Origin of the sequence: Streptomyces purpurascens, assembly GCF_045040895.1 — a bacterium.
Lineage (GTDB): Bacteria > Actinomycetota > Actinomycetes > Streptomycetales > Streptomycetaceae > Streptomyces > Streptomyces purpurascens.
The window spans coordinates 1-453,263 of the sequence record NZ_CP108341.1; the positions used below are offsets into that span (position 1 = coordinate 1).

414 protein-coding genes and 15 pseudogenes (1 of these 429 running past the window's edge) are annotated in these 453,263 nt (G+C 71.1%); 203 read left to right on the forward strand and 226 right to left on the reverse strand.

The features are described 5' to 3' along the window. Nucleotides 1-699: 699 nt before the first annotated feature. The 7 genes from OHU35_RS00005 to OHU35_RS00035 all read left to right on the forward strand — a co-directional run bounded on the left by OHU35_RS00005 (nt 700) and on the right by OHU35_RS00035 (nt 8,521). A complete protein-coding gene (locus OHU35_RS00005) occupies nt 700-1,092 on the forward strand; it encodes a hypothetical protein (protein WP_405504011.1) in 393 nt (130 codons plus the stop codon). A 39-nt stretch (nt 1,093-1,131) separates the two neighbouring features. Then, on the forward strand, nt 1,132-3,972 hold the full coding sequence (locus tag OHU35_RS00010; RefSeq protein WP_405504013.1) for a Helicase associated domain protein: 2,841 nt from the start codon (nt 1,132-1,134) through the stop codon (nt 3,970-3,972). Nucleotides 3,973-4,371: 399 nt separating this feature from the next. Further along, nucleotides 4,372-5,295: a hypothetical protein gene (locus tag OHU35_RS00015; RefSeq protein WP_391808917.1), complete on the forward strand. Its 924-nt coding sequence runs from the start codon at nt 4,372-4,374 to the stop codon at nt 5,293-5,295. A gap of 169 nt (nt 5,296-5,464) precedes the next feature. Next, on the forward strand, nt 5,465-5,707 hold the full coding sequence (locus OHU35_RS00020; protein ID WP_405504015.1) for a hypothetical protein: 243 nt from the start codon (nt 5,465-5,467) through the stop codon (nt 5,705-5,707). A gap of 304 nt (nt 5,708-6,011) precedes the next feature. Then, nucleotides 6,012-6,935 (forward strand): hypothetical protein, encoded by a 924-nt coding sequence (locus OHU35_RS00025; protein WP_405504017.1) that lies wholly within the window; start codon nt 6,012-6,014, stop codon nt 6,933-6,935. A gap of 159 nt (nt 6,936-7,094) precedes the next feature. Further along, a complete protein-coding gene (locus OHU35_RS00030; protein WP_405504019.1) occupies nt 7,095-7,583 on the forward strand; it encodes a hypothetical protein in 489 nt (162 codons plus the stop codon). A 272-nt stretch (nt 7,584-7,855) separates the two neighbouring features. Further along, the gene (locus OHU35_RS00035) at nt 7,856-8,521 is read left to right on the forward strand and encodes a TnsA-like heteromeric transposase endonuclease subunit (protein ID WP_405504021.1); all 666 of its coding nucleotides are present in this window, start codon (nt 7,856-7,858) and stop codon (nt 8,519-8,521) included. 520 nt (nt 8,522-9,041) lie between these two features. Here OHU35_RS00035 and OHU35_RS00040 read toward each other — a convergent pair. Further along, nucleotides 9,042-9,473, reverse strand: coding sequence for a hypothetical protein (locus tag OHU35_RS00040; protein ID WP_405504023.1), 432 nt, complete (start codon nt 9,471-9,473; stop codon nt 9,042-9,044). 1,379 nt (nt 9,474-10,852) lie between these two features. Between OHU35_RS00040 and OHU35_RS00045 the strand changes: the two genes are divergently transcribed. The 4 genes and pseudogenes from OHU35_RS00045 to OHU35_RS00060 all read left to right on the forward strand — a co-directional run. Continuing rightward, on the forward strand, nt 10,853-11,737 hold the full coding sequence (locus tag OHU35_RS00045; protein WP_405509137.1) for a TniB family NTP-binding protein: 885 nt from the start codon (nt 10,853-10,855) through the stop codon (nt 11,735-11,737). A 145-nt stretch (nt 11,738-11,882) separates the two neighbouring features. Continuing rightward, the gene (locus OHU35_RS00050) at nt 11,883-13,865 is read left to right on the forward strand and encodes a helicase associated domain-containing protein (protein WP_405504025.1); all 1,983 of its coding nucleotides are present in this window, start codon (nt 11,883-11,885) and stop codon (nt 13,863-13,865) included. A gap of 131 nt (nt 13,866-13,996) precedes the next feature. Further along, entirely contained in the window at nt 13,997-15,268 is a 1,272-nt protein-coding gene (locus OHU35_RS00055; RefSeq protein WP_405504027.1) for a helicase associated domain-containing protein, read from the forward strand. 50 nt (nt 15,269-15,318) lie between these two features. Beyond that, nucleotides 15,319-15,690: pseudogene (locus tag OHU35_RS00060) on the forward strand (ATP-binding protein); the annotation flags it as partial. Between the two features lie 81 nt (nt 15,691-15,771). Here OHU35_RS00060 and OHU35_RS00065 read toward each other — a convergent pair. Further along, nucleotides 15,772-16,389 (reverse strand): TetR/AcrR family transcriptional regulator, encoded by a 618-nt coding sequence (locus tag OHU35_RS00065; RefSeq protein WP_229873432.1) that lies wholly within the window; start codon nt 16,387-16,389, stop codon nt 15,772-15,774. 98 nt (nt 16,390-16,487) lie between these two features. Here OHU35_RS00065 and OHU35_RS00070 point away from each other — a divergent pair, with 98 nt between their 5' ends. Further along, a complete protein-coding gene (locus tag OHU35_RS00070) occupies nt 16,488-17,669 on the forward strand; it encodes a cytochrome P450 (protein WP_405504029.1) in 1,182 nt (393 codons plus the stop codon). 317 nt (nt 17,670-17,986) lie between these two features. On the opposite strand, the gene tpg (OHU35_RS00075) is transcribed toward OHU35_RS00070, so the two are convergent. Both tpg (OHU35_RS00075) and tap read right to left on the reverse strand, forming a co-directional pair. Next, entirely contained in the window at nt 17,987-18,544 is a 558-nt protein-coding gene (tpg, locus tag OHU35_RS00075) for a telomere-protecting terminal protein Tpg (protein ID WP_405504031.1), read from the reverse strand. A gap of 6 nt (nt 18,545-18,550) precedes the next feature. Next, on the reverse strand, nt 18,551-20,773 hold the full coding sequence (gene tap / locus OHU35_RS00080; protein WP_405504033.1) for a telomere-associated protein Tap: 2,223 nt from the start codon (nt 20,771-20,773) through the stop codon (nt 18,551-18,553). A gap of 270 nt (nt 20,774-21,043) precedes the next feature. On the opposite strand from tap, the gene tpg (OHU35_RS00085) reads away from it, so the two are divergent. Beyond that, nucleotides 21,044-21,598, forward strand: a complete 555-nt coding sequence (gene tpg / locus OHU35_RS00085) for a telomere-protecting terminal protein Tpg (RefSeq protein ID WP_405504034.1) — start codon at nt 21,044-21,046, stop codon at nt 21,596-21,598. A 19-nt stretch (nt 21,599-21,617) separates the two neighbouring features. Here the strand turns inward: tpg (OHU35_RS00085) and OHU35_RS00090 are convergent, their stop codons facing one another. The 15 genes and pseudogenes from OHU35_RS00090 to OHU35_RS00160 all read right to left on the reverse strand — a co-directional run bounded on the left by OHU35_RS00090 (nt 21,618) and on the right by OHU35_RS00160 (nt 36,903). Further along, nucleotides 21,618-22,694 carry a hypothetical protein gene (locus OHU35_RS00090; RefSeq protein WP_405504036.1) on the reverse strand — a complete coding sequence of 359 codons (1,077 nt, stop codon included), beginning with the start codon at nt 22,692-22,694 and terminating at the stop codon, nt 21,618-21,620. 13 nt (nt 22,695-22,707) lie between these two features. After that, a complete protein-coding gene (locus tag OHU35_RS00095) occupies nt 22,708-23,451 on the reverse strand; it encodes an AAA family ATPase (RefSeq protein WP_405504037.1) in 744 nt (247 codons plus the stop codon). Then, the gene (locus tag OHU35_RS00100) at nt 23,451-25,073 is read right to left on the reverse strand and encodes a Mu transposase C-terminal domain-containing protein (RefSeq protein WP_405504038.1); all 1,623 of its coding nucleotides are present in this window, start codon (nt 25,071-25,073) and stop codon (nt 23,451-23,453) included. The genes OHU35_RS00095 and OHU35_RS00100 overlap by 1 nt, the downstream gene beginning before the upstream one ends. 279 nt (nt 25,074-25,352) lie before the next feature. After that, nucleotides 25,353-26,120 (reverse strand): AAA family ATPase, encoded by a 768-nt coding sequence (locus OHU35_RS00105; protein WP_405504040.1) that lies wholly within the window; start codon nt 26,118-26,120, stop codon nt 25,353-25,355. Then, nucleotides 26,117-26,707, reverse strand: coding sequence for a hypothetical protein (locus OHU35_RS00110; protein ID WP_405504042.1), 591 nt, complete (start codon nt 26,705-26,707; stop codon nt 26,117-26,119). The genes OHU35_RS00105 and OHU35_RS00110 overlap by 4 nt, the downstream gene beginning before the upstream one ends. An 864-nt stretch (nt 26,708-27,571) precedes the next feature. Beyond that, on the reverse strand, nt 27,572-28,270 hold the full coding sequence (locus OHU35_RS00115; protein ID WP_405504043.1) for a hypothetical protein: 699 nt from the start codon (nt 28,268-28,270) through the stop codon (nt 27,572-27,574). 161 nt (nt 28,271-28,431) lie between these two features. After that, entirely contained in the window at nt 28,432-28,803 is a 372-nt protein-coding gene (locus OHU35_RS00120) for a hypothetical protein (RefSeq protein ID WP_405504045.1), read from the reverse strand. Between the two features lie 267 nt (nt 28,804-29,070). After that, nucleotides 29,071-29,292: a hypothetical protein gene (locus tag OHU35_RS00125; RefSeq protein WP_405504047.1), complete on the reverse strand. Its 222-nt coding sequence runs from the start codon at nt 29,290-29,292 to the stop codon at nt 29,071-29,073. Between the two features lie 307 nt (nt 29,293-29,599). After that, complete coding sequence (locus tag OHU35_RS00130; RefSeq protein ID WP_405509139.1) at nt 29,600-29,737, reverse strand: hypothetical protein; 138 nt, start codon at nt 29,735-29,737, stop codon at nt 29,600-29,602. Nucleotides 29,738-29,798: 61 nt separating this feature from the next. Then, nucleotides 29,799-29,933 (reverse strand): annotated as a pseudogene (locus OHU35_RS00135) (DUF6207 family protein); the annotation flags it as partial. Nucleotides 29,934-30,192: 259 nt separating this feature from the next. Next, on the reverse strand, nt 30,193-33,951 hold the full coding sequence (locus OHU35_RS00140) for an SEC-C metal-binding domain-containing protein (RefSeq protein ID WP_405504049.1): 3,759 nt from the start codon (nt 33,949-33,951) through the stop codon (nt 30,193-30,195). Nucleotides 33,952-33,984: 33 nt separating this feature from the next. Then, nucleotides 33,985-34,332, reverse strand: a complete 348-nt coding sequence (locus OHU35_RS00145; protein WP_405504051.1) for a trypco2 family protein — start codon at nt 34,330-34,332, stop codon at nt 33,985-33,987. A gap of 359 nt (nt 34,333-34,691) precedes the next feature. Then, nucleotides 34,692-35,093 (reverse strand): relaxase domain-containing protein, encoded by a 402-nt coding sequence (locus OHU35_RS00150; protein ID WP_405509140.1) that lies wholly within the window; start codon nt 35,091-35,093, stop codon nt 34,692-34,694. Beyond that, nucleotides 35,038-35,358, reverse strand: a complete 321-nt coding sequence (locus OHU35_RS00155) for a relaxase domain-containing protein (protein WP_405504053.1) — start codon at nt 35,356-35,358, stop codon at nt 35,038-35,040. Before OHU35_RS00155 ends, OHU35_RS00150 begins: the two co-directional genes overlap by 56 nt. A gap of 315 nt (nt 35,359-35,673) precedes the next feature. Then, the gene (locus tag OHU35_RS00160; RefSeq protein ID WP_405504055.1) at nt 35,674-36,903 is read right to left on the reverse strand and encodes a flavin-containing monooxygenase; all 1,230 of its coding nucleotides are present in this window, start codon (nt 36,901-36,903) and stop codon (nt 35,674-35,676) included. Nucleotides 36,904-37,102: 199 nt separating this feature from the next. On the opposite strand from OHU35_RS00160, the gene OHU35_RS00165 reads away from it, so the two are divergent. The 3 genes and pseudogenes from OHU35_RS00165 to OHU35_RS00175 form a co-directional block, all read left to right on the forward strand. Next, entirely contained in the window at nt 37,103-37,732 is a 630-nt protein-coding gene (locus OHU35_RS00165) for an ABC transporter ATP-binding protein (protein WP_229873554.1), read from the forward strand. Between the two features lie 203 nt (nt 37,733-37,935). Then, nucleotides 37,936-38,520 carry a hypothetical protein gene (locus OHU35_RS00170; protein WP_405504057.1) on the forward strand — a complete coding sequence of 195 codons (585 nt, stop codon included), beginning with the start codon at nt 37,936-37,938 and terminating at the stop codon, nt 38,518-38,520. A gap of 181 nt (nt 38,521-38,701) precedes the next feature. Then, a pseudogene (locus tag OHU35_RS00175) lies at nt 38,702-39,197 on the forward strand (IS5 family transposase); the annotation flags it as partial. A 569-nt stretch (nt 39,198-39,766) separates the two neighbouring features. On the opposite strand, the gene OHU35_RS00180 reads toward OHU35_RS00175, so the two are convergent. From OHU35_RS00180 to OHU35_RS00190, 3 genes and pseudogenes are all read right to left on the reverse strand, one after another. Beyond that, nucleotides 39,767-40,225, reverse strand: coding sequence for a hypothetical protein (locus tag OHU35_RS00180; protein WP_405504059.1), 459 nt, complete (start codon nt 40,223-40,225; stop codon nt 39,767-39,769). A gap of 210 nt (nt 40,226-40,435) precedes the next feature. After that, nucleotides 40,436-40,519 (reverse strand): annotated as a pseudogene (locus OHU35_RS00185) (HNH endonuclease); the annotation flags it as partial. Nucleotides 40,520-40,975: 456 nt separating this feature from the next. Further along, the gene (locus OHU35_RS00190; RefSeq protein WP_405504061.1) at nt 40,976-41,371 is read right to left on the reverse strand and encodes a winged helix-turn-helix transcriptional regulator; all 396 of its coding nucleotides are present in this window, start codon (nt 41,369-41,371) and stop codon (nt 40,976-40,978) included. 156 nt (nt 41,372-41,527) lie between these two features. On the opposite strand from OHU35_RS00190, the gene OHU35_RS00195 reads away from it, so the two are divergent. After that, on the forward strand, nt 41,528-42,259 hold the full coding sequence (locus tag OHU35_RS00195) for an alpha/beta hydrolase family protein (RefSeq protein ID WP_189730893.1): 732 nt from the start codon (nt 41,528-41,530) through the stop codon (nt 42,257-42,259). A 317-nt stretch (nt 42,260-42,576) separates the two neighbouring features. Here the strand turns inward: OHU35_RS00195 and OHU35_RS00200 are convergent, their stop codons facing one another. Next, nucleotides 42,577-43,485 (reverse strand): squalene/phytoene synthase family protein, encoded by a 909-nt coding sequence (locus OHU35_RS00200; protein ID WP_405504063.1) that lies wholly within the window; start codon nt 43,483-43,485, stop codon nt 42,577-42,579. 59 nt (nt 43,486-43,544) lie between these two features. Between OHU35_RS00200 and OHU35_RS00205 the strand changes: the two genes are divergently transcribed. Further along, nucleotides 43,545-43,856, forward strand: coding sequence for a hypothetical protein (locus tag OHU35_RS00205; protein ID WP_405504064.1), 312 nt, complete (start codon nt 43,545-43,547; stop codon nt 43,854-43,856). Nucleotides 43,857-44,219: 363 nt separating this feature from the next. Here the strand turns inward: OHU35_RS00205 and OHU35_RS00210 are convergent, their stop codons facing one another. Both OHU35_RS00210 and OHU35_RS00215 read right to left on the reverse strand, forming a co-directional pair. Next, complete coding sequence (locus OHU35_RS00210) at nt 44,220-44,666, reverse strand: peptidase inhibitor family I36 protein (protein ID WP_405504066.1); 447 nt, start codon at nt 44,664-44,666, stop codon at nt 44,220-44,222. A gap of 387 nt (nt 44,667-45,053) precedes the next feature. Beyond that, a pseudogene (locus OHU35_RS00215) lies at nt 45,054-45,819 on the reverse strand (transposase); the annotation flags it as partial. Nucleotides 45,820-45,913: 94 nt separating this feature from the next. Here OHU35_RS00215 and OHU35_RS00220 point away from each other — a divergent pair. The 3 genes from OHU35_RS00220 (at nt 45,914) to OHU35_RS00230 (ending at nt 47,587) form a co-directional block, all read left to right on the forward strand. Beyond that, the gene (locus tag OHU35_RS00220) at nt 45,914-46,465 is read left to right on the forward strand and encodes a hypothetical protein (RefSeq protein ID WP_405504068.1); all 552 of its coding nucleotides are present in this window, start codon (nt 45,914-45,916) and stop codon (nt 46,463-46,465) included. A gap of 80 nt (nt 46,466-46,545) precedes the next feature. After that, nucleotides 46,546-47,031 carry a hypothetical protein gene (locus tag OHU35_RS00225; protein WP_405504069.1) on the forward strand — a complete coding sequence of 162 codons (486 nt, stop codon included), beginning with the start codon at nt 46,546-46,548 and terminating at the stop codon, nt 47,029-47,031. Continuing rightward, on the forward strand, nt 46,934-47,587 hold the full coding sequence (locus OHU35_RS00230; RefSeq protein WP_405504071.1) for a hypothetical protein: 654 nt from the start codon (nt 46,934-46,936) through the stop codon (nt 47,585-47,587). The genes OHU35_RS00225 and OHU35_RS00230 overlap by 98 nt, the downstream gene beginning before the upstream one ends. A 145-nt stretch (nt 47,588-47,732) precedes the next feature. Here the strand turns inward: OHU35_RS00230 and OHU35_RS00235 are convergent, their stop codons facing one another. Further along, nucleotides 47,733-48,470, reverse strand: a complete 738-nt coding sequence (locus OHU35_RS00235) for a dienelactone hydrolase family protein (RefSeq protein WP_405504073.1) — start codon at nt 48,468-48,470, stop codon at nt 47,733-47,735. 249 nt (nt 48,471-48,719) lie between these two features. Beyond that, a complete protein-coding gene (locus OHU35_RS00240) occupies nt 48,720-49,115 on the reverse strand; it encodes an MmcQ/YjbR family DNA-binding protein (RefSeq protein WP_189730879.1) in 396 nt (131 codons plus the stop codon). 110 nt (nt 49,116-49,225) lie between these two features. Here OHU35_RS00240 and OHU35_RS00245 point away from each other — a divergent pair, with 110 nt between their 5' ends. Continuing rightward, nucleotides 49,226-50,164 carry a helix-turn-helix domain-containing protein gene (locus OHU35_RS00245; protein ID WP_405504075.1) on the forward strand — a complete coding sequence of 313 codons (939 nt, stop codon included), beginning with the start codon at nt 49,226-49,228 and terminating at the stop codon, nt 50,162-50,164. A gap of 135 nt (nt 50,165-50,299) precedes the next feature. Here the strand turns inward: OHU35_RS00245 and OHU35_RS00250 are convergent, their stop codons facing one another. Then, nucleotides 50,300-50,731 (reverse strand): YybH family protein, encoded by a 432-nt coding sequence (locus OHU35_RS00250; protein ID WP_405504077.1) that lies wholly within the window; start codon nt 50,729-50,731, stop codon nt 50,300-50,302. Between the two features lie 61 nt (nt 50,732-50,792). After that, nucleotides 50,793-51,266: pseudogene (locus OHU35_RS00255) on the reverse strand (zinc-binding dehydrogenase); the annotation flags it as partial. Between the two features lie 433 nt (nt 51,267-51,699). Here OHU35_RS00255 and OHU35_RS00260 point away from each other — a divergent pair. Continuing rightward, complete coding sequence (locus OHU35_RS00260) at nt 51,700-52,578, forward strand: helix-turn-helix domain-containing protein (RefSeq protein ID WP_405504079.1); 879 nt, start codon at nt 51,700-51,702, stop codon at nt 52,576-52,578. 234 nt (nt 52,579-52,812) lie between these two features. Here the strand turns inward: OHU35_RS00260 and OHU35_RS00265 are convergent, their stop codons facing one another. Together OHU35_RS00265 and OHU35_RS00270 are read right to left on the reverse strand one after the other, a co-directional pair. Continuing rightward, the gene (locus OHU35_RS00265; protein ID WP_405504081.1) at nt 52,813-53,793 is read right to left on the reverse strand and encodes an NADPH:quinone reductase; all 981 of its coding nucleotides are present in this window, start codon (nt 53,791-53,793) and stop codon (nt 52,813-52,815) included. A gap of 2 nt (nt 53,794-53,795) precedes the next feature. Further along, on the reverse strand, nt 53,796-54,371 hold the full coding sequence (locus OHU35_RS00270) for a PadR family transcriptional regulator (protein ID WP_189730871.1): 576 nt from the start codon (nt 54,369-54,371) through the stop codon (nt 53,796-53,798). 156 nt (nt 54,372-54,527) lie between these two features. On the opposite strand from OHU35_RS00270, the gene OHU35_RS00275 reads away from it, so the two are divergent. Both OHU35_RS00275 and OHU35_RS00280 read left to right on the forward strand, forming a co-directional pair. Beyond that, on the forward strand, nt 54,528-55,334 hold the full coding sequence (locus OHU35_RS00275; protein ID WP_405504083.1) for an alpha/beta fold hydrolase: 807 nt from the start codon (nt 54,528-54,530) through the stop codon (nt 55,332-55,334). 163 nt (nt 55,335-55,497) lie between these two features. Continuing rightward, on the forward strand, nt 55,498-55,752 hold the full coding sequence (locus tag OHU35_RS00280; RefSeq protein ID WP_405504085.1) for a hypothetical protein: 255 nt from the start codon (nt 55,498-55,500) through the stop codon (nt 55,750-55,752). Nucleotides 55,753-55,858: 106 nt separating this feature from the next. On the opposite strand, the gene OHU35_RS00285 is transcribed toward OHU35_RS00280, so the two are convergent. Together OHU35_RS00285 and OHU35_RS00290 are read right to left on the reverse strand one after the other, a co-directional pair. After that, a complete protein-coding gene (locus OHU35_RS00285; RefSeq protein ID WP_405504087.1) occupies nt 55,859-56,680 on the reverse strand; it encodes an alpha/beta fold hydrolase in 822 nt (273 codons plus the stop codon). Nucleotides 56,681-57,315: 635 nt separating this feature from the next. Next, nucleotides 57,316-58,044, reverse strand: a complete 729-nt coding sequence (locus tag OHU35_RS00290) for a TetR/AcrR family transcriptional regulator (RefSeq protein WP_189730865.1) — start codon at nt 58,042-58,044, stop codon at nt 57,316-57,318. A 240-nt stretch (nt 58,045-58,284) separates the two neighbouring features. Here OHU35_RS00290 and OHU35_RS00295 point away from each other — a divergent pair, with 240 nt between their 5' ends. Both OHU35_RS00295 and OHU35_RS00300 read left to right on the forward strand, forming a co-directional pair. Further along, entirely contained in the window at nt 58,285-58,872 is a 588-nt protein-coding gene (locus OHU35_RS00295; protein WP_189730864.1) for a flavodoxin family protein, read from the forward strand. 51 nt (nt 58,873-58,923) lie between these two features. Next, nucleotides 58,924-59,913 (forward strand): aldo/keto reductase, encoded by a 990-nt coding sequence (locus OHU35_RS00300; protein WP_405504089.1) that lies wholly within the window; start codon nt 58,924-58,926, stop codon nt 59,911-59,913. Nucleotides 59,914-60,217: 304 nt separating this feature from the next. On the opposite strand, the gene map is transcribed toward OHU35_RS00300, so the two are convergent. Continuing rightward, complete coding sequence (gene map / locus OHU35_RS00305; RefSeq protein WP_359896185.1) at nt 60,218-60,985, reverse strand: type I methionyl aminopeptidase; 768 nt, start codon at nt 60,983-60,985, stop codon at nt 60,218-60,220. A 64-nt stretch (nt 60,986-61,049) separates the two neighbouring features. Here map and OHU35_RS00310 point away from each other — a divergent pair, with 64 nt between their 5' ends. Further along, nucleotides 61,050-61,355, forward strand: a complete 306-nt coding sequence (locus OHU35_RS00310) for a helix-turn-helix domain-containing protein (RefSeq protein ID WP_405504091.1) — start codon at nt 61,050-61,052, stop codon at nt 61,353-61,355. A gap of 291 nt (nt 61,356-61,646) precedes the next feature. Next, nucleotides 61,647-61,931 (forward strand): annotated as a pseudogene (locus OHU35_RS00315) (lamin tail domain-containing protein); the annotation flags it as partial. Between the two features lie 3 nt (nt 61,932-61,934). Here OHU35_RS00315 and OHU35_RS00320 read toward each other — a convergent pair. Both OHU35_RS00320 and OHU35_RS00325 read right to left on the reverse strand, forming a co-directional pair. Beyond that, nucleotides 61,935-62,787 (reverse strand): annotated as a pseudogene (locus tag OHU35_RS00320) (IS5 family transposase). Between the two features lie 216 nt (nt 62,788-63,003). Further along, complete coding sequence (locus OHU35_RS00325; RefSeq protein ID WP_405509142.1) at nt 63,004-64,239, reverse strand: serine hydrolase domain-containing protein; 1,236 nt, start codon at nt 64,237-64,239, stop codon at nt 63,004-63,006. Nucleotides 64,240-64,880: 641 nt separating this feature from the next. Here OHU35_RS00325 and OHU35_RS00330 point away from each other — a divergent pair. Continuing rightward, nucleotides 64,881-65,747: pseudogene (locus tag OHU35_RS00330) on the forward strand (IS5 family transposase). A 21-nt stretch (nt 65,748-65,768) separates the two neighbouring features. Here OHU35_RS00330 and OHU35_RS00335 read toward each other — a convergent pair. Continuing rightward, nucleotides 65,769-66,734 carry an NAD(P)-dependent alcohol dehydrogenase gene (locus OHU35_RS00335; RefSeq protein ID WP_405504093.1) on the reverse strand — a complete coding sequence of 322 codons (966 nt, stop codon included), beginning with the start codon at nt 66,732-66,734 and terminating at the stop codon, nt 65,769-65,771. 108 nt (nt 66,735-66,842) lie between these two features. Between OHU35_RS00335 and OHU35_RS00340 the strand changes: the two genes are divergently transcribed. The 4 genes from OHU35_RS00340 (at nt 66,843) to OHU35_RS00355 (ending at nt 70,186) form a co-directional block, all read left to right on the forward strand. After that, nucleotides 66,843-67,523: a helix-turn-helix domain-containing protein gene (locus OHU35_RS00340; RefSeq protein ID WP_359896187.1), complete on the forward strand. Its 681-nt coding sequence runs from the start codon at nt 66,843-66,845 to the stop codon at nt 67,521-67,523. A gap of 279 nt (nt 67,524-67,802) precedes the next feature. Further along, nucleotides 67,803-68,585 carry a transposase family protein gene (locus OHU35_RS00345; protein ID WP_405504096.1) on the forward strand — a complete coding sequence of 261 codons (783 nt, stop codon included), beginning with the start codon at nt 67,803-67,805 and terminating at the stop codon, nt 68,583-68,585. 98 nt (nt 68,586-68,683) lie between these two features. Then, nucleotides 68,684-69,133, forward strand: a complete 450-nt coding sequence (locus OHU35_RS00350) for a hypothetical protein (protein ID WP_405504098.1) — start codon at nt 68,684-68,686, stop codon at nt 69,131-69,133. A 258-nt stretch (nt 69,134-69,391) separates the two neighbouring features. Beyond that, nucleotides 69,392-70,186, forward strand: coding sequence for an IS5 family transposase (locus OHU35_RS00355; RefSeq protein WP_405504099.1), 795 nt, complete (start codon nt 69,392-69,394; stop codon nt 70,184-70,186). Here OHU35_RS00355 and OHU35_RS00360 read toward each other — a convergent pair. From OHU35_RS00360 to OHU35_RS00375, 4 genes and pseudogenes are all read right to left on the reverse strand, one after another. Next, the gene (locus OHU35_RS00360) at nt 70,134-70,667 is read right to left on the reverse strand and encodes a hypothetical protein (RefSeq protein ID WP_372498807.1); all 534 of its coding nucleotides are present in this window, start codon (nt 70,665-70,667) and stop codon (nt 70,134-70,136) included. The genes OHU35_RS00355 and OHU35_RS00360 overlap by 53 nt on opposite strands. 219 nt (nt 70,668-70,886) lie before the next feature. Then, on the reverse strand, nt 70,887-71,342 hold the full coding sequence (locus tag OHU35_RS00365; RefSeq protein WP_189730843.1) for a DUF2267 domain-containing protein: 456 nt from the start codon (nt 71,340-71,342) through the stop codon (nt 70,887-70,889). Nucleotides 71,343-71,407: 65 nt separating this feature from the next. Then, a pseudogene (locus OHU35_RS00370) lies at nt 71,408-71,802 on the reverse strand (DUF2267 domain-containing protein). A 99-nt stretch (nt 71,803-71,901) separates the two neighbouring features. Continuing rightward, a complete protein-coding gene (locus tag OHU35_RS00375; protein ID WP_189730841.1) occupies nt 71,902-72,333 on the reverse strand; it encodes an Hsp20/alpha crystallin family protein in 432 nt (143 codons plus the stop codon). A 129-nt stretch (nt 72,334-72,462) separates the two neighbouring features. On the opposite strand from OHU35_RS00375, the gene OHU35_RS00380 reads away from it, so the two are divergent. The 4 genes from OHU35_RS00380 to OHU35_RS00395 all read left to right on the forward strand — a co-directional run bounded on the left by OHU35_RS00380 (nt 72,463) and on the right by OHU35_RS00395 (nt 74,486). After that, nucleotides 72,463-73,095: a type III effector protein gene (locus tag OHU35_RS00380; RefSeq protein ID WP_405509144.1), complete on the forward strand. Its 633-nt coding sequence runs from the start codon at nt 72,463-72,465 to the stop codon at nt 73,093-73,095. A 70-nt stretch (nt 73,096-73,165) separates the two neighbouring features. Continuing rightward, a complete protein-coding gene (locus OHU35_RS00385) occupies nt 73,166-73,696 on the forward strand; it encodes an SDR family NAD(P)-dependent oxidoreductase (protein ID WP_405504101.1) in 531 nt (176 codons plus the stop codon). Then, entirely contained in the window at nt 73,624-74,130 is a 507-nt protein-coding gene (locus OHU35_RS00390; protein WP_405504102.1) for an SDR family NAD(P)-dependent oxidoreductase, read from the forward strand. Before OHU35_RS00385 ends, OHU35_RS00390 begins: the two co-directional genes overlap by 73 nt. 2 nt (nt 74,131-74,132) lie before the next feature. After that, on the forward strand, nt 74,133-74,486 hold the full coding sequence (locus tag OHU35_RS00395) for a hypothetical protein (protein WP_405504103.1): 354 nt from the start codon (nt 74,133-74,135) through the stop codon (nt 74,484-74,486). Nucleotides 74,487-74,686: 200 nt separating this feature from the next. Here the strand turns inward: OHU35_RS00395 and OHU35_RS00400 are convergent, their stop codons facing one another. Then, a complete protein-coding gene (locus tag OHU35_RS00400; RefSeq protein WP_405504104.1) occupies nt 74,687-74,944 on the reverse strand; it encodes a DUF6069 family protein in 258 nt (85 codons plus the stop codon). A gap of 124 nt (nt 74,945-75,068) precedes the next feature. On the opposite strand from OHU35_RS00400, the gene OHU35_RS00405 reads away from it, so the two are divergent. After that, nucleotides 75,069-75,263 carry a hypothetical protein gene (locus OHU35_RS00405; RefSeq protein ID WP_405504105.1) on the forward strand — a complete coding sequence of 65 codons (195 nt, stop codon included), beginning with the start codon at nt 75,069-75,071 and terminating at the stop codon, nt 75,261-75,263. Between the two features lie 310 nt (nt 75,264-75,573). Here the strand turns inward: OHU35_RS00405 and OHU35_RS00410 are convergent, their stop codons facing one another. The 5 genes from OHU35_RS00410 to OHU35_RS00430 form a co-directional block, all read right to left on the reverse strand. Then, a complete protein-coding gene (locus OHU35_RS00410) occupies nt 75,574-76,164 on the reverse strand; it encodes a TetR/AcrR family transcriptional regulator (protein ID WP_405504106.1) in 591 nt (196 codons plus the stop codon). A gap of 531 nt (nt 76,165-76,695) precedes the next feature. Beyond that, the gene (locus OHU35_RS00415; RefSeq protein ID WP_229873537.1) at nt 76,696-77,613 is read right to left on the reverse strand and encodes an alpha/beta hydrolase; all 918 of its coding nucleotides are present in this window, start codon (nt 77,611-77,613) and stop codon (nt 76,696-76,698) included. Nucleotides 77,614-77,677: 64 nt separating this feature from the next. Beyond that, on the reverse strand, nt 77,678-78,739 hold the full coding sequence (locus OHU35_RS00420) for an alkene reductase (RefSeq protein ID WP_189730828.1): 1,062 nt from the start codon (nt 78,737-78,739) through the stop codon (nt 77,678-77,680). A 422-nt stretch (nt 78,740-79,161) separates the two neighbouring features. Next, nucleotides 79,162-79,974 carry an oxidoreductase gene (locus tag OHU35_RS00425; RefSeq protein WP_189730827.1) on the reverse strand — a complete coding sequence of 271 codons (813 nt, stop codon included), beginning with the start codon at nt 79,972-79,974 and terminating at the stop codon, nt 79,162-79,164. Between the two features lie 645 nt (nt 79,975-80,619). After that, nucleotides 80,620-81,180, reverse strand: coding sequence for a TetR/AcrR family transcriptional regulator (locus OHU35_RS00430; RefSeq protein WP_405504107.1), 561 nt, complete (start codon nt 81,178-81,180; stop codon nt 80,620-80,622). Between the two features lie 117 nt (nt 81,181-81,297). Between OHU35_RS00430 and OHU35_RS00435 the strand changes: the two genes are divergently transcribed. Beyond that, nucleotides 81,298-81,984 (forward strand): SDR family oxidoreductase, encoded by a 687-nt coding sequence (locus OHU35_RS00435; RefSeq protein ID WP_405504108.1) that lies wholly within the window; start codon nt 81,298-81,300, stop codon nt 81,982-81,984. Between the two features lie 164 nt (nt 81,985-82,148). Continuing rightward, nucleotides 82,149-83,153 (forward strand): NADP-dependent oxidoreductase, encoded by a 1,005-nt coding sequence (locus tag OHU35_RS00440; RefSeq protein WP_405504110.1) that lies wholly within the window; start codon nt 82,149-82,151, stop codon nt 83,151-83,153. Between the two features lie 302 nt (nt 83,154-83,455). Here OHU35_RS00440 and OHU35_RS00445 read toward each other — a convergent pair whose 3' ends face one another. Further along, nucleotides 83,456-84,415 (reverse strand): helix-turn-helix domain-containing protein, encoded by a 960-nt coding sequence (locus OHU35_RS00445; RefSeq protein ID WP_405504111.1) that lies wholly within the window; start codon nt 84,413-84,415, stop codon nt 83,456-83,458. Between the two features lie 246 nt (nt 84,416-84,661). Between OHU35_RS00445 and OHU35_RS00450 the strand changes: the two genes are divergently transcribed. The 4 genes from OHU35_RS00450 to OHU35_RS00465 all read left to right on the forward strand — a co-directional run bounded on the left by OHU35_RS00450 (nt 84,662) and on the right by OHU35_RS00465 (nt 87,506). Then, nucleotides 84,662-85,507, forward strand: coding sequence for an SDR family oxidoreductase (locus tag OHU35_RS00450; protein WP_405504112.1), 846 nt, complete (start codon nt 84,662-84,664; stop codon nt 85,505-85,507). Between the two features lie 76 nt (nt 85,508-85,583). After that, nucleotides 85,584-86,066, forward strand: coding sequence for a nitroreductase family deazaflavin-dependent oxidoreductase (locus OHU35_RS00455; RefSeq protein ID WP_359896199.1), 483 nt, complete (start codon nt 85,584-85,586; stop codon nt 86,064-86,066). Between the two features lie 151 nt (nt 86,067-86,217). After that, nucleotides 86,218-87,198 (forward strand): aldo/keto reductase, encoded by a 981-nt coding sequence (locus OHU35_RS00460; RefSeq protein ID WP_405504113.1) that lies wholly within the window; start codon nt 86,218-86,220, stop codon nt 87,196-87,198. A 62-nt stretch (nt 87,199-87,260) separates the two neighbouring features. After that, nucleotides 87,261-87,506: an NAD(P)H-dependent oxidoreductase gene (locus OHU35_RS00465; protein WP_229873552.1), complete on the forward strand. Its 246-nt coding sequence runs from the start codon at nt 87,261-87,263 to the stop codon at nt 87,504-87,506. A gap of 245 nt (nt 87,507-87,751) precedes the next feature. On the opposite strand, the gene OHU35_RS00470 is transcribed toward OHU35_RS00465, so the two are convergent. Further along, nucleotides 87,752-88,048, reverse strand: coding sequence for a hypothetical protein (locus OHU35_RS00470; RefSeq protein ID WP_405504114.1), 297 nt, complete (start codon nt 88,046-88,048; stop codon nt 87,752-87,754). Nucleotides 88,049-88,460: 412 nt separating this feature from the next. After that, entirely contained in the window at nt 88,461-89,024 is a 564-nt protein-coding gene (locus OHU35_RS00475; protein WP_189730808.1) for a cysteine hydrolase family protein, read from the reverse strand. A gap of 391 nt (nt 89,025-89,415) precedes the next feature. Here OHU35_RS00475 and OHU35_RS00480 point away from each other — a divergent pair, with 391 nt between their 5' ends. The 3 genes from OHU35_RS00480 (at nt 89,416) to OHU35_RS00490 (ending at nt 92,391) form a co-directional block, all read left to right on the forward strand. Next, nucleotides 89,416-90,807 (forward strand): Mucin-2, encoded by a 1,392-nt coding sequence (locus tag OHU35_RS00480; protein WP_405504115.1) that lies wholly within the window; start codon nt 89,416-89,418, stop codon nt 90,805-90,807. Between the two features lie 181 nt (nt 90,808-90,988). After that, nucleotides 90,989-91,909, forward strand: a complete 921-nt coding sequence (locus tag OHU35_RS00485) for a Ku protein (RefSeq protein ID WP_405504116.1) — start codon at nt 90,989-90,991, stop codon at nt 91,907-91,909. An 11-nt stretch (nt 91,910-91,920) separates the two neighbouring features. Then, nucleotides 91,921-92,391 carry a hypothetical protein gene (locus OHU35_RS00490; RefSeq protein ID WP_189729639.1) on the forward strand — a complete coding sequence of 157 codons (471 nt, stop codon included), beginning with the start codon at nt 91,921-91,923 and terminating at the stop codon, nt 92,389-92,391. A gap of 146 nt (nt 92,392-92,537) precedes the next feature. Here the strand turns inward: OHU35_RS00490 and OHU35_RS00495 are convergent, their stop codons facing one another. After that, nucleotides 92,538-93,161 carry a LysE family translocator gene (locus OHU35_RS00495; RefSeq protein ID WP_405509146.1) on the reverse strand — a complete coding sequence of 208 codons (624 nt, stop codon included), beginning with the start codon at nt 93,159-93,161 and terminating at the stop codon, nt 92,538-92,540. A 170-nt stretch (nt 93,162-93,331) separates the two neighbouring features. Here OHU35_RS00495 and OHU35_RS00500 point away from each other — a divergent pair, with 170 nt between their 5' ends. From OHU35_RS00500 to OHU35_RS00510, 3 genes are all read left to right on the forward strand, one after another. Then, nucleotides 93,332-93,841 carry a GNAT family N-acetyltransferase gene (locus tag OHU35_RS00500; protein WP_359896283.1) on the forward strand — a complete coding sequence of 170 codons (510 nt, stop codon included), beginning with the start codon at nt 93,332-93,334 and terminating at the stop codon, nt 93,839-93,841. A 32-nt stretch (nt 93,842-93,873) separates the two neighbouring features. Further along, on the forward strand, nt 93,874-94,563 hold the full coding sequence (locus tag OHU35_RS00505; protein ID WP_359896204.1) for a maleylpyruvate isomerase family mycothiol-dependent enzyme: 690 nt from the start codon (nt 93,874-93,876) through the stop codon (nt 94,561-94,563). A 77-nt stretch (nt 94,564-94,640) separates the two neighbouring features. Continuing rightward, nucleotides 94,641-94,994: a YdhR family protein gene (locus OHU35_RS00510; protein ID WP_189729643.1), complete on the forward strand. Its 354-nt coding sequence runs from the start codon at nt 94,641-94,643 to the stop codon at nt 94,992-94,994. Nucleotides 94,995-95,223: 229 nt separating this feature from the next. Here OHU35_RS00510 and OHU35_RS00515 read toward each other — a convergent pair whose 3' ends face one another. From OHU35_RS00515 to OHU35_RS00535, 5 genes are all read right to left on the reverse strand, one after another. Further along, nucleotides 95,224-96,306, reverse strand: a complete 1,083-nt coding sequence (locus OHU35_RS00515) for a protein kinase family protein (RefSeq protein WP_405504117.1) — start codon at nt 96,304-96,306, stop codon at nt 95,224-95,226. Nucleotides 96,307-96,653: 347 nt separating this feature from the next. Beyond that, entirely contained in the window at nt 96,654-96,929 is a 276-nt protein-coding gene (locus OHU35_RS00520; protein ID WP_405504118.1) for an SDR family oxidoreductase, read from the reverse strand. Between the two features lie 297 nt (nt 96,930-97,226). Next, nucleotides 97,227-97,667, reverse strand: a complete 441-nt coding sequence (locus tag OHU35_RS00525; RefSeq protein WP_405504120.1) for a VOC family protein — start codon at nt 97,665-97,667, stop codon at nt 97,227-97,229. Between the two features lie 230 nt (nt 97,668-97,897). Next, nucleotides 97,898-98,503, reverse strand: coding sequence for a dihydrofolate reductase family protein (locus OHU35_RS00530; RefSeq protein WP_405504121.1), 606 nt, complete (start codon nt 98,501-98,503; stop codon nt 97,898-97,900). A 475-nt stretch (nt 98,504-98,978) separates the two neighbouring features. Further along, the gene (locus OHU35_RS00535) at nt 98,979-99,566 is read right to left on the reverse strand and encodes a C40 family peptidase (protein WP_405504123.1); all 588 of its coding nucleotides are present in this window, start codon (nt 99,564-99,566) and stop codon (nt 98,979-98,981) included. Nucleotides 99,567-100,743: 1,177 nt separating this feature from the next. Between OHU35_RS00535 and OHU35_RS00540 the strand changes: the two genes are divergently transcribed. Beyond that, nucleotides 100,744-100,983 (forward strand): hypothetical protein, encoded by a 240-nt coding sequence (locus OHU35_RS00540; RefSeq protein ID WP_189729652.1) that lies wholly within the window; start codon nt 100,744-100,746, stop codon nt 100,981-100,983. Nucleotides 100,984-101,134: 151 nt separating this feature from the next. Here OHU35_RS00540 and OHU35_RS00545 read toward each other — a convergent pair whose 3' ends face one another. The 4 genes from OHU35_RS00545 to OHU35_RS00560 form a co-directional block, all read right to left on the reverse strand. After that, the gene (locus tag OHU35_RS00545; protein WP_405504124.1) at nt 101,135-101,884 is read right to left on the reverse strand and encodes a hypothetical protein; all 750 of its coding nucleotides are present in this window, start codon (nt 101,882-101,884) and stop codon (nt 101,135-101,137) included. Further along, a complete protein-coding gene (locus OHU35_RS00550) occupies nt 101,871-103,394 on the reverse strand; it encodes a substrate-binding domain-containing protein (protein ID WP_405504125.1) in 1,524 nt (507 codons plus the stop codon). Before OHU35_RS00550 ends, OHU35_RS00545 begins: the two co-directional genes overlap by 14 nt. A gap of 38 nt (nt 103,395-103,432) precedes the next feature. After that, nucleotides 103,433-104,674: a hypothetical protein gene (locus tag OHU35_RS00555; protein ID WP_405504127.1), complete on the reverse strand. Its 1,242-nt coding sequence runs from the start codon at nt 104,672-104,674 to the stop codon at nt 103,433-103,435. A 393-nt stretch (nt 104,675-105,067) separates the two neighbouring features. Continuing rightward, a complete protein-coding gene (locus OHU35_RS00560; RefSeq protein WP_189729658.1) occupies nt 105,068-105,268 on the reverse strand; it encodes an SCO3870 family protein in 201 nt (66 codons plus the stop codon). Nucleotides 105,269-105,583: 315 nt separating this feature from the next. Here OHU35_RS00560 and OHU35_RS00565 point away from each other — a divergent pair, with 315 nt between their 5' ends. Continuing rightward, on the forward strand, nt 105,584-106,027 hold the full coding sequence (locus tag OHU35_RS00565) for a hypothetical protein (protein WP_189729660.1): 444 nt from the start codon (nt 105,584-105,586) through the stop codon (nt 106,025-106,027). 121 nt (nt 106,028-106,148) lie between these two features. Here OHU35_RS00565 and OHU35_RS00570 read toward each other — a convergent pair whose 3' ends face one another. Further along, on the reverse strand, nt 106,149-106,304 hold the full coding sequence (locus OHU35_RS00570) for a DUF6368 family protein (protein ID WP_405509148.1): 156 nt from the start codon (nt 106,302-106,304) through the stop codon (nt 106,149-106,151). Between the two features lie 96 nt (nt 106,305-106,400). Then, nucleotides 106,401-106,805 (reverse strand): STAS domain-containing protein, encoded by a 405-nt coding sequence (locus OHU35_RS00575; RefSeq protein ID WP_229873401.1) that lies wholly within the window; start codon nt 106,803-106,805, stop codon nt 106,401-106,403. 107 nt (nt 106,806-106,912) lie between these two features. Here OHU35_RS00575 and OHU35_RS00580 point away from each other — a divergent pair, with 107 nt between their 5' ends. Further along, complete coding sequence (locus OHU35_RS00580) at nt 106,913-107,341, forward strand: helix-turn-helix domain-containing protein (protein WP_189729662.1); 429 nt, start codon at nt 106,913-106,915, stop codon at nt 107,339-107,341. A gap of 971 nt (nt 107,342-108,312) precedes the next feature. On the opposite strand, the gene OHU35_RS00585 is transcribed toward OHU35_RS00580, so the two are convergent. The 3 genes from OHU35_RS00585 to OHU35_RS00595 form a co-directional block, all read right to left on the reverse strand. Beyond that, entirely contained in the window at nt 108,313-109,662 is a 1,350-nt protein-coding gene (locus OHU35_RS00585) for an erythromycin esterase family protein (protein ID WP_405504130.1), read from the reverse strand. A gap of 123 nt (nt 109,663-109,785) precedes the next feature. After that, complete coding sequence (locus OHU35_RS00590; RefSeq protein ID WP_405504132.1) at nt 109,786-111,747, reverse strand: spermidine synthase; 1,962 nt, start codon at nt 111,745-111,747, stop codon at nt 109,786-109,788. 159 nt (nt 111,748-111,906) lie between these two features. After that, on the reverse strand, nt 111,907-112,785 hold the full coding sequence (locus tag OHU35_RS00595; RefSeq protein WP_189729669.1) for an oxygenase MpaB family protein: 879 nt from the start codon (nt 112,783-112,785) through the stop codon (nt 111,907-111,909). Between the two features lie 251 nt (nt 112,786-113,036). On the opposite strand from OHU35_RS00595, the gene OHU35_RS00600 reads away from it, so the two are divergent. Both OHU35_RS00600 and OHU35_RS00605 read left to right on the forward strand, forming a co-directional pair. Next, nucleotides 113,037-115,568, forward strand: a complete 2,532-nt coding sequence (locus tag OHU35_RS00600) for a SpoIIE family protein phosphatase (protein WP_405504134.1) — start codon at nt 113,037-113,039, stop codon at nt 115,566-115,568. A 103-nt stretch (nt 115,569-115,671) separates the two neighbouring features. Next, nucleotides 115,672-116,094: a DUF350 domain-containing protein gene (locus OHU35_RS00605; protein ID WP_184598941.1), complete on the forward strand. Its 423-nt coding sequence runs from the start codon at nt 115,672-115,674 to the stop codon at nt 116,092-116,094. Between the two features lie 64 nt (nt 116,095-116,158). Here the strand turns inward: OHU35_RS00605 and OHU35_RS00610 are convergent, their stop codons facing one another. The 19 genes from OHU35_RS00610 to OHU35_RS00700 all read right to left on the reverse strand — a co-directional run bounded on the left by OHU35_RS00610 (nt 116,159) and on the right by OHU35_RS00700 (nt 152,544). Beyond that, the gene (locus OHU35_RS00610) at nt 116,159-117,199 is read right to left on the reverse strand and encodes an NAD(P)/FAD-dependent oxidoreductase (protein ID WP_405504135.1); all 1,041 of its coding nucleotides are present in this window, start codon (nt 117,197-117,199) and stop codon (nt 116,159-116,161) included. A 10-nt stretch (nt 117,200-117,209) separates the two neighbouring features. Continuing rightward, nucleotides 117,210-117,728: an isoprenylcysteine carboxyl methyltransferase family protein gene (locus OHU35_RS00615; RefSeq protein ID WP_189729673.1), complete on the reverse strand. Its 519-nt coding sequence runs from the start codon at nt 117,726-117,728 to the stop codon at nt 117,210-117,212. Beyond that, a complete protein-coding gene (locus OHU35_RS00620) occupies nt 117,725-118,813 on the reverse strand; it encodes a type III polyketide synthase (protein WP_189729675.1) in 1,089 nt (362 codons plus the stop codon). Before OHU35_RS00620 ends, OHU35_RS00615 begins: the two co-directional genes overlap by 4 nt. Nucleotides 118,814-118,886: 73 nt before the next feature. Continuing rightward, nucleotides 118,887-119,786, reverse strand: coding sequence for a UbiA family prenyltransferase (locus tag OHU35_RS00625; RefSeq protein WP_405504137.1), 900 nt, complete (start codon nt 119,784-119,786; stop codon nt 118,887-118,889). A 195-nt stretch (nt 119,787-119,981) separates the two neighbouring features. Beyond that, entirely contained in the window at nt 119,982-120,503 is a 522-nt protein-coding gene (locus tag OHU35_RS00630) for a hypothetical protein (protein WP_405504139.1), read from the reverse strand. A gap of 84 nt (nt 120,504-120,587) precedes the next feature. Further along, nucleotides 120,588-123,527: a hypothetical protein gene (locus OHU35_RS00635; RefSeq protein ID WP_405504141.1), complete on the reverse strand. Its 2,940-nt coding sequence runs from the start codon at nt 123,525-123,527 to the stop codon at nt 120,588-120,590. 2 nt (nt 123,528-123,529) lie between these two features. Further along, a complete protein-coding gene (locus OHU35_RS00640) occupies nt 123,530-125,377 on the reverse strand; it encodes an HSP90 family protein (RefSeq protein WP_405504143.1) in 1,848 nt (615 codons plus the stop codon). Nucleotides 125,378-125,442: 65 nt separating this feature from the next. Further along, nucleotides 125,443-126,429, reverse strand: coding sequence for a hypothetical protein (locus OHU35_RS00645; protein ID WP_359896221.1), 987 nt, complete (start codon nt 126,427-126,429; stop codon nt 125,443-125,445). 178 nt (nt 126,430-126,607) lie between these two features. After that, entirely contained in the window at nt 126,608-127,276 is a 669-nt protein-coding gene (locus OHU35_RS00650) for a hypothetical protein (protein WP_405504144.1), read from the reverse strand. Between the two features lie 245 nt (nt 127,277-127,521). Next, entirely contained in the window at nt 127,522-128,727 is a 1,206-nt protein-coding gene (locus OHU35_RS00655) for a glycoside hydrolase family 64 protein (protein WP_189729687.1), read from the reverse strand. 196 nt (nt 128,728-128,923) lie between these two features. Further along, nucleotides 128,924-136,180 carry a MupA/Atu3671 family FMN-dependent luciferase-like monooxygenase gene (locus OHU35_RS00660; protein WP_405504146.1) on the reverse strand — a complete coding sequence of 2,419 codons (7,257 nt, stop codon included), beginning with the start codon at nt 136,178-136,180 and terminating at the stop codon, nt 128,924-128,926. Further along, nucleotides 136,177-139,488, reverse strand: coding sequence for a type I polyketide synthase (locus OHU35_RS00665; protein WP_405504148.1), 3,312 nt, complete (start codon nt 139,486-139,488; stop codon nt 136,177-136,179). The genes OHU35_RS00660 and OHU35_RS00665 overlap by 4 nt, the downstream gene beginning before the upstream one ends. Further along, on the reverse strand, nt 139,488-140,750 hold the full coding sequence (locus tag OHU35_RS00670) for an MFS transporter (protein ID WP_405504150.1): 1,263 nt from the start codon (nt 140,748-140,750) through the stop codon (nt 139,488-139,490). The genes OHU35_RS00665 and OHU35_RS00670 overlap by 1 nt, the downstream gene beginning before the upstream one ends. A gap of 290 nt (nt 140,751-141,040) precedes the next feature. Then, a complete protein-coding gene (locus OHU35_RS00675) occupies nt 141,041-143,194 on the reverse strand; it encodes a glycoside hydrolase family 127 protein (protein ID WP_405504151.1) in 2,154 nt (717 codons plus the stop codon). A 22-nt stretch (nt 143,195-143,216) separates the two neighbouring features. After that, entirely contained in the window at nt 143,217-147,434 is a 4,218-nt protein-coding gene (locus tag OHU35_RS00680) for an Ig-like domain-containing protein (RefSeq protein WP_405504153.1), read from the reverse strand. Next, nucleotides 147,389-149,323: a glycoside hydrolase family 127 protein gene (locus tag OHU35_RS00685; RefSeq protein WP_405504155.1), complete on the reverse strand. Its 1,935-nt coding sequence runs from the start codon at nt 149,321-149,323 to the stop codon at nt 147,389-147,391. The genes OHU35_RS00680 and OHU35_RS00685 overlap by 46 nt, the downstream gene beginning before the upstream one ends. 67 nt (nt 149,324-149,390) lie before the next feature. Next, complete coding sequence (locus OHU35_RS00690; RefSeq protein WP_184599061.1) at nt 149,391-150,212, reverse strand: carbohydrate ABC transporter permease; 822 nt, start codon at nt 150,210-150,212, stop codon at nt 149,391-149,393. Nucleotides 150,213-150,243: 31 nt separating this feature from the next. Continuing rightward, nucleotides 150,244-151,197, reverse strand: a complete 954-nt coding sequence (locus OHU35_RS00695; RefSeq protein WP_229873413.1) for a carbohydrate ABC transporter permease — start codon at nt 151,195-151,197, stop codon at nt 150,244-150,246. A 36-nt stretch (nt 151,198-151,233) separates the two neighbouring features. Continuing rightward, complete coding sequence (locus OHU35_RS00700) at nt 151,234-152,544, reverse strand: sugar ABC transporter substrate-binding protein (RefSeq protein WP_189729699.1); 1,311 nt, start codon at nt 152,542-152,544, stop codon at nt 151,234-151,236. A 267-nt stretch (nt 152,545-152,811) separates the two neighbouring features. Between OHU35_RS00700 and OHU35_RS00705 the strand changes: the two genes are divergently transcribed. Next, nucleotides 152,812-153,843: a LacI family DNA-binding transcriptional regulator gene (locus tag OHU35_RS00705; protein ID WP_189729701.1), complete on the forward strand. Its 1,032-nt coding sequence runs from the start codon at nt 152,812-152,814 to the stop codon at nt 153,841-153,843. Between the two features lie 21 nt (nt 153,844-153,864). On the opposite strand, the gene OHU35_RS00710 is transcribed toward OHU35_RS00705, so the two are convergent. Then, nucleotides 153,865-155,106 (reverse strand): glycosyltransferase, encoded by a 1,242-nt coding sequence (locus OHU35_RS00710; protein ID WP_189729703.1) that lies wholly within the window; start codon nt 155,104-155,106, stop codon nt 153,865-153,867. Between the two features lie 264 nt (nt 155,107-155,370). Next, nucleotides 155,371-155,760 (reverse strand): hypothetical protein, encoded by a 390-nt coding sequence (locus OHU35_RS00715; RefSeq protein ID WP_189729705.1) that lies wholly within the window; start codon nt 155,758-155,760, stop codon nt 155,371-155,373. Nucleotides 155,761-155,962: 202 nt separating this feature from the next. Here OHU35_RS00715 and OHU35_RS00720 point away from each other — a divergent pair, with 202 nt between their 5' ends. From OHU35_RS00720 to OHU35_RS00730, 3 genes and pseudogenes are all read left to right on the forward strand, one after another. Continuing rightward, entirely contained in the window at nt 155,963-156,349 is a 387-nt protein-coding gene (locus OHU35_RS00720; RefSeq protein WP_189729707.1) for a hypothetical protein, read from the forward strand. 64 nt (nt 156,350-156,413) lie between these two features. Then, nucleotides 156,414-156,593 (forward strand): annotated as a pseudogene (locus OHU35_RS00725) (tyrosinase family protein); the annotation flags it as partial. Nucleotides 156,594-156,632: 39 nt separating this feature from the next. Continuing rightward, the gene (locus OHU35_RS00730; protein ID WP_405509435.1) at nt 156,633-156,761 is read left to right on the forward strand and encodes a hypothetical protein; all 129 of its coding nucleotides are present in this window, start codon (nt 156,633-156,635) and stop codon (nt 156,759-156,761) included. An 85-nt stretch (nt 156,762-156,846) separates the two neighbouring features. Here the strand turns inward: OHU35_RS00730 and OHU35_RS00735 are convergent, their stop codons facing one another. After that, nucleotides 156,847-157,284, reverse strand: a complete 438-nt coding sequence (locus OHU35_RS00735; RefSeq protein WP_405504157.1) for a hypothetical protein — start codon at nt 157,282-157,284, stop codon at nt 156,847-156,849. 89 nt (nt 157,285-157,373) lie between these two features. Between OHU35_RS00735 and OHU35_RS00740 the strand changes: the two genes are divergently transcribed. Beyond that, nucleotides 157,374-158,072 carry a helix-turn-helix transcriptional regulator gene (locus tag OHU35_RS00740; protein WP_405504159.1) on the forward strand — a complete coding sequence of 233 codons (699 nt, stop codon included), beginning with the start codon at nt 157,374-157,376 and terminating at the stop codon, nt 158,070-158,072. Nucleotides 158,073-158,134: 62 nt separating this feature from the next. Next, complete coding sequence (locus OHU35_RS00745) at nt 158,135-158,389, forward strand: EF-hand domain-containing protein (protein ID WP_189729715.1); 255 nt, start codon at nt 158,135-158,137, stop codon at nt 158,387-158,389. Nucleotides 158,390-158,438: 49 nt separating this feature from the next. Here OHU35_RS00745 and OHU35_RS00750 read toward each other — a convergent pair whose 3' ends face one another. Continuing rightward, complete coding sequence (locus OHU35_RS00750; protein ID WP_189729717.1) at nt 158,439-158,663, reverse strand: hypothetical protein; 225 nt, start codon at nt 158,661-158,663, stop codon at nt 158,439-158,441. A gap of 117 nt (nt 158,664-158,780) precedes the next feature. On the opposite strand from OHU35_RS00750, the pseudogene OHU35_RS00755 reads away from it, so the two are divergent. Next, nucleotides 158,781-159,161 (forward strand): annotated as a pseudogene (locus OHU35_RS00755) (hypothetical protein); the annotation flags it as partial. Between the two features lie 107 nt (nt 159,162-159,268). Here OHU35_RS00755 and OHU35_RS00760 read toward each other — a convergent pair. Both OHU35_RS00760 and OHU35_RS00765 read right to left on the reverse strand, forming a co-directional pair. Then, on the reverse strand, nt 159,269-160,276 hold the full coding sequence (locus OHU35_RS00760) for a trypsin-like serine peptidase (RefSeq protein ID WP_405504161.1): 1,008 nt from the start codon (nt 160,274-160,276) through the stop codon (nt 159,269-159,271). A 219-nt stretch (nt 160,277-160,495) separates the two neighbouring features. Further along, complete coding sequence (locus tag OHU35_RS00765; protein ID WP_189729721.1) at nt 160,496-160,972, reverse strand: SRPBCC family protein; 477 nt, start codon at nt 160,970-160,972, stop codon at nt 160,496-160,498. Between the two features lie 209 nt (nt 160,973-161,181). Here OHU35_RS00765 and OHU35_RS00770 point away from each other — a divergent pair. Continuing rightward, a pseudogene (locus OHU35_RS00770) lies at nt 161,182-161,605 on the forward strand (hypothetical protein). A 52-nt stretch (nt 161,606-161,657) separates the two neighbouring features. Here the strand turns inward: OHU35_RS00770 and OHU35_RS00775 are convergent. From OHU35_RS00775 to OHU35_RS00785, 3 genes are all read right to left on the reverse strand, one after another. Further along, nucleotides 161,658-161,948: a zinc-ribbon domain-containing protein gene (locus OHU35_RS00775; RefSeq protein ID WP_189729724.1), complete on the reverse strand. Its 291-nt coding sequence runs from the start codon at nt 161,946-161,948 to the stop codon at nt 161,658-161,660. Between the two features lie 127 nt (nt 161,949-162,075). Further along, the gene (gene pgm / locus OHU35_RS00780) at nt 162,076-163,716 is read right to left on the reverse strand and encodes a phosphoglucomutase (alpha-D-glucose-1,6-bisphosphate-dependent) (RefSeq protein WP_405504163.1); all 1,641 of its coding nucleotides are present in this window, start codon (nt 163,714-163,716) and stop codon (nt 162,076-162,078) included. Nucleotides 163,717-164,009: 293 nt separating this feature from the next. Continuing rightward, nucleotides 164,010-164,438, reverse strand: coding sequence for a hypothetical protein (locus OHU35_RS00785; protein ID WP_189729727.1), 429 nt, complete (start codon nt 164,436-164,438; stop codon nt 164,010-164,012). Nucleotides 164,439-164,577: 139 nt separating this feature from the next. On the opposite strand from OHU35_RS00785, the gene OHU35_RS00790 reads away from it, so the two are divergent. Next, nucleotides 164,578-164,724, forward strand: coding sequence for a hypothetical protein (locus OHU35_RS00790; protein ID WP_184598895.1), 147 nt, complete (start codon nt 164,578-164,580; stop codon nt 164,722-164,724). A gap of 56 nt (nt 164,725-164,780) precedes the next feature. Here OHU35_RS00790 and OHU35_RS00795 read toward each other — a convergent pair whose 3' ends face one another. Continuing rightward, nucleotides 164,781-165,737, reverse strand: a complete 957-nt coding sequence (locus OHU35_RS00795) for a DUF1731 domain-containing protein (RefSeq protein ID WP_359896234.1) — start codon at nt 165,735-165,737, stop codon at nt 164,781-164,783. Nucleotides 165,738-165,854: 117 nt separating this feature from the next. Here OHU35_RS00795 and OHU35_RS00800 point away from each other — a divergent pair, with 117 nt between their 5' ends. Next, entirely contained in the window at nt 165,855-166,181 is a 327-nt protein-coding gene (locus OHU35_RS00800) for an antibiotic biosynthesis monooxygenase (protein WP_059416674.1), read from the forward strand. A gap of 67 nt (nt 166,182-166,248) precedes the next feature. Here OHU35_RS00800 and OHU35_RS00805 read toward each other — a convergent pair whose 3' ends face one another. After that, on the reverse strand, nt 166,249-167,601 hold the full coding sequence (locus tag OHU35_RS00805) for a diacylglycerol/lipid kinase family protein (RefSeq protein WP_405504166.1): 1,353 nt from the start codon (nt 167,599-167,601) through the stop codon (nt 166,249-166,251). 324 nt (nt 167,602-167,925) lie between these two features. On the opposite strand from OHU35_RS00805, the gene OHU35_RS00810 reads away from it, so the two are divergent. The 5 genes from OHU35_RS00810 (at nt 167,926) to OHU35_RS00830 (ending at nt 172,011) form a co-directional block, all read left to right on the forward strand. Continuing rightward, nucleotides 167,926-168,432, forward strand: a complete 507-nt coding sequence (locus OHU35_RS00810) for an SRPBCC family protein (RefSeq protein ID WP_359896236.1) — start codon at nt 167,926-167,928, stop codon at nt 168,430-168,432. Then, on the forward strand, nt 168,432-169,490 hold the full coding sequence (locus OHU35_RS00815; RefSeq protein WP_189729735.1) for an LLM class flavin-dependent oxidoreductase: 1,059 nt from the start codon (nt 168,432-168,434) through the stop codon (nt 169,488-169,490). Before OHU35_RS00810 ends, OHU35_RS00815 begins: the two co-directional genes overlap by 1 nt. Before the next feature lie 83 nt (nt 169,491-169,573). Further along, nucleotides 169,574-170,272, forward strand: a complete 699-nt coding sequence (locus OHU35_RS00820; RefSeq protein ID WP_405504168.1) for a hypothetical protein — start codon at nt 169,574-169,576, stop codon at nt 170,270-170,272. A gap of 145 nt (nt 170,273-170,417) precedes the next feature. Then, nucleotides 170,418-170,810, forward strand: coding sequence for a hypothetical protein (locus OHU35_RS00825; RefSeq protein ID WP_405504169.1), 393 nt, complete (start codon nt 170,418-170,420; stop codon nt 170,808-170,810). A gap of 97 nt (nt 170,811-170,907) precedes the next feature. Continuing rightward, nucleotides 170,908-172,011, forward strand: a complete 1,104-nt coding sequence (locus tag OHU35_RS00830) for a GNAT family N-acetyltransferase (RefSeq protein WP_189729916.1) — start codon at nt 170,908-170,910, stop codon at nt 172,009-172,011. A 144-nt stretch (nt 172,012-172,155) separates the two neighbouring features. Here the strand turns inward: OHU35_RS00830 and OHU35_RS00835 are convergent, their stop codons facing one another. Beyond that, nucleotides 172,156-172,743, reverse strand: a complete 588-nt coding sequence (locus OHU35_RS00835; protein ID WP_359896238.1) for a hypothetical protein — start codon at nt 172,741-172,743, stop codon at nt 172,156-172,158. A 149-nt stretch (nt 172,744-172,892) separates the two neighbouring features. Between OHU35_RS00835 and OHU35_RS00840 the strand changes: the two genes are divergently transcribed. Together OHU35_RS00840 and OHU35_RS00845 are read left to right on the forward strand one after the other, a co-directional pair. Beyond that, nucleotides 172,893-175,466 carry a SpoIIE family protein phosphatase gene (locus tag OHU35_RS00840; RefSeq protein ID WP_405504171.1) on the forward strand — a complete coding sequence of 858 codons (2,574 nt, stop codon included), beginning with the start codon at nt 172,893-172,895 and terminating at the stop codon, nt 175,464-175,466. Nucleotides 175,467-176,197: 731 nt separating this feature from the next. Continuing rightward, nucleotides 176,198-176,860: a GAF and ANTAR domain-containing protein gene (locus OHU35_RS00845; protein WP_267943895.1), complete on the forward strand. Its 663-nt coding sequence runs from the start codon at nt 176,198-176,200 to the stop codon at nt 176,858-176,860. 23 nt (nt 176,861-176,883) lie between these two features. Here the strand turns inward: OHU35_RS00845 and OHU35_RS00850 are convergent, their stop codons facing one another. Then, complete coding sequence (locus OHU35_RS00850; protein ID WP_405504173.1) at nt 176,884-179,016, reverse strand: SpoIIE family protein phosphatase; 2,133 nt, start codon at nt 179,014-179,016, stop codon at nt 176,884-176,886. A 157-nt stretch (nt 179,017-179,173) separates the two neighbouring features. Here OHU35_RS00850 and OHU35_RS00855 point away from each other — a divergent pair, with 157 nt between their 5' ends. Then, on the forward strand, nt 179,174-179,902 hold the full coding sequence (locus OHU35_RS00855; protein ID WP_405504175.1) for an ankyrin repeat domain-containing protein: 729 nt from the start codon (nt 179,174-179,176) through the stop codon (nt 179,900-179,902). Between the two features lie 7 nt (nt 179,903-179,909). On the opposite strand, the gene OHU35_RS00860 is transcribed toward OHU35_RS00855, so the two are convergent. Further along, nucleotides 179,910-180,092, reverse strand: a complete 183-nt coding sequence (locus tag OHU35_RS00860) for a hypothetical protein (protein ID WP_189729744.1) — start codon at nt 180,090-180,092, stop codon at nt 179,910-179,912. A gap of 224 nt (nt 180,093-180,316) precedes the next feature. Between OHU35_RS00860 and OHU35_RS00865 the strand changes: the two genes are divergently transcribed. From OHU35_RS00865 to OHU35_RS00875, 3 genes are all read left to right on the forward strand, one after another. Then, nucleotides 180,317-181,129, forward strand: coding sequence for a chitosanase (locus OHU35_RS00865; RefSeq protein ID WP_229873417.1), 813 nt, complete (start codon nt 180,317-180,319; stop codon nt 181,127-181,129). Nucleotides 181,130-181,221: 92 nt separating this feature from the next. Further along, entirely contained in the window at nt 181,222-182,208 is a 987-nt protein-coding gene (locus OHU35_RS00870) for a DMT family transporter (protein ID WP_359896242.1), read from the forward strand. 58 nt (nt 182,209-182,266) lie between these two features. Further along, nucleotides 182,267-184,528: an MMPL family transporter gene (locus tag OHU35_RS00875; RefSeq protein WP_405504177.1), complete on the forward strand. Its 2,262-nt coding sequence runs from the start codon at nt 182,267-182,269 to the stop codon at nt 184,526-184,528. Between the two features lie 10 nt (nt 184,529-184,538). On the opposite strand, the gene OHU35_RS00880 is transcribed toward OHU35_RS00875, so the two are convergent. From OHU35_RS00880 to OHU35_RS00895, 4 genes are all read right to left on the reverse strand, one after another. Then, nucleotides 184,539-185,306, reverse strand: a complete 768-nt coding sequence (locus tag OHU35_RS00880) for a sulfite exporter TauE/SafE family protein (protein ID WP_189729750.1) — start codon at nt 185,304-185,306, stop codon at nt 184,539-184,541. 172 nt (nt 185,307-185,478) lie between these two features. After that, a complete protein-coding gene (locus OHU35_RS00885) occupies nt 185,479-187,461 on the reverse strand; it encodes a DUF1996 domain-containing protein (protein ID WP_405504179.1) in 1,983 nt (660 codons plus the stop codon). A 264-nt stretch (nt 187,462-187,725) separates the two neighbouring features. Then, on the reverse strand, nt 187,726-188,412 hold the full coding sequence (locus tag OHU35_RS00890) for a lytic polysaccharide monooxygenase (protein WP_359896245.1): 687 nt from the start codon (nt 188,410-188,412) through the stop codon (nt 187,726-187,728). A gap of 165 nt (nt 188,413-188,577) precedes the next feature. Then, nucleotides 188,578-189,210, reverse strand: coding sequence for a GNAT family N-acetyltransferase (locus tag OHU35_RS00895; RefSeq protein WP_405504182.1), 633 nt, complete (start codon nt 189,208-189,210; stop codon nt 188,578-188,580). Nucleotides 189,211-189,289: 79 nt separating this feature from the next. On the opposite strand from OHU35_RS00895, the gene OHU35_RS00900 reads away from it, so the two are divergent. Continuing rightward, entirely contained in the window at nt 189,290-189,595 is a 306-nt protein-coding gene (locus tag OHU35_RS00900; protein WP_405504184.1) for a hypothetical protein, read from the forward strand. An 87-nt stretch (nt 189,596-189,682) separates the two neighbouring features. After that, a complete protein-coding gene (locus tag OHU35_RS00905; RefSeq protein ID WP_189729757.1) occupies nt 189,683-190,759 on the forward strand; it encodes a YihY/virulence factor BrkB family protein in 1,077 nt (358 codons plus the stop codon). A gap of 5 nt (nt 190,760-190,764) precedes the next feature. Here the strand turns inward: OHU35_RS00905 and OHU35_RS00910 are convergent, their stop codons facing one another. Further along, a complete protein-coding gene (locus OHU35_RS00910; protein ID WP_189729759.1) occupies nt 190,765-191,217 on the reverse strand; it encodes a flavodoxin family protein in 453 nt (150 codons plus the stop codon). Between the two features lie 95 nt (nt 191,218-191,312). Here OHU35_RS00910 and OHU35_RS00915 point away from each other — a divergent pair, with 95 nt between their 5' ends. Beyond that, entirely contained in the window at nt 191,313-191,762 is a 450-nt protein-coding gene (locus OHU35_RS00915; protein WP_189729761.1) for an SRPBCC family protein, read from the forward strand. Between the two features lie 70 nt (nt 191,763-191,832). Here the strand turns inward: OHU35_RS00915 and OHU35_RS00920 are convergent, their stop codons facing one another. Beyond that, nucleotides 191,833-196,170 carry an HAD-IC family P-type ATPase gene (locus OHU35_RS00920; RefSeq protein WP_405504187.1) on the reverse strand — a complete coding sequence of 1,446 codons (4,338 nt, stop codon included), beginning with the start codon at nt 196,168-196,170 and terminating at the stop codon, nt 191,833-191,835. A 16-nt stretch (nt 196,171-196,186) separates the two neighbouring features. After that, nucleotides 196,187-196,765 carry a hypothetical protein gene (locus tag OHU35_RS00925; RefSeq protein ID WP_189729765.1) on the reverse strand — a complete coding sequence of 193 codons (579 nt, stop codon included), beginning with the start codon at nt 196,763-196,765 and terminating at the stop codon, nt 196,187-196,189. A 255-nt stretch (nt 196,766-197,020) separates the two neighbouring features. On the opposite strand from OHU35_RS00925, the gene OHU35_RS00930 reads away from it, so the two are divergent. From OHU35_RS00930 to OHU35_RS00955, 6 genes are all read left to right on the forward strand, one after another. Further along, nucleotides 197,021-198,910: a protein-arginine deiminase family protein gene (locus OHU35_RS00930; protein ID WP_405504188.1), complete on the forward strand. Its 1,890-nt coding sequence runs from the start codon at nt 197,021-197,023 to the stop codon at nt 198,908-198,910. Nucleotides 198,911-199,187: 277 nt separating this feature from the next. Beyond that, nucleotides 199,188-199,865, forward strand: a complete 678-nt coding sequence (locus OHU35_RS00935; RefSeq protein ID WP_359896250.1) for a nucleotidyltransferase family protein — start codon at nt 199,188-199,190, stop codon at nt 199,863-199,865. Nucleotides 199,866-199,875: 10 nt separating this feature from the next. Further along, on the forward strand, nt 199,876-200,163 hold the full coding sequence (locus tag OHU35_RS00940) for a BON domain-containing protein (RefSeq protein ID WP_189729771.1): 288 nt from the start codon (nt 199,876-199,878) through the stop codon (nt 200,161-200,163). Continuing rightward, nucleotides 200,160-200,924, forward strand: coding sequence for a metallophosphoesterase (locus OHU35_RS00945; RefSeq protein ID WP_405504189.1), 765 nt, complete (start codon nt 200,160-200,162; stop codon nt 200,922-200,924). Before OHU35_RS00940 ends, OHU35_RS00945 begins: the two co-directional genes overlap by 4 nt. Before the next feature lie 238 nt (nt 200,925-201,162). Then, the gene (locus OHU35_RS00950) at nt 201,163-202,827 is read left to right on the forward strand and encodes an alkaline phosphatase D family protein (RefSeq protein WP_359896252.1); all 1,665 of its coding nucleotides are present in this window, start codon (nt 201,163-201,165) and stop codon (nt 202,825-202,827) included. 52 nt (nt 202,828-202,879) lie between these two features. Continuing rightward, nucleotides 202,880-204,244 carry a carbohydrate-binding protein gene (locus tag OHU35_RS00955; RefSeq protein ID WP_405504191.1) on the forward strand — a complete coding sequence of 455 codons (1,365 nt, stop codon included), beginning with the start codon at nt 202,880-202,882 and terminating at the stop codon, nt 204,242-204,244. Nucleotides 204,245-204,305: 61 nt separating this feature from the next. Here OHU35_RS00955 and OHU35_RS00960 read toward each other — a convergent pair whose 3' ends face one another. The 5 genes from OHU35_RS00960 to OHU35_RS00980 are packed head-to-tail and all read right to left on the reverse strand — an operon-like array spanning nt 204,306 to nt 208,174. After that, the gene (locus OHU35_RS00960; protein WP_405504193.1) at nt 204,306-205,337 is read right to left on the reverse strand and encodes a serine hydrolase domain-containing protein; all 1,032 of its coding nucleotides are present in this window, start codon (nt 205,335-205,337) and stop codon (nt 204,306-204,308) included. Between the two features lie 59 nt (nt 205,338-205,396). Next, entirely contained in the window at nt 205,397-206,314 is a 918-nt protein-coding gene (locus OHU35_RS00965) for a DUF6895 family protein (RefSeq protein ID WP_405504195.1), read from the reverse strand. After that, on the reverse strand, nt 206,311-207,273 hold the full coding sequence (locus tag OHU35_RS00970) for a DUF6895 family protein (RefSeq protein WP_405504197.1): 963 nt from the start codon (nt 207,271-207,273) through the stop codon (nt 206,311-206,313). The genes OHU35_RS00965 and OHU35_RS00970 overlap by 4 nt, the downstream gene beginning before the upstream one ends. Then, a complete protein-coding gene (locus OHU35_RS00975; protein ID WP_405504199.1) occupies nt 207,270-207,965 on the reverse strand; it encodes a hypothetical protein in 696 nt (231 codons plus the stop codon). Before OHU35_RS00975 ends, OHU35_RS00970 begins: the two co-directional genes overlap by 4 nt. 20 nt (nt 207,966-207,985) lie before the next feature. Next, complete coding sequence (locus OHU35_RS00980) at nt 207,986-208,174, reverse strand: hypothetical protein (RefSeq protein ID WP_189729786.1); 189 nt, start codon at nt 208,172-208,174, stop codon at nt 207,986-207,988. 210 nt (nt 208,175-208,384) lie between these two features. Between OHU35_RS00980 and OHU35_RS00985 the strand changes: the two genes are divergently transcribed. Next, nucleotides 208,385-208,918: a DoxX family protein gene (locus tag OHU35_RS00985; protein ID WP_405504200.1), complete on the forward strand. Its 534-nt coding sequence runs from the start codon at nt 208,385-208,387 to the stop codon at nt 208,916-208,918. A 77-nt stretch (nt 208,919-208,995) separates the two neighbouring features. Continuing rightward, nucleotides 208,996-209,559 carry a hemerythrin domain-containing protein gene (locus OHU35_RS00990; protein ID WP_189729789.1) on the forward strand — a complete coding sequence of 188 codons (564 nt, stop codon included), beginning with the start codon at nt 208,996-208,998 and terminating at the stop codon, nt 209,557-209,559. Nucleotides 209,560-209,633: 74 nt separating this feature from the next. Here OHU35_RS00990 and OHU35_RS00995 read toward each other — a convergent pair whose 3' ends face one another. Both OHU35_RS00995 and OHU35_RS01000 read right to left on the reverse strand, forming a co-directional pair. Then, on the reverse strand, nt 209,634-210,599 hold the full coding sequence (locus tag OHU35_RS00995; protein WP_189729791.1) for an NAD-dependent epimerase/dehydratase family protein: 966 nt from the start codon (nt 210,597-210,599) through the stop codon (nt 209,634-209,636). 128 nt (nt 210,600-210,727) lie between these two features. Continuing rightward, complete coding sequence (locus OHU35_RS01000) at nt 210,728-211,258, reverse strand: hypothetical protein (RefSeq protein ID WP_189729793.1); 531 nt, start codon at nt 211,256-211,258, stop codon at nt 210,728-210,730. A gap of 251 nt (nt 211,259-211,509) precedes the next feature. On the opposite strand from OHU35_RS01000, the gene OHU35_RS01005 reads away from it, so the two are divergent. Both OHU35_RS01005 and OHU35_RS01010 read left to right on the forward strand, forming a co-directional pair. Then, nucleotides 211,510-212,139 carry a hypothetical protein gene (locus tag OHU35_RS01005; RefSeq protein WP_359896285.1) on the forward strand — a complete coding sequence of 210 codons (630 nt, stop codon included), beginning with the start codon at nt 211,510-211,512 and terminating at the stop codon, nt 212,137-212,139. Next, the gene (locus tag OHU35_RS01010) at nt 212,136-212,672 is read left to right on the forward strand and encodes a hypothetical protein (RefSeq protein ID WP_189729795.1); all 537 of its coding nucleotides are present in this window, start codon (nt 212,136-212,138) and stop codon (nt 212,670-212,672) included. The genes OHU35_RS01005 and OHU35_RS01010 overlap by 4 nt, the downstream gene beginning before the upstream one ends. A gap of 30 nt (nt 212,673-212,702) precedes the next feature. Here the strand turns inward: OHU35_RS01010 and OHU35_RS01015 are convergent, their stop codons facing one another. After that, on the reverse strand, nt 212,703-213,026 hold the full coding sequence (locus OHU35_RS01015) for a hypothetical protein (protein WP_189729797.1): 324 nt from the start codon (nt 213,024-213,026) through the stop codon (nt 212,703-212,705). Between the two features lie 224 nt (nt 213,027-213,250). On the opposite strand from OHU35_RS01015, the gene OHU35_RS01020 reads away from it, so the two are divergent. Both OHU35_RS01020 and OHU35_RS01025 read left to right on the forward strand, forming a co-directional pair. Continuing rightward, nucleotides 213,251-213,706, forward strand: coding sequence for a hypothetical protein (locus tag OHU35_RS01020; RefSeq protein ID WP_359896255.1), 456 nt, complete (start codon nt 213,251-213,253; stop codon nt 213,704-213,706). A gap of 61 nt (nt 213,707-213,767) precedes the next feature. Then, nucleotides 213,768-214,622, forward strand: a complete 855-nt coding sequence (locus tag OHU35_RS01025) for a fructosamine kinase family protein (RefSeq protein ID WP_359896256.1) — start codon at nt 213,768-213,770, stop codon at nt 214,620-214,622. Between the two features lie 49 nt (nt 214,623-214,671). Here OHU35_RS01025 and OHU35_RS01030 read toward each other — a convergent pair whose 3' ends face one another. After that, nucleotides 214,672-216,099, reverse strand: coding sequence for an alkaline phosphatase family protein (locus OHU35_RS01030; RefSeq protein ID WP_359896257.1), 1,428 nt, complete (start codon nt 216,097-216,099; stop codon nt 214,672-214,674). 259 nt (nt 216,100-216,358) lie between these two features. Further along, entirely contained in the window at nt 216,359-217,675 is a 1,317-nt protein-coding gene (locus OHU35_RS01035; protein WP_229873418.1) for a hypothetical protein, read from the reverse strand. Between the two features lie 95 nt (nt 217,676-217,770). Between OHU35_RS01035 and OHU35_RS01040 the strand changes: the two genes are divergently transcribed. The 7 genes from OHU35_RS01040 to OHU35_RS01070 all read left to right on the forward strand — a co-directional run bounded on the left by OHU35_RS01040 (nt 217,771) and on the right by OHU35_RS01070 (nt 224,011). Further along, the gene (locus OHU35_RS01040) at nt 217,771-218,385 is read left to right on the forward strand and encodes a hypothetical protein (RefSeq protein WP_405504203.1); all 615 of its coding nucleotides are present in this window, start codon (nt 217,771-217,773) and stop codon (nt 218,383-218,385) included. Between the two features lie 178 nt (nt 218,386-218,563). Next, nucleotides 218,564-220,177, forward strand: coding sequence for an ATP-binding protein (locus OHU35_RS01045; protein ID WP_189729806.1), 1,614 nt, complete (start codon nt 218,564-218,566; stop codon nt 220,175-220,177). Next, entirely contained in the window at nt 220,174-220,596 is a 423-nt protein-coding gene (locus OHU35_RS01050; RefSeq protein ID WP_189729808.1) for a roadblock/LC7 domain-containing protein, read from the forward strand. Before OHU35_RS01045 ends, OHU35_RS01050 begins: the two co-directional genes overlap by 4 nt. Further along, complete coding sequence (locus OHU35_RS01055) at nt 220,593-220,955, forward strand: DUF742 domain-containing protein (protein WP_184598817.1); 363 nt, start codon at nt 220,593-220,595, stop codon at nt 220,953-220,955. The genes OHU35_RS01050 and OHU35_RS01055 overlap by 4 nt, the downstream gene beginning before the upstream one ends. Then, nucleotides 220,927-221,553, forward strand: a complete 627-nt coding sequence (locus OHU35_RS01060; RefSeq protein WP_189729810.1) for an ATP/GTP-binding protein — start codon at nt 220,927-220,929, stop codon at nt 221,551-221,553. The genes OHU35_RS01055 and OHU35_RS01060 overlap by 29 nt, the downstream gene beginning before the upstream one ends. Continuing rightward, nucleotides 221,550-222,788 (forward strand): cytochrome P450, encoded by a 1,239-nt coding sequence (locus tag OHU35_RS01065; protein ID WP_189729812.1) that lies wholly within the window; start codon nt 221,550-221,552, stop codon nt 222,786-222,788. The genes OHU35_RS01060 and OHU35_RS01065 overlap by 4 nt, the downstream gene beginning before the upstream one ends. Then, complete coding sequence (locus OHU35_RS01070) at nt 222,785-224,011, forward strand: cytochrome P450 (protein WP_405504206.1); 1,227 nt, start codon at nt 222,785-222,787, stop codon at nt 224,009-224,011. Before OHU35_RS01065 ends, OHU35_RS01070 begins: the two co-directional genes overlap by 4 nt. A 214-nt stretch (nt 224,012-224,225) precedes the next feature. Here OHU35_RS01070 and OHU35_RS01075 read toward each other — a convergent pair whose 3' ends face one another. Then, nucleotides 224,226-225,719, reverse strand: a complete 1,494-nt coding sequence (locus OHU35_RS01075; RefSeq protein WP_189729816.1) for a helix-turn-helix domain-containing protein — start codon at nt 225,717-225,719, stop codon at nt 224,226-224,228. A 136-nt stretch (nt 225,720-225,855) separates the two neighbouring features. Between OHU35_RS01075 and OHU35_RS01080 the strand changes: the two genes are divergently transcribed. From OHU35_RS01080 to OHU35_RS01100, 5 genes are all read left to right on the forward strand, one after another. Then, a complete protein-coding gene (locus OHU35_RS01080; RefSeq protein ID WP_184598807.1) occupies nt 225,856-226,476 on the forward strand; it encodes an L-threonylcarbamoyladenylate synthase in 621 nt (206 codons plus the stop codon). A gap of 160 nt (nt 226,477-226,636) precedes the next feature. Beyond that, nucleotides 226,637-227,392: a dienelactone hydrolase family protein gene (locus OHU35_RS01085; protein WP_189729818.1), complete on the forward strand. Its 756-nt coding sequence runs from the start codon at nt 226,637-226,639 to the stop codon at nt 227,390-227,392. A gap of 122 nt (nt 227,393-227,514) precedes the next feature. Beyond that, nucleotides 227,515-228,360 (forward strand): MHYT domain-containing protein, encoded by an 846-nt coding sequence (locus OHU35_RS01090; protein WP_359896259.1) that lies wholly within the window; start codon nt 227,515-227,517, stop codon nt 228,358-228,360. 46 nt (nt 228,361-228,406) lie between these two features. Continuing rightward, a complete protein-coding gene (locus tag OHU35_RS01095; protein WP_405504209.1) occupies nt 228,407-229,912 on the forward strand; it encodes a metallophosphoesterase family protein in 1,506 nt (501 codons plus the stop codon). Between the two features lie 78 nt (nt 229,913-229,990). Next, nucleotides 229,991-231,019 (forward strand): LLM class flavin-dependent oxidoreductase, encoded by a 1,029-nt coding sequence (locus OHU35_RS01100; protein WP_405504210.1) that lies wholly within the window; start codon nt 229,991-229,993, stop codon nt 231,017-231,019. A gap of 81 nt (nt 231,020-231,100) precedes the next feature. Here the strand turns inward: OHU35_RS01100 and OHU35_RS01105 are convergent, their stop codons facing one another. From OHU35_RS01105 to OHU35_RS01115, 3 genes are all read right to left on the reverse strand, one after another. Continuing rightward, nucleotides 231,101-231,553: a peptidoglycan-binding domain-containing protein gene (locus OHU35_RS01105; protein ID WP_359896261.1), complete on the reverse strand. Its 453-nt coding sequence runs from the start codon at nt 231,551-231,553 to the stop codon at nt 231,101-231,103. Between the two features lie 238 nt (nt 231,554-231,791). Next, the gene (locus OHU35_RS01110; RefSeq protein WP_359896262.1) at nt 231,792-232,766 is read right to left on the reverse strand and encodes a TauD/TfdA family dioxygenase; all 975 of its coding nucleotides are present in this window, start codon (nt 232,764-232,766) and stop codon (nt 231,792-231,794) included. A gap of 88 nt (nt 232,767-232,854) precedes the next feature. Further along, on the reverse strand, nt 232,855-234,399 hold the full coding sequence (locus OHU35_RS01115; protein ID WP_359896263.1) for a glycoside hydrolase family 32 protein: 1,545 nt from the start codon (nt 234,397-234,399) through the stop codon (nt 232,855-232,857). Nucleotides 234,400-234,557: 158 nt separating this feature from the next. Here OHU35_RS01115 and OHU35_RS01120 point away from each other — a divergent pair, with 158 nt between their 5' ends. From OHU35_RS01120 to OHU35_RS01135, 4 genes are read left to right on the forward strand one after another with little or no spacing between them, the layout of a single operon-like run. Next, nucleotides 234,558-235,967 (forward strand): extracellular solute-binding protein, encoded by a 1,410-nt coding sequence (locus OHU35_RS01120; RefSeq protein ID WP_359896264.1) that lies wholly within the window; start codon nt 234,558-234,560, stop codon nt 235,965-235,967. Then, nucleotides 235,964-236,920: a sugar ABC transporter permease gene (locus OHU35_RS01125; RefSeq protein WP_359896265.1), complete on the forward strand. Its 957-nt coding sequence runs from the start codon at nt 235,964-235,966 to the stop codon at nt 236,918-236,920. The genes OHU35_RS01120 and OHU35_RS01125 overlap by 4 nt, the downstream gene beginning before the upstream one ends. A 17-nt stretch (nt 236,921-236,937) precedes the next feature. Beyond that, a complete protein-coding gene (locus OHU35_RS01130) occupies nt 236,938-237,792 on the forward strand; it encodes a carbohydrate ABC transporter permease (RefSeq protein ID WP_189729841.1) in 855 nt (284 codons plus the stop codon). After that, nucleotides 237,789-239,171, forward strand: coding sequence for a glycoside hydrolase family 32 protein (locus tag OHU35_RS01135; RefSeq protein ID WP_359896266.1), 1,383 nt, complete (start codon nt 237,789-237,791; stop codon nt 239,169-239,171). Before OHU35_RS01130 ends, OHU35_RS01135 begins: the two co-directional genes overlap by 4 nt. On the opposite strand, the gene OHU35_RS01140 is transcribed toward OHU35_RS01135, so the two are convergent. Next, nucleotides 239,134-240,198 (reverse strand): LacI family DNA-binding transcriptional regulator, encoded by a 1,065-nt coding sequence (locus OHU35_RS01140; protein WP_189729844.1) that lies wholly within the window; start codon nt 240,196-240,198, stop codon nt 239,134-239,136. The two genes, OHU35_RS01135 and OHU35_RS01140, sit on opposite strands and share 38 nt — an antisense overlap. Nucleotides 240,199-240,302: 104 nt before the next feature. Between OHU35_RS01140 and OHU35_RS01145 the strand changes: the two genes are divergently transcribed. After that, complete coding sequence (locus OHU35_RS01145) at nt 240,303-241,133, forward strand: aldo/keto reductase (protein ID WP_189729846.1); 831 nt, start codon at nt 240,303-240,305, stop codon at nt 241,131-241,133. A gap of 38 nt (nt 241,134-241,171) precedes the next feature. Beyond that, nucleotides 241,172-241,780, forward strand: a complete 609-nt coding sequence (locus OHU35_RS01150; RefSeq protein WP_359896268.1) for a DNA polymerase ligase N-terminal domain-containing protein — start codon at nt 241,172-241,174, stop codon at nt 241,778-241,780. A gap of 15 nt (nt 241,781-241,795) precedes the next feature. Here the strand turns inward: OHU35_RS01150 and OHU35_RS01155 are convergent, their stop codons facing one another. The 4 genes from OHU35_RS01155 to OHU35_RS01170 all read right to left on the reverse strand — a co-directional run bounded on the left by OHU35_RS01155 (nt 241,796) and on the right by OHU35_RS01170 (nt 245,865). Continuing rightward, nucleotides 241,796-244,138, reverse strand: a complete 2,343-nt coding sequence (locus tag OHU35_RS01155; protein ID WP_359896270.1) for a SpoIIE family protein phosphatase — start codon at nt 244,136-244,138, stop codon at nt 241,796-241,798. A gap of 60 nt (nt 244,139-244,198) precedes the next feature. Beyond that, entirely contained in the window at nt 244,199-244,666 is a 468-nt protein-coding gene (locus OHU35_RS01160) for a peroxiredoxin (RefSeq protein WP_308400968.1), read from the reverse strand. Continuing rightward, entirely contained in the window at nt 244,663-245,043 is a 381-nt protein-coding gene (locus OHU35_RS01165; RefSeq protein WP_189729852.1) for a DoxX family protein, read from the reverse strand. The genes OHU35_RS01160 and OHU35_RS01165 overlap by 4 nt, the downstream gene beginning before the upstream one ends. Before the next feature lie 75 nt (nt 245,044-245,118). Then, nucleotides 245,119-245,865, reverse strand: coding sequence for an AraC family transcriptional regulator (locus tag OHU35_RS01170; RefSeq protein ID WP_405504215.1), 747 nt, complete (start codon nt 245,863-245,865; stop codon nt 245,119-245,121). A 90-nt stretch (nt 245,866-245,955) separates the two neighbouring features. On the opposite strand from OHU35_RS01170, the gene OHU35_RS01175 reads away from it, so the two are divergent. Next, the gene (locus OHU35_RS01175) at nt 245,956-247,113 is read left to right on the forward strand and encodes an MFS transporter (RefSeq protein WP_405509151.1); all 1,158 of its coding nucleotides are present in this window, start codon (nt 245,956-245,958) and stop codon (nt 247,111-247,113) included. Nucleotides 247,114-247,270: 157 nt separating this feature from the next. Here OHU35_RS01175 and OHU35_RS01180 read toward each other — a convergent pair whose 3' ends face one another. The 4 genes from OHU35_RS01180 to OHU35_RS01195 all read right to left on the reverse strand — a co-directional run bounded on the left by OHU35_RS01180 (nt 247,271) and on the right by OHU35_RS01195 (nt 250,135). After that, nucleotides 247,271-247,786 (reverse strand): MarR family winged helix-turn-helix transcriptional regulator, encoded by a 516-nt coding sequence (locus OHU35_RS01180; RefSeq protein WP_189729856.1) that lies wholly within the window; start codon nt 247,784-247,786, stop codon nt 247,271-247,273. A 39-nt stretch (nt 247,787-247,825) separates the two neighbouring features. Beyond that, the gene (locus OHU35_RS01185; protein WP_189729858.1) at nt 247,826-248,020 is read right to left on the reverse strand and encodes a ferredoxin; all 195 of its coding nucleotides are present in this window, start codon (nt 248,018-248,020) and stop codon (nt 247,826-247,828) included. A 27-nt stretch (nt 248,021-248,047) separates the two neighbouring features. After that, the gene (locus OHU35_RS01190; protein WP_405504217.1) at nt 248,048-249,265 is read right to left on the reverse strand and encodes a cytochrome P450; all 1,218 of its coding nucleotides are present in this window, start codon (nt 249,263-249,265) and stop codon (nt 248,048-248,050) included. Between the two features lie 129 nt (nt 249,266-249,394). Beyond that, nucleotides 249,395-250,135 (reverse strand): response regulator transcription factor, encoded by a 741-nt coding sequence (locus OHU35_RS01195; protein ID WP_189729862.1) that lies wholly within the window; start codon nt 250,133-250,135, stop codon nt 249,395-249,397. A gap of 131 nt (nt 250,136-250,266) precedes the next feature. Between OHU35_RS01195 and ligD the strand changes: the two genes are divergently transcribed. The 4 genes from ligD to hemC all read left to right on the forward strand — a co-directional run bounded on the left by ligD (nt 250,267) and on the right by hemC (nt 254,290). Continuing rightward, nucleotides 250,267-251,247, forward strand: a complete 981-nt coding sequence (gene ligD / locus OHU35_RS01200) for a non-homologous end-joining DNA ligase (protein WP_359896274.1) — start codon at nt 250,267-250,269, stop codon at nt 251,245-251,247. Between the two features lie 142 nt (nt 251,248-251,389). Then, nucleotides 251,390-252,163, forward strand: coding sequence for an NPP1 family protein (locus tag OHU35_RS01205; protein WP_189729866.1), 774 nt, complete (start codon nt 251,390-251,392; stop codon nt 252,161-252,163). A 100-nt stretch (nt 252,164-252,263) separates the two neighbouring features. Then, on the forward strand, nt 252,264-253,286 hold the full coding sequence (locus tag OHU35_RS01210) for a questin oxidase family protein (RefSeq protein ID WP_405504219.1): 1,023 nt from the start codon (nt 252,264-252,266) through the stop codon (nt 253,284-253,286). Nucleotides 253,287-253,354: 68 nt separating this feature from the next. Continuing rightward, nucleotides 253,355-254,290, forward strand: a complete 936-nt coding sequence (gene hemC, locus OHU35_RS01215) for a hydroxymethylbilane synthase (RefSeq protein ID WP_189729870.1) — start codon at nt 253,355-253,357, stop codon at nt 254,288-254,290. 24 nt (nt 254,291-254,314) lie between these two features. Here hemC and OHU35_RS01220 read toward each other — a convergent pair whose 3' ends face one another. The 4 genes from OHU35_RS01220 to OHU35_RS01235 form a co-directional block, all read right to left on the reverse strand. Beyond that, nucleotides 254,315-254,836, reverse strand: coding sequence for a hypothetical protein (locus OHU35_RS01220; RefSeq protein WP_189729872.1), 522 nt, complete (start codon nt 254,834-254,836; stop codon nt 254,315-254,317). Nucleotides 254,837-255,027: 191 nt separating this feature from the next. Continuing rightward, complete coding sequence (locus tag OHU35_RS01225) at nt 255,028-255,888, reverse strand: ABC transporter permease (RefSeq protein WP_405504222.1); 861 nt, start codon at nt 255,886-255,888, stop codon at nt 255,028-255,030. Further along, on the reverse strand, nt 255,848-256,705 hold the full coding sequence (locus OHU35_RS01230; RefSeq protein WP_405504224.1) for an ABC transporter ATP-binding protein: 858 nt from the start codon (nt 256,703-256,705) through the stop codon (nt 255,848-255,850). Before OHU35_RS01230 ends, OHU35_RS01225 begins: the two co-directional genes overlap by 41 nt. Next, nucleotides 256,702-257,157 (reverse strand): MarR family winged helix-turn-helix transcriptional regulator, encoded by a 456-nt coding sequence (locus tag OHU35_RS01235; RefSeq protein ID WP_405504226.1) that lies wholly within the window; start codon nt 257,155-257,157, stop codon nt 256,702-256,704. The genes OHU35_RS01230 and OHU35_RS01235 overlap by 4 nt, the downstream gene beginning before the upstream one ends. A gap of 307 nt (nt 257,158-257,464) precedes the next feature. Here OHU35_RS01235 and OHU35_RS01240 point away from each other — a divergent pair, with 307 nt between their 5' ends. Then, the gene (locus tag OHU35_RS01240) at nt 257,465-258,256 is read left to right on the forward strand and encodes an RNA polymerase sigma factor SigF (protein ID WP_189729879.1); all 792 of its coding nucleotides are present in this window, start codon (nt 257,465-257,467) and stop codon (nt 258,254-258,256) included. 19 nt (nt 258,257-258,275) lie between these two features. On the opposite strand, the gene OHU35_RS01245 is transcribed toward OHU35_RS01240, so the two are convergent. Continuing rightward, entirely contained in the window at nt 258,276-258,602 is a 327-nt protein-coding gene (locus tag OHU35_RS01245; RefSeq protein WP_189729881.1) for an ANTAR domain-containing protein, read from the reverse strand. Nucleotides 258,603-258,853: 251 nt separating this feature from the next. Here OHU35_RS01245 and OHU35_RS01250 point away from each other — a divergent pair, with 251 nt between their 5' ends. Beyond that, nucleotides 258,854-259,657: a VOC family protein gene (locus OHU35_RS01250; RefSeq protein WP_405504228.1), complete on the forward strand. Its 804-nt coding sequence runs from the start codon at nt 258,854-258,856 to the stop codon at nt 259,655-259,657. 6 nt (nt 259,658-259,663) lie between these two features. Here the strand turns inward: OHU35_RS01250 and glgX are convergent, their stop codons facing one another. Then, a complete protein-coding gene (gene glgX / locus OHU35_RS01255; protein WP_189729885.1) occupies nt 259,664-261,808 on the reverse strand; it encodes a glycogen debranching protein GlgX in 2,145 nt (714 codons plus the stop codon). Then, the gene (locus tag OHU35_RS01260) at nt 261,805-262,317 is read right to left on the reverse strand and encodes a pep a2 (protein WP_189729887.1); all 513 of its coding nucleotides are present in this window, start codon (nt 262,315-262,317) and stop codon (nt 261,805-261,807) included. The genes glgX and OHU35_RS01260 overlap by 4 nt, the downstream gene beginning before the upstream one ends. Nucleotides 262,318-262,677: 360 nt before the next feature. On the opposite strand from OHU35_RS01260, the gene OHU35_RS01265 reads away from it, so the two are divergent. The 8 genes from OHU35_RS01265 (at nt 262,678) to OHU35_RS01300 (ending at nt 274,218) form a co-directional block, all read left to right on the forward strand. Next, nucleotides 262,678-263,001, forward strand: coding sequence for a DUF5133 domain-containing protein (locus OHU35_RS01265; RefSeq protein WP_189729889.1), 324 nt, complete (start codon nt 262,678-262,680; stop codon nt 262,999-263,001). A gap of 75 nt (nt 263,002-263,076) precedes the next feature. Then, complete coding sequence (locus OHU35_RS01270) at nt 263,077-265,074, forward strand: alpha-1,4-glucan--maltose-1-phosphate maltosyltransferase (protein ID WP_405504231.1); 1,998 nt, start codon at nt 263,077-263,079, stop codon at nt 265,072-265,074. Next, the gene (treS, locus tag OHU35_RS01275) at nt 265,071-266,789 is read left to right on the forward strand and encodes a maltose alpha-D-glucosyltransferase (RefSeq protein WP_359894406.1); all 1,719 of its coding nucleotides are present in this window, start codon (nt 265,071-265,073) and stop codon (nt 266,787-266,789) included. Before OHU35_RS01270 ends, treS begins: the two co-directional genes overlap by 4 nt. A gap of 28 nt (nt 266,790-266,817) precedes the next feature. After that, on the forward strand, nt 266,818-268,188 hold the full coding sequence (locus OHU35_RS01280) for a maltokinase N-terminal cap-like domain-containing protein (RefSeq protein ID WP_189725441.1): 1,371 nt from the start codon (nt 266,818-266,820) through the stop codon (nt 268,186-268,188). Nucleotides 268,189-268,191: 3 nt separating this feature from the next. Next, nucleotides 268,192-270,399, forward strand: a complete 2,208-nt coding sequence (gene glgB, locus OHU35_RS01285) for a 1,4-alpha-glucan branching enzyme (protein ID WP_405504233.1) — start codon at nt 268,192-268,194, stop codon at nt 270,397-270,399. Nucleotides 270,400-270,511: 112 nt separating this feature from the next. Next, entirely contained in the window at nt 270,512-271,600 is a 1,089-nt protein-coding gene (locus OHU35_RS01290) for a glutamate--cysteine ligase (protein WP_405504234.1), read from the forward strand. A gap of 170 nt (nt 271,601-271,770) precedes the next feature. After that, nucleotides 271,771-273,669, forward strand: coding sequence for a long-chain fatty acid--CoA ligase (locus OHU35_RS01295; RefSeq protein WP_189725438.1), 1,899 nt, complete (start codon nt 271,771-271,773; stop codon nt 273,667-273,669). A gap of 114 nt (nt 273,670-273,783) precedes the next feature. Next, nucleotides 273,784-274,218, forward strand: coding sequence for an ATP-binding protein (locus OHU35_RS01300; protein WP_189725437.1), 435 nt, complete (start codon nt 273,784-273,786; stop codon nt 274,216-274,218). Nucleotides 274,219-274,255: 37 nt separating this feature from the next. Here the strand turns inward: OHU35_RS01300 and OHU35_RS01305 are convergent, their stop codons facing one another. Beyond that, nucleotides 274,256-274,627, reverse strand: a complete 372-nt coding sequence (locus tag OHU35_RS01305; protein WP_359894411.1) for a PRC-barrel domain containing protein — start codon at nt 274,625-274,627, stop codon at nt 274,256-274,258. Between the two features lie 343 nt (nt 274,628-274,970). On the opposite strand from OHU35_RS01305, the gene OHU35_RS01310 reads away from it, so the two are divergent. The 8 genes from OHU35_RS01310 to OHU35_RS01345 all read left to right on the forward strand — a co-directional run bounded on the left by OHU35_RS01310 (nt 274,971) and on the right by OHU35_RS01345 (nt 284,210). Continuing rightward, the gene (locus tag OHU35_RS01310) at nt 274,971-275,372 is read left to right on the forward strand and encodes an STAS domain-containing protein (protein WP_189725435.1); all 402 of its coding nucleotides are present in this window, start codon (nt 274,971-274,973) and stop codon (nt 275,370-275,372) included. A 207-nt stretch (nt 275,373-275,579) separates the two neighbouring features. After that, nucleotides 275,580-276,467 (forward strand): STAS domain-containing protein, encoded by an 888-nt coding sequence (locus tag OHU35_RS01315; RefSeq protein ID WP_189725434.1) that lies wholly within the window; start codon nt 275,580-275,582, stop codon nt 276,465-276,467. After that, the gene (locus OHU35_RS01320; protein ID WP_189725433.1) at nt 276,464-276,883 is read left to right on the forward strand and encodes an STAS domain-containing protein; all 420 of its coding nucleotides are present in this window, start codon (nt 276,464-276,466) and stop codon (nt 276,881-276,883) included. The genes OHU35_RS01315 and OHU35_RS01320 overlap by 4 nt, the downstream gene beginning before the upstream one ends. Then, nucleotides 276,883-277,323: an anti-sigma regulatory factor gene (locus OHU35_RS01325; RefSeq protein WP_359894415.1), complete on the forward strand. Its 441-nt coding sequence runs from the start codon at nt 276,883-276,885 to the stop codon at nt 277,321-277,323. Before OHU35_RS01320 ends, OHU35_RS01325 begins: the two co-directional genes overlap by 1 nt. Next, complete coding sequence (locus OHU35_RS01330; protein WP_405504237.1) at nt 277,323-278,552, forward strand: SpoIIE family protein phosphatase; 1,230 nt, start codon at nt 277,323-277,325, stop codon at nt 278,550-278,552. The genes OHU35_RS01325 and OHU35_RS01330 overlap by 1 nt, the downstream gene beginning before the upstream one ends. Continuing rightward, complete coding sequence (locus tag OHU35_RS01335; protein ID WP_359894419.1) at nt 278,549-280,279, forward strand: SpoIIE family protein phosphatase; 1,731 nt, start codon at nt 278,549-278,551, stop codon at nt 280,277-280,279. The genes OHU35_RS01330 and OHU35_RS01335 overlap by 4 nt, the downstream gene beginning before the upstream one ends. A 230-nt stretch (nt 280,280-280,509) precedes the next feature. Next, complete coding sequence (locus OHU35_RS01340) at nt 280,510-281,883, forward strand: NAD(P)/FAD-dependent oxidoreductase (RefSeq protein WP_189725430.1); 1,374 nt, start codon at nt 280,510-280,512, stop codon at nt 281,881-281,883. Between the two features lie 83 nt (nt 281,884-281,966). After that, nucleotides 281,967-284,210: an FUSC family protein gene (locus OHU35_RS01345; protein WP_189725429.1), complete on the forward strand. Its 2,244-nt coding sequence runs from the start codon at nt 281,967-281,969 to the stop codon at nt 284,208-284,210. Nucleotides 284,211-284,222: 12 nt separating this feature from the next. Here the strand turns inward: OHU35_RS01345 and OHU35_RS01350 are convergent, their stop codons facing one another. From OHU35_RS01350 to OHU35_RS01370, 5 genes are all read right to left on the reverse strand, one after another. Then, nucleotides 284,223-284,657, reverse strand: a complete 435-nt coding sequence (locus OHU35_RS01350; protein ID WP_184586420.1) for a hypothetical protein — start codon at nt 284,655-284,657, stop codon at nt 284,223-284,225. 28 nt (nt 284,658-284,685) lie between these two features. Further along, nucleotides 284,686-285,525 (reverse strand): DUF1206 domain-containing protein, encoded by an 840-nt coding sequence (locus tag OHU35_RS01355; protein ID WP_189725428.1) that lies wholly within the window; start codon nt 285,523-285,525, stop codon nt 284,686-284,688. A gap of 168 nt (nt 285,526-285,693) precedes the next feature. Beyond that, nucleotides 285,694-285,930 carry a DUF5133 domain-containing protein gene (locus OHU35_RS01360; protein ID WP_189725427.1) on the reverse strand — a complete coding sequence of 79 codons (237 nt, stop codon included), beginning with the start codon at nt 285,928-285,930 and terminating at the stop codon, nt 285,694-285,696. Nucleotides 285,931-285,959: 29 nt separating this feature from the next. Continuing rightward, complete coding sequence (locus OHU35_RS01365; protein WP_189725426.1) at nt 285,960-286,823, reverse strand: SigB/SigF/SigG family RNA polymerase sigma factor; 864 nt, start codon at nt 286,821-286,823, stop codon at nt 285,960-285,962. A 201-nt stretch (nt 286,824-287,024) separates the two neighbouring features. Then, nucleotides 287,025-287,459, reverse strand: coding sequence for an ATP-binding protein (locus tag OHU35_RS01370; RefSeq protein WP_189725425.1), 435 nt, complete (start codon nt 287,457-287,459; stop codon nt 287,025-287,027). 275 nt (nt 287,460-287,734) lie between these two features. On the opposite strand from OHU35_RS01370, the gene OHU35_RS01375 reads away from it, so the two are divergent. From OHU35_RS01375 to OHU35_RS01385, 3 genes are all read left to right on the forward strand, one after another. Further along, a complete protein-coding gene (locus OHU35_RS01375; RefSeq protein WP_189725424.1) occupies nt 287,735-287,956 on the forward strand; it encodes a hypothetical protein in 222 nt (73 codons plus the stop codon). A gap of 19 nt (nt 287,957-287,975) precedes the next feature. After that, entirely contained in the window at nt 287,976-289,412 is a 1,437-nt protein-coding gene (locus OHU35_RS01380; RefSeq protein ID WP_405504242.1) for an aminotransferase class I/II-fold pyridoxal phosphate-dependent enzyme, read from the forward strand. 273 nt (nt 289,413-289,685) lie between these two features. Further along, a complete protein-coding gene (locus OHU35_RS01385; RefSeq protein WP_189725423.1) occupies nt 289,686-290,141 on the forward strand; it encodes a cyclic nucleotide-binding domain-containing protein in 456 nt (151 codons plus the stop codon). Between the two features lie 4 nt (nt 290,142-290,145). Here the strand turns inward: OHU35_RS01385 and OHU35_RS01390 are convergent, their stop codons facing one another. Both OHU35_RS01390 and OHU35_RS01395 read right to left on the reverse strand, forming a co-directional pair. After that, nucleotides 290,146-291,438, reverse strand: a complete 1,293-nt coding sequence (locus OHU35_RS01390; protein ID WP_359894424.1) for an MFS transporter — start codon at nt 291,436-291,438, stop codon at nt 290,146-290,148. An 83-nt stretch (nt 291,439-291,521) separates the two neighbouring features. After that, on the reverse strand, nt 291,522-292,139 hold the full coding sequence (locus OHU35_RS01395; RefSeq protein WP_359894426.1) for a LysE/ArgO family amino acid transporter: 618 nt from the start codon (nt 292,137-292,139) through the stop codon (nt 291,522-291,524). A gap of 69 nt (nt 292,140-292,208) precedes the next feature. Between OHU35_RS01395 and OHU35_RS01400 the strand changes: the two genes are divergently transcribed. Then, on the forward strand, nt 292,209-293,117 hold the full coding sequence (locus tag OHU35_RS01400) for a LysR family transcriptional regulator ArgP (RefSeq protein WP_229873053.1): 909 nt from the start codon (nt 292,209-292,211) through the stop codon (nt 293,115-293,117). An 11-nt stretch (nt 293,118-293,128) separates the two neighbouring features. Here OHU35_RS01400 and OHU35_RS01405 read toward each other — a convergent pair whose 3' ends face one another. Continuing rightward, a complete protein-coding gene (locus OHU35_RS01405) occupies nt 293,129-293,836 on the reverse strand; it encodes a TetR/AcrR family transcriptional regulator (RefSeq protein ID WP_189725420.1) in 708 nt (235 codons plus the stop codon). A 103-nt stretch (nt 293,837-293,939) separates the two neighbouring features. Here OHU35_RS01405 and OHU35_RS01410 point away from each other — a divergent pair, with 103 nt between their 5' ends. The 3 genes from OHU35_RS01410 to OHU35_RS01420 all read left to right on the forward strand — a co-directional run bounded on the left by OHU35_RS01410 (nt 293,940) and on the right by OHU35_RS01420 (nt 295,936). Further along, nucleotides 293,940-295,157, forward strand: coding sequence for a saccharopine dehydrogenase family protein (locus OHU35_RS01410; RefSeq protein ID WP_405504246.1), 1,218 nt, complete (start codon nt 293,940-293,942; stop codon nt 295,155-295,157). Nucleotides 295,158-295,259: 102 nt separating this feature from the next. Beyond that, complete coding sequence (locus OHU35_RS01415; protein WP_184586444.1) at nt 295,260-295,511, forward strand: WhiB family transcriptional regulator; 252 nt, start codon at nt 295,260-295,262, stop codon at nt 295,509-295,511. 74 nt (nt 295,512-295,585) lie between these two features. Continuing rightward, nucleotides 295,586-295,936: a DUF488 domain-containing protein gene (locus tag OHU35_RS01420; RefSeq protein ID WP_189725418.1), complete on the forward strand. Its 351-nt coding sequence runs from the start codon at nt 295,586-295,588 to the stop codon at nt 295,934-295,936. A gap of 19 nt (nt 295,937-295,955) precedes the next feature. On the opposite strand, the gene OHU35_RS01425 is transcribed toward OHU35_RS01420, so the two are convergent. Continuing rightward, a complete protein-coding gene (locus OHU35_RS01425; protein ID WP_405504248.1) occupies nt 295,956-297,629 on the reverse strand; it encodes an FAD-binding dehydrogenase in 1,674 nt (557 codons plus the stop codon). A gap of 17 nt (nt 297,630-297,646) precedes the next feature. Continuing rightward, nucleotides 297,647-298,285 carry a TetR/AcrR family transcriptional regulator gene (locus tag OHU35_RS01430; protein WP_189725416.1) on the reverse strand — a complete coding sequence of 213 codons (639 nt, stop codon included), beginning with the start codon at nt 298,283-298,285 and terminating at the stop codon, nt 297,647-297,649. 118 nt (nt 298,286-298,403) lie between these two features. Between OHU35_RS01430 and OHU35_RS01435 the strand changes: the two genes are divergently transcribed. The 3 genes from OHU35_RS01435 (at nt 298,404) to OHU35_RS01445 (ending at nt 301,164) form a co-directional block, all read left to right on the forward strand. Then, a complete protein-coding gene (locus OHU35_RS01435; RefSeq protein ID WP_189725415.1) occupies nt 298,404-299,027 on the forward strand; it encodes an alpha-ketoglutarate-dependent dioxygenase AlkB in 624 nt (207 codons plus the stop codon). Nucleotides 299,028-299,143: 116 nt separating this feature from the next. Continuing rightward, nucleotides 299,144-299,890 carry an MBL fold metallo-hydrolase gene (locus OHU35_RS01440; protein ID WP_189725414.1) on the forward strand — a complete coding sequence of 249 codons (747 nt, stop codon included), beginning with the start codon at nt 299,144-299,146 and terminating at the stop codon, nt 299,888-299,890. 41 nt (nt 299,891-299,931) lie between these two features. Then, the gene (locus tag OHU35_RS01445) at nt 299,932-301,164 is read left to right on the forward strand and encodes a DUF4032 domain-containing protein (protein ID WP_189725413.1); all 1,233 of its coding nucleotides are present in this window, start codon (nt 299,932-299,934) and stop codon (nt 301,162-301,164) included. A 13-nt stretch (nt 301,165-301,177) separates the two neighbouring features. On the opposite strand, the gene OHU35_RS01450 is transcribed toward OHU35_RS01445, so the two are convergent. Continuing rightward, entirely contained in the window at nt 301,178-302,059 is an 882-nt protein-coding gene (locus tag OHU35_RS01450) for a universal stress protein (protein WP_405504251.1), read from the reverse strand. A gap of 189 nt (nt 302,060-302,248) precedes the next feature. On the opposite strand from OHU35_RS01450, the gene OHU35_RS01455 reads away from it, so the two are divergent. The 5 genes from OHU35_RS01455 to OHU35_RS01475 all read left to right on the forward strand — a co-directional run bounded on the left by OHU35_RS01455 (nt 302,249) and on the right by OHU35_RS01475 (nt 311,122). After that, nucleotides 302,249-303,925: an FAD-dependent oxidoreductase gene (locus tag OHU35_RS01455; RefSeq protein WP_405504253.1), complete on the forward strand. Its 1,677-nt coding sequence runs from the start codon at nt 302,249-302,251 to the stop codon at nt 303,923-303,925. Then, nucleotides 303,922-305,367 carry an ATP-binding protein gene (locus OHU35_RS01460; protein WP_359894440.1) on the forward strand — a complete coding sequence of 482 codons (1,446 nt, stop codon included), beginning with the start codon at nt 303,922-303,924 and terminating at the stop codon, nt 305,365-305,367. The genes OHU35_RS01455 and OHU35_RS01460 overlap by 4 nt, the downstream gene beginning before the upstream one ends. Next, nucleotides 305,364-305,717: a UBP-type zinc finger domain-containing protein gene (locus OHU35_RS01465; RefSeq protein WP_189725409.1), complete on the forward strand. Its 354-nt coding sequence runs from the start codon at nt 305,364-305,366 to the stop codon at nt 305,715-305,717. Before OHU35_RS01460 ends, OHU35_RS01465 begins: the two co-directional genes overlap by 4 nt. A gap of 91 nt (nt 305,718-305,808) precedes the next feature. Next, nucleotides 305,809-308,745: an AAA family ATPase gene (locus tag OHU35_RS01470; protein WP_405504255.1), complete on the forward strand. Its 2,937-nt coding sequence runs from the start codon at nt 305,809-305,811 to the stop codon at nt 308,743-308,745. Between the two features lie 169 nt (nt 308,746-308,914). Continuing rightward, nucleotides 308,915-311,122 (forward strand): RICIN domain-containing protein, encoded by a 2,208-nt coding sequence (locus OHU35_RS01475; protein ID WP_405504257.1) that lies wholly within the window; start codon nt 308,915-308,917, stop codon nt 311,120-311,122. Between the two features lie 6 nt (nt 311,123-311,128). Here the strand turns inward: OHU35_RS01475 and OHU35_RS01480 are convergent, their stop codons facing one another. Further along, entirely contained in the window at nt 311,129-312,373 is a 1,245-nt protein-coding gene (locus OHU35_RS01480) for an SGNH/GDSL hydrolase family protein (protein WP_405504259.1), read from the reverse strand. A 182-nt stretch (nt 312,374-312,555) separates the two neighbouring features. Then, nucleotides 312,556-313,071, reverse strand: a pseudogene (locus OHU35_RS01485) (carbohydrate-binding protein); the annotation flags it as partial. Nucleotides 313,072-313,169: 98 nt separating this feature from the next. Between OHU35_RS01485 and OHU35_RS01490 the strand changes: the two are divergent. The 6 genes from OHU35_RS01490 (at nt 313,170) to OHU35_RS01515 (ending at nt 320,707) form a co-directional block, all read left to right on the forward strand. Further along, nucleotides 313,170-314,594, forward strand: a complete 1,425-nt coding sequence (locus tag OHU35_RS01490) for a CAP domain-containing protein (protein WP_405509154.1) — start codon at nt 313,170-313,172, stop codon at nt 314,592-314,594. 77 nt (nt 314,595-314,671) lie between these two features. Beyond that, nucleotides 314,672-315,349, forward strand: a complete 678-nt coding sequence (locus OHU35_RS01495; protein ID WP_189725406.1) for an AIM24 family protein — start codon at nt 314,672-314,674, stop codon at nt 315,347-315,349. Nucleotides 315,350-315,533: 184 nt separating this feature from the next. Next, nucleotides 315,534-316,601, forward strand: a complete 1,068-nt coding sequence (locus OHU35_RS01500) for a tetratricopeptide repeat protein (protein ID WP_405504260.1) — start codon at nt 315,534-315,536, stop codon at nt 316,599-316,601. Then, nucleotides 316,598-317,668, forward strand: coding sequence for a polyprenyl synthetase family protein (locus OHU35_RS01505; protein WP_405504262.1), 1,071 nt, complete (start codon nt 316,598-316,600; stop codon nt 317,666-317,668). The genes OHU35_RS01500 and OHU35_RS01505 overlap by 4 nt, the downstream gene beginning before the upstream one ends. 100 nt (nt 317,669-317,768) lie before the next feature. Further along, a complete protein-coding gene (locus OHU35_RS01510; protein ID WP_405504263.1) occupies nt 317,769-318,728 on the forward strand; it encodes a threonine/serine dehydratase in 960 nt (319 codons plus the stop codon). Between the two features lie 341 nt (nt 318,729-319,069). Then, complete coding sequence (locus OHU35_RS01515) at nt 319,070-320,707, forward strand: serine/threonine-protein kinase (protein WP_189725481.1); 1,638 nt, start codon at nt 319,070-319,072, stop codon at nt 320,705-320,707. Here the strand turns inward: OHU35_RS01515 and OHU35_RS01520 are convergent. After that, nucleotides 320,699-322,132 carry a serine hydrolase domain-containing protein gene (locus tag OHU35_RS01520; protein ID WP_405504265.1) on the reverse strand — a complete coding sequence of 478 codons (1,434 nt, stop codon included), beginning with the start codon at nt 322,130-322,132 and terminating at the stop codon, nt 320,699-320,701. The two genes, OHU35_RS01515 and OHU35_RS01520, sit on opposite strands and share 9 nt — an antisense overlap. Before the next feature lie 73 nt (nt 322,133-322,205). Here OHU35_RS01520 and OHU35_RS01525 point away from each other — a divergent pair, with 73 nt between their 5' ends. The 3 genes from OHU35_RS01525 to OHU35_RS01535 all read left to right on the forward strand — a co-directional run bounded on the left by OHU35_RS01525 (nt 322,206) and on the right by OHU35_RS01535 (nt 324,797). Then, the gene (locus tag OHU35_RS01525) at nt 322,206-323,177 is read left to right on the forward strand and encodes an LLM class F420-dependent oxidoreductase (protein WP_405504266.1); all 972 of its coding nucleotides are present in this window, start codon (nt 322,206-322,208) and stop codon (nt 323,175-323,177) included. A gap of 100 nt (nt 323,178-323,277) precedes the next feature. Further along, nucleotides 323,278-324,309, forward strand: a complete 1,032-nt coding sequence (locus OHU35_RS01530; protein WP_405504268.1) for a hypothetical protein — start codon at nt 323,278-323,280, stop codon at nt 324,307-324,309. A 62-nt stretch (nt 324,310-324,371) separates the two neighbouring features. After that, nucleotides 324,372-324,797 (forward strand): SsgA family sporulation/cell division regulator, encoded by a 426-nt coding sequence (locus tag OHU35_RS01535; protein ID WP_189725399.1) that lies wholly within the window; start codon nt 324,372-324,374, stop codon nt 324,795-324,797. Nucleotides 324,798-324,836: 39 nt separating this feature from the next. Here the strand turns inward: OHU35_RS01535 and OHU35_RS01540 are convergent, their stop codons facing one another. Continuing rightward, nucleotides 324,837-325,334, reverse strand: coding sequence for a DUF6328 family protein (locus OHU35_RS01540; RefSeq protein WP_189725398.1), 498 nt, complete (start codon nt 325,332-325,334; stop codon nt 324,837-324,839). Nucleotides 325,335-325,483: 149 nt separating this feature from the next. Here OHU35_RS01540 and OHU35_RS01545 point away from each other — a divergent pair, with 149 nt between their 5' ends. Next, entirely contained in the window at nt 325,484-325,828 is a 345-nt protein-coding gene (locus OHU35_RS01545) for a hypothetical protein (RefSeq protein ID WP_189725397.1), read from the forward strand. Between the two features lie 12 nt (nt 325,829-325,840). Here OHU35_RS01545 and OHU35_RS01550 read toward each other — a convergent pair whose 3' ends face one another. After that, nucleotides 325,841-326,824 carry an aldo/keto reductase gene (locus OHU35_RS01550; RefSeq protein ID WP_405504270.1) on the reverse strand — a complete coding sequence of 328 codons (984 nt, stop codon included), beginning with the start codon at nt 326,822-326,824 and terminating at the stop codon, nt 325,841-325,843. Between the two features lie 154 nt (nt 326,825-326,978). On the opposite strand from OHU35_RS01550, the gene OHU35_RS01555 reads away from it, so the two are divergent. Further along, nucleotides 326,979-328,694 carry a cholesterol oxidase substrate-binding domain-containing protein gene (locus tag OHU35_RS01555; protein WP_405504272.1) on the forward strand — a complete coding sequence of 572 codons (1,716 nt, stop codon included), beginning with the start codon at nt 326,979-326,981 and terminating at the stop codon, nt 328,692-328,694. Here OHU35_RS01555 and OHU35_RS01560 read toward each other — a convergent pair. Both OHU35_RS01560 and OHU35_RS01565 read right to left on the reverse strand, forming a co-directional pair. After that, on the reverse strand, nt 328,691-329,275 hold the full coding sequence (locus tag OHU35_RS01560) for a TetR family transcriptional regulator (RefSeq protein ID WP_189725394.1): 585 nt from the start codon (nt 329,273-329,275) through the stop codon (nt 328,691-328,693). The two genes, OHU35_RS01555 and OHU35_RS01560, sit on opposite strands and share 4 nt — an antisense overlap. Further along, on the reverse strand, nt 329,272-330,744 hold the full coding sequence (locus OHU35_RS01565) for an MFS transporter (RefSeq protein ID WP_405504274.1): 1,473 nt from the start codon (nt 330,742-330,744) through the stop codon (nt 329,272-329,274). Before OHU35_RS01565 ends, OHU35_RS01560 begins: the two co-directional genes overlap by 4 nt. A gap of 395 nt (nt 330,745-331,139) precedes the next feature. On the opposite strand from OHU35_RS01565, the gene OHU35_RS01570 reads away from it, so the two are divergent. Both OHU35_RS01570 and OHU35_RS01575 read left to right on the forward strand, forming a co-directional pair. Beyond that, nucleotides 331,140-331,514 carry an apotyrosinase chaperone MelC1 gene (locus OHU35_RS01570; protein ID WP_189725392.1) on the forward strand — a complete coding sequence of 125 codons (375 nt, stop codon included), beginning with the start codon at nt 331,140-331,142 and terminating at the stop codon, nt 331,512-331,514. Between the two features lie 31 nt (nt 331,515-331,545). Beyond that, on the forward strand, nt 331,546-332,367 hold the full coding sequence (locus OHU35_RS01575) for a tyrosinase family protein (RefSeq protein ID WP_405504276.1): 822 nt from the start codon (nt 331,546-331,548) through the stop codon (nt 332,365-332,367). Here OHU35_RS01575 and OHU35_RS01580 read toward each other — a convergent pair whose 3' ends face one another. Together OHU35_RS01580 and OHU35_RS01585 are read right to left on the reverse strand one after the other, a co-directional pair. Next, nucleotides 332,368-333,081: a ribonuclease H gene (locus OHU35_RS01580; RefSeq protein ID WP_359894463.1), complete on the reverse strand. Its 714-nt coding sequence runs from the start codon at nt 333,079-333,081 to the stop codon at nt 332,368-332,370. A 40-nt stretch (nt 333,082-333,121) separates the two neighbouring features. Further along, nucleotides 333,122-333,922: a VOC family protein gene (locus OHU35_RS01585; protein ID WP_405504278.1), complete on the reverse strand. Its 801-nt coding sequence runs from the start codon at nt 333,920-333,922 to the stop codon at nt 333,122-333,124. A gap of 144 nt (nt 333,923-334,066) precedes the next feature. Between OHU35_RS01585 and OHU35_RS01590 the strand changes: the two genes are divergently transcribed. From OHU35_RS01590 to OHU35_RS01615, 6 genes and pseudogenes are all read left to right on the forward strand, one after another. Continuing rightward, nucleotides 334,067-335,074 carry a zinc-binding alcohol dehydrogenase family protein gene (locus tag OHU35_RS01590; protein ID WP_189725480.1) on the forward strand — a complete coding sequence of 336 codons (1,008 nt, stop codon included), beginning with the start codon at nt 334,067-334,069 and terminating at the stop codon, nt 335,072-335,074. A gap of 508 nt (nt 335,075-335,582) precedes the next feature. Further along, nucleotides 335,583-337,040, forward strand: a complete 1,458-nt coding sequence (locus OHU35_RS01595) for a family 2B encapsulin nanocompartment shell protein (protein ID WP_189725388.1) — start codon at nt 335,583-335,585, stop codon at nt 337,038-337,040. A 373-nt stretch (nt 337,041-337,413) separates the two neighbouring features. Then, a complete protein-coding gene (locus tag OHU35_RS01600; protein WP_405509156.1) occupies nt 337,414-338,526 on the forward strand; it encodes a family 2 encapsulin nanocompartment cargo protein terpene cyclase in 1,113 nt (370 codons plus the stop codon). Nucleotides 338,527-338,570: 44 nt separating this feature from the next. Further along, nucleotides 338,571-339,452 (forward strand): annotated as a pseudogene (locus OHU35_RS01605) (geranyl diphosphate 2-C-methyltransferase). Nucleotides 339,453-339,566: 114 nt separating this feature from the next. Further along, a complete protein-coding gene (locus tag OHU35_RS01610) occupies nt 339,567-340,469 on the forward strand; it encodes an SGNH/GDSL hydrolase family protein (protein ID WP_359894469.1) in 903 nt (300 codons plus the stop codon). Between the two features lie 153 nt (nt 340,470-340,622). Beyond that, nucleotides 340,623-340,991 (forward strand): hypothetical protein, encoded by a 369-nt coding sequence (locus tag OHU35_RS01615; RefSeq protein WP_308400958.1) that lies wholly within the window; start codon nt 340,623-340,625, stop codon nt 340,989-340,991. A 39-nt stretch (nt 340,992-341,030) separates the two neighbouring features. Here the strand turns inward: OHU35_RS01615 and OHU35_RS01620 are convergent, their stop codons facing one another. Then, complete coding sequence (locus OHU35_RS01620; protein ID WP_405504280.1) at nt 341,031-341,513, reverse strand: VOC family protein; 483 nt, start codon at nt 341,511-341,513, stop codon at nt 341,031-341,033. A gap of 123 nt (nt 341,514-341,636) precedes the next feature. On the opposite strand from OHU35_RS01620, the gene OHU35_RS01625 reads away from it, so the two are divergent. From OHU35_RS01625 to OHU35_RS01635, 3 genes are all read left to right on the forward strand, one after another. Next, nucleotides 341,637-342,842 (forward strand): epoxide hydrolase family protein, encoded by a 1,206-nt coding sequence (locus tag OHU35_RS01625; protein ID WP_405504282.1) that lies wholly within the window; start codon nt 341,637-341,639, stop codon nt 342,840-342,842. Between the two features lie 120 nt (nt 342,843-342,962). Beyond that, on the forward strand, nt 342,963-343,604 hold the full coding sequence (locus OHU35_RS01630; protein ID WP_189725383.1) for an ATP-dependent Clp protease proteolytic subunit: 642 nt from the start codon (nt 342,963-342,965) through the stop codon (nt 343,602-343,604). Continuing rightward, nucleotides 343,604-344,206 (forward strand): ClpP family protease, encoded by a 603-nt coding sequence (locus OHU35_RS01635; RefSeq protein WP_184595944.1) that lies wholly within the window; start codon nt 343,604-343,606, stop codon nt 344,204-344,206. The genes OHU35_RS01630 and OHU35_RS01635 overlap by 1 nt, the downstream gene beginning before the upstream one ends. Before the next feature lie 21 nt (nt 344,207-344,227). On the opposite strand, the gene OHU35_RS01640 is transcribed toward OHU35_RS01635, so the two are convergent. Continuing rightward, on the reverse strand, nt 344,228-344,620 hold the full coding sequence (locus tag OHU35_RS01640; protein WP_189725382.1) for a helix-turn-helix domain-containing protein: 393 nt from the start codon (nt 344,618-344,620) through the stop codon (nt 344,228-344,230). 301 nt (nt 344,621-344,921) lie between these two features. On the opposite strand from OHU35_RS01640, the gene OHU35_RS01645 reads away from it, so the two are divergent. Continuing rightward, a complete protein-coding gene (locus tag OHU35_RS01645) occupies nt 344,922-345,806 on the forward strand; it encodes an RNA polymerase sigma factor SigF (RefSeq protein ID WP_189725381.1) in 885 nt (294 codons plus the stop codon). A gap of 151 nt (nt 345,807-345,957) precedes the next feature. Here the strand turns inward: OHU35_RS01645 and OHU35_RS01650 are convergent, their stop codons facing one another. After that, complete coding sequence (locus OHU35_RS01650; protein WP_405504285.1) at nt 345,958-346,422, reverse strand: ATP-binding protein; 465 nt, start codon at nt 346,420-346,422, stop codon at nt 345,958-345,960. A 190-nt stretch (nt 346,423-346,612) separates the two neighbouring features. Between OHU35_RS01650 and OHU35_RS01655 the strand changes: the two genes are divergently transcribed. Genes OHU35_RS01655 through OHU35_RS01665 form a run of 3 tightly spaced genes read left to right on the forward strand, consistent with a single transcriptional unit; the run spans nt 346,613 to nt 347,747 of the window. Further along, on the forward strand, nt 346,613-346,753 hold the full coding sequence (locus OHU35_RS01655; RefSeq protein WP_189725379.1) for a hypothetical protein: 141 nt from the start codon (nt 346,613-346,615) through the stop codon (nt 346,751-346,753). Continuing rightward, entirely contained in the window at nt 346,750-347,334 is a 585-nt protein-coding gene (locus OHU35_RS01660; protein WP_405504287.1) for a PRC-barrel domain-containing protein, read from the forward strand. The genes OHU35_RS01655 and OHU35_RS01660 overlap by 4 nt, the downstream gene beginning before the upstream one ends. Then, on the forward strand, nt 347,331-347,747 hold the full coding sequence (locus tag OHU35_RS01665; RefSeq protein WP_189725377.1) for a PRC-barrel domain-containing protein: 417 nt from the start codon (nt 347,331-347,333) through the stop codon (nt 347,745-347,747). The genes OHU35_RS01660 and OHU35_RS01665 overlap by 4 nt, the downstream gene beginning before the upstream one ends. A 1-nt stretch (nt 347,748) precedes the next feature. Here OHU35_RS01665 and OHU35_RS01670 read toward each other — a convergent pair whose 3' ends face one another. Beyond that, a complete protein-coding gene (locus OHU35_RS01670; protein WP_359894479.1) occupies nt 347,749-348,873 on the reverse strand; it encodes a DUF6777 domain-containing protein in 1,125 nt (374 codons plus the stop codon). Nucleotides 348,874-349,052: 179 nt separating this feature from the next. Between OHU35_RS01670 and OHU35_RS01675 the strand changes: the two genes are divergently transcribed. Then, nucleotides 349,053-350,351: a streptophobe family protein gene (locus tag OHU35_RS01675; protein ID WP_405504289.1), complete on the forward strand. Its 1,299-nt coding sequence runs from the start codon at nt 349,053-349,055 to the stop codon at nt 350,349-350,351. A 10-nt stretch (nt 350,352-350,361) separates the two neighbouring features. On the opposite strand, the gene OHU35_RS01680 is transcribed toward OHU35_RS01675, so the two are convergent. From OHU35_RS01680 to OHU35_RS01695, 4 genes are read right to left on the reverse strand one after another with little or no spacing between them, the layout of a single operon-like run. Beyond that, the gene (locus OHU35_RS01680; protein ID WP_189725374.1) at nt 350,362-351,348 is read right to left on the reverse strand and encodes a serine/threonine-protein kinase; all 987 of its coding nucleotides are present in this window, start codon (nt 351,346-351,348) and stop codon (nt 350,362-350,364) included. Next, complete coding sequence (locus tag OHU35_RS01685; RefSeq protein WP_405504292.1) at nt 351,345-352,406, reverse strand: hypothetical protein; 1,062 nt, start codon at nt 352,404-352,406, stop codon at nt 351,345-351,347. The genes OHU35_RS01680 and OHU35_RS01685 overlap by 4 nt, the downstream gene beginning before the upstream one ends. Before the next feature lie 9 nt (nt 352,407-352,415). After that, nucleotides 352,416-354,746 (reverse strand): FHA domain-containing protein, encoded by a 2,331-nt coding sequence (locus OHU35_RS01690; RefSeq protein ID WP_189725373.1) that lies wholly within the window; start codon nt 354,744-354,746, stop codon nt 352,416-352,418. Between the two features lie 46 nt (nt 354,747-354,792). Continuing rightward, the gene (locus OHU35_RS01695; RefSeq protein WP_184595929.1) at nt 354,793-355,203 is read right to left on the reverse strand and encodes a hypothetical protein; all 411 of its coding nucleotides are present in this window, start codon (nt 355,201-355,203) and stop codon (nt 354,793-354,795) included. A 402-nt stretch (nt 355,204-355,605) separates the two neighbouring features. Between OHU35_RS01695 and OHU35_RS01700 the strand changes: the two genes are divergently transcribed. Further along, the gene (locus tag OHU35_RS01700) at nt 355,606-355,893 is read left to right on the forward strand and encodes a DUF1905 domain-containing protein (RefSeq protein ID WP_189725372.1); all 288 of its coding nucleotides are present in this window, start codon (nt 355,606-355,608) and stop codon (nt 355,891-355,893) included. 45 nt (nt 355,894-355,938) lie between these two features. On the opposite strand, the gene mgrA is transcribed toward OHU35_RS01700, so the two are convergent. Then, entirely contained in the window at nt 355,939-356,931 is a 993-nt protein-coding gene (gene mgrA, locus OHU35_RS01705; RefSeq protein WP_189725371.1) for an L-glyceraldehyde 3-phosphate reductase, read from the reverse strand. A gap of 117 nt (nt 356,932-357,048) precedes the next feature. Here mgrA and OHU35_RS01710 point away from each other — a divergent pair, with 117 nt between their 5' ends. The 3 genes from OHU35_RS01710 (at nt 357,049) to OHU35_RS01720 (ending at nt 360,073) form a co-directional block, all read left to right on the forward strand. After that, on the forward strand, nt 357,049-357,963 hold the full coding sequence (locus OHU35_RS01710; RefSeq protein ID WP_189725370.1) for a LysR family transcriptional regulator: 915 nt from the start codon (nt 357,049-357,051) through the stop codon (nt 357,961-357,963). A 67-nt stretch (nt 357,964-358,030) separates the two neighbouring features. Next, nucleotides 358,031-359,530: a carotenoid oxygenase family protein gene (locus tag OHU35_RS01715; RefSeq protein ID WP_189725369.1), complete on the forward strand. Its 1,500-nt coding sequence runs from the start codon at nt 358,031-358,033 to the stop codon at nt 359,528-359,530. Between the two features lie 27 nt (nt 359,531-359,557). After that, nucleotides 359,558-360,073 carry a mycothiol transferase gene (locus tag OHU35_RS01720; protein WP_189725368.1) on the forward strand — a complete coding sequence of 172 codons (516 nt, stop codon included), beginning with the start codon at nt 359,558-359,560 and terminating at the stop codon, nt 360,071-360,073. On the opposite strand, the gene OHU35_RS01725 is transcribed toward OHU35_RS01720, so the two are convergent. Together OHU35_RS01725 and OHU35_RS01730 are read right to left on the reverse strand one after the other, a co-directional pair. Further along, complete coding sequence (locus OHU35_RS01725; protein WP_189725367.1) at nt 360,055-361,134, reverse strand: adenosine deaminase; 1,080 nt, start codon at nt 361,132-361,134, stop codon at nt 360,055-360,057. The two genes, OHU35_RS01720 and OHU35_RS01725, sit on opposite strands and share 19 nt — an antisense overlap. A gap of 45 nt (nt 361,135-361,179) precedes the next feature. After that, nucleotides 361,180-361,572 (reverse strand): VOC family protein, encoded by a 393-nt coding sequence (locus OHU35_RS01730; RefSeq protein ID WP_405504296.1) that lies wholly within the window; start codon nt 361,570-361,572, stop codon nt 361,180-361,182. Between the two features lie 127 nt (nt 361,573-361,699). On the opposite strand from OHU35_RS01730, the gene OHU35_RS01735 reads away from it, so the two are divergent. Next, nucleotides 361,700-362,095 (forward strand): tautomerase family protein, encoded by a 396-nt coding sequence (locus tag OHU35_RS01735; protein ID WP_405504298.1) that lies wholly within the window; start codon nt 361,700-361,702, stop codon nt 362,093-362,095. Between the two features lie 49 nt (nt 362,096-362,144). Then, nucleotides 362,145-362,603 carry a pyridoxamine 5'-phosphate oxidase family protein gene (locus OHU35_RS01740; protein WP_405504299.1) on the forward strand — a complete coding sequence of 153 codons (459 nt, stop codon included), beginning with the start codon at nt 362,145-362,147 and terminating at the stop codon, nt 362,601-362,603. Here the strand turns inward: OHU35_RS01740 and OHU35_RS01745 are convergent. The 4 genes from OHU35_RS01745 to OHU35_RS01760 all read right to left on the reverse strand — a co-directional run bounded on the left by OHU35_RS01745 (nt 362,600) and on the right by OHU35_RS01760 (nt 366,534). Further along, entirely contained in the window at nt 362,600-363,517 is a 918-nt protein-coding gene (locus OHU35_RS01745; RefSeq protein WP_405504300.1) for an oxidoreductase, read from the reverse strand. The genes OHU35_RS01740 and OHU35_RS01745 overlap by 4 nt on opposite strands. A 42-nt stretch (nt 363,518-363,559) precedes the next feature. After that, nucleotides 363,560-364,924, reverse strand: a complete 1,365-nt coding sequence (locus OHU35_RS01750) for a phospholipase (RefSeq protein WP_405509158.1) — start codon at nt 364,922-364,924, stop codon at nt 363,560-363,562. Nucleotides 364,925-365,010: 86 nt separating this feature from the next. Further along, entirely contained in the window at nt 365,011-365,901 is an 891-nt protein-coding gene (locus OHU35_RS01755; protein WP_189725362.1) for a glycoside hydrolase family 19 protein, read from the reverse strand. Nucleotides 365,902-366,096: 195 nt separating this feature from the next. After that, nucleotides 366,097-366,534 (reverse strand): MarR family winged helix-turn-helix transcriptional regulator, encoded by a 438-nt coding sequence (locus OHU35_RS01760; protein WP_189725361.1) that lies wholly within the window; start codon nt 366,532-366,534, stop codon nt 366,097-366,099. Nucleotides 366,535-366,611: 77 nt separating this feature from the next. Between OHU35_RS01760 and OHU35_RS01765 the strand changes: the two genes are divergently transcribed. Then, a complete protein-coding gene (locus OHU35_RS01765) occupies nt 366,612-367,724 on the forward strand; it encodes a substrate-binding domain-containing protein (protein ID WP_359894495.1) in 1,113 nt (370 codons plus the stop codon). A 13-nt stretch (nt 367,725-367,737) separates the two neighbouring features. Here the strand turns inward: OHU35_RS01765 and OHU35_RS01770 are convergent, their stop codons facing one another. Continuing rightward, nucleotides 367,738-368,931 (reverse strand): RNA polymerase sigma factor, encoded by a 1,194-nt coding sequence (locus tag OHU35_RS01770; RefSeq protein ID WP_405504303.1) that lies wholly within the window; start codon nt 368,929-368,931, stop codon nt 367,738-367,740. After that, nucleotides 368,928-369,278, reverse strand: coding sequence for a YciI family protein (locus OHU35_RS01775; protein WP_189725358.1), 351 nt, complete (start codon nt 369,276-369,278; stop codon nt 368,928-368,930). Before OHU35_RS01775 ends, OHU35_RS01770 begins: the two co-directional genes overlap by 4 nt. A gap of 130 nt (nt 369,279-369,408) precedes the next feature. Here OHU35_RS01775 and OHU35_RS01780 point away from each other — a divergent pair, with 130 nt between their 5' ends. After that, entirely contained in the window at nt 369,409-370,458 is a 1,050-nt protein-coding gene (locus tag OHU35_RS01780; RefSeq protein WP_405504305.1) for an acyl-CoA dehydrogenase family protein, read from the forward strand. Here the strand turns inward: OHU35_RS01780 and OHU35_RS01785 are convergent. From OHU35_RS01785 to OHU35_RS01800, 4 genes are all read right to left on the reverse strand, one after another. Further along, entirely contained in the window at nt 370,455-371,666 is a 1,212-nt protein-coding gene (locus OHU35_RS01785) for a serine hydrolase domain-containing protein (RefSeq protein ID WP_405504307.1), read from the reverse strand. The two genes, OHU35_RS01780 and OHU35_RS01785, sit on opposite strands and share 4 nt — an antisense overlap. A gap of 99 nt (nt 371,667-371,765) precedes the next feature. Then, nucleotides 371,766-372,320, reverse strand: coding sequence for an NADPH-dependent FMN reductase (gene ssuE / locus OHU35_RS01790; RefSeq protein WP_359894503.1), 555 nt, complete (start codon nt 372,318-372,320; stop codon nt 371,766-371,768). A gap of 142 nt (nt 372,321-372,462) precedes the next feature. After that, a complete protein-coding gene (locus tag OHU35_RS01795) occupies nt 372,463-372,546 on the reverse strand; it encodes a putative leader peptide (RefSeq protein ID WP_350710819.1) in 84 nt (27 codons plus the stop codon). A gap of 85 nt (nt 372,547-372,631) precedes the next feature. Continuing rightward, nucleotides 372,632-372,811 carry a hypothetical protein gene (locus tag OHU35_RS01800; protein WP_189725354.1) on the reverse strand — a complete coding sequence of 60 codons (180 nt, stop codon included), beginning with the start codon at nt 372,809-372,811 and terminating at the stop codon, nt 372,632-372,634. 229 nt (nt 372,812-373,040) lie between these two features. Here OHU35_RS01800 and OHU35_RS01805 point away from each other — a divergent pair, with 229 nt between their 5' ends. Continuing rightward, complete coding sequence (locus tag OHU35_RS01805; RefSeq protein ID WP_189725353.1) at nt 373,041-373,481, forward strand: SPW repeat protein; 441 nt, start codon at nt 373,041-373,043, stop codon at nt 373,479-373,481. A gap of 149 nt (nt 373,482-373,630) precedes the next feature. Next, nucleotides 373,631-373,894, forward strand: a complete 264-nt coding sequence (locus OHU35_RS01810; RefSeq protein ID WP_184595905.1) for a GlsB/YeaQ/YmgE family stress response membrane protein — start codon at nt 373,631-373,633, stop codon at nt 373,892-373,894. A gap of 137 nt (nt 373,895-374,031) precedes the next feature. On the opposite strand, the gene OHU35_RS01815 is transcribed toward OHU35_RS01810, so the two are convergent. Beyond that, nucleotides 374,032-374,955: an NAD(P)-dependent oxidoreductase gene (locus tag OHU35_RS01815; RefSeq protein WP_189725352.1), complete on the reverse strand. Its 924-nt coding sequence runs from the start codon at nt 374,953-374,955 to the stop codon at nt 374,032-374,034. A gap of 135 nt (nt 374,956-375,090) precedes the next feature. On the opposite strand from OHU35_RS01815, the gene OHU35_RS01820 reads away from it, so the two are divergent. The 3 genes from OHU35_RS01820 to OHU35_RS01830 all read left to right on the forward strand — a co-directional run bounded on the left by OHU35_RS01820 (nt 375,091) and on the right by OHU35_RS01830 (nt 376,755). Beyond that, the gene (locus OHU35_RS01820) at nt 375,091-375,576 is read left to right on the forward strand and encodes a nucleoside deaminase (RefSeq protein ID WP_189725351.1); all 486 of its coding nucleotides are present in this window, start codon (nt 375,091-375,093) and stop codon (nt 375,574-375,576) included. A gap of 111 nt (nt 375,577-375,687) precedes the next feature. Further along, the gene (locus OHU35_RS01825) at nt 375,688-376,014 is read left to right on the forward strand and encodes a hypothetical protein (protein ID WP_189725350.1); all 327 of its coding nucleotides are present in this window, start codon (nt 375,688-375,690) and stop codon (nt 376,012-376,014) included. A gap of 6 nt (nt 376,015-376,020) precedes the next feature. Continuing rightward, nucleotides 376,021-376,755, forward strand: coding sequence for a class I SAM-dependent methyltransferase (locus tag OHU35_RS01830; RefSeq protein WP_359894511.1), 735 nt, complete (start codon nt 376,021-376,023; stop codon nt 376,753-376,755). Between the two features lie 278 nt (nt 376,756-377,033). Here OHU35_RS01830 and OHU35_RS01835 read toward each other — a convergent pair whose 3' ends face one another. Beyond that, the gene (locus tag OHU35_RS01835; protein WP_405504309.1) at nt 377,034-377,696 is read right to left on the reverse strand and encodes a chaplin; all 663 of its coding nucleotides are present in this window, start codon (nt 377,694-377,696) and stop codon (nt 377,034-377,036) included. A gap of 274 nt (nt 377,697-377,970) precedes the next feature. On the opposite strand from OHU35_RS01835, the gene OHU35_RS01840 reads away from it, so the two are divergent. Beyond that, on the forward strand, nt 377,971-379,557 hold the full coding sequence (locus OHU35_RS01840) for an alpha/beta hydrolase (RefSeq protein WP_359894515.1): 1,587 nt from the start codon (nt 377,971-377,973) through the stop codon (nt 379,555-379,557). 36 nt (nt 379,558-379,593) lie between these two features. Here OHU35_RS01840 and OHU35_RS01845 read toward each other — a convergent pair whose 3' ends face one another. Then, nucleotides 379,594-379,950 (reverse strand): hypothetical protein, encoded by a 357-nt coding sequence (locus OHU35_RS01845; RefSeq protein ID WP_189725346.1) that lies wholly within the window; start codon nt 379,948-379,950, stop codon nt 379,594-379,596. A gap of 112 nt (nt 379,951-380,062) precedes the next feature. Here OHU35_RS01845 and OHU35_RS01850 point away from each other — a divergent pair, with 112 nt between their 5' ends. Both OHU35_RS01850 and OHU35_RS01855 read left to right on the forward strand, forming a co-directional pair. Further along, nucleotides 380,063-381,157: a chemotaxis protein gene (locus OHU35_RS01850; RefSeq protein WP_189725345.1), complete on the forward strand. Its 1,095-nt coding sequence runs from the start codon at nt 380,063-380,065 to the stop codon at nt 381,155-381,157. 271 nt (nt 381,158-381,428) lie between these two features. Next, nucleotides 381,429-382,838: a PP2C family protein-serine/threonine phosphatase gene (locus tag OHU35_RS01855; protein WP_405504311.1), complete on the forward strand. Its 1,410-nt coding sequence runs from the start codon at nt 381,429-381,431 to the stop codon at nt 382,836-382,838. A 5-nt stretch (nt 382,839-382,843) separates the two neighbouring features. Here OHU35_RS01855 and OHU35_RS01860 read toward each other — a convergent pair whose 3' ends face one another. Continuing rightward, nucleotides 382,844-384,337, reverse strand: coding sequence for a hypothetical protein (locus OHU35_RS01860; protein WP_359894519.1), 1,494 nt, complete (start codon nt 384,335-384,337; stop codon nt 382,844-382,846). A 234-nt stretch (nt 384,338-384,571) separates the two neighbouring features. On the opposite strand from OHU35_RS01860, the gene OHU35_RS01865 reads away from it, so the two are divergent. Then, nucleotides 384,572-385,711: an aminoglycoside phosphotransferase family protein gene (locus tag OHU35_RS01865; protein ID WP_405504313.1), complete on the forward strand. Its 1,140-nt coding sequence runs from the start codon at nt 384,572-384,574 to the stop codon at nt 385,709-385,711. A gap of 74 nt (nt 385,712-385,785) precedes the next feature. Here the strand turns inward: OHU35_RS01865 and OHU35_RS01870 are convergent, their stop codons facing one another. From OHU35_RS01870 to OHU35_RS01905, 8 genes are all read right to left on the reverse strand, one after another. After that, the gene (locus tag OHU35_RS01870; RefSeq protein ID WP_189725341.1) at nt 385,786-386,283 is read right to left on the reverse strand and encodes a hypothetical protein; all 498 of its coding nucleotides are present in this window, start codon (nt 386,281-386,283) and stop codon (nt 385,786-385,788) included. Between the two features lie 59 nt (nt 386,284-386,342). Further along, nucleotides 386,343-386,942, reverse strand: a complete 600-nt coding sequence (locus OHU35_RS01875; protein WP_405504316.1) for a CGNR zinc finger domain-containing protein — start codon at nt 386,940-386,942, stop codon at nt 386,343-386,345. Between the two features lie 40 nt (nt 386,943-386,982). Next, nucleotides 386,983-387,885 carry a universal stress protein gene (locus tag OHU35_RS01880; RefSeq protein WP_405504318.1) on the reverse strand — a complete coding sequence of 301 codons (903 nt, stop codon included), beginning with the start codon at nt 387,883-387,885 and terminating at the stop codon, nt 386,983-386,985. Between the two features lie 163 nt (nt 387,886-388,048). Then, nucleotides 388,049-388,291: a DUF397 domain-containing protein gene (locus OHU35_RS01885; RefSeq protein WP_215123856.1), complete on the reverse strand. Its 243-nt coding sequence runs from the start codon at nt 388,289-388,291 to the stop codon at nt 388,049-388,051. A gap of 94 nt (nt 388,292-388,385) precedes the next feature. After that, nucleotides 388,386-389,552 (reverse strand): thiolase domain-containing protein, encoded by a 1,167-nt coding sequence (locus OHU35_RS01890; protein ID WP_189725337.1) that lies wholly within the window; start codon nt 389,550-389,552, stop codon nt 388,386-388,388. Continuing rightward, a complete protein-coding gene (locus tag OHU35_RS01895; protein ID WP_405504320.1) occupies nt 389,549-390,613 on the reverse strand; it encodes a thiolase domain-containing protein in 1,065 nt (354 codons plus the stop codon). Before OHU35_RS01895 ends, OHU35_RS01890 begins: the two co-directional genes overlap by 4 nt. Next, a complete protein-coding gene (locus OHU35_RS01900; protein ID WP_405504322.1) occupies nt 390,610-391,551 on the reverse strand; it encodes a Zn-ribbon domain-containing OB-fold protein in 942 nt (313 codons plus the stop codon). The genes OHU35_RS01895 and OHU35_RS01900 overlap by 4 nt, the downstream gene beginning before the upstream one ends. Before the next feature lie 18 nt (nt 391,552-391,569). After that, nucleotides 391,570-392,370, reverse strand: a complete 801-nt coding sequence (locus tag OHU35_RS01905; protein ID WP_189725334.1) for a crotonase/enoyl-CoA hydratase family protein — start codon at nt 392,368-392,370, stop codon at nt 391,570-391,572. Between the two features lie 174 nt (nt 392,371-392,544). On the opposite strand from OHU35_RS01905, the gene OHU35_RS01910 reads away from it, so the two are divergent. Together OHU35_RS01910 and OHU35_RS01915 are read left to right on the forward strand one after the other, a co-directional pair. Beyond that, entirely contained in the window at nt 392,545-394,164 is a 1,620-nt protein-coding gene (locus OHU35_RS01910) for an acyl-CoA synthetase (RefSeq protein WP_405504323.1), read from the forward strand. A gap of 115 nt (nt 394,165-394,279) precedes the next feature. Beyond that, nucleotides 394,280-396,421 (forward strand): sulfatase, encoded by a 2,142-nt coding sequence (locus OHU35_RS01915; protein ID WP_405504325.1) that lies wholly within the window; start codon nt 394,280-394,282, stop codon nt 396,419-396,421. Here the strand turns inward: OHU35_RS01915 and OHU35_RS01920 are convergent. The 3 genes from OHU35_RS01920 to OHU35_RS01930 all read right to left on the reverse strand — a co-directional run bounded on the left by OHU35_RS01920 (nt 396,393) and on the right by OHU35_RS01930 (nt 399,616). Continuing rightward, complete coding sequence (locus OHU35_RS01920; RefSeq protein ID WP_189725331.1) at nt 396,393-397,106, reverse strand: alpha/beta fold hydrolase; 714 nt, start codon at nt 397,104-397,106, stop codon at nt 396,393-396,395. The two genes, OHU35_RS01915 and OHU35_RS01920, sit on opposite strands and share 29 nt — an antisense overlap. Nucleotides 397,107-397,170: 64 nt before the next feature. After that, complete coding sequence (locus OHU35_RS01925) at nt 397,171-398,022, reverse strand: alpha/beta fold hydrolase (RefSeq protein ID WP_405504326.1); 852 nt, start codon at nt 398,020-398,022, stop codon at nt 397,171-397,173. A 67-nt stretch (nt 398,023-398,089) separates the two neighbouring features. After that, a complete protein-coding gene (locus tag OHU35_RS01930; protein WP_405504328.1) occupies nt 398,090-399,616 on the reverse strand; it encodes an acyl-CoA synthetase in 1,527 nt (508 codons plus the stop codon). A gap of 155 nt (nt 399,617-399,771) precedes the next feature. Here OHU35_RS01930 and OHU35_RS01935 point away from each other — a divergent pair, with 155 nt between their 5' ends. Next, complete coding sequence (locus OHU35_RS01935) at nt 399,772-402,198, forward strand: penicillin acylase family protein (RefSeq protein WP_405504330.1); 2,427 nt, start codon at nt 399,772-399,774, stop codon at nt 402,196-402,198. Nucleotides 402,199-402,236: 38 nt separating this feature from the next. Here OHU35_RS01935 and OHU35_RS01940 read toward each other — a convergent pair whose 3' ends face one another. The 3 genes from OHU35_RS01940 to OHU35_RS01950 form a co-directional block, all read right to left on the reverse strand. Further along, entirely contained in the window at nt 402,237-403,496 is a 1,260-nt protein-coding gene (locus OHU35_RS01940) for a DUF418 domain-containing protein (protein WP_405504332.1), read from the reverse strand. A 111-nt stretch (nt 403,497-403,607) separates the two neighbouring features. Beyond that, nucleotides 403,608-405,158 (reverse strand): acyl-CoA synthetase, encoded by a 1,551-nt coding sequence (locus OHU35_RS01945; RefSeq protein WP_405504334.1) that lies wholly within the window; start codon nt 405,156-405,158, stop codon nt 403,608-403,610. Next, nucleotides 405,155-406,267, reverse strand: a complete 1,113-nt coding sequence (locus OHU35_RS01950) for a nitronate monooxygenase family protein (protein WP_189725325.1) — start codon at nt 406,265-406,267, stop codon at nt 405,155-405,157. The genes OHU35_RS01945 and OHU35_RS01950 overlap by 4 nt, the downstream gene beginning before the upstream one ends. A gap of 138 nt (nt 406,268-406,405) precedes the next feature. Between OHU35_RS01950 and OHU35_RS01955 the strand changes: the two genes are divergently transcribed. Next, nucleotides 406,406-408,196, forward strand: coding sequence for a serine hydrolase (locus tag OHU35_RS01955; protein ID WP_359894543.1), 1,791 nt, complete (start codon nt 406,406-406,408; stop codon nt 408,194-408,196). Nucleotides 408,197-408,200: 4 nt separating this feature from the next. Here the strand turns inward: OHU35_RS01955 and OHU35_RS01960 are convergent, their stop codons facing one another. From OHU35_RS01960 to OHU35_RS01970, 3 genes are all read right to left on the reverse strand, one after another. Continuing rightward, on the reverse strand, nt 408,201-409,778 hold the full coding sequence (locus tag OHU35_RS01960) for a phytoene desaturase family protein (RefSeq protein ID WP_405504336.1): 1,578 nt from the start codon (nt 409,776-409,778) through the stop codon (nt 408,201-408,203). A gap of 411 nt (nt 409,779-410,189) precedes the next feature. Then, the gene (locus OHU35_RS01965; protein WP_189725322.1) at nt 410,190-412,418 is read right to left on the reverse strand and encodes a serine/threonine-protein kinase; all 2,229 of its coding nucleotides are present in this window, start codon (nt 412,416-412,418) and stop codon (nt 410,190-410,192) included. Nucleotides 412,419-412,483: 65 nt separating this feature from the next. Then, a complete protein-coding gene (locus tag OHU35_RS01970; RefSeq protein WP_189725321.1) occupies nt 412,484-413,332 on the reverse strand; it encodes an oxygenase MpaB family protein in 849 nt (282 codons plus the stop codon). Nucleotides 413,333-413,538: 206 nt separating this feature from the next. Here OHU35_RS01970 and OHU35_RS01975 point away from each other — a divergent pair, with 206 nt between their 5' ends. Then, nucleotides 413,539-415,056, forward strand: coding sequence for an ABC transporter substrate-binding protein (locus OHU35_RS01975; protein WP_189725320.1), 1,518 nt, complete (start codon nt 413,539-413,541; stop codon nt 415,054-415,056). A gap of 5 nt (nt 415,057-415,061) precedes the next feature. Then, nucleotides 415,062-416,816, forward strand: coding sequence for an ABC transporter permease subunit (locus OHU35_RS01980; protein WP_189725319.1), 1,755 nt, complete (start codon nt 415,062-415,064; stop codon nt 416,814-416,816). Between the two features lie 36 nt (nt 416,817-416,852). Here OHU35_RS01980 and OHU35_RS01985 read toward each other — a convergent pair whose 3' ends face one another. From OHU35_RS01985 to solA, 9 genes are all read right to left on the reverse strand, one after another. Then, complete coding sequence (locus OHU35_RS01985; RefSeq protein WP_189725318.1) at nt 416,853-417,836, reverse strand: D-2-hydroxyacid dehydrogenase; 984 nt, start codon at nt 417,834-417,836, stop codon at nt 416,853-416,855. 1 nt (nt 417,837) lies between these two features. Further along, entirely contained in the window at nt 417,838-419,289 is a 1,452-nt protein-coding gene (locus OHU35_RS01990; protein ID WP_189725317.1) for an NAD-dependent succinate-semialdehyde dehydrogenase, read from the reverse strand. Between the two features lie 41 nt (nt 419,290-419,330). Further along, nucleotides 419,331-420,611 (reverse strand): FAD-binding oxidoreductase, encoded by a 1,281-nt coding sequence (locus OHU35_RS01995; protein WP_189725316.1) that lies wholly within the window; start codon nt 420,609-420,611, stop codon nt 419,331-419,333. Between the two features lie 106 nt (nt 420,612-420,717). Next, a complete protein-coding gene (locus OHU35_RS02000; protein ID WP_189725315.1) occupies nt 420,718-421,557 on the reverse strand; it encodes an ABC transporter permease in 840 nt (279 codons plus the stop codon). Then, nucleotides 421,554-422,456, reverse strand: a complete 903-nt coding sequence (locus tag OHU35_RS02005; protein ID WP_189725314.1) for an ABC transporter permease — start codon at nt 422,454-422,456, stop codon at nt 421,554-421,556. Before OHU35_RS02005 ends, OHU35_RS02000 begins: the two co-directional genes overlap by 4 nt. 3 nt (nt 422,457-422,459) lie before the next feature. Then, nucleotides 422,460-423,596, reverse strand: a complete 1,137-nt coding sequence (locus OHU35_RS02010; RefSeq protein ID WP_189725313.1) for an ABC transporter ATP-binding protein — start codon at nt 423,594-423,596, stop codon at nt 422,460-422,462. Continuing rightward, nucleotides 423,589-424,686 (reverse strand): ABC transporter substrate-binding protein, encoded by a 1,098-nt coding sequence (locus OHU35_RS02015; protein ID WP_189725312.1) that lies wholly within the window; start codon nt 424,684-424,686, stop codon nt 423,589-423,591. The genes OHU35_RS02010 and OHU35_RS02015 overlap by 8 nt, the downstream gene beginning before the upstream one ends. An 83-nt stretch (nt 424,687-424,769) precedes the next feature. Next, on the reverse strand, nt 424,770-425,444 hold the full coding sequence (locus OHU35_RS02020; protein WP_189725311.1) for a haloacid dehalogenase type II: 675 nt from the start codon (nt 425,442-425,444) through the stop codon (nt 424,770-424,772). Nucleotides 425,445-425,556: 112 nt separating this feature from the next. Beyond that, nucleotides 425,557-426,693, reverse strand: coding sequence for an N-methyl-L-tryptophan oxidase (gene solA, locus OHU35_RS02025; protein ID WP_189725310.1), 1,137 nt, complete (start codon nt 426,691-426,693; stop codon nt 425,557-425,559). Nucleotides 426,694-426,973: 280 nt separating this feature from the next. Between solA and OHU35_RS02030 the strand changes: the two genes are divergently transcribed. Then, nucleotides 426,974-428,593 (forward strand): PucR family transcriptional regulator ligand-binding domain-containing protein, encoded by a 1,620-nt coding sequence (locus OHU35_RS02030; protein WP_189725309.1) that lies wholly within the window; start codon nt 426,974-426,976, stop codon nt 428,591-428,593. A 90-nt stretch (nt 428,594-428,683) separates the two neighbouring features. On the opposite strand, the gene OHU35_RS02035 is transcribed toward OHU35_RS02030, so the two are convergent. The 6 genes from OHU35_RS02035 to OHU35_RS02060 all read right to left on the reverse strand — a co-directional run bounded on the left by OHU35_RS02035 (nt 428,684) and on the right by OHU35_RS02060 (nt 434,823). Then, nucleotides 428,684-429,748 carry an alcohol dehydrogenase catalytic domain-containing protein gene (locus tag OHU35_RS02035; RefSeq protein ID WP_189725308.1) on the reverse strand — a complete coding sequence of 355 codons (1,065 nt, stop codon included), beginning with the start codon at nt 429,746-429,748 and terminating at the stop codon, nt 428,684-428,686. Between the two features lie 432 nt (nt 429,749-430,180). Beyond that, nucleotides 430,181-431,311, reverse strand: a complete 1,131-nt coding sequence (locus OHU35_RS02040) for a sensor histidine kinase (protein WP_405504342.1) — start codon at nt 431,309-431,311, stop codon at nt 430,181-430,183. A 24-nt stretch (nt 431,312-431,335) separates the two neighbouring features. Beyond that, complete coding sequence (locus OHU35_RS02045) at nt 431,336-432,040, reverse strand: response regulator transcription factor (RefSeq protein ID WP_405504344.1); 705 nt, start codon at nt 432,038-432,040, stop codon at nt 431,336-431,338. Next, on the reverse strand, nt 432,009-432,350 hold the full coding sequence (locus OHU35_RS02050; RefSeq protein WP_405504346.1) for a glycosyltransferase: 342 nt from the start codon (nt 432,348-432,350) through the stop codon (nt 432,009-432,011). Before OHU35_RS02050 ends, OHU35_RS02045 begins: the two co-directional genes overlap by 32 nt. Before the next feature lie 132 nt (nt 432,351-432,482). Next, nucleotides 432,483-433,571 (reverse strand): amidohydrolase family protein, encoded by a 1,089-nt coding sequence (locus OHU35_RS02055; protein ID WP_405504347.1) that lies wholly within the window; start codon nt 433,569-433,571, stop codon nt 432,483-432,485. A 652-nt stretch (nt 433,572-434,223) separates the two neighbouring features. Then, nucleotides 434,224-434,823 carry a TetR/AcrR family transcriptional regulator gene (locus OHU35_RS02060; RefSeq protein ID WP_189725304.1) on the reverse strand — a complete coding sequence of 200 codons (600 nt, stop codon included), beginning with the start codon at nt 434,821-434,823 and terminating at the stop codon, nt 434,224-434,226. Nucleotides 434,824-434,971: 148 nt separating this feature from the next. Between OHU35_RS02060 and OHU35_RS02065 the strand changes: the two genes are divergently transcribed. Both OHU35_RS02065 and OHU35_RS02070 read left to right on the forward strand, forming a co-directional pair. Then, nucleotides 434,972-435,766, forward strand: coding sequence for an alpha/beta fold hydrolase (locus OHU35_RS02065; protein ID WP_189725303.1), 795 nt, complete (start codon nt 434,972-434,974; stop codon nt 435,764-435,766). 67 nt (nt 435,767-435,833) lie between these two features. Beyond that, complete coding sequence (locus OHU35_RS02070; protein WP_189725302.1) at nt 435,834-436,205, forward strand: antibiotic biosynthesis monooxygenase; 372 nt, start codon at nt 435,834-435,836, stop codon at nt 436,203-436,205. Between the two features lie 258 nt (nt 436,206-436,463). On the opposite strand, the gene OHU35_RS02075 is transcribed toward OHU35_RS02070, so the two are convergent. From OHU35_RS02075 to OHU35_RS02100, 6 genes are read right to left on the reverse strand one after another with little or no spacing between them, the layout of a single operon-like run. Beyond that, nucleotides 436,464-438,122, reverse strand: a complete 1,659-nt coding sequence (locus tag OHU35_RS02075; protein WP_189725301.1) for a (2,3-dihydroxybenzoyl)adenylate synthase — start codon at nt 438,120-438,122, stop codon at nt 436,464-436,466. Then, nucleotides 438,115-440,175 (reverse strand): acetate--CoA ligase family protein, encoded by a 2,061-nt coding sequence (locus OHU35_RS02080; RefSeq protein ID WP_189725300.1) that lies wholly within the window; start codon nt 440,173-440,175, stop codon nt 438,115-438,117. The genes OHU35_RS02075 and OHU35_RS02080 overlap by 8 nt, the downstream gene beginning before the upstream one ends. Then, the gene (locus tag OHU35_RS02085; RefSeq protein ID WP_189725299.1) at nt 440,172-441,725 is read right to left on the reverse strand and encodes an FAD-dependent monooxygenase; all 1,554 of its coding nucleotides are present in this window, start codon (nt 441,723-441,725) and stop codon (nt 440,172-440,174) included. The genes OHU35_RS02080 and OHU35_RS02085 overlap by 4 nt, the downstream gene beginning before the upstream one ends. Nucleotides 441,726-441,741: 16 nt before the next feature. After that, nucleotides 441,742-442,467: a maleylpyruvate isomerase family mycothiol-dependent enzyme gene (locus OHU35_RS02090; protein ID WP_189725298.1), complete on the reverse strand. Its 726-nt coding sequence runs from the start codon at nt 442,465-442,467 to the stop codon at nt 441,742-441,744. Beyond that, a complete protein-coding gene (locus OHU35_RS02095; RefSeq protein WP_189725297.1) occupies nt 442,464-443,294 on the reverse strand; it encodes a fumarylacetoacetate hydrolase family protein in 831 nt (276 codons plus the stop codon). Before OHU35_RS02095 ends, OHU35_RS02090 begins: the two co-directional genes overlap by 4 nt. Further along, complete coding sequence (locus OHU35_RS02100; RefSeq protein ID WP_189725296.1) at nt 443,291-444,367, reverse strand: cupin domain-containing protein; 1,077 nt, start codon at nt 444,365-444,367, stop codon at nt 443,291-443,293. The genes OHU35_RS02095 and OHU35_RS02100 overlap by 4 nt, the downstream gene beginning before the upstream one ends. A gap of 119 nt (nt 444,368-444,486) precedes the next feature. Here OHU35_RS02100 and OHU35_RS02105 point away from each other — a divergent pair, with 119 nt between their 5' ends. Continuing rightward, a complete protein-coding gene (locus OHU35_RS02105; protein WP_405504351.1) occupies nt 444,487-445,260 on the forward strand; it encodes an IclR family transcriptional regulator in 774 nt (257 codons plus the stop codon). A 51-nt stretch (nt 445,261-445,311) separates the two neighbouring features. Here OHU35_RS02105 and OHU35_RS02110 read toward each other — a convergent pair whose 3' ends face one another. From OHU35_RS02110 to OHU35_RS02140, 7 genes are all read right to left on the reverse strand, one after another. Continuing rightward, nucleotides 445,312-446,514 carry an amidohydrolase family protein gene (locus OHU35_RS02110; RefSeq protein WP_405504353.1) on the reverse strand — a complete coding sequence of 401 codons (1,203 nt, stop codon included), beginning with the start codon at nt 446,512-446,514 and terminating at the stop codon, nt 445,312-445,314. Between the two features lie 260 nt (nt 446,515-446,774). After that, nucleotides 446,775-447,662: an SDR family oxidoreductase gene (locus OHU35_RS02115; RefSeq protein WP_405504355.1), complete on the reverse strand. Its 888-nt coding sequence runs from the start codon at nt 447,660-447,662 to the stop codon at nt 446,775-446,777. A 65-nt stretch (nt 447,663-447,727) separates the two neighbouring features. After that, a complete protein-coding gene (locus OHU35_RS02120) occupies nt 447,728-448,831 on the reverse strand; it encodes a zinc-binding dehydrogenase (protein WP_189725295.1) in 1,104 nt (367 codons plus the stop codon). Continuing rightward, nucleotides 448,831-449,808: a hypothetical protein gene (locus OHU35_RS02125; protein WP_405504357.1), complete on the reverse strand. Its 978-nt coding sequence runs from the start codon at nt 449,806-449,808 to the stop codon at nt 448,831-448,833. The genes OHU35_RS02120 and OHU35_RS02125 overlap by 1 nt, the downstream gene beginning before the upstream one ends. Nucleotides 449,809-449,904: 96 nt before the next feature. Beyond that, nucleotides 449,905-450,648, reverse strand: a complete 744-nt coding sequence (locus OHU35_RS02130) for a hypothetical protein (RefSeq protein WP_359894583.1) — start codon at nt 450,646-450,648, stop codon at nt 449,905-449,907. An 88-nt stretch (nt 450,649-450,736) separates the two neighbouring features. Next, nucleotides 450,737-450,847 carry a fumarylacetoacetate hydrolase family protein gene (locus OHU35_RS02135; RefSeq protein ID WP_229873030.1) on the reverse strand — a complete coding sequence of 37 codons (111 nt, stop codon included), beginning with the start codon at nt 450,845-450,847 and terminating at the stop codon, nt 450,737-450,739. Beyond that, the gene (locus tag OHU35_RS02140; protein WP_189725293.1) at nt 450,844-451,500 is read right to left on the reverse strand and encodes a VOC family protein; all 657 of its coding nucleotides are present in this window, start codon (nt 451,498-451,500) and stop codon (nt 450,844-450,846) included. The genes OHU35_RS02135 and OHU35_RS02140 overlap by 4 nt, the downstream gene beginning before the upstream one ends. Before the next feature lie 255 nt (nt 451,501-451,755). On the opposite strand from OHU35_RS02140, the gene OHU35_RS02145 reads away from it, so the two are divergent. Beyond that, nucleotides 451,756-453,263 carry the 5' portion of an FAD-dependent monooxygenase gene (locus OHU35_RS02145; protein ID WP_405504360.1) on the forward strand. It continues 193 nt past the right edge of the window, so only the first 1,508 of its 1,701 coding nucleotides appear in the window; its start codon is at nt 451,756-451,758; its stop codon lies off the right edge, out of view.

The window sequence follows — 453,263 nt, forward strand, 5'->3', positions numbered from 1 at the left end:
CACATCGCTGCGCGATGTGCAAGCGAACCCCCGTGCTGCGCACGGGGTTGCGCTCCGCTCCGCGGGAGCGCTGGCGGGTGGCTGCGCCACCCGCACACCCTCCTTGCTGCGCAAGGAGGGTGCCGGTCCGTCCGCTGCGCTTCCGGACCGGCGGGACCCCCGTCCCGCTATCAGGCTTCCGCTTCGCTCCAGCCTGCTCGGCGGGTCCGCTGCGCTCCCCCGCCTGACAGCCCTTCCGGCTGCGCCTTCAGGGCCGTTGAGTCCGCTAACGCGGACCAGTCTGGCTGCGAGGGAGGGGGCACTCGTTCGTGTCGGGTTCCAGTGTAGTGGCTGCATCAAATTGATGCAGCATGTACCGTTGGTGGAAACACGGGACACCCCCCAACTACTGAAAAATCCAACCCCCTGAGGGAGTCACCGCCTGATGACAGCTCACGTAGACCCTATAGAAATGCAGTTGAGCAGTGATCCTGAACAGCGAATCGGCGAGTACCGAAGGGCGCGCGGAACGCGCGACTGCGTGCTTACGCGCTCCTGGAGGTGGCCGGGTTGGAGCCCAGGGAAGTCGATGCGGTCGTGTCCGCCATCGAGGCCGGTGCCCTGGCAAGCGCCCACGGCGATGTGGAGCGAGGCAGTTGGGAACCTCCTGAGCCACGGGGGGAGTCGTACGCGCAGGGCTGGGCGGATGGTGTGGTCGCAGTGAGTGAGGGCCTGGTGCGCACGGCCGACCGCCGGTTCCAGCAGCGTGGGCGAGCGGCTGCGGCAGCCCGCTTACAGGCAGGGAAGCCCGCGCCGGACGGGGCTTGGGAGTTGGAGCGGCTGCGGGCCTTCGCGCGCCAGGCAATGCACCGGACGCACCGGCACACCATGGAGCGGCGCCGGGTGCTGGAGCTCCTGGGCGAGGACGGCCAGTTGTGCAACGCCCGCACGATCGAGTACTCCACTGGTGACGTCATCTGGTGCACGCGTGAGGCCGGCCATTACGACCCGGGGGTCAGACCCGAGGGTGAGGATCCGGGCGGCTGGCATCTGTGCAACGGCCGCCGATGGATGGATGACCGGCCCTACAACCACCCGCACAAGTCCGCCTGACGACCCGGGGGGGGGAAGGCCACAAGGGGAGGCTAGGAAATGCCTGCAATTCAGCTACGGGACCACCAGGTGGACGCGAATGTGCGTATCCGTAGGTGGGTGGGATTCTCTGCAAGGTCATCAGTGCCCCCTCGGGGGGCGCGGGCCACCGTCGTGTCAGCGACCGGGTCCGGGAAGACGATCACGGCCGCGTGGGCTGTGCTGGAGTGCTTCCGGGGCGGGCGGATCCTCGTCATGGTCCCCACCCTCGATCTGCTCGTGCAGACCGCCCAGGCGTGGCGCAGGGTCGGCCACACGGGGTCGATGGTCGCGGTGTGCTCGCTGGAGAAGGATGACGTCCTGGAGCAGCTCGGGGTGCGCACCACCACCAATCCGATCCAGCTCGCGCTGTGGGCCGGGCGCGGGCCTGTGGTGGTGTTCGCCACGTACGCCTCTCTCGTGGACCGTGAGGACCCCGAGGACTGGTCGGGGTGGCGGAAAGTGCGCGGGCCGCTGGAGGCCGCTCTGGCGGGCGGGGAGCGGCTGTATGGCCAGTCGATGGCCCCGTTCGACTTCGCGGTAGTTGACGAAGCCCACGGAACTACTGGTGATCTTGGTCGGCCGTGGTCGGCGATCCACGACAACCACCGCATCCCGGTCGACTACCGGCTCTACCTGACCGCGACCCCGCGCATCCTCGCCTCGCCCCGGCCGCAGAAAGGCAAGGACGGTGAGGAACTGGAGATCGCTTCGATGCGAAGCGACCCCGAAGGACCCTACGGCGAATGGATTTTCGAGCTTGGACTCTCGGAGAGCATCGAGCGCGGAATTTTGGCAGGGTTCGAGATCGACGTGTTGGAGATCCGCGATCCTCAGCCAGTCCTTGGGGCCTCGGAGGAAGCCGTGCGCGGCCGGCGCCTGGCGCTCCTGCAGACCGCCCTCCTGGAGCACGCCGCCCGGTGGAACCTCAAGACGGTGATGACGTTCCACCAGCGAGTCGAGGAGGCCGCCGCGTTCGCGGAGAAGCTGCCGCAGACGGCAGCCCGGCTGTACGCCAACGACGCCTCGGACGAGGACCTGGAGGCCGCGGAAGAACTGCCGAAGTCGTCGATCGACGCGGAGTTCTACGAGCTGGAGGCCGGTCGTCATGTGCCGCTGGACCGGGTGTGGTCGGGGTGGCTGTGCGGCGACCACCGGGTGTCCGAGCGGCGCGAGGTCCTGGCGCAGTTCGCCAACGGCGTCGACGCCGACGGCAAGCGGGTGCACCGGGCGTTCCTGGCAAGCGTTCGCGTTCTCGGTGAAGGCATCGACATCGTCGGCACCCGGGGAGTCGAGGCGATCTGCTTCGCGGACACCCGCGGCTCCCAGGTGGAGATCGTGCAGAACATCGGCCGGGCGCTCAGGCCGAATCCGGACGGCACCCAGAAGACGGCCAGGATCATCGTGCCGGTCTTCCTCCAGCCCGGCGAGGACCCCAAGGACATGGTGGCCAGCGCGAGTTTTGCACCCCTTGTAGCGGTGCTTCAGGGCCTGCGCAGTCATGATGAACGCCTGGTCGAGCAGCTCGCCTCGCGCGCCCTGTCCCGGGGTCGTGAGCAGCGGCGGGTGCACGTCCAGCGCGACGAGGAGGGCCGGATCGTCGGGACCGGCGGCGAGGACCAGGAGCACGATGACACGCAGGCCGCTGCCGAGTCCGCCCTGCTCCACTTCTCCAGCCCGCGCGACGCCGGCACCATCGCCGCGTTCCTGCGCACCCGCGTGTACCGGCCGGAGTCGCTGGTGTGGCTGGAGGGCTACCAGGCCCTGCTGTGCTGGCGGGAGGAGAACGGCATCACCGGTCTGCACGCGGTCCCGTATGACACCGAGACCGAGCTGGGCGTCACCGTTTTCCCCCTGGGGCGCTGGACCCACCAGCAGCGGCGCGCGTACCGCGCCGGTGAACTCGACTCCCACCGCAAGGAGCTGCTCGACGAAGCCGGAATAGTGTGGGAACCGGGCGAGGAAGCCTGGGAGGCGAAGCTGGCGGCGCTGCGCTCCTACCACCGTGCACACGGGCACATGGCCCCGAGGCAAGACGCTGTGTGGGGAGACGCTGAAGGTGAGCTGGTCCCGGTCGGGCAGCACATGGCCAACCTCCGCAGGAAAGGCGGCCTCGGGAAGGACACGGAGCGGGCGGCGGACCGCGCAAAGCAGCTGGCGGCCATCGACCCGGACTGGAACTGCCCGTGGCCGCTGGACTGGCAGCGCCACTACCGCGTCCTCGCCGACCTGGTCGACGCCGACGGCCACCTGCCAGACATCGCACCCGGGGTGCTGATGGACGGCGACGACATCGGACGGTGGCTCCAGCGGCAGACCCAGCCGGGTACATGGGCGCAGCTGTCGAACGAACAGCAGGAGCGACTGTCCAGGCTGGGCACCAAGCCCGCTGAGGCTCCGTCTGGCGCCCCGGCAGCCACGCGGGCGAAGGGCCCGAGCAAGGCGCAGCAGGCGTTCCAGCGCGGCCTGGCAGCCCTCGCACAGTGGGTGGAACGGGAGGGCCAGCGGCCGGTACCGCGCGGCCACAGCGAAGAGATCGTGGTCAACGGCGAAGCGGAACCGGTGTCCGTCAAGCTGGGCGTGTGGGTATCGAACGCCCGCGCGAGGCGGGACAAGCTCACAGCGGACCAGCGGTCGGCCCTGGCTGAGTTGGGCGTCGACTGGGCGGGCGCGGCATCGGCGCCGACCGCCCAGGTTGTCCCGGCCCAGCCGACGAAGGGCGGCTCCGTACGGCCCTCGCCGCCGAAGCCGCCGGTCCGGCACCACCATGCCGAGTGCGACAAACCGTTGTACGGCGGCGGCACCTGCACCTGCGACCTCATCGAGCAGTACGGACCGCCCTCCGAACGAGACGACTACTGAGAAAGCCTCCGCCTGCTCCCTCCCCACCGCGCCGGACCCCGGGCCCTCCCTTCAAAAGGCCTTGGGCCTCGTGCTGTCGGCACGGGCGGGCGGACGTCGTCTAGGTCAGCCGGGCCGATGCGGGACCCACTCGTGGGTCGTCTCCTCCCGAGCACGGAGTTATGAGATGAAATTATCAAATGTTGACGTCCAGAACGCCATAGGTCGCAAGCTGAACACGCAAGGGTTCCGAGCATCAGATGTGGGCCTGCCTGCGGCTTTTGGTGAACAAAAGTTTCCTATCGGGGTCATCTGTTATCTCATGTTTTCCGACTAGCCGAGCTGAGCGGGCGTCCGGCCGGGCGTGCGCTCCCGTATCCGGCACCCGAACCGCCCTGTCTGGGGCGCATAGTTGGGCCTGTGAACACCGAACTGACCGTGCTCAAGCGGGACAAGGTCGTGAGCCAGGGCGAGACGATACGGATGCTGCTGGACGAGTCCAAGCGCTCCAGCCGTGCTGTCCCCATCCGGCGCGCGTTCGTTCAGGACACTGTCCCCGGCCCTCGCCTGGTCACGCGGCCCGGCCCTCTCCGTCACCTACTGCGCAGCCCCGAGCGGCTGGAGCTCTTCCTCCTGGTCCACTGCGTCGCCGCACGGGGCCCACTCCCGCGCGGTCGCGTCGACGGCGACTGGGGCGTGACTCGCCGGTCCGAGACATGGGGCCGCGCCGCAGGGATCTCGTTCGCCACCGACGGCACGGCGAGCGCCGCGGTCTCCCGGCACCTGGCCAAGCTGAAGAAGCTGAAACTGATCAGCACGGCGCCGGACGGCCGGATGACCCGCATCATCAAGCTGCACGAGGACGGCTCCGGGGACCCGTACACGCTGCCGTCAGGCAACTGGGAGGGCTCCCGCAAGGACATCTATTTCAAGGTGCCCTTCGCGTACTGGGAGCAGGACTACTACAAGTCGCTGACGATGCCGGCGAAGGCGATGCTGTTCATCTTCATGAGCCAGCGCAGCCGGTCCTTCGTCCTGTACAAGGACAAGCAGTTCGCGTCCTGGTACGGGATCTCCCCGGCGACCGTCGGGCGCGGCATCACGGAGCTGAAGACGAAAGGGCTGCTGTACGAGTTCCTCACTGAGCAGTATCTGGACGGCTCCTCCATCTTCGGCCAGAGCACGGGTGTGCGCTGGGCGCTCGCCGCGCCGTTCGACCTGAACGTCAACAAGACAGACCGGGAGGCGGCGGCCGCCGCCTGGAGTCCAGCGGGGGTCGCCGACACCGCGCTGCGGATCGCCTCCGGTGTCCCCGTGCTCTCGGGGGCGATGGCCCCGAAATGAGCAGGGCCGGGCGCTGCGGCGACCCGGCCCCACGACTCCCGGTCCGGCGCAAACACGGGTCGGGCATGGCGCAGGTCGCCGCCCCGCAAACGGGCGACGGCCCCCTGTTGGAGCAGGGAGCCGTCCAGTGAAGAAACCGACAGTCACTCCCCAAGGAGGCACCATCAGCATGTTCAACGAGCCTAAGGGCACCGACCGACCGACGTCGACCCGGCACCACCAGGGCAACGACAAGCTGCGTCACATCCGGTCCGAGATCCGGGCCCGGCTGCTGCAGCTGCTGGACGGCGGTCGCCGCCGTCGTCTGCGCGCCCTCGCCCGTACGACGGGCTACGGCATCGTCCGCGGCTCCGCTGGCGCCGTGGGCGCGAGCGGGACTGGGTGGATCATCTGGTGGATCCAGCAGCGCTAACTGGCGCACCCGCTGATCCGATCTCCGCCGACATGGTGGTCCCGGTCCCGAGGCCGGTGGCCGGTGGCCGGTGGCGTCTCCCCCGTACGACGGTCACCGCACTCGGGCCGTAGTACGGAGGAGACGGCGAGGACCAGGCGCCGGAGTTCGGACAGCGGCGGCGCCGACGCGCAACACCGGCGAGCGCGGCCCATGCCGCCCTCCATCACCCGCAACTCCAGTTAGGGACATGGGTGAAAGCGGCCTCAATGGGGATGCCCCGAATTCGATCGCACCTGTATACAGGTGCGGTTACCGTCCTGGCATGGACGATTCACTCTCGTTCGAGAGCTTCCTGACGGGTGCCGGAAGAGCCGCGTACAAGGCCATGGAGGACCACGGGCGCGGCGAGTACGACGAGTTCGCTCTCCACGGTGGCGTTGCCGTCGAGCGGCTCGCCAAGGCTGTCCTGGTCAAGAAGAACCCGACCTATCTGGTAGAGATGCGCAACGGGAACTCAGATCTGCTGCTGTACTTCGGCGGTGATGTGGAGCTGGACCCGGACAAGGTCCGCACTGTCGGAGCCAAGGAGGCCCTCCAACGGCTCCGGCGCATAAAGGTGCTCCCGCCTAATCCTCAACTCGATCGGTTGATCGACCTCCGGAACGGCACCGCACACACAACTGTTGGCGACGAGGCCAGGTCTCTGCTGCCGACACTTGCCGAGACCATCGCAATCCTGTTGAAGGCCGTCGACATGCCGGCTGAGCAGTTCTGGGGTCGCTGGATCAGCGCGGTCCACGTGGCCGTCGACAAGCAGCGGGATGCGATCCAGCGGGACGTTGAGGTCCGGATCAAGCAGTCCCAACACCTCTTCGATGACCGGTTCAAGGGACTACCTGAAGGCGCCAAAGAGAGGGCACTCAAGGAACCCGTCGAAGGCCCTCACGCCGTCGCGGTGTCCGGGGAAGACGACAAGCTCATCGTGCTGATCTCCACTCTCGCGTGTCCTGCATGTGGTGGAGAAGCACATATCCGGGTGACACCAATCCGCTCGACCACCACAGGGGCAGAGGTAACGGTGGACCTTCTGGACTGCCCCCTGTGTGGGTTGAAGCTGACCGGCCCCGAAGAGATCAAAGCTTCCGGTGCCGATATCGAGAAGGCCGTGGTGCCATCGAACATCATCGTCTCGTGGGGCATGACCCTCCCGACTCCGCTCGACTTGAGCCGCATAAATACGGCTTGACCATCAAAACTCGCCGACCCGAAGGCCGAAGCCGAGAGCTACGGGTACGGCTACCACGGCCAAGCGGCCACCCGCGTCCTGGCCAACCTGATCGCCGACTTCGCCGGTCTGCGCCCGCTGCTCACCGTCCCGCAGCCCACCGTCGGTAGGGTCGCGGCTGTGCGTACGGCCGGACAGATGGCCGGGATGACCGCGATCGTCCTGTACGACCTGGGCAGCCGCCGGGAATCCCGCGCCTGGTTCGCCACCGCCCAATCCGGCAATTCCCAGCTGCACGCCTGGGTGCTTGCCCGGGAGGCCATGGTGCCGCTCAACTACGGCGCCCCGAGGGCGGGGGCCGGCCTCGCCGACCAGGCCCGCCAGGCCGCAGGTCACCAACAGACCGAGCAGGCCCACGCCGCACTCGCCGGCGCCCTCATGGAGCGGCTCCCCGAGGGCGAGCGGTCAGACACGTGGCTGACGTACGGCGAGCAGAAGCACCACGTCCGCCTCAGCCACGCCTTCACCACGCTCGCAGACACCCGCCGCCCGAACGAGAGCCAGCAGCGTGCCCTGGAGCTGTCCGCGCCGTCCCGCACCATGACGCGCTCCCTGCTACACATCGACGCGGCGGCGTGTTCCCACCGGGGACGTCCTGGTGGACGATAGCCGTACGCGGCGACCGCTCGAATCACCGGCGTTGGTGTTGGACCAGTCCCCCAGCAGGCGGCTGCCCCGTGCCGTCAGATCCGCCGGCACGCGTTCGCTGACCAGGGCTTGGAATGCGTGTGAGGGAGCAGGCCGCCACGTGGCCATTACCTGATGGGATGCTCATCGGTTGAAGGTGCATGTGGCAGCAAGGCTCCTCGGCGCACTCGGCGGTCGCTGATCCCTGTCGATACAGCGCCCGGTTCCTGGATCCGTACGGTGGAGAACAGCGGATGCCGTGGGGCGAGGCCGCTCGTGTCGTTCGTCTGGAGGACTGCGGTCCGGTACGTCCGTTTCCCGTGCGGTCTGGCCGTCGTTTCGCGCCGGGCTGGTGGTGGTCGGCAACGACCGGGCGACTGGTGCACTACGGGTCGGGTGTCATGCGCACCCAGGTGATGCTGCTGGACCGTGATCCTTCGGTCATGACGATGGCATGCCGCCCTGTGGAGCTGTCCTGGCGGGGATCTGAGGGGACCGTGGTGTCGCATGCGCCGCACCTGATGGCACGGTTCAGCGATGGCGGCGGTCTGCTGCTCGACTGTGCCGGACGAGGGAAGATCTCTCCCCGGCTCGCACACCGTGCTGACGTCATGGCAGCGGTGGGATGGCAGTACAGGGTCACCTCGCCTCCCGAACCGGTTGTCGCCGCCAACCTGGGCTGGCTGTCGGGATACCGGCACCCTCGCTACCGGAACACCGCGCTCATGGAAGAGGCGGTGCAGGTCTTTGCCCGTCCTCGGCCGCTGATCGAAGGAGCACGTGACCTCGGGGACACCATCAGGGTTCTCCCAGCCCTCTTCCATGCCCTATGGACCGGGGCACTGTCAGCCCCGCTGAACGATCCCTTGCATGAACAGGTGACCGTGACAGCAGGCCCGGGCGAGTGGGCGTCTGCGTGACGGCGGCAGTACTCGAGGTGGGGAGCCAGGTGCGGTTCGAGGACCGCTCCTGGACGGTCGTGATGCTCGAAGGGGCCCGTGCCCGGCTGGTCGACTCGGACAACTCCACGGCAACGGTGCTGGTGAGCTATCTGTTCGCCGCTCCTGACTTCGAACTCGTCGGAGCGGCCCGCCCCCGGGTGCCTCCGTTCGGGCTCCTGGAGGAACTGCCTGTGCAGGCACGCGAGCGTGCTGAGGCCTGGGAGCGGCACGTACGCGAGGTGGAGACCGGCCTTCCTGTGCCGGGGCAGGGCGGTGTGCCGCGGGCGGAGTTCGATCCGGCGCAGCGGAATGTGGCTGAACGGGAGGAGGCCAAGGCAGCGGAGTTGACCGCGGCGGGGCAGCCGACGAGTGCGGTGACCGTGCGGCGGATGCGGGCCCGGTACCGCGAGAAGGGGCTGTGGGGGCTGGTCGACCAGCGCACGGCGCGCAGGCGTTCTGTGGTGGGACGGGCCGATGAGCGTGTGGTCGCTGCGATCACTCAGGTGCTGGAGGCACAGCGGGAACGCTCCAGTGGCACGCTGAGCCGGCTGCGGCGCATGGTCGGGTGGGTTCTGGAGGAAACCCATGGTCCCGGCGCGGTGGAGGTACCGCCGGTGACGACGTTCAACCGGCTGGTGCACGCGCTCGCCGACGGCCATGGACTGCTGGGGTCGGCGGCACAGCAGCGGCGGCGCACGTCGCGGCCGGCCCCTCCCTTCACCCCGACCGTGACGCTGCGGCCGGGTGAGCTGGTGATGCTGGACAGTACGCCGCTTGATGTGCTGGTTGTCCTCGCCGACGGGGTGACGGGGTCGGTCGAGTTATCGATCGCGTTGGACGTGGCGCGCAGTATCTGTGCCGCGGTGGTGCGTCCGGTGGGCACAAGATCGGTGGATGCGGCGGTGCTGCTGGCGCAGATGGTCACGCCCATGCGGATGCGCCCGGGGTGGGAGACGGCCCTGGCGATGTCCCGGTCAGTCATCCCCTATGAGCGGCTGGTGTCGTTGGATGCGCGGCTGGAAGGAGCAGCGGCCCGGCCGGTGATCATGCCGGAGACGGTGGTGGTCGACCAAGGTGCGGTGTTTATCTCCCATTCCTTCATTGCCGCGTGCGAGAGCCTGGGGGTGTCCGTTCAGCCGGCGCCGCCGGCCAACGGCCCGGCCAAGGGCCATGTCGAGCGGACGTTCCGCACCATCGGGGACCGGTTCTCCCAGTACGTGGCCGGCTACAGCGGCTCGGATGTCACCCGGCGCGGCACGCGCGTTGAGGACGAGGCGTGCTGGACGCTTGCGCACGTTCAGGACCTGCTGGATGAGTGGCTGGTCACCGACTGGCAGCACCGCCCGCACGCGTCGCTGCGCCATCCGCTGGCACCGAAGCTCGCCTTGTCGCCGAACGAGATGTGGGGCGCGCTCGTGGGAGTCACCGGCTATATCCCGGTGCCGCTGAGCGCGGACGACTACATCGAGCTCATGCCCATCAAGCGGGTGGCCATCAACGACTACGGCATCCGCTTCGACTACCGCACCTACGACCACAAGGTCCTCAATCCGCACCGCGGGGACCCATCGGGTGCACCGGACGGCAGATGGGAGGTGCACCACAACCCCTACGACCCCAATCAGATCTGGGTGCGGCTGCCCACCGGCTGGGAAGAGGTGCCGTGGATCCACCGCGGCTGTGTCAGCCTGCCCTTCACCGACTTCACCTGGCAGCACGTCCGTGCCGCAGTCGAGCGCCGCGGCGACCGCGTCGAGCACGAGCGGCAGCTCGCTCAGGCCCTGGATCGCCTCCTGCGGCGTGCGAGCAACGGTGCCGGGACTCGCCGCGAGCAGACGGTGGCGGCGCGCGCCAGCGCCGCAGCGTCCCTGGCCCGACCGGCCGTGCCGCAGGCGGTCCCGGACCCCGTGGCGGCTCCGACCCTCTCCTACGGCCTGGTGGGTGCCTTCACGCCGCTGGAAGAAGAGGATCAGCAAGGGGAGACAGGTTCGAGGACGGCTGGGACGAGGACGACAGCCTGCCCGGCCCCGCTGACGCCGATGTGCCTGCCGGAGACGAACGGCCGGACTCCTCAACGAAAGTTCCGCGTCCCTCCCGGATCTATGACGCCTACCAGGAAGCAGCACAGTGGTGACAGACGCCCCTGCCGACAGCACCCTTCACGACGGAGCGAGGGCCGCGGCGTACGCGCCGCCGACCACGTGAGACGGCTGGCAGCAGTTCGTCGCCACTCCCCCGCTGCAGCCCCATCCGGCCGCCGACGAGGACTGGTCGCTGGAGGAACGGCTGGACTACCACTCCCGGTTCGTGGTGCTGACCACCCCGGCCATGGAACGCATCTCCCTGTCGTTGCGGCGCCTGATGCTCCTCAACCGCCGTCAGCAGGGCACCGCACGCCGCGGCCTGATCGTCTCCGGACCGCCCACCACCGGCAAGACCACCACCCTGCTGGAAATGGGCCGCACCTTCGAACTCGCCGAGCAGCGCCGGCACCCCGACCGCATGGACCGCCTGCCCGTGGTCTTCCTGGCCGTGCCACCGGCCTCCACACCCAAGATGCTGGTCAGCGAATTCGCCCGGTTCCTCGGCATCCCCATCGCGGCCCGCATGAACCAGGCACAGATCACCGACGCCGTCTGCCACCTGCTGTGCCTCCTGGAGACGAAGCTGGTCCTCGTGGACGACGTCCACCTGCTCGACACCCGCACCCGGTCCGGCGCGGAAACCTCCGACCAGATGAAACACCTCGGCGAGCGCATCCCCGCCACTTTCGTCTACGCCGGCGTCGACGTCGAAGCCTCTCCCCTGCTGACCGGGCCGCGCGGCGCCCAGCTCGCCGGCCGCTTCACCCTGATCCGCAACACCGCGCTGCCCTGCGCCACCGAAGAGCAACGCGAGATCTGGCGCGCTCTGGTCACCGACATGGAAGAAGCCCTGCGCCTGCGCCACCACACCCCGCACACCCTGGCGCAGCACGCCGACTACCTCCACCAGCGCACCGGCGGCGTCATGGGCAGCCTCTCCCACCTCATCCGCGAAGCCGCCCTGACCGCCCTGACCGCCCTGCTCGACGGCAGCGAAAAAATCACCAAGAAGCTCCTGGCCTGCATCCAGCTCGACATCCGGGCCGAACAGCAAGGCCGCCCGCCGCGAAAACGCCTCCCTCGCCCGCGCAGCCACAGCGCGGGATCCTGAGGGAGGTCGGAGCAGCGGTGATGCAGGCCCCAGCGGACAGCAGGCGCAGCCACTTGAGCGCGAGCAGCCCGAACTCTCGGGGCACAGAGGGGCTTTGGGCGCGGTGCGGGTAGCGCCGCTGCACAGTGAGACGACGCTGTCCTACATGAGCCGAGTCGCCTCCCGCTACCGGCTCACGGCCAAAGAGCTCATCTGGGCACTCGTGGACGTGGGACGGCGTCCCAACCTCTTCACCGTGCGGCCCGACGGCGAAGTCGTCTTCAACACCGAGGCCCGGACGGTGGTCGCCGCCTTCTGCCGCATGCCCGAAGAACACTTGCGCCGTGCCCTTCCCGCCTGGGGCCGGGAGGTTCCTTCGAGCAGGCTGGGAAGCGGTCCGGCCGCCTGGGTCCGCACCGCAGCCACGATCCCGCCGACCGGCCCCGGATGCCGGGCCTGCACCGCGAGGGCCACACAGGGCGGGGAAGAGGCACGCCGCTACCTCCTGCCGCACGCACGGGTATGCGTCAAGCACCAGTGCGGGATGCTGGAAACACCCGTCGTCGACGAAGCGACGGCCGGCCCTGGGCAGCTGGACGTGCGGCACGTGCCGCAGATCGCAGCGGCCCAGCGCCGTCATGCACGGCTGCTGCGGCGCACCCCGCACGCCGGCGAAGCGTTCGCTGTGGCGCAGGCGGTTACAGCGTCGTGGTGGGACGAGGCCTGGCCGGACGAGACCCTCTGGCCCGACCGGCTGCGGCTGATGGCTCACGGCAACGGCTTCGCATGGCGTGTAGCGGCGCGGGATGCGGTGACCTATCCGGAAGCCGTCACGCTGGCCGCGGCCCTGGCCGATGCGGGTGTGCAGCAGCTGCTGCTCAACGAGGCGGGCCGGCATCAACCGCACTCGCTCGCCGATGTCCCCCGCCTCGTCGGCGAACTGGCCCGGCGGCTTGGGCGGCCGTGGATCGCCGACCGCCTCACTGCGGTCACGACAGGGCCGCTGAACGCCTGGGTGCGCGCCTGCGTCCGCAGTCAAGCCGGGCACATACCGAAGACGCGGAACATGTGGCGCGTCTCCCCGCCTCACCGGCCCTCCCCGGTTTCCCAGCTCCTGGCGAAAAGCAGTGACCGGGGCGAGACACCCGCACAGCCCGAGCCTGCGTCGCTCCCAGAGAGCACCGAAGACGCGGCCCGGGGGTTCGCACGTGGGCTGCGCCATGCCCGTGCCTACGCCGCCGAGCACGGCCACCTGTGCGCGCCCAACACGGTGCAGATGGAAGGCTTCGCCGTCGGCCTGTGGCTCGCCAACCAGCGGGCCGCAGGACCTGAGCTCGCTCCCGAACGCGCCGCCACCCTCGACGCCCTCGACCCGTGGTGGAACCCGCCTTGGAACCTGTGGTGGCAGCGCATCTACCACCGTGCTCAAGCGCACGTCCGAGCAGGACACCCCCTGGCTCCCGAGCTCGGATTCCCCGGTACACCCGAGGGCCTCGGAGAGTGGCTGCATGACCAGTGCACCGACTACCACCAGCTCCACCCTCAGCAGCAGCGCCTCCTCACTGAAATCGGCATCACACCCGAGCGAGCGCGTGTGGCAAAGCCCCGGCGCAAGAACATCAAGGCCGTCCGCCACACCGCTCTGGATCACGCCCGCACTTACGCCGCCCGGCACGGACACCTGTGCGCCCCCACTTCGGCCAGCCAAGACGGCTTCATGGTCGGCAAGTGGCTGCACAGTCAGCGGGTACGTGCTCGGCGCGGCCACCTCGACCCGGTACTGAACCAGACGCTGACCGAGATCGACCCCTGGTGGAACCCGCCCTGGCCCACCGACTGGCAGCGCGAGCACCACCATGCTCACGCCGCCGTCACCGCGGGCACCCTCCTCGACCCCCAAGCCGGGTTCCGGAACTTCGACGACCGCACCGGGCAGTGGCGGTACGCCCAGTGCGTCAACTACACCGCCCTCCAGCCCGGCCAGCAGCACCTCCTGGCCCGCCTCGGCCTCACCGAACCCGTCGCAGGCACCGCCGTGCCCAACCCGGCCACCCGGCATCCCGCCATGGAAACAGGGCTGCACTACGCCCGGGACTGGGCAGCCCAGCACGGCGCCCTCGACCTCCCCCGCACCGCCCCCCCCACCTAGGTTTTCCCCTCGGCCGCTGGCTCGCCACACAACGACACCAAGCCAACCTCCACCGCGACCTCTTCGACACCCCCTGGCCGCACGACGAACACCTCGCCCGCATCGATCCGTACTGGAACCCGCCCTGGGGCATGAAATGGCAACGCCGCTACCAGGCCGCCCGCAACCAACTCACCCCCGGCCAAAACCTCGCCCCCCAGGAGGGCTTCCTCAACACACCGGACTGGACCGGACACTGGCTGTACAGCCAGTGCGCCGTCTACGACGGCCTCCACCCCCGCCAGCAGCAACTCCTCGCAGGCCTCGGCCTCACCTCCGAAGGCGCCCGCACCGCCCTACCACGCCGCAAAACCCAAGCCGCCTCCTTCGTTGCCGGCCTCGCCCACGCCCACGCCTGGGCCCAGGAGCACGGCAACCTCGCCGTTGCCGAACCCGCCCGCCACGACGGCTACCGCCTCGGCGCCTGGCTGCGCACCCAACGCCGCCGCGCCAGCCGCGGAAAACTGCCCGCCGACCGCATCAAAGCCCTGGAAGCCATCGATCCCCACTGGAACCCGGTGGGAGGGCTGCGCTGGCAGCAGGCCTACCTCGCCGCCCGCACCCACACCTCCGGCCGCTCCCTGACGACCACGGCCGACCTCAACGCGCTCCCGTCGGCGACAGCGAAATGGCTGTTCACCCAGTGCTCCAGCTACGGCAGCCTCCACCCCGAGCAGCAACAGTTGCTCGCCGAGATCGGCCTCCCCAGCGAACGCGCCCGCGCGCTGGCACCACCACCGAAAACTCCCCAGCCCGCCCGCCCAGTCCGCCCGCGGCTGAAGAACCCGCCCTGCGCCTTCGCGGCCGGCCTGCCCTACGCCCAAGCCTGGACCGCCCAGCACGGACACCTCACCTCAGCCGACTACCGCACCGAACACGACGGCTTCCCCCTGGGATGGTGGCTGTACAAACAACGCCGAGCCGCCCACGCCCACGTGAAACGCACCGGCCGGCCCTGGCCCCACAACCCGCAACTCGCCGCCCTCGACCCGTGGTGGAACCCACCCTGGCGCGCCACCTGGAACCACAGCTGGCACCAAGCCCACACCTACTACAGCACCGGCATGCCCTTCCCCAACCAGACCACCAAATGGATCCGCACCCAACAACACACCTGGGACCAGCTCCACCCCCACCAACAACACCTGATGACCACCATCGGCATCCACGGCCACGCACCGCTATGGCGCTACAACAGTCGCCCAGTGCACCTGACCGACCAGCCAACAGAACTGATCAACACCCACGAGACCAACCCAGAGCACGAACTCCGCAGTTCACAGGCCCGCCCAGTCGGGACCCGCAAGCAACGCCAAGCACCTCGCCAGCACCCACCACACCGCCAGACCCAACCAGCCAACTGATCAGCCCAGCTCAACCCTCCGGCCACCGATCAGAAAGAACGAACCACGACAGCTACACACTCGCTACCAAACTGGTCAACGAGCTGGTCGAAGCCGCGGACGAGAAGATCCTGACCAAGACCATCGCCCGCTACGGACGCGTCGATCTGCTCTGCATAGACGAACTTGGCTACATGGAGCTGGACCGCAGGGGCGCTGAGCTGCTGTTCCAGGTGCTGACGGAGCGGGAGGAGAAGAACAGCGTCGCCATCGCCTCCAACGAGTCGTTTGGAGGGTGGACAAAGACATTCACCGATCCGCGGCTTTGCGCGGCCATCGTCGACCGCCTCACCTTCGGCGGGAACATCATCGAGACCGGCACCGACTCCTACCGGCTCGCCAGCACCCGGGCCGCCCGGGCGCAGAGCGCAGTCTCAGGCTGACCCGTCCGAGCCCCAAAAACCGGCCAGAGGCTGCGTTCACCGCTACCCATGCCACGACCGAGTGCGCGTGCGCTGAACACGCTAAGCCGGGCGGGGGAGCGAGTTGAGGCCGTCGATCGCGATGTCGGTGGCCCTTTGAACGGCTTTGTAGGTCTGCTCCGGCCGGTTGCCCCGCTTTTGGCATGCGGCGACGACGACCTTGATCGCCCCGACCAGCGAGCCCACCGCCGCGGCGGCCTCGACGAGGTCCAGCTCGGGGCAAGCGAGGTGGAGCGCTTCGGTCAGCTGCAGCTGGATGTCGAACAGCAGGTGCAATTCGCGCGCCTGAAGTGCCGGGACCGACGCAATCAGCCGGGTCCGAGCCGGGCCGACCTTCCGCGCCAACTCCGAGTCCGTGTCCGCGAAAACACTCTGGTCGATGACGCGCCGCAGCAGGTCGGCCACCGGTTCGCCGGGCTGCCGTTCTCCGATGATCTCGACCGCGCGCTCCAGCCGCGACCTGTCGTCGAAGAAGACGATGTCGTCCTTGCTGTCGAAGTAGCTGAAAAAGGTCCGTGTCGCGACGTCTGCGGTGGCCGCGATCTCCGCCACGGTTGTCTGGTCGTAACCCTTCTCGGCGAACAATCGCAGGGCGCCTTCGATGAGCGCTTGCCTCGTGCGCATCTTCTTCCGCTGGCGCAGCCCTGGGTCGCTGGTCACGACAGCACCCTACCGCATGTGATGCAATTTTGCATTAATTGACGTTTTGCATCGAGTGCTGTTTTATCGGGAGGTCCGTACCGACCGAGGAGCGGCCGATGGAGAGCACATCCCCGGCAACGGTCATGCCCACGGCCCGCCAGAACCCCTTCGACCCGCCCGAGGAACTGCACCGCCGGCAGGGACTCGGCCCAATCCATCGGATGACCTACGTCGACGGCGGTCAGGGGTGGTTGGTGACCGGCTTCGCCGCAGCGCGGGCGATCCTGGCAGATCCCCGATTCAGCGTCCGCCCGGACCACATGCGCTCACCGGTTGCCCAGCCGGCAAGGACGCCCGTGCCGCCGGGATTCTTCCTCCGCATGGACCCGCCCGAGCACGACCACTATCGGCGGTTGCTCACCGGTGACTTCACGGTGCGCCGGATGAAGCTCCTCGAACCGGAGATCGAAGCGATCGTCAATGACCAGTTGAACGCGATGGAGCTCGCCGGGGGCCCGGCCGACCTGTTCAAGGCATTCGCGCTGCCGATCCCGTCACAAGTGATCGGCGAACTGCTCGGGGTGCCCTACTCCGACAGGCAGGGGTTCCAGCGGAACGCCGCCACGCTCTTGAACATCGACCTCACAGCGGAACACCGGCAAGAGGCGGTCAGGGAGCTCATGGCATATCTGCGGGACCTGCTGCGCCACAAGCGTTCCTGGCCAGAGGAAGATGTGCTCAGCGGGCTCGCTGCGCACGAGGGACTTACTGCGGACGAGAGAGCCGGACTGGCGCTCCTGCTCCTGATCGCCGGGCATGAGACAACGACGAACATGCTCGCGCTGGGCGCTTTCGCTCTGCTGGCCAACCCCGCACAGTTAGCCGAGGTCCGCGACAAGGAGGAAGACACCCCTGCGGTGGTCGAGGAGCTGCTGCGTTACCTCACGATCATCCAGCACGTGGTCCGCGTCGCGCTCGAGGACATCGAGAGCCACGGCTGCCTGATCAAGGCTGGCGAGTCCGTCACCGTCGCACTTTCCGCGGCGAACCGGGACGCTGACCATTTCGCCGCCCCGGACGCGCTTGACCTCACCCGCTCCACGGCCGGACACCTCGCGTTCGGTCACGGCCTCCACCAGTGCCTCGGGCAGCGGCTGGCCCGCGCCGAAATGCGCATCGCCCTCCCCGCACTGCTTCGCCGCTTCCCGGCACTACGTCTCACTGTCGCGCCCGAGGAAGTGCCACTGCGGTCGGCCATGACGGTCTACGGCGTCCATGAACTCCCGGTCACCTGGTAGGCAGATCAAGGTCGAGAAGAACGACGTGTGCTCGGCGCCTCGCAGCGCGACGTGTGAGTCTGAGCAACGCCCCTTCACTGCCAGCTCCCCACCGCCATCCGGCCCTTCAAGTCCGGGTCTAGATCAACTCACTCAGGCACACGGCATGGATCAGTTGCGGCCTCCGGTGTTGTCACTTCTCATCGACATCTCCGACCCGAGTGATCGCTAAGTGCTGCCGGAAACCGCCGACAAATGTTGTCCGCTCCCACCTACGAAACCATGGAGTTGACGGGCGCGCAGACGAACGGTCGGCGGGGCTCGCGGCTGTTCGGGATCTACAGGTCGAACTCGAGGTGCTCAATACCGGTGAAGCGGACGGACTCCAGCTGGCCGGCGCGGCGGCCGTTGTCCTGGAAGTACACCTCCTTGAGCGCTTCGGCGGCGATCTGCTGGAGCTGCTGGTCGCTGGCGCCCTGCTCCTGGGCGTCGAAGAGGCGGGCGGCGTACTGCGGCGGCAGCGCCACGGTCAAGTGCCGGAGGCGGTCCTCGTCCGTCGTCCCGATCGGCGCGGTGTAGCCGATCCGGGCGCGGGTGTCGATGACGATGCCGCCGGTGGTCGCCGCCTTCTGCCGCGCCTGGGCACGGATCTGCGGCTGCCACCGCTTCTTCACTTCGGCCTCCAAACGGGCGGCGAGGTCCGGGCGGGGCTTCTTGATCTGGTCTTTCACGTACCGCTCGACCGTGCGCTGCGAGATCCGCAGCATCTGGGCGACCGCCTTGGTGCCCTTGAGCTGCTTGACCAGGTACCGCATCTGCGGGCCCGCGTTCTTGGGTGCCGGGCGGGTGAATGCCTTCTGCACCGCGGCGTCCAGGCCGTCCCCGAACAGGCTCATCACCTGCTACTCCCCGCTGTCGACGTCGGTGACGGTGCCGTCCTTGATGTACCGGGCGAGGTTGAGCTCCGGGGCGTTGAACCGCTCGCGGACGCCCTCGCCCCACAGCACGCTCTGAGTGCCCTCGTGCTTGACCAGCCCGGGGTTGACTCCGAGTTTGAAGCCGCCGGGCAGCGGCTTGCCGTCCCGGTAGGGAAGGAAGTCCAGCGGGGAGGGCCCGTCGGAGGCGTAGACGGCGCAGTCCGAGAGGATCGCCACCGGGTACTGACCGGTGAAGGCGGCGTGCTTGACGATCTTGCGGTGCATGTTGATCCGGGTCCGGGAAATGACGGCGGCGCGGATGTCGGGGCGCCAGGTGGGCCGGGCGAGGGCCCGCCACGGCTGCCCGGGCTTCCAGCCCTCCCCGCGCGGGCGCTCGCGCAGCTTGCCGATGCCGCCCTTCACGGTCGCCTTGATCGCGGACACTACGACCGCCAGCTGTGGGTCACGCTGCCGGTAGCCGTCCATCGCTGCGAGGAACTCTTCCGGCGCCAGGTCGGCGCCCACCCCGAGGTCGGCCATCGTGGCGAGGTAGGCATCGCGCAGCCGGTTGTACCAGCCGTCCAGGTAGCGGCCGTTGTCGTGGCGGACGTACGCCTCGATCGGCGTCACGTCGTAGCCGAGCTCCACCGCGTACGCCACGGTCGGCGTCGCGTACCAGGCCGGACCCGCCGGGCGCTCGCCCTTCGGCGTGAACGGGCTCGGCAGCAGACTGCCGTCCAGCTCCGCCCACTTGTCCTTGGCAACCTTCACCCTCGACAGGTCGACGTGGGACAGGTCGACCAGCCAGGAGCCGGGCAGTTTCGCGTCGAAGACGGGGTTCTTGACGTGCGTCGGCGCGCCCAGGCCGACCGTGAGGCCGTTCGCGCCGGCGGCGAAGGCCATGTTCACATCGATGCCCACCAGGTGAGGGCGCAGGCATTCGGCGTCGGTGAGCGGGCGCGCCCAGTCGTACGCCTCCTCCACCAGGACCTCCGCCGGAGTGCGGTGGTGGAAACGCGGCAGGTCTGCGAGCAGCGGGTGGCCGTCGGGGGCCTCGCACGGTGCGCAGTCCACCGGCTCCTTGCCCAGCGAGCCGGGGTTGTGCTCGGAGTGCCGCTTCCCCGTCTCATCGGGTTCGGAGGCGCGGGTCGGCGGATGCAGGGCGGTCATCAGCTCCAGGCCTGTGACGGCGGTGGAGCCGCGCGGCGTCATCACCCGGGCCGCATACGTGCCCAGCAGCCGGGCCAGATCCGCCGGTGGCAGCTGCCCCGTGTTGGCCCAGTGCCGGGTGTCGAGCGCGTCCCACGACGGGATGCACAACTGCACACACGCCCGCTCCGAACCCTGCGCGGGGCGGTAGATCCTCGCCCATGGTCCGAAGCCACGCTTCGTCAGCTGCCAGTTGGCGCGCGTCAACTGCTTGATGACCTTGTGGCTCTCCGGAATCCGCCCGGCCAGGCGCTCCTCTTTTGTGAGCGTGACTGGCAGGCCGTAGTGCTCCAGCGCAGCCTCCGTGAGTACGAGCAGCGGATCGCCGTCCTTGCCCGGCCCGGACAACTTCGGCTGACCGAGCCGCCCCTCGCTCAGCGTCCACTCCACCAGGGCCGCAATCGACTTCGCCGGTACGCCCAGGACCAGGCCGCCGACGCAGTACGCCCGCACCTGACCATCTGCGTCGACGTCGACGACCGCGAGCGGCCCGTTCTCGAACCGCGTATCGACACCACCGGCTGGGCTGCCGACGGGGACGGTCTTACGCGCGGGCGGCCGACGCGATGTCGGCCTGGTCGTGGTCACCGGATACGGCACAGCGGCGGGGCGCAGCGCGGTGTCCTCGGAAACAGGCTCCGGGATCCGGTCTGCGGGTTCGGTGCGAGCTTTGGCTGGTTCAGCGACCGATGGCGCAGAAACGGCCGGGACGGCAGGCGTCCCGGGGACCGCCGTGTCCCCAGAAGGCACCGGGACGTTGGCGGGGTAGAGCTGAGCGAGCTGTTTCAGCAGGCGGGCGTAGGCATCACGCTCCGGCGGCCGCGGCTCGGTCTTACCGGCCTCCCAGCCGCTGACCGTCGCCCGCCGCACCTGCAGTGCGGCGGCCACCTCATCCAGCGTCAGACCGTGCGCTTGGCGCAGCCGTTTGCGTTCCGCCGGGGGCGGCAGCGTGGAGCGGGACGAGACCAGCGCGTCGACCGCGTCGAACAGCTCGGACATACAGAACCTCCTACCCAGACTCTAGCGTGAAGCGCATATTTCGCGTACCAAACGCGTACGGATAGCGTAAATGCGGTTGGGGTGTTCACGGTTGCTTCGGGAAGGGCGTTCTCAGGCTTGGGTTACTGCTGGCTCTGTAGCCGAGGGCCGCAGTTGGTGTCCTGGCTATGCCTGAACTGACCGAGGAGAGCGGCTTGGTGTGAGAGATCTGGGAGGGCAGACGGCCGCCGTGCACCATCCATCGCGGTGGCAGAACGCTCGGGGGCGACCATGGGTGAGATCGTCAAAGGGCTCGAGCGGGCGTTACTGACCCGTCCCGTGCCTACGAGGGATGCCGCTGTGCGTTGCCTGCTCAGGGCGGAGAAGGGCTCCACGAAGAACGTAGCTCTCCTCCTGGGGATCTCCCAGCGCACGGTACAGAGGTGGGTCACCACCCGGCCGGGAATGCGCCGCCGTCCCAGTGCTGTGCATGCGGGGCTGATCGATGAGGCCGTCAGGGCACGGTGGCAGCCCCTGGTGCGCGCCCGCCGAAGGGCCCGGGCCGAGGCCGACGGGTTTGTCTTCCACACCAGGGCGCGGTTCGGATTCGCCGCTCCGGCAGGCTCGTCGGACGATCCGCGAGTACGGCTGATCACCCAGTACCTGTCGGGAGAAGTGGCCCGCGAGCTGTTCGCCGCCCGGGACGCCGGCGGGGGCGAGCAGCAGCAGATTGTGATCCTCGCCCGTGCTCTGGGGCATGCCTACTTCCGGGATGGAGGCCGACGCGCCCACGGTCTCGGGATCGCCTTCACCGACGTGGAGTTCGCCGATTTCTCCATCGACTGACGTGCACCTGGCTTCGGGCTCAGGACGAGGGCGGGATCTGGTGCCGTGTCAGCATCGCGTCGTAGCACTGCGCTTCCTTACGTTCACGCCAGTCCCACTGGATACGGCCGACAGGACCAGTGCGCTGGCTGGCGGGCGGCTGGGTCGGGCGGAGCCTGGCCGCCTCCGCCACGCGCAGGCGGTCGTGGGGGCCGGCCAGCAGATGCTGGTCCTGGCCAGGAGCGAGCCGGGCGAAGCAGGCGGCGGCCTTCAGGAAGACGCGCGCCCACGGCGGCACCCGGTGCGAGGCGCAGCCGTCGGTGTAGCGGGCGCGGTCATGCAGGGCCAAGGCGGCCGAGGCGTCGTCGTAGTCGCCGGAGACACCGGTGAAGAGCGCCGCGGCGAGCGCCGCGGCCAAGCGGGGGTGGGCGGTCACGGCGGCCAGGCGTCGGGCGACTTCCCGGGCTGTCTGCTCGGTGAGCGGTGCGGGTGCCGGGCGGTGCCGGAAGGTGATCGCCGGCGGCGCGCACGGGGCGGTACATGGAGCAGGGCTGTCGTAGGAGACGAGACGGTCCAGCACGGGCAGGGTGAGCCACCGGTCAGCCGGTCGGGCGGGCTGGTCAACAAGCTGGGGTACGGGGGCGGTCGCGCCGAAGTAGTGGCGGCGGGCGGCCTGGAAGTCGGCGGTGACGCAGTAGTCGGCCGTCTGCAGCGCCTGGTGCAGGGCGGCGGGCAGATGGGGGCGGTGGCAGACCAGCGTCAGGTGGATGCCGGTGAGTGCGCGCAGCTGCAGGAGGCGCATCGTGCGGCGGGCGGTGAGGCGGTGGGCGCGCAGGACGGTCAGCCGGGTGACGGGCAGGGCAGTGATCCAGGCGGCGGCGGCTTCCCAGGCGGGCTGACGGCCGGCGGGGAAACGCCCCGGGAGCAGGGGCGGTTTGCCCAGGGCGGCGAGAAGGTCGTGGGCGAGGCCGGTCTCGCTGGTGGTGCCCGGGCCGGGGTGCAGGGTGATCCGCCCGGAGGACGGATGGTGGGCGACCATGGCTGTATGCGTGTGGACCGCATCATCGCCCGCGTCGATGACCACGGCGACGGACGGCGGGGGCACGGCGGGCGCCATGGCGGCGTGGTGGTCAGGCAAGGCGGCTGAAGGCCCAGCGCAGCAGCTCCTGATCCACACGGGAGCGGCCGGTGCGGGTCAGAGCCGTGCGGGTGTGGGCGGTCAACTGGGCCCACGCGCGAAAGTTGCCGTGCGCGGCGTGCTGGTCGGCGAAGGCGATGTCGTCGGGATCGGCGTCGGCCCACACCGGATGGAACAGGGGAATGGCCTCCAGGACCTCGGCGGGGGTGAGGCGGGTGAAGTGCTGCCAGATGAAGATGCGGGAGGACAGCATCGGTTCGCGGCGCAGCACCGTGTGGCAGCCCTCGCCGCCGACAAAGATGACCGCGAAGCGGGTGGCGGGCTCGTCCCACAGGTAGCGGAAGTATTCGAACGCCTCCCCGTTGAGCCACTGGGCCTCGTCGACCAGGAAGGTGCGGGGGTGTTCGGCCAGGGCGTTCTTGAGCAGGCGGTCGAACTCGCTGGGGTGGCGGGGCGGCTCGCCGGGCAGGTCGAGGGCGGTGAACAGCTCGTAGCGCACGGCCCGGGCGGTGGGGCGGGCGCGGAAGGTGACCCGTCGGACGTCCTCTGCGGCTTCGAGGTCGTGCAGGCAGGTGTTGACCGCGAGCGTCTTGCCGTGGCCGGCGCCGCCGTGGATGCACATCATGGCGCGTGCGGCGACGGTGTCGGTGATGTTCTCCCGCGCGGTGAGCAGGGCCCGGGTGGTGACGACGGCCGCGTCGGGCAGGTCGACGTACTGGTAGGTGGCCGCGGTCATCAGGCGTCTCCTGCGGGTCGGGAACCGGGCTCCGGCGCAACGTCCGCCGACGGGTCTGCTGGAACGGCGGCGGGCGGGGGCGTCGCGGTGCTGGCCGCAAGGGTGGGCGAGGTGCGCCAGTGCGCCGGAGGCGGGGCAGGCGGGATCAGGTCGGGCAGTGCCAGCCGTGCGACGTCGGTGTTGTCGGCGGCGGCGAGTTCACGCTCGGCCTGGGCGGCCGTGACGGCACCCAGCCGCTGGGCGGGCTCCGCACTGGTAGTGGGGGCGAATCGCTGACGTCGCAGGCGTTCGGCGGCCTTCGCGTCGGCACGCAGGCGCCGGGCGCGCTCCGCACCTGCCTCGCGCAGCGCCTGCAACTGCTCGGAGGTGGCCGCGTCCGCGAGGTGCGCCGGGCCGAGGTGGTGGCCACGGGCGTCGCAGACCTCGATCTCGTGGTCGTGATGCGGCATGCAGCGCACGCGGACCTGGCGGCCGGCCTGGCCGGTCATCCACGCGGCGGTATAAGTACGGCCGCGCCAGCTCACGCCGTGGCTGGTCAGCTTCCTCGGCCGGCCGTCGTCCTCGAGGGTGAAGGCCCACAGGCCAGCGGCGGGGATGTCGGTGACAGGGGTCGGATCGGCCTGCCACGCCTCCAGCGGCGTACGGCCCGACAGCGCCTTCGGGCGGTGCGCAGTGTTCCACCAGTTCATCCACTCCAGGACCTCCGTAGTGAAGTCCTGGAACGACAGGGCAGACACCGCTCCCGTGGTACGTCCGCGACGCTCCGAGCGCGGCCCGGCGGGCCCGACGGTGTAGCCGGGCAGGGCAGCGAACAGCATCCGGTCCGCAGCCCGGTTGAGGCTCTCCACCGTGCCCTTCAGATGCGGGCTGTAGGCAGGCAGGTCCTTGACCGTCACGCCCATCGCGCCGAGCGCGGTGGTGGCGGCGGCCGACAGGAAGTCCTTGCCCCGGTCCATCCTCACCAGCTCCGGTACTCCCCCGGCCGGGCCGTAGGGCTCGTCCCGCACCACTGCGGCGCGCAAGGCGGCCAGCACCGACGCGCGAGAGGGATGACCCGGGGTGACAGCGGTACCGGTGATGACCTTGGTGGCGGTGTCGATGAACCAGGTGATCCACGGGCGCACCAGGTCGCCGTCGGCGTCGACCAGCAGCGGGGCCTGGACGTGGTCGGTCTCCCAGGCGTAGTTGCGCCATGACGCCGGCCGCTTGCCGAACACGTCATGGGCGCGTGCTGCCTGCGGACCGATGGCGAGACCAGCGCGCTCCCCCGCCGTCAGGTCACGGCGCAGCGCGCGCAGGAACGTCGACAGGGACGGGACCGGATCCAGCAGCGGCACCTGCGACAGGGCCGCCCCGCCCGGAACAGCCACCAGGTCCGGCGGGACAGGCACGGCAGCGCCGGACGTTTGCGCTCGTGGGCCCCCGGCCTCGGCCACGGCGCGCTCCATGAGCTGGCGGTGGACTGCGGAGGCGTTGCCGTGCCAGTACGCCAGCAGCACCCGGATCTCCGCGGTGATCTCGAACCTGCTCGTGTGGCGGGCTCCGGGGTGCGCAGCCGCCGCCGGACTCTGGGACGCCTCGGCCAGCCACCGCCACACCGTGCGCTCCGATGCCCCAGGCACTCCCCCGCCAGCCGCACATGCTGCCGCGAAAGACCGCCCCGGGCCCGCAGCGCCAGCAGGCGGCGCACCGCAGGCGCCCGCAGCGCAACCAGCGACTGCTTTCCGAGCACGCCGGCCGGATCCCCCGGCGTGGGCAGCCGCTGCCCTCCCGCGTCAACGCCGTGGCCGCCGTCGGGGGCCTGCGGTCCTCTGTCCGTCATCGCGCCGTTTCCCTCCTCGCCAAACGGGATGAGGTTCTCTGCCGTCAAAACCGGTACTCCGGGCACGTGGGAGGGGCCGTCATGGGTATGGGCCGAGCCGGGCACAGGCCTGGTCGATCGCGTCCCGCTCCACACCCGCACCAGGGTCGCGGCCCCGGGCAGCGCAGACATGCGAGGTGATCTTCGCCCAGGTACGGAAGTTGCCGCGGGCGGTCTGTTCATCCGCCCACACCAGGTCGACCGGATCGGCGTCCTCCCACACCGGGTGGAACAGACCCAACGTCCGCGGCACGTCCTCCGTATCGAGACGGCTGACCTGGTGCCAGGTCAGGACCCGGGAACGCATCGCCGCTGCCCGGGCCACCGCCCGCTCACTGCCCGCCCCGCACAAGACCAAGGCGGCCGCACAGCCCGGCGAATCCCACAGCTGCCGCAGGTAGTCCAGCACCGGCGGCGACAGACGCTGCGCGTCATCGAGGAACAGCACACCCGGCTCGCCCAGCGCCTCCGCCAACGCCTGGTCAGCCGGACCGGCACGGTGGGTCAGGGACCCCGACGGCAGCCCCAGCGCCTCGCACAACGCGGCCCGCACCTGCGGCAGCCCGGGCCTGACCCCCACCACCGCCCGCCACACCGGCACCCGGCCGGGCAACAGATGCAGAGCCTGCTCGACCGCGACCGTCTTCCCCAGCCCCGTGTCCCCGTACACGCAGCCGATCCCCCGCGCGGCGACCGTGTGCCCCACCGCCTCCACCACCTGGGCCGCCTGCCGCGTGGACACCAGCCGGGCCCCCGGCGCGTACAGGCGCACCCCGCCGGACACCCGGGCACGCGTAGCAGCCTTCACCGCGGCGGGCCGTTCCTCACCATCCGTACCGGACGGCTCGGCATCCGGCCGTCCACGACAGGCGGGCCGTCCGCACCATCGGCGAAGCCGAGTTCGGCCAGTGCCCGGTCATACCGGCTCGGCTCCACCCGGCCCGACGCCGCGCGGGCGACCTGAAGCACCCGGCCCGCACGCAGTTCGTCCTTGATTGCGCGGTGCAGCGTCGCCAGGGACGGCACCAAGTCCGCCCCCCAGCGCTCCAGAACGCCCTCCTCCTGTGCCCGGAGCATCCTTCGGCGCAACTCGGCGACGTTCCCGCCAGCCTGGGTGAGCACCTCCCACAACGGGTCGCCCACCGTGAACCCGCCCTGCCGCGGCCGCGCCTCCGCCCGCCCCTCGCGTCCCTCGGCCAGCCACCGCCACACCGTCCGCTCCGTCACCCCCGCCAAACCGGCCGCGATCCGCACATGCAACGCCGACAGACCACCCTCGTCCCGGTCCACCGCCAGCAGCCGCCGCACCACCACAGCCCGCTCCACCCGCCCGCCCGCCGCCGAAGCGGCCGGACCCGGCACCGTCTCCCCCACCGGGGTCTGTAAAACCGTCACACGGCCAACCCCACCCGCCCCGGCCACTCACCCGTACAAAAACAGGCAAACCCAACACAGCTGGACCGCGACCTGCTAACCACACCGTGACAGCCACCCGGTCACCCCATGACAGCCACCAGTTCCCCGGCCCGTCCCCGTGGACTGCTGCCAGCACCCCACCCCGCTGACATCGCCCCGTACCGCCCCTGGCCCACCTACGAAGGCGCCTGCATGCCGGTAGCGGCGGCACCTACCCTCCCGGCTCAGCGAGCCTCACGCCCGACCGGGTCAATCGGCATCTGCGACAAGAAAGCACCCCAGCGCCTCTTCCCCAGTCCGAGGTGAGGCGCCGGCAGTCAACGACGTGCCCGGTTAAGGCGTCGGTCCAGTACCGGCTTATGGCGTCCAGGCCGACTCTCCAGGATGTGCTCGCACGTCCGGGCTCCTGGCGCGAACTCGGCGCCGGTGCGTGCCGTCATCGCCCGGAAGAACGCCCGACCATCCGGGGACTGGCTGCTGGTCGTCCAGCGGTACCCGGGACCGTCCAGGAGCGCCCTGTCGACGAGGCGTGTGCCAAGACCCTGCCGCTGCACTTCCGGGAAGAACGAGATTTTCGAAATGACGCCCCGCTCGCACTGATGACAGACCTTCCACACGAGCCGCGTCGGCGGTGATGCCGATCTGGGCCAGCAGTTTCTGCTGCCGTCGGTGGCTCGCTTGCGTTTGTCGGCGAGCCATGTTCCGAGCTGGTAGCCGTTGTGGCTCTCGCTTCGATGGCTCGTTCGCGGCCGGTGCCGACAGCGGCGGCGTCGAGGAGGGGTGCGAGGTCTTCAGTGTCGCAGGGGGTGAGGACGAGCCAGCGCAGAACGACCTGTCGCACGATCAGCCTGAGGTCACGCAGGGCGGCCAGCTTCTTGCCCTCGTCCTGGTCCTTGAGGACGTCCCCGTGCACGTACTTGGAACGCGCGCTGTACGCCTCCTGCACGATTGCCTCGACCTGCTGGCGCAGGGACGGGGTGAGGAACAGGGCGGCTGCACGGGACCGGATCCTTTCGCTGACGCGCCCTCATACTGGTGGTTAGGGCTGGCCATCAGGGCTTCCAGCGCGATGACGTAGTCCAGGTGCAGCTCGTCGGCCTCCTGCTCCCACACGCCGTAGTCGCTGTGGGTGCGCTGGTGGGCCTGCAGCAGGTGCCGGGCCGCGCGCTCCAGGCGCAGGGCGCGCCTCCTGGGCAGCCTTCGGCTGCTGGTGGCGCCGTCCATGACGGCATCGATCTTTGCGGTCACGGCGGCGCAGAAGGCTTGCAGGCGCGGGAGTTGCGCCTGGGTGACGTGGAAGGTGCCAGTCTCGCGGACTTCGACTTCCTCGTACCCGCCGTCGTGGTCCTCGTAGATCTGGAGGGTGGTGGGCACGTGGTTTGGGTGCAGCCCGAACTCGCGGCCGCGCTCGACGTCGAACACCGCGTCGACATGCAGGAGTTCGGGGCTCCACAGGATCAGTGGCAGCAGCGCCCTCCAGTGCCGGGCCTCCGGCCGCGGGCCGCGGGCCGAACCAGGGCGCGCCACTGCGGTCCGAGGCACGGTCCGGATCGGGGGCGTGGACGAACGGCGCACCAGCCAGGAGACGGAGGTCGAGCCCGCCCGACTGAAGGCCGTAAAGGGCTGGCATCGGGCCCAACTGCCTTAGTTCGTCGGCGGTGAAGGTCTGCAGGGTGTACCGGCCCAGCGGGATCCGTGTCCCCTCAGGGAGGTCGCCAGTCAGCAACAGCATCCTCCACTGCTGGCGCGGGCGCCGTGCAGAAGGCGACGAAGCTGTCCGCAACCTCTTCCACCGGCACCATCGCCCCCTGGGCAACCAGACGGGTTGCGTCCCCCAGCCCTGATCCGCTCAGGAGCGTGGACCATCGGGGCGCCCAGTCACCATCGGCCTTGCCGTACAGGTCGCGGTGTTCGGATTTCGGCGCGGCGCCCGCCACCGCGTTGATCACGGCATCGAACTCTGGCTGCGTCGACAGAGCTACATCGGTGATTGCCTGGGGTATCGAGGGCAGGTCCCGTGCCTGTTCGAGCCAGGCGAGGACGGCCTGACGCAGTGGGGGGGGGGTGTCTTCCATGCGGTACGAAAATAGCGCACCCTCGCCGCCCCGCCAGACCCGACACCAGGCCACAGCTCCCGGTCTGAGCGGCCGTTCCCGCGTTGTTCCGCAACTCGGACCGCTGCGCTGATCGGTGGCTGGCCCGCTGCGATCAGTTGATCTTCTCGAATGGGTGACCTGCGGAGAATGGGTCTAGCACCGGGCTGGGCACCCGCTCGACCTTCCAACAGCATCGAGCTCCGGGGCACCCGTCCGCCAGTGGCACTACCCGTAGTACGCCCTCACTCAGCAGTCGTAGCTCTTGAGCGTCTTCGAGGCACCGGTGGCCGACTTCAGGTAGGCGTTCTCCGACTTCAGGCTCTCGTTCTCCGCCGTCGACTCCGCCAACTGCACGACCAGTCCGGCAGCCATGGACTGGAGCCCCTCGTGCTTCGTCTGGAGCTCCTCGTGCTCTTCCTGAAGCCCCTTGTACTTCCAGGTGAGGAGTCCGATGGTGGTGGCGGCCACAACGCTGGCGCCGACCTTAACCGCGACCTTGGCTTTGCCGAACATACCTCCGGCTGGCCCGGCACTGTCCTTGCCGATGCAAACATGGCCCGTCTGGTGCGAGTGCTGTTGAGCCTCGCCGAGATGGTCGCTCTGATACGAGCACGATCTGCATTGGTAACGAGTCATCAGTTGTTCCTCTCCCCAAGGGAGATGAGCTTGCCACAGGACACGTGCCTCCGGCGGCCACTTGGTCATCCTCCGTACACCCCACCGACGCTGAGGGAAGGACGCGCACCTGCACGGGCGGCGCACCCCTGGTTGTGGGCTATGCCGTCAACACTCCCAGGAGGGCGCATGGCGCGCCACAGGTAGCTCGTTCAGGTCTCTGGCCAGCGGGATGCGTCGATTCCAGGCCGAGGAGGTCGAGGAAATGGAGCTGGCGCAGGTCCAGGTAGCAGCGCAGCCGAACGCCGGACTCGCCCGCGTCCCGGGTCGTGTGCTCCGCTGCTCGCCGTCGCCCACCGGTCGGCGAGCAGCTGCTGGAAGGCGAGCGCGGTGGCGTCGTCGGCGGCCGCGACGTCGACCAGGCCAGCCGGCTTACGTGCACTTCGTTCATGTACGGCACTACGCCGGGTGTCCCCGGGAGGGTTCCGCCGCAGTGAGTCTTCACCCGACCGAGTGGCAGGTCGTCAGGGGCCGTCGCCGCCCCAGTCCAGCCACGCAGACATAAGTAAATCCCACGCCCATCACTACATTCCGAGACGATCACTGAACTCGCACTTCAGGACCTCTCCAGCTTCAGCGCTTCGCTCATGGAGTGATCGGCAACGGATTTGTCATATTGGTCTCCGTCTCATGTTTGTGTCCCATTGGGCATACACGCGGCGCCGTGGACTTCGGGCCACAGGCAAAACGGGGCTACACGGGCGACCGCCCGCAGCAGCGCTTGTACTTCCGGCCGGAGCCGCAGGGGCAGGGCGCCTTGCGCGGGGTAGCGAGCGCGGCCTCGGCCGGCGTTGACGCGCCTCTCACGTCCCGCGTCATGTCGTCGTCGATCTGTCGCAGCATGTTGCCTCGGAAACGCAACGCCAGGTCCAGGTCCTCTTGCGCCTGCGGCGACGGATCCTCTTCAGCGAGTCGGCTCCGCAGGTTGATGACCTCGTTGATCACGTGGATCCGACGTGGGGAGCCGCCGCGATTCAGAGTCACCGCGTGCTGGTGTAGCGCTATGGCCAGTTCGGCACGCTTGGCGGGATTCAGGACGGCCTCTGGTCGGAGCATGTCCACCGCTACGCGCGCGTACTTCTCCGCCGCGACGTCTTCCCCGGCGTCCAGGAGGACACGGACGAGCGAGGTGACCGCGACTGCGATGTTCACTCTCTGGGCAGGGCGTGCGTCCTGGGCCGCCCTGATCGTCTCGACCGCTTTGGCTGCCGAGTCCAGGCAGGCGGCCATCTGCTGGCTGTGTCCCTGCGCCAGGGCGAGGTCGGCGTAGGCCACCGCGAGGTCGGCGCGTGTCTTGGAGGTTGTGGGGTCTTCGCCCATCGACGCGCGAAGCGCGGCCACGGCCTGCTCGCCGCTGTGTACGGCGTCGGCGTACTGCCTGGCGTCCTGCTGAATGGTGCAGCGGGTGGCGAGGATCGCCCCGAGCAGGCGCTGGCGCTTGGTGTGGGGGAAGGGTGGATGGCCTGATACCTCCGAGGCGGACCGGCACCAGGTCTCCATGTCGTTCAGGAGCTCCAAGGCGCGATGGTAGCGGCCACTTCGCGTCGCGGCGGCGGCGAGATTGCCGATCAGGTGCACGGTCTGGGACAGGTGTGCTTCGGGCTGGCGTATCAGGTGCGGCGTCAGCTCGTGGATGCAGGTGACCATCGCGTCGAACGCCTCCGCCGTATGACCGAGATCGAACAAGATCCCCGCGTGGAGGTCGCGAGCGCTGACGGACTCCGACGTGTAGCGTTCTGGCCGCCGAGTGCTGAGGACCTCGCGTATCTCGACGGCCTCACGGGCCAGTTCTTCGGCCTCCCTGGGGCGTCCGCAGTGCCCCAGGATGCCGGCGGTGCCGACCAGCGCGGACGCGAGCGTGCCTCGGTAGGCATCCGGGCGCCACACGGCCAGGCTCTGCGCGAGGCGTACGGACTTCCGGGCGAGGGCTATTGCCTGGTCGATGTTGCCTGTCTCCACCATGGAGTCGGCGATGCTCTGGAGCGACCGGGCGATGCCCACCTGCGACTCGGGGTTACTGTCGCCGGACATCTCCCGTACGAGATTGAGGAGCCGAGCGCTGTATCTCGCCGCTTCCCGATGCCGCTGCCGGGCCGTCAGGCCCCTCCACAGATCGCACAGTGCGTGAACCAGTTCGCCCCGATAGCCGGCCGGGTCGGCGTCGTAGCGCCGCTCGTAGTGACGGACGGCCGCGCGGTCCGCGGTGAGCGCCTGCTCGGGATGGCCCAAGGCCACCTGTGCGTCGGCCACCACCTTTCGCGCCAGTACCAGGTCATCACCTCGCGACGCCGAATCAGGTGCGCCGTCCAGCGCGGCGACCGCCCGCCGCCCGACGGCGAGGGCCTGATCGTAGGCGCCGACGTGATAGAACCGGCGACCGAGGTTCACCAGCATCCCGACGAACTCGGAGTGGTCGATGACCGGTTCCAGGACGTCCGCCAGCCTCTGGTGCGCCAGCAGTGCCAGGTCCGCCAGCGCGACGGTCCTGGTCGGTAGCGCGTGGATCACCCCGAGCAGGGTGGCCGGATCGTCCAGTGGCGACACATCCTCCGCGATCGCGGCGACGAGCGGTCCAGGCTCGCGGAGCTCGACTGCGACCTCCACCGCGAGAGGCAGGAGGGCGGGGTCGCTGTGCACCAGGCGCGTAAGAAGCGGGACGAGGTGGTCGTGGCGTGGAGCGGCACGGCCCAGGACACGGAGAGCCTGGCGGACTTCGCCCTCCTTCGCCACGGGCGCCAGCGCCTCGACAACCTCGGGGGTCCGCCGCAGCACGCGGGCGACGTGCTCCTCGCCGAGGAGATCGGGCTGGAGCGGGGGCAGCGGCCGGTCGCCGGGGTGGAGCTGTGCGGTCCAGGCAAGACAGCGGCTACGGACCAGCTGTGGCTGATCGGCGAGGTCGCCGAGGTGAGCCAGCAAACGGTTGGCGGCATCGCGGTCGGCGGGCGCGTAGAGCGTAGCGACGGCGACCACCTGGTCGAGGACTTCCGTGCCCAGGTCGAGGTCTAAGGCAGCGGCGGCGCGGCGCCAGTACCTGCGCTCGTGGTCGAGGACCCGGACGGCAGGGTCGCGCCAGGCGGGGTGGGGGTCAGGTCTGCCGTCGGCGTCCGCGACGTCGAGCAGCGCTGCCAGGGCGGCCATGTGCAGGGTCAGCGTCAGTCCGTAGCGCGTCTCGTCGAGGTCGGGCGGGGGCGCTACCGTCGCCGAGTCCATGCCGACGTGGTCGGCGAACGCGTCGCGGGCCTGCCGGAACACTGCCCGGCGGTCGTCCACATCCGGTGGCAACGGCTCCAGCGCCAGCTCGTCGGCGCCCAGCAGCAGCGCGGCCAGCGACTCGTCGGCGTCCTCTCGCAGTTTGTCCAGCCAGTCGCCGACCGAGCGAGCCAGGAGCAGCAGGCGCAGACGTGGCGCGGTCGTGAAGGCGTTGACGATCGTCCTGATCTGGGGAGCCAGCGTCTCCGCGTAATCCACGATCAGGAGGCAGGGCCCGCGACGCCGGGCCAGCGCGGCGATCTCCTGCTCTGTCGCCGTGGGACGTACGAACCCGGCCGTCCACTCCGGTCCGATGCGGAGACACAGCTCGCGCGCCAACCGGGTCTTGCCCTGGCCACCGGGCGCGGTGACCAGCCGCACCGACGCCTGGCCCGCGTCCTGGCACCACTCGGTGAGCCATCGAAGCTCATCCTCCCGCCCATGAAACGGGACGATCCCGAACTCTCCCCGCAGCAGCGAACTGGGAGGCGGCCGCGGTGGCAGCCGTGCGTCGGCGACGAGTGCGGCGAGCCGGGGCACCATCGGCAGCGCGCCCGGATCCGTGACGCCGAGCCGACGCAGCCACGGCGCGGCATCCGGATTCGAGAAGGGGACGACCGAGAGGTCCGAGGTGCCGCGCGCCGGCGCGTGTTCGCCCACCACCCCCACCAGGAGATCACCCGCGAAGACCGGCGCCCCACTCATGCCGGACCACTCCGATTCCCCCTCACGTATCCTCTGCTCCGGCAACGCACGCGGTTCGTGTGTGACTTTGAGCGACAGCAGCCCCTCCACCAGACCGCTCAGCGGTGGAATGCAGCCCCTTACCTCCACCGTCTCCCGCACGATCCGGCTGGGCACGGGCGCGTCCCTGCGAACCTCCTGTGAGACCGGATAACCCACCGCCCAGCAGTCCTCTACGATCTCGCCCCCCGGCCCGTCCCGGCGCACCAAGGCCGGCTCCACCCCTGTTGCCTCGTCGCCGTCCGCCACCGGCAGCAGCGCCATGTCGCAGCCGTCCGGGTCGCCGACCAACGCGCCCTCAAGCAGCGCCGACCGCAGAACCTTGTCTGGCCCACGCACACTCACGCTCTTTGCACCACACACCACGTGCGCAGCCGTCAGTACCTCTCTGCCGACCAGCAGCCCCGACCCGTAGCGGTAGCGGGGGCAGCTCTCATGCTCTGCGATGACCTCCACCACACGCCCCGCCATCGACATAGCTCGTTGCACCTCCTAGTTCTTCCAGTCCTCGTGCTCGTCAGCCACCTTCATCGGCTTGCCGTCTCTGTCCTGTGGCGTCCCCAGCACCAGCGTGACTGTCTGTACCGTCTCCCGCGCGATGCTCCCCGAACCGCCCACCTCCGCGCCGAGGAACGGCACCTTGAAACCCACCGTGCCGTCCTTCCCCCGCGTCAGGCCCACTTGCAACTCGACCGTGACGGACTCGACCGGGAACGTGACTCCCGCCGACTTCGCCTCACACTGAGCCTCCGCCAGCTCCCTCCGCAGCATGCCCAACACGGCGACCAGACCTATCCCATGCTCGTCGTCCTGATTCGAATTCTGGCTCTGTCCGGCCATCACCGTCCCCCTAAAAAACGGTTACCAAACGCTACCGACACTACTGCTCAATCCAACGCCTCCGCAGGCTAATCTCCCGCACCGTGCGGCGCTGCCTCACCGCCTTCGTCCCGGCGGCAGGAGTTGTCCTGTCGCACTGCGTCTGGCGTGTGATGGGTTGTTGACCAGCGCAGTTGCCAGGTCGATTGAGACCGCCTGCGGCCAGCGTTCTCAAATGACCTGGCTTTCGCAGAAGTCTCATCCGCGGTGGGGCAGAAGATCCGGGACAGGAGCAACAACGCGCCCCTTGAACAACTTGAATGCGACAGGACAGGAGTGCGTCTCATCGCGTTGTCCCTCGGACCGGAGAAGGGCCATCGTCAATGGGAAAGGGACACACGAAGCGCGAACCCACACGAGCCCCACTTGCCGTCAGGGCGCTGGGCTTTGACGGACAGAAGGAGATGGTCGTGCAGGAGCGGCATCCCGGAGCGCGCCTCGTAGTGGCGGAACCGCGCGGCGACCAGACCGTGCACCGGGCGGACCTTGTAGACGCCCTGGGCGCCGATGCGGATGATCGCGGCCTCGTCCTCGATCCAGGCGAGCACGGCCGCGATGGCCCGCTCGGGTACGGCCTCGATCGCCCGCCGCGTGTCCTCCTCCCCGAGCGCCCACAGGAGGGTGAGGGTCGGCTGCGGGCGGAAGGTCGATCGAATCCGGTGACCTTCACCCGCCGCCCGAGCGCCCCGCCCGGCGCGCGGCCGCGGGCTTCTTCCCGGCAGCGAGCTGGTCGGCCTCGATCTCGTCGGCGTGCGGGTGCCCGCCCTCGCCGAAGAGGTTGCGCAGCTGTGCCTCGGTGACGACGTCGCCCCCCGCCAGGCCGAGGACAGGAAGGCCACGGCCCATCCATCGCCCGGCCGGGACCCCCGCCTCTTCCTGGGCTTGGACCAGGGGCGTGCGGGCCGGTCGGCGACCGTCTCCGACAACGACTTGGCGCAGGTGGTAGCGGTGCATCTGCCCGGCTCGAATGATCGCGATATCCATCATGGAGGCCACGCCACACGGCCCTGCCCTGCGGGAAAAGCCTGATCAGCGTTCCCTCCCGCCAGGCGGGAACAGCAGCCGAACTTTGTTTCTCAGGCGCCCGCCACACGGGAGGCGACTCCGGCCGGCGAGCCAGTGTCATCGCTCTCCGGCAGCGACAACTGGTGCGTGGAACACGTCGATCTCCTCGTCGAGAGCGCCGATGGCCTGGAAGACCTTCCACGCCAAGGTCCTCGTGGGCGCCCTGCCCTTCGCGGCACGCTCGGTTGCCGGCACCGCGCGGCGGTCCCGGCCTAAGGCCGGGACTCCGGGGCGGCGTCAGCTCGGTGGGTGTCCATCGGGGCGTGTGTCGGTCGCGCGGTCGCCGACGCGAGGGGCGGGGAGGGGGGCCCGCGCCTCCTCGCGGCGGAACGCGTGGGCGATGGCGCGTGCGTCGATGCCCGCCTGGCGGAGGACGCCTGTCAGGGGATTGGTGTATCCGGCGAAGTACAGGCGTGCGGCTCCCGGCAGGGTCCTCGCCCCTACGGTGAGGGGCTGCCCGGCCTCGTCGAGTACGCCCAGGGACCCGACCAGGTCGTGCAGACCGGGCCGGTAGCCAGTGGCTGCGATGACCGTGTCGGGTCGGATTCGGGCACCGTCGGCCAGCAGCACTTCGGGGCCGTCGAAGGCCTGAACTGCTGCGACCGGCTCGACCCGTCCGGACCGGACGGCGTCCACGAAGCCATGGTCCAGCACCGGGTTGACCCCTTCGCGGATATTGCGGGTGTACAGGCCCGAGCGCGGTCGTGGCAGTCCCCACGAGGTCAGGTCGGGCACCGCGAAGCGTTGCGTGAGCAGCGAGGTGCTGTCGCGCCACGCGAGCGGGAGGGCCTCCGTCAGCCGACCGACCGCATGCCACCGGGCGCTGGAGCGGGGCAGGATGTTGGGCGGGGTACGGATCGCGATCCGTACCTGTTGGGCTCCGGCCCCGGCCAGGACGGCGGCGATCTCGGTACCACTGTTTCCGGCGCCGACCACCAGGACGTCCCGCCCGCGGTAGGGGGCCGGAGAGCGGTAGTGGGCCGAGTGCAGCAGCGTGCCGGTGAAAGTCGAACGCCCGGGCCAGTCGGGGGTGTTCGGGGTGTGGCAGCGGCCGGTGGCCACCACGACCGCACCGGTGGCCACCGTAGCGTCGGGGATGTGGACGAGCCACTGTGCTCCCGAACCGCCTTCGGCCCGCTCGACGCGTTGCACCGGGGTGGTCACCCGGACGTCGAGCCGGTGATGGGCGACGTAGTGCTCCAGGTATCGCACATAGTCGTCCCGGCTCACCCACGGGCCCGCCTGGCGCGGTACCGACAGGCCGGGAAGCTTCGAGGCGCCGGGAGGGGTGTGCAGGTGCAGATGGTCATAGCGCTGCGCCCAGCTCGCTCCCACGCGGTCCGACCGTTCCAGGACCACGGCCGGTACTCCGGAGCGGCGCAGCAGCGCGGCTGCCGCCAGGCCGTGGGGGCCGGCTCCGATCACGATCACGGGAGCGGCGACGTCTCGCATTGGTGTCGGGGGCATCGCCTCCTACAACGGCGGACCGCGGCTCACGTCACGGCCGGCGCGGGAGGCCCAGAACATGTGGAGTGGCGGTCCGGCTGTTCAACGGGACAGCGGGAGACCGCCGTTACGGCGGTGGCACGGACTCGTTGGACACCGGGCAGTAGCGCGCCGGCTCGCCACACCTGTCCGATCCATCGAGGGGGCCCATGTGCAGGCAGTGACGACGACGCGCCACCGGCCGCCGCTGCGGATCCGCGGAGTCTGCAAGGGGTACGGCGGCAGGCAGGTTCTGCGCGGCGTCGACCTCGATGTACCCGCCGGGACGCTGGTCGGAGTCGTTGGAGAGAACGGCGCGGGCAAGAGCACGCTGCTGCGGATCGCCGTGGGACAACTCGCGCCTGACAGTGGAACGGTGACGCGGACCGGGGCGGTGGGTTACTGCCCACAACGGGCGGTACTGAACGATGGGTTCACCGTCGGACAGCACCTGCGGTTGTTCCAGATGGCCTACCGGCTGCCGACGCTGGAGCGGGCCGGCGAGCTGATGGAAGTGCTGGCGCTGACCGGCTGCCGACGACAGCCGGTAGGTGAGCTCAGTGGCGGAACACAGCAGAAGCTGAACCTGCTGATCGCCCTCATGCACGATCCGCAGTTGCTGGTCCTCGACGAGCCCTATCAGGGTTTCGACTGGGACACCCACCAGCGGTTCTGGACGCTGGCCGCCGGTCTGCGTGACCGGGGCCGGTCGATCATCGTGGTTTCGCACCTGCTGCACGATCTGCACCACTTCGACGTGATCGCTCAACTGCGCCAGGGTCGTCTGCACTTCGAGGAGGCCGACCGTTGAGGCTGTCCTGGACTGCATTCACCGAGTTCTTACGCTGCACTCTAAGGGGCCACCTGCGCAACCGGCTGGCCCTGGTTCTGGCGGTCGCGTTCATCCCCATCTGGATCGCCGTGGCACGCCTGTGCACCTCGGACCGAGTGGTGCGCGTCTGGCTGGATGCCATCAGCTCCCCCGTCTCCGCCCGTGCCAGCCAGGTGGGCCAGGTGGCCAGCGCGTTGGGCGCCGTCACCATGGTCGCCGGCTTCATCACTTTCACGGAGACCTTCCTGTCCCGGCAGATGGACCGCCGACTGCTGCTGGCCGGCTACCCCCGGCTGCCGATGCTGCTCGCCAAACTCTCTGCCGTCGCCCTCACCGCCGTCCTGCTGGCCTCGTACACCACGAGCCTGCTGTGGATCTCGCTGCCCGTACACCGCGCGGGCCCTCTGGCGCTGGCCCTCGCAGGTGCCGGACTCGCCTACGGCAGCATCGGCCTTCTGCTCGGCTCCCTGGTCCGGGGCGAGTTGGAGGGCTTCTTCCTCATCATCATGCTCAGCCTGGTCGACACCGGCCTGCAGAACCCCGTCTTCAACACACTCATGGATGTGGCAGGCGTGTCCGCGCTTCCCCTGTACGGCGTGAACCAGCTGGCGCTGAGTTCAGCCCTGACCCCGCATATCCCCTGGTCCCACGGCCTGCTCTCCCTCACCTGGTCCGCGGCGACCAGCGCCCTGGCGCTGCTGGTCCTCCACACCCACCGTCCTTCCCGCTCCCCGTGGCGCCGCAGGATGTCGGTATCACAACCCTGAACCTCGGGGCGCGGACCATGTACGGCTGGTCGACCTGGAATACGCAGCCATCCGCCGAGGGCTAGATCGTGTCCGCAAAGTGGTGGCGTCGTTGGTCTGTTCGTGGTGCGTCGTCATGAGCTGACTGATGAGTCGTGGGCGGTGATCGAGCCGTTGCTTCTCCCGCCCCGGATGGGCAGGCCGGTGCGGGCCGTGGAAGACGGTCTACGAACGCTTTCGTCGCTGATCGGCAGACGGGACATGGGACGGGCTCCTGGCCCACGTCCAGCAGCACCGCGATGCCATGGGTGCTGTGGACTGGACGGTGGTGTGTGTGGACTCCACGACCGTGCGGGCTCACCAGCATGCGGCCGGGGCCCGAAAGGGGGCTCTGGCCGGGTGAGGCGATCGGCCGGTCCCGCGGCGGGCTGACCACGAAGATCCACCTTGCCTGCGACGGGCAGGGCCGGCCGCTGGGCTTCACTCTGACCGCCGGCAACGTCAACGACTGCACTCAGTTCGAGCAGGTCATGGCCCGCATCAGCATCAGCCGGTACGGGCCCGGCCGTCCCAGGACCCGGCCCGATCGGGTGGTCGCGGACAAGGGCTACTCGTCCACGACGATCCGCTCCTACCTGCGCAGGCGCGGCATCAAGGCCGCCATCCTCGAGCGGATCGACCAGATCAGCGGTCGCATCGCGGCTACGACGCGTGCTGCGGTCTCGTCAAGGCTCGTCACCGAGCTTGGCCCGCTGACCCAGCTACCGATGGGCCCGCCGTCGCGGTAGCACCAGCTCCATCCCCAGGCCCAGCTGCCGTATCGCTCCCGGATGATCGCGTCGACCTGACTTTCACACCAGTCTTCGCCCTGCCACCAGCCCGCCATACCGGAGAGCGCAGGTGGCACCCACTCGCGGACCAGCGAGCGGAGGTGGGTGTCCTCCTCCTCGTCCCAGGCGAACGGGTGGCGGGCGGGGTCGAGTTCATCCCAGTTCCGAATGCCCTCGTAGGTCGTGGGCGGCACACGGTTCTCGGGGAAGGGCAAGGTGTCACGGCTACACGTCAGTGCTGGCCACGCTTCCTGTACGAGGCGGTCGGCCCATCAGTCTCGGCTTGAAGTTCCTCGCAGCGCGAACCGTGTTCCGGACCGCACCCCGGATGCAGCCATCCGTGCCTATAGGCCGCTCCTGTCGTCACCGACCAACGGTTCTCACAACGGCCGGCGCCCAGCCTCGGCCGGGCCTGGCGTCTGCTCATGGCCTGCTCGTTAGTCCCCCAGGTTTACTGGCGGCACGGTCGCTGTCACCGCTGCGGGCAGCTGGCCGTTCAGGATCTCCTGGCGTGGCAGTGACAGCCCGAAGTACTGCTGCAAGGCGGTCAGGGTCGCACGCAACGAGTCGAACTCCTCGCTCACGTCATCTTCGAGAAGTCCGGCTTCTTCGAACGCCGGGAGCAGGAACGCCATGCCCTCGTCTGGGGTGTCGCCGATGTCGAAGCGACCGACCGTTTGGCCGTCGCGGTAGTACCAGCACTCCCTGGGTGGGTCGTCCGGCTTCGGGGTCAGGTGCAAGACTTCGATCCCGCCTGCAGAGACGTCGGGGTGAGCCCACCAAGCCTTGGAGGGCCAGCCCTGCTCCACCGCATATGACCAGCCGGCGCATTCATGCTGTCCCGCCCCAGTCTGCGTCGTGTCGTACCAGCCGGTCACGGCTTGGGAACGGTGCACGACACTGTCACCTTGGATGCGTCGCAGTGCGCGAACTCAGGGAAGGCCACCCAGTACTCGTCCTTGTCCGTCCCGTAGGGATTGCTGCAGAGTTGGGTGACACCTGACCTGGCTTGCTGAGAAGCGGCCTGGAGGATGTTGCAGTGCCCAGGCCGAGGAGTTCCGCGAGGACGTCCGGCCTACTGCCTGACTCCACCGGACGCCCCATGGCTATCCCATCGTCAAGCCCGCGCCCTTGCGTCGATTGCACCAACCGCAGAGGAGTTGCAGGTTCTCCGCTGTGCTGGATCCCCATCGTGAGCACGGTTGCGGCCGCCGGGCCGCTGTCTCGAGTGCGAGACGTCTCGGTGCCGACGGTGACGGCGCCGGTCGAGGGGACCGAGGTGCAAGTCGACGTCCTGGGCGACATCGTCACGGCGGCCGGGAGAGCGCGTTCGTTCGGCCGCCGAGGTGAGCGAGTTGTTCGACGGCGTGCTCACCAAGCTCGCCGGGCGACGCGAAGCCGCTGCTGCCGCCAAGCCAAGGTCGCCGAGACTCCCCAGGAGTGACCGCGGCTCCTCGGCCGGGTGTGACGAATGGGCCCAGTTGGCACTAGGGCCTGTGTGCGGTCGTGATCAGTATGCGTATTTCGCTGCCTTGGTGGGGCTGGTCGCGATAGGACGCGGGGTGTGACATGGCGACAGTGCACCGACGACCAGGGCAAGCTCATCGAGCCGTACCTGCCGATGGGTGAGTACATCCGGGCGGGCGTCAGGCGGGCGAGGTGTCGGCGCGGGCGTCGTACACGGCGCGGGCGGCGTCGATGTGCGTCAGGTGCGTGATGCTCCACTCCAACAGGGGTGCGGCGGCTTCGCGGAGGGTCCTGCCCATCGGAGTGAGTTCGTAACTGACGTGCGGAGGCATGACGTTGCGGACGGTCCGTGTGAGGATCCCGTCGCGTTCCAGGCCGCGCAGGGTGACAGTGAGCATACGCTGGCTGATCCCGTCGACGGCCCGCTTGAGTTCGGTGAAGCGGCGCGGCCCCTGGCTGAGGTTACGCACGATCAGCAGCGACCACTTGTCGCCGACGATGCCGAGCACTTCACGGGCCTGGCACGGGTCACCGGGCCGTGCCGGCCGCGACTCGCCGCCCACTGGGCCACTCATGGTTACCTCCAGAGAACCGGGGCACCGAAATGTGCCTTATTGATCGAGGTGCTGCAGTTGCAGCACGATGATTTCAGTTCCTGAAGATTACCGAGGCACAAACAGGAACCTTAAGGCTCCCGCGCCTCCACGCCCCGGAGAGGAAAAACTCCCCTCATGTCAACTTTTCTGCTGGTACACGGCGCCTGGCACAGCGGCCGGTGCTGGGAGCGGGTGGTCCCGCTGCTGGAATCGGCCGGACACCGCGTGTTCGCACCCTCACTGACCGGCTACGGCGACAAGGCACACCTGCTCGGTCCCGAGGTGGGGCTCGACACGCACGTCGCGGACGTCCTCAAGCTGATCCACGAGGAGAACCTGACCGAGGTGGTGCTCGTGGGTCACAGCTACGCGGGGCTGGTCGTCTCGTCCGTGGCCAACGAGGTACCGGAACGAATCGCGCACCTGGTGTACCTCGACGCGATGGTCCCGGAGCACGGCGAGGCCGCCGTCGACGTGCAGCCCATGACCCAGAACCTGATCGACCTGGCCGCCAAGTCCGACAACGGCTGGCGCATCCCGCCGCTGCCCGAGATGCCTCCGCCCTTCGGCCTGTTCGGAGTCACCGACCCGGCGGACGTCGCATGGCTGCGTGCGACGCTCTCCGACCAGCCAGTGCGCTGCCTGCGGCAACCAGTCCGGCTGGACAACCCTGCCGTGGACTCCATTCCGCGCACGCACATCCACTGCGTCGGCGCAGCGCCGGAAGGCATCGTGCGTCGGCCCGTCCCCGCGACACAGCCCAACGGCTCCCCAGCACGGATACGGGAACTGCCGACCGGGCACGACTGCATGATCACCATGCCGGCGGATCTGAGCGAACTGCTGCTTGAATCCACCCTTCGGTAGCGCCCGGACCGTGACTGCGGCAGCGAGCCGGAGAAGGCCCGCCACCGTCGGACATCGAACCCGGCCCATGAAGCCGCCCACTTCGCGAAAGAAGCGCCATAGGGCCTATGTACACCCGTAGACAGTCGGCCAGGGGCCGAACAGAGATGGTCGGCATTGCCGTCGGCGACGAGGTTCTCGATATGAGACGCGGCCTCCTTGGTGCGGCGCAGCACGGCCATGGCCTGCACGCGTTCCACGTTCGCCGGCCAGCTTCCGGGCGGACGCTGCCTGAAGTTGGTGGCGTCCAATCCGAAGTCCCGAGGACACAGGACGGTTCAGCCCTGCCTGCGAGCCTTTCTACGAGCGCCCAGCATCACTCGTAGCGAGCCCACCATCGGCGGTGATACGGATCCGCGCAGCAGCCGGGCGCCATGCGCGAGCGCCGCGTCCGCAGTGAGCAGCTCGATCTCGACAACTGCCTCCAACAACACGCCGTTGCGGTTCGCGGTCAGGGCGGGCAGTTCCTTGGCCGTCAGCAGGGAGGTGCGCGCCGCTTCGATCTGGCGCTCCACCAATTCCCGTACGCCTGGCGATTCGCGCCCCTCCGCGAGGTCCTTCTCCGTAACCGAGAAGCGTGCCAGCGTTTCCGTCGGGATGCCCAGCCTCCCTTCCGCCAGGTCCTCGGCGAGGTCGTTGATGAAGTCCAGCCGCTGGCTGCCGTCGATGAGCATCCGGCACCCGGCCCGGAAGTCCCCGTCGTCGCGCTCCGGCCTCAGCAGGGACGCGACCAGCATGAACGCGGGCAGCGAGTAGGCGTCCACATACTCCTGGTAGTCGGCCTCGGTGGCGAAGCCGGCGAACTCCAGCTCGGCGGTGGCGGTGGCCAAGTACTCCTCAACCACCTCCCGGAGCCGCGGGTACGCCGCCGTGGTGTTCAGCAGCGTACGGATCAGCGGATCGTCGCTCACCCCGCTGTCCAGCGCCTTGCGCATCTCCTGCTCCCACGACGCCCACGCCGAGACTCGCTGTGGCTTCGGTCCGGTGTCCAGCAGGTTGTCCCCGTGATGCATCACCGCCGTCGCCGCCACCACATGGGGCAGCACCGCTTTCGGCAACAGCAGACGGGTCGCAAGGTATGAGGCACGTCTAAAACGCGCGACTGACTCCCGCTGGGCGCTGTAATCCTGCCGGAGTTCCGGCTCCCGTATCCCCGCAGCATCCAAGCTCTGATTCCACGCACTCATGCGCCGATCGTAGGCAGGGCTGAGCAGGAGGTCGCCCGCCAGAACGGCTGATCGCCAAGGTGCAGGCTCGGCAGACAAAGGCCGGCCGGTCCAAGCGCGCCTCCGGCAAGCTCGTGCGCATGTACCGCCGCTACCACGCGTGGCGCGCCCCGTTCCCGCTGTGGGCGCGGATCGCGTGCGACATCCTGTTCTGGGCCGTCATCGCCGCCGCGGCGTACGTGGCGATCGGCGGCCTGTGCGGGGCCATCCTCATCGCAGCTCCCCTTCTCGGGTTCCTCGGGCTCGCGTCGAGCAAGGAGCACGACGACGGCATCGACTGGAGCGACCACCGATTGGGAGGGCAGCCCAGGAACCCCGGGCCCAGGATTTGAGCCGTGGCTGACCGCGTGGTCGCGCGTTCACATGGCAGGCCGAGGTCCCGACCGGGCGGCGCACCCGCCTGCGGCCGCAGATCTGCTGCACTATGCCCGCATTGAGCTACCGGAGGCCCGCGCAGGCAATCCCGATTAACGTTTCGCTACAGCATCAGACTTGGGGACACGAGGGTCCTCCCGAACGGATGACGGCCGGGCTGCACGGGGCGATGACCGGTGTCCCCGCGAATTGCGGGGACACCCGGGGAAGTACACCGGAGACTCGGCCCGGCAATTTCTGGGGCGATGAGCACAGGACCGCCCGACTGGCGCAGCAGCCATTCACTGAGGCCAGGGATGCCGACGCTGCCAACAACCCCGTCAGGGACCCCAGACTGCGATACTGACGACATTGAACGGGGTCGTGTCCGAATAGGTACCCGTCTTGAGATCGAACTTCTGTCCGGTGCAGCTCGCTCCGCTGTAGATGGAAATGCGACGCCCGCTCTGGTTGGAAACTGTCCGCGGGAGGTCGTCAGGGCCGAAGCAACCCGGGGTCTTGGTGTAGCTCGTCTTGGCGCCCTTGAATTTCTGCTGTTTCCAGGTACAGATTTTCCCGGCGGCGCAGCTGGCCTCAGCGGAGGCAGGCTGAGTATCGAGCGGCAGACCGGTGCCGTGTGCCACCGCCACCGCAGATGCGTGGCCTTCGTTCAGCGACTTTGCCGTGAGGATGTCACCTTGGGCGCCCGCCGGATTTGCGGCAACAAGGCTTCCTGCGATGGCAGTCGCTGTGACGATAGAGCGCAGAATTTGTTTGGTGCGTGTCATTGCAAATACCCTGGATTGGTCGAGAATGGGAACAGGTATACGAGTGGGCGCCTATTTTCGGCATCGAGAATTCTGATGTCGGTGCCGTTCGCCAGCGCGCTTATCAAAGTACATGGCGACCGTAGGAATTTCGTTAGCACTCAGTGCACACCTACTTGGCGATGCGTTCACTCGGTAATGTGCTGGGCTTGGTGACGGTAGTCCTTGGGCGGGATGCTGTAGGCCATGTGGAAGGCGCGGGTGAAGTCGGACGCGCGGTGGACTCCGAGCACGCCACGGGTCTGCAACTCGTCGAGGTCGGGGAGACGGACACCAGGTAAGGGCTGTCGCGTAAAGATCTTGAAGTCGCCTCGGCCATGGTGAGCCGCCGTGCGGCCCGCTTGCCTCTCCGGCGAGAGCGAGGTTGTGCATCCGGGCGATGCCGAGCATGGCGTGGTGGACGCCGTCGCCTTTGAGGCGGCACTCGCGAGGATCTTCCAGGTCTTCATGCGGGCGAAGGCGTGCTCGATGCGGGCTCGGACCTGCTTGTGGGACTTGTTGTACTGCTCTTTCCAGTCCGGAAGTTCACTCTGGCCATGCTTACGACGATGCGGGATCACCAGTCCGGTGCCCGGGCAGCCGCCGTCGGCGATCGTGACTGTGTTCCCGACGGCATCCTTGGCGCCGGACTCCTCCCATGCCTTGCACTCGTTGCGGTTCCCTGCGAGTGACCGGCCGACCACGACGACCAGGCGGGTGTCGGCGTCGATGACGACCTGATGGTTGGTGGAGTACCGGTAGTTCTTCGACCGCTCGGCGATCGTGTGATCGCGGGTGGGCACCAGGGTGCCGTCCACGATGAGCACAGTCTCCTTGGCGAACCGCTTGCGGGGCTGGAGTGCAGCAGGGGTCCGAAGTGGTTGATGACTCGGCTGGCCGTCGCCTTCGAGACGCCGAACAGCGGAGCGAGCTGCCGCAACGTCAGATTGGTGCGCCAGTAGGCCGTGACCAGCAACACCCGGTCCTCCGGCGGCAGGCTCCACGGTCGGCCTCGGTGGACCACTTCCGCTCCATCGCGCCGCAGCGTGGTCAGCAGTTTGCCGAAACAGCGCGGGCTCAGCCCCGCGAACGGGGTTATCCAGGACGGCTCCGATGCCGTGATCACACTCGCCACACCATGATCATCACTCGGGCTGGCCCAATGCCGAGGCGATCCCACAGGTACGCTGATCGGGGCAGTCCACAGTGCGCACGACCCGGGGGAAACCGTGAACCGACCACTGCTGTTCCTCGACGTGGACGGGCCGCTCAACCCTTACGCGGCCAAGCCGGAGAGGCGTCCTGACGGCTACACCACACTCAGAGTCCCCCGGAACGATGCCCATGAGGACGACAGGGGCCTCTCGTCCCGACGACGTCCCCTACGTGTCTGGCTCAACCCAGAGCACGGACGAATCCTGCTCCAGCTCGACTTCGAGCTGTGCTGGGCCACCACATGGATGGACGACACCAACCGGTGGATCGCACCGGTCCTCGGCCTTCCGGAACTCCCCTTCGTCGACTTTGGCGACGCCCTGCTCCAGGAACGCCCTGACGGGGTCCACTGGAAGACCGGGCCGCTGGTGGACTACGCAGGCGGCCGTCCTTTCGCCTGGGTGGACGACGAGCAGAGCGAGCTGGATCAGACGTACGTGACCGCCCACCACCAAGGCCCCGGGCTCCTCCACCACATCAACCCGCGGATCGGGCTAAGGCAGGACGACTTCCGCGCACTCGCCGACTACGCCCGGTCCCTGAACACCTCACGAACCACCGGCTGAGCACTTCAGCAGCGCTACAGGCTGCCTCGCACTCGAGGCCAAGATCTTTGCGGGACAGCCCTTGGATGGGGAACCGGGTGGTGGCGAAGACTTCGGGTGTGGTGAGGAAGAGCTCGAAGACGGCCGCGAGACCCCTGTCGAAGCGCCCGCCGATTCGTCTGGGGCAGATCAAGACCGGTCGGATCGTGAAGCGGCTGCGGGAGCCGCATGAGTTGGGCGGGGATCCGGCGTTGGAGCGGTTCCCGGCCTCGGAGGAGCTGTTCCTCGTGCTGGAGCGCGCGCAGACGTGGGCTGGCAGGTTGAAGCAGCCGGAGGATAGCCCGGTCAACGTGGTGGGTGAGGCCGCGGTGGTGCGCGCGAAGCTGTGGCAGTACGTGCGCGAGCAGGCCGACGCCGGGCAGCTGAAGGCGATCGAGGACGGCAGGGCCGCCGGGGCGCCCTGGACCCATATTCACCGAGGCACTGTGCGTGAGCTCCAAGCAGGGTGCGTACCAGAAGGCGCGGCGGCTGAAGGCCGAGCAGGTCCGCGAGCCCGGCGAGCGCAGAACGCCCGAGGTCGCTCGTGAACATGAGAAACGCGTAGTCACCGAAGAGCGGGCCGAGCGGGCCCTGTTGCTCGTGCAGGAGCGGCGCTTCCCCCCCCTCGCCCGGCAGATCGGCCAGCTGCTCCTGGAACACCGCGACGGCCTCGTCCTGGACAGCTGGGCGGCGTACTGGCTCGGCGAGATCGCCGAGACCATCGACGACCGCGACGACCCGGCCAAGCGCGCACGGTTCACCGGGGGGTGGAGAGCTTCGTCCGGGCCGTCCTCGGCCATGCCCGGCAGCGCAACCAGCCCTCCACCACTACCGAGGAAGCCCGCCGGGCTCTGGCGCTGGCCACCGAATGAACAAGGCCCTGGCAAGGCCGGCGACGAATGCCGAGTCGGACGACACGAAGACCGTCCGGCACGTTTCCAGCTCGCAGCCTGGCCCGCACGGGTCGCTGATGGAACCGAAGAATCGCAGGGCGCCAAGCAGGTCGGGGAGATGGCGGCACCACCCGTGACGACGGCCCGCCCCTGGCATCTGCGAGACACCGTTGGCGAATTTCCTGTGCCAACGGAGGTTGGTGATCACTAGTGACGTATCAAGCAACGTTGGCCCTGGTTGTCGCCCGGCGGTGTCGGCTCGATCGAGCCGATGCAGCAGATGAGCGGCGCCCATCCGGCTCCGGCGAGGGCCTCTTCGGCGTCGATGTCTCGTTACAGATCCATGCCTGCCTGGGTCATGCCCCCAGGTCCTCCGTCACGGGCAGGCACTCGGCGAGCAGGTCGACGACATCGCGCCAGGCTCGCTGCGCGTGCTGTGGGTGGTAGCCGACACCGGGGACCACGGGGTGGTCGACCGGCGGGTGGTGGAAGGCGTGCAAGGCGCCGCCATAGATCGCGAGGCGCCAGTCGACGCCCGCGGCCTGCATCTCAGCGGTGAACGCGTTTCGTTGCGCGGGCGGCATGATCGGGTCTTCCGATCCGACCCCGGCCCACACCGGGCAGCGGATGCGCGCTGCCTCGCCCGGTCGGCCCGTGGTAGTTGCGTTGACTGTCCCGATCGCGCGCAGGTTGACGCCGCCTCGCCCGAGTTCCAGCGCGATGGCGCCCCCGGTGCCGTAGCCGATGGCGGCGATCAGGTCGGGGTCGGTCCGGGGCTCGGTGCGCAACTCGTCGAGTGCCGCGTGGCCGATGCGCCGCATCCGGTCGGGATCAGCGAGCAGTGGCATGCAACGGGCCAGCATCTCCTCGGGGTCACCCAAATAGCGCCCGCCGTGAAGGTCGAAGGCCAGCGCTACATATCCCAGCTCGGCGAGAGCATCGGCCCGGCGGCGCTCGACGTCGCTGAGCCCCATGCCCTCTGGTCCGAGCAGCACTGCGGGCCGACGGTCGACACCGGCCGGGAGCGCGAGGTGCCCGATCATCGTCAAACCGTCTGCCGGGTACTCGACCGTACGCGTCGTAATCGTCGTCATGAGACTGGACTGTAGTGATCGTCGAGCCCGGTCCGGCCGGTGTTCTGCCGCTGGCAGAACGGCGTAGGTGTCCCTCTGAAATTGTGACCGTGATGATCTGTTCGTCCGGGTCGTCGGTGACGGTCAGGAACACCTTGTCCGCGACCTTGTACACGTCGAATTCGGGGGTGAAGGGGCGGCCGTGGCTGACGTCGGGGAGGGCGAGGGCCGCCTTGCGGGCGGTGTCCTGGAGGCGGTCACCGGCCGCGCTCACTGGGCCGCCTGCGTGCTGGTGCCGTAGGTGTGCGGGTCGACGGGCCGCTCGGCCTTGGGCAGGTGGGCGACGACGAGCCGGTAGGAGTCGGTGACGAGCTCCCTGACGAGCTCCTTGTCGATGCCTTCTCCGCTCTCCAGGGTGATCCAGTGTTTCTTGTTCATGTGGTAACCGGGGGTGATGTGGCTGTACTGCTCCCGCAGGGCATGGGCCTCGCCGGGGTCCGCCTTGAGGATGACGACGGGCCGCCCGGGGACCTCGGTCATCAGCATGAACACCTTGCCGCGTACCTTGAAGACCTCCCAGTCCGGGCCGAAGGGATGCTCCAGCTGCGCTCCGGGAAGTTCCTCCGCGCACTCGGCGGCGAACGTCTGCAGGGTCGATCCGTTCATGAGTGTTTCCTTTCTCGGGTAGTGGCGGGCCGGGGCGTCGGCCACGGACGCGGACGGCACGCCCCATCCTTTTCCCTGAAGCGGGCGAAACGGGCGTAAGCTGCGGACACGTGATGGTCGACAAGCGACACCCCAGGCGTTCTGTCGGACGCCGCGGGCAGGCCGCGGTTCCGCTGTACGGTTTCTCGCCCCCGGTCGGCACTCCGTACGGCCTCAAGGTCAGCACTGTCGAGGACTTCTTTGCCGAGCACGACGACTGGCCGTGGAATCCACCCCGTCCGGGCCGTGCCACTTTCCACTACCTGATCCTCGTCACCGAGGGTGAGCTGCTCCACGATGTCGACCACGTCACGCGGACCGTTGCCTGCGGCCAGTGGCTGTGGGTGCGTCCCGGGCACGCGCAGTGCTGGCATCCGCCGGGCGCCGCCCGCGGCTTGTTCATCCTGTTCGAGCCGGACGTGCTGACGTCCGACGCCGCCCGCCTGCTGGCCCCGGTCACCGCGCACGAGGCCCCTGCCGTTCTCAGCCCGCACCCCGATGACGCGGCCTGGCTGAGGCAGACGGCGCTCCAGCTCCTGGACGAGCATCGTGCACTGGGGCGCCGTCGGCTCGATGTCCACCACGCCCTGCGGCGCAGCCTGCTCGAATCGCTGCTGCTGCGCCTCGCCAATTCCCCGGATGTCACCTCCACCGGCGCTTTGGCGGGCGGCACGGGCCGCAGGGTCACGTACGCACGGTTCGTGGACGCCCTGGAGCTGAACTTCCGGGAACTGCACCGGGCTGCGGACTATGCCGGGCTGCTCGGCTGTTCGGTTCGTACCCTCAGCCGCGCGGCCCGGGACGCCACCGGCAAGGGGGTACGTGAGGTCATCGACGAGCGGCGGCTGCTCGAAGCCCGGCGCCTGTTGGGAGGTGGCGTTTGGGACGCCCGGGCTGTGGCAGTCCATCTCGGGTTCACCGATCCCGCGAACTTCGGCCGCTTCTTCCGTGGCCACACCGGTCTCCCCCCGGCCGCCTTCGCGGCCCGCGAAGCCAGGACCGGCATGTGAGGCGGGCGCGGCACAAGCCCGCATCCCCACGGCCGCCACGGCCTTGATCGCGTCCGGAGCGGAGGCCGGGCCAGGGCCGGCCGCCTCCTTCGATCGTTTGCTTACTGGCCGGGGTACGTCACCTTGGATCCCCGGTCAGGACGCGATCGCGCCTGTCGCGGTCTGGGCGAACGCCCAGTTGGAGTGCACGATGCGCCACTCGTCGTCGATCAGCCGGTATGCCTCGGTGGCGTTCCAGGCGCGCAGCTGCCGCTCGTTGCTGTTGTCGTCGAGCACGTAGGTGTTCAGGTTGTAGGCCAGGACGGCGAAGTCACCGCCGTCGCTGACGTGCACGACGGGGTTGAGGTACTCGTTGCGCACGATGTGCGGGTTGGAGTAGATCGCCTCGATGTGGGCGACGGCCGCGTCACGGCCGACGACCAGGTCCTTTTCGATCGGGTCGAAGTAGCTGATCTCCTCGGCGTAGTTGTCGAGGTAGCCGCGGTTGTCGCCGACGCTCCACCGCTCGTTGAAGGACTTCTCCAGTGCCAGGATGGTCTTGCTGATTTCTTCCTTGTTGACGCCCATGACAGTCTCCTTTTCGTGCATGCCGCCGGCTGGCTCCGGCCGGCGCGGATGGGTGTGTTTCTCAGTCGTCGAGCAGCACGACGTGCTTGCCCGGCGTGGTGCCGGCCTCGACGTCGGCCTGGGCATCGCGAACCTGCTCCAGGCCGTGGTAGACCTTCGCGACCGGGGCCTTGAGCCGCCCGGCGGCGATGGCTTGCAGTTGCTGCTGGAACACCTGCGCGGGAAGGTCGGTGGCCCCGCCCGCGTAGCTGGTCAGCCGCACCCCGTTGGGAATCATGAACGGGGTGAAGTCGGGGATCGTCCACTGGCCCGCCAGGGCTCCGGTGAAGCAGACGGTGCCGTGGCGGCGCACGGTGCGGAAGGTGTCGGCGAGAACCGAGCAGCCCACCAGTTCCAGAACGGCGTCGACGCCGTCCGGCATCAGCTCGCGCACCTGGTCGGCGATGGTGCCGTTGTCGGCCAGGGGATGGTCGACGCCCACGGCCCGCAGTTCCCCGGCCCGGTCCGGACTGCGGGTGGTGGACAGCAGAGCTGAGCAGTCACCGGAGCTTCAAGATCAACGCATTGGCCCCTTTGACTCGTATCTCGGCAGCACAAACTGACCCGTAGGACCCGGCCCTCCTGTGGATCCGCTGTACCTACGCGCAGAGCGTCACTTGAAGGTCCCGAGAGTCCAGCCCGCGACAGACTGGCTTCGTCGCTGAGAGCCGATTGATGTCACTGTGTCGCTGCGTCAGCCCGGCAGGGCTACGCAGCGGGCTGATTGTTGACGCGAGCGTGTCCGCCATGCAGTGAGTGCCTGTTTTCGACCCCGTAGAACGCCTGGCGTTCCTGCCGCGAGGCACATGACGAAGTCACAGTCCGTTTCAGCTGCCTGTCATCACGACGGCATGGCGCGCGATCAACAATCCTTGTCCCATGACAACCTCCGGTCCGCACAGTGACTTCGAGACGGAGGTACACAGCTCGTGGCGGCGAACATCAACCCCACCGTCAGGAGACGTCGTCTGGGAGCCGAGCTCCGCCGACTCCGCCAGGACAGTGGACTGACGAGCACCGAAGCGGCCGTACGGCTCATGGTCTCCCAGCCCAAGATCAGCCTCCTGGAGAACGGCCGCCGCGCTATCAGCCCCCGCGATGTACGCGATTTGTGCGCGATCTACGCAGTGACGGACCAGCAGGTCATCGACTCGCTCATGCGGATGGCCAAGGAATCCGGACAACAGGGCTGGTGGCACGCATACGGCGACATCCCCCAGAGTGTTTACATCGGCCTGGAGGCAGACGCCGCCACCCTTTATGCCTACGAGCCCATGGTGATCCCCGGTCTCCTGCAGACCCCCGCCTACGCCCAAGCCGTCATCGAAGAAACGTTCCCCCCGCTCACCGCCGACCAAGCCGCCACGCTCCTCAGGGTGCGGCTGCGCCGACAGCACCGGATCTACGACCCGGCCTGCCCGCTGCGCCTGTGGGTCGTCCTGGACGAATCGGTACCGCGCCGCGTCGTCGGCAGCCCCGACATCATGCGCGAACAACTGGAGCACCTGAACGCGCTCAGTGCCGAGCCGCACATCACCGTGCAGGTCCTCCCCGACACCGTGGGCGCTCACCCGGGCCTGTCAGGACAGTTCTCCATCCTGAAGTTCGCCGGCAGCCCTGAGACAGTTGTGTACGTGGGACGGTTCACCAGCGATGTCTACCTGGAGAAACCGTCGGACGTGCAGCACTACGGCGTGATGTACGAGCAGCTCCAGGCCCAGGCCCTCAGCCCTCACAGGAGCCGCGCGTTCATCACCGACGCCATCAAGACGTACATCAACGCAGCGAGCCGTGCCCTGACCGAGTGACTGGTTCACATAGGCGCGGACCATGGGATACGACACTGCCCGTCCAGGGCGGCATCCTGAAGACCTGTACCTTGGCTTCGCCAGCGGGTGGCTGGATCGTTGACCGGGGTGAGGCGCCGGGCCGGTGAGGGCCGGGCCAAGGGCGAGGCGGGGTTGCAGCACCGTGCACGTCCACCCCGCCCGCAGCACCCTCGTGCTCAGCTGTGCGGCTGAGGAGATCGCGCCAGAGTTTCTCTACTGGGGGATGTCGATCAGGACGCGGCCGCGGCCGCCTGCGTCGATGCGGTCGTGGGCCTTGGCGATGCCGGCGAGCGGGAAGCGGGCGCCGACATCGACGGTGAGGGCGTCGACGGCGGCCGCGGCGGTGAGGTCGCGGGCGGCCTGGCGTTTGGCCTCGGCGGGGAAGTCGTCGCTGCCGAGCAGGCGCAGGGTGACGTTGTTGAACAGCAACGTCCAGAACGGGATCGCGGTGCGGTCGGAGCGGGTGGCGTACGCGGCGATGATGGCGCCGTTCGCGGCGACGGCGTCGTCCAGGTCGGCGTTGTCGGACAGGGCGACCTCGATGATCCGGTCCACGCCGTCGGGTGCGTGGGCGCGGATCGCGGCGGCAGGGTCGCCCGAGTCGAGGGCGACGGCGTGGGTGACGACCGCGGGGTCGACCCGGTCAAGGTCGGTGCCGCGTCGGACGGTGCCGATGACCGTGGCCCCGCCCCAGCGGGCGAGCTGGGCGGCCAGCGAGCCGACCCCGCCGAGGACACCGTTCACCAGCACGAGTTTGCTGTCGACGGGGCCGTCGGCGAAGACGGCGCGGTGCGCGGTGATGCCGGGGATGCCCAGGCTCGCGCCGAGGTCGTCGGGCAGGTGGTCGGGCAGCGGGACGGCGAGGTCGCCGGGGACGACGGTGTACTGGGCGGCGCTACCGAAGGGGCGGTAGGACTGGGCGCCGTACAACCACACGCGCTGCCCGACGCGGCGCGCGTCGACGCCGTCGCCGACGGCGTCGACGATGCCGGCGGCGTCGCTGTGCGGGATCACCCGCGGATAGGGCATGGCCGAGCCGGTCCAGCCGCGCCGCTTCTTGGTGTCGCCGGGGTTGGCGCCGGAGACGGTGACGCGGACACGGACCTCACCGGGGCCAGGGGTGGGGTCGGGCAGCTCACCGAGCTGGAGCACCTCGGCGGCCGGGCCCTGCTGGTCGTACCAGGACGCAAGCATGTTCAGTCCTTCCGGTCACGGGTGTGGGTCTGAGGGCGGGGCTGCTCGTCCGCTCCTCGGATGCCGTCGCCGTCCAGGACCTCGTGGAGCCATGCGCGCTCGGCGCGGCTGATGGCGCGGGCGGTGAGCAGCATGCCGCGCCGGTAAGGGTCGGTGAGCTGCTCGGCGCGCAGCGGTGTGTCGCCGTCGTAGAAGAAGCTGGCGGGGGCCTCCAGGAAGTCCAGGCGGCGGCGCAGCACGGCGTGCTGCTCGGCGCTGTCGGGCAGCAGCGAGAGGAACGCCAGGATCACGAACCAGCGGGAGAAGTCGGTGATCTCGTACTGGGCCGGTTCCCGCAGTCGCCGCAGCATGTCCTCGCGTCCTGCCGCGGTCAGGTTCAGCACGTACCGGCCGCCGCCCGCCTCGGGTGCGGGGCGCCGTTCGATCAGCCCGGCCTTCGTCAGCCGGTTGATCGCCGGGTAGAGGGTGCCGTCGCTGACCGGACGGCTGTAGCCGGTCAGGTGCGTGATGCGGCGGCGCAGCTCGTGACCGGGCAGGGGGCCTTCGGCGAGGAAACCGAGGATCGCGAGTTCGAGCATGACCCCAGCCTCTCACATCGAAACGATGTGTGCATCGTTTCGATGTTACCGTGCAGAGGGAGGCGGCGCCCCGCCGTACCGCCGGCAAGGCCGCTCGGGCGGACCGGCCGCCCGCGCCGTATCTCTCCCCGAGAGCGCGACATAAGGAAGAAGACCATGACTGCCCCTGCTCCCCGCCAGGCCCACGTCACCTCCACCGACGGCACAAAGATCGCCGTCACGATCACCGGCCAGGGCCGCCCCCTGGTTGTCTCCCCGGGCGCCCTCAACGCCGCCCAGGACTGGCAGACCCTCGCCGGCCTGCTGGCCCCGCGCTTCACCACCTACGCGATCGACCGCCGCGGCCGGGGCGCCAGTGGCGACAACGGCGAGCACACCATCCAACGGGAGGCCGACGACATCGCCGCCGTCCTCGACCTCGCCGGACCCGACGCGATCCTGCTCGGCCACTCCTACGGCGGACTGGTCACCCTCGCCCACGCCCTGCACCAGCCCCCGGCGGCGTTCATCCTCTACGAGCCCCCGATCCCGCTGGGCGGCCCCGTCGGCGGCGACGCCCTCGCCCCCTTCGAGGAGGCCGTCCAGGCCGGCAACCTCGGCCAGGCCCTCACCCTCGGGCTGCGGAACTTCCTGAAGTTCCCCGAGGAAGCCATCGAGGAGTTCCGCCAGACCCCGTTCTGGGCCATCCGCGCGTCCATGACTCCGACGTGGGCCCGCGAGATGCGCGCGATGGACAGCTTCGGCGACGACCTCGCCCGCTTCGCCGCCCTCGACATCCCGACGCTCCTCGTGATCGGCGAACTCAGCCCCCGCTGGCTGACCGATGTCTCCCGCCGCCTGCACCAGGCCCTGCCTGACGCCCGACTCGTCGAGATCCCCGGCGAAGCCCACGACGCCTTCCTCACCGGCCCCCACGCCCTCGCCGACGCCATCACCGCCTTCGCAGGCGGCCTGCCTGCTTAAGCGAATTCGACAGCCCGGCCCTCACAAACAGTCCTTTGCGCGAGCAAGATCAATCATCTGCCGCCGGACCCCCGCCGACCCCGGATTCGTTCACAGAACCCGTTCTCACTCAAAGCCGGATGGACCCCCTTCTGAGACTTGCATCGTGCGAAAATCCGCGCCCATGACGGACCCTCAGCAGCCCTCCCCAGCCGACCGGTTGCACGCCGAGGACGTCGAACAGCACGCCTGTCCGAAGTGTGACGCGCCGCCCGGCTCGCCCTGCCGCTCGCGCGGCGGCGCGGTCGCATCCGCCTACCACACCCGCCGCTTCACCATGGTGCCCCGGCCGAAGAAAGCGCTGCGGGTGCCCACCCTGGCCGACCGCGGCCCGGGCCGAGCTACCCCCGCGGACGCGGGGACGGCATCCAGCGGCTGAAGGGCTGGGGCAAGGACCCGGAGCTACCACCGCGGGCGCGGGGACGACCCGTTGCCCGAGGAGCCCTGCGTGCGGTCCGCCGAGCCACCCCCGCGCGCACCGCGGCTCAGGCTGAGGGGAAACCGGCTGTCAGGCAGGCCAACAGCTGGCCCGGCGCGTCTTCCTGGAGAAGGTGGCCGGCGCCCTCGATCCAGTGCAGCTCAGCGTGCGGAACGCGTTCGTGCAACCACTCGGCGTACTGCGGAGGAAGAATGCGGTCCTCGCAGCCCCAGACGAGCCGCACCGGAAGCGATATACCGCCCAGCAAGTGCTCGTACGTGACCGTGTCCGCCTGCCTGATCTGGCTGTACTGACGGTAGAACGCCGCTTGCCCTGAGTCCCCTCGCCACGGTGCGAGGAACGCATCGAGAACTCCCGGCCGGAGGCCGACGTGCGTGGCGTGCCGCAGGTGGCTGGCGACCAGCGCTTCGTGCGCGTAACCCGGAAGCTTCTGGAAGACCTCCTCGTGCTCCAGGAAGAGCTGGAAGAGCCCTCGCTCCCACTCGCCACCGCTCACCGCGTCAAAGAGGGTCAGATCCTGGTAGCTCCTCTCCTCCAGCAGCAATGTCCGAAGCGCCACTGCCCCGCCGATGTCGTGGGCGACCACGCTGGGGTCGGACAGCTCCCAGTGGTCGAGGAGCCGGGCAAAGTTCCTCGCGTGAGCCGCCAGGCTGAGGTCCTGGCCCTCGCGTTGGTCCGACTGGCCGAAGCCGAGATGGTCGAAGAAGAAGACCTTGCGGGTGCGGGCGAGGGCCGGAGCGATGTCCCGCCAAAGAAAGGAAGAATACGGCGTGCCGTGCACCAGTACGATCGGGTCTCCGCGACCCAAGGTCCCCCACCGCACCACCCCTTCAGGCGTCTCAAATTCCTCACCAAGCGTCCAGTCCATCACTGGCCTCCTCTCTTGCCTCATGAACAACACCTTCCGCTAAAGCCTCATCGGCAAGAAGCTTCCGCATCTGTGGTCCCAGGCTCACCGGCATCACCCTTGCCCCGAAGAGGGCGAGCCTTCTACGAGCAAGGGTGAAAGCTCCGAAGAACGGGCGGGGGCGAGGGCCACTGTCAGGATGGCTGTCATGACCATCCGGCCAGCTGGTGCGGGGCCTGCCCGGGTAAGGCGCTCCGCAGCGCTGTCGGGCAGGCGAATACAGGGAAGAGCGATCCCGGGTCCCGATGGAGACCGGATGCGTTCGCTCCAGGCGGGTGGCAACAAAGCGGCACATTCCCACCGCGGGCCAGTTGCACCGCAGCCTTGCGACCTGCTCGGCGCGCCCCCATCTTCGCAAGCTCACCGACAACCCCCAGAAAGCCACCGGCAAACGCGCTGGGGCCTCGGGGGCTGGCTGGATCCGCCGAAGCCGAAGCGCCCACGGAACCTGCCGATCTCGACGCCCTTGCGCATCTTCGGACAGCCGGGGGTACCAACACCCCCAAAGCCCCTTGCAGCCTGCCCCTGCGACTGGACGCCCACCGCGCGGGTGTCGTAACCGACTGCGCCCACCTGCTGCGGTGCACGCGGCCGGTTCAGTCCGCCAGCCGCTGCAGCCATTCGCGCAGCAGAGCCGTCTCCGTGTCTCGCAGGGGCACCCCGGCACCCGCGGCCGGGGGCTCGGCGGTGAGCGCGGTTTGAAGTGCGGCATCGAGGGCGAGTGCGCGCGAGGCCAGGTCCGACCCGGATGAGGCGGGCGAGTCCGTGGTGATCGAGGCGATGACGGTGTCCCGCAGCCGTGTCGAAGTGGTCAGGTCCCGCTCCGAGGGCTCTTCGCCGATCAGCGCCAGCGTAACGCCCGTTGTCGCCGCGTGGATGACGCGGGTCGCCTGCGCCACCGGAACCCGAAGGCGCCCGGCGTCGGCCGCCCGGCCCAGCAGTCTCACCAGCAGGGCGTGCGCCTCGTCCGCAGCCGGAGGCCGCCGCCCGGGCTGCACAGTGCCGTACATGAGCATGTAGAACGCGGGGTGCTGCACTCCGAAGTCGACGTGCAGGTCCCAGCCGCGGTAGAGGTCTGCTACCGGGTCGTCTGGGGTCAGCGCCAGCGCCTCCCGTTTCTCGGCCAGGTACATCTCGAATCCGTAGGCGGCCAGCTCGGCCAGGAGTCCGTCCTTGTCGTCGAACATCCGGTACAGCGCGGGGGCTGTGATGCCCGCGGCTGCGGCGACAGCGCGCGTGGAGACCGCCTCGCTGCCGCCCTCCTCCAAAAGCTTGGCGGCCACCTGCAGCGCCTGGCGCCGCGCGGCGCGTCGTCCCTCGTTCATGGAACAACGATACCTTATTTTGCGTATCGCCGCCTTATCGATGCTACCGTTTAGAGCGGATCGACGATCCACGCTGATGATGGTCGGCGCCGGCCCGCGAGATCCGGGCATGCGCCGCAACCCGGCCGGGGCCGTCGGTCCCACGCGTGGAGCAGTGCGGCCGACCGCCGCAGCGGACAGTTCGTCGTCCGCCGACACCACCACCGAACACGCCGCCATCGCGGCAGGAGAGGAACACCCGTGTCCGATATCTCGATCGTCATCGCGTCGCATTCCGGCTACGGCCACACCGCGCAGATCGCCGCGGCCGTCGCGGACGGCGCGCGCTCCGTCGCCGGGGCGCACGTCCACCGTGTGGACGTCGCCTCCCTCAGCAACGCCGACTGGGAACTGATGGACGCCGCGGACGCCATCATCTTCGGCACCCCCACCTACATGGGCACCGCGTCGGGGGCGTTCCACGCCTTTGCCGAGGCCAGCAGCAAGCGGTGGATGACCCGCGCCTGGAGCGACAAGCTCGCGGCGGGATTCACCAACTCCGGCTCCATGAGCGGCGACAAGCTGCACACCTTGCAGTACCTCTCGCTCCTGGCGGCCCAGCACGGAATGCTCTGGGTGAGCCTGGACCTCCTGCCGGGCTGGAACACCACCACATCCAGCCCCCAGGACGACAACCGCCTCGGCTTCTACCTCGGCGCCGGCGCACAAAGCTTCAACGACACCCCCGCGGTCGACGACGCAGACATGAACACCGCTCGCCACCTCGGCCGACGCGTCGCCGAGCACACCCGCATCCACCGTGCCGGACTGACCGCCGCAACGCACTGACACAACGGTCCGGCAAACAACACCTTTCAGCTTCTTTCAGAGGAGTGCGTCATGCAGCATCGGACACTGGGAAGCCAGGGCCTTGAGGTCTCGGCGATCGGCTACGGCGCGATGGGCCTGACGATGGCCTACGGACCCACCGACGAGGCGGCCGGCGTCGCTACCCTCCGCCGCGCGCACGACCTGGGCGTCACCTTCTTCGACACCGCCGAGATGTACGGCTGGGGCACCGGATCCAACGAGACCCTGGTCGGCAAGGCGGTCAGGGACTTCCGCGACGACGTGGTCCTGGCCACCAAGTTCGGTGTCGACATGTCGGTGCCTCCGGAGCAGATCGGCGGCCCTGTCAACAGCCGGCCCGACAACATCCGCAAGGTCGCCGAGAACAGCCTGCGCTACCTCGGCGTGGAGCACATCGACGTCTTCTACCAGCACCGCGTCGACCCCGAGGTGCCCATCGAGGAGGTCGCGGGCACCGTCAAGGAGCTGATCGACGCGGGCAAGGTGAAGTACTTCGGCCTCAGCGAGGCCGGACCCGAGACGATCCGCAGGGCGCACGCCGTGCAGCCGGTATCCGTCCTGCAGACCGAGTACTCCCTGTTCGAACGGGACGTCGAGCAGCTCTTCCCCGTCCTGGATGAACTCGGCATCGGCTTCGTCGCCTACTCCCCCCTCGGCCGCGGGTTCATCACCGGCACCGCCAAGCCCGCCGGCCAGTACGAAGCCACCGACATACGCACCGTCGACCCGCGCTGGCAGCCGGGCAACTTCGAGAAGAACGTCGAAGCCGTCGACCGGCTCGCCGAGCTCGCGGCGGCCAAGGGTGCCACCGTCTCCCAACTCGCCCTGGCCTGGCTCCTGACCCGGGGCAAGCACATCGTGCCCATCCCCGGCACCCGCAGCCCGAAGCGCATCGAGGAAAACGCCGACGCCGCCGACCTCACCCTCACCGACGCCGACCTCAAGGCCATCGACGAGATCCTGCCTCAGGGCGGCTTCGGCGCCCGCTACACCAAGGCGCACGTGCCCACCTGGATCTGATGATCCCCCCCCCCCCGGGACAGATGCCACCCAGGTCGGCTCCGGCGAGACCAGCGCAGGGCCGCTGGGGCGAGGCGGACGGTGTCGTGTGAGCGCGTTCGGATGCGTATGGGCTGAGACGTGCATGGAAGGCGCCCTCGGTCCCACCGATGGGCCGGGCGTGGATGTTTCACAGGTGGTCGCTCACAACACCCCGCTGTCCGGAGGCCCACCTGGGGTGATCATGATGAAACGATCTGGGGCCGCTTCCGGCCCTCAAGATCAACAACGGGCGGCCTCTGGGCTTACCTCAGCGCTACCCCCCTTACGGTCGGGTGAGAATTTCGGCTCCGCTGTCGGTGATGGCGATGGTGTGCTCGCTGTGCGCGGTCCGGCAGCCTGTCGCGCTGCGCAGCGTCCAACCGTCGGCGTCGGTGACGAGTGTGGCAGTGTCGGCCATGACCCAGGGCTCCAGGGCGAGCAGCAGTCCGGGGCGCAGCTTGTATCCGCGGCCGGGCCGTCCGGTGTTCGCGACGTGTGGGTCCTGGTGCATGGTCGAGCCGATGCCGTGGCCTCCGAATTCGGTGTTGATCGGGTAGCCCGCCTTGCTCAGGACCGTGCCGATGGCGTGGGAGAGGTCGCCGATGCGCGCCCCAGGCTTCGCGGCGGCGATGCCGGCGGCGAGTGCACGTTCGGTCGTCTCGATCATCGCGACGCTCTCCGCCGGCCTGGCCTTGCCCACCAGAAAGCTGATCGCGGCGTCCGCGGCCACCCCGCCCCTGGCTACGGCGAGGTCGAGAGTCAGCAGATCCCCGTCTGCCAGCGTGTAGTTGTGAGGCAGCCCATGGAGCACTCCGTCGTTGACGGCCGTGCAGATGTAGTGCCCGAACGGGCCGCGCCCAAAGGAAGGCGCGTAGTCGACGTAGCAGGACTGCGCTCCCGCCTCGGTGATCATCTCCTTGGCCCACTGGTCGATGTCCAGCAGGTTCGTCCCGACCGTGCTGCGCTGCTTCAGCGTGTGCAGGATGTTTCCGACCAGGGCGCCGGTGTCCCTCGCCCGCTCAAGCCGCGCGGAGTTCAGGATCTCGATCATGGGGGCCTCTCATGTACATCCAATAACTATCCCGGTCTAACTGTACCGGTATTAAAATGGGGTCATGGTCAGGTCGCCGCTCACCCCCGCCGAGGTAGAACGCGGACAGCGCCTTGGCGCCCTGCTCCGCCGAGCCCGGGGCTGCCGCTCGATGCTGGACGTGGCGCTCGCTTCGCACATCTCGCCGGAAACTCTGCGGAAGATCGAATCCGGCCGTGTGGCCACCCCCGCCTTTCCGACCATCGCAGCGATCGCCGACACCCTCGGCCTGTCTCTCGACGCCGTCTGGGCCGAGATCAGCCAGGCGGAGCGAATCGTCGAGGATCAGTCGGCCCTGCCTGTCACACGGCATCCATCGCTGGTTTCGTAACGCCGCACTCAGAGAGTCAGCGGTTCACTGACCGCGCTGTGCCGGTACGCAAGGCCTCTCAGACTGCCGGTGCGTCAACATCGTGCACGGGCGGCATAGATGGATATTGCATGTGAGAGTCATAGAAAAGTGGACACCAAGTAACAACGGTCATCTCTTCCCCACAGCTTCTCCATGGCGTGGACAGAGGGCGTGCGCGGCCAGCCGGCCGCCGACGCACACCACACCCACTCCCCCGGGCAGCCCGCAGCGGCTCCCCAGGGAAGGGTGTCCGCACCATAAGGGGACCTCTTGTCCGCCTTCGCTTCCGTCACCGCTCGCCGTCTCGCCGCCGCCGCGCTCACCGCCGGCGCTCTCGTCTCGGTAGTGACGCTGCCGGCATCCGCCACCGACCACGCCCGCCCCGCGCGGTCCGAGGTGAAGATCTCGGACGTCCAGTACGACTCCCCCGGCCGGGACGGCCGCTCCAACCGCTCCCTGAACCGGGAATGGGTGGAGATCACCAACACCGGCCGCCACAGCGTCAACCTCGACGGCTGGACCCTGAAGGACGAGGACGGCCGCACCTACACCTTCGGATCACCGCGCTGACCAGATGAAGATGGCGGCGAGTTGGAGCCCGGCCAGGAAGACGGTGGCCGTCTTGTCGTAGCGAGTGGTCAGGCCGCGCCATTGCTGGAGCTTGTTGATGCACCGCTCGACGGTGTTCCGTTGCTTGTAGGTCTCACGGTCGAAGGCCGGGGGACGGCCGCCGAGCCGACCGCACCGCTTGCGGTTTGCGGCCTGGTCCGCCCGCTGCGGGATCACCGCCGGATCTTCCGCCGCCGCAGATGAAGACGGATCGCCCGGGACGAATACGCTTTGTCGGTCAGGACCACGTCCGGCGTGACCCTGGAGCGGCCGAGCCGTCCGGGCACTCGCAACCGGGCCATGACCTGCTCGAATGCGGGTGCGTCACCGGCATGGCCCGGCGTGATGACGAACGCCAGCGGTCGGCAGCGACCGTCCGCGGCGAGGTGGATCTTCGTGGTCAGCCCACCGCGGGAGCGGCCGAGGGCATGGTCTGTCGGCTCGCCGGCCGGGGCCCCTTTTGACGGGCCCCGGCGGCGTGCTGGTGTGCACGCACGATCGTGGAGTCGACCGCGACGACCCAGTCCAGGTCGCCTTCGGCGTCGGCCTGGGCGAGCAGGGCGGTGAAGACTCTCCCCCAGGTGCCGTCGGCGGCCCACTTCGGCAGCCGGTTGTGGGCGCCCTTCCACGAGCCGAAGCGCTCGGGCAGGTCCATCCACGGCGTGCCCGTGCGGTACTTGAACGCAATCGCGTCGATCACCTGCCGGTGATCACGCCACCGCCCACCCCGCCGAGGGGTCCGGTCCGGCAGCAACGACTCGATACGGGCCCACTGGGCGTCAGTACGACACACCCATACCAACGATCCGATGATCTGAAAGAAACAGCCCAGTAGCTCTCCGTCACTGGCCACAGAAGCTGAGCCAGAACCCTTACAAATCAACGAAGCCACCGGTACGCCTGGGTCTTCTCGTGCTCGGCCAACGCCCGGTAGATGCTGGAGTGGCTGGGGCCTGGCGCTCATCGATGTCCCTGGCCGAGGTCTTCTGCCGGGAGCGACCTCGACCAGGTAGGCCGGTTAGCCGTCGATTGCCTGGTAGAGGGTGGTCCAGAAGTCGTGCATGGCCCGTGCCGAGTCCGGGGTGGACATCCCGGTCTGGGTGAGCAGGATGCCGACAAGCTGGTTGTCCGGGTCTGCGTAGGTCGTGGTGCCGGCTCCGCCGTCCCAACCGAACTGGCCGACGGGCGCGTAGTCACCTCTGTAGGTGCGCACCGCCATCCCGAAGCCCCATCCACCGTGCTGCCCCTGGCCGTGTGCCAAATGGACAACATTGCGGGCCCAGGCGGCTCGGGCGGCCAGCTGCTCGGGCGTGAGGCGGTTGCCGGTCATCAGCTCGACGGCCGGCCGGGACAGGATCCGCTCGGTGCCGTGCATCCCGTTGTTGAGCAGCATCCGGAAGTAGGCGTGGTAGTCGTCGGCGGTCGAGTCGAGTCCGCCGCCGCTGGACGGGAACGCCGGAGGCTTGCTGTGGTGCCCGCCTTCGGCCGGGTCCTCCACGGTGAACTCGCCGGTCTGGGGATCGGGGGCGTACAGGGGCGGCAGCCGGTGAATCTTGTCGGCGGGCACATGGAACCCGGTGTCCTTCATCCCCAGCGGATCGAAGATGCGCTCGCGCAGGAACGACTCGAACGGCTGGCCGGTGACTCTGGCCACCAGCACCCCGAGCACGTCGTCGCTGACGTTGTACAGCCACCGCTCTCCGGGCTGGTACATCAGCGGAAGCGTGCCCAGGCGGCGCATCCACTCATCCGGCTCCACAGCCGGCAGCATCCATCCGTTCTCGCCGTAGACCTTCTGCTCGAAGTACGCGCCCATCATCGGGGCGTCCTTCGCCGTCATGTCCAGTCCGAGCCCGCAGGTGGAGGTGAGCAGGTCCCGTACGGTGATCGGACGCTGCGCCGGGACGGTGTCATCCAGCGGGCTTTCGGGCCGCTTGAGCACCTGCCGGTCGGCCAGTTCCGGCAGCCACTCATCTATCGGATCGTCAAGTCGCAGCCGGCACTCGTCCAGCAGGACCATAGTCGCGGAGACCGCGACCGGCTTGGTCGTGGAGGCCATCCGGAAGATGGTGTCCCGGAGCATCGGCGCGCCGCCGTCGTGGCGCATCGTCCCGATCGCTTCGACATGGGTCTCCTCGCCCCAGCCGACCAGGGCGACGAGTCCGGGGATCTTCTTGGACTCCACATGCGCTTCCAGTACCTCGCGCAGTCGGCGCAGCCCTGCTTCGGAGAAGCCGTTGTTGCCGTTTCCCATCATGAATTTCCTTGAACGCAAGTGGTCGGTCTTAACGGTGCCGCGAGCATGCGGCGAGAGGCAGCCGGCCGGGCATGGCCCCGCGGCCGCGTGGTGCAGGCAGGCGATGAACGTGGTGCTCGGCCCCAGGGGGGGAGGGAAGAGAAAGCCAGGGCGCTGGGGAACTGTTCCGGGACTGACTGGGATGAGGGCGGCTCGGGCATGTGTCGTACCTCCACGGGTGTGCTGGTGCTCCGGTGAGACTTCCACGGCCCTCGAAAGGTTGCTCGCCTGGGGATGCTCGCCCTTCAACTCCGGGGGTCATGGAGCACTGTTCATCGACGCGAGCTGGATCGGGGCCTCCAACCAACAACTCGACATCCAGCCCCTGCCCACGGAGCCCGAGACACGCGTGAGAAGCCGTATCTCAACCGATCTTGGAACGTGTGGATCGAACAGGGATCCTTGTCGGGTGTCCTATCGGCGACACGAGCAAGAACACGCCCTCGCAGCGTAAGCATCGAGTGTCCAGCATCACGGGGAAACTTCAGGGGCGAGTGCCCGTTTGTGATCGTTGCGAGATGAGTTGAGGGGGCTTTCAGTTCAGATCGGGGCTAGGGCCTGTTGCGAAAGTGGATCTTGGTCGTGGATGATCACGCCCTGTGGGGCGTGGTGATCTGACGAATGGACAGTGGACCCGGCCTTTTGTTGCCGCAGGGCATCAAGCCGGGCCGTCCGCCGGTGTGGACGCGACGACAGCTGATAGACGGCATCCGGTGGCGGACCCGTACCGGTGCTCCCTGGCGTGATGTGCCGGAACGCTACGGGCCCTGGGATCGGGTCTACGACCTGTTCCGGCGCTGGCAGCGCGAGGGTACCTGGGCCAGGATCGTCACTCAGCTCCAAGCTCAGGCGGACGCGAAAGGCCTGATCACCTGGGACGTGAATGTCGACTCCACCGTCTGCCGGGCCCACCAGCACGCCGCCGGGGCCTCGAAAAAGGGGATCTGCAAACGGAACCGCCCGGCGGTATTGCCGTCGAGCCGGCCGACCACGGTCTCGGACGCTCCCGGGGCGGCCTGACAACCAAGATCCACCTTGCCGTCGAGCAGGGACAGAAGCCGCTGAGCCTCGTGATCACAGCCGGTCAACGGGGTGACTCGCCACAATTCGAGCCGGTCCTGGAAGCCGTCCGGGTACCTCCCTTGGTCCGGGCAGGCCCCGCAGACGGCCGGACCGGGTGCGAGCCGACAAAGCGACGACTCCCGCCGCAACCGGGCCTACCTGCGCAGACGCGGGTTCAAGGCGACCATCCCAGTCCCCGCCGACCGCGTCCGCAACCGCCAGAAGCTCGGCTCCCGAGGCGGTCGGCCCCCGAAGTTCGACGAAACCGACTACCGCGGGCGGCATGCCGTCGAGTGCGGGATCAACCGCCTCAAGCGCCACCGGGCCGTGCCACGAGATACGACAAGCTCGCCGTCCGCTACGAGGCGACCCTGTTGGTCGCAGTCCTCAACGAGTGGCTGTGACCAGCGCCTTCCCAACAAACCCTAGTCGACCCTGACCACGTACTTGCCCCGCACCCCGCCCGCCTCCAGCGCCCGGTGTGCCGCCGCTGTCTCTTCCAGCGGGAAGACCGTGTCCACCGCCGGCCGCAGCTTCCCCTCCGTCACCTGGCGGGCGAGGTCGTCGAAGAGCGCACGTTCGGGGTTGCCGCTGAAGAAGCGCACCCGGCCGCGTCCGTGGACGGCGCTGGCCGCGATGTAGCCCAGCGAGGCGACGGGCCGCGTCAGGTCGAGGGCGATGGTGACCATGCGTCCGCCGGGCTTCAGCAGCCGCCGTAGGCTACGCAGGTCGGTGCCCGCCGTGTCCAGGACCACGTCGAACAGTCCCAGTTCCGCGGGGGACACGGCCCGGTGGTCGATGGCGTGGTGGGCGCCGAGCGTGCGGACGAAGTCGAAATTGGCAGCGCGGGCCAGGGCCGTGACCTCGGCGCCGTACGCCTGCCCGAGCTGGACGGCGGCGTTGCCGACGCCGCCCGCCGCGCCCCGTACGAGCAGCCGTTCGCCTGGGCGCAGTGCGGCCTTGTCGCGGAGGGCCGTGATGGCCGTGGTGGCCACCGGCAGCGCGGCGGCGGCCACGAGGTCCAGTCCGTCCGGGACCCGGCCGAGCCGCTCGGGCCGTACCGTCACGTACTCGGCAGCGCTGCCGAATCCGGAGCTGCGGCCCAGGACGCCCCACACCTGGTCGCCGACCGCTACGCCGGTCGCGCCGGTGCCGAGTGCGGCGATCTCGCCAGTGAAGTCCAGCCCGATGCGCTGCGGGAACTTCCGGCCGGTGAGGAGGCGGGCCCGACCGGAACGGGCCGCCAGTTCGCCGCCGTTCACGCTGAACGCTCGCACGCGCACGAGGACCTCGCCGGGTGCCGGTCCGGGGCGTGGCACCCGGCCCACATACAGCACCTCGGGGCCGCCGAAGCGGTCGAACAGTACGGCTTTCATCGTGCGGTCGTCCATCGTTGGGTTCTCACCTTCGCCACCAGTGGCCGTGCGGGGGATCGTGGCGCCGAGCGTAGGCTGGCAAGCGGACGAGATCGTCCATTTGACCGGAGGTGAGAGAGAGCGGTGGGGGAATCCTCTCGGATCGCGGGGCAGGACAGTCTGCGGGCGGACGCCCGGCGCAACCGGCGGCGCATCCTCTCGGCTGCCCGCGTGGTCTTCGCCGAGCACGGCATCGACGCGCCCATGGCGACCGTGGCCCGACGGGCGGGGGTCGGCGTGGCGACGCTGTACCGGCGTTTCCCGACGCGGGACGCCCTGGTGCGGGCCGCGTTCGCGCACCAGATGGACACCTGTGCTCGGGCGCTCACCGAGGCGCTGGCCGACCCCGATCCGTGGCAGGGCTTCCAGCGGCTGGTCGAGACGGTCTGCGAACTACAACGGGAGGAACGGGGCTTCCCGGCCGCGTTCGTCGCCGCCTTTCCGGACAGCACGCGAGAACACGCGCGGCTACGGGAACAGGCCGAGCGGGACTTCATGACCCTGGTCCGCAGGGCTCAGGCGGCGGGCGCGCTGCGGGCCGACTTCCACCCCTCCGACTTTGCCGTAGCCCTGTTGTCCCACTGCGGTCTGGTCACCGCACTGCCAGATGACCGTGCGGCGTCCCGGCGCCTGGTGGCGTACTTGCTCCAGTCGTTCCGCGCCGAGGCGGCCCACGGAGCGCTGCCGGCGCCGAGCGCACTGTCGCTGCGCAGTCTTCCGCTCGCGGCCGACGGCTCCCAGGGACAGCGGCCCTCCAGAGCCTGATACGAAGCGGCGCCTGCCCGCGTGGCCCGCCCTTCGGGCGACCGCGCCACTTTCGCGACAGGCCTTACGACCTCGTGCATGGTTGGCGGAGGCACGTCGAAACCATGATCGTTGACCATGGCTGGTGTGGTGGGGAACCGAGTACGTGCAGCAATCATCCGAAGCCAGCGGATCACCGGGCTGACACCCGAGGTAATCGCTGAACTCGTCGCTGAGATCGGACCGTTGTGGCGTGAGCGGCATCAGGCCGGACTGACGTCACGGCCGCGCCGCAGGGCCGTGGGGGCTGGGGCGAAACACAAACTGGTCTTCGTCGACCGCCTGTTGGCCACGCTGGTCAGCCTCCGGCACGGTGCCACGCACGATGTATTGGCCTGCTGGTTCGGTGTCGACCGCTCCACCACCACACGTGCGATCGGCGAAGTGCGTCCCCTGCTCGCCGAACGGGGGTGCACCGTCGCCCCCGGTCTCCGGCTGCGCACTCTCGCCGAAGTCATCGACCATCTCGGCGCCGACGGACAGACCGGAATCGTCGACGGCACCGAGGTCCGGGTGCGACGACCGGCCGCCGGACGCAAGGACCGGGACAAGTTCATCTCCGGCAAAAACAAGCAGAACGCCGTGAAGTCGATGGTCGTCACGGACGCCGAGGGGCGGCTGTTGTTCTGCAGCCCGGCCGAGGCCGCCAGTTGCGCGGACATCACCCACGCCCGCAAGTTGGGCCTGGTCAAGCTCCTGGCCAACGGACCTGCCGTAGAGATCCTGGCCGACGCCGGCTACCAAGGACTCGGCGCCCAGACCGGCGGCCGGGTGATCACGCCACCACACCGTAAGTTCAAGAAGGACCCGCCCGAGTGGTACGAGGAGATGCACGAGCGTCAGCGCAAGGCCCACTCCTCACGACGTATCCGGGTCGAGCACGGCATCGGGCATCTGAAGAACTGGCGGGCCCTCGCCCGCCACCACGGCCGACGCGAGCACATGAGCGACATCATCCAGGCCATCGCCGAACTGCTCTCCCACCAGCAGACCGCCACCATGAACAGCGGTGCGCGAACGTGAACCCAGCGGCGAATCCGCGGCTTTCGACGTGCCACGGCCAACCACGCACGAGGTCGTTAGCCTGACGGGCCCTGCTCGCTCGATGGTGAGGAGAGTAAGTGCCCACTCTGGTCAACGCTGTTGATGTCCGGCCGCGCGTGTACTACAGGACCATCCAGATCGGCCCCATCCTCTTCGAACAAGCGCCGGCGGAGGACGACATTGTCCAGACCCCCGGGGAAGGCTGGAGGCTTACCTCCAGCGACAACGATTTCTACCCGTTGGTGCGTTTGGAGGTGTGGGACGGGCCCGCTCCTCAGCCATCAGGCTCTTGGGAGTACGAACGGGCTTTTCATTCTCCGATGGCAGATCATCTCGCGGTGGTCGACTTGGGCGGCGTCTGCTACGGCGAGATCCAGCTGCGGCCGGGACGCTATCACCTGCGTTTACTCTGCCGAGGGCGAGATCATGTTGAGGCTTCGCTGGCACTCGATCCCTTCCCGTCTGAAGGGCCGCACGAGGATCCCCTTGAGGTGTGGGTTGTCCAGATTTGGCCTAATGCCGACTGAGGAGCCGCCCCTCAACCGATCTTGGAACGTGTGGATCGAACAGAGTTCCTGGTCGGGTGATCTTCCGGCGATACGAGGGCCTCCCGGTAGCTCGGGGGTGCGACCCCATTCCGAGCGGTTCCCGGAGGCCCTGTTGCCGTTGTTGTACGCCCCGAGCCCGTCGACTTCAACTCACCCTCTGTCTCGTGCGATTGCCTCGCGCACGTGTACGGCAACGCGGCCGATCATCCCGATCGGGTGCGCCGGTATCCGTCGGACATGACGGATGCGGAGTGGGCGGCCATCCGGCCGTTGTTGCCGGTGCCGGCCTGGCTCCAGGGCAGAGGCGGGCAGCCCGAGGGCTACTGCCACCGCCAGCTGCTGGAGGTGATCCGCTACCTGGTCGCGGGCGGAATCTCCTGGCGGGCAATGCCTGCGGACTCCCCCGACTGGGGCCGCGTTTACGCATTCTTCCGCCGCTGGCGCGAGCACGGGCTGATCGCCGAATTCCACGACCGGTTGCGCGGGAAGGTCCGTGAACGCGAGGGCCGCGAGGCCGAGCCCACGGCCGGAATCATCGACGCGCAGTCGGTGCGGGCCGCCGCGACGGTGCCGGCCGCCTCACGCGGCTACGACGGCGGGAAGAAGGTGCCGGGCCGCAAACGGCACATCGTGACCGACACCCTCGGTCTGCTCCTGGTCGTCGCGGTCACCGCCGCGAACATCGGCGACCGGGACGCAGCGGCGGGCCTACTGAGGCGGCTGCGCCGCCTGCACCGCGACATCACCCTCGTCTGGGCCGACGGCGGATACACCGGCGGCCTCGTCGGCTGGTGCCGGGACAAACCCGCCCTGACCTTGGAGATCGTCAAGCGCACCGACGACAGGACAGGGTTCGTGGTGCTCCCGAGGCGGTGGGTGGCAGAGCGCACGTTCGCATGGCTGATGAACTCCCGCCGTCTGGCCCGGGACTACGAGACCCTGCCCGCCACTTGCGAGGCGTTGATCCGATGGTCGATGGTCACGCGGATGAGCCGGCGTCTGGCACAGCCACGGGCCGCCGGCCGGCACTGAATGCCCCCGACGCCTCCAGGAGAAGCCACCCGCGCTCCGCCAGGCGCCGAGCTTTCGACCGCAACCCCTCGACCTTCGCCGACGTGGCATCAAGGCCCAGCTTTACTGCGATCTCTTTGGCCCGAAGCGGCCCCTGCCCCGTGGACCGCTGCTGTTCCAGCACGCCCAGAGTCCGCTGATAGTCCGGCGCCAGAACCGTCACCGGCAGTCCTTCCCGCCAGGGCGGCACCATCGAGCCCGGCACCGGCGCGAGCGACGGCGCCGCTTCCTCCTCCGCCTCGGTCGTGGTCAGGGCAGTGGACTCGGCCGCAGCAACTGCCAGGGCCTCGAGCAGTTCCTCCCGCGCGATTTCCCGCCGGTCCAGCTCGATTTCCGCGGTCTCCAACACCTCCACCAGCCGCGCGACTTCCTCCCGCAAGCCCTCCACCCGCAGCCGGGCAGCCGCCTCGCGCTCCTCCAGCATTCCCAGCACCGACGCCACCGCGCACTCCTCGACCATGAAGCGGACACAAGACGCCGCGATGCCTCCCGCAACCCGAGCGAAACATGCCTGACCAGCAGGAATCCAGGCATCACGCTCGGTTGAGATACGGCTTCTGAGCCCGCCGCGCCCCCGCAGCCGGGGTTCACGGCCTTGAGACAGACCGTCACAACACCCAAGGCACACAGGCTCCACTGACACCACGTCACCATCAGCTGCTCAACGCAGTGCATGACCGGCCGGGGTGAGTTCGGCACGGCCGAACAGCAGCGCGTAGCCGGTGGGGAGCTGGTGGAGGATGCGGGTGATGAGGTCGGGGCCGGCGTGGGCGGCGACGGCCGCGAAGACGGAGCCGGTGTCCCACCGGGTCGTGGCCAGAGAGGCGCCGGAGCGGGCGGCGAGATCCTTGACGAAGGCCCATCCGGTCAGCGGCTGGGTGTCGGGGATCTGCGCGGTCAGGACACGTGCTGCCTCCGGGGGCAGGCAGGCGGCCAGGTCGACGCGCTCGTCGCCGGTCAGCTGACGTCCCAGCCCCGCCAGGACCAGGCGGACGGCTTCCTCCGCTCTCTCACGGGTGGGGTAGGCGCCTTCGTAGCGGACCTTCTCCAGCATCTGCTCATACGCCGTCCCGTACGGCTGCTGGTGCTCAAGCGGTGCGCGCACGCCGGTGATCACTGCGGTGTATGCCTTTCGTGGAGTCAGGGTGGGGTGGTGCCGGGTGTGTGGCACCGAGGTATGGGTCAGGTGGGCTGGGGGCGGCCGAAGAGCAGGTCGTGGCCGTCGGGGAGCTGGAGCAGGAGCTGCCCCAGCAGGTCATCGCCGGCCGTGTCGGCGACCGTGGACAGCACGGCGCTGACGTCCCAGGCCGGGTCTGCGCGGTGGCGCCCTCGATCCAGGCCGCGGTCGCCAGGACGAACCGCTCCGGGGGCAGCGGCTCGGCGCTCTGCAGCGGGTCGAGCAGGATCAGGGCGAAGTCCTCCGGCAGGCGTGCCGTGAGCTGGGCGCGGACCTCTCCGACCAGGTGCGCGCCGAGCAGGGCTAGCACCACACGGGCCGCGCGGTCCGCCTCGTTGCTGCTGTCGCACTCGCCGCGTTCCTTCACGTGGTCGAGGAACGCGGCGCGTCGCAGAGTCATGTCGGCCGCCACCCCCTTCTTCTCGGACTGCCCACAGGGGTGCGGAGGGCGGGTGAGGGGGAGATCAGGTGCCCGTCCTCCGCACCTGTCCGGCCGGTGTCAGCCGGAGATCTCCTTGTGGCCGGATCCGACGCCGATGGAGATCTTGCGTGGCTTGGCACGCTCGGCGATCGGGATCCGCAGGGTGAGCACGCCCGCGTCGTAGTCGGCCCTGATGTGCTCGGTGTCGAGGGTGTCGGCGAGCACGATCTGGCGGGAGAAGACGCCCAGCGGCCGCTCGGACAGCTCCATCTGCACGTCGTCGGCCTTCGCCACCGGCCGGCGCTCGGCCTTGACCGTCAGCATGTTCCGCTCGACGTCGATGTCGATCGCGTCCGCGGTGACACCGGGAACGTCGAAGGCCACCACGTACTCGTCGCCCTCACGGTAGGCGTCCATCGGCATCGCCGACGGCTTCGACCAGGTACCCGGGCCCATCAGCTGCTGCGTCAGCCGGTCCAGCTCACGGAAGGGGTCAGTGCGCATCAACATCGTGAAAACACCTCCAGCAGGTTCAGGCAGTTACTGCCAATGCGCCTCACTGACACCGTTGTAACATGTCATCCAATGGATGACAAACACGATGTCGTCTACTCGATGACAACCCCTTGGGAGGTGTCCGTGACCCCCGCCGACCAGCCGTCCTCGCCCAGCACCGGCACCCACAGCCCGGCCTCGTTCCTTGCCGCGGCGGCGGCCCTCAACGCCATAGACCACGCCCTGCGCGAAGCCCGGCACGAAACCCCAGACGCCCCCGACACTCCCGGTCCCGGCCCGGAACAGGCCCTGGCCTCCTTGTCGCTGCTGCGGCAGGTACGCGAACAGCTCGCCGGATGGGAAACCGGCCTGATCGAAACAGCCCGCGTCGCGGGCGCCAGCTGGGCCGACCTCGCCCACCCCCTCGGTGTCGCCAGCCGCCAGGCCGCCGAGCGCCGCTACCTGCGCGGTCGCCCCGGCCCCGCCGGGACCACCGGCGAACAGCGCGTCCAGGCCACCCGCCAGCGCCGCGCCGCCGACCGCACCACCGCCACCTGGGCCCGCCGCCATGCGGCCGACCTGCGCCGTCTCGCCGGCCAGATCACCGCACTCACCGACCTTCCCCCAGCTGCCCGTCTGCCGGTCAGCGAACTCCACGCGGCCCTCGCCCACGACGACCCCGCCGACCTCATCGCCCCCCTGACTGCCACCCGGCATCTTCTGGCCAGCACTCACCCAGACCTAGCCGCCCAGGCCGATACCCTCACTCCCCCCTGACCCGAGAGCACGTTTCCGAACTCAAAGCCCCAAGGCCGAGCGGTGACATCGGAGCACCGCCGAGGGCTGCTTGCCCAACCACGAACGGAGGGGCCATCCGACCCACACCGGCCTCGCGAGCGAGCCCCGCCTCGCTTCGATCGCCAGCGGGGAAACAACTCTCCGGCGGCCTGGCGGAGAGCGGAGACGTGATCTCGCCAGGGTCACCTGCAGGTGGCGCGTAGCCAGGGGGCGTAGTACGAGTGCGGCCGGCAGCGGTGGTGGCCGCGGACTTGGCACGGCTATCAGCACAGAGGCGGCGCCCGACGGCACCGATGCAGCGCTCGACGGACGCGATCGCTGCTCGCTGGAACGCCATGCCGGCAACCTGCCGGGGTCCCCGTTCGTCCTTGACATCGACCTGACTGCGACCAGATCGGCCGATTCGATTGTCAGCGCTGTGTTGGAGCGGTTCGGTCGCCTCGACGGGGTCGTGAACAACGCGGGCTCGGCCCACTTCGGCCCGGCGACGAGCATCACCGAGGCAGAGTGGGACGCGCGTTCTTCGCTCTCGACGTCTGCGCTCCGCTCATGCTCACCAGCAGAGCAACAGTGGCGATGACGAAGGGCGGAAGCATCGTCAACATCTCGTCCGCGATGGCGGCGGCCTGCCAGCCCGGCACCGCTTTGTACGCGGCGAGCAAAGGTGCCATCGACGCCGCGACACGATCCCTGGCCGCCGAACTGTGCGCGACGAACGCGCGGGTCAACGGGGTCCGACCGGGACTGACGCGTACCGGTGCCACGGCGTACACCTACCAGGACAGCACACTTCTGGACGCCTGCCACCGCAGCGTTCCGCTCGGATGGACCGGCGAAGCGGACGAAGTCGCAAGACTCACCACCTTCCTGCTCTCGCCGACAGCATCATTCAGCACTGGCCGCAGCCGCGCGTCCCATCCCCCGCCCTCGCATAGAGGCCATCGCTCGGCCTGCATCACTCTTGCTCCGGAGGTTGAGCTGTGGCTGACTGACAACGGCGCCGAGGGGGAGTGAACATGGGCAACTGGGTCGTGATCGCGGAGTACTACAGCGACACATACAGGACCGAGTTCATCTGTCGCGGACAGGAAACGAAGGACCAGGCGCTGAAGGTGCTCCGTGCCGCACTCCACACGTACTCACCGAGCAAAAACATCGTCGAGAAACGCCGCCACGTGTATCGCTTCGCCGACCAGGAGTCATACCTGGTGGTGATCAAAGGCAGGCTGACGGAATGGGAGTGCACCCTGCGCATCGCGGAGCTGATCTCGGACTCGACCAACCCCGCCGTGGCCGAGCGGGCACAGATGGACGACGATGCGGCAGAGCGGGCTGACGGGCCGCAGGACCGGATCCCGCCCGGATACTGAGCGGCGGATGGAACTCCGCTCAAGGCAGTCGCCCCGCAGAAACCACAGTCATCCCCGGCCGCACAACGCTCCAGCACGGCCGCCTCCATCTGGTGCTGCTCGCGGCCCACTTGGTCCTGGCGGTCACCCCCTGGCAGCACCGGCTCCCACCCCGGAGGACCTGCCGCCCAGCCCCCGGGCCAGCACCGCCACCAGCTGCATCAGAGCGAGGCAGACCCGGGTGCCGCCTCCATGGCGTCGCCGATGAACGGCAGGAAGGAAACAGCCAGTACCGCGCCGGCCACCCCGGTCCAGATGGCCCGGGCGCGCCGCACCCCGAACCGCTCCAGGACGGCCAGCAGGCCCCAGCCGGAGAGCGACGCGAGCAGTGCGACGACCGCCACGGGCACGGCGCCGATGTCGAGCGTCTGCTCGCCCTCGGCGATCCGCAGCCGGTGCCCCAGCAGTGGATCCGCCACCAGGCCACACCAGGACCGGAGCCAGGACGGCCAGGGCGCCTAACGTGATGCTCTACTGGCTGACCGCAACGGCGGGTTCGGCGGAGCCGATGTACTACGAGGGGGGAAGGTACGCCCAGGCCGGGTGGTTCCCTCTCACCCGTTCCGAGGTGCCCACCGCGGTGGCGAACTCGTCGGCGGCATGGCCGTCCGGCACTGGGCCGAACAAGCCAACAACGTCGTCCGCTGGAGCGAGTTCGACCACGGCGGACTTCGCGGCCCTGGAGGCCCCGACTTCCTGACCTGCGACATCAGGGAATTCTTCCGCTCCCTGCGGTGAGTCCACAACCGTGATCCTGCCGCGGTGGACGGAGCGGCCGCCAGAGGGCAGGCGGGACGTTGCGGCCCTCGCGCAGGACAGGGCGCTGACGGGCTCTGCCAAGCCCTTCAGTCGCTCGCGCGCAGAGACGATCATGGTCGACGGCCAGGAACACGGTGAGGCTAGGAGCGTTCCTATCGAACGCAGAGTCGAGGCGCGCGAAACCCACCACGGACAAGCTCCAGCAGCCGGCCTGGGTCAGCTGGAGAGAACCTGCTGGCGTCGGACTGTTCCCCCAAGAGTCACAGCCTGGGGCCGGGGATGTTGCGCATCACACGCACTGCCAGGCATCCAGCAGGGCGAGGGCGTTGCTTATCCCCTGATCGAGGAGCTCATGGGCGAGTTGGCTGTCGGTCAAGGCGCGGGAAAGCTGCAGTGTCCCGGCCATCAGGCCGAGGAGGCTGAGCGCCTTCACACGTGCGGAGGACGGGGCCTCGGGCGCCATGCGGGCGGCAATGCCGTCGATGAGGACCAGCACGCCGTCGGTGTACGCCTGCCTGGTGGTGTCGGTGCAGCGCCCGATCTCGTCGAGCAGAGCGGCGTTGGGGCAGCCGTCGCCAAGGCTGTCGCGGTGCTGGGGCGACAGGTACCCGCGGACGATCTGCTCGAGTCCGGCGCGGCCGGGCGCCGCCCGCGCGACAACGCTCTCGGCCTGCGCCTTCAACTGGTCGGCGATTGCCGTGGCGACGAGGTCGTCCTTGGATTCGAAGTGAGCGTAGAAGGCCCCATTTGTCAGCCCCGCGTCCCTCATGAGCGTCGAGACCCCGGAGCCGTCGATACCGTCTTGCTTGAACCGGCGGCCCGCCCTCTCGATGATCCGCCGCCTCGTCTCCGACTTGTGCTCTTTTCCGTACCGCACCACAGCACACACTCCTTCGCCGGCCAGAAGGACCAGTCGTCCTTCACCGACTTCGCCAGTCTATGATATTGCGAACGTACTCCAAAGAGTCGACAGCGGTGACGGTCCCTACAGCAAGGACGACGGGCGAGCGTCGGGCTTTCATCAGTGAGGGCAGGCACGAACCCAGCGCCTGGACGCGACCTCGTCGGCGCGGCTCATAGTGTCGGCCGTCGCCATGAGCCGCGCCGCCCCCCTTGCGCTTCTTGGGCCACTCCCCCGCTCACATCCGCCGCTGGTGCTCCATGTCCCGCCGCGGCAATCGCAAAGGTCGCCCTACCGGGGGCGAGCCGGTCGAAGCAACCGCGCCGCCGGGTGACGGTCGTACCGCAGCTTCAGCTTGCCGGTCACCCCGCCACGCCGACTCGCTGCGGAGCCGGCGAGGCGCAGTCGTCGCCCTTGACCGCCGCCGCGAATCGACCGACGGCGACCTGCCGCTGTTCGCCTGTGACCGCCAGGAAGGAAGGAGTCTGGGTCCCCACTCGCCGGGCTCGATCAGATCTTCGTCTTCTCCCGAACCCACGCGCCGATCTGTGCGATGGCAGCGTCGGTCTCCGGAACCCGGCCGGCACCGTAGACGTACGAGTGCTGGCCTCCGGGGACCACCACGGTCGCCGTGTCGATTCCGGCGTCCTTGACGCGGGCGGCGAACTGCTCGTCCTCGCCGGCCAGGACCTCGTACGTTCCCCAGGAGACGAGGGTCGGGGGCAGACCGCTCAGGTCCGCCCGGTTCAGATTGATCCGGGTGTCCGTGAACTCGATGCCCGTGCCGTCGATCCAGGCATCCCGGAAGAACTCCAGCAGTTCCTTGCTGAGTATCTTGTCCGTCCCGGCGTTGGTCGCGATGGTCTCGTTGGCGATTTCGAGGTCGCACCAGGGGGAAATCGACACGATGGCGCCGGGCAGGGGCTGCTTCTTGTCGCGGAGGCGAAGCGCCAGGGCGACGGCGATGAACCCGCCGATCGAGTGGCCGATCGTGATGATGTTCCCCGGCTCATACCCTTCGGAAAGCAGCCAGTCGAAGGCCGCCTCCGCGTCGTCCACCTGAGCCGGGTACTTGTGTTCCGGTGCTCGCCGGAAGTCCAGGACCAGTACGGGGGCCCCGGCGGCCTTGGCGATATGGCCGGCGAGCTTTCGGTCGACGTGTGCTGACGCCAGAACGGAGCCCCCGGCGTGAGCGTGCAGGAGGACGTAGTCGGTGTTGGCGTCGACGGGTTCGCACCAGATTCCCAGAACGCCACCCGCGTCCACCTCCCGATAGGTGACGCCTTCCGGCTCCCGGGCCGCGAGATGGACTTGCTCCGCCTGGATGCGCGCCGCGTCCAACTCGGACGGGGGCTTCGCCCCTGCGGCCAAGAACTCCGCGAACGCGGTGGCTTCCGGGCTCAGTTCAACAGCAGCGTGCTCAGACACGTGGTACCTCCATGGGGCCATCTGGGCATACCGGCCCGCCAGGACCGGCATCGCCGGGGTTTTGTCAGGCGGTGTAGGTGGGGTAGTCGGTGTAGCCGGCCTCGCCGCCGCCGTAGAAGGTGGCGGGGTCGGGGGTGTTCAGCGGCGCGCCGGCGCGTACGCGCTCGGCCAGGTCGGGGTTGGCGAGTGCCATCACGCCGACGGTGACGATGTCGGCCAGGCCGTCTTCGATGTCCTTCGCGCGGGTGGCGATGTCGGTGCCGGCCCGGTTGAGAACCAAGGTGTTCGGCCACAGCTTGCGGAGGGTGTGCAGGAGTTCGTCGTCGCCCCCGTGGCCGATGTGCAGGTAGGCGAGGTCGAGCGCGGCGAGGGCGCGCACGAGTGCCGGGTACAGCTCGTGGGTGTCGCTCTCCGCGATGTCGTTGAACGGGTTTCCGGGAGAGATGCGGAAGCCGGTACGGCCGGCGCCGATCTCCTCGGCCACGGCGGTGGCGACCTCGACGGCGAAGCGGATGCGGTTGTCGAGGGAGCCGCCGTAGCGGTCGGTGCGCTGGTTGGTGTTGGTGGCGAGGAACTGGTGCGGAAGGTAGCCGTTGGCACTGTGAATCTCGACGCCGTCGGCGCCGGCCGCGATGGCGGCCGCCGCGGCGCGCCGGAAGTCCTCGACTGTCGCGGCGACCTCCTCGGTGGCCAGCTCGCGCGGTACCGGCATCTCCTGAGGGCCGGACGGGGTGACCATGGTGCCCGCCGGCCGGACCGGGGAGGGGGCGACCGGCTGCCGGTGGTGGGGGGTGTTGTCGGGGTGGGACATCCGTCCGACGTGCATGAGCTGGATGACGATGCGTCCGTCGACGCCGTGCACGGCGTCGGTGACCTTGCGCCAGCCGGCGATGTGCTCCTCGGAGTAGATGCCGGGAGTGAGCAGGTAGCCCTGGCCGTCGGCGTTGGGCTGGGTGCCTTCGGTGATGATGAGGGCGTGCGAGGCACGCTGGGCGTAGTACTCGGCGTTCAGCTCGGTGGGTATGCCTCCCGGGGTGGATCGGTCCCGCGTCATGGGGGCCATCGCCAGCCGGTGCGGCAGGGAGATCTCCCCGGCGACGATCGGGTTCCACAGGGCGTTCAACATGGATGTCTCCTCAAATGAAGGGTGATGGAGAGCTGCGGGGTGGCGCGCTGCGGCGAGTGGCGTGTTCGCGGTGACCCACCGGATGGGCCCGGTGACCTTCCACCGTGGAAGTCATTGAGCCGTCGTCGTTGGCGGTGATGTTCTCGGGGATCTCGCCGGCGGCGAAGCCGAACTCGCCGCGGTCCGTACGTCGGTGACAACGGATCCGCGATGCGAGAGTCCCGTCCCTGCGGACGCGGACGGCGCCCCAGGACGGCCGCCGTCGCGCTGACCCGCCAGCGCGATTCCGTCGCTCTTCTGCAGAGAACGCCTTGTGCTCGATGCACTGCGCCGGGCCGTTTGCCGGCGTTGCTGCCGTATGACTCTCCTCGGCAAACCAATGAGTGACCGAGAAAGAACTTTCATGACATCCGAGACATCAGTCAGGGCATGCGGTTGTTCTTGCGGATCTGCTTGTCGAACGCTCCGGCGGGGACGAAGCGGCGCGCTGTGGTGACGCGTGAGGCCAGCGGGCCGGCGGTGTAACGCAGCTTCGGCTTCTTGTCGGTGGCCGCTGCGACGATCACTTTGGCGACGACGGCGGGGTCGTCGCCGCCCTTCATCGCATCGGCCATCACCTCGTCGAAGACGCGCCGTCGCTCCGCGTACAGGGGCAGCGGGGTGTCGGGCTGCGTGGCGTTGGTGTCGAAGCTGGTCCTGGTATAGGCGGGCTGGACGAGGAGGACCCGGACGCCGTGCTCGCGGACCTCGTGGTCCAGCGACTCGGAGTAGCCCTCGACAGCGTGCTTCGACGCGACGTAGAGGGCCATGAAGGGCTGGGGGGCGACCCCGAGGACGGACGAGATGTTGATGACGCGTCCGCCACCCTGGGCACGCATGTGCGGCAGGACGGCCTTCGTCATCCGGACGACACCGAGGACGTTGATATTGAGGACGTTCTGGGCCTGGGTGACGGAGTTCTCCTCGACCGCGCCCGCCGAGCCGATGCCCGCGTTGTTGACCAGGACGTCGATGCGTCCGAACCGGTCGATCACCTCTCTGACCGCGGCGGTGGCCGAGTCGTCACTGCCGACGTCGAGATCGAGGTACGTCACACCGGCGGGCGGGGTGAGCCCGGAAGTCCTGCGACCGGTTCCGATCACCTCGAAACCCGCCGCGACGAAGGCGCGGGCCGTCTCCTTGCCGATCCCCGATGAGGCACCTGTCACGAGCGCCACCGGCCTGGTTGTCGTCATCACGAACTCCCTTGGTTTTAAATTACGACCGTACGCCTTACGTTCGTACGACCATACGGGGGTCATCGGTCGATGGCAAGTGGTCACGGTGGGGTGCGGTACGGGAAAGACCACGAGCAAACGAGGAGCAGTTGACCGGGACGGCCGGCCCTCGCATCACCTGGGACGGCAAGCGAACTCTTCGGGATCACAACAGGTGGCGCCCCCGGGTACAGCTGGTGGCGGTCCCGGCTGTCGCCGAGGACGACGGATCGGTGGTTTGAGGCACTGCGCTGCGTGGGTGCCGGTGCCCGTTCGGTCCCTGGTTGGCGCCGAGAGGGGCACTGAGACCGGACCAGCGGCTAGGTGAAGCGCCGAGCGCGCGGATCCTGAGCGCCGACGGCCGCTGCCGCCCGCCGTCCGTGGTCGTCACCGGGAGAGGAGAAGTGGCAGAAGCGGCTCACCGACGCCGACCGGCGGCCCTGTCCCCGCCGTTCTGGGCCCACGTGAACCCCTGCGGCCGGTTCGAGCCGGGCATGAACTCACACCTCGCCGTGGCCGCCGCGGCGGCGGCCACGGCGCCCGGCCCCGAAACCCAGCCGGCTGCGCTGTTGGCGACGTGGCAGCGAAAGCCCTTTGGCAGGCTGCCCTGCCGCCTGGTACTGATCAGCCGGCTGCCGTCAATGCCGCGCGCGCGGCGCTGAGGATCTCCTCGGAGAGCGGGGAACCGTTGGTGGCTCGGGCCAGGACGAGCGCGCCGAGCATGGTGCACAGCCGGGTGATGCCGTCCTGGTCCTCGGTGGTGAGCCACTCGGCGAAGTCGCCCACGCCTTCGGTGTAGATCCGGCGGGCCTCATGCTCTTCGCCTTCGCGCGCAATGTCGGTGACGAGTGCGGCGACGGGACACCCATCCCCCGGGCTGTCGCGGTGTCCGGGGGAGAGATAGGTGTCGATCAGCGCCTGCTGGGCGGCGCCGCGCTGCCCGCCGTGCTGCTCGAGGCCGTCTTTGTGGTACTGGGTGAGCGCGTCGAAGGCGTGGGCGGTGGCTTCGCCGAGGAGCGCCTCTTTGGAGGCGAAGTGCTTGTAGAAGCCGCCGTGGGTCAGACCGGCCGCCTTCATGACGTCGGCGACGCTGACCTGAGTCCCCTGTTCCCGGAACAGGCGAGAGGCGGTTTCCACGACCCGCCGGCGGTTCTCCTCGGCCTGCGCCTGCGATACGCGACCCATCGGCCACCTCCCGATTGGATGTCGACTGGCATCTATCCTAGGCCAATGCTTAGATTATGAATGTAATCTAATTTTGGCCGCCGTCGCTCGCCGACGGCCGTAACGCTGGGAGTGGGCATGGAACTGAAGGACGCGGTCGCGGTGGTCACCGGCGCCAACCGGGGGCTCGGACGGCATCTGGCCACCCAGCTCGTGGAGCGCGGAGCGACGGTGTACGCGGCAGTCCGGCGCCCCGAGACGGTGGACCTGCCGGGGGTCACCCCGCTGCGGCTCGACGTGACGGACGAGGAGTCGATCCGGGCCGCGGCCCGCACCGCGTGCGACGCGACGCTGCTGGTGAACAACGCCGGAATCTCCACCGGAACTCCGCTGGTCGCGGGCAGCCCGGAAGCGGTGCGCCTGGAGATGGACACGAACTTCTTCGGTCCGCTCGCGGTGACGCGGGCCTTCGCCCCCGTCATAGAGGCCAACGGCGGAGGTGCCGTGCTCAACGTCCTGTCTGTCCTGTCCTGGCTGCACCCGGCCGACCTCGGAGCCTATGCGGCGGCCAAGGCGGCAGCGTGGGCGCTGACCGGCGCGGCCCGGGAAGAACTGGCACCCCGCGGCATCGCCGTCTCGGCGCTGCACGTCGGATACATGGACACCGGCATGGCCGCGAGCGTGCCTGCCGACCAGAAGGCCGACCCCGCCGAGGTTGCCGCGCAGGCCCTGTCCGGTATCGAGAGGGGACTGCCCGAGATCCTTGCCGACGAGATCACCCGGCACGTGAAGCAGAGCCTGGCCACATCGCCGAACGCGGCATGAGGCGCGCATCGCCCCACCGGCGACCTTGATGTCCGGCTACGGATACGGCGCCGGGGACGGCCGCCCACCGCAGCGGCAGGGACTCCAGGAAACCGAAACAACCACCACGAAGCCCGGCACGCACAGTGGCCACGTTCCCATGCGGACAGGAAGCGGAGACGACGATGAAGGCTTTCATGATCGAGCGGTACAACGACAAGGGCGGTGGTCGCATCACCGAAGCCCCAGACCCACAGGTAGGCGCCGACGACGTCCTGGTCCGGGTGCACGCGGCGAGCGTCAACCCGCTGGACTTCAAGATCCGCGACGGCGGCTTCAAGGTGATCCTGCCGTACCGTCTCCCCCTCGTTCTGGGCAACGACCTCGCCGGGGTGGTGGTCGAGGTGGGATCGGACGTCACCCGCTTCGCCGTGGGCGACGAGGTCTACGCCCGGCCCGACAAGGACCGCATCGGCACCTTCGCCGAACTCATCGCCATCCATCAGAACGACCTGGCACCCAAGCCGGCCACCCTCACCATGGCGGAGGCCGCCTCCCTCCCCCTGGTCGCCCTGACATCGTGGCAGGCGCTGGTCGAGAAGGCACAGGTCCAGCCAGGCCAGAAGGTCCTGATCCACGCGGGCTCCGGCGGCGTCGGCACCATCGCCCTCCAGCTGGCCAGGCAGCTGGGCGCGCACGTGGCCACTACCGCTGGCGCGGCCAACGCCGACCTGGTCAAGGAACTCGGCGCGGACGTCGTCGTCGACTACCGGACACAGGACTTCGAGGAAGCCCTGGACGGCTACGACGTCGTCCTGGACACCCTCGGTGGCGAGACCCTGGAGAAATCCCTGCGGGTGCTCAGGCCCGGCGGAAAGGTCATCAGTATCGCAGGACCTCCCGACGCAGACTTCGCCCGCGAGCTGGGCGCGAACCTGGTCCTGCGGCAGGCGATGAATGCCCTGAGCCTGAAGACCCGGCGCCACGCCAAGCGCCAGGGCGTCACCTGCTCCTTCCTGTTCATGAAGGCCGACGGAGACCAGCTGCGCGAAATCACCCGGCTCATCGACGCCGGAGAGATCCGCCCCGTCGTCGACCGCCTCTTCCCCTTCAGCCAGACCCGCGAGGCGATGGAGTACGCAGAGAAGGGGCGCGCCAAGGCCGGCAAGGTCGTCGTCACGATGGTGTGAGGGCCCCCACTACGCAACAGGTAAGCCCCGGCAACGAGAGGATCCCGCCAACCCTCACCCTCACCGGAATCGATCGAGACGGCGCCCGCTGGGCGGCGAGTCCGTCGAGCAGATTCAGCCCGACCTGATCATCCCCACTGGAAAGCGCGAGGGACACAGCCCCACGGTGGCCAGCATCTACCGGGCGCTCGCCGAACACTCCAAGCGCCAGGCATACCCCCGAAGCCGTCGAGCAGGCCCACGCCGACTTCGCCGCCCTTCCAGGCCGGCGAAGTCCCCGGATCGACCGCGTGGCTCGTCGTTCAGTCGGGTGTCCCGGCCGAGTCGGCCGACTCGGAGTCGCTGTTCAGAGCGGACTGCTCGATGTCTTGGTTGGTCGCGGCCCAGCTGGCCAGCAGGTTCAGGGCGTCCTGAGTGGGTGAGGCGGGTTCGGCGGTGTAGGTGAGGAGGAACTGGCTGGGGCCGTCGCCGAGTGGGAAGGTTTCGAAGGGCAGGTCGAGGTCGCCGACGACCGGGTGATGGAGGAGCTTCACGCCCGTGGTGTGCATCCGGACGTTGTGGGCCGCCCAGCGGCGACGGAATTCCTCGCTGCGAGTCGACAGCTCCCCGATCAGGTCCGAAAGCCGCCGGTCGTAGAGATCGCGGCCGGCCTCGGCGCGCAGCATGGCGACCGTGTCATTGGCGACTTCGTCCCAGTGGCGGAAGAACTCGGCGGCGTGCGGGCTGAGGAAGACGAACCGGGCGTTGTTCGGCGGCCGCACCGGGTCGGCGTAGACGGGTGAGAACAAAGCGCGCCCGAGGGTGTTGGCGGCCAGGATGTCTCCGCGTCCGCTGAGGACGAACGCGGGTGTGCCGGCCATCGAGTCGAGGACGCGCTGGACCGCGGGCCGAACGCGCTGCTGGGCCGGCCGGCGGCGTGGTGGACGGGTCGTGCCGGCGCCGCGCAGGAGGTCGAGCAGGTGGAGCCGCTCGGCCTCGTCGAGCTGAAGTGCTTGTGCGATGCCTTCGATGACGCTCTCGGAGACTCCGGTGGCGTTGCCGCGCTCCAGCCGTGTGTAGTACTCGCTGGAGATGCCCGCGAGTAGAGCGACCTCCTCGCGGCGCAGGCCGGTGACCCGTCGGCGCTCTCCGCCGTACAGGGGCAGTCCGGCCTGCTCGGGGGTGACCCTGGCCCTTCGCGTGCCCAGGAATTCCCGGATCTCCGCACGGAAGTCATCACGGATGTCGCGGTTGCTGCTTTTGGGGTCGTTCCTGCCTGCCATGCGCTTCACTCTACGAGCGCTTCCGCCGCGTCGGGGGTCCCTGTCAGTGACCCCCTCATCAGGGACTCCCACACTCGCGTGACAGCGGCTTTTGTTGGTGGTGCACCGCCCAGGGTGGTGTGAAGGGCCCGGAAGGGCGGCGCTTGCGCCGCCGGACTCCCGGTCCCGCGTCGGCGCTTTCGGTGCCGCACGCGTTCCCCCGCACACACCAGGTGCCGGATCACGGCGTCTGAAAGGAATTCCCCCATGAGCAAGGTCATTCTCGTCACCGGTGCCGGACGCGGCCTGGGCAGCGACATCGCCCGGGAGGCCCTCGCCGCCGGCCACCAGGTCGTCGCCACCGGCCGCCGCCCGGAGGAGGTCGAGAAAATACTGGGCGGGCCGCAGGACAACCTGCTGGTCACCAAACTGGACGTCACCAGCCTGGAGGACGCCGAGGCCGCCGCGCAGGCAGCCGGCGACCGTTTCGGCCGGATCGACGTCCTGATCAACAACGCCGGGAACCTCTACACCGGCTACTTCGAGGAGATCTCGCCCGCGCAGATGCGCCGGCAGTTCGAGACCAACCTCTTCGGCCCGATGAACGTCACCCGCGCCGTCCTGCCCCTCATGCGAGCACAGCGCACCGGCCACGTCATCACCATCACCTCGACCGCGGGCCTGGTCGGCATGGAATTCACCTCCGCATACGCCGCCTCCAAGTTCGCCGAAGAAGGCTGGATGGAGTCCCTGCGCTACGACGTCGAGCCGTACAACATCCACACCACCATCGTGGAGCCCGGCTACTTCCGCACCGAACTCCTCGTCGACGGCTCCACCCATTGGCCCGAGCTCTCCATCGACGACTACGCCCCGCGCACCGCCCCGCGGATCGAGGGCATGAAGAGCATGAACGGCCGGCAGCCCGGCGACCCCGTCAAGCTCGCCCGCGCCCTGCTCACCATCGCCGACCAGGACAGGCCCCTGCCGCGCTTCGTCGCCGGCGCGGACGCCATCGAGGCCGCCGAGGCCAAGGCGAAGGAACTCCTCACCCAGGCCGACGCCTCCCGCGACCTGGGCGGCGCCCTGGCCTACGACAACGCCCACGCCTGAGCAGCACACCGCGCGCCCCAGGCTGAGGCGGAGGACCCTGCCGGGCGCAATCTTCGACAGCATGGAGAGAGGCAACATGCCGCTCAAAGGCGAGTACGAGCCGAGCAAGGCGCAGTTTGTACGTGACCAGGTGGACCTGTACGAAACCTCCGGCGGTACGCAGGGAACGACGCTGAGTGTCCTGGTCGCACGAGAAGAAGACGAGAAGCTCCGGGACTTGCCCGTCGTCATCCTGACCACCCTGGGCGCGAAGAGCGGCAAGATCCGCAAGACCCCGGTGATGCGCGTGGAGCACGACGGCGTCTACGCCGTGGTCGCCTCCATGGCAGGAGCCCCCAAGCACCCGGTCTGGTACCACAACGCGGTGGCCGACCCCCGAGTCGAACTCCAGGACGGCCCGGTGCGCCAGGACATGCTGGCACGCGAGGTGACCGACGAGGAGAAAGCCGTGTGGTGGGCCCGAGCCGTCGAGGCGTTCCCCGACTACACGAAATACCAGAAACAAACGGATCGTGAGATCCCGGTCCTCGTCCTGGAACCGGCGGCCCAGGAGCACTGATCTGGCACAGCCGATTCGCCTACGGATCCGCGCCGCCCCTCCCTGGCAACAGCAGCGTCGCCCGGCTGACAGCGGCCAGCTCGAATATCCCGGCGCTCGCAGGCCATGCCCCACCGACCGGGCCGGACGGCCACTACACAAGGAGTACCTGATGAAGCACGTATCACTGGGCGGGCTCGATGTCTCGCGCATCGGCCTGGGAGCCATGACCATGGCCGGCGTCTACACCACGGGCGGGGGGCTCGACGACTCCGAGTCGATCCGCACCATCCACCGGGCCCTGGACCTCGGGGTCACCCACATCGACACCGCCGAGATCTACGGCCCCTTCCACAGCGAGGAACTCGTCGGCAAGGCCATCAAGGGCCGGCGCGACGATGTCGTCCTCGCGACGAAGTTCGGCCTCGTCTCCCACGCCGGCGACGGCCCCGGCGTCATCGACAGCAGCGCCGCCAACGTGAGGACCGCGGTCGAAGGCTCGCTCCTGCGGCTCGGCACCGACCACATCGACCTCTATTACCAGCACCGCGTCGACCCCGACACACCCATCGAGGAGACCATCGGCGCGCTGGCCGAGCTGGTCGCCGAGGGCAAGGTCCGTTACATCGGACTCTCCGAGGCCGGTCCCGACACGATCCGCCGCGCACACGCCGTGCACCCGGTGGCCGCGCTGCAGACCGAATATTCGCTGTGGACCCGCGACGTCGAGGCCGAGATCCTCCCGCTGCTGCGCAAGCTCGGCATCGGGTTCGTCCCCTACTCCCCGCTCGGGCACGGCCTGCTGACCGGGCAGATCCGCACCGTCGAGGACTTCGCCGACGACGACTGGCGCAAGACCAACCCGCGTTTCACCGGCGAGAACTTCCAGCGCAACCTGCGCATCGTCGACGAAGTGCAGGCCATCGGCGCCGAAATCGGAGCCACCCCGGCACAGACCGCGCTGGCATGGCTACTGACCCGCGGCAACGACATCGCCCCCATCCCCGGGACCCGGCGGGTCACACGCGTCGAAGAGAACACCGCCGCCGACGCCATCGAACTCAGCCCCGCTCAGCTCGACCGCCTGAACAACCTCACGCCGGCCGCGGGCGAGCGCCACGACGAGGCGAACATGGCCAGCATCGACCGGTGATCTGACGCCTCGGCGATGTCTCCTGACCAGCCCGGCCACCCTGCATCCGTACGCCCATTTCACTGGCTGGCAAGAAGGCCGTCGTCGCTGTCACCGCCGGCGTCCCCGCCGACCACTACACCCCCGAAGGCTCGAACCAGGCCACCATCGAGACGCTTCTCAGCAACTGGCACGCCACCTTGCGGCTGTGCCAGTTCGACATCCAGCCGATGGTCAAGCTGTACGGCACCGCCTTCGGCCTCTTCGAAAACGACCTGACCACCGCCGCCAAGCAGTACAACGAGCTGCTTGTCTCGTTCGCGGCCTGACCGCACTCTCACGACGACAGCCGCCCTGTCCGATCGCGACGCAGCGGTGATGGGTTCTGCACATCAGCGGTCGCTCGTGGCCGAGCCCCGTCGGCTCGGTGGATCTGGGTTGCGGCCTGCGCCCGTCCGCCGGACCCGGCTCGTGATCCGCTCACATGCCTTGGGCTACCCGGCCGGGTGGCACCGCTGGCGTCCTGCGGTGCCACCCCGGTTCGGTTCAGGCCACGGGCGGGGTGTCCTCGCCTTTAGTCATCCGTTTCGATGGGGGCCGGCGGCTCGACCGGGTCCGGCGGGTAGAAGCCGAAGACCTGCCTGATGATGGGCCGGATCGGGTCCGGCGGGTAGAAGCCGATGGTTTCCCTGACGATGGGGCGGATCGGGTCCGGCGGGAAAAAGCCGATGGCTTGCCTGACGATGGGCCGGACCGGGTCCGGCGGGAAGAGAGCGATGGGCCGGACCGGGCTCGGCTGGACGGGTTGGGCGTGGGCCGTCGAAGCGCCGAGCAGGATGGTTCCCGCAGCGAGCGCGGTGCCGACCGTCACTGCGGCCAGTCGACCTCTGATACCTGCAAGTCTCACCTGAAGACTCCTTGTCAGGAGGAGGGGTCATGTCGTGCACATCTTCTGATCATGTGCTGACCATGCGAGCTCACGGCGCCGAACATCGCTGCCCGACCCCCCGATCGGCCGCATCCTGACCGGTGGCACTCCGTGGCCCCAGCAGCTTTTCGACCCGCTGCGCCGGGCGCTGGCTGACCTTCAGAGGCGACCCGAGCACCCGTCACCGGTGCACAGCCTGGCCACTGCGTTGCACCGGTGCGGACGGGCCCAGCAGGCGGGCAGGGAACGGGCAGGGCGGGGACGTCGTGGCCATCGCGGCGATGTCCGTCCCCTACCCCCCAGACAAGGTCGATCTGTACGCGGCGATCCGTCGTGATGCCCGGGCGGCCTCCCGCTATTGCGGTGTGATGGCTTTGAGCCAGTCCTCGACGGCGACGACATCTGCCCACTGCGGGAACAGTTTCTCGGTCAGCATCGTGTGCACCTCGGGGTCGGTGTCGAGGCAGGCATCCGCCAGGACAGTCAGGCCGAAGTCCAGGTCGATGGCATGCCACAGAGTGGACAGCACCACAGCGCTGGTGGCGATGCCGGTGAGAACAAGGCTGTCGATATCGCGAGCCCTGAGTACCAAGTCGAGGTCGCTGCCCGAGAACGCGCTCCCCCGCCTCTTGGTAACCACCACGTCGCCCTGCCGGGGCGCGACGTCGTCATGGATCTCGGTGCCAGGGGCCCCCTCAGTGAACAGGCCGGCCCGCACGACATTCGCCATCACCCTGTTGCGAGGACTGACTTCTGGATCGCCCGGCCGTAACCCCATCACCACGTAGATCACGGGGATGCCGGCAGCCCGGGCACCGTCGATCGCCCTGCGCAAGCGCGGCAGATATCCAGAACCATCGTCGGCGATGGCCACCACGTCCCGTTGGACGTCCATCACCAGAAGTGCGCTGCCCGCCATGCTTGCCGTCCCTCCTCCGTTGGGAATCAAGGGCAAGTCTGGTCGATCAACCGAGCCGCGGTGGAGAATCGGAGATCCTCATCAGAGGCGTACCAACTGCGTGGCCCCGAGCCGGCTGAACTCCTCGATCGCTGTCCGCACCTGCGGCGCCCGATCCCACTCCGCGCCATACCGCCGGTCAGGCATGCGCCAGTGGTGTACGAGCCCTTCGGCGACATCGTCCGGGCCCGGCGGGGTCGGCGAGCGCGGCCAGAGCGTCGGCGGTCGGACGTCGACCAGGTGCTGTCCGGCCGATCATGACGGCCCGACCGCCAGACGGCCTGACGGCCTGACGGGCGTAGGGGGATCATGGTCTCGGACCAGCCGACGGAGACACAGGGGTGGGGGAATCATGGTCGCGTTCCACGCGTCCGCGCTGGACGGAGTCGCCCGCAACCCGGCGCTGTCGACACCGTTGCTGCTGCGCTTGCTCGCCTTCGACGGCGGCGGTGACGGCCCGCCCCGTCACGCCCTCCAGCGGGCTGGACTTCCCGAGCCGGCCGTCGCGGTGATCCTGGCTCACCCGGACCCGGGCGCTCGGATCGACTTCGCGATGAGCCCCAGGGCGGAGCCCGCGCAGCGGGCCCGGCTCGTGGACGACCCTTCCCCCAAGGTGCGGGCCGCTCTCGCCTACGGACCCGAATGGCGCACCCCGCGTACGACGGTCGCGCCGCTGCCGGACGACGTGTGCGCCCGCCTGCTCGACGACCCCGACCCTTCCGTACGGGCGGCTCTGCTGGACTCGCCCCATCTGGTGCCGTCGTTCGTGGCCTCGCTGGCCACGCACCGCGATCCGGCAGCGCGCCGGAGCGCCGCGCGCGCATGGGAGAAGCTGCCGCCGGGCGTGCGGTCGGCACTGCTGGCCGATCCCGACCCCGAGGTGCGGCGGGTCGCCACGCTGCGGGAGTGCCGACGGGATGCACGCCTCACCGCCGAACTCCTCCACGATCCGACGTCCGCCGCCGAGGTGCTGCGCCGTGGGCTCTTCCACCGCGCCGACGCCGAACGGTGTGTCGCCGAGCGGACGCACCTGGCCGCCCTCGCCGAGAACCCGTCGCTGCCCACCGACCTCGTGGAGCGGCTCGCCGTCGACCCCGACGAGTCCGTACGGCTCGCGGTCTCCCTCAGGCCTGAACTGGACGAGACACGACGCATGTCGATCGACTTCACAGTGGAGGCCTTCGCCAGGGGGGACGTGGGGTGGGTACGGGACGGGCTCGCCGACCCCGAGGTGCTGCGACGGGCCGCGACCTCCGCCCACCCGCTGCTCCGGCGCACCGTCGCCCAGAGCCCTCACCTGCCGCCCGACCTCATACGCCTGCTCGCGCGCACCGAGGACCCGGTGGTGGAGGACCTCTTGGGCATGTACCACCCCGACACCCCGGAGGAGGTCCTGATGCGTGTGTACGCGCGGCTCGGTGGCACGTTCTCCGCCTGGATGGCGGAGACGCACCCCCGCTTCCCCCGCGAGGGTCTCGCCGCGCGCTACGCGGATCACCCGGACGGCAACTACCGTCGGCTGGCCGTCCGGGACCCGGCCGCCACACCCACGTTGATCGAACGGCTGAGCCATGACCCGGCGGTCTGGACGTGCCAGGCGGCGGTCGGCGACCCGCGCCTCCCGCTCCACCGGCTCCGCGAGGCGCTTCACGTCCCTGAACTGGCCTCCAGCGCGGGTGCCAACCCGGCGTTCCCCGAGGACGAGATGGCCGCTGTCCTGGACCGGGCCGGCGTTCCCGCCTGAGTGCCGAGCAGAATCGCCCGGCCCTGCGCCGCTCCCCTACGGCTCGTCCGGGCGGTCCTCGGATACGAAGGCTACGAGAGACCGGGCATCCCATCCCCTGCGCCCCGGGCGCACGTGCACGTGCGCGGCGGCAGTTGTCCTCATAGCCTGGTGTTGCTCGGGGTAGCTGCGGAGGTCTGTCATGCCCCGAAACATCTGGAGCGGCGCGATCAGCTTTGGTTTGGTCACCGTTCCTATCTCGGCTGCCAGCGCTACCGAGGACCACTCGATCAGGTTCCACCAGTACCACCTGGAGGACATGGGCCGGGTGCGGGTGCGCAAGTACTGCGAGATCGAGGACCGCGAGGTCGACCAGGGCGAGATCGGCAAGGGCTACCAGCTGACCAAGGAGCAGGTCATCCCGATCAGCGACGAGGAACTGCGGGACCTGCCGCTGCCGACGGCGAAGGCGATCGAGATCGTCACGTTCGTGCCGCTGGACTCCGTCGACCCCCTGAAGATCGGCGAGGGCTACTACCTGGTCCCGAGCGGTCAGGTCGCCGCGAAACCGTACAAGCTGCTGCGCATGGCCCTCGAACGGTCCAGCAAGGTGGCCGTCGCGAAGTACGCCTGGTCCGGCCGCGAGCGCCTCGGGCTGCTCCGGGTCCGCGAGGACGCCATCGTGCTCCATGCGATGCGTTGGCCTGACGAGGTCAGGTCGCCGGAGGAGTTGCTGCCGCCGCCGGTCGAGCTGAGCGACGAGGAGATCGACGGCGCCCTCGCGCTCATGGACAGCATGACCCGCGAGGACCTTGAGGGTGAGGAGTTCCAGGACACCTACACCGAGGCCCTCGAGCAGATCATCGAAGCGAAGCGGGAGAACCGTGAGCCGCCGAAGCTTCAGGAGCCGGAGTCGGAGCCGGGGAAGGTCGTGGACCTGATGGCCGCCCTGAACGCGTCCGTGGAGAAGGCCAGGGCCTCGCGCGGCGAGGACGCCGACGTGCACGAGATGCCGAAGAAGACCGCGAAGAAGCAGCCGGCCAAGAAGAGCGCCGCGAAGAAGACGGCGGCGAAGAAGGCCGCGGCGAAGAAGACGTCCGGGCGCCGGCCGCGCAGCGCCTAGGTGAGGCGTACATGGACGTCGAGCTGACGTACAAGAAGGGGCTGCTGCGCAGCATCGGCGACGTGGAGGTCTCCTACGGCCGAAGGGAGTGGCTGGACAGCACACCACGCGCCCTGGGGTCATGGACGCTCGAGTACCAGCGGTTCAGTACGACTTTGCGCGCCGTGGGCGATATCGAGATCACCTACAGCAGGTGGTCCGTCCTGCCGCGCACCGTCGGTCAGTGGACCTGTGAATGCAGCAGGTTCGGCAATCGACTGCTGCGCCTCGGACCTTATGAGCTGGAGTACGACAGAGGCGGCAGCCGGGTTCGTGCCATCGGCCCGCTCCGGATCTTCTACGACCGACTCGGCACACGTCCCGTTCGCGTGCAGCTGCATGACGAGGGGCAGCCGCTGTCCGACGGCCTTCTCCTGGCACTCTTCCTCGTGCTGTTCTGGCAGCAGCAGTCATGGGATGCGGCCCAGCGCGCGAGGAGTTGACGCGGCCCGCACCTCCGGTGCCCGATCCCACTCCGCGCCCTGCGGCGGCCTGGTTGGGGTCGATGGCGAGGACGCCGCCGGGGGTGGTGATCTGTGCGGAGGCGGTGTCCGCGACCGTGAAGGTCGGGCCGATGCCGCAATGGCTTCTAGGACTCGGTAGCCAGACGCACCCCCAGCCCGATCAAGACCGCCCCGGAGACCTGTTCCATCCGGCGCCGGACGGACTGCCGCTGAAGCACTCGTCCGACACGTCCCGCCAGCCAGACCAACGGCAGATACCAGATCAAGTCGACCACGGCCCAGATGACCGAGAAGGCGAGCAGCGTCGGGAGAAGAGGGGCTCCATGCGGCACGAACTGCGGCAGGAAGGACACGGCGAACACGCCGGCCTTTGGATTGGCGAAGTTGGTGACGAGGCCCTGCCTGAACGCCCGCCGAAGCGACACCGCGGCGCCTTCCGCTGATCCCTGGTCCGGCTGTCGAGCTCGCCTCGCCTGCCACAAGGCACGCGTTCCCATCCACACCAGCACCGCGGCGCCGGTCATCCGGGTGACGTCGTAGGCGACTTGCGAGGCCAGCAGCAGGGCGGAGAGACCGAAGGCCGCGGCGAGGCCCCATAGCAGCACCCCGCACTCGTTGCCCAGGACCGTGGCCATGCCGGTCCTCCGGCCGTTCACCACCGCTCGGCGCAGGATCACGACCGTGCTTGGCCCTGGGACCATGGCGATCAGGAAGGCCGCACCGACGAACGCAAGGACGGAAGTCAGCATCGAGGCAGCATCGCCAAGCGTGCTGATGCGCCACAAGGCTTTTGTCGGCCCCGCTGCGGACGTGTTCCGCAGGTCGTCCGTGGAGGGGAGGACAACGGTCGGGTTCACGCCGCGGAGAAGGCGCGGAATCGGATGGACACGGCTCGGTACGGTGGCCGATGATCTCCGGCATGATCCGGGCCGCCACTGTGTACGACATCGCGGAGATCCGCGCGATGATCCGCGAACTCGCCGCATACGAGAGGGCTGTTGAGCAGGCCCGAGCGACCGAGGAGCAGCTCCGCGAGGCGCTGTTCGGAGAACATCCCGCTGCGTTCGCACTGATCGCCGAGGACGACGAGACGGGTGAGGCCGTGGGGTTTGCCCTGTGGTTCCCCCGTTTCTCGACCTGGACCGGCACGCGCGGCATGCACCTGGAGGACCTCTACGTACGGCCGCACGCCCGAGGTGGAGGATACGGCAAGGCTCTGCTCGCGACCTTGGCCGCGGTCTGCCGGCAGAACGGCTACGAGCGCTTCGAATGGTGGGTCCTGGCCTGGAACGAGCCGACGATCGACTTCTACAAGTCGCTCGGCGTGGACTTCCTCGACGAGTGGCGAGTATGCCGGCTGAGCGGTGAGCCCCTCAGAGAACTCGCTGCCCAGGCCCCGCCGAGCCTCGACCAGACCCCGGCCCGGTAGGGCAGACGGTCATGCGCCCTCCCGTCACCGCAGTGATCCAAGCCCACCGGACACTGGAAAGGCTCGTCGCCGGACTGAGCGACCAGCAGGTCACCGAGGCATCCGCGCTTCCGGGCTGGTCACGCGGCCACGTCCTCGCGCATCTCACCGACAACGCGCGCATGTTCGCCCGCATCGCGGAACATGCCCTGCGCGGTGAACTCGTAGCGGGCTACGACGGCGGGGTCGACGAGCGCAACGCGATCATCGAGACGACGGCGGGCCGCAGCGCGGCCGAGCACCGTGCAAAACTCGCCGCGCACACGGCCGGGCTGGAGGCATTCTGGGCACGCGCCACCGACGTGGACTGGGGCCGACCCGTCACGTTCCGCGACGCGGACCTTGCCGCCACCGTCTTCGCACGCTGGCGCGAGGCATGGATCCACATGGTCGATCTGGAACTCGGCGTGCGGCCCGACGACTGGCCCGAGGACCTGGCCGCACACGCCATCGACTTCCTCCTCGGCCGCCTTCCGGCAGGAACTCGCGTTCATGCCGAGGACGTGGGCCGCCAGTGGTCCGTCGGCGACGGGCCGCCGGGCATGGCGGTTACCGGAGGAGTGCGCGACCTGGCGGCCTGGCTGGCCGGACGTACGCCCGTGGTCTCACCGGTGGCGGCGGAGGAACTGCCTGCTCTCGGGCCCTGGCCGCCCCACCCACCCCAGCACCTCGACCGCCTGTGACCTCGTCACCCGGGCAGGGTGAGGAGCGCGCCGATCTCGGCCCGGAGGGCGGAAAGCTCTCGAAAGAAAGGGGCGCTATGCGTGCCGACATCGTTTGGTGGGACCTGTCCGCCTCCGGACAGACCATCGAGTCCATGCGTGAGTACCTGCGTGAGGAATCCGTCGCCGCGTTCTCCGAGGTGCCCGGGCTTCGCTTCAAGATGTGGCTCTCCGATCCGGACACCAACCGGTGGGGAGCCGTTCTGTTGTGGGAGTCGGAAGAGGCGTCCCAGCAGGCGCTGCCCAGCCGGGCGCTCGAACTCATCGGCTATCCACCGCTGGTCGCGCACGGGTTCGACGTGGAGGCCACGACCGAAGGGCGATACAAAACGCAACGACTCGCCCTGCAAGGGCTGGCCTTCGCCGAAACAACGCAGAGGAAGTCAAGCTGACGGGCAACCAGAGGGATAGCAGGTCCTGGCCCTCCGCAAGCGGCCCCGAAGCGCGCGGTGTCTTCCCCGATTACCCGGGCGAGCACCAGCGCTCCGGAGCACTGCGCACCGATCAGCTGTCGCGAAGTAGCGAGCGGCCGATATGCGACTCCGCGCGGCCATCGTCGACCGGACCAAAGCACAGGCTGAACGCGTTGCGGTCGGATGACCAGAGCGGGAGCACCAGCACTCACTCCCCTGGTCGTGATGCGCCAGCCAGGGCCCGCTGAACCTCAGCCGTGGGGAAGGGAGTGCGCTTGCTCTGCGTAAGCAGTCGATGATGGAAGTCGTCCAGGATGATGGCGTGCGGGGCGTGGCGGTCGATGATCGCGCCGATGTCTGGCGGAACGTCGGCGGGGTGGTTGCCATCGATCCATTCGCGCAGGAAGGTCCCGTGTTCGGTGCCACCACGCAGGTTGTCTGGCAGGTGGTGGCGCAGCAGGTGGTTCGGTGCGTAGGAACGGTCGTACACGAGGTGATCAGCGAGGAAGGCGCACTCCTCCGCTGAGAGTTCAAAGTCGCGGCTCAAGGCGAGTCCGAAGTCGGCGAAGTACACGCACTGGCCGTCGGTGAGCAGATTGGCGAAGTGCGTGTCGAAGTGGACCAGTCCGCGCGCGCTCATGAATTCTGTCCCCCGCAGCAGCGCGTTCTCGACCCATCGATAAGGCGACTCGCCTCCCGGCTCCGGCAGGGCCTCATCACGGGTGTCGCCGAGCCACTCGGCGAGCGTCTGTGGCACGTGCTCAAGGAAGAGCACCAGGCTGAAGGAGGACCTTCCGATGGCCTCCAGCCGGCGGCGCACGGCCGGCGAGCCCTCCCAGTGCGCTACGGCCCCCTCAACACCTCCGGGCCCGTCGATGAAGTCGGCAGGGGGACTGTCAGGCAAGACCCGCCAGTGATACAGCAGCGGAAATCCTGCGTACTCGTTCTTCAGTGCCCAGCCTGTCGTCATGATGTGCGCGGCCAGCTCACGCCAGGCACCGAACCCCGCCGACCCCACGCCGTACTGGTAGAAGAGAGGAAGCTCGAACAGGTTTCTGGTCGACCTCACGTGCTCCGGCTGCAACTCGATGTCTGTCAGCGGGACCCGCTTGACGAAGACGCGTATCCCTTCGACTTCCATCTCCGCCGACCTACCGCCGATACCGGAGCCGAAGCTCGGCGCGGCGGCCACCGCATCCTCAAGCCGACGGTCGCTGAACAGGGACAGTCGTGTTCCCACGGCCGTGTAAGCGGACAGTCGCGGGGCATGCGCGGACTCGGTCATGTCCATCGGCGGCTCCAAACTGACATCAAAACCAACTTCTGTTGATCATGCCAGGGTGGTGAACGCGACGCCCGAAGTCGCCATTAAGAGGCGCAGGCGAGTGATCGCGGCCCAGGCTGCATCGTTCACGGCCTCGTCGACTGTGTGGCCGAAGTCGGTGTGCGGGATCGCCTGAGCACCGCGATGGCCAAGGGCAGTGATCGCGTATGGATCCGAGTTGGCCCGGTAAGTGGGTGGCGCTGACCGGGGAAGGGCTGCGACCTGGGGAGGTCGAAAAGTCTTTCCCCGGTCTCAGTTCTGTCGGGTAGCGGGTGGTGTGTGCGCAGGGCTGGCCGTCGGGACTCCGTGGCGGGTCAGAACTGGTTCTCGCCGCCGTTGACATGCAGGGTGGTGCCGAGCACGAAGCTGCTGTCCGCGGAGGCGAGGAAGGCCACGGCGGCTGCGACCTCCTCCGGGCGTCCCCTCCGGCCGATCGGAACTCCCGCCGCCGAATTCCGCCTTGACGGCGGCCCACCGCCACGACCGAACTGCCCTGCCTCCGGCACTTCGCCCAGCGCCTCGAACGCGACCTCGACGCCGTCATCGTCGGCCTCACACTTCCCTGGAACTCCGGCGTCGTGGAGTGCCATGTCAACCGCATCAAGACACTCAAGCGCCAGATGTTCGGACGCGCAGGATTCGAGCTCATGCGGAAACGCGTCCTGCTGGCATGACGGAGGGCTACCGAAGCACACGATCGGCCTACGGAGGTAGGTGCTTCCGTCCGGCCACGTTCCTGGACCGGGCTGCCCCATGTCATGGTGGTCGCGTGGACAGTCAGGCGAGATTCGACCCCGACCTCTACCAGGGGACGGCCGGATACTACGAGCATCGCACTGGAGTGCGTGAAGGCACTGGGATGCCGGGCCGCTCCCCCAGCGGGCAACTCAGCGCAGTTGCTCGGCCAGTCCGACGATGATGCCCTCCGGGCCGCGGAGGTAGCAGAGCAGATAGCTGTCCTCGAACCGGGCGATCTCGCCGACGAGTTCGGCGCCGTGAGGGCGCAGGCGGGCAACGGTGTCCTTGATGTCGTCGACGGCGAACATGACGCGGTGCGTGCCCACAATGTTGTGCGGCCGGTTGCGCGACCCGGAGCTGATCACCGCAGGGCTGCGGTACTTCGCCAGCTCGAGCCGGCTGTGACCGTCCGGGGTCCGGACCATCGCGATGTCACAGCGGACGCCGTCGAGTCCGGTGCACTGGTCGGCGACCAGGCCCTCGACCTCCGCCCTGCCCTCCAGCTCCATACCGAGTTCCACGAAGAACGCGATGGCGGCATCCATGTCCTCGACGACGATGCCGACGTTGTCCATCCGCTGAATCGCCATGCTGAGTTTCTCCTTCTTCCTCGTGCGGCCGGTGGTGGCCGCTGATGTCCCTGGGACGGAGCCGGGGGCACGTTCTCGACATCCGCAGACCGCCGAATTCCGAGAAATCTGGATCGCGAGCAGATCATCGAGGCCAAGCGTGAGCACCGCGCGCTGCCGAAAAAGAAGGCCCGGAAGGCACCGGCGAAGGCAGCGGCCAAGAAGACGTCCGGGCGCCGGCCTCGCAGCGCCTAGTAGCTGTCGTAGCTGGGCTTACCGTTCGGCCGGTAGACGCCGACGATGGTGCCGCCCTTCGTCGTCGAGACGCTGACCGGCTCCAGCGCGGTGGGGATCGCTCCGTCGGCGAACAGGCGCTTGCCGGTGCCGATGATCACCGGATGGATGGTCAGCCGGTACTCGTCGACGAGGCCGTGCTGCATGAGGGTCTGGGCGAGGTCGCCGCTGCCGACGACGTTGATGTTGCCGCCGTCGGACGCCTTCAGCTTGCGTACGGCATCGACGATGCCGCCCTCCAGCAGCGTGGAGTTCTGCCACTCGACGGACGTCAGGGTCCGAGACGCCACGTACTTGTGCATGCTGTTCATCCGATGGGTGAACGGGTTGTCGGGATCGGCGGTCGGCCAGTACGACGCGAAAATCTCGTACGTCTTGCGGCCGAGCAGCATCGCGTCGGAGTGCTCGTACCAACCGGCGATGGCCGTGCCGACCTCGTCGTCGGCCACCGGTTTCTGCCAGCCGCCCTGCTCGAAGCCGCTCTCAGCATCCTCGTCCGGACCGCCCGGCGCCTGCATGACGCCGTCCAGCGTGAGGAACGTGCAAACGATGATCTCGCGCATGGTGCGCTCCCTTCGTCGAGGGGTAGACCGCACAGCCGCCGGAAACTCATCGGCGGAACTTCCGAGGCGCAGCACTAGGGATGGTGTCTCACAGGAAGCAGTCCTCGTGGGATCGACGCGCGTGGGCCAGGTCCGCGGTCCGACCCGTCGACCATGAGCAGCACCGCCTCGGTCTCGGGCGCGAACGCCGTCGCCGGGGGCGCAGACGAGCGCGGCGTGGGCCAGCTTGTCCCGCTTCGAGCTGCTCGTGGAAATGGCGCGGACGCGCTCGGGCGCCCGCAGGTCGTGAGGTGAACGCCGGTGACGAAATTGGGTCAAGTTCCGGCGGGAGAGGCTGCTCACGGAGCAGTGCCCGCACAGGCTGCGCGCACCCACGGCCGACTCCGACGCCTTGATCCACCCCACGATCACCCCCCTGGACCGGCTGCATGCGGAACACCCGCACGCCGCCGCAACAACCGGCCGGAGAGGGACGTCAGGCCGGGCGGACCGCGCCCTTGATCGCCGACTGGCCGGCGAAGAACACCGACTCCTCACGGATGAGCGCTCCTGGACCCGGGGCGTGAATCATCATGCCGTCGCCCCTCCAGATGCCGACGTGGCCGAGGTCGTCGTGGAAGAAGACCAGGTCTCCGACCTGGACGTCAGCGAGCGAGACCGGCACTCCCGCTCCCCACTGGGCCTGGGTGGTCCGGGGAAGCGTGACGCCGGCAGCCTTCCACGCGGCCTGGGTGAGACCGGGGGCGTCGTACGATCCCGGCCCGACCGCGCCCCATACGCAGGGCCGACCGATCTGCGCTCGGGCGAAGGCGACCACCCGCTCGGCCTGGGTGCTGTGGCCGGCGTCCGGCGACGGCCAGGATCCACCGTAGACACCGGGTGTGAAGGCGGTGGAGGGCGTTTCGCCTGCGGTGAAGGTAACCGGTTCCGTCGGGGCGGCAGCCGCTGTCGGTGCAGTGAGGGCGGGTGCGTTGGCCGGCTCGGCGGGCACTGCCGGAAAAGGGGGCGCCAGGGCAGGTGCAGGGATGCTCGGCAGACCGGTGCCGTAGGTCGCGGTGGTCACGTTGGCCGGTGGACCGGAGGTGTAGTGAGCGGTGGGATCGGCTGACGGAGCCGTGGCATACGGTGCGGTCGCGCCGATCGCCGGACCGGCACCGTACGTCTCCACCCAGCCTGTTGGAAGATCCGCATGGTGAGTACCCGCGGTGGGGTGTGGGACGGGGGGCAACGCCGCCGCGGACTGCCGGCCGGGCAGTGGGCTGGACTCCGGGGCGGGCACTGGGGCGGGCTCGTACAGCGGCCGCTCCGCCACGTCGCCGAGGACCGGCTGTGCGCCGGCACGCCAGGCACTCTCGTCCCGCCGGGACTCGCCTGCCGCAGCCGGTGCGACACGCTGGTCGGAGAGCTCCGGGAGGAATCCAGTGGTCGGTGCCTGAGCTGATCCGCCGGTCAGCTCCCACGCAACACCGGTGGGCGCCTGGGGCGCTTCGAGAGCGCGGGGTTCCGCGGGACGTTCCGCCGGGCGCGCGGGTCGTGCTGCCTGGGGCGCGCGGTCGGGACGGACCGGCAACCTCCTGTCCGGCTGCGACGCCGGCACGGTCGGGCCCAGCTTGGCACGGGCGGCGTCGAACCACTGCCGGGCAAGGTTCCCGGCCGCGGGCTCTGTGTCCCCCTGGGACCGGCTGCGGGCGGCCGCGTCCCGCTGGCGCGGGATCGCGGCGGCGCGGGTCGCGTTGAAGGTACCCGTGTCGCTCTCGGCGCGGTCGTAGAGGCTGTCGATGCGCCGCCGGACCTCGTCAGGGCTCGGCCCCTCGCTCTCATTAGCCAACACGGGAACCAGCAGACTGCGAGAGCCGGGCCTCGACAGTGAAGGCCTCCGGGGCAAGGGAGTTGGCCTTGCCCGCGAAGTCGGTCACTTCGGGGCGCGATGTTCGTTCCGACGCCATGGAAGAGGGCGCTCCTTCCGTCCGAGAGTGCACGAAACCACCTGCCTATCGGTGGAAGTCGTGCATGCAGTGGTCAACTTAGCCAACTTGTGAGCCTTCCGTGAAGATCGAAGCCCAAAAACACCCGATACGCTTCCGTGACCTTCACCCCTCCATTCGCAGCCCTGCGCAATCCATCTCACAGATGTAAATCTTGGACAGCGCAGACCATGTTCGGTGTCCGGGTCAGGGGCGGCGGGCCCGTCGGGCGGAGGCCACAAGTTGGTGGCCAGGATCGTCAGAGAGCCCGCGGCGATGCCGGCCAATGCGGCCAGTGCGGCCAGCAGGAAGATCCGCGAGGACACCGGCGTGCACGGTGTCGGCGCCGGTGGCCGCGGTGAAGTGCCCGGCCTTCGTGGAGACACGAGGGGACGGGTGGGCGGGCAGGGCCGGGGCCTGGCTGTCGACGCGCTCAGCTTCGCGCTCGCCGCCGCGTTCTTCGCGCTGGTCCGCGTCCAGGTCGTGGCGCGCGCCCAGCGCCGGGCTGGTGCATGAACTGCGCGTCGGATGGCAGGAGTTCACTACCCGCGCCTGGGTGTGAGTGATCCTGAGGCCTTCTGGGGCGCCACCTGGTACCGACCCTCAACGAGCTTCCTCCCCCCTCTACCTGGGGCGTGTCGGATCGGCGCTGGACAACGCCGCGCGGTCACCAGAAGATCGCGATCGCCTCCAGCGTCACCTCGCGGGTGTCCTCGCGCCAGCCGGTCATCTTGCCGAGGCAGCGGGCCGTGAACGTGCCGGCCGGGATCGAGCGGCGCGCGTTCCCGGGGGCTGCGACGCGCATGTACACCGGGGGCCGCTCGGCGCCGTACTCGGCCCGCACGACGAATCCCTCCGCGACGTCCGGCACGCCGGTGAACACCCCTTTGACCGAGACGAATTCGCCGATGCGGCTCAGGGTCACCGCACGGCCGTCGGCCAGGTTGGCGGCGAGGTTCCGGTTCGGGACGACAGTCAGGGTGGTCAGGTCGGCGTGGACGATGGCGTCGGCCCGGTCGAAGGCCTCCATGACCACGCCGATCACGTTGATCGGTTTGTCCTTGCGCACGAACTTGCGGAACGTCTCCTGGCTGACGTCCCGCTTCAGCCGGAAGCGGAACAGCCACGTCAGCATCCGGCTCCAGAAGCCGACACTCGTGTCGACCTTCGTCCGCAGCTCGACGGCCTCCTCCAGCGCGGACCGGTAGTTGCCGAGCTCCCACAGGTCCATCACCGCCTGCTCGTCGAGGTACAGGCAGATGCTGTACGCCGACTGCCAGCGCCGCATGTGCCTGCGCCGCTCCCGGGCATGGCGCACCAGGACCACCGCGAGCACCACCGCGCCGGCGGCGGTCACCAGCCAGACCGTCATCCACGGCCACCAAAGGCTCCACCACAGTGCGTCAGTGACAGCCACGGATCTCCTTGAAAGCCTCGGAAAGGGACGAGCCGGCGGCATCCACCATCCGTCCGCCCGTCCGCGCCGCCGCGCGCCGCAGTTCGCCTGCGTCGGCCTCGCCGAAATGGACGGGGTAGGTGTGGACGGCGGCGCGCACGGCAGCGGGCAGCGCCTTGTGACGGCGTACGAACTCCGCATAGGGCAGGCCCGCGTTGTTCTCGCCGTCCGTCATCAGGACGAGTGAGACTGAGCGGTCGGGGTCGGCGGACAGTTCGCGGGCGGCGGTGCGGTAGCCGCGGTCGAGGGCGGACCATACGGCGGTGGCATCGCCGTAGCCGCCCCTGGCGACGGTGTCGGCGAGGGCCGTCAGGTCCTTCGGGCCGGTGACGGTGACGGCCTTCTCCTGCAGCACTCGGCCGCCGAACCGGACCACGGTCAGCCGCTCGCCCCGGTAGAAGCGGGTGAACTTGCCGGAGGCGGAGGGGTCTGCGCCGCTGAGTCCGGCGAAGGCCTCGCGCAGGGCGGCCATCCGGGCGCCGCGCATCGAGCCGGAGAAGTCGAGCAGGAAGACCACCTGGTTTGTGGTGCGGCGGTCGGGGTCACCGTAGTCCGCCAGCAGGGCTGACACGACGGCGGGCTGGTCGGGGTAGTAGAGCGCGTTGCCGACCGGTTCGCGCAGCCGCGCGTCCCGGGTGACCGTCGTGTTCACGGGGCGGCGCAGAGTGCTCCGCATGATCTGCCGCTGCACCGAGTCGCGCCGCAGCCACTGCGTGACCTTGTCGTACGCGGTGCGATGGGCCGGGTTGAGCAGAAGCAGCGGGAAGTCCGCCAGGACCATGCCGTCTTCGGGGCGGACGATCTCCAGGCGGTCGTCGAGGCGGTCGGTGGCGTTGAGGGCGAGCAGATCGGACTCGTATGTGATGAGGGCGTTGGTCTCGTCCTGGTGGTCGGCGTAGGAGTCGACGAGGGCGGGGCCGGAGTCGGCGGTGAGGGTCTGGCCGGAGCGGAAGCCGCGCAGCCGGTCGCAGGAGACGTCCTCGGGGCGCAGCGCGGCTCCGGTGCCGGCCGCGGCGGTGGCGACGCCGACGAGGGCGGCGAGCCCGCTGCCGGCGTGCCGGGGGTCGGCCATGCCGAAGCGGACGGTGCCGGTGGCGGCGGCGTCCGCGATGTCCGCCCAGGTGAGCCGGCCGCCGGGCACCTGGGCGCGCAGTTTCCGTGCCACGTTGGGCTTCAGGCCGATGACGACGGGGGACGTCATGGTGGGGGTGCGCTGCATCCCCCGGGTCGCGCTCTTGTCGGTGAGACGCAGATAGCGGTCGGAGGACAGCCACGCGAGGTCGTATCTGTCGCGGTCCGGGGTCTTCGTCTCGGCGTCGGCCCGGTGGTCCAGGCGCAGCTCGACCCCGGTCTCATCCTTCAGATCGGCCAGCAGCGGGGACAGTACGGCGAGATCGGGGCTGGCGAGCACGCTCAGCCGGACTGTTTCGTCGCCGTCGTCGCCCGAGCAGGCGGTGAGCAAGGTGGTCACGAGCGCCAGGCAGAGCGCCAGCCGGCCCGCACCGCGCCTCACCGGCTGCCCGTCCGGTCCGGGCAGTCGCCGACGATCTCGATCATCTTCTCCAGCAGGGGCAGGCTGGGCAGGACCGCCCGGGTGTCGTCGGAGGAGGCGGTGGGCACCGGGATCTGCCGCTCGGTGAGGAACCGGGTGAGCTCGTCGCCGGTCGCGCCGCTGGTGGCGTTGCGGGCCCGAAAACCCAACTCCATGGCACGGTGCTGGAGTTCGCGGTTCTCGCTGACCAGTTCACCGAGCCGGGCGCCGTCGCCGGTCAGCGCGACGAGCTGGGGTTCGGTGACGAAGCGTGTGGACGGGTAGAGCAGGACGCGCTCGTCGTCGGTGGCGCCCTTGTCGGCCTCGTACCCGATCTGGTGGGCGAGGAACTGGTGCTCGTAGATCACCGAGACAGGGGCGATGCTCTGCCCGTCGGGGGACAGATACGTTTCGGCCCGTTCGGAGGACGGCAGGCCCTGTTCGACGAGGAGCGGCTTGATCTTCCGGGCGAGTTGCTCGGCCTCGGCCTCGCTGTCCGGCGCGTCGTTCCCGTGCTCGACGAAGGCCACGAGCCCGAGGTAGGTGCCGCCTGAGTTGGACTCGCAGATGTCCGAGGTCTGGGCAAGGATCTTGTTGCCGTTGCGGACGTGGTCGTCGCGGTCGATCTCGTCCCAGCGGTAGCCGTCCTCGGGATCGCGCTGGACGCCTTTCCTCTTGCCGCGCGCGAGATCGAGGAACTGCCGCATGTCGAGGGTGTAGTACATCGGCCGGCCGCCCGAGCCCGGCAGGCGCTGCGCGACGCCTTCCGCCGTGAGCACCTCGGCGTAGTCCCGGTAGGTGGCCAGCACGATGGGGCTGACGAACGGACGGTACAGCAGCACCGGACGGTTCGCCCGGGCGCGCTCCCGGCTGATCAGGTCGGAGGCCGGCTGGCCGGAGGGGAAGACGACGTCGTATCCCTCGTAGTCCTGCTTGGCGATCTCACGCGAGCCCATGTTGGTGATGTGCACGCGGAAGCCGTGCTTCATCAGCAGCCGCTCGACCACGGGGTCCTGGAAGAAGTCCCTCTTCGAGGCCATCTTGGCCTCGATGGTGACCACCTGCCGCAGCGGCAACAGCAGGTTCCCTGAGGCCACGAGCAGGACCAGCCCGACGACCGGGACGGGCAGCGCCGCCGCCAGCACTCTGCGCAGGCGGCGGCGCGGGGGTCTGGTGACGGTTAACCGCGGCTCTTCGGTAGCGGGTCTGTTCGCGGGCACCTGCGTCTCCCCCCGTGACACCTGCGTTCTCCCCCCGTGGGCCCGGGCCAGGATCGTCGGTGATGCCGGTGTACCCCGAACGGCCCTTCCCGGAACGTCGGTTGAACGTAGGAGCAGCGCACGGCGAAGGCCGGTGGGGCGCTACCCACCGGGCGGGTTTCCACGCGGCCGCACGGGGTGCCGGGTGGACAGTCCCACAAGCCAGTCCAAAGGCGCACCGGGCGCACTGGATCGCCTGGGGCCGGCATTCCAGCGACGGGCCACCGCCCTCGCCCGCCCTTTGCCCGCCGCCCCCGACCGAAGGGGCGCACGGACCGTCGCCCCCGTCCTGCTGGGCGGTTTCACGCGCTACAGGGCCAACGAGCCGTGCACGCCAGCGAATCAGGCAGGAACTCAGTTCGCGTGCGGCCGGCCGTCGCGGACCCATGCCACCACGACCAGAGCCGCGGTGACGTACATCAGGACGCTGAAGGTGGCTACCGATTCGACGTACTGCTCGTAGCCCTCTGCGCGCAGCTGAAGCGCGAGGGAACCAAGCGCAGTTCCCAGCGCCGCGGTAGCGGCGGACATGGCGACGAACGGGCCCTTCTTCATGGGTACTTCCTCCAAGCCACGAGACGACTGATCACAATCGAGCCTACATGCCTCACGACGTCACGGCCGAAAGCCGCTGTGGGGCCCGCCAAGCTCCAACCTTGGCTTCACACCTGCCAGTTGCACTCGCGCGCCACTCGTCCCGCAGTGCTGCAACTTTGACGAAAGGGGCCGGGTCGGCCGCTCGTCCTTCCGGTGCGGCAAGGCACAGGAAGAGTTCCGAAAGCCCGTCAGGAGCGGAACTCCCGGGCGCGATCCCGGGCCCACTCGGCGAAGGTGCGGGCGGGCCGTCCGGTGACGGCTTCCGCCGTAGGCGTGGGGCAGGAGAACGAGGGATCGAACGCCTCGGCGCCTGATCAGCCGCCCGATCTCGTCTGCCGCCGGATCGGGACCACCCCGCGCGGAGACGGCCTGGACGATCCGCGGGTCGCCGTACAGGACCAGCACGTGATCGCCGACATCGAACATCGCCACCATCAGCCGGCGCAGCCCCTGCAGCGGCGGGCCCTCGCCGATGCGGGCCTCCTTCAACGACTCGTCGAGCCGATGGAGGAAGTCCTCGACGACTGCCGAGACGAGCATCTCCCGGTCCGGGAAGTACCGTTGGAGGGTGCTGCGCCCGACGTCCGCAGCCGCGATGTCCGCAGCGTGGCATCACGCCGACGGGACAGCACGGACGCCGCAGCGCCGAGGATCGCCCGTCGCGTACGGCCGCGAACTCCCGACTCGCGCATACCGCTGACCATGACCGCACCGTAGCGATTACCGCCCCGAAACCGGCAAGTGCCGCCTCATTAAGGGGCATTGATGCCCCACTTCCGCAGACGTCTGAGGTACGGATGAACGTGCTCAGCCTGGTGGCGGGGTCAGTTGGGTTTGGTCACTTGATCATGTGGAAGTCGGGGTGCCGGAGCCACGCGGCAAGGAACTCCGTGTCGCCGACATGTCGCATCCAGCGCCCGCCGCCGCCCGTGTCGCAGGAGACTTCCTTGACCTGGCCCGGGAGCGACGCCACCAGAGCTCTTGCCCTCGCCAGGCCGCCTTCCGCGAAGCCGTGGCCTACCCACGCACACGCGGTCGTTGGCCACTTGAAGCCGCAGGCGTGAGTCTGGCCCCTCGGTGCAGGGCGGGCTCAGGAGGCCGCAGCGTCGTCGACCGTATCCCGGATCTCCAGGATGCTGTCGACTCCGGTGATCTCACAGAGCCGCTGAAGCTGCGGTGACGGCGCTACCACGCGCAGGGTGCCCGCCTGGTGGGTAAGGATCAGCAGATTCAGAAACGTCGAGTCCGCGAAGGTCACGCCAGAGGCATCCAGGACCACCTTCGGAAGCTTCCTGGCCGCGGTCACCAGTGCGTCTGCCAAAGGCTTGATCGAGTGCATGTCGTAGGCGCCGTGGGCGGCGACGACCCAAGCCCCGTGCCATTCGTATTGACGCACCGCAGGCTCCTGCGAGGCCTGCTCGGCGGCCTGTTCCGGCAACGGCTTCCCGCCGGCGTTGTTCATGGGCGTCGGCATGACGGCCTCGTCCGAGGGCACCTTGAGGCTCCTTCTACGGGTCTCTCTTGCGAGAGCATGTCAATCGTTACCTGAAAAGTATGTCATGTATCCGTGTTCCGGCAATGCTGCCTCGTAAGATGCCGAGCATGGTTGGAGTGCCCGAATCTCACACCGGATGGACTTTCATCACCAGCCACGCGCGCGTGCTGGCAGCCATCGCCGACAACCCGAACGTCCGAGTCCGTGACATCGCTGCCCACTGCCGGCTCACCGAGCGCGCCGTTGCGCGGATCATCGCCGACCTCGAGCAGGACGGCTACCTCTCCCACACCCGCGACGGGCGCACGAACACCTACCGCATCGAACCGGACAAGGTACTGCGCCACCCGGCCGAAGCCGGCCTTGCCGTGGCTTCCCTGCTGTCCCTGCTCGTGCAGGACGAGACCGAGCGCGTCAGCAAGCCGGTCGCTCAGCAGCACCTGGTGAACGCCCAAGGACACGAGTCTGCGAGGAGAAGGGCCCGAGCAGCCTCGGCGTCGAAGCCGAGCGATCAAACGGCTCGGAAGTGTCCATGAGAATTGACAACGGTTACCTTCTCTCGTTCTCCGAGCCTGGAGGCGGCGCTGCGATGCGGTGCTGGGTCGGGGTGATGCCGCGGAGGCGCTTAAAGGCAACGCTGAGCGCGAAGGTATTGGCGTAGCCGACTCTCCGGGCGATCGAGCCGACCGTGGCCTTGGCAGGCGCTCGCCGATCTCGCCGCGGCCGGTGTAGGCGCCGCTGAGCAGCAGGGCTGAGCCGTCCGGGCTGTCGGCGACCCCCTCTTCGTCGGTACGTGAGCAGTAGTCGACGCTGTGGATCACTGCTCGCGGTGGGGTGGCCGGCCCGAGATGATCGCGATGTCTCACCGAGGGCTGACGCTTCCAGCGGGACCGCCTGCCGCACACTCGCCTGTCTACGACTCCGGCCGCCCCGAAATGGCGGACACGGCCTAGGCGTTGGCGTGGCGACGACGGGCCGTCTTCCGTGGAGCAGCATGGTGCACGGGCTCACCCGGATGGGCAGCGTGCTGACGCCACAGCCACAGTGAGGTCATGGACAGCAGAGCGGTGAAGACACCCAGGAACACCAGCGACACCCACATCTGTCGGCTTCCAGGGGCTGCCCATCCCGCCGATGCAGCCGAGGCGGCCCACAAGGCGACGCCCCCGGCGTAGAAGGTGCGCATCCTGCGCAGTTGCCGCAGGGCTCGTACGGATTCGGCGTGATCAGTTTCCGGTGCCATGGCGACGCAGGTACCCCGATAAGCGCCCCCATCACCCCTCGGTAAAAGCCCCCTTGGCCTCGTCGTGCGGTGCTGTGCTCGGGCGGCGAAGGCCTGGGGAGGTCGGCGCGCAGCCCGGCCCGGAAGCCGGTTCCGTCTCGGTGGATGCCGGGATCTCGGGCGATGCGCGGCAGCGCACGAGGCCGTGGCGCTGGCTGTGCGCCGGCCGCCGTCCGGCCTCGGAGCCGTCGCGCTCGGTGAGTGACCCGCCCCGCCTGCGGGGACTTACCGGTCCCGCAGCCGGGCCGCCTCCACCCGGTGCAGGTGGATGAGGATGTCGTGGGTGCGGGCCAGGGATATGTCGTACTCCCGCTCGGGGTAGACCGTGCCGATGCTGCGGGTCGGGCGGGCTCGATCCAGCCAGTCGCGGGCGGGTTGCGGCACCGTCCTCAGGTCGACGGCATAGTCCCGGAGGCCGACGCGGTCGAGTGTGTGCTCGTTGAGGCCGGCTCCGGCCGCACCGACGGTGAAACGCCGCACCTCGCCGTCCGGCCCGGTCGAGTTGAACGAGCCCCGGTCGAAGGTGAAGCCGACGCTCACGTACGCCTCCCCCAGCCGATCGCGCAGGAACGCCCCTTGCATTCTGGGGTAGTTGGCCGGGTCAGGGGTTTCGAAGCCGACGTGGGCGTTGTGCGCCGACAGCAGGACCTTGGTGCCCGTGTGCCGCTGCCACCAGGCCGTGTTGTCCGCCATGACCTGGTCGCGATAGCGCATGGCTTCCGCGTGCTGGGTCTGGTCGTCGAAGGAGTAGAAGCGCGCGACCTGGTCGATCACCGTCGCGTGCTGCAGCGCCCAGGCGCCCGCCGTGCCCCTCGGGGTCCGCTTCCGCAGCAGTTCCAGGGCCTTGCCGGTCCGGGCTGCCATCTCCCGGCGCTCGGCGAGGGGCCGGTTCATGTACTGCTCCATGTACGCGCCGAGCGACACGGTGGGCCGCAGGCCGCGATACAACTCGGTGAAGCGGGCCAGGAGGTCGGGGTGGGCGCGTGCCACGTAGTCGGTGACCTTGTCGTACAGCTCCGGTCCGGCCCAGCCGAGGTCGTCACCCATGAAGCGGACGGGGTCGTTCGGGTGCTGCCGGTTGTGGGCGCGCATCCACTCGACGAGCGCCAGGTAGTCGGTGTTGTTCCACCAGAGGTAGGTGCCCTGGAACTCCTCCCGCATGATGCGGCGCGGGTCCCCCTTCCCTTGCAGGACATAGTCGTTGAGGCGCAGGCCGGTGCTCCAGCTGACCTCCAGTGCGAAGGTCCTGAAGCCCTTCTCCTCGACGAGGTGGCGGAAGAGGCGGTGTTTCATGCGGAAGAAGTCGTGCGAGCTGTGTGTGGCCTCGCCGACGCCGACGACCTTCGCGCCGCCGATCATCCGGTCGAGGGCGCGCAGGTCGCGGGTGTCCCCGCCGGGTTCAACGGTGCGTAAGGGGTGGGCGGCGCGGTCGAGGGCGGCCACGACGGTGCCCTCCGTGGCCGTCGTCATCGTCGTGGCGGAGGCGGAGGCGGAGGCGGTCTGCGGCAGCGTCAGCGCCGTGCCGGTGAGGCCGGCGAGCAGGGTGAGGACGAGTCCCGTCCGAAGCGATTTCATGATCCCAGGTTCTCGCCCCGGACCGGCGGCGCCCATCCGGCTCTCCTCCGAACCCGGGTGCGGAAAACCACTGTCCCAGGCGGGGGATTTCCGCACCTCGACGAAGGCTGCGGGCTGTTGGCCTCAGGTCCTGGAATCAGCCGTCCCCGTGCCGACGCAGCGCATCGCGGCCCCTGCACCCAGGTACAGCACGGCTACGACCAGCAGCAGCGCCTGATAGCCCGTCACCAGGGCCAGGTACTCGAGCGCGCCCCCGGTCAGCGCGCCCAGCAGGTTCGCGCCGAACGCGGAGGTCGGGTCCGGGGCGTGGGCGAGGCGGTCCGAGAAGATGAGGTTGGCGCAGAAGATGGGGGCGAAGGCCAGGGCGATGGCCGAGGCGAGACGGGCGGGGAACGGCAGCGACAGGACGGCCTCCGCCGGGACCAGCCAGGCTGCTGCGAGGGAGCTGAAGAGGAGAAGCTGCAGCAGGATCTGGTTGGCCCGCGGTAGCTTGCGCCGGACCTCTACGGCCGCCAGGACCGCCAGGAGCACGCCGATGAAGACGAGGGCGTTGACCAGCCAGGTCGTGCCGAAGTAGAGCGCGAAACCGATCACGTTCTTCGTTTCCAGCAGCATGAAGGCCGCGCCCAGCAGGAACATGTCGGTGTAGCGCACCGTACTTCGCACGCGGACCCCGGCCAGGCGAACCGACAGGAGCGTCACCAGCAGCATGGCGCCGAGCGCGCCCAGGTAGAGCGTGGGAATGCTGCGGTGGAGCAGGTAGGGGAAGGGGTGGTCGTCGGTCGCGGCCTGCGGGACCGCGCCGCTGGGCTTCCAGACCTGCTCGCAGGACTGGTCGGCGGTGGTCATTCCGGCCACCAGCACGGCCGCGTTCCGTTTGAACGTCGTCACACAGGGGGCGTGGCCGTAGACGTCGTCGAGAGTGCCGGCGAAGCGGTCGACCAACCAGCTTTTCCGGTAGTAGTTGTACATGGCGAACGCGCCGTTCGGCGTCAGATGGTCGCGCGCGGCCTCGAACGCCTCCCGGGTGAACAGGTAGCTCTCCAGGCGCAGATTGCTCGCGCCGGCCACCAGCGTCAGCGAGTCCGGCAGTGCCAGGACGATGAGGTCGTATTTGGTGTCCGTCCGCTCGAGGAAGGCGCGGCCGTCGTCGATGTGGACGTGCACCCTGGGGTCGTCGTACGGCTTCGCGGGGTGCAGTTGGGCGCCGATCTGCTGCAGCCGGGGGTCGATCTCGACCGCGTCCACGTGCTCCGCCCCGTACGCCAGTGCGACCGCGACGTCATTGCCGTTCCCGGCCCCGATGACCAGCACCCGCTTGTGAGGGTTACCGGGCGTCTGCTCGTACGCCCGCCGGTAGGGCGAGTTCTCGCGCATCAGCACCCGGAGCGGCGCGGTGCTCTGGTGCGGTACGCCGTTGGCGGAGATGTAGTAGGTCCGGGTCGTCGTCGGTGAGGGTTCGAGCTGGATCTTGTAGTAGGGCGACCAGGAGATGCCGGTCGTCGTCGACTCCATGAACAGCACGACGACCATCGCCGTCAGGGGGATGCCGTACTGCAGTGTGTTGCGCCGGCCGCCGAGGATCAGCAGGGCCACGGCGGCGAGCACGCCCCACACGACCGACGGGGCGCGCAGCCAGGACAGTACAGCGAAGGCCACCGAGCCGGTGAGGCTGCCGAGCAGGTCGTAGCGGTAGGCATTGAGCGAGGGAAGCCGGCGGAAGAGATCGGCGGTGATCTTGCCGATCCCCGCCATGATCACCGCGGTCAGCAGGAAGATGACCGGCAGCGTCACCCACTCGGGCAGGCCGGTGGTCTTCACAGCGGTGAAGTAGATGACCTGGCCGCTGCTCTGACGCACCTGCACCGGAAACTCGCGTACCAGGACGACGAGGAGCACGAGCGGAATCGGTGTCCAGCGTTTGAGCCAGTGCCCGCGCGCGGCGGGGATCAGGAACCCGATGCCGATGCCGAGGAACGATCCCAGCAGGATGAAGTTCGAGAAGTAGCTGAGGTGGACGACATTGGCGCCCGCCCATCTGATCAGTGCCAGCTCGACGAAGAGCATGGTGCTGCTGGCCAGCATGAGTCTCCAGCGCACCGAGGTTTCGGTTTGCCCGGATTCGACCCGCTTCATACGCATGCACAGTGCCAGCTTCGGAGCGGCGAGTCGAGGTGCCTTGCCGGGGTGCGGAGCGGGAGCGATCTCCCGCCTTTCGAGTGCCGCGCCGAGCACTTTCGAGTGCTATGCCGCGTCGCGAGGCGGTGACATGGCCCAGCGGATGCCCGCGGTCACGGCCGTGCCGAGCGGGCGGACACATGGGCCCTCGGCCACGGGGAGCCGCGGCAGCCACAGTGCGCGCGAGGCCCAGAGCGGCAGGAGGGAGACGGCGTTGGCGGCGATGACGCCGTACGGGAGGCGGGCGAGGACCGGGACGGGCGGGTTCAGCAGCAGGAACCGGGCCGAGCCGCGCGCCTCTTTGGTGGCGCGCAGCTCACCGCGGTAGGCGGCCAGGCGCGCGGCGAGTTCAGCGGCGTTCACCGGCGGGTCCGGGACGCCGAGCGCCATGGCGATGCGTGCCATGTCGGCGACGTAGGCGTCACATCCCTCGTCGTCGAGGGGATGCGCCCCGTAGCGCTGATGGGCGCGCAGGAAACTGTCGACCTCGGCGATGTGCACCCAGCACAGCAGATGCGGGTCTGCGGCGGAATAGGACCGACCGTCGGCGGTCGTGCCGCGCACCGTCTCGTGGACGGCTCGTACGCGGTCACAGGCTTCCTGCGCGCTGCGGGCAGGCCCGTAGGTGGTGACGGCCAGGAAGGTGCTGGTCCGCTGCAGCCGTCCCCACGGATCTCCGCGGAAACCCGAATGCCCGGCCACGGCGGCCATGGCCAGGGGATGGAGCGACTGGAGCAGCAGGGCCGACAGACCGCCGATGAACATCGCGGCGTCCCCGTGCACCCTCCTGACGGGCCGCTCGGGGCCGAACCAGCGGGGACCGGGCGTGCCGTGAATGCGCGCCCGGTTGCCCGGGCCCTCCGGACCCGCCACGCGGGAGAAGATCTCCCTGCCGAGCCGGTCACGCAGCGAGGCGCCGCCTTCCGGGAGGAGTCTCCTGGGCATCGCGACCTCCTGACCGGGGCGACGGATGGATCAGTTCCCTATGACTTCTTCTGCCCCGGTCCATCTTTCGGAGGCCTCTTCTGGCCACGGCAGCCGGGTGCGGTGGGTGACCGGCTCTACTAGCCTGGACACTGCTCGACGAACGTTCTGCACGCCGGGTGGCTTCGGCGGCCGCCTTGTACCTGGAAGGCCGAGCCGCGCACCAGGGGACGTCACCTCGCCCGCGGTCGGACGACCTAGGTAGGCGGATCATGAGGACACGGCCCTGGGGTGGGAGCAGACGACTGGGGCTGACGAGCACCTCGGTCCTGGCGAGCGGCTTCCTGGCGGTGTTGATCGGTATCGCGTTCGCCGTCCTGCTGCAGGTCATCGGTGACTCTCGCGGCTTCACGGCCGACGCGAGGGCCTCGCGCGAGGCCATCACCGATGCCAGCACCCTGGAACAGCATCTGATCGACCTGGAGACCGGTCAGCGCGGCTTCGTCATCACCCGGGACGAGGCGTTCCTTCAGCCCTGGCAAGCGGCTCGGGACAGCTATCCGGCCGAGGCCAGGCGGCTGCTGGCGTCGGCGACCTCCCCGGAGCAGCGCCGTCTCGCGGGACAGATCAACAGGGACTTCGACTCCTTCCTCACGGACTACTCGGTGCCGCTGGTCGAGGCGGTTCGGCGGGACGACCCCTCGGCCTCGAGTCCGGCGGCGACGGCTGAGGGCAAGCGGCGGGTGGACGCGCTGCGAGACCGGTTCACCACGTACATCACCAATGAGCGGGCCAAACTCCAGGAGCGCCAGGACGCCACGGATGCCAGCGCCCAGCGGGCCGTGGTCGTGGCGTGTGCGGGACTGGCCGGACTGACCGCGCTCATCGTCACGCTCACCGTGTTCCAGCACCGGGCCATCGTGCGGCCGCTGCGGCGCGCGGCCTCGGCGGCCGGTCGGCTGGCGAAGGGCGACCTGGAGGTACGGGTGCCTTCCAGCAGGGTGGCGGAGGTCGCCGCCCTGGCAGCGTCGTTCAACACCATGGCCGCCTCGTTGCAGGACAGCCGTGCGCGGACCGAGGAAGCCCGCGAGCGTCTGGAGTTCTTGTACGAGCGGCTGGAGCTGTTGTACGGGGCGAGTGTGTCGGTGGGGACGGGGCTGGATGTGGAGCAGACGGCCCGTGAGCTGGCGCGGGTGGCGGTGCCGAGGTTCGCGGACTTCACCACCGTCGACCTGCTGGAACCGGTCCTGCGCGGCGACGAGCCGACCGCCGGAGTCGACACGCGGCTGCGCCGGGTGGCCGCTGACGGTGTCCGGGACGACGCCCCCTTGCTGGGTCTGGCAGACCCGCCGGACCTGATCTCGCCCCCGCCTGAGTCCCGGGCGGCGCTCTCCGGACGGGTCAGGCTCGACACGGACCTGCGGGAGAGCACCGAGTGGGCGTCCGAGCACCCGGAGGCGGCATCGCGCGTCCTCGCGTACGGCATCCACTCCAGGATCAGGACACCGCTGCAGGCCAGAGGGGTGACGGTGGGCACGGTGGATTTCTGGCGCAGCCGACCCGATCCGTTCGGGCCCGACGATGTCGCCTTCGCCGAGGAACTGGCCGCCAAGGCGGCGGTCGCCATCGACAACGCGCGCCGGTACACCCGGGAGCGATCCACCGCGCTGGCCCTGCAGCGTCACCTGCTGCCGCGGCGTCTGCCCTACCAGACGGCCGTGGAGGTGGCCTCCCGCTACCTGCCCGCCAAGACGCGGACCGGGGTCGGCGGTGACTGGTACGACGTGATCCCGCTGTCGGGCAGCCGGGTCGCCCTGGTCGTCGGGGACGTCGTCGGACACGGTCTCCAGGCCTCCGCGGCCATGGGCCGGCTGCGCACCGCCGTGCGCACGCTGGCTGATGTCGACCTGCCGCCCGACGAACTGCTCACCCACCTCGACGACCTCATCCTGCATCTCTCCGAGGGCGAACCCGTGCCCGGCGGACACGGGGATGACGAAGGGGTGGACGACTTCTGGTTCTCCGCGGCGGACCTCGGCGCCACCTGCCTGTACGCGGTGTACGACCCGATCTCCCGCCGGTGCACGCTGGCCACGGCCGGGCACCCGATGCCCGCCGTCCTGGCTCCGGACGGCACGGTGCACGTCGTCTCCGGCCATGTCGGTCCCCCGCTGGGGATCGGCGGCCTCCCCTTCGAGGTCACAGATCTGGAACTGGACGCCGGGAGCGTGCTCGCCCTGTACACCGACGGCCTTGTCGAGGCGCGCCACCGGGACATCGACGTCGGGCTGGCCGAGCTGTGCCTCGCCCTGGCGCGGCCCGCGGACTCTCTGGAGGAAGCCTGTGACACCGTGATCGGATCCCTGCTCACCGACCGGGCGGCCGACGACGTGGCGCTGCTGCTGGCCCGCACCCGCGCGCTGCCGGCGGGCCATGTCGCGACGTGGCAGGTCCCGGCGGAGCCGGTCCAGGTGGAGCGCGCGCGCAAGCTGGTCGTCGAGCAGCTCGACGCCTGGGGGCTGACGGAGGCGACGTTCGTCATCGAGCTGGTGGTGAGCGAGCTGGTCACCAACGCCATCCGTTACGGGCAACCCCCGATCCAGCTCCGGCTCATCCGCGATCACACGCTGATCTGCGAGGTGTCCGACACCAGCAGCACCGCGCCGCATCTCCGGCGTGCCCGGGCCTTCGACGAGGGCGGGCGCGGGCTGCTCCTCGTCGCCCAGCTCACCCAGAGCTGGGGCACCCGGCAGACGACCACGGGCAAGACCATCTGGTGCGAGCAGGCGCTGCCCCCGCTGTGACAGCGCCAGGGGGGCCGGTCGGGGCGCCGAACAGGTGCGTTACATTTTGCTGTTCCTTGACCGCGATCATTCACGATCTCTCACGCTACGGAGCCGCCCACCCATGAGCGACATCGTCAACGGACTTGGCAGGGCCACCGCTTACGGCGGACTGGGACTGGTTCTGCTGGTCCTCGGCATCGTCCTGGTCGACGTGCTCACGCCCGGAAAGCTGGGCCGGCAGATCTGGGAGCAGCGCAACCGCAACGCCGCGATGGTGCTCAGCTCCGCGCTGCTCGGTATCGGTGGCATCGTGTTCACGTCCATCTGGACGACCTACGAGGACTTCGGCAAGGGACTGGTCTCCACCGCCGCGTTCGGGCTGCTGGGTCTGGTGATGATGGCCGTGGCGTTCCTGGTGGTGGACCTGATCACGCCGGGGCGCCTGGGCGCGGCGCTGGTCGAGCCGGAGCCGCACCCCGCGGTCTGGGTGACGGCGTCCTGCAATCTCGCTGTGTCGGCCATCCTGTCGGCGTCCATCGCCTGACGCGGACCTTCCCGACGAACGGGCCTGTCAGCCCCCTGCGGACGCGTCCGCAGGGGGCTGATCCCTACATGGCCGACTCCCCCGCCGGCCGCGCCAGCATGCCGACGGCCGCGGAGAACAGCCACGGCAGGCGTTGGGCGATGGGCACCAGCGCCGCGCGGGCCGGGAGCGGTCTCGTCGCGCTGAGGAGCGCGTGCGTCAGCCAGCGGTAGCGCCGGGTGAGCTGCCGCCACTCCCTCTCGTAGGCCGTCAGGTCGCCGGCGGTGACGGCCCGGACCGCGGCGGACGCCTGCGCGAGCGCCAGGGCGATGCCCTCGCCGGTCAGCGCGTCGACGTAGCCGGCGGCATCGCCCACGAGCAGCACCCGTCCGGCTGTGCGCACGCTCGCGGTCTGGCGGAACGGGCCCGCACCCCGTACCGGTCCGGCGGGGACGGCCGCCCCGGCCAGCCGCTCCCGCAGCTCGGGGAAGGCGGCGAGGTGGTCGTCGTAGGGGCGGCGGGCGGTGGTGAGGACCGCGACGCCCACGAGGTCGTCGGCCACCGGGGTCACATAGGCCTCAGCTTCGCGGGACCAGTACACCTCGACGTGGTCGCTCCAGGGGGCGAGCGGGTAGTGGCGCCGCAGCCCGTGCCGCGGACGGGCCCGGCACGGCCGGTTCAGCCCGAGGGCGCGGCGGATCGGCGAGTGCAGGCCGTCGGCCGCGACGAGGTGGTGGGCGCGGGTGCCGTCGACCGTCACCCCGTCCTGGTCCTGCTCGATGTGACGCGCGGTGCGCTGGTCGACGCGTACGCCCGCTGCCAGCACCGCCTCGCGCAGCAGCGCGTGCAGCGTCGTACGGCGCACTCCGCGCCCCGGGCCCGCTCGGAAGTCGGCGTCGACGCGGCGGGGACCTGCGACGTAGCGGATTCCTCGCAGGTCGTGCCCCGGCGGGTGCACGCCCAGTGCCGCCAGGGCGGCGACGGCGCCCGGCATCAGGCCCTCGCCGCACGCCTTGTCGACGATGCCGGCGCGCTGCTCCCAGACGGAGACGTCGAGCCCGGCCCGGGCCGCGTGCAGGGCCGTGGCCAGGCCCGCGGGTCCGCCGCCGACGACGAGCAGATCCATGGGTGCCTCCTCAGGCCAGCCGTGCCAGGGCGGCGTCCTCGGCGCGGATGCGGGTGGCGAGCAGGGACCCGTTCAGCGCGGTGAAGACGATCGCCGTGGCCCAGGCCGAGTGGACGAGGGGCAGCGCGAGCCCTTCGACGACGACGGCGACGTAGTTCGGGTGCGGGATCCATCGGTAGGGTCCGCCGGTCACTCGCGCGGCACCCGGCACGACGATCACCCGGGTGTTCCACTGCCGGCCCAGGGTGACGACGCACCACCAGCGCAGCCCCTGCGCGATCGCGACGAGGCCGAGCATGGCCCAGGCCAGGACCGGGACGACGTCCGGCCGGCGGATCCACACCTCCACGAGCGCGCCGGCGAGCAGGCCCGTGTGCAGCACCACCATGAACGGGTAGTGCCCCCGACCGGACTCCACGCCGCCCCGCGCGAGGCTCCACGCGGCGTTGCGGCGGGAGACGGCCAGCTCGGCCACCCGCTCCAGGCCCACGGCCAGCACCAGGATCGTGAACAGGGTCTCGCTGGTCACCGCCCACCACCCGGGGCGCGCAGGAGCACGAGTTCGGAGCAGAAGCCCGGGCCCATGGCGAGCATGAGTCCGTAGGAGCCGGGCGGGGGCGGCCGGTTGGCGAGTGTGTCCGCCAGGACATGCAGCACCGAGGAGGAGGACAGATTGCCGATCCGGCGCAGTGAGTCCCAGGTCACGCTCAACGCGTCCCGCTCGACGCCGAGGGCGTCCTGCAACGCCTCGAGGACCTTGGGGCCGCCGGGATGTGCCACGTACCAGTCGAGATCGCCGCAGGTCAGACCGTGATCGGTGAGGAAGCCGCGGACGTCGTCGCCGACGTGGCGGCGCACCAGGTCGGGGACCGCGGAGTCGAGCACGACTCTGAACCCGCCGGAGCCGATCTCCCAGCCCATCATGCGTTCCGAGTCGGGGTAGAGACGGCTGCGCGAGGCGAGCACTTCGGGAGCGGCGGGGTCGTCGGACTGTGCGAGGGGGTGCTCGCACCCGACGGCGACCACCGCCGCGGCGCCGTCCCCGAACAGGCCGCTGGCCACGAAGTTGGCGACCGAGGTGTCGTTGCGCTGGAGCGTGAGCGAGCACAACTCGACCGACATCAGCACCGCCACCGCGTCCGGGCGGCCGCGCAGCAGGTCGTGCAGGCGGGCGATGCCGGCCGCGCCGGCGACGCAGCCGAGGCCGACGAGGGGCAGGCGCACCACGTCGGGGCGCAGGCCGATCTCCGCCGCGACGCGGGCCTCGAGGGAGGGCACCGCCAAACCGGTCACCGTGCACGAGACGATGTAGTCGACGTCGGCCGGGGTGAGGTCGACGCTCTTGAGCGCGTCGACGACCGCGCGACCGCCGAGTTCGACGCCGGCCCGGATGAAGACGTCGTTCGACTGGCCGAAGTCCTCGATCCGGCCGTACTCCTCCAGCGGGAGCACGGTGTGCCGGGTCTCGACACCCACGTTGCGGTGGAACCGTTCGACGACGGCGCGATCGACCGTGTTCCCGACCAGCGTGGTGGTGACGGACTCGGTGATCTCCTCCTGCCGGTGGCAGTGCTCGGGCAGGGTGCCGCGGACGCTGAGGACGCGCATGGTCATGCTGGCTCCTGGGATCGGGCGGTGGGGGGCGACGAGCACCCGGTTGAAGCGGTCGAGTGGGGCTGCCGCGCCATCAGCCGGCCGTCAGCAGTACGACGTCGAGGAGGGCGATGGTCACCGCGGCGCGGAAAGGAGCGCGCCCGCGGGCGCACAGTGTGACCACCGCGAGGACGACCACGAGGGCCAGGGCCGGCCATGTCCACGCGGGAGGGGAACCGGCGGGACCGGCCACGGCGAGCACCGAGGCGGCGGTGAGCAGCACGGCGGCCAGGACGCGCGAGAGGTGTTCGCCGATCCGGTGCGGCAGGCCGCGGACGCCGGTGCGTTCGTCGTCGGCGAGGTCGGGCAGCACGTTGAGCAGATGTGCTCCGACGCCGAGTGCGGCGCCGGCGCCGGTCATCCACCCTGGCGCCCAGTCCGGGGCCGGGCCGGCGAGGGTGACGACCGAGGGCAACGTCCCGAAGCCGCACGCGTACGGCGCCCAGGACCACGGGGTCGCCTTGAGCCCGAGGTTGTAGGCGTGGCCCGCGCCGGTGGCGAGGACGACATTGACCAGCGCGCTGCGCCAGCCGCCGAACGCCGACAGCACGAGGGAGGCGACTGCGGCCACGGCCAGGGCCCGCGCCACCCAGCCGGCCGGGAGGGAGCCGACGGCCAGCGGCTTGTCGGTGCGGCCCACGGCGCGGTCGCGCGCGAGGTCGAGCAGGTCGTTGCCCCAGCCGATCGTGAGCTGGCCGGTGAACACCGCCGCCGTGACGGCGACGGCGTGGAACGGGTGCAGACCGCCGCGGAGCGCCAGCAGGCCCGTGATGACGGTGACGGCCAGAGCGGGCCCGCCGTGTGCGGCGGCGAGCAGCGCGAGCACACGCGGCGGTCTGTGGCGGGCCGGGGTCGTGTCGGCCGAGTTGGCCGCGTCGGCGGTCACCGGCATCGCCGCGCCGCGTCCGGCGCCTGACAGGTCGCGTCGTCGCATGCGTCGGGGCCGCCGGGCAGCCGCCGGACGCGGCCGACGAGGGCGTGCGTGTCCTCGGCCCGTGGGCGGCGTACGACGGAGCCGGTGTGTCCGGTCGGCCTGGTGAGCACGATGCGCATGGAGCATCGGTCCCACATTGCCCGGCCGCTCACACGAGGCGGTCAGGCATCCGGTGGAATCGGCATGCCTAGAGCGCTACGCGGCATCGTGGATGACGAGCTTGAACTCGGCGAGGGTGAGGAGACGGGAGGCGGCGTCGTTGTGCGTGACGCGGAGTGCGACCGGGGTGCCCGGGGCGACGAAGAAGCCGTGGTTCTTGACGTAGTACTGGCCTCCGGGCGTCGGCGTGCGGTGCTCGGTCGCCGTGGTGTCGTTGGGGTTGGGCGTCAGGCCCAGCGGGTCACGGACGTACTGGTCGCGCAGTTCGGTGTAGCCGCCCGTGCCGCCGGCGGACTCCCACTGGATCAACGCGTGCAGATGGCCCCAGCCGGCCTTGGACGGCCAGATCAGACCGCTGCGGTCGTCTGTCGCCCAGTTGCTCACCACGTAGCCGTCCGGCTGGACGGCCTGGTGCATCTCGAACGCGTCCGTCGACTCCGCCGCGCCGAAGGGGAACCGCACGATCTTGTACGCGGTTCCCGGCGCGATCAGCTGAGGGGTGTCGACCTTGAGCGAGCAGACCTGAACTCCGGGCACAACTCCACCTTCCGTAGGCATGGTTCAGCACTGCCCGCCGTCGGCCGACGGCATGCCCGCGCCGGTGCGGCCCGCTGTGCGCCACGCGCTCTCCCCCCACCGGGGTCACTCCTCGTCGCGCAGCCGGGCCGCCAGGGATGTCAGCGGCTCGGTCTCCTCGGTGTGGCCCAGGGCGGTCAGGCGGGAGACCGCCGCGTCGAGGCGGGTGAGGGCGGGGGCGGGGCGTTCCAGGTAGATGCCCTCCACGGCACCCGCGAGGCGGACGCACTCGGCCCACTCCTCGGCCCGGTCCTCATCCGGTCCCGGATCGCCGAGCAGGGCCAGGGCCTTGTCCAGGGCGGTCAGTGCGTCCTCGTACTCGCCTGCGTAGGCGTTGACCCGCCCGTATTCGTAGGCCAGGGCGGTGTCCAGGGAGCGGCCGCGTGCCTCGAACTCGGCGGCGCGGGCCTCGTCGGCGATCCGGCCCGCGTCGGCGAGCAGGGCGAGGGCGTCGGGCAGACCGTCGGCGCCCTGGTGCTGGGCCTGGAGGCGGGCGAGTTCACGCAGGCAGTTGCTGAGCTGCTCGTAGCGCGGGGCCCGGGCGTGGGCGGCGCGTGCCTGGTCCGCGGCTTCGCGGGCCCGGCCGAACTCGCCGGACTCACCGAGGAGTACGGCGGTCTCGGCGGCGATCATGGCGTGGCTCCCCGGGTCGTCGTCCCAGCCGGCCGACTCGGCCGCGAGGGCGACGAACTCCGCCGTGGCGGCCTTGAGGTCCTCCCCCGCGTGCAGCGCGCGGGCGCGGGTCAGGCGCAGCTGGGCGAGGAGCCGGTCGTCCAGTTCTCCGGCGGCGGCGTCGGGTTCGGCCAGCAGGGAGTCGAGCAGGGCGATGCAGTCCTCGACACGGCCCAGGTCGAGGCTGAGCCGGGCGGCGTTGCTGTAGGCGCAGAACGCGTCCGTGCGGCTGCCGCGGCGGAGGTCCAGCTCCGCGGAGCGCGTCAGGTGCCGCAGTGCCTCGTCGGGGCGGCCCAGGTGCATGCAGGCCTCGGCCAGGTCGCCGTGGAGGCGGGTGGTGTCGACCGTGTCGGCCGGCCAGTCGGCGGCCCGGCGCAGGCCTTCGGTCAGGTCGGCGTGTGCGGCCTGGGCGTCCTGGAGGCCGAGCTGGAGCCGGCCGCGCAGTCCGAGCGTGCGGGGCAGGTGCCAGGCAGGGCCCTGCGCCTTCAGCCGGTCGAGGAGGGCGTCGATCTCGGTGACCGCGGCGGGCAGGTCGCCGGAGATGGCGTATGTGCTGGCCCGCAGCAGCAGAGCGCCGGAGATCTGGCCGGCGACGTCGTGCCGGGTGGCGAACGCGTGCAGCAGGTCCACCTCGGCGAAGACCGGCGCGATGTGCTCCTCGCTTCTCGAGGTCTGCAGGCGCAGGGCGAGCGCGGTGGCCCGCAGCCGGAGCAGGCGGGCCTCCAGGTACGGGGTGAGCCCGGGCGTCTCCTCGTGCAGGCGGACCAGGGAGGCGTGGGCGGCGGTCAGCGTGGCGGCCTTCGCCGAGGCCTCGTCGGCGTCCTCCGCGGGGAGCTCGGCCGTGGCGAGCAGGGCACAGGCGCGGGCGAGTGCCGCGTGACCCGGCACTCCTGCGTCGTCGTACAGGGCCGCGGCCTCTTCGTGGAGGGCGGCCGAGTCGGCGAACTCGTCCTTCTCCCCCGCCCGGTTGGCCTCTTCGGCCAGCAGGTCCGCGCGCAGCTGTACGAGCGGGCCCACGGCCGGGTCGTCGGGGTGGGTGTAGTCACGAGCGGCGACGAGCGTGCGCAGCCGCGCCCAGCAGGCGTGTGCGTCCGGGTGTCCCTGCTCGTCCAGGGTCCGCGCCCGGAGGATGAGTTCGGGCAGCGGCTCGGGGACGGCGGCCGCTGTGCGGGCGGCGGTCGCGGCCACCGGGGCGGCCGGGGCCACGTCGTCGAGGCTGCGGGGGCGCAGGGTCAGTTCCAGCGACTCCAGGAGCGGGGCGCGGTCGAGGCGGGCCCTGCGGCGGTCGGTGTGGGCCGTGGTTCCGTTGCGGGTGTCGAAGCGGGCGGCGAGGTCGTCGGCGCGGCCCCGCACCTCGGCGCGCAGGCCGGCCACCGTCCAGGTGCGGCCCGCGTAGCCGGGGGCGGGCAGTTCGCCGTGGCCGAGGAGCTCGACCCGCTGGAGGAGGACCTCCACGCCGGTGAGGAAGCCGAGCAGGTCCAGCGGCGAGTCCACCTCGTCGAACAGGCTCCGGTTCTCGGCGAGCAGCTCGAGGCCGCGTGCCTCGTTGCCGGTCAGCGCGCAGAACTCCAGGTGTCTGCCGACCTCCTGGGCCATCGAGGGGTTGCGGCGGCAGCCGCGGTAACCGGCGAGGTGCAGTTCGCGGGCCCGGTCGGTACGGCCGGTGCGCAGCAGGGGCAGCAGCGCGTACGAGACGGAGCGGGCCGGTTCCTCCTGGCAGGATTCCTTCCCGGCCAGGACGGGTTCCCAGGCGCGCAGCGCCCGCTCGTCGTCGCCGGCCGTGAGGTGGTACAGGGCGCGCTCGCAGGTTTCGCAGGCCTCGCAGTCACTCAGCCTGGTGCGGGTGCGGCTCGCCCACAGCTCGTAGGCGAGGGTGGTGTCCTCACCGACGTGGACGGCGAGCTGGTACGCCTGTCCGTAGTAGGGCTGGAGGCCGAGGCCGGCCTTCTCGTACCGGTCGCGCATCTCCTGCTGCCACTGGCGCAGGCTGGCCAGGGGTATCTCGGGCAGCGCGCGCAGGGCGTTGGCCACCCACTTGAACCGCCAGAACAGCATGTGGCGCAGGCGCTCGTCGAAGACGTCGGGCTGCTCGTCGAAGAGGGTGAGCAGGCGGGCGAAGACGACGGGCGACTTCCGGGGCTCGGAGCCGTAGGTGTACGCCTCCTGCAGTTCGAGGAGCGCGTGGACGAGCGGGACGGGCTCGGCGAACTGCTCGGCGGCGTCAACGAGTTCCTCGGCCGTGACGGTGCGGGTCCGGCCGTAGGGGCGCCGGTCGTTCTCCTGGAGCGCCTGGTACAGCTCGTCCGTGTTCTGGGGATGGGGTGCGGTCGGCATCGTCAGCTGTCCTTGCGGAGGGCGTGGGCGAGGAGGTCGAGGAAGGAGCGGTTGATGAGGCTCGATTCGGCGGGCCTGAGCGGGCGCCGGGACAGCATCGCGGCCTGCCCGTAGAGGGCTTCGGCGCTGGTGCGGGCCAGCTCGGGTTCGTCGATGGTGACGGCGGTGCGGACCAGCGGGTTGAGCTGGTTGAGGATCAGCTGGGCCCGCGGGGCCTCCTGGCGCAGGGCGCCGAGGATGTCGCCCCACAGGCCGCCCTCCTGCTCGCGGGCGAGCTGGGAGCGGGTGCGTTCGTGCCGTGCCTCGCGGCTGTCGACGAGGAGGGCGGGTGCGGAGGCGGGCTGGAAGGTGCGCAGCGCCACGTCGCAGTCGAAGACGGCGAGGGCGTCGCGGGCCTGGGCGAGGTAGGCCGCGGCGGCCAGCTCCGTCTCCCGGTCGACGGGGTCGAGGTGGGCGGTGAGGGTCGCCGGGTCGAGGTCGGCGACGGCGGCCTCGGGCCTGATCTCGGGGAGCCGGTGGACCAGTTCGCGGTCGTAGGTGTAGCCACCGTTGACGACGCCGAGGCCGGCGGCCGAGGCGATCGCGGCGACCTGCCGGAACTCCTCCACGCTCGATGTCACGAGCACGGTGCGGTGGGTGCGGGCGAACTCGTCGAGGGTGGTGTGCCCGTCCGTGGTCTCGAACGGCAGCCAGGGCAGCAGCATCCGCAGGATCTCGTCGTCGTGCACGGCGAGCGACTTCACGGCCAGGTGGTGGGCCTGGAGGAAGCGGTGGAGCAGGTCCGGGTCGCTGGCGGCGGCCCGGGCGATCCAGGCGCGAAGCCGCTCGGCGAGGGCGTCGCGGACGGCGGCGAGGGTGTCGTCCTCGTACAGGGACTCGCGGGACGCGGTCGGGCGCAGGCTCTCGGCGTCGACGACGCAGCGGACGAAGAAGGCCCACTCGGGCAGGATCTCCTCGGCCTGTTCGGACAGCAGCATGCCCTTGACGTGCACGCGGTGGCCGTGGCGGCGTCCGGCCGGCACCGTCTCGGGCAGCACGCAGGCGATGCCCTTCAGACCTACGGCCGGCAGGTCCAGTTCGATGGTGTCCAGCGGGGTGAAGCCGAAGACCTCTTCGCCGTACGCGGCCAGTGCGCGGGAACGGGCGCCGGGGGTGGGGTACGTACGGGACCAGGGGGCGGGCTCGGGATTGACGGAGGCGCCCTCGCCGCCTGTGCCGTCGTCGAAGGTCACCGGGTGGCGCAGCAGGGAGCCGAAGTGCCGTGCCAGCGCGTGCACTTGCGCCGGGCGGGTCCACTCGGCCGCGTCGGCGCGCGGTGTCAGGGTGACGGTGGTGCCGGGGCGGGGGCGGGCGGAGGCGGGCAGGGTGCGGACGGTGTAGCTGCCGTCGCCGCGGCCGCGCCATTCCACGGCGGGTGCGTCGGGGGTGCGGGCGGAGCGGCTGAGGACGTGGATCTCGTCCGCGACCAGGAAGCAGGAGAGCAGGCCGATGCCGAACTGGCCGATGAAGTCGGCGCGTTGCTCGGCTATGCGCTCCGCGCGCTTGCTGCTGCGGCCGATGGTGGCGAGGAAGGTGTGCACGTCGGCTTCGGTGAGACCGACGCCGTCGTCCTCGACGCGTACCACCGAGCCGTCGGCGTACAGGCGGATGCCGAAGACGTCGGCGGGTGCGGGGGGTTCGAGGGCGTGCCGGGCGGTGAGGGCGTCCACCGCGTTCTGCATCAGTTCGCGCAGGTAGACGCGGGGGCTGGAGTAGAGGTGGTGGGAGAGGAGGTCGACGAGGCCGCGCAGATCCACCTGGAAGGTGCGGTCGGCGCCGGCCGGGTTCGCGGCGGTGTCGGGCAGAGTCATCGGCAGTCCGGAGTGAAAAGAGCGAGCGACGGGTTACGGGCGGGAGGGGCCGGGACGGCGTGCGCTCAGGCGCGGCGCTGGTGGCGGGCGAACTGCTTCTCGGGGTCCGCGAAGTAGGTCCAGGGCCACTTGGTGTAGGCGCCGTCCAGCGTCTGGAAGACGCGCCGGACCGTGTGGCGCTCACCGGCCAGCGAGAGGGCCATGGCGAACATGTTGAAGTCGTGCTGCCAGCCCGGGCGCCACACGTAGGCGGGGTGGAGGATGCTGTGGTCGGCCGCTTCCCGCAACTGCGCCTGGATCTCGGAGGTTTCGAGGTAGTCGCCGCGCTCCGACTCGACCCACTCCTCGATGTACGCCATGGCGATCACGCAGCCGAGGCGGTGACCCTCCGGGGCTCGGGAGGCGGCTTCCTGGGCGAACGCCAGGGCCTGCCCCGGCTTGCCGCCCCAGCGGGGCTGCAGCTGCGACAGCCGCTCGACGTGGGTCTCCAGGTCCAGCGGGTCGCGACGCAGGGCGGCTTCGAGCCGGGTCTCGTTGACGGCGGGGCCCAGCGACATGCCACGGCCGGAGGTGAGCAGGCGGCGCCACGGGGTGACCCAGTCCGGCCGCAACTCGGCGGCCTCGAGCAGCTGCTCCTCGGCGATCTCGAGCCGCTCGTGGAAGACCCGCCACTGCTCCTGTGTGACGTTCACGGCGCGCTCGGCTGTGCGTGCTTCCCAGCCCCAGCTGATGTGGCGGGTCCCGGATATCAGGAGGGCCGTCGCCCGGTGTTCCTTGTCCTCCTCGACGGCCCGGCCGATCCAGTCCTGCACCCCGTCCAGGTCGGCCAGTTCGCCGAGGACCAGGTGATCGCGGCCGAGGTCGAAGGGGGCCAGCGCCGCCTTGACCGCCTCCCAGTCACCGGCGTCGGCCGCCTCCACCAGTGCGAGCACGCGCGCGTCCCCGAGCGCGCGCAGCGTGTACATGCCGTTCTTCTGCCTGCGCGGGACGGGAAGGGCGTGCGGATCGGCCGCCGGTCTCTCCGCACCCCTCCCGAACAGCTTGCCGAACATGCCGCGCCCTCCCCTGGTCCCGCGTGATCGTCCGGAGCAGCATAGACCGCCCCACTGACACCGCTTCCACAGGGTTTTCACCGGTACTTCACGGGACCGGTGCACCGTACGGCGGGCCTATCGCGTCACGAGCCCCCGAGCGACGCCACGAGGAAGTCGTCGGCCCCACCGAACACGCTCATGACCTGGTGAAGACCTTGTCCTGGGTGTCGCCGGTGGAGCACAGCTTCTTCTCTTCGGCCGTCATCTTGCGGGACTTGACCACGACCGCGCTGTGTTTGCCGTCCGTGCCGTTCGGGGCCGGGCCGGTGATCACGTCGGGGACGAACCAGTAGTAGTGGTCCCACTTGGGGTCGTCGTAGTGGGTCTGCCAGGTGCCGGATATCCGCTGCATCACCTGGGCGCGGGAGATCCAGCCCACTTCTCCCGGCTTCACGTTCACGGTGAAGGAACTCGTCTCCGTGCGCGAGCTCTGCCATGTGTAGTTGTACGTCGCTGTGACACTGGCCGTGATGATGCCTTCGATGCCTCCGCCGACGGTGACCGAGCCTCCCACCGAGTGGGAGGAGCCGACGGTGTCGGCCCAGGACATCGACTGGGAGGCGGGCGAGTCGGTGCAGTTGAAGAGCAGTTCGGATACCTGACGCGGCTCACCGAGGTACGCCTGGCCGAGCTGCGGGGAGTTGAAGGAGCACTTGCCCTCTCCGGAAGCGCAGTCGGCCATGATCTGCTCCTCGGTGGGCTGTTCCTCGGCCGCGGCGGGCACGGCTGTCGCGATCACCCCGAGGGCCGTCGCCGTCAACGCCAGCGTGCGTCCGCCGTATCGCAGGGTGTGATTCATCGTCATTTCGTTGGTGCCTCTCACCATCGCATGGGGGACAGTGACCACACCCTCCTGATACGGGAGGGCCTGAAGTCACCGCGTGGTGCCAATGAGGCTCACGTAAACGGCAGTTCATCTACACCAAGGAACAGTAAAGTTGTAATTGATTTCCAGAAATAGTGAACAGTCAACTTCGCTGTTGATGCGGCCACCTGCACCGCGAGTAGATCGCGGTGCAGGTGGCCGTGGAGCCATGACGGACCATCAGGTCAATTGAACGGGTCGAGGGTGAGATAGGCCTGGCGTGGGCTGCCGTCGTGTACGAGTGACTCGTGGTGTCCCACGTCGTCGAAGGCGAATGCGTAGGCCTTGCCATCGACCGTCTGCGCGTGGATCTTGCGGGCGTAGTGGTTGGTGACGTTGTCCTTGTAGAAGGCGTCGGCGCCGGAGTCCGGCTGGTTGGGGTTGACCAGCAGCGTGGAGCGGTTGAAGCCGGCGCACAGGGTGCGTGAGATCGGGCCGCGGATCAGGTCGTTCGGCGCGTCCAGCTTCCTGTGGCAGCCGAAGATCGAAGCGGCGTCCGGCTTTTCGAAGCGGGTGACGGTGGCGCCGGCGCCGTTGGTGAAGTTCATGACTCCGCCGGAGACCCGCCCGTAGTACTTGGTGCCGGGCTGGTCGGCGAACGGCGTGACCGTCAGGGTCGAGGTGGAGTACTTCTGCCAGACGCGGTTGATGTAGTCGTCCATGACGGTGGTCGGCAGTGCGCCGGTCTCCAGTCCGTACAGCGGCGACAGGGCGCGCAGCACGGTGCCGTCGGAGCGGGTCTGGATCAGGTTGGCCCAGCCTCCGGGCTGTCCCCTGAGGGCGTTGAAGAAGCCGTTGTATCCGCCGGGCTTGAGCCGGCCGGTGCTCGCGGTGCTTCCGTCGGCTCGCTGCACTCCCACCGCGTAGGGCGCGGAGAACATGTCGACCTGTGTGCTGTTGATCCACAGGCCCGAGTCGTTGAGCGTGTACTCCGACCAGTTGAACAGGATGTTCCGGTTGGGGTCGGCAGGGTTCTGCACGGCGGGCTGGACCAGGCCGCCGGTGGTCAGCTTGAACACCAGTTTCTGGCCGTAGGAGAAGTACACGCGGCCGGAGAACTTCGGCATGCGGATCGTCGTCGACTGGCCCGCGGCCGGGCCCGGGATCGATGCGTCGGGGGCGGGAGTCGGCGGGTTTCCGCCCCCCGGCCAGGGGTGGAAGGTGCCGCTCGCGTCGGCCCAGCCCTGCCGTCCGGTCGACAGTTCCGTGCCGAGGTTGTAGATGTACACCTGCTCGCCACGGGCCGAGTTGTTGGTGATCTTCAGGGGGATCGTCGCCGGGACGGCGGCACGGGCCGGGGCGGCGACGCCGGTTGCGAGCAATGAGCCGCTCAGGACCGTCGCGAGGGACAGTCCGACGGCCGTGGCCCGGCGCCTTAGGGTCCGTAACATGCTCTTTCTCCGTTCGACAGGGGCCGATGCGGGAAGGTTTGAGAGCGCTCTCAGAGCGTGGCGTGTTGGTACGGACCTGTCAATGAGTCTGGACGCGGGGTCTGGTTCCCGCGCGTGGTCGGCGGGCTTGTCCGTGACGCCGCCCGCGAGGTGCGCCGGATCGGGGCGCACCTCGGGGCGGTCACACGGACCGGGGTCAGGCTCCGAGCACCCTGCCGGTCTCGTCGCGCAGGAGGGCGACGTAGTCACGGGTCCAGCCCTCGATCGTGGTGCGGTCCCAGAGGTCGGCCGAGTACTCGACGAAGCCCTGGAGCTGGTCCCCGGCCGGGACGAGGCCGAAGGTGAGTTCCGTGCGGGACGCGGCGGGGGCGAGGTCCTCGATGGCCGTGGTCAGGCCGGGCAGCTCGATCTCGGCGTCCAGGGAGCTCTGGTACGCGAAGCCGACGTCCAGCCGGTCCGGCACGGCCACGCCCGTGCGCTCCCGCAGCGCGGGGGCGATCAGGCGTACCGGCATGGCCCGGTCCATGCACTCCACCGCCGTGCGGGCGATACGGTCCGTGAGGCCGGCGAAGGAACCGGCGGCTCCGTCGCGCACGGGCAGCGCGAAGCCGGTGATCGTGCAGGCCAGCAGGGATTCGAACGCGCGGCGTTCACGGTTGGCGTAGGAGATGTTGAACACGACGTCGGTCTGCCCCGACTTCCGCGCGAGCAGCCGGCCCAGGGCCGCCGCCGTGACCACGAAGGGCGTCGTGCCCCGCTGTCGTGCCAGGCGTTCGACGGAGGCCCGCACCTCGGCCGGCACGGTGAACATCACGGCACCGCCCCGGCCGCTCGCCTTCTCGGGCCGCGGGCGGTCCAGGGGCAGGTCGACGTTGAACGGCACTCCGTCGAGTTCGCGCAGCCAGAACCGCAGCTTGCGTTCGTCGGCGGCCTTGTCCGCCTGGCCCTGCTGCCAGTGGGCGTACTCCACGGGCTGGCACCGCACGGGAGGCAGGGTATGGGGTTCGCCCCGCACGGCGGCGCCGTAGAGCGCGGCCAGTTCCTTCAGCAGCAGGCTGACGGACCAGCCGTCGCAGGCGGAGTGGTGCAGGACGAGGAGCAGGACCCAGGTGCTCCCGCCGGTGCGCAGGAGGCGCACGGCCATCGGCGCGTCGTGGGCGGGGTCGATCGGTGTTTCGGTGGCCTCCGTGGCGGCCTTGTCCAGGGCTGTCTGCCGTTCCCCGGCGGGCCGTGCGGTGAGGTCCTCGATCGGCAGCTCCACCGCACCGGGCCGGAGCACCTGCTGCTCCCAGCCGTCCCCGCTGGGGACCAGACGGGTCCGTAGTCCCTCGTGCCGCTCGACGAGGCCGGTCAGGGCCGTGCGCAGGGCCGCCACGTCCAGGTCTCCGGAGAGGGTGATCCGCAGGGCGACGTTGAAGACCTGGGGCAGGAGGTGTTCGGCGTGCACCGCGGCGAAACGGGACTGCTGAGCGGTGGCGGGTGCCCGGCGTTCCACCGAGCCGGGTCCTTCGTCCGACTCGGCTCCCGGGCCCGACGGCATCTCGCCCCCTGCCGGGGTCAGTTGGGCCGTCATGGCCCGCAGTGTCGGCTCCTGGTAGAAGCTCAGCATCGGGTACTCGGTGCCGAACTCCTCCCGGACCTGGTTGACCAGCCGCATCGCGGTGATCGAGTGGCCGCCCAGGTCGAAGAACGAGGCGTCGGCCGCGATGCCGTCAGCGTCGATGCCGAACTCGTCCGCCCACAGCTGCCGTACGCGCCGCTCGACGTCCGTGCGGTGACCGGCCTCGGGGGCATCGCCGACGGTGATGCCCGGCCTGGGGGCCGGGGCCGTGGTGACGAGGTCGGGCGTCGGCAGCGCGGATCGGTCCAGCTTGCCGTTGCCCGTCATGGGAAGGGCCGGCAGGACCCGCCAGGCACGCGGGACCAGGTACTCCGGCAGCCGGGCCGCCAGTTCCTCGGCCACGAGGTCGGCGAACGCCTGCCGGTCGTCGGCTTCCGTGCCGATCGGGTCGGCGGGGACGGCGTAGGCCGCGAGGTAGGCCTCGCCTCGGTCGTTGCGGCGGGCCAGCACGGCCGCCTCGCGCACCCCGTCCAGGGCGTTGAGCACGCGGGAGACCTCTTCCGGCTCGACCCGGAAGCCCCGGATCTTCACCTGGTCGTCGGCCCTGCCGCAGAACTCCAGCGTCCCGTCACCCCTCCAGCGGACCAGGTCGCCGGTGCGGTACCGGCGGGCGCCCGGGCCGCCGTGCGGATCCGGCAGGAAGCGCTCCGCCGTGAGTTCGGGGCGGTGCAGATAGCCGAGGGCCACGCCGGGGCCGCCGACGTACAACTCCCCCACCGTGCCGACGGGCACCGGCATGCCGGACGCGTCGAGCACGCTCAGCGTCACGTTGTCGACCGGGCGCCCGAGCGCGATCGCGGCGGCGGGGTCCTCGCCCCGCGGGGGCACGGTGTGCGTGGTGCACAGCACAGTGACCTCGGTGGGCCCGTACACGTTCACCGTCTCGTACGGCGCCTCGGGCCGCGGCCGGGTGCGCAGCACGTCGCCGCCGAGCAGCAGGTGACGCAGCGGCGGCTGGTCGGCCGGGGGCAGGCGAAGCACTTGCTCGCCGAGGGCGGTGGGCAGGATCGAGAAGGTGATGCCCTGCTCGGCGTACCACCGGGCCAGGGACCGCGGATCCCTGCGCAGTTCCTCGTCGGCGATGACGACCGACGCTCCCGCGGTCAGCGCCGGCCAGATCTCCAGGAGCGAGGCGTCGAAGCTCTGGCTGCACACGACCGCGCTGCGATCGGCCCGGGTGAGGGCGAAGCGCCGGTGCTGCCATTCGCACAGGTCGACGACGCCGCGGTGTGCCACCTCGACGCCCTTGGGCGTGCCGGTGCTGCCCGAGGTGTAGAGGACGCAGCACGGGGACCGGTCGTCGGGGGTGGACGCGACGTCTTGCCTGCGCGGTGCGGTCGCGTCCGGCGAAACGACGGTCACATGCCCGGGCAGCTTCAGGGCTGCCGCCTCTTCGCGCGTCGACACCAGCGTCCGGGCCCCGCACTCGGCGATGACCTGCTCGGCGCGCGCCCGGCCGAGGGAGGGGTCGAGCGGGACGTAGGCGCGGCCCGTCTTCAGCACGGCGAGCATGGCGACGACGAGGTCGGCGGAGCGCGGCAGCCACAGGGCCACCGTCCCCGCCTCGTCGCCGCCCGTCGTGTGCCGCGCGTGCAGGGCGGAGGCCAGTTGCTCGGCCCGGTCGTCCAGTTCGCGGTAGGTCAGTCGGGAGGTTCCGCTGAGCACCGCCGTGCTGTTCGGCTGCGCGGCCGCCTGCCGGGCGAAGAGGGCGTGGACGGTGGTGTCCGCCGACGGGCGGGAAGGGCCGTGCTGCCAGGACCGCGGCACGCGGTCGCCCTCGGCCGCAGTGCCGACGGCAGGGGCGGCGAGCCGTGACAGGGGTGCCTCGGGGGTCTCGACCGCTGCCGTGAGCAGGTCCTGGAAGGTGGCGAAGAACCGGTCGACGGTGTGCTGGTCGAACAGGTCGGTGTTGTACTCCAGATGGCAGCGGATGCCGTGCGGCTGGTCGGTGAAGTAGACGGTGAGGTCCGTGAGGGACTTGTCCGGGCCGGCGTCCAGGGGGGTGGCCTCGATGCCGGGCAGGTCGAAGCGGAACGGTTCGGCTCGCTGGAACTCGGCGAAGGCCTGGAACACCGGGGTCCGGTCGACCGCCCTGGTCGGGGCGAGCTCGCGCACCACCGTCTCGAAGGGCACCCGCGCGTGGTCGTATGCGTCGAGGGCGACCGTGCGCACGCGCTCCAGCAGCGCGGAGAACGCGGGGTCTCCGGACAGGTCGAGGCGCAGCGCGAGGGTGTTCACGAAGAAGCCGAGCAGATCCTCGGCCCGCTCGGGACGGTCCGAGATCGGGGTGCCGACGACGATGTCCGTCTGTCCGGTGATCCGGTGCAGCATCGTCGCGTATCCGGCGAGCAGGGTCATGAACAGGGTGCTGCGACGCGTGCGGCTCAACTCGCGCAGGCGACGGGAGAGTTCCGGGTCGAGGGTGTGGAAGACCGCCCGGCCGTGGGAGGTCATCGTCGAGGGGCGCGGCCGGTCGGTCGGCAGCGCCAGGACGGGCAGCTCACCGCCGAGGGTGCGGCGCCAGTAGGCCAGGTCCTCCTCGGCCTCGGGGCTGTTGGCGGACGCCGCCAGTTCCCGGGCGTGGTCGGCGTAGCTCCAGGTGAGGGCGGGGAGGTCGGGGGTGGTGGAGTCGCGTTCGGCCCGGTAGAGGGCGGACAGGTCGCGGGCGAGGACGGTGGCGGAGGCCGCGTCGACCACGATGTGGTGCAGGGACAACACGAGGACGTGCTCCGCCTCGGCGAGCCTGACCAGCCGGGTGACGAACAGCGGGCCGTCCGCCAGGTCGAAGCGGCGTGCGCTCTCGGCCGCGAGGACGTCCTGGAGCGCGCCGTCCACGATCTCGAAGTCGGGCTCAGCGGACGCCCGCACGACCTGCCGGGGCTCCCCTCCGGCTTCGAGGAAGACGGTACGCAGCCCCTCGTGACGGGCGACGAGTCCGCGCAGTGCCGCGTGCAATGCGGGTACGTCGAGTGGGCCGTCGAGGCGGATGGCCTTGACCTCGTTGTAGGCGGTACGTCCCGGAAGGAGCCGCTCCAGGAACCAGATCCGTTCCTGGCCGGGCGACAACGGCGCGTCACAGGGAACGGAGGGAGCCGGTTCCCGGTAGCGGCGCCGCAGGGCGTCCAGGCGGGGCAGACCCCCGCGCAGCGCGTCCTCCGCGACGCCGAAGTCGACGAGGGCGACGATCTCGTCGGCGCCGGCCGCGGTCACCGCGTCCACCACCGGCCGCACGCTGTCCACCGTGCCGATCAGGGCGCGCTGGTCGCAGTAGCGGCCGTAGGCGCGGCGGAACACGGTATCCAGGTCGTCCTCGCTCAGGTCGGCCAGGTCGATGCTGTGCCCGAGGCTGTTGGTGACGCCGCTGAACACGGACAGGGACGCGCGCATATAGCGGGACAGCGGTTCGTACGCCTCGGTCCGCGCGGTGTCGTGGTCCTCCGCGAGGTAGGTGTGCAGCAGGACGGCCACGCGCCCGGCGTCCGGGTCCAGGCCGTGTGCGGCCCGGGTGCGCCGGTAGAGGGCGATGTTGTCCCGGAGCTGTTCGACGGTCTGGGTCATCAGGTTGGTGACGATGCCCAGGTCGTGGCGGGCGGCGAGTTCGTACGAGGCGGGGTTGCCGACCACCGCGGTGTACAGGGGCGGGGCGTCCTGCACCGGCCGGGGGAAGAGCCGCACCTCGGCCTCGCCGTCCCCGCTGGTACGGCGCACGGTGTCGCCGCGCCAGAACTTCCTTACCTCTCCCAGCTGTTCGTACATCAGCTCCTTGTGCCGGCCGAAGCGGTCGGGGAAGAAGACGAAGTCGTTGGCGCTCCAGCCGCTGGCGACACCGATGCCGACGCGGCCTCCGGAGAGGTTGTCGACCATCGACCACTCCTCGGCGACCCGGATGGGGTCGTGGAGGGGCAGGACGACGGAGCCCGCGTTGAGCCGGATGCGTTCGGTCTCGCGGGACAGCGCCGCGGCGAGCACCGCCGGGTTGGGGAAGAGACCGCCGAAGGAGTGGAAGTGCCGTTCGGGCATCCACAGCGAGTGAAAGCCCTGCCGGTCGGCGAACCGGGCGACGTCCATGAGGAGTTCGTACTGGCCCTGGCGGGGTGCCGAGGTGTCCTGTGGGTAGTCGCCGAAGAAGTAGACGCTGAAGTCGGGCGTGCGCGGGACGACTTCCTTCGCGGGTGGCGTGCGAGGCGCGGCGACTGCCGCGGTGTTCCAGGCCATGGAGGCCACGGGGGCGGCTGTCGGTGCGGGAGTGGCCGGTGCCGGTTCCGGCGGTGCTGTCTTCGGCGGTGCTGTGTTCGGCGCCACGGGCCGCGTCCCCGGGAAGAAGCCCGCCGATCGCAGTTCGCGCAAGGATTCCCGTACGGCGTCGGCGATGAACTCGATGTCGCCGTCCGAGTGGGCGGTGGACAGGAAGAAGTTGCGCCACTCCCAGACATGCACGCCGCGCAGCATCAGGTGGTGGTAGAGCAGTTCCATGTCGGCGCGGTGCTCGAAGCGGAACTGGGAGCCGAAGTGGCTCATCCGCAGCGGGTATTCCTCGGCCTCGAAGAAACCGTTCAGCGTCGCGGCCAGGTCGGCGGTCCGCGCGTTGAGGCGCTCCTGGAGGTGCGGGCTGTGCTCCTTGAGGTGGGTCAGTACGGCGCGGGCGGCGACCATCGACACCGGGTGCTGGATGTACGTACCGCCGAAGAAGGTGGTGTCGGCGGGCGGGTAACTGTCGTCACCGTAGGACCAGTGGCCGCCGTCGACGCCGTCCATGATGTCGGCGCGGCCCGCGATGGCGCCGATGGGGAAGCCGCCGCCCAGGAGCTTTCCGTATGTGGCGAGGTCCGGGGTCACGCCGTACAGCTCCTGCGCGCCGCGTGGGGCGGGGCGGAAGCCGGTCAGCATCTCGTCGAAGAGGAGCACGATGCCGTGGCGGCGGGTCAGCTCCCGCAGCCTGCGCACGAACTCGACCGGCTGGAGTTCGGGGTGCCTGCTCTGCACCGGCTCCACGACGACCGCGGCGATGTCGCCGGCGTTCCGGGCGATCGTCTCCAGGGCCGCGTCGCTGCCGTAGTCGAGGACCAGCAGATCGGAGACGGCGGCCTGCGGGATGCCCCGGGAGACGGGCACGGTGATCTGGTCGGCGCCGCTGTTCGAGGAGCGGCCCAGGACGTTGTCGGCGTGGCCGTGGTACGCGCCCAGGAACGAGACGATCTTGTCGCGGCCGGTGGCGGCTCGGGCGAGGCGAATGGCCGCCGAGTTCGCCTCCGTACCGGAGTTCGCGAAGGCCACCCGCTCCAGCCCGGTGAGGTCGGCGAGGAGTTCCGCGGCCTCGCCGGTCTCGATGGTGCGGGGGCCGAGCTGGATGCCCCGGGACAGGTGCTCGCGCACGGCCTCGGTGACGAAGTCGGGCTCGTGGCCGAAGAGCAGGACGCCGAAGCCCATGGTGATGTCGACGTACTCGTTGCCGTCGACGTCCTCGAGCCGTGCCCCGCTCGCCCGGCGGCCGGCGATGGGGTACAGCATCTCCTTCGTGCCGCTGCGGAAGCCGACGACGGCGCGGCTGTCGGCCAGGACACGGCGGTAGCGCTGGGCGATCCGCTTGGAGGTCGGCGTTCTGGCGGTGTAGCGGCGTACGAGGTCGGTCAGGTGCTCCTGCTGGGTGTGCGGCGAGACGTCCTGGACCATGCCGGAGGACTTCGCGACCGTCACACGGGGGCCGTGGACCCGCGGCGGCCGCGGGGCCGGAGCGGCGGTCGCGCCCATCTGCTCGGCGATGCGCTGTGACAGTTCGGTCATCGCCGCCAGGTCCTGGTCCAGCGCCGCGGAGATGCCTTTCAGCCCGGTCACTTGGCCACCTTGCCGTTGAGCCGCTCCGTCACCGAGGCGGTCTGGAGGGCGAGCAGCTGGGAGAGCTGGGACATCATCTGCAGCTGTATCTGCGACATCTGCTGGATCTTGTGGGCGAGGTCCTCCAGCTCCTCGCGGGTCGCGTACTCGGGAGCGGAGGCCGTGCCGGCGGGGGCGGGGGCGGGATCCGGAGTCGGTGCGAGTGCGACGGGCTCTGGAGCCGGTACCGGTGCGACGGGATCCGGAGTGGGTGCCGGTGCCGGGGCCACAGGCTGTGCCGGCTCGGCCCTCTGGACCGGGGCTTCGGTCGGCGCTGTCCCGGTCGCGTCCGGCATGTGGGCGACGATGAACTCCGCCAGCCGACGCGGCGTGCCCGTCTCCTCGAGCAGCTGTCTCATCGTCACCTTGACGTGGTGCGCCTGCTCCAGCTCCCGCAGCACACTGATCATCTGCAGTGAGTCGGCGCCGAGGTCGAAGAAGTTCGCGTCGCCGACGATCGCCGACGGATCCCCGCCGAGGTGCCGGGCGGTCGCCTCGACGATGCTCTGGAGTACCCGTGCGACCGCTGCTTCTTGCTGCACCACTTCGGTTCCCTTTCTCGCTGCTGTTCTCGTACTCGGGGGCGTCGACCGGTGCCCCATCCAGTGGTCCTTGTGCTGGAATCGGTATCCGGGCAGCGGGACGCGTCTGCCACCGCTGCCCGCCAGGAGCGCGTCCCAGCCGACGTCCGCTCCCGCGCAGTGCAGTCCCGCCGCCGCACCCCAGAGGACGCCGAGTCCGGTGCCGCGCCGCAGGGACGGCAGCGCCGGTACGTCGGGCAGCGCCCGGCGGGCCAGACCGCTGAGGGTGGTGTGCGGCCCCATCTCGAGCAGGACGCCGGGCGACTCGGTGCCGATGCCGCGCAACGCCTCGTCGTAGCGGACGGGCTCGCGGGTATGGCGTAGGAGGTAGTCGGTGTCGGGGATCCAGCCGGGCGGGCGGGTCGCACCGTCCAGGGAGCTGACGAACGGGATGCGCACCGGCCGGAAGTCCACGTCGTCGAGGACCTTTTCGAACTCCGCCAGCATCGGTTCCATCAAGGCCGTGTGGAAGGCGCGGGTCACCGGCAGCCGCTGCCCCGGTGTGCCGCGTTCGTCCAGCAGTGCGCACACCCGGTCGACGGCGGCGACGGGCCCGGCGAGCACCTGGGCCCGGTCTCCGTTGGTCACGGCCGGCTCCAGTCCGGGAACCTCGTCGGCCAGGGCGAGGGCGGCGGCCCGGTCGATCGGCGCCGCCACCATCGCGCCCGGTGCGCAGCGCTGCCACATCAACCGGCCCCGTTCGGTGGTGATGCGCAGACCGTCCTCCAGGGACAGCGCCCCGGCCGCGTACAGCGCGGCGTACTCCCCGACGCTGTGCCCGGTCACGGTGTGCGGTTCGACGCCGGCGTCGCGCCACAGCCGGACGAGGGCGCACTGCAGGGCGAACAGCGCGGGCTGCGCGGTGTCCGTGCCCCCGAGCGGCCCCTCCCCCGGTACGTCCGCCGGGTCCGGTGTGCGCAGTGCGTCGAGCAGGGAGTCGCCGGTGAGGTCGCGGTGGTGCCGCTCGCAGGTGTCGAGCACTTCGCGGACCGCGGGGTAACGCGCGTAGAGGGCGTCGGCCATTCCGGGGTACTGGCTGCCCTGCCCGGTGAACTGGAACGCCACGCGCGGGGTGCCCTCCCCGGATGCCGTCCCCGTGGTGACCGCCGCTGGGGCGGTTCCGGCGAGCCAGGCGTCGAGGGCCTCGGCCAGGGCTGCCGGGGTAGAGCCGCGGACCGCGAGACGGTGACGGTTGTGTGCGCGGCCGAGGGCGGCGGTGGTGACGAGGTCCGCCAGGTGCGGTGCGGGCGGCCGGCGCAACCGGTCGCGGAAGGCGCGGGCGTTGTCCGCGAGGGCCTCCCGGCTGCTCCCCGAGACCAGCAGCACATCCGGCGGCGCGGTGTGCCCGGTCCTGGGCGCCGGCTCGGGGGCCTGCTCCAGGATCAGATGGACGTTGGTGCCGCCCACGCCGAGTGAGGTGAGGCCCGCGCGGCGGGGGATGTCGCTTTTCGGCCAGGGCCGGGCGGACCGGGGGACGTAGAAGGGGCTGTGGTCGAAGTCGATGAGGGGGTTGGGTTCGCTGAAGTTCGCCATCGGCGGGATGACACCGTGGCGCAGGACCAGCAGGGTCTTGACGAGGCCGGCCAGTCCGGAGGCGGCGTCGAGGTGGCCGATGTTGGCCTTGGTCGAGCCCAGGGCGCAGTAGCCGTCTAGGTCGGTGTCCTCGCGGTAGGCGCTTGCGGCGCCGTCGAACTCGATCGGGTCGCCCTTGAGCGTGCCGGTGCCGTGGGTCTCCAGGTAGCCGATGGTGTCGGCGCCGACGCCGGCGCGTCGCAGGGCCTGGCGGACGGCCGCGCGCTGGCCCTGGGCGCTCGGGGCGGTGAAGGCCTTCTTGTCCGCGCCGTCGTTGCTGATGCCCCAGCCGCGGACGACGCCGTGGACGGTGTCACCGTCGGCGACCGCACGCTCCAGCCGCTTCAGGACCACGGCCAGGACGCCCGTGCCTCCCACGGTGCCGTCGGCGCCGGCGTCGAAGGCGCGCAGGCGTCCGGACCGGGACAGGATCGAGCCCTTGACGTAGCGGTAGCCCAGGACCTGCGGCACGTGGACGGCGGTGGCGCCGACGAGCGCGATGTCGCAGTCCCCCATGAGCAGCGACTGCGCGGCCGACTGCACTCCGACCAGCGAACTGGAGCAGCCTGTCTGAACGTTGACGGCGGGTCCGGTCAGGCCCAGCCGGTAGGCGACCCGGGTGGCGGTGAAGTCGGCGTAGTTGCCGACCGTGATCTGCATGCCCGAGGTCCAGTCGGGCACCGGCCCGCTGGGCAGGACGTTGTTGAGCAGGTAGTTCTGCATGGTGTACAGGTGGTAGCCGGTGCTGGCGTAGACGCCGACGCGGGTGCCGTCCCGTTCGTCCGGGTAACCGGCGTTCTCCAGGGCGTGCTGGGCGCATTCCAGGAACATGCGGTGCTGCGGGTCGGTGAGCTGGGCCTCGCGGGGGCTCATCGCGAAGTGCTGGGCGTCGAAGCCTGCGATGTCGTCGAGGAGCCCGGAGGCGCCGACGAAGTCCTCCGCCTCGTACTCCTCGGCAGGCACACCGGCGGCGGCGAGTTCCTCGTCGGTGAAGCGGGTGATGCAGTCCGTGCCGTCCCGGATGATCCGCCAGAAGTCCTCGGGCGTGTCGGCGCCGGGCAGCCGGAAGGCCATGCCGATGACGGCCATCCGCGGGTCGGGGTCGCTGGTGCTCATCAGCCGCGTCCCTCCGTCACCGTCGGCTGGTCACGGCCGGCCGGTTCCTCAGCGGGCGGTGCGGGTGCTGTCCTGTCCCGGCGCAGCAGCCACCCGAGCAGGATCATGCACAGGACGATCGCGAGGCCGTGGAAGGCACCCACCACCTGCAGCGGCGAGAAGGCCTCCAGGAGCGCGCCGCTGACGAGCATGCCGAGCCCGAACCCGAAGTTCTCCACCGAGGCGGTGAGTCCGAAGAGACGGCCGCGCTGCTCGTCGGGGGCGGTCTGCAGCCTCGACACGTAGACGATCTCGGTGAATCCGTCGGCGGCTCCGGCGACGAGCGCGGCGATGACGGCGGGCACGGTCGGCAGCCCGCTGAAGACCACGATGAACCCGGCCGACATCACAACGGCGCCGAGTGCGAACGCCCGCTCCCCCGGGGTCCGTCCGGACTTCTTGGTGACCCGGCCGATCACCTGCTGGGCGACGATGTTGCCGATGGCCCAGGTGGCCCAGAACTGGCTGATGAACGTGGCCGGGTGGTCGGGGTCCAGGCTGCTGGAGTAGATGGGGAGGGCGACGTTGTGGGACGAGGAGCCCAGCCCGTCGACCGCCCGGATGGCGACCATCGCCATGAGGATGGGTGCGGTGCCCAGCAGCATCCGGGCCGTCCAGCGCGCGGCACCGGAGTCCTTCGCGGAGCCGGCGCCCGCGGCGTCGGGGGCCGACCTGGTACGGACGGGCAGCAGGAAGAGCATGGTCGCGGAGACCAGGAAGGTCGCGGCGTCCAGCGCGAACGCCGCGGAGTAGCCGAGTTGCGCCACGACCACGCCCGATGAGGCGAAGCCGGCGATCATGGCGAGCGAACGTCCGGTCACGAGCAGCCCGTTGGCCCGGACGCGGTGTTCCGCGCCGACGATCTCGGGGATGCTGCTGCGCAGGGCCACCTGGGAGAGCGTCGAGCAGCCGCCCGTGACCACGGCCAGGACGTACAGCAGTCCGGGACGGATCCCGTCCGGCGCGAGCAGCAGCGACAGCAGGGCCACGGCCTGGCACAGGTCGGCGCCGACCATCAGGCGCTTGCGGTCGTAGGCCGAGACGAGCCGGCCGCTCACCCAGCCCGACACGACACTGGTAGCCAGGCGTACGGCCATGAAGAGGCCGGCGGCCAGCGCGCTTCCGGTGGCGTCGTAGACGAAGACGTTCAGCGCCACCATGTTCAGGTAACTGCCGTACGCCGAGATGCCGTTGCCCAGAACGAGCAGACGGAAGTACCTCATGCACCTTCCTCAGGTCTGCATCAAGGGGTGTGAAGGGTGTGAGACCGGGATCGCCTGGCCCGCCCGCTCAGTGGCGGTGCGGGATCCAGGCGGACGGAAGGGGCCGGTGAGGTCGCCCGTCGTATGGCGTGTTCATGCCCCGCTGCCGGCCCAGCACAGAAACCATTCCCCCCAATACGCCACCGGATGGCGGCCATTGAGTCGACACCCAAGCAGACCCGGACAGGCGTGTTCAAGACTCGGAAGTGGTCCAGACGACTTCCGGTCCGGATTTGGCGATTTCGAAGCGTTCAGCGTCTCAGGTCCGCGTTGTTCGCGGCCGTGATGACGCGATCGCGTTCGGTGCGGGTGAAGAGGTTTTCGGACAGCCAGCGGTCCGCGAGGGTGCGTACGGCGCGCACGAACGGGGCGGAGGTCGGGAAGGGGGCCTGTTGCCACAGGGCGTCGAGGAAGGTCTGGCCGTCGGGGCGGGCGTGGTTGGGGACGCCCGAGTCGGCCGTGCCGAACACGATGACGGGTTCGGAGCGCTTGAAGTAGGCGTGGTAGGGGGCGTCGTTGCCCAGGTGGAAGGGGGCGAGGGTGAGGTTGTGCGTGGTGAAGTGCAGGGGGCGGGAGGCGGGTTTGATCGCGTCGGCCAGATCGCCTCGGAGCGTGAAGTCCTTGTAGAAGGAGAAGGTGCGGAATTGCTGCTCCGGGCTCTGGGCCGTGAGGAGGAGCGGGCCGTAGAAGAGTGACTGGACGGTCGGGTCGTCCAGGGCTCGTTCGATGTGCAGGCGGTAGGGCGTCGAGAGGCGGATGCGGTCGCCTCGGCGCCAGTTCCTGTTCAGGGTGAGGTAGGTGCCGGGAACGGCCCGGCCCCCCTGCGGGGCTCCGTTGACCGTGACCGTGACGCCTGTCGTGGCCCAGGACGGGATGCGGAGCTTGACGGCGAGTCGGCCGCCGCCCTCGCGGAAGGTCAGCGTGCGTACGCCCTCGGCCGGGTAGTCGCCCGTCTGCTCGATGACGAGGCCGCGTTCCGGCCAGCGCAGGGTGGAGGCCAGATACAGGTTGACGTACAGGGTGTTGCCGTCGGCGGAGCGGAAGTAGACGGAGTCCTGGTACTTGGTGTGGTTCTCCATGCCGGTGCCGCCGCAGCAGGTGCCGGTGTTGCCGTATCCGCGTCGTACGCCCGGTCCCATGCCGACGAAGTAGGTGACTTCGGGGCTGTCGGTGCTGGGGGTGTCCCGGCGGGAGGCGAGGATGTGGTTGGTCAGACTCCGCTCGTAGTAGTCCATGTAGGCGGGGTCGGGCTCGTGGAAGAAGAGCTGCCGGCTCAGTTTGAGCATGTTGTACGTGGCGCAGGTCTCGGCGTTCTTGTCGTCGAGGGTCGCCGCTATGGCGCCGCGGGCGCGGAACATCTCGCCCTGGCCGGTGCCGCCCAGGGCGTAGGTGCGGGAGCCCTCGACCATGCCCCAGAAGTTGCGGGCAGCGGCGGCGTAGGTCTCGTCGCCCGTGTGGTCGAACAGGCGGAGGTAGCCGGTGAACTGCGGGATGTGCTGGTTGGCGTGCTTGCCTTCCAGGACGTCACGGTCCTCCGCGCAGGCGTTGAGCAGCGTGGTGTTGTCGAAGCAGCGGGCGGCGGCGAGGTGTTCCGGCCGGCCGGTGAGGGCGTACAGGTCGGTCATGACCTCGTTCATGCCGCCGTACTCACCGGCGATGTAGATCGACCACATGCGTTCCAGCTGCGCCTTCGGCAGCCGGCCCAGACGGCTGTGCACCCAGTCGCCCATCTTCGCGGCGATGGTGAGCGCCTGCTGGTTGCCGGCCAGGGTGTACGCGTCCAGGAGGCCGCGCATGATCTTGTGGCAGGTGTAGTACGGCGCCCAGATGGTGGGGTATGTCGTGTAGCTCTCCAGGAGGATGAACTGGGTCTCCGGGTAGGCCGCCAGGTAGCCGGCGTGGCTGGGTTTCGGGTCGCCGTGCTCGGCGAGGGCCTGCTGGCACTCCCCGAGGGCCGTGATCAGGTAGTCGAGCTTGGACTTCAGGGCGGCCTCGCGGGTGTCGGCGTACGCCTGCGCGATGAGGGTGAGGAAGTGGCCGCCGTAGTGGCCGCGCAGATTGCCGTCGGCGGTTTCCCAGCCGCCCGGCGGCCGTGCGCCGCGCGTGTCCAGTCCGGCGTTCGCGCGGAAGACGGCCAGGATGCGGTCGGACGGGTAGGCGCGGGCGTAGTCGAGCATCAGGTCGCGCTTGGCCCGGAAGACGCCCCCGCCGAGGGTTACCTGGTCCAGGCCGAATGGCCGCACCGCCCAGGTGGGCTGGGCGGGCAGCGCTCGCGCGGCGGCTTCGGCGAGGGAGCCGGCGGGGGCGGCCTGGGCCGGTGGGCCGGAGGCGATGAGCGGGGTCGCTGTGGCCGCGGCGCCGGCGGTCAGGCTCAGCACGCGGCGTCGGGTGGGTGGCTGGAACATGGCGCACTCCGATCGTCATGGGTCATCGGCGGGCAGGAGATGTCCCACCCGGGTCGCGCGGGGGTGTCACGGTGATCGTGGCCGTGGCGCGGTGGGAGGAGTCCGGCACGGTTCCCCTGACCTCGAAGGTCCCGGGTCCGGCGTACTGGTCCGGATCCACCGGGTCCCAGGTGACCCGGGTCCGGCTGTCCCTGGAGCCGTCGTTGTAGGTGGCGACGACCGTGGTGGGGAGCGCGGGGGGCCTGCCGGGGCGGGTGGTGACGCGTTCCTCCGCGATGCTGGTGATCTCGACCGCGTCCGTGTGCCGTACCCATACCGTGGCGGTGACCGGCTGGGCGGTGCGGTCGGCGAGGCCGGTGAGCGTGACGCTGGTGCCGCCCTCGGCGACCTGGTCCTCGGTCAGGGCCGGCCAGGCCACGGGTGAGCGCGCCGTGGAGCCGTCGGCGTAGACGAGTGTCACCTGCTCGGGCAGGTCGGGGACGGTGCCGCGGAGGGTGGGGATGTGGGTCTCGCGTACCGACTCCGGTGCCTCGGCGTAGACCTTCCATTCCTGGACGCCGAGGGCCAGATTCGGGTGTCCGGTGAGCTTCGCCCGCAGTGCGGTGGTGGTGACCGGGGTGAACGTCGTCCGGTTGTAGCGGTTCTCGGCGGTGCCGTAGCCGCTGGGGGCGGGGACCTCGCGCCACGTGTCGCCGTCGCGGTACTCGATGACCCAGGAGGCCGGCACGCCCACACCGTCGGCCGCGCCGGGCTGTGCGTCGCGGAAGAAGTACAGGTCGGAGCCGTCCACGCGGACCGGTTCTTCCCAGGTGTACTGGATCCACTGGGTGTCCTTCTGGGGCCAGCTTCCCCAGCGCGGGGCGTCGGACGACGAGGCCGGTTCACGGCCGTCGTTGATCGCGGCCACCGACTCCCAGCCGGAGGTGTAGGACGCGGTGGGGGTCGCGGACGGTGCCAAGTTCAGCCGGCCGTCGCCGAGCTCCTCGACCTTCACCTCGACCCGCTTCGACGACGTCAGCGCGCCGTCGGTGGCGGTGAGTTCGAGGGTGTAGGTGCCCGCCTTGGTGAACCGGGCGACGGTCGTGGGGGCGTGCGGGTCGTCGAAGATGACGGTGCCGTCGTCCGGCCCGTCGGCCGCCCGCCAGGAGGCGGAGAGTGTCCTCTTCGGCAGTCCGTCGTCCTCGGTGATGCCCGTGAGCCTGACCTGGCCCGGCCGGGTGTACGTCGGGTCCCGCCAGGCCTCGACGTAGGGAGGCCGGTTGCGGGCCGTCGGCGGGCGGGCGTCGGTGTCGAAGGCCTGGATCTCCTTCAGGCCGCTGGTGTGGCCGTCGCGGTGGCGCATGAGCACGCGCAGCTTGCCCGTGGTCACCTCCTGGAAGCGCACCCGGTTGAGGTTGGCCCTGGGATACGCCGGTGACTTGGCGGGCCGGGCCACGTCCTTCCACTGGCCGGCCCGGTCCTGGTACTGCACGGTGTAGAGGGCCGGTTCGGCGTATCCGCCGGGCCGTTTGTCACTGGAGAAGTGGAGCCGGACGTCGTCGACCGTGCGGGGGCGGCCGAAGTCGATCTCGTACCAGTCCTCGGTGTTGCCGGAGCCGCGGGCGCCCCAGGAGGGCTCGTTGACGGTGAAGCCGTCGACGGCACCGGCGACGCCCCGGCCCTCGGCCTCGTGGGAGGCGCGGGCGGTGGCGCCGGCGGCGAGGTTGTTCCCGGCCCTGCCCGTGAGGTCCCGTCCGGCCTTGGCGAACAGGTCGGTGACGCGCTCCTTCGGGCCGTGGGTGACGTCCTGCGGCTCTACGACATGCGCGCGCAGGCCGGTGGTCCTCGCCTTGGCTCCGCCGCCGTCGGGGAAGGTGACCTTGCGGGTCGTGGGGTCGTAGACGAGGTGGGTGAGGCGGTCGGCGGTGAAGGCGAGCCTCCCGTCGAGGTAGAGCGAGTACCCCTCGGGGACCCGCTTGCCGTACGGGCGCTTCCCGTCGCCGGGTTCGTCCCACAGGACGGCCGCGTCCGTGCCCCGGTAGTTGATGTCGGTGACCGCGAAGTGCGGCCAGTCGACGTCGATCGGCCACAGCTCGATCTTCCGGTCGTCGCGCGGCCTGAACCCCATCGCGTCCTCGATGACGGTCCAGTTGGTGGTGCCGAGGATGGTGTGGTGGATCCAGGAGCGGTAGCCGATCTCCTGCGGGTCGGCACGGCCGTCGGACCAGAATTCGTTCTGGTCGGGGTACCGGTTGTCACCGTCGACGTAGTGGGCCCAGGCGTTCCAGGACAGCAGCTTCTTGTACCAGGTGCGGTCGATGTACTTGCTGGGGTACTTCCGCAGCACCGAGGAGAGGAAGCGGAAGGTGACGGTGGAGTTGATGACGGAGAAGTTGTTGCTCCCGGGGTGGCCCTGCTCCGCCGCTTGCGCCTTGTCGGCCTGGTTGGCCGTGAAGAACGGGAAGACGGGGTACTGCTTCGCGTCCGCCCACAGCCGCAGCGCCTCGAGGTACTGCGGGTCCTCTTCCGGTGTGGGCATCAGGCCCACGCTGTACGGGTAGTAGTTGTTGATCTCCTTCCAGGGCACCAGGGTGTCGCTGGCGACGTGCCGGTGCTTGAGCAGCTTGTCCTTCGGGTCCCAGAGGTGGTCGAGGACCGCCTTCTTCACCCGGTTCGCCGTCCCGCGCATCTCGTCGGCCTTGGCCTTCTCGCCGAGCAGGTCGTACGCGCGGGCGGCCGCCGTCGCGTTGCTGTAGACGTAGGCGGATTCGGCGCGGTCCAGGTTGCCGGGCTTCCAGTCGAAGGACACGGCGTCGGCGTCGTTGCCGGTCATCGCGCCCCAGTCGTACTCGATCAGCCCGTTGCCGTCCTCGTCGTAGGTGTCGAGCTGGCCGCGGACGTCCTTCTCCGCGTAGCGGGCGAGGTTGCGCACGATGCCGTCGGGGCCGCCGTGCACCTGGTAGGAGCGCCATGCCGCCTCGGAGATGTACTGGGTGTAGCTGTTGGACCAGTTCTCCGGGTCGCCCGGGTTGTCGGTGTACTTGCCGTTCTTCGAGACCTCTCCGGCCGACACCCACGGGCCGTACGAGTAGCTCGGGTCGCGCAGGTACTTGAGGTCGTCGACGAACATGCCGACCGTGAGCGCGATGGCGTTGTTGTAGCCGAGCACGCCCTCCATGGAGGTGGGGAACTGGTAGTCGCTGCCCGGGATGTCGGCGTCGAGGTAGTTGTAGCGCAGCAGCCACCAGCGGTAGTACAGCGTCTTCTCGATGTTGTCGTCGGGGACGTCGAGGTAGGGCAGGTTCTCGGCCCACCAGCGGTTGTACGTCTGTACATGCCGGCGGAAGGCAGTGGCGGGGGACGCGGCGCGCACGGAGTCGTACTCCGGGCGGGAGTCGGTGATCTCCTCGGTGACGAAGCCGAGTTGGACCTTGGTGGTGAGGGTGCGCCCGGCCGGCAGGGCCAGCGTGCGTGCCAGCGACTCGCCCTCGGCGGTGAAGCCGTCACCGCTGAGGCGGGGGAAGAGGGTCGTGAGGTTGTTCTTCGCCGGCACCGCGCCGGTGAGCTCACGGCCCTCGGCGGTCGTCGTGTACGGGGATGTGGCGCGCAGCCGGACCTCACGGCGCTCAGGGCCCGTGTTGGTGAGCGCCAGGTTCGTGACGGCGGCGTTCGCCTCGGTGATGAACTTGGTCTGTGTCACCTTCAGGCCGGTGGCCTCATGGGTGAACTCGCTGCGCCAGTAGCTGGGGGTCTGGATGCGGGCGCCGGTGTTCTCCCGCAGGGTGAGGTTCTCGCCGTCGGCGTTCAGGGTGATGGTGTACGCGGACCGGTTGTCGATGCTCTCCCAGTAGGCGACCTTGCCGGCGAAGCCCAGCTGGGACGGTGCGTGTTCCTTCATGAACAGGGCGCGTCCCCGGGTGAACAGCCAGTCCCCCGCCGGGTCCTCGCCCTTGCGGGCCAGCATGCGGTCCATCCAGAAGTCGGTGCCGTCCCCGGCCTTGCGGTCGGCCTCGTACTGGGTGCGCAGGGTGCGGTGGACGGTGAAGCCGGCCGGGAGCGTAGGGACGGGGTGGTCGGATCCGGTGTAGACCGGGTAGCCGATCGCCGCGTTGTCCGCCGCTGCCGGGCCGGTGGCGGCGAGCGGGGCCAGCAGGCCCAGGGCCAGCGCCCCGGCCAGGATGCCGCGGCGGTGTCGTCTTCGCTGTGCGGGCACGGCTACCTCTCGGTCGGCGTTGTCGGGGGCGGGGTCGTCGGCAGCCACACGCGCATGGTCGAGGGGCCGCGGTTCGCCCAGGAGTGGTAGGGGACGAGGGTGATGGCCTCGGGGCCGGCCGCGGGTGCGGTGGCTTCGTCGGCCGGCCGGTACGGCCAGGCGGTGTCGTGCGGTTCGGCGAGTTCACCGGGTGCGAGGACCGTGTCGCCCGGCCCGTCCTCCGGTGCGGCGGACGGATCAACGCGGAGCGCGTCGACATCGTGTCCGTCCGGCAGGTCGGTGGATTCGGCGCAGTACACGAGGGGTCCGCGCTGGACGGCCACCGTGCCGCGTGTGGCGTCGATGCGGGGGTCGGCCCGGATCCAGCGCGGGGTGACGGGCAGTTCGAGGCGTATCTCGTCGCCGGGGCGGAAGACCCGGGTGAGCCGCGCCGTGCCCGGGGCGACGGTACGGCGGTTCCCGTCCTGGTCGATCAGCCGGGCGGTCTCCCCCGCCGTCCACGCGGGGACGCGCAGGGTCAGGGTCCAGGGGCGGGCAGGGGAGCGGCTGATCCGCACGACCACGGTCCCGCCGGACGGGTAGTCGGTACGGACCCGCAGCGCCACGCCCTGCCCGTCGCCCAGGGAGGTGGCCAGTTCGGCGTCGGCGTACTGGTGCAGTTGCAGGCCCTCGTCGTCCGCCGTCGCCAGATACGCGGGCAGTTGGGCGAGCGTGCGCGCCACGTTGGTCGGGCAGCACGACACCGCGAACCAGGGGGCGCGCAGGCCCGAGTCGGCGCGCGGGCTGACGCGGTCCGCCGGGGGCACGGTGCCCCGGTGACGGCGGTGCAGGGTGTTGGCGTAGAAGAAGGCCCGGCCGTCCTCGGACGGAGAGGCGGCGATCACGTTGAACAGGGTCCGCTCGGCCAGGTCCGCGAAGCGCGGCTCGCCGGTGGCCAGCAGCAGCCGCCAGGCGAGCATCACCGAGGCGACACCGGCGCAGGTCTCCGAGTAGGCGCGGTCCGGCGGCAGCACGAAGTCGTCGCCGAAGGACTCGTCGCGGTGGTGCGAGCCCATCCCCCCGGTCAGATAGGTCCGCCGGGCGACCGTCGCCTCCCACTGCCGCACGACGGCGGTGAGCAGCGCGTCGTCCCCTGTCTCCACGGCCACATCGACCGCGCCGGCCGCGAGGTACAGGGCGCGCACGGCGTGGCCGCGCAGAGCCGTGGCCCGGCGGACGGGCAGGTCGTCCTGGAAGTAGGCGCGGCCGAACTCGATGTCGGCGAGGGTGCCGTGGCCGCGCCGGCCGAGGAACAGCGCGGCCTGGTCGAGGTAGCGCTGCTCCCCCGTCAGCCTGGCGATTTCCACCAGGGCCGTCTCGATCTCCGGGTGCCCGCAGATGCCCTGGTTGCCGCCCGGTCCGAAGGCGGCGCAGAGGTGATCGGCGGCCCGGCGGGCGATCTTCGTCAGCTCGCCCTCGCCCCTGGCACGGGCCTGGGCCACACCCGCCTGGATGAGGTGCCCATGACAGTAGAGTTCGTGGCCCCATTCGAGGTCGCTGTAGCGGGGCTGCTGTCCGGGGCGGCCGAAGGCGGTGTTCAGGTAGCCGTCCGGGGCTTGGGCGGGGGCGATGACGTCGGTGAGCGCGGCGACGTCCCCGTCGTGTGAAGCGCCCGCCCAGGCCATGGCCTCGAGGAGCTTGTAGATCTCGGAGTCGGCGAACTCCCGGCCGCGCCGGTCGGTGTGGATCCGGCCCTCGGCGGCGGCCCGGAAGTTGCCGGTCCAGCCCTCGCGTTCCATCCAGTCGCGGCAGTGGCCGAGCGTCGCGGTCGCGTTGGTGTGGCGGCGCCGGGCCCAGAAGCCGCCGGTGATCCGGACCTCGTCCAGGCCGAGCGGGCGCAGCCGGCCCCGGGTCGGCGCCACCGGCAGCACGAGCGAGCGTGCCGTGTTCTCCCTCACCAGTCCATGCCTTCGTCCACGTCCTTCCGGTGGTCCGTCTTGTCCGTCGAAGCGGCTCTGTGCCGGCTCAGCCCTTGAGGGCGCCGGACATGAAGCCTCTGATGTAGTGCCGTTGCAGCAGCAGGAAGAGCAGCAGGCAGGGCACGGCCAGGACCACCACGCCCGCCTCGGTGGCGCCGTAGTCGACGGCGCCCATGCTCTGCTGCCGCAGGTTCGCGACGGCCAGGGGCAGCGGTGCCTTCTCGCTGTCGGAGATGAGGATCAGGGGTGCGATGAAGTCGTTCCAGGCGGCGAGGAACGCGAACAGTCCCACGGTGATCAGTCCCGGCCGGACCGCCGGCAGGAGCACCCGGCGCAGCGCGCCCGCCGTGCCGCAGCCGTCGACGAGGGCCGACTCCTCCAGTTCGCGGGGCACCGCCTCGAAGGAGATCCGCATCATGAAGGTGGCGAACGGCAGTTGGAACATGGCCAGGACGAGGCTCAGCCCGATCAGTGAGTTCTGCAGCTGGAGCCGGCCCAGCAGGACGTAGAGCGGGATGAGGAGGGTGGCGTAGGGGACCATGAGGATGGCCAGGGTCAGCAGGAACAGCAGGTTCTTGCCGGGGAAGTCGAAGCGGGCGAAGGCGTAGCCGCCCAGCAGGGACACCCCCAGGGTCAGGGCGACGGTCAGTGCCGAGACGACCGTGCTGTTGAGCAGGTACCTCCACAGGCCCGCGTCGTAGTCGAGCAGCGTGCGGTAGTTGCCGAGGCCGTAGCCGGACTGCTGGGCGGTGCCGGGCTGGCCGCTCACCGACGCCCAGGCGTTCCACAGCAGCGGGAAGAGGAAGATGACGGCCAGAGAGCCGGCGACGACGTAGTGGGGCGTCCGGCCCAGGGCGCGGGTGAGCACCGTGGTGTCCCTTCTCATGAGGCGGCGGGTGTCATGACTCGTCGGCGCGGCGCAGGCCCCGGAACTGCAGGGCGTTCAGCAGGAGCAGCGCGGCCAGCACGAGGATCGAAAGGGCCGCCGCGGTACCGAGGTTCAGCCGCTGGAAGGCCTCCCGGTAGATCAGCTGGACGACGGTGACCGTGCTGTTGTCCGGTCCGCCCTTGGTGAGGATGAAGAACTGGTCGAAGGCGAGCAGGGATCCGGTCACGCACAGCAGGAGGCACAGGGCGAGGGAGGGCCGCAGCAGCGGCAGCGTGATGGAGCGGAAGATCTGGGCGCGGCTCGCGCCGTCCATCCGTGCCGCCTCGTACACCTCGTGCGGGATGCGCTGCAGGCCCACGAGCAGGATCAGCATGTAGAAGCCGGCGAACTTCCAGACGATCAGGAACACCGTCGACCACAGCGCCGACGCCGGTGAGCCGAGGAAGGACACCGGGTCGTCGACGAGGCCGAGGCGTTCGAGAATGCGGCTGAGCGGGCCGGTGGTGGGGCTGTACAGGCCCCAGAACAGCAGGGACGCGGAGGCCAGCCCGAGGGCGCCGGGCAGGAAGTAGACCGTGCGGAAGAAGCCCGCGCCCGGGCGGGACTCCTGCACCAGCAGGGCCAGGAGCAGCGCCAGGGCGAGCAGGACGACCGTGACGATCACGGTGTAGAGCAGGGTGAAGCGGATCGCGGGCCAGAACAGGGTGCTGTCGGTGATGTCGGTGTAGTTCTCGGGCGCGTTGACGCCCCGGTCTCCTCCGAGCAGCGGCCAGTCGCTGAGCGACATCTGACCGACCAGCAGCAGGGGCAGCAGGAAGAAGACCGTGACGAACACCGCCGTGGGGGCCGCGTAGGCCAGGCCCTTGGCCTTGCGGGAACGCCAGCGGGGCGGGGGTGTGCCGGCCTGCCGCTGCGGCGGGGTCAGGTGCTCGGCCGTCGCCCGGTCTGCCACTTTCACCGGCATGGCTCTCCTTGGCCGTAGGACGTCGGGAGGGTCGGTTCAGTCGGCCAGTGAGGCGGTGACGGCGTCGTTGTCCTTCTCGACCGTCCTGCCGTCGCCGAAGACGGCGTGGCGCATCAGCTCCAGCCAGGGTCCGTTGGGGTCGTTGAAGGTCTGGCCGAACTTCATCGCGTACGGGGTGCGGCCCTCGGCGACGAGTTCGTTGATGGTGACCAGGCGCGGGTCGGCCTTGGAGTGCTTGTTGGACGCGAGGTCGGTGCGGGCCACCACGTCCTTGTGCGCGGCGACCACGTCGACCTGTGCCTTGTCGCCGAGGGACCAGGCGAGGAAGTTCCAGGCCTGGTCGGCCGACTCGCTGGTCGCCGAGATGCCGATGGCGTCTCCGCCGACGAAGGTGGACTTGCCGCCGTCGGGGCCGGGGATGGGCGCGACGCCGAGGTCCAGATCCTTGGGCATCAGCCCGAGCGTGGTCGACGGCATGGGCATCACGCCGACCTTGCCCTTCGGGAAGATCCCGGTCCAGGTCGTGCCCGTCTCCTCGCGGGCGCCGGGCGCCACGATGGAGTCCCGCACCCAGCCTCGGTAGGTGTCGTAGACCTTCTTCGAGGCGCTGGAGGCGAGATTCGCCTCGGTGCCCTCCTCGTTCAGGACGTCCTCCCCGGCTGCCCAGACGGACGGCCACCAGGTGAAGACGCCGCAGCCGCCGCAGTTGCCGCCGAAGAAGGTGCCGTCGACACCGCCCCCCAGCGCGTCCACGGCCCGCGCCTGCCGGTCCCACTCACGCAGGGTGGTGGGCGGCTTCTCGGGGTCGAGCTTCGCCTTCCGGTAGAGCTCCTTGTTGTAGAAGAGCACCGACAGGTCGAGGGTGTGCGGGACCACGTACTTCTTGTCCTCGAACGTGCCGGCCTTGATGTGCGACTGGGCCAGGTGCTCGGCGAAGGGCAGGGCGTCGACGCGGTCGGTGAGGTCGGCGAAGAGGCCGCTGGAGGTGTAGTTGGGCACGAACACGACGTCGGAGGCGAACAGGTCGGGCAGGTCGCGTGATCCGGCCGCCGCGCCGACCTTGGCCTGGTAGTCGTCGGTGGGGACGACGGTCAGCTCGATCTTGTTCTTGTGGCTCGCGTTGTACGCCTCGACCAGGGCCTCGCTCTGCGGCCGGGTCGCCGCACGCGTCCACATCGTCAGCTTCGTGCCGTCGTCGACCCCGCCGGCGGCCGCTTTGCCCCCTCCCCCTCCGGAACCGTCGTTGTCCGAGCCGCACGCGGTGACCAGGCTCGCGGTGGCGAGCAGGGCGATGGCACCTGTGACGAGGCGGCGTATGTGTCCACGCGGTCCGGCCGTGCTCCCCATGGTCGATTCCCCTTGTGTCGCGGCGGGCCGTGTGCGGGCCTGCCGGTCGGGACAATGATGTGGTGGCACTGAACTGAGTGGCGGAAACGGGCCGAAAAGGCTTTCTGAGACGCTAAGGACGCATCCCACGACCCGTCAATCCCCTTGCGTGAAGCGGTTTCTGAGCTGAACTCGAAAACCCGGACCAGGGCAGGACCGAAAATTTCCGCGTACTGTTTGGGGTGCCCTCGACGGCGTCGGCAGGCGACGCGAGACAGGAGAAGACCCATGGCACAGGCCACCGGCCCCTCGCGTTCGCAGCCCGCCACCCTCAGCGATGTCGCCCGGCTGGCGGGCGTGTCGATCGCCACGGCGTCCAAGGCCCTCAACGGCCGCAGCCAGGTGCGGGCGGAGACCAGAACACGCGTGATCGAGGCGGCCGAGCGCCTCGCGTTCCGGCCCAACCAGGTGGCCCGGGGCCTGCTGGCCGGACGGACGGGCACCGTGGGCCTGCTGACCAGCGACCTGGAGGGCCGGTTCAGCATTCCGATACTGATGGGCGCCGAGGACGCGTTCGGAGCGGGCGAGGTCGCGGTGTTCCTGTGCGATGCCCGCGGGGACGCGATCCGCGAGCAGCATCATGTCCGCGCGCTGCTGGGCCGCCGGGTCGACGGTCTCATCGTGGTCGGCAGCCGGACCGACCCGCGTCCGTCCCTGGGACGGGAGTTGCCGGTGCCCGTGGTCTACGCGTACGCGCCGTCGGAGAATCCGGAGGATCTGTCCATCGTCCCGGACAGTGTCGGCGCGGGCCGGATCGCCGTGGAGCATCTGCTGGCCTGCGGCCGTACCCGGATCGCGCACATCACCGGCGACCCCGGGTACGCCGCCGCGCAGGAACGGGCCGAGGGCGCCCGGGCCGCGCTCGCCGGCGCCGGACTGGCCCTGGTGGGCGAGCCGCGGTTCGGGGCGTGGTCGGAGGGCTGGGGGCGGGCGGCCACGGCGATGCTGCTCGACCAGCACCCGGAGGTGGACGCCGTGCTGTGCGGCAGCGACCAGATCGCCCGGGGCGTCATCGACGTCCTGCGCGAGCGCGGCCTGCGGGTGCCGGAGGACGTGGCGGTCATGGGCTTCGACAACTGGCGGGTTCTGACGTCCGCGTCCCGGCCGCCGCTGACCAGTGTCGACATGAACCTCGAACAGGTCGGGCGCGCCGCCGCGCACGCCCTGTTCACGGCGATCTCCGGCGGCACGCGCCGTTCCGGGACCGAGACCCTGCCCTGCCGGGTGGTGATCAGGGGGTCGACGGTGCCGCTGGCGTGAGTCGCGGCGCCCGGTCGCCGCTCACGACGCGAGCCGGTCGAGTGCCGCCAGGACCGGTGCCACACCGTCCTCCTCGGCCAGGCGGCGGGCGACCTCCTGGGCGCGGCTGCGATGGGCCGGGTCACCCACGGCCCGGCGCAGGGCGGGGGCGAGCGCGTCGGCGGTGAGGCGGCGCAGCGGGACGGCGCAGGGGGCGGTGCCCAGCGCGACGAGACGGGCCGCCCAGAAACCGGCGTCGAACTGCACCGGCACCGGCACGGACGGGACACCCGCGCGCAGGACGGCCGCGGTGGTGCCGGCTCCGGCGTGGTGGACCACGGCGGCCGTACGGGGAAACAGCGACGCGTGCGGCACATCGCCGACGGTGATCACCTCGTCGGAGCGGGCGGCCAGGCCCGCCCACCCCTGCTGGATGATGCCGCGCAGTCCGGCCGCGCGCAGGGCACGCGCGATCTCGCCGCTCAGGCGCTCGGGGTCCGGCACGGTGGCGCTGCCCAGCCCGATGAAGACGGGGGCGGGCCCGGCGGCGAGGAACTCCTCCACGTCCGGGGGCAGGCTGCGGGTGTCGTGCGGCCACCAGTACCCGGCGATCTCCAGCCCGGGCCGCCAGTCCCGCGGCCGGGACACCACCGCCTCGCTGAAGCCGTGCAGCACCGGCCACCGCGCCCGCTCATGGGCCCGGCGGCTCGCGGCGAGGCCGGGCAGGGTCATGCCGTGCCGGGTGCGCAGTCGGCGCATGGCCCGGGTGAAGACCTGGTCGACGGCGGTGGTGACGGCCATTCCGCCCAGGTGGTTGCCCACGGCACCGAGGGAGCGTCCGCCGAGCATGGGTGCCCCGAACTCCCGTGTCGGGTGCTGGGGTTGGAGGAACAGTCCGAGGCTGGGCAGGGTCAGCCCCTCGGCGATGGCGCGGCCCAGCGGTGCCACGGCACCGGCGGCCAGCACGGCGTCGGAGCCGCGTGCCACCAGGACGAGGTCGTCGGTCATCTCCTCGGCCGCCGACCGGGCCATCGACACCACACGCAGCAGTTTGCCGAGCCCTGTCGTGCTGGCGTGCAGACCGCGGCCGCGTTCGGAGTGCAACTCGGCGTGCGGGTCGACCGGGGTCGGGTGGAAGCGCACTCCGGAGCCGGCGGTCAGCGGTTCGAACAGTCCGTGGGTGACGAGGGTGACCTCGTGCCCGCTCCGCGCCAGCCCGGCGCCCAACCCGGTGTACGGGGCGACGTCGCCGCGCGATCCCGCCGTCATGATCACCAGCCGCATGGGTCCCAGTGTGGCCCGGCGAGGCGGACGACACACGGTGTACGGCGGCAGGGGTCCGAGAATCGCCGGTGCGGGTGATGCGCGGAGTGGATGGTGCCGCGGTGGTTCAGGCCGGTGGGCCGGTGCCCGGCGTCTCGAGGACTGGGCTCTTCGACCGAGCGCCCATGTGGGCGCCGGCGCCACCTGCGAGGACGCCGGCTTCCGGCGACCTCCTGCGACCCGGGGGCGGCGCCGGGACGCCCAGCGGTCTGGGTACCGTCGGTGTCACGTGCTGGACCTGGTACGAATCTGCATGCCCGGGCGGCGACGGTGCACGGTCACGTAGGACAAGCCGCCGCTCCCCGCGACCAGGCTGCGTTCGCTGCCGTGGGGCAGCCAGACCAGACTGCCGGGGGCCAGGGCCTGCGGGTCTGCCGCCGGGCCGAGGGTGCCGTCACCGGCGACCACGAGCAGGAGGACGTCGAGGTCGGGCTCGATATGCGTGTCGATACGCCCTCGGGGTGGGATGCGGATCAGGTTGGCGTCCAGCTGCCGCCCTGACTCGGCCAGTCGCCACAGCGCACCCGCCGGTGTCGAGTCGTCAGAGATGAGCGACTCGGTATTGCACAGCACCCGCGGTAGGGGGGCGCCGGGGGTCGTCTCTGCGTCGGTCATCGATCTGCCACCGTCCGGTACGTGCCTACTGCTGCCTTCGGCAGGGTACGGCCGGCCGCGACGCGACCCAGGGCGGAGACCGCGGCAGGCGACACCTGTTTCGGCGTACTCGACGTGCGGCCGAAGCCGGGCACTCCGAAACTCGGAGCGAAAGTCATCGTGCCGATGGCCCTTGACGTCTTGCGCTGATGAAAGGTGTCTTGTGACCCCCGAGGAACTGGCTGCGGCTGCCGACCCCACGATTCTCGGAAACTACCTGGCGGAGTTGCCTCAGCAGCCGCACCACCACGGGCCACTGATCAGCATCCGCGAAGACGAGTTCCAGGGCCACCACATCGTCATCAAGACGACCTACGAGATCACGGTGGACGGTGCGCCCCTCACCGCTCCACTCATCGTGTCGAACGACGGTCAGGTCCACAGCCATGCCCTGCCCACCTACGAGTTCTTGTCCGCGACAGACACCATCCGGGCCCTGATCGAGAACTTCCCCGCCGACTTCCCGGGCGGCGACGGCCCTGGTGACGGCGGCAACGGAGGCCATCCGGACCACCACGGTCACGGGCCCGGCCACAAGGGGGGCGTCTGACACATGGCCGTCGTACGCAGGAACATCATCACCAGCCCCGACGCCCGGGACGCCTACATCGAAGGTGTCCTGCGCCTCAAGCGGGAGGACTCGACACTCAAGACCACCGCGTTCGGAGGGCTTCACCGGAACGGGGCTCCACAACCAGGTGCACCGGTGGATCGGTGGGGACATGGCTCCGGCCTCGTCACCGAATGATCCGGTCTTCTTCCTGCACCACGCCAACGTGGACCGGCTTTGGGAAGGCTGGATGAATCGGCACGGGCGAACCTATGTCCCTGCGATGTCGGAATCAGCGGAGCTCCTGGGCCATCGGATCGACGACCCGCTCATCTCGCCCCTGGGCGAGGGCGCCACTCCCCGGAAGACGCTCGACAACACCTCCCTGTTCACCTACGACGTGGTCCCCTGACTCAGCACACGCCTGGTGGCCGACGAGGCAGCAGCCGAACACCCCGGTCCGGGTGGCAGCAAGGACGTCGCCAAGCCCCGTGCCCTCAGTGCGAGGGCCGCTTGCCGTGGTAGTGCTGGGCGAGCCGGGCCAGGGCGATAGCCCCGAGCAGAAGACCGAAGTCGCGCAGCGCGATGTCGTAGTAGCCGGGGATGGTCAGCAGGTTGACGATGATGCCGGCCAGCCATCCGGCCACCAGCCAGCCTCCGAAGCGCGGGGCGATGGCGACGACGAGTCCCGCGACGATCTCGATGACACCGGCGGCGTACATCGCCGCTTGGGCACTGCCGGGCACGACGCCGTTGATCCACGGTGCGAGGTAGGTGGGCCAGTCCACGAGCAGGTTGGCGAACTTGTCCAGCCCGAACAGGATCGGCGCCACGGTGAACCCGGTACGCAGGATGACGAAGGCCTGGTAGCCGGGGTCGGTGAACCCAGATCGCCGGGGGACGGCGGACGTGGTGGTTGTGGTGGGGGACGACATGACCGGCTCCTTCTATCGATGACTCTCATTAATGATAGAAGCGCGGCGGCGTTCTTTAGTCAAGAGCCATGGGTTTTACACTGGTGTTCATGGACCACCCGCAGCAAGCGCCCCGTGCCGACGTTTCCGCGGTCGCCGCACTGGACGAGCCGACCCGGATGCGGCTGTACGGGCACGTCGTGCGCCAGCCGGAGCCTGTCAGCCGCGACGAAGCCGCCACCGCCCTCGGTCTCGCACGTCAGACCGCGGCGTTCCATCTGGACCGCCTGGCGGACGAGTCGCTCCTCGACGTCGTCTACGAACGGCGCAGCGGCCGCACCGGTCCAGGAGCGGGCAGGCCGGCCAAGCTCTACAAGCGCTCCACCAAGCAGGTCTCCGTCAGCCTGCCCGAGCGGCACTACGAGCTGGCCGGACGGCTCCTCGCCCAGGCCATGGAGGAATCCGAAGCCACCGGCGAGCCGGTCCGTACCGTCTTGCACCGCAAAGCCCACGATCTTGGCGCCCAGCTCGCCGGCCAGGGCGGCACGGGCGTGTTCGACCTGCTGGAACGGTACGGATTCGAGCCCCGCCATGACGGTGACGCGATCGTGCTGGGCAACTGTCCCTTCCACGCGCTCGCCCGCGACCACACAGAGACCGTCTGCGGTATGAACCTGCGCCTGCTCCGCGGCGCCCTTGAAGGCCTCGGCACGAAGACCCTCCAGGCATGCCTGGCCCCGAGTCCCGGCTACTGCTGCGTTCGCCTGGAGCCGGCTTCCTGCCCGGGGGGCAACCCGGCCGGCGCGTAGGGCGTCCTCCCTAGTGAGCGGGATGCATCTGCCCGCCCGACCTCCATACGACGGGGACAACGATGAGCGACAAGGCCCGCAAGCTGTTCGAGGCGCTCGACCTCGACCACGACGGGGTTCTCACCCGGGAAGAGGTGATCGTCGCCCTGCGCACGAACGGACCGTCCCTGGCCGCCTCGGGCGTCCTGCCGTACTGGGGAGTGCAGGACGTCGACGCTTCCTCCGCGTTGTTCGACACGGCCGACCAGAACGGGGACGCGGTACTGACCCTCGATGAGTTCGCCGCCGTGGTGGACCGGCGGTTCGGCTGGAGCTGACGACCACGCTGCGCGGCGCGTCGGGGACAGCACAGTAGGCCTCGCAAGGTCACTCCCGCCTGCGTCGCGCCGCGCGGTTGGCAGCCAGCAGGCAGACCCAGACGAGGATCAGGCCGGCCGCCACCAGGATGCGGCCCGAGCCGTTGCCGTTGATCACTCGCCACACCAGAAGACCGACACTCAGGCAGAGCATCGGCCAGTAGACCCACGGCCCCCATCGGTTACCCGGCCTGGCCCATGGCGGCGGAACACGGGAATCAGTGGGTTGCTTCATGCGCGCCTCCCCTCCCCGGTCGCCTTGCCCGTAACTGCCGTCATCAACCTGCCGTCTCCCCGGCTTCCGAGGTGTCACTCGCCGCCGGCGTCGGCCTGATGCTCACCCGCACACTGCAACAACACCACCAACCACCGTGACATCCACTGGGGTTGGTCCGCAGACGGACGCACGTGGAGCTACGACCAGCAGCCGCTGATCCGGCACAGCGACGTCGGCGCCGTCAACGTCGGCGGTCCGCACCTGCTGCACCGGAACAACAGCACCTACGTCGTCTGCAACAAGGACAAGTCCAGCGGCGGCGACATCATGATCACCGAGGTCGGCAACGACTTCAGCAAGCGCAACCACCTCGGCGTCTTCTACGACTCGCGCAGCGCGGCGCCCGAGAACGGGCGTGCCGCGGCGCCTTCCTTCGGCACCGACGGCGGCGTCCCGTACATGATCTACGAGGCGGGCGAGAGGCTCGCGGGGGCCATCGCGGTGGCCCGGGGCTGACGCGACGCGTCGGCGAACCGCCCGCTGCGGATCGAACGGCGCGCGGGAGCCGGGTCCTCCTCCGCGGTTGGGCGGAGGAGGACCCGGCTCCCGGCTGGTGCGATGGCTCAGGACGACTGGGCGCTCTGGTACAGGTTCTGCGCGTCCGCGCCGAAGTACGGGCCGTACATGGCGTTCGGCAGGAAGTTGTACTTGAAGCTGTTCACCGAGGACTGCAGGCCGGTCCCGGTGGCCTCGTCGAACTGGGTGAACCACGGGCCTCCGCTGGAGCCTCCGGTCATGTTGCAGGTCAGACCGTGGTCGCTGGACAGCAGGAAGTCCCGGAAGGTGGTTCCGCTGCAGTAGATGAACTTCTCGCCGTCGTACGGAGCGGCGGCCGGGAAGCCGAAGGAGTACATGGGCTTGCTGTAGCCGGTGTTGAAGGCCAGCCCCTGGCCGCCGACGACGTCGGTCAGCTGCTTCCCGTCCAGCGGGGCTACGACGGCGGCGCCGATGTCGTAGTTGATGTCCTCACTGGCCGTCCACTGCGGCGTGGACAGGGTCTTGGACGCGGCCCAGGTGCCGTACGGGCGCTGTCCGTCGTGGTAGCCGGGCACGAACACCCAGTTGGTGTGCCAGGCTCCCTCCAGCTTCACGCAGTGCCCCGCGGTGATCACGGTGCTCTTGTTGGCGCTGGTGACGGCGTTGCCGGAGCAGGACGCGGTACGCCCCTGGTAGGTGAAGAACACCCGCCCCGCGGTCTTGACCACCGCTCCCCCGCCGGACCAGGGGCCGCCGCCGTGCGGGATCGCCAGGGGCCCCACGTCGGAGCCGGGTGCGCTGGGTGCCACGACGGTCGTCTTGCCCTTGCGTGGTGCGGATGCCCGTACGTCGGAGCGGTCGACGGACAGGACGTCGAGCGGGGTGGCCACGCGCATCCGCTGCGGGGTCCAGAAGTCGAGGGCGCTTTCCTGCGCCGAGGGTGTCATGACTCCCGGGTCGGGCGCGGCGCCCGCAGGAGTGGCGGTGACACCGGTCGCCAGGAGTGCGGCGACGCCTGCGAGGGTGCCGAGGAGGGTGTGGCGAACGCGGGTGGTGCCGCCGGATGAGCGAAGGCTGCGGGGTCTGCCTATCACGCGGTCTCCTTCTGCTGCGGGGGCCGGGCGGCGGGGAACCGTCCGCCCGGTCAGGCAGGGGTGTCACTGCGGACAGTCAGAGGGCAGCGTGCCACCAGGAGGCCGATATGGACAGGTGCATGTCATAACGATGGCCGAATCATCACCTCTTCTCCGCTGCGCGGGCGAAGAAGGACCCGGCCTCCACGGTGGAGGCCGGGTCCGGGCGGAGGGTGAATGTCAGAGGGCGGGGCCGCTGCCGCCGGGCTGGATGCGTCCGCGCCAGGCGCCGGACTCGGCTCCGCGCTCCTCGATGTACTGCTTGAAGCGCTTCATGTCGCCCTTGACCCGGCGGTCGATCGTGCCCGTCATGTCCGCCGCCTTCTCCGCGGCTCCGCTGGGCTCGATGTCCATCACCAGCTCGACCCTGGTGTGGGTGTCGTCGACACGCTCGAAGCGGACAGAGCCCCTCTGATTGACGTCGCCGCTGGTCGTGCGCCACGTGACGCGCTCGTCGGCCAGCTGGTCGACGATCTCGGTGTCGAACTCGCGCCGCACTCCGCTGATCTTGGTGGTCCAGTGGTTGTGGCGGTCGTCCAGTTGCCTGACCTCCTCGACGCCCTCCATGAACTTCGGGAACTCCTCGAACTGCGTCCACTGGTTGTAGGCGGTGTGGACGGGAACGTCGACTTCCACGGTTTCCTTGATGGTGCTCATCTCTGCATGCCTCCGTTCTCGCTGGTCGACTGCGGGAGGCCCATCGGCCCGCATCACCGGTCCGGGCCCGCGGCGGGACGGGTACCCGAGATCTTCCGGTTGCCACACGGATCAGCGCCGCCCGGAAAGGAACGGAACCGGGCCGGCCGCCGATCGAACGTGGATACGATCCCGGCGTGCGCCTTCCCCGCTCCGCCCCGGGCTGGAGCATGGCCGTCTTCGGCGTGCTCGCCGCCGCCCTCGGGGCGGTGGGTCTGGTCTCGCCGGCCGCGCAGTTGTCGCTGCTCGGTCTCGCCGCTCCGGGTGAGCGCGCCGCCGGGGACCTCACGCCCGCGTTCATGACGGCGTCGTCCATGGCGGCGCTCAACATGGGCGTGTACTACGTGCTGGCGGCACTGGCCGACTGGCGGGCCTTCTTCCGGTGGACCGTGCCGTTCCGGCTGCTCACGTGCACGTTCTTCACCGTCGCCGCGCTGGGCGAGAGGGCGCCTCGCGCTGGGCGGGAGGGCGCCGGGTGTCTTCGTCGGTGTGGGCCTGTGGGAGGGAGCGGGCGCGCTCGCGACGGCTGTGGCGCTGCGCTATGAGCGGCGGCGCCGGGCACAGGAGGGTACGGCGCCCGTGGGCGACCGGTGAGCTGATCGACGTAGGCGGTACCGGATGCGCCCACCGGCCGGGATGCGGGTCCCTAGAAGCGGTGTTGCTGCTGCTCCGGCTGCCCGTACGCCTGACCGCCCTGGCCGCCCGCGCTCTGCGTCTGCAGCTGCTCCGCCTGTTCCTTGGTCACCTTCTGTTCCGCGCCGCAGAAGGTGCACTGCGTCAGGTACTTCGTCGAGATCGGGAACAGCGGCACGAAGAACAGCGTGAACTTCGTGACGCGCTTCCTGAGCGTGTGCGCGGCGGGATTGCCGCACTGCCCGCAGACCAGCGTCAGTATCGCCAGCTGGTACAGGTACCCCTTGGTGCCAAAGATGATCACGTGACGGTCCTTCCCGGATCGGATCTGCACCCAGTGTCCTGTATCACGGTCCACCAGGACGAGCCGGCAGCCCGAACGGCCCGGGCCACGACGACGTGGCCCGGGCCGTGTGCGGTCCTGTCGGTGCTCAGCCCTTCAGTGCGGCCAGCACCACGCTCTTGGCCTCCTCCTGGACCCGGCCGAGGTGGTCGGGGCCGAGGAAGGACTCGGCGTAGATCTTGTAGACGTCCTCGGTGCCCGAGGGGCGGGCCGCGAACCAGGCGTTGTCCGTGGTCACCTTGATACCGCCGATGGGGGCGCCATTGCCCGGGGCCTCGGTGAGGACAGCGGTGACCGCGTCTCCGGCCAGCGTGTCCGCGCTGACCTGGGCCGGGGAGAGTTTGCCGAGGAGGGCCTTCTCCTCGCGGGACGCCGGCGCGTCGATGCGGGCGTAGGCGGGCTCGCCGAAGCGGGCGGCCAGCGTGGCGTAGTGCTCCGACGGGGTCCTGCCGGTGACCGCCGTGATCTCGGAGGCGAGCAGCGCCAGGATGATGCCGTCCTTGTCGGTGGTCCACACGGAGCCGTCCCGGCGCAGGAAGGACGCCCCGGCCGACTCCTCCCCGCCGAAGCCGATGGTGCCGCCGGCCAGTCCGTCCACGAACCACTTGAACCCGACGGGCACCTCGACCAGTTCGCGGCCCAGGTCGGCGGCGACACGGTCGATCATGGCGGAGGACACCAGGGTCTTGCCGATGCCGGTGGCGGCCGGCCAGCGGTCGCGGTGGGCGTACAGGTAGGAGATGGCGACGGCCAGGTAGTGGTTGGGGTTCATCAGGCCCGCGTCCGGGGTGACGATGCCGTGCCGGTCGGCGTCGGCGTCATTGCCGGTGGAGATCTGGAAGCGGTCGCGCTGCTCGATGAGCGAGGCCATCGCGTACGGCGACGAGCAGTCCATGCGGATCTTGCCGTCCCAGTCCAGCGTCATGAACCGCCAGGTGGGATCGGTGTGCGGGTTGACCACGGTGAGGTCGATTCCGTGCTGTTCGGCGATGCGGCCCCAGTAGGCGACGGACGCCCCGCCCAGCGGATCCGCCCCGATCCGCACCCCGGCCGCCCGGATGGCGTCCAGGTCGAGCACGCCGGGCAGGTCGGCGACATAGGCGCCCAGGAAGTCGTGACGGCCGGTGGTGGGAGCGGCGAGGGCCCGGGCATAGGGGATGCGCCGTACGCCCTTCAGGCCGCCCCGGATGATCTCGTTGGCCCGGTCCTGGATCCAGGAGGTGGCGTCGGAGGCGGCGGGGCCGCCGCTGGGCGGGTTGTACTTGAACCCTCCGTCGGCGGGCGGGTTGTGGGAGGGCGTGACCACGACACCGTCCGCGAGCCCCGTGGTGCGGCCGCGGTTGTGGGCGAGGATGGCGTGCGAGACGGCCGGGGTGGGTGTGTAGCCGTCCGCGTCGTCGATCAGCACCGTCACCTCGTTGGCGGCGAACACCTCCAGGGCGGTGACGCGCGCGGGCTCCGACAGGGCGTGGGTGTCGGCGCCGAGGAAGAGGGGGCCGTCGATGCCCTGGCCGGCGCGGTACTCGCAGATGGCCTGGCTGGTGGCGGCGATGTGGTCGTCGTTGAACGCGCTCGCCAGGGACGATCCGCGGTGTCCGGAGGTCCCGAACGTGACGCGCTGCCCCGGGTCGTCCAGGTCGGGATGGAGCGCGTAGTACGCGGTCACCAGCCGGGCCACATCGACGAGATCCTCGAAACCGGCCGGATTGCCCGCTCGCTCGTGCTGCATGGGCCCGCTCCTCCGCATGGGTTGATCCTTCGTTTGCGGTCTCATCCTTCCTCGTCACGGCGGTGCCGCGCGAGGGGGACACCACTACGAGGGCCGGATGTGCGCCAAGCCACGAGAAGGAGACGCCTCGGCCGGCGGGAGTCGCCATGGAGCACGCGACGGCGGTGCCTTGGGACGCCGAGGCGCGGCGGAGACCACAAGGAGGCGGCGCAGCGGACCACCGGGACGTCCGGTGATGCGCGCCGCGCCGCCTGCCCTCCTCGTGGCCGTCACGTCGAACGCCCTTGCCGTGGTCAGATCCGTCCGCCGGTGAACCGGGTGACGGGGCCGTGCGTGCCGCGCTCCGCGCGGCGTCCCACCGCGTACGACGCGGCGCTCAGGGCGGTCAGGCCGGCTCCGACGCCCGCGGCGACGATCTTGCGGTGGGCGATGACCGTCCAGGCCGTCTTGGCCGTGGCCGCGACGTGGCCCGAGGCCGTGACGACCGCCTGGCGGCCGGCCTCGACGCCCTTGGCCGCGGTCTGCATGGCCGCCGTCGTGGCCTCGGCGGAGCGCTCGGCGCCGGCCTTGACCGCTGACCCCGCGTCATCGGCCTTGGCCGCCGCGCGCTTCGCGGCCTGGGACGTCGGCGCGGTCGCCTTGTCCGCCGCGTTGCGTGCCTTGGACTCCGTCGTCCGGATGGTGGTCGGCTTCTGATTCGTGCGCTTGTTCTGTTCAGTCATGGACACCGACTTGCCTCTGACTCCGTCGGCAAACACGTTCGGTCGCGCACCATCCAGCCGGGTGAGGGCTGAGCACCTCGTCGAAGGGGTAGGCGGGCTACAGACAACAAGCACGTCAGAACACGAGCGAAGGTGCCTCATGGCCAACATCCTGGATCGCATCAAGCAGTTCGCCCGGAGCCCGCAGGGGCGGCGGGCCGTCGAGCAGGCGCGGCGGGCCGCGGCCGACCCCCGCAAGCGGGCCCAGGCCCAGCGCCTGCTGGGCAAGCTCCGCGGCCGCCACTGACCGGACCCCGGCCGGGACCCTTCAGACCGCGTCGGCGCCGCAGAGCTGACGCCGGCTCACTCCCCCTGATCGCCCCGGACGCGCAGCCGCCGTACGAGGTCGTCCGCGGCCTCCGGCCAGCCCGGGTGGTCGAAATCGAAGCCCGCTTCCAGCAGACGGCCGGGGACGACGCGTCGGCTCTTCAGCAGCAGTTCGGTGTCCGAACGCAGCACGAAGGCGCCGGCCTCGGCCATCCAGCGCGTCGCGGGCAGACCCACCGGCATCCCCCAGGCGGTGCGCAGGACACGCATGAAGACGCGCTGCGGCAGGGGCGTGGGAGCGGCGAGATTGACCGGGCCGGTGATGTCGTCCCGGGCGACGAGGAACTCCACGGCCCGGACGAAGTCCTGGTCGTGGATCCAGGACACGTACTGTGCGCCGCCGGCGACCGGGCCGCCGAGGCCGAGCCGGGCCAGCCGCAGCAGGACGTCGAAGACACCGCCCCGGTCCGGGCTCATCACCATGGCGGCGCGCAGGGCCACCTTCCGGGTGTCCGGCGTGTCGGCGGCCTCCTGCTCCCGCTCCCAGGCCTTGGCGATGTCGACGCTGTAGGCCCAGTAGCCGGGGGTGCCGGGTTCGGCTCCGCCGATCACGCCGGTGGCCTCGTCGTGGGGCGCGTCGAAGCGGTGGGCGTAGATGGTCGCGGTGCTCATCTGGAGCCAGACCCGGGGCGGCCGGGCGGCTTTGGCGATGGCCTCGCCCACGACCCGGGCGGAGTCGACCCGCGAGTCCATCATGTCGCGGAGGTTGGCCGGGGTGTAGCGGCAGCTGACGCTCCGGCCGGCCAGGTTGACGACGACGTCGCTGCCGTCGATCTCTTCGGTCCACGGTCCCGGGGTCGCACCGTCCCAGTGCACTTCACCCGGGCGTACGGGGCGCCTGCTCAGCACCACGACGTCATGTCCGGCGGCGCTCAGCGCGCGCTTGAGGAGCGTGCCGACCTGTCCGGTCCCGCCGGGTATCACGATCTTCATGAAGGTCTCCCCCTCGACGTGTGGGATCGACCCTAGCTCACATTTGAACGCGTTCAAAACATCCGGGGGCGCAGGTCCCGGTCCCGGCACGGATGTGCCGTCGGGCAAGATGGGGCCATGAGCGTAGTCAAGATCAATGTGCTGACCGTGCCCGCCGAGCAGCGGGAGACGCTGGAGAAGCGGTTCGCCTCCCGCGCGCACACCGTGGAGAGCTCCGACGGGTTCGAGTGGTTCGAGCTCCTCCGCCCGGTGGAGGGCACCGACACCTACCTCGTCTACACGCGGTGGCGTGACGAGGCGTCGTTCCAGGCCTGGATGGAGGGGCCGATGAAGGCCGCGCACCAGGGCGGCGGCGAGGGCGGCGAGCGGCCCAAGCCCGCCGCGAGCGACTCGACCCTCTGGTCCTTCGAGGTCGTGCAGCAGGCGGGGCCGAAGGGCGCGTAGCCCGCTTGAGCGTATGTGCGAGGTCCCCCATGCCGCTTCGGGCATGGGGGACCTCGCACATACAGGCTCAGGAGCGCCGGGAACGCGTGGGCGCGGCGGTACGGCCGACCGCGGCCGCCAGTTTGCGGAGCCGGCGCCAGTCCAGGCGCGGTGGCGCCTCGGGGACTCCGGGGCGGTTGCGGGGCACCCGGACACGCAGGGCCCGGCGTGCGATGCGGCAGTGGACGGGGGCGGGCAGGGTGAGCGCCTCGCCGTCGAGGCCGACTTCGAGATGCGGTTCGTCGGCGTCGACGACGACGTGCTGGGCGGTGAGGACGGTGAGGCCTTCCGGGCGCGGGGACAGCAGGAGTTCGGCCGCTTCCACGGCGCTGTCCACGCGGACGGCGAGCACGCCCAGCTTCCCGGAGTTGAGCCGCTCGCGCCGCCCGAAGCCGAACGGGTCGTCCATGCGGTAGGCGTTGTTGCTGACCAGGACGGCCTGCGGGTCGGCGATGGTGGTGCCGTCGGCGCTGGCCGTCAGACGCGGGCCGCTCTGCCGGGTGAGCAGCTCGGGCAGCCGATCCAGCGCGGCACCCACCTTGTCATCGCGATAGCCGGGGCTCTGGACGACGGCCCCGTAGATGCCGAACGACGCGTTGTTGACGAAGGGGCGGTCGTCGGCGAAGCCGAGGTCGACGCGGAGTTCGACCCCGTCCGTGAGGGCGTCGAGGCAGGTGGACGGGTCGTCCCGGTCCAGGCCCAGGTCCATGGCGAAGTGGTTGCGTGTGCCGGCCGAGATAACGAGGAACGGGAGGCCGTGTTCCGCCGCGACGGCGGCGACCATCGCCTGCGTACCGTCGCCGCCCGCGACGCCCAGGAGGTCGGCTCCGTCGGCCACGGCGGCCTTGGCCAGGGCAGTGACGTCCTGGTGGTGGTCCGGGTCGAGCAGGACGACCTGGGCGCCCAGCTCCTCGGCCTTCTCCTTCAGGGAGAACTTCTCGACCTTGCCGCCGCCGGAACGCGGGTTGAGCAGGAGGAAGGGGCGCTGCGGCGGCGGTGTGCGGTACTCCTTGACCCGTACCGGCCGCAGGCCCGTGCTGCGCAGGGCGTAGCGGCCGCTCCAGACCGCGAGACACCACAGCAGCAGCGAGGCGAAGACCACCCAGATCAGGTTCGCGGCCGCGAAGAGGATGATGACGCCGACGGGGGCGACGACGGCCAGCACGGCCGCCGCCATGCGTGCCGGTCCGCGGCGGGACAGGACCCACCAGAGCGCCGCCGCGGTCAGGGCGAGTCCCACCAGGCCGGCCAGAAGCAGCAGCAGTCCTTTCAGACCGCCGGAGACGAGAGGCAGCAACGCCGCCAGCGCGACCGCGGCCAGGGCTCCCCTGGCCGCCCATCTCTGCCGGCGGTGATCCCGCTCGCCCATCGCCGATCCCATCTCGTTCCTCCGCTCGAAGGCCGGCTCGGGCGTACCCTCGCGACCGCGCCCGGCCGTGCATCATGGTGCCCGCCGACGGATCGGCTCGGCCACTGCCACCCCTGATGACTCCCCACCGGCGGGCATGTCAGACGTGAAGATCCCCCGGGGTGCAGCCATCGGTAGCGTACGCGGCCCCGCGAACGTGGTTCCGCGCACCGGGGCACATCGGCGCCCACCTTCACCGCCCCTTGGAGGGACGGACACACACACCCTCTTGACCTGGTGAGTCTTATTACGAAACCCTGCCGTCACAGTCCCTGTCGACGAGGAGGCCGGCACGCGATGAAGTGGACGGGCGCGCGGTACGCGGACGAACCGACGGTCGAGGTGACGACGTGGATCGCCGCTCCGCCGGGGAGGGTGTGGGCGCTGGTGTCGGATGTGACGCGGATGCCGGACCTGAGCGAGGAATTGCAGTGGGCGGGGTGGGTCGACGGAGCCGCCGGGCCGGCCGTCGGGGCTCGGTTCACCGGCCGGAGCAGGCACGAGACGTTCGGTGAGTGGGAGACGACCTCCACGGTCGTCGCCTGTGACCCGGAGCGGGTGTTCGCCTGGGCGGTCGGGGATCCTGCCGAGCCCAGTGCCGTCTGGCGGTTCGGGCTCGAGCCCAGGGACGGCGGGACCGAGCTGTCGCAGTGGATGCGGATGGGGCCGGGGCGCTCCGGCCTCTCCTTCGCGATCGACGCCATGCCGGAGAAGGAGCAGAAGATCGTGTTCGTGAGGCTGCGGGAGTTCGAACGAGGCATGACCGCCACGCTGGAGCACATCAGGCAGCGGGCGGAGGCGTGATGCGCACGGCGACGACCGTCGAGGCGGCGGCCCTCGGTTCCTGGTCCCGGCAGGCCGACTTCGTCGTCGAGGCGGAGAAACTGGGGCTCGACGTCTGCTGGGTGGCCGAGGCGTGGGGGTCGGACGCCCCGTCCGCCCTGGGCTTCTACGCGGCCCGTACGGAACGGATGCTGCTGGGCTCCGCCGTCATGCAGGTCGGGACGCGCACGCCGGTGGCCCTCGCCCAGGCGGCGATCACCCTGTCCAACCTGTCCGGCGGGCGTTTCCTGCTGGGTCTGGGCCCGTCCGGACCGCAGGTGATGGAGGGCCTGCACGGGGTGCCGTTCGCCCGTCCGCTGGCCCGGACGCGCGAGACGGTGGAGATCGTGCGGCAGGTGGTCGCGGGCGGCAAGATCTCCCATTCCGGCTCCGAGTTCAGGATTCCGCTGCCCGGCGGGGAGGCGGTGCCGATGCGCCTGTCGATGCGGGCCGAGCACCCGGTCCCCGTGTACCTGGCCGCGCTGTCGCCCGCGATGCTGCGGCTGACCGGCCAGGTCGCGGACGGCTGGCTCGGCACCAGCTTCGTACCGGAGGGCGCGGCGGATGCCTACTTCGCTCCGCTGGACGAGGGGCTGGCCGCCTCCGGCCGCGGACGCGCCGGGTTCGACGTCTGCCAGGGCGCCGAGGTCGCGTTCGCCCGGGACGAGGAGGCACTCGGCGCCATGATCGCGAGCCGGAGGAAGGAACTCGCCTTCAGCCTGGGCGGCATGGGTTCCGCGTCGACCAACTTCTACAACCGGGCCTACGGCCGGCAGGGCTGGGCCGAGGTCGCGGCGGAGGTGCGGGAGCGCTGGCAGGCGGGCGACCGGGACGGTGCGGCGGGTCTCGTCACCGACGAGATGGTGCTGGCCACCACGCTCATCGGCACCGAGGAGATGGTGCGGCGGCGACTGCGGGTCTGGCGGGACGCCGGTGTGGACACGGTCCGTCTCTATCCGGCCGGGGAGACCCTGGACGACCGGCTCGACACCCTTGGCCGAGCGATCGAGTTGGTCCGCGAGACCGGTGCCGGTGCGTGATCCCTGCCTGTCCGCCACGCGCACCGGCGGGCAGGTAGGCTCCCGTGCTGATCATCGGCCGACACGAACATCTGGGGGGCTCCGTGCGGGCCATTGCCACCGCGACGACGACCGCGCTCGCGTGCCTGCTGACGGGCGCCGCCCTGGCCGGGTGCGGCTCCGGCGGCACCGGAGAGGACAAGTCCGCCGGCGACCTCCTCGACGAGGCCAACGCGACGATGCGAAAGCTGGACTCCGTCACCGTCGCCATCACCAACCGCACGACGAGCGGCGCCACCGTGACCAGCCATCTCGTGACCGACCTGGACGGCCGGTGCAGGTCGAAGACCGAGATGACCGGAGGCGCCGCCCTGGAGCAGATCCGTCTGGGCGAGACCGACTACGTCCGGCCGAACCGGGCCTACCTGCAGAAGTGGAAGAAGATCCCGGGTGTCACCGGCGAGCAGAAGCTGTGGGTGAAGACGCCGGTGGACCCGGCCGGTTCGGGCGACGGACTCACCTCGTGCGAACGGCCCTTCGACTCGTTCGGCACGGCGAAGAAGGGCGGCTCCACCCGGGTCGGAGGCAAGAAGGCCATCGAGCTGATCGTGACGGACAAGGCTGACAAGGAAGGGACGTACACCTTCTACGTGGCCGACGAAGGCAAGCCCTACCTGCTCAAGACCGTCTACAAGAGCGGTGCGCAGCAGACCACCACCTCGTTCAGCGCCTTCGACGAGCCGCTCGACGTACGGGCGCCGAAGGCGGGCGAGGTACTGAGCATGCCCGGCGGCATCCGCTGACCTGATCCCGCAAGAAGGGCGGCAGCGCTTTCCGTTGGATTTCGGCAGCAACTGTCCGAGCGGGGCGAATCAGCCCACAAGGGCTTGACGGGGGCGAGATGCGCTCGGCCTACTGGTAGGCGCAGCGGCCGTGTCGGGGGGTCTGATGGTGCGGCGACGATGGGCGGCGGTGGTGGGCCTGGTGGCCTGCCTGCTGTTGCTGCAGCTCGCCGTCCCCGGGCTCACGCAGGGCGAGCGCACGGCGGGGGCCGAGGTCACGGCAGCCGTGGAGATGCGGACAACCGGTGCGGCCTCGGCGCCTGAGGCCGAAGGAGCCGGGGAGTCCTGTCCGTGCGAGGAGGAGCCGTCGCTCCGGCACCTGACGGCAAGGACCCCGAGGGCCGCGGGCGCGGGCGCGGGTGGGGCGAGCGCGGTGGTGACCGGGGCGCCCGTGGCGGACCGGGGCGGTACGGACATCCGGGCGGCGGGGACGAGCCGGTGCGCGGGGACGGTCGGATCCGCCCCGAACGCCATTGAGCTGCAGACGTTCCGCTGCTGAGTGACGGCAGTACCGACAAGGGCCTGCGCCGTGCGGCCTGAGTACTGCCTGGTGCCGATTCGCGGCGATGTGCAGGCCTTCGTGTGTCCCCATGCCGATGACACAGGAGGCAGAGTTGCCTGGAAAGCGCGTTCTCGTTCTGCGGCCGGACGAACTGGGCCCGAACGACCAGAAGATGTGGCGGGAGATTCGGACGGAGTCCGCGGCCCCCGCGAATCCCTTTCTCGACCCGGCGTTCACCACCCTGGTGGGGCAGGTCAGGCCGGGAGCGAGAGTGGCGGTGCTGCTCGACGACGACTCCCCGGTCGGGTTCTTCCCCTACGAGAGGGGACCCTTGGGCCAGGGCCGGGCCATCGGGCTCGGCGTGTCCGACAGTCAGGGGGCCGTGCTGCGGCCCGGGATCCGGCTCGACGCCCGCGGGTTACTGCGGTCCTGCGCACTGTCTTCCTGGGAGTTCGACAACCTCGAAGCCGGCCAGGGACTGTTCGTGCCGCACGCGGCCGAGGAACTCGCCTCCCCGGTCGTCGACATCGGCGAGGGCTTCGAGCTGTACGCGAAGCGGCTGCGGGCGAAGTCGCCGAGCTTCCTCAGACAGACCCTGGCCAAGGAACGCAAGCTGGCCCGGCAGGTCGGCGAGGTGCGGTTCGTGTACGACGCCCGGGACCCGGACGCTCTGCGGGCGCTGATGGACTGGAAGTCGGCGCAGTACCGGCGGACCGGCCGGCGCGACCGGTTCGCGCAGGAGTGGATCACCCGGCTGGTGACGCTGCTCGGGGAGAGCGAGGAACCGGAGTGCCGTGGTGTGCTGTCCGTGCTCTACGCCGCGGACCGGCCCGTGGCCGCGCACTTCGGTCCGCGCTCGCGCACGGTGCTGTCCTGGTGGTTCCCGGCGTACGACCGCGCCTACGCCAAGTACTCCCCCGGCCTCGTGCTGCAGCTCAAGATGCTGGAGGCCGCAGCGGCCGACGGTGTCGAGACGGTCGATCTGGGGAGCGGCCCCGCCCGCTACAAGGAGTCGCTCAAGACCCGTGACCTGCGGGTGTACGAAGGGGCGGTGGTACGGCCGGTGCCGGGCGGAGCCGTCCAGTGGCTGGGCCGGGAGCCCGCCCGGGCCGCCCGCCGCTTCGTGCGCAACCGGCCGCGCCTGGCCGGCACCGCGGCACGGACCCTGGCGGAACTGGGGCGCGTGCGCGGCCGGTGAGAACGGTCCCGCGGGGCGGGCGCGGTGGCCCTGGCGGGCGCGGGCCGAGCGGACGTATCACCGTTGCGGCGCTTGCCCTGTCGCCTTCCTGCGGATCGCCCGGACCCGCGCGCCCGGCTCCGGAGAACCGGGCGCGCCGTGCCGTCACCTCGTGGCGGTCCAGCTGTGGGCGACGTCCACGATGATGCGGTCGTCCAGCTGCAGCACCCGGAAGGGCAGCCGGGCGCGGAGGCCGAGTCCGATCTGGGTCTCCCCCTCGAAGCTGCCGGCGAAGCGGGTGTCCCGGAAGGTGCGGTAGCCGGTGAGGTCCACACCCGGCAGCGGGCGCGCCGCCCGGCCGGGATACGTGGCGGCGCCGGTCTCCGGGTCGTAGGCGGGCGCGGCCACCCGCACCTCGAGGACGGCTCCGCCGGTCACGGGAATGTGGCGGCCCGATCCGTCCTGGTGGAGCCGGTCGACATAGCGGACGGAGTAGCCGACGTCGCCGCCCGCGCCGGGCAGGTCGATGACCATCCGGTCGTAGCAGGTGTGACGGCCGGTTCTGATGTCCTTCACCGGCGCGATCGTGGCGCTGGTGTCGGTCTTGGCGAGGCTTCCCCAGCCGGTCGGGCACGCCGCGGCCTGCGTCGCCTGCCGGGTGGCGGCCGGAGCCGCGCCGGCCGGGACCGCCGCCACGCCCACCGTGGCACCCACGAGCGCGAGAGTCGCGCATGCTGTTCTGATTCGTACCATTTTCGCCCCCGAGGCTTGCGTGTTGCTGATATCGGGTGAGACGGCCGTGACGACCGAAAGGTTGCACTTGCCGCGCCGGAGTGCAGACCATGGCACATCCTGATGGGGAGCGATTGGTGTCCGGTGCGTCCGTACCGGGAGGACCCGAGATGGATGAGGCAGCCGCCGTACCGGACGAGCCGCGGTCACCCGGCGGCCCGGGCCGGGGCGGGGGTGAGGGCCGGGTCCGGACCGGGGACACCGGCCGGATGGAGGATGCCCTCACCGTTCCGCTGATCGCGGCCGTACGGGACCTCGGGGGATACGGCGGCCTTGTCTACCTGCGCTCCCGCGACCGGCGCTCGCTGGTGCTGGCCCTGGTGACCGGGGTGCCCCGGTCGCTGCTCAAGGCGTGGTGGCGGGTGCCCATGAGCGGGGCCCTGCCCATGGCTGAGGCCTTCCGGCGCGACGAGACCCTGTGGCTGCCGGACGAGCGCGTCACCATGCTGCGCTTCCCGCACTTCACCGCCGGGCTGCCGTACTCGTTCGGCTCCGCCCACCAGCCCGTCCGGGCCGGCGGGGAGGCCGTGGGCGTGCTGGTCGTGCTGCGCTCTGCCGCCCGGTCGCCGATGGACGCGGAGGCGGTGGATCTCGCGCTGGGCCCCGCCGAGCGGGACATGGAGGAGCGCCTCGGCCGTCTCGCCGCCGGCCGGTCCGGCGCGGGTTCCGGCGCGTACCGGGTCGAGTACGACGACGAACCCGTCAGCGTGCGGCTGCCCACGGCCGCCGTGCGCCCCGTGCGGGTCGGGCTTCTCGACTGGGACCTGGACAGCGACCGGTGCACTCCGGACGACGAGGCCCTCGCGCTCCTCGGCATCGCCGGGGCGGACTTCGACGGCACCATGGCGGCCGTCGAGGCCCGCGTCAGCCCGGAGGACCTGCACGAGCTACGGGCGAGCCGACAGGACGCGCTGACGCACGGCCGGGTCAGATCCCGTCACTTCCGGATCCGGGACGAGTCCGTCGGCGGCGGGGAGATCAGCTACCGGCCCGTCGAACTGTGGGGCCATCTCGTGCGCGACGGCACCGGCTCCGCCCGGATCCTGGTGGGCGCCCTCGTCGACGCGGCCGGCGGGCTCACCGCGGCCGAGGCCGCCGAGCGGCTGCCCGACGGGCTGTTCTCCCTGGACCAGGACGGCCGTGTGACGTACGGCAACCGCCGCTGCGAGGAACTGCTCGGCGCCGGCCGGGAGGAGCTCCTCGGCCGCTATCCGTGGGAGGTGATCACCTGGCTCCGGGATCCCGCGTACGAGGACCGCTACCGGGCGGCGATGCTGTCGCAGGAACAGGTGTCCTTCCTCGTGCGGCATCCCGCCGGGAACTGGCTGAGCTTCGTGCTGTACCCGGATGTGCACGGGCTGACCGGCCGAGTCCATCCGACCGTCCCGCCCACCGGAGGCGAGGCGGCGCGCGAGGCCGGGTCGTCCGCCGGTCCCGTGCCGGGCGCCGCGGCCGTGGCGCCGCCGCCCGGGCCGGTCGCGGCGGCACGGGCCGGGGCGCTGTACCACGTGGTGCAGATGGCGAGCGTGCTCACCGAGGCGGTCACCGTGCAGGACGTGTGCCGGGCCGTGTCCGAGCAGTTGCTGCCCGCGTTCGGCGCGCGGGAACTCGCCCTGTACACCGTCCGCGAGGGCCGGATGTACCTGCAGTGGGAGTCGGGCTATCCGGAGGGCTTCCTCAACCAGTTCGAGGGGGTCGCCCTCGACACGCGACTGCCCGGCGTCCACGCGCTGACCACGCGGCTGCCGCTCTTCTTCGAGTCGCCCGAGGACCTCTCCGTCGCCTACCCGGGCATCGCCCTGGACCGGATGCACGCCTGGTCGTTCCTGCCGCTGATCGCCTCCGGTCATCCCGTCGGCTCCTGCATCCTCGGCTGGGACGCACCGCACCGGTTCACCGCCGACGAGCGCTCCGCCCTCACCGCGCTGAGCGGGCTGGCCGCCCAGGCCATGGAGCGGGCACGGCTCTACGACTCGGAGTCCGCCGTCGCCCGCGGCCTCCAGGAGGGGCTGCTGCCGCACCGGCTGCCCGCCGTCGAGGGGCTGCGCACGGCCGGCCGCTATCTGCCCGGCACGCAGGGCATGGCCATCGGCGGCGACTGGTACGACGTGATCACGACGGGGCGTGGCGTGGCCCTGGTGATCGGGGACGTCGAGGGCCACAGTGTCGGCGCCGCCGCGGTGATGGGCCAGCTGCGCAGTGCCGTGCATGCCTTCGCCGCGAGCGAGCGGCCGCCGCAGGAGGTCATCACCCACACCAACCGGCTGCTGGCCGAGCTGGAGTCGGACGTCTTCGCCACCTGCTGCTACATCGAACTCGACCCGCGCAATGGGCGCGCGCTCGCCGTGCGGGCCGGCCATCCCCCGCCGCTGCTGCGCCACCCCGACGGGCACGCGGAGCCGCTGGACCTGGTGGGCGGGGTCATGCTGGGTGTGCAGCCCGACTCGGTCTATCCCGTCACCGCGCTCACGCTGGCCCCCGGCAGCGTCCTCGCCCTGTACACCGACGGGCTCGTGGAACAGCCCGGCAGCGACATCGAGACGGGCATCGAGGAGGTCCGCCGCGCCCTGGCCGACACCCCGGCGGACTCGGTGGAGCTTCTCGCCGACCGCCTGGTGAGAACGGCCCGGCGCGCACCCGAGCGACCGGACGACGTGGCCCTGCTGCTGACGGCGTACCGCTGACGGGCGGACTGCCGGGGTATGGCCACGGCTGCGCCGACCGACTCCGCCGCATCCGGGCCCGCCGGACTCCGGATTCACCGCCATACCGGGCCCGGCGGGTTCCGGCACATCCCGGGGCCGGTGAGCGCCGACGCGTCCGGCCCGACTGCCGCCGGCACATCCAGACCAGTGGACACCGCCGCCCCCCAGCCCGACGGACACCGGCACGTCCAAACCCGGCAGGCGCCACCGCCCCCGACCCGCCCGACACCAGCACACCCAGACCGGTGGACACCGCCGCCCCCAGCCCGACCGGCACCGGCACGTCCAGACCCGGCAAGCACCACCGCACCCGGCCCGCCCGACACCAGCACACCCAGCCCGACCGACACCGACACACCCAGACCCGGCAAGCACCACCGCAACCGGCCCGCCCGACACCAGCACACCCAGACCCGGCAAGCACCACCGCACCCGGTCCCGGCGGGGTTCCGGGGCATCGCAGGCCTGCACGGCGGGTGCGGTTGCCCTGGCCTTTCGTCGGTCCGGTCGTCCAAGTTCTCGCCAGGTCCTGCCACCTCGTCTCCGGCCGGTCCCGCCGCCTCGGGCTCTCGTCGGTCCCGCCGCCTCGGCATCGCTCGCCCGGTCGCGGCACCGGGCCGCTCGGACGGGCGCAGTGGCCCGGAGTACGGTGGTCGGGACCGGTGAGCGAGGCGGTGGTGGCGGTGGAGTGGCAGCGGTACGCCGAGCAGATGGCGCAGCTCGCCCGGGATCTGGTGTCCCAGGATTCGGTGCAGGCGACGCTGGACGAGATCGCCGCTGCGGCGGTGAAGCTCGTCGAGGGCTGTGACGCGGCGGGCATCCTGACGGTGTCCAAGGGCCGGGCCGTGACGCTGGCGGTGTGCGGCGACATGGTCGAGGAGTCCGACCGGCTGCAGGGGGAGCTGGGCGAGGGGCCGTGCTTCGACGCCGCCCGCCGTGTGGACGGCGAGCGGCTGTTCCGTATCGCCGACATGACCACGCCGCAGCCGTCCTGGCCGCGGTTCTCCCAGGCGGCCCGTGATCTGGGGATCGGCAGCATGACCGGTGTACTGCTCTACACCGAGCAGGAGAACTTCGGCGCGCTGAACCTCTACTCGCGCCGCCCGGGTGCCTTCGGCAAGGACATCGAGGCCGCGGGCTGGCTGCTCGCCTCCCATGCCGCCGTGGCTCTCGCCACCGCCCGCACCGTCGACCAGCTGGAGCACGCCCTGGACACCCGGCATGCCGTGGGAGAGGCCATGGGGATCCTCATGGAACGGCACCGGCTGAGCGAGGACGAGGCCTTCGGCGTGCTGCGGCGTATCTCGCAGAACCACAACATCAAGCTGCGCGACGTCGCCCGGCACGTCCGCACGGAGCCCGGCCAGGTCTGACCGGAGCGCTTCGGGCAGCGGCCTCAGGCCCGGTGGCCGTCGGCGCGGTACGCGCGCAGCAGGAGCACGGCGATGTCGTCGGTGTGCTGTCCGGTGGGCGTCGTGTGGTGGACGAGCCGGTCGATGAGCCGTTCCAGGTCGTGGCCGTCGGCGGCGTCCAGCTGCCCGGCGAGGTCGGACGTGGTCCGGGTGGCGTCCGTGCCGGGGAGCTCGACCAGGCCGTCGGTGTAGAGGGCGAGGGTGGTGCCGGGGAGCAGGGGCGCGGTGGTGACCGGGTAGTGGCCGCCGGTGTCGATGCCCAGCAGCGGGCCGGGCTCGACGTCGAGGACCGCGGCGGGGCGGCTGGTGTGCCGCAGCAGCGGCGGCACGTGTCCCGCACTGGCGAAGGCCACCTGGTGGCGGGCCAGGTCGAGATGGGCGTAGAGGCAGGAGACGAGCAGTTCGGAGTCGAGGTCGGCCAGGAGCCGGTTGGTGCGCACGAGGACCTCGTCTGGTGCCGCGCCCGCGGTGGCGTGGGCGTGGATGGCGGTGCGCACCTGGCCCATGAGAGCGGCGGCGGCGATGCTGTGGCCCTCCACGTCGCCGATGACTGCGGCCGCGGTGGTCTCGTCCAGGCGCAGGAGGTCGAAGAAGTCGCCGCCGACCTCGATGCCGTGGCCGGCGGGCAGATAGCGGGCGGCGACGTCGAGGCCGGACAGGTTCGGCAGGGCCCTCGGCAGCAGGGCGCGCTGCAGTTCGTGGACGAGACGGTGCTTGGTGTCGTAGAGCCGGGCGCGGTCGAGGGCCTGGGCGATCAGACCGGACAGCGAGGTAAGGACGGCGCGTTCGTCGGCGGTGAAGGTGTGCGGGTGGTCGTAGGACAGGATGCAGCAGCCCACCGGCCGGCCGGAGATGATCAGCGGCAGGAAGGCCCAGGCCTGTTTGCCGCTGATCTGGGGTGCGCCGGGGTAGTTGGCGGCCAGCTCGGCCGGGTCGGTGAAGAAGGCGGGCGTGCCGCTGGCGAGGACCTGGCCGGCCGGGGTGAGGTCGGTGTCCAGCGACAGTGCGTCGAGCCGTTCCATGACGTCGGCCGTGTAGCCGTGGTAGCCGGTGATCTTCAGACGTCCGGCCTCGGCGACGGACAGCACGAGGCCCTGGGCGCCGAAGGCGGGCAGGATCTGGTGGGCGCTCAGCGCCACGAGGTCGCGCACGGTCACCGCCTCGGCGAGCGCGGCGGCCAGGTGCACCAGTTGGTAGAGGCGTCCCGTCGGTGCCGCCGCGGGGCTGCGCGCGGCAGCGGGCGGTGACGGGGCCTCGGTCCGCTCTCCGCTCGGGGCGACGCGGACACTGATGCCGCTGGTGTCCGGGTAGAGCTGGAAGGTGAGCCACAGGTCGGGCGGGCGGAGCGCGGTGAACGACACGGGTGTACGGCTGACGACCGCCGTGCGGTAGTGGTCCTCGTGGACGGGGTCGTCCAGCCAGGGCAGGGACTGCCAGGGCCGGGTGCCGAGCAGCCGGTCGGCGCGGCGGCCGAGCAGGCGGGCCGCGGTGGCGGTGGCGAAGGTGACGCGGCCCTCCAGGTCGAGGGCCAGGGCGCCTTCGGGGAGGCGTTCGAGGTAGTCGGCGGCGGCCAGGCCGGTCTGCGCGGGGTGGTGTGCGGATTCGACGGGGACGATGCGCGGCTGGTCGGGCAGGACGGGTGGCCCTGCGGCGTCGTCCAGCAGGCGGGCCATACGGCGGGCGCTGGAGGTGATGTGGCCGCGTTCGCGTGGCGAGATGGTGCGCGGCCGCACGGCGGGCCACATCAGCACGATGCCGCCCCAGCGGCGCCGTACGCCGGTCAGCGGGACAGCGGTGAGGGCGAACGGGTAGGGCAGGACCGCGGCGGCCCGGGGGTAGCGGCGGGCCATCTCCTCCTGGCTCTCGATACTCACCAGCGCGTCCTCGTGGATCGCGTCGGCGACCGGGACCGGCGCGGTCAGGGGCAGCCGCTGCCAGGGGGCGCTGAACGCGATCGGCAGGCCGCACAACGCGACCAGGCGCAGCACGGGCTCCGCCTCCTCGATCAGGTACAGGCCGCCGATCGAGGCTCCGGTTCCGCGCACGGTGTCGGCCAGCGCCACCCCCAGGGCGTCCAGCGACCCGGCGCCCCCGGGCGGCTCGTTGCTCGCGGACATGCTGTCCTCCCGCTCTTACCCGGACGCTACGCCTCGCGGGGCCTGTGGGCATGTCGTCGGGCAGGACTGCGCGGTGAGTGCTACGGGCACGGAGCGTGGTGTGCGGGGGCTTCGTCGGACAGAATCGGAAGCCCTGGACGGCGATCGGGAGGCCGGCTTGCAGACGCTGACATCACAGGATCCGCTCGCCGTCGCCGTCACCGGAGCGATCCGGGCCGGCGACCTGCCCGGGCTCCGGAAGTTGCTCGCCGACCATCCCGGTCTGACCACGGCACGCATCACCGAGCACGGCGAGGACGGCAAGGGCACCCGCAGTCTGCTGCACATCGCGACCGACTGGCCCGGTCACTTCCCCCACGGTCCCGAGGTCGTCGCCGCCCTGGTCGCCGCGGGGGCCGATCCCGACGCACGCTTCGGCGGTGCGCACACGGAGACGCCGCTGCACTGGGCCGCCAGCAGCAACGACGTGGCCGTCCTGGACGCGCTCATCGCCGCCGGGGCCGACATCGAGGCTCCCGGGGCGGTGATCGGCGGCGGCACTCCGCTCGCCGACGCCCGCGGGTTCGGCCAGTGGCGCGCCGCGCGCCGGCTCGTCGAACACGGCGCCCGCACCACCCTCCAGGACGCCGCCACGCTCGGCCTGCTCGACCGGGTGCGGGACTGCGTCGAGGCCGGGGAGCCCCCTTCGCCCGACGAGATCACCAGCGCCTTCTGGGGCGCCTGCCACGGCGGGCAGCTCCCCACCGCGCGGTATCTCCACGGGCACGGCGCCGACGCCGACTGGTGCGGCTACGACGACATGACACCGCTCGACATCGCCCGCGCCCATGACGCCGACGATGTCGTGCGGTGGCTGCGCGACCTGGGCGCGAAGAGCCGCTCGTAGGGTCGCGTCACAGGCAGTAGCGCACGAGCCACTCGTCCTGGTTGTAGGCGGTGCGCGCGGGGTCGGGGGCGCCCGCGGCTTGTTCCTCGACCATGTCCTCCACGCGCACCGGCTCCGGCAGTGCGCCGAAGCGGGCCCGGCGTGCCGCTGCCTCCGCCTCGCTCCCCTGCTGCGACGTCGCGTCGTCCACCGCGATTCCCCTCTCTCGCCGGCCTCCGAGACCGATCGGCCTCCCCAGGCAAAGAGTTGACGTGCGGGGCGGGCTCTTGGTTCCCGTGGCGGTGCTCAGCCGGCTCGTTCGACCCTACGAACTTCGCCTCTGACGGTTCCAGGGACACGCGGACAGTGATAGGAAACCTTCCTATCAGTTCTGCACGGCCAGCTCTCCCCACCCCCACTCTGTCTGGAGGCCCCGTGAGACACCCGACCCCGCGCCGCACCGCCCTGGCGTTGTTCGGCGCCGCCCTCGCCGCCGCCCCGTTCCTGAAGCCGCCGCACGCCACGGCCTCCGTCCGTGCGATCGGCCTCGACGACCCGGCGAAGAAGGAGATCGCCATGCAGCTCGTGTCGAGCGCGGAGAACTCATCGCTCGACTGGAAGGCGCAGTACCAGTACATCGAGGACATCCGCGACGGCCGCGGCTACACCGCGGGCATCATCGGGTTCTGCTCCGGCACCGGCGACATGCTCGACCTCGTCGAGCTCTACACCGGCCGCAAGCCCGGCAACGTCCTCGCGAAGTACCTGCCGGCGCTGCGCGAGGTCGACGGTTCCGACTCCCACGACGGGCTCGACCCGGGCTTCCCCGGCGACTGGCGCCGGGCGGCCCGTGACGCCGCGTTCCGGCGGGCGCAGGACGACGAGCGCGACCGGGTGTACTTCGGCCCGGCGGTCCGCCAGGGCAAGGCGGACGGGCTGCGGGTGCTCGGCCAGTTCGCGTACTACGACGCCATCGTCATGCACGGCGACGGCAACGACCCCCTGAGCTTCCGCAACATCCGGGGGCGTGCGCTGCGCACGGCGAACCCGCCGGCGTGGGGCGGTGACGAGGTGACGTACCTCGACGCCTTCCTGGACGCGCGGGTGTGGGCCATGAGGCAGGAGGAGGCGCACAGCGACACGAGCCGGGTCGACACGGCGCAGCGCGTCTTCCTGCGCAAGCGGAACCTCGACCTCGACCCACCGCTGGACTGGAAGGTCTACGGCGACAGCTACCACATCGGCTGACCCTCAGGCGGCGGCCCGGGCCGGATTGGTCCACCAAGCCGGCACGAGAGTGGACCCCGAGCCGGGCCGCCGCGCTGCCTAGCGTCGCCGGTATGAACGTCACCACCACGCGGGGAACCCTGCTCGCCGCGTTCGCCTGCGTCCTCGTCGGAGCGTCCTTCACGGCCAACAGCGTCCTGGGCGAGTACCCGTACGCGGGCGGCCAGTTCCTGCGCTACGGGCTGGCCTGTCTGCTGCTCCTGCCCCTGGCCGGGAAGGGCTCGACCGCCCGGCTGAGGGCGCTGACGCCTCGTCAGTGGGTCCGTCTCATCCTGCTCGCCGCGGTCGGCATGGTCGGCTTCAACCTGACCGTCATCGCCGCGGAGCGCACAGCGGAACCGGCGGTTCCCGGCGTGTTCGTGGGCTGTGCGCCGGTGGTCGTCGCCGTGCTCGTGCCCCTCCTGGACGGGCGCGGGCCCAGGCGGGCGGTCCTGTACGGGGCGTTGCTCGTGGCCGTCGGCGCCTGCGCCGTCCAGGGCTGGGGTCGCACCGACGGCGCGGGCCTCGCCTTCTCCGTGTGCGCCCTGGCGGGAGAGGTCGGGTTCGCCGTGCTCGCCGTACCCGTACTGCGGCCGCTCGGGCCCCGGTTGCTGTCCGCCACGGTGTGCGCGGTCGCCGCGCTGGAGTCGGCGGCGGTCGGTGTGCTGGTCGACGGGGCCGGGTGGCTGCGGCGTCCGGACACCGCCGAGGCCGCCGCGCTGCTGTGGCAGGGGGTGGTGGTCACGGTGGTCGGATTCGTGTGCTGGTACATGGGCATGCAGCGGATCGGCGCGGAACGCGCCACCCTGTTCTCCGGGCTCATCCCGGTCGCGGCGGCCGGTACCGCACCACTGGTCGGCACGGGGTCCTACGGTCTGGCGCAGGCGGCGGGCAGCGCGCTGGTCGGCCTCGGCGTCGCCTTGGGGTCCGGGGCACTGAACCTGACCTCGGCGCGCCGGCGCATCGGTGGGCGAGCCCGCCGCGCCGCCCCGATGGCCACCTTTCGGGGGAACGACCGTCCGGAGTGGCAGGGCGCCCGCGCGCCGGAAATGCCGGAGTGATCCCCCGCGCATCTAATGGACGGCACCCGATGTCTCAGCCGACACAGGAGCCACGTAGATGCCGCACTCCCGCACCGGTGAAGGGGACAAGAAGACCGCGCGTGCGGGTCTGCTGCGGCGCCTGGGTGAATGGTGCGCACGCCACTTCGGGATCGTCATCGGGGCGTGGCTCGTGGCGCTGGTGGCCCTCCAGGTCGTCAACCATGTGTCCGGGGGTGCGTACTCCGACAACTTCTCCCTGCCTCAGGCGCAGGCGCAGAAGGGCCTGGACGTGCTGAAGGAGCACGATCCGCAGGCCGGCGGCTACAGCAGCCAGATCGTGCTGCACGACGACAGCCAAGCCCTGACCGCGCTGAGCTCGCAGATGTCCACGACGGTCGCCGACCTGGAGAAGCTCCCGCACGTCCTGTCGGCCCAGAACCCGCTGTCCGCCCCGGGCTCGTCGTCGCAGCAGTCGCAGCCGAACGTCGGGCCGTTGTCGGACGACAAGAAGACGGCGTACATCACGGTCCGTTTCAACGTGCAGCCCTCGACCCTCGGCGCCGGATACCTGACCGGCGTCGACACCGCCGTACAGCCGCTGCGTTCGGCGGGAGCGGAGGTCGAGTACGGCGGGCCGCTCGGCGAACTCGCGCGGCCGGCCGCCGACGACCGGGTGAGCGAGCTGATCGGGTTCGGCGTGGCCGTCATCGTGCTGCTCGTCGGGTTCGGCAGCGTGATCGCCGCCGGCATTCCGCTGCTCACCGCGCTGATCAGCGTCGTCGGCGGTCTCGCCATCCTCGGGTTGCTGGCCGCCGCGTTCACCTTCGCGACGGTCTCACCGACCCTGGCCACCATGATCGGCCTCGGTGTCGGTATCGACTACGCCCTGTTCATGATCACCCGCTACCGGCAGAACCTGATCGACGGCGCGGACCCGGTGCGGGCCGCCGGGCAGGCCGCGAGCACCAGCGGCCACGCCGTCCTCGTCTCCGGCTGCACGGTGATCATCGCGCTGGCGGGCCTGTCCGCGTCCGGGGTTTCCTTCATCTCCCTGCTCGGTCTCGCCGCCGCCGTCACCGTCGTCTCGGCGGTCATCGGCGCGCTCACCCTGGTACCGGCCCTGCTCGGCCTCATCGGCCGGCACATCGACCGCTACCACGTGCGCCGCCCCGTCGCCGAGACCGACGCCGAGGCGGGTGAGACGCCGCAGGGCACCTGGCACCGGTACGCGCAGCGGGTGGAGCGCAGGCCGCTGTGGTTCCTGTCAGGGGGTGTCGCCGTGATCGCGGTGCTCGCGATCCCGGTGTTCTCCATCCAGCTCGGCCACATCGGCGACGGCGCCGACCCGACCTCCTTCACCGACCGGCGGGCGTTCGACCTGATGACCGACGCCTTCGGGCCCGGGTCCAACGGTCCGCTCACCGTCGTCATCGACCAGACGGACGTACCGGACTCGCAGCGCGACGATCTGGCCTCGCGGGCCCAGACCACGCTCGACTCGGTCGAAGGGGCCGCCGCCGTCACCCCCCTGACGCCCACCCAGGACGGGGACGTCCTGGTCGGCACGGTCTACTCGACCAAGTCCCCGCAGAACGCCGCGACCACGGACCTGACCAACCGTCTCGTCGACGACACGCTGCCGGACGCCGTCCAGGGGACGGACGCCAAGGGGTACGTCACCGGTACGACGGCGACACAGGTCGACTTCCGTGACATCGTCGCCTCCCAGCTCCCGGTGATCATCGCCGTCGTGGTGGGCCTGGCGTTCCTGATCATCCTGGCGGTGTTCCGGGGGCTGCTCGTCGCCGTCAAGGCGGCCGTCCTGAACGTGCTGTCGATCGCCGCGTCGTACGGCGTGGTCGTCGCGGTGTTCCAGTGGGGCTGGGGCGGGCCCGCGCTCGGCGTGCACGGCAAGGTGCCCATCGAGAGCTATGTGCCGATGATGATGTTCGCCATCATCTTCGGCCTCAGCATGGACTACGAGATCTTCCTGCTGTCCCGCGTCCACGAGGCGTGGCGGCGCACCGGGGACGCCAAGGCGTCGGTGGCGCACGCCCTGGAGATCACGGCCCGGGTCATCACGAGCGCCGCGCTGATCATGGTGAGTGTGTTCGCGGCGTTCATCATCAGCGACAACATCGTGGTCAAGATGCTCGGGCTGGGGCTGGCCGTCAGCGTGCTCATCGACGCCAGTGTGGTGCGCCTGCTGATGGTGCCGGCCGTGATGACGCTGCTCGGGCCGCACGCCTGGTGGACTCCGCGCTGGCTGGACCGGGTGATGCCCCACATCGACGCCGAGGGGGAACCGAAGGAGGCGGGCGCCCGTCCGGCGCCGTAGCGAACCGGCCTCAGTGGAGCACCAGGTGCACGAGGGCGACGGTGCCGACCGACACGATCAGGGTCCGCAGGACGGCGGGGCTGAAGCGGCGGCCCGTCCTGGCTCCGACCAGGCCGCCCAGCGCGGACCCGGCGGCGATGAGGACGACGGCCGTCCAGTCGAACTCCGCGAAGAAGAGGAAGAGCACGGCGGCGACGGTGTTGACGACGGCCGCGAGCACGTTCTTCACGGCGTTCAGCCGCTGGAGCGTCTCGTCGAGCAGCATGCCCATCAGGGATACGTAGATGATGCCCTGCGCTGCCGAGAAGTAGCCGCCGTAGACGCTGGCGAGCGTCAGCCCCGTGAACAGCAGCGGGCCGCCGTCGGGACGGGCGGTGCCGCCGGTGCGGCTGCGGCGGCGGCGCACTCGCTCGGCGATGAGGGGCTGGCAGGCGACCAGGACGAGGGCGAGACCCACCAGGGCCGGCACGATCCGCTCGAAGGCCGCGGCGGGCAGGGTCAGCAGCAGCACGGCGCCCGCGAGGCCGCCCAGCACGGCACCGATGCCGAGCAGGAGGACGCGCCGTCCCTGGCCCCGGAGTTCCTCGCGATAGCCGATGACCGCGCTGATCGAGCCGGGAACCAGGCCGAGCCCGTTGGACACGGTCGCCGTGACCGGAGGCAGTCCGGTGGCGAGCAGCACCGGGAAGGTGATCAGGGTTCCCGAGCCGACGACGGCGTTGACGGCGCCGGCGCCCGTACCGGCCGCGAACACGGCCGCCATCTCCCAGGGCGTCACGCCGCGACTCCGCCGCCGGCACCGTGTCCGGCGTTCCAGGTGCTGTCCATGGGGTCACGGTAGAGGGTGCGCACTTCGGGGTCGGCCGAAGGGTGCCGGACTGCGGAGAACGGCGGCGGGATCCGAGGAGGGATCCCACCGCCGTTCCCGGGCATGTCAGGGCGTTGCCGTGTCAGGTGCGCCTGGCGCGGCGGAGGACCACGAAGCCCGCGATGACGAGTACGGCACCTGCCGCGGCCGGCCAGAGCTGGGCGCCGGTGTCGGCCAGGTTGCCGCTGCCGATCGCCTGGGGCTCGGTCCGGGGCGGGGCCGCCGGGGTTGCGGCGGCGCTGGTCGCCGTGCCGACGGCCTGGGACTGGCCGAGACCGTCCGCGTCCTCGCCGGTGTCGTCCTTCGCGCCGCCCTGTTCACCGGACTTCGCCGAGGGCGTCGCGTACACCTCGGCTTCGTCGGCGGGCGAGTCGCTCGGCTCCGGTGCGGGGGCCGGCTTGTCCGTCGCCGGCGGCCTGGACGCCTCGTCCTTACCGTCATCGCCCGTGTCGCCGGGCTTGCCGCCCGCGTTGCCGTCCTGCGGGGCGTCCGGGGTGCGGGTGGGCTGCTCCTGCGGAGCCTCGGGGGTCTTCGTCGGCTCCTCGCTCGGCTCCTCGCCCGCCCCGGGCTCCTGACTCGGCTCCTCGCTCGGCTCCTGACCCGGCTCCTCACCCGGTTCGGCTTCCGCTCCGGCTCCGCACTTCCTGCCGTCGTTGATGCAGTCGACCACCTCCCCCATCAGGTCCTCGTCGAAGACGTTGATGAAGTCGCCGTGGTCCGTGACCGGCTTGTGCAGCTGCTCGGGGAAGGAGTCCACCGCGAAGAGCGGTGTCGTACGGCCGCCGTCGTTCAGGCTCGGCGCGTCGACGTCGTAGACGATGCGCTGGACCAGCTGCGGAATGGGCCGGAAGCCGGACGGGCACACGCCGGAGGCGTCGGCGAACGCCACGTGGGTGCGGTGGTTGGCGCTGTCGATGTTGCGGCCGTCCCAGCAGCTCTGGAACTTGAAGGAGCGCACGACGTCGCTGCCCTTCGGGCACAGCGGGTACTTGTCCTTCAGCTGCCGGTCCTCGAAGCCGGTGCAGCTCCAGGAGGCGTTGGCGTTGGCCGTGCCGTTGACGAACGACTTGGCGTCGCCGGTGATGATGCGCAGCAGCCGCGGCATGGCCGTGACCTTGTCGCGCGGGTTCCCCACGAAGTCGAGCGTGACCTGCTTCGGCGTGACGATCGCGCCGGCGTTGCCCTCGATGCCCCCGCCGGGCGAGTCGGCGTCCTGCTCCTGGGTGCCGTTCTGCACGCGCAGGACGGGCCAGTAGTAGGAGGACTTGTCGCCCTGGTCGTCGCAGCTGGTCTCGGCGTTCGCGAGGTCCTGGTCGCTGGCGAAGGCGTTGTTGGCCTGGTTGCCGACGTAGTCGTGGAAGTGGTGGGCGCCGTTGGTGACGCCCGGGGCGGCGATGATGTTGTCGGAGTTGAACAGGCCGTTCTCGTTCACGCCGCAGCTGGTGGCGAAGGTGCCGCGGGAGGCGTTGCCCTTCTGGCGGGGGCTGTTCACGTTGGGCTGGACGCTGGTGATGTCCGCGAAGTCGGCGGCGACCGGTCCGTTGCCCGCCTGTCCGCCGTTGTTGCCCTGACCCTCGCCGTTGCCCTGCTCCTGGCCGCCCTGGCCCTGTTCCTGGCCGGGCTGCTCCGCGCCGCCGCCGTCCTGGCCCTCGCCCTGCTCGGGAGCCTGGTTGCCGGACTCCCGGACGGTGCAGGCCGCGAGGGCGTCGAGTCCCTCGGGGCGGTCGCCCACCCGGTCGATGGCGATGGCGATGCGCTCGAGGGTCGCGCCCCGCTTCTCCTTCAGCGGGTTCATGATCGCGTTGTCGGCGAAGCCGGAATCCTGCTGTATCTGTTGCGCCGATTCGCTCAGCCGCTGGTAGGCCTTGGCGATCTGCTCGTCCAGAAGGGCGAGTTCCTTGTCGACCTCCGCCCTCGCCTGTTCGGGGACCGAGGTCAGCCGGCTGCCCACGTCGGGGCAGTCGATCGTGGCGCCCGCGGTCCGCACCCCCGTACCGGACCGCGTCTGGGCGGGCTCACCGCCCGAACCGCCGTCCGTGGCCGAGGCGTAGACATTCGCCGCCATCAGGCCGCCTCCGCCCAGCATCAGCGCGACTGCGGCGAAGGTCGCGCGCCGTGGGCCTGTAGGGCGTCTTCGCGTATTGCGTGCCAAGGGTGCTCTCCTGCGCTTGAGGCGTGCCGGGCATGAAAATCCCCTCGCCCCATACGTGCGGGAGCTCCGGAGCGTTCAGCCGCCCCGGAAATTCTTCGAGAACTCTCAGAAAGCATGCACAGCCGTACCCCGCCGGACTCGCCCCGTCCGGCGGGGTACGGCAGCCGAAGCGGCAGGTCAGCGGAAGTTCACGTCACTGCACAGGAAGTAGGTCTGGTCCATGTGCGACGCCTGCCAGATCGTGTAGACGACATGGCGGCCGCTCAGCCCTGAAGTGCTCACGGGGATCTCGTAGTTCTGACTGGGCCCGTACTTGCCGGTGCGAGTGACGAGCCGGAGGTCGTTCCAGGTCAGCGGCTGGGTGGCAGGGTTGAAGCCCTGCCGCGTGACGTACACCAGGAAGTAGTCGGCGCCGTGGCTGGCCTGGTCGTACAGCTTCACGGTGAAGTTGTTGCCGATGTCCGTCGTCTTCCAGGCGCCGACCGTGTCGAGGGAGTTGTACCGGCCGCCCTCGGTCCGGCCGCCGCTGCACAGCTGGCCGTCGGGCACCACGGCCTGGAAGTTGCCGCCGGAGCCGTTGCGGTACAGGCCGTTCCAGTTCCACATGGCGTTCGCGTCGCTCCGCCACGCCTGCCAGCACATGGGGTCCTGCTGGGCCATGGCGGGGTTGAGGTGGTCGTTCCCCCAGCGCAGCCAGCAGCCGTAGTTGCGGGATGCCGGGTCGACGACCGAGCCGTGGGCGACGGCGGTGCCGCTCCATGGGATCAGGCTGAGCAGCGCGGCCACCAGCACGCTCAGGGCGAGTGTCAGACGGGTCCTGACCGGACGGGATCCGCCTTGATGGACATGACCATGACAATCCATGATCTCCTGCTTTCGGTGTGGGGGTTGGTGCCTTACGTGGGGAGTGCGGGATCGCGTGGGAGCGCTCCCGCACTCCCACGCTGCGCCCGATGGCACGGGTCGGCAACGCACGATTGCGCCACTTCCGTAGCTCCTGGCGCGATCGTGGCGTTCGACGGGCGACTGTCAGAGCCGGTCGAGTTCCTTCGTGGTGCGGCCGAGATAGGTCGCCGAGCCGGGCTCCGGAACGTCGATCTCGCGGAACCCCAGGCGGTCGTAGAAGGCCCTGGCCTCGGTGTTGGCGGTCGCCATGGCCAGGTGGACGGCCAGGACTCCCCTGTCCTGGAGCGCCCCGAGGAGCGTCCGCATCAGGTGGCGTCCGTGGCCCCGGCCCTGCCAGTCGGGCAGCAGGTCGATGTGCAGATGCGCGGGATACGCGGCCAGTTCGGGCACCACCATCCGTTCGGGGTGGTGCAGCAGGTGCGCCATCGCCTCGTCCGGAGTGTGCGGCGGCTCGGGCGGTTCCGGGTAACGCCCGGCGACCAGGGGCAGCCACGTGGTGCGGAACTCCGCGGCGAACCGCGGGGTGTCGGCGGAGCCGAGGATGTAGCCGACCGCACGCCCCTGGCCGTCGTCCAATACGAAGGCCAGTTCCGGCTCCAGACGGACGTAGGGAGCCGCGAAGGTCGCAGGGAAGATGCCCGGGTCCGCGTAGTGGGGGCGGCTGTCCTGGCCGGCGTGTGCGGTGCGGATGCAGATGTCGTCGAGGGCCGAACGGTCCTCGGGGCTGTAGGGGCGGATGGCGGGGGACGTGGTCATGTCGGCATCGTGCACGCTGTGGGAGCGCTCCCTCAACCCGCTGTGACGAGGTGGTGCGTGCGCCGGACTGCAGCTGTACGTGCCGCGGGAGGAGACCGAGGATCTCAACGCGCTGGTCCGAGCGTCCTGGTTCAGCCGCGCCCCGAAGCGGCTCGCCGCGTCCCTCGCCGCGGCGGAGGCGGCGGCCGACGCCCCGGGCGGCGACCTGCCCGTCGGCATCGACCGGCCCGCGACGCAGGCCCTGGTCGGCGCCGGCGTGACGACGCTGAAGCGGGTGGCCCGGCACTTCCGGGCGGAACCGCCGGCGCTGCACGGGGTCGGGCCCAGGGCCGTGCGGGTGCTGTCGGAGGCGCTGGAGCAGCGGGGGCTCGCCCTGCGGGGTTGATGTTCCGGCCCTGGGCGGGTGACGCCGACCTGCCGGGCGCGGCCGACGGGTCCGCTTAGGGGCCCGGACCGGGGTTACCCGGCTCGCATGGTGAAGCTGCATATTCCAGGACGAAAAGAACATCACGAGAGCGAGGCTCCGCCTTCGGAGCCGTCGGAGAGCCCTCGGCCGGCGCCCGGGACGGCCGGTCCGGGACCCGAAGTGGAACGCGCGGCGCCGGACACGCCGAGTGAACTGCCCCGGACGTCGTGGGGTGCGGTGCTGAAGGGGAGCCTGCGGGAGTTCAAGAAGGACGAGCTGACCGACCGGGCCGCGGCGCTGACGTACTACACGGTGCTTTCGATCTTCCCGGCGCTGCTGGTGCTGGTGTCGCTGCTGGGCATCACCGGCAAGTCGACCACGGACAAGGTCCTCGAGAACATCCAGCAGTTCGCTCCCGGCGCGGCGCGGGACATCATCACCCGGGCCGTCGAGCAGTTGCAGGGCAACGCCGGCATCGGCTCGCTGATGGCCATCGTCGGTCTTGTGCTGGCGGTGTGGTCGGCCTCCGGCTACGTGGCGGCGTTCATCCGCTCCGCCAACGCCGTCTACGACATGCCCGAGGGGCGGCCCGTGTGGAAGGTGCTGCCGGTGCGGGTGGGTGTGACGGTGGTGCTGATGGTGCTGGCCACGATCAGCGCGCTGATCGTGGTCTTCACGGGCGGGCTGGCCCGTCAGGCCGGGACCACTCTGGGTATCGGCGACACCGCGCTGACGGTGTGGTCGTTCGCGAAGTGGCCCGTTCTGGTCGTGCTGGTCACGATCATGATCGCGATTCTGTACTGGGCGACCCCGAACGCCAAGGTGAAGGGGTTCCGCTGGATCACGCCGGGCAGTGTGCTGGCCCTGCTGATCTGGCTGGTCGCGTCGGCGGGCTTCGCCATCTACGTGGCCAACTTCGCCTCGTACAACAAGACCTACGGCACGATGGCCGGTGTCATCGTCTTCCTGGTGTGGCTGTGGATCACCAACCTGGCGATCCTGCTGGGCCTGGAGTTCGACGCGGAGACGGTACGGCAGCGGGCCATCGCCGGTGGGCATCCGCCCGAGGACGAGCCGTACACCCAGCCGCGTGACACCCGGGCGTGGGACGAGGAGGACCGGCGCCGGGTGGAAGAGACCTGACGGGTTCAGCCCATGAGTCCCGCGGCGACCGTCGCGCCCAGTTCCCAGCAACGCTCGACGTCGCCCTTGTCCGGCTCTCCGGTCACGGTCACGGCCTCGGCGGTGCGGCGCCAGCCGAGGCCCGTCGTGATCGACTCGATGCCCCGCACCGCTCCGGTGACGTCGTTCCCGCCGTGCACGTAGTAGCCGAAGGGCCGGCCGCGCGTGGCGTCCAGGCACGGGTAGTAGACCTGGTCGAAGAAGTGCTTGAGGGCGCCGGACATGTAGCCGAGGTTCGCGGGGGTGCCGAGGAGGTAGCCGTCGGCCGCGAGGACGTCGGAGGCGGTGGCGGACAGCGCGGGCAGGCGCACGACCGTGACGTTCTCGATCTCGGGGTCGGTCGCCCCGGAGACGACGGCTTCGAACATCGCCTGGCAGTTGGGCGAGGGCGTGTGATGGACGATCAGCAAGGTGGCCACGGCATCCGACCTTACAAGTCGTGAAGAGCATGAGTGCCCGGCGCGAGATCTGGTACCCGTCCGTCGCTCTCCGTACGAGAAAGGGAGGTACCGCCTTGTCACAGGTAGAGGAATCCATCGAGGTCCGCGTCCCGGTGCACACGGCCTACAACCAGTGGACCCAGTTCGAGGACTTTCCCCGGTTCATGGACGGCGTGGAGCGCATCGAGCAGCGCACCGACACGCTGACGCACTGGGTGACGAAGGTCGGCGGCCAGGAGCGGGAGTTCGACGCGGAGATCACCGAGCAGGTTCCCGACGAGCGCGTGGCCTGGACGACGGTGGGCGGCGAGGCCAGGCAGGCCGGTGTGGTCACCTTCCACCGCATCCAGGACGACACGACCAAGGTCATGCTGCAGTTGGAGTTCGACCCCATGGGGCTGACCGAGACCGTGGGCGACAAGCTCGGGTTCGTCAAGCGGCAGGTCTCGGGTGACCTGCGGCGGTTCAAGCAGTTCATGGAGACCCGTGGCTCGGAGACGGGCGCCTGGCGCGGCGCGGTCTGAGCCGGCGACAGATGGCGGCCGCCACCACGCGCAGTGGTGGCGGCCGCCATCTGTCGTGTGTGCTCGCCCGTTACGCCACCACCGGCCGGGCGATCCCGCTCCGCAGCAGCTCCCGGGCCTGCTGGGTCAGGTCGCCCAGGCGCAGGGCGAGGCGTGTCACCGCCTCGTAGAGCAGGTGGACGGCCCGGAGGTGCTCCAGGCGCGGGGCCAGGGCCGAGAGGCCAATGGCCAGGGCCACGCCCGCCCAGGCCACCGGGCCGAGCGGGGTGCAGCCGAAGAAGTGGCTGACGCCGGGGGTCTGGACGAGGGCTGCGAGTACGGCGGCCGAGCCGAGGGCCGTCACCCACACCAGCGGGCTGCGGCGGCGGCCGGAGAGGGTCTGCACGAGCTGGGCGCCGACCACGCCGCACAGGGCCATGGTGGTGGACCGGCGTTCGGTGCCGGGGGTGAGGCGGCCGATGAGGTACGCCGTGACCGCGCCGAGGCAGGTGGTGATGCCGCGGCGCCGGATGGAGCGCAGCAGCGGGGCGCCGAGGACGTTGAGGCCCATCGGGCCGGTCGCGGCGTGCTCCGCCGTCGAGGGGTCGTCGCTCGGCGTCACCGCCACCGCCATGGCCGGGAACATGTCGGTGAGCAGGTTGACCAGCAGCAGCTGACGCGTCGACAGGGGTGAGGCGCCGGCCAGCAGGGTGCCGAGGACGCTGAAGCCGACCTCGCCTGCGTTGCCGCCGATGAGGATGCTCACCGCGTCGGCGACGCTGCGCCACAGGGCACGGCCCTCGGCGACCGCGTCGACGAGGACGGACAGATCGCCGGTGGTGAGCACGAGGTCGGCGGCGTTGCGGGCGGCCGCGGAGCCGCGGGACTCGACGCCGACCCCGACGTCGGCGGCACGGATGGCGGCGGCGTCGTTGGCGCCGTCGCCGGCCATCGCCACGACCCGTCCGGCCTGTTGCAGTGCCTCCACGACGTGCAGCTTCTGCTCGGGGGCGACCCGGGCGATGACGCCCGCGCCGCGCAGGACCCGGACGCGTTCGCGGCGTTCCATGGCCACGAGTTCGTCGCCGGTCACCGCCTCGGTCTCCTCCGGCCAGCCCAGTTGCAGGGCGATGGCCCGGGCGGTCTCGGGGTGGTCGCCGGTGAGCATGACGGGCAGGATGCCGGAGCGGCGGAGTTCCGCGAGCAGGGCGTGCGAGGTGTCACGCGGGACGTCGGCGAGGGCGACGAAGCCGCTGAACTCCAGGTCCGCGAGCGGCGCGTCGAGTTCGGCGTCGGCGTCGTCGGCCCGGCAAGGGCGCCGGGCGACGGCGAGGACGCGCAGCCCCTTTCCCGCCAGCTCGTGGGCGGTGTCGGTCGCGTGGTCGGGGAGGTCCCGGCAGGCGGGCAGGATCGTCTCCGGGGCGCCCTTGACGACGAGGAGTTCACCGAAGTCGGGGTCGCCGTCGCGGCCGACCGCCGCGGCGTAGCCCCGCCGTGTCTCGAAGGGCAGCTCGCCGGCCGGGGCCCAGCCCTCGTCGGGCGGGGCGACGTCGAGGACGGCCTCGTCGGTGGCGTGCGCGACACGGCGCCCCTCCCCCGTCTCCTCCTGCGGGCAGGCACGTGCGGCCAGGCGCAGGACCGGCAGGGCCTGTTCGGTGCCGGTCTCGAGGACGGTGCCGTCGGCGGTGGCGACGCGGACCAGGCGCAGTCTGTTCTCGGTGAGGGTGCCGGTCTTGTCGAAGCAGACGGTGTCGACCCGCCCGAGCGCCTCCAGGGTGCGCGGGGTGCGGACCAGGACGCCGCGCCGGGACAGCCGGCGGGCGGCCGCCATCTGCGCGACCGTGGCGACGAGCGGGAGTCCTTCCGGTACGGCGGCGACGGCGACCGCGACACCGCCGCTGACTGCGCGTCGGACGGGACTGCCGCGCAGCAGGGACAGTCCGGTCACCGCGGCGCCGCCCGTGAAGGTCACCGGCAGTGCCTTGCGGGTCAGCTCCTGCAGCCGGGCCTGGACGCCGGCGGGCGGCGGGGTGCGGGCGGCGAGGGTGACGGCGCGGCCCGCCTCGGTCTGGTCGCCGGTGTCCACGACGAGCGCGGTGGCGCGTCCGGCCACGACGGTCGTGCCCTCGAACACCATGCAGGTGCGCTGGGTGACCGGCAGTCCGGGCGTGGCGTCGACGGCCTTGGTCACCGGCAGGGACTCGCCGGTGAGTGCCGACTCGTCGACCTCGAGACCGTCGACCTCCAGCAGTCGCGCGTCGGCGGGTACGACGTCGCCGGCGCCGAGGCTGATCTCGTCGCCGGGCCGCAGCCGGGCGGCATCGACGGTGACGGTGCGTCTGCGGCTGTCCTGCTTGCGGGCCTTGGGCTGCTGCCGGGCGGCCAGCCGGGCCAGTGCCTGTTCGGCGCGCAGCCGCTGGAGTCCGCCCGTCACGGCGTTGAGGTCCATGGCGCCCACGACGAGCATGGCGTCGACGAGGGAGCCGAGCAGCGCGGAGGCGACGGCGCCCGTGGCCAGGACGGGGGTGAGGGGATCGTCGAGTTCGCGGCGTACGGCACCGGCCGCCTGCCAGGTCCAGCGGGCGGGGGTCACGGCCGGGTGGCGGATCAGGCGACCGGCCTGCTGTCTCGAGCGGTCGGCGAGCAGGGCGAGTCCGCGGGGCTCGTCGTCGCGTCCGGCGCGTCCCAGCCGGTCGCGGACCTCGTGGGGTTCCAGGGCGTGCCAGGGGATGTGCAGTCGTGGCGGGGGCGGGGTGGCCCGGGCCACCTGGGTGGCCGAGAGCCAGCCGGCGAGCAGGGCGTTGGCGGCGGCGATGTTGACGGGGGCGTGCCGGGTGAGGGGCCACATTCCGAGCCGGCCCAGGCGCTGTCCGCCGCGGGCGACCAGGAGCCCCGACAGGGCGGCGCCCGCGCGGGCCAGTGTCTGCGACCGGCGTCCGACGCGCCGGGCCGCGGGGATCGCCGTCAGCAGCCGCCAGACGTCGGCGAGGCCGCCCGGGGCCAGCGCGTCGACGCCCCAGGAGACGGCGGCCCGTCCGTCGATGAGGGCGATGGCCACGTCTCCGGCGGGCAGCCCGGCCGCGACCTGGCCGTCGCCGGACTTGTTCAGGCGGGCGACGGTCACGACCACGTGCCCGTCCTTCTGCAGAGCCCGTACGACGTCTCCGAACGGCTTGGCGCTCGGGGCGACCTCGTCGGCGAGCCGGATGATGTCCTTCAGGTCGGAGCCGCCCGCGATCACGACGTGCAGTCCGGCCCTGCGGGCGGCGTCGAGGACGGCCTCGGCGAAGGGGTGCACCGGGTCGTCGGGCAGCCCGTCGGAGTCGTCTTCGGTGTCCTCCCGCCGGCTGCGCAGGGCGTCGGCGTGCAGGACGAGGGCGTCGGCGATCTCCAGCTGCCGCAGGCGCTCCCCGTTGCGCAGGAGGATCCCGGCGTGGGCGAGGAACGTGCCGAGCGTCGCGCCGAAGGCTGCCGGTCCGTACCGGGCCGCCTTCGGGGATCCCGCCAGGACCGCTTCGGCCGCGTCGCTCGCGCGGTGTGTGACGAGGAGGGTGGCGGCGGCGCCGGCCAGGCTGCCGGTGCTGGCGTGGGAGGCGTACTCCGCGGCGGGCGTCACCTTGAGCGGCGGCCGGGTGCCCGGCGGGCAGGGCAGGCTGGTGCGGCGGCCGTGGCAGATGTCGTCGTGCAGTGCCTCGAAGGCCGCGGCCCTGGCCACGGCCTCGGTCAGCTGGGTGCCGCGCAGGACGCCGTCGAGCACGAGCGCCAGCGGGGTCTGGCCGGCGCCGTGTGCGGCGGCGTTGGCGGCGGCGAGGACGAGTTCCATGCCGGAGGTGCCGAATCGCTCCCGGAGCAGGGCCCTGAAGCGGGGGTTCTCGCGCAGCAGGGTGACGGTCGCGGTAACGATGCGGGAGGTGGGCGGCAGGCGCAGGGACCGGCCGGCGAAGGCGCCGACCGCGCCGGCGGCGTCCAGCAGGATCGCGGCCGCGGTGACGCGCACCTCGGCGGGGTCGCCGGGGTGGCTGGTGTCCCGGGCGTTCGGGTCGGCGCCCTCGTCCAGGCCGAGGCGGGCGGCGAGTGCGGTGGCCCGCTCGGTGACACGGTCGGTGACGGCGTCCTCGGCCACGGTGATCACCAGGCGGGACAGTCCCTCGTCCCAGTACGCCGTGAGCACGTCCGGGTGGTCGAGCAGTTCCTCCGCCATCGTGCGGGCGAGCGCGCCGGCCTCGCCGTCGGCGCGCCGCAGGGCGAGGTGGACGCGCGGCCCGGCCTTCCAGTGCTGTCCGCCGGTCAGGGCGTTGCGCGCGACGTTGCGCACGCGCCGCGTGGTGTCGTAGACGGACGTCACGCCCTGGGCGGTGCCGCGGGCGGCCCCTGCGGCCGCCCCGGCCACGGCCCCGACGAGCGGGGCGATGTCGAAGCGTGTGAGCATCTCCTGCTGTCCCGACTCAGCCGGTGGGCCGGCCGTCGTGTGCGTGCGGGTGGGCGTGTTCCCGGTCCGGCTCCTCGCCGTGCGTGTCGTGGTGCGCGGTGGCCTCGGCGACCTGCTTCAGCGCGGAGGCGGTGGCGGTGTCGCCCACCTTGGCGGGCTGTTCGTGGACGTGCGGCTCGGGCTGGTCGTGCCGGTAGTGGGACGCGGCGAGTCTGCCGCCGGGGCCGTACGCGGAGGTGTCCTGATCGTCCGGCCTGTCCTGGGCGCCCTTGCGGCGTTCGCCGGTCCGGGCGGTTCGCGTGCCGCCGTTCGGTGAGGCGCCGTCGGGCTCCTGTCCGGGCCGGGGCCGCGTCAGCCAGGCGACGGCGGCGCCGGTCAGCGCCACCGGCCACTCCACCACTCCGGCCACACCGAGCACACCGGCACCGGCGTAGACGGCCATCCGGCGGCCGCGCGGCGACACCGCGCCGACCTTGTCCAGGGCTCCTCCGGCCACCTTGCCCACCTGCTCCGCACCCGGCAGATGCCTGAGGCCCGAGGCGACGGCCCGCAACGGCTGCGGAAGATCCGACGAACGTGATGTCTCTTGGTTCATGTCGACCTCCACGGGCGCGTTGTTCAGCGACTTCAACCGGTTTCCCAGCCCTTTGCCCCATATTCCGCCTTTGGCATGGTTACCGCTTGTCTTGTTCGGCCGAGGCCCGACGGAGGAGGGCGCGGCTGCCCGGTAGATCCATCGATGTAGCCGGGACCTCGGCGCACAGCACGATGTACGGCTCGCCTGTGCCGAGGAGCATGGTCTGCGGACGTCCTCCCGTACCGGCCCTTCATCTGCCCGAGGAGACTCGTCATGCCCGAAACGCCGAGGCCGCGCGTGCCGCGCCGCGCCGCGGTGGCCACCGTGGCCCTGCTGCTCGCCGCCGCAGGGACGACTGCGGCCGCACAGAAACCGCCGACCGTCGCGGACCTGCGCGCCGATGTGAACCAGGACGGCCGCGTGGACGTCGCGGGGACGTCCGACGAGGCGGGCGAGCAGGGGTGGCGGCCGGGGCGTGGCGCGGTCTTCCTCGCGAACGTCGACGACGACGCGCGGCGCTGCCGGATGCGCCCCGGAGATCTGGACCGTATCGATCCGGCCGTGGACGAACGGCTGGCGGCCTGCCACGACGGGGCGGACGAGCGGGTCAACGGAGAGCGGGACGAGGCGGATCTCGCCCCGTTGCGCGTTCCGCCGGCGCCGGTCGGCGACGAGGCGTCGGGGCGAGTGGAGGTGGCGGCGGCACAGCGGCCGTACGTCCGTCTGTTCGTCAGACGCGACGGGGCGCTGCGGGTCCTGCGCGGACCGCTGACGGCCGGTGAACTGCGGGCCGGTGCCGAACTGGCCCTGGAGGGGCGCGACATCGTCCGCGACCCTCGGCACTGGGACGGCGAGGTCACGCTCACCCTCGCCGTGACCGACCGCGGGCGCACCACGTCCGACCGGGTGCGGCTGAAGGTCGCGCCCGTGCTGTTCCAGAACGATCTGCAGCGTGCCGAGCGCGTCCTCGCGGCCAGGCCGGGCCCGGGCCACGGTGTCGCGCCCGGCCGCTGGGGTGTGGGCGACGTCTACCGGCCGCGGGAGTGGCGGCCGTTCGCCTCCTCGCTGATACGGGCGGCGGGCGCCGCGGGGCTCTCCCGGCGGGACGTGAGCTTCACGGCCGGTACGGAGCAGTGGTGGCGGGACATCTGGCGGCAGGACATGGTCGAACCGGCCGTGGCCGGTGTCCCGGCGCCCGGCGGAGGGGTGCACAGCATGCGGGTGCTGTTGCGCGCTCCGGTGCTGTGGGCGCCGCCCGAGGGCGGCAAGACCACCCTGAGCCGGTCGGCCCGGCTGCTCTTCCGTGACTTCCGCGGACCCGACGTCGGGGTCGTGCAGCAGTTCACGCCGGGACGCGAGCCGAACGGCGTCGACCTGCAGAACTTCACCGGCAACTTCGAGTCCGTACCGCCGTACGAGGGTCACCCGCACGGGCGGGCGCTGTACGGCACGGCCCCGCACCGGGCACCCGATCCGGCGTTCGTGCGGATGATCGAGGCGCAGGGCAGGCAGCCGGCCATCACCATCGACACGTCGTGGCTGCTGGTCGGCCATGTGGACGAGACGGTCCACGTCGTGCGGGCCGGGAACGAGCGCGGCTGGACCCTGGCGGTCGCCGACCCCCGGCAGGCGGTGTCGCTGCTGCGGCACGCCCAGCGCGCCGGGGAGGGCGGGCAGCGGCTGTTCGCGGACACGAGCGCGGAGCGCAAGCCGACCGTCGACGCCCTGCTGGCGGACGACGCCTTCCGCGCCGGCAACGAGGAGGCGGCGCGGAGGGTCGACGACCAGATCGCCGTGCTGCTGCGGGAGACGGGGCTGTCCCGGCGCGACCTGGTGCGCGTGCCGGTGCTGTACAAGACGCTCGGGGCGGAAGCGGACGGGCCCATGGGCGCGATCGCCTACTCCCCCAGCATCGCCAACGGCCTGTCCCTGACCGCCCGGGACTACGCCGCGCCCGATCCGCACGGGCCGAAGGTGGGCGGCCGCGACCTGTTCCGCACCGCCACGCAGAAGGCCCTCGCCGCCGGCGGAGTGCGCGTGCACTGGGTGGAGAACTTCGCCTGGTCGCACCTGGCGGGCGGAGAGGTGCACTGCGCGACGAACGCCCTGCGGGACACGTCCGGGAGTGCGCGGTGGTGGCACACCGACCCGGGCGGCAGGTGACCGGTCGGGCGGGGCGCCCCGTCTGTGACCTGGGCGGACGGGGCGGCCGTGGTCCCACGGGCCGCTGCGGGAGGATTCCGGCCCAGGACGCGCCGGTCGAGCAGCTGCCGTAGCCCGGCGCCGTCGGTATCACCGGAAAGCGGCCCCCGGTCCCGGCCTCTTCGGAAGCCGTCCGTGTCGGTGCGGGTGCGTCGGGTACTCAGAGCGGGCACGCGGGCCGTATCGGGTCCGGGCGCCGCGTGGCAGCGGAGTGTCCGGTTCGGCGAATGGAGTGGTCATGACGGAGAACGGTGATGACGCGACGCTCGTCCGGCGGCCGGGGATACCCGACCTCCGACTGGCCCCGGACCGGACCGAGCCCGCGCCACCCCAGGACCCGCAGGCCGGCGAGCCGCCGCAGGAACTGCCCCTGGACCGCAACCAGCCGATTCTGGAGGCGGCCAAGCAGGTCGGCTCCCTGCTGAAGCGGAAGGGGCATCTCTTCGCGCTGGCCGGGAGCGTGGCCGCCTACGCGCACGGAGGCGAGAAGAACCTCCGGCACGACGTCGACTTCGCCATCCGCCCCGAGGACGCCGAGGCGGTGGCGGTCACGCTCCGGGACGCGGGGCTGACCGTCTACACGCCGCCGGAGGACTGGCTGATCAAGGCCACGTGTTTCGGCCAGCCCGTCGACATCATCTTCGAGCTGGCGGACCGGCCGGTCGGCGCGGACATGCTGGAGCGCGCGGAGGAGATCTCGGTCGACTCGGTGCGCATGCCCGTGCTGGCCCCGACCGACCTGCTGTGGAGCCTGGCCGCCGCCTTCTCCGAGCACCACTGCGACTTCGGCGCCGCCCTGCCCATCGCGCGCGCCCTGCGGGAGAAGGTCGACTGGGAGCGGGTACGGCGCGAGTGCGGGGACGCGCCCATGCCCGCCGCCTTCTTCTTCCTCCTGGAGCGCCTGAACGTCATCTGAAGGAGCACCCATGAGCACCCACGGTTCCCAGGACACGGGCGGTGCGCCGCCGGCGCAGAACCTGGACTACCGCATCGCCCACCTCCAGGACCGCCTCGCCTCCGGCGAACTCGGTGAACTGGGCGTACGGGTCGAGGCCCGCGGCCGGACGGTGCTGCTCACCGGCACCGTGCCCTCGGCCCCCTGCCGCGACGAGATTCTGCGCACCGCCCTCGAGGAGCTCGCCGGGGTACCGGTGCACAGCGACCTCGTGGTCACCGAGGCGTCCTCCCCCGACCGCGCGGAGGAACTCTCATGATCCGCATCGCAGCCGTCGGAGACATCCACATGGGGCCCGACAGCCAGGGCCTGCTCCGCCCCGCGTTCGAGACCCTGCCCGAGTGCGCCGACCTCCTGCTGCTGGCCGGAGACCTCACCCGGCACGGCACCCCCGAGGAGGCCCGGGTGGTGGCCCGGGAGATCCAGGGCCTCGGGGTCCCGGTGGTCGCCGTCCTGGGCAACCACGACCATCACGACGACAAGCCCGACGAGGTCACGGCCGTGCTCAGGGACGCCGGTGCCCAGGTCCTCGAGGGCCGGGGGACGGTCGTACCGTGCGGCGGGGCGCGTATCGGCGTGGCCGGCACCAAGGGGTTCGGCGGCGGCTTCGTCGGCCGCTGCGCCGGGGAGTTCGGCGAGCCGGTCATGAAGGAGTTCGTCAGGCACTCGCGCCGCTGCGCCGACGGTCTGCGGGCGTCGCTGGAGCAGCTCGGCGAGGAGGGCTGTGACGCGCGGATCGCTCTGACCCACTACTCCCCCGTCCCGGACACACTGGCCGGCGAACCCCTGGAGATCTATCCGTTCCTGGGCAGCTATCTGCTGGCCGAGGCGATCGACACGGCCGGCGCCGACCTCGCGGTGCACGGGCACGCCCACGCCGGCACGGAACACGGCATGACGAGCGGCGGCGTACGGGTACGCAATGTCGCCCAGCCGGTCATCGGGCGGGCCTTCCACGTCTACCACCTGCCGGTCCGTGACCACGCGACCACCGGGACCGCCGCCCGAGCCGCCCGCTAGCCTCCGCCCCCGCTCTCCCGCTCCCCCTCCGCCGCCGGCCGACGCCGGCGGCGTCTTCCGTGTTCGGCGCCAGGTGACGCGAGGCGCTGCTCCCGTACGGCCTCTGGTGTGAACGCCCCGCAGGTCGCGCCCGCTTTAGGCATTTTGTCTGCTTAGCATGCATGCTCCGCGCTCCGCACGTCGGCGATGCCCCACGCGTCCGCCCGGGGCCCGACTGCCCTGTACGAGAGGACACCAGATGACGCTGACGGGCCGTCGAAAAGCACCGTCCGAGCATGCCTTCTCCCCGCACGACGCGGTACTGCGCGCCGCGGCGCCGCACGTCGCCCGCCGCCGCTTCCTGACCGTCACCGCGGCGGCGGCGATGCTCGCCTTCACCACCAACCGGCCGGCCCGCGGCGCCACCGCCGCTCCGGAACTGGACGCCGCCCGGGTCTCCGACGACCCCTTCACCCTCGGCGTGGCCTCCGGCGATCCGCTGCCCGACTCGGTGCTGATCTGGACACGCCTGGCCCCCGAGCCGTTCACCGCGGACGGCGGCCTGGGCCAGGAGCGGGTCGCCGTCTCCTGGGAGGTGGCCACGGACGAGTGGTTCGCGCTCGTCGAGCAGCGGGGGGTCGCCACGGCCCATCCCGAGTACGCCCACAGCGTGCACGTCGACATCAAGGGCCTGAGGCCCAACAGCCACTACTACTACCGCTTCCGGGTGGGCAGCTGGATCAGCCCCACGGGCCGGACCCGTACGGCACCGGCCGCGGGCAGCGCCACCGACGGCATGCGGCTGGCCGCCGTGGCCTGCCAGGCCTATCAGGACGGCTACTACACCGCCCACCGGCATCTGGCGGAGGAGGACGTCGACGTGGTGTTCCACCTCGGCGACTACCTGTACGAGTACCCGGTGGACTCCGCCGGCGGAGCCCGCCGCTACAGCGACCGCAAGCTGCCCGACGTGTTCAACCGCGAGACGCTCACCCTCGCGGACTACCGGCTGCGCTACGCGCTCTACAAGAACGACCCGGACCTGCGCGCCGCGCATGCCCGGCACCCGTTCCTCGTCACCTGGGACGACCACGAGACGGAGAACAACTACGCGGGCGCCTTCGACGAGAACGGCACGTCCCCGGAGCAGTTCCTGGCGCGACGCGCCGCCGCCTACCGGGCCTACTGGGAGAACCAGCCGCTGCGCGCCGAGCAGCTGCCGCAGGGCCCCGACGCCCGGCTCTACCGCCGGCTGGCCTGGGGGTCGCTCGTCCAGTTCGACCTCCTCGACACCCGCCAGTACCGCTCCGACCAGGCCTACGACGACCGGCCGCACGCGCCGGGCACCGAGTCGGACGATCCGGCCCGCACCCTGACCGGCGCCGCGCAGGAACGCTGGCTGCTGGACGGCTGGCGGGCCTCCGGCGCGCTGTGGCACGTGATGCCCCAGCAGGTGTGCTTCTCACAGCGCAAGTTCGACGTGACCGGGCCGGCCCGGGTCTCCATGGACGCCTGGGACGGCTACCGCGGCTCCCGCGACCGGGTCACGGCGGGCGCGAAGGCCGCGGGCATCGACAACTGGATGGTCCTCACCGGCGACGTCCACGTCGGGTACGCCTTCGACATCAAGGACGACTTCGACGACCCGCAGTCCAGGACGCTGGGCACGGAGTTCACCTGTACCTCCATCTCCAGCGGCGGCAACGGAACCGAGAAGCCCGACAACTGGGACACCTACCTGCGGGCCAACCCCCACATGAAGTACTACGACGGCCGGCGCGGCTACGTCCGGGTCGAGCTGGGCCGCGCGAAAGCCCAGGTCGACTTCCGGACCGTCCCGTCCATCACGCAGCCCGGGGGCACCGTCTCGACGACCGCGTCCTTCGTCACGGAGGTGGGTTCGCCCGGCCTGAAGTCCGCGTGACACGCCCGGTTGCAGTACCGCAGTTCCACCGTGATCGAAGGAGACACATCGCATGGTCCACAGACACGCCGTGACCGGTCGCCGGGCGGCCCTGACCGCGCTCGGCGCACTCGTCGCCACCGGACTCCCCTCCGCCGTGGCGGCCGAGCCGGCGCCCCCGGCGGGCCCGCTGCCCTCGGCCGCCCAGACCCTCGGCGCCGACCGGCCGTCGGCTCCGGTGCTGCGTGCCCTGGAGCGCGACCTCGGGCTGACCCCGGCCCAGGCGTCCCTGCGCCTGGTCAACGAGGCGGAGGCGGGCACCCGGGCGGGGCGGCTGCGCAACGCCCTGGGCAACCGCTTCGCCGGAGCCTGGCTGCGCGGCACGACGGCGCAGGAACTCGTGGTGGCGACCACGAACACCGCGGACGTGCCCGCCATCAAGGCCCAGGGCGCCAAGGCCGCCGTCGTGAAGAAGACGCTCCGGGACCTCCAGGCGGCGAAGAGGAAGCTGGACGGGGCAGCGGCCCGTGCCAACACCCGTGACACTCCCCTGTGGTACGTCGACATCCCGGCGAACCGGGTCGCGGTGCAGGCCCGGAGCAAGGCCGCGGCCGCCGCGTTCGTCAAGGCCGCGGGCCTCGACGCCAAGAGTGTGGGCGTCACGGTGACGGCGGACCGGCCGCGCCTCATGGCGGACGTCACCGGCGGCGACGCCTACTACATCAACGGCAGCGCCCGCTGCTCGATCGGGTTCTCCGTCACCAAGGGCGCGCAGCAGGGCTTCGCCTCGGCGGGCCACTGCGGCAAGAAGGGCGCCACGACGACGGGGTTCAACCAGGCGGAGCAGGGCACGTTCCAGGCCTCCACGTTCCCGGGCAAGGACATGTCGTGGGTGGCCGTCAACGACCAGTGGACGACCACGCCGAACGTGAAGGTCGAGGGCGAGCAGAAGGTCCAGGTCACCGGGTCGGTCCAGGCGCTCGTCGGGGCCGCCGTCTGCCGCTCCGGCTCCACCACCGGGTGGCACTGCGGCAAGATCGAGCAGCACGACACCAGTGTCAGCTACGCCGAGGGCAGGGTGGACGGGCTGACCCGGACGACGGTGTGCGCCGAGCCGGGCGACTCCGGCGGGCCCTACGTCGCGGGCGTCCAGGCGCAGGGCGTGACCTCCGGCGGTACGGGCGACTGCAAGAGCGGGGGCACGACGCTCTACCAGCCGATCAATCCGCTGCTCAGCGGCTTCGGCCTCACCCTGAAGACCGCCGCCGCCGAAGCCGCGGCACCACAGGGCGTCGCGCAGACGTGGGCCGCCGGCCGTGTCTACGAGGCCGGTGTCACGGTGAGTCATGCCGGGGTCCGCTACCAGTGCCTGCAGACCCACCAGGCCCAGGGCGCGTGGGCGCCGACCGGCACTCCGGCCCTGTGGCAGCGGGTGTGACGATGGGTCAGGGCCGTCCGGCGCCGGCGCGGCACCTGCCGTCGGCGCCGGGCCGGTCCCGCTACTCCTCCGTCAGCAGCGCGTACGCGCCGGCCAGGAACGGGTCGTGGGCACGGAAGCGGCGGGTGCACACCGCGGCCAGGGCCGTCCCGGTGTCGGGGCGGAAACCCAGGAACGCCTGCTGGCCGAGGGTCGCTCCGCTGTGGAAGTACATCGGTCCGCCGTCGGTCGGGGGACAGAACCAGGCGGTGGTGTGGACGTGCCGGTGCCCGATGCCCCGGCGGAGCACGGGTCGGCGCACCTCGCGCAGGGCCGCGGTGAGTTGTGGTGACGGGCCGGTGGGGTCGAGATGGGCCTCGAGGAAGGTGAGCAGGTCGTGCGGCGTGGCGCGTACGGCACCCGCCGCCTGGAAGCCTCCGGCGTCGAAGGCGGGCACGGGTGACCGGTCGTCCTTGCCGTGCCCGAGGGCGTCGAATCCGGAGTCGTCCGCGCGCAGGGTCGTGCCGTGCAGGCCGATCGGGTGCAGGACCTGGTCGGTGAGCAGGTCCTCCCACGGTGTGCCGGTCGCGGCGGCGAGCGCGTGCCCGAGTACGGCGACGCCGTAGTTGGAGTAGCGCCACCGGGTGCCGGGGCGGTGGCGCGGCCGGTGACGCAGGAAGGCGTCGACGACCCGGGCGGCCGGGAAGCGACCGTAGGGGTTGGTGTGCCAGGCGGGCAGGGCCCGGAGGAAGAAGCCGGGCGGCAGGGCGGGCAGCCCGGAGGTGTGGGTGATCAGATGGGCGAGCGTCACCGGGTCGGCACCGGTCGGCCGCCCCCTGCCCAGGAGGGTGACGGCCGGTTCACCGCCGGACAGCAGTCCGCTGTGGATCAGCCGGGCCAGCAACAGGCCGGTGAACGTCTTGGCGGCCGAACCGATCTCGTACCGCAGGTCCTCTCGGGAAAGCGGCGGAGGCGGGGCGGTACCGCCGCTCCGGACGGTACGGCGGCCGTACCGCGAGAGGGCGAAGACGACGTCCGGCGCGTCGGCCGCGGTGACGGCGTCCGCGAGCCGCACGCCGAGCGGCCCGTCGTCCGGGGCAGGGCGAGCGGCCACAGGTGCGACAGAAGGGGCATCACGCGGCTCGCCCTGCCGCCAGGCATGCCGGCGGGTCGTCACGAGGCGTGTGCCAGGCGGGACAGGGAGCGGGATGTGGCCAGTACGGAGGCGTAGGCGGCGACCAGGGTCGGGTGGTAGACGATGTCGAACACCTCGTCGGGGGCGCCCTCGGGCATCGTCCGCAGGGCCGGCATGGCGCCGTCGGGCTGCTGTGCGGCGGCGAAGCCCTCCCAGGCCCGTTCGTCCAGGGTGGGGCGGGGCAGGCAGGCGTCGACCACCAGCAGTTCGCCGAGCAGGTCCCAGCGCTCGAGGTCCAGCCAGTCGTCGATCCAGACGGGCAGCCAGGTCGCGAGGTAGTCGGCGGTGGCGGGCGGCAGGCCGTCCGGGTTCTCCCCCCAGTCGGTCAGGTGGAACACGTTGTGCGTGACGTCGTAGGCGATGTGCCCTTCCACCGTCCAGGGCTCGGGGGTGCGGGCCAGCCAGGTCGTGTCCCGCAGTTCGGCCTCCGCAGGACGCGGCGGGAGGCCGAACCGGCGCTGGAACGCGGACAGTCCGAGCCTGCGGGTGGGGGTCGCCTCGAACGACACCCAGCTCTCCAGCCGGTGGTTCAGGGCGGCGGCCCGCTCCACCTCCGGCTGGCTGTAGCCGAGCTCCTTGAAGGGCAGGTAGACCTCGAACGGGATGGGGGAGATCGGCTCCGTGAGCTGCCCGCGCACCAGCATGCGGCCGCCGTCCAGCGTCTCGCGCCAGGCGTGGTCGAGGAGTTGCCGGGCCAGCTGTGCCTGGCGCGATCCCGCGACCCCCTCGCGGAAGAGCACCTTGCAGATCATGGCGAGTTCGCCGATGGGTTTGAAGCGCTCCAGGAAGCCGACCTCCGGGTCGACGTCGGGTTCCAGCTGGAATCCGTCGCGGTGGGCCCACAGCCATTCCAGGGCGCCCGCTCCGACGTTGTGGATCAGGCGGGTGTCGGTCATCCCAGCACTCCTTGTCCGCCGGGCCGGTGATGCGTGCCTGCCCGGGCTCCGTCCTCGAGACGCCCTGTGGTCAGGATTGCCGCGAAGGCCGCCATGAGGGTGGGGTGGTAGTGGGAGAGGAAGTCCGGGCCGCCGTCGGGGTCCGTTCCGCCCCCTTGCTCCGGGATCGCGCCGGAGGGGTGCTGTACCGCCGCGACCCGTGCCCAGGCGTCGTCGAGGACGGCGGGTTCGGGCAGCAGCGGCAGGCTCGCCGCCACGGCCAGCAACTCGCAGCCGAGGTCCCACATCCCGGCGTCCAGACAGGTGTCGAGCCAGGGCGGCAGCCAGTCGGCCAGGTAGTCGGCCAGGTCCGGTGGTACGCCCCCGGGCCCGGCGCGCCCCCAGTCGGTGAGGTGGAAGACCACGTGGGTGAGGGAGTAGCCGGAGGACTGCTCGAAGGTCCAGGGCTCGGGCAGCCCGGCCAGCCAGGTGTTCCGCAGCGCCTGCGGCATCGCGTCGGAGGGCCGGATGCCGCTGCGTGTCTCGGCGTTCAGGACGCCGAGCCGCCGGGTGGGCTCCTGCTCGGTGAGCCGCCAGCCGCGGGTGCGGGCCACTGTGGCGGTGGCCGCCTCGTAGCCGGGGTGCCGCAGGCCCGCGGCGGCCATGGCGGCGTACACCTCCAACGGGTAGGTGGCGAAGGGCTCCAGCCGTTGCAGGCGCACGAACAGCTCTCCCCGGCCGGTCTGTTGCCACGCGAAGGTCATGAGGTCGGCCGCGCACGCGTGGAGCGGATCCGGGGGCGCGGTGTGCCGGGACACGGTCGCGCACACCTGGGCCAGTTCCCCGAGCGGTTTCCAGCTGCGGTTCACCTGTCCGTCGGCGGCCAGCGCGTCCTCGCCCAGCGCGAACCGCTCGCGATGTGCGGACACCCACGCCAGCGCGTCCTCGGCCACCTGCCGTGGCCCCCGTACGTCCCTCACACGAACGCTCCCGTCCGTGTCAGCCGTGCGGCCTTCACCTGCAGTGCCACGAGCGGGTCCTGACCGCCCATCAGCTCCACGAAGTCCAGGCCGTTCTCCAGCCCCAGCGTCCGCGGTACGCCGTCCAGCAGGGTGAGCCAGCGTCCGGCGCCGGCCGCCTGCCGCCAGTCTCTGCGGCGTACGGCGCGCACGAAGCCGCGGGCGACGTCGACCGGCCGGTGCACGGCCGCGCGGGCGACCGCGCTGTCCTCGCCTGGCAGGGCGAGGGCGGCCAGCACCGCGAGCTGGTGCGTCAGGAGTTGCCAGGTCGCGCCCTCGAGCCAGGCGGCGTCGGGTTCTTCGTCCGGGCCGTCGATGTGGCCCGGGTCGAGCCGCCGCAGCGTGCGTAGCATGGCCCAGTGGCTCCACACGACGGTGGGGGCGGCGTGGGCGCCGGGCGGGTAGGTCTCCACGGCCTTCCGGAACACGGCGAGTTCGTCGGGCGGGGGCGGGGTGCGCTGAAGGATGCTCGGCAGCAACGCGTCGGCTCCCAGCACACGTACGGCCGCGAGGGCGAGGCCCTCCGCTTCCGGGTCGACCGCCACGGGGGCGGCCGCACGAGCGTGGTCTCCGCTCCGAAGAGCGGAGACCACGCCGGAAGCGAGGTCCTGCACCGCGTCCTGCAAGAGAGACGAAGTGCCTGACTGCTTCATGGTTACTCCTGTCGATCCACTCAACCCTTCTTGGGGCGCGGGGTGGGCGGCGACAGGAGGAGACCGAATCCGCCCTTGAACAGCGCGAGTGCGGCGCACTCACGGCTGTCGCGGTAGATACCGTCGGTCTCTGCCGGGTCGAGTGCCGCCTCGATGTCGGCGCTCTGGATGCCCGTCAGTTCCTTGGCGACCTTGTCGGTGGGGGACATTGCACCATCTCCTTGGGGGAAGCGGATGCTTTCTCCTCTAGTGCACCTGATGGGGACAAATCATGCCAACTTACCCATTGGTTTATTTACATCACTTGTTCAACATCCGGCGCACGCGTATCAGCCCCGCAGTGCGAACCGGGTGCGTGCTTTCGCCCCTGACGGGGAACCCGGCGAGCGCTGTACCCACCGACACCCTTGGAGAGGGCCATGAGTCTGTTGCGCGTGCTCGGCCGCCCCATGCTGGCCTCGATGTTCCTGACGGGCGGCCTGAGTTCCGTCCGCGCCCCGGAGGAGGTCGCCCCGGTCGCCGAGCCGGTCGTACAACCGGTCACCGAACGTGTCTCGGCGCTGCCCGACCACACCGAGCAGGTCGTACGGCTGAACGGGGCCGTACAGGTCGTGGCGGGCCTGATGCTGGCCACGGGGCGCATGCCGCGTCCGGCCGCGCTGGCCATCGCGGCCACGCTGGTGCCCACGACGCTGGCGGCGCACCGCTTCTGGGAGGCGGAGGACCCCGCGGAACGGGCCCAGCAGCGCATCCACTTCTTCAAGAACATGTCCATGCTCGGAGGGCTGCTGATCGCCGCCGACGACACCGGCGCCCGCCCCTCGCTGCTGTGGCGCGGCACCCACGCCGCGCATGGCCTGCGGCACGACGCGGGACTGGTGCGCCGCTCCGTCCGTGCCACCGCGGGGCCGGCCGCCGCGGCCGGCCGGGTCCGGGCCAAGCTCCCCGTCTGAGCCGTCGGCGGGACCTGTTCGGGACCGCGCGTTAACCCATTCGGGCCGGGGGGACCCGGGGGCTGGAGGTGAGGGACATGGGACACGGAGGAAATGTCATCGACGAGCTGGTGACCGATCACCGCGAAGTCGAGGAGATGTTCGGCAGGATCGAGGCGCTGCCGTCCGGTCACCAGGACCGCAAGGTGTACGCGGACCAGGTCACGATCGAGCTGGTACGGCACTCGGTGGCCGAGGAGGCCTACCTGTATCCGGCCGTACGCGAACACGTGGCCAACGGGGACGCCCTCGCCGACCGGGAGCTCGCCGACCACGCGACGGCCGAGCGCATCATGAAGGACCTGGAGGGCTGCGACGCGGGCGACGCCGACTTCGACCGGCTGATGGGCATGCTGATGAGCGAGATCCGCTCACACCTCGCGGACGAGGAGGCGGCTCTCTTCCCCGCGCTGCGGCAGGCCTGTCCGATGGACACGCTCAACGAGCTGGGCGACAAGGTCCGCAAGGCGAAGAGGACCGCCCCGACCCGGCCCCACCCGGCCGCCCCCGACAAGCCTCCGGCGAACAAGCTCCTGGCCCCGGGCACGGGGATGGTCGACCGGCTGCGTGACGCGCTGACCGGCCGCGGCAAGTTCGACTGAGGCACAGCCGCGCGCACCGGGGAGCCCGGGCGCGTCGGTGCGCGGGCGAGGAACTGAGGGCGTGCCGGGGTGGGTCAGTCGGCCGTCGCGTCCTCGCGGAACCAGGCGATCGCGCGCCGCAGCCCTTCCTCGGCGCGTACCTGCGGTTCCCAGCCGAGCTTGTCGCGGGCCAGCGTGATGTCCGGGCAGCGCACGGCCGGGTCGTCCACCGGACGTGCGACGGGGCGGATCTCCGAGGCGGACCCGGTCAGTTCGACGACCAGTCGCGCCAGGTCGAGCATGCTGATCTCGGTCGGGCTGCCGATGTTGACGGGGCCGCGCATGCCGTGGGCGGCCGCCGCCAGGACGCCGCGCACGGTGTCGTCGACGTAGCACAGCGACCGGGTCTGCCGGCCGTCGCCGGTCACGGTGAGGGGCTCGCCCGCCAGTGCCTGCCGTACGAAGGCCGGCACCACGCGTCCGTCCTGGCCGCTCATCCGGGGGCCGTAGGTGTTGAACAGCCGCACGATGCAGGTGTCGGTGCCGTGGGTCTCGGCGTGGGCGGTGGTCAGCGCCTCGCCGAAGCGTTTGGCCTCGCCGTAGACACCGCGCGGGCCGACGGGGTTGACGTTGCCCCAGTAGCGCTCGTCCTGGGGGTGCTGCCGCGGGTCGCCGTAGACCTCGGAGGACGAGGCCAGGACGAAGCGGGCCTGGGAGGAGTGTGCGAGGTCCAGGGCGTTGCGGGTGCCGAGGCTGCCCGTCTCCAGGGTGTGCAGCGGCAGCCGGAGGTAGTCCGCCGGGGACGCCGGGGAGGCGAAGTGCAGGACGAGGTCGGGCCGCTGCCTGACCGGCAGTCCCTCCGTGACGTCGGCCTGCACCAGCGTGAAGCCGGGCCGTTCGAGCAGCGGGGAAATGTTCTCCGCCCTGCCGGTGCTGAAGTCGTCCACGCAGGTGACGGCGGCGCCCGCGTCCAGCAGGGCCGCGCACAGATGGGATCCGACGAATCCGGCACCGCCCGTGACGACGGCGTGTTCCCAGCTCCGTGTGAGGGCGGTGGTCATGTCGGTCTCTCCTCCGTCAGCGGCGTTGCCACGCTCAGCGTCCGCCGCCCGTGTGAGCGGGGCACGGTCGCGTACGGCAAAGGGCTGAGTTACGGAGGGTGAGGACGGGCCCTGGCAGGGGCGCCGGGTCAGGCGATCAGTGTGCGGCCCGGGTGGAGGCGGTCCAGGAGCTGGGAGTGGTGCAGGCCGGCCACCGGGGCGAGCAGGTCGGGGTGGCGCAGCAGGGCGGCGGCGCGGAGGTCGCCGTCGTCGGGGGCGACGAGCCGGCGGAACTCGGCCGGTGTGCCGGTGCTGTGGCTGCCCTCGGCGAGCGCGGCCACCGCCCGGCCGGCCAGCTCCGGGTCGGTGAGCAGGCAGGCCGCCCAGCTCGCGACGACCTCGTCCACCCAGGTGCGCCAGGCGTGCGCGTCGTCCCCGTCGTCGCCCGGGGCCGCGTCGGCGCCGGTGACCCGGTCGAGCCGCGCGGAGCCGCCGGGGCCCGCCATGCCGAGCAGGGCGGCGTCCATCTCCGTCGGGTACCTGAGCCACGCCGCGACCGTCACGGCCTGCCGGGCCTGTACCTCGCACAGGGCGGAGGCCAGCGCGCCGCCGGAGGCGGGGAAGGCGCGGGTCAGCCACTGGGCGGTCGCCGCGATGACAGGGGAGAGATCTGCTTGCACTGCCGGGCCGTCCGAAAGGGTGGGGGAAGTGGGGATCCGCTCGTAGACGGTAGCCGCCGCCGTGCTCGCCCGGGCGTGACAGGGACCTCGTCCGTGACGTGGCCTCGGCCACATCGCCGGAGCCCGGACGGAAGAGTCCGGTGCCGTTTCGCCGCGAAGGGGCCGGGCACCCGGCCCGCGTGCTCTTCCATGGGCCCGGTGAGTCCGGCGAACCCAGTGGTCCGGCCCGGCGTACCCGAAGCCGGTCGCCGCTGCGCACACTGCGCTTCGACGGCTGGATCGCGGGGATCGGAGCGGCGTCCGGCGCTCGTCTGGTGCTCGGCCACTGGGCGAGGTCGCCGTTCGGGCCGTTCAGCGACGTGATGTTCGAGGGGCCCGGCGGGCCGCGGCTGCTGCTGGCGCCCTCGCGGGAGACCGCGGACTTCGTCGCCGGTACGTACGTCTTCGACGAGGTACGGGTCGTGCCGGTCGGAGTGCGGGTCACCGACCGGCGGCACTGGGCCGTCTCGGCGCCGCCGCTCGACCTGCGCTTCAGCACCGGCCGGAGGGGCCTGCCGGGCCTCGCGCTGCGGGCGGTGCCGGTCCGGCTCGCCACGAGTCCGGGCTGGATCGCGCTGTGGGACCGGCCCGCCCGGCTGCTGGGCGCGCGCACCCACGGCAGCGCCCGGGCCGGCCGGCACCAGTGGTACGGCGTCCGGGACCTGCACCCCGTCACCTCGGCCATGGTCACCTACGAGGGCGAGAGCCTCGGCGCCCTCGCCCCGGTCGAGCCTCCCGTGCGGTTCGGGCCCGGCTCGACGCCCCGAAGTCCCTGCGTCGTACGCGTCACCACGCGAGTGGCCGTGGCACAGGGCCGGAGCAGAACAGGAGCAGTGCCATGACGGAACAGCGAGCGGACCCGCCGGGCGCACCGGGTGCCCCGGCCACGGACATGTCCCTGCTGGGCATCTACCTCAACGACCATCTCGCCGGCGCCACCGCCGGGACAGCTCGAGTCCGCTATCTGCTGCGCTCGTGCGGTGATCCGGTGCTCGCCGACGCGCTGGCCCCGATCGCCGACGAGATCGCCGAGGACCGGGCGAGCCTGCTCCACATCATGCGGCGCCTGGACGTCCCGGTGCGGCGCTACAAGGTCTACGCGGGCCGGGCGGCCGAGCAGATGGGTCGTCTGAAGAGCAACGGCAGCCTGGTACGGCGTTCCCCGCTGAGCACGCTGTGGGAGCTGGAGGCGCTGCGGCTGGGAGTGGACGGCAAGACCGCGGTCTGGCAGGCACTCCGCGCCCTGGCCGGCACGGACCGGCGCCTAGACGCGCGGCAGCTCGACGACCTCGTCGAACGGGCCCGGCGGCAGCACACCTCGCTGGAGGAACTGCGCCGCAGGCAGGTCGACGTCGCCTTCCGCGAAACCGGCTGACGCGCGGCCCTCCGGAGAATCGGCCCCACTTCACCAGAACCTGCTGCTGAGGGCGGGCTGATGCGTCAGATCCACGGCGTCGCGCAGCCGCAGCGCGACGCTGATGGTGGCGCGCAGGGCCGAGGGACGTACGGTCTGCGCGGTCTCCGTGGCCAGGACCAGCAGGCAGGCCGCCGCCTGCTCGACGACCGAGACGGGGAGGGTGAAGTCGCTGTCGGCGGCCGCGCGGAACGCCTTCAGGGGGATCGCGGCTCCGTCGATGGCCCGTTGCGCGGCCTGCTCCAGGTGCTGTGCGGCCTGTTCGCACACGGGGGCGGGCAGGGCGATGGTGCGCTGGAACGGTGAAGTCGTCATGCCCGACTGCTCCCCCGGCGGCGGCCGGTTCTGTCGGTGGGCGGCGGGATTTCACCGTCCCGCGTGACCGGCGCGTGGCGAATGTCCCGGAATCGAAACGGCCGTCGAGCCGAGCACAACGGCGGGCGGCCGGGACAGGTCTACTCCTGCGACCAAGGCAAGACAAGCAAGACAGCGCACGAGAAAACGAACTGCCGCAACAGACCACAACGGGGGTATCCAGAATGATCCGCACCACTGCGCGTCCGGCCCGCTGGCGCGCCTACGCCGTCGGCTGTGTCGCCGCTCTCGGCATCGCCGCCGCCGCGGTCCCGGCCGCCGCCGCGTCCGCCGCCGACGGCAACGACCGGTACACCGCCGAGGAGATCCACACCTTCCTCGAGGACTTCTACGGCGAGCACGGTCCCGGCGACTTCGCCCGCAAGTACGGCATCTCGCCGCAGCTCAAGGAGAAGGTCGCCGACAACCCGGAGTTCGACGTCCTGCTGTGCGCCCAGAACATCCCGGCGTCCATCGACATCGGCCCGGTCACCACGGCCCAGTCCGCGCGGGTCGGCTGGGCGACCGTGAGCACGCACTGGAACGGCGGGTCCGGAAAGGCCGACTTCACGGCCTACGTCGACCTGGACGCGACGCGGCCGATCCAGTTGCTCGACGTCGACTGCGGTTCCGGGAGCTGAGCGACTCCGCCACGACCGTACGCTGGTCGCAGCCCAGCCGCGGAGCCGAGGAGGACCACGTATGACCGCCCGTACGGACGCCGCCGCCCGGCTCACCGGACGGGTGGTCACCGGCGAACGGCCCCTGTCCGGGACCCTCGCGGAGGTCACGCTCGACGACGGCCGGGTGGTAGTCGTCAAGCGTGCCGACGATCCGGGGGCGACACGGGCCGAGGCGGCCGGGCTGCGCTGGCTGGCCGGCGCCGGGGCGGTACGGGTACCGGGCGTGCACGGCCACGACGGGAGCTGGCTGGTCATCGACCGGGTTGCACAGGGGCGGGCGAGCCGGGACGCGGCGGTCCGTTTCGGTCGTGACCTGGCGGCCCTGCACGCCGCCGGGGCGCCCGCGTTCGGCGCGCCGCCACCGGACGGGCCCGCCGACGCGTACATCGGGCTCGCCCCGATGCGCAACGAGCCCGGCACCGACTGGCCGCGCTGGTACGCCGGGCATCGTGTCCTGCCGTATCTGCGGCGCGCCGTCGACCAGGGCAGCATCGGTCCCGGTGAGGCGACCGTCGTGGAGCGGCTGTGCGAGCGACTGCCCGGGCTGGCCGGGCCGGCCGAGCCGCCTGCCCGGCTGCACGGCGATCTGTGGAACGGCAACGTGCTGTGGGGGTCCGACGGGCAGGCGTGGCTGATCGATCCGGCGGCGCACGGTGGGCACCGCGAGACCGACCTGGCGATGCTGCGTCTCTTCGGCTGTCCCCACCTGGAAGCGGTGCTGGAGGGCTACCAGGAGCAGGCACCGCTCGCCGACGGCTGGGCGGACCGCACCGGCGTGCACCAGCTGTTCCCGCTGCTGGTGCACGCCGTGCTGTTCGGCCGGGGTTACGCGGAACAGGCCCTCTCGGTGGCCCGCAGCGCCCTGGCGGAGTGACCGGTCGGCGGGTCACGTCGCGCCGTGGAGCGGACCGGGCGGGCGTGCGTCACACGTGCGGGCGGCGGCCCCTCTCCTGGCGCGGGAAGCGCTGGTCGGCTCCCGGCAGCGTCGGCTCGGGCAGGGTCGCGACCTCCTGCTGGGCCTTCCGCAGCTGCTCGGCCGTGTCGTCGGGCAGACGGGGCGGACGCGGCCGGGCGTGCGAGAAGCGGAAGGCGGAGGTCAGGTCGCCGAAGGTATCCCGCCGCCAGTCGCTGACGTTGGGCTCCTCGACTCCGGTGAACCGCTCCAGGAACCGCAGCGCGGAGGTGTGGTCGAAGGGCTCGGAGGCGACCCAGCCGCCGACGGTCCACGGCGAGACGATGATGGCGGGGACGCGGAAGCCGCCGCCGATCGGCAGCCCCTGGACGAACTCGTCCGGTGTGCCGGCGGACGGGGTCGGCGGCACCACGTGGTCGAACAGGCCGTCGTTCTCGTCGTAGTTGAGGATGAACGCGGTCTTGCGCCACACCTTCGGGTTGGAGGCGATCGCCTCGATCTTCGACGCGACGAAGTCGGCGCCCGCGGCCGGCAGGTAGTCCGGGTGCTCGGACTGGTAGCTGGTCGGCATGATCCACGACACCGCCGGAAGCCGGTCGCCCCGTGCGTCGTCCTCGAAGGTGCCCTCCGGCTGCGGCCGCACGCCCCGCTCGTACAGGTCCGAGCCCGGCTGGGCGTCCTTGAACGTCGCGAACTGCTCCAGCATGTTGCAGCCGTAGTCGTCGTCCTGCTGGTACACCTTCCAGCTGATCCCGGCCGCCTGGAGGCGCTCGGCGTACGTCGTCCAGCGGTACGGCGTGGGCGCGACGTTGCTGAGGATCGGGCCGCCCCGGGTGCCTCCGGGGTCGATGGACCCGGTCATCCACATCAGGCGATTCGGCCAGGTCGGGCCCATCACCGAGCAGAAGTAGTGGTCGCAGACGGTGAAGGTCTCGGCGAGGGCGAACTGGAAGGGGATGTCCTCGCGCGTGTAGTAGCCCATGACGTAGGGGCCGTTGACGCCGTCGGCCTTGCGGTGCGCCGGCAGCCAGCGGTCCATCCTGCCGCCGTTCCACGCCTCGTGCTGCACCGACCAGGCGTGGCTGGTGGAAGGGATCGCCTGGGCGCTGGACTTGTGGGTGTCGAGGTGGAAGGGCAGCAGATAGCCCTTGGGGTTCCCGGAGTCCGGCTGGTAGAAGACCGACCGTCCGGTGTCGAGCCGCAGGGCGTGCGGGTCGGCGAAGCCGCGGACCCCGGAGAGGGTGCCGAAGTAGTGGTCGAAAGAACGGTTCTCCTGCATCAGCATGACGACGTGCTCGATGTCGCGCAGCGAGCTGTTCTTCGGCGGCTCGGCGGCGACGGCCTTCTGGACGCTCGGCGGGAGGAGGGAGAGCGCCGCGGCGCCGCCCAGCGCGCCCGCGGCGGAACCCAGGAGTCTACGACGGGTCAACTCGGCCATGTCTGCCCCTTCTTGCTTGACAGGGAGGGTGAGCGAATGCGGCTCTCCGGAGGGCCGGCCGGCCCGGTTCGATCCGGGCCGTCGATCACTCTCCGCCCGGCGGGACCGGGCGTGTCAGGGGCAGTCGGTGAACAGGTGACCAATGCGCGGGGTGCGGTTGGCCAAGACCTGACCGGCCATATCCCCGCATTCCCTGCGCGTTGCCCCGGCTTGGGGTACGGATGGTCAGTGCGTGAACCGGGGCGCGCTCCAGGGCGGGCTACGAACGCCGCCCCTCGACCTCGGACCAGACCTCCGCGAGGAGGGCCGGGTGGTCCTCGCCGTACGTGACCACGGCCGCGAACACCGCGTCGAGAGCCGCCTGGAGCGGGTCGGATTCGGCGGCGCCGGTGATCGCGGGGAGGGCCGCGTGGGGCTGCGAGACGCGCAGGGACGGGTCCGGCGGGCCGAAGCTGATCATCACGGTGTACGGGGCGGAGTCGGAGGCTTGCGGATTCGCCGTGGTGGTCGGCGATTCCGCCTCGGCGGCCGCCGCTCTCGCCACGGCCGCTGCCGGGCCGACCACGGCCTGTGCCACCTCCTGGGGGTGCAGGCCGCGGTCGCCCGGGGACAGGGACGGCCGGAAGGGGGGCCGCTCGGGCGGGACGGCACGGCCGACGGTGCGGTCCGGGACGTGTGGGTCGGTGGCCAAGGTCTGCCACATGAGGGCGTCGTCGTCGAAGGGCGGGGGCAGCGGGCGGCTTTCGGCCAGGGCCGTGAGCGCGTCGGCGACCCAGTCGAGGGTGGTGAGACCGGCCGCCTCACAGGCACGGCGGGCGGCGAGCAGGGCCACCGCGCGCTGGGTGGCGGGACCGGAGGCGTCGAGGGCGTGGAGCAGGGCGGGGTCGAACGGGAGGAGGCCCCGGACGTTGCCGCCGACGTCACGCAGGGCCTGGCTCGGCGACTGTCCGCCCCACTTCCAGCGTTCGCGGGCGAGCAGCCGTTCCCGTTCCGCCGTCTCCTCGGCGAGGCGCTCCTGGCGTTCGGCTTCGGCGCGTTCGGCCGGGGTGGGGGGCGGCGGCAGTTCACGGGCGTAGCGGTGCCAGTGGGCGGCGCTCAGCGAGGTCTGCTTCAGGACGCGGTCCGGCTCGGGCGGGGCGGGCCAGAACTGCAGGAGATAGCGGTCCAGTTGGGGCTCGTCGTCCATCCGGGTGTCCTTCTCGCCCGCCCGGTCCATGCCCTGGGCGCAGTACCGCACCCGGTAGTCGGTCTCCTCCAGGCCGAGCGGCCAGGCCGCCTCGCCCGCCCACTGCACGAGCGCGCTGTCCCGCGACACCGGCCGGAAGGACACCTCCACCACGTCTTCCCAGACCGGGTCCAGCGGCGGGGCCTCCTCACACACCTCGACCGTGAAGCCGACATCGCCGGTGTGCAGGCCTGTGCTCAGGTGGAGGGAGCCCGGTATCGCCGCCCCGCACAGCCCCGCGCTCTGCCCGGCGAACGCCTCGGCGAGGCCCGGCCCGTAGCCGTCCGGGTCGCTCTCGACATAGATCTGGCCATAGTGCACATGCACCTCTCCCTCGACCGGCCTGCGCACGATCAGCTCCTCCTCGCAAGGGGTGGAATGGTGAACTGTCGGCATCGTGGCATCCGCCACTGACAATCAGAGCGCGAGCACGGGGGAGCGGAAAGATGCGGCACGTCTACTGGATCGGGGGCGGTAGCGGCGCTGGCAAGTCCACGATCGCCCGCCGGCTGGCCGAGCGACACGGCTGGCGTCTCTACCCGACGGACGATGTGATGGCGGACCACGCGCGACGGACCACCGCCGAGGAAGCACCGCTCCTGCACGAGTTCATGGCCATGGACATGGACGAGCGGTGGGTCGACCGGTCTCCCGACACCATGCTCGAGACGTTCCACTGGTTTCGCGGCGAGGCCTTCGAGCTGATCGTCGAGGACCTGCTGCGCATGCCGAAGGAGACGGGCGTCGTGGTCGAGGGGTTCCGCCTGCTGCCGCACCTCGTGAAGCCCCTGCTCACCGCACCCGGGCAGGCCGTCTGGCTCCTGCCCACACCGGATTTCCGCGATGCCGCGTTCCGGAGCCGGGCCACTCCGGGCGGAGGATTCACGGCCGGGACCAGCGACCCGGAGCGGGCGGACCGCAACCTCGCCGTGCGGGACGACCTGTTCACGAGACACCTCCGCGAGGAGACCGCACGCCTCCGGCTGCCCACCGTCACCGTCGACCTCACGATGTCGGAGGACGAACTCGCCGAGCGGGTGAGCGAAGTCTTCGGCCTCTGACCTCCTCCGCACGGCAATCCCGACAGTTACCCCAGATGCGAACAGGCAGCGATCACTTTCGGAACGAAGTGGCGCTCCACCGTGCGAGATCAGTCGATGACGGTGTGTACTGTGCTGCGGGTAGCTCGCCAGAGCACCTCGGACTCCGCCCTGCCCGACTCTCCCTGGGATCGCTTCGATGATCGAACTACCGGACCTGGCCGTCGGTGGTCTCGCCCTCGGCACACTGTCCGCGTTCGCCCTCGGCGGCGGGCTGCTGCGCTCCCGGCGGCAACTGGCCGCCCAGCGCGCCAAGACGGCCGCACTGCGGGCGCAACTCGACGGCACCTCAAGGGCGTTCACGGCCGAGGTCGAGCATCTGGCCGCGCGACGCCTGCCCTCCGCCGCCCGGCAGGTCGCGCATCCCCACGTCACCGTGCCCGGCCCGCTGAGCCCGCAGCTCGCCGGTTCGCCCCTGGGATTCGCCTTGGAGCAGGTGCTGAAGGGGCTGCACGCCGAACTCGCCGCGCAGCGCACCCGGATCGACGCCGCCGCGCAGGCCGGGATGCGCGGGGCGACCCGCGAGATCCAGGCGGCGCTGTACCGGTTGCAGGACGCCCTGCGCGGTCTGCAACAGCGCTACGACGACCCCGAGCTGGCGCAGACCCTGTTCGAGCTGGACCACGAGAACGAGCAGTCGCTGCGCCGCGCGCAGATCGCCGCGGTGGTGTGCGGGGCCTGGGTCGGGCTCGCCCGCGAGGAGTCGCACCTCGTGGACGCGGTGACGGGCGGTCAGGCTCGGCTCGCGGGCTACCAGCGGGTCCGGATCCACAACCACCTGGCGGCCGGCACCGCCCTGGTGTCCCACGCCGTCGAGCCGGTCGCCATCATCGTCGCCGAACTGCTCGACAACGCGCTGCGGCACTCCGCGCCCGACACCGGCATCGTGGTCAATCTCGAGGCCGTCCACCACGGTGTCTGTGTCACCGTGGACGACGCCGGGCTGGGCATGACGCAGGACGAACGGGCCCGGGCCCAGCGGATGGTCGGCAGTTGCGAACCGATCCTGCTCACCGAGCTCGGCGACCCGCCGCGCATGGGACTCGCCGCGATCGGCCAGCTGACCCGGCAGTTCGACCTGAGCGTCGACCTGTCCTCCCCGTCGCCGTACGGCGGTGTGCGGGCGGTGCTGCGGGTCGACCGTCATCTGCTGACGCGGATCGACCCCGAGGAACTGCCCCCGGCGGCCAGCGCCCCGCGCTCCACCCGCAAGGAGGCCGTGCGGGACACGGCGGGCGGCTCCGCCTCGCCCCGCGGCGCGGAGCCGGGCGTGCCCGCCCCGTCCCGCGGAACCGAACCCGCCCCGGCCGCTGCGTCCGACGGGTCCGAGCCGACCACCGAGTCCGAGCGGCCCGAGCCGCTCGCCACCGCCCCGGACCACGAGCACGGCTACGGCACGGACCAGGACGACCGGGCCGCCGCCCCGGCCCCGGGCCACCACAGCCCCGTTGACAGCGGCGGCCTCCCCCAGCGCCGTCGCCGCAGCCGGGCCACGCCACCGTCGGACACCCAGGGCCCCGCGTCCGCGCCGGCTCCCGCTCCGCAGCGCAGGCCCCGGCGCCCCGAGGAGTCCGCCGCCGCCCTCGGCGCGCTCCAGTCCGGCACGGCTGCCGGACGATCCGGTGCCGCCAGGCCGAACACCGGCGCCTTCCCAGCCGTACCTGAGGGTGCCCCGGCCGCGACCACGGCCGACACGGCATCCGACGACACCGACCACGACCGGAACGACCACGAAGGGGGAACGGCTCGATGACCAGCCGCGCAGCGGGGGACACGGCATGGGTGCTCGAACCGGTCCTGGAGGTGCCGCACGTCGTGGCGGCCGTCCTGCTCACCCGGGACGGGCTCGTGACGGGCTACACCGACGCGCTGTCGCAGCCGTCGGCCGAGCGGGTCGCCGCCATCACCAGCACCGTGCAGGGCGCCTGCCGTACCGCGGCGGCGGCGTTCGCCGACACCGACCAGGCCGAGATACGGCAGGTCGTCATCGAGTCGGACCACGGCTATGTGCTCATCGTGCCGACGGACCACGGCACCTGCGTGGCCGCGTACGGCGATCCCGAGGTGCGTCTCGACCTGCTCGCCCACCGGGTGCACTCGCAGGTCGCCCGGCTGGGCGAGAAGGCGATGGCCGCAGGGCCCCGAGGTGCCGACGGCGGCACGCCGGCATGACCGGCCGCAGAGGCGGCCGTCCCCTGGTTCCCGCGTACCTGTCGACCGGCGGGGTGGCGCGGCCCAGCCGTGCGCATCTGGAGCGGCTGTCCGTGCTCACCGGCAGCGGTGAGCCGGCTCCTCCCGATCTGCCCGCCGCCCAGGCGGCCCTGCTGGAAGAGCTGGAGTACGGGTCGCTGACGGTCGTGGAGGCCGCCGCCCTGCTGCGGCTGCCGGTCTCCGCCGTGCTGGTGCTGGCCGCCGGCCTCGTCGACCGCGACCTGGCACTGGCCCGTGCGCCCATCCCGCCCGCCCGACGCTTCGACCCCGACCTGCTGAAGAGAGTGGCCGATGGCCTCCGCGACCTCAAGCACCGTTGACGCCCAGCCCGGCGGCACGGACGTGCACCTCCCCGACACCGCGCGCGACCTGGTGAAGATCCTGGTCACAGGGCCCTTCGGGGTGGGCAAGACCACCCTGATCCGCTCCGTCTCCGAGATCCGCCCGCTGCACACGGAGGAGCAGCTCACCGAGGCGTCCGTGCCGGTGGACGATCTCGCCGGAGTGCGGGACAAGTCGACCACCACGGTCGCCATCGACTTCGGCCGGATCAGCCTGCCGGGCGGGATCGTGCTGTACCTGTTCGGCACGCCCGGCCAGGAGCGGTTCCGGCCGCTGTGGGACGACATCTCCTACGGGGCGCTCGGCGCGCTCGTCCTGGTCGACGCCCGCCGGATCGACGCCTCGTTCGACGTGCTCGGGCTGGTGGAGGAGACCGGGCTGCCGTACGCGGTGGCCTTCAACACCTTCCCGGACGCACCCCGACACCACACGCCCGAGCAGTTGCGTGCCGCCCTGGACCTGGAGCCGACGACCCCGATGGTGACCTGCGACGCGCGGGAGGCGGACTCCTCGATCGACTCCCTGCTCGCCCTGGTCCAGCACCTGATCGACCACCGACCCGCGGAGCACCGGTGACACATCCGTCCCCCGCCGAGCAGGCCTTCTCCCTCGCGTCGCCCGTACGCCTGTGGGAGGACGGCTTCGCCCGCGACCCCTCCCCCTACTACGCGGCCCTGCGCGCCCACGGCCCGGTCGGCTGGGCGGAACTCGCGCCCGGTGTGGCGGCGTACGTCGTCACGGACCGGCGGGCGGCGCTGGACCTGCTGCACGACACGAAGACGTTCTCGCACGATCCCCGGCCGTGGGAGGCGACCGTCCCCGACGACTCCCCGGTGCTCGGGATGATGCGCTGGCGGCCCAACACCCTGTTCGCCGACGGCGCCGCCCACATCCGCTACCGCACCACGCTGATCGACGCCTTCGACCTGGTGGAGCCGCACGACCTGCGGGCCCGGATCCACCGGGCGGTGCACCTGCTGGTGAGCCGGTTCGGGCCGCGGGGCGAGGCCGATCTGGTCGGCGAGTTCACCAGGCCGCTGATGGCGCTGGTGTTCAACAGCCTGTTCGGGCTGCCGGACAGCGCGAGCGACCGGCTCGACTCCGCCCTCGGCAAGCTGATCGAGGGCGGTGCGCAGGCGGCGGAGGGCGAGGCCGAGTTCGGCGGGTACGTGCTGGAGCTGATCGCCGCCAAGACCGGGCGGCGCGGCGACGACCTGCCGAGCTGGCTGCTGGACCATCCGGCGGGGCTGACCCCCGAGGAGGTCACCTGGCAGGTGTTCCTCACGCTCGGCGCTGGGCACGAGCCGACGGCCAACCTGGTGTCGAACGCGCTGTCCAGGATCCTCGGCAACCCGGCCTACTACTCGACGCTCACCAGCGGCGCCCGCCCCGTGACGGACGCGGTGCTGGAGGTGCTGCACCACGAGACGCCGCTCGCCAACTACGGCATCCACTACGCCCGTACGCCCCTGACCTTCCACGGCGTGTGGATCAGGGCGGCGGTGCCGGTGGTGATCTCCTACGGGGCGCTGGCGCAGGCCGCCGAGCAGGAGCGCGGCGCGGACCGCCACCCGGGCGACGCCTCCCATCTGTCCTGGTCGGCGGGCCCGCACGCCTGCCCGGTGAAGCAGCACACGCTGCTCATCGCCACCGAGGCGATCGAACGGCTCACCCAGTGGCTGCCCGACCTCGAACCCGTGCTGCCCCGCGAGCGCCTCACCTGGCGTCCCGGTCCCTTCCACCGCTCGCTGACGGCGCTGCCCGTCCGTTTCAGCCCCCGCTCCCCCGACCATCCAGGAGGACGACCGTGACCGTGACCGACCGCATCGCTCTCGACCCGTTCGGCGCCGACATAGCGGGCGAGAGCGCCCGGCTGCGCTCCCTCGGCCCGATCGTGCCCGTGGAGCTGCCCGGCGGCATCCCCGCCTGGGCGCCCACGCGCTACGACACGCTGAAGGAGCTCATCCTCGATCCGCGGGTGAGCAGGGACCCGCGGCTGCACTGGCGGCTGTGGCCCGAGGTCGGCGAGCACCCGTCCTGGGGCTGGATCCTGGGCTGGGTGGGCGTGGTCAACATGCTCTCCACGTACGGCGCGGACCACACGCGGCTGCGCAAGCTGGTGGCACCCAGCTTCACGCACCGGCGCACCGAGGCGATGCGGCCCCGGGTGGAGGCGATCACGGCGGAGCTGCTGGACGCGCTCGACGCCGCCGACGACGTGGTGGTGGACATCAAGGAGGGGTTCGCCCATCCGCTGCCGATGCGGATGATCTGCGAACTGTTCGGTGTCCCGGACGAGTTGCGGAGCGACACCGCCCGGATGATCGCGGCCCTCATGGACACCACCGACCCGAGCCCTGAGCACGCGGCGTCCGTCCAGCGGCAGATCGGCACGGTGCTGCCCGCGCTGATCGCGCACAAGGCCGCGCACCCCGGCGACGACATGACCACCGAGCTGATCCGGGTCCGGGACGGGGACGGCGACCGGCTCAGCGACGAGGAGCTGCTGTACACGCTGCTGCTGGTCATCGGGGCCGGCTTCGAGACCACCGTCAATCTGATAGGCAACGCGGCCGTGGCCCTGCTCCGGCGCCCCGAGCAGCTGGCCGCCGTGCGGTCGGGGGAGATCGGCTGGGACGCCGTCGTCGACGAGACGCTGCGCGCACATCCGTCGATCGCGTCGCTGCCGCTCCGGTTCGCCGTCACCGACCTCACCGTCGGTGACGTCACGGTCCCGGCCGGCGACGCCATCATCACGACGTACGCGGCCGCGGGTCTCGACCCCGAGCACTACGGTGCGGACGCCGACCTCTTCGACGCCACGCGCGCCGCCGACGACCATCTGGCGTTCGGGATCGGGGTCCACCGGTGCATCGGCGCACCACTGGCCCGCCTGGAGGCACTCACCGCGCTGCCGGCCCTGTTCGACCGCTTCCCCGACCTGTGCCTGGCCACCGGCGACGAGGGCCTGCGGCAGGTGCCGTCCTTCATCGCCTTCGGCTGGCAGGAGATCCCGGTGCGGCTGCAGGGCTGAGGCGCCCGGCCGACAGCTCGCGGGAGCGCGACCGGTCCCCCGTTCCGGTCGTGCCCCCGCGGTGCGTTGAACTTACGTCCATGGCAGAGGCCTTGTGAACCGCGTCGATGCCCGTTGCACGCTCAACAAGGCTCACCCGTGCACAGCTGAGTCCGGTTGACCCTGTTTCGTCCCTCCTGGATGCGGCCAACCGGTTGCCCCTGAGGCAAATCGGTCAGTCGTGGCGGTGGAAAACCGGCAGCTCGAGGTCGCCTACGGCCAGGTGTGCCAGCACGACTTCGTACAGGTCGGTACCGGCGGCCAGCAGCTGGCGTTCCAGGACGGGTTCGGCGCTGCGGACGTGTTCGCGGACGGTCTGCGCGTGCACGCCCAGGGTCTGCGCGGCCCGTTCGGCGTTGCCGCCGGCGGCGATCCAGGTGCGCAGGGTCCGGCGCGGGTTCCTGGCGTCCGCGTCCAGCCGGCCCAGCAGGTCCTGTGCCCAGGTGCGCACGGCGGGCCCGGACAGCAGGTCGCAGAGCCGGAGTCCGGGGTTGCCGGTGTCGCTCGCCAGGTGCGCGTCGGGCAGGCCGATCTGGGTGTTGAGCGCCAGGTGGACGACGGCCCGGACCGTGAGGTCGGCGAAGTCCGTGCCGAGCAGGCCCTCGACGCGTTCCATGCGGGCGCGGACGGTGTTGCGGCTGACGCCGAGAACCTTGGCGGCGTTGACGGCGGTGAACTCCAGGCCGAGACGGCTGGTGGCGAGGAGTTCGGCGCGGGTGTGGTGCGGCAGGGTGTCGAGCGGGCGCAGCACACGGGACGTCCAGCCGCGCAGCGCCACCGGGTCCATCAGGCGTTCCGGGTGGGTGCGCTCGGCGTACACGGCCGTCTTGTCGGGCCGGAAGTGGGCGACGGCGAGGGCGCTGACGGCCTGTCCGTACGCGGTGGCGGTCCGGGCCAGGCTCTGCCGGACGCTGCCGCCGAGGAAGAGGTCCGGGTGCCGTCCCACCAGTGACCGCAAGGCCTCGCGCGTGGCGTCACGGGGGCTGACGACGATCACGTGCCCGTCCATGGCCGGGCAGCGCACGACCAGGGCTTCCTCCCCGGTGCTGTCCAGGCACTCCTCGGCGATGCGGTCGCGTTCGGCGGGGCCGGACTCGACCACGTACACGCGGGCCGTGTCGGCGTCGAGCAGTCCGGGCCAGAGCCCGGCGGCGACGCGGCGGGCGGCGACGGTGTCCTCGACCATGAGCAGCTGCAGGATGGCCAGGCGCAGGTCGGAGGTGGCCCGCCGGAGCCGGTGCCCTGCGGCGGTCGACTCGCGCGCCGTCAGCAGGAGCTCGATCACCTGGGCCGTGTGCGTGACCACGTCGGAGGCCCGCCGGTCGAAGGGGGTCTCGCGGGAGACGGCCAGCACGCACGCGTGAGAGGGGTGCTCCACCCGGACCAGGCGCAGGTGGCGCTCCCGGCTCTCCCAGGCGGCGGAGGCGATCCGGCCCGCGATGATGTCCGTGACGAGGTCCTCGTCCAGCGGCAGCCGGTTCCCGGCGATGAGATTCCCGGCGGCGTCCTGCAGGGCCACCGATCCGCGCACGGCGCCGGAGAGCCAGGCGACGACTCTGCGGACGTCGCGTCCCGCCGGGCGCAGATGCTCGAGCAGTTCCTCCGCCCACTCCGGACCCGCGCCGGCCGGCGTCTCCCGCTGCCGGTTCCCGTCCTCTCGGCCAGCCACCTCGGCCTTCCCCTCGCTCCTCGCACCGCCTCCGGCGCACCGGTCGGGGACGTTACCTCACGTGTGCCACGCACTCATCCCGGGCCGAAACCCGCCCCTGCGCCACCGACCCACGCGGGCGGCATAAGCTCGGCAGATGGCGAAGTACTACGACGTGCACCCCGACAACCCCCAGCCGCGCACCATCGGCCAGATCGCCGACAGCATTCGCGCGGACGCTCTTGTCGCCTACCCCACGGACTCCTGTTACGCACTGGGCTGCCGCCTGGGCAGCCGTGACGGCATCGACCGGATCCGGGCGATCCGCAAGCTGGACGACCGGCACCACTTCACCCTCGTGTGCCAGGACTTCGCGCAGCTCGGTCAGTTCGTGCGGGTCGACAAGGACGTGTTCCGCGCGATCAAGGCGTCGACGCCCGGCAGTTACACGTTCATCCTGCCCGCGACGAAGGAGGTGCCGCGCATGCTGCAGCACCCCAAGAAGAAGACGGTCGGCGTCCGGATCCCGGACCATGTCGTCACCCAGGCCCTGCTCGCCGAGCTCGGTGAGCCGCTGCTGTCCAGCACGCTGCTGCTGCCCGGCGAGGAGGAGCCGATGACGCAGGGCTGGGAGATCAAGGACGAGCTCGACCACGTCCTGGACGGCGTGGTCGACTCCGGCGACTGCGGCACCGAGCCGACGACGGTCATCGACTTCTCCGGCGGGGAGGCGGAGATCGTGCGGCACGGCGCGGGCGACACCTCGCGCTTCGAGTAAAGGGCACGCCAAGGGTCGTTCACGGTTCAACCGTGTGCGGGGGGTGGGCGAAATGCCCCGGGAAGCGGCGTGTCACGATGCCCGTGATCCGCCCGGTCACACGGGCGGGTTCCTGGCCGGGACCCGCAGGTCCGACACCCCGCAGAGAGGCAGCCCAGCCATGACCGCCGTACAGGGAACCGCTGTCGACATCCCCACCGAGGACGGCACCGCGGACGCGTATCTGGCGCGTCCCGACGACGGGGCCGCCCATCCGGCGGTCCTGCTCTACATGGACGCCTTCGGCCTGCGTCCGCGGCTGCGGTCCATGGCCGACCGGCTGGCCGGTGAGGGCTACACGGTGCTGGTGCCGAACGTGTTCTACCGGCACGGTCGCGCCCCGCTGTTCGATCTGCCCGAGTTCATCGACCCGGGGGCGCGTCCGGAGATATTCGAGCGCATCATGCCGGTGATGCAGACCCTGACGCCGGACGTCGCGATGCGGGACGCCGCCGCCTATCTGGGCTGGCTGGCCGAGTCTCCCGCGGTGGCCGACGGCCCGGTCGCGCTGACCGGCTACTGCATGGGCGCCCGCCTCTCGCTGCTCACCGCCGGCACCTACCCGGAGCGGGTCGCGGCCGCGGCCGGCTTCCACGGCGGGCGGCTGGCGACGGACACGCCGGACAGCCCGCACCTGGTGGCCGGCGAGATCACCGCCGAGCTGTACTTCGGCCACGCCGACCAGGACCCCTCGCTGCCGCCGGAGCAGATCGAGCGCCTGGAGGAGGCCCTGACGGCGGCGGGCGTCCGCCACCGCTGCGAGGTGTACCCGGGCGCGCCCCACGGCTTCACGCAGTCCGACACGGCGGCGTACCACGCGGAGGGCGACGAGCGGCACTGGGCGGCTCTGCTCGACCTCCTGAAGCGCACATTCTGACCGAAGTCGACTCTCGATGAAAGCAAGTTGTCGATCTACCGACGGTAAGGGCTTGCTTTCACGTGTCCACTGCACGTAGACCTTGCCTCCACACCAGCCAAGACTCTGGGGGGAGTTGGCTTATGGACGGCACGGTCGACGGGTTCCGCTACGGTGCGGTGACCCCGGTTGCGGCCTATCTGATGGCTTGCCTGGGCGGGGCACTGGGGCTGCGGTGCATCGTGCGCTCGCTGCTCGATACGCGATCCTGGAAGCCCGGTTGGCTGGCGTTAGGCGCCGCCTCCATCGGGTGCGGCATCTGGACGATGCACTTCATCGCCATGATCGGCTTCCACGTGGAGGAGACCCGGATCCGCTACGACGCGGCCACGACGGTGCTCAGTCTCGTCGTGGCCGTCCTCGTTGTCGGCATCGGCGTGTTCATCGTCGGCTACCGCGGCACGGCCCCCACGGTCCTGGCGGTCGCGGGGACCGTCACCGGACTGGGCGTCGCGACCATGCACTATCTGGGCATGGCGGCGATGCGGCTGAACGGCGACGTCGGCTACGACCCGCTCGGTGTCGCGCTGTCCGTGCTGATCGCCATCGCCGCCGCGACCGCCGCGCTGTGGTCGGCCGTCACGATCCGCAACCTGCTGATGAGCCTCGGGGCGAGCCTGGTGATGGGGGTGGCGGTGTCCGGGATGCACTACACGGGCATGGCCGCCGTCAGCGTCCATGTGCACGACACGGTCAACGGGACATGGGCGGGCGACTCGCCCATGTCGTTGCTGCTGCCGATGCTGCTGGGGCCGGTCGTCTTCCTGCTGCTGGCCGGGGTCGTGGTGATGTTCGATCCCCTGCTGGTGCTGGGCGAACGGCCCTCCGCATCGCACCCGGGCGCCTCCGCGAAGGGCTCGGCCGCCAACTCCGCCGCGTCGCCGCGCGGTTCACGGCACGAAGCGGCGTGGTCCACCCGCAAGCGGTGAGGAACCCGCCGCGGACGGCTGCTGAATCGATTGTTACGGTGCATCGGTGTCTGACTCCTCACGCGATACCGCCGAAGGCGCAGGCTGGAACAGCACCGAACGCGGCGCGTACCAGCAGTTGATGCCGCAACGGGTCGAGAAGATCTCCTGGCTGAACCCGAAGACGCTGTGGGCCGCCCGCAACGGCGTGCTGGCCTCCTGGTTCGGCGACCCCACCGGCCGAATACGCGGCCGGTGGGTGGCACAGCGCGAGGCCACCGGCGCACCGGCCGACAAGGTGATCCGGCGCACGGAGCCGGACCGGTTCTCCTTCCTCGTCATCGGCGACACCGGCGAGGGCGACGACCCCCAGTACGCCGTCGTGCCGGGCTTTCTGAAGACCGGTCAGGACACCAGCTTCGCCGTACTGGCCAGTGACGTGATCTACCCGGTGGGCAGCGCGGACGACTACGACACCAAGTTCTTCCGCCCGTACCAGGACTACCAGGCGCCCATCTACGCGATACCCGGCAACCACGACTGGTACGAGGACCTCGGCGGCTTCATGCGCGTCTTCTGCGACGACGCCCCGCCGCTGCCGCCCGAGCCCCGGCCGCGTCCCCTCAGCAGGGCCTGGCTGCGGTCGCTGCTGTGGCACAAGCCGCGCCCGGACGACGGGCAACACCTGGCCGAGGCGCGCAAGTTGCGCTCCGCCCCCGCCCAGCAGGCCGTCCAGCCGGGCCCGTACTGGGCGATCGACGCCGGACCGGTGCGGATCATCGGGCTCGACACCGGCCTGTTGGGCACCCTCGACGCCGAGCAGGGGGCCTGGCTGCGCGAGGTCTCCCAGGGATCCCGCCCGAAGATCCTGGTCACCGGCTCGCCCCTGTACGTGGACGGCAGGCACGAGCCGTGCGCCATCGAAGGGGGCGGCACGGTCGACGACATCGTCCGCGACCCGGCGCACCACTATGTGGCGGCGATCGGCGGCGACATCCACAACTACCAGCGCTACCCCGTCCGGCTGGACGACGGACGCACCCTCCAGTACGTGGTCGCGGGCGGCGGCGGTGCGTTCATGCACGCCACCCACACCATCCCCCGCGTCTCCGTCGCGGACGTCACCGAGCAGGACTTCCGCTGCTATCCGCTGCGCGGCGACTCCCTCGCCTTCTACAGCCGGCTCTACGGCCGCCGGCTGCGCATGCGCCGCTTCTTCACGCTCACCGAGGCCGAGGCGACGGCCGTGATCGCCGAGCGCCTCGGCATCCGGCCGGCCCGCGCCCCGGGCGCCTCGGCCCGTGTCACCCGGCGCGTCCGCCTGGTCGCGGGGTTGCTCGGCACCGGCCGCCGGCCCGACAAGGCCAAGCGGTTCCGGCTGCCCGTACGGAAGATCTACACGTCGCTGTTCTCGCCGAGCTCGGCGACCTACAGCCCGCCGTTCTTCAAGTGCTTCCTGCGTCTGGACGTCTCCCCGGACTCGGTCCGCCTGCGCTGCTACGCGGCCACCGGCGACCGCGCCCAGGAGCTCTCCCCGCCGATCGAGGACGAGGTGACGATCCCGCTGCGCTGACCCGGGCGGCGGGAACAGCGCGGGCAGTCGCGGGGTTGGCACAGCCGTAGCCATTGAACGTTCAATGATGGAGGGTCCGTGCCACCGACCTCACGACCGCTGCGCAAGCTGGGTTTCCTGACCATCGGGCTGTTCGACGAGGCGGATCCACGCCGCGGCCACGAGTCGACGCTGGAGATCATCGAGCTGGGCGAGCGGCTCGGCTTCGACAGCGCTTGGGTACGCCACCGCCATCTGCAGTACGGCATCTCCTCCCCCGTCGCGGTCCTGTCCGCGGCCTCCCAGCGCACCCGCCGCATCGAGCTCGGCACGGCGGTCATCCCGCTCGGCTGGGAGAACCCGCTGCGACTGGCCGAGGACCTGGCCACCGTCGACCTGCTGTCCGGCGGCCGGCTCAACCCGGGCGTCAGTGTGGGCCCGCCGATGCACTTCGACCAGGTCAAGGGCGCGCTCTACCCGGACACGGCCGACGCCGAGGACTTCGGCCACGGGCGGGTGGAACGGCTGCTGGACTTCGTACGGGGCGAGCCGGTGACGGACTTCAGCGGGCGGGAAGGATTCGAGGTCTTCTCGGAGCGGGTGCAGCCGCACTCCCCCGGCCTGGGCCGGCGCATGTGGTACGGCGGCGGCAGCCTGCGCTCGGCCCGGTGGGCGGGCGAACACGGCATGAGCCTCCTCACCAGCAGCGTGGTGAAGGCCGAAGAACCCGACGGACCCTACGACTTCGCGGAGATCCAGCTCTCCCACATCCGCGCCTTCCGCGCCGCCCACCCCGACGGCGAGGCCGCCCGGGTCTCGCAGGGCCTCGTGGTCATCCCCACGGACTCGGCCTCGCCCGACCAGCGCGCCCGGTACGAGGAGTACGCCGCCCAGCGCACCCCTCGTACGACCGAACCCCAGGGCCCGGCACGGCTGCTGTTCGCACCGGACCTGGTGGGCACCTCGGCGGAGATCGCCGAGCGGCTGGACGGGCATGCCGCGTTCCGCGAGGTGGACGAGGTGGCGTTCGCGCTGCCGTTCACGTTCGAGCACGAGGACTACGTACAGATCCTCACGGACATGGCGACGAATCTCGGGCCGGCGTTGGGGTGGCGGGCGGGCGCATAGGTCCGACGACCACGAGGAGGACAGCGGCGGCATCAAGTGCGAGGAGCGGCGCGGCCCTTGGCAGATGATGCCCCGGTCCCCTCAACAGAAGGGTGCGTCAGGCGCGTTGGCCCAGAAGGAAAGGAACGACCAAGTCTGGGATCCGATGCGCCCGTCGACGACGATGCCGGCACATCGCTGAAAGTCCTCTGTTACGGATTGCGTTACCCGGCCAAAGTCCCCGTCCTCGTCCAGGCGGGCGCCGATGGCATGATTCAAGTAGCACTGGGCTTGCTGGACTGCCGACCCGGATGACCCCAGGCTGAGGCCCGGTCGTCTGTTGGTGTAGTCGCATACGTCGTCCGGTCCTTGGGCCACGAGGGTTGCTGGACGCTTCAACTTATGCGAGGCCTGAGCGCTGGTCGCGGATGCAGGAGTGCCGTGCGATGCCGCGACAGCGGGTGGTCCTGCAAGGGAAATTGAAAGAGTCAGGGCCGCTGCAGCGGTGAGCACACGTCGCATCCTGGTCACCTCCGAGGAACATCCCCTTCTCATCGTGCGCTTCCCTCACTGGGGCTGCATCTCGGGATGACGGTCGGCAGCGCCCGTCGACGCCGCCGTGTCCGATATCGCGCCGGGCCACGGTGGCCGCTACGAGCGTCCAGCCGAGGGCTTCAGGCAGAAGCGGGCGTAGTGGCGTCAAGGCCGGCCCGGAGCGCGAAGCCGCCTCGAGCCGGACACCGCCCAGGGGCTGAAAGCGGCGCGTCTGCCCCGGCCGCCGAACCGGCGCGGGTCACCAACGCCCGGGTGCCGTCCCGGTGATCGGCTCCGACGCCTTGCCGTCCACTCCGACGGGTACGTCCCCCGCGAGCATCACCCGGTGCATGATCCGCGGGTGGTCGAGGTGCGCGGTGTCGCCGGGAGCCAGGTGCATGGTGGCGCGGTTGTCCCAGAACGCCACGCTGCCGGGCTCCCAGCGGAACCGGACCGTGTACTCGGGCCGGACCGCCTGCTCGAGCAGCAGGTCCAGGATCGCGCCGCTCTCTGGCCGGGAGAGGCCGGCGATCTGCTCGACGTAGTAGCCGTTGACGTAGAGGATCCGCTCCCCCGTCTCCGGGTGGACGCGCACCAGCGGGTGCAGCGAGGCGACCTGTCGGTCCAGCAGGTGACGGACGTACGCGTCGTCGCCGGGCCGGGGCTGGTAGCCGACGCCGAGCCGGTGCTCGGCCCGCAGCCCGTCGACGAACTCCCGCAGCGGCGCCGAGAGTCCGGCGTACGCCGCCGCCAGGTTCGACCAGGTGGTGTCGCCGCCGTAGGGCGGTACGGTCTCGGCGCGCAGGATCGTCGCGGCGGGCGGGTCGACGCGGGCACCGTGGTCGCAGTGCCAGCCGCGCAGCAGGGTGTGGCGGCGGCGCCGCAGCCACTCGTCGTGCTCCATGCCGAACCGCCCGCCCAGTTCGAGACGGTCTGCGGTCGTCTCGATCTCGGGAAAGTCCGGCGGCGAGGCCTTGCCGCGCCGGGGCAGCACCACGGTCTCGCCGAACCGGCGCGCGAACGCCACCTGCCCGGTGTGGTCCAGCCGCTGGCCCCGGAAGAACACCACCTTCCACCGCAGCACCGCCGCCCTGATCGCGGCGATCACGGCGTCGTCGAGGTCCGCGGCCAGGTCGACCCCGCCGATCTCGGCGCCGATGTGTCCGGCGACCGGCCTCACCTCCACCCCGGCCTTCCGCGCCGCCTCGTCCGTGATCGGGCTGTCCGTCGTCATGAGCGCTCCGCTGGTCGTGGGCGTGGTCCGTCCTTCCCGAAGATCGTGACAGTGATCTCCGCCCGGGGCGACACCGCACCGGCACCGCTCACACCTCGAACTCCCGGATCGTGGTGTTCCGGAACACCGCCCTCCCGTCGACGGTGAACAACGCGAGCCCGGTGTCGACCAGATATGGGAACGCCGCCGTCGAGTGCACGTACCGGCCGTCGTCCAGGAACAGTTCCACCGATGTGCGGTCGACCAGGGCGCGGAGTGTCACCGTGCGCCGGGCCGGGTCGAAGGGGCTGTGGCTCTCCTGCCATCGGCCCGACATGTCCGGGGACACGGTGGGGCGGCGGTTGAGGTAGGCGTAGTCGCGGTGGACTCCGGCGTCGATGTGCCGGACGCCGTCCGGGGAGCGCCGCAGTTGCACTCCCGCGCCCGTGAGCTGGTCCCAGGTGATCTCGCAGGTCAGTTCATAGGCGGTGCCCCGGTAGTCGAGGACGCGGGTGCCGTCGACGGCCAGGTCGCCGAGCCGTACCGTGCGCGAGACGTACCGGTCGAGCGCGGCGACCGGCCGGGACACCAGGTGGTAGGTGCCGTCGGCCGCGCGCTTCAGCGTGATCTCGCGGACGATCGAGTCGGTGCCGTTGAAGCCGTCGCTGTCGATCGTGGGCGTGATGTGGGCGTAGTCCCAGTTGTTCAGCCAGCCGATGGCGTAGCGGGTCTCCTCGTCGGGCGTGCCGTCGGCGCCGCGTTTGTCGAAGGTGACGGCTCCGTACCAGTCCCAGCCCTGGTCGAGCCACTGCGGCTGTTCGGCGTCGGCGGTGAAGACGCCGCCGTCGAAGGAGCCCGTCCAATACGCGTACGTGTTCGGCAGCCCGGCGGCCTTGCCGTTGGCGCTCACGCCGAGCACCCACTTCACCGTGCCGTCCCCGGCGCGGATCCGGAACAGGTCGGGGCACTCCAGGACACCGATGCCGCCCCTGACGAAACCGCTCACGTACCTCCAGGACCTGAGGTCGGCGGAGTGGTAGAAGCCCACCTTGTCGTTCTCGGCGAGGGTCATCACCCACCGGCCGCGTTCCTCGTCGCGGATCACCTTCGGGTCGCGGAAGTCGCGCACACCGGGGTTGGGCAGCACCGGGTCGGTGCCGTGCGGGGTGAAGGAACGGCCGCCGTCGGTGGAGTAGTACAGGTACTGCGCCTGGTCGCTCGGACCGTCGTGCGGCGACATCGTGGCCAGGGCGATGACCGCGCCCGCCCCGAAGCCGGCCGTGTCGTCCGTGTCGACCACCGCCGAGCCCGACCAGACGTCGCCGTTGGGGGTGGTGTCCTTGGGTACGGCGATCCCCCGGTCCGTGAAGGAGACCAGGTCGGTGCTGGTGGCCAGGCGCCAGGCGGTGCCGACCTCGCCGGAGAGGTAGTCGGCGTTGTGGAGGTAGTAGTAGTGGTACGCGCCGTCGATCCAGACCGGGCGTTGCGGGTCGTTCTTCCACTGTCCGGGGACGGTGAAGTGGTAGGCGGCGCGGTAGGACGCGCGGGCCGTCCTTGGCCTGGCCGCGGCCGGGCCCGCCGCTGCGGGCAGTAACGCGCCGGCCGTGCCCACGGCCGAACCTGCGAACAGCGCTCTCCTGCTGATCCCGCTCATCACACTCGTTCCTCTCGTCGGAAACGGCGGCTCATGGGACCAGGACTCTCGGACCTAACTCGTTAAAGGTCAAGCGCTCGCACGCCTTGACAGCTCTGCGCGGCCCTCACATCATCTGGGGCATCACCCCTCGTCTAACACGAGTTAGGCCCACAACGATGACCGACTCGCACCTCACCCGCCGCGCCCTCATGCGGTACGGCGCCTATGGCGCGGGGGCCGCCGCGCTGGCCGGCACCGCCGCGAGCTGGGACCGGCTCACCGGAGCCGACATCCCCGGCCGGGACGACGGCTCCCTAGTCGTCGCCACTCTGGGCCCCGCTTACGGGCCGGAGGCCATCCGCTCGCTCCAGGAGGGCTTCCGCGAGCTGCACCCCGACATCAAGCTCCGGATCAACGCCGTGCAGGCCGTCGACTGGTCGGACTTCTTCGCGAAGATCCTCACCCAGGTCGCGGCGGGCACCGCCCCCGACCTCGTCTACGTCGCCACCGAGGGCGTGCAGCTGTTCGCGCAGCGGCTCGGCGTGGCCCTGGACGCGTGGGTGCGGCGGGACGCGGCCGAGCTGAAGGAGTACTTCGCCGACGTCCACCCGTCGCTGGTGGAGTCGATGATGTACGAGGGCAGCCTCTACCAGCTGCCCGTGGAGTTCAACGCGGCCGACATGTACTTCAACCGGCAGGTGCTGCGCCGTGCGGGGGCGGGCTTCCCGCCGGCCGACTGGACCCGCGACGACTTCACCACGCTGCTGCGGGACATGAAGAAGTCCAGCGGTTCCCGCTTCACACCGTATTTCTGGACCAACCGGCTCTGGGGCGGCGTGGTGCCCTGGCTGTTCGCGAACGACACCAACCTGCTCACCGAGTCCAAGGCGCCCGGCGGGCAGTGGCTGTGGGACGGCTTCTACCCGGCAGCTCAGCGCAAGGGCCGCGGCGGCGGCTTCCGCTGGACGACGCCGCAGGCCACCCACGACCGCGTGGAGGAGGTCTACGACTATCTCGCCTCCCTCATCCGGGACGGCCTGTGCACCCGCCCCGAGGGCGGCAACGGCCAGAACCTCATCGGCGTGTTCTCCACCGGCCGGGTCGGAGTCACACCGGCGGGCGGCTTCTGGGCGGGCGGCCTGCATCTGGCGGGCATGCGGCGGGACGGGTTCGACGTGCAGTACTTCCCGCGCTGGCGCACCCAGCGCATGCAGTACGGCGCGGCGGGCTACGCGCTGCTGCGCACCTCGAAGATGCAGGACGAGGCGTGGGAGTTCATCAAGTACGCGGCCCGCAAGGACACCCTGACGCGGCTGTTCACGACGAACCAGACAACCCCGGCCCGCCGCTCCCTGCTGACCGCCGACCGCTACGAGAAGTCGGGTCCGGCGCACTGGCCGGTCTTCTACGACACCCTCGACCGGTTCCCCGACACGGGCCCGATCCCGGCGCCGCCGCAGGTCGCCGAGGTCGAGCAGGTGCTGCTGAAGCACACCGGTACGGCCCTGGCCTCCCCGCGCTCGGTGCGTCCCGCGCTGCGCCGGATGCAGGGCGATCTGGAGAAGGCCATGGAGCGTGACGCATGACGAACACCCAGACACCGCCCGCACGGGCCGCCCGCCCCGAGGCCGCGCCGTCCCCGAAGCGGAAGCGTCCCTCGGCCCGCGACCGGGGCACCCGGCTGCTGGCGACCCTGTTCCTGGCCCCGACGATCGTCGGCATCGTCGTGTTCACGGTCGTCCCCATCGTCGGCTCGGTGGTGCTGAGCCTCTTCCACTGGAACGTGATCGACTCGCCGGGTTACGCCGGGCTCTCCAACTACGGGGAGGTGTTCGGCGACTCGACCGTCCTGGTGTCCTTCCGCAACACGCTGGTCTTCATGGTGTTCGCGGTGGCGCTGCAACTGCTGATCGCGCTGGCGCTCGCGCTGACCCTCAACGGGCGGATGCCGGTGTGGCTGCGGTCGGTGTTCCGCTCGGCGTTCTTCTTCCCGCTCGTGCTGTCCGCCGCGTCGATCTCGGTGGTGATGAAGTACCTGTTCAACCAGGACTTCGGGGTGGTCAACTGGCTGCTCGGCTTCGTCGGGATCGCGCCCGTGCCGTGGCTGACGTCGGAGAACGCGGCGATGGCGACCGTCGTCCTGGTCTATGTCTGGCAGCAGTTCGGCTTCTCGTTCCTGCTCTTCATCGGCGGCCTGAACAACATCCCGAAGGAGATCCACGAGGCCGCCGCCCTGGACGGCGCGACCGGCCTGCGCAAGCACCTCACCGTCACCCTGCCGCTGCTGTCACCGACGCTGCTGGTCGCCTCGGTCGTCGGCATCATCAACGCGCTGCAGGTCTTCGAGCAGCCGTACGTCCTCACCAACGGCGGTCCCGGCGACTCCACCCGCACGGTCGTGATGGTGATCTACGAGACGGCGTTCGAGCAGTTGCGCTTCGGTGAGGCGTCCGCGGTGGGTGTGCTGCTGTTCGTGCTGATCATGGCGGTCACAGCCCTTCAGTTCCGGCTCAGCCGGCGTTTCGTCCACTACCAGTGAGCCGGGTGAGTCTTCCCATGAGCCAAGCAACCCTGTCCTTGGGCCGTGTGCGGTACCGGCTGGCGCCCTGGGCGCGGATCGCCGGGCTGGCCGTCTGCGCCCTGCTCACCCTCGGCCCGGTGGTGTGGACGGTCTCCACCTCGCTGCGCACGCCTGCCGAGGCGTTCAACCTGCCGCCGCAGCTCGTCCCGTCGAATCCGTCCACCGAGGCGTACCGCGGGGTGTTCGACCAGATCGACGTCTGGCTGCTGGCGCTGAACTCCACGCTGGTCACGGGGCTGATCGCGGTCGGCCAGATGATCACGGCCGGCCTTGCCGGATACGCCTTCGCGCGGCTGGAGTTCCGCTTCAAGAAGCCGCTCTTCGGCCTGGTCCTGGCGACGATGATGGTGCCGTTGCAGGTCACCATCGTCCCGGTGTTCCTGGTGCTGAAGTCGATGAGCCTGACCGACACCCTGCTCGGGTTGATCATCCCGGCCTTTCCGACCGCCTTCGGCACGTTCCTGATGCGGCAGTACTTCCTGGGTATGCCCAAGGATCTGGGCGAGGCGGCGATGCTGGACGGCGCCGGGCCCTGGCGGACCTTCCGCTCCGTGTACGCCCCGTTGGCCGCGCCCGGCCTCGCGATCGTCGGTGTGCTGGCCTTCAATTACCACTGGAACGAGTTCTTCCGGCCGCTGATCCTCGAGACGTCGGGGCAGAACTACACGTTGCCGCTGGGTCTGGTCTCCCTCCAGGGCAACCTCGGCACCGGCTCGATCTCCGTGGTGCTCGCCGGTGTCGTCCTGTCCATGCTTCCCGCCGTCGCCGTGTTCGTCGTCGGCCAGCGCCCTCTGCGCGAGGGCATCACGTCCGCAGGAGTCAACCGTTGAGCCTCGCCGCTCCCCCGCAGGACCCGCACGCCCCGCGCTTCCGGGTCCGCCCGCCGGCCAACTGGATGAACGACCCGAACGGGCCGTTCCGCTGGCGTGGCCGCCACCACCTCTTCTACCAGCACAACCCGGACGCCCCGGTGCACGCGAACGTCCACTGGGGGCACGCCTCCAGCTCCGACCTCGTGCACTGGGAGCACCACCCGATCGCACTCGCCCCGACACCGGGCGGCCCGGACGAGGCGGGCTGCTGGTCGGGGTGTGTGGTCGACGACGCCGGCGTGCCGACGGCCGTCTACACCGGGGTCGACCGTGACCACACCGGGCTCGGCACGATCTGCCTGGCACGGGCGGCGGACCCGGACGACGAGACGCTCATCGAGTGGACTCCCCTGCCCACGCCGGTGGTGACGGGCCCGCCCGACGGGCTGGACGTGGTGATGTTCCGCGACCCGTTCGTCTTCCGGCACGACGGACGGCGCCTGGCGCTGGTCGGCGCGGGGCACGCCGACGGGACACCGTCGGTCCTGCTCTACGACTGCGACGACCTGACCGACTGGCGGTTCGCCGGAGTGCTCCTGGACGGCCGGGACCCGGCCGCCTCGGCGGCGTTCGGCGACCGGGCGACCGGCTGGGAGTGCCCGCAGCTGTACGCGACGAAGGGCTGCGAGTGGGTGCTGGTCGTGTCGCTGTGGGACGGCCACCCCTGGACCACCGCATACCTGACAGGCCGTCTGGATACGGATCTCCGCTTCACCGCCCGGACGGGCGGCCGGCTCGACCACGGCCGTGACTTCTACGCGCCCGCCGTGCTCCAGGAGCCGGACCGCGCCCTGATGTGGGGCTGGTCGTGGGAGGCCCGCGAGCAGGGCGAGCACGACTGGGCCGGTGTCCTGACCGCGCCCCGTGTCGTCGACGTCCACCCGGACGGGGCTCTGCGGGTGGCCCCGGCCCCGGAGCTGCACCGGCTGCACGCCGCCGAGCCGTTCGTCACCGCCCCGGGCCGGGCCACGCTGCCCGCGGCCTACGACCTGACCGTCAGCGCCCGCGGCCACGCCACGGTGACCTTGCTGCGGTCGGCCTCGGGCGCCGAGCTCACGGTGTCCCTGGACCCGGGCGAGGGCACCGTCACCCTCGACCGGGGCGGGTGGCCCCGCAAGGAGGCCGGGACAGCCGAGCCGATCATCGTCCAGGTGCCGCCTGACGAGGAGCTCACGGTGCGCGTCCTCGTCGACGGCTCGCTGTACGAACTGTTCGTCGGCGACCGGGCCACGGTCACCGAGCGCGTCTACCACCGTGCGGACGACGTAAGGGAGTTGAACGTGACACCCGGCGCCGCCGTCACCGGATGGGCGCTGGTCCCACCGACGCGCGGCTGATCACCGGGCAGGCCAGGCGCCGCACGGTGGCGGGCGGTGTCCGTCCGGTGGCGATGGCTTCGAGGAGGAGGCCCGCCGCGGCCTCCCCCATCGCCCGGTGCGGCAGCGCGACGGTGGTGAGGGGCGGCGTGAGGTGGGCGGCCATGTGCTCCTGGTCGTCGTAGCCCACCACCGACAGCTCGCCGGGCACGGAGATCCCGAGCCGGGTCGCGGCGTGCAGGACGCCCGCCGCGACCCGGTCGTTGTAAGTGAAGATCCCGGTGGGCCGCTCGTCGGCCGGGGCGCCGTCGAGGAGGCGGACGGTGCCCTCGTACCCGCCGGAGATCTCCCCTCCGGTCCGTACGACCCAGTCCCTGGGCACGGTGATGCCCTCGGCGCGCAGCGCGTCGCGGAAGCCGCGCAGCCGCTCCACCGAGGCGATGTCGTCCCGCCCGCCGACGAGGGCGACCCGCCGGTGTCCCTGCTCCAGCAGCAGCCGGGCCGCCGTCCGGCCTCCCGCGCGCTCGGCGGGGATGACGGCGGGCAGCGAGTCGTCCGCGGGCAGGCAGTTGGCCAGCACGGAGTGGGTGCGGTGCAGGCCCTCCGGGACGCGGACGCGGCGCAGGGACATGGCCGCATAGATGATGCCGTCGACGCGCCGGTCGAGGAGTTCGGCGACCGCCGCGTCCTCCTTGGCCGGGTCGCCGCCGGAGTCGACGGTGAGGACCAGGTGCTCCCCGGCCCAGGCGGTGTCCATGGCGCCGCGCAGCAGCCGTCCGGCGAACGGCGAGGAGGCTATCTCGTCGGTGACCAGGCCGATCACGGCCGTACGGCTGCGGCGCAGGCCGCGGGCGACGGGGTCGGGCCGGTAGCCGAGCTGGGTCGCGGCCTGCCGGATGCGTTCCTGGGTGGCGGGCGAGAGGTTGCCGTCGGCCCGGCCGTTGAACACGAAGGACACCGCGGTGTGCGACACGCCGGCGAGCCGGGCCACGTCCCGCGAGGTGGGACGCCCCGATCCCGCCACCGGCTTCTTCTCGGCGCTGCCCATGCCGTCCGCCGTCCTCATCCGCCACCCGTCCGGTTGATCATTGCTCACCCTATCCGTGACGCTGGAGGGACGACACGGTCAACAGTCAACGGGAAGGTCCGACGGTGATCAGCATCCCGACGCACACGCTCAACGACGGTACGACGCTCCCCGCCCTGGGCCTCGGCACCTGGCCCCTGGGCGACGACGAGGCGCAGCAGGCGGTGCTCTCGGCCCTGGAGGCGGGCTACCGCCTGATCGACACGGCGACGAACTACCGCAACGAGACGGGGGTGGGCCGCGGGGTGGCCTCCGGCGTGGTGCCGCGCGAGGAGATCGTCGTGACGACGAAGCTCCCCGGCCGGCACCACGGCTACGAGGAGACCCTCGCCTCGTTCGAGGAGTCCCGGGCCCGCCTGGGCCTGGAGTACGTCGACCTGTACCTGATCCACTGGCCGCTGCCGCGCGTGGACCGGTACGTCGACGCCTGGAAGGCCATGATCAAGCTGCGCGAGGAGGGGCTCGTCCGGTCGATCGGCGTCTCGAACTTCACGGCCGGGCACATCGAGCGGCTGGAGAAGGAGACCGGCGTACTGCCCTCGGTCAACCAGATCGAGCTGCACCCCTTCCTTCCGCAGGCCGAGCTGCGCGCCTTCCACGCGGGCAAGAACATCGTCACCGAGAGCTGGAGTCCACTGGGCCGGGGCACGCCCCTGCTGGACGACCCGGCCGTGGCGCGGATCGCCGGGGCGCACGGGGTGTCGGCCGGGCAGGTGGTCCTGCGCTGGCACACGCAGCTGGGCGCGGTGCCGATCCCGAAGTCGGCGAACCCTGAGCGGCAGCGCTCGAACCTCGACGTCTTCGGCTTCGAGCTGAGCGAGGAGGAGATGCGGGCCGTCGCCGACCGGGCGCACCGGCGGGTCGGCGGGGACCCCGAGGTGCACGAGGAGTTCTGACGGGTACCCGGGGCCCGCGAGACAGGGAGGAGCCGCAGGTGGCTGAGCGGGACCGGCTGCGGGACTACCGCGGCAAGCGCGACTTCGACCGGACCGGCGAGCCCCGGGGCCGCGGGGCGTCCTCCGGGGACAGGCCCCGGTTCGTGGTGCAGATCCATGACGCGAGCACGATGCACTTCGACTTCCGGTTGCAGGTGGACGACGTGCTGAAGTCCTGGTCCGTCCCCAAGGGGCCCTCCGCGGACCCGAAGGACAAGCGGCTGGCCGTGCCCACGGAGGACCATCCGCTGGAGTACGAGGAGTTCGAGGGGGTGATCCCCCGCGGCGAGTACGGCGGCGGCACCGTGATCGTCTGGGACCACGGCACGTACGAGCCACTGAGCCACGACCGCCAGGGCAGGCCCGTGGACTTCGCGGAGTCGCTGGAGCGCGGGCACGCCACGTTCCGGCTGACTGGGTCGAAGCTGCACGGCGCATACGCCCTCACCCGGTTCCGTGACGGGGCGGACGGGGCCGAGGAGGCCTGGCTGCTCGTGAAGCGGGCCGGAGGCGCCCGTACGCACGGGGCACCGGATCCGCGCCGGGCGCGTTCGGCCAGGTCCGGCCGCACCCTCGCCCAGGTCGCCTCGGAGGCGGCCGGGGAGTGACGCCCCGCGGCGTGGTCAGAACAGCGGTGTGAGCGGCTGCTCGCACCAGATGGTCTTGCCCCTGCTGGTCTGCCGGCTGCCCCAGCGCTGGGTGAGCTGGGCGACCAGCAGCAGTCCGCGCCCGCCCTCGTCGTCCTGGTGGGCCCGCCGCAGGTGCGGGGAGGTCGAACTGCCGTCGGACACCTCGCAGATGAGGGTCTGGTCGCGGATCAGGCGGAGCTGGATGGGCGGGGCGCCGTACCGGATGGCGTTGGTGACCAGTTCGCTGACGACGAGTTCGGTGACGAAGGCCGTCTCGTCCAGTCCCCACGCGGTGAGCTGATCGGTGGCGGCCTGCCGGGTGACGGCCACCTGTGCGGGGTCCGGGGTGACGTCCCAGGTGGCGACCTGGTCCGCGCCCAGCGCCCGGGTGCGGGCCAGCAGCAGCGCCACGTCGTCGCTGGGCTCCTCGGGCAGTACGGCCTTCAGCACGGTGTCGCACAGGGCGTCGAGCGAGTCGGCGGGCACGGTCAGGGCGCGGCACAGTTCGTCGGTGGCGTGGTCGACGTCGCGGTCGCGGTCCTCGATGAGTCCGTCGGTGTAGAGGGCGACGACGGAGCCCTCGGGCAGTTGGAGCTCCGTGGCCTCGAACGGCAGCCCTCCGACGCCCAGCGGGGGCCCCGCGTTCATGGGGATCAGCCGGGCGGATCCGTCGGGCAGCACCAGGGCGGGGGCGGGGTGCCCGGCGGCGGCCAGGTTCAGGCGCCGCGTGACGGGGTCGTAGACGGCGTAGAGGCAGGTCGCGCCGAGTTCCGCGACCTCGTCGCCCTCGTCGTCCGACGCGAGATGGGTGACCAGGTCGTCCAGGTGGGTGAGGAGCTCGTCCGGCGGCAGGTCCACGTCGGCGAGGGTGCGCACGGCCGTGACCAGCCGGCCCATCGTCGCCGAGGAGGGGATGCCGTGGCCCACGACGTCCCCGACGACCAGCGCGACCCGGCTGCCGGACAGCGGGATCACGTCGAACCAGTCACCGCCGATACCGGCCGCCGAGCCGGAGGGCAGATAGCGGTGGGCGACCTGGACGGCGGCCTGGCCGGGCAGGCCTCTCGGCAGCAGGCTGTGCTGGAGGGCCAGCGCGGTGGTGCGTTCCCGGGCGAAGCGGCGGGCGTTGTCGACGCAGACCGCGGCCCGGCTGGCGAGTTCCTCGGCGAAGACGACGTCGTCGGCGCCGTAGTCGTCCACCTGCTTGATGCGCACGGCCACGGCGACGCCGAGGGTGGTGCCGCGGGCCCGCAGCGGCACCGCCATCATCGAATGGACGCCCTTGCGGTAGGGGCGTCCCTGCGGGGCGCGCGTGTTGCGCTCGGCGACCCAGCGCATGAAGGACGGCTCCCCCGCCTGGCTGAGGATCGCGCGGCCCTCCCGCATCGCCCGGGCGATGGGCGAGAAGCCGGGGTAGACGTCCACTTCTCCCAGGCGGACGGCGGCTTCCGGGGTTCCCTCGGTGTGGGAGCCGTGGGCGACTCGGCGCAGCACGATCTCCTCGGTGGGCACGGTCGGCGACTCCTCCGCGCCGAGGACCCAGTCGAACAGGTCCACGCTGGCGAAGTCGGCGAACCGGGGCACCACGACCTCGATCAGTTCCTCGGCCGTGCGCACCACGTCCAGGGTGGTGCCGATGGTGGCCGCCGCCTCGTTCAGCAGGGCCAGCCGCTGCCGGGCCCAGTACTGCTCGGTGCTGTCGAAGGCGGCGAGGGCGGTGCCGAGGAGCTCGCCGGCGGCGTTCCGGACCGGCCACATCTCGGTGACCCAGGCGTGCTCCCGGTTCAGGGCCGGCGCACCGGTGAAGCTCTCGTAGCGCACTGGCCGGCCCGTCTCCACGACGTGCTGGAGATGCCAGTTGAAGCCTCGCATGTGCTCGGCCTCTCCCACGGTCTCCGGGAAGTGCCGGCCGAGCAGGGTCTCCTCGGGCACGCCCATCACATGGCAGGCGGCTTCGTTGAGCCGCAGATAGCGCTGGCCGGTGTCGAAGACGGACATCGACATGGACGCCTGCTGGAAGGCCTGTCCGGCCAGGGACGTCTCGGCGCTGCCGGGCGGCTCGGCGGTGACGACGAAAACGCCCGCCTCCCCGTCGGGGCCCGCCACGGCGCACCCTCTGACGCTGAGCCCGACCAGATAGCCTTCGCGGTGCCGCACCATGACGGTGCCCGACCGCGCGGACACCGCCTCGGGCGCCACGTCCTCGGCGAGCAGTTCCCGTACGGCCCGGCCCACGGCTTCCTCAGCCGGATACCCGGTCAGTCGCCGGGCACCCTCGCTCCACCCCGTCACAATGCCGCGGGCGTCGATGATCGCAGCAGCGGAGGCGTCCTCCATTCGTCCAGGATCATCCCTTTGCCGCCCGCTATCAACCGCGGCGGCGCATTCGTGACGGTGTCAGCTCCGATGAGCGCGAAGGGCGGCGAGCGCCCGGTCGGCGTGGGCGTTCATACGCAGCTCGCTGCGGACGACGTCAAGGACGGTGTGATCCTGCGCGATGACGAACGTGGTCCGCTTGGTGGGTGCCAGGGAGAAGCCGCGCTTCACACCGAACCGCTCGCGGACCGTGCCGTCGGCGTCGGACAGCAGGGGCATGCCGAGGGCGTGCTGTCCGGCGAACTCCTGCTGCCGCTCGACGGTGTCCCCGCTGATGCCGACGGGGCGTGCGCCGGCGGCGGCGAACTCGGCGGCGAGGTCGCGGAAGTGGCAGGCCTGCGCGGTGCAGCCGGGGGTCAGGGCCGCCGGGTAGAAGAAGAGCACGACCGGGCCCTCGGCGAGCAGCCCGGACAGGGTGCGGACGGTGCCGGTCTCGTCGGGCAGCTCGAAGTCCTCGACCTTGTCGCCTGCCTCCACGCGCGCGCTCACGACCGGCCCTCCGCGTTCCGTGCGACGCCGCGGGCCCAGAGCACGAGGGGCACCTGCAGGGGCAGGCGTCCGAAGGCGGCGGCCTTCTGCGGCGTGGGGCGGTGGCGCCAGTCGGCGGCCATCTTCACGTTGGCGGGGAAGACCCCGACGAAGAAGGCCGCGGTGGCCAGCGCGGCCGCCTTGCGGGTACGCGGCGCCGCCAGACCCGCGGCCAGCGCCAGCTCGGCGGCCCCGCTGGCGTAGGTCCAGGTCCTGGGCGTGCCCGGCAGGCCGCGCGGGATGGTCGCGTCGAACGAGCGTGGGGCGGCGAAGTGGGCGACCCCCGCGGCGGCCAGCAGGCCGGCGAGCAGCAGGGGCGAGCGTTCGGACCGGGACACGGTTCCTCCTCTGATGGCCTGCCGCGCGATATTACCGGGCGGTAAACGGGTGGACGGACCGGGGGGTTCACCAGGTCAGGCGCGGCGGTGGTGCGTGCCCGGGGTGTAGCCGAACGAGCGGCGGAAGACGTCGATGAAGGCGCTGGCGGAGGACCAGCCGCAGCGGTGGGCGACGGTGGTGACGGGCAGGCCGTCGGCCAGCATCCGCAGGGCGTGGTAGAGCCGCGACTGCGTGCGCCACTGCGGGAAGGTCATGCCGAACTCGGCGCGGAAGAGCCGGCTGAGGGTGCGCTCCCCCGCTCCGGTCGCGGCGCCGAGGGCGGCGAGGGTGCGCGCGTCGGCGGGGTCTGCGTGGACGAGCGCGCAGACGGCGGCCAGCCGCGGATCGGCGGGTGTGGGCAGGCGCAGCGGCTGCTGCGGCGAGAGGCGCAACTGGTCGCGAAGGACGGCACGCAGCCGGCGGCGCTCGGGGCTGTCGTCGCCGGGGTCGCGGGTGTAGGCGAGGATCAGCTCGCGCAGCAGCGGGCTGACGGCGAGGACGGCGGGGTGGTCCAGGCCGAGGGGGTTGTCGTCGGCGGGCAGGCCGACCAGGTGCAGGTCGAGGCGGCCGTGGGCGCGGTGGGCGTGCACGGTACCGGCGGGGACACAGATGGCACGGGTGCCGGGCGCGAACCAGGTGCCGGCGTCGGTGGTGACGGCGACGACGCCGGAGCCCGCGTAGACGATCTGGTGGTCGTCGTGCCGGTGCGCGTCGATGCGGTCGCCGGCGGTCAGCCGCTGGGCGCGGGTCGGCGCTTCGGGGGTGTGGCGGATGTTCGGCACAGTCCGGCAGATTATCGGAAGCGGGCCATGCCCGCCGCCGACGACGATCGCCGGGTGACCGCTTCGAGACGCGACCGACCCGTCCTGTTGATGTCCCTGGGGCACGCCTGCGTGGACGTGTACCAGGGAGCCGTGGCCGCTCTGGTGCCGTACTTCGTCGCCGAGCGCGCCTACTCCTATGCCGCCGCTTCGGGTGTCGTCCTGGCGGCGTCTCTGCTGTCGTCTCTCGTGCAGCCGCTGTTCGGCGTGCTCACCGACCGGTGGGCGATGCCGTGGCTGCTGCCGCTCAGCGCGCTGACGGCCGGGGCCGGCGTGGCCCTGAGCGGGGTGACCGGCTCCTACGCGCTGACTCTGGCGGTGGTCGCCGTGTCGGGGGTCGGCGTGGCCGCCTACCATCCGGAGGCCGCCCGGGTGGCGCGGGCCGTCGCGCGCGGCCGGCACACGGGGATGAGCTGGTTCTCCTTCGGCGGCAACGCCGGCTTCGCCCTGGCGCCCCTGCTGGTCTTCGCCGTGGTGGCCACGGGCGGGCTGCGCGCCTCTCCGCTCCTGGTCGTGCCCGCCCTGGCGGGAGCGGCGCTGTGCGCGGCGGCGATGCGCTCGGCCGGGTCCGGCGCCGGCAGTGCCGGTTCGCCTGGCACCGCAGGCCGGGACGACTGGCCGTCCTTCCTGCGGATGTCCGGTGCGGTGGTGTGCCGCTCGGTCGTGTTCGTCGGCCTGAGCACGTTCGTCTCGCTGTATGTGCGGGAGCGCACCGGCGGTGGGGAGGCGGCCGGTACGGCGGCGCTGTTCGTGCTCTACGCCAGCGGCGCGGTGGGCACGCTGGCCGGGGGCAGGCTGGCCGAGCGGTACGGGCGGATGGCGGTGGTGCGCCGGTCGTACGCCCTGACCGTCCTGGCCGTGGCCGGTCTGGTCCTGGTGCCCGGGCCGCCGGTGTATCTGTTTGTCGCGCTGACGTCGGCGGGCCTGTACGTTCCGTTCTCGCTGCACATCACCCTCGGCCAGGACTTTCTGCCCCGTCGCGTGGGCACGGCGAGCGGTGTCACGCTGGGCCTGACCGTGAGCGTCGGAGGCCTCGCCGCTCCCGCGATCGGGGCGCTGGCCGACGCGACGTCCCTGCGGACGGCCCTGCTGCCGCTGATCGCGCTGCCCGCGCTGGGCCGGCTGCTGCTGTGCCGGCTGCCCGAGCCCGCGCCGCCGGGACCCGGGGGCGCCGAGCGGGCGGATCCGCGGAACGCGGCCGCAAGGTGACCGGGGATCAGGCGCTGCCCGCCCGCCGGGACGGACGGGGCCGAGGGGAGGCGCCGCCCTCTCGGTGACCGTGTGCCCCGCGTATCGCAGGCCGACCACCCGGGCACCCCGGCGACCTGGAATCAGGCGCGCCCACCGGAGCACACGGCGCCAGGGGTCAGGCGCCGGCCGCCGGGGCGATCTGGGGCTCGGGCTCCTCCTCGACGGCGTAGGCCAGGAAGTCGTCGACCATGCGGTGGAAGAGGCCGGCGAGCTGCCGCAGCTCCTCGGGCGACCAGTCGGACAGGGCCAGTTGCATGCCGCGGACCCCGACCTCACGGATCTTGGTGATGGCCTGCCGGCCGGCGTCGGTGAGCTCGATGCGCTGGGCGCGGCGGTCGTCGGGGTCGGGGACGCGGGTGACGTGGCCGGACTTCTGCAACTGCTGCACCGTGCGCGTGACGTGCGAGGCCTCCACACCGAGTCGCGCGGCGAGTTCCCCCGGCCGCAGCGGCTCGGAGTCGGCGACCTGCCGCAGCAGCGCGACGGCGGCCCGGTCGAGCGGCACGCCCGCCAGGGCCATCAGTCGCTCGTGCTGGCGGGCGCGCGTGCTCAGGTAGGTGATACGGGTGAGCGCACGCTCGATCTCGATCACTTCCGGGGAGGGGACGTCGGGGAGCGGTGGTGTGGACATGGAAGCCACTTTACCATCTCGTTGCGTAACTCAAGTAAATCATTCGACCAGCCGGATCGCGGCGGCCGGGCAGATCGCCACGGCCTCGCGCACCTCCTCCAGGGAGTCCGCCGGGGGCCGCTCCTCCAGCACGAAGGCGACGCCGTCCTCCTCGCGCTGATCGAAGACCTCGGGGGCGGCCATCACACACTGCCCCGAGGCGACGCATTTCGGCTCGTCCAGTTCCACACGCATGGTTGTTCTCTCCTCCGGTTTGGCGCGTCACCAGGTGACGGGCAGTTCGTAGACGCCGTAGACCGATCCGTCGTGCTTGAACGGCAGGCTCTCCACCGGGGCGGCGAGCTTCAGGGTGGGGATGCGGCGGTACAGGGTGCTGTAGACGACCTGGAGTTCCATCCGGGCCAGCGGCTGGCCCAGGCACTGGTGCACGCCGAAGCCGAACGCGATGTGCCGGCGGGCGTCGCGGCGCAGGTCCAGCCGGTCCGGGTCGGCGAAGGCGGCGGGGTCACGGTTGGCGAGGTCGTTGGGCATGACCATGCCCTCGCCCGCCTGGATGGTCTGCCCGCCGATCTCGATGTCCTCGAGGGCCGCGCGACGGCGGCCGTTGTGCACGATGGTCAGATAGCGCAGCAGTTCCTCGACCGCGGCGGCGACCCGCTTGGGGTCGTCGGTGTCGCGCAGCAGCGCGAGCTGCTCCGGGTGTTCGAGCAGGGCCAGAGTGCCGAGCGCGATCATGTTGGCGGTGGTCTCGTGCCCGGCGATGAGCAGGAGCACGCCCATGCGGGCCGATTCACTCCGGGACAGTTCCCCTGACCTGACCCGCTCGACGAGCCCGGAGAGCAGGTCGTCCGCGGGGCGGGCCATCTTCTCGCCCATCAGCTCGTCGAGGTAGGCGATGAGCCGCCCGTGGGCGGTCATCCGGTCCTCCATGGCCGCGTCCCGCTTGATGAGGAGCCGGCTGTTCTCCTGAAAGAAGTCGTGGTCCTCGTACGGCACCCCGAGCATCTGGCAGATCACCAGCGAGGGCACCGGCAGCGCGAACGCCTCCACCAGGTCGACCGGGCCGGACTTGGCGAGCATGTCGTCGATCAGATCGTCCACGATCTTCTGCACGCCGGGCCGCATGGCCTCCACGCGTTTGATCGCGAACGGCGCGGTCACCATCCGGCGCAGCCGGGCGTGTTCCGGGTCGTCCATGAGGATGAAGCTGGCGTTGTTCTCACCGCCGCCGGCGGCGACCTGGAGCGGGTATCCGGGCCGGGTGATGTCGGCGCTGACCCGGGGGTCGAGGAGGAGGGCGCGCTGATCCTCGTACCGGGTCACGAGCCAGGGCGTACTGCCGTCCCACAAGCGGACCTTGACGAGCCGGCCCTCGCCCTGCTGCGCGGTGAGGTCCGGGGGCGGGTCGAAGGGGCAGCCGGCGGCTCGGGCCATGGGGTACTCGGGGACCGCTGCCGTGCCGGCGAGAGTATCGGCCATGCTTCTCCTCGGTCGGGGTGGGCGCGGAGTGCGTTGTCGAGGCCTCGGTGAGCCCATGCAAACAGAGGGGGCTGACGCCCTCCCGTCAGTCCCCTGACAGAGAGCTGACGTGACCCGGCTCACAGGGCGTCAGGGTTCGAGATCGGCGCGCCCAAGCCAGTAGCCGAAGCCGCGGCGGGTGTGGATCAGCGCCGGTGCCTCCCGGTCGACCTTGCGGCGCAGCCGGGAGACGAGCTGCTCGATCGCGTTGCCGCCGCGCGGGTCGCCCCAGACGATTCTGCCGATCTGCTCCTTGGAGAGCACCCGGTGCGCGTTGACCAGGAGGTGGCGCAGGAGGCGGTACTCCGCCGGGGTCAGGTCGAGCGCTCGCGCCCCGCGGCGCGCCCGGCACCGGGCGTCGTCCAGGACCAGATCTCCGTAGCCCAGTCCCTCGGCGCGGCCCGGGTCGGGGACCGAGGCACGCAGTAAGACGTGGATACGGGCCAGGACTTCGGCCACGCGGAAGGGCTTGGTGACGTAGTCCGTCTCCCCCGGGCCGAGTTCGGGCAGCAGGCCGGGGAGGGAGTCGCACACTGTCAGCAGCAGGACCGGCGGGCGGTGGAGGAGCGCGGCGGGGCGCCGCCGGCCCAGCTCCGTCATGTCGGGCATCTCCCCGTCGAGGACGGCCAGATCGAACCGCTGCCGCTCGACCCGTGCCAGGGCCTCCGCCCCGGAGTCGGCCAGACTGATCCGGTATCCCGCCAACTCCAGGGTGGTGGACAGCAGTTCCGCGAGCTCCGGCTCCCGCGCGACGACCAGCACGTGCTGCCCGTCCCCGCGCGCGAGCGTCGACGTCTCACGGAGAGTGCCGTACGGCGACGAGGTAGCCATACGGCCACCCTACCGCCCTACTTGCCTAACTCAAGCAATACCGGCCACCGGACTCCAGGCATCGACGCCGTTCAGGCGAAAGACGCGGAAAACGCGCGTGACCGCACCCCGGTACGTCCACACCTCAACCCGTGGACCTGCCGCTGATCCCGCCCATGCTCGCCACGCCCGGCACCCTGCCGCCCGCCGCGCAGGACGCGCGCTGGGCGTACGAGACCAAGCAGGACGGCCAGCGCGTGGTGGCCTATCTCCCCGGGGACGGCAGCGTGCTGCTGCGGGCCCGGTCCGGGGAGGACATCACAGCCGCGTACCCCGAACTGAGGCCGCTGGGCACCGCGCTCGGGCCCACGCCCGCCGTACTGGACGGGGAGATCCTGGCCCTCGACGAACAGGGCCGTGCGAACTTCCAGTTGCTCCAGTCCCGCATGGGCCTGGCCCACGCTCCCGCCAGGGCGGCACGGCGGGCCGCGGAGGTACCGGTCCACCTCGTGCTCTTCGATCTGATGCACCTGGAGAGCCAGGCGCTGATCCGGCTCCCCTACGCGCGACGCCGCTCGGCACTGGAGGACCTCGGGCTCGCCGGGCCCTCCTGGTCGACCCCGGCCGCGCTGGTCGGCCACGGCGCCGAGGCCTTGGACGCCACCCGCGCGCACGGCCTGGAGGGCCTGGTCTGCAAACGGCTGGACTCGGTGTACGAACCGGGGGTCCGCTCGCGGGCCTGGATCAAGATCCGCAACATGCGCACCGAGGACGTCCTGGTCGGCGGCTGGCAGCCCGGCAAGGGGCGGCTCACCGGACTGCCGGGGGCGGTGCTGGTCGGGCAGCGTGCCGCGGGGCGGCTGCGTTACGTCGGGAGCGTGGGCACCGGCTGGAGCGAGGCCGAACGGACCGAACTCGCCGGGCTGCTGCGGGCCGCCGCGAGCGACGTCTGCCCCTTCGACCCGGCCCCGCGCGCTCCGGGCGCGCACTGGGTCGTCCCCCGGCTGGTCGGCGAGGTCCGCTACAGCACCCGCACCCGGGAGGGCCTGTTGCGGCAGCCGTCCTGGCTGCGGCTCCGGCCGGACCTCGCGCCCGGGGAGGCGGCGGCCGACATCCCGGACGACTTGGTCTGAAGCGGCACCCGGACGCCGGTTGTTGGGCAGTGATTCACTCCTGTGATCCCCACGCCTCTTGGCATGAACGCGTTCACCGTGGAAGCTGAACCTCCCTTTCCCCCACAGCCGTTGGGCTGCGCCCGGACATGAGGAGGACGCAGTGTCGTCACGCCCGTTCGCACACCGCAGGAGATGGTTCACCGGTCTGGCCGGTGCGGCCGCCCTCGTCCTCGCCTCCCCCGCCACGGCCTTCGCCGCGCCGCCGAGGGCGCTGCCCGCTAACGCGGAGTCGCTGGAGCAGACGTACCAGCCCGCCTACGACTACGACACCGACGGCTGCTACTCCACGCCCGCGATCGGCTCGGACGGCACGGTCAACGGCGGGCTCAACCCGACCGGCGCCCTCAACGGCGACTGCCGCGACGCCTCGGACCTGGACAACACCAACGGCTACTCGCGCTCCAAGTGCAACAACGGCTGGTGCGCCATCCTGTACGCCCTCTACTTCGAGAAGGACCAGGCCGTCGCCGGCAGCGGTATCGGCGGCCACCGGCACGACTTCGAGCACGTCGCGGTGTTCGTGCAGGACAACCAGGTCAAGTACGTGTCGACGTCCGCCCACGGCTCGTTCGACGTGCACGCGGCGTCCGCGGTCCGCTTCGACGGCACGCACGCGAAGATCGTCTACCACAAGGACGGCGTCAGCACGCACTGCTTCCGCCTCGCGAACTCGGGCGACGAGCCGCCGGAGAACCACAAGGGCACCTGGCAGTACCCGCCGCTGGTCGGCTGGAACGGCTACCCGGCCGGGGTGCGCGACAAGCTCACGTCCTACAACTTCGGCAGCGCCAACTTCGGCCTGAAGGACGCCAACTTCGCCAACCACCTCGCCTCGGCCAAGCCGTCCGGCATAGCGTTCGATCCCTACGCCTGATCCCGCCGGGCACCGGCCGAGAGGCCTAGGCCCCTCGGCCGGTGCGGCTTCCGCCCGGCGTCCGATCCGCGGGCGCCGGGCGGCCGCATAGCGTCCCGCCATGGACACCCACGACACGACCGGGACCCTCGAAGAAGCCCTCGAACGGCTCCACGCCTCGGGCCCGGAGCGGCTCGGCAGGCTCACCAACCACGCCCCCATGGTCGTGGAGGCGCTCACCGCGCACGGCCGGTCGGGCGCCGCGCACCGGTGGCTGGATCTGTACCGGCACAAGCTGGAGGACTTCCCCGCGCCCTTTGCGCCCGTGACCGACGCCGACTGGCGGGAGGCCCTGGGTGATCCGCGCCGGGCCGCCGACTGGATCGCCCACTTCACCCGGGCACTCACCGAGCGGCCGTGGCGGGACGTCCTCGCCGAGTGGTGGCCCCGGCTGCTGCCCGGGATGTACGGCGGTTCCACTCATCCCGTGATCCGCGTCGGGCATGCCGTACGCGCCCTGGAGGCCGGGGAGAACGCGCCGCGGCTCGCCGAACTCGCGCACGGCCTGGGCTACTGGGCGGCCCGGCACCGCCCCGTCTCCGGCATCGCATCGCTGCCCGGAGCACCGGACGCGGCGCGGTCCCTGGACGCCGTGCCGCCGATCGACGACCCCCGGGGCGGATTCACCGACCGGCTGACGGCCGTACGGCGACTGCCGCTGTGGGCGGGCGACGTGACCGATCCGGACACGGCCCGGGCCCGCCTGACCGAACTGGTCCGGGCCGCGACCCACCGGTACGCCACCCACGGGCACGGCGAGGCGACCATGCTGGTGCACGCGGCGACGGCGCCCAACGCCGTACTGCGCACCCTCGCCTCCCTCCCGCGTGAGCTGTGGGCGCCGAGCCTGCACGCGGCGTGGACGGCGTCGGCCGCGGTCACCGCCATGTACGCCCCCGCCGAGCCCGTCGCCGCCGTCCCCGCACCGGACCGCACGGCGGAGGAGGTGCTGGAGACGGCCCTCGCCCATGGCGACGAACACGTCATCAAGCTCACCGACACCGCCCTCGACGTCGGCGACGAGCGGGCTCTCGCCGCGGCCCTGCGCGCGGTCGAACTGAGCGAGCCGCTCGTCCCGAACTGACGCACGGTGCCGGGTGGTCGGGGGAGGTACGGCACGGACTCACCCGTGCGAGGGTCTATCGTGTCCGCATGTCCGTCCCCGAACTGATCCGTATCGTCTCCCGCGACTCGCCCATGGCGCTCGCCCAAGTGGAGCGTGTCCGGGCCGAGTTGGCCGCCGCCCACCCCGGAGTGCGCACCGAGGTCGTGCCGGTGAAGACCACCGGTGACAAGTGGATGGGCGATCTGTCCCAGGTCGAGGGCAAGGGCGCGTTCACGAAGGAGGTCGACGCGGCGCTGCTGGCCGGGGAGGCCGATCTCGCCGTGCACTGCGTGAAGGACGTGCCCGCCGACCGGCCGCTCCCCGCGGGCACGGTGTTCGCCGCGTTCCTCAAGCGGGACGACATCCGGGACGCCCTGATCCATCCCGGCGGGCTCACCCTCGACGAGCTGCCGGCCGGGACGCGGATCGGCACCTCCTCGGTGCGCCGGGTCGCCCAACTGGCCGCCACGCATCCGCACCTGGAGTGCGTGCCGTTCCGCGGCAACGCCAACCGGCGCCTGGCGAAGCTCGCCGCCGGAGAGGCCGACGCGCTGCTGCTCGCGGTGTCCGGCCTGGAGCGCATCGGCCGCGAGGACGTGATCAGCGAGATCCTGTCCACCGAGGCGATGATGCCGCCCATCGGCGCGGGCGTGCTGGCGCTCCAGTGCCGCGAGGGCGACGCCGACCTCATCGACGCGGTGAGCGGTCTCGGCGACCCGGACACCTACCGGGAGACGGCCGCCGAGCGCATGTTCCTGCACGTACTGCAGGGGCACTGCAACAGCCCGATCGCCGGGTTCGCGCGGGTGGACCGCAGTGGTGAACTGTCCCTGCGGGCCTGTGTGTTCACCCCGGACGGCAAGACGCGGCTGAACGCCCACGAGTGGGCGGGCCGGCTCGACCCGGCCACGCTCGGCACCTCGGTCGCCGTGGCCCTGCTGCGTCAGGGCGCACGCGAGATCATCGACGGCATCCCGCACTGACCGGCCGGATGCCCTGACGCCGGATCAGGCGGTGCCTTCCTCCGCCTGGTCCCGCAGGAAGACGCTCACCTGGTGGGCGAGACTGTCCCGCACCGCGCCCTGCTGGGTCCCCGCGGGGCCCTCGTGCACGCCGATGCCGCCCGACCACAGCCGGCGGTCCGTCCACTCCTCCTCGACGCGCAGCTGGACCTGGACGTCCACGAGGCTCAGGGACGCCTCGGTGCCGGCCGCGTACAGCACGGCGGTGGCCCGGCGCAGCGGATAGACGTCGAAGCCCTCGATGAACTGCGAGTTGCGCCAGTCGAGGAAGGCACTCTCCCCCTCCGGGCCGATCCGTACGTCGATCTGGCCGTCCTCAAGGTGGACGCCGAGGTGCCGACGGCCGCGGTTCTCGACCGTCACGCGGAGACAGAAGTACGTCAGCCCGTCGGCGGCGTCGTCGCGGCCGCGGGGCGGCTCGGCCGGTTCCAGACGGTGGACGCGGACCCGCAGACCGGCATGCTCGTCGTACTCCTGCCAGTCCCCGACCACGTTCGGCTCGTACACGGTGCCCCTCTCGACCTCTGGAAGCTGCTTCCTATCTGTGGTCTCAGCGCACTGTCAAATGAGCAGAATGCGCTGTGGCCAGGCAGTTCACCCCATTTGATCGGCGATCAAGCCGTGCCCAGCGGCTATCCGGAAACAGTCGGAGAAAGCGGTTGCCGAGGCGTGCCGCACATCACTTTCCCGAGTGAAGATCAACGGGCCAGCCGACCGAGCAGGGCCGAGGCCGCGGTGACGCCGAGCGCGGCGGCCACGAGCAGCACCGCGAAATCGGCCGCCAGATGGTGGGGTGTGCCGAGGAGGAGTCCGCGCAGGGCGTCCACCTCATAGCTGAGCGGGTTGGCCTTGCTGACGGCCTGGAGCCAGCCCGGCATCACGGACACCGGGTACAGGGCGTTGGAGCCGAAGAACAGCGGCATGGTGATCGCCTGCCCGAAGCCCATGAGGCGGTCGCGGTTCAGGACGATGCCGGCGATGGTCATCGACAGGCAGGAGAAGAAGGCCGAGCCGAGGACGACGATCGCCGCGACCGCGAGCAGCTTGAGCGGGTTCCAGGTCAGCGCCACGCCGAGCAGGGCCGCGATGAGGAGCACGACGACCGCCTGGACCAGCGACTTCACGCCCGCCGCGAAGGCCTTGCCGGTGATCAGCGCCGATCGCGGAGTCGGGGTGACGAGGAGCTTGTTGAGGATTCCGGCGTCGCGCTCCCAGATGATCTGGATGCCGTAGAAGATGGCGATGAACATCGCGGACTGGGCGATGATGCCGGGCGCCAGGTAGTCGACGTAGGGGATGCCGCCGGTGGGGATCGCCCTGATCCGGGTGAAGGTCTGACCGAAGATCAGCAGCCAGAGGGCGGGCTGGACCGCGCGGGTGTACAGCTCGGTGCGGTCGTGGCGCAGCTTCTGCAGTTCGACCGCGCACATCGCGCCGACGCGGGCGGGCAGCAGCAGCCGGCCCGAGCGGGGCCGTGGAGGCTTCAGCAGCAGTGCGATGGCGTCGTCACGGACGGGGTCAGCCGACGCGGCGGGCGGTGCGGCGGGTGCTTCGGACATCGCGGAAATCTCCTGCCTCGTCGTCGAGACCGCTGCCTGCCACGTCACGGAAGACGTCCTCCAGCGTGGGCAGCGCGTCCGGGACCGTGCCCGCGGCGCGGCGGCGGGCGCCGAGCCCTTCCCTGAGCTCGGCCGGGGTGCCGAGGGCCCGGATCCGGCCGCGGTGCATCAGGGCGACCCGGTCGCAGTACTGGTCGGCCTCGTCCATGTAGTGGGTGGTCACCAGCACGGTCATGCCGGTGGCGGCGCGGACGGCGCCGATGTGCTCCCACACGCCGGTGCGGGCGATCGGGTCGAGGCCGATCGTGGGCTCGTCGAGGATCAGCAGGCGCGGGGCGCTGACCAGGGCTTGGGCGAGTTCGAGCCGGCGGACCATGCCGCCGGAGTACGTGCCGACCAGCCGGTCGGCGGCGTCGGCGAGGCCGACCGCCGTCAGCGCCTGGCCCACGCGTTCGGCGCGTTCCCGGCGCGGCACGTCGAAGACGCGGGCGAACAGGGCGACGTTCTCCCGCCCGGTGAGACCGGCGTCCGCGGACAGTTGCTGCGGTACGTAGCCGAGCATGCGGCGCACGGCCATGCGGTCTCCGGCGGTGTCGTGGCCGAAGACGCGGACCATGCCGGCGGGCACCGGCAGCAGGGTGGTGATGCAGCGGATGGCCGTGGTCTTGCCGGCGCCGTTGGGGCCGAGCAGCCCGAAGACCTCGCCCTGCCGGACCGTGAGGTCGAGCCCGTCCACGGCGTTGGTGTGGCCGAAGGCGTAGGCGAGCCCGGTGCAGGTGACGGCGTCGGCCTCGGGTGGGGCGGTGTCCCGGGTCATGACTCCTCGGCCTCCTCGTGCAGGGTGTCGGCCAGCTTGCGCAGGGCCGGGATCGCCGTGTGCAGCGCCTGGCGGTCCGTCTCGTCGAGACGGGACACATGGCGTCGTACGAGGGCGGCGCGGCGTCGACGCCACTCGTCGAGCCGTGTCCGTGCGGCGGGCGTGGGCAGCAGCAGGGCGGCCCGCCGGTCGGCCGGGTCGGTCTCGCGGACCAGATAGCCCGCCGCTGCCAGCTGATTGACCAGGGTCGACACCGAGTTGGCCGCCAGGCCGAGGTCCTTGGCGGCGTCGGAGATGCCGATCCCGGTCCGTGTCACGACCAGCCGCAGTAGCTCCGCCTCGGCGCCGCGCAGCCGCGGGTCGGGCATCTCCCGCCGCAGGCGCCGCCTGATCAGCCGCTGGACCCCGACGAGCGCGTCGGCCAGCTCTTCGGGGAAGGTCTCCGGCTCCATGCGGCCGAGATTAGCTCTGTAGCAGAGCTAAGCGGCCCAAGGAGCAGTCAAGGGAGGTCAAGAGAGACCAAGGGAGGTCAAGAGACGCACACGGAACGGCGGTGCACCCCGGAACGCCCGAGGTACCGAATGGGCGTATTGTCTGAATTGTTTCGTAATCTTCCCGCCCGGGAATGGGCTGTGAAGTGCTTCGGACAGGAGGCACGTCCGTGGGAGCCGCCCGGGCCCCCGGTGCCTGCCGTGAGGTCCGAGTCCGCGCTTCCCACGGTGTCTGTCCCTTCGGCACCTGCTCAGGGAGGTGCGCATCATGCGTATCGCCGGCAGCACCAGAACGCACCCCCACGACGACGCCCCCGACACCGCCGCGGCGTTCGAACGTCTGGCGCGGCTGTCCGAGGGGCCCGACCGCAAGGCCCTGCGCGACGAGCTGGTCGAGGCCTGGCTGCCCATGGCCGAGCGGATCGCCGTCCGTTTCCGCGGCCGGGGCGAGGCCCTGGAGGACCTGTACCAGGTGGCCGCCCTCGGTCTCGTCAAGGCCGTCGACCACTACGACCCGGCGCGCGGCAACGCCTTCGAGGCCTACGCCGTACCGACGGTCACCGGCGAGATCAAGCGCCACTTCCGTGACCACATGTGGACGCTGCACGTGCCCCGCCGGGTCCAGGACCTGCGCAACCGGGTGCGGCACGCCGCCAAGGAGCTGTCGCAGACCACCCCCGGCCGCTCCCCCACGGTCGCCGAGATCGCCGAGTACGCCCACCTCACCGAGGGCGAGGTGCGTACCGGCATGGAGGCCCTGGAGTGCTTCTCCGCACTGTCGCTGGAGGCGGAGATGCCGGGGACGGACGGCTACGCCCTCGGGGACGCGCTCGGCGGGCCGGACCCGGCCTTCGACACCGTGGTCAACCGGGTGGCCGTCAGGCCCTGTCTTGAAGCGCTGCCGGAGCGCGAGCGGATCATCCTCTACCTGCGGTTCTTCAAGGGCATGACGCAGAGCCGCATCGCCGAGCAGCTCGGCATATCGCAGATGCACGTCTCCCGGCTGCTCAGCAGCTGCTTCGCCCATCTGCGTGAGGAGCTGCTGACCGAGACCGGGTGAGCGACTCGGGCTGCCGGGGTCACGCCTCCGGCGATGGCGGTGTTCCCGGGATCTGCGTCGGTCCGGCGCGGTCGAGGGCGTCTTCCAGTGCGGCCCGGATCTCCTGGGGCATCATGCCGGTGCGCCCCCAGACGAGGATCAGTTCCGCGACGTTGCGCAGCTTGATGTTGGTGTGCTGGGAGACCTCCTTCAGCACCGCCCACCCCTGGTCGGGCGAGACCCGGCCGAGCGCCACGACCATCCCGATCGCCTGGTCCACGACGGCGTGGGAGACGACCGCCTCCTTCAGCTGCTGGATCTCCTCCTGCAGCTCGAAGATCCGCTCCGAGCCCCCGTCCGTGGGCATGGTCACCTCCGGATCCGGTGCGCCGCTGTCCGAGTGGCCTCACAGGGTGCTTGAGTGCCTTGACGCAGTGTCCGACCCATCCATCGTCGTCACTCGGCCCGCCCGGTGCCACCGGGGCGGACCAGGCCGGTTCACGACACCGTTTGCGCGTCGCCGCCGGGGTACTCGGCAGGCGCCCACAGCGGTTCCGGTCGGACACTGGGTGCAATCCTCCGGTGGCTGCCAGGCCGACGAGATCAGGACGCGACACCATGAACCACGACACGCCCACCCCCTCCGGCACGAAGGACGTCGTCTCATCACACTCCGTGGTCGGCGCGCCCTGCTGGGTGAGCCTGACCAGCCGGGACGTCAAGGCGACGGAGGAGTTCTACAGTGCCGTGCTGGGCTGGCAGTGGCGGCCGGCCAAGCTGGGCGACCGCCACCGGATCGCGCTGGCGGACGGCTCGCCGGTGGCCGGGATCGCGGGGGTGGCGACCATGTGGCAGATGGCGGTGGCGTGGACGCCGTACTTCGCCGTGCGCAGCGCGGACGAGGCGGTGGCGCGGGTGCAGGAACGCATGGGCACGGTCGCGGTCGGGCCGATCTCCCTGCCGCCGGGGCGGGCGGCGCTGCTGGCGGACCGGGACGGGGCGACCTTCGGGATCTGGGAGGGCGACCTGTTCACCGACTGGGAGACCTGGCGCAACGCGCAGCCGGTCTTCATCACGCTCCACACGCGTGACGCCTTCGACGCGGCCATCTTCTACGGCGAGATCCTCGACTGGGCGACACAGCGTCCTGGCTGCTGCGAGGTGCACTACGAGGGCGGGGAGGTCGTGCTGCGCAGCCGTGGTGACGTGGTGGCACGGATCGAGTCGGGGGCGCTGGAGGCGGCCCCGGACCCCGCGATCCGGCCGCACTGGCAGGTCCACTTCACCGTCGACGACGTGGAGGCCTGCGCCCGGACCGCGGAGCTGCACGGCGGCAGCGTGCTGTCGAAGAGCGGCGACGAGGCCGTGCTGCGCGACCACGACGGAGCCCAGTTCACGATCACGTCGCGCCGCGGCCGCTGACCCTGTTCAGCCCGTCTTCCGGGACGGCCGGGACAGCAGGACCAGGCTGCGTGCCCCGACGGTGAGGCCCGTGCTCGCCTTGTGCTCCGCCTCGTCCGGGATGCCCTCCGGGTCAGCGGTGTCGATCAGCGCCGACCAGCGGTCGCCGTAGGCGGCGTCCGGCAGGCGGAAGTCCACCGGCTCCCAGTGGCTGTTGGTCAGCAGCAGGAAGGAGTCGTCGACGACGGGCCGGCCGCGAGGGTCGGGTTCGGCGATGGCGTCGCCGTTGAGGAAGACGCCGACCGAGTGCGCGTCGCCGCGCTGCCAGTCGTCGTCGGTCATCTCCCGGGCGTCGGGCGCCAGCCACACCAGGTCGGGCAGTGGCTGGTCCGCGCGGGTCAGGGTCTCGCCCAGGAAGAAACGGCGCCGGCGCAGCACGGGATGCCCGGTGCGCAGCCGGATGACGTACCGGGTGAACTCCAGCAGGTCGCGCTGCTCCTCGGTGAGCCGCCAGTCGATCCAGGAGATCTCGTTGTCCTGGCAGTAGGCGTTGTTGTTGCCGCGCTGGGTGCGCCCGAGTTCGTCGCCGTGGGAGAGCATCGGGATGCCCTGGGACAGCAGCAGCGTGGCGAGGAAGTTGCGCTGCAGGCGGGTGCGCAGTTCCCGTACGGCCGGGTCGCGGGTGGCGCCCTCGGCGCCGCAGTTCCAGGACCGGTTGGTGTTCTCGCCGTCCTGGTTGTCCTCGCCGTTGGCCTCGTTGTGCTTGTCGTTGTAGGACACGAGGTCGCGCAGGGTGAAACCGTCGTGCGCGGTGACGAAGTTGACGCTGGCGCGGGGCCGGCGCCTGCTGTGCGCGTACAGGTCGGAGGAGCCGGTCAGCCGGGAGGCGAACTCTCCGAGCGTATGGTCCTCGCCGCGCCAGAAGTCACGGACGGCGTCGCGGTACATGCCGTTCCACTCCGACCACAGCGGCGGGAAGTTGCCCACCTGGTAGCCGCCCTCGCCGACGTCCCACGGCTCGGCGATCAGCTTGACGCGGCTGATCACCGGGTCCTGCTGGATGAGGTCGAAGAACGCCGACAGCCGGTCCACCTCGTGGAACTGCCGGGCCAGCGTGGCCGCGAGGTCGAAGCGGAAGCCGTCGACATGCATCTCGGTGACCCAGTACCGCAGCGAGTCCATGATCAGCTGAAGCACGTAGGGGTGGCGCATCAGCAGGCTGTTGCCGGTGCCGGTGGTGTCGTAGTAGTGCTCCCAGTCGCCGTCGACCAGGCGGTAGTACGAGCAGTTGTCGATGCCGCGGAAGGACAGGGTGGGGCCCTTCTCGTTGCCCTCGGCGGTGTGGTTGTAGACCACGTCGAGGATCACTTCGAGCCCGGCCGCGTGCAGGGTCTTCACCATCGACTTGAACTCGGCGACCTGCTGGCCGCGGGTGCCGTGCGCGGCGTAGGCGTTGTGCGGGGCGAAGAAGCCGATCGTGTTGTAGCCCCAGTAGTTGGCCAGGCCGCGGCCCTGGAGCACGCCGTCCTGGACGAACTGGTGGACCGGCATCAGCTCCACGGCCGTGACGCCGAGCGAGGTGAGGTGCTCGACGGCCGCTGGGTGCGCCAGTCCGGCGTAGGTGCCGCGGAGTTCGGCGGGCACCCCGGGGTGCGTGCGGGTGAAGCCCTTGACGTGGGTCTCGTAGATCACCGTGTCGGCGTAGGCACGGCTGGGCGGGCGGTCGTCGCCCCAGTCGAAGGCCGGGTCGGTCACCACGCCGAGCATGGTGTGCCCGGCGCTGTCGGCCGGGTCGGGGCCGTCCGGGTTCCGCTCGTGGAGCGAGGGGTGGTTGTCGATCTGCCCGTCCACCGCGCGGGCGTACGGGTCGAGGAGCAGCTTCGCCGGGTTGCAGCGGTGGCCGGCGGCCGGGGCCCACGGGCCGTGCACGCGGTAGCCGTAGCGCGTGCCCGGGCCGACGCCGGGGAGGTAGCCGTGCCACACGAAGCCGTCGACCTCGGCCAGCGGCACCCGGGTGTGGGTGCCGTCGTCGTCGACGAGGACCAGCTCGACGCGTTCGGCGACCTCGCTGAAGAGGGCGAAGTTGGTGCCCGCCCCGTCGTAGGACGCGCCCAGCGGGTAGGGGCGCCCGCTCCAGGCGGACGCCCCTTTCCGGTTCTGCCGACGGGTCACCGAGCCTCCTCCAGGACCTCGTCCGGCAAGCCGGCCGGGCCGGCCAGCTGTGCGACGCGCACCTCGCGGGGCACGTCGAGGCCCTCGCTCACACGCGGGGCGGGCGCGGTCGGCACCAGCGGGACGCGTTCGCCGGCGCGGGCCCGCTGCGAGAACCAGATGACCTTGCTGCCGGTCTCGGTGGCGCAGCAGCCCCAGCCGTCGCTCATCGCCGCGAGGTGCTCCAGGCAGCCTCGCAGTTCCTGGTCGGGGCGCAGGGCACGGTCGTTGTCCCCGATGGCGGTGATCAGGTGCTGCCCGTTCCACCACATCTCGATCGAGGTGTTCTTGTCCGTGGCGTGTTCGTCGATGGCCTCGAGCAGCATCTCGGCACCGCCGCAGACGGGCTGGATCAGGTTGTCCAGGTCCCAGAACTTCAGGTGAGCGGCCAGAATGCGGCTGACCTGTCCCACCCGTTCCGGGCTGACTTCCACGTCGAGGTGGTAGTAGCAGGGCACTGCGGTCTTCATCGGTCGGCTCCTCACCGCGAGGCTCAGCTCCTCCTCGCTCCCGCAGTCCTGCGGGACGAGCCCCGAGCACGGAACGTGAGCGTGTATCGCTTCTGAGTCACCCTCAGGGTGAGGGGGCTAGCCCGTTCGTGCAACACGAGCACACGGCCGAGGCGGCCGGGCCCGCGACCGGGCGCACCTCGACGGCCTGAACGACTCACCCGGACGCGCCACTGATTGAAGATCCAACAAGACGTTGTGTTGTCATACGTGCACCATGTGTGACAGACCTCGATCGCCGTGACGGCTGTGTGTCGCTGTGCGGCCGCCGTCCGACCGTCGAAAGACCGTGCCCCTCGAGCCCGAAAGGTGATCGGCGCCATGCTGCTACCCGCCAAAGCCGAAGTCGCCCGGCAGTTGCGGCGTTACCGGGCCTGGGAACGCGTGATGCTCGCGGCACCCAACGACCGCACGGTGCGGACCACGTTCGAGGACTCCGGCTACACGCTCTGCGTGCTGATGGGCAAGCGCTGCGCGCGGGAGGCGGCGGACGCGGCCGAGCGGTACCTGCGCACGAACCAGATCACCTATCTGCAGGAACAGCAGGTCACCTGTCGGCAGGAACAGAACGAACGACCCCGTCCGGCCACCGCGGTGCGACGAAGACCACCGGCGGCGGAGCGGCGGTACCCAGCGGGAAGGTAACGGCCTTCCCGCACATCTGTCCCCATTGAACCGGGCCCTGAGGGCCCGGTTCCGAGCACGGTGGAGGTGAGGACCATGAGTAGGACCCGGGCCATCGGCCGTATCCCGGTACGGGATGTCCGCCCGGCCGTGGAGAGCGGCAACCGGCCGGCGAAGGCGGTCGTGGGAGAGACGTTCGAGGTCACCGCCACCGTGTTCCGGGAGGGGCACGACGCGGTGGCCGCCAATGTCGTGCTCAAGGACCCCGAGGGCCGCCCCGGGCCGTGGACGCCGATGCGGGAGCTGGCCCCCGGCAGCGACCGCTGGGGCGCCGAGGTCACCGCAGACGCGGTCGGCCGCTGGTCGTACCGGGTGCAGGCCTGGAGCGATCCGGTGGCCACCTGGCGCCGGGCGGCGGGCATCAAGGTGCCGGCCGGCATCGATCCGGGCCTGGTCCTGGAGGAGGGCGCCGACCTCTACGAGCGAGCGGCGGCGGGCGTGCCGAAGAACGACGGCCGCGGCGTGCTGCTGGGCGCGGCGAAGACGTTGCGCGACGACTCACTGCCTCCTTCGGCCCGGCTCGCGGGGGCGTTGACGCCGGAGGTGGACGACGTGCTGGCCCGGCATCCGCTGCGGGACCTGGTCACCACCTCCGAGCCCTTGCCCCTGCTGGTGGAGCGGGAGCGGGCCCTGTACGGCTCCTGGTACGAGTTCTTCCCCCGCTCCGAGGGCACCTCCGAGCAGCCGCACGGCACCTTCCGCACCGCCGCGCGCCGCCTGCCGGCCATCGCCGCGATGGGCTTCGACGTCGTCTACCTGCCCCCGATCCACCCGATCGGCACGACCTTCCGCAAGGGGAAGAACAACACCCTCTCCCCCGGCCCCGACGACGTCGGCGTGCCCTGGGCCATCGGCTCCCCCGAGGGCGGCCACGACGCCGTCCACCCCGCCCTGGGCACCCTGGAGGACTTCACCTGGTTCGTCGACCAGGCCCGCGAGCTGGGGCTCGAGGTGGCGCTGGACTTCGCGCTGCAGTGCTCCCCGGACCACCCCTGGGTGCAGAAACACCCCGAGTGGTTCCACCACCGCCCCGACGGCACCATCGCCTACGCCGAGAACCCGCCGAAGAAGTACCAGGACATCTACCCCATCGCCTTCGACGCCGACATGGACGGTCTCATCGCCGAAACCGTGCGCGTACTGCGGCACTGGATGGACAGCGGCGTGCGGATCTTCCGGGTGGACAACCCGCACACCAAGCCCGTGGTCTTCTGGGAACGGGTCATCGCGGACATCAACCGCACCGACCCGGACGTGATCTTCCTGGCCGAGGCGTTCACCCGCCCGGCGATGATGGCGACCCTGGCCCAGATCGGCTTCCAGCAGTCCTACACGTACTTCACCTGGCGCAACACCAAGCAGGAGCTGACCGACTACCTCACGGAACTCTCCGGTGAGGCGGCCAGCTACATGCGCCCGAACTTCTTCGCCAACACCCCCGACATCCTGCACGCCTACCTGCAGCAGGGCGGCCGCCCCGCCTTCGAGGTCAGGGCCGTCCTCGCCGCGACGCTCTCGCCGACCTGGGGCATCTACTCCGGCTACGAGCTGTGCGAGAACACCCCGCTCAGGGAAGGCAGCGAGGAGTACCTCCACTCGGAGAAGTACCAGCTCACACGCCGTGACTGGGACGCCGCCGAGCGCGAGGGACGCACCATCACCCCGCTGCTGACCAGGCTCAACACCATCCGCCGGGAACACCCGGCACTGCGCCGGCTCAGGAATCTCCGCTTCCACCACACCGACAACGACGCCCTCATCGCGTACAGCAAGCGCACGGGAAACGACGTCGTCCTGGTGGTCGCCAACCTCGACCCGTACCACGCCCAGGAGGCGACGGTCTCGTTGGACATGCCGCAACTCGGCCTGGACTGGCACGAGTCGGTGCCGGTGCGCGATGAGCTCACCGGCGAGACCTACCACTGGAGCAGGAACAACTACGTGCGTCTCGAGCCGGGGCGGGCTCCCGCGCACGTCTTCCTCGTCCTGTCACCGCCCGCCGCGCAAGCGATCGGAGGGGCAGGAACCTCATGACCGTGAACGAGCCCGTGCTGGACACCTTCGAGGACACTCCCGTCAGAGACCGGGACCCGGAGTGGTTCAAGCGCGCCGTCTTCTACGAGGTGCTCGTCCGCTCGTTCCAGGACAGCAACGGCGACGGTGTCGGCGACCTGAAGGGCCTGACCGCCAAGCTCGACTACCTCCAGTGGCTCGGCGTCGACTGCCTGTGGCTGCCGCCGTTCTTCAAGTCGCCCCTGCGCGACGGCGGCTACGACGTCTCCGACTACACGGCCGTGCTCCCGGAGTTCGGCGACCTCGCCGACTTCGTGGAGTTCGTCGACGCCGCCCACCAGCGCGGCATGCGCGTGATCATCGACTTCGTCATGAACCACACCAGCGACGAGCACGCGTGGTTCCAGGAGTCGCGGAAGGACCCCGACGGGCCCTACGGCGACTACTACGTGTGGGCCGACGACGACAAGGGCTATCCGGACGCCCGGATCATCTTCGTCGACACGGAGACGTCGAACTGGACCTTCGACCCGGTGCGTGGCCAGTACTTCTTCCACCGCTTCTTCTCGCACCAGCCCGACCTCAACTACGAGAACCCGCGCGTCCAGGAGGAGATCCTGGCCGCGCTGAAGTTCTGGCTGGACCTGGGCATCGACGGTTTCCGGCTGGACGCGGTGCCGTACCTGTACGCGGCCGAGGACACCAACTGCGAGAACCTGCCCGCCACCCACGCGTTCCTCAAGCGCGTCCGCAAGGAGATCGACGCGCAGTACCCGGACACCGTGCTGCTCGCCGAGGCCAACCAGTGGCCCGAGGACGTCGTCGACTACTTCGGCGACTTCGCGAAGGGCGGCGACGAGTGCCACATGGCCTTCCACTTCCCGGTCATGCCGCGCATCTTCATGGCCGTACGCCGCGAGTCGCGCTACCCGGTCTCGGAAATCCTGGCCAAGACCCCGGCCATCCCCTCGAACTGCCAGTGGGGCATCTTCCTGCGCAACCACGACGAGCTGACCCTGGAGATGGTCACCGACGAAGAGCGCGACTACATGTGGGCCGAGTACGCCAAGGACCCCCGCATGCGCGCCAACATCGGCATCCGCAGGCGCCTCGCCCCCCTGCTGGACAACGACCGTCACTCGATCGAACTGTTCACCGCTCTTCTCCTGGCCCTCCCCGGCTCGCCGATCCTCTACTACGGCGACGAGATCGGCATGGGCGACAACATCTGGCTCGGCGACCGGGACGCCGTCCGGACCCCCATGCAGTGGACGCCCGACCGCAACGCCGGCTTCTCCACCTGCGACCCGGGCCGCCTCTTCCTGCCGGCGATCATGGACCCGGTCTACGGCCACCAGGTGACCAACGTCGAGGCCTCCATGTCCTCACCGTCGTCGCTGCTGCACTGGACCCACCGCATGATCGAGATCCGCAAGCAGAACCCCGCCTTCGGACTCGGCACGTACACCGAGCTGCCCTCCTCCAACCCCGCGGTACTGGCGTTCCTCAGGGAGTACGAGGACGACCTGGTGCTGTGCGTGAACAACTTCGCCCGGTTCGCGCAGCCCACCGAACTCGATCTGCGCGAGTTCGCCGGGCGCCATCCGGTGGAGCTGTTCGGCGGGGTTCGTTTCCCGGCCATCGGCGAGCTGCCGTATCTGCTGACCCTCGGGGGTCACGGCTTCTACTGGTTCCGGCTCACCCGAGTCGCATCCCGCATCGGACGGCGACTGTGAGCACGCGCCGGGACAAGGAGGCGTGACCATGCCGAAGACCGCATCCCTCCGCCCGAGCCGTACGCGCCCGGCCGAGCCCATGGAGTCGCTCGGCGGGCTGTTGCGCGACTGGCTGCCCCGCCAGCGCTGGTTCGCGGGCAAGGACCGCCCCGTCACGGAGCTCGGCCTGCTGTCGATGACCGAGCTGTTCCCGGGCTGTCTGCACCTGCTGGTCCATGCCGGGCATGCCGGGCACACGGGTGTGCCGTCTCCCGGCGGTGCTCCCCCGGCCGGCGACTGCTACCAGCTCCTGCTGGGCGTACGGGAACACCCGTCACCGCGCCTCGGCCGGGCGCTCATCGGGCGGGTGCAGGACGGGCCGCTGGCCGGCCTGACGGTCTACGACGCGCTGCATGATCCCCGTTCGGCCCAGCTGCTCCTGGACCGGCTGCGGCAGCCCGGCACCACCGGCCCGCTGCGCTTCGACTGCGACCCGGACCAGCAGGTGCCCGCCGGACTGGTGCCGCGGCTGCTCGACGCCGAGCAGTCCAACTCCTCGCTGGTGTACGGCGACGAGTACATCCTGAAGATCTTCCGGCGCATCCAGCCAGGTGTGAACCCGGACCTGGAGGTGCCGGGGGCGCTGGCCCGCCAGGGCTGCCACCGCGTCCCCGCACCCGTGGCCTGGTTCCAGACGAACCATCCCTTCAAGGCCACGCTCGGTGTGCTCCAGCCGTATCTGCGGGACGCCTCCGACGGCTGGACGCTGGCGCTGCACGCCCTGGCCGCCGGGGACGACTTCACGGTCCAGGCCCGGGCGCTCGGCGCGGCCACGGCGGATGTGCACCTCGCGCTGGCCTCGGCCTTCCCGGTCGGCGCGCCCGGGGAGAACGGGCGTACGGCGACGGCGATGACCGAGCGGCTGGACGCCGCCGCGCACTGTGTGCCCGCGCTCCAGCCGTTCGTGCCGGGCCTGCGGACCGCGTTCGCCGCCCTCACCACCTGCGACGCCGGGCCGCCCGCCCAGCGCATCCACGGCGACCTGCACCTGGGCCAGGTGCTGCGGGCCGGGCGTGAGTGGTTCGTCATCGACTTCGAGGGCGAGCCGTCCCGGCCGCTCTCCGAACGGCGCAGCGCCCACTCCCCCGTGCGGGACATCGCCGGGATGCTGCGCTCCTTCGACTACGCCGCCCGGCAGCGCCGCCCCTGGCGCCCGGAGTGGGCGCGGCGCTGCCGCGAGGCCTACTGCGCGGGCTATGCCGCCCGGGCCGGCTGGGACCCGCGCAAGAAGCACGGACTGCTCCGGGCCTATGAGACGGACCGGGCCGTGTACGAGGTGCTGTACGAGGCACGGCACCGCCCCGACTGGCTGCCTGTACCGATGGCGGCGATCGAGCGCCTCGCTGTGAGAGGAGACTGAGCCGTGGCCCTGCGAGACACCTCAATCCCGGAGCCGTCAGGCCCGGTCCCGAGCGCGACCGCGCCCGCCCTGAGCCCGGAGGACCGCGGGCGCCTGCTGGCGGGCGCCCACCACGATCCGCACGCGCTGCTCGGCGCCCACCAGGTCCCCGGCGGGATCGTGTTCCGGGCGCTGCGCCCCTTCGCCCGCTCCGTGAGCGTCGTGACCGGCGGGAAGCGCACGGCCCTCGTCTCGGAGGGCGACGGCCTCTTCTCGGGCGTACTGCCGCTGGAGGCGATCCCCGAGTACACGCTGCACGTGGCGTACGACGGCAGTGAGCAGGACGTGCACGACCCGTACCGCTTCCTGCCCGCGCTCGGCGAGCTCGATCTGCACCTCATCCGCGAGGGCCGGCACGAGCAGCTGTGGCAGGCGCTCGGCGCACAGCCCATGACCCACGAGGGCGTGACCGGCACCCGGTTCACGGTGTGGGCGCCGAACGCGCAGGGCGTGCGGGTCGCCGCCGACTTCACCCACTGGGACGGGACGCAGTTCCCGATGCGGTCCCTGGGCGCGTCCGGGGTGTGGGAGCTGTTCCTGCCGGGCGTCGGCGAGGGCACCGCGTACAAGTTCGAGATCCACTCCCGGTACGGGCACCGCTTCCTCAAGGCGGACCCGATGGCCCGCCGTGCCGAGGAGCCGCCGAACACGGCGTCGATCGTGACGGCCTCGCACTACGAGTGGGCCGACGCCGAGTGGATGACGCACCGCGCCGACACGCCGGTGCACGAGGCGCCCATGTCGGTGTACGAGGTGCATCTGCCGTCCTGGCGCCCGGGGCTGACCTACCGGCAGCTCGCCGAGGAGCTGCCCGCGTACGTCAAGGACCTCGGCTTCACGCACCTCGAGCTGATGCCGGTCGCCGAGCACCCCTTCCACGGCTCGTGGGGCTACCAGGTCACCGGCTTCTACGCGCCGACCGCGCGGCTGGGTTCTCCGGACGACTTCCGGTTCTTCGTCGACGCCTGCCACCGCGCCGGCATCGGCGTGATCATGGACTGGGTGCCGGCGCACTTCCCGAAGGACGACTGGGCGCTGGCCCGGTTCGACGGGGACCCGCTGTACGAGCCCGGGGACGGGCGGCGTGCCGAGCACCCGGACTGGGGCACGTACGAGTTCGACTTCGGCCGCACCGAGGTGCGCAACTTCCTCGTGGCGAACGCGGTGTACTGGTGCGAGGAGTTCCACATCGACGGGCTGCGGGTGGACGCGGTCGCCTCGATGCTCTACCTCGACTACTCGCGCGAGGACGGCCAGTGGGAGCCCAACGCCTACGGCGGCCGGGAGGACCTGGCGGCCATGGCGTTCCTGCAGGAGATGAACGCGACCGTGTACCGGCGTGCTCCCGGCGTGGTCACCATCGCGGAGGAGTCCACCGCCTGGGGCGGCGTGACCCGGCCGACCGACACCGGCGGGCTCGGTTTCGGGCTGAAGTGGAACATGGGCTGGATGCACGACTCGCTGGAGTACCTGAGCCACGAGCCGGTGCACCGCAAGTACCACCACCACGAGATGACCTTCTCGATGGTGTACGCGTACAGCGAGAACTACGTCCTGCCGATCTCCCACGACGAGGTCGTGCACGGCAAGCAGGCGCTGGTGTCGAAGGCGCCGGGCGACTGGTGGCAGCGGCGCGCCACCACCCGCGCCTACCTCGGCTTCATGTGGGGCCACCCCGGCAAACAGCTGCTGTTCATGGGGCAGGAGTTCGCGCAGGGGGCCGAGTGGTCGGTGGAGCACGGGCCGGAGTGGTGGCTGCTCGACGACGGCTACCACTCGGCGGGTGACCACCGGGGTGTGCGCGATCTGGTCCGTGACCTGAACACGGCGTACCAGGCGACGCCGGCGCTGTGGCAGTGCGACACCCGGCCGGAGGGCTTCCGGTGGGTGGCGGTGGATTCAGCCGACGACAACGTCTTCGCGTTCCTGCGGTACGACGCCGAGGGCGACCCGCTGCTGGCGGTGTCGAACTTCTCCCCCGTCGCCCGGCACGACTACGGCCTCTGGGTCCCGGACGACGTCGTCGCCTGGCAGGAGACCCTCAACACCGACGACGCGCGCTACGGCGGAAGCGGCGTCACCAACCCGGATCCGGCCAAACCGGAGGACGGCTGTGTCCGGATCACACTGCCGCCGCTGGCCACCGTGTGGCTGAGGCCGTTCGCTCCGTGAAGTCCCGCGGGCGCACCAGGTGTCCGACCCGCCGGTGAGGGGCACTGGGGGTCGTACCAACGGGAGAACCCGGTGGTACGAGGCGGCAGGGTCGCGGAAGGGCGGGCATCAGGTGCGCACCGTCGGAGTGGAGGAGGAGCTCCTCCTGGTCGATCCGGAGACCGGCGAGCCGCGGGCGCTGTCGGCGGCGGTGCTCGCCCATGCCGCGCGGGACGACGCGGATCAGGACGTTTTCGAGAAGGAACTCCACGAGCAGATGCTGGAGTTCGCCACCCATCCGCAGTCGTCCATGGAGAGCCTGCGCGCCGAGATCGTCCGCTGCCGCAAGGAGGCCGCCCGGCACGCCGGGGAGATCGGCTGCACCGTCGCGGCGCTCGCCACCTCCCCGCTGCCCGTCAGCCCCGCCGTCAGCGTCAACCAGCGGTACCAGTGGATGGCGGAGCAGTACGGCATCGCCACCCGGGAGCAGCTCGTCATGGGCTGCCATGTGCACGTGGCCGTGGAGTCCGACGAGGAGGGCGTCGCGGTCGTCGACCGGGTGCGGCCCTGGCTGCAGGTGCTGCTGGCGCTCAGCGCGAACTCGCCGTTCTGGCAGGGCCACGACTCGGGGTACAGCAGCTATCGCAGCCGGGTGTGGCAGCGCTGGCCGTCGGCCGGTCCGACCGAGATCTTCGGCTCGGCCGAGCGGTACCACCGTCTGATCGCGGACATGGTGGCCACCGGCTCCATCCTCGACGACGGGATGGTCTACTTCGACGCGCGGCTGTCCCGGCAGTATCCGACGGTCGAGGTCCGGGTCTCGGACGTCTGTCTGCACTCCGGCACCGCCGTGCTGGTGGCCACCCTCGTCCGCGGGCTGGTCGAGACCGCCGCGCGTGAGTGGCGGGCCGGCCGGGAGCCCCTCGACCACAGCGTCAGCCTGCTGCGGCTGGCCCACTGGCAGGCCGCGCGGTCCGGTCTGACGGGCGAGCTGCTGCACCCCGCGACCATGCGGCGCATGCCCGCCGAGGCAATCGTCCGTGCCCTGCTGGACCATGTCAGCCAGGCCCTCGCGGACACCGGTGACCTCCAGCGGGCCCGGGCCGCCTGCGAGGAACTGCTGCGGCAGGGCAACGGCGCACAGGTGCAGCGTGCGCTGATGGAGCGCACGGGCAGCCTGCGGGACGTCGTCACCGAGTGCGTGCGCCACACCCAGGCGTGAGGCGTCCCGCCTCTCCTGCGTCCCGCCCCTTCTTCGATCACACCGAGATCATCAGCGGTGTCACTTCCGTATTTCCCGACCCCGAAGGGTCTCGACTCGACTACATTCGAGCACCGCCGATGACGGTACCCGTCGGCAATGTCACACCCCGTACACGTCAGGAGCAGTGCATGCGCGAAACGGCCCTCGCTCCACCGGCCTACTCGCCCCTGACCGGCGGCCTCGCCGACAGCGTCTTCGAGACGGCGGACCGCGAACCCACCCGGCCGATGCTCGCCCGCCGCACCGACCCCGCCTCCGCCGTCTGGGAGGAGGTGACGGCGATCGAGCTGCGCGACGAGGTGGTGGACGTGGCCAAGGGTTTGATCGCGTCCGGGATCGCGCCGGGCCACCGCGTGGCGATCATGGCGCGCACCCGGTACGAGTGGACGGTCCTGTGCTACGCCCTGTGGGCCGTGGGCGCCGAGGTCGTTCCGGTCTACCCGTCGTCGTCGCGCGACCAGGTGGAGTGGATCCTGCGGGACTCCGGCTGTGTGGCCGTGGTGGTGGAGGACGAGCAGGGCGTGATGACCGTCGGCTCGGTGTGCGCGGCGCTGCCGCTGCTGAGCCACGTCTGGCAGCTGGACGCGGGAGCGCTGGAGGAGCTGGCGGTGCGCGGGGAGTCCGTGGCGCTCGCCACGGTCGACTCGATGCGCCGCATCGTCCTGCCGGACTCCACGGCCGTCATCGCCTACACCTCCGGCACGACCGGCCACGCCCTGGGCTGCGCCCTCAGCCATCGCAATCTGGCCGGGCCCTGCGACACGCTGCTGGCCGGATGGGGGCAGACGGCGGCACCGCGCGGGGAGCAGGGCTCCGTGCTGGCGTTCCTGCCCTTCTCCCATGTGTACGGGCTCATGATCCAGGGCCTGTGCGTGCGCGGCGGCCTGCTGATGGGGCACCAGGCCGAGCTCGGCGGTGAGGCGCTGTTCTCGGCGCTGCGCTCCTTCCGGCCCACGTACTTCTACGCGGTCCCGTCGGTCTTCGAGAAGATCTACAAGAACTTCCTGCGCACGGCGCAGCAGGGAGGGCACGGCGGGCTGTTCGAGCGGGCCGCCGAGACGGCGCGGGACTTCGCCGCAGCCCTCGAACGCCAGCGGCTGGGCCGGGGCCGCGGACCCGGTTTCGACCTGCGGCTCCAGCACGCCCTCTACGACCGCACGGTGTACCGCAGGCTGCGGGCCGCGCTGGGCGGCCGGGTGCGGCGGGCGACATCCGGCGGCTCTCCCCTCAGCCGCGACCTGTCCCTCTTCTACGAGGGCATCGGCATCTATGTGAACGACGGCTACGGCCTGACGGAGACCAGCGGCGGGGTGACGATGCAGCCGCTGGGCCGGGAGAAGTCCGGGACCGTCGGGCAGGCGCTGCCGGGCACGGAGATCCAGGTCGCCGACGACGGGGAGATCCTGGTGCGCGGCCCGTCGGTGTTCCAGGGGTACGTGGGTGACGACGCCGGCACCCGGGCCGCGCTGCGCGGCGGCTGGCTGGCCACCGGTGACCTCGGGCGACTGGACTCGGAGGGCTATCTGACGATCACCGGCCGCAAGAAGGACATCATCATCACGACCAGCGGCAAGAGCGTCGCCCCGGCTTCCCTGGAGCAGCGGCTGCGGATGAATCCGCTCATCCATCAGGCGGTGGTGGTGGGCGACAACCGGCCCTGTGTCGGTGCCCTGATCACGCTGGATCCGGAGTTTCTGGCGCACTGGCGGGCGGCGCTGGCGCTGCAGGGCGAGATGCGGGAGGCGCGGGAGGAGAACGCGCTGCGGGAGGAGGTCGCGCGGGCCGTGGCCGCGGCCAACAGTGCCGTGTCGCGGTCGGAGTCGATCCGGGTGTTCCGGGTGCTTCCGGAGCCGTTCGACGTGACCAACGGCCTGCTGACGCCGTCGATGAAGCTGCGCCGGGACGAGATCGTGCGGCACTACGCGGCCGAGATCGACGCGATGTACGAGACGCGCAGACGTCCCGGGCGGCCGAGCACCACGGAGGATCCGTCGCACTGGGACGACTCGGACAACGTGTTCCGTTGAACGCGGACCGGACGCGTAGTCCGCGCTCGCACGGGAACACGACAGTGGCGACGCAAGAGAGAGGACGACAGCCCTGACGACAGCCCTTGCTGACGACCGGGCCGGAAAGGCGATATGTCAACCGAGCCGCGTGGGGACGAAGCACTGACCTCCGAGGACATCCCGAGCCGCACGAACAGCTTCGTGGGCGAGCCGCACGACGTGACCGGTGCGCGGCTGGCCGCGGAGGGTTTCCTGCGGGACTTGGCGCGATCCTCCCCGCCCTCTGCCCCCGAGTACTGGGACGACATCCTGCTGGTGGTGACGGAACTGGCCGCCAACGCGGTCCAGTACGCCCCGGGTCCGTTCGCGCTGCGGATGCGCCGGACCTTCGACGGTGTGCACGTCGTGCTGCACGACACCAGCAGCACGGAGCCCGCCCCGCGCCCCTTCGATCCGCGCAGCGGTGGCGGCGGCATCGGCTGGCACCTGATCCACACCTTGTGCGACCAGGTCAGCGTGGTGGCCGACGAGCGCGGCAAGGACGTGCACGTGTTCCTGCCCTGGTGAGCCGGAGCGTCACGGGCGCGGAGCGCCCGTGACCGGCTCAGACCGAGGCCGTCTCGCGTGGCGGCAGCCGGTCGTAGTAGTCGCCCACGGCCGTCAGGTACTCCCGGTCCCTGGTCTCGCTGTCCGTCTGGAAGCGGGGAGCCTCCTTCGCGTCTCCCCTGGTGCAGGCCAGTGTGATCTTCCGGGCCTGTGTGTCGATGCCGATGACGACTCCGGCCGGCACCAGCACGCTGCGGCCGAACACCCAGACTCCGGTGTCGACGACCAGGTGCCGCATGCCGTGCGGGGCGGCCTCGCGGTCCATGTGCCCGATCGTGCCGTCGGTCGCGGCGACGGTGAACCCGGTCAGGTCCTGCCCCTCGACGTGACCGCTGTCCGGCGCGTACGACCAGATTCTGTCGATGGCCACGCTGCTCCATCCTCCCTCGCGGTGTGCGGATCGCGGATCCCCCGGCGGACTCTTCCGCCCACCCGGCTCCACAGCAGCAATTACCCTCCTGCCGCAAGCGCATTCGGCGCACACCCCTGCCACCGTACGACGCGGGGCGGCAGGTCTCGGAGAGGTTCGGGTCAGGGGGAATGGGGTGCGGTTTCCGGGGTAATCGCGGGGGCGCGGTGAAAACGGAGCCCGGTAGCGAAAGGAGGCACATGAGACACGGCATTCGAGCCCGCCCCACGACCGGCATCGCCCCGCACCGCGGTCACCCCTGAGAGGTGACCAGCCCAGGCCGTAGCACTTGTTGGAGGTATCCGTGCCCCTCGCCCAGAACCCGCTGTCCGTGGAAGTCGAGCTGCCCCGGGAGGACGTGGCCCTGATCACGGTCGACGGCTACCTGGACGTCGACACCGCGACCGAGTTCCAGGCCCATCTGGCCAACCAACTCCACCACGGCCGACGGCACTTCCTGCTCGACCTGTCGTCCGTCCCCTTCATGGACTCGTCGGGGATGAACATCATCCTCCGCGTGTACCAGGAGACCCGCAAGACCGCCGGCAGCGTGCACGTCATCAGCCCCACGCCCGCCGTACGACGCATCCTCGACCTGACGGGCGTCAGCATCACGGTGCCGATATCGGAGAGCGTGGACGAGGCCCTGGCCCGTGCCGACGAAGTGCCGGACACCCCCGAGGAGCCGGGGGAAGCGGGCGCCTGACCACCCGGTACCCTCGCTCCGCCGTGCGCGCGCGTCGGCCGCCGGCGGCGGCCGACCGCCGTTCCCCTGAACCGGATCGCTCGCGCCGGATCCGGTGTCGTACGAGGTCGGGGCATGGTTAGAGTTGTCGCCCGGCAAGTGTGATCATGCCGTTCTCGTTTCCCGAAGCGGGCTCGGTCGACGCAACGCGGAAGAGGAGAGAACCAGGTGCCGGAGCACGAAGCGGACGGACAGCTCGAAACGCCCACCCGGGAGGTCAGGGACTTCCTGCACCGCCGGCGGGAACAGATCGCCCAGCGGTGGGCGGACGAGCCCCTGTTCCGCACCGTGTTCACCGTCTCGCGCGACGAGGCGGTGGAAGCGGGCAAGGCCGTCGTGGACGCGCTGGCCCAGGTGGCCGACTCGGACCAGGTGGAGGACCCGGACTCCGCGGGGTTCAGCGGGGTGCGGGAGCAGCTGGCCCGGATGGGCGCGGCGCGCTCCCGTGCCGGGCTGTCCAACACCCAGGTGTCCAGCGAGCTGGCCGCCCTGCGGCCGCCCATCGAGAACCTGCTGGCCGCAGATCTGGAGCAGGCGCCGCCCGAGCACCTGCGGGCGTGTTCTACGACGCTGACCGTGCTGATGGGCACCCTGCGGCTGGTGGCCATGCAGACGGCGCTGAGCGAGTGGGAGGCGCTCAGCGACCGGCAGCGGCTGCAGCTGATGGAGGTGGCCACGCCCGTCATCCGGCTGTGGGACGGCATCGTGGCCGTGCCGCTGATCGGGACGCTCGACAGCGCGCGCAGCCAGGTGGTCATGGAGACGCTGCTGGACGCCGTCGTCGACCAGCACGCCCGGTTCGCGATCCTGGACATCACCGGCGTGCCCACGGTCGACTCCCTGGTGGCGCAGCACCTGATGAAGACGGTGGCCGCCGCGCGGCTGATGGGCGCCGAGTGCATCGTCTCCGGCATCCGTCCCGCCATCGCGCAGACCATGGTCCACCTCGGTCTGGACCTGGACGTGATCACCCGCGCGAACCTCGCCGATGCCCTGGGGTACGCGCTGCACCAGCTCGGCGCCGACATCGTGAACGCGGGTGCGGGACAGCGGTGAGCGACGCCTACCTCCGTCCCGTCACGGGCCATGTGCCGGTCCTGCGGCTCGGCGACGTCCTCCTGGTCACGCTCCAGGGGGACCTGCACGACAGCATGGCGCAGCAGCTCCAGCAGGACCTCGCGGAGACCATCTCCCGCACCGGGGTGCGCGGTGTCCTCATCGACATCTCCGGCGTGGAGATCGTCGACTCCTTCCTCGGCCGGGTGCTGGCCGAGATCGCCGCGCAGGCCAAGCTGCTGGCCGCGCGGACCGTGGTGGCCGGCATGCGCCCGGCGGTCGCCATCACCCTGGTGGAACTGGGGCTGACGCTGCCGGGGCTGCTCACCGCGCTCAGCGCCGAGGCGGGCATGGAACTCCTCGCGCAGCAGAAGCCGGTGACCCGTCCCGGCGGCCCGCGTCAGGAGAGTCCGTGATGCACACTGCCGCGGGCGTGGAGGCCTGCCTGCCCATCCGGTCGGACCTGGACCTGGTGTGGGTGCGACAGCACGTACGGCAGGCCGCGGCCCAGCTCGGCTTCGGCCTGGTGGCGCAGACCAAGCTGGTCACCGCGGCCAGTGAGCTGGCCCGCAACACCCTCGTGCACGGCGGTGGCGGGCAGATGGAGGCGACGCACGTCAGCAGCACGGGTGCGCAGGGCCTGCGGCTGGCCTTCACCGACGAGGGACCGGGCATCGCCGACCTGGACCGGGCACTCAGCGACGGCTACACCTCCGGCGGCGGGCTGGGGATGGGACTGAGCGGCGCGCGGCGCCTGGTGCACGACTTCCACATCGACAGCACACCGGGCGACGGCACCACCGTGCGGGTGACCTGCTGGGTGGCCCAGCCGCCGCGTCCACGCGAGGAGGCCTGATGCCGCGCGTATGGGACGTCCCGGTGCGCGACTCGACGCGGGTGCGCGACGCGCGGGTCGCCGCGGAGGACGCGGCCGCGCTGGCCGGTCTCGACGAGCGGCGCACCGCGGCCGCCGCGCTGGTGGCGACCGAACTCGCCACGAATCTACTCAAGCACGCCGAGGGTGGTCAGGTGCTCATCGACGTCGTGGCGTCGCCCGTGCTGCGGGAGGGACGTGAGGAGTCCCGGGTCGTGCAGATCGCCGCGATCGACCACGGCCCGGGCATTCCCGACGTGCCCGCTGCGCTGCGCGACGGTTTCTCCACGACCCGCTCGCTCGGTGCGGGCCTCGGCACGTGTCTGCGTCTCGCCGACGACTTCGGCCTGCACAGCAGGTCCGGCCGCGGCACGGTCGCGGTGGCCCGTGTGGGCGCGACGCCTCGCGGCGACGGCACGCCCGCCGGACCGGCCGTGCGCGTGCGGGCCGACGGGGTCTCGGGGAGCTGGAGCGAGCTGCCCGGGCCCGGCACGCAGGGTGGTGCCGTTCCGGGGTGGTCCGGCGACGGGCCCGGGGACGGCGGTGTCCCCGGGCGTGAAGGGCGGCCCAGCACGGCGGACGACAGCCCCGCGCCCGTCGCCGCTGTGCGGGCCGGAGGCGTGAACATCCCCTACGCCGGAGCCGAGTGCTCGGGCGACGCCTGGGCGTGGGTGCGGGCCGGGGAGCGGGTGACGCTGATGCTGGCGGACGGTCTGGGGCACGGTCCGGAGGCCGCTCGTGCCTCGTCCACCGCGGTCGTGGCGCTGCACCGCTGGGCCCACCTCTCCCCCGCCGAGGTGCTGCGGCAACTGCACGACGCGCTGAAGGGCACCCGGGGCGCGGCCGTCGCCGTGGCCCAGCTCGACCTGCGGGCCGGGCGGCTGCGGTTCGCCGGCATCGGGAACGTGGGGGCGCGGCTGCGCACGGACGGCACCTGGCGTCATCTGCTGTCGCGGCCCGGCATCGTCGGCGTCCACCGGCCCGGCACCCTCCGCGAGGAGGAGGCCGACTGGGCGGACGACCGGCTGCTGATCCTGCACACCGACGGCCTGCCCAGCCGCTGGACGCCGCCGTCCGAGGTTGGCCTGCCCGCGGCCGACCCGGCCGTGACGGCCGCCGTGACGATACGTGACGCGAGCAGTCCCGCCCGGCCGGTGCGGGACGACACCGCCGTGGCCGTGCTGACTCCGACCCCGCCGGAACGCCCATGATGCGCACTTGGCAGATCACCACCGTCACCGATGCGGCACGCGCCCGCATCGCCCTCGCGCGCCTGGCCGCCGCGTACGGTGTGCCCACCGTCGAACGGACGAGGCTGGCCGCCGCCCTCAGCGCCCACCTGCGCCAGTGCCTCACCAAGGGCGGCACGTGGCTGCTCACCACGGACCTGGCCGGCTCCCCCGCCGAGGAGGGGCTGCTGCACGCCGTGGTGACCCCGTCGCCGGACGCGTCCGCCGCGGCCGGGGAGCCGCCGTGGGAGGTCGCGGTCCCCTGCCCCGAGGCGGCCCGGGCCGGGGAGAGCGGCACCGTGGCCGATGACCCGGCCGCCCTCGCGGAGGCGCTGCTCGGTGCCGACGAGGACACGGCCGTGGTGCTGGACAAGCTCACCGAGCAGGAGGACCTGGTCTCCTTCCACCGCGAGGAGCTGCACCAGACGAACCAGGGCGTCCTGGCGCTGCACGCGGAGCTGGACGCGGCCGGGCGGGCCCAGCGCGAGGCCTTCGCCGCCGAGCGCAGCGCACGCAACGAGGCGGAGAGCGCCCGCCGCAGGCTGACGTTCCTCGCGGACGCGAGTGCCGTGCTGACGGCTTCGCTGAACCACGAGGAGATCGTGCGCCGGCTGCCGGACCTGCTGGTGCCGGAGTACGCGCGCAGTGTCGACATCTGGCTGTTCGACCACGAGGACGACCGGCACGGGTCGGCGCCGCATCCGGCCGCCGCCGTGGTCGCGGCCCGGACCGGCCGGCCCCAGTACGCCGCCGACCATCCCGGTGGCCTGCCCGGCGTCGAGGACCAGCCGCCGTCGGCGCTGGATCCCGGGCGGCCGTTGCTGTGCATCCCGCTGCCGACGCGGCGGGCGCCGCTGGGAGTCCTGACCCTGTCGCCGCCCGGTGCGCGCTGGGACCCGGACGACGCGGTGATGCTGATCGAGCTGACCCGGCGGGCCAGCATCGCGATCGACAACGCCCGGCGCTTCGAGCACAACCGCGACATCGCCGAGACGCTGCAGCGCGCCCTGCTCACGGACCTGCCGACGACGCCGGGCCTGAGTCTGGCCGCACGGTATCTGCCCGCCACGCACGGGATGAACATCGGCGGTGACTGGTACGACGCGTTCCGCCAGCGGGACGGCGGTCTCATCACCGTCATCGGCGATGTGACGGGGCACGGGCTGCACGCTGCCGTCATGATGAGCCAGCTGCGCACCGCGCTGCGGGCGTACGCCGTCGACGGCGACAGCCCGGGCCGGCTGCTGACCCGGCTGCACCGGTTCCTGCACCATCTGCAGCCCGACCTGTACGCCACCGCCGTCATCGCGCGCTTCCACCCGGACGAACCCACCCTGACGTGGGCCGCCGCGGGCCATCCACCGCCGGTGCTGCGGCTGCCCGACGGGACCGTGCGCACGCTCGACGCCAAACCCGGCGCCATGCTCGGCATCCCGCTCACCCAGGAGATCGCCGACCACACGGAGCATGTGGAGCCCGGCTCGACGCTCGCGCTGTACACGGACGGGCTGGTGGAGCGGCGCGCGCAGGGCATAGACCCGGGCATCGAGCGGCTGGCCACGGCGCTCGGCGGGTTCCGGTCCGCGGAGCTGGACGCGGATCTGGAGGGCTCGGCGGACCGGATCCTGCATCCGCTGCTGAGCGATTCCGAGCGCGACGACGACGTGTGCCTGTTGCTGTGTCATCTCCAAGGGGACGCCACATCCTGACGGCGCGGTCCGGCCGGCGCCCGGCCGGCCGTGCCTTGCACGCGTTCTTCACTCCCGCCTGGTGCTTTTCGGCCACCGGACGGGCATGGTGGTGATCGACGCGTTCGTCTGCCTGCCGCGTCCGACTGGCGTCCCGGTCGGACACGCGGTGGGATCGAAGGGGTGCGAACCAGCGATCCAGGGGCAGTCGAAAGGCGTTCGAGGCAGACCGCCTGGAGCCGCAGAAAGGGATGAACACCGTGACACGACCCAGGATCCTGGTGGTTGGCGCAGGCTTCGCCGGCGTGGAGTGCGTCCGCCGTCTGGAACGGAAACTCTCCCCGGACGAGGCCGACGTCACGCTGGTGACGCCGTTCGCCTACCAGCTCTACCTGCCGCTGCTTCCCCAGGTCGCCTCCGGCGTGCTGACGCCGCAGTCGATCGCCGTCTCCCTGCGCCGCAGCAAGAAGTACCGCACGCGCATCATTCCGGGCGGGGCCATCGGCGTCGACCTGAAGTCCAAGGTCTGCGTCATCCGCACCATCACCGACCAGATCGTCAACGAGCCGTACGACTACATCGTGCTGGCCCCCGGCAGCATCACCCGTACCTTCGACATCCCCGGTCTGACGGACCACGCGTTCGGGATGAAGACGCTCGCCGAGGCGGCGTACATCCGTGACCACGTCATCTCGCAGCTGGATCTGGCCGACGCGAGCCAGGACCCGGACGAGCGGGCCTCGCGGCTGCAGTTCGTCGTGGTCGGCGGCGGCTACGCGGGCACCGAGACCGCGGCCTGCCTGCAGCGCCTGACGCACGCCGCCGTGAAGCGCTATCCGCGGCTGGACCCGGGGCTGATCAAGTGGCATCTGATCGACATCGCGCCGAAGCTGATGCCGGAGCTCGGCGACAAGCTCGGCAGCAGCGCACAGGAGATCCTGCGCCGGCGGGGCATCGAGATCTCCCTGGGCACCTCCATCGCCAAGGCGGGCCCCGAGGAGGTCACCTTCACCGACGGCCGGGTGATCCCGACCCGCACGCTCATCTGGACCGCCGGGGTCGTCGCCAGCCCCCTCATCGCCACGCTCGGCGCCGAGACGGTCAAGGGACGGCTCGCGGTCGCCCCCGAGATGAACCTGCCGGGCAACGACGGGGTGTTCGCGCTCGGCGACTCGGCCGCCGTACCCGACCTGGCCAAGGGCGACGACGGCGCCATGTGCCCGCCCACCGCGCAGCACGCCCTGCGGCAGGGCAAGCATGTGGCCGACAACGTCATCGCGGCGCTGCGGGGACAGTCGATGCAGCGCTACGTCCACAAGGACCTCGGGCTCGTCGTCGACCTCGGCGGCACCGACGCCGTCTCCAAGCCGCTGGGCATCGAACTGCGCGGCCTGCCCGCCCAGGCCGTCGCCCGCGGCTACCACTGGTCGGCCCTGCGCACCAACGTGGCCAAGACTCGGGTGATGACGAACTGGCTGCTCAACGCGGTGGCCGGCGACGACTTCGTACGGACCGGCTTCCAGACCCGCAAGGCCGCCCGGCTGAAGGACTTCGAGTACACCGACGCCTATCTGACGCCGGAACAGGTGCGGGAGCACATCGAGGGGACCGGTCGGCAGGCCTAGTCGGGGCCGAAGGGGATCTTCCGATTCCGGCATGACATGCTGAGATGCGGATCTTGAGGTGAGTCGGGAGAGAGTGCGGCGGCGTGAGGGCAGCAGGACGGTCGATGTGGACAGGACTGCGGGACCGGATCGCGGCGTCCGACCCCGGACTGCTGCGCCTGACGGCCGGGTTGCGCACGGTCGGCGCCATCACACTCACCCTGGCCGTGCTCAGCCTGTTCGGGGCCGATGTGCACCTGCTGGTGGCGGGGGCCATGGCGGCGATGGTCGCCACCTTCGCCATCCGCGAGAAGCAGCTCGGGCCCCAGGCCGTGACGCTGGCGCTGGGCCTGCCGGTGGCGCTGGCCTCCGTGTCCCTGGGCGCGGTGCTCAACGCGCGTCTCTACGTCGGTGACATCTTCTTCGTCGTCCTGATCTTCTGCGCGGTCTACGGCCGCCGGTTCGGCGACCGTGGCACCGCGCTGGGGCTGATCGGCTTCCAGATCTACTTCCTGTCCCTGTTCGTCGGCGTCACCGTCTCCTCGCTGCCCGCGCTGTGCGGCGTCATGGCCGTGGCGTTCTGCTCCAGTGCCGTGCTGCGCTTCGCGGTGGTGCCCGCGACGCCCACGGGCGTCCTGATGCGGCTGCGGCTGGCCTTCCGCGCCCGGCTGGCCCAGCTGGTGTCCGCGCAGCTCGACCTCCTCGACGCCGACGGGGACGAGATGGACAAGGCCCTGAACGCCGTGCGCGAGGGCACCGCGCGGTTGCACGAGACGGCGATGATGATCCAGGCGCAGCTGGACGAGGGCACCTCGGACGAGTCGGTGGCGCGGCTCGTGCAGCGCCGGGTCGCGGACGCGGAGATCGCCGCCGAGCGGCTCGGTCTGCTGTTGCTGACCGCCCGCAGCGCCGAGCGTGCCGACACGCTCACCCTGCACCTGCCGGGCGCGCCCGCGCCGTCGCTGAGCGCGCCGGCCGTGCCGGACGAGGCCACCGCCACGCTCCGCCGGGATCTCCAGGCGCTGCGCACCCTCGTGCTGCGGGCCGGGAGCGGCGATACGGGCACCGCGCTGGCGCACGTCCGCAACCGGCTGCTCGGCTACCGGGACGAGGAGAACCTGCCGCCCGCGCCCGCCGCCGTCCAGGACGTCTTCCGGGGCATCGGCGAGGCGGCCCGCGCGGTCATGGGGCTGCGGATCGCGCTGGACGGCCCGCAGGACGAGTCGGACGACACCCCTGCCACGGCCCGCTCCCGCGAGGAGCTGGACGCCGAGGACGCCGCGATCGACGGCGGCGGCGAAGAGCCGGCCGCCGAGGAGGAGACGGGTCTGCGGCGGCCCACCACCCGCGCCGCCGTGCAGGTCGCCGTCGGCTCGACGCTGGCCATCGTGGGCGGCGAGATGCTGTCCACACAGCGCTGGTACTGGGCGGTGCTGACCTGCTGGATCGTTTTTCTGAACACCGCCTCCACGGGCGAGATCCTGGTCAAGGGCTACCGGCGGCTGCTCGGCACGGTGTTCGGCGTCGTGGCCGGAATCGTGCTGGCGGGCCTGGTCGGGCAGAACACCTGGACGGCGTTCGCGCTGGTGCTGGTGCTGATCTTCGCGATGTTCTACTCGGCACCGTTGTCGTACACGCTGATGTCGTTCTTCGTCACGGCGATGCTGGGGCTGCTGTACACGCTGCTGCACACCTACAGCCTCGACGTGCTCGTGCTGCGGGTGGAGGAGACCGCCCTCGGTGCTGCCTGCGGCGTGGTCGCGGCGGCGCTGGTCCTGCCGGTGCGGACGGACCGCCGTACGAACGAGTTGCTCGGCACCGTGCTCGACCGGCTGGCGGACGTCACCGAGGCCGCGGTCGGGCAGCTCAGCGGCGGGCCCGCGGACGAGCTGCTGGACAAGGCGCGTGACCTGGACCAGGCGCTGGCCGACCTGCGGGCCGCCACGCAGCCGCTGACGCACCCGGTCACGCCGCTGCGGGCCCGGCGCCACACGGCCCGGTACGTGGTGGCGCTGCTGGAGACGTGCGCGTACCACGCGCGGACGCTGGCGGCGACCGCCGAGCTGCTGCCCACGCATCCCTCGATCGCGGCGGACCCGCGGTTGCGCGGGGCCGCGGCGCGTACCGTGCGCAACATCGGGACCATCGCGGCGCGGGTCGAGGACGAGCACACCGGGGCGCGGGTGGAGACCGGCCCGAGCATCGCGTCGCTGCTGGGGTCCGACGCCGGCACACCGCGCTACGGCCGGATCACCGACCGCGTGCTGCGGCACCTGGAGCGGCTGGACGAGGCCGTGGTGGGCCTGGCCCGGCCGCTGGGCGTGCCGGTGGCGGAACCCCGGGGCTGAGGCGGATACCGCTCAGAAGTCCGTGGGCAGTCCGCTCACCTCGGCGATGCCCCGGAGCTCCTCGGTCTGCCTGTGCCGTTCCTTGATGTAGTCGGCTATCTCGCCGAGGCGGTCCGGGTCGGACGCGGTGGTCGCGTCCGTGACGATCCTGACCGGGCCCGTGTCGTCGACGTCGAGTTCGACCACTTCGTTGTCGAGGCGGCCGGTGACGGCGGTGGCGATGACGAGGGCCACCTCGTCACGCACCTCTTGGGGCAGTTCGTCGCCGGCCCCTGAGTCGAGCGCGAAGTCGAGGCTGGACAGGCGCTCCTCGTCGATCGCCTCGAGGACCGGTTCCACCACGCGCATCAGGAGGCGGTAGTCCTCGGTGTCCATCCGGATGCGCAGGAGGTCCAGGTACATGTCCACGGGCCGGTCGTCGCCATGCGGAATCTCGGAATCGCTCATTGGCTCCGTGTTCCCCGCACGGCGCGGCTCAGACGCGTCGCCAGCGGGCCATCGCGAAGGAGAACACCCCGAACAGTACGAGCCCGGCCGCGACGCAGACCAGGAGCCAGGGGCCGAGGGGGGTGTCGGCGAAGGTGCGCAGGGTGTCGTCCAGGCCCTTGGCCTGGTCGGGTTCGTAGTCGATCGCGGCGCGGACGGCGAAGACACCGGCCACGGCGAACACCAGCCCGCGGGCGGCGCCGCCGGCCACACCGGTGATGTCCACCAGCCGCCGGGTGCGGGGGCCCATCTGCCCGAGCCGGAGCTTGTCGTGGTACTTGCGCAGGACCGCCCGTACGCCGATCCACCCACCCGCGGCGACGATCGCGATCCCGGCCGCGCCGACCAGCCACTGCCCGCCGGGGATCTCCAGTGCCCTGGCGGTGGCGTCCCGGGACTGCTGGTCGCTGGAGCCGCCGCCGCTCTGGTCACGGCTGGCCGCGAAGGACAGCACGGAGTAGGCGACGAAGGCGTAGAACGCGCAGCGGACCGCTGCCATCAGCCGCTTGCGGGCGCTGCGGCCGTCCTGTCCGACGGAGCCGAAGAACACCTCGGACAGCCGCCACAGGGCCATGCCGACGAGCCCGATGCCCAGGGCCCAGAGCAGGACCGCTCCGAACGGCTTCTGCGAGATGGCCGCCAGGGCTCCCCCGCGGTCGGCCTGCTCCTTCGTGTCGCCGAAGGCGATCTGCAGCGCCAGCGCGCCGACCAGCAGATAGATCACGCCCCGGGCGGCGAGTCCCGCCCGTGCCGCCCCCTCGGTCACCGAACCCCGTGCCGCCCGTCGGGCCCGGAACCGTCCGGTCTGTGCCAGCGCACTTGTGTTCATGTCAGCCTCCCGGCGTTCCGGATGCCCCGGCTCGGCGGCCACACACCCGGTCGGCCGCCGGACCAGCGCATTCCGGCCTGGATGCCCCGAGGGCCCGGCCATGGCGGGCACGTGAAAGGGCCCGGCCACGGCTGATGCCGTCGGCCGGGCCCCCTGCTCCGCCCGTGGTCAGGTGGCCAGGGCAGCGGTCTCCCGGGCCGGTGCGGGCGCGGTCGCGAGCCACCGGTGTGCGACGTCCAGGGCTCGCCCGATGTCACGGGTGCCGGTGGACACGCACAGCGTGTACGCCAGGTCGCGTGCCCGTGGACCGGACTCCGCCGGTGCGCTTGCGGACTCCGCGGCCGATAACAGTGCCTCGTACTCGTCGACGAGGCGGCGCAGCACGGCGGGATGGGGTCTGAGCATGTTGTCGTCGCTCCTCGTGGGTCGGGGGGTCAGGCCGTCGTGGAGGTGCTGCCGCTGTCCCGGGCGCCCGTCCACTGCCCCATGGCCTCGTCGCGCACGCGGGCGCAACTGCGGCTGATGAGACGGGAGACGTGCATCTGGGAGATGCCGAGGTGGTCGGCGATGCGGCTTTGCGTCATGTCCTCGAAGAAGCGCATGTAGAGAATGGCCCGTTCGCGTTCCGGCAGGCGGCGCAGGCCTTCCTTGGCGGACTCGCGGTCGACCACGACGTCGTAGGAGGCGTCCGCCGCGCCGAGGGTGTCCGCGAGGCTGTAGCCGTCGTCGTCGGCCGAGAGCTCGGCGTCCAGCGACAGGGTGCTGAAGCTCTCCAGCGCCTCGAGCCCGGCGCCGACCTCTTCCTCGGTCAGGCCGGTGCGGGCGGCGAGGTCCGCCACGGAGGGCTCGGGGCTGCCCGGGTTCTGGGTGAGTTCGCGGCGTGCCACCCGCACCTTGTTGCGCAGTTCCTGCACCCGGCGGGGGACCCGCAGGGCCCACATCCGGTCCCGGAAATGCCGCTTGACCTCGCCCGTGATGGTGGGGACGGCGTAGCTCTCGAAGGCCCCCCGGCTCGGGTCGAACCGGTCGACGGCCTTGACCAGCCCGAGAGCCGCGACCTGCTTCAGATCCTCCAGCGACTCGCCGCGGTCGCGGAAGCGGCCGGCGATGCGGTGGGCCATGGGCAGCCAGAGCGCGACGAGCTCGTCACGGACGGCCTCCCGCTCGGGGCCCTCCTCCAGTTCCGCCAGCCGGGTGAAGAGGGCCGCGGTGTCCGGGGCGTCGTCGTGCCGCCGACGGGTGGCGGTGGTCGTCGTTCCGGGCGTGCCGGGGCGGTTGGTGGGCGTGTCGATGAGCATGCGGATTCGCTCCTGACAACGGTGATTTCAGGGTCTACCGCGGGAAGGTCGCTGCCCGGATCGCCTGGAGGGCCTCCGGGGCAGTCATACCGCTCCCGCTGGCGCGCCTCCGGTCCGAAGCACGAGTTTGCGACTGCCCTGCCCCCGGTGGAACAAACTCCACTTTGCTGTGCAATCTGCCCGGGAGCCGGCACCCGGGATTCAGGCGAGGGGTACGACGGCGGTGATGCACTTGCCGCCGGCGGGCAGGTCCGAGACGCGGACGTCGCGGGAGAGCCGGCACACGATGGGCCAGCCGTGGCCCCCGTGCCGCAGCCGTCCGTGCGGATCGGTGGGCGGCGCGGTCACGGGCAGTTCGTCACTGCTGTCGCTCACCGAGACTCGCACGCCGGGGCCGTCGACGTCGACCCGGAAGTCGGTGACGCCGCCGCCGTGCAGGATCGCGTTGGTCGTCAGTTCCGAGACGACGAGCAGCGCGTCGGACAGGGCGTCCGCGTCGCACGGGGTGTGGGTGGCGCGGCAGCGTTCGGCCACGGCTCGCTCCACGGCACGGCGCGCCTCGGCGGGTTTGTACGGCCGGGCCCGGTCCGCGCCGAGCGGCCCGAATACGGATTCGATCATGTGCTCATCGCACATCCTTCAGCTCCCTGGTCGGTGAAGACGGGAAGCCGGGTCCGGCCCGCGTTCCGTAGCCGCCCGCACGGGCACGCCTGGGGCTCACGGTGCCCGCTGCTTCCTTCAACCTGCCGCGGCGTTCGTGGCGCGCACCTCCGCGAGCGCCGCGGGTCTCTTCTCTTCGGCTGACCTCTCCCCGCACCTGCAAACCTCCGGTCCGCCTCCTCCTGCCGAAAAGCGCCCGAACGGCCGCCGGTCGATGCCATCTCGGCGCGTTGCGTGGGTAGGCGGGGTGCATGACCGATGTGGTGGACTCGGACGAACTGCTGCGGCGCATCCGACGCGCGAGGACCTGCGCGTTGCGGGAGGAGCGGACGTGGCGTGCCAGGAGCGAGGAACTGGGGGCGACCGACCCGAAGGGGGCCAGGGACGCGACCGTGCGAGGGATGTCCTACGAGGCGGTGGTCAGGGTGCTGGACGAGATCCTGACTCCCGGCAAACACAGTCCGGAGGGCTGACCGGGCGGGCCCGTACCCGGTGCCGGACCGCCGCAAGGGGCATCTGTCGTTCACACCGCCCGGGCACAAGCAGGCGCGCGGCGCCGATCCGATGGTCCGGGAGGTCCTCGGAGACGCGGTGTTCCACGGCGACGTGCTGGCCTCGGGCGGTCTGGACGACCGGCTGACCCGGGGCCGGGTGCTGCGGCGGGCGCAGGAGCTGATGGCCGACGCGGTGCACGCCGAGCACACGTTCTTCAGTACGTGCGGCAGTTCCCTGTCGGTGAAGGCGGCCATGCTGTCGGTCGCGGGACCGCACGAGAAGCTGCTGATCGGGCGTGACGCGCACAAGTCGGTGGTGTCGGGGCTGATCCTGTCCGGTATCGAACCCGTCTGGGTCGTGCCCCGCTGGGACACCGAGCGGAAACTGGCCCATCCGCCGTCCGCCGAGGACTTCGAGCGGGCCTTCGAGACCCACCCGGACGCTCGGGGCGCCCTGGTCACGAGCCCCACGCCTTACGGCGGTTGCGCGGGACCTCCGCGCGATCGCCGGGGTGTGTCACCGGCGTACGCGACCGCTGATCGTGGACGAGGCGTGGGCGCGCATCTGCCGTTCCACGCCGATCTGCCGTCCTGGGCGATGGACGCGGGCGCGGACATCTGCGTGACGAGCATCCACAAGATGGGCAGCGGCCTGGAACAGGGCTCCGTCTTCCATCTGCAGGGCGACCTGGTCCCGGCGCAGCTGCTGGGGATGCGCGCGGACCTGCTCGGCACCACCAGTCCGTCAGTGCTGATCTTCGCCGGTCTGGACAGCTGGCGGCGGCAGATGGCGCTGCGCGGCGAGGAGCTGATGGGCGGCGCGCTGGGTCTCGCGGCCGAGGTCCGGTCCGCCATCGAGGAGATCGACGGGCTGCACGTCAACGACCGGCGGGACTTCTGCGGCCCGGGCCTCTCCGACGACTTCGACCCGCTGCCCGGCGTCATCGATCTCACCGGGCTCGGGATCACGGGCTTCCGGGCGGCGGACTGGCTACGCGAGCACCGGCACATCGACGCGCATCTGGTGGACCACCGCCGCATCGGCATGCAGATCACCCACGGCGACGACCGGGAGACGACCGGGCAGCTGCTGGAGGCGCTGCGCGACCTCGCGCGGGCCGCGCGGGATCTGCCCCGGGTGCCGCGGGTGGAGGTGCCGTCGCCCGCTGAGCTGCGCATGGAGCAGGTGGTGCTGCCCCGTGACGCGTTCTTCGGCCCTGCAGAGGACGCGCCGGTGGCCGAGGCGGCCGGACGGGTCGCGGCGGAGATGATCACTCCGTATCCGCCCGGTATCCCGGCCGTCCTCCCGGGTGAACGCCTCACCGAGCCGGTGCCGGCGTATCTGCGCACCGGGCCGGCGGCGGGTATGCACCTCCCCGATCCCACGGACGCGGAGCTCGATACGGTCCGGGTCGTCGCCCGGAGCGCGCGGTGACTCCGAGGTGAAACGGGTCACCCGACCCTGTCTCGGGTGCACACACGGCCCGTGGATGGTTTATCGTTCATTCATACGTGGTGGCGGAGTCGAACCCGTGGTCCTCCGTGCATCACCGCTAAACGGCCCTGGCTGGTCTCCCCCGTCCAGCCAGGGCTTTTTCATGCCCGGAGAAAGTTGTGCACGCCGAGGTGCCCTACGCCCCGCCAGCGGCTGAAATGGGCGTAGGGAGAAAGCACCGGAAGTCGACCGCCCGGCGAGGAGCTCCGCGTCATGACCAAAGCGATCAAACTCCTGACCGCCCTGCCTCCGCCGCAGCGGCAGCGTCTGATGACGCTCGCGCGGGAGGTGTCCTTCCCCGAGGACACCCGGATCTTCGAGGCGGGCGGCGCGGCCGACCGCTTCTGGGTCATCCGCTCCGGTGCGGTCTCCCTGGATCAGGAGGTCAACTCCCTGCAACGGGTGACCGTGGCCAGCCTCGGCGCGGGCGACCTGCTCGGCTGGTCCTGGCTGTTCCCTCCGCACACCTGGGACTTCGGCGCGGTGGCGTTCAGTCCCGTACGGGCCTACGAGTTCGACGCGGCGGCCGTGCTGGAGCTGTGCGAGGAGGATTCCAAGCTGGGGCTGATGCTGGTGCGGTCGGTCGCCGAGGTGCTCGCGCACCGGCTGGAGATGACCCGGGGCAAGCTGATGGAGCAGTACACACTGCACCGGCGAGGGGCCCTGTGAGACATCAGACGCGGTAGCGGCGCAGCGCCGGTACCGCCGCGGCCAGGGCCAGCATCACGACGACGACCAGCAGGCCGCCGCCCGTGACGGCGGTGCGGGGGCCGAAGGCGGAGCCCGCCGTACCGTGCAGCACGTCGGCGAGGCGCGGGCCGCCCGCCACGACGACGGTGAAGACGCCCTGCATGCGCCCGCGCATCTCGTCGGTGGCGGCGGACAGCAGGATCGCTCCCCGGAAGACCATCGAGACCATGTCGGCCACACCGGCCACGGCGAGGAACGCCACCCCGACCCACAGACTGCTGCTCAGCCCGAAGCCCGCGATGGCCACACCCCACGCGACCACCGCCCCGATGACCATCCAGCCGTGCCTGCGCGCCCGGGAGAAGGTGCCGGAGAACAGGCCGCCGAGCACGGCGCCGATGGGGATCGCCGCGAACAGCAGGCCCAGCGCGAGCCCTTCGCCGTACGGGGCGTAGGTCTGGGCGGCGAGCTGCGGGAACAGGGCGCGCGGCATGCCGAGGACCATGGCGATGATGTCGGCGAGGAACGACAGCAACAGCACGGTGTGCCCGGAGATGTAGCGGAATCCGGCGGCGATCTCCCGTACGCCCGCGCGGCGTTTTCCCGTGCCGGCCAGGGGCGGCAGCGACGGCAGCCGGTACACCGCCCACACCGTGACGCACAGGGCCAGGGCGTCGATCAGATAGAGCTCGGGCAGGCCGATCACGGGGATGAGGGCCCCGGCGAGCAGGGGGCCTGCCACCTGGCCGGTCTGCATCACCGTCGAGCCGAGGGCGCCCGCCGCGGGCAGTTCGTCCTCGGGGACCAGGCGGGCGATGGAGGCGGTGCGGGCCGGTGCGTTCAGGCCCCAGAAGGCCTGCTGCATCGCGAGCAGCACCATGAGCGCGGCGACCGACTCCAGACCGGCGAAGGCCTGGAGCCAGAACAGCAGCGAGGTGACTGCGATGCCGCTGTTGGTGATCAGCAACAGCTTGCGCCGGTCCATGCTGTCGGCGATCGCCCCGCCCCACAGCGCGAACACGATCAGGGGCACGAGGCCCGCCAGGCTCGCCGCGCCCACCCAGGCCGAGGAGCCGGTGATGTCGTAGATCTGCTTGGGCACGGCTACGGCGGTGAGCTGGCTGCCGACGGCCGTGACGATGGTCGAGCCCCACAGCCGCCGGTAGGCGGGGCGGCGCAGCGGGCGGGTGTCCATGGCCCAGCGGCGCCAGCCACGGCGCCGGGGTGCCTCCGGCGCCGGATCCCGCTCTTCCGTCCTGCTCTCGCTCGTGTCCACTCGCCGCTTCCTGGATGCTCGCTACATCTACCCGGCCGGGGATCACTATCCCACCAGCCGCCGAGCGCCCCGGAGCCGAGGTGTCAGCTTCCGGCGATGAGCGCGGCACCGAGCACGATCATGGTGGCGGCGACCAGGCCGTCCATGACGCGCCAGGCGGCGGGCTTGGCGAGGTGACGGCCGAGCAGCCGGGCGCCGAAGCCGAGTGCGGTGAACCAGCACAGGCTGGCCAGCACGGCGCCGAGGCCGAACGTCCAGCGCAGCGGGCCGTGGTCGGCGGCGACGGAGCCCAGCAGGAACACGGTGTCGAGGTAGACGTGCGGATTGAGCCAGGTCATCGCAAGGCACGTGAGCACGGCCCGGCGGCGTGATCCGGCGGCCTCCCCCTCCGCCCGCAGCGCGCCGCCGTCCGCCCGGAACACCCGGCGGGCGGCCAGGGCGCCGTAGCAGAGCAGGAACGCGCCGCCGACCCAGCCGACCGCCGTCAGCGCGCCCGGCCACGTCACCACCACCGCGCCGACCCCGCCGACCCCGAGCGTGATGAGGGCGGCGTCGGACAGGGCGCAGATGCCGACGACGGCGAGGACGGCGTCGCGGCGGATCCCCTGGCGCAGGACGAAGGCGTTCTGCGCGCCGATGGCGACGATGAGGGACAGTCCGGTGCCGAATCCCGCGGCTGCGGCGGTGATGGTGCTGGTCATGGCCTTGACGCTACGGACGGACCCGCTCCGGGTACAGCTAAAGATTCTTACGTATCATTAGCGCACGTGATGAACTCGGTGATGGCGGACCTGCCTCTGGACCAGGTGCGGACCCTGCTCGCGGTCGTGGACGAGGGCACCTTCGACGCGGCGGCGGCCGCGCTGCATGTGACGCCGTCGGCGATCAGCCAGCGCGTGAAGGCGCTGGAGCAGCGCACGGGGCGGGTCCTGCTGCTGCGGACCAAGCCGGTGCGGCCCACCGAGTCGGGCGAGGTGCTGGTGCGGCTGGCCCGCCAGGTGGCGCGGCTGGAGCGCGACGCGTACGCCGAGCTGGGTCTGAGCGGTACGGGCGAGCCGACCCGGGTCTCGGTGGCGGTGAACGCGGACTCGCTGGCCACCTGGTTCCTCGGGGTGCTCACGCGCGTGCCGGAGGAGCTGCGGCTCTACTTCGAGCTGCGCCGCGAGGACGAGGACCACACGGCGGCGCTGCTGCGGGAGGGGGTGGTGATGGCCGCGGTGACCTCGTCGCCGGACGCCGTGCCGGGCTGCTCGGTGCGGGCCCTCGGGCGGATGCGCTACGTCCCGGTGGCCGCTCCGGACTTCACCGCACGCCACCTCGGCGGCCCCTTGGAGCAGGTGCTTCTCGACGTGCCCGTCGTGACCTTCGACCGCAGGGACGACTTCCAGGACGGCTTCGTCCGGCGGCTCACCCGGGGGCGGAGCGGTGCGAGCGCGCTGCGGCACTACGTACCGACCTCGGAGGGATTCGTCGACGCGGTGGCCGCCGGACTGGGCTGGGGCCTGGTGCCCGAGGCCCAGGCGGACCCTCTGCTGCGCACCGGCAGGCTCGTCGGACTCGCCCCGGACCGGACGGTCGATGTTCCCCTGTACTGGCAGCAGTGGAAGCTCGACTCCCCGGCGCTGGCGCAGGTCGCGGAGACGGTGACGGCGACCGCCGCGGAGGCGCTGCGCGGCTGAGGCGTGCCGCCCTACTCCCCGATGCTGTCCAGCTGCGCCGCCGCGCTGTGCAGCAGCATGTCGAGGGCCGTCGGATAGGCGCTGGTCAGCATGCGGGTGGCGAGCAGGGGTGCCGCTTCCGCGATGCGGGGATGGGTGGTGGCGGGCAGGCGTGCGTACGTCGAGCGCCACATCTCCTCGTCGGCGTGCAGTGAGGCGGTGGGCAGCGCCAGCGAGGCGGCGTCGAGTGCGGCGAAGGCCAGTGTGGTGTCGACGAAGGCGTGGTAGACCCGCACCGCGTCCGGCAGCGGGAAGCCCGCCGTGCGCAGGACGTCCAGGACCGCCTCGTCGGCGGCGAGTTCGTGGGCCCGGCCCGAGACACGGCTGGCGGTGAGCACGGCCGCCTGCGGATGCGCCACGTACGCGGCGTGGATGCGCAGCCCGACGGCCCGCAGGTCCGCCCGCCACTCCCCCGTGGGCGCCCAGCCGCCGAGCGCCTGCCCGATCAGCGCGTCGCCGATGGCGAGCGTCAGGTCGTCCATGCCCCGGAAGTACCGGTAGAGCGTGCTCGGGTCGGCGTCCAGGGCCAGGCCGAGCCTGCGGGCGGTCAGTCCCGCGCTGCCGTGTTCGTGCAGCATGCGCAGCGCCGTCTCGACGATCAGCTCCTCGGACAGCACGGTGCCGCTCTTGGTGGGCCTGCGGCGGCGGCGTTTCTCCTCGGGCACCACGGGCTTCGGCACGACGGCTCCCTCCTTATGCCAACGCCATTGACCTTAAGACACAGGGCGGCGTTTCATCTCCTCAAGGGCCCGTCACGTTCTTCGCAAATAGGGAGTTTCTGTCATGCGTGTACTGCTCGTGGGCGCCGGCGGTGTGGGCGGCGCGATCACCCGTATCGCGGCCCGGCGACCGTTCTTCGAGGCGATGGTGGTGGCCGACTACGCCCCGGCCCGGGCCGAGGCGGCGGTCGACGCGCTCGGCGGCGACGGGCGGTTCACCGCCGAACAGGTGGACGCCGGCGACGATGCGGCGGTGGCCCGCCTGCTGGCGCGGCACCGCTGCGACGTCCTGCTCAACGCCACGGACCCCCGTTTCGTGATGCCCCTGTTCCGCGCGACCCGGGCCTCGGGCGCCACCTATCTCGACATGGCGATGTCGCTGTCCCACCCGCACGAGGACCGGCCGTACGCGGAGTGCGGGGTGAAGCTCGGCGACGAGCAGTTCGCGCAGGCGGCCGAATGGGAGAAGGAGGGGGTGCTGGCCCTCGTCGGCATGGGGGTGGAGCCGGGCCTGTCGGACGTCTTCGCGCGGTACGCCGCCGACGAACTCTTCGACGAGATCGAGGAGATCGGCATCCGCGACGGCGCCGACCTGACCGTCGACGGCTACGACTTCGCGCCCTCGTTCAGCATCTGGACCACCATCGAGGAATGCCTCAACCCGCCGGTCGTCTACGAGGCCGGCCGCGGCTGGTTCACCACCGCGCCCTTCAGCGAGCCCGAGGTCTTCGACTTCCCCGAGGGCATCGGCCCGGTCGAGTGCGTCAACGTGGAGCACGAGGAGGTGCTGCTCGTCCCGCGCTGGGTCGACGCCCGCCGGGTCACCTTCAAGTACGGCCTGGGCCGGGAGTTCGTGGAGACGCTGAAGACACTGCACCTGCTGGGTCTGGACCGCACCGACCCGGTGACCGTGCCGGGGCCGGACGGCCCGGTGGCGGTATCGCCCCGGGACGTGGTCGCCGCGTGCCTGCCCGACCCGGCGACCCTGGGCGAGCGGATGCACGGCAAGACGTGTGCGGGCACCTGGGTGCGGGGCGTCAAGGACGGGAAGCCGCGCGAGGTGTACCTGTACCACGTGGTCGACAACCAGTGGTCCATGACGGAGTACGGCAGCCAGGCCGTGGTGTGGCAGACCGCCGTCAACCCGGTCGTCGCGCTCGAACTCCTCGCCACCGGCGCCTGGTCCGGCACGGGCGTCCTCGGCCCGGAGGCGTTCCCGGCCGGCCCGTTCCTGGACCTGCTGACGGCCTACGGCTCGCCCTGGGGCATGCGCGAGCAGTGAACGGTTGTCCGGGCGTATTTGTTTCACGAGGCATCGACAGGTGACCCGAAAAGGAGTAAGCATCCGAACGGGCACGTTTCTACTGTGATGCAGGTGACTTCGATGGACAACTGGCGAGACCACGCTGCCTGCCGGCACGAGGACCCCGAGCTCTTCTTCCCGATCGGCACCACGGGCCCGGCCCTGCTGCAGACGGAGCAGGCCAAGTCGGTGTGCCGGCGCTGCCCCGTCCAGGAGGAGTGCCTGCAATGGGCCATGGACACGGGGCAGTCCATCGGTGTCTGGGGCGGCACGAGCGAGACGGAACGGCGTGCGCTGAAGCGGCGCGCGGCAGCCCGGCGCCGCTCCGGCTGACGTCCCTCCACCGGCCGTTCGGTGCGGCCGGGGTTACGCTCGCGGCAGACCCGTCCGTACAGAAGGGGCCGGCCATGAGCGTGCGCGTCCGCCGTGTCTACGATCCGCCCGAGCCGGACGACGGGACGCGCGTCCTGGTCGACCGGCTGTGGCCGCGGGGACTCTCGAAGGCCACGGCCCAAGTGGACGAGTGGCCGAAGGCGATCACCCCGTCGACGGAGCTGCGCCGCTGGTACCACGCGGGCGAGGCCTCCTACGAGGAGTTCGCCGGGCGGTACGAGGCGGAGCTCGCCGGCGACGAGGCCGCCGAACTCCTCGGCCGGGTGCGGGACCTGGTCCACGAGGGCGATGTGACGCTGCTGACCGCGTCCAAGACGCCGGAGCGGAGCCACGCGACGGTTCTGGCCCGCCTCCTCGAAGGCTGAGGAGGCGGGCCCGGGCCCGTCAGGCGGTCTGCTTCGCCGCCGCCCGGCCCGCGGCCCGGCCCGAGAAGAGGCAGCCGCCGAGGAAGGTGCCCTCCAGCGCGTTGTAGCCGTGGACCCCGCCGCCGCCGAATCCGGCGACCTCGCCGGCCGCGTACAGCCCCTCCACCGGCTTGCCGTCGGCCCCGAGGGCGCGGGAGTCGAGGTCGGTCTGGATGCCGCCGAGGGTCTTGCGGGTGAGGATGTGCAGCTTGACGCCGATCAGGGGGCCGGCCGCCGGGTCGAGGATGCGGTGCGGGGTGGCGACCCGGCCGAGGCGGTCGCCGATGTAGCGGCGGGCGTTGCGGATGCCCTGCACCTGGGCGTCCTTGGCGTAGGGGTTGGCGATCTGCAGGTCGCGCGCCTCGATCTGGCGCTTGATCCCGGCCGTGTCGAGGAGCGGCTTGTCGGTGAGGTCGTTCATCTTCGCGACGAGCTGTTCGACGCTGGGCGCGGTCACGAAGTCGGCGCCCTTGCGCAGGAACGCGTCGACCGGTCCGGGCGCGCCCTTGCCGAGGATGCGTTCCTTGAGGAACCCGGCGCGGTCCTTGGCGGTGATGTCGGGGTTCTGCTCGGAGCCCGACAACGCGAACTCCTTCTCGATGATCTTCTGAGTGAGGATGAACCAGGAGTGGTCGTACCCGGCGATGTCCTCGGTGGTGCGCAGATGCTTCAGGGTGCCGAGGGTGTCGTAGCCGGGCAGGCAGGGCCCGGGCAGGCGCCGGCCGAGGGCGTCGAACCACATCGAGGACGGCCCGGGCAGGATGCGGATGCCGTGGCCGGGCCAGATCGGGTCCCAGTTCCGCAGGCCCTCGGTGTAGTGCCACATGCGGTCGCGGTTGACCAGCCGTACGCCCGCCTCGGCGCTGATGTCGAGCATCCGCCCGTCGACGTAGGCGGGGACGCCGGTGACCATCTCCTGCGGCGGGGTGCCGAGGCGCTCGGGCCAGTAGCGGCGGACGATGTCGTGGTTCGCGCCGATGCCGCCGCTGGTGACGATGACGGCCTGGGCGGTGAGTTCGAACTCGCCGATCGAGTCGCGGTTGGAGGCGACGCCGCGGGGTGAGGAGTCCTCGGCCAGGACCGTGCCGCGCACGCCCCGGGCGGTGCCGTCCTCGACGACCAGTTCGTCGACGCGGTGGCGGTGGTGGAAGGTGAGCAGCCCGTCGCGCGCGGCCTGCTTGGCGTAGCGGACGAACGGTTCGACGACGCCGGTGCCGGTGCCCCAGGCGACGTGGAAGCGGGGCACGGTGTTGCCGTGCCCGTGCGCCGTGAGGTCGCCGCGCTCGGCCCAGCCGACGGTGGGCAGGAACGTGATGCCGTGCCCGTCCAGCCAGGACCGCTTCTCCCCCGCGGCGAACTCGACGTAGGCGCGCGCCCAGCGCACGGCCCAGGAGTCCTCGTCCTCCAGCCGGTCGAAGCCGGCGCTGCCCCGCCAGTCGCTCCAGGCGAGGTCGAAGGAGTCCTTGATGCCCAGGCGCCGCTGCTGCGGCGAGTCGACGAGGAACAGCCCGCCGAAGGACCAGAAGGCCTGTCCCCCGAGGTTGGCGGCGTTCTCCTGGTCGACGAGGGCGACCCTGCGGCCCTTGCTGGTCAGCTCGTGTGCCGCGACCAGGCCGGCCAGGCCCGCTCCTACGACGATGGCGTCGGCATCCATGGCGACCGTTCCCTTCCTCAGTTCTGCCTGTGATCGGGGGTGCCGCTGCCGTCGGTCAGCAGGGCCGTGAGCAGTTGCTTCAGCCAGACGCGGGCGTGTTCGACGTCCCGGTCCAGCAGCAGTTGTGTGGTGACGCCGTCGTACGCCGCGACCACGGCACGGGCGGCGCCGTCCGTGTCGCCCAGTACGGCGGGCAGTGCGGTGTGCCCGCGGGCCCGGCCGAGCCGGTCGGCGATCGCCTGCCGCAGTCGTGCGCGGTGTTCGAGCAGGCTGCGAGCCACGTCCGGGTCGCGGGCCGCGTGCACGAGGAAGTCCGTCTTCACCAAGAGCCAGTCCCGGTCGAGGAGCAGCACGTCGGTGACCCGGTCCACGGCGGCCGGCACGTCGAGGCCGGGCCCGTCGAGGGCGAGGGCCCCCGACACCTGTTCCGCGATCAGGTCGGCCCGCTCGCGGTAGAGGGCGAAGAACAGCTCGTCGAGGCTGGAGAAGTTGGAGTAGAAGGCGCCTCGGCTGTAGCCGGCGGCCTCGCAGACCTCCTCGATGGAGACATGACCGAAGCCCTTGGCCGCGAACACGGAGAACGCCGCGTCCAGGAGGTTGGCCCGCGTGCGTACCCGGCGCCTGGTCACACGCCCCGTCGTTCCCTCCACGGCCATGTCCGGCCCCCTTTCGATACATGACTGTATTCGATACATCGGTGTATCGAAAGCCTCGCACGGAGAAGCCCCTCCGTTCCGATGGAACATATTTTCGATTACGGGGTAGGCTGGGCGCATGCACCTCCAGGGCTCCCTCTTCGACCAGACCGACGAGCTGCGCCTCGGTCCTCTCGACGGGATCAGCCGGACCGACCTCGGTTTCGGCGCCTGGCTCGACGTCCTGCCCGCATGGCTCGGCGGTTCCGACGACCTGTTCGAACAGCTGGCAGCCGAGGTGCCCTGGCGGGCGGAGCGGCGCACGATGTACGACCACGTCGTCGACGTCCCCCGGCTGCTCGCGTTCTACGGCGCGGACGACCCGCTGCCGCACCCGGTACTGGACGAGGCGCGGGGCGCCCTGTCCGCCCACTACGCCGGCGAACTCGGCGAGCCGTTCACCACGGCCGGGCTCTGCTACTACCGCGACGGCCGGGACAGTGTGGCCTGGCACGGCGACCGGATCGGACGCGGTGCCCGCGAGGACACGATGGTCGCCATCCTGTCGGTGGGAGCACCCCGGGACCTGCTGCTGCGCCCGATGCGCGGCGGCCGCGACACCGTGCGCCGCCCACTGGGCCACGGCGACCTCGTCGTGATGGGCGGCACCTGCCAGCGCACCTGGGAGCACTCCGTCCCCAAGAGCACACGGGCGACGGGGCCGCGCATCAGCATCCAGTTCCGCCCGCACGGCGTGAACTGAGGCGGCCCGAACCGCCCTGTCGCGCGGGCCCCTTGAGGCGGACCCGGCGATTCCGCCTGCCGCGGGGTCTGCTTTCCTTCTCTCGTCGGGCTGGGACCACACAACGCGGGGCGATCATGCGGGCAGACGTACGGCAAGTCGCGGACGGCACCTATCTGGTGCACGGCTCCAACACCAACTGGGTGATCCTCACGGAGGGGGACGCCGTCACACTGGTCGACACCGGGTACCCCGGCGACCGCGAGCAGGTCCTCGCCTCGCTCGCGGAGGTGGGCGGCTCCCCTGAGGCGGTCGCGGCCGTGCTGATCACGCACGCGCACAACGACCACCTGGGTTCCGCCGAGTACCTGCGCGCCACGTACGGCACGCCCGTGTACCTGCACGAGGCCGAAGTGCCGCACGCGCGCCGGGAGTTCCTGCACCAGGTGTCCGTCGGGACAGTGCTGCGGAACGGCTGGCGGCCCGGTGTGCTGCCGTGGGTGGTGCACGCGCTGCGCTCCGGCGGCACGACGCACAACCCGGTCACGGCCCCCGAGCCGTTCCCGTCGGCGGGTGCCCTGGACCTGCCGGGCCGGCCCGTGCCGGTGCACACGCCGGGCCACACCGACGGGCACTGCGCCTACCACGTGCCGGGCACCGGCGTGCTGATCTCCGGCGACGCCCTGGTCAGCGGGCACCCCACCTCGCGGATCGAGGGACCGCAGCTGCTGCCGGACATGTTCCACCACGAGCGCCCGCGTGCCGTGGCCTCCCTGGATCTGCTCGCGGAGCTGGAGGGCGAGCTGCTGCTGCCCGGGCACGGGCCGGTCCACCGCGGTCCGGTGAGGGACGCCGCTCTGCGGGCCCGCGAGCGCGCCCTTTAATCTGATGTGACGATCGGCGGCGAGACAAGGACACCCGGCCCATGGCACTGCAGATCAGCGCGACCAACCCGGAGCATCCCGCGCTCCTGCTGGAACTGCCGTGGGACGTGCCCCTGGAGGAGTGGCCGGAGGAGTACCTCGTGCCCCTGCCGCGCGGTATCTCCCGGCACGTGGTGCGCTACTCCCGGGCCGGCGACGAGGTGATCGCCGTCAAGGAACTGGCCGCGCGGCCCGCGCAGCGCGAGTACGACATGCTCCGGGACCTGGACCGGCTCGGCATCCCGTCGGTGGACCCCCTCGCCGTGGTGACCGGCCGCACCGCCGCGGACGGCGCCCCGCTGGAGAGCGTCCTGGTCACCCGCCATCTGGGCGGCTCGATGCCGTATCGCTCGATGTTCGAGACGACCATGCGCCCGGCCACCATGCACCGGCTGATGGACGCCCTCGCCGTGCTGCTGGTGCGGCTCCACCTGGCCGGGTTCGCCTGGGGCGACTGCTCGCTGTCCAACACCCTCTTCCGGCGGGACGCGGGTGCCTACGCCGCCTATCTGGTGGACGCCGAGACCGGTGATCTGCATCCGCAGCTCAGCGTCGGACAGCGCGAGTACGACCTGGACCTCGCCCGGGTGAACATCAGCGGGGAGCTGCTGGACCTGGAGGCGTCCGGGGCGCTGCACCCCTCCGTGGACCCCATCGAGTTCGGCATGGAGATCTGTGCCCGCTACCGCGGCCTGTGGGACGAACTGACCCGCACCTCCGTCTACCCGGCCGGCAAGTACCAGCACATCGAGCGCCGGATCCGCCGCTTGAACGAACTCGGCTTCGACGTCGCCGAGATGCAGATCGAGCACGCCTCGAACGGTGACACGGTCAGCTTCGTGCCCAAGGTCGTCGACGCCGGCCACCACCAGCGGCAGTTGCTGCGCCTGACCGGCCTCGACACGGAGGAGAACCAGGCCCGGCGGCTGCTGAACGACCTGGAGAGCTGGATGGCGACCCAGGACGACTACGCGCCGGGCGACCCCCTGGGGGCCCGCCCGGAAGTGCTGGCCCACCGCTGGGTGCGGGAGGTGTTCCGGCCCACCGTGCGGGCCGTGCCGCCCGAGCTGCGCGGTGCCGTGGACCCGGCGGAGATCTACCACCAGCTCCTCGAACACCGCTGGTACATGTCCGAGCGGGCCCAGCACGACATCGGCATCGACACCGCGGTCGAGGACTACATCCAGAACATCCTGCCCAAGGCCCGCAAGACCCTGCAGCCGACCGCGGACTGAGCCGCCGCGGCCGTCAGGCGTGCGGCACCACGGCGACCGGGCAGTCCGCGTGGTGCAGCACCCCGTGCGCCACCGAGCCGATCCGGGCGCCGACGGCCGTACGGTGCGCCCGGCGGCCCACGACCATCAGCTGGGCCGTTCCCGCCACCGACAGCAGGACCTGGCCGGCGCTGCCCATCTCCACGTGCTCCGTCACCGGCACGTCGGGAAAGCGTTCCCGCCACGGCCGGACCGCCGCGTCCAGGCCCTTCCTCTCGTACGGCTCCAGTCCCCCGGCCTCGTCGAGGAGCTTCAGCGAGCCCGGGCTGTAGGCGAACACGGGCGGCAGGGTCCAGGCCCGTACGACCCGCACGGTCGCCCCGCGCGCGGCCGCCGTCTCGAAGGCGAACCGCAGTGCGTCGGCGCTGTCCTCCGGGTCGCCCTGCTGGCCCACGACGATCTCGCGCCCGGCGGCCTCGGCCGAGGGCTCGTCGCCGGCCCGGACGAGCACGACGGGCCGGGCGGCCCCGGCGATCACCTGCTGGCCGACCGAGCCGAGCAGGAATCCGACGATCCGCCCGTGCCCGCGCGAGCCCAGCACCAGCAGCTCGGCGTCGGCAGCGGCGGCGACCAGGGTGTCGACGGCCGGCCCCTCCACGACGTCGGTGGTCACGTCGAGGTCCGGGTGCCGTTCGGTGACGGTCCGCACGGCCTCGGTCACCGCGTCGCGCACCCACTCCGCCTGGCTGTCGGCGTCCCCGGCGATCCCCGCTCCGAGCGCCTCCTGCGGCTGGGGCCGCCAGGCGTGCAGCACCCGCAGTGCCTGCCCGCGCCGCACCGCCTCCCGGGCCGCCCAGGACAGAGCGGCAAGACTCTCCCGCGATCCGTCGACCCCTGCGGTGATCGGGCATGTCATCCGGCTGCCTCCCTGTGGAAAGTCACTGCGTGCTGCTCCGTCTTCACTACCCCCCGATGGTGAACCGAGGCAGCCGGAGCTGATCTCCGTATCGGAGCGCGGCGCGGCGATCGAACATACGATGGGCGAAGGTCGGTGCGGTGCCCCGGGGCCCCGTACCGGTAGTCGACCGCCCGGTGTGGGGGACGTATGGCACAGGCCGCCGACGCGGCACGGACCGTCATCATGACCGTGGACGACGACCCGGGGGTCTCCCGGGCCGTGGCCCGGGATCTGCGGCGGCGGTACGGAGCGTCGTACCGGATCGTGCGCGCGGAGTCCGGCGAGTCCGCGCTCGACGCGCTGCGGGAGCTGAAGCTGCGCGGCGATCTCGTGGCGGTGATCCTGGCCGACTACCGGATGCCGCAGATGAACGGCATCGAGTTCCTCGAACAGGCCCTGGACGTGTACCCGGGCGCGCGGCGGGTGCTGCTGACGGCGTACGCGGACACCAACGCGGCGATCGACGCGATCAACGTCGTCGACCTCGACCACTACCTCCTCAAGCCGTGGGACCCACCCGAGGAGAAGCTCTACCCGGTGCTCGACGATCTGCTCCAGGCGTGGCGGACGAGCGACTTCCGGCCCGTGCCCAGTACCAAGGTGGTGGGGCACCGCTGGTCGTCACGCTCCTCGGACATACGGGAGTTCCTGGCCCGCAACCAGGTGCCGTACCGCTGGTACTCCGCCGAAGAACCGGAGGGCCGGCGGCTGCTGGCCGCGGCCGGCACGGACGGGATGCGGCTGCCGGTGGTGATCACGCCGGACGGTACGCCCCTGGTCGAACCGGAGGCCGTCGACCTCGCCGCCCGGGTCGGTCTGGCGACGACCCCGACGGCCGACTTCTACGACCTGGTCGTGATCGGCGGCGGCCCTGCCGGGCTCGGCGCCGCCGTCTACGGTGCCTCCGAGGGGCTGCGCACGGTGCTGGTGGAGCGGTCGGCGACCGGCGGGCAGGCGGGACAGAGCTCACGCATCGAGAACTACCTGGGCTTCCCCGACGGTGTGTCGGGTGCGCAGCTCACCGACCGGGCGCGGCGGCAGGCGGGGAAGTTCGGCGCCGAGATCCTCACCGCGCGTGAGGTGACGGCGCTGGAGGTCAACGGCGCCGCCCGGATCGTACGGTTCTCCGACGGCTCGGCGGTCGCCGCGCACAGCGTGATCCTGGCGACCGGCGTGTCGTACCGGCAGCTGGCCGCGCCCGGCTGCGACGACCTGACCGGGTGCGGGGTGTTCTACGGGTCGGCGCTGACGGAGGCCCCCTCCTGCCAGGGGCAGGACGTGTACATCGTGGGCGGCGCCAACTCCGCCGGGCAGGCGGCGATGTACCTGTCCCGGGGCGCCAAGTCGGTGACGCTGCTGGTGCGCGGCCCGTCGCTGTCGGCCTCGATGTCGCACTACCTCATCCAGCAGATAGACGAGGCACCCAACATCCAGGTGCGCTCCCGCACGGTCGTCGAGGCCGCGCACGGCGACGGCCACCTGGAACAGCTGACCCTGCGGGACGTGGACAGCGGGCACACCGAACAGGTCGACGCGCAGTGGGTGTTCGTGTTCATCGGCGCGGCCCCGCTGACCGACTGGCTGGACGGCACGGTGCTGCGGGACGAGCGCGGTTTCATCCTCGCCGGGCCCGACCTGACCCCCGACGGCCGTCCGCCGGAGAGCTGGGAGCTGGACCGGCCGCCGTACCACCTGGAGACGAACGTGCCCGGCGTGTTCGTGGCGGGCGACGCCCGTGCCGAGTCCGCCAAGCGCGTGGCGTCCGCCGTCGGAGAGGGAGCCATGGCCGTGATGCTCGTCCACCGGTATCTGGAGCAGTCATGAGCGGGCAGTCGATGCCGTGCAGCCCCCAGGAGATCGGGGCGCTGTTCCTGTTCGAGAAGCTCACGCCCGAGCAGCTCGGCAGGCTGTGCGGCGAGGGGCGGGTGGAACGGTTCGAGCCCGGGCCGGTGTACACCGAGGGCGAACCCGCCACCTGCTTCTACGTGATGCTCGAGGGCACGGTCGTGCTGTACCGCCGGGTGGGCGGGGACGACGTGGAGGTGACCCGGACCTCCCAGCGCGGGGTGTACGCGGGGTCCATGCAGGCGTATCTGGGCGACCGGGTGCGGCAGGTCTACAACAACTCCATGCGCGTCACCGAGCCGACGCGGTTCTTCGTGCTGCCCGCCGACACGTTCGCGGACATCATGCAGGAGTGGTTCCCGATGGCGGTGCATCTGCTGGAGGGGCTGTTCTTCGGTTCCAAGAGCACCCAGCGGGCCATCGGGCAGCGCGAACGGCTGCTGGCGCTGGGCTCGTTGTCCGCGGGGCTCACCCACGAGCTCAACAACCCCGCGGCGGCGGCCGTACGGGCTACCGCGACCCTGCGGGAGCGGGTCGGCAAGATGCGGCACAAGCTGGCCATCATCGCGCAGGGTTCGTACTCCCCCGAGGTCATGGCGAACCTCATCGACCTCCAGGAGCGCACCGCCGAGCGGGTCGCCAAGGCGCCCACGCTGAGTCCGCTGGAGGCCTCCGACCGGGAGGACGCGCTCAGCGACTGGCTCGACGACCAGGGCATCCCGGACGGCTGGCGGATCGCGCCCACCTTCGTCCAGGCCGGGCTCGACGTGGACTGGCTGGACCAGGTCGCGGCGGCCGTGGACGAGGAGATCCTGCCGAGTGCGATCGGGTGGCTGAACTACACCGTCGAGACCGAGCTGCTGATGGACGAGATCAACGACTCGACCACGCGCATCTCGCATCTCGTCGACGCGGCGAAGCAGTACTCGCAGCTCGACCGGGCGCCCTTCCAGAACGCCGATGTGCACGAACTCCTCGACAGCACCCTGCTGATGCTGTCGGGCAAGATCGGCAAGCAGATCAAGGTCGTCAAGGAGTACGACCGCACGCTGCCGAGCATCCCGGCGTACCCGGCGGAGCTCAACCAGGTGTGGACGAACCTGATCGACAACGCGGTCTCGGCCATCAACAGCGCGGGTGGCGAAGGGACGTTGACCGTGCGGACGGCGCCGGACCACGACCGGCTGCTGGTGGAGTTCCGGGACACGGGCGTCGGGATCCCGGCGGCGGACCAGGGGCGGATCTTCGATCCCTTCTTCACGACGAAGCCCGTCGGTGAGGGGACCGGGCTCGGGCTCGACATCTCCTGGCGGATCGTGGTCAACAAGCACCACGGCAGCCTTCAGGTGGAGTCGGAGCCGGGGGACACACGGTTCCAGGTGCTGCTTCCGCTTACATCGGTCGAGGAGGAGCCTTCATGAGTGGTGACAACGGAATCGACCCGGGCGTGCCGCCGAGCGGCAACGGGTGCGTCGAGTGCGATGCGGGTGGGGGATGGTGGTTCCATCTGCGGCGGTGTGCGCAGTGCGGGCATGTGGGGTGCTGCGACAGTTCGCCCGCGAAGCATGCGACGGGGCATTTCCGGGCTACCGGGCATCCTTTCGTGCAGAGCTTCGAGCCCGGTGAGAACTGGTACTGGGACTACTCGGCGAACGAGTTGTACGAGGCCGGGCCTGAACTGGCCCCGCCCGTGAGTCATCCTGCGGATCAGCCGACGCCGGGGCCTGCGGGGCGGGTGCCGGTTGATTGGGCGAAGGTGTTGCGGGCCTAGGAGCTCGGGGCTGTCTGTTCGGTGGCGGCTGCGGGTTGTTGGGGGTTGATCGCGCAGTTCCCCGCGCCCCTAAGAGAAGAAGGTTGGTTCAGTGCCGCAGGCTTCGTTGGTCACGCCGGTTGTCGGACGGGACGCCGAACTCGCCCGGCTTTCCGGCGTATTGGAGCGTGCTCGTGCCGGTGAGGCTCGGGCCGTGCTGGTCGCCGGGGACGCAGGAGTCGGCAAGACGCGGGTGCTGAACGAGATGGCCGGGCGGGCGGCTGCGAGCGGCATGACCGTGGTCACCGGACACTGTGTGGATCTCGGGGACGTCGGGCTGCCGTATCTGCCGTTCACCGAGATTCTCGGAGTGCTGGCCGCCGACGAGCGGTTCGCGGGCGTTCTCGCCGCGCACCCCGTGGTCGAGCGGTTGCTGGGGGCCGGGACCGGTGGCGTGCGGGACGTGGACGGGCGGTTGCGGCTGTTCGAGGGGATGGCGGGGCTGCTGGCCGATGTGGCGGATGTCGCCCCGTTGCTGCTCGTGCTGGAGGATCTGCACTGGGCCGACCAGTCGTCGCGGGACCTGCTGCGGTTCCTGCTCGGCCGGGGTGTGCTCCGGCACCGGCTGGCGGTCCTCGCCTCGTACCGGGCCGACGACCTGCACCGACGGCATCCGCTGCGGCCGCTGCTGGCGGAGTTGATACGGCTGCCCGCCGTGGAGCGGCTGGAGTTGCGGCCGCTGGCCGATCCCGATGTGGCCCGGCTGGTGCGTGCCCTGGAGGACCGGCCGCTGCCGGACACCACCGTGCGGCGGATCGTGGAGCGCGCCGAGGGGAACGCCTTCTACGCGGAGGAACTGCTCGCGGCCACCGACTCGGAGCCCGCCGGGGTGCCCGGCGGACTCGCCGATGTGCTGCTGATCCGCTTCGAGCAGCTCTCCGACACCGCGCAGCAGGTGCTGCGGACCGCGGCCGTCGCCGGGCGCCGGGTGGAGCACGATGTGCTGCGGGAGGCGGTCGGGCTGCCCGAGGAGGAACTGGAGTCGGCGCTGCGCGAGGCGGTGGGACGGCAGCTTCTCGTGGCCGGGGACGACGACACGTACTCCTTCCGGCACGCCCTCGCCCGTGAGGCCGTCTACGCCGACCTGCTTCCCGGGGAGCGGGCGAGACTGCACGGCGCGTTCGCGCGGCTGCTCGCCGGGCGCGGCCGGACCTCCGAGAGCGCTGCCGAGCGCGCCCACCACTACCGGGAGAGCCACGAGCTCGCCGAGGCCCTGGCCGCATCCCTGGAGGCGGCCGACCACGCACAGCGGGTCGGTGCGCCCGCCGAGGAGCAGCGGCATCTCGAAGCGGCCCTTGATCTGTGGCCGGCGGTGGGTCCCGAGGCCCGGCCCTCGGGCGGGGGCGTCGACCGGGTGACGCTGACACTGCGCGCCTCGGCGGCCGCCGCGCACGCCGGGGAGCTGCACCGCGCGGTCTCCCTCAGCCGGTCCGCGCTGGGCGAGCTCGGCCAGGACACCGACTCCGAACTCGCCGCCCGGGTCCGCTACACCCTCGCCGGGAATCTGCTGAGCGTGGACAGCCTGACGGCGGCGTTCGCCTTCAGCAGCGAGGCCCTGGGGATGATCCCCGAGGATCCTCCGTCACGTACGTGGGTCTGGGCGGCGGCCACCCATGTCCTGGCCGCACGCCACGTCGGGGAGAACGAGACCGCGCTGCGGGTCGCCCGCCGGGCCCTGGGGGTGGCGGAGCGGCTGCGGGTGACCGACGCCCAGGCGGACCTGCTGATCTCGCTGGCCGTTTTCGACGGGGACGGGCGGCGTGGCCCGGAGGGTCGTGAGCGGCTGCTCAAAGCGCGGGACCTTGCCCGGAGTTCGGGCAACGCTCCCGTGGAGCTGCGGGCCCTGTTCAACCTGGCGATGGGCTGCTACGAGTCCGGTGCCCTGGCGGAGTGCGTGCCCTGGCTGACCGAGGGCCTGGACCGGGCCCGGCGCGCCGGACTGTTGTCTTCGCCGTACCCGCTGGAGATGCGGTATCTGCGACTGCTGGTGCTGCATGTGCTGGGCCGCTGGGACGAGTGCGTGCGCGCGGCGGCGAGCGACGCCGAGGTACTGCCGGCGGCAGGTGGCCACGCAATCGGTCCCGCGCTGTACGTGATGCTGGCGCGCGGCGATCTCGCGGCCGCCGACCGGGCGCGTGCCCTGCTGGAGGGGCCCTTCGACTGGATGGCCACCCTGGTCGCGGGCATCGTGCTCACCGATGCCGCGGGACTGCGCCGTGATCCCGAGGACGCGGTGCGGTGGATGCGGTCCACGGTCACGGCCCTGGCGGACGAGGCGGTCCCCCGCCCGGGCGTCACGGTCCGGCTCGCCGCCCTGGCGCTGTCCGCGGTGGCCGACGCGGCCGCCGGGCTGCGGCTGGCCGGCGACCAGGCCGGGGCCGGCCGCTGGACGGACACCGCGACCGAACTGGTGGAACAGGCACGGGCCATCGCCGCTCACGGCGAGAACGGCACGCCCCAGGGTCCCGAGGGGCAGGCGTGGCTGGCCCGGGCAGAGGCGGAGTGGGTCCGGGTCGTGTCGGGGCCGGACGCGGCGGCCTGGTCGGCGGCGGTGACGGCGTTCGGCTACGGCGATGTCTACGAGCGGGCGCGCTGCCGGTTGCGGTACGCCGAGGCCCTGGTGGCGGCCGGGCGTCGCGAGGAGGCGGTGGCGGAGGCCCGGGCGGTCCGGGAGACCGCCGACGCCCTCGGCGCCATACCGCTGCGCGAGCAGGTCGACGCCCTGGTCCGGCGCGGCCGGCTCTCGGACACACCGGGCGCCGACGACCGGGCCGGCGCGCTCACCGCACGCGAGCAGGAGGTACTGCGGCTGCTCACCCTCGGCCGCAGCAACCGGCAGATCGGCGACGAGCTGTTCATCAGCGGCAAGACGGCGAGCGTCCATGTCTCCAACATCCTCGCCAAGCTGGGCGCGTCGAGCCGTGGCGAGGCGGTGGCGATCGCCTACCGGGAGGGTCTGATCACCCCTGAGCCCTCGGCGTCGGGCTGACCGGCACGACCGGCTGACCGGCTGCCGGGCGGACCTGGGGGCAGCCTCCGCCCTCACTTGCTTCATACCTTGTCTTATGCCTTGACGCATCTGGTACGGACCTTTAGGTTCACCGGTCACCACCGTCCCCTCCGGGACCCCCAACCCCCCACCCCCTCGGGAGAGTTCCGTGCTCGGAATCCCGCACAGACGCGGACTGCGTCCGCTGCTCCTCGCCTTCGCGCTCGCGGTCACCGGTTCCGGTGCCGCCGTCGCACAGCCCGACCCGGCACCGGCCGCCGAGGCGGCGGCGCTGCCCACGAGCTGGGCCACCGTGGTCAACCAGGGCAGCGGCAAGTGCGTCGACGCGCGTGCCGCCGGGACCGTCGACGGCACCGTCGTACAGCAGTACGCCTGCAACGGAAGTCAGGCGCAGCAGTGGCAGTTCCAGGACACGGGTTCCGGCCAGGTCAGGGTCGGCAACCGCAATGACGCGGCCAAGGTGTGGGACGTGACCGGCGTCTCCGCCGCCGACGGCGCCCCCGTCCAGCTGTGGGCCTTCGGGGGTGGCGGCAACCAGCAGTGGCAGGCGGTCGCCGAGCCCGGCGGCGCCTTCCACTTCGTCAACCGCCACAGCGGCAAGTGTCTCGACGTACCGTCCGCGTCCGCCGACGACAGTGTCCAGCTCCAGCAGTACACCTGCAACGGGACGGCCGCCCAGTCGTTCTTCGTCAACCCCGTCGACGTCCAGCAGCCGCCGGGGACGCCAGACCTGGGCCCCAACGTCACCGTGTTCGACCCGTCGACGCCGGCCGCCACGATCCAGGGCGCGCTGAACGCCGCCTTCGCCCAGCAGGAGACCAACCAGTTCGGCAGCGCCCGCAAGGCCTTCCTGTTCAAGCCGGGCACTTACGACGCCGACGCCAACGTCGGCTACTACACGCAGGTCGCCGGTCTCGGCCTCTCCCCCGACGACGTGACGATCCGGGGCGCGGTGCACGCCGAGGCCGACTGGTTCCAGGGCAACGCCACGCAGAACTTCTGGCGTGCGGCGGAGAACCTGTCGGTCACCCCGCCGTCCGGCACCGACCGCTGGGCGGTGTCGCAGGCGGCTCCGTACCGGCGCATGCATCTGCGGGGCAACCTCCAGTTGGACGACGGCGGCTGGTCCAGTGGCGGCTACATGGCCGACACGCTCATCGACGGCCAGGTCAGGTCGGGTTCGCAGCAGCAGTGGCTGACCCGCAACTCCCGGCTCGGCGGCTGGACCGGCTCGAACTGGAACATGGTCTTCGTCGGCAGCCAGGGCGTGCCCGGCACCAGCTTCCCCAACCCGCCGTACACGACGGTGGCGCAGAGCCCGGTCGTCAGGGAGAAGCCGTTCCTGTACGTCGACTCCGCGGGGGCCTGGAAGGTGTTCGTGCCGGCGGTACGCACCGGCTCCACCGGCGTCAGCTGGGGTGCGGGGACGCCGGCCGGCGCTGCGCTGCCGCTGTCGGACTTCTTCGTCGTCAAGCCGGGCGCGACGGCGGCGCAGCTGAACGAGGCGCTGGCGGCGGGCAAGAACCTGCTCGTCACGCCCGGCGTCTACCACCTGGACCAGACCCTCAAGGTGACCCGGCCGAACACCGTGGTGCTGGGCCTCGGCCTGGCCACGCTGATTCCCGACAACGGCATCACCGCGATGACCGTCGCCGACGTGGACGGTGTCGCCTTGGCCGGCCTGCTCGTCGACGCCGGCACCACCAACTCGGCGCAGTTGCTGGAGATGGGCCCGAGTGGCTCGTCGGCGGACCACGGCGCCAACCCGAGCTCACTGCACGACGTGTTCTTCCGGGTGGGCGGTGCCGCCGTCGGCAAGGCCGGCACCAGCCTGACGATCAACAGTGACGACGTGATCGGCGACCATCTGTGGATCTGGCGGGCCGACCACGGCAGCGGCGTCGGCTGGAACGTCAACACCGCGGACACCGGCCTGGTCGTCAACGGGGACGACGTGACGATGTACGGCCTGTTCGTCGAGCACTACCAGAAGCACCAGACGGTCTGGAACGGCGACGGCGGCCGGACGTACTTCTACCAGAACGAGATGCCGTACGACCCGCCGAACCAGTCGGCGTGGATGAACGGGTCCACACAGGGCTACGCCGCCTACAAGGTGGCGAACTCGGTGACGCGCCACGAGGCGTACGGGCTCGGCAGCTACTGCTACTTCAACGTCAACCCGAGTGTGACGGCCGAGCACGCCATCGAGGCGCCGAACAGTCCGAACGTCCGCTTCCGGAGCATGGTGACCGTCTCCCTGGGCGGCAACGGGACCATCCGGCACGTCGTCAACGACCGGGGCGGGCCGTCCGACTCGACGACGAACGTGGCGAATCTGGTCGCGTATCCCTGACCGGGGCTAGCGGCTCCCGCAGTCGAGGCTCTCTAGATCGACGGCGTCGGCCATCGCCCGCATCCCCTTGTCGTTGGGGTGCAGATGGTCGCCGCCGTCGAAGACGGGGAGCATCCGCTCGGGGTCGTAGGGGCTGCGCAGGACGCGGTCGAAGTCGGCGACCGCGTCGAACTCGCCGCTGTTGCGGATGAAGGCGTTGACCTCCCGGCGCACGGCCTCCCCGGCCGGGTCCCATTCCTGCCAGCCCTTGAAGGGGGCGATGGTGGAGGCCACGACGCACTTGCCGGCCGCGTGCACCCGGTCGATCAGCGTGCGGTATCCGGCGATCAGCCCGGCGGCCGTGGCACCCGGCTCGAGCTTGATGTCGTTGACGCCCTGGAAGAGGAAGACCGTACGCACGCCCGGCAGCGAGAGCGCGTCCCGCGAGAGGCGGTTCAGGGCGCTCTGCCCGGCACCGTCGGTCAGGACCCTGTTGCCGGCGATCCCCGCGTTGGCCACCCCTTCGACGGTCGTCGTGGGGGACTTGGCCAGCCGGCGGGCGAGGTAGTCGGGCCAGCGCCGGTTGAGGTCGGTGGTGGAGTGCCAGCCGTCGGTGACGGAGTCGCCCAGGGCGGCCACGGCACCCGCCGCGGACCGTGGCCGCACGGTGACGGCGTCGAGGTAGAACCAGGAGCCGGTCCGCTGTTTCCAGTGGGCCGCGCTCTCCTCCGCGGTGTGGTCGCCCTCGGCGGTGTACGACGTCTGCATCGCCATCCAGTGGCCGGTGAGCGCGGCTCCCGCCCGGGCCACGAACAGGCTGACGACGAGCGAGCTCGCGGCGGGGACCTGGCCGGGCAGCGGGTCGCTGTGGACGATGCCGCCGGCGGGGACGGTGACGGAGCGCGCGCCGTCGAAGGTCAGGCGTCTGTTGCTGCCGGGTACGAGCGCGGCTCCGTCCCGTTGCAGACCGGCGTGGACGTTGCCGAAGGTCACCGGCTGGTCGCCGAAGGCGTTGGACAGCCGCACCCGCAGGCCGCTGCCGCCGACGCTGGTGTGCACCACCAGCCGGTAGCCGCGGCCGTCGACCGCCTCGCCGATGTGTCCGGCCGAGGAGGCCCAGGTGACCACGCCGTCCCCTGGCTCCGCCGGGGCGGCGGGAGGCCGGGGCCGCTCGGCCCCCTGGGGTGTCGCACCGGCTCCGCAGCCCAGTACGAGGCAGGTGGAGAGGGCCGCCAGGGCGGTACTGCGGCGGGGGCGTGCGGTGCGGGGCATCGTCGGCGCTCCTTCGGCCGGTCGGCGGGCGCTCTCACGGCGCGAGGTCTCGTAGGGTCGGCGAGCCGCCGAGCGGGCGGCGGCTCGTCCGGGTGGTCCCGGCGTACGACACGGTAGTGGTGCGGCCTCCGACGCTCTCCACCTGCCCGGCCGCGACGGGACGAGCATCTCGATCATGGCCGTCAGGACGACTTCGGCACGTCGATCCGGTCGATGTCCGGGGCGTGGCCCGAGCCGCTGTCGAAGGTGATCGTGTTGGCCCCGGCCTTGAGGGGCACCGGGACGCTGACCGTCTCGACGGTGCCCCAGTCGCCGGTGGAGGGGAATGTGTGGCGGGTGGCTTCGCCGCCGTTCGCGGAGATCTCGACCGGGCGGGCGTCGCCGCTGACGTAGGCGACCTTGACCTGGTAGGTGCCGGGGCGGTCGACGACGACCTTGTTGAAGGTGAGCTTGCCGCCGAGGTAGAGGTCGCCGACCTTGCGGTCGCCGGAGCAGGACGGGCAGTCGGCGGGCGCGGCGTTGCCGGAGAGGGTGTTGGCGGCGGACTCGGCCTCGTAGCCCGTCGTGGCGAGTGTGCCGCCGCGCGGGGTGACGGTGAAGAGGCGGGAGCCGTGGGCGGGCAGGGTCCGGGTGATCTTGTTCTTGTGGGTGCCGAGGTTCTCGTGCTTCCACAGGTCGCGGACCCCGGCCTTGCCGGTGACGCTGTCAATAAAAGAAGCAAGGAATCGCTCTCGAAGCCCTTGGGCCCGAGTTCAGGTGGGAACCCTCGCGCTCCCCAGACCGTTGTCCGGGCGTGATCAGCGAGTTGGTCCCCGGTGGCAATCTGGCGCTGCCGGGCGGTGCGGTGACCGTCCGGGTGCCCGGGCCGTTCGACGTGTCCGCGCTGATCACGGACGACAGCGGAAGGGTGCGGGGCGACGGCGACTTCGTCTTCTACAACCAGCCGGCCGCGCCGGGAGCCGTGCTGCGGGGCGACACGCTCACCGTGGACCCGGCGAGGTTGCGTGCCGGCGCCACCCGGGTCACCGTGGCCGTCAGCCCCGCCGAGCCCGGAACCACCCTCGGCCGCCTGCCCTCCCCCACGCTCCACGTCATCGGCCCCGCCGGCCGCCCGCTCACCCGGTTCACCCCGTCACGGCCCCGGCAGGAGACGGTGCTGCTGCTCGCGGAGCTCTACCGACGCGGCGACCGCTGGAAGCTGCGGGCCCTGGGCCAGGGGTACGCCGACGGGCTGGCGGGAGTCGCCCGGGACTTCGGCGTCGATGTCGTGGACGACACGTCCGCGTCGGAGCCGGGCGCGCTCGACAGCGGGGTGCGCCGAGCGGCCCTCGCGCCCACGGCCGGGCAGGCGGGGGTCTCGGCAGTGCGGCACCGGGCCGCGACCGAACCGGCCCACCGTGCCGCCCACTCCCCCGGACCTCCCGCCTTCACGTCCTCCGCACCCGGTCCCGACGGGTTCGTCGCGCTGGTCAACGCCGCGCGGACCGAAGCCGGTTCGCCGCCGGCGACCCTCGACGCCCGCTTGGCCTCCGCGGCCCGGGAGCACGCCGCCGCCATGGCGATGACGGGACGCCTCGGCGTCGAGAGCCGGGACGGCGTCTCCGTCTACCAGCGCGTCACCGGCGCCGGGTACGCATACCTCACCATCGGCGAGCACCTCGTGTCCGGCCCGCGCACACCCGCCGAGTTCGTCGCGTACTGCCTGCGCACCGACGCTCCGCGCCGCACCCTGCTCGACCCGGCGTTCACCCACACCGGACTGGCCCACGTCCACGACGGTCCCTCCGGTGACACCTTCTGGACCGCGCTGTGGGCCCGGCCGTTCACACCGGACGGGCTGGCGGGCACGGCAGCGGCCGTCGCCGACCTCACCAACCGGGAGCGGGCACGGGCCGGACTCCCGCCCCTGGCCGTCGACCCCCTGCTCACCACCGCCGCGCAGGCGCACAGCGCCGACATGGTGGCCCGCGCCTTCTACTCGCATACCGCGCCCGACGGCAGCCGGCCCTGGGACCGGGCGGCCGCGGCGGGGTCCACCCGGCGTTCCATCGGCGAGAACATAGCCTGCGGCCAGCGCTCCCCCGCCGACGTCGTGGAGGGCTGGATGAACAGCCCGGGCCACCGGGCCAACATCCTCAAGCCCGGCTTCACCCACATCGGCATCGGCTTGGCCGGGGGCGGCCGGGCGGGCACGTACTGGACACAGCTCTTCGGCGCCTGACACCGCACCACCGCGCTCCGGTCCGTCACTTGTGCCCGATCTTGGCGGAGGGAGACGCTCCGGGCGAGGATGCCCGCATGAAGGGTGACCTCTTTTCCAGCGAGCACATGGCACAGCCGGCCGTCACGGCGGGCATGACGATAGAGAACGCCAAGTGCGTCCGGTACACGGTGAACGGCGAGATGCACGCCCGGCAGGGCGCGATGATCGCCTACCGCGGTAACCTCCAGTTCGAGCGCAAGGGCCAGGGCGTGGGCGGCATGCTCAAGCGCGCGGTCACCGGGGAGGGACTGCCGTTGATGGCGGTGCGCGGCCAGGGCGAGGCCTGGTTCGCCCACGAAGCGCAGAACTGCTTCATCGTCGACGTCGAACCCGGCGACGAGTTCACCGTCAACGGCCGCAACGTGCTGTGCTTCGACGCCACGTTGTCGTATCGCATCGCGACCGTGAAGGGAGCCGGCATCACCGGCGGCGGCCTGTTCAACAGCGTCTTCACCGGGCACGGCAAACTGGGCCTGGTCTGCGAGGGCACCCCGCTCGTCATCCCGGTCTCCGCGCAGTACCCGGTGTACGTCGACACCGACGCGATCGTCGGCTGGACCGCGGGCCTGCAGACCTCCCTGCACCGCTCCCAGTCCATCGGGTCGATGCTGCGCGGCGGCTCCGGCGAGGCCGTGCAACTGCTGCTCCAGGGCGAGGGATACGTCGTCGTACGGCCGAGCGAGGCGACCCCGCAGAAACCCGGGCAGCACTGATTCCGGCACTGGAGTCCCCTCGGGTGATCTACGCCTCACAGGCAACCCGGTCCGTTCCCCCGACGTCTTGATCGGCAACAGGTGATGCCCTGGCCCTTGTGGCCAGGGCCGGTTTCCCCCCTTCTATACGCACCATGTATACGCAGTGTGTATACATGGTGCGTATACGGACCGAAAGGCATCGATGTACGGCAAGGCATTCGCCCCCGAGTACCAGGGCGCGCTCACCACTCTGTCCGTCAACTCCTCACTGACCGACGTACTGGCCGCCGGCACCGAGCAGTTGAGGGCGGCCGAGCGCGCCGGCAAGCCCGGGGAGGTGGCGCGTTCCGGACTCGCGGTGGCCGAGGCGCAGCGCCGGCTGGGCCGGGTCGCGGACGCGGACCGGGCCTGGAAGGCGAGCTACCGCGCCGCCCGCGAGGCCGAGGACGCCGGGGCGATGGCCTGGGCGCTGTGGAGCGGCGGCACCCTGGCCCGGCAGCGCGGCGCGCTCCCGCTGGCCCGCCGCCTCCTCCAGCTCGCGGCCGACCTGGGCGAACACGGCGGGGACATCGTCGTACGCGGCTACTCGCTGGCGGGCCTGGCCGAGACCGGCCGCATCCAGGGCGACTACGAGGCCGTCGGCCGGCTGCACGAGCAGTTGCTCGCCGAGGCCCGGCGGCGCGGGGAGGCGCGGCACACGGTGTGGGCGCTGGAGGGCATCGCACAGATGCACCGCAACACCGGGGACTACGACACGGCGTACGCCCTGTTCGAGGAGTCCGCCGAGATCGCGGCGCGCGCCGAGGACCGGCGTGGTCACGCCTGGGCGCTGCGCGGTCTGGCCGACGTCGTGTCGGTGCGCGACGGGGACACCGAGCGGGCCCTGGAGCTGCTGAGCGAGGCGGAGACGACATGCCGCGCGATGCGGCTGTCCAGTGCCCTGGCCTACAACCACAAGATGCGCGGCAACGTGCTGTACCGGGCCGGGCGTTACGCCGAGGCACGCGCCCTGTACGAACAGGCGCTCGCGGAGTTCCGCGAGATGAGCGAACCGCGCGGGGAGGCGCTCTCGCGCCTCGGACTGGCCAAGTCCCTGGCCCGGCTGGGCCGCGACCGCGGCGAGACGGCGGCCGAACTGGCCGAGCTCGCCGGCACGCTGGAGCGGATCGGCCTCCAGCACGCCCGCAAGATGGTGGCCCGCGCCCATGAGGAGCTCGGCATACCGGACACGGGGCTCGCGCTCGCGGGGGCGACGGAGGCGGCACGATGACGGCGCTCCCCATGGCGGTACGGACGACACGGCAGGACACCGCGACGCCGGCCACCACCACGCGCTCCGCGGACGCTCACCAGGTCCTCGAGCGCTGCCGTGCCCTCGTGCGGCCCGCCCTGGCCGAGGCCGTCGGACGGCTGCACCCCTGGGTCGGCGAGATGGCCGCGTACTCCTTCGGCTGGTGCGAGGTGGGCGGCGCCCCGGCCGTCGCCTCCGGCGGCAAGGGCGTACGGCAGGCGCTCGCGGTGCTCGGCGCCGAGGCGGCCGGTGCGCCCGGCCGGTCCGGGGTTGCCGCGGCCGTGGCGGTGGAGCTGGTGCACACCTTCTCCCTGCTGCACGACGACATCATGGACGGCGACGCGGACCGGCGGCGCCGCCCGACCGTGTGGAAGGCCTACGGCACGGGACCCGCGGTCCTCGCGGGCGACGCCCTGTTCGCGCTGGCCGTCGAGACGCTCGCGGCGCAGCCGGGCGGTGCCGGTGCCGTGCGGACGCTGTCCGGGGCGTTGGGAGACCTGGTGCGCGGGCAGGCGGACGACCTGCTGTTCGCCGAGCGGCCCTGGACGGGACCGCGGCGGGTACGGCCCGACGAGTACCGGACGATGGCGGAGCACAAGACCGGCGCCCTGCTGGGCTGCGCGGCCGCGCTGGGTGCCGTGCTCGGGGGCGCCGCCCCGGAGACGGTCACCGCGCTCGACCGGGCGGGCCGGCACCTCGGAATCGCCTTCCAGATCGTCGACGACGTGCTGGGCATCTGGGGTGACCCCCGGGTCACCGGCAAGCCGGTCCACGGCGACCTGCGGGAGCGCAAGAAGACGTTCCCGGTGCTGGTCGCGCTCGGCTCCCCGAGCGGCGGCAGGCTCGCCGCGCTCCTGGAGAGCGGCGAGGAGCCCGATGCGGCGGCGGCGCTGATCGAGGAGGCGGGCGGCCGTTCGGCGGCCCTGGCGGAGGCCCGGCGTCACATCGCCGTCGTCGAGACGGCGCTCGCCGGGGTGCCGCTGGCTTCGGGAGCCGCCGGCGAACTGCGGTCGCTGCTCGACTTCCTGGTACGGCGCGACGTCTGAGCCGGTGCCCTCCGTCCGAACATGTTTGACCTCGGCAGGGTCGGCGGGCGAGGCTGCGACCAGGTGCGTTCCGCAACCCCGCGCCGGAAGGACGACCGCCGTGATCGGCATCTCGGAGATCGAAGCCGCGGCCGAGCGGATCGCCGGGCACGTCGTGCGCACGCCGACCGTGCCGAGCCCGGGGCTGTCGGCGCTGCTCGGCGCCCCGGTGACCGCGAAGCTGGAACTGCTGCAGCGCACCGGCTCGTTCAAGGCGCGCGGGGCGACGGCGAAGCTGCTGTCGCTCGGCGAGGCCGAACGGGCCGCGGGGGTGGTGGCGGTCAGTGGTGGCAACCACGGGATCGCCCTCGCGGTCATGGCGGCGGCCCTCGATGTGAAGGCCACGGTGGTGATGCCCCGCTCCGCGCCCGCCCGTGCCGTGGAGATCGCGGAGGCGTCGGGCGCCTCGGTGCGGCTGACCGACGACATGGACGGCGCGTTCGCGCTCATGACGCGGCTCCAGCAGGAGGGGCTGACCCTGGTCCACCCCTTCGACGACCCGGTGGTGATCGCCGGGCAGGGCACGGTCGGCCTGGAGTTCGCCGCCGACGCCGGGGAGCTCACCGACGTGCTCGTCAGCATCGGGGGCGGCGCGCTGATCTCCGGTGTCGCCGCGGCACTGCGGGCGCTCCGGCCCGGGGTGCGGGTGTGGGGCGTGGAGACCGAGGGCGCGCAGGCCATGTCCGAGGCGCTGGCGGCGGGCGGCCCGCGGCCGGTCGCCCTGTCGTCGATCGTCTCCACGCTCAGCGCCCCGTCCGTGTCGCAGCTGACGTACGACCATGTCTCGGCCCTGGTCACCGAGGTGCTCGTGGTCCCGGACCGGGAAGCCGTGCGGGGTTCACTGGAGCTGGCCGACCACGCCAAGGTGTGGGCCGAACCGGCCGCCGGCTGCCTGCTGCCCGCCGCCCGGCAGGTCCTGGAGCGGGTCGGTGACGGAGCGCGGCTCGGCCTGGTGGTGTGCGGGGGCAACGCGACCACGGGGGACATGATCGCCTGGTCGCATCGCTTCGGTCTGCGCTGAGGATCCGGCCGCCCTCGGGAATCCGTCGCGGAATTCATCGGAGGGCTCCGAGTTCAGATGTTGTACACCGCCTCATTTACCGGCGGTTACCACCAGGCCAGCCCGGAATTTGCGAATCCGCGGGCGGCGGCGGGCCAATTCTCCGAGCACATGGAGGCCCGGGCGGCCGAGGTGAGCCGCGTCTGAACCGTGAAAGACCGTTTCTCCTCGCGCACTTGCTCCCATCTCTTGAACAAAAGACAAGAATGAACACGGAGTTGCGATCCGATTGAACAGAGTGCGCCTCACCCCCCGTACCTCTGGAAAAGGTTGAGAGCCAGATTTCCAGTCGAGGGATGGCCATGGGCAGGGCGCACGTCTCCACACACCAGTTGGTCGCCGGCCGGTACCGGCTGCTCGAGATCATCCAGCGCGAGACCAACCGCATCTGCTGGTACGCCGAGGACACCGGCGCCGGCGAAGTCTCGCGGCCGTGTCTCGTCACCCAGATCGGGCTTCCGGACGACCCGCTCGAGCCCGAGCGCCGGGCCTCCGCCCGGCTGCTGCGCACGTCCGAGAACATGGCGCTGCTGTGCCCGGGCCGGGTCGCCAGGGTCGTCGACACCCTCGAGGAGGCCGGCGCCCTGTGGACCGTCAACGAGTGGATCGACGGCACGCCGCTGGGCGAACTCCTCTCGGAGCAGGGGACGTTCAACTACGTGCGCGCCGCGCGCATCGGCCTGGAACTGCTCGACGTCCTGGACGCGGCGCACGCCGAGGGCATCACCCACGGCGAACTCAGCCCCGGCCAGGTGTTCGTGCGCGAGGACCACTCGGTCGTCGTCACCGGCTACGGCCTGGCCGGCGCCACCCTCGCGCCCCGGCTCACGGCCCCCGCGTACGCCTCTCCGGAACAGGCCCGGGACGAGCGCATCGGTCCCGCCGCCGACCTGTGGGCGCTGGGCGCGATCCTCTACACGATGGTCGAGGGACGCCCGCCCTTCCGTGACCGGGGGCGCCCGGAGAACACCCTGAAGGCCGTGGACCGGCTGCCGCTGCGCTCGCCGGTGCGCTCCGGGCCGCTCACCCAGGTCGTGCAGGGGCTGCTCCGCAAGGACTCACGGGAGCGGCTGACCCGCCCGGTGGTCCGTGAGGCGCTGACCCGCGCGCTCAGCGAGGACCCGGAAGCGGCCCTCGGCTCGGTGCAGGCCCCGCGGCTGCGCGGCTCCTACGCCGCCATGCTGCCGGGCAACCCGGCCTGGAGCAGACGGACCATGGTGGCCGGGACGGCCCTGGCCGTCATCACCGTCGCGGTCGCCGTTCTCGCCGCGACCCAGGGGCTGCCCGGCAGTGACACCGGCAGCGAGGCGGCCGACTCGCCGGCCCGGCCGCCGGCCTCCGCCGCCTCGCCGGGCGAGAGCACCGGCGGTGACAGTCCCGAACCGTCCAAGACGCCCAGCCCGACCGAGACGCCTTCCTCCCCCACGCCCACTCCGTCGTCTCCGGAGCCCACGCCGTCCGCCCCGGCCACCGGCCTGCCGCCCGGCTTCCACCGTTACCAGGCACCGGAGGGCTTCTCCGTCGCGCTCCCCGAGGGCTGGAAGCGGCTGGACACCGACCGCCAGGGCCTCGCGTACCGGGTCGTCTTCGGCGCCGACGGCGACGACCGCACGCTGGCCGTCACCTACAGCGCGGACGCGGGCCCGGACCCCGTGGCCGTGTGGCGGGACGACGTCGAACCGAACCTGAAGCAGTCCGGTGACTACGAGCGGATCGGCGCGATCCGCGCGACGACGTACCAGGGGCGCGAGGCCGCCGACATGCAGTGGACGGCGGACGTCGGCGACACCCGCGTACGCACCTTCGGCCGGGGCTTCCTGCTGGGCGGGGGCCGGAGCTTCTCGCTGCGCTGGACGACCCCGGCCGCGGACTGGGAGGACAACGCGAACGAGGAGACGTTGCGCACCGTCCTCAAGACCTTCCGGCCGGACTCAGACTGAGCCGCGCGGCGCGCGCAGCGAGTTGAGCGGGCCGGGACGCAGGGGCTGCGTGCGCCAGCGCGCGGTGAGCGTACGGTCCGCGAGGGAGCACGTCAGCGCCAGGCGGTGCGGGGTCTCCAGGAACGCCACCTCCACGGCCAGCGTGCCGGCATCGGTCCAGCCGCCGCTCACGGCGGTCGGCAGCGGCCCTTCCGCCACCGTCCAGCCCGCCTTCCCGAGCCGCAGGTCCAGCGGGCTCTCATCCTCGGCGACCCTGAGCGTCCAGCCGTCCGCGTCCTGCACGAGCCCGGCCGACCGGGCCGGGCCGTCCTTCTCCAGGGAACCGAACACGGCGGCGGCCCAGTCCTCGGCCCGTCCGGGCGGTGTCGCACTGCCCGGGGCGGGCGGCAGCGCGAGCCCGGCAAGGCGCTCGCGCAGGGCCGCGTCGGCGGTCTCCCTGCCGGGCAGCGGCTCGGGGCCGAAGGCGGGCAGCAGATGCTTCCAGGCGAGGTCCAGGAAGTCCTGCATCCGCTCGGTCGCCGCGGTCGTGGCGATCACCGCGTCGTGCTCGGGCAGTACCAGGCAGAACTGACCGTACGCGCCGTCGCCCCGGTAGCCGTGCCGGGAGGTCCAGAGCTGGTAGCCGTAGCCCCGGTCCCAGTCCTGCCGGCCCACGTCTCCCATGGCACCGGCGGTCGGGATGTGCGGGCGCGCGGCCCGGGCCGCCCACCCTTCGGGCAGCAGCCGCTTGCCCTCCCAGACCCCGTCGCGCAGATACAGCTCGCCGAGCCGGGCGACGGCGTCGGTGGTGGCGTGCAGACCGCTGTAGCCGATCTCGCGGCCGGCCCGGTCCCGCTGCCAGAAGACCTCGCCGATGCCCAGCGGATCCAGCAGCCGCGGGCGCAGATACTCGGTGAGCGGCTGTCCGGTCACCCGCTGGACGATCGCGGCGAGGGTGTAGGTGGTGGGCTGGTTGTAGGCGAAGACGGTGCCGGGGTCGCGGTCCGGCGGCAGCAGCAGGAACCCCCGCACGGGCTCCGCCCGGTCCAGCCCGTAGGTCTCCTCGATGGTCTCCCGCTCGTGGCCGCTCGACATGGACGCCACGTGCCGTACGAGCATGGCGCGGCTGCGAGGGTCGGTGATGTCGGCCTCGAACTCCGGGAAGTAGGAGATCACGGGCGCGTCGAAGTCGAGCAGTCCCTCGGCCTCGGCCAGGGCGGCGGCGGTCCCGGTGAAGCTCTTGCTGAGCGAGTACAGCAGATGGGGGCGGTCGGGGGTGTACGGCGCCCACCAGCCAGAGGCGACGAGGTGTCCGTGCCGCATGATCATCAGGCTGTGCGGCTCGATCTCCGGGGCCGCTTCGAGGGCGTCGAGGAAAGCGTGGACGCCGGAGGCGTCGACGCCCTGGGAGGCGGGGCTGCCGGTCGGCAGGGCGGAGGCACTCATGGAGGCATCCTCCCTCTGTCCACGGAACTTGATCGAGCCGTTTTCACGCCCGCTGTCAGGGGACTCGCCGGTTATGGTGCAAATCGGATACACGATGATGACCGAACAGGCCGGCCCCCGAGAGCTCGTCGACCATGTGGTGCGGGCCGAGGAGGCGGGCTTCGACTTCTCGGTGACCTCCGACCACTACTTCCCGTGGCTGCGCTCGCAGGGCCACTCGCCCTACGCGTGGGCCGTGCTCGGTGCGGCCGCCCAGGCCACGTCCCGTATCCCATTGATGACGTACGTGACATGCCCGACGTTCCGCTACCACCCGGCGGTGGTGGCGCAGAAGGCGGCGACGCTGCAGTTGCTGTCCGAGGGCCGGTTCCGGCTGGGACTCGGCTCCGGGGAGAACCTCAACGAGCACGTGGTGGGCGGCGGCTGGCCGTCCGTCGACGTACGGCACGAGATGTTCGAGGAGGCCGTGGAGATCATCCGGGCCCTCTTCAAGGGCGGCCACGTCAACCATCGGGGCGCGCACTTCGACGTGGAGTCGGCCCGGCTGTGGGACCTGCCGGACGAGGCGCCGCCCATCGGCGTCGCGGTCTCCGGGGAGCGGTCGTGCGAACTCGCGGGCCGACTCGGCGATCTGGTGATCGCCACGGAGCCCAAGGCGGGGCTGCTGGAGGCGTTCGACCGGCACGGCGGCGCGGGCAAGCCCCGCATCGGGCAGCTGCCGGTCTGCTACGACCCCGACCGGGACACGGCCGTCGAGCGCGCCCACTCCCAGTTCCGCTGGTTCGGCAGCGGCTGGAAGGTCAACTCGGAGCTGCCGCACCCTGATTCCTTCGAGGCGGCGACCCAGTTCGTCACGCCCGACGACGTGGCCGACGCCATCCCGTGCGGTGACGACCCGGACGCGTTCGTCGAGGCCGTCCGCCCGTACGCCGAGGCGGGTTTCACCGAGATCGCCCTGGTCCAGATCGGCGGCGAGTCACAGCCGGGGTACCTGGACTGGTCGGAGAAGACCCTGCTGCCCGCGCTGCGCGACGCGTTCGGCTGAGGTCGGCCGAGGCCGGTGGCGCGAAGGCTCTCCGACGGTGGATATAGGCTGCTGGCCTGCACGTACTCGACGCAGCCAACCCCCTTCAGGAGAGTCGTCCGTGACCGTAGCCATCACCCCGCCCGAGACCTCACCGGCGCCCCTCTCCGACCTGGTCGCGCTGGACGCGCGGGAGTTCGGGGCGTACGCCCGGACCGGAGGGTGGGCCTTCGGGCTGAAGGTGGCGCGCAGCGTGCGGCCCGGCGGGCAGGGCGCGGACGAGACGCCGAAGGTGTCGGCGAAGGAGTTCGCGGAGCTCGCCGGGTGCTCTCCGGAGCGGGTCATGCGCTACTACAAGGCGTGGGACCGGGCGGCGGACGACGGTCTGGTCCCGCACTTCGAGGCGCTGGCGCCGGGCCAGGACGTGGAACTGCCGGACGCGGACGTGTGGCTGAGCTACTACGTCTCGCGCTCCGGCGCCGGCTCCGAGCGCGGCACCGCCATCGCCGAGGCCGCCGCGGCGGAGGGCATCCGGCCCACGAAGGCGCTGGAGGTCGCGGAGAATCCCACCGCCCTGCGTGCCGCGATCCTCGCCGACCCCTCCACGGCCCGCGCGGCCCGTCAGGCCCTGCTGGACCGGGTCAGGGAGGACCCCGAGCTGCAGGCCGAGCTGGCCCGTGACGTCGTGCGCACCGACGAGCTGAAGAAGGCCGTCGCCGGCGAGAGCAGGGCGGCCGACCGCATCGGATACGTGCGCCAGATCGCCGAGTCGGGGCAGATCAAGACGCCCGCCGGGCAGACCCTCGACGCGCCCGCCGATCTGCGTCAGGAGGCCGAACGGCACCTGTCGCTGATCGACGAGCTGGACGAGGACGAGGACTCCGGCGAGTGGGCCACCGAGGCGTACGACACCATGAAGTCCCTCGTGGTCGAGACCGTGGAGGCCGACCCGGGGCTGCGGGTGCGGGAGCGGCGCACGAAGTTCTACAGCAGCCTGCAGAAGGCGACCAAGGTGTTCGAGGAGCTGACCTTCGACGACACCCCGGAGTTCTACGAGGACGACATGGTGGAGCGCCTGGAGGAGCTGCAGCGGGCCGTGGCCGTGTGCATCGAGTCCCTGCGCGGTGCCCGCGGGAATCACCCGGAGGGCTGAGCATCTTGCGCGTGTGAGGGGTACTAGAGGGCTCTACGTCGGTTCTTCCCGGAGGCCCTTTCGTGAACTCCTTCGTGCACAAGACCCTAGTGGTGCAGCTCCAGGCCGGTGACACGGACCGTTTCTCGGTACTCGCCCACCTCAGCTACGACGCCGCGGACCCGTTCGCCGTCACGCTCGTGTTCAGCCACGACGGCCGGGTCCTCGCCCGGTGGCAGCTGGACCGCGAGATGCTCGCCGACGGTCTGCGGCGTCCGGTCGGGCTGGGCGACGTGCGGATCCGCCCGGTGTCGCGGGGCATGTGGCAGGAGCTGCGTCTGGAGTTCCTCGGTGACGCCCGCCCCGACGGCGGCCGTCACCACGCCCTGGTGTTCGCGTGGGCCCCGGGGTTCGCGGCGTTCCTGCGGGAGACCCACGAGGTGGTCCCGCCGGGCCGCGAGGAGGTCCACGTGGACGATTTCCTGGCGGACGTCATCGCCGGGGGCTGATCCCCGGGGCCACGGGCCGGTCCGGCGGCGGCGCCGCCGTCACTCCGACGTATGGCGGTACCTGGTCCACAGGGGCAGGACGAACCAGCAGAGCAGGTACCAGCAGACCACTCCGGCGACCAGGTAGGGCACGAAGCCGTCGTGCGTGGCCACGCGCAGGATCAGCAGCAGGGAGGCGGTCGTCGTGGCCAGCAGGAGCACGAGGCCGAGCAGCGTCAGCCGGGAGGCCAGCCGTACCGCCTGGGGCTTGACACGCCGCCCGGAGACGAGGCGGTGCAGGGACACCGGCCCTATGAGCGCCCCGGTCGCGCACGCGCCGAGGACGACCGTGACGAGGTAGATCGTCTGGTCCGTGCCGGTCAGGTCGTCGTACTTCTCGGTGAAGACCACGGTGAGCAGGAAACCGAACAGGATCTGCACGCCCATCTGGGCCACGCGGACCTCCTGGATGAGCTCCTGCCACATCCGGTCCGCTCTCTCCTCCTCCGTCTCGTTGCGTCCCCGGCGCCTGGCCCCGCCCTCTACCGCGTCCGCCACTGTTCCTCCCGGTGTGAGACCTCACGTCCTTCTCTCCCGCGAGTTCCCCGGAACGGGCCGTCCTCCCGGGCCGCGCGGCGGTTTGAGCGATCAGGCGACGGTTACACGGACGACGCGAATGACGCAGAACCCGAGGAGGTCGTGGACGCATGTCCGGAACGCAGCTCACCGTGACGCTCAGCGGCGGTGGCACGGACGACGCACGAGCGGTCGTCCGCGCTTTGGAAGGCACCTTCGGGGCGCCGGACGAGCTTCCCGCCGACGAGAACGCGACGGTGCACATGGCGACCTTCGGCGATTCGGAGGCCGGCGCCGCCGGAAGCGCCGCGGCGAGCCCCGAGCGCCTGTCCGCGCCGGTGACCGTCACCGTGCAGGGCACCCCGGAGGCGGTGCGGCGGGCGAGCGACACGCTCACCCGGGCCTTCACGGCCCGCGACGACGGCGTCGCCTCCGGCGACCAGGAGCAGGAACGGCAGCTGCTCCTGGTGCCGTGAACAAGGCAGTCTCTACCAGCGGGATTCGATCCGGTCCTTGATCCGCTGTTCGTAGAGGTCGTGGACCGCCGCCAGCGTCTCGCCGGACAGCTCCGGCAGACGGGCGGCGTTCGCGTTGGCACGGGCCTGTTCGGGCGAGCGGGCGCCGGGGATCACCGTCGTGACGCCGGGCTGCGCGATGATCCAGCGCAGGGCCAGCTGGGCCGGGGTGTATCCCTCGGGGGCGAGTGCCGCGAACTCGGCGGCGGACTCGACGCCGGTGGCGTAGTCGACGCCGGAGAAGGTCTCGCCCACGTCGAAGGCCTCGCCGTGCCGGTTGTAGGCGCGGTGGTCGTTCTCGGGGAAGACCGTCTCCCGCGTGTACTTGCCCGACAGCAGGCCGGAGGCGAGCGGGACGCGCGCGATGATGCCGACGCCCGCCTCACGGGCGGCCGGGAGCACCTCGCGCAGGGGCTTCATGCGGAACGGGTTGAGGATGATCTGCACGCTCGCCACGTTGGGCCGGGCGATCGCGGTCAGCGCCTCCTCGCAGGTCTCGACGCTGACGCCGTACGCGGCGACGCGCTCCTCCTCGACCAGGGTGTCGAGGGCGTCGAACACCTCGTCCGTGGAGTAGACGGGCGTCGGCGGGCAGTGCAGCTGCACCAGGTCGATCCGGTCGACGCCGAGGTTGCGCCGCGAGCGGTCGTTCCAGACGCGGAAGTTGTCGAGCACGAAGTTCTCGGGGATCTGGTCGACGCGGCGGCCCATCTTCGTGGCGACCAGGACGTGCAGGTCCGGCCTGCCGCTGAGGAACGTGGCGATGGTCTGCTCGCTGCGGCCGTCGCCGTACACGTCGGCGGTGTCGAAGAAGGTCACCCCGGACTCGGCCGCCGTCTCCAGTACCGCGAGGGCCTCCTTGTCGTCGACGTCCCCCCAGTCGGCACCCAGCTGCCATGTGCCCAGGCCCACGACGGAAGCGTGCTGACCCGACCTGTCGAATGTGCGCTCGTCCATGGGCGTCAGTCTGTCATCCGTCACGGCTCGCGCGGAACGTATCGCTCCGGCCCGCAGACCCCGCCCGATTCACTCACACGAGTGAATAGAGGCGACAGGAACGCGTCACGTGTCAACACGGCCCCTAGCGTGACTCCACGTGACTACCGGTTCAATGAGCAACTTCCCTTCCCAGCACCCGCATTGGACGCGCCGGGGCTTCCTCCTCACGGCGGCCGCACTCGCCGCCGTGCCGGGTCTGCCGGCGGATCCGGCGGCCGCGGCGGCGGAGTTGCCGGACTTCCCGGCGGACGTCGCGCTGTACCGCTCGGCGTACCGGAACTGGGTCGGCGAGATCACCGCCGACGGTCTGTGGGCCTGCGCGCCGAGCAGCCCGGAACAGGTGGCCGCGGTCGTCAACTGGGCGTGGCGGCACGGGTGGCGGGTGCGCGCCCGGGGCGCCTCGCACGGCTGGTCGCCCCTGACCGTGACGGAGGGGACACCGTCCGGCGCGCCCGTCCTCCTCGTCGACACGACGCCCCATCTGACCGGCCTCGCACTGGACTCGCCGACGGCCGTACGCGCCGGAACCGGCGTGACCATGGAGGCCCTGCTGACCTTCCTGGAGGAACACGGCCTCGGCGTCACGGCCGCTCCCGCTCCCGGTGTCCTCACCCTGGGCGGCGCCCTGGCGATCGACGCGCACGGCACGGCCGTCCCCGCACGGGGCGAACGCCGGCGGCCCGGGAACACGTACGGCTCGCTCAGCAATCTGATCCTGTCCCTGACGGCGGTCGTCTGGGACTCCCGGTCCGGTGAGTACGTGGTACGCACGTTCCGCCGCGACGAGGCGGACTGTGCCGCGCTGCTGACCCATCTCGGCCGGTCCCTGGTGACCGAGGTGGTGCTGCGGGTGGGGGCGAACACGAACCTGCGGTGCGTGAGCCGTACGGACATCCCGGCCGGCGAGCTGTTCGCCGCGCCCGGCTCCGACGGGCGTACCTTCGCGCGCTTCCTGGACGAGGCCGGGCGGGTCGAGGCGATCTGGTTCGCCTTCACCGAGCATCCCTGGCTGAAGGTGTGGAGCGTCTCCCCCACCCGGCCCCTGACCTCGCGGCGGGTGACGCGGCCGTACAACTACCCGTTCTCCGACAACATCCCGACGCCGGTGGCGGAGCTGGTGGGGCGAATGACGTCGGAGGCGGCCTGGTATCTGGCGCCGGTGCTGGGCGCCGCGCAGTACGACGCGGCCGCGCTCGGGCTGGTGACGACGCTGTCCGCCGATCTCTGGGGGCCGTCCAAGAACACGCTGCTGTATCTGAAGCCGAGCACCCTGCGGGTGCACGCCGACGGCTACGCGGTCCTCACCTCGCGGGAGCAGGTGCAGCGGGTGCTCTCCGAGTTCGCCGCCTTCTACCGGGAGCGGCTGGCGGCGTACGCGGCCCGGGGCAGCTTCCCGGTCAACGGCTCGGTGGAGATCCGGGTGACGGGCCTGGACGAGCCGGGGGACGCCGAAGTGGCCGGGGCCCGTCCGCCACTGCTGTCCGCGCTCCGGCCGCGCGCGGACCATCCCGAGTGGGACACGGCCGTGTGGCTGGACGTCCTGACACTGCCGGGCACACCGGACGCGGAGGCGTTCCTGCGCGAGATCGAGCGGTTCCTGCTGCGTACCTTCGACGGCGGGTTCGCGCTCACCCGGGTGGAGTGGTCCAAGGGATGGGCGTACACGGACGACGGGGTGTGGAGCGACCCGGAGGTACTGGGGTCGGTGGTGCCGGCCGCCGTCGGTACGGCCGAGTGGGCCGAGGCGGACGCGGCGCTGGACCGGCTCGACCCGCACCGCGTGTACGGCAACGCCTTCCTTGACCGGCTGTTCGGCCGGAGTGCCTAGAGAGTGAGGTGTGCCTGCACCGCGGGCGCGTACCGGTCCACCAGGGCGTCGACCGTGCTCGCCCGCACCTCGGTGCCGCGGGCGATGCCGTACATCACGCCCAGGCCGAGCAGGGTGGCGACGGCGAGTTCGGCGCGCAGGCCGGCGTCGGGGCCGGTGAGGCGGTCGGTGAGGCGGTCGGTCACCTGGGTGCGGAAGTTGGCGCGCAGGATGTCGCCCTGCTCGCCGTGCAGGGGCGCGAACACGATCCGCAGCAGCGGGTCGGCGCCCTGCTCGGACTGGCTGACCAGCACGTGCCGGACCATGTGCGGTCCCAGTTCCTCGAGCGGCGCGGCCAGCAGGGCGGCGGCGTCGGTCTCGAAGGACATGACCCGGGCGAACAGCGCGTCCTTGTTGCCGAAGTACTTGAGGATCAGCGGCGGGCTCACGCCGGCGCGCTCGGCGACCGCCTTGAGCGTGATGTCGGCGTGCGCGTGCCGGGCCAGCAGATACCGGGCCGCCTTGAGGATGGCCGCCTTGGTCGCCTCGGCGTCCCTGCGGGCCGGCGTGGGCGTGACGGGTGGAGTGCTCACGGCACTCATGCTCCCTCCATCGCCCGGTCGTGCGCGCCCCGGGTGCGGTTCCCGGCCGACGCGAGGCCGTCCGGCTCGTCGGGCCCCTCGGCCGCGGAGTCGCCGGGGATGCACAGCGCCGCCACGACGGCCACGAGGGCGACCGCACCGGCCATCGCGAAGGACAGCAGGTACCCGTGCAGGGTGGGGACCGGGGCCCCGCCGACCAGGCTGGTGTGGTGCACGAGGACGGCGGCCACGGCGGCGCTGGAGCCGGCCTGGCCGATCGTCCGCATCAGGACGTTGACGCCGTTGGCGGAGGCGGTCTGCCCGGCCGGCACGGCACGCAGGATCAGCGTGGGCAGCGCCGAGTAGGCCAGGGTGGTCCCGGTCGCGACGACGGTGGCCCCCGCGATGATCATCCACAGGTCGCGGCTGTCGGCGATACGGACCGCGTACCCGGCGGCGATGACCGCCGCCCCGAGGGCGAGCGTGACGCGCGGCCCGCGCGCGGCGGAGATCCGGGCGGAGACGGGCGACAGCAGCAGCATGACCACGCCGCTGGGCAGCAGGCACAAGCCGGTGACGACGATGGACAGACCGAGCCCGTACCCGGTCGCCTCGGGCGCCTGCACCAGCTGGGCGGTGACCAGGGTGTTGGCGTAGAACGCGAACCCGGCGAGCAGTGCGGCCACATGGGACAGTCCGACCCGGGGCCGGGCCACCAACCGCAGGTCCACCAGCGGCTGTTCGGCCCTCAGCTGCTGCCACCACCACGACGCGAGCACGACGACGGCGGCCAGGAACAGGCCCACGACGCGCGGGCTGCCCCAGCCCCACTGCCCGCCCTGGGACACCCCGAGCAGCAGGCACACCAGCCCGACGGCCAGTCCCAGCGCACCCGGCACGTCGAACCGGCCCGGCTCGCGCACCGGCGATTCCCGCACCGCCCACCACACCAGCGTCACGCCCGTGGCACCGAGGGCGCTGGTCACCCAGAACATGGTGTGCCAGTTCGCGTACTGCACGATCACCGCGGCCAGCGGCAGGCCGAGCGCGGCACCGATGCCGACGGTGGAGCTCATCAGCGCCACGGCCGATCCCCGGCGCTCCGGCGGCAGCTCGTCCCGCAGGATGCTGATGGACAGCGGGACGACCGCGGCGGCGGCTCCGGACAGGGTGCGGGCGGCGATGAGCACGCCGATGTCGGAGGTCAGGGCGCACAGGACCGAGCCCAGGGTCATCAGTGCGAGGGCCGCCATGAGCACCCGTCGCTTGCCGTACATGTCGCCGGCCCGGCCCAGGACCGGGGTGAGGACGGCCCCGGACAGCAGGGTGGCCGTGACCATCCAGGAGACCGTGCCCGCCGAGGCTCCGGTCAGCCGGGGCAGGTCGGGCAGCAGGGGCACGACCACGGTCTGCATGACGGCCATGAGGATGCCGCCGAACGCGAGCACCGGGACGGTGAGCCGGTTGCGTATCGCGGCGGTCCGGTCCATCGGCACTCCAGCGGGCAGCGCCTGGGCGAGGCGGCGGGTGAATAGCAATTCACCTTATCTGGTGAATTGCCATTCACCAAGCCGGAGGCCAGGTCCGCCCCAGGTCCCGCCGGGAGACCGGACCACCGAATCGCGCCAGTTTCACGGCGTGACGTGCACCACGGTCAGCGGACCCCTCGGGGAGGAACGACCGCCCCGACACCCCTCGCGGGCGGAATTTCCCCTTCCGCGCTCGCGCCTCCACCCCTCGCGGCAAGATCATCTTCGTTCAACCTTGCACGACATAAGGGGAATTGCCCGGATCGCAGCCAACCGGCTCGCGCGGATTTCTCCCGGTACCGGACGGACCGGTAGGCATGCCCAGGTCAACACCCGAACCGACCCAGGAGGTCCGCATGCCGGAACTCAGCCGTCGCCGCGCGCTCACCGCCGCGGCCGTCCTCGCCGGGACCGCCGGCGTCCTGCCCGCCGTCGTACCCGCCACGGCCGCCACCGGGCACGGGCACCACGACTCCCCCGGGACCTTCGACGAGGTCTACAAGGGCCGCCGAATACAGGGCCGCCCGGCCACCGGGACCGGCCATCACCACCACGGCGCCGGATACGCGGTGTTCGTCGACGGTGTGGAACTGCACGTGATGCGCAACGCCGACGGCACCTGGATCAGCGTCGTCAGCCACTACGACCCGGTGGCCACCCCGCGCGCCGCCGCCCGCGCCGCGGTGGACGAGCTGCAGGGCGCGCCGCTGCTGCCCTTCCCCGCCAACTGACCCGTACCGAAAGGCTCTGGAGCACCCGCACATGACCGTCCGCAAGAACCAGTCCGCCCTGACCACCGACGAGAAGCGGCGTTTCGTCACCGCCCTCATGGAGCTGAAGCGCAACGGCCGCTACGACGAGTTCGTCACGACGCACAACGCCTTCATCGTCTCCGACACCGACGACGGTGAACGGACGGGCCACCGTTCACCGTCCTTCCTGCCCTGGCACCGAAGATTCCTCCTGGAGTTCGAGCGAGCGCTCCAGTCGGTGGACGCGTCGGTGGCCCTGCCGTACTGGGACTGGACCGTCGACCGTTCGCCGCGTGCCTCGCTGTGGGCGCCCGACTTCCTCGGCGGCACCGGGCGCGACCGGGACGGCCGGGTGTCGGACGGGCCGTTCGCCGCGGCCAGCGGGAACTGGCAGATCAACGTGCGGGTCGACGGCCGTACGTTCCTGCGGCGCTCCCTCGGTGCCGGGGGGCGCCAGCTGCCGACGGCGGCCGAGGTCGAGTCGGTGCTGTCGATGCCGACGTACGACATGGCGCCCTGGAACAGTGCCTCGGACGGTTTCCGCAACCACCTCGAAGGCTGGCGCGGCGTCAATCTGCACAACCGCGTCCACGTCTGGGTGGGCGGGCACATGGCCACGGGCGCCTCGCCCAACGACCCGGTGTTCTGGCTGCACCACGCGTACATCGACAAGCTGTGGGCCGAGTGGCAGCGGCGGCACCCCGGCTCCGGCTATCTGCCGGTCGCGGGCACGCCGAACGTGATCGACCTCAACGAGACGATGAGGCCGTGGCACGACACGAGCCCGGCGAATCTGCTGGACCACACGGCGCACTACACGTTCGACGCCTGATCAGGCGGTCGCGGCCGTGCGGCACTCCGGGTGTCCCCAGCCGCTGTCGTTCTTGGTGATGGGCTCGCCCGCCGCGTAGGAGCGGCCGCACTGGCAGCGGCCGGGGAACTTCGCCTTGATGGTGCGCGAGGAGCCCTTGGCGCCGGAGGCTTTCGCGGTGCGGGCCGAGCCGCCGCGCGGGCGGGAGCGGGGCGCCTTGACCGGGGCGTCCGGGGCGGGCGGCGGCTCGGGGGAACCGAGTTCGCTGCCCGCGGACTCCTGGACGGTGGCGGCCTGGCTGGCGGCACGGTCGGCGAAGTCGTTGAGCCGGTCGCCGTCGACCTGGTGGGCGGGCACGTAGCGGAATTCCACCGAGCGGCCGTCCAGGAGCTCGTCGATGCGCACGACGAGGTCCTGGTTGGCGACCGGCTTGCCGGCGGACGTCTTCCAGCCGTTGCGCTTCCAGCCGGGCAGCCAGGTGGTGACGGCCTTCATCGCGTACTGCGAGTCCATCCGGATCTCGAGCGGTACGCCCGGGTCGGTCGCCGTCAGCAGACGCTCCAGCGCGGTCAGTTCCGCGACGTTGTTGGTGGCCTTGCCGAGCGGCCCCGCCTCCCAGCTCACCGGGCTCTCGGAAGCGTCGGCGACGACCCAGGCCCAGCCCGCGGGCCCCGGGTTTCCCTTCGAAGCCCCGTCGCACGCGGCCACAACACGTTCACGCATGGGCTCGATCATGCCATGGCCGCACGGTCCGCCCGGCCGGGAGGGTCGGGGGCTACGACACGTCGGTCAGCTTCGGCATGTCTCCCTCGGTCGTCGTGATGTCGATCACCGAGAAGATCGCGCCCTGCGGATCGCTGATGGCGGCGAACCGGCCGAAGGGCGTGGTCATCGGACCGAACCGCAGCACGCCGCCGAGCTTGGTCGACTTCGCCACGGCGTCGTCGCAGTCCTCGACGGTGAAGTAGACGTTGATGTAGGGCTGCACCTCGGGCGGGAACTCCTCCGTCATCTTCATCCGGCCCAGCACGGTGCGTTCACCGAGGTCGTAGATGCGGAAGTCCATCTCGCCGTCCTCCATGTCCCGCTGCCGGTAGGAGAAGACGGCGGGGAAGAACGCGTCGGACTTCTCCGGCTCGCGGGTGAAGACCTCGGCCCAGGTGTAGGCGCCCGGTTCGGCCATCGCCTCGAAGCCCTCGTGGGTGCCCGCCTGCCAGACGCCGAAGACGACGCCGCTCGGGTCGCGGGCCAGGCACATGGTGCCGAAGTCGCCGACCTGCATCGGCTCCATCAGCACCTCGCCGCCGTTGTCGCGGATCCGGGCGGCCGTGGCGGCGGTGTCCCGGGCGGCGAAGTACAGGCACCACTGCGACGGGGCCTCCGGCTGGCCGGGCATGGGCGGGACGACGGCGGCGACCGCCTTGCCGTGCGCGTAGGCCTGGGTGTAGTCGCCGTACTCGGCAGACGCCGCGGCGAAGGTCCAGCCGAGGACGTCTCCGTAGAAGTTCTTGGCCCCTTCGAGGTCACTGAACATCGCGTCGGCCCAGCAAGGGGCTCCTTCAGGTTGCACGGCCATGGCTGCGGCCCTCTCCGGATGAGTGGATGGTCCGTTTCCTCACGCTAGTCACGCTCGGAGCGGCCCGCGCGCCGAACGGGCGGTTCCGCCGCAGACTGGGCGGGAGCCCTCGGCAGGACGGGGAGCGGTATGGCGGACGGGACGATGCGCGCGTGGTCGGTGGAGCGGCCGGGTCCGGTCGAGGAGGGGTCTCTCCGACTGGTCGGGAAACCGGTGCCGGTGCCCGCGGACGACGAGTTGCTGGTGCGGGTGCGCGCCTGCGGAGTGTGCCGTACGGATCTGCATGTCGCCGAGGGCGATCTGCCCGTGCACCGGGTCGGTGTCACGCCCGGGCACGAGGTCGTCGGGACGGTGGCCGGGGCGGGCGCGGCGGTGCGCGGCTTCGCGGTGGGCGACCGGGTCGGTGTGGCCTGGCTGCGCCGCACGGACGGCGTCTGCGCGTACTGCGCACGCGGTGCGGAGAACCTCTGTCCCCGGTCCGAGTACACGGGCTGGTACGCCGACGGCGGCTACGCGGAGTACACGACCGTACCGGCCGCGTTCGCCTATCGGATGCCGGACGACGTGCCGGACGTGGCGCTGGCGCCTCTGCTGTGCGCGGGCATCATCGGCCACCGCGCGCTGCGGCGGGCCGCGCTGCCGCCCGGCGGGAGGCTCGGGCTGTACGGCTTCGGGGGCAGCGCCCACCTGTGCGCGCAGGTGGCGCTGGCCGAGGGTGCCGTCGTGCACGTCATGACGCGTGGTGCCGCCGCGAGGCGGCTGGCGCTGGAACTGGGCGCGGCGTCCGCGCAGGACGCGTACGCGAGGCCGCCGGAGCCGCTGGACAGCGCGATCCTCTTCGCCCCGGTCGGCGAACTGGTCCCGGTCGCGCTGCGCGCCCTCGACCGGGGCGGCGTCCTCGCCATCGCCGGTATCCATCTCACCGACACGCCTCCCCTGCACTACGAGACCGAGCTGTTCTACGAGAAGCAGGTGCGCAGCGTCGCGTCCAACACGCGTGCGGACGGCCGCGAGTTCCTGACGCTGGCGGCCCGCTACGGCGTCCGCGCGACCACGCGTCCCTACCCGCTGTCGCGGGCCGTGGAGGCGCTGGGGGACCTGAAGGCGGGGCGGTTCGACGGGGCGGCGGTGTTGGTGAACGACTGGGTGTGAGGCGGTGCGCTCCCGCGGTGCGGGCCCGATGGCCGGGCGAACACGCGCGCTGCGGAGGGGCAGCGGTGTGAGTGGCGACGGCGTGTGAGTCGCGAAGGGGTGTGCGCCGGAGGGGTACGGGCGGCGACTTGGGCGATACGCCGGGTTCGTACGCCCTGTGCGCCGGGCGGCGCCGGGTCGGCGACCGGCGTGGGGGGCACACGCCCGCTCGTCCTCCACCCCCATCGTGGGTTTGCCACCTCCGGCGCGAGAAACCGCCCCCTTCACGCGGTTATCCGGCAACCTCTGCCGCTGTTTGGCTATGCCTCGCGGCGCGTCCGGCTCACCGGCGCCACGAGGTCGCCGCCTTCGCCGGCCACCCCACCGTCCCTGCCACCACTCCACCCAACCCAGCCGACCACTCAGCTCAGCGGGAGCAGGGCGCACCCGTGTCCCGGGCCACCCCCGCTCAGCAATGGCTTCGTCCCGCTCACACAGCGAACACCCCGTTCGATCCCAGGGAGGGAATGTGTCCGCCCCCGAAAGCACCACCGGCCCCGCCACCGACGACCCCGCCCCCGAGCCCGCTGCCGGCACCGGCGAGGCCGAGGCTCGGCTCACCAGTCTCAGTACGCAGGCGGCGCGCCAGCTCGCCACCACCACCAAGTCCGTGCCGCAGATGCAGGCCATCACCTCGCGCTGGCTGCTCAAGATGCTGCCGTGGGTCGACGTCCGGGGCGGTGCCTACCGGGTCAACCGGCGTCTGACGTTGCGTCTCGGCCGGGGCCGGGTGGAGTTCGAGCAGAACGGTGCCGACGACATCAGGGTCATCCCCCGGACGCTCACCGAACTGCCCGTGCTGCGCGGCTACTCCGACGCCGAGGTGCTGAAGCAGATCGCGTCGCGCTTCGAGGTCCGTGAGGTGCGCGTCGGCGAGGTGCTCTTCGAGGCCGGCCAGCCCGTCACCGAGGCCTACCTGATCGTGCACGGCCGTTTCACCCGGTACGCCACCGGCAAGTACGGCGAGGAGGAGGTCATCGGGGTCGTCACGGACGGCGAGGGGCTCGGTGACGAGGCCGTGGGGCGGGCCGACCCGCTGTGGCTCACGTCCGTACGGGCGGAGACCTCGGGCGTCGTGCTGGTGCTGTCCTGGGACGCCCTCCTGGAGTACACGGACCGTGTCCCGTCCCTCGCGGCCCATCTGGAGGCCTACGCGGAGCGGCAGAGCAAGCCCATGAACCGCAAGGGCGAGGCCGATGTGCCGGTGCAGGCCGGGCACGTGGGCGAGCCGGTGCTGTCCGGCGGCTTCGTCGACTACGAACTCGCCCCACGCGAGTACGAGTTGTCGCTCACGCAGACCGTGCTGCGCGTCCACACCCGGATCGCCGACCTCTACAACGACCCGATGGACCAGACCGAGCAGCAGCTCCGGCTGACCATCGAGGAGATCCGTGAGCGGCAGGAGTGGGAGCTGGTCAACAACCGCGAGTTCGGGCTGCTGCACAACATCGACCACAGCCAGCGCATCAGCACGTTCTCGGGCCCGCCGACCCCGGACGACCTGGACGAGCTGCTGTCGATGCGGCGCAAGACGCGGCTGTTCCTCGCCCATCCCAAGGCGATCGCGGCGTTCTTCCGGCAGTGCAACAAGCGCGGGCTGGTGCCCGGCACGGCGAACGTCGACGGGCACGAGGTGCCTGCCTGGCGGGGTGTGCCGTTCTTCCCGTGCGGCAAGATCCCGGTCAACGACCACCACACCAGCAGCATCATCGCGCTGCGCACCGGCGAGGCCGACCAGGGGGTCGTCGGACTGTTCCAGACCGGTATCCCGGAGGAGTACCAGCCCGGCCTGAACGTACGGTTCATGGGCGTCGACGAGACCGCGATCATCCGCTACCTGGTCACCGCGTACTACTCGATGGCCATCCTGGTGCCCGACGCCGCGGGCATCCTGGAGAACGTCCAGATCGGCCGGACGGCCGGCTGACGGGGTGGAGTCGAGTACGTCCATGAACACTCCCCCGCGCCCCGGCTCCGAGACCCGACAGACCTCCGACGCCGAGCCCCACCCGACGCCAGGCCTTCCGACCCCACAGACTCCCGGGTTCGCGGCCCCACTACCCTCGGGCTCCGCGACCCCACCCGTGCCACCGGCCCCGGAGTCTCCGACCCCACCGGCCCTCGGGACTGGGACTCCACTGCCCTCGGGCTCCACGCCCCAACCCGGCCCAGCGGCCCCAGGGTCTCCGACCCCACCAAGCTCCGCGCACCGGGCGACCTTCCGACCTCCCGGACCACCAACCCTCAGCTTCTCGGCCCCAAGCCCCTCGGGCTCAGCGATCCCCGGGCCCCCGGCCTCACTGCCGCCGGGCTCCGCGACCCCTCCGCCCCCCAGCTCACCGGTCCAACCAAACTCCGACCCCCCGGCCGCCTCCGCCCGCCGGCACACCGCACCCGGCCCGCCGAGCCTCGCCCGTAACGGACGGGCCCGGCGTGGTGGGCCCGTGCCCGGGCTTCGGTATCGGCCCGCCGTGCCCGCCGATCCCGAGAAGGTCGAGGAGGTCGACCGGAGGCTGGAGGACTGGGCGCACCGGCTCGATCTGTTTCCGCCTGCGTGGACGGGGGACTTCGCGGGGTTCCAGTTCGGCCGGGCCGTGGTGCTCCAGCATCCGGGCGCCGCCGATCTGGACCGCCTCACCGTCGCCGGCGAGCTGCTGCTGGCCGAGAACCTCGTCGACAGCTGCTACTGCTCGGAGGACGAGGACCGGGGCGGATCGTCCCGCGGTGTCGGCGGACGGCTGATCATCGCCCAGTCGGCACTCGACCCCTTCCACGGGCCGCCCGAGGCGGAGGAGGAGTGGCGCCAGGGGCTGACGGCCGACGGACCGCTGCGTTCGTACCACCGCGCGCTGCGGGACTACGCCGGGTTCGCCACGCCCAGCCAGACCGACCGGTTCGTGCACGACATCGCCCGGCTGCACCTCGGCTACGTCGCCGAGGCCGCGTGGGCGGAGACGCGGTACGTGCCGCGCGTCTGGGAGTACCTGGTGATGCGGCAGTTCAACAACTTCCGCCCCTGTCTGTCGATCGTCGACGCCGTGGACGGCTACGAACTGCCCGAGGCGGTCTACGCCCGACCGGAGATCCAGCGGATCACGGCGCTCGCGTGCAACGCCACCACGATCGTCAACGACCTGTACTCCTACACGAAGGAGCTCGCGGCCGAACCGGACCACCTCAACCTGCCGCTGGTCATCGCCGCCAACGACCGGTGCGGACTCAAGGCCGCCTATCTGAGGGCCGTCGAGATCCACAACCAGATCATGGACGTCTTCGAGGAGGAGTCCGCGGTCCTGTCCGCCGGCTCGCCGATCGTCGAGCGCTACGCCCGGAGCCTGGCCGCCTGGGTGTCCGGCAACCACGAGTGGCACGCCACCAACACCCACCGCTACCACCTGCCCGACTACTGGTAGAGCACAGTCCCTTGACATCACGCCAGAAGCACGAGGAGCCGTCCTTGACCACCACCGCCGACGCCACCGCCGCAGCACTGCAGCCCTCGTCCGCCGCCGAATCGACGTACCAGACCCGCGTGGCCGACTACTGGAACGCGGAGGAGAACCCGGTCAACCTCGAACTGGGGAAGATCGACGACCTGTACCACCATCACTACGGGGTCGGAGACGCCGACTGGTCCGTGCTCGACGAGTCCGACCCGGAGCTGCGCCGCGAGCGGGTCACCCGAACTGCACCGCCTGGAGCACGCCCAGGCGGAACTGCTCACCACTCACCTCGGCCCCCTCTCCCCCGCCGACCGTGTCTTCGACGCCGGCTGCGGACGCGGCGGCGGCAGCGTCGTGGCGAACCTGCGGTACGGCTGCCGCGCCGACGGCGTGACGCTCTCGGCCAAGCAGGCGGACTTCGCGAACGAACAGGCCCGGCAGCGCGGCATCGACGGCAAGGTCCGCTACCACTGCCGGAACATGCTCGACACGGGCTTCCCGTCGGACGCGTTCGCGGCGTCGTGGAACAACGAGTCGACCATGTACGTGGAGCTGGACCTGCTGTTCGCCGAGCACGCCCGGCTGCTGCGCCGCGGCGGACGCTACGTGGTGATCACCGGCTGCTACAACGACACCTACGGGCGGGCCTCCCGCGAGGTCTCCCTGATCAACGCCCACTACATCTGTGACATCCATCCGCGGTCGGCGTACTTCCGGGCCATGGCCGCAACCGGCTGGTCCCCGTCCATGTACAGGACCTCACCGAGGCGACCATCCCCTACTGGGAGCTGCGCAAACGGGCCGACCATCTCGTCACGGGCATCGAGGACACGTTCCTGACCGCGTACAAGAACGGCAGCTTCCAGTACTTGATGATCGTCGCCGACCGCGTCTGACCGAGCATCAAGTCGTCGGCCACGGGCGTCTCGTGGCCGACGCGTGTCTTCCGCCCCGGGCCCGGCTGTGCTTGCCTGGGGAGCCGTTTCACCGGCCGGGGCGGGAGTTGCCGTATGCGCGGACCGTGGATCGTGGGTGTCCTGCTGGCCGGGCTGCTGCTCGGGGCGTGCGGGGATCCGTCGTCCGGGCCTGACACGTCCCCGCCGTCCGCGCCGGAGGTGTCCACGACCACGCACCAGCGGGCGCCGGCCTCGCCCAGTCCTCGCGCCCCCGCCAAGGCGCCCCGCGTGCTGTATCTCGGCGACTCGCTCGCCATGGAGAACCAGAAGGTCCTCGGCCAGGAGCTGCGCCGGGACCTGCGCGCGCGGTACACGAGCGCCCCCTACTCGGGCACCACCCTGTGCGACTACCTGGAGGGCACGGCGGAGCGGTCGCTCGTACCGGCACGGGACAAGGCGGCCGCGCTGGTGCGGTCGCTGCGGCCGGACTTCGTGGTGCTGCAGTTCTGGGGCAACGCCTGGGACTTCACGTGGTGCATGGAAAAGATCACGTACGACGGTTCGCGGGAGCGGTACTTCAAGCGGTACGAGGCCGACGCGCGCAGGCTCGTCGAGCAGATCACGACGGCCGGTGGGGCACGCCGGCCCCGGATCGTGTGGGTGCTCCAGGGGCCGGACCCGATCACGCCCGACCGGGTGCGGCGCGTGAACGGGCTGTACCAGCGGCTGGCCGCCGACTCGGACGACATCGTCGCCGACGCCGGGGGGACGGTGAGTCCCGGCTCGGACCGCTACACGTGGACGCAGCACCTCCCCTGCACGGCCTACGAGCGCGCCCACCCCGACTACTGCACCCAGCCCGGTCGCGACCGGACGGCCCTGCACCGCGACGACGACTATCTGCACTTCTGCCTGGCGCCCACGACGTCCACTCCGAAGCCCTGTCCGGTGCGCTCCCCCGGCATCCTGCGCATCGCCCGGGAGATCACCAAAACCATTCGGCAGTCGGCGGGTTGACCACTCGAATGGGCGTCATGTGTGCTGCGCGAATGCATGAGGACGAGCGGGACATCGACGTCCCGCTCGTCGGCCGGCTGATCGCGGGACAGTTCCCGCAGTGGGCGGGACTGCCTCGGCGCCCTCGATGAGCCGGAACTGCTCGCCGAGGACTTGGGCGCCTACGTCGCGGCCCTGCGCCGGATCGCCCCGGCAGAGGGCCCGACCGGTTACCGGGGCGTGCCGCTGGCGACCCGGGACCGCTTCCTGCGCGAGGCGCTCGCCCAGTTCTCGGGGCGGATCGACACGGCGGGGGTGGGAGATCCCGCCGTCGACCTCATCAGCGCCTGGTGCGTGCTGCCCGCCGGGGTCCGCGGCATCCTCCGCGAGGCCGCGGACCCCGGCGAGGCCGAGTGGGCACGGGGCCGGGGCTGGGCCCTGTCGATCGCGGTCATCGCACTGCCGTACTACTGGGAGACGAACCCGCCGGTCGCGGAGAACTCCCGGCATGTGATCCGGGAGATCCTGGCCGAGACGGCGTAGGGGCAGGCTCGGCCGGACCTGCCCCTGACCGGGAGCGTGTCACTCGCCCGCGTAGGCCTTGTCCAGGGTGGCGATGTCGAACTTGCTCATCGCCATGAACGCCGTGGTCACCCGGGCCGCCTTCGCCGGGTCCGGGTCGGTGATCATCTCTTGGAGCCGGTCCGGGACGACCTGCCAGGACAGGCCGTACTTGTCCTTGAGCCAGCCGCACGGGCCGGGCTCGCCGCCGTTCTCGGTGAACTTGGTCCAGTAATAGTCGATCTCCTCCTGGTCCGCGCAGAAGATCATGAAGGAGACCGCCTCGGTGAACGTGAACTGAGGCCCGCCGTTGAGCGCGAGGAACTTGTGGCCGTTGGCGGTGAACTCGACGGTCATGACGCTGCCGGCGGGCTGGAGCGCTCCCTCGGGGTAGCGGGCGATCTCGCCGATGCTGGAGTTCTTGAAGATCGAGACGTAGAGGTGGGCGGCCTCCTCGGCCTGGCCGTCGAACCAGAGGCATGTGGTGAAACCGTCGGTGGTCATGAGTCCTCCCGGGCGCGTGGAACGCTGTCACCACTGTCGACCGGCTCTCGCGCCGGAACTCATCGGTCGGCCGGACGGCAAATTCAGGTGGCCGTTACACCGTTCGGAACTAGCATCCCGGTCATGACGTCTACGCCCGCCGACAGCGGCATCCACCCCTTCCGCATCGACATACCGCAGAGCGACCTCGACGACCTCCACGACCGTCTCGACCGGACCCGGTGGCCCGACGAGCTGCCCGGGGTGGGATGGACGTACGGCGTTCCGTCGGGCTACCTGCGCGAGCTGGTGCGGTACTGGCGGCACGCGTACGACTGGCGGGCGGCGGAGGCGCGGCTGAACGCGTGGCCGCAGTTCACGACCGAGATCGACGGCGCGCGGGTGCACTTCGCGCACATCCGCTCCCCCGAACCCGACGCCACCCCGCTGATCATCACGCACGGATGGCCGGGGTCGATCGTCGAGTTCCTCGACATCGTCGGGCCGTTGACGGACCCGGCCGCGCACGGCGGCGATCCGGCCGACGCCTTCCACGTCGTGCTGCCGAGCATCCCCGGCTTCGGGTTCTCCGGGCCCACCCGGGGGACGGGCTGGGAGGCGCGCCGGATCGCCGACGCGTGGGCCGAGCTGATGACGCGCCTCGGCTACGAGAGGTTCGGCGCCCAGGGCGGCGACTGGGGCGCGGGCATCTCCCGCGAACTGGGCCGCGTCCACCCCGGCCGGGTCACCGGCATCCACCTCAATCTGCTGCCCGGCGGGCAGCAGGCCACCGAGCCGACCGCCGAGGAGCTGGAGGCGCTGAGTCCCGCGGAGCGGGAGCGCACGCTCACCTCCTGGCGCCGGTGGGAGGAGTGGTCCCGCGACAGCACGGGCTACTTCCATGTGCAGTCCACCCGGCCGCAGACCCTGTCGTACGCGCTCACGGACTCACCGGTGGGCCAACTCGCCTGGATCGCCGAGAAGTTCCAGGAGTGGACGGACTCCGAGGAGCTGCCCGAGGAGGCCGTCGACCGGGATCAGATGCTCACGAACGTGATGCTGTACTGGCTGACGGGCACGGCGGGTTCGTCCGCCCGGGTCTACTACGAGCGGGCCCACGCCCGGGGCGAGCGGATCGCCGCCCCGCACGAGCCCTCCACCGCGCCGACCGCGGTGGCGTCCTTCTTCGGCGATCCGCAGATCCCGCTGCGCCACAAGGCGGAGCGGACGGAGAACATCGTCCGCTGGACGGAGTTCGACCGGGGCGGGCACTTCGCCGCGATGGAGGAACCGGGCCTGCTGGTGGACGACGTGCGGGCGTTCTTCCGGCAGCTGCGCGAGAAGGGCTGACGCCCGCTCTGCCCGTAGCGAATCTGCCGCGGGCAGAGAATCCGCACAACGGCATCGTCCGAGGTCAAGAGTGGAGTCGAAGGCCCTTCCACGGGATTTCCGCTACGCCGAGGAGAACCGATGACTCCACTCACGACACTCGCCCCACGGGCGGAGGAGGGCGACACCCCTCCGAGCCGGTTCGACGACCAACTGGCCGCCCAGTTGCTCGCGCAGCGCATCGTGCTGCTGGGCACCCAGGTCGACGAGGTCTCCGCGAACCGGGTCTGCGCCCAGCTGCTGATCCTTTCCGCCGAGGACCCGCGCACCGACATCAGCCTGTACATCAACAGCCCCGGCGGGGCGGTGCACGCGGGCCTCGCCATCTACGACACGATGCGGCTCATCCCGAACGACGTCTCCACCCTGGCCATGGGCTTCGCCGCGAGCATGGGCCAGTTCCTGCTCAGCGTCGGCGCGCCCGGCAAGCGCTACGCCCTGCCCAACGCGCGGATCATGATGCACCAGCCGTCGGCCGGCATCGGCGGGACCACCGCCGACATCGAGATCCAGGCGGAGAACCTGGAGCACACCAAGCGGACCATCGAGCGGATCACCGCCGAGCACACCGGCCAGAGTGAGGAGACGATCTCCCGGGACGGCGACCGGGACCGCTGGTTCACGGCCGAGGAGGCCAGGGAGTACGGCATGGTCGACCAGGTCGTGGAGTCCCTCTCGGACGTCCGCCCGACGGCCGGCCGGCGCAGGATGGGGCTGCAGTGATGGGTACCTACACGATTCCGAACGTCGTCGAGCGCACCCCGCAGGGCGAGCGGTCCTACGACGTGTTCAGCCGGCTGCTGTCCGAGCGGATCATCTTCCTCGGCACGGAGATCGACGACGGTGTCGCCAACGTCGTCATCGCGCAGCTTCTCCATCTGGAGTCCTCGTCCCCGGAGAGCGAGATCGCGATCTACATCAACTCACCCGGGGGATCGTTCACTTCGCTCATGGCCATCTACGACACGATGTCGTACGTGCGGGCGCCGATCTCGACGTTCTGCGTCGGGCAGGCGGCCTCCACGGCGGCCGTGCTGCTGGCGGGCGGGGACCCCGGACGGCGGTTCGTGCTGGAGCACGCCCGTGTACTGCTGGGCCAGCCGGCGACCGGAGGGCAGCGCGGCATGGTCTCCGACCTGGCGCTCCAGGCCAGGGAGATGGTGAGGATCCGCTCCCAGGTCGAGGAGGTGCTGGCGCGGCACACCCACCACGAGGTGGCGACCCTGCGGGCCGACATGGACCGCGACAAGGTGTTCACCGCGCAGGAGGCGGTGGGCTACGGGCTGGCCGATGAGGTGCTCAGCCGGCGCCTCGTGCAGGTCTGAGGCGCCGGCCGGCAGACATGCTCAGGCGACCAGGCACAGTCCGTCGTGCGACGACGGGGACCCCGCCGCGCGGCGGCTGCCGCCTCCCGTGTACCGCGAGGTGACGCGGGTCAGTTCGCCCTGTGTCCTCGACAGCAGGTCGCCGAGGCTCAGTCCGAGGGCGTGGGCGGCGGCCGCGAGGACCTCCGAGGATGCCTCCTTGCGGCCGCGCTCGACCTCCGACAGATAGGGCATGGAGATCCGTGCCTCGTCGGCGACGTCCTTCAACGTGCGCTCCTGCGCGAGGCGTTCACGGCGCAGGACGTCACCGACCAGGTCGCGCCACAGCGGCTCCTTCACGGCGGGGGCCGGGGGGCTCGCGCCGTGCGGGCGCAGCGGGATGACGCGGGCTTCGTTCGGCACGTGGTTGCTCACTTCTCCAGCCTAGGAGCGCCGGCCGTGAGGGGAAGGGATCGGCGTTCCGCCCTGGGTGGAATCAGCGGAACGCGAAGGCCGGGCGACGGCGTTGGGACCGGGAAGCTTCAGCTCCGGCGCTCGGGCCGCGCCACTGCCTCTTGCCCAGGGTCGGCTGTTCGGGTGAGCATGGGCGGGCCGGAATGCCGCGCTCCACCAATTTTCGCCGCACGGCATTCGGGGGCATGTGTTGCGCCTACCCGGGTACCCGCAACCCGGAAGGGCCTAGGCCGATATAGCCGTCACTTCGTGGGGAGAGGTAATGGAGACCGCCGTGATCCGGTCAAAGGCAGCAGTCGCCGGGGAGAACGCCGAGGCCGGAACGGGTGACGGAGCACTGCCGGTCGTGGACCCGCGGTCCGTCGCCCCGCGGGACGCCAGGGCGCTGTCCCGCCAGTTCTTCCAGCGTCTGACGGAACTCGAAGAGGGCACGCACGAGTACCAGTACGCGCGCAACACGCTGATCGAGATGAACATGTCGCTCGTGCGGTTCGCGGCCGGCCGGTTCCGGGGCCGCGGCGACGACATGGAGGACATCGTCCAGACCGGCATGATCGGCCTGATCAAGGCCATCGACCGGTTCGAGCTGTCGCGCGAGGTCGAGTTCACCTCCTTCGCGCTGCCGTACATCGTCGGTGAGATCAAGCGGTTCTTCCGGGACACGACGTGGGCGGTGCATGTGCCGCGGCGGCTGCAGGAGCTGCGCGTGGAACTGGCCAAGGCCCGCGAGGAACTCGCCAGCCGGCTGGACCGCGAGCCGACCGTCGCCGAGCTGGCCACGCTGATGAACATCTCCGAGAACGAGGTCGTCGAGGGGCAGATCGCCGCGAACGGGTACAACTCGTCGTCGCTGGACGCCGCGCTCACCGGCGACGGGCCGGAGGGCGGCGAGGCGGTCCTGGCCGACTTCATCGGCGTCGAGGAGGACGGGCTGCGGCTCGTCGAGGACTTCCACTCGCTCGCCCCGCTCATGGCGGAGCTCAGCGAGCGCGACCGGCAGATCATCCACATGCGGTTCGTGGAGGAGGCCACCCAGGCGGAGATCGGCGAGGAGCTCGGCTGCTCGCAGATGCACGTCTCGCGCCTGATCAAGCGGATCATCACCCGGCTGCGCGAGGGCATGCTGGGCGAACTCGGCTGCGCCTGACGCGGAAGGGCGGGCCGGCCGGGCACACGGCGACCAGCGGGTGCTGTCCCCCATGCGGGAGGGGGACGGCACCCGCGACTGTGTCGGCTTCCATGGCGCGCGAGCGCCCTCAAGGGACACCTCACTCTGAGGGACACCTCACCCGGACGGGTCAGCCCCCGGTCGCACCGGCGAGCGGCAGCACGGCGCGCACACGCTTGCCCACCGGCACCCGCTCCACGCTGACCTGATCCGCGAGCGCGTGGACGATCTCCAGGCCGTGCCGGCCGACACGCTCCGGGTTGCGCGGGAAGATGCGGGGCAGGGCGGAGCTGCTGTCGTAGACCGAAATGGTCACGGCGCTGTCCGTGCCCACGAGCTCCAGGATGTACGGCCCGTTGCTGTGCCGGTCCGCGTTGGTGACCAGCTCGCTGACCACGAGCTGCACCGCGCCGTCGGCCCGGTCGTCGATGCTCGCGCACCACTCGGTCCTGAGCTGGTCCAGGAAGAGCGCGGCGAAGGACCGCGCCTCGGCGATACATCCCTGCTCGCCTGTGTAGTGTGCCGCCCGCCTCAGCGGTTCCACGGGCACGTCGAAACCAGTCGGTATCACTGCCCCGTCCAGGTGGTCGATCATTCGTTTCTTTCTGGGAAGAAGCCGGACTGGCCGGACGCTCTGCACCAGTGCTCGTACCCCGAGCCGGGCTTCGCAGTCCTGACACGTTTTCGCCCGTCCGTGCCCGAGGGCATTGTCCCCCGCGCGCGGGGCACTCGGAGGTAATCGGGACCGGCCGAGGGCGGCCGGGCCGGATCGCCGGAGGTGTGCGGTGGCCTGGTGGACATGGCTGGTCGTGGTGGTCGCGGCGCTCGCCGCCGTCGCCGTGGTGACGCTCGCCGTGCAGGCCGGCCGGCGGTCGGGGACGGTCATCGCGGTCCGGCGCCGGCCCGGCGGGAAGGGCCTGCGATGAACCAGCTGATGGCGGCACGGAGCCTGACGACCCTGCCGGTGGTCACCCTGGGCGGCGACGCCGTCGCGCAGATCAAGGACACCGTCTTCGACGCCGCGGCCGGGCGCATCACCGGGTTCACGCTCAGCGGCCGGGGTCTGCTGTCGGGCCCGCTGAAGCAGAGTCTGCCCTGGCCGGCGGTGCACGCGCTGGGCCCGCACGCGGTCATGATCGTCGATGCCGGTGCCCTGGCGGACACGCCCGTCGTCGTGGCACGCCGTGAGGCCCAGCAGGGCCGGGTACTGCACGCCAAGGTGCTGACGGACGAGGGCGCCGAGGTCGGCACAGTGCTCGACGTGGTCGTCGAGGGCGGTACCAGCGGCCGGGTCGTGGGATTCCGGATCGCCGCGGTCAAGGCGCTGGTGAAGGGCTCCCGGCGGCGCCGGCACCGGGTGTACGTACCGCGCGGCGAGACGCTCGCGGTCTCCGGCCGCGCCCTGGTCATCCCGGCGGAGGCCACTCGCTATGTCGCCGACGACCTGCTGGCCTTCGCCGCCCGGGTGGGCGCCTTCCACCAGGGGCACGAGGGGCCGCCGTCATGATGCTGTTCTCGCAGGCGCGGGGCCTGCCGGTGCTGACCCTGACCGAGGCGGACGAGCTCGGCGTCGTGAGGTCGCTGACGGTCGACGCCGCGGCCGGTGTGGTCACCCATGTTCGGGTGCGGGGCCGGCACTCCCGCAAGGAGAGCGTGCTGGCCTGGGGTGCCCTGCACGCCCTGGGCCCGGACGCCGTGCTCGTCCGCTCCGCGACCGCCCCGGCCGAGGTGCCGCCGCACCACGAGCTGCCGGGCCTCAGGATCCTCACCGAGACGGGCGACTGGCTCGGCACGGTCCAGGACGTCGCGTTCGAACCGGACACCGGCCGCATCGAGGCGGTCGTCACCGCCCACGGCGATGTGCCGGCCCATCGGCTGCTCGGGCTCGGGGACTACGCCCTGGTGGTCCGCGCCGGGTGACTCAGGAGGCCGGGGGCTGGTCCGTCGTGCCGCCACCGGTGTCTTCGCCGGTGTCGTTCCCGGTCGGGGGCGGCGAGTCATCCGCCGGCGGCGAGTCGCCCGTCGACGGTTCCGAAGACGTCTCCGTGGGCGTCGGTTCGCTCGAGGTCGGCCGCGACGAGGGCGAGCCGGTCGGCGTGGTGACGGTCGCCGACGGGGTGGGCTTGTCCGGTGGAGCGGTCTTGCGGTCGTTCTTGCCCGTGTCGCCCTTGTCGCGCTTGAACCACTCGCCGTCGGGCTCGCACATGACGAAGACGTCGACCGGCTCCTGAGCGGGCCTGACCTCGACGACGTCCGACGCCTTGTACCCCGCCCACTTGTCTCCGGTCGGCTTCTTCTGCTGGGGGGCCGGCGGGCTCAGCGGGTTGCCGCACGCGCAGCGCACCCGGGGCACGCCACGGTCGTCGACGAGCACGGCCGTGCCGGCCTGGAGGACCGCCTGGTACTGCGTGGCGCGGCCGTTCTTGTAGCCGTGGTTGGTGACCCAGGTGTCCATACGCAGCTGAACGGGGGTGAGCGAGCGCAGGTAGGCGGGGACTTCGGACGGGTCGATGCGCTGGACCGAGGCGAACGCGCGCTGCTTGTCCGGGGCCTGCTTGAGGTACGTGATCTGCTTCTCCACGTCGCAGCTGGCGACGTTGCGGGTGCCGCCGTACAGGCCGGGCGTCCCGCCCCGTACGGCCCGGACGGCGTTCTGCGGCGCCGATCCTCCGGGCTTCGGCGTGACCGACGGGGCGGAACTCTCCTTGGCCGTCGAGTCGGTGAACGGGTCCGGGCCGGTGTCGGCCGCGGGCTGCAGCAACACATCGCTGTCGGAGGTGCTGGTACCGCCGTCGGACGCGCCGGTGCCGCCGTCGGGGCGGGTGAACACCACGGCCAGGACCACGGCGGCCACGACCGCGCCGGCGATCAGCGCGACACGGGGTGCGGAGCCCCACCACGGGCGGCGGGGCTCCGGCGGCTCACCACCCCCGCTCGGGGGTTCGGAGGGCGGGCCGCCGCCTCCCGAGGGCGGCTGGGAGGGACCCGAAAGCGGGCCCGAGGGAGGTCCTGTGGGGCGACCGGACGACGGCGGTTCGACGCTCACGAGTTCTTCTTCCCACGTGGGTTCTGTGCGGCCTTGGCACACCCGAGGCGATCAGTCCTGATATATACCGCTTCTTCCACTACGAGTTCATTGTGTGCCCCGATCCCGTCCGGCCCGCAAGCCGACGCGGACGGACCTCCCGACGGGCGCCCGGCGCGGGCGCTGCTTAGCGTGGCAGCGTGAGTTCGCGCACCTCCTCCGGCCAGGCACGTACCTCCGGCGCGCGGGCCGTCGCCCGCCACGGCTGGGTGCACGCCCTCGGCACGGTGCTCGGCGGGCTGCTCGCCATGATGGTGGTGGCCACGCTCGGCCTGTGGGCCGCCGGGGCCGCGGACCTTCCGGACGGCGCGTTCGCCCCGGTCGTCATGGCGACCGTGGTCACCGCCGTCGGGGGCACGGTGAAGCTCTCCGGAAGCGCCGGTGACTTCGCCGACACACAGGCGGGACTGACCGTGATCCCGCTGTCCGTCACGCTCACCGGGGCGCTGGTGATCGCCTGGGGCTTCCTGCGTCCGCTGCGCCATCGCGCGGTCGCCGGCGCCGCGGAGCTGGCCGGCTGGGCCGCCAGGATCGCGGTCCTGTGGCTGCTCGCGCTGATCGGCCTGGCGCTCGCCGCCCGCCACACGTTCGCCCTCTCCCTCGGCGACGAGGAGATGGGGGAACTCGGCGACCTGTTCGGCGCCTCGCCGAAGATCGGTTTCACCACCGACGTTCCGCTGTCCGTGTTCGTCGGCCTGGTCTGGCTGGCCGGTGTGCTGGTGCTGGCCCTGCTGGTGTCGCATGCCGCCCCGTTGCCTGCCGGGCTGCTGCGCTTCCAGGCGTCGGTGCGGCCGGCCGCGTACGCGATGGTCGCGCTGCTGCTCGCCTATGTCGTCATCGGCGTGGTCATCGCGCTGGTCGTCGCGGCGACGCGGGGCCACGCGACGGAGACGTTCGCCGTGATTCTGCTCGGCATGCCCAACCTGGTGTGGCTGGCGCTGACGATCGGCCTCGGCGCGACCTGGACCGGCCGCGTGGAGGGGCCGTTCGGGCTGCCCATGCCGCAGGTGCTCGACGAGGTGCTGCGCACTCCGGACATCTCGGAGCTGAACCTGCGGACGCTCTCCGAGCACGACGGCCGGGTGTGGTGGCTGCTGGTCGTCGACGTGGTGCTGCTGCTGGCCGCGGCGTTCGTGATGGCGGCGCGGTCACCGGCCCGGGTCCGGGCCTGGCAGCACGCCGTGCACATGGCGGTCGCCCTCATGCTCACGGTGTTCATGATCTGCCTCGTCGGACGCATCTCCGCGCACTACGGCCTGTCCGTGCTCGGCATCGGCGACCTGGGCGGGGGCCTCGGGGGCGAACTCTTCCTCAGACCCCGGCTGTGGGGTGCCGTCGGGCTGGCCATCCCCTGGGGGCTGGTGACCGGATTCGCCGGGGCGCTGCTGGCACGGCACGTACGGCGCCGGGGTCAGGTCCGCTCCGACAGCGAGAGCTGACGCCGGGGCTCTACGTCCGCTGTGTGAAGACCGGCTCGGCCCAGCGCGGCGGCGGCTTCGGCCCTTCCTCCCCCGGCCCTCGGCCCGTCCGGGTGGGGGTGTGGCCGACGGCGGGCCCGCCGCCGGCCGTCGCGGCACGCAGAGCGGCGACGAAGGCGAGGCAGGACGGGTACCGGTCGTCGGGGCTCTTGGCGAGGGCCTTGGCGAGGACGGGGTCGAGCTGCGGGGCGAGGTCCGGCCGGGCCTCGGTCAGCGGCGGCGCTTCGTCGTACTGGTGGGCCCACAGCAGGGCCATGTCGTCGTCCCGGCGGAAGGGCGGATGGCCGGCGAGGATCTCGTAGACGACACAGGCGAAGCCGTACACGTCGCAGCGGGCGTCGACCGGGCGGCCCGAGATCTGCTCGGGGGCGACGTAGTCGAGCGTGCCGACGAACTGGCCGACCGTGGTGAAGCCGGTGAGCGACAGCGACTTCTTCGTCAGTCCGAAATCGGTGAGGTAGGCGTGCTCGGGGTGGTCGCTGTCGGTGCCGCGGGCCACCAGGATGTTGCCGGGCTTCACGTCCCGGTGCACCAGTCCGTGGTCATGGGCCGCGTCGAGCGCGGAGGCGACCTGGGCGGCTATCCGCAAGGTCGTGGCGGGCGTCAGCGGGCCCTCCCGGTCGAGGAGATGACGCAGGTCGCTGCCGACGACGTACCGCATGGCGATGTACAGCACGCCGTCCGTCTCACCGGCCTCGAAGACCGGCACGATGTGCGGGTGGTCGATCGCGGCGGCCGCGCGGGACTCGTGGGTGAAGCGGCGCCGGAAGGTGTCGTTGCGGGCGAGTTCCGGGGCGAGCAGCTTCAGGGCGACGGTGCGTTCCAGACGCAGGTCGCGGGCCCGGTACACGACGGCCATGCCGCCGCGCCCGATCTCCTTCTCGATCCGGTACCCGGCGATCTGCTGCCCCAGCAGCTCGGAGGGCCGCCCGGAGAACAGGCTCGTCTCGCGGGTCAACGGGTGTCACCCTCGGGCGACACGACCCGGGTGGGCTCAGACCCCACGATGCGCGTGGGCGGGGCCTCGGCGGGACCGTCCGGCTCCTCGGCCTCCTCTTCCACCTCTTCGGGAGACACGACACGCGTGGGCGGGGCGTCCGCGGGGCGGGCGGATTCCTGGCCTTCCTCGGCCCCCTCGGGGGACACGAGGCGAGTGGGCTCGGGGGCATCAGGCGACACCACCCGTGTCGGCTCGGGAGCCGCAGGCGGCACCGCACGCGCCGGTTCAGGCGCCTCGGGCGACACCACCCGCGTCGGCTCAGGCGCCTCGGGCGACACCGCACGCGTCGGCTCAGGCGCCGCAGGCGGCACCGCACGCGCCGGCTCAGGCGCCTCGGGCGACACCACCCGCGTCGGCTCGGGAGCCGCAGGCGGCACGCCCGGCGTGGGCGGCGCCCCGGCCGGATCCGCGGCCTCCTCGGCCCGAGGCCTCTCCTCAACCCAGGGCGGCTCCTCGACCGCCTCCGGGGGCACCACCCGCGTCGGTGTGGGCGCCGGCGCCGGGGTCTCGGACGGCCGGGACTCCGGCTGGGAACTCGGTGTCTCGTCCGTCGCGTACGTGGTCGCCCGAGTGCCCTCCGCGTACACCCAGTGCCCGTGCGCGGCGTCGTAGAGCCACACCGACTCGCCGTCGACGACGACGCCGATCCGCAGCCCGTGGGTGCGGGAGTGGAAGGCCTCCCGGTCGAGGCCGCCCGCGAGGTCCTCGACCGCGGACCGGTAGCGCGCCAGGGCCTCCTGCGTGCGGGTCAGCAGGGGACGTGAATCGGCGGTCCGGGTGAGCGGCCCGTCCGCTGCGGGCGGATCCTGCGGTACGGCGACCAGGCGGCGGCCGTCGACCCAGGCCGACCAGCCGTTGAAGCACAGCACATGTCCCCAGTCGCCCTGCTGCTCGACGAGCTGCACCGGCAGCAGGGGGTCGAGGTCCACGGTGGGCCGGGCCGGGTCGGGGGCCTCCCAGGCGGGCATCCCGTGCTGCGGGACGACGTGCGTGGGCCGGAAACCGGGAGTCGTCATGGGGGCTCCCTATTTCCGCATCACGGCCGGTTCGTGCCGGCGCAGCAGCCGGGACACGAGGAAGCCGAAGAGCGCCGACAGCACGACCAGCATCCCGACGTCGAGCAGCCACGTGCCCGCCGAGTGCTCGAAGAGCGCGTCCCTGGTCAGCTCATTGGGCACGATCCGGGCCAGCCCGACCGTGCCGGCCATCGCGGCCAGCGCCCAGCGCGCCGGCACCAGCCAGCCGAGTTGCTCGAGCCCGGGCACACCGCCCAGTTTCAGCAGGGCACCGCAGAAGACGACCTGGACGATGGCGACGAGCACGAGCAGCGGCATCGTCACCTCTTCCTTGCGCACCAGCGCCGAGATGAGCAGCCCGAGCATCATCGCCGTGAACGCCAGGAGCGCGACGGCGACCGTGATCTCCACCAGGGGCGGCATCAGCACGCCTTCGTCGCCGGGAGCGCGGAGGTCCACGCCGAGCAGGGCGACCAGCGTCAGCACCACCGCCTGCAGCACGGTGATGGCACCCAGGACGACGACCTTGGACATCAGGTACGCCGATCTGGACAGGCCCACCGCCCGTTCCCGCTGGTAGATCACGCGTTCCTTGACGAGCTCGCGCACGGCGTTGGCGGCGCCGGTGAGCACGGCGCCGACGCACAGGATGAGCAGGGTGTTCATCGCCGTGTCGAGGGTCAGCTTGCCGCCCGACAGGGCCCTCGCCATCACGCCCATCACGAACGGCAGGGCGATCATGATGATCAGGAACGTGCGGTCGGCGCTGAGCGCGGAGGCGTAGCGGCGCACCAGCGTGTTCAGCTGGGCGGCCCGGCTGCGCGGCCGGGGCGGCGCGGCGATCACGACGGGCTCGGACCGGGGCTGCCGGGGCTGGGCGGTGGCGTCGGCGATGTAGCGGTCCCGGAAGGGCGAGGCGCGGTAGTCCCCCGCCCAGTCCCGGTCCTTGTCCCGCTCGAAGGCCTCGAAGGCTTCGGGCCACTGCTCGAAGCCGAAGTACGCCAGGGCGTCCTCGGGTGGCCCGTAGTAGGCGGTCTTCCCGCCGGGCGCGAGCACGAGGAGCCGGTCGCACACGTCCAGGCTGAGCACGCTGTGGGTGACGACGATGACGGTTCGGCCGTCGTCGGCGAGGCCGCGCAGCATGTGCATCACCGAGCGGTCCATGCCGGGGTCGAGGCCGGAGGTCGGCTCGTCGAGGAACAGCAGCGACGGCTTGGTCAGCAGTTCCAGGGCCACGCTGACGCGCTTGCGCTGGCCGCCCGACAGGCTGTGCACGTGCTGGTCCGCGCGCTGTTCCAGGCCCAGTTCGCGGATCACCTCGTCGACCCGGGCGCGCCGCTCGGCCTTGGCCGTGTCCTGCGGGAAGCGCAGCTCGGCGGCGTAGGAGAGGGCTTTGCGGACGGTCAGCTGGGCGTGCAGGATGTCGTCCTGCGGGACGAGGCCGATGCGCTGGCGCAGCTCGGCGTAGTCGCGGTAGAGGTCACGGCCGTCGTAGAGGACGGTGCCGTGGTCGGCGGGCCGCTGGCCGGTGAGAGCGTTGAGGAGCGTGGACTTCCCGGCGCCGCTCGGGCCGACGACGGCGAGCAGGCACTTCTCCCCCACCGGGAACGACACGTGGTCGAGCAGCGTCTTGCGGCCGCGGTCGACGGTGACCGCGAGGTCCTGCACGTCGAGGGAGATCTCGCCGGTGTCGACGTACTCCTGGAGTTCGTCGCCGACGAGGCAGAACACCGAGTGGCCGATGCCGACGATGTCGCCCTGGCCGACGGGGGCGCTGGTGACGGGGCTGCCGTTGAGGTAGGTGCCGTTGTGGCTGCCCAGATCGGTGATCTGGTAGGTGCCGTCGGGCAGGGCGCGCAGCTCGGCGTGCCGGCGGGAGACCACCAGGTCGTCGATGACCAGGTCGTTGTCGGTGGCGCGGCCGATGCGGATGGTGCGGGCGGGCAGCGGCCGTACGGTGGTGGGCTGCCGGTAGGTGCCGGTCGCCGCCGGCATGGACACGGCGGAGGGGCGTTCCGGGGCCGGTGCGGGGCGGCCCAGCAGGACCACGCGCGGTCCGTCGGCCGGGTTGCCGAAGCGGATGACGGTGCCGGGACCGACGTCCCACTCCTGGATGCGGCGGCCCTCGGCGTAGGTGCCGTTGGTGCTGTTCTCGTCCTCGATGGTCCAGTGGCCGTCGGTGGGCCGCAGCACGGCGTGGTGCCAGGAGACCCGGTCGTCGTCGATGACGATGTCGCTCAACGGGTCGCGCCCTACGTGGTAGTCGCGACCCGGAATCATCACGGTGGAGTCCGTCTCGGTCTCCAGGACGAGTTCTGGTGCTACCGAAGACTGCGCCATGACCAAGATTCTACCGATTTGCCTGCTATATGCCTCTGCGAGCAGGTCAGGCCACGGGGATTCCCAGGCCGGGGGCCGTCCGCTGCATCCGCAGGGCGTCCACGGACTCGGCGAGCAGTTCGTACTCGGTGGTGTCGTCACTGGTGGCGATGCGCACCAGCCGTCCGGCCGCCAACTCCTCGGCGACCCGCTCCTGGTGACCGGGGTCGGCACACCAGGCGCGCAGTTGCGTGGGCACGTCGGGCACGGTGTCGGCGACCGGCACGAGCGCGCCCGGCGGTAAGTGCTCGGCGTCGGGCTGGGGGTCGAGGCGCTGGGCGATCCAGGAGGCGCGGTCGCGCAGCCACCACAGGGCGAGGGCGAGGGTGGGCGCCCGGTAGGTCCCCAGGGGCACTCCGATGCGGCGGCCGTCGCAGACTCCGTACGCAGTGACGTGACACAGGAACTCGTCGTGCACGTGACCTCCCCCGTTGCCCTGCCCGCCTGCCGGACTCGACTCTCCGCGGCTCGCGTGCTGTGCGTGAGGGCGCCGTCGCTCGATGTGAAAACGCTCTCGCAGGTCAGTATGTTCACTGCTGAAACACTGTCACCACGACTTTCCGGCCACTCTCCTGGCATATTCACACCCCGGGTTGGCCGAAACCCGGCGAGCGGCCTCCGGGCGCATGCCCCTGGGGGTATCGGGCGATCTCGCCGGGCGCGCGCAGGGTGGTCCGTATGGGGTCGCCATGAGCGGTGTTCCGGCACCTGACCAGCGGATACGGCCTATCGGGCCCCGGCCGAGGCGTGCGGGCGGCGATGAGTTTTCCCGCGTCCGGGGGTCTGATGGGTGAGAGGCCGCCGAGCACCGGAGGACATCATGGCCACGACCGGAGATCTGGACGCGGAGTTCACCGCGGTCCTGCGCAGAAGCCCCGCCGAGGGCGGCTGGACCTACCTGGTCTGGCCCCGGTCCGTCGAGTTCTTCGGCACCCGCGGCCTGGTGAAGGTCCGCGGGACGATCGACGGGCACCCGTTCCGCAGCTCGTTCATGGCACTGGGCGACGGCACGCACAAGCTGCCCGTGAAGGCCGAGATCCGCAAGGCCATCGGCAAGGAGGAGGGCGACACGGTGTCCGTGCGCCTGGAGGAGCGGATCGGCTCCTAGACGACTCGGCCGGGGGCGGCCGTCCGCCCCCGGCCGAGGAGACCGCTACTGCTTGACGATCGCGTCGATCCGGGCCAGCTCGTCCGCGTCGAAGTCCAGGTTGCGGATGGCGCCGACGCTGTCCTCGAGCTGCTGCGCGCTGCTCGCGCCGACCAGCGCGGAGGTGACCCGGCCGCCGCGCAGCACCCAGGCCAGCGCCAGCTGGGCCAGGGTCTGGCCGCGCGACTTCGCGATGTCGTTCAGGTCGCGCAGCCGGCCCACCAGTTCCTCGGTGAGCGCGTCCGAGTTCAGGAAGGGGCTGTCGCTCGCGGCCCGGGAACCCTCGGGGATGCCGTCGAGGTAGCGGGCGGAGAGCACGCCCTGCTCCAGCGGCGAGAAGACGATGGAGCCGACCTGGAGCTCGTCGAGGGCGTCGAGCAGGCCCTCCTCCTCGGGTCGGCGGTCCAGCATCGAGTAGCGCGGCTGGTGGATGAGGAGCGGGGTGCCCAGCTCGCCCAGGATGCGGGCGGCCTCGCGAGTCTGCTCGGCGGAGTAGTTGGAGACACCGACGTACAGCGCCTTGCCCTGCTGCACCGCCGAGTGCAGGGCGCCCATCGTCTCCTCCAGCGGAGTGTCCGGGTCGGGGCGGTGCGAGTAGAAGATGTCGACGTAGTCCAGGCCCATCCGCTTCAGGCTCTGGTCCAGCGAGGACAGCACGTACTTGCGCGAGCCCCACTCGCCGTACGGGCCGGGCCACATCAGGTAGCCGGCCTTGGTGGAGATCACCAGCTCGTCGCGGTACGCCGCGAAGTCCGACTTCAGGAACTCACCGAGCGCGGATTCGGCGGCGCCGGGCGGCGGGCCGTAGTTGTTGGCGAGGTCGAAGTGGGTGACGCCGAGGTCGAAGGCGCGGCGCAGGATGGCGCGCTGGGTCTCGACGGGCCGGTCCGGGCCGAAGTTGTGCCACAGGCCGAGCGAGAGCGCGGGGAGCTTCAGGCCGCTGCGTCCGGTGCGCCGGTAGGGCATGTCCGCGTAGCGGTCGGGGTGTGCGGTGTACAACGCGACTCCAGAGGGGTTGGCACGGTCGGGAAGAAACCGGTGTCCACTCTGGCGTGACCTGCTCCCATGCGTCCAACAGAAGAATCCGATGGAATTCAGCGGTTACGCTTCTCAGTCATGGAACTGCGCCACTTGCAGCACTTCGTCGCGGTCGCCGAGGACCAGCACTTCACCCGGGCGGCGGAACGCCTCCTGGTCTCCCAGTCGGGCCTGTCGGCCTCGATCCGGGCGCTGGAGCGGGAGCTGCAGACGCCGCTCTTCGTACGGACGACCCGCCGGGTGACGCTGACCCCGGCCGGGCGGGCGCTGCTCGGCGAGGCGGAGCGGATCCTGGCGCAGGTGCGCACGGCCCACGAGGCGGTGGCGGCGGTGCAGGGCGTGCTGCGCGGCATGCTCGCGCTCGGCAGCGAGCAGTGCGTCGCCGGGGTGAATGTGGCGGGGCTGCTGGCCACGTTCCGGAGGCAGCACCCGGATGTCGAGATCTGCCTGCGGCAGGCGGGCTCGGGGGCACTGGCGGAGGAGGTCGCGGCCGGGCGGCTCGACCTTGCCTTCGTGGTGCGGACCCAGGAGGACACCGACCAGCTGAGGTCCGTGCCGCTGACCAGTGAACCGATGACGGTCCTGTGCCATCCCAGCCACCGGCTCGCCGCCGCCGGTGCGTCCGTCACGCCGGCGGATCTGGGGGGCGAGGTGTTCGTCGACTTCCACCCGGACTGGGGGCCGCGCCGCACCACCGACGCCGCGTTCGCCGCGGCGGGCGTGCGGCGGACCGTCGCCCTGGAGGTGAACGACGTGCACAGCCTCCTCGACCTGGTGGACGAGGGCCTGGGCATCGCCGTCGTGCCTCGGCACTTCCGGCACAAGCGCGCGTCGCTGACCGCCCTGCCGGTGGAGGGCACCGGCGGGACCCCGTACGAGACCGTCGCCCTGCTGCCGCCCGCGCAGGCGACCAGTCCGGCCGCGCGGGCGCTGATGACCCTGCTGGAAACAGGGGGTCTGGCAACACCCCAGGACGGTGTCTGCCCCTCCTGACCCGGGCCGTCTCACGCCGCAGACTCGTGACCGCACCCCACGACAACTGCGGTCAGGAGTACGGAAAATGACGAACCACACGCGACGGAACGTACTGCGCGGCGCGGCCGCGATCACGGCGGCGGGCGGACTCGTCGGCACGGGGGCGGGAGCGCGGCCCGCCGTTGCGGCGCCGGCCCCGGCAAAGCGGCACTTCCCCTTTCTCGAGGGCGCGTTCAAGCCCGTCACCGAGGAACTGACGGCCTTCGACCTGCCGGTCACCGGCCGCGTCCCGCGCGAGCTGAACGGGCGCTACCTGCGCAACGGCCCCAACGTCCTGGGCCTGGAGGACCCGCGTGCCCATCACTGGATGCTCGGCGACGGCATGGTGCACGGCGTCCGGCTGCGCGACGGCCGCGCCGAGTGGTACCGCAACAGGTGGGTGCGCTCGTCCCAGGTGGCGAAGAAGCTCGGCGAGCCCTATCCGGGCCCGGTGCCGCCGGACGACTTCCCCTGCAACACCCATGTGATCCCCTACCGGGGACGGATCCTCGCGCTCCAGGAGAGCGGACCCCTGCCGTACGAACTCGACGACGAGCTCAACACCATCGGCACGTACGACTTCCGGGGCACCCTGAAGGGGCCGTTGACGGCACACACCAAGCTCGATGTGCACGCCGGTGAGCTGCACGCGATCGCCTACTACCCGGCCTGGGACCATGTGCGCCACCTCGTCGTCGACCCGACGGGCCGGGTCGCGCGCACCACGAAGATCCCGGTGGCGGACGCGCCGATGATCCACGACTTCGCGCTCACCGAGAACCACGTGGTCATCCTCGACATGCCGGTCACCTTCGACCCGGCGGGCGCCGAGCGCGGCGACATCGTGCCGTACGTCTGGAACAGGAAACACCCGGCGCGGGTCGGCGTCCTGCCGCGAGCAGGTGGTGCGGTGCGCTGGTTCGAGGTGGACCCGGTGTACTACTCGCACACCCTCAACGCCTATGAGGAGGGCCCGGACATCGTCATCGACATGACGAACTTCGACGCGCCCTTCCTCGTGGCCGGCCGTGGGTCGGGCGGGCCGTACGGAGCGGGGACCGCCCGGCTCGACCGCTGGACGATCGACCTGCGCCGCGGCCGGGTGCGCACGAAAACGCTCGACGACCGTCCCCAGGAGTTCCCGCGTGTGAACGAGGCGCTGGTGTCCCGCCGGCACCGCTACGGCTACACGGCGGCGTCCGCGGAGATGACACTGGCGTACCTGACCGCCGACGGCAACCCGCCCGACCGGGCCTTCGGCAACGCCCTGTTCAAGCACGATCTGCTGCGCGGCACGACGCAGGTGCACCGGCTGCCACGGGGCTCCGCGGCGAGCGAGGCCGTGTTCGTACCGTGCGACCCGGCCGACCCGGGCGCGGCCGAGGACGACGGCTACGCGATCGCGTACGTGCACGACCCCGACCGCGGCGCGTCGGACCTGGTGATCCTCTCGGCCCAGGACTTCACCGGCGAACCGGTCGCCCGGATCCAGCTGCCGGGGCGGGTGCCCCTGGGCTTCCACGGGAGCTGGGTCCCCGACGCGTGAGGTGACGCGATGGGCGATGGTGGACGTATGCATGCAAAGGACGTCCTCATCGAGGCTCACAGCCGCATCAGGGAAGAAGTCCACGCCACCGTCGAGGGGCTCGGGCCCGACGAGCTGGCCGCCCGCCCCTCCCCCGACGCCAACTCCGTCGCCTGGCTGGTCTGGCACCTCACCCGGGTCCAGGACGACCACTTCGCCGACGCCTTCGGCCTCGAGCAGGTGTGGCTGTCCCAGGACTGGGAGAAGCGCTTCGGGCTGGGCCTGTCCCGCCACGACACGGGCTACGGCCACAGTCCCGCCAAGGTCGCCAAGGTCCGGGTCGACTCGGGCGAGATGCTGACCGGCTACTACGACGCCGTGCACGACCAGAGCCTTACCGCCCTGCGCGGCCTGGCCGCCAAGGACCTGGAGCGGGTCGTCGACGAGCGCTGGGATCCGCCGGTCACCCTGGGGGTCCGGCTGGTCAGCGTCCTGTCTGATGATCTCCAGCACATCGGACAGGCCGCCTACCTGCGGGGACTGCTTCAGAGCGCGGCTTCGTAGCCGGGCAGCACGACGTCCCGGATGAGCGCGTTCCGCTCGTCGAAGGGGAGGAACGCGCTCTTCAGGGCGTTCACCGTGACCGTGCGCAGGTCCTCCACGCTCCAGCCCGCCTGCTCGACCAGCAGGGACATCTCGCGGGTCATCGTCGTGCCCGACACCAGCCGGTTGTCCGTGTTGAGGGTGACGCGGAAGCCGAGGTCCTTCAGCGCGGTGATCGGGTGCTCGGCGATGGAGGTCGCGGCGCCGGTCTGGAGGTTGGAGGTCGGGCACATCTCCAGGGCGATGCGCCGGTCGCGCACCCAGCCGGCGAGACGGCCGAGCTTGCCCGCCGCGAGGTCGGGGATGTCGTCGGTGATGCGCACGCCGTGCCCGATGCGCTGGGCGCCGCACACCTGGAGGGCCTGGTGGATGCTGGGCAGGCCGTGCGCCTCCCCGGCGTGGATGGTGAACGGCACGTTCTCGCGGCGCAGGTGCTCGAAGGCCGCGAGGTGGTCGGCGGGCGGGAACCCGTCCTCGGCACCGGCGATGTCGAAGCCGACGACACCGGCGTCCCGGAACGCCACGGCCAGGTCGGCGGCCTCCCGCACCCGGTCGAACATCCGCATCCCGCACAGCAGGGTGCCCACCCGCACCGGTGTGCCCGCGGCAGCCGCCTTCGCCATGCCCGCCGCGAGGCCCTCCTGGACCGTCTCCACGACCTCGGGCAGGGTCAGCCCGCCGTTCAGCATCAGCTCGGGGGCGTAGCGCACCTCGCCGTAGACGACACCGTCGGCGGCGAGGTCGAGGACGTACTCCTCGGCGGTGCGCAGCAGGCCCTCGCGGGTCTGCATGACGGCGAGGGTGTGCTCGAAGGTGGCGATGTAGCGCACCAGGTCGCCGGAGTTGGCTGCCTCGTAGTACCAGGCGGCGAGCTCGCCGGGGTCGGTGGTGGGCAGGGTGTGGCCGACCGCGTCCGCGAGCTCCACCACGGTGGCGGGGCGCAGGCCGCCGTCGAGGTGGTCGTGCAGCACGGCCTTCGGAAGCCGGCGGATCAGTTCGGCGTCTACGCGCGTAGCAGTCATGGCGGGTCTTTCCTTGAGCGGGTGGTTCGAAGCGAGGGGGGAAGGTCAGCCGGCGGGCTGGAGGAGATCCCAGCGGTTGCCGTACAGGTCTCGGAAGACGGCGACGACGCCGTACGGCTCGTGCCGCGGCTCCTCCAGGAAGGTGACGCCCGCGGCGGTCATCCGGGCGTGGTCGCGGGCGAAGTCGTCGGTGTGCAGGAAGAACCCGACCCGCCCGCCGGTCTGGTCCCCGACCCGGGCGGCCTGGGTCTCCCCCTTGGCGCGGGCGAGCAGCAGGCCACTGCCGGCTCCCGGGGCGCCGGGTTCGACGACGACCCAGCGGGATCCGTCGGGCCGGGGCGCGTCCTCGGCCAACCGGAATCCGAGGGCCTCGGTGTAGAAGCGGATCGCCTCGTCGTAGTCGTCGACGACGAGGGCGACCAGGGCGATACGTCTCATCGGGACCTCTCGGAGCGTGCGGTTGACGGGAGAGGTTATACGTAAAACGCACAGGACGCCAACTGTGTCCCGCATCTCTGTAACTACTAGTATGTACACTCGCGATCCACGACATCAGGGAGGCCCCATGCCCTTGGTCCGCATCGACACGCTCCGCGCCGGCCCCGAGCGCCTCGCCGCGATCGGCCGTGCCGTCCACGACGCCCTGAGGGAGGCGCTCGGCATTCCGCCCGACGACCGGTTCCAGATCCTGAGGGACCACGACGGCACGAGCGGCACGCTGCGATACGACGACTACCTCGGCGTGCACCGCGACGACGGCATCGTCTATGTCGCGATCACACTCCGCTCCGGTCGCACGCCCGCGCAGAAACAGGCGCTGTACCGGAGAATCGCCGAGCTCATCCAGGCGTACGCGAACACCGACCCGCGGAACGTCTTCGTCACCCTGACCGAGAACGAGTCGGCCGACTGGTCGCTGGGCGAGGGGCTGGCGCAGTACCTCGACGCCCCCAGGGCCTAGGGCCCCAGCCCGAGGCGGGATACCCGCCCCACCCGCTAGCGTCCCGTCCATGAAGATCGCCGAGCCACCTCGCACCCCCGAGCAGCGCAAGGCGGACCTGCTGGTCCGTCTGGAGCGGGAAATCGACATCTGGGTCGCCACGGCCGACGCCGAGGGGATGCCGTGTCTGGTTCCGCTGTGGTTCGTGTGGCACGACGAGGCCGTGTGGCTGTGCACCCGGCTGACCAACCCCACCGGCCGCAATCTGCGGGACGGCAGTCAGGCCCGGCTGGCCTTCGGGGACACCCGGGACGTCGTGCTCGTCGACGGCGACGTGGAGACCTTCACGTGCGCCGAGGTGCCGCCCGCCGCGGCCGAGGCGTTCCGTGCGAAGACCGGCTGGGATCCCCGCGAGGACCACGCGTCGTACGCGTTCTTCCAGGTGCGGCCGCGTGCGATGCAGGCGTGGTGCGAGGCGCACGAGTTGCCCCGCAGGCATCTCATGCGGGGCGGGAGCTGGGCGGTCTAGCCGCTCGCCCCAGCCCTCTGCCGCGGTGCGCCCAGCCGGTCCAGTTCCTCGTCGGTGAGGCGGATCGCACCCGCCGCCACGTTCTCCGCGAGGTGGTCGGGATTGCCGGTGCCGGGGATGGCGAGGACGTGCGGGCCCTGGTGCAGCGTCCAGGCGAGGCGGATCTGCGCGGGGCTCGCACCATGGGCGCGGGCCACGGCTCGCACCCCCTCGTCGTGGGCGGTGGTGGCACCGTGCTCCCCGCTCTCGCCGGCGACGGCGTAGAACGGCACGAAGGCGATGCCCTGTGCGCCGCAGATCCGCAGCAGTTCGTCGGCCGCGGGGTCGGGACGGTCGAGGGCGTACCGGTTCTGCACGCAGACCACGGGCGCGATGGCCTGCGCCTCGGCGAGGTGGCGGGGCTCGATGTCGGAGACCCCCAGGTGCCGGATCAGGCCCGCGTCCCGGAGCTGCGCGAGGACCCCGAAGTGCTCGGCGATCGAGTCGTACTTCGGCATCCGGCGCAGGTTGACGACGTCCAGGTGGTCGCGGCCGAGCTGGCGCAGATTCTCCTCGACGTGGCCGCGCAGATCCTCGGGGCGGGCCGAGGTGCCCCACTCCCCGTCGTAGGCCCGGTACGGGCCCACCTTGGTGACGATGACCAGGTCGTCGGGGTAGGGCCCCAGCGCGGTGTTGATGAGCTCGTTCGCGGAACGCAGCGACGAGAAGTAGAAGGCGGCCGTGTCGATGTGGTTCACGCCGAGGTCGATCGCCTTGCGCAGAACGGCGATCGACCGGTCGCGGTCGCTCGGTGTGCCGTGGTGGAAGGCGGCGCTGCCCGTCAGGCGCATGGCGCCGTAGCCGAGGCGGTGGACGGGCAGGTCGCCGAGTTTCCAGGTGCCCGCGGCGTCCGCGGTGATCGTCTGTGAGCTCATCGGCGGAGTCTCACACACGCCGCGCGGGCCGGTGGAGCCGTTTTACGGATAGGTGTACGAGTTGAGCGTGGCGACGGCGGAGGCCGGGTTGCCGCGGTCGTAGTGGTCCACGGCCAGGAAGTTGGGCTTCTTGCGGGCGGCCGGCTGGCAGAACCGCCGGGCGCGGTCGGCGAGTTTGGTGTTGTCCGTCGTGGCGGTGGAGGTGATGCCGGCGTCGCGGAAGTGGTTCATGACGAACAGCGGGCGGAAACCGGGTTCGGTGCGGGTCAGCGGGATGTTCGTGCCGGCGTCGTACCAGCGGCTGTAGCAGGACCAGTCGGAGGACCCGATGCCCGAGCCCATGGACCAGTAGTTCTCGACGGTCCATTCGCGCTGGTACATGACGCCGAAGCTGTCCCGGGTCAGCCCCGCCGCCTGGTCGGCGGAGCGGCTGTGGTCGGTGAAGATCAGCAGCCGGTCGCCGGCGGCGGCCAGGTCCGCCATGGTCGGCCAGCCGTTCTGCCGTACGCCGGTGCGGTCGGGCCGGTACAGCACGTCCGACAGGCCGTTGACGCGGGCGAGTTCCGCCCGCAGGACGCCCGGGTCGACGTAGTCCTCCAGGAAGACGGTGACGAACTGGTCGGGGTGGGCCTTCAGGAAGTCCACCATGCGCTGGAGGTCGACCCACAGGGCGACCGGCCTGCTGACGAGGGTGCAGCTGTTGTGGCAGAGGATCGCGCCGTCGGGGGTCTGGTGGACGTCGAGCATGAATCCGCGGACGCCGTCGGCGAGTTGCCGCTCGATGCCGCGGGTCTGGTTGGGCACGAGGTTGACGAAGGGCGGGGCGAAGCCGCCGTCGACGCCGTTGGCGTACGCGTTGTGCGAGGTGAGGAACGTGACCTGGTCCAGAGTGCGCTGGTCCTGCGGCGGCATCGCGCCGGTGGCGGGGTCGACGGGGGTGAGGTACCAGGCGGCGAGGTCGCCCGCCGGGCCGACAACGAGCCGGGCGGGGTAGGTGGCGTCGGACGGCTTGGGGGCCACCGTGAGGTGGCGCGCGGTGCCCGGGGCCTTGAGCGTGTAGCGGTCGGTTCCCGCCGGGGCGATCTCCCAGGCCGCGTCGGCGCTCGTACAGGCGACGGTCGCGGCCTGGTCGCCGTTGCGGCCGAGACAGGTGCCCGGTGTGTCGGTGTTCTCGAGGAGGGAGGAGGACCCGTTCTCCTTCAGCCGCCACTGCTGGCGGTCCTCGTTGCCGCGGGGTCTGTGCTGCTCGACCGCTCCGCCGTTGTCGGCCGCGTTGAGCCCGGTCGTTGCGCTCTGGACGTAGTACGTGCCCGGGGCCGGAACGGCGGTGGCAGCGGCGGGCGGCGGGGCCACGACCGCGGCGGCCAGCGCGGCGGTCGTGGCGAGCAGGGCGTGGGGGGTGCGCAGACGCATGAGGGATGCCCTTCGTCGGACTGATCCAGATTGATCAGGTGCATGACATCCTGCATGACACCACGCCCTGGGGTCCGGCGTCAGCAGTAGAGGTTGCCCCCGGGTGACGTCCCGAGGATCTGCGTGAACCGCTGGTAGTTGCTGACGCGGCTCTGCACCTGCGCCGGGTTCTTGCCGTCGCACTCCAGGGAGCCGTTGATGCTGCGGATGGTCTGGCCGAAGCCTGCGCTGTTCACCATGGCGTTGTGCGGGGTCATGGTCCCGGGGCCGGTCTGGGTGTTCCAGTACCACAGGGCCGTCTTCCAGGCGACGGCCGCGTCGTTCTGCACCAGCCAGGGGTTGTTCAGCAGGTCGATGCCGAGCGCGTCGCCCGCGGCCTTGTAGTTGAAGTTCCAGCTCAGCTGGATCGGGCCGCGCCCGTAGTAGGCGGCCTGGCCGGCCGGACAGCCGTAGGGCCGGCTCCAGTCGCAGTAGTGCGGGTAGTTGGCGGTGTTCTGCTCGACCACGTGCACCAGGCCGCCGGTCTCGTGGCTGACGTTGGCGAGGAAGGCGGCGGCCTCCTGCTTCTTCACCGTGTCGCTGCCGGTGTTGGCGAAACCGGGGTAGGCGCTCAGGGCCGCGGTGAGCCCGCTGTACGTGTAGAAGGGATTCCGGTTCGGGAACATCTGGTTGAACTGCGCCTCGGTGACGACGAAGCGCGCGTTGGGCGTGCCGGGACCGCTGTCGCAGGCGTACGGCTCCCAGTACCAGGTGCTGATGACCGGGTCGTAGCCCGGGTTGGCGTGCTCGGCGATGTACGCCTTCCCGTCGGTGTAGCGGACGATGTCGCCGGCCGCGTACGACTTGCCCGCCACCCAGTTCGGGTAGCTGGAGCACGCGGCGGCGGAGGCGTTCGAGGCGGGCAGCAGCACCGGGGCGGTGCCCGCGAGGGCGAGGGTGACCAGGACGGCGGACAGACGGCGTCTCGACACGGGCTCAACTCCTTTGCGGAGCACGGCCGCACCCGGCAAGGCAGGGCGAAGCAGAGCCTTGGCGCACATGCCGGCCGGGCCGGTCACGGCGTGGGGGCGGCCGTGGTGGGGGGTTGTGGAGGCACACTCAACCGCGTTGGTCTGTACCAGTCAAGGGTGTAGACCAGTCATCCGCGTGCGGGGCTGTCGGGGGGCTCACACGTGGGCCGACTCCGCCAGCGTCGCCGCGAGTCGGTCCAGCAGGGACCGCAGCAGTTCGTCGTCGCCGTCGCCGAGCGTGGGCCGGCCGGCGCGGACCGCTCGGTCGACGCGCTGCCAGTACTCCCGGCCGCGCGGGGTGAGGTGGGCGAGGATGCGGCGGCGGTCGAACGGGTCGACCCGGCGGTGCACGAGGTTCTGGTCGACAAGCTGGTCGACCAGCTTGGTCAGCGTCGGAGGCGGCAGGAAGGCGGCCTCCGCGAGCGCCGTCATGTGGTGCCCCTCGCCGTCGGACAGCAGGGCCAGCACCCGCCACGCGTCGAGCGAGCAGCCCTCCTCCCCCAGCACGGCCTGCAACCGCCGCGCCGCGAGCCGCTCGGCCCGCGTCAGCAGCTGCACCAGGTCGTCGGGCCGACGCGGGGGTGGGGTGGCCATGCCGCTCCTAGCTCAGAGGTGCGTCCATCGTAAGAGACGCACTGGAGTTCGCCTGACGGAGCCGGAATCATGACGCCATGTTCCGGCACGACCTCCCCGCGCCCGAGTGGTTCACGGCCGACGACTCCGTGCTCGGCGTGGCTCTCGTGTTTCCCCTGCAGGGGCCGGCCGGGATCTTCGGGCCCACGTGCGAGCTGTGCGCGCGGCTGGCCGCCGAGGAGGTCAACCGGGACGGCGGCGTGCTCGGCAGGGAACTGCGGCTGGTGCCGGTCGACGGCTCGGGCCCGCCGCACGGGGTCGCCGGCCAGGTCGAGGCGTTGGTGGACCTGGGCGTCGTGCAGGGCGTCACGGGCTGGCACATCTCCTCGGTGCGGCAGGCGCTGGCGCCGAGGATCGCGCACCGCGTCCCGTACGTGTACACGGCGCTGTACGAGGGCGGGGAGGACAGGGCGGGCGTGTTCCTGACGAGCGAGACCCCGCGCGATCAGCTGCGGCCCGCGATGGACCTGCTGGCGCACGAGCGCGGGGTGCGGCGGTGGTTCGTCGTCGGGAACGACTATGTGTGGCCGCGGCGTACGGCACGGGCGGCCCGGGCGTACGCCCGCGCGGCCGGCGGGTGTGTCGCCGGTGAGGCCTATCTCCCGCTCGGCACCGACGACTTCGAGCCGGTGCTGCGCCGCGTCGAGCGCGCGGACGCCGACGGGGTGCTGATGCTGCTCGTCGGCAGCGACGCGGTGCGCTTCAACCGGGCGTTCACGGCGTACGGCCTGCACGCGCGCTGTCTGCGGCTGAGCACGCTGATGGACGAGAACATGCTGTTGGCGAGCGGCCCGGCGGCCACCGAGGATCTCTACAGCACGGCCGGTTTCTTCGCCTCGCTGGCCAACGGGGACACCCTCGACTTCCACGGGCGGTACGCGGCCCGCTACGGCGTCGAGGCTCCCGCCCTCGGCAGCCTGGGCGAATCCTGCTACGAGGGCGTGCTGTTGCTGGCCGCGCTGCTGAGAAGGGCCGGGACGCTGGACGTGTCGGCGATCGGCGCGGCGGCGGGCGCGGTGTCGTACGAGGGTCCGCGCGGGCTGCTGCACCTGCGGGACAGTCATGTGCGCCAGCGCATCTACCTGGCTCGTGCCGACGGTCTCGACTTCGACGTGCTCACGGAGCTGGAGCCGCGCGGCTCACGTCCCTGACCGGGTCGTCCGGTCAGCGCCGGGTGAGCGCTGTCCTGCGGCGGTCGAGGAACGCGCGTTCCGCCGGGTTCTCCGCGAGCGCGAGGGCCGCGTCGTACGCCGCTACGGCTTCGGTGTCGCGGCCCAGGCGGCGCAGCAGGTCGGCGCGGACGGCGTGCAGGACGTGGTAGCCGTCGAGGTCGAGTGTGGCCACGAGGTCCAGGGCAGGCCCGGGGCCCTCGGTCTCGGCGACGGCGACGGCCCGGTTCAGGGCCACGACGGGGCTCGGGGCGAGGGTCATGAGCTGGTCGTAGAGCTGCCGGATCTGGGCCCAGTCGGTGGCGTCTCCGGTCGGCGCGTCGCTGTGCACGGCCTGGACGGCGGCCTGGATCTGGTAGGGCCCCGGCCGGTCGCGGCGCAGGCAGCGGCGGACGAGTTCCTGTCCCTCGGTGATCAGGTCGCGGTCCCAGCGGGCCCGGTCCTGCTCGGGCAGCGGCACCAGTTCGCCCTGGTCGCTCTCGCGGGCGTCGCGGCGCGCCTCGACGAGAAGCATCAGCGCGAGCAGGCCGGTCGCCTCGGGCTCGTCCGGCATGAGTCCGGCCAGGAGGCGGCCGAGCCGTACGGCTTCGGCGCACAGGTCGGGCGAGCCCTCGTACCCCTGGTTGAAGATCAGGTACACGACGGCCAGGACCCCGCCGAGCCGGTCGGGCAGGTCGGCGTCGCGGGGCACCCGGTACGGGATCCCGGCGTCGCGGATCTTCGCCTTCGCCCGGACCAGCCGCTGAGCCATCGTCGGCTCCGGTACGAGGAAGGCGCGGGCGATCTGCGCGGTGGTGAGCCCGCCGAGCAGGCGCAGGGTCAGGGCGACGCGGGCCTGGAGGGAGAGCGCGGGGTGGCAGCAGGTGAAGATCAGGCGGAGCCGGTCGTCGCGCACGGGACCCTCCTCGGGCGGTGCGCCGGAGGCGTGCAGCAGGGCGGCCTCGGCGTGCCGGGCCGGTCTGGACGACTCGCGGCGCAGCCGGTCGACGGCCCGGTTCCGGGCCGTGGTGATGATCCACCCGGCCGGGCTGGGCGGAACGCCGGTCTCCGGCCAGCGCCGCACGGCCGTGGTGAAGGCGTCCTGGACCGCTTCCTCGGCGAGGTCGATGTCGCCGAGGAAGCGGACCAGGACGGCGACCGCGCGGCCGTACTCGGCGCGGAAGACCGCCTCGACGTCCACACCCGTCATTCGGCGCCGCCCATGAAGGGGCGCACCTCGATCGGCAGGGTGGTTGCCAGGGCCGCCTTGCGCCCCCACTCCAGGGCGGCGTCCAGGTCGGGCGCCCTGACGAGGCAGATGCCGCCGAGCACCTCCTTGCCCTCGGCGTACGGGCCGTCGGTGATCAGGACGTCGCCGTCGCGTGGGCGCAGCACGGTGGAGGACTCCGGGCCGTGCAGCCCTCCGGCGAAGACCCAGGCACCCGCCTCGCGCAGCTCCTGGTGGAAGGCGTCGAGGTTCTCGCCGATCTCTTCGAGGACCTCGGGGGCGGGCGGATCGCCGACCGGCTGCATCACGCTGAGCAGGTAGTACTTCATGACGGCCTCCATGGCGTCCTTGTGCCGGGCTCTCGGGGTATGCGGGTGTCGGGGTGTCCTTGCACCTCCTACACGAACGACACACCCCCGGATCGACACCCCGCGCCGCGCGACCGGGAGAATTTCTCCCATGACCACCACACCCCATCCCCTCGTCACCCGCACACAGCGACTGGCGCACGATCTCCTCGTCCCGCACGCCGAGCGCGTCGACCAGGAGGGTGTGCCGGCGAGCCATATCGAGGCCGTGAAGCGGGCCGGGCTGCTCGGGGTGGGCGCCCCCGAGGAGTACGGCGGGGCGGACGCGCCCGTCGAGGTGGCGCGAGAGACAGCGGAGATCCTGGCCGGGGCGTGCTGCTCCACATGGTTCGTGCAGACACAGCACCACACACCGGTGAAGCTGCTCGCCACATATGAATCGCCCGTCCGCGAGAAGCTCCTGCGTCCGCTGGCGACCGGCGAGGTGATGGCCGGTATCGCGTACGCCCATATCCGCGCCTTCCCCCGCGTCCCCGTGCGGGCGGTGCCCGAGCGGGGCGGCTGGCGCTTCGAGGGAACGGTGCCCTGGTTCACGGGCTGGGGCCTGAACGACGTGATGCTGCTGGCCGGTGTGACGGACACGGAAGAGGTGGTGTTCGGCTTCGCCGAGGCCCGCGAGCAGCCGGGGCTGTCCCCGTCGGCGCCGATGCGGCTCGCGGCCTTCACCGCCGCCCGTACGGTCTCCCTGGCACTGGACGGCCTGTGGGTGCCGGACGAGGCCGTCGTGCTGCGCGTGCCGCGGAAGGAGTTCGCCCTGGTCGACCTGCCCAGGGCCGCCAACGCCAGTCCGGCCGTCTTCGGGGTGGCGTACGCGGCGCTCGACCTGGTGGCGGACACCCCGGACGGCCAGGAGACGGCCCGCTCGCTGCGGGTCCGGCTCGACGAGGTCCGGCGGGAGGCCTATGCGCTGGCCGACCACCCGGCCCCGCACGAGTGCGTCCCGGAACGCCTGGCTGTGAAGACACGGGCTTACGACCTCATGCGTGCGGCCACGACCGCGGCGGTCGTGGCCGGGGGCGGCCGGTCCATGGCTCTGGACAGCCGGGCGCAGCGGCTGGCCCGCGAGGGGATGTTCCTGCTGGTGCAGGGCCAGACGGCCGAGTCACGCCGGACACACCTCGGGGCGCTGGCCTCCGGCTAGCCGAGCTGAGGCAGGAGCGGCTTGTCGGTCGGACTTCCGGTCGGGGAAGGGGCCTTGCCGCAGAACTCCGCTTCGATCACATCGACGTAGAGCGATCCGTCCTGGAGCCAGTCGCCGTTGATGTTGAACGTCATCTGGTGCTTGCCGTCCTGTGTGCCCACCATCGCGGACAGGGAGCCGTTGGTACGGCCGCTCTTGCCCACCACCTTCACCCCGCAGGACAGCTCCGCGAACTCCACTCCGAGTCCGTACCCGATGCCGCCCCCCGCCGGGACCTCGTCGAGCATCTCCTTCATCTGGGCCCGTGGCAACAACTCGCCCTTGATCAGGGATCGTTGGAACCGATTGAGGTCACCGCTGGTGGAGATGACGTCGCCGGCCGCGCCCAGCCAGGTCATGTTCTGTTCGGTGGCGTCGTGGATCTCGGCGTCCGGGGCCTCCTCATGGAGCCGGGAGTAGCCGACGGGGTGCGGCTTCGGCATCTTCGGCGACGTCCCGGGGAAGGACGTCCCGCGCAGCTTCAGCGGCCGGATGACGCGCCGGGTGATCTCCTGGGCGTAGGAGCGGCCCGTCGCCTTCTCGATGACCATCCCGGCGATGACGAAGTTGGTGTTGGAGTACACCGGCGCCCTCTCCGGGTCGGGCAGCGGCGGGTACTTCAGCGCGATCGCCACGAGTTCCTCGGGCGTGTGGGTGTCGTACCGGTGCTGCGGGAAGCCGGGGCCGGCGGCGCCGTGGATGAACGCGGGATCGTCGGTGTAGTTGGCGATGCCGCTGGTGTGGTTGAGGAGCCCGCGCAGGGTGATCCTGCTGCCGTCGTAGCCGTTGCCCCGCACCAGGCCGGGCAGCCACGACTCGACCGTGTCGTCCAGGTCGAGTCTCCCTTCGGCCTCCAACTGGAGCAGGACGGTCGCGACGAACGTCTTGGTGATGCTGGCGCCGCGGAAATGGTCGGCGGGGGAACGCTTGCGCCCGGTGCCGGTGTCCGCGTGGCCGGACACGGCGGACCAACTCTCCTTGTGGTCGCGAACCTTGGCCGCCACCCCGGGGAGTCCGCCCTTCTCGACCAGATCCCGCAGGGCGGTTCGGGTCGCCTCGTGGCCGTGCTGAGCCTGTGCCGCGTGGGCGGACGGGGCGAGTGCCGCCGTTCCGGCGGACAACGCCACGGCCAAGGCTAAGGAGACGGTGCGTGCGCTTCGCTGCTTCATACGTGTGTGCCTCCTGGTCACCAAGGGGCAGGGCTTGCCCCTTGGTGCGGAGGACGCCGAAGTCGGGCTCCAGGGTTGATCTTTGGAAGGCCGGAGGCGTCAGCCCGCCACGGCCAGCAGCGGGGTGCGGCCGAGCGCCGCGGAGAACTGGTCCACCACCTGGGTGAGTGCCTCGGCGGCGGCCGGCGCGACGGTCAGGGAGCCGTCGTCCTGCACGGTGAGGTCCTTGTCGAGGGTGAACCAGCCCTGCACTGTGTGGGCCGCCCCCATGGAGGTCAGCACCGGGCGCAGGGCGTAGTCGATGGCCAGGACATGGGCGATGCTGCCGCCCGTGGCGAGCGGCAGCACGGTCTTGCCGGTGAGGGCGTACTGCGGGAGCAGATCCAGCAGGGCCTTGAGCACACCGGAGTAGGAGGCCTTGTAGACGGGCGTGCCGACGACGACGCCATCGGCACGCGCGAACAGCTCGGTGGCCTCGACGATCGCGGGGTGCCGGAAGTCCGCGCCGAGCAGGGCCTCGGCGGGGATGGTGCGGACATCGAGCGGGACGACGTCATGGCCCTGCGCGGCCAGCCGCTCGTCCAGATGGCGCAGCAGGCGGCTGGTGCGGGAGGAGGCGGAGGGGCTGCCGGAGACGGACAGGACGGTGGCCATGGGTTCTCTTTCCGGGAGAAGGCGCGACTGCGCGCGGCAGAGCCGCATTCGGGGACGCCGTATTCAGCCGCGGCCAGCCGCCTTCAAGGGGCGTGACAGAGCGACGAATTCAGGCGTGCGAGGAAGCTGCGAGCCGGAAGGCTCAGGCTGCGGCGCGACAGGAAGCGCTGGAGACGCGTGCGAGGTCGACGTGGCGTCGCCGCGTGAGGTCCAGTCGCATGGTCATGCCATGGATCGTCGCAGCGGGGGACGAGAACCGTCAAGGAACGCGCGGCTCATCTCGTATCCCGGACCCCGGATTTCGGCCGGGTTCAGGCGTCGTCGTCCGACGGAACCACCACGAGGAAGGCGTCCGACTCCAGGTCCATCACGACGGTGGCGGGCTCGCCCTCGGCGCGGCAGCGTGCCGCGTACTCCTCCGCCGGCCACGATCCGCGCGGGGCTCCCGCCGGGAACCGCTCCAACACCTTCGCGCTGATCGCCGTAGACATGCCCGCTGCCCTCCGCTGTCCCGCGCCGCCCGCCGGGCGACGTCGATCGGTCACTGCCGTACCCGTGCGGTTGCCCGCGATCCGCCCGGACATGTACCGCCCGACAGGAGTCCGCACCCCTCGCGCAACCTCTACACATAAAGGAAAAATAAGAGCAGAATGTGCTTACGCGGCGCTTACCGCATTCCCCACCAGACGCGGTCGCCCTGTAAGACGAAGGAGACGAGTCATGGCCAACGTCTCGCCCACCAGAGGTGATATCACCAGCCACCCTGATGCCCCCGAGATGCGGGATCGGTACGCCCGCATGCTCGGTGGTCGCGATGTGGCGCTCGTGGACGGACCCGTGTTCCTGCTGGGTCTGTACTGCGCGGCCTCCCCGTGGATAGTTCACTACACGACCAGCCAGCCACCGCTCGTGACCCACAACCTGATCATGGGGATCGCGATCGGTCTGCTGGCGCTCGGGTTCACTCGCGCTCCGGAGCGTATGTACGGGCTGAGCTGGGCCATGTGCGCCCTCGGGGTGTGGATGATCATCTCGCCGTGGATCGTCGGCGAGAGCCCGGACGCCGGGGTCGTGTGGAACAACATCATCATCGGCGCACTGGCCGTGCTCTTGGGTCTGGTGTGCGCCGGCACGGCGGCGAAGGCCTCCCCGAGGCCGTAGCCCCCGCCGGAGGGGAAACGAAGGCCGGTCCGCGCTCGCGGGCCGGCCCTTCCGTGTCCGCGAGCGGCCACGAGGCGCGGGACCCGGACTGTCCCGGCCGCAAGGGGGCACACGCACTGCAGCGGGGGTCCTGAGGAGAAGGGGCGGAGATGGAAGTCGACGGCATCATCAGTGCCATCGTGATCGGCATCGTCATCGGCGTCCTGGGCCGGCTCGTGGTCCCGGGCCGTCAGCGCATCGGAATCCTGTGGACGATCGTCGTCGGCATCATCGCCGCGCTGATCGGCTCCGCACTCGCCGGCGCGTTCGGCGTGGCCGACACCAAGGGTGTCGACTGGGTCGAATGGCTCATCCAGATCGGCCTCGCCGCGCTCGGCGTCGCCGCGCTGGACCGCTCGAAGGCAGGCCGCTGACGGCGTAGCGAGCCACGACGGCGTATCGACAGTACGTGCGCGACACCAGGAATCACCTGGTACCCGGTGTGCCGCGGCCCTGCGGCCCGGCACACCGGAGCCGCACCTGAGCCGCACCGGCCGGCGCACCCCCGGCGTCAGCGGCCCGCCGACCGCATCGCGGCGAGCCCCTCGCCGCTGGACGGGTAGCGCGGAGTCCAGCCCAGTTCGCGTTCCGCCTTGGCGCAGGACACCCGCAGCCGCGACGCCATCACGGTGTGCGCGTACGACATGGGCCTCATCAGCCACAGCGGCACGGTCATCGGCTTCGGCAGCCCGAACGTCCCGGCCACGCTCTCGAGGTGGGCACGGAAGCCGAGCGGGGTGCGGTCCGCGATGTTGTACGCCTGCCCCGGCCGGCCGCGTTCCACGGCGGCGGCCACCGCGCGGGCGGCATCGGTGAGCTCCACCCACGGCAGCACCCGGTCGCGGTCGCCGGGCATGGGCAACTGTCGCCTGCGCAGCAGCGGCAGCAGGGCGTCGGTGCCGCCGGGGCCGTAGAACAGGCCGAAGCGGAGCGCGATGCCCTCCAGCGCCTCCGACTCGAAGGTGAGCCGCTCCTTGGTCCGCATGCCGGCGATGTGCCGCTCCAGCTGCGGAGTCCTGCCGAGCGGGCCGAAGGGGTCGTCCTCGGTGAGCGGGCGGTCACCGTGATCCCCGTAGCCGTAGCCGAAGACCATCGACTCCGCGACGAAGCGGCGGGCACCGGCGACGCGGGCGGCCTCGACGAGGTGGGCCGTGCCCTGGGTGCGCAGCGCGTCGGTGGCGTCCATGTCGCGGTCGCGCATCGGGGGCTTGCGCAGGGCGGTCGCGGCGTGGATCACGGTGTCGAAGTGGTGTCCGTCGACGGCGCGCAGCAGCGCGTCGCGGTCCATGAGGTCGGCGCGGATGCCGTTGTCCCGGCTCCGGCCGAGTCCGGTGACCTTGTGGCCCGCCTCGGTGAGCGCGTGGGTGATGTGCCGGCCGAGGACACCGCTCGCGCCGGCGAGGAGGATGCTCTGGCTCTTCTGGTTCGTCGTCATGACCATGCGACGGATCGGACGGGTGTGGGTGTGACATCCGGCGAGCGGCCGGTCAACGCGATTTCCGGTGGGCCCTACGCCCCGCCCGCCGTACAGTCCTGTTGATCACTTGGTCACGAGAAAGGGCCCGGCACCATGGTCGTGAAGGACACGGAACTGCCTTACCTGCGCCGCTGTGTGGAACTCGCGGCCGAGGCACTGGACGACGGGGACGAACCGTTCGGATCGGTTCTGGTGGGGAAGGACGGCACGGTCCTCGCCGAGGATCGCAACCGCGTGGCCTCGGGCGATCGCACCCGGCACCCCGAGTTCGAGCTGGCGCGCTGGTCGGCCGCCCATCTCACGCCCGAGGAGCGGGCGGCTGCCACGGTCTACACCTCCGGCGAGCACTGCCCGATGTGCGCGGCGGCGCACGCCTGGGTCGGTCTGGGACGCATCGCCTACGTCGCCTCGTCCGAGCAACTCGTATCCTGGCTGGGCGAGTTGGGGGTCCCTGCGCCACCGGTGCGGACACTCCCCGTCCACGAGGTCGCACCCGGTGTGATCGTGGACGGTCCGGTACCCGAACTGACGGAACGGATCCGGGATCTGCACGTGCACTTCCATCGCGGGCGCGGCTGAGCCGCCCCAGGATTCCCCGGCGCCCGAGATGCAGGGCCGCATGGGCGAATCTACGATCGAATTCAACTGGACCAGGCGTCCCGCCCCGGTCTCCCCAACGGGGGGAGGCGCATGTCTTCGCTGCCTGCACGGCGGTTGACGACCGCCTGCATCGCCCTGGTCACGGTGGCCGCCCTCGTGTTCACGTGGGGCCTCGCCGCGCCGCACCCGTCCATGGTCGAGCTGACCGCCGCGGTGATCGCGGTCTGCTCGGGAGTGCTGTTCCCGCTGGTGATCCTGCGGCTGACGGGGACGGTCGCCGCCTACCTCCTCGTCCCCCGTGACCGGGTGGGCTTCCGCGTCCAGCCCACGGCACTGGACACCGACGCCGGCATCGATCACCTCAACGGGACCCCGACCCGGCTTTCCGAGCGTTTCCCGCCGCGGCTGAAGGGCTGAACGGCCATGACGACGCACAACGACGACGTGGACTGGGACCGCTGGCCGGTCGCGGACTACCTCGCGGAGAACTACCGCGAGGTGCATCCCTCGGACGCGGCGATCATCGCGCACCACAGTGCCTTCTACCGGCGCTTCCCGCCCGGCGGCATCGACCGCTCGGTGGAGTTCGGGGCGGGCCCCAACCTCTACCCGCTGATCCTCGCGTCCGCCGCGTGCCGCAGGATCGACGCCGTGGAGGCGGGGGCCGGCAGCGTCGCCTATCTCCAGGAACAGATCTGTCACCGCCTCGACGCGAGCTGGCTCCCCTTCCACGCGCTGTGCCGAGAGCTCAACCCCGACGTGCCGGCAACCCTGGCCGGGGCGCTGGCGCCGGTGAACGTCGTCCACGCCGACGTCCGGACCCTGCCGCCCGGCTTCTACGAACTCGCCTCCATGCACTTCGTCGCCGAGGGCGCCACGGAGGACTTCGCCGAGTTCGCCGACTTCTGCCGCACCTTCGTCCGCACGGTCACGCCCGGCGGCCACCTGGTCGCCGCCTTCATGGAGAACCTGCCGACCCACCGCATCGGCCCGGCGTCCCACTGGCCTGGCTGCCCGGTGAACCCGACGACGGTCACCGAGGTCTTCACCCCTCTGACCCGCGACCTGGATGTAACCCACATCGATACCGACCGCACCCTGCCGGACTACGGCGACTCCGGGATGGTGCTGCTCACGGGGGTGGCGGAGCCGGTCTGAGGACACCGGGACGCTGAGCGACCGGTGCCGCCCCCCGGACCCCGTTCCTCCGGACAACGGCCCCGCCCGGGCACGGGGCCCGGCGGGCGGCACCGGTCGCTCCCGGGCCCGAACAGTTCGGTGTCGCCTGCCACCGATCGACGGGGCCGCGAGGACGCCGCCGTTTCCGGAACCCGGGAGCGGGATCGCGCGCCGACGCCCGGCCCGCAGGGGCGTCGGTAGCGTGGGCGGGGCCACTCACCGCGAGGAGCCCGGCCGCACCGCTGCGAGCCGTCCGGTCAGTCGTCCGCGGCCGTGCGGAACCGCCGACGCAGCACCACACCCCCGAGCACCAGCGCCGCGCTGGCCGCGACGACCGGCAGGGTGTGGTCCGAGCCCGTGTGGGCGAGGGCACCGGTGGCCTGCGGCGCGGAGTGCGGGGCAGGGGCGGGGTCGGGGGCCGGGTGCGCCCGGGGCGGGACGGACGGCTTCGGGGCCGCCGGCTTCGGTGGGTGGTGGGGGCGGACCGGCCGGCCACCGGGGGTGTTCGAGGACTCGTTGCCCGTCGCCGCGTTGCCGATGCCGACCACGTTCACGCTGTTGCCCGTGACGTTGACCGGGACGTCGACCGGCAGCTGTACGCCGTTACCGGAGGCCACGCCCGGTGAATCCTTTCCGCTGCCTTCGGCGACCGCACCGCCGGGCTTGCCGGCCCGCCCGTCGCCCTTGTTCGCACAGTGGTTGCCCGCGGCGGGGTTCAGAACCCCCACCACGTTCACCGTGTTCCCGCACACGTTCACCGGGACATGCACCGGCAGCTGAATCGTGTTGCCGGAGACCACCCCGGGCGAACCGGCCGCCGATCCGTCCGCCGCGGAGTCCGCGTACGCGGGGACGGCCATGGCCATCGCGCCCGAGGCGGCGGCGACGGCGATCACACCGTTTCGGGTAACCCGTTTCATGGTTTCCCTGCCTTCCAGACATCGTCGCGGGCACTCACCCGCACGGGATAGAACGCGGGGCGCACGATCCGAGTTATGGCTTATCGGCCTTTCACTCCATCGAGCGGCCCGGTTGTCGAACTAGCGGTAAAGCCCTTCGTATGCGGGACGAAGCCGCGCACGACAAGGCACTTCGAGCGGCCCCACCCGCCCGGAGGCGCCGCTTCCGGGGCCCGCTTATGGTGGGCGAGGGCGCCGGTTCCCGGTCCGCTGTGGGGCGCCCCTGGAGGCATCGATGCTGGCCAAGCTGTCCATGCACCTCTCGATCCGGCGCTGCGCGGTCACCGGCGTGGCGGGGCTGGCCCTGCTGGGCGCGGGCCTGCCGGGCGCGGTCCGGCCGGCGGCCGACGACCCCACGCCCGGCCTGACGCGCTTCTACGACCAGAAGGTCAAGTGGTCGGCGTGCGAGGGCATGGACATGCCGGAGGACCTGCAGTGCGGCAAGGTCACCGTGCCGCTCGACTACGCCAGGCCCGAGAAGGGAACTCTCGATCTCGCCGTGGCCCGCTACCGGGCCACGGGCAAGTCCCGGGGTTCGGTGCTGCTGAACTTCGGCGGCCCGGGTGTCCCGGGAGTGACCCAACTCGCCATCGGTGGCAAACACTTCATGGGCCTGACGAACGGCTACGACGTCGTCGGCTTCGACCCCCGCGGCGTCGGCCGCTCCTCCCCGGTGAGCTGCGGAAACGACTCCACCGACGCACTGGACGCGACGGACGGGAACGCCGAGGTCGCCGATCCGCAGGCCGTTCTCGAGAAGCTGCGCGCGGCGGCGGCCGAGTGCGCCGAGCACTCGGGACCCGTCCTGCGCCACATGGGCACGGTGAACGCCGCCCGCGACCTGGACGTCATGCGCGACGCGCTCGGCGACGACAAGCTCAACTATCTGGGCTTCTCGTACGGAAGCCGGCTCGGGGCGGTGTACTCGGCCCGGTTCCCAGAGAAGGTCGGCAGGGTGGCGCTGGACGGGGTGGACACGCTGACCGAGCCGCTGTCCGAGCAGGGCATGGTGAGCGCCCGGGGACAGCAGACCGCGCTGGAGAACTTCCTGACCTGGTGCACGGAGGACATCGCCTGCCCGTTCGGGCAGGATCCCCGCGAGGCCAGGGAACACGTCGTACAGGTGGTCGAGTCGCTCGACGAGGACCCGGTGCCGACGGACTTCGGCGAGGCGTTCTCCGGCCAGGACTTCGCGGGCGCGCTCGGGCAGGGGCTCTACAGCAGGGAACTGTGGCCCTCGCTGCAGCGGGCGGTCGCCCAGCTGCTCGAGGAGGGCGACACGCGCGGCCTGGAGGCCTTCGCGTCCGGCGGTGTCACGCTTCCGCCGCTGCGGGGCAAGCACCGCGGACTCGTCGACCCGGAGGAGGTGCCCCTGGACAACCTGCCGGCGGCGCTGATGGCGGTCAATTGCGCGGACGATCCCGACCGCCCCGCCGCCGCGCAGGTCACCAAGGACCTCGGACGGCTGCGCGCCCGGTACGAGCAGGCGTCACCGGTCTTCGGCCGGTACCGGCTCACCCAGGTGCTGCTGTGCTACGGGCGTCCCAAGGGCACCGACTTCATCCGTGACGAGGTCAAGGACGTCGACTCGGCGCGGATGCTGCTCGTCGGCACCCGGGGCGACCCCGCCACGCCGTACCGCTGGACGGTGGAGACGGCCGAGCGGCTCGGCTCGTCGGCCGTGGTGCTCGACAACCGGGGCGAGGGCCACACCGGCTACGGGTCCTCCAAGTGCGTGCACGGCAAGGTCGACGCCTTCCTGCTGTACGGCACTCTCCCGCCGGACGGCAGCTCCTGCGGCTCCGACCACGACGCCGAGTGAGAGCACGGATCCGCTCCGGGGCGGCACACCCGGCCCTCACCCGCGTGGGCGTCGCCGAAGCGCCTCGGCGGCCTGCTCCGCGTCCGCGACGGAGACGGCGAGACGTGTGAACGGCACTGGTCGCCGCAGATCCACGACCACGACGGGAACCCCCGCCCGCACCGCCACGAAGTCCCGGCCGAGAGGGTGCAGCCGCTCCCCCACGCACCACCGGCCGGGACGGCAGCGCCCGCCGAGCTGCGTGCCGCGCAGACCGCGCCACCAGTCACCCTCCACGCGAACGGCCCGCACATCCGAAAGCGGCACCCGCACCTCGCGGCGCCGGGCCGTGAGCGCTTCCCGCAGCGCGAGCCGGACCACGACCTCCGCACCGTCCACCATCAGGCGTGCCATCGGCAGCCACCTCCTCCCCCAGCGTGCCCCCGCGAACGCGCGCACGTGCACTCGAACCGGCGAACCGATTGCCCCAAATGCCCCCGTCGCGAATCGGCTCTATCGTGCTGTCATGGAGCACGTTCTGAGTCCCGCGACCCTTGCCGAGCTGCGGCGCCCGCGCCCCTACCCCGCGGTCTCCGTGCTGACGCCGATACACCGGCGCGAGCCCTACAACGCCCAGGATCAGGTCCGGCTGCGCAACGCGGTGGCCGAGGCCAAGAGGCAACTGGAGTCCGATCCGGCGGTCAGCCGGGATCGGCGTACCGAGGTCGCCCGGCATCTCGACCGGGCCCTGTCCGAGGTCGACCTGACGCACGCCGAGGACGGCCTGGTCATCTTCGCGGCTCCCGGTGAGCACCAGGTGTGGTCGCTCGCCCGGTCCGTGCCCGAGCGCGTGGTGCTCTCGGACACCTTCCTCACCCGCAACCTCGTCTCCGCCCAGACGGCCGGGCGCCCGTTCTGGGTGCTGTCGCTCGCCGCGGACCGCGTCACGCTGTGGAACGGCGGAGTCGACCGCGTGACCGAGGCACGCGTCGGCGGGTTCCCGCTGACCAGCCGCGTGGAGAACTTCGACCCGGAACGGCAGCAGCGGATCGGGGACCTGCCGAGCGCTTTCCGGGAGGAGCGCACCCGCCAGTTCCTGCGCGAGACCGACACCGCACTGAGCACCGTCCTGCGCGACCACCCGCGACGGCTGTACGTCACCGGCGAGCCGGCCGCCCTCTCACTGCTGGACGAGGTCGGCAGTGCTGCCAAGGGCGCGGTGCACGTCCCGCACGGCGGGCTCGCCCACGGGACGCCCGAGGCGGTGTGGCAGGCCATGCGGCCGGTGATCGAGGCGGAGGCCCTCAGGAACACGGACGCCGTGAGCCGCGCCCTCGAAACGGCCCGCGGGCGGCGGGCGTTCGCCGCCGGTGTCGACGAGCTGTGGCAGAGCGCCCGGGTCGGCCGGGTCCGGCTGCTGGCCGTCGAGGAGAACTACCGCGTGACGGTCCGCGACGCCGGGGACCATCTGATCCTCGCCGAGTCCGGCGACCTCGACTCCCGCGAGGACATCGTGGACGAGATCGTCGAGCAGTGCCTGGAGACGGGCGCCGACGTCCGCTTCGTACCGGACGGCGCACTCGGTGAGGCGGACGGCATCGCCGGGGTCCTGCGGTACTGAAGGCCTCGAACACAGGGCCGTCGAACGTGCGCGGCACCGGGCCGCGACGTTACCCACGAGTCGTCAAATACCCTGTGTAACCTACGACTTGAGCATCCGAGCGGCACACTTCGCGCCTACCTCGGAGTAACTCCGTGAGACTGTGGCATATGCCAGAAGCACCACCGTATCGTGTGTTGCCAAATCCCTTACAGGGCGTCGCGGGCTGTGCGACAGTCGTAACGGTCCCTCCGTCCGCCTTGGTCGTACCGTCCCCGCATCGGAGTGCGTCATGCCGTCCCACCTCTCCGCGGACCGCCCAGCCGCCCAGCCGCCCGGACGCGGCTCGGTCGACGCGCTCATATCGCAGACGCGGCGGCTCAAGGGCGACATGGACGCGGTGCGGCGCGACGCCGAGGGGGACGGATCGGACCACCCGCGGGGTCGCTGGCAGCGCGCCCTGTACGACCTGGCCCTGCACCAGCTCAACGACCTCGACGAGCACCTGGCCCAGCTGCGGGACGGCCCGCCGCCCGCAGCGGCCTCCCTCGAACCCGCCGCGCCCCCGCAGGGCTCGCTGCTCAGCCGGGTCGGCAGCGCCGAGTGGAACCTGCTGACGGACGAGGCCAGTTGGTCCGGGGAGCTCTACCAGATCCTGGGCCGCGACCCCGACGCTCCGCCGCTCACCCTCGACGAGATGCCGTCCCTGGTCCTCAACGAGGACCGGCCGAAGCTGACGGCGATGGTCACGAACTGCCTCGTCGACGCCCGGCCCATCGACGGCGAGTTCCGCATCGCCCGCCGGGACGGCGACGTCCGGACCGTGCACATGATGGGCGAACCGGTGCTCGACACTGACGGCAGCACCGCCTCGATGTGGGCCGTGCTGCGGGACGTCAGCGAACTGCGCCGCAGCCAGCGGGTGGTCAGCGAGACCCGTGACTCGCTCCACCACCGTGGGCAGGCCGCGCAGACCGAACACCGGCTCGCGGTCGAGTTGCAGGAGGCCGTGCTGCCGCCGTGGCGCGGCTCCCTGCGGCTCCCGCACCGGGGCCCCGGGACCCTCGACCTCGCGGCCCACCACCTGTCGGCGTCCACGAACACACTGATCGGCGGCGACTGGTACGACGCGCTCGAACTGACCGACGGCGACACCCTCCTCAGCGTCGGCGACCTCACCGGACACGGAGTCGGTGTCACGTCGAACATGACCATGCTGCTCGGCGCCGTGCGCGGCATGGCGATGGCCGGCGCCCCGCCGGGACAGCTGATGGCCTGGCTGAACCAGTTACTCGACGCCACCGTGCAACCCGCCCTCGGCAGCACCGTCTGCTGCCGCTACCGGCCCGGGACCCGCACCCTGGTGTGGGCACAGGCCGGGCACCCCGCCCCGCTGCTGTTCCGCGACGGGACGGGGCGCGCGCTGGACACACCGGACGGCGTCCTGCTCGGCGCCACCTCGGGCGCCGTCTACGGGCAGGCCGAAGAGACCCTCGAGGTGGGCGACCTGCTGCTCCTGCACACCGACGGGCTGGTACCCGGGCACACCGGAGCGGCGGCAGTGAACCTCCTCCTCGACCTGGCCCCGCGCCTGACCGGGAACCGCACCGCGGACGACTGCGTACGGACGCTCGTCCAGGAGTTCGGCGAGAGAGCGCGCGAGGACAACGCCTGTGTGCTCGTCGCCAAGGTCACGTCATAGGACACTCAGGCCCGCGCGCTGTTGCCGCCCCTGCCCTTCGTCTTCGGCAGGGCGAGCTTGATCTCCTCCCGCAGCTCCTGGATCCTCGGGTAGCCGGCGTACTCGGCGGTGAGCCGGTACATCTCGCGCAGCCGGTCCCAGGTGCGGTGGGAGGAGTTGGATCCCATCGACACCAGGGCCAACCGCGCGTACCGGTCCGCCTGTTCGGGGTCGTCCGCGATGAAGCAGGCCGACGCCATCGACAGATAGTCGAAGATCTTCGATCGCTGCCGGCCGTCGACCCGCAGGGCCAGTGCCTTCTCCGCGTAGTGCTGGGCATGCGCGGACGCACCCGGCTCGAACTCGGCGAGCGTGCGGTAGGCCAGGGCCTGCATGCCGTAGAGGTCCTCCTCCTTGAAGGTCTGCATCCAGTCCGGCGGCGGTACGTCGGCCTTGTCGGAGACGAACAGGTCCTCCGCCTGCCCGAGCGTGCGGCGCATCGCCTGGCCCTTGCCCATGGCGGCCTGCGCCCAGGCCTCGATGGTGCAGAGCATCGCCCGGGTGCGGGGCAGCACGTCGTCGCCCGAACCGGACGTGGCGAGCCTCATCAGGTCCAGGGCCTCGTCCGGCTTGCCCAGATGGACCATCTGGCGGGCCGCACGGGAGAGTGCCTCGCCCGCGCGGGGCCGGTCCCCGCCCTCCCGGGCCGCGTGCGCGGCGATGACGAAGTACTTCTGGGCCGTGGGTTCCAGGCCGACGTCGTGCGACATCCAGCCCGCGAGGACGGCCAGGTTGGCGGCGACGCCCCACAGGCGCCGTTGGAGATGGGGTGGGTGACGGTAGGCGAGCATGCCGCCCACCTCGTTGAGCTGGCCCACCACGGCCTTGCGCTGGAGCCCGCCGCCGCGGGCCGCGTCCCAGGCGCGGAACACCTCGACCGAGCGCTCCAGTTCCTCGATCTCCTGCGACCCGATGGGGGCGGCCTCGTAACGGTCGAACCCGGCGGGGTCGGCGTGCAGGGGATGATCGAGGTCGGGAGCGTCGACAGCCAGGGCAGGGTCGGTGTGCAGCCAGTCGTACATGGCGCTGCTGAGTGCGGATCCCGCGGCGAGCGCGGCGCCCGCGCCCACCAAGCCGCGTCGGTTGAGCATGAGGTCCATTCCCGTGAATTCGGTGAGGACCGCGGCGGTCCGCTCGGGCGCCCACGGCACACCGTCGGGAGGCTCCGTGCTCCCGCCGCCCTGCCGTTTCCCCGCACGCCCGTGCCGGACCAGACCGAGGTCCTCGATGGTCACGACACGGCCGAGACGCTCGGTGAACAGAACCGCCAGCACCCGCGGCACCGGATCGCGCGGGATCTCTCCCGTGTCGATCCAACGCCGCACCCGGGAGGTGTCGGTCGAGAGCTGGGGGTGGCCCATGGCCGCCGCCTGCCGGTTGACCAGCCTCGCGAGTTCGCCCTTCGACCAGCCGGCCAGGCCGAACAGGTCCGAGAGACGGGTGTTGGGTTGTCCGCTCACATCAAGCCCCCAGGTACTCGGCTGAGTTGACAGTAGCCCGGGGAGACTTGCCGGGCGACTATTCGCCAGGGTTCGCCAGGGTTCGCCAGATGGTGTGCCACCGGACATCCGGTGTCAGGTAGGAACGCGCCACCCCGACCCGGTCGCCGCAAGGACATTCCCCAGGATGCTCTCGGGGGTCCGGGCCGGGTGGTGCGCTGTCGTCGCAGGCACACGAAGGGATCTGTCTCGCCCATGTACGCAGCATCATCCTCCGTGTCCGCACCGCCCCGGTCGCTGCACCCGCGTCCCACGGACAGTGGCCCCTACCTCGCCCCCGCGCGGCCGGCGGCCCCCGTCCTCGGTGCGGGCAGGGCACGGCGCGGCGCGGTTCTCGGAACCCAACCGCTCAGCGGAAGACTCGACTTGTCCGGCCCCCAGGGCGCGCAGCTGCGCACCGCCATCGCGTCGGTGCACCGCATCTGCCCGGAGTTCGCCCCGGTGCAGGTACTGCGCCGCAACGGCCGGTCCGTACTCCTGGTCGGTACGACCGGTCGCAACACGGCCGTCGCCAAGTGCTTACTGGACCACTCCCCCGCCTGGTCCGAACGGATCCAGCACGAGATAGCGGCGTACCGCTCGTTCGTCCGGCACCGCCCTCCCGTGCGGGTGCCGAGACTGATCGCGGCGGACCCGGACAACTGCACACTGGTGATCGAGCGAATGCCCGGCCGGGTGGCGGCGCTCCAGCGGCACCCTGCCGAGGCACCGCCGCGCGCTGACATCAGAGCCGCGCTGGGCGCGATCTGCCGGCTGAACGCCTGGCGGCCGCCGGCGGGCACCTTCGACGCCCCGCTCGACTACGCGGCACGGATCTCGCGCTACCACGAGCTGGGCCTGCTCACCGACCGGGACCTGGGCGACCTGCAGAAGCTGCTGCACGGCATCGCACAGGCGGCCGGGCGGCAGGGAATGGGCCAGTTCTGCCACGGCGACGCACTGCTGTCGAACATCCTCCTGTCACCAGCCGGTCCAGTGCTGGTGGACTGGGAGCACGCGGGCTGGTACCTGCCGGGCTACGACCTGGCGACGCTGTGGTCGGTGCTCGGGGACGCACCGGTGGCCCGTCGCCAGATCAGCCAGATCGCCCAGTCGGCGGGTCCGGCGTCCAGGGATGCCTTCCTGGTGAACCTGATGCTGGTGCTGACCCGTGAGATCCGTACGTACGAGACGGCCGTGCAGCGTTCGATGCACGACCCGGCCCCGGCGGCACCGGGCTCGGCCCACCCTGGTGCTGCGCCGTCCGGCGAGGAGCAGCGGCTGCTGCTGCGGCGGCTGCACGACGACTGCCAGCTGGCCCGGCGGGCCGTGCGCGCGGCGGTCGGCACTCGCTGACGGGGACGAAGCGGCCGCTGTGCGCCTGGACAGGCGCGCAGCGGCCCTTTCGTGTGTGGTGAACCGCCGCCGGTTCAGCCCTGCTGGAACAGCTCCGCGGGCAGGGGTTTGAGGAGGGCGTACAGGTCGTCCGTGATGGGGCGGTCCCAGGCGGCGATGGTCACCAGGACGTTGTCGCTGCGGTCGAACTGCACGCAGGAGATCCGGCCCTCGGAGAGCTTGACGCGGCGCACGATCAGAAGGTTGTCGCCCTGCATCACCGGCACGTCCTCGGTGCTGACGACGGTGACCTCCTCGTCGTTCTCCAGCGCCAGCAGCAGCTGGGCCACCTCGAAGGGAACCTGTCCCTCGGGGACCTCGCGCGCCGGGGAGCCCTCGGGCAGGTTGCCGATGATCATCGCGGGGCCGCGGCCGCCGAACAGGTCGTAGCGCAGGAAGACGCCCTGGCAGGTGCCGTCGGGCGCGGGCAGCAGTCCCGCACCGAGGTTGCCGGGCCAGTCGCCCGGGTCCATGGCCAGTACGTCGAATTCAGGCCCGGCGGGAGTGGCGCTGCGGCGGCGGAGGAACGACATGTCGCCAATGGTACGTGTCCCGGCCTGCGAAGTGTCGGGAGGGCGCCGTCCCGGTCGGCCTAGGCCGACGCCCGGTGCCGTTGGTGGTGGCGAGCGACCCGGGCGCGGTTGCCGCAGGACGGTTTGCACCACTCCTGGCGTGGGTGCTCCTTGAGGAAGTACCGCACGCAGCGCGGTGCGTGGCAGGCGCGCAGCCGGTCGCGGTCGGGGCTCGCGAGGAACGCGATCACGGCGTGCGCGAGGGTTGCTGTCAGGTCGTCGGCGCCATGGACCGGCCGCTGGTGGACGACGGGTCCGGCCTCCCGTGGCCAGTGCAGGACCGGCACGGTGGGGGTGCGGGCGGCTGCCTCGTTGAGACGCCGCAGGGCCTCGGCCTCGGGCAGGAGGCGGGCCGCGTCCGCGGGGCTGGGCTCGCCGGGGCGCACGGCGCGGGCGAAAAGCGCGCGGGCGGCGGCGCGCAGCTCGCGGACGGCGGCGAGCCGCGCGGCGTCGACGGTGAACCCCTCGGTGTCCGGCAGGACCTCGGGGTGTGCGCGGACCCAGGCGGTCAGGCCCGCCGGGTCGGTGAGATCATCGGCCACGCCGCCGTCGCCGTCGTACCGGATGGTGAGGGCCAGGTCCAGGGCTAGCCGGGCGCCCCTGCTGATCGGTTCCCGCATGCCGCTAATGATAGGCCTGCCGGTATCCATTACAGCGAGGTCAGTCCTCGGGCGGTGCGGGCGGGACCACCGCGACGGGGCTCGCGGCGTGCAGCAGGACGGCGTGGGTGACCGAGCCCATCATGCGGGCGGGTGCCAGCAGGTGCCGTCGGTGCCGGCCCACCACGACGAGGTCGGCGTCCCGGGAGGCGGCCACGAGGTGTCCGGCCGCGTCGCCCGCCGCTGCGAGCGGCTCGGCCGGGACGTCGGGGTGCCGTTCGCGGTACGGGGCGAGGAAGCCCTCGGCGAGGACCCGGGCCTCGTCCTCGATGACGTCCTGGTCGACCACCGGCGGGGGCATCTCCCCGGGCATCATCCAGGGCTGCGCGGGCCACGGGTAGGCGGCGACCGCCTGGAGCCGCGCGCCGCGCCGGGCGGCCTCGGCGAAGGCGAACTCGAGCGTGGCCTCGTCGGGGCCGTCCACCTTCAGGCCGACGACGACGCGCGAGCCGGGGCCCTCGGACGTCTCGTCCCGCACGTCGCCCGCGGCCCGGGGCACCACGACGACGGGGCACTCGGCGTCACGGGCGGCGGCCATGCCGTTGGAGCCGAGCAGCAGGCTGGCGAAGCCGCCGCGGCCCCGGGAGCCCAGCACCAGCAGCTGGGCGGAGGCTCCCAGTTCGGGCAGGACGGCGCTGACCGCGCCCTCCAGTCCGACGTACTCCGTGTCCGGCTGCTCGGCGCGTCCTTCCAGGCGGGAGCGGACCCGGTCGAGGACGGGGTCGTCCTGTGGGTCCGCCGGCCCGGCGGCGAGGACCTCGGGCTGTGCCCAGTGGGCGTACTGGCGTACATGGACCACGCGCAGAGGCGCCGAACGCCTGCGGGCTGCGTCGAGGGCCCACTCCAGGGCGCGCAGGCTGTCGTCCGAACCGTCGACCGCCGCGATGACCGGCAGGGTGCTCACGGATTCCTCACCTCCGGGATACGACCGTCCCTTCCGGGGGCCAGCCTGGCTCAGGCGGCGGCCCCGGGAGGATCTCCCGGGTCGCGTGTCCGGAAATGCGGGCGCAACACCCCCGGATCGGCCGTCGGATCACGGCCGTCCGGGACGGCTCACCCGGCCGGCGTCACGTGAGGTCGAACTCCCCTTCCCGCGCTCCCGACACGAACGCGCCCCACTCGTCGGGCGTGAAGATCAGGGAAGGGCTCTCCGGGCGGCCACTGTTCCGCATGGCGATGAAGCCCTCCACGAAGGCGATCTGGACATCCCCCACGCCACGGCTGCTGGACTGCCAGTCGGCGTTGGTGAGGTCCAGCTCCGGCTTGTCCCAGCCCATGAGCGGGCGCTGCTGGGTGGTGGTCTCGGCCACGTCCGTGCTCCTCCCGATTCGTCGTCCGCGGCCAGCCTAGCGATCGTGTCCCATGGCCAACAGGGCACGTGAGGGGGACCTTTCAGGAGTCGTTTCAGGAGCCGGGGGGCTGTGCTCCCACGAGCCACATCGAGAAGAACTGCGATCCGCCGCCGTAGGCGTGTCCGAGGACCCTGCGGGCGCCGTCCACCTGGTGTTCCCCGGCCTGTCCGCGCACCTGGAGCGCCGCCTCCGCGAAGCGGATCATGCCGGAGGCGCCGATGGGGTTGGTGGACAGGACACCGCCCGACATGTTGACGGGCAGGTCCCCGTCCAGTTCGGTCACGCCCGCCTCGGTGAGCTTCCAGCCCTCGCCCTCACCGGCGAAGCCGAGGTTCTCCAGCCACATCGGCTCGTACCAGGAGAAGGGCACGTAGATCTCGGCGCCGTCGATCTCGCGGCGGGGGTCGGTGATCCCGGCCTGCCGGTAGACGTCGGCCGCGCAGTCCTGGCCGGCCTGCGGGGAGACGAAGTCCTTGCCGGCGAAGAGGGTCGGTTCGCTGCGCATCGCGCCGCCGAGCATCCAGGCGGGCGGTCGTGGTGCCCGGGCGGCTCCGGCGCGGTCGGTCAGGATCATGGCACAGGCGCCGTCGGAGGAAGGGCAGGTCTCGGAGTAGCGGATCGGGTCCCACAGCATGGGCGAGGCCGTCACCTTCTCCAGGGTGATGTCGTGTTCGTGCAGGTGGGCGTAGGGGTTCTTCAGCGCGTTGCGCCGGTCCTTGTAGGCGACCAGGGCGCCGATCGACTCGGGTGCGCCGCTGCGCCGCATGTAGGCGCGTATGTGCGGGGCGAAGAAACCGCCGGCCCCGGCCAGCAGGGGCTGCTGGAAGGGGATCGGCAGGGACAGGCCCCACATGGCGTTCGACTCGGACTGTTTTTCGAAGGCGAGGGTGAGGACGGTGCCATGGACGCGGGCCGCGACGAGGTTCGCGGCGACGAGCGCGGTGGATCCGCCGACCGACCCGGCGGTGTGCACGCGGAGCATGGGTTTGCCGACGGCGCCGAGCGCGTCGGCGAGGTAGAGCTCCGGCATCATGACGCCCTCGAAGAAGTCGGGCGCCTTGCCGATCACGACGGCGTCGATGTCGGCCCAGGTCAGCTCGGCGTCGTCGAGCGCGCGTTGTGCCGCCTCCCGGACCAGCCCGGCGATCGACAGGTCCCGGCGTGCCGCGACGTGCTTGGTCTGGCCGATGCCGACGACGGCCACGGGCTCCTTGCTCATCGGGGCTCCCCTTCGAGTACGGCGACCAGATTCTGCTGCAGGCAGGGGCCGGACGTGGCGTGGGCGAGGGCGCGGTCGGACTCGCCGCGGTGGATGCGGGCGGCGGCCTCTCCGAGGCGGATGAGGCCGGCTGCCATGATCGGGTTGGCGGCGAGGGCTCCGCCGGAGGGGTTGATCTGTACGCCGTCGTCGAGCCGGAGGGCCTTGCGCAGGACGATCTCCTGCGCGGTGAAGGGCGCGTGCAGTTCGGCGGTGTCGACGGGCCGTTCGAAGGCGCCGGCCCGTTCGGCGGCCAGGCGGGTGGAGGGCGAGTCGGTCAGGTCGCGCACGCCGAGGCCGTGGGCCTCGATGCGGTGGTCGATGCCCCGGATCCAGGCGGGGCGTGAGCACAGTTCACGGGCCCGGTCTCCGGCCGCGAGGATCACGGCGGCGGCGCCGTCGCCGATGGGCGGGCAGTCGCCGGTACGCAGGGGCTGTACGAGGTACTCCCCCTGCGGCAGGGGCCCCTTGAGCTGCGCGTGCGGGTTGGCGGAGGCCGCCTCCCGGTTGCGGGCGGCGACGGCCGCGAGGGCGGGCTCGTCGGTGTCGCCGGCGTCGATGAGGGCCTGCGCCTGGAGTGCGGCGAGCGCCACGGAGTCGGGCCACAGGGGTGCCACGTAGTACGGGTCGAGCTGGCGGGTCAGGACGTCGCGGACCGAGCCGGGCGAGGACTTGCCGTAGGAGCAGACCAGGGCGGTGTCGGCGTCGCCGGTGAGGAGTTTGGTCCAGGCCTCGTACAGGGCCCACGCGCCGTCCATCTCGACATGGGACTCGGAGATCGGCGGCCAGGCGCCGACGCCGTCGAGGGCGAGAGTGAAGGAGAAGGCACGCCCGGCGAGGTAGTCGCTGGAGCCGGAGCAGGTGAAGTCGATGTCGGCGGTCTTCAGTCCGGTGCGGTCGAGGACCTCGTGCAGCACCGGCATGAGCATCTCCACCTCGGAGTGCTCCTCGCTGGTGCGCCGGTGGGCGGTCTGGGCGAAGGCGACGACGGCGATCTCGCGGTCCCGCGGTGCGCTCGTCACAGCATCTCCCTGTAGGTGTCGTAGTCCGCGTCGGGCTCACCCGTAGGCCGGTAGTGGTCGGGGTAGCGGGCGCCCTCCGTCCACACGGGTTCGACCCGCAGCCCCATGCGGACCTCGTCGTAGGGGATGCCTCCGATGCGGCCGTGCAGCGCGAGGCCTGCGCCGTCGAGGGCGATGTGGGCGTAGACGTACGGCACCTCGATGTCGAGATTTTTCGCCTTGATGTTGACGATGCAGAACGTGGTCACCGTGCCGCGCGGCCCGACCTCGACCTGTTCGTCCGTGGCGACCCCGCAGGTGGGGCAGGCACCCCTCGGCGGGACGTAGACCTTCCGGCAGGACGGGCAGCGCTCGCCGACGGTGCGCCGGCCGCCGAGGGCGTTGATGTAGGCGGTCTGGGCGCGGCCGGGCGCGTAGGTGTAGTCGAGGCGGGCGGCGGCGACGATGCCGGTGACCGGGTCCTCGAACTCGCCGGTGGCGCCGGTGAGCTGCATGGGTTCGCCGTGGTACGGCTCGAAGCAGGCGATGTCCGTGATGGCTCCGGTGCGTTCCTCGGCCCAGCGGATGCGGACGCGCATGCCGGTGTGCACGGCGTCGGGGCCCGGGGCGTCGAGGGCGTGCAGCAGGGCGGTGCCGGCACCGTCGAGGCGGACCAGGGCCCAGGCGAAGGGGGTGGTGAGGGGCTGGCCCCGGCGCGGGTCGTGGTTCCAGGCCCAGGTGGTGACGGTGCCGGTGGGGGCGACCTCGACGAGGTCGCGGATCTCCTCGGCGGTGACGGGGTCGTACTCGGCGGGCGGGACGAGGACGCGGCCGTCGCTCGCCCGCACCCCCAGGACGACGCGTTCGCGCAGGCCGGTCAGGAAGGCGCTCTGGACGGGGCCGAGGGAGCGGGTGAAGGGAAACTCGACGACGAGGGGGGCTTGGAGGACTTCGGGCATGCCACAGGGCTCCTTCGGTCAGGCGCGCTTGTAGACGGGCGGTCGTTTCTCCGCGAAGGCGCGGGCGCCCTCCTTGGCGTCGGCGGTGTCGAACACCGGCCAGCCCCGGGTGAGTTCGGCCGCGAGACCCTCGGACTCGGTCATCTCCGCGGTCTCGTAGACGGAGGCCTTGACGGCCTCGACGGCCAGCGGGCCGCAGGAGTTGATCTGTTCGGCGATCTCCAGTGCCTTCGCGAGCGCGGTGCCGTCGGGGACGACGTGTCCGACCAGGCCGACGGCTGCGGCCTCGCGGGCGCTGTAGGGGCGGCCGGTGAGGAGCATCTCCAGGGCGTGGGTGCGCGGGATCTGGCGTTGCAGCCGGACCGTGGAGCCGCCGATGGGGAACAGACCCCGCTTCACCTCGAACAGGCCGAAGGTCGCCGATTCGCCGGCGACGCGGATGTCGGTGCCCTGGAGCATCTCGGTGCCGCCCGCGACGCAGTACCCCTCGACCGCGGCGATCACCGGCTTGCGGGGGCGGTGGTGGCGCAGCATCGCCTTCCAGTGCAGGTCGGGGTCGGCCTTGAGCCGGTCGCGGTACTCCTCGCCGGCCATGCCGTTCCCGGCGAGGGCCTTGAGGTCCATGCCCGAGCAGAACGAACCGCCCGCGCCGGTGAAGACGACCGAGCGGACCGAGTCGTCCGCGTCGGCCTCGAGCCAGCCGTCGTAGAGGCCGACGAGCATCGGCAATGAGAGTGCGTTCCTGGCCTCCGGCCTGTTGAGCGTGAGCACCAGTGTGGCGCCTTCGCGCTGCACGGTGAGGTGTTCCGTCCCACCCATGGCCAACTCCCCTCTAGAAGAACGAGAACAGGTTGCAGTAGGGCGTGAGGCACTTCAAGGGTTTTCTGACAGGTAGTCAGTTTTCTTGCGCGGACCCTTCACAGTTGGACCGCCCTTTGCTCTGATGACCGGCGAACCGTCCGATGCCAGGCACGCCCCGGGTCAGGAGGAACGGTGGAGTACAACCTTGCCGACCTGTTCGAGTCGGTCGTCGACGTCGTTCCCGGCCGTGAGGCGCTGGTGTACGCCGACCATCCCGGTACGGGCGCGGAGCGCCGTCTGACCTACGCGGAGCTGGACGCGGCGGCCAACCGCGTCGGCCACCATCTGCTCGACAGCGGGATACGGCCCGGTGAGCACCTCGGCCTCCACCTCTACAACGGGGTGGAGTACCTGCAGACGGTGCTGGGCTGCCTGAAGGCGCGGATCGTCCCGGTCAACGTCAACTACCGCTATGTCGAAGAGGAGTTGGTGTACCTCTACCGGGACGCGGATCTGGTGGCGCTGGTCTTCGACGCCGAGTTCACGGACCGGGTGGCGGCGGCGCGGCCCCGGGCGGAGAAGCTGCGGCATCTCGTCCGGGTGGGTGCGCCGGTGCCGGGGGCCGCCGAGGTGCCGTGTACGGAGTTCGCGGATGCCGAGGCCGCGGGGTCGTCGTCACGTGGCTTCCCGGCGCGTTCGGCCGACGACCAGTTCATCATCTACACCGGCGGTACGACCGGGATGCCCAAGGGCGTGATGTGGCGGCAGGAGGATCTGTTCTTCGCGGGTCTCGGCGGGGGTGCCCCGACCGGTGAGCCGGTGAAGAAGCCGCAGGAGCTGGCCGAGCGCGTCGCGGCGGGTGGGGCCGGGATCACCTTCTTCCCCACGGCTCCGCTGATGCACGGCACCTCCACCCTCACGGCGTTCATCGGCTTCAACTTCGGGCAGCGGGTCGTCATCCACCGCAAGTTCGTGCCCGAGGAGGTGCTGCGGGCCGTGGAGAAGGAGAGGGTCAGCAGCATCTCGCTGGTGGGCGACGCGATGCTGCGGCCGCTGATCGACGCGCTGGGCGGTCCGCTGCGGCACATCGACCGCTCATCGCTGTTCAGTGTGTCGTCGTCCGGCGCGATCATGTCGGACACGGTGCGCCGGCAGTTCCAGGAGCTGGTGCCGAACGCCATGCTGCTGAACAACTTCGGCTCGTCGGAGTCCGGTTTCAACGGCACGGCGACCGAGGACTCGGGCCCCGAGCGGGGCTTCCGGATCCGCGTCAACGCCCGTACGCAGGTGGTGGACCCGGCCACGTATGAGCCGGTGGCGGCAGGTGAGGTGGGGCGTATCGCCCAGTGCGGACATGTGCCGCTCGGCTACTACAACGACCCCGCCAAGACCGCCGGGACCTTCTTCCAGAGGGGCGGCGAGCGGTGGGTGCTGCTCGGCGACATGGCCACGGTCGACGAGGAGGGTGTGGTCACCGTCCTGGGGCGCGGCTCGCAGTGCATCAACACCGGCGGCGAGAAGGTGTACCCGGAAGAGGTCGAGCAGGCCCTCAAGTCCCACCCGGACGTCTACGACGCGCTGGTGGCCGGGGTGCCGGATCCCCAGTGGGGCCACCATGTGGCGGCCGTGGTGCAGCTGCGCGACGGGGCGGTGCGGCCGTCGCTGGAGGACATCCGGGCGCACTGCCGTGACCGGCTCGCCGGCTACAAGATCCCGCGCCAGCTGGTGATCACGGAGTCGGTCCAGCGGTCGCCGAGCGGCAAGGCGGACTACCGGTGGGCGCGGGAAGTCGCGGTGGCGGCGGACGGGTGATTCTTCGGCCTGTCGATTGAACCTAAGGTGACGTGCGGACGTACTGGTGGTGGCAGGCTCGGTTCACCGGGCTCTGTTTGCCATGCCTAGCAAGACCGCACGGAAGGACCTCCGGGTGTCGCTCTTCACTCGCTCCCGTCAGCAGCCGGACTCGACCGGGGACGGGGCGAAACCGGATGACGATGCCGGTGGGGCGGAGCCGGACGGCGGAAGGACCGCGGCGGAATCGGACGGCGGCGCGGCCGAAGCGGCGGCGGACGGCCCCGTGACCTCGGCGGATTCAGACAAAGACACCGGCGAGGCAGAACCGGACGGCGGCACCGCCACAGGCGACTCCGACAGCGGCACCAGCGTCGGCGCGGGGAATTCGGGCGGCGATATCGGTTCGGACGGTGCCGCGGCCGAAGCAGACTCGGAGAGTGGCACCGGCACGACGGGACCGGACGAGAAGCCCGCTACGACGGACCCCGACGGCGGCACCGGCACGGCGGACTCGGACGGCGACGCCGCCGCCCCGGACACCGCCGCCGGCTCCGCTGCACGAGCAGAGGGCGATGGTGCCCACGGGCAGGAAGTCTCCCCCGATGAGGCGCCGGGCTCGGTGAGGGCCGGGTGGTTCGGCTGGCGGCGGCGCTACCCCCGTACGGCGCGCGGCGTCAGCATCGGGACGACCGTCCTCGCCGGTGCGCTCGTGTTCTTCGCGCTCCTCGTGCCCAACCAGATGGAGAAGATCGAGTTCGCCTCCTTCGTCCGCATTCCCGCGGAGGGCGTGCTGCTCGCGGGCCTGTTGCTCGCGCTGCCGCCGCGGGCCCGGCGGATCACCGCGGTCGTCTCGGGTGCGTTCCTCGGGCTGGTCACCATCCTGAAGTTCGTCGACATGGGCTTCTACCAGGTGCTGGCCCGGCCCTTCGACCTGGTCCTGGACTGGATACTGATCGAGAACGCGACGGACTTCCTGAGGGAGACGTTCGGCCGTACCGGCCAGGTGCTGGCCGTGGTCGGCGTGATCGTCCTGTTCGTCGCGGTGCTGGTCCTCACGACGCTGGCCATGGTGCGGCTGACGAACCTGATGGTCAGCCACCGTCCCGTCGCCGCCCGTACGACGCTGGTCCTCGGCACGGCGTGGATCACCGCCATGACGCTGGGCGTGCAGGTCGGCAGCGTGCCGTTCGCCACCAAGGGCAACGCCGAGTTCCTCGGCAACCGTGTCGAGCAGGTGCGCGCGGGCCTCAAGGACGCGCGGGTCTTCCAGAAGCAGGCCGCGGTGGACGCCTTCGCGAAGACGCCACCCGACCAGTTGCTCACAGGGCTGCGCGGCAAGGACGTGCTGTTCACCTTCATCGAGAGCTACGGCCGTGTCGCGATCGACGACCCGGCGATGGCGCCCCAGATCGACTCGGTGCTCAAGGAAGGCACCAGCTCGCTGAAGGCGGCCGGTTTCGAGTCGCGCAGCGGCTGGCTGCAGTCGCCGGTGACGGGCGCGGGGAGCTGGCTCGCCCACTCGACGTTCCTGTCCGGGCTGTGGATCAAGAACCAGCAGCGGTACCGCAGCCTGACCACCAGTGACCGCATGACGCTCACCAACTACTTCGGCAAGACGAACGCCTGGCGGACCGTCGGTGTCGTGCCGGGGGTGCGCCGGGCCTGGCCGGAGGGGAAGTACTTCGGCCTGGACCACATCTACGACTCCGAGCACCTCGGCTATCACGGCCCGTACTTCAGCTGGACGCCCGTGCCCGACCAGTTCAGCATGGAGGCCTTCCAGCGTCTGGAGCACGGCAAGAAGGACCGTGAGCCGATCATGGCGGAGATCATCCTCGCCTCCAGCCACAACCCGTGGTCGCCCATCGCGCGGATGATCGACTGGGAGGACCTCGGCGACGGCTCGGTGTTCCACCAGATCAAGAAGGAGGGCACCAACCCCACGGAGGTCTGGAAGGACCCGGAGAAGGTGCGCACCGAGTACCGGCACGCCATCGAGTACTCCCTGCGCAGCCTCACGGAGTGGATCGAGCGCTACGGCGACGAGGACACGGTCCTCGTCTTCCTAGGCGACCACCAGCCCGTGCCGACCGTCACCGCCGGGGACACCGGCAAGGACGTGCCGATCACCATCGTCGCCAAGGACAAGAAGGTCTTGGACCGGGTCGCCGACTGGGGCTGGACCGACGGCCTCAAGCCCGCCGAGAACGCTCCCCGATGGGGCATGGACAAGTTCCGCGACCGCTTCATGACGGCGTACGGTCCGCAGGGCTGAGGAACTCCTCCACGAGCGCGAGGAACTCCTCGGGCCTGGCTTCGTGCACGAGATGCCCGGCGTCGATGGTGTGGCGCCGGGCCTCGGGAAGCAGTTCGGCGAGAGCGGCGATCTGCTCCTGTGGGATCGCACTGGTCGGCCCACCACCGATCAACAGCGTGGGCATGGTGATCCGCCCCATGTCGTCCCACCACACAGGATCCGGCGCGTTGCGCTGCCGGTCGGTGGCGAGAATCATCGCCCAGTCGTACGGCAGGTCCCCGCCGGGACGTTCGGCGAGCGGGCGCGGCGGGTCCAGGGGGAAAGGCGCGGGTACGTCCTCCAGCACCAGGCGCTGTACGAGGTGCGGACTGTGCTGGGCGAGCAGGTAGGCGACGGCGCCGCCGAGCGAGTGGCCCACGACGTCGGCGCGGGCGATACCGAGGGCACCGAGGAAGGCGTGCACATCGTCGCGCATCGTCTCGTAGGCGTAGTCGCCGGGCCAGTCACTGCGGCCGTGCCCGCGCAGGTCCGGGGCGTAGATCCGGCGGGGCCCGGCGGCCAGTGCCGGGGCGATCCCGGACCAGTCGGCACCGTCGGCCCCGCGGGCGTGGAGGAGCAGGACGGGCGGCGCGTCCTGCGGTCCCCAGGCGCGGTAGGCCAAGGTGATGCCGTTCGCTTGTACAGCGCGCGGTTCTGTGTCCATGCCGGGCACCGTAGCGGGGGATGCTCAGGAGAGGGGCCGGCTCTGCCGACAGCAGAAGGAGGCCTCACTCCGGTCCGGAGGAGCCGGAGAAGAAGGCGGTCGCGCGTCGCACGAACCACTCCGGGTCGTCAAGCCACGGGTAGTGCCCCGCCCCCGGCTGTACCGCGAACTCGCCCGCCGGGAAGACCTCGGCGACGTGCCGGGCAAGGCTGGGACGCGGGCCGCCATCGACCTCCCCGGCGAGGACGAGCACCGGGGCGGTGACACGGGCGAGGGCGGTCCGGGTCGTGTCCGGGTCGTAGGCACCGTCCGCGCCGTAGAGGTCCCCCGCGTCGTCGTTGGTCTCGGCCTCCTCGCGGTCGGCGTGGGCCCGGGCTGCGTCGTCCCAGCGTCCGTAGAAGAACGGGAGGAACACAGGGTCGAAGTCCCCGGTACCGGCCAGCCAGGCCTCGAACGCCGGGAAGGCGTCCGTGAACCAGGGCTCCGGCTCGCGCAGCCGGGCCGCCGCCAGCCGGTCCTCGGCCGTCGCCGGCAGGCCCAGCGCCCAGGGGGTGGTGGTGACCAGGGCCAGCCGTCCCAGCCGGTCCGGACAGCGGGCCGCATAGAGCATGGCGAGACTCCCGCCCGCCGAGTGCGCGAGCACGTCCATCCGCTCGAGGCCCAGGTAGCGCCGCAACGCCTCGACGTCGTCCACGAGCCGGTCGCAGCGGTACGTCGCGGGATCCGCCGGGATCTCGGACCGGCCCGTTCCGCGCAGGTCGAGGAGGGCCAACTGCCGGTGGGCATCGAGGCCGCCCAGGTTCCCGAGGTACGCGGAGGCCCGCATGGGGCCGCCGGGCAGCACGACGAGCGGCTCGCCCTCGCCGCGGATGTGGCAGGCGAGTCGGGTCCCGTCCGGGGCGCTGAAGATCGGCATGTCGTCGATCCTGGGGCCCGATACCACTGGGGCGCAAGGGGGTTCTGCTGGAGGTACGGGTACTGCGTCACCCGTCTGATGGGGCGGGTTCCGGCCCGCCCCCGAGGTCTTTCCTGAGCTCCCGCTTGAGGATCTTCCCGCTGGCGTTGCGCGGGAGGCCGTCCACGAACACCACGCGCTTCGGGGCCTTGAAGGGGGCGAGTTTCTCGCGGACGTGGTCGATCAGTTCCGCCTCCGTGACCTCGCCGCGCGGGACGACGACGGCCGTGACGGCCTCGATCCAGCGTTCGTCGGGGAGGCCGACGACCGCGGCCTCGACGACCTGGGGGTGGGTGTACAGGGCGTCCTCGACCTGGCGTGAAGCGACCAGGACGCCGCCGGAGTTGATGACGTCCTTCACCCGGTCGACGACCGTGAAGTAGCCGTGCGCGTCGCGGACCGCGAGGTCGCCGGAGCGGAACCAGCCGTCGCGGAAGGCCTCGGCGGTCTCCTCGGGCTTGTCCCAGTAGCCCTCGCACAGTTGCGGGGAGCGGTAGACGATCTCGCCGGGGGTGCCGTCGGGTACGACCTCGCCGTCCTCGTCGACCACGCGGGCCTCGACGAACAGCACGGGACGGCCACAGGAGTCCATGCGGCCCTTGTGCTCCTCGGGGGCGAGGACCGTGGCGAGGGGGCCGATCTCGCTCTGGCCGAAGCAGTTGTAGAAGGCCAGCTTGGGAAGGCGTTCCTTCAGCCGTTCCAGGACCGGGACCGGCATGATCGACGCCCCGTAGTAGGCCTTGCGCAGGCCGCTCAGGTCGCGGGTGGCGAAGTCGGGGCGGTTGGACAGGGCGATCCAGACGGTGGGCGGGGCGAACAGGCTGTCCACGCGGCCCGCTTCGACCAGGTCGAGGAGCCGGTCGCCGTCGGGTGCGTCGAGGACGATGTTCGTCGCGCCGACCGCGAGGTAGGGCAGCAGGAAGACGTGCATCTGCGCCGAGTGGTACAGGGGCAGCGAGTGCGCGGGACGATCCCCCGCACTGAGGTCGAGGGCCGCGATGGCGCTCAGGTACTCGTGCACCAGGGCCCGGTGCGTCATCATCGCGCCCTTGGGCAGCGCGGTCGTCCCGGACGTGTACAACAGCTGCACGAGATCCTCGGCGCGCGGCTCGGGGCCGTCGTACACGGGCGCCTCGGCCAGCCGCGCGAGCAGCGAGTCGCCGGCGTCACGCAGGGGCAGTGGCCGTACGCCGTCGGGGAGCCGGCCGGCGAGGTCCGGGTCGGCGAGGACCAGGGAGCTGCCGGACTGGCCGACGATGTAGGCGAGGTCGTCGCCGGTGAGGTTCTGGTTGACGGGTACGTGCACCAGGCCCGCTCGGGCGCAGGCCAGGAAGGCGATCAGGTAGGCGTCGGAGTTGTGGCCGTAGGCGCCGACCCGGTCCCCGGGGGACAGGCCCTGGTCGAGGAGGACGCTCGCCGCGCGGGAGACCGCGGTGTCGAGTTCGTCGTAGGTCCAGGTGCGCTCGCCGTACTCCACCGCGACGCGCGCCGGTGTGCGCCGGGCGCTGCGCCGTAGGACTCCGTCGACCGTGCTGCCGTGTCCGGGCGTCGTCATGACAAGTGATCCTCGGTCGGCCGCGCGGGGAGGTCAAGGACCGGCCCGCTCAACCCTGCCGCCGCCAGCGGCGTCCGCTGTGATGGTACTGACGTATGAACCAAGAACATTTGTACGCTCAAGTCTCCTTTCCCTCAACGATGTTGGAGGGCACCATGCGCAGCCGCCTGAGACGTCTCGTCCTCGGGGCCACGGCCCTGTTCACGGCCGCGACCGCGTTACCCGCGGCCGCCGCCCCGAGCCAGGGGCGAGCGGAGCAGCACCCTTCCCGTGACGGCCTGTCCGCCGTCATCCGCTACACCGAGTACGGCATCCCGCACATCCTCGCGAAGAACTACGCCGACCTGGGCTTCGGCACGGGCTGGGCGCAGGCCGCCGACGAGGTCTGCACGCTCGCCGACGGCTTCGTGACCCTGCGGGGCGAGCGCTCCCGGTACTTCGGCGCCGACACGGCCGCCGACGGCGCCCTCTCCGGGGCCAGGACGAACCTCGCCAGTGATCTGTACTTCCGCGGGGTCCGTGAGAGCCGCACCGTGGAGAAGGTGCTCGCCGAGCCCGCCCCCGTGGGCCCGAGCCGCGAGGTCCGGGGCATGATGCGGGGCTGGGCGGCCGGGTACAACGCCTGGCTGAAGAAGAACAAGACCACGGATCCCGCCTGTGCGGGCGCCTCCTGGGTCCGGCCGGTCACCGAGCTCGACGTGGCCGCCCGCGGTCTCGCCATCGCCTCGATCTCCGGCGAGGGGCGCTTCGTGGACACGATCACGACCGCGAAGCCCCCGACCGGAACCACGACCGCCGGGAGCGGCCCCTCTGCCCGCAAGCCGGATGCCAAGGCCGTGGCGAAGGCGGCGGACGAGCTGTGGGGCGCCCCCGGCATGGGATCCAACGCGGTCGCGTTCCGCGGCGACACGACGGCGAACGGCAGCGGTCTGCTGCTGGGCAACCCGCACTACCCCTGGGAGGGCGGGCGCCGGTTCTGGCAGTCGCAGCAGACGATCCCCGGCGAGCTGAACGTCTCCGGTGGCTCCCTGCTCGGCACCCCCGCGATCTCCATCGGGTTCAACACCCATGTGGCGTGGAGCCACACCGTCTCGACCGGCATTCCGGCCAACTTCCACCGGCTGAACCTGGATCCGGCCGATCCCACGACGTACCTCGTGGACGGCAAGCCGGAGCGGATGAGGAAGCGGACCGTGACGGTCGCGGTGAAGGACGGCGCGCCGGTGACCCGCACCCAGTGGTGGACCCGCTACGGCCCGGTCGTCACCTCGCTCAACTCTCAGGTCCCGCTGCCGTGGACCAGCACGACGGCGTACGCCCTGTACGACCCGAACGCCTCGAACCTCCGCTTCTCCGACACCTCGCTCGGCTTCAGCAAGGCGAAGAGCACCGACGACGTCCTCGCGTCGCTCGCGCGGCACCAGGGCATCCCCTGGGTGAATACGATCGCCGCCGACCGGGCGGGACACTCCCTCTACACCCAGTCCCAGGTACTCCCCCGGATCACCGACGGGCTGGCGGAGCGCTGCTCGACGGAGCTCGGCAGGACCACGTATCCGGCGTCCGGCATCGCGATCCTCGACGGCTCGCGCGGTGACTGTGCCCTCGGCAGCGACCCCGACGCCGTGGGGCCGGGCATCTTCGGCCCGGCGAGGATGCCGACGCTCAAGGACGCGCCGTACGTGGAGAACTCGAACGGCACCGCGTGGATGACCAACGCCGACCGGCCGATCACCGGATACGAGCGGGTCTTCGGCACGGTGGGCACACAGCTCGGCCTGCGCACGCGCGGCGGGATCGAGGACGTGGCGGCGATGGCGGACAAGGGCCGTCTGACCGTACGCGACCTGCAGCGGCAGCAGTTCGCCAACCGGGTGCCCGCGGGTGATCTCGCCGCCGGGGACGTGGCACGGGCCTGTGCGGCGCTGCCCGGCGGTTCGGCGACCGGCAGTGACGGCAAGCCCGTCGACGTGTCGGAGGCCTGCGGGGTGCTGAAGGCGTGGGACCGCACCATGGACACCGGGAGCCGGGGAGCGCTGCTCTTCGATCGGTTCTGGCCCAGGCTGGAACGGGCGGTGCCACCGGGCCAGTTGTGGAAGGTGCCGTTCTCGGCGGCCGATCCGGTAGGTACCCCGAACACGCTGAACACGGACGTTCCCGGCCTGGCCACCGCGCTCGCCGACACGGTGACGGAACTGCGGGCCGCGGGCATCGCGCTCGACGCGCCGCTCGGCGCGCACCAGTTCGTCGTCCGCGACGGCGAGCGCCTTCCGGTGCCGGGCGGCGCGGGGCAGCTCGGCGTGTGGAACGTGATCCAGCCGACGTGGGACGCGGCCGGCGGTGGCTACACGGAGGTTCCGTTCGGCTCCAGCCACCTCCAGGCGGTGGGCTGGGACGGCAGCCGCTGTCCGGTGGCCCGCACCCTGCTGACGTACTCCCAGTCGTCGAACCCCGAGTCGCCGCACTTCGCGGATCAGACGCGGCTGTTCTCGGGTGAGAAGTGGGTGACGTCGCGCTTCTGCGAGAAGGACATCCTGTCCTCGCCGAAGCTGAAGGTCGTCCGGGTGCACGAGCGGCACTGACCGTGCCGGTGGGGTGCCGCTCCAGGGCGGCACCCCGTTCATCCCGCCCGGCGGCCGTACATCAGCCGGCGCAGCACCGCCTCGGCGGGACCCCGGCGGCCGGCGCGTTCCAGGGCGTACGCTCCGGCCACCGTGACCAGCCAGACGGCCAACGCGAAGAGCGCCATGGTGGCGCTGCCCAGCTGCTCGCCGAGGCCGAGTCCCCAGGCGGCCAGCACCGGGGCGAAGAGCAGCGAGTGGGCGAGGTAGCAGGACAGGGACCGCTTCCCGACGGAGGTCACCGCGACGACGGCTGTCGCTCCGCGCCGGGGCCCGCGGGCGGTCCACCAGTGTGCGAAGAGGGCGACGGCCGCGACATAGCCGAGGCCCGCGGCGTTGCCGGTGATGTCGCGGAGCACGGTGAGCGCTCCGGACTCGCTCTGCATGTCGTCCGGCACGTGCAGGACGCCGATGTGGGCGAGTGCGGCGGGCAGCGCGCCGAGCCAGCCGACCGCGATGCCGAGCAGCGCCGTCAGGCGCAGCAGCGTGCGGTGGCGACCCGGTTCCTCCAGGATGCGGCGGCGCGCGGCCCGGAAGCCGAGCAGGAAGAGGATGAACCCGCCGCCGACGAGGGTCAGCGGGGCGGCGACGAAGGTGACGAACAGGCCGGTCCGGAGTCGGGTGCCCGCCGCGGTGAGCCAGTTCGCCTCCTGCGATGCGTACGCCTTGAAGCCCGGGTCGGCCCCGGCGTCGCCGAATGTGCCCAACTCGCCCCGGAGCAGGGCCGAGAGGGCGGGCCCGGCCGAGACGAGCAGGATCAGGGCGACCCCGACCCAGATCCACCACGTCAGGGCCCGTTCGCCGCGCCGCAGGAAGGCCAGGCCGAGGACGAGGCTCAGGACTCCGTAGAAGCCGATGATGTCCCCCGCCATCAGCAGGGTGGCGTGCGTCAGGCCGATGACGATCAGCCAGAGGCTGCGCCTGCGCAGGATTCTCGCGGCGTCGCGCGGGTCGGTGCCGGCGGCGGTCTGGCGGAGGTAGAGCTGCGTCATGCCGTAGCCGAAGAGGAAGGCGAAGAGCGGGTAGACCCGCAGGTCGAGCGCGATGATCATGGTGAACTGCACGGCGTGGTCGAGCCACGAGCCGTCCACGGGCTGCCATCCGGAGGGCCCGCGCCGGGCCGCCCAGAGGTGGAAGGCGGTGTTGGACAGCACGATGCCCAGCAGCATGATCCCGCGTGCGAGATCGGGGGCGAGTGCCCGCTCGCCCGGCCGTACGGCTCCCCGCCTCAGCGGTCCCTCTTCGGTCGCGATCGTCATGTCGTCAAGCTAGGAAAGCGGGACCCGTTGGGACATCGGCCGGAGGGCGAGCGGGCGCCGACCAAAGGATGACGCCCGTGCCCGCCCGCGCGACCAAAGCCGCACCGCCGTCTACACCGGTCGGTTCCGGCCCTCCCAGTACGGCTCCCGCAGCCGCCGCTTGTACAGCTTGCCGTTGGGGTCGCGGGGCATCTCGGTGATGAAGTCGACGCTCCTGGGCCGCTTGTACCCGGCGAGCCGGTGTGTGCAGTGGTCGAGGAGGTCGGCCGCGAGGGCGGGTCCGGGCCGGTGTCCGGGGGCCGGTTCGACGACCGCCTTGACCTCCTCGCCCCAGTCGTCGTGCGGGATGCCGAAGACGGCGGCGTCGGCGACGGCGGAGTGGGCGAGCAGGGCCGACTCGATCTCGGCCGGGTAGATGTTGACGCCGCCTGAGATGATCAGGTCGATCTTGCGGTCGCGCAGGAAGAGATAGCCGTCCTCGTCGAGGTGGCCGAGGTCGCCGACGGTGAAGAAGTCGCCGATGCGGTTCTTGCGGGTCTTGGCCTCGTCCTTGTGGTAGGAGAAGCCGCCGGTGTTCATCTTCATGTAGACGGTGCCGAGTTCGCCGGGCGGCAGCGGGTTGCCGTCGTCGTCGAAGATCGCGAGTTCGCTGATGGGCCAGGCCTTGCCGACGGTGCCGGGCTTCTTCAGCCAGTCCTCGGCGGTGGCGAAGGCGCCGCCGCCCTCGCTGGCCGCGTAGTACTCCTCCACACAGGGGCCCCACCAGTCGAGCATGGCCCGTTTCACGTGGTCGGGGCAGGGCGCGGCGCCGTGGATGGCGTGCCGCATGGAGGAGACGTCGTGGCGGTCCTTCTCCTCGTCGGGCAGGGCCAGCAGGCGGTGGAACTGGGTGGGGACCATATGGGTGTGGGTGCAGCGGTGGCGGTCGATGAGGCGGAGCATCTCCCGGGGCGTCCACTTGTCCATCAGGACCAGCCGGTGGCCGATGTGCAGGGACGCGCCGGCGAACTGCAGGACGGCCGTGTGGTACAGCGGCGAGCACACCAGGTGCACGTTGTCGTCGAACGGCCGGATGCCGAAGATGCCGAGGAAACCCCCGAGGTATGCCTCCTCCGGCGGCTTCCCCGGCAGGGGGCGGCGGATGCCGCGGGGGCGGCCGGTGGTGCCCGACGTGTAGTTCATGACCCAGCCGAGGGTGCGGTCGGCGGGCGGCGACTCGGGCTGTGCGTCGAGGAGTTCGGTGTACGGCCGGAATCCCTCGACCGTACCGACGGCGTACCGGTGGGTGGCCGGGAGGCCGGCCTCGTCGGCGGCGTGGCGTGCCGCGTCGGCGAAGCGCTCGTGGGCGAGGAGGACCCGGGCGCCGGAGTCGGAGACGATCCATGCGATCTCCGGTCCGACCAGGTGGTGGTTGACCGGGACGAGGTAGAACCCGGCCTGGCTGGCGGCCAGATAGGCGGTCAGGAACTCGACGCTGTTGGGCAGGACCACGGCGAAGGTGTCGCCGCGTTCCAGTCCGGCGGCGCGCAGGCCGTGCACGAGCCGGTTGGCGGCGGCGTGCAGGCGTCCGGCGGTCCACTCCTCGCCGTCGGGCGCGACGAGCACGGTGCGGCCGGGGTCCTGTGTGGCCTGGGCCCAGAAGCCCACTGCGGGTGTGCTCACGACTGGCCGCTCCTTCCGGCGATGCGGTTGACGCGGTCCACGGCCTGTTCGAAGCCGCGGGTGAGGTCGTCGAAGACGGCTTGGACACTCCGTTCGCTGTTCATCCGGCCGACGATCTGCCCGACCGGGGTGCCGAGCAGCGGTTCGACCTCGTGCTTCTGGATGCGCGACACGGCCTCGGCGACGAGCAGGCCCTGCAACGGCATGGGCAGGGTGCCGGGCCCGGCCGGGTCGTCCCAGGCGTCGGTCCACTCGGTGCGCAGCTGGCGCGCTGGTTTGCCGGTCAGGGCGCGGGAACGGACGGTGTCGCCGGAGCCGGCCGCGAGCAGCTTGCGGGTCAGGGCGGGCGAGTGGAGATCCGCTTCTGTGGTGGTCAGCCACAGGGAGCCCAGCCACACACCCTGAGCCCCGAGGCTGAGTGCGGCGGCCACCTGCTGTCCGCTGCCGATGCCGCCGGCGGCCAGCACGGGCAGCGGGGCCACGGCGTCGACGACCTCGGGGGTGAGCACCATGGAGGCGATCTCGCCGGTGTGGCCGCCGGCCTCGTAGCCCTGCGCCACGACGACGTCGATCCCGGCGTCCTTGTGCTTGCGGGCGTGCCGGGCGCTGCCCGCGAGGGCGGCGACGAGCACGTCCTGGTCGTGGGCGCGTGCGATGACATCGGCGGGCGGGGAGCCGAGGGCGTTGGCCAGGAGCCTGATCGGGTAGTCGAAGGCGACGTCGAGCTGGCTGCGGGCGACCTGCTCCATCCAGCCGGTGATCCGCCATCCGGACGCCTCGCCCTCGGCGAGTTCGGGCACGCCGTGCTTGGCGAGGGTGTCCAGGACGAACTGCCGGTGCCCCTCGGGGATCATCGCCTCGACATCGGCTTCGGTCACGCCCTCGACCTTCTTCGCCGGCATCACGACGTCGAGGCCGTACGGTCGGCCGTCCACGTGCGCCTCGATCCAGTCCAGGTCGCGTTTGAGCTCGTCGGGGGCGGTGTAGCGAACCGCGCCGAGCACGCCGAAGCCGCCGGCCCGGCTGATGGCCGCGGCGACGGCGGGGAACGGCGTGAAGCCGAAGACGGCGTGCTCGACTCCCAGTTTCTGGCTCAGCTCCGTCTGCATGGGCGCAGGATGCCGGAGTCCTCGGGAGGACGGAAGGGGTTTTCTGATACGCCGTCAGATTCTCGGTCAGATTCATGGCGGCGTGGGGCGGACATACTTTCGGGGACATGCGAGACGGTTGAGGCGAAGGGGCGTGCGGTGACCGAGGGAGCGGCGGACAGAGCGGCGACTGCTGAACCGACCAGGCGGCAACTGGGCAGACGGGCCCTGGCGTTGGGCGGCGCGCTCGCCCTCGCCTCCCTGCCCGCCGGGCCCGCCGCGGCCGCCCCGGCGACACGTCACCACCCCACCCTGCGGCACGGCTCCGCCGCACACGCCGGCCTGCTCTCCTCGCACCTTCGCCGGCTCGTCACCGACGCCGAGGCGTTCCTCGGCCCCTCGCCCGCGCACCCCTGGTACGCGGGCGCCGTCCTGCTCGCCGGGCGTGGCGGCACCGTCGCCCTGCACCGGCCCCTCGGCATGGCGGTGCGCTACCGGGCGTACGACGAGAAGACCGACACCGGTGTGGAGTTCCCGCCGGACGAGCAGATCCCCATGGCCGAGGACACCGTCTTCGACCTGGCGTCGGTGTCGAAGCTGTTCACCTCGATCCTCGCCGTGCAGCAGATCGAGCGGGGCACGCTGGAGCTGGAGGCGAAGGTCGCCTCGTACCTGCCGGACTTCGCACGCGCGGGCAAGCAGGACATCACGATCCGTCAGCTGCTCACGCACACCTCGGGTTTCCGCGCCTGGATCCCGCTGTACAGCGCGCCGACGTACGAGGAGAAGCTCCAGCTCATCTGGAACGAGAAGCCGGTGAGCGCGCCGGGCACGGCGTATCTCTACTCGGACCTGAACCTCGTCTCGCTCCAGCTCGTGCTGGAAGGGATCACGGGCCGCTCCCTGGACACCCTCCTGCGGGACGAGATCACCGCGCCGCTCGGCATGCGCCGCACCCGCTACAACCCGCCCGCCTCCTGGCGGCCGAGGATCGCTGCCACGGAGGACGCACGCCCTCCGTGGTCCGGCCTGGACCGGGGCCTGGTGTGGGGCGAGGTGCACGACGAGAACGCCTTCAGCCTGGGCGGGGTCGCGGGCCACGCGGGTGTGTTCTCCGACGCGTGGGACCTCGCGGTCCTCGGCCGTACGCTGCTCAACGGCGGTGTCTACGGGCGGGCGCGGATCCTGACCCCGGAGTCGGTGGAGCTCATGTTCACCGACTTCAACACCGCCTTCCCCGGCGACGAGCACGGCCTCGGCTTCGAGCTCTACCAGCACTGGTACATGGGCGCGATGGCCACGCCGCGCACCGCCGGCCACACCGGCTTCACGGGCACCTCGCTGGTGCTCGACCCGACGACCGACTCCTTCCTCGTCGTGCTCGGCAACTCCGTGCACCCGGTGCGGAGTTGGCGTTCCGGGTCCGCCCCTCGGGTCGCCGCCGCCAACAACCTGGCACGGGCCGTGCCGGTCCGGCCGGTGCGGGGACGCGGCGCCTGGTTCTCCGGGATGGCGGTCTCCGCGACGGCGACGCTCGCTCTCCCCGCGCTCGACACGTCCGCCGGCGGGGCACGGCTGCGCTGCGCGCTGTGGTGGGACACCGAGCCGAAGGCCGACGTCCTGGTCCTGGAGGCCACGACGGACGGCGGCACGACCTGGCAGCCGGTGCCCTTCACGACGTCCCGCCGGGGCGAGGATCCCCGGCAGCATCCGTCGGGCTCGGTCACCGGCTGGTCCGGCCGCGCCTGGCACCGGCTCACCGCCGACCTCCCCACCGCACGCGGGTTGGCCCTGCGCTGGCGGTACGCGACGGACCGGCTGTACGTCGGGCGCGGGTGCTACGTCGACGGGCTGCGGGTCGAGGCGGCGGGCGGCGTCCTGTTCGACGAGTCACGCCCGGCGGACGCGTCACGCCTTCAGGCGGTGGGGTGGACGCCGTCGGCGGACTGAGGGGTCACCGGGGTTCCTGCTCCAGTACCGCCATCGCCGCGTTGTGCCCGGGCACCCCGCTCACTCCGCCGCCGCGCACCGCTCCGGCGCCGCACAGCAGCACGTTCGCATGGCCGGTCTCCACACCCCAGCGGCCGGTGCCGTCCTGGGCGTAGGGCCAGCTCAGCTCGCGGTGGAAGATGTTGCCGCCGGGCAGGCCGAGGTCCCGCTCCAGGTCGAGCGGGGTCCTGGCCTCGATGCAGGGCCGCCCGTCCGCGTCGGTGGCCAGACAGTCGGCGAGCGGCTCGGCCAGGTGTGCGTCGAGCTGGGCGAGGGTCGACTTCAGCAGTTCTTCGCGTACGGCGTCGTTGTCCCGCTCGAACAGGCGGGCCGGGGTGTGCAGCCCGAAGAGGGTGAGCGTCTGGTAGCCCTGCTCGGCCAGGTCGGGCCCGAGGATGGTCGGGTCGGTGAGCGAGTGGCAGTAGATCTCGGAGGGCGGCGCGGCGGGCAGGTCACCGGCGGCGGCCTGGGCGTGGGCGGTGGCCAGTTGGCCGTAGCCCTCGGCGATGTGGAAGGTGCCGGCGAACGCCTCGCGCGGGTCGACATCGCTGTCCCGCAGCATCGGCAGCCGCTTGAGCAGCATGTTCACCTTCAGCTGGGCGCCCTCGGCGGGAGCCGGGGGTGTGTCGCCGGTCAGTTCCGCCAGGGCCTGCGGGGAGGCGTTCACCAGGACGTGCCGGGCGGCGACGGTGCCCTCGGACTCGGCCGTCCGGTAGGTGACCTCGGCCGTACGCCCGTCCGTGGCGATGCGCAGGGCCTCGTGGCCGGTGGCGAGGACGGCGCCCGCGGCGCGTGCGGTGTCGGCCAGTGCGTCGGTGAGGGCGCCCATGCCGCCGACCGGCACGTCCCAGTCGCCGGTGCCGCCGCCGATCACGTGGTAGAGGAAGCAGCGGTTCTGCTTCAACGAGGGGTCGTGGGCGTCGGCGAACGTGCCGATGAGCGCGTCCGTGAGGACCACGCCGCGCACCAGGTCGTCCGCGAAGCGCTCCTCGATCGCGACACCGATCGGCTCCTCGAACAGCGTCCGCCAGGCCTGCTCGTCGTCGAGTCGGGCGCGGAGTTCCTCCCGTGTGGGCAGCGGCTCGGTGAGGGTCGGGAAGACCCGCTCGGCGACGCGGCCGGTCATGCCGTAGAACTCCTGCCAGGCCCGGTACTCGCGGTCCGAGCCGGTGAGCCGGGCGAAGGCCTCCCTGGTCCGCCGTTCGCCGCCGCCGACGAGGAGCCCGGTGGGCCGGCCGTCACGCTCGGCGGGCGTGTAGGAGGAGACGGTGCGGGTGCGGACGCGGAAGTCCAGGCCGAGGTCCCGCACGATCTTCTTGGGCAGCAGGCTCACCAGATACGAGTACCGGGACAGCCGGGCGTCGACCCCGGCGAACGGCCGGGTGGACACCGCCGCGCCGCCGGTGTGGTCCAGCTGCTCGAGAACCAGCACGGAGCGGCCGGCCCGGGCCAGGTAGGCGGCGGCGACCAGGCCGTTGTGTCCACCGCCGACGATGACGGCGTCGTACGTCCGGTGTGCGCGGGGTCCCTCGGGTGCGGTCATGGTTCTTCGTAACACGGGGTGATCCGGGTCGGCCAGATGACGGCGGCCGGGCCTCCAGGTGGAGGCGTCGAGGTAGGCCGCGGGCTCTCCCCTCGTCGGGGTCGGGACGGGCCGCGGGCGGCCTCGGCCGTCGGCGTCGGTCCGGGCCGCGGGCTCCTCCGTCGTCGGCGTCGATCCGGCGGGACAGGCTCTTCCCTCGTCGGCGGCGCTCCGCGCGGCGGGCTCACGAGCCGTCGGCGTCGATCCGCGCGGCGGGCCCTGCGGTGCAGGTGTCGAGGCGTGCGGTCGGCCCGTCGGCAGCAGTCGGTGTCCAGGTGCCGACTCCGGCCGTGCGCGGTCGTCGCGCGCAGGCCGGTTCCCGGCCGGGGGCCGACCGTCTTCCCGGGCTGCCAGACGTAGTTGCACCGCGTGTCACCGCCCGGCCGACGCCCGCTGCTCTCGCAGGGCCGCCACCCGGCGGTAGAGCGCCACGGCTTCGGCGCCGCGGCCCAGTTGCTGCAGGCAGTGCGCCTCGTCGTTGCGGCTGGCGAGGGTGTCGGGGTGATCCGCGCCGAGGACGCGTTCGCGGGCGGCGGCCACGCGCCGGTACTCGGTGAGCGCGTCGGCCCAGCGGGCCAGCCACCCCAGGCCGACGGCGACCTCGCGGAGGCTGACCAGGGTGTCCGGATGGTCCGGGCCGAGGACCCGCTCGCGGGCGGCGCCGACGTCCCGGGACTCGGCGAGAGCCTCCTCCCAGCGGCCCAGCCGTCCGAGGTTGACGCAGCGGCCGTGGCGGGCGCGCAGGGTCTCGGGATGGGTCGGGCCCTGGACGCGGGTACGGTCCTCGGCCAGGTCGCGGTAGAGGTCCAGGGCCTCCGCACTGCGGCCGAGACGGCCCAGGCTGATACCGATCTCGTGCCGGGCTGCGAGCGTGTCGGGGTGGTCGGGGCCCAGGGCTCGGGCGCGAGCCCCGGCGACCTCACGGTAGGTCTCCAGGGCTTCGACCCAGCGGCCCAACTGACCGAGCGCGTAAGCGACTTCGTAGCGGGTGACGAGGGTGTCGGGGTGGTCCGGGCCGAGCACCCGGGCGCGGGATGCGGCCACCTCGCGGGCCATCCGGTAGGAGTCCTCCAGGCGGCCGAGGCGGCTGAGGTTGAAGGCGAGGTTGTGCCGGCAGCGCAGGGTGTCGGGGTGGTCGGGCCCCATCGTGCGCTCCCGCGCGGTGAGCACCGACGTGTACACCCGGTGGGCGTCGAAGGGGCGGCCCAACTGGCCGAGCACGTACGCCATTTCCTGGCGGGCGGCGAGCGTGTCGGAGTGGTCGGCGCCGAAGATGCGGATCCTGGCCTCGGTGACGTGCTTGTACTCGCGCAGGGCGTCCTGGGCGCGGCCGGTGCGGCTGAGGGTGAAAGCCACCTCGTAGCGGCTGGCGAGGGTGTCGGGGTGGTCGGGGCCGAGGAGGTGCTCGCGTTCGGCGGCGACCGCCCGGTGCACCTCCCCCGCTTCCGCCCAGCGGCCGAGCCGGCCGAGGCTCAGGCCCGCGTTGTGCCGGCCGGCCAGGGCGCTCAGGACGTCCGGGGACGGGGTGGGCCGTTCCTCGGGGACGGGTTCCTGGACGGGGCCGGCGGCGGGCCGGGCGATCCATTCGCCGGAGAGCCCGGCCGCCGGGTCCGGCGGTGTGGTGCGCAGCCCGGCGCCGGCCGCCTTGTGGCCGGTGGTCATGCCGTGAGTCCAGGACGGCAGCCGGCCCGCTCCCGCCAGTGCGTCAGGCGCGGGACGGGCCGCCAGGACGGTCGGGACATACGCCGGCGCGGCCCGGTGCATGCTGATGCGACGGGCCAGCTCGCGGGCGTCGTCGGGTCTGTGGCCGGGTTCCTTGGCCAGCAGGTCCAGGACGACGCGTTCCAGGTACTCGGGCACTTCGCGGCGGTGTTCGCGCAGCGGCCGGGGCGGGGTGTCGCGATGGCCGACGAGGATCGCCCAGGGGTCGTCGAGGTCGAACGGCGGTACGCCGGTGGCGATCTCGTAGAGCACGCACCCGAACGAGTACAGGTCGCTGCGCTGGTCGACCTCGGTGCCGCTGATCTGCTCCGGGGACATGTAGTGCGGGGTGCCCATGGCGATGCCGGTGCCGGTCAGCCGGGAGGTGAAGCCGATGTCGTGGCCGAGGCGGGCTATGCCGAAGTCGCAGATCTTCACCGTGCCGTCGCCGAGGCGCACGATGTTGGCGGGTTTCAGGTCGCGGTGGACGATGTTCTGCTCGTGGCAGTACGCGAGGGCCGCGGCGACCTGCTCGGCGATCTCCACGACGTCCGCGACCGGCAGCGGGTGCTGCTTGTTGTCCTCCAGGAGCTGGCTGAGATTGCGGCCGTCCAGCAGTTCCATGACGAGGTAGAGGACGCCGTCCGACTCGCCGAAGTCGTGCACGACGGTGATGCCCCGGTGCTGGAGCGCGGCGGCCACCCGGGCCTCACGCCGGAACCGCTCCCGCAGCACGCGGGTGAAGGCGTGGTCGTGGTTGGGGCCCAGCGGTTTGAGGCACTTGACGGCGACGTGCCGGCCCAGGGACTCGTCCCGTGCCCGCCACACCTCCCCCATGCCGCCGCGCCCGATCAGATCGAGCAGCCGGTATCGGCCGTGGATGAGCCTGGTCTCCCCCATGTCGCGCGACGCTCCCCCCGGTAGCTGTTCGCCCGCTCCTCCCATGGCCCACTCAGTATGGCGGCCTATCGTCCGAGTTTGTACGGTGCCGGGCGCGCGTCCGGGCCGAGCCTCGCCATGGCGCGCAGGATGTGTTTGGGCGGGAGTTGCCACCGCAGACGTGCGGGAACCCGGCGCAACAGGAGACCTGTGAGGCGCAGTTGCCGGGCTGCGGTGGCGGGTGTGGGGGCCGGTCTGCCGTACAACTCGTGGGCGTACGGCGGCAGAGAGGCGTACGCCAGTTGTGCCACGCGCCGCCACAGCACCTCCCGCACCGGTACCAGGAGCGGGTGCGTCGGCGGGTGGAGGAGGAAGTCGTCCACTTCGCGTGCCTCGGGTCCGCCGGCCAGGTCCGGGCGCACCTTCTCGAAGTAGGCGGCCAGCTCGGCCCGGTCGGCCGGTACGGTGCCCGGGTCGAGTCCCACCAGGCGTGCGCTCTGCCGGTGTTCGCCGATGTAGCGGTCGGCCTCGGCGTCGGTGAGCCGGAACCCGGACCCGCGCAGCACGTGCAGATAGGAGTCGATCTCGGCGCAGTGGACCCACCGGAGCAGGTCGGGTTCGTCGACGCCGTAGCGCTCTCCGGTGTCCGGGTCGGTCGCCGTCAGCATGCGGTGGATCTTCCGGACGCGGGCGCCCGCCCGCTCGGCCGCCTCGGTGGTGCCGTAGGTCGTCGTGCCGACGAAGTTCGCGGTGCGCATCAGCCGGCCCCAGGCGTCCCGGCGGAAGTCGGAGTTCTGCATGACGCCGCGTACGGCGCGCGGGTGCAGGGCCTGGAGGTAGAGCGCCCGGATGCCGGCGATCCACATCATCGGGTCGCCGTGCATCTGCCAGGTCACCGAATCAGGAGTGAACAGCCCCGGGTCCGCGCCGGTCATGCGCCTCACCTCCGCCCGGCGCCCACGATGACACAGCTCGAACAACAGGTCGACACCGCGGGAACACCCGCAACACTGTCCAGTCGTTGAGATTTCACCCACCCGGTTAAAGGTTTGGTAAGGCTCCCCTTATAGGCTGACGGCGCCGATCACGCCCGCAGCGGGCCGCAGCGGCATGCCCGGCCTCCCGCACGACAGGACTCGACATGCGCACCACCTCCCGCGGTCTCATAGCGGCACTCGCTCTCACCCCTCTGCTGGCCGGCTGCTTCGCACCGAGCGACAGCGGCGAGGGCGCCGGAGCGGGATCGGGTGGTCGACTGCGGGTCGCGCTGGCCGTACCGCCGGTGCAGGCGCTGTCCCCGTACAGCAACGACGCCACCGTGCTGAGCAAGCTGTCCGTCGCCGAGGGCCTCACCGCCCTCGACAGGAACGGCACAGCCAAGCCCGCGCTGGCGAAGTCCTGGAAGCAGGACGGCGACACCACCTGGACCTTCGAACTGCGCGAGGCCACGTTCCAGGACGGCACCGATCTCACCGCCCAGTCCGTCGTCGACGCACTCGACCACGCGGGCCGTGCCAAGCCCAAGCCCCGTGTCCTGAGCGACGTGGCCCTCACCGCGAAGGCCGAGGACGCCGACACCGTCACCCTCACCACCAAGTCGCCCGACCCGGTGCTGCCGCTGCGGCTGGCCAGCCCCGCACTCGCGATCCTCTCGGCGAAGGCGTACGCGAAGGACGGCGCCGTCAGCCCGGTCGGCACCGGCACCGGCCCGTTCGAGATCACCCGGCTGAGCGGCAAGGCCAAGGCGACGCTCACCCGCTTCGACGGCTACTGGGGCGGCAAGGCGAAGGCGCCGGGCATCGACGTCAGCTGGATCGCGGACGGCACGGCCCGCGCCAACGCCCTGCGCGGCGGCGAGGCCGACATCGCCGAGTGGATCCCCACCGCCCAGGCGAAGCTGCTCACCGAGGGCACCCGGCACGAAGTGCCCTCCGTACGCACCGACAGCCTGATCCTCAACACCGGCGGCGGCCTGTTCACCGACGCCGGGCTGCGCGCCACCGCCCGCGAGGCCGTCGACGGCTCCGCTCTGGTCGACTCCGTCTTCGGCGGCTACGCCGACCCGGCCAAGGGTTTGTTCGGACCCGCCGTCCCCTGGGCCGCCGACCGGCGTGTGATGGTGACCGGCCGCGCCGAGGCCGCGACCAGCGCCCGGGTGAAGTCAAAGGCCGACGGCAGGACCCTGCGGCTGGCCACCTACACCAACCGGGCAGAGCTTCCGGAGGCCGCGACCGTGCTCCAGCAGCAGCTGGAGAAGGCCGGGTTCACGGTGAAGCAGGACGTGCGCGAGTACACGCAGATGGAGGCCGACCTCCTCGCGGGCAAGTACGACGCCCTGGTCTTCTCCCGGGTGACGCTCCTCGACACCGGTGACGCGGTCGACTACCTCGCCAGCGACTTCACCAGCGAGGGCGTCTACAACATCCCCGGCCTGAAGGACGCAGACGTGGACAAGGCCATCCGGGCCGCCGCCGCGGAGCGCGACACGGAGCGCCGCCAGGAGAAGATCATGAAGGCGGAGGCGGAGATCCTGCGCACCGACGCCGTGCTGCCGCTGGTCCACGAGCAGGCCGTGCAGGGCATCGCGGCCGATGTCGAGGGCGTGATCCTCGACCCGCGCGAGCGCTCCCTCGTCGACGTCGACACGCGCGTCAAGTAGCCCGTATGAGTGTCGCCCACGCCCCGGCCGCCCGCCTGTCCCCCTGGCCGGCGGCGGCCGGCCGTGTGCTCTCCGGAGTCGCGCTGCTCGGAGCGGTGGCACTGCTGCCGTGGCTGACCGGCGCGGACCCGGCCCGCACGGTGCTGCGCGCCCGCTCCGCCGACCAGAACCCGACGTCGGCCGAACTGGCCGTCGTAAGGGAGCAGTTGGGACTGGACGAAGGGCCGCTCGTGCATCTCGCGCACTGGCTGGGCGGCCTGCCGCGCGGGGACGCGGGCGTCTCGTGGGTGTCCGGAGAAGCCGTCATGCCGCAGGTGGGGACCGCCCTTTCGGTGTCCCTGACGCTGATGCTGGGCGCGTTCGTGGTCACCGCCGTCGTGGCGGCGCTGGTGTGCGCCCGCACGGTGTTCCTGGGCTCCCGGCGCCGGCTGCGGCAGGACCGTGCGGGTACGTCGGCCGCCGTGCTGGCAGCGCTGCCGAAGTTCCTGCTCGCCTCGGTGCTGGCCACGGTGTGCGGGGTGTGGTGGGGGTGGTTCCCGTCCAGCGGCTGGGAGGGGCCGCAGTCGATGGTGCTGCCCTCGCTCGCCCTCGGCATCCCGTCGGGCGCGATGCTGGGCGGGCTGCTCGACCAGGCGCTGCCCGCCGCCTTCCACGAACCGTGGGCGCGCACGGCCTACGCCGTCGGCCTCCCGCCCGGCCACATCGGCCGCGACGCGCTGCGCCGCACCCTGCCCGGCATGCTGCCGCAGCTGCTGCCGACGGTCGTCGCCCTGGTCGGCGGTGCGGTCGCCGTGGAGAAGATCTTCAACATCCCGGGGCTCGGCCGGCTCGCCCTGGAGGCCGCCGTCGCGCAGGACCTCCCCGTACTGCAGACCGCGACCCTGGCCCTGGTCCTGCTCGGCGTGAGCGCCGGCGTCCTGATCCGGGCCCTGCGCCACGCGCTCCTCGGCCGTCCCCTGCGCGACGGCGCCCTGCCGGCACTGCACCGGCCGCCGCTCATCCCTCCGCGCTCCCTGCGCTGGATCACCGCGGCCTGTGCGCTGGGGCTGCTCGCCCTGGTCACGGCGGGCCTGTTGCGCGACCCCCTGGGGGTCGACACGACGGCGCGACTACTGTCCCCCTCCCTCGAACACCCCCTGGGCACCGACGCTCTGGGCCGGGATCTGCTGGCCCGGCTGGGCCACGGGGCGGTGCGTACGGCGGGGGTCGCCCTCGCCGTGACCATGCTCAGCGCCGTCACCGGACTCCTGCTGGGCATGGCACCGCGGGCGAGCGCCGGTCCGACGGAGGTCGTGTCGACGCTGCCCGCCGTCCTCGCGGGGCTGCTGATCGCGGGCGTGACCGGACCTTCGGTGTGGGGCGCGGCCTGCGCGGTCTGCGCGGTCGGCTGGAGCCCCTACGCCGCCCAGACCGCCGCCCTGCTCGAACAGGAACGCGCGAGCGGTCACATCGCCGCGTCCGTCGCGCTCGGGGCCGGGCGGACGCACCTGCTGCGCCGCCACCTGCTCCCCGCGGTGCTACCGGCCCTCCTCCGCAACGCCCTGCTCCGGCTGCCCACCACCGTCCTGGTCCTCGCCTCACTCGGCTTCCTCGGCCTCGGCGAACAGCCGCCCACCCCCGAGTGGGGCCGGCTCCTGTCGGAGAACCAGCCGTACGCCGAACTGGCTCCCTGGACCGTGCTGGGTCCGGCCGCGGCGCTGGTGGTGCTCTCCGTGCTGGCGGTGACGGGCAGCGTTCTGGGACGCGAGAAGGCCGTGTGACACGGCCTCCACCGGAGGGGCGTTCGCTCCCCACTTTCAGGCGGGGTGCGTCATGTCGACCACGTACCCGCGACGTTTGTCGACGACATTGCGGAGCGGGCGGCCCTCGATGTGGCGGGTGAGGTTGTCGAGGAACACCTCGATGAGTGCCTCCCGCTCGCTGGTGGTCTCGCCCGCCGTGTGCGGGGAGATCATCACTCCGGGCATGTCCCACAGAGGCGACCGCGTCGGCAGGGGTTCCTGGCCGAAGACGTCCAGGGCGGCGCCTGCCAGCCGGCCGGCGGCGAGGTGGTCGACGAGTGCCTGTTCGTCGACGAGTCCGCCCCGGCCGACATTGATGAGTCGCGCCCCCGGCTTCATCGCGGCCAGCACGGACGCGTCGACCATGCCCCGGGTGTCCTGGGTGAGGGGCGCGGCCAGGACGACGTAGTCCGCCTCCGCCAGAGCGGAGGGCAGCGTGGTCGGACCGTGGATCATGCCGAAGTCGGGATCGACGGCACGGGCCGTGCGGCCGGCGCCACGGACCAGCATCCCGGCGGCGCGCAACAGCCGGGCGACGGCCCTGCCGATGGGCCCCGTACCCCAGACCAGCGCGGTGCGTCCGGTGATGCTGTCACTGGGACGCGGACGCCACTCGCGCCGTTGCTGGTGTTCCCAGGTTCCAGGGAAATCCTTGGCGAGGGCGAGGATCAGTCCGAGCACGTATTCGGCGGTCGGCTGGTCGTAGACGCCGCGGGCGTTGGTGAGGACGACGCCCGGATCCTCGACGAGGGCGGGGAAGAGGAAGGAGTCGACGCCTGCGGAGGCCGCGTGGACCCAGCGGGGTGCCTTGTCGGGGTTGTCCGGCCAGGCTTCGCGGATGGCCGGGGTGATGGTGACCCAGGCCAGGAGGGCGTCCGCGCCGGGGAGGAGGTAGGGCAGCTCCTCCTCGGTCGCGTAGACCGTGTCCGCGAGCCGTTCGATGAGTGCTGTGGCGGGTGGCCGGTTGCCCCGGTAGAGGACGACGAGGCGGTCGGGCATGTCAGGCTCCGGTCGGGACGGCGATGTACTTGTACTCGAGGAACTCGTCGATGCCGACGCGTCCGCCTTCGCGGCCCAGCCCGGACTGCTTGACGCCGCCGAAGGGGGCGGCGGGGTTGGAGACGAGGCCGGTGTTGAGGCCGATCATGCCGCTTTCGAGGCGTTCGCCGACGCGCAGGGCGCGGTCGAGGTTCTGCGTGAACAGGTAGGCGGCCAGGCCGAATTCGGTGTCGTTGGCGGCGTCGATGGCCTCGTCCTCCGTGTCGAAGGTGACGAGGGCCGCGACGGGGCCGAAGATCTCGGTGTCGATGATCGCGGACTCGGCGGGAACATCGGTGAGCACGGTGGGCGGGTAGAAGCAGCCCGGCCCGTCCGGGAGTTCGCCGCCCGTGAGCACCTTCGCTCCGCGCTTGATGGCGTCGCGTACCAGGTCATGGGCCTTGCTGCGGCCGGCGTTGTCGATGAGGGGGCCGACGTGGACGCCCGCTTCGGTGCCGGGACCGACCTTCAGGGCGGCCATGCGGGAGGCGAGACGGGTGGCGAACTCCTCGGCGAGGGAGGTGTGGACGTAGATGCGGTTGGCGGCGCAGCAGGACTCGCCCATGTTGCGCATCTTGGCGACCATGGTGCCCTCGACAGCTGTGTCGAGGTCGGCGTCGTCGAAGACGATGAGAGGTGCGTTGCCGCCCAGTTCCATGGAGGTGCGCACCACGGTGTCCGCACACTGGGCCAGGAGGATGCGGCCCACCCGGGTGGAGCCGGTGAAGGAGAGCTTGCGGATCTGCCCGCCGCGCAGCAGGGGTTCGACGACGCCGGCGGCGTCGGTGGTGGTGACGACGTTGAGGACGCCGTCCGGCAGGCCGGCTTCCTTGAGGATCGCGGCCAGGGCGAGGGAGGACAGGGGGGTCTGGGGTGCGGGCTTGAGGACGATGGTGCAGCCGGCGGCGATGGCGGGACCGATCTTGCGAGTGCCCATGGCCAGGGGGAAGTTCCACGGAGTGATCAACAGGCAGGGGCCGACGGGCCGGCGGGTGACCAGCAGGCGATTCCTGCCGTCGGGGGCGGTCATCATGCCGCCGTCGATACGGACAGCCTCCTCGGAGAACCAGCGCAAGAACTCGGCGCCGTAGGCGACTTCGGCACGGGCCTCGGTCAGGGGTTTGCCCATCTCCAGGGTCATCAGCAGGGCGAGGTCTTCGGTGCGCGCGATGATGATGTCGTAGGCGCGCCGCAGGATCTCGCTGCGCACGCGGGGCGGGGTAGCGGCCCAGGCGGCCTGCGCGGCGACAGCCGCCTCGACGGCACGCCGGCCGTCGGCGGGAGAGGCGTCGGCGACCCGGCACAGTTCCTCACCGGTGGCGGGGTTGTCGATCGACAGGGTCCGGCCTGACTCGGCGTCCTGCCAGCGACCGCCGATGTACAACTGCTTGGGAACATCACGGACGACAGTCATCTTGGGCGTCTCCTTGTACGGGTTGAGGTGCTGCCGACCGGTCAGCGGATGCGGTCCAGCGTCTTGTAGTAGGCGCCCGCGAAGGGCAGGAACCAGGCGGTGCCGTTGTAGAGCGGGATGCGGGGCGGCGCCAGGTCGCGAACCGGGCTGACCTCGGGGTGGCCGTCCATCACCTCGGCCATGACCTGCCCCATGTGCGTGGCCATCTGCACGCCGTGGCCCGCGTATCCCAGGGAGTAGTAGACGCCGTCCTCGGTCTGCCCGGCGTGCACGATGCGGTCCATCGCGAAGCCGACCGAGCCGCCCCACACGTACTCGACCTTCGTCCGGGCGAGTTGGGGGAAGATCTCGCACATCTCACGGAACAGGACCTGTCCGCTCTTCTTGTCCGAGGTGGGGTCGGACGGTGCGAAGCGGGCGCGGCCGCCGAACAGCAGCCGGTTGTCCGGGGTGAGCCGGAAATAGTGGCAGACCTGGTTGGAGTCGACGATGAGGCGGGCCTTCGGGATGATGTCCCGGGCGAGTTCCTCGCCGAGCGGCTCGGTCACGATGATGAAGCTGCCCAGGCAGACCTGCCGGCGGCGCAGCCACGGGAAGTTCTTGTCGGTGTAGGCGTCGGTGGCCATCATGACCTGTCCGGCGCGGATCACACCGCGCTCGGTGCTGACCTCGAAACGGCCGGCGGCGGTACGCCGTACGCCGATGGCCGCGTTGCGCTCGTGGATCTCGACACCGGTGCGTTCGCACGCCTCGGCCATGCCGCGCACGAAGCGGCCGACGTGCAGTGCCGCGCTCAACGGGTCGAGCAGGCCGCCGTGGTAGGCGTCGGATCCGATCTCGGAACGCAGCTCGGACCTGCCGATCAGTGTGGTCTCGTGTCCGAAGTACTTGGCCAGATCGCGCTGTTGGGCCTTCTTGCCCTCGAAGTGCGCGGGGCGGGATGCGACGCCCAGGCGTCCGACGCGACGGAACTGGCAGTCGATGGACTCCTCGTTCACGAGCCGCTCGACGGTGTCCACGGCCTCGCCGTAGGAGTTGTAGATCTCGCGGGCGCGTTCGAGTCCGTACCGGCGGATGGCCTGGCTAACGCCGATCGTGAAGCCCAGGTTCGCCATGCCGCCGTTGCGCGCGGAGGCCCCGGAACCGATCTGGCTCTTCTCGACAAGGGTGACACGGGCGCCCTTGCGGGCGGAGTGGAGGGCGGAGGACAGACCCGTCAGGCCGGCGCCGATGACCACCAGGTCGGTGTCCTCGGTCAGTGGCTTGCCGGACCGGTCGGGGAACATCCCGGCGGTTTCCACCCAGTACGGGATCGTCTTCATTTCGGGTCTCCTGCGGGAAAGTGTTCGGGGCGGGATCTGCCGGGCACCATCAGGGGCCCGGCTGACGGCGCTGTCAGCGGTAGCGCGGCCCGTGCCCGCGCGAGGCTCAGGTGAGGGGTTCGACGGGGAGGACGTTCTGGCCGTTGCGGTGCCCGCCGAGTTTGCGGACGAGGGCGACCAGGGCGAGGGCGAGGATGGCGAGCGCGATGAGGACGGCGCTGACCGCTGTGACGGTGGGGTCGACGTCGAACTGCAGGGCGTTGAAGACCAGGACCGGCAGGGTGCGGGTGTCGGGGGTGGACAGGAACTGGGCGATGAAGAACTCGTCGAAGCTGGTGATGAAGGAGAACACCGCTGCGGCGATGAGGCCGGGTGTGGCCAGGGGGAAGGTGATGCGCCGGGCGATGGTCATCCGGCCGGCCCCCATGCTGGCGGCGGCGTCTTCGAGTCGTTCGTCGATGCCCTTCAGGGTGGAGATCATGATGAGGATCGCCACCGGTACGGCGAGCACGGTGTGGCCGAGCGCGATGGCCAGGGGGCTGCCGAGCATGCCGGCCGGTTCGAAGAACAGGAACAGGCCGAGTGCGATGACCACTTGGGGGATGAGCATCGGGGCCAGGACCAGACCGTAGACCGCCGCGTGCAGCGGGAGCCGGCCTCGGGCGAGGGCGGTCGCCGCGGTGACTCCCAGGATGAGGGAGAACACGGTGGTGAGGGAGGCGATGAGGCTGGACAGGGCGATGGAGGTGGCCCAGTTGCCGCCGGGCGCGGCCATCTGCTCGTACCAGCGGGCGCTGTACTCCTCGGGCGGGAAGGTGCCGATGCCGTCGGCGCCGAAGGAGGTGACCAGGATGATGACGATGGGCAGGGCCAGGAAGAGCAGGATGGCGGTGGCGCTGAGGGCGCGGCCGATGTGTCCGGCCCGGGTGGGGGGCAGTTCCATCATGAGCCGCTCCTTCGTGCGTGTGCCTTGGTGCGGCGGAGCTTGGCCAGGCCGAGCACGCCCAGCCCGGCGAAGGTGAGCAGCAGCAGGATGACGCCGAAGGCGGCGGCGGAGTTCCACTGGTCCTGCTTCATCACCTGCTGATCGATCAGCGCCGCGACGACGGTCTGCTGGTCGCCGCCCATCAGGGCGGGGGTGATGTAGTAGCCCAGGCAGAGGATGAAGCTGAGCAGACCCGCCGTGCCGATACCGGGCGCCACGAGCGGCAGGTAGATACGGCGGAAGATCGTCAACCGTGTCGCGCCGAAGCCTGCCGCTGCGGCCAGGAGCCGGCCGTCGACGCCCCGCATCACGCCCTGCAGCACCAGGACGGTGTAGGGGAGCATGACGGAGGTGGTGCCGATGACCACACCGGTCTCGTTGTACAGCAGCGAGTACGGTGCGCCCGGCGCGTGCAGCGAGGTGGCCAGCGTGTTGATGAGGCCGTGCTCACCGAGCATGATGATCCAGCCGTAGGTGCGGACCAGAGCGCTGATGAAGTGCGGCACGACCACGATCAGCATGGCCAGGGCGGCGAAGACGGGCCGCATCCGGGTGATGGCATGCGCCAGGACGAAACCCACCAGCAGACTCAGCAGCGCGGTCTCGGCGGAGATCCGCAGGGTGGAGACCAGCACGGACAGGTTCACGCCGCTGAGGGCGTCGGTGTACCAGTGGAGGGTGAAGCCGCCACTGTCGCCCTCCAGGCTGAGGGAGAGCACGCCGATGATCGGGTAGACGAACAGCACCAGCAGGAACACCGTGACGGGGACGGCGTTGACCAGGGCGATGCGGGAGCGGTGTCCGCGCTTCGCGGACGACTTCACACGCACCTTGGTGGGTGCGACAGCGGTGCCGGCCACGGCTCACCCCCCGTCCGTGGCGTCGAAGACGCTGACATCGTCCCGGTCTGCGGTGACACAGACCCGCTCGCCCGTGCGCGGCGGGACGCCGGCGGTCTCGATCCGCAGCGGCGGCGTTCCCGGAGCGGCACCGTCCAGACGGACCGTGATCCGGGTCAGCGAGCCGACGTAGACGGCCGTCTCGACCGTGCCCGTACAGCAGCTCTCCTCGGCGCTGACCAGGCGGAGCTTGCCCGGCCGCACCGCGGCGCGCACGCTCTGTCCGGGCACGCAGGGGTGGGGGCGGGCGGTGAGCACGCCGCCGGAGTCCAGCCGTACCCGGGTGCAGCCGTCCTCCCCACCGTCCTCGACCTTGCCGGTGAGGAAGTTGGCGGCGCCGAGGAAGTCGGCCACGAACGGGGTGCAGGGGCGTTCGAACAGGCCACGGGGGGTGTCGAACTGCTCGATGCGGCCGTCCTTCATGATGGCGATCCGGTCCGACAGGACCAGCGCCTCCTCCTGGTCGTGTGTCACGTAGATGACGGTCAGACCGAGTTCACGCTGAATGGACTTGATCTCGGTCTGCATCTGGTCGCGCAGCTTCTTGTCCAGCGCGCCCAGCGGTTCGTCCATCAGCACGATCGGCGGGCGGTAGACCAGCACTCGGCACAGGGCCACGCGCTGCTGCTGACCACCGGAGAGCTGACGGGGCTTGCGGCCGGCGAACTTCGACAGGCCTGCCGCCTCCAGGGTCTCGCCCACGCGGCGGCGGATCTCCGCCTTGGGCACCCCGCGCAGTTGGAGGGGGAAGGCGACGTTCTCCGCGACCGTCATGTGCGGGAAGAGCAGGTACTGCTGGAAGACGAAACCGAAGTCGCGCTTTCCGGGGTTGAGTTTGGTGATGTCCCGGTCGTCGACGGTGATGCTGCCCGAGTCGGGTTCGGTGAACCCGGCGAGCATCATCAGCGTGGTGGTCTTGCCGGAACCGGAGGAGCCGAGGAAGGTGACGAACTCACCGGCCGCGATCTCCATGTCCACGCCGTCGACCACCGTCGTCCCGCTGTAGGACTTCCGCAGCCCCGTCACGGACAACGGCTTACCGGTCGGCGAGTTGGACCCCGGGGCCAGGGCCGAAGCGAGGAGTCTGGTCCGCTCAGGCATCGGCCCACTCCCGCCAGCGCTTGGTGACCGCCTCCAGGTTCTTGTCCCACCAGGCCACATCGGTGTCGAACCCGGTCTTGAGGTTCTGGGGCGAGGTCGGCAGCGTGGCCAGGACATCGTCCGAGAGCAGCTTGGTGGCGGCGGGGACGACCGGGCCCTGCGGGAAGAGCCTGGCGAACGCCGCCTGCACCTCGGGACGCAGGGAGAAGTCGATCAGCTTGTAGGCCGCCTCTGTGTTGTCCGCGCCCTTCGGGATGCCCCAGCCGTTGGTGAGCCGCCGGGCGCCGTTCCACTGGTAGGCGACCGGCACGCCCTGCTTGATCAGCTCGTCCGCGCGGCCGCTCCACAGGCTGGTCATGACGACCTCCTTGCGGCCCAGCAGCACCGCCGGGAGGGCGCCGGTGTTCCAGAACTTCTTCACCTCGCCGCGGATCCGTGACATCGAGGCGAACGCCCGGTCCAGGTCGAGCGGGTACAGCTTGTCCAGCGGCACCCCGTCGGCCAGCAGCGCGAACTCCAGCTCCGGGTAGTCGGCTTCAGCGCTCTGCAGGGAGCGCGGACCGGCGAAGGAGTGGGTGTTCCAGAAGTCGGCCCAGCTCTTCGGCGCGCGCTGCAGACTGTCCGTGCGGTAGGCCATCAGGCTCGCCCAGACGTTCTTGCCGACCGCGTGTTCGGGCAGCTGGTGCTCCGCGATCCCGGCGCCCTTGAGGCTCTTCAGCCGGTCGTGGTCCACCGCCTCCAGACAGTCCAGGCGGGCCATCTTCTGGAAGATCAGCAGGGTGTTGTCCATCAGGTCGACCTGCGGCCGGCCCTGCCTGACCTGGGCGATGATCTGCGCGGACTGGTAGTTGACCGTGGTGACCGTGATGCCGGTCTCCTTGGCGAACGGCTCGTAGATCGCCTTGGTGAGAGCGTCGTTGTAGGCGCCACCGCTGTTGCTGACGACGATCTTCTTCTCGCCGCCGCCACCCGAAGAGCTGCGGCTTCCGCCGGAGCCCATGAGAGTGCCGCATCCGGTCACTGCCGTGGCGGCGGCCAGAGCACCTGCGGTGCGGAGTACGGTTCTGCGTCCTATCCGGTTGTCTTCCATGGCAGAGCCTCCTGGAGATCGCTGGGGGTACGGGGAATCCGTGCCGCGGGGACGCACGGGTCCCGGGCGGAGGGGGTGGGAGGTCAGATGCCGAGCATGCGGTTGACCTCGTCCAGGGACTTCACCGGCACGTAGTCGTAGCCGTGGGTCACCGGGTCGTAGCCCCGGTCCAGGAGGATCAGGTTGCGGAAGCCCATGTCGTGCATCGGCATCAGGTCGTAGCGGGTGTGCGAGGAGACGTGCACGAAGTCCTCGGGGGACGCGTCGAGCTGGTCGAGCATGTACTCGAAGGCGGCGTAGCGGGGCTTGTAGTAGCCGGCCTGCTCCGCCGTGTACACCGCGTGGAAGTCCGCGCCGAGCCGGGGCACGCTCTCCTCGAGGAAGGAGTCGTCGGCGTTGGAGAAGATCACCAGCTTGTAGTGCTCACCCATCTTCTTCAGCGGCTCCGGCACGTCGGCGTGTGGTCCCCAGCTGCGGACGCCGTCGGCGAACCGCTTGCCCGCGTCCGGGGCCGCCTTCAGACCCCACTTGCGGCACACCCGCTCGAAGGAGTCCTGCAGCACCTGCTCGTAGGCGTAGTACCGGCCGCGGACCTGGTCGTAGCGGTAGCCCCGGAACTCCCTCACGAACTGGTCCCACTGCTCGGCGGGGATCTGGTCGCCGACCAGCTCACGCGTGATGGGGGTGATCGGGTACTCGATCAACGTGCCGTAGCAGTCGAACGAGACGTACTTCGGACGGAACGAGGGTTCGCTCATGGAAGGGCTCCAATTCTTTGCTGCAGGAACAGGGAGTGATTCAGTATTTGTCATTGTTTTTCCGGCACAGCTGTGACGGACTTCCCCACGGCGTGGGCGAGGTGACTTCGGGTCAGACGGCGCCGGCTCCGGCCGGCGCCAGGAAGCCGACGGGATGGTCCGTGGTGCCGTCGAGGGCCAGGTCGGCGGCGATCTCTCCCATGGCGGGCGAGAGTTTGAAGCCGCTGCCGGAGAAGCCGGCCATGACGATGATGTCGTCCTCGCCGGGGAGGTGACCGACGAGCGGATTGCCGGACGCGGTGTAGCCCTCCATGTAGACCGACAGCCTGATGGGGTCGGGGTTCAGATCGGGCATCAGCTCGGCGATGAGCTCGCGGAAGGTGGCGAGTTCCTCCGGGCGGACCGTGCGGTCGAGGAGTTCGGGGTCGGGTACGGGCAGATAGCGTGCGAGAGAGAGGCCCAGCTTGACGGAGATGCCGTCGGGCGACGGGAGTCCGTAGCAGTCGTGGGGTGTGCTGCGTACGAAGGCGGGGGCGCCGCCGGCGAACCAGTCGTGGCGGGCGGGGAGGTGCCAGGAGCTGATCAGCCGGCGGACGTCGACCGCCCGCGGAAGGTCCGGGAGCAGGGTGTTGATCCAGGGGCCCACGGTCACCACAGCGGTGTCCACGTGGTCCGTGCCCTGGTCGGTGACGATGTGCACCCCGCCGCCTGCCGCGGGCGCGATCTCTCGCACCGGGGTGTAGCGGTGCAGCCGGGCGCCCAGCTGCTCGGCGCGGGTGGCGGCGGCCTGGACCGACGCCTCGGGCCTGATGATGGCGCCCCTCCGGTCGAGGACGGCGGTGTGTCCGTCCGGGAGGCGGTGCTGCGGGTAGCGGCGGGCGAGTTCCTCCCGGTCCAGTACCTCGTGATCCAGCCGGTGGGTGGAGCTGGCGGAGAGGAGGAGGCGCATGGACGGCGACGCGGATTCGCCCATCACCAGGCATCCGCTGCGGCGTCGCAGCGGGAAGCCGGTTTCGCGCTGGAGCCGGTCCCACATGCGGTCGGCGAGCCGCAGCAGCGGAATGTACCCGGGGTCACCGAGGTGCACGGCGCGGAAGATGCGGGTCTCGCCTCCGGCCGCGCCGCGGTCGTGCCCCGGCGCATACCGGTCGTAGCCGATGACCCCGGCTCCGCGCGCGGCCAGTCGCCACATGACCTGGCTGCCCATGCTGCCGGCACCGATCACGGCGACGCGCTTCGGGATGCGCATGAAGTCGTTCCTTTCGCCGGGTGCGGTCTGGGTGGCAGTCGTGTCCCAGCACCGTGCGGACACTGAGCGGACGCTTCCCGTCCGTGCCCCGCTGGGGATGGCGTTCACTCTCGACCCGGGTGAACACGCAGGTCAACCCACACTCTGTTCCACCTTGGAGCCTTCTTGAGACGGTCTGTCACGGCGACGGACAAGGTTCGGAAAGAACTCTTCCCCCTCTTGTCACGGTGAGTGGCCGGTGCGAAGGTGACCCCCGACCCCCCGTGAGAAAGCACCCCCTATGCCGCCCAGACGTCCCGCAACCAGACATTTCCTCACCATCGAGGAGGTTCTGCGACTGCCTGTACTCGTCGAAGGGATGCCGCGCGTCCTGGCCGGTCAATCGCACCTCGACCGTGCGGTGCGCTGGGTACATGTCACCGAACTGCTCAATCCCGCCGACTTCCTCGAGGGCGGTGAACTGGTGCTGACGACCGGCATGCCGTATCCCGAGGACGCTTCCGAGCTGCGTGACTACGTCGACCAGCTCGCCGATGTCGGCGCCGCCGGCCTGATCGTGGAACTCGGTCACCGGTACCGGAAGGTGCCCGAGGAGCTGGTGGCGGCCTGCCGTGCCCGTGAGGTGCCGCTGGTCGAGCTGGCCCGTGGTGTCCGGTTCATCGACGTCACGCAGACGGTGCACGCGCTCATCCTCGACGGCCAGGGGGCCCTGCTGCGTCGCGGGAGGGACATCCAGGACATCTTTACCGCCCTGACGCTGCGGGGCGCGGGCCCGGAGGAGCTGGTGCACACCACCGCGGAGCTCACCGGCGCCCCCGTGGTGCTGGAGGACCTCACCCACCGGGTCCTCATGTGCGAACTGCTCGGCCGGCCGTACGAGCCGGTGGTGTCCGCCTGGTCCCGGCGTTCCCGGGCCGCGCCGACCCTGGAGAAGATCACGCCGAGCGGCCCGGAGGGGTGGCTGATCGCGCCCGTGCAAGACCCCCACGGGCCGTGGGGACGGCTGGTCCTGCTGGAGGGCCGGCTGAACGCGGAGCCCGACCCGGAACACGTCCTGGTCCTGGAGCGCGCCGCGGTCGCGCTGACCATGGCGCGCCTGGCCGGGCCGGCCTGGTGGGAGCGCCGGGCCCACCGCTCCGTGCTGCGAGACCTGTACGAAAGGCGCTTCCGGTCCCCCGCCGACGCCCGCGCCCGCGCCGAGGCCCTGGGATTGCCGGCCTTCGGACACCGCCTCTTCGCCGTGGTCATCCGCCACACGCACACCGGCCACGACGAGCACCTCGACGAACGGATCGCGAAGGCGCTGGCCCAGACCGGCATTCGCGCCCTGACCGGTGAGACGGCCCCGGGCCGGATCGGCGTGCTCCTCGCGCTGGCGCAGGCCAGCGCCTGGCAGCCGGTCGCCGAGCGGATCGGCCGCCTCGCACGCGAGGAACTCGGCCCGGAGGCCGTGGTCGCCGTCGGCCCCGGCGTGACCGACCTCTCCGGGATCGCCCGGTCGTGGCAGGAGGCCGAGCAGACGGCCGAGGCCATCACGCCCGCCTCACCCGAGCGCTGGTTCTACGTCCCCGCCGACGTCGAACTCCCCGAACTCCTGGGCGTGCTGAGGGAGGACACCCGCCTCCAGCGGTACGCGGAACGGCAGCTGATCCGCCTCATCGAGCACGATGACCGCAACAGCGGCGACCTGCTCCCCGCACTGCGCGCCTATTTGACGGCAGCGGGGAACAAGTCGGTCGCCGCGAAGCGGGCCGGCATGTCCCGGCAGGCGTACTACCAGCGCCTCCACACCATCGAACGGCTCCTCGGCTGCGACCTGGAATCGGGCCTGCAGCGGACGTCCCTGCACGTCGCGGTGCTGGTCCTGGACGCGGGAGAGGCGGCTGTGCCCAGCACGTGACGGGCGGGTCGGACGTGCCGGTCAGCCGTCACACAGGGCTCTGTGGATCTCCCTCGGTGAACTGGTCAGCCGTCCGTAATCGCCGGGGTGTCAGGGCAGGAGGAGGACCTTGCCGGTCTGTCGTTGGCTTTCCAGGTATGCGTGGGCCTCGGCCGCCTCCGCCAGGGGATAGGCCCGGTCGATGATCGGGGTGATTTTTCCGTCTGCCAGCAGTTCCAGGCACAGCTGCTGGTCCCGCAGGGTCGCGCCGCGCACGCTGGCGATCCTCACCTGCCGGCCGATGAGGGCGAGTGCGTCCAGCTCGAGCCGGGAGCCCTGGCCGGTCGGTGTGCCCAGGACGATGACCGTACCGCCGAGCCGTGTACAGGAAAGGGAGCGCCTGAAGAAGTCGTTGCCGCCGACACAGTCCCAGACGGCGTCGGCGCCCAGACCGTGCGTCAGCTCCCTGACTTGCCCCGGCAGTCGGGGATCGGTGGAGTGCAGGATGTGGTCGTAGCCGAGCCTGCCGAGCGCTTCGTCGCGGTCCGGCTTGGTGGTGGTGCCGATGACGGTGGCTCCGCTCAGCTTCGCCAGTTGTGCGCAGGCGATCGCCATTCCGCCGCTGGCGCCGGTGATGACCACGGTGTCGCCGGGGCCGACAGGTGCTTGCCGCGCGCAGTTGAGCGGGGTGGTGTAGGTCCACATGGTGGCTGCGGCTGTCTCGAAGTCGATGCCGTCGGGGATGGGCAGGATCGCGTCCTGGCGGCGCACGACGTACTGGGCGTAGCCGCCGAAGACCTGGTGTCCGGGGTAGGCGGTGTCGACGCACAGGTTTTCGAGCCCGCGTACGCACAGGGCGCAGTTACGGCACGGCGGGTGCGGAAGCTGCACTGCCCTGTCGCCGGGGTGCCACTCGGTGACGTTCTCGCCGGTGGCGACGATCTCACCGGCCGCGTCCCGGCCGAGCTGGAACGGCAGAGGCCACGGCGGCCGTCCCGGCAGAGGCTGCGGCAAGTTGCCCGCGCGGTACCGCAGATCCCAGCTGTTGACGGCCGTCGCGTGCACGCGCATCAAAATGTCGTCGGGGCCGACCTCGGGAATCGGCGCCTCGATGTACTTGAGCACCTCGGGCCCGCCATGCTCGAACAGGCGGACCGCCATCATGGTCTGTTCCACTCTCACGTTCCTTCAGATCGTTACGGGGTTCATCCAGGGCTTCATGGAGCCGCCTGCGCCTTGACCGCCCCGGCGAGACCGTGGGCGAGCGGACCTCGGCCAGACGGCTCACCAGGGATGGATCAGCAACTGGACGGCCCGGCGCCTTCGCGAGTAGGTCTACGACTGAGCACGAGTCCGGCGCACCCGCACCGGATCCACGTGCCCGGTCGACTCCAGGTGGAGAGGCTCGTCGCGCACGGCGGAACCGGACAGCGCGGTGTGCGCGGCCGTTGTCAGGTGCCGCGAAGCATGGTGATCAACGGCGGTCGACGGCGGGACGAGGAGAGCCTGCATGACCCCAGGCAACAGCCGCCTCATAAAACACGTACCACTCGGCGTATGAAGCTTCCATGGGGTCGGCAGGGATGATCCGCTCCGGGGTCGACGGAGTCAGCGGGAGACCTGAGGCATGCCGCCCTCGGGGGCGGGTTCCTGCGGGAGGCGCAAAGTGAACGTTGCCCCCTTGCCCAGCCCGGCGGATTGCGCGGTGATGTCTCCGCCGTGGGCTCGGGCGATGCCCCGGGCGATGGTCAGGCCGATGCCGCTGCCGCCGGCGGCAGCGGGTCGGCCGGGACGATCAAGGCGTTCGAAGCGGTGGAAGATGCGTTCGAGGTCGTGTTCGGCGATGCCGATGCCGTCGTCCGTGACGCGGACGATCACGTCGTGCACGGGAGATGGTTCGCTGTGGACGGACAGCGCCACCTGTCCCTGCCGATCGCATGCGGCCAATGCGTTGCCGAGCAGGTTCACCAGGACCTGGGTGATCCGGTCCGGGTCGCAGAAAGCGTCGACGGGTGTGTCTGCGTCCACGGCGAGGGTCACGATCTGGTCGTCGTACTGAGGGCGCAGTCGCTCGGCCGTGGCCCGTGCCAGCGTGGCCACGTCGGTGGGCTTGCGGTGAAGATCGAAGGCGGCCTCCTCCGACCGGGACAGGCTGGAGAGGTCGCCCGCCAGGCGCTGCAGCCGGTGAAGGTCGTCGGCGAGGGAGGCGAACATCGCCTCATCGGGGATGAAGATGCCGTCGGCCATGCCCTCGATCTGGCCGCGTAGAAGGGTGATCGGGGTGCGCATCTCGTGGGCGACCTCGGAGATCAGGCGGGCGCGGCGGCGTTGGGTGTCGGCGAGGGCTGCCGCCAGTGTGTTGACGTCCTCGACCAGCGCTGCCAGGCCCGGCTCGCTGGGGAGTTCGAGGATGTCGTCGTAGTGTCCCTCGGCGAGCCGGCGCGTGGCGGCGCGCACCCTGTCGAGCGGACGCAGCAGAAACCGGGACAGGGCGACGGACGCCGGGAAGGCCGCGGCCACTCCGGACAAGAGGCCGATCTGCAGGACCACGTCGCCTTCGATGTCGGCAAACCCGAGCCACACCTCGATCAGCGCGCTGATTGCCGCCATGGCCAGCAGCGCCAGGAGGAGCACCATGACGTGCGAGAGCACCAGCCGATTGCGGAGCGACAGCCGCTCCTGGATTCGGCGCAGCCGCGCACGGGACCTGTGGTAGGCCGGGAAGCCTGAGGGAACCATGGGCGGGGTGTCCTTCCTGGCCGCTCAGGCGGGGCGCCCGACGAACCGGTAACCGATGGTGCGGACGGTGCCCACGAACCGGGGTGCGTTCGCGTCGTCGCCCAGCGCGCGCCGCAGAGTGCGGATGTGCACGTCCACGACGCGCTCGTCGCCGAAGAAGTCCTCGCCCCACACCTGGGTCAGCAGGCCGCGCCGGGTGAAGACCCGCCCAGGGGCCCGGGCCATCGCGAACAGCAGATCGAAGTCGAGAGCGGAAAGCTCCACCGTCCGGTCGCTTCCGACAAGGACGGTTCGTGTCTCGGGATCGACAGTCAGCCCGTCGAAGCGCAGCATGTCGTCCTCGTGGGGCGCCTCGGTGCGGCTGTCGGTGCGCCGCAGGATGGCCCGCACCCGTAGTGCCAGTTCGCGGGGGCTGAACGGCTTGGTGACGTAGTCGTCGCCGCCGGTGGTGAAGCCGATCAGCCGGTCGACCTCCTCGTCCCGGGCGGTGAGCATGATCACCGGGATCTGGCTCGCCTCCCGGATGCGGCGCAGGACCTGGAATCCGTCCAGCCCAGGGAGCATCACATCGAGCACCACGAGGTCCGGCCGGTCGCGGGTGACGGACTGCAGGGCGGACGGCCCGTCCGCGGCCTCGATGACGTGGATCCCGTCCGCCTCCAGGTAGCCGCGCACGGTCATGCGGATCTTGGGTTCGTCATCGACGACCAGAACGCGCTGCGTACTCATCGTGCTCGCTTTCCATCGCCGAGGTGGGAAGGGGAAGGGGGAGGGCCGTCAGGGCCGCGGGGTGACCGGCGGCGTGGACGTAGAGGGCCGCGAATGTGGCCAGCGTACGGTGGATGTCGTGGTCGCTGACGATCCCCGGGTCGGCCTCGCCCCTCCGGCGCCGGGCCGCCGGGTCGTCGGGCAGCTCCATGAGGCGTTCGGCAAGGGCGCGCACGTCACCGGGCGGGAAGAGGCAGCCGTCGCGGCCGGGCTGGACCAGGTGCGGCAGTGCCATCGCGCCGGCCGCGACAACGGGCCCGCCCCCGGCCATGCGTTTCGCCCGGCCAGGCGACCTCGCTTCCGTCGGTGACCCCTCCGTCCCCAGGCGCTGATCTTCGCACCGAGCGCCGCCCGCGCCCCGTCGGCGGGGCATCGGGCGGCGGGCTTGGCGTGCGGTCGCGGCTCAGCGCGAGCCGGCGCGGCGTATACGCGCCCGCAGCTTCGGGAACTGCTCGAGGGCGTTGGTCCGCTCCAGAGCGATCCGCTGGCGTCGGCTGTAGATCTCGTCGACGGTCGGTTCGGGGTCGCCTGCCTTGAGGACCGGCAGGCTGCCCTTGAGGAAGGGCATCGTCTCGACGTTGTCGGCCGCGTAGAGGTGGCGGGTCGCGGGCCAGTCGCTGCCGAACATGATGTGGTCGGCGGGCACCAGCGACGACAGCGGCTGCAACTGCGCGGCGGTGAACGCCTGTGCGTCGTCGAAGTACATCCGCTTGATGTACTTGAGGGGGCCTTCCGGCAGCACCTCGTTGAACGGCGGGAAGGCCGAGTGCCGGGTCGCCAGCCGGTAGGCAAGGAACGGCAGTGCCCCGCCGCTGTGCGTGAAGTGCCAGCGGATGTTCGGGTAGTCCCGCAGGACACCGTTGTAGATCAGGCTCGTCATCGCTCGGGTCGCGTCGAAGGTGTACTCGAAGACGTTGTTCCCGGCCGGGATGTCGGGGCCGAAGCACAGCTTCGGAGCCGGGTTCACCTCCGGACCCGTCGGGTGGACGTAGACGTAGGCACCGCGGTCATTGAGGATCTCGTACAGAGGCGCCAATGAAGGGTCCCCCAGGTAGGTGCCCTTGTAGTTGGTGAGCAGGCAGATGCCGTCGAGATCCAGTTCGCCGAGCGCGCGGTCCACCTCGGCCACCGAGCCCTCGATGTCGGGCATCGGGGTGACCGCGAAGATCCCGAACCGGTCGCCCCGGGTCTGCACGAGGTCGCGGGCGTAGTCGTTGACCGCCCGGGCGGTGGCGCGCCGGTCGTCGACCGGGCCGACGGTGACCTGGAGGTCGCCGAACGACAGGACGCTGGCCTGGATCCGGTACTGGTCCATGAAGGCCAGGTGCCGATCGACCGACCACGGACCGTACGCCCCGGTGATGGCGCCGAGGAGGCCGTAGCGCTTCAGGTAGTCGTTGTACACATCGGGGCTGTAGTGCGCGTGGGTATCGATACGCCAGTTGCCCTTCGGCAGACCCTGACCGGACGGCGCCGCCTCCGGAGTAGCCATGGCAGCCGGCACCGTGGCCGCCGCCGCCCCGACAAGCGCCGCGGCCGAAGCCCCTTCGATCATCCTTCGACGCGAGATGTTCCGTCGCAGGTTCATATCCGGTTCCCCTCTTCATTCTGTGTACGAGTCAGGTCGTATGCGTGTACGCCACGGCGCCGTCGCCAGGCCGGGCAGTCTGCGCAGGACGGCGGTGGTCCCCGCCGAATTGCGGACCGCCGCCTCCACGCGCGGGCGGCGCGCGGCCAGTCGGGGGCGCAAGCGGGTGAGTCGCTCCTCTGCCGGGCCAGTCGCCGTCAGCAGATCGATCCGGCGCTCATGCGCGGGAATCCCATGGCGCAGACGTGGCCGCGCCGGCCGGCAGTCGGCTCCACGCGGGTGAACAAGCCGGCGGTTCCTTGATGCAACGCGTCATCGCCGACCCGCGCCTGCCCAACGGGGTCCACGCGCCTGGCCGATCCCGGACGGCGGGGCGATCAACGCTGTCCACCGGCGGGACGAGGAGTACGTGCATGACCGCCAGACAACAGCCGCCTCATCAAGCACGTACCACCGAGCTCATGAAGCTTCCATGAAGCCGATCGCCGGACTGGCGCCCACGCGGAAGGGCGGGCGCTGCCACCCGTTGGCCTCTGTCAAGGGCTCTCGGTGACTGCTACTGGGAGTCCTGCGGTGCGTCGGCACGCTGCAGGGTGGTGAGCCACTGGGCCACGACGGCGTCGATGAAGGCGTCGGTGACCTGGCCGCGGTCGAGGAAGAGCCGGGCGAGGACGGGCCCGTACAGCAGGGTGAACTCGTCTTCGCTGATCTGGACGCCCGAAGGCTCCAGCAGCCTGTTGAAACCGGCGTAGCGGTCCTCGCCGATGCGGACGAGAGCCCCGGCACTGTCGGGGTCGTGGTCGGCCTGGGCGGTGACCGCCAGAGCCGCGGTTCGCACGGACGGCACACTGACCCCGGCGCGCAGGCTCTTCAGCCAGGCGGTGGCCACGGCGCCCACGTCGCTGCCCGGTTCGGGATAGGTACCGAGGTCGGGGCCTTCGAGGACGAGGTCGAAGAGCAGTGCGGCTCGGGTGGGCCAGTGCCGGTAGAGGGTCTGGCGGGTCACGTCTGCCCGCTCGGCCAGCAGGGCATAGGTCAGCCCGGCCGGTCCTACCTGAGGCAGCAGTTCTCGCGCGACGGCCAGCACGCGGTTGCGGGTGCGCTGCACGCGCGGGTTGCCCGGGGTCGGCTGACGACGGTGGAGGGGCTGCTTCATGCCGCCACCCTACCTGCCAATCATACGTTGAGTGTGATTGAGGTCACAATTCAAGCCGAATCATACATAGCGTGTGATAGACCTTGGAGAGCAATCACACGCACTGGATGATTCTTGTGTGACCGTGCACATTCGAAAGGCGTTGACCATGTCACCTCGCAACCTGCTCGCACCCACGTTCTCCCGCACGCGCCTCGGTTCCGGCCCTGGCCTGCTCCTCGCCCACGGCGCCGGCAGCAGCCTGGCCGGCACCTACGGCCCCGTCCTGGAAGCTCTCGCCGCCCGCCACACCGTCGTCGGCATCGACTACCCCGGCAGCGGCGACACCCCCCGCTCCACCGCCCCGCTGTCCGTCGACGACCTCGCCGACCAGCTCATCGCCGCCGCCGACGCAGAGGGCCTCGACCGCTTCGCCGTGTCCGGCTTCTCCCTCGGCGGCCCGGTCGCCATCCGAGCCGCCGCCCGCCACCCCGAGCGCGTCACCGCACTCGTCCTGACCGCCGCCTTCCCGCACCGCGACAACCGGCTCGCTCTCGCCTCCTCGGTCTGGAGCAAGATAGCCGCGTCCGGCGACCGCGAACTGCTCGCCGAATTCCAGCTCATGATGGCCCTCGGCACCCAGGCGCTGGAGTCGATGCCGGCCGAGCAGCTGCGGCAGACCCTCGGCTACGTCGCCGCCACCGCGGCCGACGGCAGCTCCGAGCAGACCGACCTCGTCGGCCAAGTCGACGTCCGGGGCGACCTCGCCGGCATCGAGGTCCCCACCCTGGTCATCTCGACCACCGACGACCGGCTCACCTCCACCGCCCTGCACCGCCACCTCGCCGAGACCATCCCCGGCGCGCAGCTCGCGGAAATCGCCACCGGCCACCTGCCGATGCTGGAGCGGACCGACGAGTGGCTGCAGCTCATCACCGACTTCCTCGGCAAGCACAACGCCTGAAAGCGCACCACGGGTGGGCCACGCGGCGAACGGCGTCGTGGCCGCTCACCGAGTTCATGGAGGAATCATGCTCAAGTTCGGCAACCTCGACGAGTCCACCGCCTTCCGCGACCAGCAGAAGGAGAAGACCGGCCCGGTCACTGTCATCAACACGTTTGTCGCCCCGGAAGGCAAGGAGGACGAGGTGGTGGCCGCCTGGGCGGACGACGCGGAGTACATGAAGAAGTCGGGGAGCCTTCTTTCGGTGCAGCTGTACCGGGGCATCGGCGGCAGCCGGCTTTTCACCAACGTCGCGGTCTGGCGATCCACCGAGCACCTTCGTGCAGCGCTCGGCACACCGGAGTTCGCCTCGCACCTGGAGGGCTACCCTGCCGGCACCGTCGCCTACCCGCACCTGTACCAGAAGTTCGCTGTCGACGGCGTCTGCGAAGGGGAATGACGATCGCTCCCCGATTCCGGGCTGCCGTTCGCCACGCACACGACGTGGCGACGTGTAGCCCCTGGGCCACGGACGACTCGCGCCGATGACGCCGGTCCGTGCTGGTCCGGCGGTCGGGACGGATCGACGGTGACGGCGGTACCTGGAGCTGTTCCCCAGGTACCGCCAGAGGGCCGGCAAAGCAGCTTTGACTCCCTCAAGGGAAGCGGCAGCATCACGACGACGTCGTCGGCCCGCCCTCCGCGGCGGCGAACGCCGTCACACCGCCTCGACGGAGTCTGCCTCGCCACGGACGACATCCCGCAGACGCTTCTTGTCGATCTTGCCGACCTTGGTCAGCGGAAGTTCGTCCATGACCAGCAGGTCCTCGGGGAGTTTGTAGCGGGCCACCTGCATCGCGCTGAGGGCGGCGCGGACCGATTCGAGGGTCAGGTCGGTGCCCGGTTCGACGACCACCACCACGCACACCCGCTCCCCCAGGTCCGGGTCGGGCTTCGCGACGGCGGCGACACGGGCGACACCGGGCAGGCGGTAGACGAGGTTCTCGACCTCCTCGGCGGAGATCTTCTCGCCGCCCCGGTTGATGAGGTCCTTGTCGCGTCCCTCGACGACGAGGTTGCCCGAGGAATGCACGCGGACGATGTCGCCGGTTCGGTACCAGCCATCCGGGGTGAACGCGCGGGCGTTGTGCTCGTCGGCCCGGTAGTAGCCGCGCGGGGTGTACGGGCCGCGGGTGAGCAGGGCGCCCATGTGTCCCGAGGGCAGGGGGTCGTCGGAGGCGTCGACGACGAGGATTTCGTCGTCGGGGCACATGGGACGGCCCTGCGTCTCGATCTTGATGTCGTCGGGGTCGTCCGGGCGCGTGTAGTTCAGCAGTCCCTCGGCCATGCCGAACACCTGCTGGAGTGCGCCGCCGAGTACGGGTTCGGCGCGGCGGGCGATCTCCGGGGCGAGGCGGGCGCCGCCGACCTGCAGGAGCCGTAGCGCGGGCGGGGCGAGGTGACGGCCGGCGGTGACGGCGTCGATCCAGCGCTGGGCGACGGCCGGCACGGCGGCGGTGGCCGTCACGCCCTCGGCCGCCATCAGGGGCAGCACCCTGTCGGGGTCCGGGGTGCGGGCCAGGACGACGCGGCCGCCGTTCATGAGGGTGCCCAGGATGCCGGGGCAGGCCAGGGGGAAGTTGTGCCCGGCGGGAAGGGCCACCAAATACACGGTGTCGGGGCCGAGGCCGCAGACCTCGGCGCTGCGCCGCGCGTTGTACTCGTAGTCGTCGTGGGTACGGGTGATGAGCTTCGGTAGTCCCGTCGTACCTCCGGAAAGGAGGAACACGGCGATGTCACCGCTGTCGGGAGCGACTTGGTCGAGCCGGTCCCGTGCCGCGGCCGGGTCGTCGGCCGGTTCGGCCAGGGCGCGCAGATCCGTGGCATCGGCGCCGACTGTGCCGCCCGCGACGAGCAGCAGCCGTACGCTCGGGGTGGCTTCGGCCACCTCCCGGCCCAGCTCCTGGTGGTCGAAGTCGCCGAGACGGTCGGGTACGGCGATCGACGTGACCTCGGCATGGGCGGCCAGGTAGCGCAGTTCGTGGCCGCGGTGCGCGGGCAGCGCCATCACGGGGGCGATGCCGGCCCTCAGACAGGCCAAAGTGAGCGTGACGAACTCCCAGCTGTTGGGCAGCTGGACGAGCATCGCGTCACCGGGGTGGAGGCCGGAGTCCAGCAGGCGGCACGCCAATCCGTCGGCGCGCTCAATGAGCTGACGGTAGGTCAGGCGCGTGTCGCCGTCCACGACAGCCACCGCGTCTCCGTAGGAGGCGGCCCATTCGTGCAGGTACGACCCGAGCGGCCTGCCACGCCAGTACCCGGCCTCGCGGTAGCGGTCGGCGGTCTCTTTGGGCCAGGGGACGAAACCCTCACGCATCGTCGGATCCTCCTTGATCCCGGGAGTCACGCAGCAGCAGTACGGCGTCGAGCGCGACGACGTCGCCGTCGGGTAGGACGCGCAGGGGGTTGATCTCGCACTCGGCCATCGTCTTGTCGGCGGCCAGGGACGAGAGGGCGAGCAGCACGTGGGTGAGTCGAGCGCGGTCGACCGGGGTGGCGTTGCGCGCGCCGAGGAACATCTCGCGGGTGGCGAGCTCGTCGAGCATCGTGTCCGCCTCGTGCGCGGACAGGGGCGCGAGACGCAGGGAGACATCGCCGAGGATTTCGGCGGCCGTTCCCCCGGCGCCCAAAGCCAGCACGGGGCCGAAGACCGGGTCGCGGCGTACGCCGACGATGAGTTCGGGGCCCGCGGGGGCCATCTGCTCGACCAGCAGTGCGGGACTCGTCGGCATGCGGGCGAGGGCGTCGTCGAGTTCCTGGTGCGTGCGGATGCCGACCTGGACCCCGCCGACTTCCGTCTTGTGCAGGATCTCCGCGTCGAGGATCTTGACCACGACCGGTCCGCCGAGCTCGTCGAGAGCCGTGTGCACCGCGGCGGGCTCGGCGCACACGCGGCGTGCGGGCGTACGGATGCCCAGGTCCGCGAGGACGCCCTTGGCGGTGTGCTCGTCGACAGGGCCGGGCAGAGGCAGCGTGGGTGTACCGGGCCCGGTGACGTCGGCGGCCTCCAGACGTGTGCGGGCCCCCGCGTCCTCGACGAGCGCGCGCACCATGACCGAACCAGACGCCGGCGTGGCCGCGCAGGGAATGCCGGCTTCCCCGAGTTGCCGGCGGGTCCGCCGTGCCTGCTCCACGGGTCCGCCGACGACGGCGACGAGCGGGGTGGCGATGCGGGCGGCGGTCAGCACGGCCGGGAGGTCCACCGCGGTGGGTTCCAACAACCCGTACACAGCGGTGACATCGACGCCGGGGTCCTCCGAGACGCGCTCGACGACCTGGGTGAGCGCGGGCGAGGGGCGGCCGGTGTCGACGGGGTTGTTCAGGTAGGTGAGGGCGGGGAGCAGCTCGCGCAGTTCCTTCACCGTCCGTTCGACCAGGGGCGGAACCTGGATGCCGTGGGAGCGCAGGTCGTCGGTGAGCAGCAGTCCGGGGCCGGCCTGTGCGGTGACCAGGCCGATGCCCGGGCGTGGATTGGCGGGGAGCCGTACACGGCTGAGCGCGGTGACGGCGTCGACGAGGTCGCGTTCGTCATCGACGAGGACCGCTCCGGCCTGGCGCAGGGCCGTCCTGGTCACGCGCCAGGAGGTGGCCAGGGCACCGGTGTGGGAGCGGGCGAAGTCGCCGATGTCGCTGCGGCCCACGACCAGGGCCACGACGGGGACACGATCGGCGAGGCGGCGTACGGCTTCGGCGAGGCGGCGGCCTTCCGCGGCGGTCTCCACGTGCAGGGCGACGGCCCGTACGGCGTCGTCCTCGGCGAGGTGGTTGAGGACGTCGGCCTGGGTGATGTCAAGGCTGTTGCCCAGACCGACCCCGAGGCGCAGGCCGACGCCGGCCTCGGCCAGGGCGAAGGCCAAGGCGTGGTTCACCCCGCCGCTTGCCGCTACGACCGCCACCGGCCCCGGCTCCAGGTCGGCCGCGCCCGGGACGAAACTGGCGGTGAGCCGTTGGTGGGGGGCGAGGAAGCCCGAGGTGTTCGGTCCGAGGACACGGATGCCGGTGTCTCGCACCACCTCGGCCAGCGCTTGGTGATACAGCGCACCGTCGCCGCCGGATTCGGCGAAGCCGCCGGCGCACACGAGTGCGGCGCGGGCCCCCGCGGCCGCCGCCTCGCGCAGGGCGTCGGCGGTCACGGCGGCCGGAATGCAGGAGACGACGAGGTCAGGCGTGATGCCGTGGGCCGCGGCGGCCTCGGCGATGGTCGGGAAGAAGCCCAGGCCGGAATCGGGCCGGCCGGCGTTGACCTTCATCACCGGTCCGGGGAACGAGGCGAGGGAGTCGGTCATCGCCGCGCCGAGCTTTCCGGGCGTGGCCGACGCGCCGAGTACGGCGATGGCGCGGGGCGCGAACAGCGCGTCCAGGGCGGTCACTCGGTGCCTCCGACGAGGTCGGCCCGGCCGGACAGCACGAGCGTGGTCGCGGTGTCGTCGTCGTACGCGCCGATGACAGCGGCGGGCAGGCCGTGGCCGAGACGGGCCTCCTCCGCGATGAGTACACGGGTGAGCGCCGTACCACCGCGTACGCCGACGAGCGGGGCGCCCGATTCTGCCGTCTCGCGCACCTGGTCGAGGGCGAGCGGCAGACCCTCCTCGGTCTCCGGGGCGTCGATCCACACGCCTGCGCCGGACGACTGAGCGCTGAAGGGGACCATCGGGACAGCGGTGCCGTCGGTCCCGGTGAGGAGTTCGTCGCCTGCCGTCACACGGCGCGAGGGAAGCCGGAGCAGCCCGCCGCGGAAGGGTGTCTCCAGGGGCGGCGTCTCGTGGTTCTGCCGCCACCATCCGTCGACCCGGTCCCCGTAGGCCGCGTCGCGCACGGCGAGTTTGCCGCGCGGGATGCTGCGGGTGAGGAAGTGGAAGGCGAACTGCGTCGGATCGTCGAGCGTACGGACGTAGCGGCCGAAGTGCTCCCACCACGACAGGCTGGGACGCGCCGAGTTCTGGATCTTCTCGACCTTGGGGCGACGGCGCTGCTCGTAGATCTCAAGTGCCTCCGGCACGCTGTGCGACGTCTCCCCCAGGGCCTCGGCCAGCCCGACCGCGTCCTCCATGGCCATCTTGGTGCCGGACCCGACGGAGAAGTGCGCGGTGTGCGCCGCGTCGCCCAGCAGCACCCATGTGCCCCGTCGCCACGAACGGGCCCTGCGCGTGGCGAAGTTGGCCCAGCGGGAGTTGTTGCCCACCAGCGGGTGCCCGTCGATCTGCTCGCGGAAGAGGGCTTCCAGGTAGCCCTTGGTCTTCTCGTCGCTCGGGCCCGGCGGCGTCGAGGGGTCGAAGGCGTCGAGGCCGGCCGCGGCCCAGGAGTCGGCGTCGGTCTCGACGATGAACGTGCTCAGCGAGTCGCTGATCGGATAGGCGTGGGCGGCGAACACGCCGTGTGGGCCGTCCTGGTGGACGAAGGTGAGCCCGTCGAACATGTAGGTGGTGCCGAACCAGATGAACTTCGCGCTCGCCACCTCCGCCGTCGGTCCGAAGTCGTCGGCGAACAGGGTGCGGAAGCGGCTGTTGGCGCCGTCGCACACGACGACCAGGTCGAAGTCGTCCAGTTCGGCGAGGTCGCGGACCTCGTGCTGGAAACGCATCTGCACGCCCTCGGCCCGGGCCCGGTCCTGCAGCAGGCTCAGCAGCGTCTTGCGGACCACGGCCGCCATGCCCATGCCGCCGACGCGCTCCCGTGCGCCGTGCACGCGGACCTCGATGTCGTCCCAGTGTCGGCCGTGCTTCTCCAGCGCCTCGCTGAGGACGGGGTCGGCGGCGTCGATGGCGTCGAGGGTGGCGTCGGAGAAGACCACTCCGAAGCCGAACGTGTCGTCGGGGCGGTTGCGTTCGAAGACCACGACTTCGGCGTCGGGTCGGCTCCGCTTCAGCAGCGTGGCGAAGAAGAGTCCTCCGGGACCTGCGCCGATGCAGGCAACTTTCATGGCTTTTCCTTCGCGCTCACAGCCACGCGGGCAGTTTCGGCGGGGTTCCCCCGCCGGTCGGGTACAGGGGGCCGGGGACGGGGCGCCCGGTCGCATAGGCGGCCAGGCTGGGAAGGTCACCACTGACCACGACCGGCTCGGCGGCTGCCGACTCGCCCAGAAGCCAGCTGTGAGCGCCGTCCTCGGACCGCAGCCGGACAGCGGGACAGTCGGGTCGGCCCCGGAAGGAGGCGGCCACGTCGTCGACGAGGGCCACGCACACGTCCTGCGGGACGTCGTCGAAGCTGGTGTCGATGTTCAGGTCGACGACGTGGACCCACACCTCACGCACCCGCATCCAGGGCACCTGAAAGACGGGCACCTCACGACCTCGTGCGGTGCGCACAGTCGCCGCCCAGCACTCGTCAGGCAGTGCGGCAAGTCCTACGGCGAGGCGGGCGTCGGCTGCGAGCAGCTCCGCACGGAGATCTTCGGGGCGGCGCCGAGCGCCTTCCTCGATCTCGCGTGCACGTTGGTCGGCATTCGCGTACATCGGGGTCTCGGTGCCCGTGCGCGCCCAGGTCAGCAGGTTGCCGAGGGCGTCGGCGTTGCGGGCGACATGGGCGGCGACGTGGGCCCTGCTCCAGCCCGGCAGGTACGAGGGCCTGGTGAACCCCGGGTCGGTCAGCCGGTGCACGGCGGCCTCGAAGGCCGCCGTGCCCTTGGCGGCCCGTTCCAGCATCGCGGCCGGGCGTGCGCTCACCGCGCCTCCCGGCGGCAGATGTTGCGGCACTCGCCGATCCCCTCGATGCGGGTGACGAGGCGCGTGCCGTCCTGCAGATAGCGGGCGGGCTTGCGGGCGTGGCCGACACCGCCCGGAGTACCGGTGGCGATCACGTCGCCGGGCACGAGGGTGATGATCTCGGACAGGTACGCGACCAGCGTGGCCGGATCGAAGACGAGGTCGCCGGTGTCGGCCTTCTGGACCGTGTCGCCGTCGACTTCACAGGTCAGGCTCAGGCCCTGGGCGGAGACCGCGGGATCGTCGGCGGTGACCAGCCACGGCCCGATGGGGGTGGTGGCCTCGAAGGTCTTGCCCTGGTCCCACTGGGTCGTGCGGTACTGCCAGTCGCGGGCGGTGACGTCGTTGAGCACGGTGTACCCGGCGATCGCTGCCCGCGCCTGCGCCAGGTCGGCATGCCGGACCTCGGCACCGATGACGACGCCGAGCTCGGCCTCCCAGTCCATCTGCGCGGACGCAGCGGGCAGGGTCACGTCGTCGTACGCGCCGACCAGCGCCCGCGCGAACTTGGAGAACAGCGTGGGGTGCGAGGGGAGTTCGCGGCCCATCTCCAGAATGTGCGTGCGGTAGTTGAGGCCGACGCACACGACCTTCTCCGGCGCGACGACGACGGGGGCGTAGTCCAGGGCGCCCTCGTACGTTTCGCCATCGGAGTCCGCGGCACGCGTCGCCCAGTCACTGTGGCGCAGAAAGGCCACCAGGTCGCTCTCGCCCAGGTCCACCGCCCTGACGTCATCGATGCGGACGGCGCGCGTGGCGCCGTTGACCCGGATGGTGGCGAGCTTCACTTCTGATCTCCTCGGGAGGTACGGGCGAGGCCGAGCGCCTCGTAGACGGGCTCGTCGCTGAAACGGAACAGGTCGACCTGGGTACGGGCGGACAGCGAGACCTCGCACCAGGACGGGACGACGAACAGGTCGCCCTTGGCGATCTCGAAAACCTTGTCGCCGACGTGGGCGACCGCCTCGCCGTCGAACACCTGCCAGACCGCGGAGCCGACCGAGCGCACCGGGACGGTCTGTGCGCCGGCCCGCAGTCGGCGCATCTCGGTGCGCATCGTGACCAGGGCGTCGTTGCCGGTGGTGGGGTTGGAGAAGCGGACTCCGGCGTGGCCGGGCTCGATCACACCGGGTACGCCTTCGTCCTCCAGCTCCAGCTGAGCGGTCAGGGCCGCGTCGGTGTGCTCCCAGCGGTAGGCGCCCAGCGGGGAGTTGCGCCGCTCGGGTTGGCCGATCGGGCGCAGTCCGGGGTGTCCCCACAGTCGTTCGCCGCGCGAGCGCTCCGGGGTTTCGCGGGTGGAGAGCTCGTCGGGGCCGAACTCGAAGAAGCCGGCGTCCAGTTGGGAGACGAGCGGGATGTCGAGGCCGTCGAGCCAGGCCATGGGCTGGTCGGTGACGTTCTGGTGCTCGTGGAAGGCCCAGCTCGGCGTGAGCAGCAGGTCGCCGCGCCGCATAGCGACCGCGTCCCCGTCGACGTTGGTCCAGACGCCCTCGCCTTCGACCACGAACCGGAAGGCTCCCTGGCTGTGCCGGTGCGAGGGAGCGACCTCGCGCGGCCCCAGGTACTGGATCGCGGTCCACAGGGTCGGGGTGGCGTAAGGGAGGCCCGGCAGGCCGGGGTTGGACAGGGCCATGGCGCGGCGCTCTCCGCCACGCCCCACCGGCACGAGCTCTCCGGAGCGCTGTGCGATGGGCAGCAGCTGAGCCCACCGCCACAGGTGCGGGATCGCGGCAGGCTGCGGCGACATCGGCATGAGGCCGTCCACCTGGGTCCACAGCGGGATCAGGCCCGCGTCCTCGAAGTCCGCGTACAGCTCGTCGAGCAGCTTGCGCTCGGTCTGTTCGCTGGTGGTATCGGTCACGGAAACCTCCACGTCGTGTGTCCGGCGACCGCCAGAAGAAGCGCGCTTCAGTCCGCGCTGTTCCGGACGCTACGCCACTGTTTCCCCTCACCGGAATCATTGAAGGGTAGGATTCCTCTATGGAGAATCCGACCAGTCCTTCGCCCAGCCCCTCGTATCCGGTGAGCGCCGCCGGCAACGCCCTGCGCGTCGTCCGGCTCCTGCACGAACTCGACGAGCTTCGGGTGATGGACGTCGCGGACCGGCTGGGCGTCGCGCGTTCGACCGCGCACCGGATCCTCGCGATGCTCGTCTTCGAGGGATTCGCCGTGCAGGACCGCCACAAGGTGTACCGGCCGGGGCCGGCTCTGCGGGCGATCAGGGGAAGCCATGCGGCCCCTCCCCCGGACCTGATCACCATCGCCCACCCCCACCTGCGACGACTGGCGGACGCCGTCCGGGAGACGACCCATCTGATGGTGCTCGAGGGCAACGGAGCCCGTTTCCTGGACGGCGTCGAGGGCCCCCAGGCGCTGCGCGTCAGCTACCGCACCGGCACACTCCTGCCCGCCCAAGCGACCTCGGGCGGCAAGGCCATGCTCGCGGCACTGCCGGCGGACCGGCTCCGGGCCCTCTACCCCAACGGACTCCCCGAGGACGGGGCCAAATCTCCGAAGGACTTCGAGAGCCTGGTGAACGAGCTGGTGTCCGTGCGCCGCCACGGCTACGCCCTCAACCTCCAGGAGAGCGAGCGCGGAGTGCACGCCGTCGGCGCCTGCGTGCGTGACCACGCCGGCACCGTCGTGGCCGCCGTGGCCGTGGCGGCTCCGTCCGTCCGCTGCACCCGCGCACGGCTCACGGAACTGTCCCAGCCTCTGCTGGCGGCCGTGCGGGACATCGGGCAGGGACTGTGAACGACTGCGGCGCACGCCACCGTCAAGTCCACTACGCAGGCTGTCGGTCGTTCACAGAACCAGAACGCGCTCGGCGTTGCCGTGCGCGATGCGTGCGAGGTCGGCCGGCGCGTACGGTGCGGAACGCAGGAACCCCACCGCCTCGGCGCTGGACTCGAACGGGTAGTCGATGGAGAACAGCACCCGGTCGACGCCGACGGCATGGACGGCTCCCAGCAGCGCGGCATGCGACATGACTCCGCTGGTGGTGACGTACACGTTGTTCCGCAGGTAGTACGAGGGCAGGTGCTGCACCCTGTGCTCGGCAGGCACCTGGTCGTAGCGGCTGTCGAGGCGGGCCATCTGGAACGGCAGCAGCTCGCCCATGTGCCCCAACATCACCGAGGCGCCCGGGAACTGGTCGAACACACCGCCGTAGATCAGCCGGAGCGCATGGGCACCCACCGTCGCGGTCCAGCCCCAGGACGGCCCGACCAGTACGGGATACCCGTCGAAGACCCGCCAGTTGTCCGCCGGCACAACAGCCGGATGCAGATACAGCGTCACACCGAGGCGCTCCAGCTCGGCCCATACCGGCCTGAACTGCGGCTCGTCCAGGTAGTGCCCCCGCACATGGTCGTTGTACAGCACACCCTTGAACCCGAGCTCCTGCACCGCCCGGCGCAGCTCCACGACCGCGGCCTTGGGGTCCTGCATCGGAAGGGTGGCAAAGCCCGCGAACCGTTTCGGATGTGCGGCGACCGCCTTGGCGAGACAGTCGTTGATGTGCCGCGCGGCCGCCACGGCCTCCGCGGGATCCTCGATCACTTCCACGCCCGGCGTGGAATACGAGAGGACCTGGACATCGACGCCGTTGGCGTCCATGTCCGCCAGCCGCAGCTCGGTCAGATCGTCCAGGCGACGGAACCACTCCTGCTTGATCGCCTCCGGCACTGCCATGCGCTGCCGGATCGCTTCCTCCTGCCGGACGGCTCCAGGAACGGAGAACGCCTCTTCCACAGCCACGATGCGCATGTCTTTCTCCTTCTTGGCGTTCCGATGGTCCTTTGAGCCGCCGACCTTGGCGGAAGCACGGCTGCCGGGCGCCGCCTCGGCGGCGAGCGCGGGCTGCTCCGCGACCAGACCGCCGACCACGGCGGCTCCTGAGGCAGCGGCGGTCGCGGCGATGAATCTTCGCCGGGTGGCCTCGACGGGAGGTTTGGTGGGGGGTTCGGCGGGCGGAGTCACGGCTTGGAACGGACGGTCGTCGGGCATGTCCACTCTCCCTTGAGGGTGCGCGGGTGATTGCCGGGGTCCTGGGCGAGGCGCAGGCGGCTCCATGAGGCCCGGCGTGCGGCGGAGGGCCTGCGTCCGTCGCCCCGGACAGGACGGGAGACCCCTGCAGCGGAGCCGCCGGCTCCGCTGCCAAGAATGGCTCGGCGATGCTGCGGGCGGCCGCGTCGAGACCTGGGCCCCGAGAGCGCGATCCGGGCGCGGGCACCGCGATGTGTCGGCCCGTCGACGAACGAGCGGGGTCAACTTCGCGCGGCGAACGCGACTGCCGCTTCCTCGAAGGACGCGGGTTCGCGGCCGAGCAGCATCCGCAGGACGTTGCTGTTGCCACGCAGGCCGTGCCGGTCATAGCCCTGCCACATGGCGCGCATGTCGGAGGCCCGGGACGCAGAGTCGGCAACGCCCGGCGGGAGCGGTGCGTCCGCCCAGTCCACCGTCCTCGCCTCCAGATCCACTCCTCGTGCACGCCCGGCGAAGCGCACCGCCTCCGCCAACGTGAGGGCAGGTCCCGCGAGTTCATAGGTCGCCGAGTCGTGGCCTCGCTCGGAGAGCACCTTGACAGCGACTTCCCCGAGGTCACGCAAGTCGATGAACGAGAACTCGTTGTGGACGTCGAACGGCACGTTCACGTGCCCGGCCGGGGCCCTCCCCCACGTCGACAGGACGATCTGCGCGAACATCGAGGGCTGGAGAACCGTCCAGTTCAGCCGCGAGGCCCGCACGGCGGCCTCGGCGTTCGCCTTGCGCAGGTGGTGCCGCAGCTCAGGGGTGTGGGGGTGGAGGACGGACAGGTACACGAACCGGCGCGCGCCCTCGTGCTCAGCCGCCTCGAGCGCCCTGATCGCGAGCACGTCTTCCTCCGGGTGGAACGCCGGCGGGATCATGAACACGAAGTCGGCGTTCATCAGCGCCTGACGGACGGCGTCCGGCTCCTCCAGATCGGCCTCGACGATGTCGTCCACGCCCAGGGCAGCCACTCGTTCCCGCCCTGACGGGCCGTGCACCACGGCCCGGACCCGGAATGGGGCCCGCAGCGCGGCCTCCAGCACGTACGTACCGCAGAGCCCTGCCGCCCCGATCACCGCGATCAGGGGCTGCTCCCGGCTGCGTACGGCTTCTGACTCGGACACTTTCCCGGTTTCCTCTCGCTGTTCCGAGGTGACTCCGCGGAGCCGTGACGCGCGTGTGCGTCGGGTCAGGGGTTGATCACGGTCATCCACATGGGGTCGTCGACTCGTTGCTGTATCGCGTCCATGGCCTTGAGCGCTTCGGTGAGCGGGAACCGATGGGTGATGAGCTCGTCGGCGGTGAGGGTGCCCGTCTCGAGCAGGCGCAGGACATCTGTTGCGTCCCGGCGGGTGTAGGCGCGAGTGGCGACGAAGCGCCAGCAATGCATCATCAGGGCGATGGGGGGCAGCGCCAGCGGGGTGGAGTTGCCGCCCATGTGCACGAGTGTGCCGCCGGTGGCCATGCCCGCCATGGTCTGGCTGAGGGCGGGTCCCTCCGGGATGAAGTCGATGACGGCATGGGCTCCCTCGGGTGCCAGCTCGCGCAGCCGACGGGTGAGGGTGCCGTCGGTCGGCCAGTTCTCGGGGAGTTCGTCGAGTGCGACGACACTGGCCGGTATGTCGCCGGCGAGCCCGGCGACGCGGTGGAGACGCTCGGTGTCGCGGCCGACGAGGATCAGACGGGCGACTCCGAAGTGCTCCGCGAGTTTGACCGTCGCGGTTCCCATGGTGCCGGTCGCGGCGGTGACCACGAGAGTGGCCCGTTCCTGAAGGTCGGCGCACTTGAGTGCGCGCACGGCGTTGGCCAGATCCTGGACCTTGGCCGCGACATCGAAGCCGACGGAGTCCGGCAGGGAATCGATCAGCCAGTGCGGGACACGGACGTACTCCGCGAGTCCGCCGTCGTGGTACTGCTCGTACAGGGGCATCGGGCCATCGCCGAAAGCGGCGTGGCCGAGCATGGCCTGCTGGGCGCACATCATGTCCCGGTCGGTACGGCAGTAGTCGCACTCACGGCAGTTCAGCAGAGGGTGGACCCGCACCCGGTTGCCGACCGCGTGGCCCGTGACGTCCCGGCCGACGGCGGAGATGACGCCTGCGGCCTCGTGGCCGAGTGTGGTGGGCAGGTGCTTGAGCGCTCCCATCCGAAGCAGGCGCGTGATGCCCGGTGCCAGGCCGGCGGAAGCGACCTTCACGACCACGTCGAGCGGACCCGGCTCGGGGACGGGCACCTCCTCCAGGACGAGTGCTTCGGCGCCCTGGTGCGCTCGCAGGGCGAGCATCGTGGCCATCAGCGGACCTCCACAAGGCGTTCGTGGGTGTAGGCATCCGCTGTACGCGTGGTCTTGGCGACCTGGGGCAGTTCCTGGTGCGAGAGGAGACTGACGTAGCCGCCGGGCTCGGTCGCGACACTGGCGTGGGAGATGCCGAGCGGGATGCGCACGAGGTCGCCCGGCTCGAGGTCGACGACGCCCCGCTGGGTGATCAGCGTGCGGTGGCCGTGGGCCTGGTACTGGATCTCGTCGGCGTCGAGGGTGCGCCGATAGCGGCGCTGCCCGCCAGGAGTGGTGGTGACCATGCCGAGGCGGATGCGATCGGTCGTGTACAGCCAGGTGACGTCCTGACCGGGATCGGCCCGCAGCACCGCCATCCGCCGGTCCTCCTGGTGCACCTGCTCGAGCAGGAGCTGTTCGTCGACCCCGAAGACGGTGATGTCGTGACCGAGCGCGGCCATGCACTGGGTGATCGCCTCGTTGGCCTCGCCGGGCTGCCAGCCGGGGAACGGCGGGAACAGGGCCCCGGACTCCCGCTGGGCCGGCGCCAACTCGGTGACCGGCGCGGGGATGTAGAACAGCAGGTGGCTGTCCTCGCGGCCGAAGTTGTCGTGGGCGACGCCGCGCGGGATACGGGAGAAATCGCCGGGCTGGAACTCGATCACGCCGAGTTCGGACATCAGGGTCCGCTCGCCGCCGATCTGGTAGGAGATCTCGTCGACGTCGCAGTTGCGGTGGTAGAACGGCTGCCGACCGTCGAGTTTCTGCCACTCCACGCGGATCTCGTCGTTCTCGTAGACGCCGCGCGGCGGGGCGAATGCCTCCGGCTCGTACTGCTGCGGGTAGTGCACCACGGTCAGCGGCGGGTGCTCCTCCCACAGCTTGACGGGCACCTTCGGGGGATGGGGCGGCGAGAGCAGCAGGTGCTCGTCGCGGACGACGTTGCGCAACGGATGGTCGGAGCCCAGGACCATGACGTCTTCAACGACACTCACGGGGACCTCCTTGTCCTTGGGGAAATGAGTGGATCGACTCGGGTGACGCGGAGGGAATGTGTCTCGCAGCCTGTTGCCTGGAGCCCGTGGCAGTGCTCACTTCTTTCGGCCCCAGTACATCTCGATGCCCTTCCATTCCATCAGCTGAGGGCTGTCGACCTTGTCTCCGAACGCCTCGCGGATCTGCTCTCCGGAGTAGTAGGGAATGTCGTCCACGGGGACGTGTGCGAAGAGTTTGTCGAACCACTGCCGAAGGTGGACGTCGGAGTTGATACGGGAGGAGAACGTCGCTCCCTTCAAGACCGATTCGGCCAGCACGATGCGCCGGCCGGGCTTCATCACGCGTAGCAGGTCCGCGGCCGTCTCGTGCCAGTCGTCACAGTGTTGTGTCGCCTGCAGCACGGCGACGCAGTCGTATGCCTCGTCGTCCACCGAGTCCGTGTACGACCAGCGCCAGCAGCCGATCTGGCCGTTGCGGCCGGGGACCTTGCCCAGGACGGCGTTCCGTCCGTCCTTGATGATCTCCACGGTGTCGATGACGCCCTCCGGTCCCACCAGGGCCCGCATGTCCTCGACCCAACCGGAGGGCGCGATGCCCTCACCGATGAGCAGAACCCGGTCTCCGGGGCGGAGTTCGAGCAGACCGTAGACGATCTCGGAGATCGGCCGGGCCAGCTCCTGCCAGATGTACGGCAGGCCACCGGCGATGGCCATGGCCATTTCCCATTTCGCCCGCAGGGTGACGTCGTGGATCTCCGGCCCGAAACGCTCCTCGTCCCACGGCTGGATGTACTCCCATGGGTCTCCGCCACCGAATCCGTTCTTCATTTCCGTGCTCACTTCGTTGCCTCCTGTGCGGGCCGCCGGAGTCGAGTGGTGAAGGCGCCATTCCTCCGGCCGGAATGCCGCCTCCGACGCGCCCGGTCCGTCAGGCGCAGATGTTGACAAGGGAGCCGATGCCCTCGATCTCGATGCGGGCCTCGGTACCGGACTGCAGGAAGCGTCCCTGCTTGTGCCCGACGCAGGCCGGCGTTGTCACAGGGCCACCGCCTGGTTGTCGAGGCGCAGCAACTCGCTCTCGGGGGCACCGGCACGGTAATGGGCGACGAAGCGATCGGGGTCGAGCTCCAGGCCCGAAGGGTTCGCCGCGAAGACGGGCCCGGACATGAAGGCCACCTCCTCCTCGGTGGTGGCGAAGTTGGCGCACGAGAACTCGACGATGTTCCCGTCCGGGTCGCGGTAGTAGAAGCTGGTGGCCTGGCCGTGGTTGGCGGCACGGTGCGGGCGCACGCCGATGGAGGCCATGTGTTCGTGCTGGGAGATGAGGTCGCCCAGAGTGCCGACGCCGAACTGGAAGTGATGCAGGCCCGGCCCGGAGGCGTCGGTCCCGATCAGGCTGTCGATGCCGAACAGCGCGAGGACCTGGCTGTGCGGGGAGTCATGCACACGGAAGAAGCCCAGCCGGACGTCGACCGCTCGCTCGGGCATCCCCGCGGGACGCGGCGGAGCGTCGGGATCCGGGGTCCGCTCGTAGAACGGGCCGTGTCCCAGTACGTGCGTGTAGAAGGCGGACATGCCGTCGTAGCGGCCGGTCTTGAGCACGAGCTCGGAGAGCTGCAACGCGACGGCTTGGGTTCCGCCGGCCCCTGTCCCGGTCTCGGTCTCGGTCTCGGTCTGGGGGGTCGTCGTCATCGTGGGGCCTCCTTGCCCGTCAAACGGTGGGGCGCGACGGCCTTGAGGTAGAGCGCGTGATTCGCCACTTGCCGCCGGTACGGCGGAACTGCCTGTCTCTTGAACCGAAGATGAGCGTAGCACCGCACATGATCCGTCAAAAGTCTTGTATTTTCCCAGGTCTTCCGTGCAGCGGCATGCGCGTGCGACTCTGACCCCGGTTCAAGAGGTGGGGCCATGAGCGGTCCGACCCTTGCTCAGGAAGGCAGATCTTCTATGTCTGACCAGCACGAGAGAGCCGGATCCCGGCGCGTCCTGGTCGTGGGAGCGGGGCCCGTGGGCCTTGCCCTCGCGACCGAGTTGGGGTGGCGTGGTGTACCGGTCACCGTGATCGATCAGGGCGACGGCCGCGTGCCCTTTCCAGCAGGCGAGGCGATCTTTTCCCGCACCATGGAGCACCTTCGCCGCTGGGGTTGCGCGGAAGAGGCCCGCACGGAGTCGGCACCGCCCCCGGACTACCCGCACCGCACGGTGTTCGCCACCTCCGCCACCGGGCGCGTCCTCACCGAGTTCGACTACGGGGTCACCAACCGGTCTTCGGGCGTGTACACCCCGCTGACGCCGGAGGGTCCGGCGTTCCTGTCCAAGTTCTCCTTCGTGCCGTTGCTCGCACGCACGGCCGGTGAACTGCCAGGAGTCGAGATCAGGTACGGCACCCGCCTGGAGACGATGGAGCAGGACTCCGAGGGTGTCCTGGCCGTGGTGCGCGACGTGGCGAGCGGCGCCACCGAGACGCTGGCCGGCACGTACCTGGTGGCCTGTGACGGAGGCCGCAGCGGCGTACGTCGGGCACTCGGCATCGAGTTCGAGGGCATGTTCGCCCAGGGACACAACTTCGCCGTGCACTTCCGTGCGCCGCAGCTGATGGACCTGCTGCGAGAGCGGCTGGGCGGTCCCGCGGTGCAGATCCACACCTTGTCGTCGGCGCGCAGGCCTTACATCACGGTCGTCAACGGCGTCGACGAATGGCGGCTCTCGGTCTACCTGGACCAGGAGCCCGACCCCGACGACGCGGTCGCCTGGATACGCGAGGCCGCCGGTGCGCCGATCGACGTGGAGATCCTCGCAGCGCAGCCTTGGAGCGGACACTGCGTCGTGGCCCGCACCTACCGTGAGGGGCGGGTGTTCCTCGCGGGCGACGCGGCGCACCTGCTGTGGCCCAAGGGGGGCTTCGGCGCCAACACCGGCATCGGTGACGCCGTGGACCTCGGCTGGAAGCTCGCCGCGACGCTCCAAGGATGGGGAGGCCCGGCGCTCCTGGACAGCTACGAACAGGAGCGGCGGCCGATCGCCGTCCGCAACGTCACGGAAGCCTCCAGCAACTGGAGGGCCGACGCGCAGCTCGCCCCCGATCCCGTGCTCGACCGTATGGACGCGGAAGGCGAACGGCTCCGACGTGAGATGGGCGAGGAGATCCGCCGGTCCCGGGCGAAGGAGTTCCGTTGCACGGGCGTTCAGCTCGGATACCGCTACAGCGGCTCACCGATCTGCGTGCCGGACGGCAGCCCGGAGCCGCCCGACGAGCCTGACGAGTACGTCCCGTCGACGTGGCCCGGCTGCCGCGCACCGCACGTCCGGCTGCCCGACGGCAGTTCGGTGCTCGACCACTTCGGGCGCGGGTTCACGCTCGTGGTCTCGGGTTCCGCGGACCCGACGCCTCTGGTGAAGACCGCCCGCCGGTGCGGTGTGCCGTTGACGGTGCTGCGCCTGGCCGACCCGGCGGC

Bases quoted from the DNA above. Each gene is read 5' to 3' on its own strand.
- OHU35_RS00010 (WP_405504013.1), top strand. From the start codon at position 1,132: ATGCCTGCAATTCAGCTACGGGACCACCAGGTGGACGCGAATGTGCGT.
- OHU35_RS00020 (WP_405504015.1), top strand. From the start codon at position 5,465: ATGTTCAACGAGCCTAAGGGCACCGACCGACCGACGTCGACCCGGCAC.
- OHU35_RS00025 (WP_405504017.1), top strand. From the start codon at position 6,012: ATGGACGATTCACTCTCGTTCGAGAGCTTCCTGACGGGTGCCGGAAGA.
- OHU35_RS00035 (WP_405504021.1), top strand. From the start codon at position 7,856: ATGCCGTGGGGCGAGGCCGCTCGTGTCGTTCGTCTGGAGGACTGCGGT.
- OHU35_RS00040 (WP_405504023.1), bottom strand. From the start codon at position 9,473: ATGGGCGTGACCATCTGCGCCAGCAGCACCGCCGCATCCACCGATCTT.
- OHU35_RS00050 (WP_405504025.1), top strand. From the start codon at position 11,883: ATGAGCCGAGTCGCCTCCCGCTACCGGCTCACGGCCAAAGAGCTCATC.
- OHU35_RS00055 (WP_405504027.1), top strand. From the start codon at position 13,997: ATGAAATGGCAACGCCGCTACCAGGCCGCCCGCAACCAACTCACCCCC.
- OHU35_RS00070 (WP_405504029.1), top strand. From the start codon at position 16,488: ATGGAGAGCACATCCCCGGCAACGGTCATGCCCACGGCCCGCCAGAAC.
- tpg (WP_405504031.1), bottom strand. From the start codon at position 18,544: ATGAGCCTGTTCGGGGACGGCCTGGACGCCGCGGTGCAGAAGGCATTC.
- tap (WP_405504033.1), bottom strand. From the start codon at position 20,773: ATGTCCGAGCTGTTCGACGCGGTCGACGCGCTGGTCTCGTCCCGCTCC.
- tpg (WP_405504034.1), top strand. From the start codon at position 21,044: ATGGGTGAGATCGTCAAAGGGCTCGAGCGGGCGTTACTGACCCGTCCC.
- OHU35_RS00090 (WP_405504036.1), bottom strand. From the start codon at position 22,694: ATGGCGCCCGCCGTGCCCCCGCCGTCCGTCGCCGTGGTCATCGACGCG.
- OHU35_RS00095 (WP_405504037.1), bottom strand. From the start codon at position 23,451: ATGACCGCGGCCACCTACCAGTACGTCGACCTGCCCGACGCGGCCGTC.
- OHU35_RS00120 (WP_405504045.1), bottom strand. From the start codon at position 28,803: ATGGAAGACACCCCCCCCCCACTGCGTCAGGCCGTCCTCGCCTGGCTC.
- OHU35_RS00145 (WP_405504051.1), bottom strand. From the start codon at position 34,332: ATGGCCGGACAGAGCCAGAATTCGAATCAGGACGACGAGCATGGGATA.
- OHU35_RS00155 (WP_405504053.1), bottom strand. From the start codon at position 35,358: ATGATGGATATCGCGATCATTCGAGCCGGGCAGATGCACCGCTACCAC.
- OHU35_RS00160 (WP_405504055.1), bottom strand. From the start codon at position 36,903: ATGCCCCCGACACCAATGCGAGACGTCGCCGCTCCCGTGATCGTGATC.
- OHU35_RS00190 (WP_405504061.1), bottom strand. From the start codon at position 41,371: ATGAGTGGCCCAGTGGGCGGCGAGTCGCGGCCGGCACGGCCCGGTGAC.
- OHU35_RS00195 (WP_189730893.1), top strand. From the start codon at position 41,528: ATGTCAACTTTTCTGCTGGTACACGGCGCCTGGCACAGCGGCCGGTGC.
- OHU35_RS00200 (WP_405504063.1), bottom strand. From the start codon at position 43,485: ATGAGTGCGTGGAATCAGAGCTTGGATGCTGCGGGGATACGGGAGCCG.
- OHU35_RS00210 (WP_405504066.1), bottom strand. From the start codon at position 44,666: ATGACACGCACCAAACAAATTCTGCGCTCTATCGTCACAGCGACTGCC.
- OHU35_RS00235 (WP_405504073.1), bottom strand. From the start codon at position 48,470: ATGACGACGATTACGACGCGTACGGTCGAGTACCCGGCAGACGGTTTG.
- OHU35_RS00240 (WP_189730879.1), bottom strand. From the start codon at position 49,115: ATGAACGGATCGACCCTGCAGACGTTCGCCGCCGAGTGCGCGGAGGAA.
- OHU35_RS00250 (WP_405504077.1), bottom strand. From the start codon at position 50,731: ATGGGCGTCAACAAGGAAGAAATCAGCAAGACCATCCTGGCACTGGAG.
- OHU35_RS00265 (WP_405504081.1), bottom strand. From the start codon at position 53,793: ATGCTTGCGTCCTGGTACGACCAGCAGGGCCCGGCCGCCGAGGTGCTC.
- OHU35_RS00270 (WP_189730871.1), bottom strand. From the start codon at position 54,371: ATGCTCGAACTCGCGATCCTCGGTTTCCTCGCCGAAGGCCCCCTGCCC.
- OHU35_RS00275 (WP_405504083.1), top strand. From the start codon at position 54,528: ATGACTGCCCCTGCTCCCCGCCAGGCCCACGTCACCTCCACCGACGGC.
- OHU35_RS00280 (WP_405504085.1), top strand. From the start codon at position 55,498: ATGACGGACCCTCAGCAGCCCTCCCCAGCCGACCGGTTGCACGCCGAG.
- OHU35_RS00285 (WP_405504087.1), bottom strand. From the start codon at position 56,680: ATGGACTGGACGCTTGGTGAGGAATTTGAGACGCCTGAAGGGGTGGTG.
- OHU35_RS00290 (WP_189730865.1), bottom strand. From the start codon at position 58,044: ATGAACGAGGGACGACGCGCCGCGCGGCGCCAGGCGCTGCAGGTGGCC.
- OHU35_RS00300 (WP_405504089.1), top strand. From the start codon at position 58,924: ATGCAGCATCGGACACTGGGAAGCCAGGGCCTTGAGGTCTCGGCGATC.
- map (WP_359896185.1), bottom strand. From the start codon at position 60,985: ATGATCGAGATCCTGAACTCCGCGCGGCTTGAGCGGGCGAGGGACACC.
- OHU35_RS00310 (WP_405504091.1), top strand. From the start codon at position 61,050: ATGGTCAGGTCGCCGCTCACCCCCGCCGAGGTAGAACGCGGACAGCGC.
- OHU35_RS00325 (WP_405509142.1), bottom strand. From the start codon at position 64,239: ATGGGAAACGGCAACAACGGCTTCTCCGAAGCAGGGCTGCGCCGACTG.
- OHU35_RS00335 (WP_405504093.1), bottom strand. From the start codon at position 66,734: ATGGACGACCGCACGATGAAAGCCGTACTGTTCGACCGCTTCGGCGGC.
- OHU35_RS00355 (WP_405504099.1), top strand. From the start codon at position 69,392: ATGACGGATGCGGAGTGGGCGGCCATCCGGCCGTTGTTGCCGGTGCCG.
- OHU35_RS00375 (WP_189730841.1), bottom strand. From the start codon at position 72,333: ATGTTGATGCGCACTGACCCCTTCCGTGAGCTGGACCGGCTGACGCAG.
- OHU35_RS00395 (WP_405504103.1), top strand. From the start codon at position 74,133: ATGGGCAACTGGGTCGTGATCGCGGAGTACTACAGCGACACATACAGG.
- OHU35_RS00420 (WP_189730828.1), bottom strand. From the start codon at position 78,739: ATGTTGAACGCCCTGTGGAACCCGATCGTCGCCGGGGAGATCTCCCTG.
- OHU35_RS00425 (WP_189730827.1), bottom strand. From the start codon at position 79,974: ATGACGACAACCAGGCCGGTGGCGCTCGTGACAGGTGCCTCATCGGGG.
- OHU35_RS00430 (WP_405504107.1), bottom strand. From the start codon at position 81,180: ATGGGTCGCGTATCGCAGGCGCAGGCCGAGGAGAACCGCCGGCGGGTC.
- OHU35_RS00435 (WP_405504108.1), top strand. From the start codon at position 81,298: ATGGAACTGAAGGACGCGGTCGCGGTGGTCACCGGCGCCAACCGGGGG.
- OHU35_RS00440 (WP_405504110.1), top strand. From the start codon at position 82,149: ATGAAGGCTTTCATGATCGAGCGGTACAACGACAAGGGCGGTGGTCGC.
- OHU35_RS00445 (WP_405504111.1), bottom strand. From the start codon at position 84,415: ATGGCAGGCAGGAACGACCCCAAAAGCAGCAACCGCGACATCCGTGAT.
- OHU35_RS00450 (WP_405504112.1), top strand. From the start codon at position 84,662: ATGAGCAAGGTCATTCTCGTCACCGGTGCCGGACGCGGCCTGGGCAGC.
- OHU35_RS00455 (WP_359896199.1), top strand. From the start codon at position 85,584: ATGCCGCTCAAAGGCGAGTACGAGCCGAGCAAGGCGCAGTTTGTACGT.
- OHU35_RS00460 (WP_405504113.1), top strand. From the start codon at position 86,218: ATGAAGCACGTATCACTGGGCGGGCTCGATGTCTCGCGCATCGGCCTG.
- OHU35_RS00475 (WP_189730808.1), bottom strand. From the start codon at position 89,024: ATGGCGGGCAGCGCACTTCTGGTGATGGACGTCCAACGGGACGTGGTG.
- OHU35_RS00480 (WP_405504115.1), top strand. From the start codon at position 89,416: ATGGTCGCGTTCCACGCGTCCGCGCTGGACGGAGTCGCCCGCAACCCG.
- OHU35_RS00485 (WP_405504116.1), top strand. From the start codon at position 90,989: ATGCCCCGAAACATCTGGAGCGGCGCGATCAGCTTTGGTTTGGTCACC.
- OHU35_RS00490 (WP_189729639.1), top strand. From the start codon at position 91,921: ATGGACGTCGAGCTGACGTACAAGAAGGGGCTGCTGCGCAGCATCGGC.
- OHU35_RS00495 (WP_405509146.1), bottom strand. From the start codon at position 93,161: ATGCTGACTTCCGTCCTTGCGTTCGTCGGTGCGGCCTTCCTGATCGCC.
- OHU35_RS00500 (WP_359896283.1), top strand. From the start codon at position 93,332: ATGATCCGGGCCGCCACTGTGTACGACATCGCGGAGATCCGCGCGATG.
- OHU35_RS00510 (WP_189729643.1), top strand. From the start codon at position 94,641: ATGCGTGCCGACATCGTTTGGTGGGACCTGTCCGCCTCCGGACAGACC.
- OHU35_RS00515 (WP_405504117.1), bottom strand. From the start codon at position 96,306: ATGGACATGACCGAGTCCGCGCATGCCCCGCGACTGTCCGCTTACACG.
- OHU35_RS00520 (WP_405504118.1), bottom strand. From the start codon at position 96,929: ATGGCACTCCACGACGCCGGAGTTCCAGGGAAGTGTGAGGCCGACGAT.
- OHU35_RS00525 (WP_405504120.1), bottom strand. From the start codon at position 97,667: ATGGCGATTCAGCGGATGGACAACGTCGGCATCGTCGTCGAGGACATG.
- OHU35_RS00530 (WP_405504121.1), bottom strand. From the start codon at position 98,503: ATGCGCGAGATCATCGTTTGCACGTTCCTCACGCTGGACGGCGTCATG.
- OHU35_RS00540 (WP_189729652.1), top strand. From the start codon at position 100,744: ATGCCGGCCAATGCGGCCAGTGCGGCCAGCAGGAAGATCCGCGAGGAC.
- OHU35_RS00560 (WP_189729658.1), bottom strand. From the start codon at position 105,268: ATGAAGAAGGGCCCGTTCGTCGCCATGTCCGCCGCTACCGCGGCGCTG.
- OHU35_RS00580 (WP_189729662.1), top strand. From the start codon at position 106,913: ATGGTTGGAGTGCCCGAATCTCACACCGGATGGACTTTCATCACCAGC.
- OHU35_RS00585 (WP_405504130.1), bottom strand. From the start codon at position 109,662: ATGAAATCGCTTCGGACGGGACTCGTCCTCACCCTGCTCGCCGGCCTC.
- OHU35_RS00590 (WP_405504132.1), bottom strand. From the start codon at position 111,747: ATGCTGGCCAGCAGCACCATGCTCTTCGTCGAGCTGGCACTGATCAGA.
- OHU35_RS00595 (WP_189729669.1), bottom strand. From the start codon at position 112,785: ATGCCCAGGAGACTCCTCCCGGAAGGCGGCGCCTCGCTGCGTGACCGG.
- OHU35_RS00600 (WP_405504134.1), top strand. From the start codon at position 113,037: ATGAGGACACGGCCCTGGGGTGGGAGCAGACGACTGGGGCTGACGAGC.
- OHU35_RS00605 (WP_184598941.1), top strand. From the start codon at position 115,672: ATGAGCGACATCGTCAACGGACTTGGCAGGGCCACCGCTTACGGCGGA.
- OHU35_RS00610 (WP_405504135.1), bottom strand. From the start codon at position 117,199: ATGGATCTGCTCGTCGTCGGCGGCGGACCCGCGGGCCTGGCCACGGCC.
- OHU35_RS00620 (WP_189729675.1), bottom strand. From the start codon at position 118,813: ATGACCATGCGCGTCCTCAGCGTCCGCGGCACCCTGCCCGAGCACTGC.
- OHU35_RS00625 (WP_405504137.1), bottom strand. From the start codon at position 119,786: ATGCGACGACGCGACCTGTCAGGCGCCGGACGCGGCGCGGCGATGCCG.
- OHU35_RS00630 (WP_405504139.1), bottom strand. From the start codon at position 120,503: ATGCCTACGGAAGGTGGAGTTGTGCCCGGAGTTCAGGTCTGCTCGCTC.
- OHU35_RS00635 (WP_405504141.1), bottom strand. From the start codon at position 123,527: ATGCCGACCGCACCCCATCCCCAGAACACGGACGAGCTGTACCAGGCG.
- OHU35_RS00640 (WP_405504143.1), bottom strand. From the start codon at position 125,377: ATGACTCTGCCCGACACCGCCGCGAACCCGGCCGGCGCCGACCGCACC.
- OHU35_RS00645 (WP_359896221.1), bottom strand. From the start codon at position 126,429: ATGTTCGGCAAGCTGTTCGGGAGGGGTGCGGAGAGACCGGCGGCCGAT.
- OHU35_RS00650 (WP_405504144.1), bottom strand. From the start codon at position 127,276: ATGACGATGAATCACACCCTGCGATACGGCGGACGCACGCTGGCGTTG.
- OHU35_RS00655 (WP_189729687.1), bottom strand. From the start codon at position 128,727: ATGTTACGGACCCTAAGGCGCCGGGCCACGGCCGTCGGACTGTCCCTC.
- OHU35_RS00665 (WP_405504148.1), bottom strand. From the start codon at position 139,488: ATGAGCACCAGCGACCCCGACCCGCGGATGGCCGTCATCGGCATGGCC.
- OHU35_RS00670 (WP_405504150.1), bottom strand. From the start codon at position 140,750: ATGAGGTACTTCCGTCTGCTCGTTCTGGGCAACGGCATCTCGGCGTAC.
- OHU35_RS00675 (WP_405504151.1), bottom strand. From the start codon at position 143,194: ATGTTCCAGCCACCCACCCGACGCCGCGTGCTGAGCCTGACCGCCGGC.
- OHU35_RS00695 (WP_229873413.1), bottom strand. From the start codon at position 151,197: ATGCCGGTGAAAGTGGCAGACCGGGCGACGGCCGAGCACCTGACCCCG.
- OHU35_RS00700 (WP_189729699.1), bottom strand. From the start codon at position 152,544: ATGGGGAGCACGGCCGGACCGCGTGGACACATACGCCGCCTCGTCACA.
- OHU35_RS00705 (WP_189729701.1), top strand. From the start codon at position 152,812: ATGGCACAGGCCACCGGCCCCTCGCGTTCGCAGCCCGCCACCCTCAGC.
- OHU35_RS00710 (WP_189729703.1), bottom strand. From the start codon at position 155,106: ATGCGGCTGGTGATCATGACGGCGGGATCGCGCGGCGACGTCGCCCCG.
- OHU35_RS00715 (WP_189729705.1), bottom strand. From the start codon at position 155,760: ATGACCGACGCAGAGACGACCCCCGGCGCCCCCCTACCGCGGGTGCTG.
- OHU35_RS00730 (WP_405509435.1), top strand. From the start codon at position 156,633: ATGTCGGAATCAGCGGAGCTCCTGGGCCATCGGATCGACGACCCGCTC.
- OHU35_RS00735 (WP_405504157.1), bottom strand. From the start codon at position 157,284: ATGTCGTCCCCCACCACAACCACCACGTCCGCCGTCCCCCGGCGATCT.
- OHU35_RS00740 (WP_405504159.1), top strand. From the start codon at position 157,374: ATGGACCACCCGCAGCAAGCGCCCCGTGCCGACGTTTCCGCGGTCGCC.
- OHU35_RS00745 (WP_189729715.1), top strand. From the start codon at position 158,135: ATGAGCGACAAGGCCCGCAAGCTGTTCGAGGCGCTCGACCTCGACCAC.
- OHU35_RS00750 (WP_189729717.1), bottom strand. From the start codon at position 158,663: ATGAAGCAACCCACTGATTCCCGTGTTCCGCCGCCATGGGCCAGGCCG.
- OHU35_RS00765 (WP_189729721.1), bottom strand. From the start codon at position 160,972: ATGAGCACCATCAAGGAAACCGTGGAAGTCGACGTTCCCGTCCACACC.
- pgm (WP_405504163.1), bottom strand. From the start codon at position 163,716: ATGCAGCACGAGCGAGCGGGCAATCCGGCCGGTTTCGAGGATCTCGTC.
- OHU35_RS00785 (WP_189729727.1), bottom strand. From the start codon at position 164,438: ATGACTGAACAGAACAAGCGCACGAATCAGAAGCCGACCACCATCCGG.
- OHU35_RS00790 (WP_184598895.1), top strand. From the start codon at position 164,578: ATGGCCAACATCCTGGATCGCATCAAGCAGTTCGCCCGGAGCCCGCAG.
- OHU35_RS00795 (WP_359896234.1), bottom strand. From the start codon at position 165,737: ATGAAGATCGTGATACCCGGCGGGACCGGACAGGTCGGCACGCTCCTC.
- OHU35_RS00800 (WP_059416674.1), top strand. From the start codon at position 165,855: ATGAGCGTAGTCAAGATCAATGTGCTGACCGTGCCCGCCGAGCAGCGG.
- OHU35_RS00805 (WP_405504166.1), bottom strand. From the start codon at position 167,601: ATGGGATCGGCGATGGGCGAGCGGGATCACCGCCGGCAGAGATGGGCG.
- OHU35_RS00810 (WP_359896236.1), top strand. From the start codon at position 167,926: ATGAAGTGGACGGGCGCGCGGTACGCGGACGAACCGACGGTCGAGGTG.
- OHU35_RS00815 (WP_189729735.1), top strand. From the start codon at position 168,432: ATGCGCACGGCGACGACCGTCGAGGCGGCGGCCCTCGGTTCCTGGTCC.
- OHU35_RS00825 (WP_405504169.1), top strand. From the start codon at position 170,418: ATGGTGCGGCGACGATGGGCGGCGGTGGTGGGCCTGGTGGCCTGCCTG.
- OHU35_RS00830 (WP_189729916.1), top strand. From the start codon at position 170,908: ATGACACAGGAGGCAGAGTTGCCTGGAAAGCGCGTTCTCGTTCTGCGG.
- OHU35_RS00835 (WP_359896238.1), bottom strand. From the start codon at position 172,743: ATGGTACGAATCAGAACAGCATGCGCGACTCTCGCGCTCGTGGGTGCC.
- OHU35_RS00840 (WP_405504171.1), top strand. From the start codon at position 172,893: ATGGATGAGGCAGCCGCCGTACCGGACGAGCCGCGGTCACCCGGCGGC.
- OHU35_RS00845 (WP_267943895.1), top strand. From the start codon at position 176,198: ATGGCGCAGCTCGCCCGGGATCTGGTGTCCCAGGATTCGGTGCAGGCG.
- OHU35_RS00850 (WP_405504173.1), bottom strand. From the start codon at position 179,016: ATGTCCGCGAGCAACGAGCCGCCCGGGGGCGCCGGGTCGCTGGACGCC.
- OHU35_RS00870 (WP_359896242.1), top strand. From the start codon at position 181,222: ATGAACGTCACCACCACGCGGGGAACCCTGCTCGCCGCGTTCGCCTGC.
- OHU35_RS00875 (WP_405504177.1), top strand. From the start codon at position 182,267: ATGCCGCACTCCCGCACCGGTGAAGGGGACAAGAAGACCGCGCGTGCG.
- OHU35_RS00885 (WP_405504179.1), bottom strand. From the start codon at position 187,461: ATGGCGGCGAATGTCTACGCCTCGGCCACGGACGGCGGTTCGGGCGGT.
- OHU35_RS00890 (WP_359896245.1), bottom strand. From the start codon at position 188,412: ATGGATTGTCATGGTCATGTCCATCAAGGCGGATCCCGTCCGGTCAGG.
- OHU35_RS00895 (WP_405504182.1), bottom strand. From the start codon at position 189,210: ATGACCACGTCCCCCGCCATCCGCCCCTACAGCCCCGAGGACCGTTCG.
- OHU35_RS00905 (WP_189729757.1), top strand. From the start codon at position 189,683: ATGGTGAAGCTGCATATTCCAGGACGAAAAGAACATCACGAGAGCGAG.
- OHU35_RS00920 (WP_405504187.1), bottom strand. From the start codon at position 196,170: ATGCTCACACGCTTCGACATCGCCCCGCTCGTCGGGGCCGTGGCCGGG.
- OHU35_RS00925 (WP_189729765.1), bottom strand. From the start codon at position 196,765: ATGAACCAAGAGACATCACGTTCGTCGGATCTTCCGCAGCCGTTGCGG.
- OHU35_RS00930 (WP_405504188.1), top strand. From the start codon at position 197,021: ATGCCCGAAACGCCGAGGCCGCGCGTGCCGCGCCGCGCCGCGGTGGCC.
- OHU35_RS00935 (WP_359896250.1), top strand. From the start codon at position 199,188: ATGACGGAGAACGGTGATGACGCGACGCTCGTCCGGCGGCCGGGGATA.
- OHU35_RS00940 (WP_189729771.1), top strand. From the start codon at position 199,876: ATGAGCACCCACGGTTCCCAGGACACGGGCGGTGCGCCGCCGGCGCAG.
- OHU35_RS00945 (WP_405504189.1), top strand. From the start codon at position 200,160: ATGATCCGCATCGCAGCCGTCGGAGACATCCACATGGGGCCCGACAGC.
- OHU35_RS00950 (WP_359896252.1), top strand. From the start codon at position 201,163: ATGACGCTGACGGGCCGTCGAAAAGCACCGTCCGAGCATGCCTTCTCC.
- OHU35_RS00955 (WP_405504191.1), top strand. From the start codon at position 202,880: ATGGTCCACAGACACGCCGTGACCGGTCGCCGGGCGGCCCTGACCGCG.
- OHU35_RS00965 (WP_405504195.1), bottom strand. From the start codon at position 206,314: ATGACCGACACCCGCCTGATCCACAACGTCGGAGCGGGCGCCCTGGAA.
- OHU35_RS00975 (WP_405504199.1), bottom strand. From the start codon at position 207,965: ATGAAGCAGTCAGGCACTTCGTCTCTCTTGCAGGACGCGGTGCAGGAC.
- OHU35_RS00980 (WP_189729786.1), bottom strand. From the start codon at position 208,174: ATGTCCCCCACCGACAAGGTCGCCAAGGAACTGACGGGCATCCAGAGC.
- OHU35_RS00985 (WP_405504200.1), top strand. From the start codon at position 208,385: ATGAGTCTGTTGCGCGTGCTCGGCCGCCCCATGCTGGCCTCGATGTTC.
- OHU35_RS00990 (WP_189729789.1), top strand. From the start codon at position 208,996: ATGGGACACGGAGGAAATGTCATCGACGAGCTGGTGACCGATCACCGC.
- OHU35_RS00995 (WP_189729791.1), bottom strand. From the start codon at position 210,599: ATGACCACCGCCCTCACACGGAGCTGGGAACACGCCGTCGTCACGGGC.
- OHU35_RS01010 (WP_189729795.1), top strand. From the start codon at position 212,136: ATGACGGAACAGCGAGCGGACCCGCCGGGCGCACCGGGTGCCCCGGCC.
- OHU35_RS01015 (WP_189729797.1), bottom strand. From the start codon at position 213,026: ATGACGACTTCACCGTTCCAGCGCACCATCGCCCTGCCCGCCCCCGTG.
- OHU35_RS01020 (WP_359896255.1), top strand. From the start codon at position 213,251: ATGATCCGCACCACTGCGCGTCCGGCCCGCTGGCGCGCCTACGCCGTC.
- OHU35_RS01025 (WP_359896256.1), top strand. From the start codon at position 213,768: ATGACCGCCCGTACGGACGCCGCCGCCCGGCTCACCGGACGGGTGGTC.
- OHU35_RS01030 (WP_359896257.1), bottom strand. From the start codon at position 216,099: ATGGCCGAGTTGACCCGTCGTAGACTCCTGGGTTCCGCCGCGGGCGCG.
- OHU35_RS01040 (WP_405504203.1), top strand. From the start codon at position 217,771: ATGCGGCACGTCTACTGGATCGGGGGCGGTAGCGGCGCTGGCAAGTCC.
- OHU35_RS01045 (WP_189729806.1), top strand. From the start codon at position 218,564: ATGATCGAACTACCGGACCTGGCCGTCGGTGGTCTCGCCCTCGGCACA.
- OHU35_RS01050 (WP_189729808.1), top strand. From the start codon at position 220,174: ATGACCAGCCGCGCAGCGGGGGACACGGCATGGGTGCTCGAACCGGTC.
- OHU35_RS01055 (WP_184598817.1), top strand. From the start codon at position 220,593: ATGACCGGCCGCAGAGGCGGCCGTCCCCTGGTTCCCGCGTACCTGTCG.
- OHU35_RS01060 (WP_189729810.1), top strand. From the start codon at position 220,927: ATGGCCTCCGCGACCTCAAGCACCGTTGACGCCCAGCCCGGCGGCACG.
- OHU35_RS01080 (WP_184598807.1), top strand. From the start codon at position 225,856: ATGGCGAAGTACTACGACGTGCACCCCGACAACCCCCAGCCGCGCACC.
- OHU35_RS01085 (WP_189729818.1), top strand. From the start codon at position 226,637: ATGACCGCCGTACAGGGAACCGCTGTCGACATCCCCACCGAGGACGGC.
- OHU35_RS01090 (WP_359896259.1), top strand. From the start codon at position 227,515: ATGGACGGCACGGTCGACGGGTTCCGCTACGGTGCGGTGACCCCGGTT.
- OHU35_RS01105 (WP_359896261.1), bottom strand. From the start codon at position 231,553: ATGAGAAGGGGATGTTCCTCGGAGGTGACCAGGATGCGACGTGTGCTC.
- OHU35_RS01110 (WP_359896262.1), bottom strand. From the start codon at position 232,766: ATGACGACGGACAGCCCGATCACGGACGAGGCGGCGCGGAAGGCCGGG.
- OHU35_RS01115 (WP_359896263.1), bottom strand. From the start codon at position 234,399: ATGAGCGGGATCAGCAGGAGAGCGCTGTTCGCAGGTTCGGCCGTGGGC.
- OHU35_RS01120 (WP_359896264.1), top strand. From the start codon at position 234,558: ATGACCGACTCGCACCTCACCCGCCGCGCCCTCATGCGGTACGGCGCC.
- OHU35_RS01125 (WP_359896265.1), top strand. From the start codon at position 235,964: ATGACGAACACCCAGACACCGCCCGCACGGGCCGCCCGCCCCGAGGCC.
- OHU35_RS01130 (WP_189729841.1), top strand. From the start codon at position 236,938: ATGAGCCAAGCAACCCTGTCCTTGGGCCGTGTGCGGTACCGGCTGGCG.
- OHU35_RS01140 (WP_189729844.1), bottom strand. From the start codon at position 240,198: ATGGGCAGCGCCGAGAAGAAGCCGGTGGCGGGATCGGGGCGTCCCACC.
- OHU35_RS01155 (WP_359896270.1), bottom strand. From the start codon at position 244,138: ATGGAGGACGCCTCCGCTGCTGCGATCATCGACGCCCGCGGCATTGTG.
- OHU35_RS01175 (WP_405509151.1), top strand. From the start codon at position 245,956: ATGTCCCTGGGGCACGCCTGCGTGGACGTGTACCAGGGAGCCGTGGCC.
- OHU35_RS01180 (WP_189729856.1), bottom strand. From the start codon at position 247,786: ATGTCCACACCACCGCTCCCCGACGTCCCCTCCCCGGAAGTGATCGAG.
- OHU35_RS01185 (WP_189729858.1), bottom strand. From the start codon at position 248,020: ATGCGTGTGGAACTGGACGAGCCGAAATGCGTCGCCTCGGGGCAGTGT.
- OHU35_RS01190 (WP_405504217.1), bottom strand. From the start codon at position 249,265: ATGGCCGATACTCTCGCCGGCACGGCAGCGGTCCCCGAGTACCCCATG.
- OHU35_RS01195 (WP_189729862.1), bottom strand. From the start codon at position 250,135: ATGGCTACCTCGTCGCCGTACGGCACTCTCCGTGAGACGTCGACGCTC.
- OHU35_RS01210 (WP_405504219.1), top strand. From the start codon at position 252,264: ATGGACACCCACGACACGACCGGGACCCTCGAAGAAGCCCTCGAACGG.
- hemC (WP_189729870.1), top strand. From the start codon at position 253,355: ATGTCCGTCCCCGAACTGATCCGTATCGTCTCCCGCGACTCGCCCATG.
- OHU35_RS01225 (WP_405504222.1), bottom strand. From the start codon at position 255,888: ATGTCCGAAGCACCCGCCGCACCGCCCGCCGCGTCGGCTGACCCCGTC.
- OHU35_RS01230 (WP_405504224.1), bottom strand. From the start codon at position 256,705: ATGACCCGGGACACCGCCCCACCCGAGGCCGACGCCGTCACCTGCACC.
- OHU35_RS01235 (WP_405504226.1), bottom strand. From the start codon at position 257,157: ATGGAGCCGGAGACCTTCCCCGAAGAGCTGGCCGACGCGCTCGTCGGG.
- OHU35_RS01240 (WP_189729879.1), top strand. From the start codon at position 257,465: ATGCGTATCGCCGGCAGCACCAGAACGCACCCCCACGACGACGCCCCC.
- OHU35_RS01245 (WP_189729881.1), bottom strand. From the start codon at position 258,602: ATGCCCACGGACGGGGGCTCGGAGCGGATCTTCGAGCTGCAGGAGGAG.
- OHU35_RS01250 (WP_405504228.1), top strand. From the start codon at position 258,854: ATGAACCACGACACGCCCACCCCCTCCGGCACGAAGGACGTCGTCTCA.
- OHU35_RS01260 (WP_189729887.1), bottom strand. From the start codon at position 262,317: ATGAAGACCGCAGTGCCCTGCTACTACCACCTCGACGTGGAAGTCAGC.
- OHU35_RS01265 (WP_189729889.1), top strand. From the start codon at position 262,678: ATGCTGCTACCCGCCAAAGCCGAAGTCGCCCGGCAGTTGCGGCGTTAC.
- OHU35_RS01270 (WP_405504231.1), top strand. From the start codon at position 263,077: ATGAGTAGGACCCGGGCCATCGGCCGTATCCCGGTACGGGATGTCCGC.
- treS (WP_359894406.1), top strand. From the start codon at position 265,071: ATGACCGTGAACGAGCCCGTGCTGGACACCTTCGAGGACACTCCCGTC.
- OHU35_RS01280 (WP_189725441.1), top strand. From the start codon at position 266,818: ATGCCGAAGACCGCATCCCTCCGCCCGAGCCGTACGCGCCCGGCCGAG.
- OHU35_RS01295 (WP_189725438.1), top strand. From the start codon at position 271,771: ATGCGCGAAACGGCCCTCGCTCCACCGGCCTACTCGCCCCTGACCGGC.
- OHU35_RS01300 (WP_189725437.1), top strand. From the start codon at position 273,784: ATGTCAACCGAGCCGCGTGGGGACGAAGCACTGACCTCCGAGGACATC.
- OHU35_RS01325 (WP_359894415.1), top strand. From the start codon at position 276,883: ATGCACACTGCCGCGGGCGTGGAGGCCTGCCTGCCCATCCGGTCGGAC.
- OHU35_RS01330 (WP_405504237.1), top strand. From the start codon at position 277,323: ATGCCGCGCGTATGGGACGTCCCGGTGCGCGACTCGACGCGGGTGCGC.
- OHU35_RS01335 (WP_359894419.1), top strand. From the start codon at position 278,549: ATGATGCGCACTTGGCAGATCACCACCGTCACCGATGCGGCACGCGCC.
- OHU35_RS01340 (WP_189725430.1), top strand. From the start codon at position 280,510: ATGAACACCGTGACACGACCCAGGATCCTGGTGGTTGGCGCAGGCTTC.
- OHU35_RS01350 (WP_184586420.1), bottom strand. From the start codon at position 284,657: ATGAGCGATTCCGAGATTCCGCATGGCGACGACCGGCCCGTGGACATG.
- OHU35_RS01355 (WP_189725428.1), bottom strand. From the start codon at position 285,525: ATGAACACAAGTGCGCTGGCACAGACCGGACGGTTCCGGGCCCGACGG.
- OHU35_RS01360 (WP_189725427.1), bottom strand. From the start codon at position 285,930: ATGCTCAGACCCCATCCCGCCGTGCTGCGCCGCCTCGTCGACGAGTAC.
- OHU35_RS01365 (WP_189725426.1), bottom strand. From the start codon at position 286,823: ATGCTCATCGACACGCCCACCAACCGCCCCGGCACGCCCGGAACGACG.
- OHU35_RS01370 (WP_189725425.1), bottom strand. From the start codon at position 287,459: ATGTGCGATGAGCACATGATCGAATCCGTATTCGGGCCGCTCGGCGCG.
- OHU35_RS01375 (WP_189725424.1), top strand. From the start codon at position 287,735: ATGACCGATGTGGTGGACTCGGACGAACTGCTGCGGCGCATCCGACGC.
- OHU35_RS01385 (WP_189725423.1), top strand. From the start codon at position 289,686: ATGACCAAAGCGATCAAACTCCTGACCGCCCTGCCTCCGCCGCAGCGG.
- OHU35_RS01395 (WP_359894426.1), bottom strand. From the start codon at position 292,139: ATGACCAGCACCATCACCGCCGCAGCCGCGGGATTCGGCACCGGACTG.
- OHU35_RS01400 (WP_229873053.1), top strand. From the start codon at position 292,209: ATGAACTCGGTGATGGCGGACCTGCCTCTGGACCAGGTGCGGACCCTG.
- OHU35_RS01410 (WP_405504246.1), top strand. From the start codon at position 293,940: ATGCGTGTACTGCTCGTGGGCGCCGGCGGTGTGGGCGGCGCGATCACC.
- OHU35_RS01415 (WP_184586444.1), top strand. From the start codon at position 295,260: ATGGACAACTGGCGAGACCACGCTGCCTGCCGGCACGAGGACCCCGAG.
- OHU35_RS01420 (WP_189725418.1), top strand. From the start codon at position 295,586: ATGAGCGTGCGCGTCCGCCGTGTCTACGATCCGCCCGAGCCGGACGAC.
- OHU35_RS01425 (WP_405504248.1), bottom strand. From the start codon at position 297,629: ATGGATGCCGACGCCATCGTCGTAGGAGCGGGCCTGGCCGGCCTGGTC.
- OHU35_RS01430 (WP_189725416.1), bottom strand. From the start codon at position 298,285: ATGGCCGTGGAGGGAACGACGGGGCGTGTGACCAGGCGCCGGGTACGC.
- OHU35_RS01435 (WP_189725415.1), top strand. From the start codon at position 298,404: ATGCACCTCCAGGGCTCCCTCTTCGACCAGACCGACGAGCTGCGCCTC.
- OHU35_RS01440 (WP_189725414.1), top strand. From the start codon at position 299,144: ATGCGGGCAGACGTACGGCAAGTCGCGGACGGCACCTATCTGGTGCAC.
- OHU35_RS01445 (WP_189725413.1), top strand. From the start codon at position 299,932: ATGGCACTGCAGATCAGCGCGACCAACCCGGAGCATCCCGCGCTCCTG.
- OHU35_RS01450 (WP_405504251.1), bottom strand. From the start codon at position 302,059: ATGACATGCCCGATCACCGCAGGGGTCGACGGATCGCGGGAGAGTCTT.
- OHU35_RS01455 (WP_405504253.1), top strand. From the start codon at position 302,249: ATGGCACAGGCCGCCGACGCGGCACGGACCGTCATCATGACCGTGGAC.
- OHU35_RS01460 (WP_359894440.1), top strand. From the start codon at position 303,922: ATGAGCGGGCAGTCGATGCCGTGCAGCCCCCAGGAGATCGGGGCGCTG.
- OHU35_RS01465 (WP_189725409.1), top strand. From the start codon at position 305,364: ATGAGTGGTGACAACGGAATCGACCCGGGCGTGCCGCCGAGCGGCAAC.
- OHU35_RS01480 (WP_405504259.1), bottom strand. From the start codon at position 312,373: ATGCCCCGCACCGCACGCCCCCGCCGCAGTACCGCCCTGGCGGCCCTC.
- OHU35_RS01495 (WP_189725406.1), top strand. From the start codon at position 314,672: ATGAAGGGTGACCTCTTTTCCAGCGAGCACATGGCACAGCCGGCCGTC.
- OHU35_RS01500 (WP_405504260.1), top strand. From the start codon at position 315,534: ATGTACGGCAAGGCATTCGCCCCCGAGTACCAGGGCGCGCTCACCACT.
- OHU35_RS01505 (WP_405504262.1), top strand. From the start codon at position 316,598: ATGACGGCGCTCCCCATGGCGGTACGGACGACACGGCAGGACACCGCG.
- OHU35_RS01515 (WP_189725481.1), top strand. From the start codon at position 319,070: ATGGGCAGGGCGCACGTCTCCACACACCAGTTGGTCGCCGGCCGGTAC.
- OHU35_RS01520 (WP_405504265.1), bottom strand. From the start codon at position 322,132: ATGAGTGCCTCCGCCCTGCCGACCGGCAGCCCCGCCTCCCAGGGCGTC.
- OHU35_RS01525 (WP_405504266.1), top strand. From the start codon at position 322,206: ATGGTGCAAATCGGATACACGATGATGACCGAACAGGCCGGCCCCCGA.
- OHU35_RS01545 (WP_189725397.1), top strand. From the start codon at position 325,484: ATGTCCGGAACGCAGCTCACCGTGACGCTCAGCGGCGGTGGCACGGAC.
- OHU35_RS01550 (WP_405504270.1), bottom strand. From the start codon at position 326,824: ATGGACGAGCGCACATTCGACAGGTCGGGTCAGCACGCTTCCGTCGTG.
- OHU35_RS01555 (WP_405504272.1), top strand. From the start codon at position 326,979: ATGAGCAACTTCCCTTCCCAGCACCCGCATTGGACGCGCCGGGGCTTC.
- OHU35_RS01560 (WP_189725394.1), bottom strand. From the start codon at position 329,275: ATGAGTGCCGTGAGCACTCCACCCGTCACGCCCACGCCGGCCCGCAGG.
- OHU35_RS01565 (WP_405504274.1), bottom strand. From the start codon at position 330,744: ATGGACCGGACCGCCGCGATACGCAACCGGCTCACCGTCCCGGTGCTC.
- OHU35_RS01570 (WP_189725392.1), top strand. From the start codon at position 331,140: ATGCCGGAACTCAGCCGTCGCCGCGCGCTCACCGCCGCGGCCGTCCTC.
- OHU35_RS01575 (WP_405504276.1), top strand. From the start codon at position 331,546: ATGACCGTCCGCAAGAACCAGTCCGCCCTGACCACCGACGAGAAGCGG.
- OHU35_RS01580 (WP_359894463.1), bottom strand. From the start codon at position 333,081: ATGATCGAGCCCATGCGTGAACGTGTTGTGGCCGCGTGCGACGGGGCT.
- OHU35_RS01585 (WP_405504278.1), bottom strand. From the start codon at position 333,922: ATGGCCGTGCAACCTGAAGGAGCCCCTTGCTGGGCCGACGCGATGTTC.
- OHU35_RS01590 (WP_189725480.1), top strand. From the start codon at position 334,067: ATGCGCGCGTGGTCGGTGGAGCGGCCGGGTCCGGTCGAGGAGGGGTCT.
- OHU35_RS01610 (WP_359894469.1), top strand. From the start codon at position 339,567: ATGCGCGGACCGTGGATCGTGGGTGTCCTGCTGGCCGGGCTGCTGCTC.
- OHU35_RS01620 (WP_405504280.1), bottom strand. From the start codon at position 341,513: ATGACCACCGACGGTTTCACCACATGCCTCTGGTTCGACGGCCAGGCC.
- OHU35_RS01625 (WP_405504282.1), top strand. From the start codon at position 341,637: ATGACGTCTACGCCCGCCGACAGCGGCATCCACCCCTTCCGCATCGAC.
- OHU35_RS01630 (WP_189725383.1), top strand. From the start codon at position 342,963: ATGACTCCACTCACGACACTCGCCCCACGGGCGGAGGAGGGCGACACC.
- OHU35_RS01635 (WP_184595944.1), top strand. From the start codon at position 343,604: ATGGGTACCTACACGATTCCGAACGTCGTCGAGCGCACCCCGCAGGGC.
- OHU35_RS01645 (WP_189725381.1), top strand. From the start codon at position 344,922: ATGGAGACCGCCGTGATCCGGTCAAAGGCAGCAGTCGCCGGGGAGAAC.
- OHU35_RS01650 (WP_405504285.1), bottom strand. From the start codon at position 346,422: ATGATCGACCACCTGGACGGGGCAGTGATACCGACTGGTTTCGACGTG.
- OHU35_RS01660 (WP_405504287.1), top strand. From the start codon at position 346,750: ATGAACCAGCTGATGGCGGCACGGAGCCTGACGACCCTGCCGGTGGTC.
- OHU35_RS01665 (WP_189725377.1), top strand. From the start codon at position 347,331: ATGATGCTGTTCTCGCAGGCGCGGGGCCTGCCGGTGCTGACCCTGACC.
- OHU35_RS01685 (WP_405504292.1), bottom strand. From the start codon at position 352,406: ATGACGACTCCCGGTTTCCGGCCCACGCACGTCGTCCCGCAGCACGGG.
- OHU35_RS01690 (WP_189725373.1), bottom strand. From the start codon at position 354,746: ATGGCGCAGTCTTCGGTAGCACCAGAACTCGTCCTGGAGACCGAGACG.
- OHU35_RS01700 (WP_189725372.1), top strand. From the start codon at position 355,606: ATGGCCACGACCGGAGATCTGGACGCGGAGTTCACCGCGGTCCTGCGC.
- OHU35_RS01710 (WP_189725370.1), top strand. From the start codon at position 357,049: ATGGAACTGCGCCACTTGCAGCACTTCGTCGCGGTCGCCGAGGACCAG.
- OHU35_RS01715 (WP_189725369.1), top strand. From the start codon at position 358,031: ATGACGAACCACACGCGACGGAACGTACTGCGCGGCGCGGCCGCGATC.
- OHU35_RS01720 (WP_189725368.1), top strand. From the start codon at position 359,558: ATGCATGCAAAGGACGTCCTCATCGAGGCTCACAGCCGCATCAGGGAA.
- OHU35_RS01725 (WP_189725367.1), bottom strand. From the start codon at position 361,134: ATGACTGCTACGCGCGTAGACGCCGAACTGATCCGCCGGCTTCCGAAG.
- OHU35_RS01730 (WP_405504296.1), bottom strand. From the start codon at position 361,572: ATGAGACGTATCGCCCTGGTCGCCCTCGTCGTCGACGACTACGACGAG.
- OHU35_RS01735 (WP_405504298.1), top strand. From the start codon at position 361,700: ATGCCCTTGGTCCGCATCGACACGCTCCGCGCCGGCCCCGAGCGCCTC.
- OHU35_RS01740 (WP_405504299.1), top strand. From the start codon at position 362,145: ATGAAGATCGCCGAGCCACCTCGCACCCCCGAGCAGCGCAAGGCGGAC.
- OHU35_RS01745 (WP_405504300.1), bottom strand. From the start codon at position 363,517: ATGAGCTCACAGACGATCACCGCGGACGCCGCGGGCACCTGGAAACTC.
- OHU35_RS01760 (WP_189725361.1), bottom strand. From the start codon at position 366,534: ATGGCCACCCCACCCCCGCGTCGGCCCGACGACCTGGTGCAGCTGCTG.
- OHU35_RS01765 (WP_359894495.1), top strand. From the start codon at position 366,612: ATGTTCCGGCACGACCTCCCCGCGCCCGAGTGGTTCACGGCCGACGAC.
- OHU35_RS01770 (WP_405504303.1), bottom strand. From the start codon at position 368,931: ATGACGGGTGTGGACGTCGAGGCGGTCTTCCGCGCCGAGTACGGCCGC.
- OHU35_RS01775 (WP_189725358.1), bottom strand. From the start codon at position 369,278: ATGAAGTACTACCTGCTCAGCGTGATGCAGCCGGTCGGCGATCCGCCC.
- OHU35_RS01780 (WP_405504305.1), top strand. From the start codon at position 369,409: ATGACCACCACACCCCATCCCCTCGTCACCCGCACACAGCGACTGGCG.
- OHU35_RS01785 (WP_405504307.1), bottom strand. From the start codon at position 371,666: ATGAAGCAGCGAAGCGCACGCACCGTCTCCTTAGCCTTGGCCGTGGCG.
- ssuE (WP_359894503.1), bottom strand. From the start codon at position 372,320: ATGGCCACCGTCCTGTCCGTCTCCGGCAGCCCCTCCGCCTCCTCCCGC.
- OHU35_RS01795 (WP_350710819.1), bottom strand. From the start codon at position 372,546: ATGACCATGCGACTGGACCTCACGCGGCGACGCCACGTCGACCTCGCA.
- OHU35_RS01800 (WP_189725354.1), bottom strand. From the start codon at position 372,811: ATGTCTACGGCGATCAGCGCGAAGGTGTTGGAGCGGTTCCCGGCGGGA.
- OHU35_RS01805 (WP_189725353.1), top strand. From the start codon at position 373,041: ATGGCCAACGTCTCGCCCACCAGAGGTGATATCACCAGCCACCCTGAT.
- OHU35_RS01810 (WP_184595905.1), top strand. From the start codon at position 373,631: ATGGAAGTCGACGGCATCATCAGTGCCATCGTGATCGGCATCGTCATC.
- OHU35_RS01815 (WP_189725352.1), bottom strand. From the start codon at position 374,955: ATGACGACGAACCAGAAGAGCCAGAGCATCCTCCTCGCCGGCGCGAGC.
- OHU35_RS01820 (WP_189725351.1), top strand. From the start codon at position 375,091: ATGGTCGTGAAGGACACGGAACTGCCTTACCTGCGCCGCTGTGTGGAA.
- OHU35_RS01825 (WP_189725350.1), top strand. From the start codon at position 375,688: ATGTCTTCGCTGCCTGCACGGCGGTTGACGACCGCCTGCATCGCCCTG.
- OHU35_RS01830 (WP_359894511.1), top strand. From the start codon at position 376,021: ATGACGACGCACAACGACGACGTGGACTGGGACCGCTGGCCGGTCGCG.
- OHU35_RS01835 (WP_405504309.1), bottom strand. From the start codon at position 377,696: ATGAAACGGGTTACCCGAAACGGTGTGATCGCCGTCGCCGCCGCCTCG.
- OHU35_RS01840 (WP_359894515.1), top strand. From the start codon at position 377,971: ATGCTGGCCAAGCTGTCCATGCACCTCTCGATCCGGCGCTGCGCGGTC.
- OHU35_RS01845 (WP_189725346.1), bottom strand. From the start codon at position 379,950: ATGGCACGCCTGATGGTGGACGGTGCGGAGGTCGTGGTCCGGCTCGCG.
- OHU35_RS01850 (WP_189725345.1), top strand. From the start codon at position 380,063: ATGGAGCACGTTCTGAGTCCCGCGACCCTTGCCGAGCTGCGGCGCCCG.
- OHU35_RS01855 (WP_405504311.1), top strand. From the start codon at position 381,429: ATGCCGTCCCACCTCTCCGCGGACCGCCCAGCCGCCCAGCCGCCCGGA.
- OHU35_RS01865 (WP_405504313.1), top strand. From the start codon at position 384,572: ATGTACGCAGCATCATCCTCCGTGTCCGCACCGCCCCGGTCGCTGCAC.
- OHU35_RS01870 (WP_189725341.1), bottom strand. From the start codon at position 386,283: ATGTCGTTCCTCCGCCGCCGCAGCGCCACTCCCGCCGGGCCTGAATTC.
- OHU35_RS01875 (WP_405504316.1), bottom strand. From the start codon at position 386,942: ATGCGGGAACCGATCAGCAGGGGCGCCCGGCTAGCCCTGGACCTGGCC.
- OHU35_RS01890 (WP_189725337.1), bottom strand. From the start codon at position 389,552: ATGAGCAAGGAGCCCGTGGCCGTCGTCGGCATCGGCCAGACCAAGCAC.
- OHU35_RS01900 (WP_405504322.1), bottom strand. From the start codon at position 391,551: ATGCCCGAAGTCCTCCAAGCCCCCCTCGTCGTCGAGTTTCCCTTCACC.
- OHU35_RS01905 (WP_189725334.1), bottom strand. From the start codon at position 392,370: ATGGGTGGGACGGAACACCTCACCGTGCAGCGCGAAGGCGCCACACTG.
- OHU35_RS01920 (WP_189725331.1), bottom strand. From the start codon at position 397,106: ATGGACACAGAACCGCGCGCTGTACAAGCGAACGGCATCACCTTGGCC.
- OHU35_RS01925 (WP_405504326.1), bottom strand. From the start codon at position 398,022: ATGCCGATCTTCAGCGCCCCGGACGGGACCCGACTCGCCTGCCACATC.
- OHU35_RS01930 (WP_405504328.1), bottom strand. From the start codon at position 399,616: ATGACGACGCCCGGACACGGCAGCACGGTCGACGGAGTCCTACGGCGC.
- OHU35_RS01935 (WP_405504330.1), top strand. From the start codon at position 399,772: ATGCGCAGCCGCCTGAGACGTCTCGTCCTCGGGGCCACGGCCCTGTTC.
- OHU35_RS01940 (WP_405504332.1), bottom strand. From the start codon at position 403,496: ATGACGATCGCGACCGAAGAGGGACCGCTGAGGCGGGGAGCCGTACGG.
- OHU35_RS01950 (WP_189725325.1), bottom strand. From the start codon at position 406,267: ATGCAGACGGAGCTGAGCCAGAAACTGGGAGTCGAGCACGCCGTCTTC.
- OHU35_RS01960 (WP_405504336.1), bottom strand. From the start codon at position 409,778: ATGACCGCACCCGAGGGACCCCGCGCACACCGGACGTACGACGCCGTC.
- OHU35_RS01965 (WP_189725322.1), bottom strand. From the start codon at position 412,418: ATGGGGGAGACCAGGCTCATCCACGGCCGATACCGGCTGCTCGATCTG.
- OHU35_RS01970 (WP_189725321.1), bottom strand. From the start codon at position 413,332: ATGACCGGCGCGGACCCGGGGCTGTTCACTCCTGATTCGGTGACCTGG.
- OHU35_RS01975 (WP_189725320.1), top strand. From the start codon at position 413,539: ATGCGCACCACCTCCCGCGGTCTCATAGCGGCACTCGCTCTCACCCCT.
- OHU35_RS01980 (WP_189725319.1), top strand. From the start codon at position 415,062: ATGAGTGTCGCCCACGCCCCGGCCGCCCGCCTGTCCCCCTGGCCGGCG.
- OHU35_RS01985 (WP_189725318.1), bottom strand. From the start codon at position 417,836: ATGCCCGACCGCCTCGTCGTCCTCTACCGGGGCAACCGGCCACCCGCC.
- OHU35_RS01990 (WP_189725317.1), bottom strand. From the start codon at position 419,289: ATGACTGTCGTCCGTGATGTTCCCAAGCAGTTGTACATCGGCGGTCGC.
- OHU35_RS01995 (WP_189725316.1), bottom strand. From the start codon at position 420,611: ATGAAGACGATCCCGTACTGGGTGGAAACCGCCGGGATGTTCCCCGAC.
- OHU35_RS02000 (WP_189725315.1), bottom strand. From the start codon at position 421,557: ATGATGGAACTGCCCCCCACCCGGGCCGGACACATCGGCCGCGCCCTC.
- OHU35_RS02010 (WP_189725313.1), bottom strand. From the start codon at position 423,596: ATGCCTGAGCGGACCAGACTCCTCGCTTCGGCCCTGGCCCCGGGGTCC.
- OHU35_RS02015 (WP_189725312.1), bottom strand. From the start codon at position 424,686: ATGGAAGACAACCGGATAGGACGCAGAACCGTACTCCGCACCGCAGGT.
- OHU35_RS02020 (WP_189725311.1), bottom strand. From the start codon at position 425,444: ATGAGCGAACCCTCGTTCCGTCCGAAGTACGTCTCGTTCGACTGCTAC.
- solA (WP_189725310.1), bottom strand. From the start codon at position 426,693: ATGCGCATCCCGAAGCGCGTCGCCGTGATCGGTGCCGGCAGCATGGGC.
- OHU35_RS02030 (WP_189725309.1), top strand. From the start codon at position 426,974: ATGCCGCCCAGACGTCCCGCAACCAGACATTTCCTCACCATCGAGGAG.
- OHU35_RS02040 (WP_405504342.1), bottom strand. From the start codon at position 431,311: ATGGTTCCCTCAGGCTTCCCGGCCTACCACAGGTCCCGTGCGCGGCTG.
- OHU35_RS02045 (WP_405504344.1), bottom strand. From the start codon at position 432,040: ATGAGTACGCAGCGCGTTCTGGTCGTCGATGACGAACCCAAGATCCGC.
- OHU35_RS02050 (WP_405504346.1), bottom strand. From the start codon at position 432,350: ATGGCCGGGGGCGGGCCCGTTGTCGCGGCCGGCGCGATGGCACTGCCG.
- OHU35_RS02055 (WP_405504347.1), bottom strand. From the start codon at position 433,571: ATGGCTACTCCGGAGGCGGCGCCGTCCGGTCAGGGTCTGCCGAAGGGC.
- OHU35_RS02060 (WP_189725304.1), bottom strand. From the start codon at position 434,823: ATGAAGCAGCCCCTCCACCGTCGTCAGCCGACCCCGGGCAACCCGCGC.
- OHU35_RS02065 (WP_189725303.1), top strand. From the start codon at position 434,972: ATGTCACCTCGCAACCTGCTCGCACCCACGTTCTCCCGCACGCGCCTC.
- OHU35_RS02070 (WP_189725302.1), top strand. From the start codon at position 435,834: ATGCTCAAGTTCGGCAACCTCGACGAGTCCACCGCCTTCCGCGACCAG.
- OHU35_RS02075 (WP_189725301.1), bottom strand. From the start codon at position 438,122: ATGCGTGAGGGTTTCGTCCCCTGGCCCAAAGAGACCGCCGACCGCTAC.
- OHU35_RS02085 (WP_189725299.1), bottom strand. From the start codon at position 441,725: ATGAAAGTTGCCTGCATCGGCGCAGGTCCCGGAGGACTCTTCTTCGCC.
- OHU35_RS02105 (WP_405504351.1), top strand. From the start codon at position 444,487: ATGGAGAATCCGACCAGTCCTTCGCCCAGCCCCTCGTATCCGGTGAGC.
- OHU35_RS02110 (WP_405504353.1), bottom strand. From the start codon at position 446,514: ATGCCCGACGACCGTCCGTTCCAAGCCGTGACTCCGCCCGCCGAACCC.
- OHU35_RS02120 (WP_189725295.1), bottom strand. From the start codon at position 448,831: ATGGCCACGATGCTCGCCCTGCGAGCGCACCAGGGCGCCGAAGCACTC.
- OHU35_RS02140 (WP_189725293.1), bottom strand. From the start codon at position 451,500: ATGACGACGACCCCCCAGACCGAGACCGAGACCGAGACCGGGACAGGG.